General features: G+C 74.4%; 437 protein-coding genes, 4 tRNA genes, 5 pseudogenes and 1 riboswitch (2 of these 447 only partly in view). Of the genes and pseudogenes, 171 read left to right on the top strand and 275 right to left on the bottom strand.

Annotation, left to right across the window (positions count from 1 at the left end; all coding sequences use genetic code 11):
* The 5 genes from ACQPYX_RS06065 to ACQPYX_RS06045 form a co-directional block, all read right to left on the bottom strand.
* Nucleotides 1–941, bottom strand: the 5' portion of a protein-coding gene (locus ACQPYX_RS06065) for a DUF3500 domain-containing protein (RefSeq protein ID WP_433802005.1). Its footprint begins 190 nt before the window's first position; the window shows 941 of its 1,131 coding nt (coding positions 1–941); its start codon is at nt 939–941; its stop codon lies off the left edge, out of view.
* Nucleotides 938–1,267, bottom strand: a complete 330-nt coding sequence (locus ACQPYX_RS06060; protein ID WP_433802004.1) for a putative quinol monooxygenase — start codon at nt 1,265–1,267, stop codon at nt 938–940. The genes ACQPYX_RS06065 and ACQPYX_RS06060 overlap by 4 nt, the downstream gene beginning before the upstream one ends.
* Nucleotides 1,268–1,418: 151 nt before the next feature.
* On the bottom strand, nt 1,419–2,525 hold the full coding sequence (locus ACQPYX_RS06055; RefSeq protein WP_433802003.1) for an acyl-CoA dehydrogenase family protein: 1,107 nt from the start codon (nt 2,523–2,525) through the stop codon (nt 1,419–1,421).
* Nucleotides 2,526–2,536: 11 nt separating this feature from the next.
* Nucleotides 2,537–3,709, bottom strand: coding sequence for an acyl-CoA dehydrogenase family protein (locus tag ACQPYX_RS06050; RefSeq protein ID WP_433802002.1), 1,173 nt, complete (start codon nt 3,707–3,709; stop codon nt 2,537–2,539).
* A 65-nt stretch (nt 3,710–3,774) separates the two neighbouring features.
* Nucleotides 3,775–4,956: a glycoside hydrolase family 3 N-terminal domain-containing protein gene (locus tag ACQPYX_RS06045; RefSeq protein ID WP_433802001.1), complete on the bottom strand. Its 1,182-nt coding sequence runs from the start codon at nt 4,954–4,956 to the stop codon at nt 3,775–3,777.
* Nucleotides 4,957–5,047: 91 nt separating this feature from the next.
* On the opposite strand from ACQPYX_RS06045, the gene ACQPYX_RS06040 reads away from it, so the two are divergent.
* Nucleotides 5,048–5,971, top strand: coding sequence for an alpha/beta fold hydrolase (locus ACQPYX_RS06040; protein WP_433802000.1), 924 nt, complete (start codon nt 5,048–5,050; stop codon nt 5,969–5,971).
* 29 nt (nt 5,972–6,000) lie between these two features.
* On the opposite strand, the gene ACQPYX_RS06035 is transcribed toward ACQPYX_RS06040, so the two are convergent.
* Together ACQPYX_RS06035 and ACQPYX_RS06030 are read right to left on the bottom strand one after the other, a co-directional pair.
* On the bottom strand, nt 6,001–6,591 hold the full coding sequence (locus ACQPYX_RS06035; protein WP_433801999.1) for a class I SAM-dependent methyltransferase: 591 nt from the start codon (nt 6,589–6,591) through the stop codon (nt 6,001–6,003).
* Nucleotides 6,592–6,643: 52 nt separating this feature from the next.
* Nucleotides 6,644–6,940 (bottom strand): YggT family protein, encoded by a 297-nt coding sequence (locus ACQPYX_RS06030; RefSeq protein ID WP_433801998.1) that lies wholly within the window; start codon nt 6,938–6,940, stop codon nt 6,644–6,646.
* A gap of 45 nt (nt 6,941–6,985) precedes the next feature.
* Here ACQPYX_RS06030 and ACQPYX_RS06025 point away from each other — a divergent pair, with 45 nt between their 5' ends.
* Entirely contained in the window at nt 6,986–7,342 is a 357-nt protein-coding gene (locus tag ACQPYX_RS06025; RefSeq protein ID WP_433801997.1) for a DUF952 domain-containing protein, read from the top strand.
* Between the two features lie 64 nt (nt 7,343–7,406).
* On the opposite strand, the gene ACQPYX_RS06020 is transcribed toward ACQPYX_RS06025, so the two are convergent.
* The 4 genes from ACQPYX_RS06020 to ACQPYX_RS06005 all read right to left on the bottom strand — a co-directional run bounded on the left by ACQPYX_RS06020 (nt 7,407) and on the right by ACQPYX_RS06005 (nt 11,917).
* Nucleotides 7,407–7,483, bottom strand: a tRNA-Met gene (locus ACQPYX_RS06020).
* A gap of 232 nt (nt 7,484–7,715) precedes the next feature.
* Nucleotides 7,716–7,789: transfer RNA gene (locus tag ACQPYX_RS06015), tRNA-Met, on the bottom strand.
* A gap of 38 nt (nt 7,790–7,827) precedes the next feature.
* Nucleotides 7,828–10,800, bottom strand: a complete 2,973-nt coding sequence (locus tag ACQPYX_RS06010) for a UPF0182 family protein (RefSeq protein ID WP_433801996.1) — start codon at nt 10,798–10,800, stop codon at nt 7,828–7,830.
* Between the two features lie 91 nt (nt 10,801–10,891).
* Complete coding sequence (locus tag ACQPYX_RS06005) at nt 10,892–11,917, bottom strand: YlbL family protein (protein WP_433801995.1); 1,026 nt, start codon at nt 11,915–11,917, stop codon at nt 10,892–10,894.
* 129 nt (nt 11,918–12,046) lie between these two features.
* Here ACQPYX_RS06005 and ACQPYX_RS06000 point away from each other — a divergent pair, with 129 nt between their 5' ends.
* Nucleotides 12,047–13,525: a zinc-dependent metalloprotease gene (locus ACQPYX_RS06000; RefSeq protein ID WP_433801994.1), complete on the top strand. Its 1,479-nt coding sequence runs from the start codon at nt 12,047–12,049 to the stop codon at nt 13,523–13,525.
* Here ACQPYX_RS06000 and ACQPYX_RS05995 read toward each other — a convergent pair.
* A complete protein-coding gene (locus tag ACQPYX_RS05995; RefSeq protein ID WP_433801993.1) occupies nt 13,522–14,088 on the bottom strand; it encodes a M48 metallopeptidase family protein in 567 nt (188 codons plus the stop codon). The genes ACQPYX_RS06000 and ACQPYX_RS05995 overlap by 4 nt on opposite strands.
* A gap of 92 nt (nt 14,089–14,180) precedes the next feature.
* On the opposite strand from ACQPYX_RS05995, the gene ACQPYX_RS05990 reads away from it, so the two are divergent.
* Nucleotides 14,181–15,080: a ThiF family adenylyltransferase gene (locus ACQPYX_RS05990; RefSeq protein WP_433801992.1), complete on the top strand. Its 900-nt coding sequence runs from the start codon at nt 14,181–14,183 to the stop codon at nt 15,078–15,080.
* Nucleotides 15,070–16,383, top strand: coding sequence for an ABC1 kinase family protein (locus ACQPYX_RS05985; RefSeq protein ID WP_433801991.1), 1,314 nt, complete (start codon nt 15,070–15,072; stop codon nt 16,381–16,383). Before ACQPYX_RS05990 ends, ACQPYX_RS05985 begins: the two co-directional genes overlap by 11 nt.
* A 105-nt stretch (nt 16,384–16,488) precedes the next feature.
* On the opposite strand, the gene ACQPYX_RS05980 is transcribed toward ACQPYX_RS05985, so the two are convergent.
* The 4 genes from ACQPYX_RS05980 to ACQPYX_RS05965 all read right to left on the bottom strand — a co-directional run bounded on the left by ACQPYX_RS05980 (nt 16,489) and on the right by ACQPYX_RS05965 (nt 20,240).
* A complete protein-coding gene (locus ACQPYX_RS05980; RefSeq protein ID WP_433801990.1) occupies nt 16,489–16,806 on the bottom strand; it encodes a WhiB family transcriptional regulator in 318 nt (105 codons plus the stop codon).
* Between the two features lie 118 nt (nt 16,807–16,924).
* Entirely contained in the window at nt 16,925–17,200 is a 276-nt protein-coding gene (locus ACQPYX_RS05975) for a hypothetical protein (RefSeq protein WP_433801989.1), read from the bottom strand.
* Nucleotides 17,201–17,316: 116 nt separating this feature from the next.
* A complete protein-coding gene (locus tag ACQPYX_RS05970) occupies nt 17,317–19,425 on the bottom strand; it encodes an ATP-dependent DNA helicase UvrD2 (RefSeq protein ID WP_433801988.1) in 2,109 nt (702 codons plus the stop codon).
* 113 nt (nt 19,426–19,538) lie between these two features.
* Nucleotides 19,539–20,240, bottom strand: coding sequence for a helix-turn-helix domain-containing protein (locus tag ACQPYX_RS05965; protein WP_433801987.1), 702 nt, complete (start codon nt 20,238–20,240; stop codon nt 19,539–19,541).
* An 86-nt stretch (nt 20,241–20,326) separates the two neighbouring features.
* Between ACQPYX_RS05965 and ACQPYX_RS05960 the strand changes: the two genes are divergently transcribed.
* Nucleotides 20,327–23,623 carry a proline dehydrogenase family protein gene (locus tag ACQPYX_RS05960; RefSeq protein ID WP_433801986.1) on the top strand — a complete coding sequence of 1,099 codons (3,297 nt, stop codon included), beginning with the start codon at nt 20,327–20,329 and terminating at the stop codon, nt 23,621–23,623.
* A gap of 25 nt (nt 23,624–23,648) precedes the next feature.
* The gene (locus tag ACQPYX_RS05955) at nt 23,649–23,909 is read left to right on the top strand and encodes a mycoredoxin (RefSeq protein WP_433801985.1); all 261 of its coding nucleotides are present in this window, start codon (nt 23,649–23,651) and stop codon (nt 23,907–23,909) included.
* A gap of 85 nt (nt 23,910–23,994) precedes the next feature.
* Here ACQPYX_RS05955 and nudC read toward each other — a convergent pair whose 3' ends face one another.
* The 7 genes from nudC to ACQPYX_RS05920 all read right to left on the bottom strand — a co-directional run bounded on the left by nudC (nt 23,995) and on the right by ACQPYX_RS05920 (nt 31,485).
* Complete coding sequence (nudC, locus tag ACQPYX_RS05950) at nt 23,995–25,008, bottom strand: NAD(+) diphosphatase (protein ID WP_433803683.1); 1,014 nt, start codon at nt 25,006–25,008, stop codon at nt 23,995–23,997.
* Between the two features lie 26 nt (nt 25,009–25,034).
* A complete protein-coding gene (locus ACQPYX_RS05945; protein ID WP_433801984.1) occupies nt 25,035–26,423 on the bottom strand; it encodes a M16 family metallopeptidase in 1,389 nt (462 codons plus the stop codon).
* Nucleotides 26,420–27,724, bottom strand: coding sequence for a M16 family metallopeptidase (locus ACQPYX_RS05940; RefSeq protein ID WP_433801983.1), 1,305 nt, complete (start codon nt 27,722–27,724; stop codon nt 26,420–26,422). Before ACQPYX_RS05940 ends, ACQPYX_RS05945 begins: the two co-directional genes overlap by 4 nt.
* 9 nt (nt 27,725–27,733) lie before the next feature.
* Entirely contained in the window at nt 27,734–28,411 is a 678-nt protein-coding gene (locus tag ACQPYX_RS05935) for a hypothetical protein (RefSeq protein WP_433801982.1), read from the bottom strand.
* A gap of 150 nt (nt 28,412–28,561) precedes the next feature.
* Complete coding sequence (locus ACQPYX_RS05930) at nt 28,562–29,536, bottom strand: oxidoreductase (RefSeq protein WP_433803682.1); 975 nt, start codon at nt 29,534–29,536, stop codon at nt 28,562–28,564.
* A gap of 92 nt (nt 29,537–29,628) precedes the next feature.
* A complete protein-coding gene (locus tag ACQPYX_RS05925; protein ID WP_433801981.1) occupies nt 29,629–31,050 on the bottom strand; it encodes a M20/M25/M40 family metallo-hydrolase in 1,422 nt (473 codons plus the stop codon).
* Between the two features lie 9 nt (nt 31,051–31,059).
* Complete coding sequence (locus ACQPYX_RS05920; RefSeq protein ID WP_433801980.1) at nt 31,060–31,485, bottom strand: DoxX family protein; 426 nt, start codon at nt 31,483–31,485, stop codon at nt 31,060–31,062.
* An 81-nt stretch (nt 31,486–31,566) separates the two neighbouring features.
* On the opposite strand from ACQPYX_RS05920, the gene ACQPYX_RS05915 reads away from it, so the two are divergent.
* Both ACQPYX_RS05915 and ACQPYX_RS05910 read left to right on the top strand, forming a co-directional pair.
* A complete protein-coding gene (locus ACQPYX_RS05915) occupies nt 31,567–33,378 on the top strand; it encodes a gamma-glutamyltransferase family protein (protein ID WP_433801979.1) in 1,812 nt (603 codons plus the stop codon).
* A gap of 5 nt (nt 33,379–33,383) precedes the next feature.
* Nucleotides 33,384–33,779 carry a DoxX family protein gene (locus ACQPYX_RS05910; RefSeq protein ID WP_433801977.1) on the top strand — a complete coding sequence of 132 codons (396 nt, stop codon included), beginning with the start codon at nt 33,384–33,386 and terminating at the stop codon, nt 33,777–33,779.
* 4 nt (nt 33,780–33,783) lie between these two features.
* Here ACQPYX_RS05910 and ACQPYX_RS05905 read toward each other — a convergent pair whose 3' ends face one another.
* The 6 genes from ACQPYX_RS05905 to ACQPYX_RS05880 all read right to left on the bottom strand — a co-directional run bounded on the left by ACQPYX_RS05905 (nt 33,784) and on the right by ACQPYX_RS05880 (nt 44,563).
* Entirely contained in the window at nt 33,784–34,506 is a 723-nt protein-coding gene (locus tag ACQPYX_RS05905; protein WP_433801976.1) for a hypothetical protein, read from the bottom strand.
* A 31-nt stretch (nt 34,507–34,537) separates the two neighbouring features.
* The gene (locus ACQPYX_RS05900; RefSeq protein WP_433801975.1) at nt 34,538–35,305 is read right to left on the bottom strand and encodes a hypothetical protein; all 768 of its coding nucleotides are present in this window, start codon (nt 35,303–35,305) and stop codon (nt 34,538–34,540) included.
* A gap of 29 nt (nt 35,306–35,334) precedes the next feature.
* Nucleotides 35,335–36,714, bottom strand: coding sequence for an FAD-binding oxidoreductase (locus tag ACQPYX_RS05895; protein WP_433801974.1), 1,380 nt, complete (start codon nt 36,712–36,714; stop codon nt 35,335–35,337).
* A 132-nt stretch (nt 36,715–36,846) separates the two neighbouring features.
* Nucleotides 36,847–37,824, bottom strand: a complete 978-nt coding sequence (locus ACQPYX_RS05890) for a pirin family protein (RefSeq protein ID WP_433801973.1) — start codon at nt 37,822–37,824, stop codon at nt 36,847–36,849.
* 77 nt (nt 37,825–37,901) lie between these two features.
* On the bottom strand, nt 37,902–41,306 hold the full coding sequence (locus ACQPYX_RS05885) for an ATP-dependent helicase (RefSeq protein WP_433803681.1): 3,405 nt from the start codon (nt 41,304–41,306) through the stop codon (nt 37,902–37,904).
* Between the two features lie 8 nt (nt 41,307–41,314).
* Nucleotides 41,315–44,563: an ATP-dependent helicase gene (locus ACQPYX_RS05880; RefSeq protein ID WP_433801972.1), complete on the bottom strand. Its 3,249-nt coding sequence runs from the start codon at nt 44,561–44,563 to the stop codon at nt 41,315–41,317.
* A gap of 150 nt (nt 44,564–44,713) precedes the next feature.
* Here ACQPYX_RS05880 and ACQPYX_RS05875 point away from each other — a divergent pair, with 150 nt between their 5' ends.
* The gene (locus tag ACQPYX_RS05875) at nt 44,714–45,667 is read left to right on the top strand and encodes a DUF1206 domain-containing protein (protein WP_433801971.1); all 954 of its coding nucleotides are present in this window, start codon (nt 44,714–44,716) and stop codon (nt 45,665–45,667) included.
* Here the strand turns inward: ACQPYX_RS05875 and ACQPYX_RS05870 are convergent, their stop codons facing one another.
* A complete protein-coding gene (locus ACQPYX_RS05870; protein ID WP_433801970.1) occupies nt 45,668–46,063 on the bottom strand; it encodes a DoxX family protein in 396 nt (131 codons plus the stop codon). It abuts the gene before it with no gap.
* A gap of 45 nt (nt 46,064–46,108) precedes the next feature.
* Between ACQPYX_RS05870 and ACQPYX_RS05865 the strand changes: the two genes are divergently transcribed.
* A complete protein-coding gene (locus ACQPYX_RS05865) occupies nt 46,109–46,432 on the top strand; it encodes an MGMT family protein (protein ID WP_433801969.1) in 324 nt (107 codons plus the stop codon).
* Nucleotides 46,433–46,496: 64 nt separating this feature from the next.
* Here the strand turns inward: ACQPYX_RS05865 and ACQPYX_RS05860 are convergent, their stop codons facing one another.
* The 9 genes from ACQPYX_RS05860 to ACQPYX_RS05820 all read right to left on the bottom strand — a co-directional run bounded on the left by ACQPYX_RS05860 (nt 46,497) and on the right by ACQPYX_RS05820 (nt 55,088).
* Nucleotides 46,497–47,702, bottom strand: coding sequence for an MFS transporter (locus ACQPYX_RS05860; protein WP_433801968.1), 1,206 nt, complete (start codon nt 47,700–47,702; stop codon nt 46,497–46,499).
* Between the two features lie 54 nt (nt 47,703–47,756).
* Nucleotides 47,757–48,485 (bottom strand): mycothiol-dependent nitroreductase Rv2466c family protein, encoded by a 729-nt coding sequence (locus tag ACQPYX_RS05855; protein ID WP_433801967.1) that lies wholly within the window; start codon nt 48,483–48,485, stop codon nt 47,757–47,759.
* Nucleotides 48,486–48,495: 10 nt separating this feature from the next.
* Nucleotides 48,496–49,026: a hypothetical protein gene (locus ACQPYX_RS05850; RefSeq protein WP_433801966.1), complete on the bottom strand. Its 531-nt coding sequence runs from the start codon at nt 49,024–49,026 to the stop codon at nt 48,496–48,498.
* 86 nt (nt 49,027–49,112) lie between these two features.
* Nucleotides 49,113–50,207, bottom strand: coding sequence for an MSMEG_0565 family glycosyltransferase (locus ACQPYX_RS05845; RefSeq protein WP_433801965.1), 1,095 nt, complete (start codon nt 50,205–50,207; stop codon nt 49,113–49,115).
* Nucleotides 50,204–51,031, bottom strand: a complete 828-nt coding sequence (locus ACQPYX_RS05840) for a carbon-nitrogen hydrolase family protein (protein WP_433801964.1) — start codon at nt 51,029–51,031, stop codon at nt 50,204–50,206. The genes ACQPYX_RS05845 and ACQPYX_RS05840 overlap by 4 nt, the downstream gene beginning before the upstream one ends.
* A gap of 11 nt (nt 51,032–51,042) precedes the next feature.
* The gene (locus tag ACQPYX_RS05835; protein ID WP_433801963.1) at nt 51,043–51,882 is read right to left on the bottom strand and encodes a carbon-nitrogen hydrolase family protein; all 840 of its coding nucleotides are present in this window, start codon (nt 51,880–51,882) and stop codon (nt 51,043–51,045) included.
* Nucleotides 51,882–53,315, bottom strand: a complete 1,434-nt coding sequence (locus tag ACQPYX_RS05830; protein ID WP_433801962.1) for an MSMEG_0567/sll0787 family protein — start codon at nt 53,313–53,315, stop codon at nt 51,882–51,884. Before ACQPYX_RS05830 ends, ACQPYX_RS05835 begins: the two co-directional genes overlap by 1 nt.
* Nucleotides 53,316–53,374: 59 nt before the next feature.
* Nucleotides 53,375–54,484: an MSMEG_0568 family radical SAM protein gene (locus ACQPYX_RS05825; RefSeq protein WP_433801961.1), complete on the bottom strand. Its 1,110-nt coding sequence runs from the start codon at nt 54,482–54,484 to the stop codon at nt 53,375–53,377.
* Nucleotides 54,485–54,569: 85 nt separating this feature from the next.
* The gene (locus tag ACQPYX_RS05820) at nt 54,570–55,088 is read right to left on the bottom strand and encodes an MSMEG_0572/Sll0783 family nitrogen starvation response protein (RefSeq protein WP_433801960.1); all 519 of its coding nucleotides are present in this window, start codon (nt 55,086–55,088) and stop codon (nt 54,570–54,572) included.
* 266 nt (nt 55,089–55,354) lie between these two features.
* Here ACQPYX_RS05820 and ACQPYX_RS05815 point away from each other — a divergent pair, with 266 nt between their 5' ends.
* Nucleotides 55,355–56,692, top strand: a complete 1,338-nt coding sequence (locus ACQPYX_RS05815; protein WP_433801959.1) for an MSMEG_0569 family flavin-dependent oxidoreductase — start codon at nt 55,355–55,357, stop codon at nt 56,690–56,692.
* A 92-nt stretch (nt 56,693–56,784) separates the two neighbouring features.
* On the opposite strand, the gene ACQPYX_RS05810 is transcribed toward ACQPYX_RS05815, so the two are convergent.
* Together ACQPYX_RS05810 and ACQPYX_RS05805 are read right to left on the bottom strand one after the other, a co-directional pair.
* Entirely contained in the window at nt 56,785–58,392 is a 1,608-nt protein-coding gene (locus ACQPYX_RS05810) for an effector-associated constant component EACC1 (RefSeq protein ID WP_433801958.1), read from the bottom strand.
* Nucleotides 58,393–58,631: 239 nt separating this feature from the next.
* Nucleotides 58,632–59,279, bottom strand: a pseudogene (locus tag ACQPYX_RS05805) (ABC transporter ATP-binding protein); the annotation flags it as partial.
* Nucleotides 59,280–59,526: 247 nt separating this feature from the next.
* Between ACQPYX_RS05805 and hrpB the strand changes: the two are divergent.
* Nucleotides 59,527–61,971 carry an ATP-dependent helicase HrpB gene (hrpB, locus tag ACQPYX_RS05800; protein ID WP_433801957.1) on the top strand — a complete coding sequence of 815 codons (2,445 nt, stop codon included), beginning with the start codon at nt 59,527–59,529 and terminating at the stop codon, nt 61,969–61,971.
* Here the strand turns inward: hrpB and ACQPYX_RS05795 are convergent.
* The 5 genes from ACQPYX_RS05795 to ACQPYX_RS05775 all read right to left on the bottom strand — a co-directional run bounded on the left by ACQPYX_RS05795 (nt 61,968) and on the right by ACQPYX_RS05775 (nt 65,118).
* Nucleotides 61,968–62,537: a hypothetical protein gene (locus ACQPYX_RS05795; RefSeq protein WP_433801956.1), complete on the bottom strand. Its 570-nt coding sequence runs from the start codon at nt 62,535–62,537 to the stop codon at nt 61,968–61,970. The genes hrpB and ACQPYX_RS05795 overlap by 4 nt on opposite strands.
* An 8-nt stretch (nt 62,538–62,545) precedes the next feature.
* Nucleotides 62,546–62,920 carry a cupin domain-containing protein gene (locus ACQPYX_RS05790; protein WP_433801955.1) on the bottom strand — a complete coding sequence of 125 codons (375 nt, stop codon included), beginning with the start codon at nt 62,918–62,920 and terminating at the stop codon, nt 62,546–62,548.
* Nucleotides 62,921–63,255: 335 nt separating this feature from the next.
* A complete protein-coding gene (locus ACQPYX_RS05785) occupies nt 63,256–64,461 on the bottom strand; it encodes an amidohydrolase family protein (RefSeq protein ID WP_433801954.1) in 1,206 nt (401 codons plus the stop codon).
* Nucleotides 64,458–64,742, bottom strand: coding sequence for a hypothetical protein (locus ACQPYX_RS05780; RefSeq protein WP_433801953.1), 285 nt, complete (start codon nt 64,740–64,742; stop codon nt 64,458–64,460). Before ACQPYX_RS05780 ends, ACQPYX_RS05785 begins: the two co-directional genes overlap by 4 nt.
* Nucleotides 64,729–65,118 carry a Rieske (2Fe-2S) protein gene (locus ACQPYX_RS05775; RefSeq protein ID WP_433801952.1) on the bottom strand — a complete coding sequence of 130 codons (390 nt, stop codon included), beginning with the start codon at nt 65,116–65,118 and terminating at the stop codon, nt 64,729–64,731. Before ACQPYX_RS05775 ends, ACQPYX_RS05780 begins: the two co-directional genes overlap by 14 nt.
* A 58-nt stretch (nt 65,119–65,176) precedes the next feature.
* Here ACQPYX_RS05775 and ACQPYX_RS05770 point away from each other — a divergent pair, with 58 nt between their 5' ends.
* Nucleotides 65,177–66,016, top strand: a complete 840-nt coding sequence (locus ACQPYX_RS05770; protein WP_433801951.1) for a LysR family transcriptional regulator — start codon at nt 65,177–65,179, stop codon at nt 66,014–66,016.
* A gap of 62 nt (nt 66,017–66,078) precedes the next feature.
* Here ACQPYX_RS05770 and ACQPYX_RS05765 read toward each other — a convergent pair whose 3' ends face one another.
* A complete protein-coding gene (locus tag ACQPYX_RS05765; protein ID WP_433801950.1) occupies nt 66,079–66,555 on the bottom strand; it encodes a MarR family winged helix-turn-helix transcriptional regulator in 477 nt (158 codons plus the stop codon).
* Nucleotides 66,556–66,564: 9 nt separating this feature from the next.
* Between ACQPYX_RS05765 and ACQPYX_RS05760 the strand changes: the two genes are divergently transcribed.
* Nucleotides 66,565–66,960 carry a DUF5313 family protein gene (locus ACQPYX_RS05760; RefSeq protein ID WP_433801949.1) on the top strand — a complete coding sequence of 132 codons (396 nt, stop codon included), beginning with the start codon at nt 66,565–66,567 and terminating at the stop codon, nt 66,958–66,960.
* A gap of 15 nt (nt 66,961–66,975) precedes the next feature.
* Here the strand turns inward: ACQPYX_RS05760 and ACQPYX_RS05755 are convergent, their stop codons facing one another.
* The 8 genes from ACQPYX_RS05755 to ACQPYX_RS05720 all read right to left on the bottom strand — a co-directional run bounded on the left by ACQPYX_RS05755 (nt 66,976) and on the right by ACQPYX_RS05720 (nt 76,626).
* Nucleotides 66,976–68,553 carry a serine/threonine-protein kinase gene (locus ACQPYX_RS05755; protein WP_433801948.1) on the bottom strand — a complete coding sequence of 526 codons (1,578 nt, stop codon included), beginning with the start codon at nt 68,551–68,553 and terminating at the stop codon, nt 66,976–66,978.
* A gap of 135 nt (nt 68,554–68,688) precedes the next feature.
* Entirely contained in the window at nt 68,689–69,357 is a 669-nt protein-coding gene (locus ACQPYX_RS05750; protein WP_433801947.1) for a sirohydrochlorin chelatase, read from the bottom strand.
* Nucleotides 69,354–70,175, bottom strand: coding sequence for a uroporphyrinogen-III synthase (locus ACQPYX_RS05745; protein ID WP_433801946.1), 822 nt, complete (start codon nt 70,173–70,175; stop codon nt 69,354–69,356). Before ACQPYX_RS05745 ends, ACQPYX_RS05750 begins: the two co-directional genes overlap by 4 nt.
* On the bottom strand, nt 70,168–70,539 hold the full coding sequence (gene nirD, locus ACQPYX_RS05740) for a nitrite reductase small subunit NirD (RefSeq protein WP_433801945.1): 372 nt from the start codon (nt 70,537–70,539) through the stop codon (nt 70,168–70,170). The genes ACQPYX_RS05745 and nirD overlap by 8 nt, the downstream gene beginning before the upstream one ends.
* Complete coding sequence (gene nirB / locus ACQPYX_RS05735) at nt 70,536–73,121, bottom strand: nitrite reductase large subunit NirB (protein ID WP_433801944.1); 2,586 nt, start codon at nt 73,119–73,121, stop codon at nt 70,536–70,538. Before nirB ends, nirD begins: the two co-directional genes overlap by 4 nt.
* A gap of 77 nt (nt 73,122–73,198) precedes the next feature.
* Entirely contained in the window at nt 73,199–74,581 is a 1,383-nt protein-coding gene (locus tag ACQPYX_RS05730) for a nitrate/nitrite transporter (RefSeq protein WP_433801943.1), read from the bottom strand.
* 129 nt (nt 74,582–74,710) lie between these two features.
* Nucleotides 74,711–75,580: a TIGR02569 family protein gene (locus ACQPYX_RS05725; protein ID WP_433801942.1), complete on the bottom strand. Its 870-nt coding sequence runs from the start codon at nt 75,578–75,580 to the stop codon at nt 74,711–74,713.
* Between the two features lie 122 nt (nt 75,581–75,702).
* Nucleotides 75,703–76,626: an o-succinylbenzoate synthase gene (locus tag ACQPYX_RS05720; RefSeq protein ID WP_433803680.1), complete on the bottom strand. Its 924-nt coding sequence runs from the start codon at nt 76,624–76,626 to the stop codon at nt 75,703–75,705.
* 179 nt (nt 76,627–76,805) lie between these two features.
* Between ACQPYX_RS05720 and menE the strand changes: the two genes are divergently transcribed.
* The 3 genes from menE to ACQPYX_RS05705 are packed head-to-tail and all read left to right on the top strand — an operon-like array spanning nt 76,806 to nt 81,565.
* Entirely contained in the window at nt 76,806–77,975 is a 1,170-nt protein-coding gene (gene menE / locus ACQPYX_RS05715; protein WP_433801941.1) for an o-succinylbenzoate--CoA ligase, read from the top strand.
* 15 nt (nt 77,976–77,990) lie between these two features.
* Nucleotides 77,991–80,441, top strand: coding sequence for a winged helix-turn-helix domain-containing protein (locus ACQPYX_RS05710; RefSeq protein WP_433801940.1), 2,451 nt, complete (start codon nt 77,991–77,993; stop codon nt 80,439–80,441).
* A complete protein-coding gene (locus ACQPYX_RS05705; RefSeq protein WP_433801939.1) occupies nt 80,438–81,565 on the top strand; it encodes an FAD-dependent oxidoreductase in 1,128 nt (375 codons plus the stop codon). The genes ACQPYX_RS05710 and ACQPYX_RS05705 overlap by 4 nt, the downstream gene beginning before the upstream one ends.
* Here the strand turns inward: ACQPYX_RS05705 and ACQPYX_RS05700 are convergent.
* The gene (locus tag ACQPYX_RS05700; RefSeq protein WP_433801938.1) at nt 81,520–82,992 is read right to left on the bottom strand and encodes a PepSY-associated TM helix domain-containing protein; all 1,473 of its coding nucleotides are present in this window, start codon (nt 82,990–82,992) and stop codon (nt 81,520–81,522) included. The two genes, ACQPYX_RS05705 and ACQPYX_RS05700, sit on opposite strands and share 46 nt — an antisense overlap.
* An 87-nt stretch (nt 82,993–83,079) precedes the next feature.
* On the opposite strand from ACQPYX_RS05700, the gene ACQPYX_RS05695 reads away from it, so the two are divergent.
* From ACQPYX_RS05695 to ACQPYX_RS05685, 3 genes are all read left to right on the top strand, one after another.
* Nucleotides 83,080–83,982: a 1,4-dihydroxy-2-naphthoyl-CoA synthase gene (locus tag ACQPYX_RS05695; RefSeq protein ID WP_433801937.1), complete on the top strand. Its 903-nt coding sequence runs from the start codon at nt 83,080–83,082 to the stop codon at nt 83,980–83,982.
* Nucleotides 83,983–84,497: 515 nt separating this feature from the next.
* Nucleotides 84,498–85,211, top strand: a complete 714-nt coding sequence (locus ACQPYX_RS05690) for a 2-keto-4-pentenoate hydratase (protein WP_433801936.1) — start codon at nt 84,498–84,500, stop codon at nt 85,209–85,211.
* A gap of 13 nt (nt 85,212–85,224) precedes the next feature.
* Nucleotides 85,225–86,277: an MBL fold metallo-hydrolase gene (locus tag ACQPYX_RS05685; protein WP_433801935.1), complete on the top strand. Its 1,053-nt coding sequence runs from the start codon at nt 85,225–85,227 to the stop codon at nt 86,275–86,277.
* Between the two features lie 153 nt (nt 86,278–86,430).
* Here the strand turns inward: ACQPYX_RS05685 and ACQPYX_RS05680 are convergent, their stop codons facing one another.
* The gene (locus ACQPYX_RS05680) at nt 86,431–90,357 is read right to left on the bottom strand and encodes a glycosyltransferase (protein WP_433801934.1); all 3,927 of its coding nucleotides are present in this window, start codon (nt 90,355–90,357) and stop codon (nt 86,431–86,433) included.
* A 218-nt stretch (nt 90,358–90,575) separates the two neighbouring features.
* Here ACQPYX_RS05680 and ACQPYX_RS05675 point away from each other — a divergent pair, with 218 nt between their 5' ends.
* Complete coding sequence (locus ACQPYX_RS05675) at nt 90,576–92,240, top strand: ATP-binding protein (RefSeq protein WP_433801933.1); 1,665 nt, start codon at nt 90,576–90,578, stop codon at nt 92,238–92,240.
* On the opposite strand, the gene ACQPYX_RS05670 is transcribed toward ACQPYX_RS05675, so the two are convergent.
* Complete coding sequence (locus ACQPYX_RS05670) at nt 92,172–92,855, bottom strand: response regulator (protein ID WP_433801932.1); 684 nt, start codon at nt 92,853–92,855, stop codon at nt 92,172–92,174. The genes ACQPYX_RS05675 and ACQPYX_RS05670 overlap by 69 nt on opposite strands.
* A gap of 117 nt (nt 92,856–92,972) precedes the next feature.
* Here ACQPYX_RS05670 and ACQPYX_RS05665 point away from each other — a divergent pair, with 117 nt between their 5' ends.
* The gene (locus ACQPYX_RS05665; RefSeq protein ID WP_433801931.1) at nt 92,973–94,400 is read left to right on the top strand and encodes a cation:dicarboxylate symporter family transporter; all 1,428 of its coding nucleotides are present in this window, start codon (nt 92,973–92,975) and stop codon (nt 94,398–94,400) included.
* Nucleotides 94,401–94,472: 72 nt separating this feature from the next.
* Here the strand turns inward: ACQPYX_RS05665 and moeZ are convergent, their stop codons facing one another.
* From moeZ to ACQPYX_RS05650, 3 genes are all read right to left on the bottom strand, one after another.
* A complete protein-coding gene (gene moeZ / locus ACQPYX_RS05660; protein WP_433801930.1) occupies nt 94,473–95,648 on the bottom strand; it encodes an adenylyltransferase/sulfurtransferase MoeZ in 1,176 nt (391 codons plus the stop codon).
* A 90-nt stretch (nt 95,649–95,738) separates the two neighbouring features.
* Nucleotides 95,739–96,764 carry a DUF3152 domain-containing protein gene (locus ACQPYX_RS05655; RefSeq protein ID WP_433801929.1) on the bottom strand — a complete coding sequence of 342 codons (1,026 nt, stop codon included), beginning with the start codon at nt 96,762–96,764 and terminating at the stop codon, nt 95,739–95,741.
* Complete coding sequence (locus ACQPYX_RS05650) at nt 96,761–97,819, bottom strand: alpha/beta fold hydrolase (RefSeq protein ID WP_433801928.1); 1,059 nt, start codon at nt 97,817–97,819, stop codon at nt 96,761–96,763. Before ACQPYX_RS05650 ends, ACQPYX_RS05655 begins: the two co-directional genes overlap by 4 nt.
* Nucleotides 97,820–98,006: 187 nt before the next feature.
* On the opposite strand from ACQPYX_RS05650, the gene ACQPYX_RS05645 reads away from it, so the two are divergent.
* Complete coding sequence (locus ACQPYX_RS05645; protein WP_433801927.1) at nt 98,007–98,672, top strand: TetR/AcrR family transcriptional regulator; 666 nt, start codon at nt 98,007–98,009, stop codon at nt 98,670–98,672.
* A 34-nt stretch (nt 98,673–98,706) separates the two neighbouring features.
* Here the strand turns inward: ACQPYX_RS05645 and ACQPYX_RS05640 are convergent, their stop codons facing one another.
* Both ACQPYX_RS05640 and ACQPYX_RS05635 read right to left on the bottom strand, forming a co-directional pair.
* Nucleotides 98,707–98,937 carry a DUF3107 domain-containing protein gene (locus ACQPYX_RS05640; protein ID WP_179796746.1) on the bottom strand — a complete coding sequence of 77 codons (231 nt, stop codon included), beginning with the start codon at nt 98,935–98,937 and terminating at the stop codon, nt 98,707–98,709.
* Between the two features lie 93 nt (nt 98,938–99,030).
* Nucleotides 99,031–99,669 carry a ferritin-like fold-containing protein gene (locus ACQPYX_RS05635; protein WP_433801926.1) on the bottom strand — a complete coding sequence of 213 codons (639 nt, stop codon included), beginning with the start codon at nt 99,667–99,669 and terminating at the stop codon, nt 99,031–99,033.
* Between the two features lie 377 nt (nt 99,670–100,046).
* Here ACQPYX_RS05635 and ACQPYX_RS05630 point away from each other — a divergent pair, with 377 nt between their 5' ends.
* The 5 genes from ACQPYX_RS05630 to ACQPYX_RS05610 are packed head-to-tail and all read left to right on the top strand — an operon-like array spanning nt 100,047 to nt 106,036.
* Complete coding sequence (locus ACQPYX_RS05630; RefSeq protein WP_433801925.1) at nt 100,047–101,630, top strand: DEAD/DEAH box helicase; 1,584 nt, start codon at nt 100,047–100,049, stop codon at nt 101,628–101,630.
* Nucleotides 101,631–101,642: 12 nt separating this feature from the next.
* Nucleotides 101,643–103,019, top strand: coding sequence for an Rv3212 family protein (locus ACQPYX_RS05625; RefSeq protein WP_433801924.1), 1,377 nt, complete (start codon nt 101,643–101,645; stop codon nt 103,017–103,019).
* Nucleotides 103,020–103,059: 40 nt separating this feature from the next.
* Entirely contained in the window at nt 103,060–103,986 is a 927-nt protein-coding gene (locus tag ACQPYX_RS05620; protein WP_433801923.1) for an alpha/beta fold hydrolase, read from the top strand.
* Nucleotides 103,983–104,834: an oxygenase MpaB family protein gene (locus tag ACQPYX_RS05615; protein WP_433801922.1), complete on the top strand. Its 852-nt coding sequence runs from the start codon at nt 103,983–103,985 to the stop codon at nt 104,832–104,834. The genes ACQPYX_RS05620 and ACQPYX_RS05615 overlap by 4 nt, the downstream gene beginning before the upstream one ends.
* Complete coding sequence (locus ACQPYX_RS05610; RefSeq protein WP_433801921.1) at nt 104,831–106,036, top strand: kynureninase; 1,206 nt, start codon at nt 104,831–104,833, stop codon at nt 106,034–106,036. The genes ACQPYX_RS05615 and ACQPYX_RS05610 overlap by 4 nt, the downstream gene beginning before the upstream one ends.
* Here ACQPYX_RS05610 and ACQPYX_RS05605 read toward each other — a convergent pair.
* From ACQPYX_RS05605 to ACQPYX_RS05585, 5 genes are all read right to left on the bottom strand, one after another.
* A complete protein-coding gene (locus ACQPYX_RS05605) occupies nt 106,020–106,511 on the bottom strand; it encodes a hypothetical protein (RefSeq protein ID WP_433801920.1) in 492 nt (163 codons plus the stop codon). The two genes, ACQPYX_RS05610 and ACQPYX_RS05605, sit on opposite strands and share 17 nt — an antisense overlap.
* A 40-nt stretch (nt 106,512–106,551) precedes the next feature.
* On the bottom strand, nt 106,552–107,394 hold the full coding sequence (locus tag ACQPYX_RS05600) for a RecB family exonuclease (RefSeq protein WP_433801919.1): 843 nt from the start codon (nt 107,392–107,394) through the stop codon (nt 106,552–106,554).
* A gap of 1 nt (nt 107,395) precedes the next feature.
* On the bottom strand, nt 107,396–108,253 hold the full coding sequence (locus tag ACQPYX_RS05595) for a PHP domain-containing protein (RefSeq protein WP_433801918.1): 858 nt from the start codon (nt 108,251–108,253) through the stop codon (nt 107,396–107,398).
* Nucleotides 108,250–108,759: a PH domain-containing protein gene (locus ACQPYX_RS05590; RefSeq protein WP_433801917.1), complete on the bottom strand. Its 510-nt coding sequence runs from the start codon at nt 108,757–108,759 to the stop codon at nt 108,250–108,252. Before ACQPYX_RS05590 ends, ACQPYX_RS05595 begins: the two co-directional genes overlap by 4 nt.
* 76 nt (nt 108,760–108,835) lie before the next feature.
* Nucleotides 108,836–109,351, bottom strand: a complete 516-nt coding sequence (locus ACQPYX_RS05585; RefSeq protein ID WP_230751492.1) for a MaoC family dehydratase — start codon at nt 109,349–109,351, stop codon at nt 108,836–108,838.
* 304 nt (nt 109,352–109,655) lie between these two features.
* On the opposite strand from ACQPYX_RS05585, the gene ACQPYX_RS05580 reads away from it, so the two are divergent.
* The 3 genes from ACQPYX_RS05580 (at nt 109,656) to ACQPYX_RS05570 (ending at nt 112,975) form a co-directional block, all read left to right on the top strand.
* Entirely contained in the window at nt 109,656–110,744 is a 1,089-nt protein-coding gene (locus ACQPYX_RS05580) for a magnesium and cobalt transport protein CorA (RefSeq protein ID WP_433801916.1), read from the top strand.
* A gap of 166 nt (nt 110,745–110,910) precedes the next feature.
* On the top strand, nt 110,911–112,386 hold the full coding sequence (locus ACQPYX_RS05575; RefSeq protein ID WP_433801915.1) for an MFS transporter: 1,476 nt from the start codon (nt 110,911–110,913) through the stop codon (nt 112,384–112,386).
* A gap of 112 nt (nt 112,387–112,498) precedes the next feature.
* Nucleotides 112,499–112,975, top strand: coding sequence for a hypothetical protein (locus ACQPYX_RS05570; protein ID WP_433801914.1), 477 nt, complete (start codon nt 112,499–112,501; stop codon nt 112,973–112,975).
* A 160-nt stretch (nt 112,976–113,135) separates the two neighbouring features.
* Here ACQPYX_RS05570 and ACQPYX_RS05565 read toward each other — a convergent pair whose 3' ends face one another.
* From ACQPYX_RS05565 to ACQPYX_RS05555, 3 genes are all read right to left on the bottom strand, one after another.
* Nucleotides 113,136–113,654, bottom strand: a complete 519-nt coding sequence (locus ACQPYX_RS05565) for a general stress protein (RefSeq protein WP_018335213.1) — start codon at nt 113,652–113,654, stop codon at nt 113,136–113,138.
* A gap of 259 nt (nt 113,655–113,913) precedes the next feature.
* On the bottom strand, nt 113,914–115,107 hold the full coding sequence (locus tag ACQPYX_RS05560) for an acyl-CoA dehydrogenase family protein (protein WP_433801913.1): 1,194 nt from the start codon (nt 115,105–115,107) through the stop codon (nt 113,914–113,916).
* 44 nt (nt 115,108–115,151) lie between these two features.
* On the bottom strand, nt 115,152–116,111 hold the full coding sequence (locus ACQPYX_RS05555) for an HpcH/HpaI aldolase/citrate lyase family protein (RefSeq protein WP_433801912.1): 960 nt from the start codon (nt 116,109–116,111) through the stop codon (nt 115,152–115,154).
* 172 nt (nt 116,112–116,283) lie between these two features.
* On the opposite strand from ACQPYX_RS05555, the gene ACQPYX_RS05550 reads away from it, so the two are divergent.
* The 3 genes and pseudogenes from ACQPYX_RS05550 to ACQPYX_RS05540 all read left to right on the top strand — a co-directional run bounded on the left by ACQPYX_RS05550 (nt 116,284) and on the right by ACQPYX_RS05540 (nt 119,356).
* Complete coding sequence (locus tag ACQPYX_RS05550) at nt 116,284–117,585, top strand: magnesium transporter MgtE N-terminal domain-containing protein (protein ID WP_433803679.1); 1,302 nt, start codon at nt 116,284–116,286, stop codon at nt 117,583–117,585.
* A pseudogene (locus tag ACQPYX_RS05545) lies at nt 117,578–118,018 on the top strand (DUF1003 domain-containing protein); the annotation flags it as partial. The gene ACQPYX_RS05550 and the pseudogene ACQPYX_RS05545, both read left to right, overlap by 8 nt.
* A 204-nt stretch (nt 118,019–118,222) precedes the next feature.
* Nucleotides 118,223–119,356 carry an Mrp/NBP35 family ATP-binding protein gene (locus ACQPYX_RS05540; RefSeq protein ID WP_433801911.1) on the top strand — a complete coding sequence of 378 codons (1,134 nt, stop codon included), beginning with the start codon at nt 118,223–118,225 and terminating at the stop codon, nt 119,354–119,356.
* 3 nt (nt 119,357–119,359) lie between these two features.
* On the opposite strand, the gene ACQPYX_RS05535 is transcribed toward ACQPYX_RS05540, so the two are convergent.
* The 6 genes from ACQPYX_RS05535 to ACQPYX_RS05510 all read right to left on the bottom strand — a co-directional run bounded on the left by ACQPYX_RS05535 (nt 119,360) and on the right by ACQPYX_RS05510 (nt 125,528).
* A complete protein-coding gene (locus tag ACQPYX_RS05535) occupies nt 119,360–119,836 on the bottom strand; it encodes an N-acetyltransferase family protein (protein ID WP_433803678.1) in 477 nt (158 codons plus the stop codon).
* 42 nt (nt 119,837–119,878) lie between these two features.
* Nucleotides 119,879–121,336: a lanthionine synthetase LanC family protein gene (locus tag ACQPYX_RS05530; protein ID WP_433801910.1), complete on the bottom strand. Its 1,458-nt coding sequence runs from the start codon at nt 121,334–121,336 to the stop codon at nt 119,879–119,881.
* Nucleotides 121,333–122,277 carry a polysaccharide deacetylase family protein gene (locus tag ACQPYX_RS05525; protein WP_433801909.1) on the bottom strand — a complete coding sequence of 315 codons (945 nt, stop codon included), beginning with the start codon at nt 122,275–122,277 and terminating at the stop codon, nt 121,333–121,335. Before ACQPYX_RS05525 ends, ACQPYX_RS05530 begins: the two co-directional genes overlap by 4 nt.
* Nucleotides 122,278–122,282: 5 nt before the next feature.
* The gene (locus ACQPYX_RS05520; protein WP_433801908.1) at nt 122,283–122,459 is read right to left on the bottom strand and encodes a hypothetical protein; all 177 of its coding nucleotides are present in this window, start codon (nt 122,457–122,459) and stop codon (nt 122,283–122,285) included.
* A gap of 34 nt (nt 122,460–122,493) precedes the next feature.
* Nucleotides 122,494–124,206 carry a glycosyltransferase gene (locus ACQPYX_RS05515; protein WP_433801907.1) on the bottom strand — a complete coding sequence of 571 codons (1,713 nt, stop codon included), beginning with the start codon at nt 124,204–124,206 and terminating at the stop codon, nt 122,494–122,496.
* A gap of 443 nt (nt 124,207–124,649) precedes the next feature.
* Nucleotides 124,650–125,528 (bottom strand): dioxygenase family protein, encoded by an 879-nt coding sequence (locus tag ACQPYX_RS05510; RefSeq protein ID WP_433801906.1) that lies wholly within the window; start codon nt 125,526–125,528, stop codon nt 124,650–124,652.
* A gap of 80 nt (nt 125,529–125,608) precedes the next feature.
* Between ACQPYX_RS05510 and ACQPYX_RS05505 the strand changes: the two genes are divergently transcribed.
* Nucleotides 125,609–126,097, top strand: coding sequence for a MarR family winged helix-turn-helix transcriptional regulator (locus ACQPYX_RS05505; protein WP_433801905.1), 489 nt, complete (start codon nt 125,609–125,611; stop codon nt 126,095–126,097).
* A 10-nt stretch (nt 126,098–126,107) separates the two neighbouring features.
* On the opposite strand, the gene tatB is transcribed toward ACQPYX_RS05505, so the two are convergent.
* From tatB to sigE, 4 genes are all read right to left on the bottom strand, one after another.
* Nucleotides 126,108–126,560, bottom strand: a complete 453-nt coding sequence (gene tatB, locus ACQPYX_RS05500; protein WP_433801904.1) for a Sec-independent protein translocase protein TatB — start codon at nt 126,558–126,560, stop codon at nt 126,108–126,110.
* A 15-nt stretch (nt 126,561–126,575) separates the two neighbouring features.
* A complete protein-coding gene (locus ACQPYX_RS05495) occupies nt 126,576–128,174 on the bottom strand; it encodes a S1C family serine protease (RefSeq protein WP_433801903.1) in 1,599 nt (532 codons plus the stop codon).
* Nucleotides 128,175–128,331: 157 nt separating this feature from the next.
* Nucleotides 128,332–128,997, bottom strand: coding sequence for a zf-HC2 domain-containing protein (locus ACQPYX_RS05490; protein ID WP_433801902.1), 666 nt, complete (start codon nt 128,995–128,997; stop codon nt 128,332–128,334).
* Nucleotides 128,994–129,599: an RNA polymerase sigma factor SigE gene (sigE, locus tag ACQPYX_RS05485; protein ID WP_433801901.1), complete on the bottom strand. Its 606-nt coding sequence runs from the start codon at nt 129,597–129,599 to the stop codon at nt 128,994–128,996. The genes ACQPYX_RS05490 and sigE overlap by 4 nt, the downstream gene beginning before the upstream one ends.
* A 168-nt stretch (nt 129,600–129,767) precedes the next feature.
* Here sigE and ACQPYX_RS05480 point away from each other — a divergent pair, with 168 nt between their 5' ends.
* Nucleotides 129,768–130,799 (top strand): O-methyltransferase, encoded by a 1,032-nt coding sequence (locus ACQPYX_RS05480; protein ID WP_433801900.1) that lies wholly within the window; start codon nt 129,768–129,770, stop codon nt 130,797–130,799.
* A gap of 78 nt (nt 130,800–130,877) precedes the next feature.
* Here the strand turns inward: ACQPYX_RS05480 and ACQPYX_RS05475 are convergent, their stop codons facing one another.
* From ACQPYX_RS05475 to ACQPYX_RS05440, 8 genes are all read right to left on the bottom strand, one after another.
* Nucleotides 130,878–132,365: a leucyl aminopeptidase family protein gene (locus tag ACQPYX_RS05475; protein WP_433801899.1), complete on the bottom strand. Its 1,488-nt coding sequence runs from the start codon at nt 132,363–132,365 to the stop codon at nt 130,878–130,880.
* Between the two features lie 4 nt (nt 132,366–132,369).
* The gene (locus tag ACQPYX_RS05470; RefSeq protein WP_018335229.1) at nt 132,370–132,537 is read right to left on the bottom strand and encodes a DUF3117 domain-containing protein; all 168 of its coding nucleotides are present in this window, start codon (nt 132,535–132,537) and stop codon (nt 132,370–132,372) included.
* A 132-nt stretch (nt 132,538–132,669) separates the two neighbouring features.
* Entirely contained in the window at nt 132,670–133,263 is a 594-nt protein-coding gene (locus tag ACQPYX_RS05465; RefSeq protein WP_433801898.1) for a DNA-3-methyladenine glycosylase I, read from the bottom strand.
* Nucleotides 133,260–133,709, bottom strand: a complete 450-nt coding sequence (locus ACQPYX_RS05460) for an SRPBCC family protein (protein WP_433801897.1) — start codon at nt 133,707–133,709, stop codon at nt 133,260–133,262. Before ACQPYX_RS05460 ends, ACQPYX_RS05465 begins: the two co-directional genes overlap by 4 nt.
* Nucleotides 133,696–134,109 carry a DivIVA domain-containing protein gene (locus ACQPYX_RS05455; protein ID WP_433801896.1) on the bottom strand — a complete coding sequence of 138 codons (414 nt, stop codon included), beginning with the start codon at nt 134,107–134,109 and terminating at the stop codon, nt 133,696–133,698. Before ACQPYX_RS05455 ends, ACQPYX_RS05460 begins: the two co-directional genes overlap by 14 nt.
* A 36-nt stretch (nt 134,110–134,145) precedes the next feature.
* Nucleotides 134,146–135,063, bottom strand: a complete 918-nt coding sequence (locus tag ACQPYX_RS05450) for a glucosyl-3-phosphoglycerate synthase (protein ID WP_433801895.1) — start codon at nt 135,061–135,063, stop codon at nt 134,146–134,148.
* Complete coding sequence (locus ACQPYX_RS05445) at nt 135,056–135,592, bottom strand: TIGR00730 family Rossman fold protein (RefSeq protein ID WP_433801894.1); 537 nt, start codon at nt 135,590–135,592, stop codon at nt 135,056–135,058. The genes ACQPYX_RS05450 and ACQPYX_RS05445 overlap by 8 nt, the downstream gene beginning before the upstream one ends.
* Complete coding sequence (locus tag ACQPYX_RS05440) at nt 135,589–136,314, bottom strand: TIGR00730 family Rossman fold protein (protein WP_433803677.1); 726 nt, start codon at nt 136,312–136,314, stop codon at nt 135,589–135,591. Before ACQPYX_RS05440 ends, ACQPYX_RS05445 begins: the two co-directional genes overlap by 4 nt.
* A gap of 178 nt (nt 136,315–136,492) precedes the next feature.
* Between ACQPYX_RS05440 and wrbA the strand changes: the two genes are divergently transcribed.
* The gene (gene wrbA / locus ACQPYX_RS05435) at nt 136,493–137,119 is read left to right on the top strand and encodes an NAD(P)H:quinone oxidoreductase (protein WP_433801893.1); all 627 of its coding nucleotides are present in this window, start codon (nt 136,493–136,495) and stop codon (nt 137,117–137,119) included.
* A gap of 74 nt (nt 137,120–137,193) precedes the next feature.
* On the opposite strand, the gene dapE is transcribed toward wrbA, so the two are convergent.
* The gene (gene dapE / locus ACQPYX_RS05430) at nt 137,194–138,249 is read right to left on the bottom strand and encodes a succinyl-diaminopimelate desuccinylase (protein WP_433801892.1); all 1,056 of its coding nucleotides are present in this window, start codon (nt 138,247–138,249) and stop codon (nt 137,194–137,196) included.
* A gap of 39 nt (nt 138,250–138,288) precedes the next feature.
* Here dapE and dapD point away from each other — a divergent pair, with 39 nt between their 5' ends.
* The 3 genes from dapD to hepT all read left to right on the top strand — a co-directional run bounded on the left by dapD (nt 138,289) and on the right by hepT (nt 140,007).
* Nucleotides 138,289–139,269, top strand: a complete 981-nt coding sequence (gene dapD / locus ACQPYX_RS05425) for a 2,3,4,5-tetrahydropyridine-2,6-dicarboxylate N-succinyltransferase (RefSeq protein ID WP_433801891.1) — start codon at nt 138,289–138,291, stop codon at nt 139,267–139,269.
* 156 nt (nt 139,270–139,425) lie between these two features.
* A complete protein-coding gene (locus ACQPYX_RS05420) occupies nt 139,426–139,740 on the top strand; it encodes a hypothetical protein (RefSeq protein WP_433801890.1) in 315 nt (104 codons plus the stop codon).
* Entirely contained in the window at nt 139,741–140,007 is a 267-nt protein-coding gene (hepT, locus tag ACQPYX_RS05415) for a type VII toxin-antitoxin system HepT family RNase toxin (protein WP_433801889.1), read from the top strand.
* A 4-nt stretch (nt 140,008–140,011) separates the two neighbouring features.
* Here the strand turns inward: hepT and ACQPYX_RS05410 are convergent, their stop codons facing one another.
* The 4 genes from ACQPYX_RS05410 to ACQPYX_RS05395 form a co-directional block, all read right to left on the bottom strand.
* Complete coding sequence (locus ACQPYX_RS05410; protein WP_433801888.1) at nt 140,012–140,248, bottom strand: zinc-ribbon domain-containing protein; 237 nt, start codon at nt 140,246–140,248, stop codon at nt 140,012–140,014.
* Nucleotides 140,248–141,336 (bottom strand): succinyldiaminopimelate transaminase, encoded by a 1,089-nt coding sequence (gene dapC, locus ACQPYX_RS05405; RefSeq protein ID WP_433801887.1) that lies wholly within the window; start codon nt 141,334–141,336, stop codon nt 140,248–140,250. Before dapC ends, ACQPYX_RS05410 begins: the two co-directional genes overlap by 1 nt.
* Nucleotides 141,333–141,653: a ferredoxin gene (gene fdxA / locus ACQPYX_RS05400; protein WP_018335253.1), complete on the bottom strand. Its 321-nt coding sequence runs from the start codon at nt 141,651–141,653 to the stop codon at nt 141,333–141,335. Before fdxA ends, dapC begins: the two co-directional genes overlap by 4 nt.
* A gap of 178 nt (nt 141,654–141,831) precedes the next feature.
* Nucleotides 141,832–142,677: a hypothetical protein gene (locus tag ACQPYX_RS05395; RefSeq protein WP_433801886.1), complete on the bottom strand. Its 846-nt coding sequence runs from the start codon at nt 142,675–142,677 to the stop codon at nt 141,832–141,834.
* A gap of 28 nt (nt 142,678–142,705) precedes the next feature.
* Here ACQPYX_RS05395 and ACQPYX_RS05390 point away from each other — a divergent pair, with 28 nt between their 5' ends.
* Nucleotides 142,706–143,299 carry a hypothetical protein gene (locus ACQPYX_RS05390; protein ID WP_433801885.1) on the top strand — a complete coding sequence of 198 codons (594 nt, stop codon included), beginning with the start codon at nt 142,706–142,708 and terminating at the stop codon, nt 143,297–143,299.
* A gap of 478 nt (nt 143,300–143,777) precedes the next feature.
* Here the strand turns inward: ACQPYX_RS05390 and ACQPYX_RS05385 are convergent, their stop codons facing one another.
* From ACQPYX_RS05385 to ACQPYX_RS05375, 3 genes are read right to left on the bottom strand one after another with little or no spacing between them, the layout of a single operon-like run.
* Complete coding sequence (locus ACQPYX_RS05385; protein WP_433801884.1) at nt 143,778–144,137, bottom strand: hypothetical protein; 360 nt, start codon at nt 144,135–144,137, stop codon at nt 143,778–143,780.
* Complete coding sequence (gene mshB / locus ACQPYX_RS05380; RefSeq protein ID WP_433803676.1) at nt 144,134–144,976, bottom strand: N-acetyl-1-D-myo-inositol-2-amino-2-deoxy-alpha-D-glucopyranoside deacetylase; 843 nt, start codon at nt 144,974–144,976, stop codon at nt 144,134–144,136. Before mshB ends, ACQPYX_RS05385 begins: the two co-directional genes overlap by 4 nt.
* 5 nt (nt 144,977–144,981) lie before the next feature.
* Nucleotides 144,982–145,659 (bottom strand): maleylpyruvate isomerase family mycothiol-dependent enzyme, encoded by a 678-nt coding sequence (locus ACQPYX_RS05375; RefSeq protein WP_433803675.1) that lies wholly within the window; start codon nt 145,657–145,659, stop codon nt 144,982–144,984.
* A gap of 58 nt (nt 145,660–145,717) precedes the next feature.
* On the opposite strand from ACQPYX_RS05375, the gene ACQPYX_RS05370 reads away from it, so the two are divergent.
* Complete coding sequence (locus tag ACQPYX_RS05370; RefSeq protein ID WP_433801883.1) at nt 145,718–146,185, top strand: GNAT family N-acetyltransferase; 468 nt, start codon at nt 145,718–145,720, stop codon at nt 146,183–146,185.
* Nucleotides 146,186–146,212: 27 nt separating this feature from the next.
* Here ACQPYX_RS05370 and ACQPYX_RS05365 read toward each other — a convergent pair whose 3' ends face one another.
* From ACQPYX_RS05365 to ACQPYX_RS05340, 6 genes are all read right to left on the bottom strand, one after another.
* Complete coding sequence (locus ACQPYX_RS05365; protein ID WP_433801882.1) at nt 146,213–147,220, bottom strand: ABC transporter ATP-binding protein; 1,008 nt, start codon at nt 147,218–147,220, stop codon at nt 146,213–146,215.
* The gene (locus tag ACQPYX_RS05360; RefSeq protein WP_433801881.1) at nt 147,217–148,248 is read right to left on the bottom strand and encodes an ABC transporter ATP-binding protein; all 1,032 of its coding nucleotides are present in this window, start codon (nt 148,246–148,248) and stop codon (nt 147,217–147,219) included. Before ACQPYX_RS05360 ends, ACQPYX_RS05365 begins: the two co-directional genes overlap by 4 nt.
* Nucleotides 148,249–148,252: 4 nt before the next feature.
* Nucleotides 148,253–149,191 carry an ABC transporter permease gene (locus ACQPYX_RS05355; protein ID WP_433801880.1) on the bottom strand — a complete coding sequence of 313 codons (939 nt, stop codon included), beginning with the start codon at nt 149,189–149,191 and terminating at the stop codon, nt 148,253–148,255.
* Nucleotides 149,184–150,110, bottom strand: coding sequence for an ABC transporter permease (locus tag ACQPYX_RS05350; RefSeq protein WP_433801879.1), 927 nt, complete (start codon nt 150,108–150,110; stop codon nt 149,184–149,186). Before ACQPYX_RS05350 ends, ACQPYX_RS05355 begins: the two co-directional genes overlap by 8 nt.
* 95 nt (nt 150,111–150,205) lie before the next feature.
* Nucleotides 150,206–151,828, bottom strand: coding sequence for a peptide ABC transporter substrate-binding protein (locus ACQPYX_RS05345; protein WP_433801878.1), 1,623 nt, complete (start codon nt 151,826–151,828; stop codon nt 150,206–150,208).
* Nucleotides 151,829–151,945: 117 nt separating this feature from the next.
* Entirely contained in the window at nt 151,946–154,024 is a 2,079-nt protein-coding gene (locus ACQPYX_RS05340; protein WP_433801877.1) for an ABC transporter substrate-binding protein, read from the bottom strand.
* Between the two features lie 124 nt (nt 154,025–154,148).
* Between ACQPYX_RS05340 and ACQPYX_RS05335 the strand changes: the two genes are divergently transcribed.
* The gene (locus ACQPYX_RS05335) at nt 154,149–154,439 is read left to right on the top strand and encodes a hypothetical protein (protein WP_433801876.1); all 291 of its coding nucleotides are present in this window, start codon (nt 154,149–154,151) and stop codon (nt 154,437–154,439) included.
* A 13-nt stretch (nt 154,440–154,452) separates the two neighbouring features.
* On the opposite strand, the gene ACQPYX_RS05330 is transcribed toward ACQPYX_RS05335, so the two are convergent.
* Entirely contained in the window at nt 154,453–154,851 is a 399-nt protein-coding gene (locus ACQPYX_RS05330; RefSeq protein WP_433801875.1) for a (deoxy)nucleoside triphosphate pyrophosphohydrolase, read from the bottom strand.
* Nucleotides 154,852–154,895: 44 nt separating this feature from the next.
* On the opposite strand from ACQPYX_RS05330, the gene ACQPYX_RS05325 reads away from it, so the two are divergent.
* From ACQPYX_RS05325 to ACQPYX_RS05315, 3 genes are all read left to right on the top strand, one after another.
* On the top strand, nt 154,896–155,189 hold the full coding sequence (locus tag ACQPYX_RS05325; RefSeq protein WP_433801874.1) for a 4a-hydroxytetrahydrobiopterin dehydratase: 294 nt from the start codon (nt 154,896–154,898) through the stop codon (nt 155,187–155,189).
* Nucleotides 155,122–156,357 (top strand): MFS transporter, encoded by a 1,236-nt coding sequence (locus ACQPYX_RS05320; protein WP_433801873.1) that lies wholly within the window; start codon nt 155,122–155,124, stop codon nt 156,355–156,357. Before ACQPYX_RS05325 ends, ACQPYX_RS05320 begins: the two co-directional genes overlap by 68 nt.
* A gap of 61 nt (nt 156,358–156,418) precedes the next feature.
* Nucleotides 156,419–156,874, top strand: coding sequence for a hypothetical protein (locus tag ACQPYX_RS05315; protein WP_433801872.1), 456 nt, complete (start codon nt 156,419–156,421; stop codon nt 156,872–156,874).
* Between the two features lie 2 nt (nt 156,875–156,876).
* Here ACQPYX_RS05315 and ACQPYX_RS05310 read toward each other — a convergent pair whose 3' ends face one another.
* From ACQPYX_RS05310 to bla, 3 genes are all read right to left on the bottom strand, one after another.
* Nucleotides 156,877–157,491 (bottom strand): hypothetical protein, encoded by a 615-nt coding sequence (locus tag ACQPYX_RS05310; protein ID WP_433801871.1) that lies wholly within the window; start codon nt 157,489–157,491, stop codon nt 156,877–156,879.
* Nucleotides 157,492–157,605: 114 nt separating this feature from the next.
* Nucleotides 157,606–158,313, bottom strand: a complete 708-nt coding sequence (locus tag ACQPYX_RS05305) for a GPP34 family phosphoprotein (RefSeq protein WP_433801870.1) — start codon at nt 158,311–158,313, stop codon at nt 157,606–157,608.
* 155 nt (nt 158,314–158,468) lie between these two features.
* Nucleotides 158,469–159,344, bottom strand: a complete 876-nt coding sequence (gene bla / locus ACQPYX_RS05300; protein ID WP_433801869.1) for a class A beta-lactamase — start codon at nt 159,342–159,344, stop codon at nt 158,469–158,471.
* Nucleotides 159,345–159,429: 85 nt separating this feature from the next.
* Here bla and ACQPYX_RS05295 point away from each other — a divergent pair, with 85 nt between their 5' ends.
* The 4 genes from ACQPYX_RS05295 (at nt 159,430) to ACQPYX_RS05280 (ending at nt 163,275) form a co-directional block, all read left to right on the top strand.
* Nucleotides 159,430–160,299 carry a LysR family transcriptional regulator gene (locus ACQPYX_RS05295; protein ID WP_433801868.1) on the top strand — a complete coding sequence of 290 codons (870 nt, stop codon included), beginning with the start codon at nt 159,430–159,432 and terminating at the stop codon, nt 160,297–160,299.
* Entirely contained in the window at nt 160,296–161,192 is an 897-nt protein-coding gene (locus ACQPYX_RS05290) for a serine hydrolase (RefSeq protein WP_433801867.1), read from the top strand. Before ACQPYX_RS05295 ends, ACQPYX_RS05290 begins: the two co-directional genes overlap by 4 nt.
* Nucleotides 161,193–161,239: 47 nt before the next feature.
* Complete coding sequence (locus ACQPYX_RS05285) at nt 161,240–162,007, top strand: isocitrate lyase/PEP mutase family protein (RefSeq protein WP_433801866.1); 768 nt, start codon at nt 161,240–161,242, stop codon at nt 162,005–162,007.
* Nucleotides 162,008–162,105: 98 nt separating this feature from the next.
* Nucleotides 162,106–163,275, top strand: coding sequence for a methyltransferase (locus ACQPYX_RS05280; protein ID WP_433801865.1), 1,170 nt, complete (start codon nt 162,106–162,108; stop codon nt 163,273–163,275).
* A 3-nt stretch (nt 163,276–163,278) separates the two neighbouring features.
* Here the strand turns inward: ACQPYX_RS05280 and ACQPYX_RS05275 are convergent, their stop codons facing one another.
* The gene (locus tag ACQPYX_RS05275) at nt 163,279–164,832 is read right to left on the bottom strand and encodes an ABC-F family ATP-binding cassette domain-containing protein (protein ID WP_433803674.1); all 1,554 of its coding nucleotides are present in this window, start codon (nt 164,830–164,832) and stop codon (nt 163,279–163,281) included.
* A 204-nt stretch (nt 164,833–165,036) separates the two neighbouring features.
* Here ACQPYX_RS05275 and ACQPYX_RS05270 point away from each other — a divergent pair, with 204 nt between their 5' ends.
* From ACQPYX_RS05270 to ACQPYX_RS05260, 3 genes are all read left to right on the top strand, one after another.
* On the top strand, nt 165,037–165,549 hold the full coding sequence (locus ACQPYX_RS05270; protein ID WP_433801864.1) for a hypothetical protein: 513 nt from the start codon (nt 165,037–165,039) through the stop codon (nt 165,547–165,549).
* A 20-nt stretch (nt 165,550–165,569) separates the two neighbouring features.
* Complete coding sequence (locus ACQPYX_RS05265; RefSeq protein ID WP_433801863.1) at nt 165,570–166,439, top strand: DUF4097 family beta strand repeat-containing protein; 870 nt, start codon at nt 165,570–165,572, stop codon at nt 166,437–166,439.
* A 122-nt stretch (nt 166,440–166,561) separates the two neighbouring features.
* On the top strand, nt 166,562–167,863 hold the full coding sequence (locus tag ACQPYX_RS05260; protein ID WP_433801861.1) for a DUF222 domain-containing protein: 1,302 nt from the start codon (nt 166,562–166,564) through the stop codon (nt 167,861–167,863).
* Here ACQPYX_RS05260 and ACQPYX_RS05255 read toward each other — a convergent pair.
* From ACQPYX_RS05255 to ACQPYX_RS05245, 3 genes are read right to left on the bottom strand one after another with little or no spacing between them, the layout of a single operon-like run.
* Nucleotides 167,839–168,819: an adenosine deaminase family protein gene (locus ACQPYX_RS05255; protein WP_433801860.1), complete on the bottom strand. Its 981-nt coding sequence runs from the start codon at nt 168,817–168,819 to the stop codon at nt 167,839–167,841. The two genes, ACQPYX_RS05260 and ACQPYX_RS05255, sit on opposite strands and share 25 nt — an antisense overlap.
* Entirely contained in the window at nt 168,816–169,166 is a 351-nt protein-coding gene (locus tag ACQPYX_RS05250) for a glyoxalase (protein WP_433801859.1), read from the bottom strand. The genes ACQPYX_RS05255 and ACQPYX_RS05250 overlap by 4 nt, the downstream gene beginning before the upstream one ends.
* A 5-nt stretch (nt 169,167–169,171) precedes the next feature.
* Nucleotides 169,172–169,801 (bottom strand): maleylpyruvate isomerase family mycothiol-dependent enzyme, encoded by a 630-nt coding sequence (locus tag ACQPYX_RS05245; protein ID WP_433801858.1) that lies wholly within the window; start codon nt 169,799–169,801, stop codon nt 169,172–169,174.
* Nucleotides 169,802–169,882: 81 nt separating this feature from the next.
* Between ACQPYX_RS05245 and ACQPYX_RS05240 the strand changes: the two genes are divergently transcribed.
* Both ACQPYX_RS05240 and ACQPYX_RS05235 read left to right on the top strand, forming a co-directional pair.
* The gene (locus ACQPYX_RS05240) at nt 169,883–170,902 is read left to right on the top strand and encodes an LLM class flavin-dependent oxidoreductase (protein WP_433801857.1); all 1,020 of its coding nucleotides are present in this window, start codon (nt 169,883–169,885) and stop codon (nt 170,900–170,902) included.
* A gap of 3 nt (nt 170,903–170,905) precedes the next feature.
* Nucleotides 170,906–173,398 carry an excinuclease ABC subunit UvrA gene (locus tag ACQPYX_RS05235; protein ID WP_433801856.1) on the top strand — a complete coding sequence of 831 codons (2,493 nt, stop codon included), beginning with the start codon at nt 170,906–170,908 and terminating at the stop codon, nt 173,396–173,398.
* Here ACQPYX_RS05235 and ACQPYX_RS05230 read toward each other — a convergent pair.
* The 12 genes and pseudogenes from ACQPYX_RS05230 to ACQPYX_RS05175 form a co-directional block, all read right to left on the bottom strand.
* Nucleotides 173,373–173,648, bottom strand: a complete 276-nt coding sequence (locus ACQPYX_RS05230) for a hypothetical protein (protein ID WP_433801855.1) — start codon at nt 173,646–173,648, stop codon at nt 173,373–173,375. The two genes, ACQPYX_RS05235 and ACQPYX_RS05230, sit on opposite strands and share 26 nt — an antisense overlap.
* A 25-nt stretch (nt 173,649–173,673) precedes the next feature.
* A pseudogene (locus ACQPYX_RS05225) lies at nt 173,674–174,117 on the bottom strand (FAD-dependent monooxygenase); the annotation flags it as partial.
* 142 nt (nt 174,118–174,259) lie between these two features.
* Complete coding sequence (locus ACQPYX_RS05220; RefSeq protein ID WP_433801854.1) at nt 174,260–175,903, bottom strand: flavin-containing monooxygenase; 1,644 nt, start codon at nt 175,901–175,903, stop codon at nt 174,260–174,262.
* Between the two features lie 20 nt (nt 175,904–175,923).
* Nucleotides 175,924–176,850 carry an alpha/beta hydrolase gene (locus ACQPYX_RS05215; RefSeq protein ID WP_433801853.1) on the bottom strand — a complete coding sequence of 309 codons (927 nt, stop codon included), beginning with the start codon at nt 176,848–176,850 and terminating at the stop codon, nt 175,924–175,926.
* 84 nt (nt 176,851–176,934) lie between these two features.
* On the bottom strand, nt 176,935–177,765 hold the full coding sequence (locus ACQPYX_RS05210) for a mycofactocin-coupled SDR family oxidoreductase (RefSeq protein ID WP_433801852.1): 831 nt from the start codon (nt 177,763–177,765) through the stop codon (nt 176,935–176,937).
* Nucleotides 177,735–178,589 (bottom strand): MaoC family dehydratase, encoded by an 855-nt coding sequence (locus ACQPYX_RS05205; protein WP_433801851.1) that lies wholly within the window; start codon nt 178,587–178,589, stop codon nt 177,735–177,737. Before ACQPYX_RS05205 ends, ACQPYX_RS05210 begins: the two co-directional genes overlap by 31 nt.
* Nucleotides 178,586–180,187: a class I adenylate-forming enzyme family protein gene (locus tag ACQPYX_RS05200; RefSeq protein ID WP_433801850.1), complete on the bottom strand. Its 1,602-nt coding sequence runs from the start codon at nt 180,185–180,187 to the stop codon at nt 178,586–178,588. The genes ACQPYX_RS05205 and ACQPYX_RS05200 overlap by 4 nt, the downstream gene beginning before the upstream one ends.
* Nucleotides 180,184–181,479, bottom strand: coding sequence for a cytochrome P450 (locus tag ACQPYX_RS05195; RefSeq protein ID WP_433801849.1), 1,296 nt, complete (start codon nt 181,477–181,479; stop codon nt 180,184–180,186). The genes ACQPYX_RS05200 and ACQPYX_RS05195 overlap by 4 nt, the downstream gene beginning before the upstream one ends.
* The gene (locus ACQPYX_RS05190) at nt 181,476–182,420 is read right to left on the bottom strand and encodes an LLM class flavin-dependent oxidoreductase (protein ID WP_433801848.1); all 945 of its coding nucleotides are present in this window, start codon (nt 182,418–182,420) and stop codon (nt 181,476–181,478) included. Before ACQPYX_RS05190 ends, ACQPYX_RS05195 begins: the two co-directional genes overlap by 4 nt.
* Nucleotides 182,417–183,175, bottom strand: coding sequence for a nuclear transport factor 2 family protein (locus ACQPYX_RS05185; RefSeq protein ID WP_433801847.1), 759 nt, complete (start codon nt 183,173–183,175; stop codon nt 182,417–182,419). Before ACQPYX_RS05185 ends, ACQPYX_RS05190 begins: the two co-directional genes overlap by 4 nt.
* A 5-nt stretch (nt 183,176–183,180) precedes the next feature.
* Complete coding sequence (locus ACQPYX_RS05180; protein WP_433801846.1) at nt 183,181–183,957, bottom strand: enoyl-CoA hydratase/isomerase family protein; 777 nt, start codon at nt 183,955–183,957, stop codon at nt 183,181–183,183.
* A complete protein-coding gene (locus ACQPYX_RS05175; protein WP_433801845.1) occupies nt 183,954–185,555 on the bottom strand; it encodes an acyl-CoA carboxylase subunit beta in 1,602 nt (533 codons plus the stop codon). The genes ACQPYX_RS05180 and ACQPYX_RS05175 overlap by 4 nt, the downstream gene beginning before the upstream one ends.
* A gap of 95 nt (nt 185,556–185,650) precedes the next feature.
* On the opposite strand from ACQPYX_RS05175, the gene ACQPYX_RS05170 reads away from it, so the two are divergent.
* Entirely contained in the window at nt 185,651–187,420 is a 1,770-nt protein-coding gene (locus ACQPYX_RS05170; RefSeq protein ID WP_433801844.1) for an acetyl/propionyl/methylcrotonyl-CoA carboxylase subunit alpha, read from the top strand.
* On the opposite strand, the gene ACQPYX_RS05165 is transcribed toward ACQPYX_RS05170, so the two are convergent.
* From ACQPYX_RS05165 to ACQPYX_RS05125, 9 genes are read right to left on the bottom strand one after another with little or no spacing between them, the layout of a single operon-like run.
* Entirely contained in the window at nt 187,417–188,094 is a 678-nt protein-coding gene (locus tag ACQPYX_RS05165; protein WP_433801843.1) for a TetR/AcrR family transcriptional regulator, read from the bottom strand. The genes ACQPYX_RS05170 and ACQPYX_RS05165 overlap by 4 nt on opposite strands.
* Before the next feature lie 60 nt (nt 188,095–188,154).
* Nucleotides 188,155–189,699 (bottom strand): class I adenylate-forming enzyme family protein, encoded by a 1,545-nt coding sequence (locus ACQPYX_RS05160; protein WP_433801842.1) that lies wholly within the window; start codon nt 189,697–189,699, stop codon nt 188,155–188,157.
* Nucleotides 189,696–190,136, bottom strand: a complete 441-nt coding sequence (locus tag ACQPYX_RS05155; protein ID WP_433801841.1) for a nuclear transport factor 2 family protein — start codon at nt 190,134–190,136, stop codon at nt 189,696–189,698. Before ACQPYX_RS05155 ends, ACQPYX_RS05160 begins: the two co-directional genes overlap by 4 nt.
* Nucleotides 190,133–190,558 carry a nuclear transport factor 2 family protein gene (locus ACQPYX_RS05150; protein ID WP_433801840.1) on the bottom strand — a complete coding sequence of 142 codons (426 nt, stop codon included), beginning with the start codon at nt 190,556–190,558 and terminating at the stop codon, nt 190,133–190,135. The genes ACQPYX_RS05155 and ACQPYX_RS05150 overlap by 4 nt, the downstream gene beginning before the upstream one ends.
* Before the next feature lie 12 nt (nt 190,559–190,570).
* On the bottom strand, nt 190,571–191,689 hold the full coding sequence (locus tag ACQPYX_RS05145) for an NDMA-dependent alcohol dehydrogenase (protein WP_433801839.1): 1,119 nt from the start codon (nt 191,687–191,689) through the stop codon (nt 190,571–190,573).
* Between the two features lie 29 nt (nt 191,690–191,718).
* Nucleotides 191,719–192,558: a mycofactocin-coupled SDR family oxidoreductase gene (locus tag ACQPYX_RS05140; protein WP_433801838.1), complete on the bottom strand. Its 840-nt coding sequence runs from the start codon at nt 192,556–192,558 to the stop codon at nt 191,719–191,721.
* A gap of 14 nt (nt 192,559–192,572) precedes the next feature.
* Nucleotides 192,573–194,144: an AMP-binding protein gene (locus tag ACQPYX_RS05135; RefSeq protein ID WP_433801837.1), complete on the bottom strand. Its 1,572-nt coding sequence runs from the start codon at nt 194,142–194,144 to the stop codon at nt 192,573–192,575.
* 16 nt (nt 194,145–194,160) lie between these two features.
* Nucleotides 194,161–194,571, bottom strand: coding sequence for a nuclear transport factor 2 family protein (locus tag ACQPYX_RS05130; protein WP_433801836.1), 411 nt, complete (start codon nt 194,569–194,571; stop codon nt 194,161–194,163).
* Nucleotides 194,568–195,791, bottom strand: coding sequence for a cytochrome P450 (locus ACQPYX_RS05125; RefSeq protein ID WP_433801835.1), 1,224 nt, complete (start codon nt 195,789–195,791; stop codon nt 194,568–194,570). The genes ACQPYX_RS05130 and ACQPYX_RS05125 overlap by 4 nt, the downstream gene beginning before the upstream one ends.
* A 187-nt stretch (nt 195,792–195,978) precedes the next feature.
* On the opposite strand from ACQPYX_RS05125, the gene ACQPYX_RS05120 reads away from it, so the two are divergent.
* Genes ACQPYX_RS05120 through ACQPYX_RS05100 form a run of 5 tightly spaced genes read left to right on the top strand, consistent with a single transcriptional unit; the run spans nt 195,979 to nt 200,372 of the window.
* Entirely contained in the window at nt 195,979–197,370 is a 1,392-nt protein-coding gene (locus ACQPYX_RS05120; RefSeq protein ID WP_433801834.1) for a phytoene desaturase family protein, read from the top strand.
* A complete protein-coding gene (locus tag ACQPYX_RS05115; protein ID WP_433801833.1) occupies nt 197,370–198,476 on the top strand; it encodes an LLM class flavin-dependent oxidoreductase in 1,107 nt (368 codons plus the stop codon). Before ACQPYX_RS05120 ends, ACQPYX_RS05115 begins: the two co-directional genes overlap by 1 nt.
* Nucleotides 198,473–198,862, top strand: a complete 390-nt coding sequence (locus tag ACQPYX_RS05110) for a nuclear transport factor 2 family protein (protein ID WP_433801832.1) — start codon at nt 198,473–198,475, stop codon at nt 198,860–198,862. Before ACQPYX_RS05115 ends, ACQPYX_RS05110 begins: the two co-directional genes overlap by 4 nt.
* Nucleotides 198,859–199,860 (top strand): LLM class flavin-dependent oxidoreductase, encoded by a 1,002-nt coding sequence (locus tag ACQPYX_RS05105; protein WP_433801831.1) that lies wholly within the window; start codon nt 198,859–198,861, stop codon nt 199,858–199,860. Before ACQPYX_RS05110 ends, ACQPYX_RS05105 begins: the two co-directional genes overlap by 4 nt.
* The gene (locus ACQPYX_RS05100; protein WP_433801830.1) at nt 199,857–200,372 is read left to right on the top strand and encodes a VOC family protein; all 516 of its coding nucleotides are present in this window, start codon (nt 199,857–199,859) and stop codon (nt 200,370–200,372) included. Before ACQPYX_RS05105 ends, ACQPYX_RS05100 begins: the two co-directional genes overlap by 4 nt.
* A 27-nt stretch (nt 200,373–200,399) precedes the next feature.
* Here ACQPYX_RS05100 and ychF read toward each other — a convergent pair whose 3' ends face one another.
* Nucleotides 200,400–201,473 (bottom strand): redox-regulated ATPase YchF, encoded by a 1,074-nt coding sequence (gene ychF, locus ACQPYX_RS05095; protein WP_433801829.1) that lies wholly within the window; start codon nt 201,471–201,473, stop codon nt 200,400–200,402.
* Between the two features lie 94 nt (nt 201,474–201,567).
* Here ychF and ACQPYX_RS05090 point away from each other — a divergent pair, with 94 nt between their 5' ends.
* The 3 genes from ACQPYX_RS05090 (at nt 201,568) to ACQPYX_RS05080 (ending at nt 204,693) form a co-directional block, all read left to right on the top strand.
* A complete protein-coding gene (locus ACQPYX_RS05090; protein ID WP_433801828.1) occupies nt 201,568–202,074 on the top strand; it encodes a methylated-DNA--[protein]-cysteine S-methyltransferase in 507 nt (168 codons plus the stop codon).
* Nucleotides 202,075–202,121: 47 nt separating this feature from the next.
* Nucleotides 202,122–203,441 carry a DNA recombination protein RmuC gene (locus tag ACQPYX_RS05085; RefSeq protein WP_433801827.1) on the top strand — a complete coding sequence of 440 codons (1,320 nt, stop codon included), beginning with the start codon at nt 202,122–202,124 and terminating at the stop codon, nt 203,439–203,441.
* A gap of 103 nt (nt 203,442–203,544) precedes the next feature.
* A complete protein-coding gene (locus tag ACQPYX_RS05080; protein ID WP_433801826.1) occupies nt 203,545–204,693 on the top strand; it encodes a DUF6542 domain-containing protein in 1,149 nt (382 codons plus the stop codon).
* Nucleotides 204,694–204,888: 195 nt separating this feature from the next.
* Here the strand turns inward: ACQPYX_RS05080 and ACQPYX_RS05075 are convergent, their stop codons facing one another.
* Nucleotides 204,889–205,884: a 4-hydroxy-3-methylbut-2-enyl diphosphate reductase gene (locus ACQPYX_RS05075; protein WP_433801825.1), complete on the bottom strand. Its 996-nt coding sequence runs from the start codon at nt 205,882–205,884 to the stop codon at nt 204,889–204,891.
* Nucleotides 205,885–206,001: 117 nt separating this feature from the next.
* Here ACQPYX_RS05075 and ACQPYX_RS05070 point away from each other — a divergent pair, with 117 nt between their 5' ends.
* From ACQPYX_RS05070 to ACQPYX_RS05055, 4 genes are read left to right on the top strand one after another with little or no spacing between them, the layout of a single operon-like run.
* Nucleotides 206,002–206,550, top strand: coding sequence for a lipid droplet-associated protein (locus ACQPYX_RS05070; RefSeq protein WP_433801824.1), 549 nt, complete (start codon nt 206,002–206,004; stop codon nt 206,548–206,550).
* A complete protein-coding gene (gene xseA / locus ACQPYX_RS05065) occupies nt 206,547–207,803 on the top strand; it encodes an exodeoxyribonuclease VII large subunit (protein WP_433801823.1) in 1,257 nt (418 codons plus the stop codon). The genes ACQPYX_RS05070 and xseA overlap by 4 nt, the downstream gene beginning before the upstream one ends.
* A 60-nt stretch (nt 207,804–207,863) precedes the next feature.
* Nucleotides 207,864–208,088, top strand: coding sequence for an exodeoxyribonuclease VII small subunit (locus tag ACQPYX_RS05060; RefSeq protein ID WP_230751577.1), 225 nt, complete (start codon nt 207,864–207,866; stop codon nt 208,086–208,088).
* Nucleotides 208,089–208,092: 4 nt separating this feature from the next.
* Nucleotides 208,093–209,031 (top strand): hypothetical protein, encoded by a 939-nt coding sequence (locus ACQPYX_RS05055; RefSeq protein ID WP_433801822.1) that lies wholly within the window; start codon nt 208,093–208,095, stop codon nt 209,029–209,031.
* A 65-nt stretch (nt 209,032–209,096) separates the two neighbouring features.
* On the opposite strand, the gene ACQPYX_RS05050 is transcribed toward ACQPYX_RS05055, so the two are convergent.
* Nucleotides 209,097–209,648 (bottom strand): DUF4245 domain-containing protein, encoded by a 552-nt coding sequence (locus ACQPYX_RS05050; protein WP_433801821.1) that lies wholly within the window; start codon nt 209,646–209,648, stop codon nt 209,097–209,099.
* A 99-nt stretch (nt 209,649–209,747) separates the two neighbouring features.
* Between ACQPYX_RS05050 and glpX the strand changes: the two genes are divergently transcribed.
* Genes glpX through ACQPYX_RS05020 form a run of 6 tightly spaced genes read left to right on the top strand, consistent with a single transcriptional unit; the run spans nt 209,748 to nt 216,692 of the window.
* Nucleotides 209,748–210,791 (top strand): class II fructose-bisphosphatase, encoded by a 1,044-nt coding sequence (glpX, locus tag ACQPYX_RS05045; protein ID WP_433801820.1) that lies wholly within the window; start codon nt 209,748–209,750, stop codon nt 210,789–210,791.
* A 33-nt stretch (nt 210,792–210,824) separates the two neighbouring features.
* Nucleotides 210,825–212,234 (top strand): class II fumarate hydratase, encoded by a 1,410-nt coding sequence (locus ACQPYX_RS05040; RefSeq protein ID WP_433801819.1) that lies wholly within the window; start codon nt 210,825–210,827, stop codon nt 212,232–212,234.
* 23 nt (nt 212,235–212,257) lie between these two features.
* Entirely contained in the window at nt 212,258–213,790 is a 1,533-nt protein-coding gene (locus ACQPYX_RS05035; RefSeq protein WP_433801818.1) for an ATP-dependent DNA ligase, read from the top strand.
* A gap of 35 nt (nt 213,791–213,825) precedes the next feature.
* The gene (locus ACQPYX_RS05030; RefSeq protein ID WP_433803673.1) at nt 213,826–214,980 is read left to right on the top strand and encodes a glycosyltransferase; all 1,155 of its coding nucleotides are present in this window, start codon (nt 213,826–213,828) and stop codon (nt 214,978–214,980) included.
* 19 nt (nt 214,981–214,999) lie between these two features.
* Nucleotides 215,000–215,221 (top strand): hypothetical protein, encoded by a 222-nt coding sequence (locus ACQPYX_RS05025; protein ID WP_433801817.1) that lies wholly within the window; start codon nt 215,000–215,002, stop codon nt 215,219–215,221.
* Between the two features lie 31 nt (nt 215,222–215,252).
* Entirely contained in the window at nt 215,253–216,692 is a 1,440-nt protein-coding gene (locus tag ACQPYX_RS05020) for a GuaB1 family IMP dehydrogenase-related protein (RefSeq protein ID WP_433801816.1), read from the top strand.
* A 91-nt stretch (nt 216,693–216,783) separates the two neighbouring features.
* Here the strand turns inward: ACQPYX_RS05020 and ACQPYX_RS05015 are convergent, their stop codons facing one another.
* Together ACQPYX_RS05015 and ACQPYX_RS05010 are read right to left on the bottom strand one after the other, a co-directional pair.
* The gene (locus ACQPYX_RS05015) at nt 216,784–218,115 is read right to left on the bottom strand and encodes a PhoH family protein (RefSeq protein ID WP_433801815.1); all 1,332 of its coding nucleotides are present in this window, start codon (nt 218,113–218,115) and stop codon (nt 216,784–216,786) included.
* Between the two features lie 351 nt (nt 218,116–218,466).
* Nucleotides 218,467–219,738, bottom strand: coding sequence for a DUF885 domain-containing protein (locus ACQPYX_RS05010; protein WP_433801814.1), 1,272 nt, complete (start codon nt 219,736–219,738; stop codon nt 218,467–218,469).
* A gap of 336 nt (nt 219,739–220,074) precedes the next feature.
* Between ACQPYX_RS05010 and ACQPYX_RS05005 the strand changes: the two genes are divergently transcribed.
* On the top strand, nt 220,075–220,404 hold the full coding sequence (locus ACQPYX_RS05005) for a hypothetical protein (RefSeq protein WP_433801813.1): 330 nt from the start codon (nt 220,075–220,077) through the stop codon (nt 220,402–220,404).
* Between the two features lie 211 nt (nt 220,405–220,615).
* Here ACQPYX_RS05005 and ACQPYX_RS05000 read toward each other — a convergent pair whose 3' ends face one another.
* Nucleotides 220,616–221,395, bottom strand: coding sequence for an isoprenyl transferase (locus ACQPYX_RS05000; RefSeq protein WP_433801812.1), 780 nt, complete (start codon nt 221,393–221,395; stop codon nt 220,616–220,618).
* A 105-nt stretch (nt 221,396–221,500) separates the two neighbouring features.
* Here ACQPYX_RS05000 and trhA point away from each other — a divergent pair, with 105 nt between their 5' ends.
* Nucleotides 221,501–222,172: a PAQR family membrane homeostasis protein TrhA gene (gene trhA / locus ACQPYX_RS04995; RefSeq protein WP_433801811.1), complete on the top strand. Its 672-nt coding sequence runs from the start codon at nt 221,501–221,503 to the stop codon at nt 222,170–222,172.
* Here the strand turns inward: trhA and ACQPYX_RS04990 are convergent.
* From ACQPYX_RS04990 to mca, 4 genes are all read right to left on the bottom strand, one after another.
* Nucleotides 222,163–222,831, bottom strand: coding sequence for a hypothetical protein (locus ACQPYX_RS04990; RefSeq protein WP_433803672.1), 669 nt, complete (start codon nt 222,829–222,831; stop codon nt 222,163–222,165). The genes trhA and ACQPYX_RS04990 overlap by 10 nt on opposite strands.
* 223 nt (nt 222,832–223,054) lie before the next feature.
* Entirely contained in the window at nt 223,055–225,064 is a 2,010-nt protein-coding gene (locus ACQPYX_RS04985) for a thioredoxin domain-containing protein (protein WP_433801810.1), read from the bottom strand.
* Between the two features lie 45 nt (nt 225,065–225,109).
* Nucleotides 225,110–225,421, bottom strand: coding sequence for a hypothetical protein (locus ACQPYX_RS04980; protein ID WP_433801809.1), 312 nt, complete (start codon nt 225,419–225,421; stop codon nt 225,110–225,112).
* Nucleotides 225,421–226,332 (bottom strand): mycothiol conjugate amidase Mca, encoded by a 912-nt coding sequence (gene mca, locus ACQPYX_RS04975; RefSeq protein WP_433803671.1) that lies wholly within the window; start codon nt 226,330–226,332, stop codon nt 225,421–225,423. Before mca ends, ACQPYX_RS04980 begins: the two co-directional genes overlap by 1 nt.
* 290 nt (nt 226,333–226,622) lie before the next feature.
* On the opposite strand from mca, the gene greA reads away from it, so the two are divergent.
* Nucleotides 226,623–227,117 carry a transcription elongation factor GreA gene (greA, locus tag ACQPYX_RS04970; protein ID WP_433801808.1) on the top strand — a complete coding sequence of 165 codons (495 nt, stop codon included), beginning with the start codon at nt 226,623–226,625 and terminating at the stop codon, nt 227,115–227,117.
* 7 nt (nt 227,118–227,124) lie between these two features.
* Here greA and ACQPYX_RS04965 read toward each other — a convergent pair whose 3' ends face one another.
* The gene (locus tag ACQPYX_RS04965) at nt 227,125–228,345 is read right to left on the bottom strand and encodes a threonine ammonia-lyase (protein WP_433801807.1); all 1,221 of its coding nucleotides are present in this window, start codon (nt 228,343–228,345) and stop codon (nt 227,125–227,127) included.
* Between the two features lie 325 nt (nt 228,346–228,670).
* Here ACQPYX_RS04965 and ACQPYX_RS04960 point away from each other — a divergent pair, with 325 nt between their 5' ends.
* Nucleotides 228,671–228,913 carry a hypothetical protein gene (locus tag ACQPYX_RS04960; RefSeq protein WP_433801806.1) on the top strand — a complete coding sequence of 81 codons (243 nt, stop codon included), beginning with the start codon at nt 228,671–228,673 and terminating at the stop codon, nt 228,911–228,913.
* Nucleotides 228,914–228,937: 24 nt separating this feature from the next.
* Here ACQPYX_RS04960 and ACQPYX_RS04955 read toward each other — a convergent pair whose 3' ends face one another.
* Entirely contained in the window at nt 228,938–230,089 is a 1,152-nt protein-coding gene (locus ACQPYX_RS04955; protein ID WP_433801805.1) for a cystathionine gamma-synthase, read from the bottom strand.
* A gap of 14 nt (nt 230,090–230,103) precedes the next feature.
* Nucleotides 230,104–231,480 (bottom strand): cystathionine beta-synthase, encoded by a 1,377-nt coding sequence (locus ACQPYX_RS04950; RefSeq protein ID WP_433801804.1) that lies wholly within the window; start codon nt 231,478–231,480, stop codon nt 230,104–230,106.
* A gap of 92 nt (nt 231,481–231,572) precedes the next feature.
* On the opposite strand from ACQPYX_RS04950, the gene ACQPYX_RS04945 reads away from it, so the two are divergent.
* Entirely contained in the window at nt 231,573–232,811 is a 1,239-nt protein-coding gene (locus ACQPYX_RS04945) for an acetyl-CoA C-acetyltransferase (protein WP_433801803.1), read from the top strand.
* A gap of 146 nt (nt 232,812–232,957) precedes the next feature.
* On the opposite strand, the gene ACQPYX_RS04940 is transcribed toward ACQPYX_RS04945, so the two are convergent.
* A complete protein-coding gene (locus tag ACQPYX_RS04940; protein ID WP_433801802.1) occupies nt 232,958–233,761 on the bottom strand; it encodes a Bax inhibitor-1/YccA family protein in 804 nt (267 codons plus the stop codon).
* A gap of 268 nt (nt 233,762–234,029) precedes the next feature.
* Between ACQPYX_RS04940 and ACQPYX_RS04935 the strand changes: the two genes are divergently transcribed.
* A complete protein-coding gene (locus tag ACQPYX_RS04935) occupies nt 234,030–234,269 on the top strand; it encodes an antitoxin (protein WP_433801801.1) in 240 nt (79 codons plus the stop codon).
* 63 nt (nt 234,270–234,332) lie between these two features.
* Here the strand turns inward: ACQPYX_RS04935 and ACQPYX_RS04930 are convergent, their stop codons facing one another.
* From ACQPYX_RS04930 to eno, 8 genes are all read right to left on the bottom strand, one after another.
* Nucleotides 234,333–236,657 (bottom strand): SpoIIE family protein phosphatase, encoded by a 2,325-nt coding sequence (locus tag ACQPYX_RS04930; protein ID WP_433801800.1) that lies wholly within the window; start codon nt 236,655–236,657, stop codon nt 234,333–234,335.
* Nucleotides 236,658–236,792: 135 nt separating this feature from the next.
* Complete coding sequence (locus ACQPYX_RS04925) at nt 236,793–237,719, bottom strand: PIG-L deacetylase family protein (protein WP_433801799.1); 927 nt, start codon at nt 237,717–237,719, stop codon at nt 236,793–236,795.
* 260 nt (nt 237,720–237,979) lie between these two features.
* Nucleotides 237,980–238,053: transfer RNA gene (locus ACQPYX_RS04920), tRNA-Leu, on the bottom strand.
* Nucleotides 238,054–238,065: 12 nt separating this feature from the next.
* Nucleotides 238,066–238,767, bottom strand: coding sequence for a uracil-DNA glycosylase (locus ACQPYX_RS04915; protein ID WP_433801798.1), 702 nt, complete (start codon nt 238,765–238,767; stop codon nt 238,066–238,068).
* Nucleotides 238,764–239,735, bottom strand: coding sequence for an exopolyphosphatase (locus ACQPYX_RS04910; RefSeq protein WP_433801797.1), 972 nt, complete (start codon nt 239,733–239,735; stop codon nt 238,764–238,766). The genes ACQPYX_RS04915 and ACQPYX_RS04910 overlap by 4 nt, the downstream gene beginning before the upstream one ends.
* 364 nt (nt 239,736–240,099) lie before the next feature.
* Complete coding sequence (locus ACQPYX_RS04905) at nt 240,100–240,618, bottom strand: DUF501 domain-containing protein (protein WP_433801796.1); 519 nt, start codon at nt 240,616–240,618, stop codon at nt 240,100–240,102.
* A 4-nt stretch (nt 240,619–240,622) separates the two neighbouring features.
* The gene (locus tag ACQPYX_RS04900; protein ID WP_433801795.1) at nt 240,623–241,225 is read right to left on the bottom strand and encodes an FtsB family cell division protein; all 603 of its coding nucleotides are present in this window, start codon (nt 241,223–241,225) and stop codon (nt 240,623–240,625) included.
* Nucleotides 241,226–241,233: 8 nt separating this feature from the next.
* On the bottom strand, nt 241,234–242,520 hold the full coding sequence (gene eno, locus ACQPYX_RS04895; protein ID WP_433801794.1) for a phosphopyruvate hydratase: 1,287 nt from the start codon (nt 242,518–242,520) through the stop codon (nt 241,234–241,236).
* A gap of 153 nt (nt 242,521–242,673) precedes the next feature.
* Here eno and ACQPYX_RS04890 point away from each other — a divergent pair, with 153 nt between their 5' ends.
* Nucleotides 242,674–243,069: a tetratricopeptide repeat protein gene (locus ACQPYX_RS04890; protein ID WP_433801793.1), complete on the top strand. Its 396-nt coding sequence runs from the start codon at nt 242,674–242,676 to the stop codon at nt 243,067–243,069.
* Between the two features lie 83 nt (nt 243,070–243,152).
* Here ACQPYX_RS04890 and ACQPYX_RS04885 read toward each other — a convergent pair whose 3' ends face one another.
* The 7 genes from ACQPYX_RS04885 to ACQPYX_RS04855 form a co-directional block, all read right to left on the bottom strand.
* Nucleotides 243,153–244,631, bottom strand: a complete 1,479-nt coding sequence (locus tag ACQPYX_RS04885; protein ID WP_433801792.1) for a lytic transglycosylase domain-containing protein — start codon at nt 244,629–244,631, stop codon at nt 243,153–243,155.
* 112 nt (nt 244,632–244,743) lie between these two features.
* The gene (gene efeB, locus ACQPYX_RS04880; RefSeq protein WP_433801791.1) at nt 244,744–245,976 is read right to left on the bottom strand and encodes an iron uptake transporter deferrochelatase/peroxidase subunit; all 1,233 of its coding nucleotides are present in this window, start codon (nt 245,974–245,976) and stop codon (nt 244,744–244,746) included.
* Entirely contained in the window at nt 245,973–247,115 is a 1,143-nt protein-coding gene (gene efeO / locus ACQPYX_RS04875; RefSeq protein WP_433801790.1) for an iron uptake system protein EfeO, read from the bottom strand. Before efeO ends, efeB begins: the two co-directional genes overlap by 4 nt.
* A 32-nt stretch (nt 247,116–247,147) precedes the next feature.
* A complete protein-coding gene (gene efeU, locus ACQPYX_RS04870) occupies nt 247,148–247,996 on the bottom strand; it encodes an iron uptake transporter permease EfeU (RefSeq protein WP_433801789.1) in 849 nt (282 codons plus the stop codon).
* Nucleotides 247,997–248,083: 87 nt separating this feature from the next.
* Nucleotides 248,084–248,995, bottom strand: a complete 912-nt coding sequence (locus tag ACQPYX_RS04865; RefSeq protein WP_433801788.1) for a MazG family protein — start codon at nt 248,993–248,995, stop codon at nt 248,084–248,086.
* Nucleotides 248,992–250,005, bottom strand: a complete 1,014-nt coding sequence (locus ACQPYX_RS04860) for a hypothetical protein (RefSeq protein ID WP_433801787.1) — start codon at nt 250,003–250,005, stop codon at nt 248,992–248,994. Before ACQPYX_RS04860 ends, ACQPYX_RS04865 begins: the two co-directional genes overlap by 4 nt.
* Nucleotides 250,006–250,024: 19 nt before the next feature.
* Nucleotides 250,025–250,981 carry an asparaginase gene (locus ACQPYX_RS04855; RefSeq protein ID WP_433801786.1) on the bottom strand — a complete coding sequence of 319 codons (957 nt, stop codon included), beginning with the start codon at nt 250,979–250,981 and terminating at the stop codon, nt 250,025–250,027.
* 57 nt (nt 250,982–251,038) lie between these two features.
* Between ACQPYX_RS04855 and ACQPYX_RS04850 the strand changes: the two genes are divergently transcribed.
* Nucleotides 251,039–251,269, top strand: a complete 231-nt coding sequence (locus ACQPYX_RS04850; RefSeq protein ID WP_433801785.1) for a hypothetical protein — start codon at nt 251,039–251,041, stop codon at nt 251,267–251,269.
* Between the two features lie 20 nt (nt 251,270–251,289).
* Here the strand turns inward: ACQPYX_RS04850 and mfd are convergent, their stop codons facing one another.
* Nucleotides 251,290–254,952, bottom strand: a complete 3,663-nt coding sequence (gene mfd / locus ACQPYX_RS04845; protein ID WP_433801784.1) for a transcription-repair coupling factor — start codon at nt 254,950–254,952, stop codon at nt 251,290–251,292.
* Between the two features lie 174 nt (nt 254,953–255,126).
* On the opposite strand from mfd, the gene ACQPYX_RS04840 reads away from it, so the two are divergent.
* Both ACQPYX_RS04840 and ACQPYX_RS04835 read left to right on the top strand, forming a co-directional pair.
* Nucleotides 255,127–256,650, top strand: coding sequence for an MFS transporter (locus ACQPYX_RS04840; protein ID WP_433801783.1), 1,524 nt, complete (start codon nt 255,127–255,129; stop codon nt 256,648–256,650).
* A gap of 11 nt (nt 256,651–256,661) precedes the next feature.
* A complete protein-coding gene (locus ACQPYX_RS04835; protein WP_433801782.1) occupies nt 256,662–257,168 on the top strand; it encodes a DUF2771 family protein in 507 nt (168 codons plus the stop codon).
* Nucleotides 257,169–257,295: 127 nt separating this feature from the next.
* On the opposite strand, the gene ACQPYX_RS04830 is transcribed toward ACQPYX_RS04835, so the two are convergent.
* Together ACQPYX_RS04830 and ACQPYX_RS04825 are read right to left on the bottom strand one after the other, a co-directional pair.
* Nucleotides 257,296–257,682 (bottom strand): cold-shock protein, encoded by a 387-nt coding sequence (locus tag ACQPYX_RS04830; protein ID WP_169182663.1) that lies wholly within the window; start codon nt 257,680–257,682, stop codon nt 257,296–257,298.
* Between the two features lie 181 nt (nt 257,683–257,863).
* On the bottom strand, nt 257,864–259,504 hold the full coding sequence (locus ACQPYX_RS04825) for an AMP-binding protein (RefSeq protein ID WP_433801781.1): 1,641 nt from the start codon (nt 259,502–259,504) through the stop codon (nt 257,864–257,866).
* Nucleotides 259,505–259,617: 113 nt separating this feature from the next.
* Here ACQPYX_RS04825 and ACQPYX_RS04820 point away from each other — a divergent pair, with 113 nt between their 5' ends.
* Nucleotides 259,618–260,808 carry an AMP nucleosidase gene (locus ACQPYX_RS04820; protein ID WP_433801780.1) on the top strand — a complete coding sequence of 397 codons (1,191 nt, stop codon included), beginning with the start codon at nt 259,618–259,620 and terminating at the stop codon, nt 260,806–260,808.
* Nucleotides 260,809–260,886: 78 nt separating this feature from the next.
* On the opposite strand, the gene ACQPYX_RS04815 is transcribed toward ACQPYX_RS04820, so the two are convergent.
* The 4 genes from ACQPYX_RS04815 to ACQPYX_RS04800 are packed head-to-tail and all read right to left on the bottom strand — an operon-like array spanning nt 260,887 to nt 263,931.
* Nucleotides 260,887–261,963 carry a sulfate/molybdate ABC transporter ATP-binding protein gene (locus ACQPYX_RS04815; protein WP_433801779.1) on the bottom strand — a complete coding sequence of 359 codons (1,077 nt, stop codon included), beginning with the start codon at nt 261,961–261,963 and terminating at the stop codon, nt 260,887–260,889.
* Nucleotides 261,960–262,733 (bottom strand): ABC transporter permease, encoded by a 774-nt coding sequence (locus ACQPYX_RS04810; protein ID WP_433801778.1) that lies wholly within the window; start codon nt 262,731–262,733, stop codon nt 261,960–261,962. Before ACQPYX_RS04810 ends, ACQPYX_RS04815 begins: the two co-directional genes overlap by 4 nt.
* Nucleotides 262,730–263,503 (bottom strand): molybdate ABC transporter substrate-binding protein, encoded by a 774-nt coding sequence (modA, locus tag ACQPYX_RS04805; RefSeq protein ID WP_433803670.1) that lies wholly within the window; start codon nt 263,501–263,503, stop codon nt 262,730–262,732. The genes ACQPYX_RS04810 and modA overlap by 4 nt, the downstream gene beginning before the upstream one ends.
* Before the next feature lie 23 nt (nt 263,504–263,526).
* Nucleotides 263,527–263,931, bottom strand: a complete 405-nt coding sequence (locus tag ACQPYX_RS04800) for a TOBE domain-containing protein (RefSeq protein ID WP_433801777.1) — start codon at nt 263,929–263,931, stop codon at nt 263,527–263,529.
* A 138-nt stretch (nt 263,932–264,069) separates the two neighbouring features.
* Here ACQPYX_RS04800 and ACQPYX_RS04795 point away from each other — a divergent pair, with 138 nt between their 5' ends.
* Complete coding sequence (locus ACQPYX_RS04795) at nt 264,070–265,275, top strand: acyl-CoA dehydrogenase family protein (protein WP_433801776.1); 1,206 nt, start codon at nt 264,070–264,072, stop codon at nt 265,273–265,275.
* On the opposite strand, the gene ACQPYX_RS04790 is transcribed toward ACQPYX_RS04795, so the two are convergent.
* Nucleotides 265,259–265,891, bottom strand: a complete 633-nt coding sequence (locus tag ACQPYX_RS04790) for a LuxR C-terminal-related transcriptional regulator (protein ID WP_433801775.1) — start codon at nt 265,889–265,891, stop codon at nt 265,259–265,261. The genes ACQPYX_RS04795 and ACQPYX_RS04790 overlap by 17 nt on opposite strands.
* 177 nt (nt 265,892–266,068) lie before the next feature.
* Here ACQPYX_RS04790 and ACQPYX_RS04785 point away from each other — a divergent pair, with 177 nt between their 5' ends.
* Both ACQPYX_RS04785 and ACQPYX_RS04780 read left to right on the top strand, forming a co-directional pair.
* Nucleotides 266,069–267,385 carry a hypothetical protein gene (locus ACQPYX_RS04785; RefSeq protein ID WP_433801774.1) on the top strand — a complete coding sequence of 439 codons (1,317 nt, stop codon included), beginning with the start codon at nt 266,069–266,071 and terminating at the stop codon, nt 267,383–267,385.
* Nucleotides 267,369–268,655: pseudogene (locus ACQPYX_RS04780) on the top strand (heparin lyase I family protein); the annotation flags it as partial. The gene ACQPYX_RS04785 and the pseudogene ACQPYX_RS04780, both read left to right, overlap by 17 nt.
* Nucleotides 268,656–268,702: 47 nt before the next feature.
* On the opposite strand, the gene ACQPYX_RS04775 reads toward ACQPYX_RS04780, so the two are convergent.
* Nucleotides 268,703–269,755, bottom strand: coding sequence for an efflux RND transporter periplasmic adaptor subunit (locus ACQPYX_RS04775; RefSeq protein ID WP_433801773.1), 1,053 nt, complete (start codon nt 269,753–269,755; stop codon nt 268,703–268,705).
* Between the two features lie 315 nt (nt 269,756–270,070).
* Between ACQPYX_RS04775 and ACQPYX_RS04770 the strand changes: the two genes are divergently transcribed.
* From ACQPYX_RS04770 to ACQPYX_RS04745, 6 genes are all read left to right on the top strand, one after another.
* A complete protein-coding gene (locus ACQPYX_RS04770) occupies nt 270,071–270,223 on the top strand; it encodes a hypothetical protein (protein WP_433801772.1) in 153 nt (50 codons plus the stop codon).
* Nucleotides 270,224–270,379: 156 nt separating this feature from the next.
* Nucleotides 270,380–271,459: a GTP 3',8-cyclase MoaA gene (moaA, locus tag ACQPYX_RS04765; protein WP_433801771.1), complete on the top strand. Its 1,080-nt coding sequence runs from the start codon at nt 270,380–270,382 to the stop codon at nt 271,457–271,459.
* Nucleotides 271,459–271,737, top strand: a complete 279-nt coding sequence (locus ACQPYX_RS04760; protein ID WP_433801770.1) for a MoaD/ThiS family protein — start codon at nt 271,459–271,461, stop codon at nt 271,735–271,737. Before moaA ends, ACQPYX_RS04760 begins: the two co-directional genes overlap by 1 nt.
* Nucleotides 271,738–271,901: 164 nt before the next feature.
* Nucleotides 271,902–272,807 (top strand): hypothetical protein, encoded by a 906-nt coding sequence (locus tag ACQPYX_RS04755; RefSeq protein ID WP_433801769.1) that lies wholly within the window; start codon nt 271,902–271,904, stop codon nt 272,805–272,807.
* Between the two features lie 23 nt (nt 272,808–272,830).
* Complete coding sequence (locus ACQPYX_RS04750) at nt 272,831–273,292, top strand: methylated-DNA--[protein]-cysteine S-methyltransferase (protein ID WP_433801768.1); 462 nt, start codon at nt 272,831–272,833, stop codon at nt 273,290–273,292.
* Nucleotides 273,293–273,373: 81 nt separating this feature from the next.
* Nucleotides 273,374–274,870, top strand: coding sequence for an AMP-binding protein (locus ACQPYX_RS04745; RefSeq protein ID WP_433801767.1), 1,497 nt, complete (start codon nt 273,374–273,376; stop codon nt 274,868–274,870).
* A gap of 3 nt (nt 274,871–274,873) precedes the next feature.
* Here the strand turns inward: ACQPYX_RS04745 and ACQPYX_RS04740 are convergent, their stop codons facing one another.
* Nucleotides 274,874–275,779, bottom strand: a complete 906-nt coding sequence (locus tag ACQPYX_RS04740; protein ID WP_433801766.1) for a DNA-3-methyladenine glycosylase family protein — start codon at nt 275,777–275,779, stop codon at nt 274,874–274,876.
* A 19-nt stretch (nt 275,780–275,798) separates the two neighbouring features.
* On the opposite strand from ACQPYX_RS04740, the gene ACQPYX_RS04735 reads away from it, so the two are divergent.
* The gene (locus tag ACQPYX_RS04735) at nt 275,799–276,191 is read left to right on the top strand and encodes a VOC family protein (RefSeq protein WP_433801765.1); all 393 of its coding nucleotides are present in this window, start codon (nt 275,799–275,801) and stop codon (nt 276,189–276,191) included.
* Between the two features lie 32 nt (nt 276,192–276,223).
* Here ACQPYX_RS04735 and ACQPYX_RS04730 read toward each other — a convergent pair whose 3' ends face one another.
* From ACQPYX_RS04730 to mftF, 10 genes are all read right to left on the bottom strand, one after another.
* Nucleotides 276,224–276,748, bottom strand: a complete 525-nt coding sequence (locus ACQPYX_RS04730) for a helix-turn-helix domain-containing protein (RefSeq protein WP_433801764.1) — start codon at nt 276,746–276,748, stop codon at nt 276,224–276,226.
* Between the two features lie 109 nt (nt 276,749–276,857).
* Entirely contained in the window at nt 276,858–277,679 is an 822-nt protein-coding gene (locus ACQPYX_RS04725; RefSeq protein WP_433801763.1) for an endonuclease/exonuclease/phosphatase family protein, read from the bottom strand.
* The gene (locus tag ACQPYX_RS04720; RefSeq protein ID WP_433801762.1) at nt 277,679–278,632 is read right to left on the bottom strand and encodes a P1 family peptidase; all 954 of its coding nucleotides are present in this window, start codon (nt 278,630–278,632) and stop codon (nt 277,679–277,681) included. The genes ACQPYX_RS04725 and ACQPYX_RS04720 overlap by 1 nt, the downstream gene beginning before the upstream one ends.
* A complete protein-coding gene (locus ACQPYX_RS04715) occupies nt 278,632–279,828 on the bottom strand; it encodes a CaiB/BaiF CoA transferase family protein (RefSeq protein WP_433801761.1) in 1,197 nt (398 codons plus the stop codon). Before ACQPYX_RS04715 ends, ACQPYX_RS04720 begins: the two co-directional genes overlap by 1 nt.
* A gap of 73 nt (nt 279,829–279,901) precedes the next feature.
* On the bottom strand, nt 279,902–280,753 hold the full coding sequence (locus tag ACQPYX_RS04710; RefSeq protein ID WP_433801760.1) for an SRPBCC domain-containing protein: 852 nt from the start codon (nt 280,751–280,753) through the stop codon (nt 279,902–279,904).
* 86 nt (nt 280,754–280,839) lie between these two features.
* Complete coding sequence (locus ACQPYX_RS04705) at nt 280,840–281,691, bottom strand: FAD binding domain-containing protein (protein ID WP_433801759.1); 852 nt, start codon at nt 281,689–281,691, stop codon at nt 280,840–280,842.
* Nucleotides 281,688–284,180, bottom strand: a complete 2,493-nt coding sequence (locus tag ACQPYX_RS04700; protein WP_433801758.1) for a xanthine dehydrogenase family protein molybdopterin-binding subunit — start codon at nt 284,178–284,180, stop codon at nt 281,688–281,690. The genes ACQPYX_RS04705 and ACQPYX_RS04700 overlap by 4 nt, the downstream gene beginning before the upstream one ends.
* Nucleotides 284,180–284,683 (bottom strand): (2Fe-2S)-binding protein, encoded by a 504-nt coding sequence (locus ACQPYX_RS04695; protein ID WP_433801757.1) that lies wholly within the window; start codon nt 284,681–284,683, stop codon nt 284,180–284,182. Before ACQPYX_RS04695 ends, ACQPYX_RS04700 begins: the two co-directional genes overlap by 1 nt.
* Before the next feature lie 485 nt (nt 284,684–285,168).
* Nucleotides 285,169–285,801, bottom strand: coding sequence for an MOSC domain-containing protein (locus ACQPYX_RS04690; protein WP_433801756.1), 633 nt, complete (start codon nt 285,799–285,801; stop codon nt 285,169–285,171).
* On the bottom strand, nt 285,794–287,395 hold the full coding sequence (gene mftF, locus ACQPYX_RS04685; protein WP_433801755.1) for a mycofactocin biosynthesis glycosyltransferase MftF: 1,602 nt from the start codon (nt 287,393–287,395) through the stop codon (nt 285,794–285,796). Before mftF ends, ACQPYX_RS04690 begins: the two co-directional genes overlap by 8 nt.
* Nucleotides 287,396–287,465: 70 nt before the next feature.
* Between mftF and ACQPYX_RS04680 the strand changes: the two genes are divergently transcribed.
* A complete protein-coding gene (locus tag ACQPYX_RS04680; protein WP_433801754.1) occupies nt 287,466–288,062 on the top strand; it encodes a DUF1707 SHOCT-like domain-containing protein in 597 nt (198 codons plus the stop codon).
* Between the two features lie 157 nt (nt 288,063–288,219).
* Here ACQPYX_RS04680 and mftE read toward each other — a convergent pair whose 3' ends face one another.
* Genes mftE through ACQPYX_RS04660 form a run of 4 tightly spaced genes read right to left on the bottom strand, consistent with a single transcriptional unit; the run spans nt 288,220 to nt 293,497 of the window.
* Nucleotides 288,220–288,894: a mycofactocin biosynthesis peptidyl-dipeptidase MftE gene (gene mftE, locus ACQPYX_RS04675; protein WP_433801753.1), complete on the bottom strand. Its 675-nt coding sequence runs from the start codon at nt 288,892–288,894 to the stop codon at nt 288,220–288,222.
* Between the two features lie 12 nt (nt 288,895–288,906).
* Complete coding sequence (locus ACQPYX_RS04670; protein ID WP_433801752.1) at nt 288,907–289,695, bottom strand: ArsR/SmtB family transcription factor; 789 nt, start codon at nt 289,693–289,695, stop codon at nt 288,907–288,909.
* A gap of 45 nt (nt 289,696–289,740) precedes the next feature.
* The gene (locus tag ACQPYX_RS04665; protein ID WP_433801751.1) at nt 289,741–291,591 is read right to left on the bottom strand and encodes an FAD-dependent oxidoreductase; all 1,851 of its coding nucleotides are present in this window, start codon (nt 291,589–291,591) and stop codon (nt 289,741–289,743) included.
* A complete protein-coding gene (locus tag ACQPYX_RS04660; protein ID WP_433801750.1) occupies nt 291,581–293,497 on the bottom strand; it encodes an NAD(P)-binding protein in 1,917 nt (638 codons plus the stop codon). Before ACQPYX_RS04660 ends, ACQPYX_RS04665 begins: the two co-directional genes overlap by 11 nt.
* A gap of 27 nt (nt 293,498–293,524) precedes the next feature.
* Between ACQPYX_RS04660 and ACQPYX_RS04655 the strand changes: the two genes are divergently transcribed.
* The 3 genes from ACQPYX_RS04655 to ACQPYX_RS04645 all read left to right on the top strand — a co-directional run bounded on the left by ACQPYX_RS04655 (nt 293,525) and on the right by ACQPYX_RS04645 (nt 297,489).
* Nucleotides 293,525–294,010 carry a hypothetical protein gene (locus tag ACQPYX_RS04655; RefSeq protein ID WP_433801749.1) on the top strand — a complete coding sequence of 162 codons (486 nt, stop codon included), beginning with the start codon at nt 293,525–293,527 and terminating at the stop codon, nt 294,008–294,010.
* 113 nt (nt 294,011–294,123) lie between these two features.
* Nucleotides 294,124–296,742, top strand: a complete 2,619-nt coding sequence (locus ACQPYX_RS04650; RefSeq protein WP_433801748.1) for a LuxR C-terminal-related transcriptional regulator — start codon at nt 294,124–294,126, stop codon at nt 296,740–296,742.
* Between the two features lie 129 nt (nt 296,743–296,871).
* Complete coding sequence (locus ACQPYX_RS04645; protein ID WP_433801747.1) at nt 296,872–297,489, top strand: hypothetical protein; 618 nt, start codon at nt 296,872–296,874, stop codon at nt 297,487–297,489.
* An 80-nt stretch (nt 297,490–297,569) separates the two neighbouring features.
* On the opposite strand, the gene mftC is transcribed toward ACQPYX_RS04645, so the two are convergent.
* Genes mftC through mftA form a run of 3 tightly spaced genes read right to left on the bottom strand, consistent with a single transcriptional unit; the run spans nt 297,570 to nt 299,190 of the window.
* Nucleotides 297,570–298,790: a mycofactocin radical SAM maturase gene (mftC, locus tag ACQPYX_RS04640; protein ID WP_433801746.1), complete on the bottom strand. Its 1,221-nt coding sequence runs from the start codon at nt 298,788–298,790 to the stop codon at nt 297,570–297,572.
* Entirely contained in the window at nt 298,787–299,101 is a 315-nt protein-coding gene (mftB, locus tag ACQPYX_RS04635) for a mycofactocin biosynthesis chaperone MftB (protein WP_433801745.1), read from the bottom strand. Before mftB ends, mftC begins: the two co-directional genes overlap by 4 nt.
* Nucleotides 299,101–299,190 carry a mycofactocin precursor MftA gene (mftA, locus tag ACQPYX_RS04630; protein WP_018332344.1) on the bottom strand — a complete coding sequence of 30 codons (90 nt, stop codon included), beginning with the start codon at nt 299,188–299,190 and terminating at the stop codon, nt 299,101–299,103. Before mftA ends, mftB begins: the two co-directional genes overlap by 1 nt.
* 172 nt (nt 299,191–299,362) lie before the next feature.
* Here mftA and ACQPYX_RS04625 point away from each other — a divergent pair, with 172 nt between their 5' ends.
* The 3 genes from ACQPYX_RS04625 (at nt 299,363) to ACQPYX_RS04615 (ending at nt 301,393) form a co-directional block, all read left to right on the top strand.
* Complete coding sequence (locus ACQPYX_RS04625) at nt 299,363–299,932, top strand: TetR family transcriptional regulator (protein ID WP_433801744.1); 570 nt, start codon at nt 299,363–299,365, stop codon at nt 299,930–299,932.
* A complete protein-coding gene (locus tag ACQPYX_RS04620; protein ID WP_433801743.1) occupies nt 299,929–300,306 on the top strand; it encodes a GntR family transcriptional regulator in 378 nt (125 codons plus the stop codon). The genes ACQPYX_RS04625 and ACQPYX_RS04620 overlap by 4 nt, the downstream gene beginning before the upstream one ends.
* A 217-nt stretch (nt 300,307–300,523) precedes the next feature.
* Complete coding sequence (locus ACQPYX_RS04615; protein WP_433801742.1) at nt 300,524–301,393, top strand: hypothetical protein; 870 nt, start codon at nt 300,524–300,526, stop codon at nt 301,391–301,393.
* A gap of 113 nt (nt 301,394–301,506) precedes the next feature.
* Here the strand turns inward: ACQPYX_RS04615 and ACQPYX_RS04610 are convergent, their stop codons facing one another.
* A complete protein-coding gene (locus ACQPYX_RS04610; protein ID WP_433801741.1) occupies nt 301,507–302,169 on the bottom strand; it encodes an SDR family NAD(P)-dependent oxidoreductase in 663 nt (220 codons plus the stop codon).
* Nucleotides 302,170–302,452: 283 nt separating this feature from the next.
* Here ACQPYX_RS04610 and mdo point away from each other — a divergent pair, with 283 nt between their 5' ends.
* From mdo to mftM, 4 genes are all read left to right on the top strand, one after another.
* Nucleotides 302,453–303,745 (top strand): NDMA-dependent methanol dehydrogenase, encoded by a 1,293-nt coding sequence (mdo, locus tag ACQPYX_RS04605; RefSeq protein WP_230758991.1) that lies wholly within the window; start codon nt 302,453–302,455, stop codon nt 303,743–303,745.
* A 93-nt stretch (nt 303,746–303,838) separates the two neighbouring features.
* Entirely contained in the window at nt 303,839–305,116 is a 1,278-nt protein-coding gene (locus tag ACQPYX_RS04600; RefSeq protein ID WP_433801740.1) for an AAA family ATPase, read from the top strand.
* Between the two features lie 114 nt (nt 305,117–305,230).
* Nucleotides 305,231–306,775: a VWA domain-containing protein gene (locus ACQPYX_RS04595; protein WP_433801739.1), complete on the top strand. Its 1,545-nt coding sequence runs from the start codon at nt 305,231–305,233 to the stop codon at nt 306,773–306,775.
* Nucleotides 306,775–307,716, top strand: a complete 942-nt coding sequence (mftM, locus tag ACQPYX_RS04590) for a mycofactocin oligosaccharide methyltransferase MftM (RefSeq protein ID WP_433801738.1) — start codon at nt 306,775–306,777, stop codon at nt 307,714–307,716. Before ACQPYX_RS04595 ends, mftM begins: the two co-directional genes overlap by 1 nt.
* Before the next feature lie 47 nt (nt 307,717–307,763).
* On the opposite strand, the gene ACQPYX_RS04585 is transcribed toward mftM, so the two are convergent.
* A complete protein-coding gene (locus ACQPYX_RS04585; RefSeq protein WP_433801737.1) occupies nt 307,764–309,299 on the bottom strand; it encodes a nitric oxide synthase oxygenase in 1,536 nt (511 codons plus the stop codon).
* A 511-nt stretch (nt 309,300–309,810) separates the two neighbouring features.
* Between ACQPYX_RS04585 and ACQPYX_RS04580 the strand changes: the two genes are divergently transcribed.
* Both ACQPYX_RS04580 and ACQPYX_RS04575 read left to right on the top strand, forming a co-directional pair.
* On the top strand, nt 309,811–310,467 hold the full coding sequence (locus ACQPYX_RS04580; protein WP_433801736.1) for a hypothetical protein: 657 nt from the start codon (nt 309,811–309,813) through the stop codon (nt 310,465–310,467).
* A gap of 239 nt (nt 310,468–310,706) precedes the next feature.
* On the top strand, nt 310,707–312,518 hold the full coding sequence (locus tag ACQPYX_RS04575) for an FAD-binding oxidoreductase (RefSeq protein WP_433801735.1): 1,812 nt from the start codon (nt 310,707–310,709) through the stop codon (nt 312,516–312,518).
* 82 nt (nt 312,519–312,600) lie between these two features.
* Here the strand turns inward: ACQPYX_RS04575 and ACQPYX_RS04570 are convergent, their stop codons facing one another.
* Both ACQPYX_RS04570 and ACQPYX_RS04565 read right to left on the bottom strand, forming a co-directional pair.
* Nucleotides 312,601–313,125, bottom strand: coding sequence for an OsmC family protein (locus ACQPYX_RS04570; RefSeq protein ID WP_433801734.1), 525 nt, complete (start codon nt 313,123–313,125; stop codon nt 312,601–312,603).
* Nucleotides 313,070–314,500 carry an MFS transporter gene (locus ACQPYX_RS04565; RefSeq protein ID WP_433801733.1) on the bottom strand — a complete coding sequence of 477 codons (1,431 nt, stop codon included), beginning with the start codon at nt 314,498–314,500 and terminating at the stop codon, nt 313,070–313,072. Before ACQPYX_RS04565 ends, ACQPYX_RS04570 begins: the two co-directional genes overlap by 56 nt.
* Before the next feature lie 49 nt (nt 314,501–314,549).
* Between ACQPYX_RS04565 and ACQPYX_RS04560 the strand changes: the two genes are divergently transcribed.
* A complete protein-coding gene (locus tag ACQPYX_RS04560; protein WP_433801732.1) occupies nt 314,550–315,047 on the top strand; it encodes a winged helix-turn-helix transcriptional regulator in 498 nt (165 codons plus the stop codon).
* A gap of 90 nt (nt 315,048–315,137) precedes the next feature.
* Here ACQPYX_RS04560 and ACQPYX_RS04555 read toward each other — a convergent pair whose 3' ends face one another.
* Nucleotides 315,138–315,611, bottom strand: coding sequence for a carboxymuconolactone decarboxylase family protein (locus ACQPYX_RS04555; RefSeq protein WP_433801731.1), 474 nt, complete (start codon nt 315,609–315,611; stop codon nt 315,138–315,140).
* Nucleotides 315,612–315,700: 89 nt separating this feature from the next.
* On the opposite strand from ACQPYX_RS04555, the gene ACQPYX_RS04550 reads away from it, so the two are divergent.
* Nucleotides 315,701–316,573, top strand: coding sequence for a sigma-70 family RNA polymerase sigma factor (locus ACQPYX_RS04550; RefSeq protein ID WP_433801730.1), 873 nt, complete (start codon nt 315,701–315,703; stop codon nt 316,571–316,573).
* On the opposite strand, the gene ACQPYX_RS04545 is transcribed toward ACQPYX_RS04550, so the two are convergent.
* The 6 genes from ACQPYX_RS04545 to ACQPYX_RS04520 all read right to left on the bottom strand — a co-directional run bounded on the left by ACQPYX_RS04545 (nt 316,570) and on the right by ACQPYX_RS04520 (nt 323,426).
* Nucleotides 316,570–317,247 (bottom strand): MadR family response regulator transcription factor, encoded by a 678-nt coding sequence (locus ACQPYX_RS04545; protein ID WP_018332359.1) that lies wholly within the window; start codon nt 317,245–317,247, stop codon nt 316,570–316,572. The two genes, ACQPYX_RS04550 and ACQPYX_RS04545, sit on opposite strands and share 4 nt — an antisense overlap.
* Nucleotides 317,244–318,728 carry a MadS family sensor histidine kinase gene (locus ACQPYX_RS04540; RefSeq protein ID WP_433801729.1) on the bottom strand — a complete coding sequence of 495 codons (1,485 nt, stop codon included), beginning with the start codon at nt 318,726–318,728 and terminating at the stop codon, nt 317,244–317,246. Before ACQPYX_RS04540 ends, ACQPYX_RS04545 begins: the two co-directional genes overlap by 4 nt.
* 6 nt (nt 318,729–318,734) lie before the next feature.
* The gene (locus ACQPYX_RS04535; protein WP_433801728.1) at nt 318,735–320,045 is read right to left on the bottom strand and encodes an iron-containing alcohol dehydrogenase; all 1,311 of its coding nucleotides are present in this window, start codon (nt 320,043–320,045) and stop codon (nt 318,735–318,737) included.
* A gap of 114 nt (nt 320,046–320,159) precedes the next feature.
* The gene (locus tag ACQPYX_RS04530; RefSeq protein WP_433801727.1) at nt 320,160–321,320 is read right to left on the bottom strand and encodes an XdhC family protein; all 1,161 of its coding nucleotides are present in this window, start codon (nt 321,318–321,320) and stop codon (nt 320,160–320,162) included.
* On the bottom strand, nt 321,313–322,533 hold the full coding sequence (locus tag ACQPYX_RS04525; RefSeq protein WP_433801726.1) for a vWA domain-containing protein: 1,221 nt from the start codon (nt 322,531–322,533) through the stop codon (nt 321,313–321,315). The genes ACQPYX_RS04530 and ACQPYX_RS04525 overlap by 8 nt, the downstream gene beginning before the upstream one ends.
* The gene (locus ACQPYX_RS04520; RefSeq protein WP_433801725.1) at nt 322,530–323,426 is read right to left on the bottom strand and encodes an AAA family ATPase; all 897 of its coding nucleotides are present in this window, start codon (nt 323,424–323,426) and stop codon (nt 322,530–322,532) included. Before ACQPYX_RS04520 ends, ACQPYX_RS04525 begins: the two co-directional genes overlap by 4 nt.
* Before the next feature lie 492 nt (nt 323,427–323,918).
* Between ACQPYX_RS04520 and ACQPYX_RS04515 the strand changes: the two genes are divergently transcribed.
* Nucleotides 323,919–324,548, top strand: a complete 630-nt coding sequence (locus ACQPYX_RS04515) for a transglycosylase family protein (protein ID WP_433801724.1) — start codon at nt 323,919–323,921, stop codon at nt 324,546–324,548.
* A 244-nt stretch (nt 324,549–324,792) separates the two neighbouring features.
* On the opposite strand, the gene ACQPYX_RS04510 is transcribed toward ACQPYX_RS04515, so the two are convergent.
* The 6 genes from ACQPYX_RS04510 to ACQPYX_RS04485 are packed head-to-tail and all read right to left on the bottom strand — an operon-like array spanning nt 324,793 to nt 328,461.
* Nucleotides 324,793–325,236: a molybdenum cofactor biosynthesis protein MoaE gene (locus ACQPYX_RS04510; protein WP_433801723.1), complete on the bottom strand. Its 444-nt coding sequence runs from the start codon at nt 325,234–325,236 to the stop codon at nt 324,793–324,795.
* On the bottom strand, nt 325,233–325,718 hold the full coding sequence (locus ACQPYX_RS04505; RefSeq protein WP_433801722.1) for a MogA/MoaB family molybdenum cofactor biosynthesis protein: 486 nt from the start codon (nt 325,716–325,718) through the stop codon (nt 325,233–325,235). The genes ACQPYX_RS04510 and ACQPYX_RS04505 overlap by 4 nt, the downstream gene beginning before the upstream one ends.
* On the bottom strand, nt 325,719–326,198 hold the full coding sequence (gene moaC / locus ACQPYX_RS04500; RefSeq protein ID WP_433801721.1) for a cyclic pyranopterin monophosphate synthase MoaC: 480 nt from the start codon (nt 326,196–326,198) through the stop codon (nt 325,719–325,721). It lies immediately after the preceding gene.
* On the bottom strand, nt 326,195–327,652 hold the full coding sequence (locus ACQPYX_RS04495; RefSeq protein WP_433801720.1) for an NAD-dependent malic enzyme: 1,458 nt from the start codon (nt 327,650–327,652) through the stop codon (nt 326,195–326,197). Before ACQPYX_RS04495 ends, moaC begins: the two co-directional genes overlap by 4 nt.
* Nucleotides 327,653–327,655: 3 nt before the next feature.
* Entirely contained in the window at nt 327,656–328,255 is a 600-nt protein-coding gene (locus tag ACQPYX_RS04490) for a nucleotidyltransferase family protein (RefSeq protein ID WP_433801719.1), read from the bottom strand.
* Nucleotides 328,255–328,461 carry a hypothetical protein gene (locus tag ACQPYX_RS04485; RefSeq protein ID WP_433801718.1) on the bottom strand — a complete coding sequence of 69 codons (207 nt, stop codon included), beginning with the start codon at nt 328,459–328,461 and terminating at the stop codon, nt 328,255–328,257. The genes ACQPYX_RS04490 and ACQPYX_RS04485 overlap by 1 nt, the downstream gene beginning before the upstream one ends.
* Nucleotides 328,462–328,563: 102 nt before the next feature.
* Between ACQPYX_RS04485 and ACQPYX_RS04480 the strand changes: the two genes are divergently transcribed.
* On the top strand, nt 328,564–330,876 hold the full coding sequence (locus ACQPYX_RS04480) for a helicase-associated domain-containing protein (RefSeq protein ID WP_433801717.1): 2,313 nt from the start codon (nt 328,564–328,566) through the stop codon (nt 330,874–330,876).
* 77 nt (nt 330,877–330,953) lie between these two features.
* Here ACQPYX_RS04480 and ACQPYX_RS04475 read toward each other — a convergent pair whose 3' ends face one another.
* The 4 genes from ACQPYX_RS04475 to ACQPYX_RS04460 are packed head-to-tail and all read right to left on the bottom strand — an operon-like array spanning nt 330,954 to nt 336,891.
* Nucleotides 330,954–331,544 carry a GTP-binding protein gene (locus ACQPYX_RS04475; RefSeq protein WP_018332373.1) on the bottom strand — a complete coding sequence of 197 codons (591 nt, stop codon included), beginning with the start codon at nt 331,542–331,544 and terminating at the stop codon, nt 330,954–330,956.
* A complete protein-coding gene (locus ACQPYX_RS04470; RefSeq protein WP_433801716.1) occupies nt 331,525–332,289 on the bottom strand; it encodes a DUF742 domain-containing protein in 765 nt (254 codons plus the stop codon). The genes ACQPYX_RS04475 and ACQPYX_RS04470 overlap by 20 nt, the downstream gene beginning before the upstream one ends.
* Before the next feature lie 25 nt (nt 332,290–332,314).
* Nucleotides 332,315–332,737 (bottom strand): roadblock/LC7 domain-containing protein, encoded by a 423-nt coding sequence (locus ACQPYX_RS04465; protein ID WP_018332375.1) that lies wholly within the window; start codon nt 332,735–332,737, stop codon nt 332,315–332,317.
* Nucleotides 332,734–336,891, bottom strand: coding sequence for a nitrate- and nitrite sensing domain-containing protein (locus ACQPYX_RS04460; protein WP_433801715.1), 4,158 nt, complete (start codon nt 336,889–336,891; stop codon nt 332,734–332,736). Before ACQPYX_RS04460 ends, ACQPYX_RS04465 begins: the two co-directional genes overlap by 4 nt.
* A gap of 568 nt (nt 336,892–337,459) precedes the next feature.
* Here ACQPYX_RS04460 and ACQPYX_RS04455 point away from each other — a divergent pair.
* Entirely contained in the window at nt 337,460–339,136 is a 1,677-nt protein-coding gene (locus ACQPYX_RS04455) for a DNA repair helicase XPB (RefSeq protein WP_433801714.1), read from the top strand.
* A 6-nt stretch (nt 339,137–339,142) separates the two neighbouring features.
* Here the strand turns inward: ACQPYX_RS04455 and ACQPYX_RS04450 are convergent, their stop codons facing one another.
* From ACQPYX_RS04450 to ACQPYX_RS04440, 3 genes are all read right to left on the bottom strand, one after another.
* Complete coding sequence (locus ACQPYX_RS04450; protein WP_433803669.1) at nt 339,143–339,601, bottom strand: YccF domain-containing protein; 459 nt, start codon at nt 339,599–339,601, stop codon at nt 339,143–339,145.
* 103 nt (nt 339,602–339,704) lie between these two features.
* The gene (locus tag ACQPYX_RS04445) at nt 339,705–341,003 is read right to left on the bottom strand and encodes an MFS transporter (protein WP_433801713.1); all 1,299 of its coding nucleotides are present in this window, start codon (nt 341,001–341,003) and stop codon (nt 339,705–339,707) included.
* A gap of 92 nt (nt 341,004–341,095) precedes the next feature.
* The gene (locus tag ACQPYX_RS04440) at nt 341,096–342,205 is read right to left on the bottom strand and encodes a hypothetical protein (RefSeq protein ID WP_433801712.1); all 1,110 of its coding nucleotides are present in this window, start codon (nt 342,203–342,205) and stop codon (nt 341,096–341,098) included.
* Between the two features lie 101 nt (nt 342,206–342,306).
* Between ACQPYX_RS04440 and ACQPYX_RS04435 the strand changes: the two genes are divergently transcribed.
* Nucleotides 342,307–342,723, top strand: a complete 417-nt coding sequence (locus tag ACQPYX_RS04435; RefSeq protein ID WP_433801711.1) for a MarR family winged helix-turn-helix transcriptional regulator — start codon at nt 342,307–342,309, stop codon at nt 342,721–342,723.
* A gap of 126 nt (nt 342,724–342,849) precedes the next feature.
* Here the strand turns inward: ACQPYX_RS04435 and groL are convergent, their stop codons facing one another.
* Nucleotides 342,850–344,484, bottom strand: coding sequence for a chaperonin GroEL (gene groL / locus ACQPYX_RS04430; RefSeq protein ID WP_230759027.1), 1,635 nt, complete (start codon nt 344,482–344,484; stop codon nt 342,850–342,852).
* A 173-nt stretch (nt 344,485–344,657) separates the two neighbouring features.
* Nucleotides 344,658–345,926 carry a serine/threonine-protein kinase gene (locus ACQPYX_RS04425; protein ID WP_433801710.1) on the bottom strand — a complete coding sequence of 423 codons (1,269 nt, stop codon included), beginning with the start codon at nt 345,924–345,926 and terminating at the stop codon, nt 344,658–344,660.
* Nucleotides 345,927–346,241: 315 nt separating this feature from the next.
* On the opposite strand from ACQPYX_RS04425, the gene moeA reads away from it, so the two are divergent.
* The 5 genes from moeA to ACQPYX_RS04400 all read left to right on the top strand — a co-directional run bounded on the left by moeA (nt 346,242) and on the right by ACQPYX_RS04400 (nt 352,245).
* Nucleotides 346,242–347,441, top strand: a complete 1,200-nt coding sequence (gene moeA, locus ACQPYX_RS04420) for a molybdopterin molybdotransferase MoeA (RefSeq protein ID WP_433803668.1) — start codon at nt 346,242–346,244, stop codon at nt 347,439–347,441.
* A 340-nt stretch (nt 347,442–347,781) separates the two neighbouring features.
* On the top strand, nt 347,782–348,552 hold the full coding sequence (locus tag ACQPYX_RS04415; RefSeq protein ID WP_433801709.1) for a phosphatidylserine decarboxylase: 771 nt from the start codon (nt 347,782–347,784) through the stop codon (nt 348,550–348,552).
* Nucleotides 348,552–349,502 (top strand): CDP-alcohol phosphatidyltransferase family protein, encoded by a 951-nt coding sequence (locus ACQPYX_RS04410; protein WP_433801708.1) that lies wholly within the window; start codon nt 348,552–348,554, stop codon nt 349,500–349,502. The genes ACQPYX_RS04415 and ACQPYX_RS04410 overlap by 1 nt, the downstream gene beginning before the upstream one ends.
* Nucleotides 349,499–351,814, top strand: coding sequence for an AAA family ATPase (locus ACQPYX_RS04405; RefSeq protein ID WP_433801707.1), 2,316 nt, complete (start codon nt 349,499–349,501; stop codon nt 351,812–351,814). Before ACQPYX_RS04410 ends, ACQPYX_RS04405 begins: the two co-directional genes overlap by 4 nt.
* A gap of 101 nt (nt 351,815–351,915) precedes the next feature.
* Nucleotides 351,916–352,245, top strand: a complete 330-nt coding sequence (locus ACQPYX_RS04400; RefSeq protein ID WP_433801706.1) for a putative quinol monooxygenase — start codon at nt 351,916–351,918, stop codon at nt 352,243–352,245.
* A gap of 60 nt (nt 352,246–352,305) precedes the next feature.
* Here the strand turns inward: ACQPYX_RS04400 and ACQPYX_RS04395 are convergent, their stop codons facing one another.
* Nucleotides 352,306–353,031 carry a LytR C-terminal domain-containing protein gene (locus ACQPYX_RS04395; RefSeq protein ID WP_433801705.1) on the bottom strand — a complete coding sequence of 242 codons (726 nt, stop codon included), beginning with the start codon at nt 353,029–353,031 and terminating at the stop codon, nt 352,306–352,308.
* A 48-nt stretch (nt 353,032–353,079) separates the two neighbouring features.
* On the bottom strand, nt 353,080–353,400 hold the full coding sequence (locus tag ACQPYX_RS04390) for a DUF3263 domain-containing protein (RefSeq protein WP_433801704.1): 321 nt from the start codon (nt 353,398–353,400) through the stop codon (nt 353,080–353,082).
* 169 nt (nt 353,401–353,569) lie between these two features.
* On the opposite strand from ACQPYX_RS04390, the gene ACQPYX_RS04385 reads away from it, so the two are divergent.
* The 3 genes from ACQPYX_RS04385 to thiD (ACQPYX_RS04375) all read left to right on the top strand — a co-directional run bounded on the left by ACQPYX_RS04385 (nt 353,570) and on the right by thiD (ACQPYX_RS04375) (nt 356,334).
* Nucleotides 353,570–354,157, top strand: a complete 588-nt coding sequence (locus ACQPYX_RS04385) for a peptide deformylase (protein WP_433801703.1) — start codon at nt 353,570–353,572, stop codon at nt 354,155–354,157.
* A gap of 138 nt (nt 354,158–354,295) precedes the next feature.
* Nucleotides 354,296–355,228, top strand: a complete 933-nt coding sequence (locus ACQPYX_RS04380) for a S1C family serine protease (protein ID WP_433801702.1) — start codon at nt 354,296–354,298, stop codon at nt 355,226–355,228.
* A gap of 242 nt (nt 355,229–355,470) precedes the next feature.
* Nucleotides 355,471–356,334 (top strand): bifunctional hydroxymethylpyrimidine kinase/phosphomethylpyrimidine kinase, encoded by an 864-nt coding sequence (thiD, locus tag ACQPYX_RS04375; protein ID WP_433801701.1) that lies wholly within the window; start codon nt 355,471–355,473, stop codon nt 356,332–356,334.
* Here the strand turns inward: thiD (ACQPYX_RS04375) and ACQPYX_RS04370 are convergent.
* On the bottom strand, nt 356,331–356,717 hold the full coding sequence (locus tag ACQPYX_RS04370; protein ID WP_433801700.1) for a type II toxin-antitoxin system VapC family toxin: 387 nt from the start codon (nt 356,715–356,717) through the stop codon (nt 356,331–356,333). The genes thiD (ACQPYX_RS04375) and ACQPYX_RS04370 overlap by 4 nt on opposite strands.
* Entirely contained in the window at nt 356,701–356,967 is a 267-nt protein-coding gene (locus tag ACQPYX_RS04365; protein WP_433801699.1) for a type II toxin-antitoxin system Phd/YefM family antitoxin, read from the bottom strand. The genes ACQPYX_RS04370 and ACQPYX_RS04365 overlap by 17 nt, the downstream gene beginning before the upstream one ends.
* Before the next feature lie 58 nt (nt 356,968–357,025).
* Here ACQPYX_RS04365 and thiD (ACQPYX_RS04360) point away from each other — a divergent pair, with 58 nt between their 5' ends.
* Nucleotides 357,026–357,850: a bifunctional hydroxymethylpyrimidine kinase/phosphomethylpyrimidine kinase gene (thiD, locus tag ACQPYX_RS04360; protein ID WP_433801698.1), complete on the top strand. Its 825-nt coding sequence runs from the start codon at nt 357,026–357,028 to the stop codon at nt 357,848–357,850.
* Nucleotides 357,851–357,879: 29 nt separating this feature from the next.
* Nucleotides 357,880–360,924, top strand: coding sequence for a BTAD domain-containing putative transcriptional regulator (locus ACQPYX_RS04355; protein WP_433801697.1), 3,045 nt, complete (start codon nt 357,880–357,882; stop codon nt 360,922–360,924).
* A 32-nt stretch (nt 360,925–360,956) separates the two neighbouring features.
* On the opposite strand, the gene ACQPYX_RS04350 is transcribed toward ACQPYX_RS04355, so the two are convergent.
* The 3 genes from ACQPYX_RS04350 to ACQPYX_RS04340 all read right to left on the bottom strand — a co-directional run bounded on the left by ACQPYX_RS04350 (nt 360,957) and on the right by ACQPYX_RS04340 (nt 363,204).
* Nucleotides 360,957–361,625 carry a hemerythrin domain-containing protein gene (locus tag ACQPYX_RS04350; RefSeq protein WP_433801696.1) on the bottom strand — a complete coding sequence of 223 codons (669 nt, stop codon included), beginning with the start codon at nt 361,623–361,625 and terminating at the stop codon, nt 360,957–360,959.
* Nucleotides 361,626–361,716: 91 nt separating this feature from the next.
* Complete coding sequence (locus ACQPYX_RS04345; RefSeq protein WP_433801695.1) at nt 361,717–362,202, bottom strand: hypothetical protein; 486 nt, start codon at nt 362,200–362,202, stop codon at nt 361,717–361,719.
* Between the two features lie 27 nt (nt 362,203–362,229).
* The gene (locus tag ACQPYX_RS04340) at nt 362,230–363,204 is read right to left on the bottom strand and encodes a D-2-hydroxyacid dehydrogenase family protein (RefSeq protein ID WP_433801694.1); all 975 of its coding nucleotides are present in this window, start codon (nt 363,202–363,204) and stop codon (nt 362,230–362,232) included.
* Nucleotides 363,205–363,244: 40 nt separating this feature from the next.
* Between ACQPYX_RS04340 and ACQPYX_RS04335 the strand changes: the two genes are divergently transcribed.
* The 5 genes from ACQPYX_RS04335 (at nt 363,245) to ACQPYX_RS04315 (ending at nt 366,616) form a co-directional block, all read left to right on the top strand.
* A complete protein-coding gene (locus ACQPYX_RS04335) occupies nt 363,245–363,913 on the top strand; it encodes a hypothetical protein (RefSeq protein WP_433801693.1) in 669 nt (222 codons plus the stop codon).
* A 92-nt stretch (nt 363,914–364,005) separates the two neighbouring features.
* Nucleotides 364,006–365,322, top strand: a complete 1,317-nt coding sequence (locus tag ACQPYX_RS04330; RefSeq protein WP_433801692.1) for a cytochrome P450 — start codon at nt 364,006–364,008, stop codon at nt 365,320–365,322.
* A gap of 75 nt (nt 365,323–365,397) precedes the next feature.
* Nucleotides 365,398–365,835: an SRPBCC family protein gene (locus ACQPYX_RS04325; protein ID WP_433801691.1), complete on the top strand. Its 438-nt coding sequence runs from the start codon at nt 365,398–365,400 to the stop codon at nt 365,833–365,835.
* 2 nt (nt 365,836–365,837) lie between these two features.
* Entirely contained in the window at nt 365,838–365,987 is a 150-nt protein-coding gene (locus tag ACQPYX_RS04320) for a hypothetical protein (RefSeq protein ID WP_433801690.1), read from the top strand.
* Nucleotides 365,988–366,007: 20 nt separating this feature from the next.
* Nucleotides 366,008–366,616: an alpha/beta fold hydrolase gene (locus tag ACQPYX_RS04315; RefSeq protein ID WP_433801689.1), complete on the top strand. Its 609-nt coding sequence runs from the start codon at nt 366,008–366,010 to the stop codon at nt 366,614–366,616.
* 220 nt (nt 366,617–366,836) lie between these two features.
* On the opposite strand, the gene ACQPYX_RS04310 is transcribed toward ACQPYX_RS04315, so the two are convergent.
* The 3 genes from ACQPYX_RS04310 to thiO all read right to left on the bottom strand — a co-directional run bounded on the left by ACQPYX_RS04310 (nt 366,837) and on the right by thiO (nt 368,910).
* Entirely contained in the window at nt 366,837–367,607 is a 771-nt protein-coding gene (locus ACQPYX_RS04310) for a thiazole synthase (protein WP_433803667.1), read from the bottom strand.
* Nucleotides 367,607–367,807, bottom strand: coding sequence for a sulfur carrier protein ThiS (gene thiS, locus ACQPYX_RS04305; protein ID WP_018332400.1), 201 nt, complete (start codon nt 367,805–367,807; stop codon nt 367,607–367,609). The genes ACQPYX_RS04310 and thiS overlap by 1 nt, the downstream gene beginning before the upstream one ends.
* The gene (thiO, locus tag ACQPYX_RS04300; RefSeq protein ID WP_433801688.1) at nt 367,804–368,910 is read right to left on the bottom strand and encodes a glycine oxidase ThiO; all 1,107 of its coding nucleotides are present in this window, start codon (nt 368,908–368,910) and stop codon (nt 367,804–367,806) included. The genes thiS and thiO overlap by 4 nt, the downstream gene beginning before the upstream one ends.
* Nucleotides 368,903–369,010: riboswitch (TPP riboswitch) on the bottom strand. Its footprint overlaps the gene before it by 8 nt.
* Nucleotides 369,011–369,042: 32 nt before the next feature.
* Here thiO and thiE point away from each other — a divergent pair.
* Nucleotides 369,043–369,681 (top strand): thiamine phosphate synthase, encoded by a 639-nt coding sequence (thiE, locus tag ACQPYX_RS04295; RefSeq protein ID WP_433801687.1) that lies wholly within the window; start codon nt 369,043–369,045, stop codon nt 369,679–369,681.
* A 57-nt stretch (nt 369,682–369,738) separates the two neighbouring features.
* On the opposite strand, the gene ACQPYX_RS04290 is transcribed toward thiE, so the two are convergent.
* Nucleotides 369,739–370,896, bottom strand: a complete 1,158-nt coding sequence (locus ACQPYX_RS04290) for a hypothetical protein (RefSeq protein WP_433801686.1) — start codon at nt 370,894–370,896, stop codon at nt 369,739–369,741.
* A gap of 212 nt (nt 370,897–371,108) precedes the next feature.
* On the opposite strand from ACQPYX_RS04290, the gene ACQPYX_RS04285 reads away from it, so the two are divergent.
* The gene (locus tag ACQPYX_RS04285; protein ID WP_433801685.1) at nt 371,109–371,870 is read left to right on the top strand and encodes an SGNH/GDSL hydrolase family protein; all 762 of its coding nucleotides are present in this window, start codon (nt 371,109–371,111) and stop codon (nt 371,868–371,870) included.
* Nucleotides 371,871–371,926: 56 nt separating this feature from the next.
* Here ACQPYX_RS04285 and ACQPYX_RS04280 read toward each other — a convergent pair whose 3' ends face one another.
* Genes ACQPYX_RS04280 through ACQPYX_RS04270 form a run of 3 tightly spaced genes read right to left on the bottom strand, consistent with a single transcriptional unit; the run spans nt 371,927 to nt 373,775 of the window.
* Nucleotides 371,927–372,598: a DUF3159 domain-containing protein gene (locus tag ACQPYX_RS04280; protein WP_433801684.1), complete on the bottom strand. Its 672-nt coding sequence runs from the start codon at nt 372,596–372,598 to the stop codon at nt 371,927–371,929.
* A gap of 32 nt (nt 372,599–372,630) precedes the next feature.
* Nucleotides 372,631–373,062 (bottom strand): VOC family protein, encoded by a 432-nt coding sequence (locus ACQPYX_RS04275; RefSeq protein WP_433801683.1) that lies wholly within the window; start codon nt 373,060–373,062, stop codon nt 372,631–372,633.
* 56 nt (nt 373,063–373,118) lie between these two features.
* The gene (locus ACQPYX_RS04270) at nt 373,119–373,775 is read right to left on the bottom strand and encodes a TetR/AcrR family transcriptional regulator (RefSeq protein WP_433801682.1); all 657 of its coding nucleotides are present in this window, start codon (nt 373,773–373,775) and stop codon (nt 373,119–373,121) included.
* Between the two features lie 77 nt (nt 373,776–373,852).
* On the opposite strand from ACQPYX_RS04270, the gene ACQPYX_RS04265 reads away from it, so the two are divergent.
* Nucleotides 373,853–374,737 (top strand): AurF N-oxygenase family protein, encoded by an 885-nt coding sequence (locus tag ACQPYX_RS04265; protein ID WP_433801681.1) that lies wholly within the window; start codon nt 373,853–373,855, stop codon nt 374,735–374,737.
* A gap of 79 nt (nt 374,738–374,816) precedes the next feature.
* Here ACQPYX_RS04265 and ACQPYX_RS04260 read toward each other — a convergent pair whose 3' ends face one another.
* On the bottom strand, nt 374,817–375,779 hold the full coding sequence (locus ACQPYX_RS04260; RefSeq protein WP_433801680.1) for a TauD/TfdA dioxygenase family protein: 963 nt from the start codon (nt 375,777–375,779) through the stop codon (nt 374,817–374,819).
* Nucleotides 375,780–375,939: 160 nt separating this feature from the next.
* Between ACQPYX_RS04260 and ACQPYX_RS04255 the strand changes: the two genes are divergently transcribed.
* A complete protein-coding gene (locus ACQPYX_RS04255) occupies nt 375,940–377,031 on the top strand; it encodes a glycosyltransferase family 4 protein (RefSeq protein WP_433801679.1) in 1,092 nt (363 codons plus the stop codon).
* Nucleotides 377,032–377,079: 48 nt separating this feature from the next.
* Here the strand turns inward: ACQPYX_RS04255 and ACQPYX_RS04250 are convergent, their stop codons facing one another.
* The 6 genes from ACQPYX_RS04250 to ACQPYX_RS04225 form a co-directional block, all read right to left on the bottom strand.
* On the bottom strand, nt 377,080–377,613 hold the full coding sequence (locus tag ACQPYX_RS04250; RefSeq protein ID WP_433801678.1) for a DUF4334 domain-containing protein: 534 nt from the start codon (nt 377,611–377,613) through the stop codon (nt 377,080–377,082).
* Nucleotides 377,614–377,635: 22 nt separating this feature from the next.
* On the bottom strand, nt 377,636–377,917 hold the full coding sequence (locus tag ACQPYX_RS04245) for a hypothetical protein (RefSeq protein WP_433801677.1): 282 nt from the start codon (nt 377,915–377,917) through the stop codon (nt 377,636–377,638).
* 51 nt (nt 377,918–377,968) lie between these two features.
* A complete protein-coding gene (locus ACQPYX_RS04240; RefSeq protein WP_433803666.1) occupies nt 377,969–378,685 on the bottom strand; it encodes an alpha/beta fold hydrolase in 717 nt (238 codons plus the stop codon).
* Nucleotides 378,686–378,807: 122 nt separating this feature from the next.
* Nucleotides 378,808–379,431, bottom strand: a complete 624-nt coding sequence (locus ACQPYX_RS04235; protein WP_433801676.1) for an HAD family hydrolase — start codon at nt 379,429–379,431, stop codon at nt 378,808–378,810.
* Between the two features lie 50 nt (nt 379,432–379,481).
* Entirely contained in the window at nt 379,482–379,943 is a 462-nt protein-coding gene (locus tag ACQPYX_RS04230; protein ID WP_433801675.1) for a group II truncated hemoglobin, read from the bottom strand.
* A 32-nt stretch (nt 379,944–379,975) separates the two neighbouring features.
* Complete coding sequence (locus ACQPYX_RS04225; protein WP_433801674.1) at nt 379,976–381,151, bottom strand: MFS transporter; 1,176 nt, start codon at nt 381,149–381,151, stop codon at nt 379,976–379,978.
* Between the two features lie 58 nt (nt 381,152–381,209).
* Here ACQPYX_RS04225 and ACQPYX_RS04220 point away from each other — a divergent pair, with 58 nt between their 5' ends.
* Genes ACQPYX_RS04220 through ACQPYX_RS04210 form a run of 3 tightly spaced genes read left to right on the top strand, consistent with a single transcriptional unit; the run spans nt 381,210 to nt 383,140 of the window.
* On the top strand, nt 381,210–382,298 hold the full coding sequence (locus tag ACQPYX_RS04220; RefSeq protein WP_433801673.1) for an SPL family radical SAM protein: 1,089 nt from the start codon (nt 381,210–381,212) through the stop codon (nt 382,296–382,298).
* Complete coding sequence (locus ACQPYX_RS04215) at nt 382,299–382,709, top strand: PAS domain S-box protein (RefSeq protein WP_433801672.1); 411 nt, start codon at nt 382,299–382,301, stop codon at nt 382,707–382,709.
* Between the two features lie 26 nt (nt 382,710–382,735).
* Nucleotides 382,736–383,140, top strand: a complete 405-nt coding sequence (locus tag ACQPYX_RS04210) for a VOC family protein (RefSeq protein WP_433801671.1) — start codon at nt 382,736–382,738, stop codon at nt 383,138–383,140.
* A 98-nt stretch (nt 383,141–383,238) separates the two neighbouring features.
* Here the strand turns inward: ACQPYX_RS04210 and ACQPYX_RS04205 are convergent, their stop codons facing one another.
* Entirely contained in the window at nt 383,239–383,985 is a 747-nt protein-coding gene (locus ACQPYX_RS04205; RefSeq protein ID WP_433801670.1) for a hypothetical protein, read from the bottom strand.
* Between the two features lie 260 nt (nt 383,986–384,245).
* Between ACQPYX_RS04205 and ACQPYX_RS04200 the strand changes: the two genes are divergently transcribed.
* Together ACQPYX_RS04200 and ACQPYX_RS04195 are read left to right on the top strand one after the other, a co-directional pair.
* The gene (locus ACQPYX_RS04200) at nt 384,246–384,872 is read left to right on the top strand and encodes a TetR/AcrR family transcriptional regulator (RefSeq protein WP_433801669.1); all 627 of its coding nucleotides are present in this window, start codon (nt 384,246–384,248) and stop codon (nt 384,870–384,872) included.
* On the top strand, nt 384,869–386,035 hold the full coding sequence (locus ACQPYX_RS04195) for an FAD-dependent monooxygenase (protein WP_433801668.1): 1,167 nt from the start codon (nt 384,869–384,871) through the stop codon (nt 386,033–386,035). The genes ACQPYX_RS04200 and ACQPYX_RS04195 overlap by 4 nt, the downstream gene beginning before the upstream one ends.
* On the opposite strand, the gene ACQPYX_RS04190 is transcribed toward ACQPYX_RS04195, so the two are convergent.
* The 3 genes from ACQPYX_RS04190 to ACQPYX_RS04180 form a co-directional block, all read right to left on the bottom strand.
* The gene (locus ACQPYX_RS04190) at nt 386,002–386,364 is read right to left on the bottom strand and encodes a nuclear transport factor 2 family protein (RefSeq protein ID WP_433801667.1); all 363 of its coding nucleotides are present in this window, start codon (nt 386,362–386,364) and stop codon (nt 386,002–386,004) included. The genes ACQPYX_RS04195 and ACQPYX_RS04190 overlap by 34 nt on opposite strands.
* A gap of 112 nt (nt 386,365–386,476) precedes the next feature.
* Nucleotides 386,477–386,959 (bottom strand): N-acetyltransferase family protein, encoded by a 483-nt coding sequence (locus tag ACQPYX_RS04185; protein WP_433801666.1) that lies wholly within the window; start codon nt 386,957–386,959, stop codon nt 386,477–386,479.
* Between the two features lie 18 nt (nt 386,960–386,977).
* Entirely contained in the window at nt 386,978–387,253 is a 276-nt protein-coding gene (locus tag ACQPYX_RS04180) for a hypothetical protein (protein WP_433801665.1), read from the bottom strand.
* A 1,210-nt stretch (nt 387,254–388,463) separates the two neighbouring features.
* Here ACQPYX_RS04180 and ACQPYX_RS04175 point away from each other — a divergent pair.
* The 3 genes from ACQPYX_RS04175 (at nt 388,464) to ACQPYX_RS04165 (ending at nt 391,345) form a co-directional block, all read left to right on the top strand.
* Nucleotides 388,464–389,489, top strand: coding sequence for a rolling circle replication-associated protein (locus ACQPYX_RS04175; RefSeq protein ID WP_433801664.1), 1,026 nt, complete (start codon nt 388,464–388,466; stop codon nt 389,487–389,489).
* Nucleotides 389,490–389,606: 117 nt separating this feature from the next.
* Complete coding sequence (locus ACQPYX_RS04170; protein ID WP_433801663.1) at nt 389,607–390,449, top strand: TIGR04255 family protein; 843 nt, start codon at nt 389,607–389,609, stop codon at nt 390,447–390,449.
* Nucleotides 390,450–390,952: 503 nt separating this feature from the next.
* A complete protein-coding gene (locus tag ACQPYX_RS04165) occupies nt 390,953–391,345 on the top strand; it encodes a hypothetical protein (RefSeq protein WP_433801662.1) in 393 nt (130 codons plus the stop codon).
* 101 nt (nt 391,346–391,446) lie between these two features.
* Here the strand turns inward: ACQPYX_RS04165 and ACQPYX_RS04160 are convergent, their stop codons facing one another.
* The gene (locus ACQPYX_RS04160) at nt 391,447–391,881 is read right to left on the bottom strand and encodes an NUDIX hydrolase (RefSeq protein WP_433801661.1); all 435 of its coding nucleotides are present in this window, start codon (nt 391,879–391,881) and stop codon (nt 391,447–391,449) included.
* Between the two features lie 75 nt (nt 391,882–391,956).
* Between ACQPYX_RS04160 and ACQPYX_RS04155 the strand changes: the two genes are divergently transcribed.
* The 8 genes from ACQPYX_RS04155 (at nt 391,957) to ACQPYX_RS04120 (ending at nt 396,817) form a co-directional block, all read left to right on the top strand.
* A complete protein-coding gene (locus ACQPYX_RS04155) occupies nt 391,957–392,733 on the top strand; it encodes a GntR family transcriptional regulator (RefSeq protein WP_433801660.1) in 777 nt (258 codons plus the stop codon).
* 103 nt (nt 392,734–392,836) lie between these two features.
* Complete coding sequence (locus ACQPYX_RS04150; protein ID WP_433801659.1) at nt 392,837–393,247, top strand: hypothetical protein; 411 nt, start codon at nt 392,837–392,839, stop codon at nt 393,245–393,247.
* Entirely contained in the window at nt 393,244–393,603 is a 360-nt protein-coding gene (locus ACQPYX_RS04145; protein WP_433801658.1) for a WhiB family transcriptional regulator, read from the top strand. The genes ACQPYX_RS04150 and ACQPYX_RS04145 overlap by 4 nt, the downstream gene beginning before the upstream one ends.
* Nucleotides 393,600–394,838: a hypothetical protein gene (locus ACQPYX_RS04140; RefSeq protein WP_433801657.1), complete on the top strand. Its 1,239-nt coding sequence runs from the start codon at nt 393,600–393,602 to the stop codon at nt 394,836–394,838. Before ACQPYX_RS04145 ends, ACQPYX_RS04140 begins: the two co-directional genes overlap by 4 nt.
* Nucleotides 394,835–395,062 carry a hypothetical protein gene (locus ACQPYX_RS04135; protein WP_433801656.1) on the top strand — a complete coding sequence of 76 codons (228 nt, stop codon included), beginning with the start codon at nt 394,835–394,837 and terminating at the stop codon, nt 395,060–395,062. Before ACQPYX_RS04140 ends, ACQPYX_RS04135 begins: the two co-directional genes overlap by 4 nt.
* The gene (locus tag ACQPYX_RS04130) at nt 395,059–395,406 is read left to right on the top strand and encodes a hypothetical protein (RefSeq protein WP_433801655.1); all 348 of its coding nucleotides are present in this window, start codon (nt 395,059–395,061) and stop codon (nt 395,404–395,406) included. The genes ACQPYX_RS04135 and ACQPYX_RS04130 overlap by 4 nt, the downstream gene beginning before the upstream one ends.
* Before the next feature lie 2 nt (nt 395,407–395,408).
* A complete protein-coding gene (locus ACQPYX_RS04125; protein ID WP_285597211.1) occupies nt 395,409–395,591 on the top strand; it encodes a helix-turn-helix domain-containing protein in 183 nt (60 codons plus the stop codon).
* Nucleotides 395,591–396,817, top strand: a complete 1,227-nt coding sequence (locus tag ACQPYX_RS04120) for a tyrosine-type recombinase/integrase (protein ID WP_433801654.1) — start codon at nt 395,591–395,593, stop codon at nt 396,815–396,817. Before ACQPYX_RS04125 ends, ACQPYX_RS04120 begins: the two co-directional genes overlap by 1 nt.
* A gap of 63 nt (nt 396,818–396,880) precedes the next feature.
* On the opposite strand, the gene ACQPYX_RS04115 is transcribed toward ACQPYX_RS04120, so the two are convergent.
* Nucleotides 396,881–396,956 (bottom strand) — tRNA-Thr (locus ACQPYX_RS04115).
* Nucleotides 396,957–397,171: 215 nt separating this feature from the next.
* Here ACQPYX_RS04115 and ACQPYX_RS04110 point away from each other — a divergent pair.
* The gene (locus tag ACQPYX_RS04110) at nt 397,172–398,611 is read left to right on the top strand and encodes a threonine/serine ThrE exporter family protein (RefSeq protein WP_433801653.1); all 1,440 of its coding nucleotides are present in this window, start codon (nt 397,172–397,174) and stop codon (nt 398,609–398,611) included.
* Nucleotides 398,612–398,711: 100 nt separating this feature from the next.
* On the opposite strand, the gene ACQPYX_RS04105 is transcribed toward ACQPYX_RS04110, so the two are convergent.
* Complete coding sequence (locus ACQPYX_RS04105; RefSeq protein ID WP_433801652.1) at nt 398,712–399,803, bottom strand: LacI family DNA-binding transcriptional regulator; 1,092 nt, start codon at nt 399,801–399,803, stop codon at nt 398,712–398,714.
* Nucleotides 399,804–399,980: 177 nt separating this feature from the next.
* Between ACQPYX_RS04105 and ACQPYX_RS04100 the strand changes: the two genes are divergently transcribed.
* The 3 genes from ACQPYX_RS04100 to ACQPYX_RS04090 are packed head-to-tail and all read left to right on the top strand — an operon-like array spanning nt 399,981 to nt 402,654.
* On the top strand, nt 399,981–400,925 hold the full coding sequence (locus ACQPYX_RS04100) for a metal ABC transporter solute-binding protein, Zn/Mn family (RefSeq protein ID WP_433801651.1): 945 nt from the start codon (nt 399,981–399,983) through the stop codon (nt 400,923–400,925).
* 11 nt (nt 400,926–400,936) lie between these two features.
* Nucleotides 400,937–401,746 (top strand): metal ABC transporter ATP-binding protein, encoded by an 810-nt coding sequence (locus tag ACQPYX_RS04095; protein WP_433801650.1) that lies wholly within the window; start codon nt 400,937–400,939, stop codon nt 401,744–401,746.
* Nucleotides 401,743–402,654, top strand: coding sequence for a metal ABC transporter permease (locus tag ACQPYX_RS04090; protein ID WP_433801649.1), 912 nt, complete (start codon nt 401,743–401,745; stop codon nt 402,652–402,654). The genes ACQPYX_RS04095 and ACQPYX_RS04090 overlap by 4 nt, the downstream gene beginning before the upstream one ends.
* Here ACQPYX_RS04090 and ACQPYX_RS04085 read toward each other — a convergent pair.
* A pseudogene (locus ACQPYX_RS04085) lies at nt 402,624–403,457 on the bottom strand (ATP-binding protein); the annotation flags it as partial. The gene ACQPYX_RS04090 and the pseudogene ACQPYX_RS04085 sit on opposite strands and share 31 nt — an antisense overlap.
* 76 nt (nt 403,458–403,533) lie before the next feature.
* Between ACQPYX_RS04085 and ACQPYX_RS04080 the strand changes: the two are divergent.
* Together ACQPYX_RS04080 and ACQPYX_RS04075 are read left to right on the top strand one after the other, a co-directional pair.
* Nucleotides 403,534–405,108: an adenylate/guanylate cyclase domain-containing protein gene (locus tag ACQPYX_RS04080; protein ID WP_433801648.1), complete on the top strand. Its 1,575-nt coding sequence runs from the start codon at nt 403,534–403,536 to the stop codon at nt 405,106–405,108.
* A gap of 209 nt (nt 405,109–405,317) precedes the next feature.
* A complete protein-coding gene (locus ACQPYX_RS04075; RefSeq protein ID WP_433801647.1) occupies nt 405,318–406,202 on the top strand; it encodes an alpha/beta fold hydrolase in 885 nt (294 codons plus the stop codon).
* A gap of 64 nt (nt 406,203–406,266) precedes the next feature.
* Here ACQPYX_RS04075 and rlmB read toward each other — a convergent pair whose 3' ends face one another.
* Entirely contained in the window at nt 406,267–407,331 is a 1,065-nt protein-coding gene (rlmB, locus tag ACQPYX_RS04070; RefSeq protein WP_433801646.1) for a 23S rRNA (guanosine(2251)-2'-O)-methyltransferase RlmB, read from the bottom strand.
* Between the two features lie 2 nt (nt 407,332–407,333).
* Entirely contained in the window at nt 407,334–408,746 is a 1,413-nt protein-coding gene (cysS, locus tag ACQPYX_RS04065; protein WP_433801645.1) for a cysteine--tRNA ligase, read from the bottom strand.
* A 68-nt stretch (nt 408,747–408,814) separates the two neighbouring features.
* Between cysS and ACQPYX_RS04060 the strand changes: the two genes are divergently transcribed.
* The gene (locus ACQPYX_RS04060) at nt 408,815–409,723 is read left to right on the top strand and encodes a TIGR03619 family F420-dependent LLM class oxidoreductase (RefSeq protein ID WP_433801644.1); all 909 of its coding nucleotides are present in this window, start codon (nt 408,815–408,817) and stop codon (nt 409,721–409,723) included.
* On the opposite strand, the gene ACQPYX_RS04055 is transcribed toward ACQPYX_RS04060, so the two are convergent.
* The 5 genes from ACQPYX_RS04055 to ACQPYX_RS04035 form a co-directional block, all read right to left on the bottom strand.
* The gene (locus tag ACQPYX_RS04055) at nt 409,714–410,448 is read right to left on the bottom strand and encodes an ESX secretion-associated protein EspG (RefSeq protein ID WP_433801643.1); all 735 of its coding nucleotides are present in this window, start codon (nt 410,446–410,448) and stop codon (nt 409,714–409,716) included. The genes ACQPYX_RS04060 and ACQPYX_RS04055 overlap by 10 nt on opposite strands.
* The gene (locus ACQPYX_RS04050) at nt 410,445–411,878 is read right to left on the bottom strand and encodes a hypothetical protein (RefSeq protein WP_433801642.1); all 1,434 of its coding nucleotides are present in this window, start codon (nt 411,876–411,878) and stop codon (nt 410,445–410,447) included. The genes ACQPYX_RS04055 and ACQPYX_RS04050 overlap by 4 nt, the downstream gene beginning before the upstream one ends.
* A 241-nt stretch (nt 411,879–412,119) precedes the next feature.
* Nucleotides 412,120–412,584: a 2-C-methyl-D-erythritol 2,4-cyclodiphosphate synthase gene (gene ispF / locus ACQPYX_RS04045; protein ID WP_433801641.1), complete on the bottom strand. Its 465-nt coding sequence runs from the start codon at nt 412,582–412,584 to the stop codon at nt 412,120–412,122.
* 34 nt (nt 412,585–412,618) lie between these two features.
* Complete coding sequence (ispD, locus tag ACQPYX_RS04040; protein ID WP_433801640.1) at nt 412,619–413,278, bottom strand: 2-C-methyl-D-erythritol 4-phosphate cytidylyltransferase; 660 nt, start codon at nt 413,276–413,278, stop codon at nt 412,619–412,621.
* 1 nt (nt 413,279) lies between these two features.
* A complete protein-coding gene (locus ACQPYX_RS04035; RefSeq protein ID WP_116707106.1) occupies nt 413,280–413,762 on the bottom strand; it encodes a CarD family transcriptional regulator in 483 nt (160 codons plus the stop codon).
* 263 nt (nt 413,763–414,025) lie between these two features.
* On the opposite strand from ACQPYX_RS04035, the gene ACQPYX_RS04030 reads away from it, so the two are divergent.
* Nucleotides 414,026–414,574, top strand: a complete 549-nt coding sequence (locus tag ACQPYX_RS04030) for a hypothetical protein (protein ID WP_433801639.1) — start codon at nt 414,026–414,028, stop codon at nt 414,572–414,574.
* A 75-nt stretch (nt 414,575–414,649) separates the two neighbouring features.
* Nucleotides 414,650–416,053, top strand: coding sequence for a DNA repair protein RadA (gene radA, locus ACQPYX_RS04025; protein WP_433801638.1), 1,404 nt, complete (start codon nt 414,650–414,652; stop codon nt 416,051–416,053).
* On the opposite strand, the gene ACQPYX_RS04020 is transcribed toward radA, so the two are convergent.
* Nucleotides 416,037–416,852, bottom strand: coding sequence for a hypothetical protein (locus tag ACQPYX_RS04020; protein WP_433801637.1), 816 nt, complete (start codon nt 416,850–416,852; stop codon nt 416,037–416,039). The two genes, radA and ACQPYX_RS04020, sit on opposite strands and share 17 nt — an antisense overlap.
* 111 nt (nt 416,853–416,963) lie before the next feature.
* Between ACQPYX_RS04020 and ACQPYX_RS04015 the strand changes: the two genes are divergently transcribed.
* The 3 genes from ACQPYX_RS04015 to ACQPYX_RS04005 all read left to right on the top strand — a co-directional run bounded on the left by ACQPYX_RS04015 (nt 416,964) and on the right by ACQPYX_RS04005 (nt 419,002).
* Nucleotides 416,964–417,851, top strand: coding sequence for an A/G-specific adenine glycosylase (locus ACQPYX_RS04015; RefSeq protein ID WP_433801636.1), 888 nt, complete (start codon nt 416,964–416,966; stop codon nt 417,849–417,851).
* A gap of 9 nt (nt 417,852–417,860) precedes the next feature.
* Nucleotides 417,861–418,181, top strand: a complete 321-nt coding sequence (locus tag ACQPYX_RS04010) for an antibiotic biosynthesis monooxygenase family protein (protein WP_433801635.1) — start codon at nt 417,861–417,863, stop codon at nt 418,179–418,181.
* Between the two features lie 68 nt (nt 418,182–418,249).
* Nucleotides 418,250–419,002, top strand: coding sequence for an SIR2 family NAD-dependent protein deacylase (locus tag ACQPYX_RS04005; RefSeq protein ID WP_433801634.1), 753 nt, complete (start codon nt 418,250–418,252; stop codon nt 419,000–419,002).
* Nucleotides 419,003–419,082: 80 nt separating this feature from the next.
* On the opposite strand, the gene ACQPYX_RS04000 is transcribed toward ACQPYX_RS04005, so the two are convergent.
* Nucleotides 419,083–420,159: a DNA glycosylase AlkZ-like family protein gene (locus ACQPYX_RS04000; RefSeq protein ID WP_433801633.1), complete on the bottom strand. Its 1,077-nt coding sequence runs from the start codon at nt 420,157–420,159 to the stop codon at nt 419,083–419,085.
* A 59-nt stretch (nt 420,160–420,218) separates the two neighbouring features.
* Here ACQPYX_RS04000 and ACQPYX_RS03995 point away from each other — a divergent pair, with 59 nt between their 5' ends.
* The 3 genes from ACQPYX_RS03995 (at nt 420,219) to ACQPYX_RS03985 (ending at nt 423,146) form a co-directional block, all read left to right on the top strand.
* The gene (locus ACQPYX_RS03995) at nt 420,219–421,244 is read left to right on the top strand and encodes a YihY/virulence factor BrkB family protein (RefSeq protein WP_433801632.1); all 1,026 of its coding nucleotides are present in this window, start codon (nt 420,219–420,221) and stop codon (nt 421,242–421,244) included.
* Between the two features lie 34 nt (nt 421,245–421,278).
* Nucleotides 421,279–422,256 (top strand): helix-turn-helix transcriptional regulator, encoded by a 978-nt coding sequence (locus tag ACQPYX_RS03990; RefSeq protein ID WP_433801631.1) that lies wholly within the window; start codon nt 421,279–421,281, stop codon nt 422,254–422,256.
* 92 nt (nt 422,257–422,348) lie between these two features.
* Nucleotides 422,349–423,146 (top strand): DedA family protein, encoded by a 798-nt coding sequence (locus ACQPYX_RS03985; RefSeq protein ID WP_433801630.1) that lies wholly within the window; start codon nt 422,349–422,351, stop codon nt 423,144–423,146.
* Between the two features lie 3 nt (nt 423,147–423,149).
* Here ACQPYX_RS03985 and ACQPYX_RS03980 read toward each other — a convergent pair whose 3' ends face one another.
* The 3 genes from ACQPYX_RS03980 to ACQPYX_RS03970 form a co-directional block, all read right to left on the bottom strand.
* Nucleotides 423,150–423,572 (bottom strand): limonene-1,2-epoxide hydrolase family protein, encoded by a 423-nt coding sequence (locus ACQPYX_RS03980; protein ID WP_433801629.1) that lies wholly within the window; start codon nt 423,570–423,572, stop codon nt 423,150–423,152.
* Between the two features lie 91 nt (nt 423,573–423,663).
* Entirely contained in the window at nt 423,664–426,204 is a 2,541-nt protein-coding gene (locus ACQPYX_RS03975; protein ID WP_026204656.1) for an ATP-dependent Clp protease ATP-binding subunit, read from the bottom strand.
* A gap of 314 nt (nt 426,205–426,518) precedes the next feature.
* On the bottom strand, nt 426,519–427,250 hold the full coding sequence (locus ACQPYX_RS03970; RefSeq protein WP_433801628.1) for a maleylpyruvate isomerase N-terminal domain-containing protein: 732 nt from the start codon (nt 427,248–427,250) through the stop codon (nt 426,519–426,521).
* Between the two features lie 66 nt (nt 427,251–427,316).
* On the opposite strand from ACQPYX_RS03970, the gene ACQPYX_RS03965 reads away from it, so the two are divergent.
* Entirely contained in the window at nt 427,317–428,102 is a 786-nt protein-coding gene (locus ACQPYX_RS03965; protein WP_433801627.1) for an ArsR/SmtB family transcription factor, read from the top strand.
* 69 nt (nt 428,103–428,171) lie between these two features.
* On the opposite strand, the gene ACQPYX_RS03960 is transcribed toward ACQPYX_RS03965, so the two are convergent.
* Nucleotides 428,172–428,846, bottom strand: a complete 675-nt coding sequence (locus ACQPYX_RS03960; RefSeq protein WP_433801626.1) for a DUF4386 domain-containing protein — start codon at nt 428,844–428,846, stop codon at nt 428,172–428,174.
* An 82-nt stretch (nt 428,847–428,928) separates the two neighbouring features.
* Here ACQPYX_RS03960 and ACQPYX_RS03955 point away from each other — a divergent pair, with 82 nt between their 5' ends.
* Nucleotides 428,929–429,390, top strand: coding sequence for a MarR family winged helix-turn-helix transcriptional regulator (locus ACQPYX_RS03955; RefSeq protein ID WP_433801625.1), 462 nt, complete (start codon nt 428,929–428,931; stop codon nt 429,388–429,390).
* Nucleotides 429,387–430,004 carry a type 1 glutamine amidotransferase gene (locus ACQPYX_RS03950; RefSeq protein WP_433801624.1) on the top strand — a complete coding sequence of 206 codons (618 nt, stop codon included), beginning with the start codon at nt 429,387–429,389 and terminating at the stop codon, nt 430,002–430,004. The genes ACQPYX_RS03955 and ACQPYX_RS03950 overlap by 4 nt, the downstream gene beginning before the upstream one ends.
* 1 nt (nt 430,005) lies before the next feature.
* Here the strand turns inward: ACQPYX_RS03950 and ACQPYX_RS03945 are convergent, their stop codons facing one another.
* From ACQPYX_RS03945 to exaC, 6 genes are all read right to left on the bottom strand, one after another.
* Nucleotides 430,006–431,790, bottom strand: a complete 1,785-nt coding sequence (locus ACQPYX_RS03945) for a glycosyltransferase family 39 protein (RefSeq protein ID WP_433801623.1) — start codon at nt 431,788–431,790, stop codon at nt 430,006–430,008.
* 3 nt (nt 431,791–431,793) lie between these two features.
* Nucleotides 431,794–432,219 (bottom strand): MarR family winged helix-turn-helix transcriptional regulator, encoded by a 426-nt coding sequence (locus ACQPYX_RS03940; protein ID WP_433801622.1) that lies wholly within the window; start codon nt 432,217–432,219, stop codon nt 431,794–431,796.
* Nucleotides 432,220–432,324: 105 nt separating this feature from the next.
* Complete coding sequence (locus ACQPYX_RS03935; RefSeq protein WP_433801621.1) at nt 432,325–432,699, bottom strand: histone-like nucleoid-structuring protein Lsr2; 375 nt, start codon at nt 432,697–432,699, stop codon at nt 432,325–432,327.
* A gap of 154 nt (nt 432,700–432,853) precedes the next feature.
* A complete protein-coding gene (locus ACQPYX_RS03930; RefSeq protein WP_433801620.1) occupies nt 432,854–433,453 on the bottom strand; it encodes a cysteine hydrolase family protein in 600 nt (199 codons plus the stop codon).
* Nucleotides 433,454–433,557: 104 nt separating this feature from the next.
* Complete coding sequence (locus ACQPYX_RS03925; RefSeq protein ID WP_433803665.1) at nt 433,558–433,986, bottom strand: DUF779 domain-containing protein; 429 nt, start codon at nt 433,984–433,986, stop codon at nt 433,558–433,560.
* Between the two features lie 42 nt (nt 433,987–434,028).
* On the bottom strand, nt 434,029–435,552 hold the full coding sequence (gene exaC / locus ACQPYX_RS03920) for an acetaldehyde dehydrogenase ExaC (RefSeq protein ID WP_433801619.1): 1,524 nt from the start codon (nt 435,550–435,552) through the stop codon (nt 434,029–434,031).
* A gap of 246 nt (nt 435,553–435,798) precedes the next feature.
* Between exaC and ACQPYX_RS03915 the strand changes: the two genes are divergently transcribed.
* Nucleotides 435,799–437,283 (top strand): GAF domain-containing protein, encoded by a 1,485-nt coding sequence (locus tag ACQPYX_RS03915; RefSeq protein WP_433801618.1) that lies wholly within the window; start codon nt 435,799–435,801, stop codon nt 437,281–437,283.
* Nucleotides 437,284–437,489: 206 nt separating this feature from the next.
* Nucleotides 437,490–439,064 (top strand): hypothetical protein, encoded by a 1,575-nt coding sequence (locus ACQPYX_RS03910; protein WP_433801616.1) that lies wholly within the window; start codon nt 437,490–437,492, stop codon nt 439,062–439,064.
* Between the two features lie 112 nt (nt 439,065–439,176).
* Here ACQPYX_RS03910 and ACQPYX_RS03905 read toward each other — a convergent pair whose 3' ends face one another.
* Nucleotides 439,177–440,394 carry an MFS transporter gene (locus ACQPYX_RS03905; RefSeq protein WP_433803664.1) on the bottom strand — a complete coding sequence of 406 codons (1,218 nt, stop codon included), beginning with the start codon at nt 440,392–440,394 and terminating at the stop codon, nt 439,177–439,179.
* 159 nt (nt 440,395–440,553) lie between these two features.
* Here ACQPYX_RS03905 and ACQPYX_RS03900 point away from each other — a divergent pair, with 159 nt between their 5' ends.
* Nucleotides 440,554–441,537: a GlxA family transcriptional regulator gene (locus ACQPYX_RS03900; protein WP_433801615.1), complete on the top strand. Its 984-nt coding sequence runs from the start codon at nt 440,554–440,556 to the stop codon at nt 441,535–441,537.
* Between the two features lie 294 nt (nt 441,538–441,831).
* Here the strand turns inward: ACQPYX_RS03900 and ACQPYX_RS03895 are convergent, their stop codons facing one another.
* The 12 genes from ACQPYX_RS03895 to ftsH form a co-directional block, all read right to left on the bottom strand.
* Nucleotides 441,832–442,677, bottom strand: coding sequence for a type III pantothenate kinase (locus ACQPYX_RS03895; protein WP_433801614.1), 846 nt, complete (start codon nt 442,675–442,677; stop codon nt 441,832–441,834).
* 10 nt (nt 442,678–442,687) lie between these two features.
* Nucleotides 442,688–443,122, bottom strand: a complete 435-nt coding sequence (gene panD / locus ACQPYX_RS03890; protein ID WP_433801613.1) for an aspartate 1-decarboxylase — start codon at nt 443,120–443,122, stop codon at nt 442,688–442,690.
* The gene (gene panC, locus ACQPYX_RS03885; RefSeq protein ID WP_433801612.1) at nt 443,122–444,039 is read right to left on the bottom strand and encodes a pantoate--beta-alanine ligase; all 918 of its coding nucleotides are present in this window, start codon (nt 444,037–444,039) and stop codon (nt 443,122–443,124) included. The genes panD and panC overlap by 1 nt, the downstream gene beginning before the upstream one ends.
* Nucleotides 444,036–444,980, bottom strand: coding sequence for a Rossmann-like and DUF2520 domain-containing protein (locus ACQPYX_RS03880; protein WP_433801611.1), 945 nt, complete (start codon nt 444,978–444,980; stop codon nt 444,036–444,038). The genes panC and ACQPYX_RS03880 overlap by 4 nt, the downstream gene beginning before the upstream one ends.
* Before the next feature lie 205 nt (nt 444,981–445,185).
* Complete coding sequence (locus tag ACQPYX_RS03875) at nt 445,186–446,493, bottom strand: PrsW family intramembrane metalloprotease (protein ID WP_433801610.1); 1,308 nt, start codon at nt 446,491–446,493, stop codon at nt 445,186–445,188.
* Nucleotides 446,494–446,523: 30 nt separating this feature from the next.
* Nucleotides 446,524–447,183, bottom strand: coding sequence for a DUF6779 domain-containing protein (locus tag ACQPYX_RS03870; RefSeq protein WP_433801609.1), 660 nt, complete (start codon nt 447,181–447,183; stop codon nt 446,524–446,526).
* A gap of 66 nt (nt 447,184–447,249) precedes the next feature.
* A complete protein-coding gene (locus ACQPYX_RS03865; protein ID WP_433801608.1) occupies nt 447,250–447,720 on the bottom strand; it encodes a DUF3180 domain-containing protein in 471 nt (156 codons plus the stop codon).
* A complete protein-coding gene (gene folK, locus ACQPYX_RS03860; RefSeq protein WP_433801607.1) occupies nt 447,717–448,241 on the bottom strand; it encodes a 2-amino-4-hydroxy-6-hydroxymethyldihydropteridine diphosphokinase in 525 nt (174 codons plus the stop codon). The genes ACQPYX_RS03865 and folK overlap by 4 nt, the downstream gene beginning before the upstream one ends.
* Nucleotides 448,238–448,636: a dihydroneopterin aldolase gene (folB, locus tag ACQPYX_RS03855; RefSeq protein WP_433801606.1), complete on the bottom strand. Its 399-nt coding sequence runs from the start codon at nt 448,634–448,636 to the stop codon at nt 448,238–448,240. The genes folK and folB overlap by 4 nt, the downstream gene beginning before the upstream one ends.
* Nucleotides 448,633–449,454, bottom strand: coding sequence for a dihydropteroate synthase (folP, locus tag ACQPYX_RS03850; protein ID WP_433803663.1), 822 nt, complete (start codon nt 449,452–449,454; stop codon nt 448,633–448,635). Before folP ends, folB begins: the two co-directional genes overlap by 4 nt.
* Before the next feature lie 50 nt (nt 449,455–449,504).
* On the bottom strand, nt 449,505–450,155 hold the full coding sequence (gene folE / locus ACQPYX_RS03845; RefSeq protein WP_433801605.1) for a GTP cyclohydrolase I FolE: 651 nt from the start codon (nt 450,153–450,155) through the stop codon (nt 449,505–449,507).
* A 73-nt stretch (nt 450,156–450,228) separates the two neighbouring features.
* Nucleotides 450,229–452,657 carry the 3' portion of an ATP-dependent zinc metalloprotease FtsH gene (gene ftsH, locus ACQPYX_RS03840; RefSeq protein ID WP_433801604.1) on the bottom strand. Its footprint extends 136 nt past the window's final position, so 2,429 of the gene's 2,565 nt are visible here — the last part of the coding sequence; its start codon lies off the right edge, out of view; it ends in the stop codon at nt 450,229–450,231.

Raw genomic sequence — 452,657 nt, 5'->3', positions numbered from 1 at the left:
GCGCCGAGGTCGAGCCGCTCGTACTCGCGCTCCACCAGCCCGGCCGGCATGCGGTCGAGGTAGACCCCGACGACCGCCCGGAGCACGTCGCGCTGCGAGCTCGACAGGTCGGTGGCCGCGATGCCCTTCGGCCGGACCGAGAACTCGGTGGCGGCGCGGTCGGCCTCGGTGACGCCGAGCCGCTCCTCCAGCCCGTCGTGCATCGACCACAACCGGTCCTCGAGGGCCTGGTCGTCGAAGTGGCCCCGCCAGAGGTCGGGCAGCGGGATCAGCCGGTCGCCCGGAGCCACCTGCACCCGATTCGCGCCGATGATGTCCGCCGGCGCCCGCGGGGTGAGGACCGCGCGTTCGCGCTGGTTCGCGTCGAGGGAGTGCAGCAGCTCCCGGCCCGCGTCCTCGATGCCGCCCAGCGGACGCAGCTCCCGCCCGCCCAGCAGCGGCGACACCATCGGGTCGGCGCCGAGGAAGCACGGGGAGCCCGCCACCGCCTCGCCGTCGACCACGAGGTGGTTGACCGAGACGTGGTGCCCGCCGAAGCGCCAGCCCCAGGGCGCGTCGCCGGTCGGGTCGCCGAACACCCGCAGGTAGTACATGCCCGGGTCCCGGCCGCGGTCGCGGCCGAACCCCGTGGTGAACCCCTCGGTGCGGTCGAGGACGTTCTCCAGCCCCATGATCGTCGCGGCGCTGACGTACGCCGGCTCGGAGAGCCCGGTGGCGAGCAGTCGCATCGCCGCCCGCTGCTGGTGGGGCAGCTGCTCGTGCAGCGTCAGCCCGCCGTGGTCGGTGGGCGTGTAGTACCACTTCAGACGCTCGGCCTCGGCGGCCTTGGAGCCGGGCCAGTCCCAGACGCCCTGCGCCGACTGCTCGTCGTCGAGGGTGTCCGCCCAGACCGCCGCCGCCTCGGCCATGGCCGAGGCGACGGACGCGGGGGTGGCCGTCACGCGATCCGCTTGAGGCGCTGGATGACCAGGCCCTCGGAACCGCCCACGAGCAGGTCGTCGAGCTTGCCGGCGAAGTCGACCAGGTGCGGCGCGGCCAGGTGCGCGTCGAGCTTCTCCCCCGAGGTCCAGTTCTCGTAGAAGAAGTACGTCGCCGGGTCGTCCTCGGCCACGTGCAGGTCGTAGTTCACGCAGCCGTCCTCGGCGAGCGTGGTGGGGATCAGCGCCTCGAGCCCCTTCCGGAGCTCGTCCTCCTTGCCCGGCTTCGCCGTCATGCGGGCGACGACCGTCAGCAGGCTGCGGTCGTCCTGGGTCGGAGTGCTGGCCACGGGGGTCTCCTTCGTCGGTGAGGGGGTGACGCCGGTCATGCCATCACCCCCGTACCCCGCCCGCAGCCCCACCTATCCGATGGGTGGGGCTGCGCCCCTCGTGAGCACTTTCCGTGGCCGGAGCCACGGAAAGTGCTCACGAGAGCGCAGCTCACATCGTCAGCGTCGCCAGGGCCTCGCGGTGCTCCGCGGCGGAGCCGAAGAGCGGCGCCCGGCGGCGGGCGCGCTTGTAGAAGAAGTGCGCCTCGTGCTCCCAGGTGAACCCGATGCCGCCGAAGAACTGGATCATCGCCCCGGTGGCGTTCCAGGCGGCGTCGGACGCCTTCGACCCGGCGACGGCCACCGCGATTCGAACGTCCGGGTCCGCTGCGTCCTTGCTGTCGAGCGCGTGCGCGGCGAACAGCACCGCGTGCTCGGCCATCGTCACCGCCACGTGCAGGTCGGCCAGGGCGTGCTTGAGCGCCTGGAACGAGCCGACGGGGACGCCGAATTGGTTGCGGTCGCGGTCGTAGGCCACGGTACGGGTGAGCGCCTCGCGGGCCACGCCGACGAGATCCGCGGCGTTCAGCACGGCGCCGCGCGCGAGGAGCGCCCGCACCGCGGCCGCGTCGCCTCCGGCCAGGGCCTCGGCCGGGGTGTCGGTGAACTCCACCGCACCCACGCGGGCGGTGCCGTCGTAGGTGTGCTGGTCGCGGACGGTCAGCCCGGAGGCCCCCGCCTCGACCAGGTACAGCCCCGGTGTCCCGGACGCGTCGGTGGCGGCCACGACGATGACGCCGGCGACGGCCGGGTAGTCGACCGGGGAGGCCGACCCGTTGAGCCGGCCGTCGTTGACGTCGACGGTGATGCCGGAGCCGTCCCAGGCCCCGCCCTCGCCGCGCAGGGCGACCGTGCCGACGGTCTCCCCCGCCGCGAGCGCGGGCAGCCAGCGGGACTGCTGCTCGGCCGAGCCCGCGATCCGGACGGCCTCCGCGGCCAGGACGGTCGGGAGCCACGGTCCGGGCGCGACGCCGGCGCCGAGGGCCCGGGCGACCACCTGGGCGTCGAGCAGGCCCAGCCCGAGCCCGTCGTGCTCCTCGGGGACGAGGACGGCGAGCGCCCCCTGGTCCGCGAGGCCCTTCCACAGCGTCAGCGGGTGGCCGTCACCGTCCGGGTCCTCGACGACGCCGCGGACGGCCTCGAGGTCGAAGCGCTCGGCGAGGAACTCGGTCACCGTCGAGGCGAAGGCCTGCTGCTCGTCGGTCAGTGCGAAGAACACGTGCCTCTCCTCTACCGCGGCAGGCCGAGCACGCGCTCGGCGACGATGTTGCGCTGGACCTGCGACGAGCCGCCCCAGATCGTGACCGACCGGGACCAGTGGTCCTGCGCGTGGAACGGGGACAGGTCGACGTCGGGCCGCGGGGCGGACAGGGTCGCCTCCGGGCCGAGGACGTGCTCGAAGGCCTCCCACAGGTCCTGGAACGCCTCGGACCACTGCAGCTTCGTCATCGACGACTCCGAGCCGAGGTCCTTGCCCTGCTCCACCTGGGTGAGGATGTGCATCGCGTGGTAGCGCAGGCACTCCAGCTCGACGAGGCAGCGCGCCAGCTCCTGGCGGGCCACCGGGTCGTCGGCACGCCCGAACCGCTTGGCCTGCGCGACGATGTCGTCGTACTGCCGCCGGAACTCGGTGTACTGCCCGACGCCGGAGGCGCCGCGCTCGAAGGAGAGCAGCAGCATCGCGGTGCGCCACCCCTGCCCGATCTCGCCGAGGCAGTCCTTGGCGGGCACGCGGGCGTCGGTGAAGAACACCTCGCCGAACTCGCTCGCACCGCTCATCTGCTTGAGCGGGCGGGCCTCGACGCCGGGCTGGTTCATGTCGATCAGCAGCATCGACAGGCCCTTGTGCTTCTCCGAGCCGGCCTCGGTGCGCACGATGGTGAAGATCTTGTCGCCGTGCATGGCGTTGGTGGTCCAGATCTTCTGCCCGTTGACGACGTACTCGTCGCCGTCGAGCACCCCGCGCGTCGCGACGGCGGCGAGGTCGGAGCCGGCGCCGGGCTCGGAGAAGCCCTGGCACCAGATGACCTCGTTGCGCAGCATCGGGCCGATGATCTCGGCCTTCTGCTCCTCGGTGCCGATCGCCATGATCGTCGGGGCGAGGAAGGTCAGGCCGAGGACGTTCACGGTCTGCGGGGCGTGCGCCCGCACCGTCTCCTCGTCGTAGATGGCCTTCATGCCGGGGGTGCCGCCGCGGCCGCCGTACTCGACGGGCCACTGGATGCCCGAGAAGCCCGCGGCCGTCTTGCGCGCCTCCCACTCGCGGCGCTTCTCGAACGACTCCTCGTCCGACAAGGTCGCCCAGTAGCCCGGGACGGTCCACTCGGTCGGGATGTTCTCGGCGAGCCAGGTGCGCAGCTCCTGCCGGAACTGCTCCTCCTCCGCCGTGTAGGTCAGGTCCACGCCCGGCACTCTCGCAGGTCCCGGACGGCCCCGCACTACCGCCGGGTAGGTCCGCTCCGGTCGGGTCAGCAGCGCAGGATGCCCTGCTGCTCCTTCAGGGTGAGCACCCGCCGCACGGCGTCCTGCGCGCGCTGCGCGAAGGCCGGCTCCCGGGCCGCCGCGGTGATGTCGTCGAGCATCGGGGCGAGATCACCCGGGCGGATGGTCAGCACCAGGTCACCGCCCGCGGCGAGGAACTTCGTGGCCCGGGCGCCGACCGCGGTGTCGGCCAGCGCCGCCGCAGCCCCGACGTCGTCGGTGATGATCACACCCTGGAACCCCAGCTGCCCGCGGAGCAGGTCGTTCATCACCCGCGAGGAGAACAGCGCCTGGTTGTCCGGGTCGATGCGGGAGTAGCGCGCCGAGGACATCATCACGAGCGGCGCGCCGGCCCGGATGCCCGCCGCGAAGGACTGCAGGGTCGGCGAGTCGGTCCCGGTGGTCGAGTCGACGACGCCGCCGGCGAAGTCGGTGTTCTGCCGCACCTCCCCCAGGCCCGGGAAGTGCTTGAGGGTCGGGGCGACGTCGGCGTCACGCATCCCGGCGACGAAGGCCCGGACCCCGGCGGAGGCGGTCGCGGCGTCGTCGCCGTACTGCCGGTCGAAGCGGCCCACCGGGGCGTTCTGCTCGCCCAGCGCCGGGTCGACGACGTCGGCCACCGGCGCCAGGTTCACCGTCACACCGACGTCGCGCAGCGCCTGGCCCCAGCCCTTCGCGTCGGCCTGCAGCCCGCCCGGGTCCCGCCCCTGCGCCAGCGCCGAGGGCATCGTCGGGAAGCCGGGGCCCTCGAGCTCCTGGACCTGGCCGCCCTCCTGGTCGGCGGCGACGAGCAGCGGCACCTCGGCGCCCCCGGTCGCCTGGGCGCTGGTGACGACCTTCGTCACGGCGTCCGCGCTCGCCGACTCACCGTCGGTGAGGATGATCCCGCCGGGCTCGAGGGCGAGCGCCTGGCGCGCGGCCTGGCTGACCCCACCCGCCGGGACGCCGACGACGACGAGCTGGGCCCAGCGCTGCCGGTCGGTCAGCCGGTCGTAGGTGGTGGCGGCGCAGGAGACGGGTGCGGCGGTGCTCGTCGTCGACCGGGGTGGCGCGGCCGCGTCCACCGAGCCGGTGGGGAGCGGCGGCGCCGCAGCCGGGGCCTGCGCGGCGCTGCAGCCCGTGAGCAGGGCGAGGGCGGAGAGCGAGGCGACGAGACCGGAACGTGACATCGCGGGCCAGGGTAGGGACGAGCCGTCGTCGTGAGGGACCAGGGTGGGCGCGGCTGGGCACGGGCCACCCGGATGGGACACGATGCGACCCATGAGCACCACGCGGCGGGCGGTCACGCTCCACGGGCACCGGATGGCGTACCTGGAGGCGTGCCCGGAGGCCTCGACGGAGGATCCCGAGGTGCTGGTGCTGCTGCACGGGGTCGCCGGGAGCTCGTCCACCTGGCAGCCCGTGCTCGACCGGCTGGAGGCCGAGGGCTGCCGGCACCTCGTGATCGTCCCCGACCTGCTCGGGCACGGGGAGTCCGCGGGCCCGAGCGGCGACTTCTCGATGGGCGCCTACGCGAACGGGCTGCGCGACCTGCTCGCGGCGCTCGGGCACCGGCGCGTGACGGTGGTCGGGCACTCGCTCGGCGGCGGCGTCGCGATGCAGTTCGCCTACCAGTTCCCGGAGATGTGCGCGCGGCTGGTGCTGGTGTCGTCCGGGGGCCTCGGGCGCGGGGTGAGCCCGACGTTGCGGCTCGCGGCGCTGCCGGGCGCCGGGATCGTGCTGCCGCTGCTGGCCCGCACCGGCCTGCTCGGGCTGGGCGTGAGCGCCCTGCGGGCGGCGGCCGCCCTCCCGCTGCCCGCGGCGGAGAAGGTGTCGCTGGTCGAGTACTCCCGGCACGTCGGATCGCTCACCGAGCGCGCGCACGCCGACGCCTTCGTCGACACCATCCGCGGCGTCATCGGTCCCCACGGCCAGCGCGTGAGCGGGACCGACCGGCTCTACCTCACCGAGGGGCTGCCGACGATGGTGGTGTGGGGCCGGCGTGACCCGATCATCCCCGTGGGGCACGCCTACCGGGCGGCGGCGCTGATGCCCGGCTCCCGCCTCGAGATCTTCGACGGCTCCGGGCACTTCCCGCACTGCGACGAGCCGGAGCGCTTCGTCGAGCTGCTCACCGCGTTCTGCGCGTCGACCGCGCCGGGCGAGATGTCCGCCGCCGTGATCGGCGCGAAGCTCGTCGGCTGAGCCCGATTCCCCGTCGCTCCGCTCGCCCGTCACACGTTCCGGCACTGGTAGGCCAGTGCCGGCGGGACGTTGCGCCAGACGATGGGCGTGACGGCGACCTCGTCGAAGCTCTCCTGGAGCAGCTCGCGGAAGCGTCGCTGCGTGGGGAGGTTCATCACGTGCGCGTAGGCGAAGGTGGTGAACACCCCGCCGGGGACGAGCACGCGGTTGACCTGCTCCATGATCCCGCGCTGCGCCTCGCGGCTGAACAGGGTCCACGGCAGGCCGCTGACGATCGCGTCGACGCTCGTGATCCCGACGTCGGCGAGCAGTTTCTGCAGGTCCTTCGCGTCGCCCTCGAGCACCTCGAGCCAGGGCAGGTTGCGGCGCAGCAGGGTCACCATGCTGCGGTCGAGCTCGACGGCGACGTGCCGCGCCTCCGGCGGGAGCCGGCGACGGAGGGCCTGCGAGACGACCCCGGTGCCCGGCCCCAGCTCGACCACCGTCGACGCCACGTCCGCCGGCGCCACGGACGCGAGCAGGTCGGACAGCGCCCGCCCGCTCGGGGCGACCGCACCGATCACACCCGGGCTCCGCACGGCGGAGGAGACGAAGGTCAGCAGGTCACGAGCAGCCGTCACGCCAGGCAGCGTGGCAGGTCGTCCGCCGGGCGACCACCGGAAGCCGTGGGGGTCACCGCGGGTCGACGACCCGCATCACGATGTAGACGACCAGCAGCAGGATCATCATCGAGAGGTCGAGGCTGATGTTCCCGATGCGCACGGCGGGGATCAGCCGCTTGAGCAGTTTCACGGGCGGGTCGGTCACGCGGTACATCAGCTCGAGGCTCACGGCGGTGCCCCCGGCCGGCCGCCACTCGCGGGCGAAGCCCCGGACGACCTCGACGACGAGGCGCCCGATGATGAACAGGTAGAACACGAACAGGACGTAGTAGACGACCAGGAGGATCGTGTCCGTGGGGCTCGCCATGCCTCCAGTGTCCCCTGTTCGCGGTGGGGGCCAGGATCCCGGGTCATGATCCTCCACATCTGTCCGCGCTCCGACTGGGAGGCCGCCGGCACGGCGCTCGAGCCGCCGTCGCTCGCGAGCGAGGGCTTCGTGCACTGCTCCGACCCGGGGACCGTCGCCCTGCCCGCCACACGGCTCTACCGGGGTCGGGAGGACCTGCTGCTGCTCGAGGTCGACCCCACGCGCTGCGGGGCGCCCGTGCGGTGGGAGCCGGGGGTGCGGGACGGGCAGGTGGAGACCTCCGGGCCGTGGTTCCCGCACGTGTACGGCCCGCTGCCGGTCGCGGCCGTGGTGGGGGTGCACCCGTTCCCGCCGGAGCCGGACGGGTCGTTCCGCCTGCCCACGTCGCTCGCGGAGCGGTGAGGGTCCTGGTGCCGACGCCCTGAACGACGAAGGCCCCCTCACCGTGGTGAGGGGGCCTTCGTGGTGGTAGCGGGGACAGGATTCGAACCTGTGACCTCTGGGTTATGAGCCCAGCGAGCTACCGAGCTGCTCCACCCCGCGCCGTCGCCGTGCGTTCCGGCGATGACAGCAACACTACCGGGCGGTGAACCGTCGGCTCGCAGGGGGGGGTGGGGCCGCCGCGCCCGCGCGAGGTCCACACCACGCAGGTCCGCGGGTCCGGCGGCCTGCCCCACGTCACCCTCGCGGGGCAGCATCGCCCGCGCGGCCCGTCGTCGGGAAGGCCCGGGAACGACGAAGGGCCCCTCACCGTGGTGAGGGGCCCTCCGAGGAGTAGCGGGGACAGGATTCGAACCTGTGACCTCTGGGTTATGAGCCCAGCGAGCTACCGAGCTGCTCCACCCCGCGTCGTGCTGTCAACGATACGCGACGCGGGGTGGAGTGGATCAGCCGGGGGTCCCCCCGGTCGCGGCCCGGTACTGGTTGATGGCGTTCGCCAGGTCCTGCTGGGCCTGACCGATCCCGGCGAAGTCGCCCTGCTGCTGTGCGGTGCGCAGCCGGTCGAGCGCCGAGTTCATCGAGTTCACCGCGGCCGTGACCGCCGCCGAGCTCCCCGCAGCCGGTGCGGCCCCGGCGGCCGGGGCCTGGCCCGCGGCCGGGGTCTGCGCCTGCGTGGGCGTCTGTCCCGCGGCCGGGGTCTGCGACTGGCCCGGCGTCGTCGTCGCCGTGCCCGACGAGCCGAACACCTGGGTCAGCGCCTCGGGCAGGGTCGGCGCATAGCCGATCCGGCCGCCGAAGCTGACCAGCACCCGGGAGAGCTGCGGGAACGAGGACTCCTGGTTGGAGCGCTCGATGTAGACCGGCTCCACGTAGAGCAGGCCGCCCGCCACCGGCAGTGTCAGCAGGTTGCCGTAGAGCACCTGGGTGCCCTGCTGGCGCAGCAGGTTGAGCTCGCTGGAGACCTGCGGCGACGACAGGAACTGCGTCTGCACCTGCTGCGGACCCCGGGTCTGGGTGTCCGCCGGCAGTTGCAGCAGCGTCATCTGCCCGTAGGTGCCCGGATCGGAGCTCACCGACAGGTACGCCGAGAGGAACTCACGGCGCAGGCTGACCAGCGCGGTGGTCAGCTGGAACTGCGGGATGTTGGCCGAGCCGCGCTTCGGGTCGTCGGCGAGCAGGTAGTACGGCGGCTGCGGGTCGCCCGCGGCCGCCGCGGCGTCGCTCGTCGGGTCGGACGGGACGTCCCAGAACGACACCGTCGAGTAGAACTCGCCGGGGTCGGACACGTGGTACCGGGTCAGCAGGTCGCGCTGGACCTTGAAGATCCCCTCCGGGTACCGGTAGTGCGCCCGGAGGGCCGGCGGCACCTCGGCGGCCGGCTTGATGACGCCGGGGAACGCCTTCTCCCAGGTCTGGAGCACCGGGTCGGTCGGGTCGTTCTCGTAGAGGTCGACCTGACCGGTGTAGGCGTCCACGGTCGCCTTCACCGAGTTGCGCATGTACCCGGCGACCTCGGGCGAGAGCGTCGCGTTGTTCACCGAGTCCCGCGTGGCGTCGCCGAGCGGCACCTGCTGGGAGTACGGGTAGCGCGGCAGCGTCGTGTAGCCGTCGACGATGTACTTGATCGAGCCGTCGACGACGGCCGGGTACACGTCGTTGTCCAGCTCCAGCCAGGGCGCGACCTTCTGCACCCGGGTCAGCGGGTCGCGGTTGTACATGATCCGCGAGTTGTCGCCGATGGAGGAGTTGAACAGGATGTTGCGCTCGAAGCCGTAGTAGGCGAAGAACGCCAGACGCGTGATCGGGTTCGCCAGCGAGACGCCGCCGGGCCCGTCGTAGGTGAACTGTCGCGAGTCCGTGTCGTACTCCCGCGGCGGGGTCCCCGCGTCGGCGCCGACGATCGCGTAGTCGTCCGGGCCGTTGACCAGCTCGCCGAAGTAGATCCGCGGCTGCGTCAGCCCGAAGGGCCCCGGGGTGTCGACGTCGGACACCTGGAACTGCGGGTAACCGCCCTGGCCGCCGTTGGAGTCCAGCGGGGCGTTCACCGTGTTCGCGGGCGCGGCGACGAACCCGTTGCCGTGGGTGTAGACGAGGTGCCGGTTGATCCAGTCCTGCTGGTTCCCGACGAGGTTGTCGGGGTCGATCTCGCGCGCCGCGACCACGTAGTCCTGGGTCTGGTTGTTCACCGTGTAGCGGTCGACGTCGAGCGTGGCCGGGAAGCCGTAGAAGTTCCGTCGCTGCTCGAGCTGGGTGAACGTGCGCGACAGCCGGTTCGGGTCGAGCAGCCGGATGTTCGGCACCGTCGCGGTGTCGGTGGCGATGGCCTGCTGGACCGCCGCCGCGCTCTGGTCGGTGGTCCCGGCGTACGGCTCTCTGGTGACCGTCTGGTCGGTGATCCCGAACGCCTGTCTGGTCGCCTGGATGTTGCGTTCGATGGAGAGCGCCTCACGCTGGTTGGCGTTCGGGCGCACCGAGAACTGCTCGAGCACGGCGGGCCAGGCGGCGCCGACCAGCACGCTGGAGAGCACCAGCAGGGCGAGGGCGATCGCCGGGATCTGCAGGTTGCGCAGGAACACCGCGGCGAAGAAGGCGGCCGCGCAGATCACCGCGATGAGCAGCAGGATCAGCTTGGCCGGCATCGCCGCGTTGAGGTCGGTGTAGCTCGCGCCGTAGAAGTTCGCGCCGCCGATCGAGGCCTTGCGGTCGGAGAACAGCAGCTCGTAGCGGTCGAGGAAGTAGGCGACCGCCTTGAGCAGCACGAAGGTGCCGGCGAGGACGGCGAGGTGGGCGCGCGCGGCGGTGGCCAGCGAGCCGTTGCGGCCCGCGAGGCGGATGCCGCCGAAGATGTAGTGCGCCACGAGGGCGGCCACGAAGCTGACGCCGATGCCGACGAACAGCCACGAGAGCACCGCCCGCCAGAACGGCAGGGCGAAGACGTAGAAGCCGATGTCGTGCCCGAACACCGGGTCGGCGATGTTGAACGGCGTCTGGTGCAGGAAGAGCTGGGTGGTCTGCCAGTCGGCCTGCGCCGAGAGGGCCGCGATGACCGCGACGAGCACCGGGATGCAGATCGCGAACAGCCGCAGGTGCGAGAGCACCACGGTGCGGTAGCGCGCGACCGGGTCCTCCGGGCCCGCGACGGGCACGAACACGGGACGGGTGCGGTAGGCGATGTACAGGTTGAGCGCGATGAGCCCACCCATGAACACCGCGGCGACGACACTCTGGATCACCCGGGTGGCGAGCACCGTGGTGAAGACGTCGCGGTAGCCGACCTCGCCGAACCAGGCGAAGTCGACGTAGACGTCGACGAGCCGGGCCAGACCGACGAGGACCACGAGCACGACCGCGCCCAGGACGAGCAGCGATTTCGTACGCCGGGAGAGCTGCGGGTTCCCGGTCGCCGGCCGGTTGGCCACGGGCGGTCACACTCCAGAGATGTCGAGGGGGCTCGGAGCCTCAACTCTATTGAGCCCGTGTGGGTTCCCTGTGGACGGCTTCGTCCGTTTCTCAGCAGGTCGGCGGGGTCCGACCGGCCGCGATGGCCTGGACGGCGGCCACACCCTCGCGCAGGTCGGACACCCGCGCCAGGGTCAGCCCGTCCGGCGCGCTGCGCTCCGCCTCCGCACAGTTGCCCGCGGGCACCAGGAACGCGGTCGCGCCGTCGTTCCGCGCGGCGTCCATCTTGAAGCGGATTCCCCCGATCGGGCCGACCCGGCCGGCGGCGTCGATCGTGCCGGTGCCCGCGATGTCCTTGCCGCCGGTGAGGTCGCCGGGGGTGAGCTTGTCGACGATCGCCGTGGCGAAGATGAGCCCGGCGGAGGGCCCGCCGACGTCGGCGAGGCCGATCCGGATGGTGGCGGGCGCGTCGACCACGCCGGCCGCGGTGATGCCGAGGTAGCCCTTCGTGGCGTCCCCGGGCCGCGGCGCGGTGGTGACGGTGACGTCGCTGGTGACCCCGCCCCGCACCACGGTGAGCACGAGCGGCGCACCGGGCCGGGAGGCACCGACGGCGTCGACCACGTCCTGCGGCGTCGTCACCGACCGGCCGCCGATCGCGCTGATGCGGTCGCCCTGGCGCAGCAGCCCCACCGAGGGGCCGGGCGTCGTCACGTCGCCGACCTCGACCGCGCTCGAGTAGCCGAGGTAGCGCAGCGCGGCGTTCTGGGCGTCGTCCTCGGACTGCGTGAACTGGCGGGTGTTCTCCGCGTCGACCTGCTGGCTCGACTGGCCCGAGGGGTAGACCTGCTCGCGCGGCACCACCTCGTGCGACCCGCTGATCCACATCGCGACGGCACCGAAGAGCGTCACCTGGCTGGTGACCGCGACCGTGGTCATCCGCAGCTGGCCCGTCGTCGGGAAGGTCGGGACGGCGCCGGAGACGTCGATGATCGTGCGGCCGTCCTGGGCGCCCAGGACGTCGAAGGTCGGCCCGTCGCCGAGGGCGACGAAGGGCACCCGCACCGTCGCCCCGGTCAGCCCCAGCACCGCGGCGAGCACGAGGCCCAGGGCCAGCGTCGCGCGCAACCGGGTCACGGGCCGCGAGGGTAGTGATCGCCCCCGTGGGGTCGGGATACGGGCTCGACCCTGAATGTTCGCTGTGGGCGTGCTGTGCGGTCTCCGGGACCGGTCCCGGGGCAGGTCGGCGCGCGTACCGTGGTCGCCATGAGTGACCTGCCCTTCGGTTTCGGCCCGTCCGACCCCGACGACGAGCGGCGCCGGGGCGAGTCCGGGTCCGGCTCCGGCGGCGGCCCGCAGGGCTTCGGCTTCGGCGCCGGCGGCAACCCGTTCGGCGCCCTGGGCGGCGCCGGGGGCGCGGGCGGTCCCGGCGGGTTCGACATGAACCAGCTCGGTCAGATGCTCACGCAGCTCGGGCAGATGCTGTCCGCGTCCGGTGGTCCGGGCGGCGGGAACGGGCCCGTCAACTACAAGCTCGCGGCGCAGATGGCACACCAGCAGATCACCGTCAAGGGCGCGCCGACCGCCGAGCAGAAGAACGCGATCGTCGAGTCGGTGCGGCTCGCCGAGCTGTGGCTCGACGACGCCACCACGCTGCCCTCCGGCGCCTCGACGGTCACCGCCTGGTCCCCCGACGACTGGGTCGACGCCACCATCCCCACCTGGCAGCGGCTCTGCGACCCGGTGGCGCAGCGCGTCGCGGGCGCCTGGGTCGAGGGCCTGCCCGCCGAGGCCCGCGAGATGGCGGGCCCCATGCTCGGGATGATCTCCCAGGTCGGCGGCATGGCGTTCGGCTCGCAGCTGGGCTCCGCGCTCGGCCAGCTGGCCGGTGAGGTGCTCACCTCCTCCGACGTGGGTCTCCCGCTCGGCCCGGAGGGCACCGCCGCGCTGCTCCCCGACGCGATCGCCCGCTTCACCGAGGGCCTCGACCGCCCGGCCGGTGAGGTGCTCGTCTTCCTCGCCGCCCGCGAGGCCGCCCACCACCGCCTGTTCGGGCACGTGCCGTGGCTGCGGCAGCGGCTGCTCGCCACCGTCGAGGAGTTCGCCCGCGGCATCTCGATCGACACCTCGCGGATCGAGGAGCTCGCCCGCGACCTCGACCCGTCGAACCCGGCGGCCATCGAGCAGGCGATGTCCTCGGGGCTGTTCGAGCCGCAGACCACCGAGGCGCAGAAGGCGGCGCTGGCCCGGCTGGAGACCCTGCTGGCCCTCGTCGAGGGGTGGGTCGACCACGTGGTCGCCGCCGCCATCGGCGACCGGCTGCCCGGCGCCGACGCGCTGCGCGAGAGCATGCGCCGCCGCCGCGCCTCCGGCGGTCCGGCCGAGCAGACCTTCGCCACGCTGGTCGGGCTGGAGCTGCGCCCGCGCCGGCTGCGCGACGCCGCCGAGCTGTGGCGCCTCCTCGGCGAGGCGCGGGACGTCGACGGCCGCGACGCGGTGTGGGCGCACCCGGACCTCCTGCCCACCGCCGAGGACCTCGACGACCCGGCCGCCTTCGTGCGGGGCCGCTCCGAGCTCGCCGGCGAGTCCGGCGAGGGCTCCTTCGCCGACCTCGACGACCCGATCGCCCGCCTCGAGGCGGAGATGAAGGCCGAACAGGAGAAGGGGACGCAGGCTCCCGACGACGAGTCGGAGGGCGGTTCCGACGGCCCGTCCGCCGGCCCGGACGCCGGGTCGAAGGGCTAGTCCTCGTCGTCGACGTCGGGTTCCGACCCGATGTCGAGCCCGGCCCCGTCCGACAGTCCCTCGAGGTAGCCGATCGCCCGCTCCGAGCGCGGGTACCGCGCCTCGAGGGCCCGGAAGGCGGGGCCGTGTCCCGACTCGCGCAGGTGCGCGAGCTCGTGGACCAGCACGTGGTCGAGCACCCAGCCCGGCACGTCCCGCAACCGTTCGCTGACGCGGATCGTGCCCTCGCTCGGCGTGCACGACGCCCAGCGCGTCCGCATCGGCGGCACCCAGCGCACCCACACCGGGCGGGGCCAGCGGCCGTCGGGACCGACCGGGTCGAGGTGCTCGCGGGCGAGCCCGTCGGCCCGGCGGGCCAGGTCGTCGTCCTCGGCCCGCCGCCCGGGTCGACGACGGGCCTCCGAGCGCTGCAGCTTCGCGACCATCTCGGCCACCCAGCGCTGCTCCTGCGCCCGGCTCGCCGAGGCCGGGATCGAGACGACGAGGGTGTCGCCCTCGCGGCGGGCGCTGATGGTGCGCGTGCGGCGGGCGCTGCGGCGCACCTCGACCTTCGGGTCCTCCACCCCGGTCACGGTAAACGAGACGGATCCGGATGCCGTCGGCGTGCGTCCAAGCGGATGTGAGGCCCTCCCCGTCACCCCAGCCGTCCCGCCTCGTGGTCGCCCCGCGCTGGCACGACGCCACCACGGCCCGGTTCGGCGACGACCCGGTCCGCCAGCTCGACGGCGTCGACCCGCCCCTGCGGGCCCTGCTCGACCGGCTCGCGGCGCCGGAGGCCGGCACGTCGCCGCTCGCGGAGGCGGTGGCGCGCGGCGCCCGCCCGGAGGACGCGACCGCGCTGCTGGCCGACCTCGCCGCCGCCGGCCTCCTCCGCGCGGACCCCTCGGTTCGGCCCAGGACGGCCTACGTCCGCGTGCACGGGGCGGGACGGCTCGGCGTCGCGATCGCGACGGTGCTCGCCGGCGCCGGGGTCGGCCGGGTGGCGGTCCGGGCGGGCGGGCTCGTGAGGCCCGGGGACCTCGGCACCGGGCTGGAACCCGGTGACGTCGGTCACCCGGTCGTCCTCGCGGTCGCGGCCGCCGTGGCACGGGCCGACCCCGCCGTCGCCGTCGCGGAGCCGTCCCGACGACGGCCGGACCTCGTCGTCCTGACCGGTGCGGCGGTGGACGACCCGCTCGTGACCGGCCGGTTGCACGCCCGGCACCAGCCGCACCTCGCGGCGGCGGCCGGGGACGCCGTCGGCGTCGTCGGGCCCCTGGTGCTGCCCGGGCGGACCTCCTGCCTGCGGTGCGCCGCGCACCAGCGGAGTTCCTCCGCGCCCGCCGCCCCCGTGACGGTGCCCGGCGCGGTGACCGTGGCGGGCCTCGTCGCCGGTCACGTCCTGGCGTTCCTCGAGGGCCGGCCGGCGCTGCTCGGGGCCGCGGACGAGATCGACGCGGCGGCGGGGTCGATGACACGTCGTCCGCGTCCGGTGCATCCGGGCTGCCCGTGTGGCGGCCCACCTCCGCGCGCCCCGGGCGACGCCGCGGGGGAGAATCGGGGTCGTGTCCGATGACATCCCGCGCCGCACGGTCCAACGCTCCGCGCGCCTGGCGTCCCTGCCGCTCGGGTTCGCCTCGCGCACGGCCGCCGGATGGGGTCGCCGCCTCGCGGGCGGTGACGCCGGGGAGATCTCCGCCGACGTCGCGCGCAAGGGCGCCGAGCAGCTCTTCGCCGTGCTCGGCGAGCTCAAGGGCGGCGCGATGAAGTTCGGGCAGGCCCTGTCGGTGTTCGAGGCCGCGGTCCCGCCGGAGCTGGCCGAGCCCTACCGCGAGGCCCTCACCCGGCTGCAGACCGCCGCTCCCCCGATGCCGGCCGCGCGTACCCACCGGGTGCTCGCCGAGCAGTTCGGCCGCGGGTGGCGCGAGCGCTTCCGGGAGTTCGACGACACCCCCGCGGCCTCGGCGAGCATCGGCCAGGTGCACCGCGCCGTGTGGGGCGACGGACGTGAGGTCGCCGTCAAGGTGCAGTACCCGGGCGCGGAGGAGGCCGTGATGGCCGATCTGCGCCAGCTGCAGCGCTTCGCGCGGGTCATCCAGCCGATGGTGCCCGGCATGGAGATCAAGCCGCTGCTCCAGGAACTGCGCGACCGCATGGCCGAGGAGCTCGACTACCGCGACGAGGCCGACGCGCAGCGCGCGTTCGCCGCCGCGTTCGAGGGCGACGAGCACGTGGTGGTGCCGCGGGTCGTCGCGTCCGCCCCGAAGGCGATGGTGTCGGAGTGGATCAGCGGCACGCCGCTGTCGCAGGTCATCCGGGTCGGGGAGCCCGAGGAGCGCGACCGCGTCGGCAACCTGCTCTCCACGTTCCACTTCTCCGCCCCGGCCCGGGTCGGGATGCTGCACGCCGACCCGCACCCCGGGAACTTCCAGATCCTGGCCGACGGGCGGCTGTGCGTGATCGACTTCGGTGCGGTCGCGCGCCTGCCCGAGGGGCTGCCCTACGAGCTCGGCCACATGCTCGCGCTGTCGGTCGAGGACCGCTCCGACGAGCTGCTGGAGCTCATGCGGGAGCTCAACTTCGTGCTGCCCGACACCGACATGACCCCGGAGCGGGCGATGGCCTACCTCGGGCCGCTGGTGGACCCGCTGCGCACCGAGAAGTTCCACTTCACGCGCGAGTGGATCCGCGGGCAGGCCGAGCGGCTCGGTGACCTGCGCCGTCCCGAGTTCGAGACCGGCCGCGGGTTGAACCTGCCGCCGCAGTACCTGCTCATCCACCGGGTGACGCTGGCCTCGGTCGCCGTGCTCTGCCAGCTCGACGCCGAGATCGGCCTGCGCGCGATCTTCCGCGAGTGGCAGCCGGGCTTCGACGTCTGAGGGCACCGCTCACCACCGGCGTCCTCCGTGGCGTGAGGGGAACCCTCGAGCGCTCGTGTCGCTCGAGGGCTCCCCTCACGCGGGTGGGCGGGCCGGGGCGTGACGTCACGCCACACCGGCCTCCGCCCGGGCGGCCGCGATCTCGGCGTCGCGCGCCAGGTCGGCCTTCGACGGCCGACCCCGCGGGCGCTTCCGCGCGATCACGGCACCACGGTCGAGGATCTCGCCGCCCCACACCCCGGCGAACTCCCGCCGCTCGAGCGCGCCGGTGAGGCACGCGCGCCGGATCGGGCAGGTGGTGCACAGCACCTTGGCCTGCTCGAGCTCGGACGGGCTGTCGGAGAACCACAGGTCGTCGGGCTCCGTGCGGCAGGGCAGGGAGGCCGACACGGGTTGGTCGAGGACGGCGGGCACGGGATACATGGGTCGGACCTCCAACGGCGGGTGTTCGGGGGTGGGCACCCGGGCCGCGGAGTCGTCGTCGGGTGGGACGACGAAGGCCGCGAACCGGAGTGGTCCGCGGCCTGGGAGAGCGTGGTGGTCAGTCCTGGGGAGGACCACCGCTCGGGCGCGGACGGTGCGGGGCGAGATCGACGTGACGCTGCGGGACGGATGAGCCGGCCGGGCGGGAGCCCGGGAGGCCCGTCGCCGGGGACACCTCTCCCCCGGTGACCGGCACGGCCGGCACGGCCGCGAAGGCCCGGATGCGCGTGAGCTGCGCACCGGCGACCACGCGGTCCCACGCGCAGACGTCCGCCGTCGCGGAGGTGCCGGCGACGGCGTCGGAGACGGGCATGCCCGTGAACAAGGTCTTCATCGGTGCACACCCCCTCGTCTCGACCCCGGACACCTCGTGCGCCGGAGTGCTGTCGAACCTAGGGGCCCTCCCGCGGGGGCCGCAACGGAATTAACCGGAGATTCGTGCGGGAAGTTTCAGCGGGCGTGCTCGCGCACCATCGTCAGCACGTCCTCGCCGTAGCGCTCCAGCTTCGACGCGCCGATCCCCGGGATCGTCACCAGCCCCTTCGCGTCCTGCGGGCGCTGCTCGGCGAGCGCGACCAACGTGGCGTCGGTGAACACCACGTACGCCGGGACCGAGCGCTGCTTGGCCTCGGTCGAGCGCCAGGTGCGCAGGGCGTCGAGCAGCTCGACGTCGACGTCGGACGGGTGGTCGGTGCAGCGGCCGATCTTCTGGGCGCCCGCGTCGGCCAGGGCCTTGCCGCAGATCCGGCAGCCCGCCCGTGCGACCTTCGCCTTCGGTCCGCCGTCGATCCCCGAGCCGGGCTTCCGCGCGGCGGGGTGGTCCTCGGGCACCAGCCCGTAGAGGAAGCGGCTGCGCCGCCGCGAGCGCCGGCCGCCGGACTGGCGGGCGAGCGCCCAGGAGATACGCAGGTGCACGCGCGCGCGGGTGACGCCGACGTAGAGCAGGCGCCGCTCCTCCTCCACCGCCTCGTCGTCGCCGTCGGCGTGCTGGATGGGGAGCGTCCCGTCGACGAGTCCGACGAGGAACACCGCGTCCCACTCCAGGCCCTTGGCCGCGTGCAGGGACGCGAGCGTCACGCCCTGCACGGTCGGTGGGTGCTGGGCCTGCATCCGGGTGGACAGCTCGGCCAGGAACGAGCCGAAGGTCGCCTCCGGCACCGCCTCGACGAGGTCGGTCGCCAGTTCCGCGAGCGCCCGCAGCGACTCCCAGCGCTGGCGCTGCGCGCCGTCGGAGGCGCTGCCAGCGGGCGGGGTGTCGGTCAGGCCCTGCTCCCCGAGGGCGGCGCGCACCGTCGTGACGACGTCGGCGCCGACGACGGCGTCCGCCCCGCCCTCCAGCCGTCCCCCGAGGGTGCGCAGGGCGGCGATCGCGTTCTTCACCTCGGTGCGCTGGAAGAACCGCTCGCCGCCGCGCACCTGGTAGGCGATCCCCAGGTCGGAGAGCGCCTGCTCGTAGACCTCCGACTGCGCGTTGATCCGGAACAGCACCGCGATCTCCGCCGGGGAGACCCCGTCGTCGATCAGCCCGCGGATCTGCTCCGCCACGGCGACGGCCTCCGCGGGCTCGTCGTCGTGCTCGGCGAAGTCCGGCGCCGGCCCGGGGGGCCGCTGGCCCTCGAGGCGCAGCCGGCTGCCCGCGGCGCGACCGCGGGCGGCCCCGATCACCGTGTTCGCGGCGGCGACCACCTGCGGGGTCGACCGGTAGTCGCGGACCAGCCGGACGACCTCGGCCTCGGGGTACCGGCGGGGGAAGTCCAGCAGGTAGGACGGGCTCGCCCCGGCGAAGGAGTAGATCGTCTGGTTGGCGTCGCCGACGACCGTGAGGTCGTCCCGCCCGCCCAGCCAGGCGTCGAGCAGCCGGTGCTGCAGCGGCGTGACGTCCTGGAACTCGTCGACGACGAAGCAGCGGTACCGCTCGCGGAACTCGTCGGCCACCTCGGCGGTCTCCTCCAGCGCGCCCGCCGTGTGGATGAGGAGGTCCTCGAAGTCGAGCTGCTCGGCCCGGTTCTTGAGCTGCTCGTAGGCCGCGTAGACCTGGGCCACCTGGTCCGCCGGGGCGGGCGTGTCGCGCTGCGCCGCCGCGACCGCCTCGACGTAGCGGTCCGGCGCCACCAGGCAGGCCTTGGACCACTCGATCTCGCTCGCGAGGTCGCGCAGCGACTCCCGGTTGGTGGCCGCCCCGGCGCGCTGCGCGGCCTGGCCGACGTAGCGGACCTTGTTCTCGATCAGCGGCCACGCCTCGCCCCCGACCGCGCGCGGCCAGAAGTAACGCAGCTGCCGCAGGGCCGCGGCGTGGAAGGTCCGCGCCTGCACCCCGCCGACCCCGAGATCGCGCAGCCGGGTCCGCATCTCGCCGGCCGCCCGGGCGGTGAAGGTGACCGCGAGGACCTGACCGGAACGCACCTGCTCGGTGCGCACGAGGTGGGCGATCCGACGGGTGATCGTGCGGGTCTTGCCGGTGCCCGCGCCCGCGAGCACGCAGACCGGACCGCGCGGGGCGACCACGGCCGCCCGCTGCTCGGGGTCCAGTCCGTCCGTCGCACTCCGATCCACCGCCACGCCGCCATCGTCTCAAGCGGGTCCGACATCGTGGGGCCCGACCGGCCTCCCGCGGCAGGAAAGCCCTATCGGCGTGCTCCCCTTCCGCGCCCAGTGGCAGGAGAACCACTCCGTCAGCGGGCGCGTCGTCGGAAATGCCCCGGGGTCTCCCCCGCGAGGCGGGCGAACTGGCGGGTGAACGCCGGCTGGTCGTAGAACCCGCACGCGAGCGCCACCTCGGCGAGCGGGAGGTCGGTGGTGGTGAGCAGCGAGCGGGCGCGGTCGATCCGGGCGCGCAGCACGAACTGGGTGGGCGCGAGCCCGAAGACCGCCCGCATCCGGCGTTCGAGGGCGGAGGCCGACAGGCCGGCCGTCGCCGCCATCTCGTCGAGGCGCGGCGGGTCGGCGATCCGGGCGGTGACGAGGTCGACGACGCGGGTGAGCGCGGGCATCGCCGGGTCGGTCTCGTCGGCCGAGCGGAGGTCCTCGGACACGCTGACCACCCCGACCACCCGGTCGTCCGCCCGCACCGGCACCTTCGTCGTGAGGTACCAGCCGGGCACGCCGCCCTCGCGCCGGATCAGCTCCAGCTCGTGGCGCAGCGTCCGGCCGTCGGCGAGGACGCGCGCGTCCTGCTCCTCGTACCGCTCGGCGAGCGCGGGCACGAACAGCTCCCCCGCCCGCCGCCCGACGACGCCGGCCCGGTCGCGCTGGTTGGTGCGCCGCACGAAGGCGTCGTTGACCTCGGTGTAGCGGCCCTGCGCGTCCTTGGCGCAGAACATGACGCCGGTGAGCTCGGCGAAGAGCGCGACCAGGGCGTCGGCGGGCAGGTCCACGCCGCCATCCTCGTTGGCGGGCCCCGGCGGCGCCGACGCCGGATTCGGACAAGAAGAGTGTCGGACCCCGGGTGCACGCTGGAGCCATGAGCGAGCAGGTGGTGCAGGCCGGGCTGGACGAGGCACTGGTCGAGCGCGCGGTCGCCCGCGCCGACCGCTGGGCCGGGGCGAGCGACGAGGCCGGGCACGACGCGTCGACCCGCCGGCTCGCCGCGCTCGTGCACGACCCGGCCGGGGTCGACTTCGCGATGCACTTCGTCGACCGCGTCGCGCGCCCGGAGGACGACGCCGTCGCCGCCCGCGAACTGGCGCGCCTCGCCGGACGCGGTGCCACCCTCCCCGGCTTCGCGTCGGCCCTCGACCGGCTGATGCTGCGCACCGGCGCGGCGCTCGCGCCGCGCGTGCCGCGGCTCGTCGTCCCGCTCGCGCGGCGGCGGCTCCGGCAGCTCGTCGGGCACCTCGTCGTCGACGCCTCCGGCCGGGTGCTCGGCCGCCGGCTGGCGGCCGCGCGGGCCGACGGCGTCCGGCTCAACCTCAACCTGCTCGGCGAGGCGGTGCTGGGCGAGGACGAGGCCGACCGGCGGCTGGCGCGCACGCTCGAGCTGATCCGGCGCGACGACGTCGACTACGTGTCGGTCAAGGCGTCGTCGGTCGCGAGCCAGCTGGTGCCGTGGGACCTGGAGGGCAGCCGGGACCGGCTCGTCCGCCGCCTCAGCCCGCTGTTCGAGACCGCGCGCGACCACGGCGTGTTCGTGAACCTCGACATGGAGGAGTACAAGGACCTCCACCTCACCGTCGCGCTGTTCACGGCGCTGCTCGAGCAGCCGTCGCTGCGGGGGTACGCGGCGGGGATCGTGCTGCAGGCCTACCTGCCGGACTCGGTCGCGGCCCTGGAGCACCTCGCGGCCTTCGCCCGACGACGCGTGGACGCGGGTGGCGCGCCGGTCAAGGTGCGGCTGGTCAAGGGCGCGAACCTGGCGATGGAGCGGGTGGACGCGGCCCTGCACGACTGGCCGCAGGCGCCCTACGCGACGAAGGCCGAGGTCGACGCCAACTACGTCCGGCTCCTCGACCGGGCGCTGCGCCCGGACCTCGCCGACGCGCTGCGCATCGGGGTGGCGAGCCACCACCTGCACCACGTGGCGCTGGCGGTCGAACTGGCCGCCGCCCGGGGCGTGGGCGCGCAGATGGACGTCGAGATGCTGCAGGGGATGGCGCCCGCGCAGGCCCGGGCCGTGGCCGCCGACCTGCCGGAGAGCGGGCTGGTGCTCTACACCCCCGTAGTACACGCCGAGGACTTCGACGCGGCCGTGAGCTACCTGGTCCGTCGGCTGGAGGAGAACGCCGGCCAGGAGAACTACCTGTACGCGATGTTCTCGGCGGAGGGCCCGGGGTCCTACGTCGACCGGTTCCGCGCCTCGGTGCGCGACCGCGAGGCCGTCGCGGACACGCCGCGCCGCACGCAGGACCGCAGCGCCGAGGTGGTCGACGCCCCGGCTCGCTTCCGCAACGAGCCCGACACCGATCCCTCGCTCGGCGCGAACCGCGACTGGGCGCGGCGGGCAGTGGCCGCGGCACCCGCCGTCGTTCGGGCCTCGGAACTGACCGACCCGGCCGCGGTGGACGCGGTGGTGGAGCGCGCGGCGGCATCGACGTGGCGAGCGGTGCCTCCGGCCGAGCGCGCCCGGTTGCTGCGGGAGGCCGCGCGGGCACTGGCCGGGGCGCGCACGGAGCTGCTGACGACGATGGTCCACGAGGCCGGCAAGACGGTCGCCGAGTCCGACCCGGAGATCTCGGAGGCCGTCGACTTCGCGGCCTACTACGCCGACCGCGCGGAGGAGCTGGACCCGCGGCGCTTCACGCCCGACCGGGTCGTCGTCGTGACGCCCCCGTGGAACTTCCCGGTGGCGATCCCGCTGGGCGGCTGCCTCGCCGCGCTCGCGGCCGGTGCGGCCGTCGTCATCAAGCCGGCGCCGCAGGTGCGGGCGTGCGCGGAGGTCGGCGTCGCGGCCCTGCACCGGGCGGGGATCCCGGCGGACGCGCTGCAGCTGGTGCACACCGACGAGGCGGACGCCGGACGGCGGCTCGTGACGCACCCGGCGGTCGACCGGGTGGTGCTCACCGGCGCGAGCGAGACCGCGGCGCTCTTCCGGTCCTGGCGGCCCGACCTCGCGGTGGTCGCCGAGACCAGCGGCAAGAACGCCCTCGTGATCACCCCGGCGGCCGACCCCGACCTCGCGGTGGCCGACCTGGTGCGCTCGGCGTTCGGGCACGCCGGGCAGAAGTGTTCCGCCGCGTCGCTGGCGATCCTCGTCGGGTCGGTGGGTGACCCGCGCTCGCCGGTCGGGCGGCGCTTCCGCCGTCAGCTCGTGGACGCGGTGCGGACGCTGCGGGTGGGTCCGGGCACGGACCTGTCGTCGACGATGGGTCCGCTGGTCGGCGACCTGTCACCGAAGCTGGAGCGGGCGCTGACCACGCTCGAGCCCGGGGAGGCGTGGCTGGTGGAGCCGCGTCGGACGGGTGAGGCGCAGTGGACTCCGGGGGTGCGTGAGGGCGTGGCGCCCGGGTCGTGGTTCCACCTCACGGAGTGCTTCGGCCCGGTGCTCGGCCTGATGACGGCCACAACCCTGAACGAGGCGCTCGAGCTGCAGAACGCGACCGCGTTCGGGCTCACGGGAGGCCTGCACTCGCTCGACCGGGACGAGGTCGAGCACTGGATGGAGCGGGTCGAGGTCGGCAACGCCTACGTCAACCGGCACATCACCGGCGCGATCGTGCAGCGTCAGTCGTTCGGGGGCTGGAAGGGCTCGGTGGTGGGTCCCGGGGCGAAGCCCGGCGGGCCGAACTACGTGGCGCAGTTCGGCTCCTGGGCGGACGACCCGGCGCCTGCCACCGCGTCGCTCGGGCGCGCCGCGGCGGACCTGCTCGCCTCCGTGGCCTCCACGGTGTCGGCGGACGACCTGGCGTGGCTGCGCACGGCGGCGGGGTCGGACGCGTTCTGGTGGCGCGCGGAGTTCGGTGTGGAGCGCGACCCGACGGGGATCGCGGCCGAGGCCAACGTGTTCCGGTACCGGCCGCTGCCGGGGCTGCGGGTCGTCGTGGCCGACGGCGCCGCGGACCGCGACGTGGTGCGGCTGCGGCTGGCCGGCGCGTGCGCCGGGGTGCCCGTCGCCGACGTGACCCCGGAGGTCGTGCCGGAGCCCGGCGAGCGGCTGCGCGTGGTCGGGACGGCGCCGGAGGCGCTGCGCCGACGGGCGGGCGAGGTGGGGGCGTCGTTGGTCGAGGGCCCCGTGCTCGCCGACGGTCGACGCGAACTGCTGACCGTGCTGCGTGAGCAGGCGGTCAGTGTGACCCGTCACCGGTTCGGCCACGTGGAAGCCTGACGCGCCTGCGTGCGTTGTGCACCACATGGCGCAGATGACGATGTACACGACCAGCTGGTGCGGGTTCTGCCGGCGGCTGAAGAGCCAGCTGGACCGCGAAGGGATCGGCTACGCCGAGGTCGACATCGAGCGCACCCCGGACGCGGCCGAGATCGTCACGCGGATCAACGGCGGCAACCGCACGGTGCCGACGGTCGTCTACCCCGACGGCTCGTCCGCCACCAACCCGAGCTTCGCCGAGGTGAAGACGGCCCTGGCGAAGGCCGAGGCCACGCCGGGCGTGTGATCCGGCGCCGCCCCTCACGTGGCAGGAAAGCGTCGTTGCTGTCATCGGGTGACAGCAACGACGCTTCGCTGTCGCGAGGAGACGATCAGCCCGCCGCGGCCCACGCCTCGAGCATCGCGCGCGCGATCGACACGCCGCCGGGCAGGATCAGCTCGCGGTCCTCGCCGGCCTCGAACGCCGTCCCACCCACGCCCTGGGCACCGCGCGGCCCGTCGCCCTCGCGGGTCATCCAGTCGCCCGCGGCCAGGGCGTCCTGCAGCTCGGTGCGGGTGACCCAGCGGGCGTTCTCGATCTCGCCCTCCTGCAGGGCGAGCGTCTGCTCCGGGTCGGCGACCGCGGAGAACCCGATCATCAGCGAGCGCGGGAACGGCCAGGGCTGCGACCCGAGGTAGGTGATGTCGGTGACGGTCACCCCCACCTCCTCGGCGCACTCCCGGGCCACGCACGCCTCGAGCGACTCGCCGGCCTCGACGAATCCGGCGAGCACCGAGTAGCGGCCCTCGGGCCAGATCGGCTGGCGCGCGAGCAGCACGCGGTCGGCGCCGTCGTGGACCAGGCAGATCATCGACGGGTCGGTGCGCGGGTACTCCTCGTGGTCGTTCGCCTCGCACAGCTGCGCCCACCCGGCCTTGATCGGCCGCATCGGCGAGCCGTCGCGGGCGCAGAAACGGGCCCGCTCCTGCCAGGACAGCAGGGCCACCGCCGTCGTCAGGAGTCCCGCGGAGTGGGCGTCCAGGTCGCCGCCGGAGACCCGCAGGTCGCGCCACAGCTCGGTCGAGGAGAACCCGGAGCCGGCGTCGTTCGACGCGTCGGCGTCGGGCACGCGGACGCCCCAGTAGGCCGTGCCGTCCTCCTCCCCGAGGAGGACGGCGCCGTCGGGGATCGACCCGCCGAACTCGCGGGACGGCACGTCGATGACCCGCAGTGTCCCGTCCGGCTGCTCCTCGACCGGGGTGCGGCCCTGCGGGTCGACCCGCACCACGCGGGCGAGCGGCCACGTCGACGCCACGTGCTCGGGGTCGTCGCGGACCTGCTCGCGCCGGTCGACCGTGGAGCGCGAGAGCCGCGGCAGGGAGTCGAGGTGGAACGCCGCCCGCATGTCGGGCCCCGCGGTGGGTGCAGTGGTCACGGAGTCCTGATACCACCCAACGCGCGCAACGACTCCGCCGACGTGGCGGCGTCGGCCACCACCACCCCGGTGAACCGGGCCGGGGCGAGGAACTCCGCGGCCGCGGCGTGGACCTGCTCCAGCGTCACGGCCTCGAGGCGCTGGGGGTGCTCGCGCACCCACCCCGGGTCCAGCCCGACGCCGGCCAGCCCGGCGAGGGTGGACGCCAGCCCGGCCTGCGTGTTCATCGAGATCAGCAGGGACCCGACGGCGTAGCGGCGGGCCGACTCGAGCTCGGCCGCGGTCGGCGGCACGACGGCGACGCGCCCGAGCTCGTAGCGCATCTCCAGCAGCGCCGGGGCGGTGACCTCCGAGGCGCAGTCGGTCTCGACGAGCAGCGCGGCCCCGTACGGGTCGAACTCCAGCGACGACGACGCGTGGTAGGTGTAGCCCTTGTCCTCGCGCAGGTTCTCCACCAGGCGCGACGAGAAGTACCCGCCGAAGGCCAGGTTGGCCAGCTGCAGGGCCGGATAGCGCGGGTCGGTGCGGGGCACGGCCGCGGCGGAGAGCCGCAGCTGGGACTGCACGGCGCCCGGCCGGTCCACGAGCAGCAGGTCCGAGCCGTGCAGCTCGGGCAGCGGCGGCAGCAGACCCGCGTCGCCGGGCGCGTCCCAGGCCGCCAGGGCCGCCTCGGTGGCAGCGGCGGCGGCCGCCGGGTCGAGGTCCCCGACCAGCACGAGCACCGAGCCGCGGGGCACCACCTGGCGGCGGTGCATCGTCGTGAGGTCCTCGGTGGTCACCGCGGCGACGTCGGCGACGTCGGGCATCTCCCGGGTCACCGGGTGGTCGCCGTAGCGGTGGCGCTGCAGGGCCCGACGCGCGATCACCGAGGGCTGGGCGGAGGCCACCTGGATCCGTTCGGCGAGCCGCTCCCGCTCCCGCGCGACCTCGTCGTCGGGATAGGAGGCCCCGGTCAGCACGTCGGCGACGACGTCGAGCAGCGTCGGCAGGCCCTCGGCCAGCGCGTGCCCGGCCGCGGCGAGGCGCTCCGGGTCGACGGAGAAGCCGATCTCGCCGCCGACGCCCGCGAGGTCGTCGTCGAGGGAGATCCGGCTGCGTCGGCCGGTCCCGGAGAGCAGGGTGGAGGCCAGCACCTCGGCGACCGCGGCGTGGGTGGGGCGCTGCGCGTCCTCGCCGGAGAACGGGATGCGCAGCCGGAGCTCGACCATCGGGACGCCGGGCCGGCGGACCGCGATGACGCGCAGCCCCGTCGTCAGGACGGTGTCGACCTCCTCGGGCGCGGGGACCCGCGGTTGCGGCCGCAGCGGCGGCAGCTCACGGGGCCCGGCCGGGGTACGGCCGATCTCGGCGGCGGAACGGCGCTCGGCGGCGGTGGGGGCGGTCATGCTCCGGCTCCGGGGGTGAGGACGAGCAGGGCACGGGCGTCGGGGCGCAGCGCGTTCGCGGCGGCGGCGACCGCCTCGGGCGTGACGGCGGCGATGGCGCCGGGCAGCTCGTCGGAGAGCTCCGCCCGGCCGTGGACGAGCTCGGCCGACCCGAGGGCGAGCATCCGGTTCATCAGCCGGTCGTGCTCGCGGTGCAGCGCGCTGGCCCAGCGGGCCGTGACGCGGCGCAGCTCCTCGGGGTCGGGGCCGCGCTCGCCGAGGACGAGCAGCTCGGCGTCGACGGCGTCCACCACCTGCCGCGGGTCGACGGTGTCGGGGTGCACCGCGGTGATCGTGAACGTGTCGGGGTCGCGGGCGTCCAGCGGCGCCCCCATGAGCCCGGCCGAGGCGGACACGTCGGTGACGAGGCCGTCGCCGTAGACGAGGCGCTGGGTGAGGCGGGCCGCCTCGCCGTCGGTGAGCAGGCTGCCGAGGACGGCGTGCGCGAGGTAGCCGGGCAGGTCGGTGCCCGGGTCGGGCAGGCGGTAGCCCAGGGCCAGCGCGGGCAGCGGGGCGTGCGCGTCGAGGACCGACTCGTACCGCTCGCCGTCGGGGGCCGGCTCGCCGAACGCGGGCCGGGCCGGGACCGGGCGGGCCGGGATGTCGCCGAAGTGTCGCTCGACGAGCGCGGCGGCGTCGTCCGGGTCGAAGTCGCCGACCACGGTCAGCACCGCGTTGCCCGGCGCGTAGTAGGCGTCGAAGAACGCGGCGGCGTCGTCGAGCGTGGAGGTCTCGAGGTCGGTGAAGTCGCCGTAGCCGTTGTGCGCGTTCGCGAACGTCGAGTACAGCACCGGTGGCAGCAGGATCCAGGGGAAGCCGCCGTAGGGCCGGTTCAGCACGTTGAGGCGGATCTCCTCCTTCACCACGTCGATCTGGTTGCGGAGGTTGTCCTCGGTGAGCTTCGGCGCGCGCAGCCGGTCGGCCTCGAGGAACAGCCCCCGCTCGAGCGCGCCGGCCGGGAGGATCTCGAAGTAGTCCGTGTAGTCCTGGTGCGTCGACCCGTTGAACACCCCGCCCGAACCCTGCACGTGGCGGAAGTGGGCGAGCTTCTCCAGGCTCTCCGAGCCCTGGAACATCAGGTGTTCGAAGAGGTGCGCGAACCCGGTGCGGCCCTCCGGCTCGCTGCGGAAGCCGACGTCGACGTGGACGGCGACCCCGACGACGGGATTGGTCCGGTCGGGCGCGAGGAGCACCCGGAGACCGTTGTCGAGCGTCAGTCGCTGTCGCTGCTCGGGCGGGGCCGAGGTGGGGGCCGTACTCACCCCCCGACCCTAACGGCGTCGAGGGTCCCGCTGGGCGGGGACGGCGCGTCGGGCGGGTCGGCCCCGTCCGTGTCCCGGGCGACGGGTCGCGGCGCAGGCCCGGCCGCGGGCGGGCGCGGTCGCGGGCCGCGCGGGGCGGCGCTGCTGCCGGCTCACGGCGACGACGAGCGAACCCGCCCCGAGCGCGGCCGCCACCGCGAGGGCGAGCTCCAGCCGGGCCACGAGCGGGGAGACGGCGTCGCCCGCGGCGTCCGTCGCGGTGCGGGTGCCGGTCGCGCCCGTCCCGGCGACGGCCAGCGGCGCGGTGATCGTGCCGTCGGCGGGCACCTGGACGGGCACCGGGAAGCCGGGGTTGCGCCCGCAGCCGTCGAGCAGGGCCGTCCGCCGGACGCCGTCGACCTCGAGGGTCACGCGGTCGTGCGGGTCGGCCGACAGGCAGGACGCGGTGGCGGTGACCACGGCGGTCACGGTGACCGGCGGCGCCACCGGCGCGGCGGGCGCGGGGCCCAGCCCGACGGCCTGCGCGAGCGCCGGGACCCGCGGGACGACGACCGCGACGACGGCCAGGGCCCCGAGCGCGAGCGCGACCAGCAGCACGAGTGTGCGGGTGGAGCGGCGATCACCCGCGGTGGCCCGGGAACGCGCAGGTGCGGAGGCGCGGGACGGGAGACCGACCGTGAGTGACACGGCTGACATTCTGCTCACGCCGCGCCGGACCCGTTGGAGGGATCCCCGATCGGTACCCACTGCGACCGGCTGGTACACCGACGCGTTTCGTGGACGTCCCGTCCGGCCGATCCGCTCACCGGGTCGGCCGTGACCCCACCCCGCCCGCCGTCAGCGCGTGAACCCGTCCACGCCGGTCGCCTCGACCGAGGTGCGCCACAGCCACTCGGCCGCGTCGGGGTCGGTCGCGTACGGCATGACGCCGCCGGGGTAGCCGCCGCGGGAGTCGGGCGGCGTCGAGGTGTCGACGGCCACCGCGACCTCGCAGTCCTCGAGGTACACCCCGGTGAGGTCGACGAGCTGCGGGCTCGTCGCCGCCCAGGTCTCGGTGGCCGCGCCCTGCTCGGGGGTCTTGAAGTTGGCGGCCGCCGGCCCCGGGTTGCCGTCCTCGTCCTGCCAGCCCAGCGCGACCATCTCCTCGCGCGGGAGGTGGCGCTGCAGCGGGGTCATGATGCCGCCGGGGTGCAGGGCGAAGGCCCGGACGCCGCGGGCGGCGAGCCCGACCGCGAACAGCACGTTCGCGGTCTTCGACTGCCCGTAGGCCCGCCACTTGTCGTACGCGCGGTGCTCGTAGTGCACGTCGTCGCGGTCCAGGTCGGAGAAGTGGTGCCCGCGCGACGACACCGAGACGACCCGGGAGGTGTCGTCGAGCAGCGGCGCCAGCCGGTTGACCAGGGCGAAGTGGCCGAGGTGGTTGGTGGCGAACTGGCGCTCCCAGCCCGGGCCGACGCGCTCGAGCGGGCACGCCATGACGCCCGCGTTGTCGACGACCATGTCCAGGCGGGTGCCGTCGGCGAGGCGCCGCTCGGCGAAGGCGGCGACGGAGTCGAGGTCGGCGAGGTCGAGCTCGTCGGTGGTGACGCCCTCCAGGCCCGCCAGGGCCTCGTCGGCGACCTCCCGACGGCGGGCCGGGACGACCACGCGGGCGCCCGCGCCGACGAGGGCCCGCACGGCCTCGAGACCGAGGCCGGAGTAGCCGCCGGTGACGAGGGCGACCCGCCCGGTCAGGTCGATGCCCTCGAGCACCTCGGTGGCCGTGGTGGTCGCGCCGAACCCGGAACCGATCGGGGTCTGCTGCGCTGTGATCATGCGTCGACGCTAGGACTTCGAGTGCGCTCGAACGCAACTCGACGGTGCCGCCGTTCCTGTCACTGGGTGCAAGCAGTGACGCATTGCTGTCACCGGAGGTGACGCGTCGCCAGCAGCCGCCACAGGTGCGCCACCGACTCGGCGCCGCGCAGCAGAAGCGGGAGCACCGCGCGCTCGTCCGGGGCGTGGATGCGGTCGCCGGGCAGCATGACGCCGAGGAACGCCAGCGGGGCCCCGAGCGCCGTCGTCAGGAGCGCCTCCGGGCCGCTGCCGCCCTCGCGGGCGGGCAGCACCTCCGCGCCGAGCGCGATGCCCATCGCCTCGCGGATGGAGGCGACCAGCGGCGAGTCGAGGTCGCAGATCAGCGGCGGCACCCCGGGCCCGCCGGTGGACACGTCGGCGTCGATCCCCGCGGGAACGCGGTCGGCCACGAAGCGCTCGAGCAGCGGCTTGATCCGCGCCGGGTCCTGGGCGTCGACGAGCCGGAAGGTCATCTTCAGCGTCGCGGAGTGCGGCACGATCGTCTTGTGGCCCGGCCCGGCGTAGCCGCCGTGCAGGCCGTTGACCTCGGCGGTCGGGCGCGCCCAGAGCCGCTCGTAGGTCGACCAGCCGGTCTCGCCCGCCGTGGCCATCGCCCCGGCCGCGGAGCCGGCGAGCCACGCCGGCTCGTCGAAGGGCAGGGCCGCCCACGCCGCGCGCTCCTGCGCGGTCGGCTCGCGGACGTCGTCATAGAAGCCGGGGACCGTGATGCGCCCGTCGTCGTCGTGGAAGGCCGCGACGAGCCGGGCGAGCTCGGTGACCGGGTTCGGCACGGCCCCGCCGAACTGGCCGGAGTGCAGGTCGACGGCGGCGCCCCGGTAGACCACCTCGAGGTCGACCAGCCCGCGCATGCCGCAGCAGACGGTCGGGGTCTCCCGGTCGACCATGCCGGTGTCGGTCACGACGATCTCGTCGCAGGCGAGCGCGTCGCCGTGCGCGGCGAGGAGCTCCGCCAGGTGCGCGGAGCCGGACTCCTCCTCGCCCTCGACGAGGAGCTTCAGCGACACCGCCGGGGCCGCCGCACCGGTCGCCGCGAGGTGGGCGCGCACGCCGAGCAGCACCATCGCGATGTGGCCCTTGTCGTCGGAGGCGCCGCGCCCGCGCAGCTCCTCCCCCACCACCTGCGGCTCGAACGGGGCGAAGGACCACCCGTCGTCGAGATCGGCGGGCTGGACGTCGTGGTGGCCGTAGACGAGCACCGTCGGCGCGGCCGGGTCGGCGGCGGGCCAGTGCGCGTACACGGCGGGCAGGGCCGCGGTGTCGGACCAGACCTCGACCGTGGGCCACCCGTCGCGGCGCAGCGTCGTCGCGAGCCACTCCGCGGACCGGGCCACGTCGCCGTGGTGCCCCGGGTCCGCGCTGATCGAGGGGATGCGCAGCCACTCCGACAGCTCGGCGACGAAGGCGTCGGTCCGCGCCGCCACCTCGGTCTGCTCGACGGTGCCCGAGAGCGGCTCGATCGTGCTGGTCACACCCCCACGCTAGCCCCCGACGAGGGCCCGGATCTCCCGGCGGCGCACCACCGCGACCACGAGCAGGAGCACGCCCAGGATCACCGGCGTGTACCAGAAGCCGACCGAGAGGAAGAACAGCTGCGCGACCGTCGCGCCGACCATCACGGCCGCGAGGCACGCCGCCGCGAGGCCCGCGAGGCGCGGCACCAGCAACCCGATCCCGCCCGCGATCTCGAGCACGCCGACGACGAGCCGGAGGGCCTGCCCGCCCGGGAGCTCGGCGAACAGCTGGATCGCGTAGGCGTCGCCCCAGAGCTTCGGCAGCCCGGACCCGACGACGAACATCAGCCCGAGGAGGACCTGGAGGACCCACAGGCCGATGGTGGCGGCGCGGGGGCGGGTGGCGGCGGGCGCGGCGGTGACGGTGCTCATGGCGACGATCCTGCTGCTCACGGGCGTGAAGTGTCAATACCGTATCGTCTGGTTGTTTTTTCATACTGCACATCGGTCCCGCTGCTGCGCCACCATCGGCCGATGCGCTTCTCCCGCCCGCCGGCCTTCACCACGCGCCCGACCCTCGAGGGCACCGTCGGGATGGCGGCCTCCACGCACTGGGCGGCCTCGGCCACGGCCATGGGAGTGCTGGAGCGCGGCGGCAACGCCTTCGACGCCGCGGTCGCGGCGGCCTTCGTCCTCCAGGTCGTCGAGCCCCACCTCAACGGCCCCGGCGGCGACCTCACGGCGGTCTTCACGACCGCGGACGACCCGACGCCGAGGGTCCTCGACGGCCAGGGCCCGGCGCCGGCGGGCGCGTCGGCCGCGCGGTACCGCGGCGAGGGCCTCGACCGGGTGCCGGGCGCGGGCGCGCTCGCCGCGGCGGTCCCCGGGGCGACCGACGCCTGGCTGCTCCTGCTGCGCGACCACGGCACCTGGGAGGTGGCCGACGTCGTCGGGCCGGCGATCGGCTACGCCCGCGACGGCTTCCCCGCGGTCGCCCGCGTCGGGTCGACGATCGCCGCGGTGGCCGACCTGTTCCGCGAGCACTGGCCGACCAGCGGGGCCCTCTGGCTGCCCGACGACCGCCCGCCCGCACCCGGGCAGGTGCTGCGCAACCCGGCCTGGGCCGCGACCCTCGGCCGGCTCGCCGACGCCGCGCAGGGACCGACCCGCGAGGCCCGCGTCGACGCGGTGCGCACCGTCTGGGCCGAGGGGTTCGTCGCCGAGGCGGTCGAGGCGTTCTGCCGCACACCGCACCGCCACGCCTCGGGGACCGACCACGCCGGGGTGCTCACGGTCGCGGACTCCGCCGGCTGGCGGGCCTCGGTGATCGGGGCCGCCGTCGGGAGCTTCCTCGGGTACCGGGTCGCCAAGACGCCGCTGTGGGGGCAGGGCCCGGCGCTGCTGCAGATGCTGGCGCTGCTCGAACCGGACGTGCCCGACCCGTCCACCGGGGAGGGCGCGCACCGCGTCCTCGAGGCGATCAAGCTCGCGCAGGCCGACCGCGAGGCCTGGTTCGGCGACGACACCCCGGTCACCGTGGCCGACCTGCTCGACCCGGCCTACCTCGACGCCCGCCGGGCCCTCATCACCGACAGCGCCTCCCCGGACGTCCGGCCCGGTCGGGTCGCCGGGCGCGAGCCGCGGATGGCGGAGCTCGCGACGGCCGGGGTGGCGCCGGGGGTGACCGCCGGTTCGGCGGTCGGGGAGCCGACCGTGACGTTGGAGGGCGAGCCGGGCACGACCTCGCACGGCGAGATGCGCGGGGACACGTGCCACGTCGACGTGGTCGACCGGTGGGGCAACGTCGTCTCCGCGACCCCGTCCGGCGGCTGGCTGCAGTCCTCGCCGACGATCCCCGAGCTCGGCTTCGCCCTCGGCACCCGGCTGCAGATGACGTGGCTGGAGGAGGGACTGCCCTCGACGCTCACCCCCGGGCGGCGCCCGCGGACCACGCTCACCCCGACGCTCGTGCTCGACGACCGCGGCCCCGTCGTCGCGCTCGGCTCGCCGGGCGGCGACCAGCAGGACCAGTGGCAGCTGCTCTACCTGCTGCGGACCCTCGCCGGCGGCTGGTCGCCGCAGGCCGCGATCGACGCGCCGGCGCTGCACACCACGTCGTCGCCCGGGTCGTTCTGGCCGCGCGACCGGGAGCCCGCGGGGGCGACGGTGGAGGACCGGCTCGGCGACGCCGTGATCGGGGAGCTGGAGCGCCGGGGACACCGGGTCACGCGGGCGGGCGACTGGGCGCTGGGCCGCCTGTCGGCGGTCGGGATCGACCGGGACCGGGGTGTGCTGTGGGGTGCGGCCAATCCCCGGGGCATGCAGGGCTACGCGGTGGGAAGGTGATCGACATGGCCTTCTCGTCGCGTCGCCGTCGTCGCCCGTCGGCGGAGACCTCCGCCGCCCTGCTCGCCTACCCGCTGCTGGGGATGGGGGTGCTGCACTTCGCGGCGCCGGCCCCGTTCGACGCACTGGTGCCGCCCTGGATCCCGGGCGAGGCCCGGTTCTGGACCTACGCGAGCGGGGTGGCCGAGCTCGCCGTCGGGACCGCGGTGGCCGTCCCGCGCACACGGCGGCTGGGCGCGACGGCCGCCGTCGGCCTCTTCCTCGCCGTGTTCCCCGCCAACGTGCAGATGGCCTGGGACTGGCGTCGCCGTCCGTGGCCGTGGCAGGCGGTGGCCCTCGGGCGGCTGCCGCTGCAGTACCCGATGATCACGCACGCCCTGCGGGTGCGGGCCGACGCCTGACGTCCTAGGCGGGGAGGCCGAGCACGCCCGCCGGGTCGTGCCGGTGGGCGAGGGCGGCGAAGCGGGCCTCGTCGGCGTCGCCGGGCTCGGCCGCGAGCAGGGCCGGCCCGGCGCCGTCGGCGTCGAGGACGACCTCGGTGACCACGCCGACCGCCTCCGGGCGGCAGCGGAAGGCCCACCAGAGCTCGGGGTCGGGGTGCGCCCCCGCGAGCGGGTGCACCACCGCGTCACCGGTGACCAGCGTGACGCCGCGCAGCCCGCCCGCGCCCGGGGCGTCGGCCACGGTGTCGGTCCGACGCGGCGCGCGGACGGTGCCGCCGCCCGCCCCGACGACCCGGCGGACCTGCGCCCAGGAGGCGCCGACACCGGCGTGGACGAGCCCGTCCCGCAGGACCACCCGGTCGGCGCGGGCGAGCGAGAGCGCGATGGCCGGCCGGTTCGTCCGGCTCGGCGGCTGCGCGGTGTGCGGGTCGAGGACCACGACCTCGACGTCGTTCTCGTTCGCCCAGGTCAGGGTGGAGACGACGTCGGGCGTGCCGGTCGCGCCGACCACGGCGAGCAGACGTGACGGGGGGCGGCCGATCGAGGTGGTGCGCAGCAGCTCGACGGCGGCGTCGGCGGTGTAGGGCGGGAGCACCGGGCCGTGCACGAGGTCGCCGAGCTCGAGGGCCGCGCGGGCCACGCGGCCGGTGGCGCCGCCGTGATGCGGGCGCGGACTGATGGTCACGCCCGGTGCATCGTTCGTCGACCCGGAAGGGTTATCCGGATTGACCGATCGATCGGGTGAGAGTGCCGAGCGGGTCGTGTCGGCGCATCACGTCGGCGAAGCGCATCCGGTCGTCGGCGCTCCACGCCTGCCGCCGCTGGAGCATCGCGGTGTCCCACGGGTCGAGCACGACCTCGGTGAGGATGCCGACGTGGTCGGGGCGGGCCCGGTAGGCCCACCACAGCTCGGGATCGCCGGAGCCGGCCCCCAGGTGGTGCACCGTGCCGTCCCCGGTGACGAGGATGACGCCGCGCTTGGTCACCGACCCGACGCCGTGGGCGACCAGACCGGGACGGTGCAGGAGCGACCGCGGCGCGGGGTCCTCCTCCGGGGCGGCCCGGTGCACGGCGGGCCACGAGGCGCCCACGCCGGCGCGCAGTGTCCAGGCCGACCGGTCCAGGTGCACCCGGTCGATCCGGGCCCGGGAGACGGCCAGCACCGGCTTCGACGTTGCCGCCGTGAGGGCGCTCGCGAGGGCCGGCCGGTGCGGTCGCGGGTCGAGGGCGACGACGCCGACGTCGTGCGTCGTGGCCCACCCGACCGCCGCGGCGACGTCGGCGGTGCTGGTGGCGCCGACGACGGCGAGCAGCCGGGGCAGGGCCGCCACGGCCGGGTCGGCCGCGAGCTCGATGGCCGCGTCCGTCGAGTACGGCGCGTGGACCGGTCCGTCGACGAGCGGCTCGAGCTCCGCCGCCGTCCGGCCCGCCCGCCCGGCGCGCGGTGCGCGCCGGGTGGGCAGGTCCCGTGGATCGATGGTCATGACGTCCCCCCGTCGTCGACCTGGTGGTGTTACCGGAGTCCGAGCCGTCGGCCGCCGAGCACGGCGTCCGGGTCGGTCCGGGCGACGACCGCGGCGAGCCGGGCCCGCCCGTCGTCGTCCCAGCACGCCCCGGGCCGGGCGGCGATCGTCTGCGGCGAGGCGTAGTTCGCCGGGACCGTGCCCGCCGACCACGGCGCGAGCGCGTCGACGAGACCGAGCCCGACGGCCGGCACGACCTGTTCGAGCCCGGGCACCATCGGAGCCACGACGCCGATCGCGTACGGCGCCCGCGCGGCGACCCCCTGCGTGCCGCGCAGCGCCTGCCCCCCGGTCTGGCGCAGCTCGACGACGATCACCGGCAGCTCGTGCTGCGGGCCGGCGACCGCCAGCAGGGTGTCGACGGTCTCCCGGGTGATCCCGCGCAGGTACCCCCCGGTGATCCACGACGGCATCGGGTCGGTCGGGTCGCAGTGCACGGCGTCGATCGCGGCCGACGGCAGCTCGTCGACGAGGTCGATCATCGGCGTCGCGACCCGACGCATCGGGGAGAGGATCTCCCGTCCCTCGGTCGCCGGTCCCAGGTGCCAGACCCGCAGGTGCACCACCGTCCGGCCCCGCAGCGGCGGCGGCGCGGCCTCGAGGTCGGGCATCCGCACGATCGCGATCGACGTCGTCGTGTTCTCGTCCAGGCGTGCCTGCCAATCCCGCCAGGCGTGCAGGACGGCGGGGGCGTCGGCCGCGTCGTAGAAGATCGCGCCGCCGTAGAAGCGGGCGACCTCGACCAGGTCGACGGTCATCTCGACGACGATGCCGGCGGCGTCCTTGCCGCCCAGCATCGCGTCGAACAGGTCGTCGCCCCGGCCGACCTCGCGGACGTCGCCCTCGCCGGTGACCACCTGCATCGAGCGGACCTGGTCGGACCCGAGGCCGAAGCGGCGGATCATCGGCCCGACCCCGCCGCCGGTGCAGAACCCCACGACCCCGACGTCGGTGGACGACCCGGTGACGCCCGTCAGCCCGTACGGAGCCGCGGCCTCGATGACCCGGGCCCACTTCGCGCCCGCGCCGACGGTCACCGTCCGCGTGGTCGGGTCGACGTCGCAGCGGTCGAGACGCCGGGTCGAGACGATCAGCGTGCCCCGGTGGGAGAAGTCGGCGTGGCCGGTGGCGATGACCGCGACGCCGAGGTCGTGGGCGCGGGCGAAGCGGACGGCGGCGGCGACGTCGGCGGCGTCGGTGGCCCCGACGACACCGACCGGCTCGTGCACGGGCGCGAGGTTGAAGCCGGCGATCTCGGCGACGACCTCGACGTCCCCCGGATCCCACACGGGTCCGGTCACGGCTCTGCGCAGCTCGGTGAGGTCGAGGGAGGGGGTGACGGACGTCGTGGAGGCGGCCAGCTCGGTCATGGTGCGCTCTCCGTGATCACAACAGGGCCACTCGGGTGAGTGGTCGATGTCACTGACCGTAGAGAGGACACTCTGCGTCACACAAGACGCAGTTCTGCGCTGGACCGGACACGGAGCGTGCCGGCCGACGGGCTACCCCCGCGGGCGGATGGTCGCGTTCGGTAGGGTCGGGGCGTGCAGGCGGGCGGTGCCGCCGTCCCGCCCGACGTAGCCGGAGACGTGGCCGTACCGCTGCTCGGGGTCGTCCTCCCACGCCGCGCGGAACGCCACGATCTCATCGTGGGAGCGCCCGACGAAGTTCCACCACATGACGATCTGCTCCCCGAAGGGCGTGCCGCCGAGCAGCAGCAGCCGGGTCTGCTCGTCGGCGGGATTGGTGAACTCGATCCGCTCGCGGCCGGGCGCGAGGTAGGCGAGCTCGGCCGCCTCGACCGGGCGGCCCCCGATCGCGAGGCGGCCCGTGTCGACGAGCACCCCGTGCTCGAAGGCGGGGGCGACGTCGACGGTCACGGTCGCGTGCGGGTCGAGCAGCAGCTCCGCGCCGAGCAGCGGGCTGAAGGTCTCGACCGGGCTGCTGATGCCGGCGAGCTCCCCGAGGAACACGCGCAGCGTGGCGCCGACGAGGTCAACCGCGTCGGGGGCGTGGTGGGCGAACGACCGCGGGGTGTCGCGGTGCGCGTCGGGCAGGGCGAGCCAGAGCTGCGCGCCGTGGAGCACCGTGGTGTCCGGGGTGGAGACCTCGGAGTGGCACACGCCGTGCCCGCCCGTCATGAGGTTGAGCTCCCCGGGCCGGACGATCGCGTGGACCCCGTGCGAGTCGCGGTGCTCCACCTCGCCGGTGAACAGCCAGCTCACCGTGGCCAGCCCGGTGTGCGGGTGCGGGGCGACGTCCATCCCGCCGGACACCGTCACGTCGTCGGGGCCGTAGTGGTCGAGGAAGCACCAGGCGCCGATCAGCGAGCGCTGCCGCTGCGGGAGGGTGCGCCGCACCGTCATCGCGCGCGGCCCGCCGAGCGGCACCTCGCGCGGGGTGAGGATCTCCACGGCGGTGTCGGGCGCCTCGCTGCCGTCGCAGAGGACCTCGTCGGGCGCCGTCTCGACGTTGCTCACGCCCCGATCATCCCCCTCCTCGGGCCGTGCCCGCCAGGACCGTCCCGACCCGTCGTCGGTGTCCGGACGACGAGCGCTCAGCGCACCTCCGGGTCGCCGTCGTCGAAGCCGGTCGTGTCGGGGTCGGCCTCGTCGTCGACGAAGTCCGCGCCCCGGACGGCGTCGTCGCCGACGGGCTCGCGCACCTCGACCGGCACGCTCGCCACGAGCGCGCGCAGCCCCGCGGCGTCGAGCAGGTCGGCGGGGGTGACGGTGCGGTCCTCGCGGACGTAGTGCAGCGCCGCCCGGATCCGCTCGACGGGCGTGTCCGTCAGCGCCGCCCACGCCAGCCGGTACGCGGCGAGCTGGACCGACAGCGCGGGCATCGCCTCGGGTCCGGGCGGCGCGCCCGTCTTCCAGTCGACCACCGTGGCGCCGCCGTCGGGGTCGGTGAACACGGCGTCGATGCGGCCGCGGACCAGGGTGCCCTCGACCTCGGTCTCGAACGGCACCTCCACCGCCACCGGGGTGCGGGTGGCCCACCGGCTCGCGGTGAACCGCTCCTGCAGCACCGCGAGGTCGGCGGCCGCCTCGGCGTCGGTGTCGGCGGCGTCGTCCGCCGCACCCGGCAGCTCGTCGAACTCCAGCAGCTCGGTGCGGGCGAACCACCGCTCGACCCACGCGTGGAACTCGGTCCCGCGCCGCGCCCGCGGGTCGGGCGGACGCGGGACGGGCCGGCGCAGGCGGCGGGCGAGCGCGTCGGGGTCCGCGGCGAGGTCGACGAGCTGGCTCACCGACAGCTGCGGGGGCAGCAGGACCCGGGCGTGCCGCTCGCGGGCCGCCGCCCGTTCCGCGAGCAGCACGTCGACGTCGGCGGCCCACCCGTCGGGGTCGGGCTCGTCGGGCAGCTCCGCCGGCCGTTCCCGGGCCGCGCGCACCAGGGCGGCGCCCTCCTCGACGGCGGTCCGGCGCTCGGCGAGCGGGTCGATCGGCCAGTGCTCCTCGCGCACCCGCTCGGCCAGCGGGTTCTCGGTGCCCTCCTCGGGCGGGTCGGCCCAGGTGTCCACCACCGCGCCGCCCGCGCCGGCCAGGGCCCCGACCTCCTGCAGGAAGTCCGACGGGCCGCGGGGCGTGCTCCCCGACTCGCCCCACCAGTGCCCGGAGACGAGCAGCGTCCGCTCGGACCGGGTCAGGGCGACGTAGAACAGCCGGCGTTCCTCGACCAGACGGCGCTCGTCGAACTCCTGCTCGTGCCGGTCGAGCCGCTCGGTGAGCTCCTTGCGGTCGGCGACGCCCGCGACGTCCAGGGACGGCAGGTCGGGCCGGTCGCCGCGGAGCTCGACCGGCAGCGACGGGATCGTCGTCAGCCACGACCCGCTGAGCTTCGGGCCGGGGAACACCTTGGTACAGACGTGCGGCACCGCCACGACCTGCCACTCCAGGCCCTTCGCGGCGTGCACGGTGAGCACCTGCACCCGGGTGCCGCCCAGCGCGGGGTCGGAGGCGGCGGCGACGTCGACCTCCCCGGGGGTCAGCCCGTCCTCGGCGTCCTCCGCGGCGTCGAGGTAGGCGAGCAGGGCCGTCGGGGTGGCCGTCCCGCCCGACGCCGAGGCCCCACCGCTGAAGTCGGCGACGACGTCGGCGAACGCGTCCAGGTGCGTCCGGCCGACGGCGCCCGGCCGGGAGACGGCCTCGACGTCGAGGAGCAGCGTGCGCTCGACGTCGGCGACGAGGTCGACCAGGGGCGCGGTCACCCGGCGGCGCAGCCCCGCGAGTTCCCGTGCGAGCCGCGTGATCCGGGCGAACCCGGCCGCGGAGTACCGCGCCGCGGGTCCTGGATCGTCCAGCGCGTCGACCAGCCCCGCCCGCTCGGCGTGCTCCCCGGGCAGGGCGTCGGCGATCGGGTCGGGCGCGGCCGCCGTCGGCAGGTCGGGCGGGGTCGGCGGGGCGGCGAGCTCCCGCGCGCGGCGCCACAGCGCGGCGAGGTCGGCCCCGCCGATCCGCCAGCGCGCCCCCGTCAGCAGCCGGACCGCGGCGCCACCGGCGAGCGGGTCGACGACGAGGCGCAGGGCGGAGACGAGGTCGCGGACCTCGGGCTCGTCGAGCAGTCCGCCCAGGCCGACGACCTCGACCGGCAGCCCCCGGGACCGCAGGGCCGCGGCGATCTCGGTCATGTCGGCGCGGCGCCGGACGAGCACCGCGCTCGTGGGGGCCGGCTCGTCGGCGTCGAGCGCCGCCCGCCAGCGGTCGGCCACGGCGTCGGCCAGCCACTCCCGCTCGGCGACGACGTCGGGGTGCAGCGCCACCCGGACGTCCCCCGGCGCCGCCCCGGCGAAGGCGCGCAGCTCCCCCACCCCGTCGAGCGCCCGCGGTTCCCGCAGCGGCTCGACGACGCCGTTGGCCAGGTCGAGCACCTCGGGCGGGTTGCGGAAGCTCGTGAGCAGCCCGAAGCGGCGTGCGGCCACCCAGGCGCCGTCGGGGTCGGGCCGGGGGAAGTCGGTGACGAAGCGCGGGAGGTTCGCGGCACTCGCCCCACGCCAGCCGTAGATCGACTGGAAGGGGTCGCCGACCGCGGTCACCGCGGTGGCCTCGTCGCCCGCGAACAGCGCCCGCAGCATGATCCGTTGGGCGTGCCCGGTGTCCTGGTACTCGTCGAGCAGGACCGCGCGGAACATCCCCCGCTCGGCCTGTCCCACCTCGGGGTGCTCGTCGGCGAGCCGGGCGGCCGCCGCCATCTGGTCGGCGAAGTCGAGGCACCGCTCGGCCTGCTTGCGCGCGGCGAGCTCGGCCACCAGCGGGAGCAGGGCCGCCCGGAAGCGCTGCCGCTCGACGATCTTGACCAGGGCCTGCGGCAGCGCGGCCTTCTGCCGCTTCGCCGGCGGGGTCGACTCGATCACCCGGCACAGCGCCTCGGTGTGCGCCCGCAGCGCCTCGGGGTCGGCGAGGTGCTCGCCCAGCTCCCCGGCGAGGGCCAGGACGTACTGGGTGACGGTGGTGGGGATCAGCGACGTGTCGAGGTCGCGGGCCCAGGAGGACACCACCCGGTGCGCGAGCTGCCACGAGGCGGTCGGCGAGAGCAGCCGGGCCCCCGGGTCGGTGGGCAGCCGCAGCCCGTGCTCGGTGAGCAGCCGCCCCGCGTACGCGTGGTAGGTCGATACCGTCGGCTCGAGCGTGCGCACCAGCACCCGGCGCTCGCCGCTCGGGTCGATCTCGTCGAGCAGCGGGTCGGACGCGAGCCGGCGCAGCCGCTTGCGGATCCGGTCGGCGAGCTGCCCGGCCGCCTTGCGGGTGAACGTGAGCCCGAGGACCTGGTCGGGCGTGACGACGCCGTTGGCCACCAGCCACACGACCCGGGCCGCCATGGTCTCCGTCTTGCCCGACCCGGCGCCCGCCGTGACCAGCGCCGAGGCGAACGGCGCGGCGATCACCTCGGCCTGCTCGTCGGTGGGGCGGCGCAGCCCGAGCCGCTCGGAGAGCTCCACCGGGTCGATCAGGCCCGTCATCAGACCGGTCACGGCACCTGCCTCCCCGAGGTGTGCACGGGGCAGGCCGTGCGCACCGGACACCGCGGGCAGGCGTCGTTCTCCTGCCCGACGAAGCGCGGACCGGCGGTCAGCCGGGCCGCCGTGGCGACCTGCTCGCGCCAGTGCTCCACGCCCTCGTCGTCGAGCGGCGGCTGCGCGCGGGTCTTGGCCTCGGCGCCGTCGCGCTGCAGGTAGATCAACCGGGCGCCGCCCGGCACCGCCCGCGCGGCGGAGTCGGCCGGCCCGGTGAGCACCTCGCTGAACGCCCCGAGCGCCACCGCGAGCTGGTACACGGCGAGCTGCGGGTGCTCCTGGGCGGCGGGCGCGCTGATCGGCGACTTGCCGGTCTTCACGTCGACGATCACGGGCCGGCCGCGGTCGTCCACCTCGAGCCGGTCGACGCGGCCGCGGATCGCGACCCCCTCCGCGAGCCGGGCGGCGACCGACTCCTCCACCGCGACCTCGGTCAGCTCGCGGCGCGACGCGTCGCGCCAGGACAGGAACGAGCGCAGCATCGCGCGGCAGTTCGCCAGCTCGCGGCGGGAGAACCACGGGGCCCCGGCGTCGACCGACGCCCACGCCACGTCCAGCGCCTCGTCGAGCTCCCGCTCCCCGGCGCCCTCGGCGGCGCGCTGCACGAGGGCGTGCACCAGCGACCCGGTGACCGAGGCGAGCGAGTCGGAGTCGTCCCCGCCGTGCGCCTGCAGGGCCCAGCGCAGCGGGCAGGTCAGGATCGTCTCGACCGCGCTCGGGCTCACCGCGATCGGCGCCCCGTGCTCGCGCAGCGGCTCCGTGGTGGACACCTCGAGCAGGCCGTACCACTCGTCGGGGTCCGCGCCGGGCACGCCGGCCTCCGCGAGCCGGGCGAGGTGCGTGGCGGCGCGCTCCCGCCGCGCCGGGTCGGTGTCGGCGTCGGTCACCGCGCGCCGCAGGTCGCCCACCAGCTCCGCGAGCACCAGCGACCGCCGGGGCCGCACCCGCGGGCGCGGCGCGTCGTCGGCCGTCACCGACGGCGCCACGTCGTCGAGGAAGCGCGAGGGCGTCACGTCCTCGGCCTCCACCGCCCCGACGTGCACGGCGTGCCGCGCCCGCGACAGGGCCACGGCGAACAGCCGACGCTCCTCGTCGAGCAGCGGCACGCGGGTGGACAGCGCCGGGTCGTCGGGGACGCCCGCGAGGACGTCGATCATGCGCTCGACCCCGAGCAGGGTGCCGCGACGACGCAGGTCGGGCCACACGCCCTCCTGCACGTCGGGCACCACGACCACGTCCCACTCCCGCCCGCGGGACGCGTGCGCGGTGAGCAGGGCGACCGCCTCGCCGTCGGGCGCGCGCGGCGCCAGCGAGTCGCTGCGGATGCGCTGCTCGTCGACCTGCGCGACGAACCCGGCGACCGTGCCGCCGGGCAGCTCCTCGGCGTACCGGCCGGCGCGCTCGACCAGGGCGACCACGGCGTCGAGGTCACGGTCGGCCTGGGCGCCGGACACCCCACCGCGCTCGCTGACCGCGACCCACCGCCGCTGCAGCCCGCTGGCCGACCACACCGACCACACCGCGTCGGGGACGCTCTGGCCGGCCCGGATCGCCTCGACCGCCGTCGCGAGCAGCCGCGCGACCCGCCGCAGCGGGCCGACGTCGGCGTCGGGCAGCAGCGTCAGCCGGTCGGGGCGGCCCGCCAGGTGGTCGACCAGGACGTCGACGATCAGCTCGTCGCTGGAGCGCGACTCCCCGGTGGCCCCGCCCTCGTGCAGCCGCAACAGGCCCCGTCGCAGCCGGCGGAGCCCGAGCGGTTCGGCGCCGCCGAGCGGGGACACGAGCAGCCCGAGGGCGGTGTCGGCGTCCAGCGCCTCGGCCGGCGGGGCGGTCGCGGCCGCCGCCGCGGCCCGCAGCAGCGTGAGCAGCGGCGCGACGGCGGGCAGGGCGGCCAGCGGGGTGTCGTCGGCCGGCACCGCCAGCGGCACCCCGGCGGCGAGCAGCGCCCGGCGCAGCGGCGGCAGCGACAGCGGCACCGAGCGGACGACGACCGCGAGCCGCGACCACGGCACGCCGTCGACGAGGTGGGCGCGGCGCAGCGTGTCGGCCACCCACGCGGCCTGGTGGCCCGGCGTGGCGAACACCGACACGGTGGCCGTGCCGCCCTCCGGGTCCTCCCCCGGCGGGCCGGTCCGCGAGCGCGCGGGCCCGGTGCCGCGCAGCGGCTCCACCACCCGGGACACCGCGTCGCGCACCGCACGCGTGCCCCGGTGGTCGACGTGCAGCACCGCCGTGGCGGCACCTCCCGGGTCGGCGTCGCGCAGCAGGCCCGGCGCGGCGCCGCGGAAGCCGAGCACCGAGGAGTCGGGATCGCCGGCCAGGAGGTACGTGGTGGCGGTGTGCCCCAGCACCCGCGCGAGCTCGAGCTGCTGGGGGTCCATGTCCTGCGCGTCGTCGACCACGAGGTGGCGCACCGAGGCGCGTTCGGCCTCCAGCAGCCCCGGGTCCTGCGCGAAGGCATCCAGCACCGCCGCGACGAGCTCGGCCGCGTCCAGCGGCGGTGCCGAGGCCAGCGGGTTCGCCGAGCCGGCCGCCGCGCGCAGCAGCGTGACCTCCTCGTAGGACTGGTAGAAGCGGGCGGCCGCCACCCACACCGCGACGTCGTGCTCCTTGCCCAGCGCGCGCAGCTCCCGCGGGCCCAGCCCCCGCTCGGCGGCGCGCAGCAGCAGGTCCCGCACCTCCGCGGCGAACGCGGGCGCCTCCAGGGCCGGCGTCAGCCGCGCGGGCCACCCCGACCCGCGGCCCACGCCCTCCGCCTCGCCCGCCAGCAGGTCCCGCACCATCGCGTCCTGCTGGGCGCCCGGCAGCAGGCGGGGCGGCGCCTGGTCCTGCCGCGCGGCGTGCCGGCGCAGCACCGCGAACGCGTAGGAGTGCACGCTGCGCACCAGCGGTTCGCGCGCGGCCGTGAGCCCCCCGTCCACCTCGCCGGCCAGCACCCGCCGGCGCGCCGAGATCCGTTCGCGCAGCGCGGCGGCGGACCGCCGGTCGCCCACCAGGACGAGCGACCCCGCGTCCGGATCGTCGTGCAGCAACCGCGCCACCCGCTCCGCGAGCAGCGTGGTCTTCCCCGTGCCCGGGCCGCCGAGCACGCGCAGGAAGCCCGCGCCGTGCTCGAGGACCCGCCGCGAGGCGTCGTCGAGCAGGAGATCCGTGGGCAGCCGCGTGGCCGACCGCAGCAGCCTCGGAGCCGACTCGACCATCATGCCCCCGAGGGAACCACGACCCCCCGACAACCTCGGGCGGGGGCGTACATCTTCAGCAACGCCCCGGTGTGGTCCCGCCGCCGCGCGGGGACTCGACCGGCACACGCGGCCCGCGGGGATGCCGCCCCGTCGCGCCGTCCAGGAGCCCCCGTGTCGATCCTCCCCGGCCGCCGTGTCCCGGAGGGCCTGGCCCCGCCGGTCGCCCCGCCGGTGCCCGCGCCGGACCCGCCACGACCGGCGGGCCGCCTGCGCCGTGCCGCGGGATGGCTGGCGGGCGGCGGCGGGGACGCCGGGCCGGTCGGGGTCGAGCTGCTCGGCCGCGGTGGTCTGGTGGCCTACGGGGCGCTGCACCTGGTGCTGGCGGGTCTCGCCGTCGTCCTGATGCGGGGCAGCCCCACGGTGCACGCCGACCAGGGCGGCGCGATCGCGGTCGTCGCGGGCCTCGGACCGGTCGGGGCGCTGCTGCTCGGGGTCGCCGTGCTCGGGCTGGCGGCGTTCGGGGTCTGGCAGGTCCGGGCCGCTCTCGTCGGCTTCGGCTGGGTGAGCGGCGGGGAGCGGTTCCGCAAGCGGGTCGGGGCGACCGGGAAGGCGATCGCGATGTTCTCGATGGCGACGCTCGCGGTCCCGCCCGCGATCGGGCCGCTGCGGGGACCGCCCCCGGGCGGCCCGCCGGCCCCGTCCGCGCCGCACGCGGTCAGCGACCTCGTCGCGCGGCTGTTCGCGCTGCCCGAGGGGCGGTTCGTGGTGGCCGTCGCGGCGGTCGTCGCGCTCGGGATGGCGGTCGGGATGTGCTGGACCGGGCTGCACGCCACCTACCTCGGCGACCTGCACGCCGACCGGCTCACGCCCTGGTTGCGCCGGACCGCGCTCGTCGCCGGGAGCTACGGCAACCTGGCGCGCGCCGTGCTCACCGGGTCGGTCGGCGTGCTGTTCGCGGCGGCCGCGCTCACCGACGACCCGCGCCGCTCGGGCGGCTTCACGCAGGCGATGTGGTTCATCGAGGGGGCGGGTCCGTTCGGCACGGTCGCGCTGGTCGGGGTCAGCGGGGGCCTCGCGGCGTACGGCGTCTACTGCTTCGTCGACGCCTACGCCCGGCGCGCCTGATCACCGCCGCGGCACGACCCCGGTCGACCACAGCGCGACGGCGATCGGCACCGGCTGCGCGAACAGCCGCAGGAACCGCATCCGGTCGGAGTTCAGTCCCAGCCCGTCCCGCCGGTGCCGCCACTGGGCGATGTTGCCGGGGAAGACCGCGGTGAAGAACAGCGCCGCGATCGTCCCGATCCGCACCCGCTCCCGCGGGAACGCCACGAGCGCCGTCCCCAGCGCGACCTCCGCGCACCCGGAGATCACCACCGTGTCGTCGACGTCGATCGGCACCCACGGCGGCACCTGCGCCCGGAAGCCCTCGCGCGCGACGGTGAGGTGGGAGAGCCCGGCGCCGACGAGGAAGGTGCCGAGGCCGACGCGCGCGGCGTCCTGCAGGGGCGTGGTCGTCATGGCCGGGGGGTGCCCCGCCGCCCCGGCGGCGCACACTGTCGGGCCGTGGACGAGGAACGGCACGAGCGGATCCGGGCGGTCGTCGCCTCGATCCCGGAGGGCTCGTGGTGCAGTTACGGCGACGTCGCCGCCGCGGCCGGCGAGCGCTCGGCCCGGCTGGTCGGCACGGTGCTGCGCGAGGACGGGGCGGACGTCCCCTGGCACCGCGTGCTGCGGACCACCGGGACCCCCGCGCCGCACATCGCGGTCGAGCAGATCCGGCGGCTGACCGCGGAGGGTGTGCTGGTGGTCGACGCGCGGGCCGCGAAGGACCAGCGGCACGTGTTCCCGGCGCCGGAACCGGAACCGACGGGTCGTTCGTGCACCTAGAGGCCACGAACGCGTCGTTCGTCCCGGTGCCGGGAGGCCGTTCCCGACGACGAGGCGGCCCGGGTCAGTCGACCGGCCCGGCCGGGGCCGGGCGCAGCAGCTCGAGCACCCACACCCCGAGCCCGACGAGCGCCACCACGGCGCCCAGCGCGCACACCCCGGGCCAGCCGACGGTGGCGTAGAGCCCCGAGGTCAGGGCCGACGCGATGCCGCCGCCGATGAACGCGGACACGAGGAACGCGCTGGTCACGCGGCTGCGGGCGTTCGGTCGGCGCGCGTAGATGGCGTGCTGGTGGCTGATCTGGAGCAGCTGCTGGGCGAGGTCGAGCACGACGATCCCGGCGATCAACGCCACCAGCGACCCGCCGCCGAGCGCGAGCAGCCCCCAGCTCGCGAGCAGCAGCACCAGCCCGACGGTCACGGTGCGGCGGGCGTGGCCGCGGTCGGCGAACCGACCGGCCCCGATCGCGGCGAGCGCGCCGGCCAGGCCCGCCAGCCCGAAGAGCCCGATGACCCCGGACCCGTAGGAGTAGGGCGGTGCGGCGAGCAGGAACGACAGCGCGGTCCACAGGATGGTGAAGCAGCCGAACCCGACGCCGCCGAGGAGCATCCGGCGCCGGACCAGCGAGTCGTGGCGCACGATCGAGGCGACCGAGGCCAACAGGGACGGGTAGGTCGCGGTGGCGGCCACCGGCACCCGCGGCAGCGCGAGGCGCACCAGGCCGGCGAGGACCACCATCACCACCGCGCCCAGCACGAACACCAGTCGCCAACCGCCGATCTCGGCGACCAGACCGGCCACGGTGCGCGCGAGCAGGATGCCGACGAGCAGCCCGCTCATCACCGTGCCGACCACCGAGCCGCGGTTCTCGTCGGAGGCCAGCGACGCGGCCATCGGCACCACGATCTGGGCGACCGCCGAGGTCACGGCCACGATCGCCACCGCGGCGAGCAGCACGCCGAGCGAGGGCGACGCCGCCGCCCCGAGCAGCAGCACGCCGGAGAGCGCGAGCAGGCCGCTGACCAGCCGTCGTCGTTCGAGGATGTCCCCCGCCGGCACCAGGAAGGCCAGGGCCAGCGCGTAGCCGATCTGGGAGGCGGTGACGAGGTAGCCCGCCGTGCCCTCCCCGACGCCGAACGCCTGCGCGACGACGGGCAGCAGCGGCTGCGCGTAGTAGATGTTCGCGACCGCCGCGCCGCACACCACGGCGAGCAGCAGCACGGTCGGGCGGCCGAGGTGGGTGGGCGGGGCCTCCGCCTGGGCGCTCATCGTTGGCCACCCTAAGCACTCCCGACGGCGGATCGCGCGGACGAGCGCCGCACGTCACCGGTGCTGCCGGCGGCTCCCTCCGTGCCAGTCCTCGACGAGCCCGACCTCGCCCGGCGCCACGCCGAACGCCGGCAGCTGCGGGCGTTCCCGCAGGCTGCGCTTGAGCTCCGCGAACCCGGGGAAGCTCGCGAGCCCGACGACGTGGTCCCACAGCTCCTCGGCCTGTTCCTCGGTCGGCCGCCGGCTGATCACCGGGCCGAAGAACGCGAGCCCGTCGGGCGGATCGATCTGCATCAGCGGGGTGCCGACGTCCTTGCCCACCAGGGCGAGCGCCTCGTCGGTCTCGGCCTGGATCGTCGCGTCGTGGCGGTCGGCCTCGAGCGCGTCGGCCAGGTCGGTCGGCAGACCGGCCTGCTCCAGCACCGGCACGACGAACTCCCGCGTGCCCCGTCGTTCCCGCTCGCTCGAGTGCTCGGGGACCTCGCCCTGCTCGAACACCGCCTCGCCGAGGTGCTCGTAGAAGCGCCCGACGGCCTCGTCGCCGTGGGCCTCGCGCACCGCGGCGCACACCCGCAGCAGCCGCAGCCCCGCGGTGTGCCCGGCCTCGTACTCCGGCGGGAACTGCGCGTCGTAGTCCACGTGGGCGTTGAGCAGCCGCAGCGAGATGAACTGCCACTGCACCGTCAGCCCCCGACGACGGGCGACGGTGCGCACCCAGCCGCTGGTCAGCCAGCAGTAGGGGCAGACCGGGTCGAACCAGTACCGGACGTCAGGAGCAGCCACGCCGCCCACGCTAGTGCTCGATGAGGATCCGCAGGACGATCACGACGAGGCCGAGCACGAACGCGGCGACGGCGCCGAGCACCACCGACCACCAGCGCGGGAGGGCGCGCCACCCGCCGATCCCGCCCAGCACGACGAGCAGGAGCAGCCCGAGGTCGGCGACCAGGTCGATCGCCGCGTCGGCCCCGTGCGGCGCCCCGACGCCGGCCAGCCAGTAGACACCCACGACGACCAGCGGCGGCACCGCGAGCAGCAGGTACTGCGCGGCATGCGCGGTGAGCGAGCGGAAGCGGGCCCCGGAGGGCAGGGCCCGGTCGGCGTTGACGGCCGCCAGCACCGAGGCGAACAGGTGCGCGGCGAAGGTCGCGACCAGCGGCCCGAGGACGACCTGGACCGCCTCGCCGAAGTCCTCGATCCCGTCGTCCTGCGCCACCGCGAGCACCGTCAGCAGCACCACCGTGCCGTAGACCGCCACCTCGACGTCGAGGGCGAACCGGCCCCACCCGACGAGCGTCAGCCGCTCCCGCCCGATCCGCACCACCGTCGCCCCCTCCCGGAGACGATCACGCTAGCGGCGCCGACGATGTGGCGATACTGCCACTGGATGACAGCAACGACGCTTTGCTGTCACAGGGAGGGGGAGGGGGAGCGGTAGACCGCCAGGTGCCGCGCCGCCACGGCGTCCCAGGTGTGCGAGGCCGCCAATGCCCGGCCCACCGAGGTCCGCGCCGGGCCACCCGGGTCGTCCCCGGCCAGGACCGAGCGCAGCTCGGCGGCGATCGCGTCCGCGTCGGCCGCGAACCGCACCGCCCCGGCGAACACCTCGCGGAGCACGGGCAGGTCCCGGGCGACGACCGGCACCCCGGCCGCCAGCGCCTCCATCGCGGCGAGCCCGAAGCCCTCCTTGGTCGAGGGGAACGCGAAGGCGGACGCCCCCGCCACGAGCCCGGGCAGCTCGTCGTCGGGAACGGGCCCGAGCACCTGCGGTTCCAGGCCGAGCGAGGCGGCGAGCGCGAAGACCTCGTCGCGGTAGCCGCGGTAGTCGAAGAGGGTGTCCCCGCCGGCGACCACCAGCGGGGCGTCGACGGACGCCATCGCCCGGACCAGGTCCAGCGTCCCCTTGCGGGGTTCGATGCCGCCCACCGCCAGCACGTAGCGCCCGAAGCGGCGGCGCCACGGCTGCCCCGCCCCGGCGCTCTCGGCCGCCGCGAACCGGGGCGCGTCCACCCCGTTCCCGACGACGGGCGCGGTCCGGTCCCAGCCGGCCGTCACCTCCGCGGCGACGGCGTCGGAGACGCACAGCAGCTGCGCGGGCTCGACGAGTGCTCGCTCGTGGCAGGCGGCGAGCGACGGCGTCGTGAAGGTGTCGAGGTGGTGCACGGTGCGCACGAGGCCCGCGTAGCCGTGCGCCGCGCCCTCGGCGTTCGCGGTGAGGCAGTCCTGGGCGTGGCGGACGTCGACCGGGCCGGCCTCCGCGAGGCCCGCGGTGAGCAGCGCGATCGAGCGCAGGATGCGGTCGCCGACCGACTCGCCCTCGAGCTCGGGGACCTCGACGAGCCGGATCGGGACGGCGACGTCGCGGAAGAACGCCGTGTCGCCGCCGCGGGCGAGCGCCCAGACCTCGACGTCGTGCCCGGCCCGCGCGAGCGCCTCGGCGAGCGCGAGCGTGTGCACCACCCCGCCCCGCGGCTTCGTCGAGTAGGTGGAGAGCCGGATCCTCACGAATAGGCTCCCGGGCGCCGCTCGTCGAGGTGGTGCAGCACGGCGCGCGCGGCCTCGACCATCGCCTCGGAGTCGACCTCGGCGACCGCGAGCCCACCCTTCGACCAGGTGCGCGCCAGGATCTCCCCGCCCGGCCCGACGACCTTCGCCCGCCCGAGGAAGTGCAGCGCGCCCGAGCGGCCGCTCTGGTTCGCCGAGAGCCACAGCACCTGGTTCTCGGCGGCCCGGGACTGGTCGTAGAGGTCGAACAGGCGGGCCTGCCGATCCTGGGCCATGCGCGGAGCCCGGTTGGTCAGCGAGGTCGGCCAGGCGGACAGGCAGGCGATCGTGGTCGCCCCGTCGAGCGCCAGCGCGCGGGCCGACTCGGGGAACGTCTTGTCGTGGTCGATGAGCATCCCGAGCCGCCCGACCGGGGAGTCGAAGGCCGCGAACCCGCAGCCGGAAGTGAACAGCTTCGCCACGCCCGCGGGCTGGTGGACCTTGCGGTGCCGGCCGAGGATGCCGTCCCCGCACAGCGCCACCGCCGCGTTGTAGAGCTCCCCGCCCGGGCCGCGTTCGCAGTACCCGAGGCAGACCACCATCTCGCCGGCGAGGTCGATCACCGAGCGCACGGCGTCGCCGTTGGGTTCGAGCGCCGGCGGCAGGTCGACCTCGTCGGGATCGTCCGGGCGCAGGTCGGTGACGTACCCGCCGAGCGCGCCGTCGGGCAGCGCCAGCAGGTCCACCCCGGCGTCCCGGGCGTGCGCGACGATGACGCCGATCCGCTCGAGGTCGAAGTCGAGGTCGCGGGTGAAGTGGGCCGCCGCCGCGGCGATGCGGAGCACGGTGCCGCGGCCTAGGCCGGCACGGGCGCGTAGCTCGCCTGCCGTCGGTCGCGCAGGTGGCCCATGAACCGGCGGGCGGAGTCCACGGCGTCGTCGACGTCGATCGAGGCGACGGCGAGGCCCGCCCGGGTGCCGGTCGTGTCGAGCACCTCCCCGCCCGGGTCGACGACCTTCGCGCTCGCCACGAGCTGCATCGAGCCGAACTCGCCGGCCTGGTTCGCCGACACCCAGACGATCTGGTTCTCCAGGGCGCGGGCCCGGTCGAACAGGTCGAACCGGCGCGTCCAGCGGTCGTCGGCGAGCACCGGCGCCCGGTTGGTCCGGGAGGCGGGCCAGGCCGACATGCACACGACGACCCGGGCCCCGTCCATCGCGAGCGCCCGCGCGGCCTCCGGGAAGGCCTTGTCGTAGCAGATCATCATGCCCATCCGCCCGACCGGGGAGTCGAACGCGGCGAACCGGTCGCCCGCGGCGTAGGAGTTGTTCTCGTTCAGCGGCTGGTGGACCTTGCGGTGCCGCCCGAGCACGCCGTCGCCGTGCACCGCGACGGCGCTGTTGTACGGCCGCCCGCCCGACGCGGCGTCGCCCTGCTCGCAGTAGCCGGCGGTGATCACGAGGTCGCCCGCCAGCGCCACCAGGCGCGCGATCTCCGGCCCGTCGGGGTCGAGCTGCGGCGGCACGTCGTCCGGGTCGCCGTGCAACGACGACAGGTACCCGCCGAGGGCGGCCTCCGGCAGGGCGAGCAGGTCGGCCCCGGCCGCGCGGGCCTGCCCGACGAGGCGCTCGATGCGCCGGAAGTCCTCGTCCAGGTCGCGGACGAAGCCCTCCGCGGCGGCGGCGAAGGTGAGCATCAGGCCCTCCCGAGTCCGGTCACGGTGCCCGTGACGGCTGTCGTCGTCTCCCCGTCGGGCCAGCGCAGCACGACGCCCGTCCCCTCGACCAGCTCCCCGCACTCCGTCCCGACGGCGGGTCCCGCGGCCGGGAGCGGCGCACCCGGCTCGTCGGTGGTGAGCAGGGCGAAGCCCGGGAAGCAGGTGAACCAGTCGGCCACGCCGACCCCGGCGGGACGGGGCACGGCCGCGACGTCGAGCACCGCGCCGGTCCCGCTCGCCTCGGCGAGCATCCCGAGGGTCCCGACGAGGCCCGCCATGCTCACGTCCTTGGCCGCGGCCGGGCGGTACGCGGCGTCCGGGCCGATCGCACCGACCATCGCGCGCAGCTCCTCGGGGCGGCGCCGCGAGGTGGTGTCGAACTGGCGACCGGTGTAGCCGGGTCGCCACCCGCCGTCGAGGTCGGCGGTGAGGCGGACCGCGTGCCCGACCCGTCCGCCCCCCGCGGGGACGGGTCGTGACGTGATGCCCAGTGCGGTGACGGCCAGCGAGGCGGGCACGTCGACGGTGGTGTGGCCGCCGAGGACCGGGACGCCGTAGGCCGCCGCGGCGGCGCGCAGCCCGTGCAGCACCCGCCCGACCGCCGCGGCGTCGGTGCCGCCCACGGCGTCGAGCAGGCCGACGGGGCGGGCGCCCATGGCGGCGAGGTCGTTGAGGTTGACCAGCACCGAGCACCAGCCGGCCCACTCCGGGTCGCGCTCGACCATCGCGGGCAGGATCGCGTCGCAGGCGGCGACCACGTCGGTGCCGGGGACGGGGGCGCCGTCGTCGCCGACGAACCCGGGCGGGGCGAGCCCGGCGACGAGGTCGGCCAGCGGGGCCTTCGTGGCGTCGACGAGGCGCTGGACGCGGTCCATCGGGTGGCGCATCCGCACGTGGGCGACCCCGCCGACGGTGTGCGCCGGGCGGACGGTCTCCCAGCCCAGCCGGGTGAACAGGCGGGCGTTGGGCGCCTGCACGTCGGCGTCGAAGCGCAGCACGCCGGCGGTCTCGGCGCGGGCGACGGCGGCGCGGATCAGGGTGGCGCCGACCCCGATCCCGGCCCGTCGCCGACCGTCCACGGCGACCGCCAGCCGGCTGCCGGTCCACCAGCCGAGGTCGGGCTCGCCGGGCCGCGCGGGCCCGAGCCGGACGCCGCCGAGCACCGTGCCGTCGGCGTCGCGGGCGACGAGGACGAGCGCGCGGGGGTCGGTGTCGACGTCGTCGAGGTCGTCGTGGGCGAACACGCGTTGCTCGTCGACGAACACGGCGCGCCGCAGGGCGCGGTGGGCGACGACGTCGGGATGAGTGGCGTCGGCGGCGGGCGCCTCGGAGATCGTGACGTCGCGGCGGGTGTGCACGAGCCCGCCGAGGATCTCCTCGGCGGCCGTCAGGGCACCTCGCGGTGCCAGCAATGCGTCACTGCGTGCACTGAACGCCAGGGACGCCACATCGTCGAACGGCGGAGCCATGATCAGCCCCCCGCCGCGGACAGCGCCGAGCAGGCGCCGCAGGCGGCGCAGCCGGCGGCCTGGTCGGCGCCGCGCATGCCGGCCGCGCGCAGCGCCGCGGCGACCCGGGCGGTGACGTCCGCGAGCAGCGCGGGGTCGGGCGCGGGGTCGCCGTCGGCGAAGGCGAGCGTGCCGGGGATCGGACGGTAGGGGACGACGAAGGGGTAGACGCCGGCGTCGATGAGCTCGGAGGCACCCGCGACCAGCTCGTCGGGGTCCTCCCCGAGGCCGACGATGAGGTAGGTGGAGACGGCGTTGCGGCCGAAGAGGCGGACGCTCTCGCGCCACGCCGTCCAGTACTGCTCGAGGGGCACCGTCGCCTTGCCCGGCATCCAGCGGCGGCGGACGGCGTCGTCGAGGGACTCGACGTGGATGCCGATGGCGTCGGCGCCGGCGTCCTTCAACGCGGCCAGGGCCGCGAGGTCGTCCGGCGCCGGCGGTTCGCACTGCACCTGGATCGGCAGTGACGGCACGGCCGCGCGGACCGCGGCGGTGCAGCGCGCGAGGTGGCGGGCGCCGCGGTCGCGGCCGTTGCTCGTCCCCGTCGTCATGACCATCTGCCGCACGCCGTCGAGCCGGACCGCGGCCTCGGCGACCTCGGCGAGCTGCGCGGGCGTCTTCACCGCCGTGGTCGCGCCGCTGCGCAGCGACTGCTCGATCGCGCAGAAGCGGCAGCGGTCGGCAGCGTCATAACGCACGCAGGTCTGCACGACCGTCGTCGCGAGCACGTCGTTCCCGTGCAGGCGGGCGATCTGCTCGTAGCGGATGCCGTCGGCGGTGGTGAGGTCGTAGAAGGCAGGCCGGGCGACGGTGTCGACCTCGACACCGAGGTCCGTCACCCCGCCGTCTGGGCCGGTGCGCACGAGTCGGCCGTCCCGGAGCCGGAAGGGGCTCGACGGGTTCATCGGCAGGGTGGTCTTCAGCCCGTCGACGAGCAGGTGCCCGTCGTCGGAGGGGCCGGCGCCGCCGGGGCGACGCAGGGGAATGGTGGACCCGAGATCGACCGCGACGCCGCGGACGGCCACCTCGGCACGGACGTCGAGCCCGGACCGGGAATCGGCGGGAGCGGACACGCGGGGACCTCCTAAGGTGCGACGGGTCGCCTGTGAGTACTAATCCGTGCTCCGGCACGGATTAGTACTCACAGGGCGGAGCCACCTACAGCTGGTAGGTGGAATTGATGATCGCGCCCTTGCGCGCGTAGTGGATCAACGCGTCCTGGACGTCGAGCGGGTGCGTCGGGATGACGCCCTCGATCAGGTCCTCCTCGCGCGCACCGTGCAGCGAGAGCCCGAAGCGGCAGCAGAACACCTTGCCGCCCTCGGCCATGAACGTCTTCAGCTGGTCGTTGATGTTGTGCTCGCCCGGGAAGGCCGAGGTTCCCGTCGTCGGGAACCCGCGGGTGGCGAGACAGTTCAGCGAGCCGGGGCCGTAGAAGTACATGGCCGACTCGAAGCCCTTGCGCAGTGCCCGCGTGGCCTGCAGGACGGCGACGAAGCTGACCGACGACTCGTGCGCGATGCCGTGGACCAGGGTGAAGTAGGTCTCGCCGTCCTCGGCCTGCAGGTCGGGGAAGACCTTGGTGCCGCCGTAGATGCTGGAGCCCTCGGGCAGCGAGGGGTGCGGGATCTCCTCGAGGCTCTTCTGCTCGACGTCGGACAGCTCGGCCGTGGTCATGACGGTCTCCTGACGATGGCGGGGTTTCGGGGCCGGCGCCGCGACCGGGGGTGTCCCGTGGGTGCCGTTGCCGCAGAAGCTCACCAACCGTGCGTGTCGGATTCGTTTCCGAGTGACTACGAGCCCGTGTCCGGTCGCGCCATTCGTGACCGCCGTGTTGCGAAACACTGCGAAATACGTCGGCCCTCCGCGCGCAACCATTCGGAAACACTTCGGGCGAACGCTGCCGACATTCGCGCTCACCCCTCCGGAAGGAACAGCCGGTCATGACCGTCACGCCGCTCCCCACGCGCGGCCGCCCCGACGTCCCGGGCGACCTCACCGGAGTCCACCGTCCCGTGATCGTCGTGGGCGGCGGCCAGGCCGGCCTGTCGATGAGCCGCTGCCTGGCGAAGGCCGGCGTCGACCACCTCGTCCTCGAGCGCGACACCGTCGCCCACTCCTGGAAGAACCACCGGTGGGACACCTTCTGCCTGGTGACGCCGAACTGGCAGTGCCGGCTGCCGGACTTCCCCTACCGCGGCGACGACCCGCACGGCTTCATGGTCCGCTCCGAGATCGTCGAGTACCTCGAGGCCTACCGGGACTTCGTCGACCCGCCGCTGCTCGAGGGGGTCGGGGTCACCCGCCTCTTCCGCGACGACCACGGCACCTACCACCTCGCGACGACCGCGGGTGAGTGCACGGCCGACCAGGTCGTCGTCGCGACCGGCGGCTACCACACCCCGATCACGCCGCCGCTGTCCCAGCCGCTGCCCGCGGAGATCGTCCAGGTCCAGTCCCAGGACTACCGCAGTGGCGCGCAGCTCCCGCCGGGTGAGGTGCTCGTCGTCGGCTCCGGGCAGTCCGGCGCGCAGATCGCCGAGGACCTGCACCTCGAGGGCCGGCGGGTGCACCTCGTCGTCGGGGACGCCCCGCGGGTCGCGCGCTTCTACCGGGGCCGCGACGTCACCGACTGGCTCGACGAGATGGGCTACTACCGCATGCCCGTCACCCAGCACCCGCGGCGCGAGGCCGTCCGGGCGCAGGCCAACCACTACGTCACCGGTCGCGACGGCGGGCGCGACATCGACCTGCGCGCCCACGCCCGCGACGGGATGCGGCTCTACGGCCTCCTGACCGACCACCGCGACGGGCAGCTGCACTTCCGGTCCGATCTCACCGAGCGCCTCGACCACGCCGACGAGGTGTCGGAGTCGATCAAGGACACGATCGACACGTACATCGCGCAGCACGAGATCGACGCGCCGACCGAGGAGCGCTACACCCCCGTGTGGCGGCCGGAGTCGGACACGACGGAGCTCGACCTGGCCTCGTCGGGCATCACCTCCGTGGTCTGGTGCATCGGGTTCCGGCAGGACTTCTCGTGGGTCGACGTCCCGGTCTTCTCCGGCCGCGGCGCCCCCGGCCACCAGCGGGGCGTCACGAGCGCGCCGGGCCTGTACTTCCTCGGCCTGCCCTGGCAGTGGACCTGGGGCTCGGGCCGGTTCTCCGGGGTCGGCGACGACGCCCGCTACCTCGCCGAGCGCATCCGCTCGCAGCGCGGTCTCACGACGGCGGGTGGGCGCGGGGACGTCTGCAACGTCCTGGCGTTGGGGTCGTGATGTCGGCTGGGTGCCAGCAATGCGTCACTGCTGGCACCCAGTGACAGGAACGGCGGCACCGTCGAGCGCGGCGGCAAGCAGCGGGGTCCCGCTCAGAACCAGTGGGTCCGGTAGCAATCCAGATCCCCGTTGTCCTCCTCCCGAGCCGAGAGTTCCAGCGTGTTGTTCTGGGCATTGCACGCAAGATCGAGGTTGATCTCCAACTGACACATCCACTGGTCTCGGTAGTCGGGGTTCTTCGACGTTGCCGTGACGCCTGGCACCCTTGAACTCGTCACGCAATAGCCACTCATGTTGGAAATTCCGCCGTAGCTCCCGTTGCCCCCGCTCGTGCTTACACACTGAGCACTGTTGGGATCTCGCGAGGCGAACACGGCCTTGAGCCCGTAAGTCTGATAGGAGTAGACACACGCATCGTCCAGATTGACGGGCCGGACGCAATCCTGCCCCGCGATCACGAAACTAGTCGCTCCACCAGGCGCCAGGGTGGAGCAGTATCGCGTGAGATCGAGCCCAGAGGTGACGGGACCAGGCGTGAAGAAAACGATGAGACCGAGCAGGACGAGCACCAGTGCAGTGGCCGCGACTGCGAGGACCCGGACGGGATGCCTCCGTATCCACGGCGAAGGCGGGGCAGGTCGCGGAGGCACTTCACTCGAGCCTGCGCCCTGCAACTGATTGTAGAAGACCGGCCAGTTCCCGATCGACTCGGGACCGCGTCGGCTAGGCTCAGGAAGCTTCCGCGATCGCAACCCGATTCGGACCTGATGGTAGACCGATTCGGGAGTGAGGAACAACTGGGTCGGGCGACCGGGTTCGATCCCGCCGCGCAGGACCTTCACGAGTTCTCCAGTGAAGGCGGTGCACTGCTCGCGCTTCAGGACCTTCGCTTCCGTGTCGCTGGCCGCGATGACGTAGGTGTTCTGAGGAAGCTTTCCACTCGATATGGCGGTTCCTGCATAACAGCAATCCAACAGAACGATCGTGCGCCGAGCGCCGATCCGGCTGACCAACGCAGCAAGGTCTGACCAGGTGAACGTGCTGGCCTTATCACCCTCCTTGGCGCCACGCAGCGCGAAGCGCAGCTGCTCTCGCTCGAACCTCACGCCGTGACCAGCGAAGTAAACTAAGAGGACGTCAGGGTTCGCAGCCGCAGGACTGGCGAGCGCATCGTCGATCTCCTTGAATGACGTTGGGTCCTCGATCGTCTTTAGGTGGGACTCGGGCACTCCCGGGAAGCCAGAATCAAGCAACGTCCTACGTAGCTCGTCGAGGCTACTCTTCACCTGCGGAAGGGAAGAAAGGCTCGTGTAGTCATGTACCCCGATCAGGACGCAGCGCGTGTTGGTCGAGGCTGGTGCGCCCACGAGCGCGCGGAGGACGGGATCGTCTGTGTCCGGATCCTTGACGTCCTTTGGTGAAACCTTTGTCTCCCACCCGTCCACTGAGATAGTTACCTGCTTCGCCCTCTTCGACTCTCTCAACCACGTCGCGATCCGCAGGGCAAGGTCTGCGAGCTTGAAGCCCGCCGTGAGCAGCAACTCAATCGTCGGGAGGTCGATGGCAGTGAGGACGGACGACTCACGCCGAACCGGCTGCGCATTTTCTCTAATGTAGGAGTCCTTCTCCAGTCTCTTGTACAACGAGCCGAGTGCCCTGCCGTCCCGATCGTCGTCGGCGATCGTCAGCGCGATATCCATGGTTCTCCCCCAGAGTCACCGCTCCCCCGACCGGCGTGTAGTGCAGATCACTCTAAGGCGCATCTCGTGCTACGGACAGTAGATCCACGGCGAAGGTGGACCTGATCCCGGAGCTCACCCGTACGCCGCACGAGTGAGACCATCAAATAACCCCAAAGCGAAAATTCGCTCGTGCGTCAGCCACTGGTAGGAACGGCGGCACCGTCGAGCGCGGCGGCAGAATGATCCGGTGTCCATCCGATGACGAGGCCGCGATCGAGGACGACGAGGTCGTGGGCGAGCTGGTCGGCCTCCTCGAGGTACTGCGTGGTGAGCAGGACGGTGACGCCGTCGTCGGCGAGGGTCCGGACGGCTTCCCAGACCTCGTTGCGGTGGTGCGGGTCGAGCCCGGTGGTCGGCTCGTCGAGGAACAGCACCTCGGGACGCCCGACCAGGCTCGCGGCCAGGTCGAGGCGCCGCCGCATGCCGCCGGAGTAGGTCTTCGCGCGACGCCCGGCGGCCTCGACGAGCCCGAACTGCTCGATCAGCTCGTCGGCCCTGGCGCGGGCGTCACGGCGGGACAGGTCGAGCAGGCGGCCGATGAGGAAGAGGTTGTCGCGACCGGTCAGGGCCTCGTCGACCGCCGCGTACTGGCCGGTGAGCCCGATCCGTCCGCGCACGGCGGCGGCGTCGGCGACGACGTCGTGGCCGAGCACGCTCGCCCGCCCGCCGGTGGGTGGGAGCAGCGTCGCGAGCATGCGGACGGTCGTCGTCTTGCCCGATCCGTTGGGCCCGAGCAGACCGAGGACCTGCCCGCGCTCGGCGGTGAAGGAGATGCCGTCGACGGCCCGGACGTCCCCGAACGACCGGACCAGATCGACGACCTCGAGGGCGGGGGTGGAGTGCATGGCACCGACTCTGGGTCCGACCGCTGACACGGGGCTGGCACGGCGCTGGCGTCCCGTGCCAGCCGTGTCGGCCGGGGAAGTCCAGTGCCAGCAGGCCGCCATGGTCACGCCTCGCGGCGTCGGTGGCCGATTCGTCGCGTCGGATGCGCCGGAGGAGCCACCGACGCGCAGCGACGATGGCGAGCTGCTCCCGCTCAATGCGTGCAGCGCGCCATCGTCAGCACCCGCCGCCTGGTAGACCGGAGCGGTGATCGACGAGGTCGACCTCGACCTGCCGGTGCGGGCGGCGCTGCCGTCGCTGCGCGCCGCGCTGGACGAGCACGGCACCGCGGTCCTCGTCGCCCCGCCCGGCACCGGCAAGACCACGCTCGTGCCGCTGGCGCTCGCCGGGCAGGTCGAGGGCCGCGTCCTCGTCGCCGAACCCCGACGCGTCGCGGTGCGGGCGGCGGCCGCGCGGATGGCCTCGTTGCTGGGAGAGAAGGTCGGCGACCGGGTCGGCTACGCGATCCGCGGCGAGCGGAAGCCGGGTTCCCGCGTCGAGGTCGTGACGACGGGCCTGCTCGTCGCCCGCCTGCAGCACGACCCGGAGCTCGCCGGGGTCGACGCGGTCGTGCTCGACGAGTGCCACGAGCGGCACCTCGACACCGACCTCGCGCTCGCGTTCACCGTCGACGCCCGCGTGCTGCGGCCCGACCTGCGCCTGCTCGCGACCTCGGCGACCGCGGCGGCCGATCGGCTGTCGGAGGCCCTGGACGGGCCGGTCGTCACGGCGCCCGACCCGCTGCACGACGTCGCCGTCCTCTGGTCCCCGCCGCCCCGCCCCGTGCCGCCGCCGCAGGGGATGCGGGTGGAGCCGGCGCTGCTCGACCACGTCGCCGCCACCACTCGACGGGCGCTCGCCGAGGCCGACGGCGACGTCCTCGTCTTCCTCCCCGGGCGCCGCGAGATCGACGAGGTGGCGCGGCGGCTCTCCGGCGTCGACGTCGAGGTGCTCCCCCTGCACGGCGGGCTCGGCGGTGCCGCGCAGGACGCCGTGCTGGCCGGCTCCACCACGCGCCGGGTCGTCCTGACGACGACCATCGCCGAGACCAGCCTGACCGTCCCCGGCGTGCGGGTGGTCGTCGACGCCGGGCTCTCCCGGCAGCCCTGGACCGACCACGCCCGCGGCCTCGACACGCTGGTCACCGTCCCGGCGTCGCAGTCGTCGGCGGTCCAACGGGCCGGACGCGCGGGTCGTGAGGCACCCGGCGTCGCGTATCGATGCTGGTCGGAGGCCGAGCACGCCCACCGGGACCGCGACGACGACCCCGAGGTCGCCCACGCCGACCTCGCCGCCTTCGCCCTCGCGCTCGCCCGCTGGGGCACGCCGGACGCCGGCGGCCTCGCCCTGCTCGACCCTCCCCCACCGGCCGCCTTCGACGCCGCCCGCGCCACCCTGCGCGGCCTCGGGCTGGTGGACGACGACGGCGCCATCAGTGACCGCGGCCGGGCGGTCGCGGGGGTCGGCGTGCACCCACGGCTCGGACGGGCGCTGCTCGACGGGGCCGCCGCCGCGGGTCCGCGCCTCGCGACGGAGGTGGTCGCGCTCCTCGCGACCGCCGGCCCGGGCGGTCCCGACGACCTCGAGGAGCGCCTCCGCGCCGCCCGCGCCGGTGACGACCCGGGCTGGCGCGCCGAGGTCCGCCGCCTCGAGCGGGCGCTGCGCGAGGTCGACACCAGGCAGGCCAGCGGCGCCGCGAAGCTGCCTGACGTCACCCTCGCGGCCGGGCGGCAGGGTGCGGCCACCGTCGTCGCCCTCGCCTACCCCGACCGCCTCGCCCGCGCCCGCGGCGCCGACGCCCGCGAGTTCCTGACGACCGGCGGCACCGGTGTGGAACTCGGGCGCGAGTCACGACTGCGGGGCCAGAGCTGGATCGCGGTCGCCGACGCGGCGCGCGGGCCCGGGGACCGGGTCGCCCGCGTGCGGCTGGCCGTCCCGGTCGACGAGGACCTCGCCCGCGCCGCCGCCGAGCACCTGCACACCGACGAGGAGGTCGTCGACTGGGAGGACGGCGACGTCGTCGCCGAGCGCCGCGAACGTCTCGGCGCCATCGTGCTCGCCCGCCGCCCGCTGCCGCGCCCGACGCCGGAAGCCCTCGCAGCCGCCGTCCGGAGAGGTCTGGAGCAGGAGGGGCTGGAGCTGCTGCGGTGGACCGACGGAGCGCGCGAGCTGCGGCAGCGGCTCGCGTTCCTGCACGCCGCGCTCGGCGCGCCGTGGCCCGCGGTCGACGATGCATCGCTCCTGGCGCGGGCCGACGAGTGGCTCGACCTCTCGCGCGTCCGTCGCCGCGCCGACCTGGCCCGGCTCACCCCACCGTTGACGGCACTGCTCCCGTGGCCGGAGGCGTCCCGGCTCGACGAGCTGGCGCCGACCCACGTCACCGCCCCGGATGGACGGCGGGTCCGGGTGGACTACGGCGACCCCGAGCAGCCGACCGTGTCGCTGAAGCTGCAGCACGCCTTCGGCTGGGAGCGGACACCGGAGCTGGCCGGGCGACCCGTCGTCGTGCACCTGCTCTCGCCCGCCGGACGACCGACGGCCGTGACCGCCGACCTGTCGTCGTTCTGGGGCGAGGGCTACCGCCTGGTGCGCGCGGACCTGCGTGGCCGCTACCCGAAGCACGCGTGGCCGGAGGACCCCCGCCGTCCCTAGTCCTTCGCGGCCACCTTCTCCAGCTTCTGCTTCACGGTCTTGCGGTCCTTCGTGTCCTTCTCGTGCTCGAGGGCCTTCGCCGCCTCGTCGGGCTCCATGGTCTTCGCCCGCGTGACCGCGTCGTCGGCGTTCATCTCCTCGAGCTTCGCGTCCTTGCGGGCCTGCTTGGCCTCGGACGTGTTGTCGACGGTGCCCTGCCCCTGCTTCGACGCGTCCTTCTTCTTCGCGCGGGTCTTCTCCTGCTCCTCGTCGGAGAGCTCCTCCCACGCCTTCTTCGGCAGGTAGCGGTCGGTGCCGTCGTCGCCGCGTGCCTCCGTGGAGCCGTCGGCGGTCTGCCACTCCTCGTCGGTCCACTGCTTCAGGCTGCGCTGCTGCTCGGTCGGCTCGTCCTTGTGCTTGTAGTCGCCGCCCTGCTTCTCGTACTCCTGCGTGAGCAGCTGGCTCTTCCGGGCGGACCACTTCCCGGGTGCACCGCCCTTGTCCGACTGCTTGATCTCCTCCTTGAGGCGCTCCCGCAGCCCGGGGTCGGTGTAGTCCTTCTCGTAGTCCTGCTCGCCCTTCGCCATGGGCGGGGCTACCCGCGACGACGGCCCTGCTCGCGGACGAGCGCGTCGAACTTCGCGGGGCCGCAGATCGTCAGCATCCGCACCGGCTCGTCGCCGAGCACCCAGAGCGAGTGCTCGACGTCGTGCGGCAGGAAGATGAAGTCGCCGGTCCCGGCGGTGAACCCCTCGTCCCCGCAGCGGCCGCCGACCTCGCCCGCGAGGACGTGGAACATCTCGTCCTCGCCCTCGTGGGTGTGCGGGGCGACGACGAGCCCGACCGGTGCCGCCTGTTCCATCACCGACACCCTGCCCTCGGTGTCGTCGGCGGTCGCCTTCATCGTGAAGACGGCGCCGTCGAAGTCGTAGGTGTCGCCGGTCCCGGCCGCGCGCACGAATCCGCTCATGGACGGGGACTACCCGTCGGCGGCTCCACGCGTTGCGCCACACACGGCCCTCGGAGTCGGCGGCACCCGGTTCCGGCGTTGCGTCGCGCACACGGCCGGCAGACATCGACCCGACCTCTCGCGGCATTGCGTCGCGCAACCCCGGCACACGGCCGATCGACGGCCTCCCACCGTGTGCGTCGCGCAACGCGAGCCCGCCGACGGGTCCAGGTGCCCGACCGTGTGCGCGGCGCACCGGAGGACCTCGAGCCGACCCGCGAGGCGCACGTCAGGCATCCCGAGCGGCTCCCGGAGCTGCCTGACGTCACTCTCACGCGCAGGGCAGGCCGAGCACGTCAGCCGCCCAGCGAGAACACCTTCCGCGCCGTCTCGCCCAGGATGTTCCGCTTGCCGTGCTCGGACACGAACGGCAGCGCCGCGATCCGGCCGGGCACGTCGAAGTCCCAGTGCGGCCAGTCGCTGGAGTACATCAGCGTGTTCTCCGCGTCGATCGCCTCGAGGGTGGCGGCGAGCAGCTTGTCGTCGGTCCACTCCATCGGCTGCGACGTGTAGTACATCTCGCGGATGTAGTGCGACGGCGGGCGCGTGAGCAGCGGGGCGTCGGACTGGCGCATCGAGTACTCGTGGTCGAGCCGCTGCATCATGAACGGCAGCCACGCGAGGCCGCTCTCGATCCAGATCGTCCGCAGCCCCGGGAAGCGCTCCGGGATGCCGTTGACGACCCAGTTCGTCATGTGCGTCATGTTGCAGGTCACGAAGCTCATCGCGTGCGCCGAGAGGAACCGGTTCATCGTCGACGTCATCGTGTCGGCCTGGTTCGGCCCGGCGTGGAACCCGATCGGCAGCCCGCGCCGCTCCAGCTCCCTGTAGACCGGCATGTACGCGTTGCGGTGCACCCCGGCGTGGCGCTGCGAGGTCACGAGGAACCCGATGACGCCCGGCGTGTCCGCGAACTCCTCGATCGTCGCCAGGCACGCGTCGGGGTTCTCGAACGGCAGCCCCAGCATCGTGCGGATCCGCGGCTCGCGCGGCAGCACCTCGGCGGTGAACCACCGGTTGTAGGCCTGCAGCAGCGCCGTCGCGACCTCCGGCTGCGGGTGCAGCCCCGTCTCCAGCATCGGCTGCGGGAACACGACCTGGACGTCGATCGACATGGCCTCCATCGCGCGCCGCACGAGCGTCACGTCCCGCTCGGCGCCGGAGCCGACGTCGGGGGTCGTCTCGCCCAGCGACGCCTGGTGCGGGATACGCCCGGAGACGTCCTGCATCGTCAGGCCCGGCGGGTGGTTGTGGAGCGCCAGGTGCGAGGCCTGCGGCCAGTTGCGCATCATCTGCGCCGCGGTGTCCTTCATGACGGGCGAGTCGAGGTAGGCGAGGATCTCCGGCCACGAGTCGAGCTCGACGTGGTGGGAGTCGACGTCGACGATGAAGTAGTCGTCGAGCCCGTAGCGCTCGGTGTCGCGCCGGGCGTTCGCGAGAATCTCGCGGGTGTCGGTGGCGGTGGTGATCTCCTGCGTGGGCAGGCGCCTCACATCGGTCATGACGAGCTCCTCGAGAACCACAGGGCGAGGTCGAACGGGTTCAGGTCGTTGCTGCGCAGGGCGGCGGTCGCGAGCATCACCGCGTCGGTCGGGCTGAGATCCGTTCCCGACGGCGGGTCGTGCCCCTCCTCGGCGGCCACCGTCCAGCACCGTCCGGCGACCCCGACGAGCCGACGGGCGGTCTCCGGGGGGAGCTTCGCGATCGCCCCGTCGTCGAGACCCGCAGCGATCTCGCCGTCCAGCTCCGCGACGAGGACGGCGATGCGCTCAGACCGTGACACGGATACGGCCCTCCACCTCGACCACGTCGAAGCGGCGCAGCGAGGCACCGGGCACGCCGGGGTGGCGGCCGGTCGTCACGTCGTACTCGTAGCCGTGCCACGGGCAGACGACGTGCATCGTGTCCTCGTCGAACCGCATCCCGAGGCTGCGCTGCTCGGCGTCGAGCCGCTCGCGCACGCGGCTGATGATCCGCCCCTGGCACGCCGGCCCGCCCTGGTGGGCGCACACGTTCTCCCACGCGTACAGGCGGCCGCCGAACCGGAAGATGCCGAGCGTGGTGGTGCCGTCGATCTCCACGACGAGGCGCCCCCGCTCGGGCACGTCGTCCGACGCGGCGACGTCGACGTCCCGCGCCTCGGATGTGGTGGTGGTCATACGGCTCAGCGTCCACGCCGGAACCGCATCTGTAAATTTCACGATGCTACGGTGCTTCGTGAGTTCCTCGAACTTTACGCTGCGCCAGGTCGCGTACCTGGTCGCCGTCGCCGACCACGGCACGCTCGCGGCGGCCGCGGCGACGCTGCACGTCTCGCCGTCGGCGATCTCCGTCGCGCTCGACGAGCTCGACCGCGCCCTCGGCGTCCAGCTCACGCTCCGCCGCCGGGCGCACGGGGTGCAGCTGACCCCGGCCGGCCGCGCGGCGGTCACCCGCGGGCGGCGGCTGCTGCGCGACGCGGGCGAGCTCGCGACGAGCCTCGGCGAGGTCGCGGGGGTCGTCACCGTCGGCTGCTACCCGACGCTCGCGCCCACCGTCCTCGCCCCGTGGATCGCCGCCCTGCGCGAGGCGCACCCACGCACCCGGGTGGCGTTCGTCGAGGACGACCAGGACCGCCTGCAGCGCCGACTGCTCGACGGCGAGCTCGACCTGGCCGTCCTGTACGACCACGGCCTGTCCCCCGACCTCGACACCGAGCGGGTCGCCGCGAACCGCCCCTACCTGCTCGTCGCGCGCGACCACCGGGCGACCGGGCTGGCCGCCGTCGCCGACGAGCCGATGGTGCTGCTCGACCTGCCGCCCTCCTCCGACCACGCGCTCGCCGTCTGTCGCGACCTCGGCGTCAACCCGCGGATCGAGCACCGCACCCGGTCGACCGAGATGGTGCGGGCGCTCGTCGCGCAGGGCCTCGGGTGGTCGGTGCTGGCGCAGGCCGTTCCCGACGACGGGGTGGCGCGGGTCCCGCTGCCCGCCGACCCGCTGCCCGTGGTCGCCGCCCGGTCCCGGGCCGTCGCGCCCAGCCCGGTCGTCCGCGCGATGCTGGCCGCCCGCCCGTGAGCCGGCGACGGCACATCTCCGGCACCTGACGTCAGGACGGCGCCACTCGCGGGCGGCGAGGATCAGGACTCGCGCGCCGCCGCGATCACCGCGCCCAGGTCGCCGTGCAGCCGCAGCAGCTCCTCGACCGGCATCCCGAGCCGCTCGACGATCGCCGGCGGGATGCGTTCGGCCTCGGTGCGCAGCGCCCGCCCGGCCGCGGTGAGCGTGACGGCGAGCGTGCGCTCGTTGCCCGGGACGCGTCGTCGTTCCAGGTAGCCCTGGGCCTCCAACCGCTTGAGCAGCGGCGAGAGCGTCCCCGGGTCCAGGGCGAGCTTCTCCGACAGCGCCGTGACCGACAGCGGCTCGTCACCCCACAGCGCGAGCATCACCAGGTACTGCGGGTGCGTGAGCCCCATCGGCTCGAGCAGCGGGCGGTAGAGGGCGATCACCGAGCGCGCGGCCACCGCCAGCGCGAAGCAGACCTGGTTCTCGAGGGCGAGGGGGTCGATCTCCTCCGGGGCGGCCGTCACACCTCGGACCCTACACTTCGTGTGCATACTGTTGGGGTGCAAAGCGTCAAGCGGCCCGGTCCCCTGTGGTGGCTCTGGTACGCCTACGGCGGCGGGCTGCCGGAGCGCTTCGCGCCGTGGGTCCTGCACGACACCACCTGCCGCACCTGGTGGCTGCGCCACATCGCCCGGATCCTCGTGCAGATCGCACCGTTCGCGATCGCCATCATCGTGTTCGTCCCCGGGCCGCTGTGGCTGCGCACGATGTGCGCCCTCGGCGGCGGCATCATGGGCATGATCTTCGCGGTGGCGTACGTGCACGAGACCGCCGAGCACCGGCTGGTGAAGGCCGGGTTCCCACCCGGCACCGGGGTCGCCACGCGGGCCGAACGCGACCGCGAGAAGGACGAGGCCGCGGCGGCCCGGTACGCGGAGCGCTACCGCCGTTCCTGACGACGGTCGCGACGCTCAGCGACTCGACAGGACCTGACTCCCGTCGATCTTCCAGACGCCGTCCACCCGGACCATCCGGAACACCGTCCGCTCCTCGCTGGTGCGTCCGTCCCGGTACCCGTAGGTGACGGTGGCGTCCACCGCGTCGCCCGCGGCCGGGGACACCCCCCGGACGGTCACCTCGCGCATGTCGCCCCAGAACGCCGAGTACCCGGCGAACCCACCCGCGGTGTTCCGCTGGTACGACGGCGTCAGCCGCTGCCAGCCCTCGGCCAGGTCGGACGGGATCAGTCCGTAGTAGTCGACGACCGCCTGCTGCTGCGCGACCTGGTCGGGCGTGCCGGGGGCGGGCGGGGCGTCGGAGGCGTCCGAGGCGCCGGCCGCCGACCCGTCGTCGGGGGCCGTCCCGGACCCCGGGTCGGCCCGGTCGGTCGCCGTCGACGGACCGGTCGTGGCACCCCCGACCCCGCCGCCGTTCGTGCCCAGCACCAGGGCGACGACCGCGACGGCCGCCACGACCAGCACCGCGAGACCGATCAGCAGCGGCCGACGACGGGCCGCCGGTCCGGACTCCGCCCGTTCCTCGTCCCCCGGGGCGGGGTCGGCGCGGTGCGGGAGCGGGCGCGTGGGCCCGGGGGCGGGCGGCGCCGGGACCGGCGCGACCGCGACCCGACCGTCGGCCGTGCCCTCCGGCCCGGTGGACGGGGTCCGCGGGGTGACCGGCACCGTCGGGCCGGTCGCCGGGACCTCCTCGGGCCACGCGTCGGTCTCGACGTCGACCGCGGCGAGGCGTTCGAGTTCGTCGCGCACCTGGTGCATCTCGGGCCGGTGCACGGGGTCGGCGGCGAGCATGCGCTCGAGCAGCGGCGTGAGGCTGCCGGCCCGGCGCGGCGGTGGGTGGTCCCCGGAGGCGACCCGGTGCACCAGGGCCAGCGCGTTCTCGCCCGACCCGAACGGCGGCTCGCCCTCGACCGCCGCGTAGATCGTGGAGCCGAGCGAGTACACGTCGGAGCGGAAGTCGGCCGCCGCCCCGCGGGCGATCTCGGGCGCGAGGTAGGCGGGCGTGCCGGCCATCATCCCGCTCGAGGTGAGCGTGGCCTCGTCGATCGCGCGGGAGATGCCGAAGTCGGTCACCTTGACGACCCCGTCGGTACCGAGCAGGACGTTGCCGGGCTTCACGTCGCGGTGCACGATCCCGGCCGCGTGGGCCGCCGTGAGGGCCGCGGCGACCTGATGGCCCATCGCCGCGGCGGCGTGGGGGGTCAGCGGCCCGTCGGCGGCGACCACCTCGGCCAGGCTCCGCGACGCCAGGTACTCCATGACCAGCCACGGCTCGCCGTCGTGGTCGACGACGTCGAACATCGCGATGGCGTGCGGGTGGTGGATGCGGGCGACGAGCCGGCCCTCGCGCATCACGCGGTGGTGGGCCTGCTCCGTGCTGTGCTCGTCGACGCCGCCGGGCAGCCGGACCTGCTTGAGGGCCACCGTGCGCCGCAGCCGCTCGTCCTCGGCGCGCCAGACCACGCCCATCGCCCCGCTGCCGACCCGCGCGACGACGCGGTAGCGCTCGGCGATCAGCTCGTCCTCGGCCACCCCGGTGCCCCTCCCTCCCCCGTCCGCGAGGGCGGGAGTGCCCATCCGGGCCGCCCGGCATACGCCGTCCGAGGTCGACCGTGTGCCATCGCTGACGTCAGGTGACACCCGCGCGCCACCGCCGGCATCGGACACTCAGGACGCGAGCGCCGCCGCCGTCCGGTACCGCTCCACCAGCAGGGACGCCACCGCCGGGTGGTCGCCCAGCGGCTCGGCGACCACGGCCGCGCCCACCCCGGAGGCCCACCGGTGGAACACCCCCGGCGCGAGCAGCCAGGTCAGCAGCGCGACCGGGCCGTCCTGCGCCGCCACGACGTCGGCCAGGCGGGGATCGCCGCCCGCGACGTAGCCGACGGGCACCTCACCACCCACCCGCTCCCGCACGAGGGAGGCCGCCGTCTCGAGGTCGGCCTGCGCCACCGGGTCCGTCGACCCGGCCGCGGCGAGCACCACCCGCTCGTCGGACCACCCGGCGTCGCGCAGCCGCTCCAGGGCCGCGTCGACGAGGGCCGGGTCGGGGCCCAGCGGGTCGGTCACGCGCACGTCCGTGCGGCCCAGCGCGGCGAGCTGCTCGGGCACGTCGCGGCGCACGTGGAACCCCGAGGCGAGGAACGCCGGCACCACGACGACCGGGCCGGCGCCCAGCTTCGGCAGCAGGTCGGCCAGCTGCGGACGCGCGACGCCCGCCCAGGCCAGCCGCACCTCCTCGTCGGGAAGCAGCGACCGCACCCGCGTCAGCAACGCACCCCAGGTGGCCCGGCCGGCCGGGTCGTTGGTGCCGTGCGCCAGGACGACCAGCGTCACGAGGACGCCGCCACGTGCTCCTCCAGCCGCTTCACCATCGCCCCGAGGCGGAACCGCTCCGGCGCGATCGACGGGACGTCGAGCCGGTCGAGCGGAGCGGCCGTGACCGGCCCGACCGCGCACGCGAGCACCCCGCCCCGCAGCGCGCCCAGCAGCTCCTCGCGGCGTCCCACCGCCTCCGCCCGGTGCACCAGCCCCTCGACGGCCGGGGCGGACGTGAACGTGACCGCGTCGACCTCGCGGGACACGATCGCCGCGATCAGCGAGTCGACCGCCGGCAGGTCGGGCGGCGGCTCCCAGCGGTAGACGTGCACCTCCACGACCTCGGCCCCCGCCTCGCGCAGGGCGCCGAGGAACGACGTCATCGGGTCGCCGTGCAGCTGCACCGCGATCCGGCGGCCGGAGACCCCGACGGCGAGCAGGTGCTCCAGCACCTCCGGCGACGACTCGGTCTCGTCGGCCGACCACGCCTCGCGGAACCCCGCACCGCGGATCGCGCCCCGCGCCTTGGGCCCGCGGGCCAGCAACTCGGCGGCGGCCAGGACCGACCGCAGCCGCTCCCCCAGCCCCCACTCGTCGGCCACCTCGAGCCACCCACGGAACCCCTGGCCGGTGGTGGCGACGACGACGTCCGGCGGCGCGTCGAGCAGCGTCCGCGTGGTGGCGGCCAGGTCCGAGTCGTCGGCCAGCGGGACGATCCGCATCGTCGGCCCGTGCACCGTCGTGGCGCCCTTGCGGTGGAGCAGCTCGATCTGGTCGTCGGCGCGCCGGTCCGCCGTGACGCCCACGCGCAGCCCGCTCAGGGAGCCGTCAGCCACCCGACCCCACCTCCACCGTCCCGTTCACCACCCGCACAGGATAGGTCGCCACCCCGACACCCTCGTCCTCCAGCGCCCGCCCCGACTCCAGCGCGAAGTGCTGCTTGTACAGCGGCGAGGCCACCACGGGCGTCCCGCCGACGTCCCCGACGATGCCGCGCGAGAGCACCGAGGCGTTCGAGAACGGGTCGACGTTGTGCAGGGCGAACACACGGCCGTCGTGCAGCCGGAAGACCGCGACGGGCTCCCCGTCCACCAGCGCGCACACCCCGCGCTCCGGCTGGAGCCGCTCCAGCGGGCACACCTCCGTCCACCCCGTTCCCGACGAGCGCCCGGTGCCGGTCCGTTCGTCGAGCGCGGTCATGCGGGGGCTCCCATCGGGATGCGGGCTCCGTCGGTGATCGGCACGCCGCCCAAACCGAGAGCCGCCAGGTCGGTCGGCTGGCCCTCCTTCATCCCGGCCGGGACACGGCGGCCGAGGTGGTCGACGAACTCGATCGTCGGGTCGGGCACGCCGGGCGCGTTGACGAACGAGGTGAACCGCGCGAGCTTGTCGGGGTCGTCCAGGACGGCCGCCCACTCGTCGGCGTAGCCCGCGACGTGGCCGGCCATCTGCTCGTCGAGGGAGGCACAGATCCCCAGCGAGTCGGACATGATCACGTCGCGGAGGTGGTCGATGCCGCCCTCGAGCGACTCGATCCACGGCGCCGTGCGCTGCAGCCGGTCGGCGGTGCGGACGTAGAACATGAGGAACCGGTCGATCGTGCGGACGAGCGTCTCCGTGTCCAGGTCGGAGGCGATCAGCTCCGCGTGTCGCGGGGTGAATCCACCGTTGCCACCGAGGTAGAGGTTCCAGCCGGTCTCGGTGGCGATGACCCCGAAGTCCTTCGAGCGGGCCTCGGCGCACTCGCGCGCGCAGCCGGACACGCCGGACTTGAGCTTGTGCGGCGAGCGCAGCCCGCGGTAGCGCAGCTCCAGCGCGACCGCGAGCCCGACGGAGTCCTGCACGCCGTAGCGGCACCAGTCGGTGCCGACGCACGACTTCACCGTGCGCAGCGACTTGCCGTACGCGTGGCCGGACTCGAATCCAGCGTCGACCAGGCGGCGCCAGATGGCCGGCAGGTCGTCGACCCGTGCCCCGAACATGTCGATCCGCTGCCCGCCGGTGATCTTGGTGTAGAGCCCGAAGTCCCTCGCCACGGAGCCGATCGCGATGAGCCCCTCGGGCGTGACCTCCCCGCCGGGCAGCCGCGGCACCACCGAGTACGTGCCGTTGCGCTGCATGTTCGCGAGGAAGTGGTCGTTGGTGTCCTGCAGCGTCGCCTGTTCGCCGTCGAGCACGTGCCCGCCCGCGAGGGTGGCCAGCATGGAGGCGACGGCGGGCTTGCAGATGTCGCAGCCGCGGCCGGTGCCGTAGCCCTCGACGACCTCGGTGAACGTCCGCAGGCCCGTGACGCGCACGATCTCGTAGAGCTCCGCGCGCGACTGGCCGAAGTGCTCGCAGAGGGCCTTCGACACCTCGACGCCGCAGCTCGTGAGGACCTTCGCCAGGGTCGGCACGCACGAGCCGCAGGTCGTGCCGGCCCGGGTGCACGCCTTGAGCTGCGGCACCGTCGTGGCCTCGCCCGTGGTGATCGCCTCGACGAGCCGGCCCTTGGTCACCGCGTTGCAGGAGCAGATCTGGGCCGCGTCGGGCAGTGCCTCGAAGCCCACGGCCTCCCCGGCACCGGGCGCGATCAGCGCCATCGGGTCGCCGGGAAGCTCCGCGCCCAGGAACCCGCGCAGCGTGTCGTAGTCCGACGCGTCCCCGACGAGGATCCCGCCGAGCAGGGTGCGCGCGTCGTCGCTCACCACGAGCTTGGCGTAGGTCCCGGCGACCGGGTCGTCCACCCGCACCTCGAGGGCGCCGGGCGTCGTCGCGTGCGCGTCGCCGAAGGAGGCGACGTCGACGCCGAGCAGCTTGAGCTTCGTCGAGAGGTCGGCCTCGGTGAACCGGGCCCCGCCGTCGCCGGTGAGGCGCCCCGCCACGACCTCGGCCATCGCGTAGCCGGGCGCGACGAGGCCGTAGGTGCGGCCCTTCACCGCGGCCACCTCGCCGACGGCCCAGACGTGCTCGGCGGAGGTGCGGCAGCGGTCGTCGACCAGGACCCCGCCGCGTTCGCCGACCTCGAGGCCGATCTCGCGGGCCAGGCCGTCCGCGGGCCGGATGCCGGCGGAGAACACGACGACCGAGGCGTCCAGCTCGGTGCCGTCGGAGAGGGTGACGGTGAGCCCGCCGCGATGGTCCCGGGCGATCGAGCCGGTCGACACCCCGGTGTGCACGCGCAGCCCGAGGTCGGAGACGAGCCGCTGCAGCAGCGCCCCGCCGCCCTCGTCGACCTGCACCGGCATCAGCCGGGGCGCCATCTCGACGACGTGCGGCGAGAGCCCGAGCTGCCGCAGCGCGTTCGCCGCCTCCAGCCCGAGCAGCCCGCCCCCGACGACGACGCCCGCCCGGCGACCCGCGCCCGCCGTCGAGACGGCCTTCTCCGCCGCGGCGCGCAACCCGTCGAGGTCGTCGAGCGTGCGGTAGACGAAGACGTCGTCGAGGTCCCGGCCGGGCACCGGCGGCACGAACGGGACGCTGCCGGTGGCGAGGACGAGCTCGTCGTAGGCGACGGCGCGGCCCTTCGCCGTCCGCACCGAGCGGGCGGCGAGGTCGACGGACACGACGGGTTCGTCGAGGTGCAGCTCCACGAGCGGATCCGTGTGCTCGTCGAGGGTGAGGTCCTCGGCGGACGCGTCGCCCACGTAGGACGACAGGGCCACCCGGTCGTAGGCCGGACGGTTCTCCTCGGCCAGCACCACGACCTTCCAGGCGTCGGCGGTGTCGAGCCGGCGGAGGCTCTCGACGAACCGGTGGCCGACCATCCCGTGGCCGACGACGACGACCGTGCGGGGGTTCATGCGATGTGCTCCCTTCGGTCGCCCGTGAGTACTCATCCGTGCTCTGACGCGGATTAGTACTCACACGGCGAAGCCACCTACACGGACGCGTACGAGACCGTGGAGCCGGTCGTCGGGTCGGTCGCGGCCTTCGGGCGGCGCATGTAGACGAGGTAGGTGACGACGAAGCACACGGCGTAGAAGGCGAGGAACGCCCAGAACGCCGGCACGCCGCTCTTCACGGTGAGGAAGGACTGGCGGAAGGCCAGGTTGATCAGCAGCCCGCCGAAGGCCCCGATCGCCCCCGCGATGCCGATCACCGCGCCCGAGATCCGCCGGGCCCACAACAGGGCCGCGTCCGGGTCGGCGGGGGCAGCCGCGAGGGCCTTCGTCCGGAAGATCGCCGGGATCATCTTGTAGACCGAGCCGTTGCCGATCCCCGAGGTGATGAACAGCAGCGTGAAGCCGACGACGAACAGCGCGAGCGACTGCTGCCCGGACGCGACGATGCAGAGCAGGGCGGCCACGGCCATCGCGACGAAGTTCCAGAAGGTCACCCGGACACCGCCGATGCGGTCGGAGAGCCAGCCGCCGACCGGACGGATCAGCGAGCCGAGCAGCGGGCCGATGAAGGTGAGGGTCGCGGCCTGCAGCGGGGTGCGGCCGAACTGGTTCTGCAGCACGAGCCCGAACGCGAAGCTGTAGCCGATGAACGAGCCGAAGGTGCCGATGTAGAGGAAGGAGATGACCCAGGTCTGGGCCTGCGTCGTCGCCTCCTTCAGCGCGCCGGTGTCGTTGCGCACCGAGCTCAGGTTGTCCATGAACAGCGCCGAGCACAGGGTCGCCACGACGATGAGCGGGATGTAGACCCCGAGCAGGATGCGGATGCCGGTGACACCGCCGCCGGCCGTCGCGAGGATGAGCAGGCCGAGCAGCTGGATCACCGCGACGCCGAGGTTGCCGCCGCCGGCGTTGAGGCCGAGCGCGTACCCCTTGTGCCGGTCGGGGAAGAACGCGTTGATGTTCGTCATCGACGAGGCGAAGTTGCCGCCGCCGACGCCCGCGATCGCCGCGAGCACCATGAGCGTCGTGTAGCTGACGCCGGGCTGGACGACGAACGCCGCGAGGATCGTCGGGACCAGCAGCAGCGCCGCCGCGATGATCGACCAGTTCCGGCCGCCGAACACCGCCACGGCCATCGTGTAGGGCAGCCGCAGGAACGAGCCGACCAGCGTCGGCATCGCGACCAGGAAGAACTTGCCGGCCACGTCGAGCCCGAACGCCTCGTTCGGCATGAACAGCACGAGGACCGACCAGAGGGTCCAGATCGAGAACCCGATGTGCTCGGAGAACACCGAGAACCACAGGTTCCGGTTCGCGACCCGCTTGCCGCCGCCCTGCCAGAACGACTCGTCCTCGGGCCGCCAGTCGTCGATCCACCGCCCTCGGACCGGTCCCTCGGACCTGGTCTGCACCGTCATCCGCCCTGCCTCCCGCCGGGGGCGCGGTCGGGCGCCCCGTTCGGGACCGGACGGTAGGAACCGGGCGTTACGCGGCGGTGACGTCGTGTTTCAGGGCGACGACGGAAGGAGAGCGGCCCGCAACGGTCCTCAGAGCAGCTCGGTGATCACGCGCGCGGCGTGCTCGAGCCCGCGCAGCGACTCCTTGGTGCACGCCGGGTGCTGGGCGTGCACGGCCAGCCGGAAGAGCAGGCCGTGCAGCAGCATCTGCGGCCACTGGTCGAGGTGCGACCAGCGCGTGACGATGCCCGCGTCCGCCCCGCCCCAGGCGAGCGCGTCGACGACGACCACGGCCGCCGCCCACTCCACCGGCCGCCAGAACGGGACGACGTCCAGGACGGCGGGCGGGGTCTGGTCCTCCCCCGCCCCGGAGCCCTCGAACAGCACGGTGCCGAACAGGTCGCCGTGCACGAGCTGCAGCGGGAGCGTCGTCGCCACCCGACGCCGGACCAGCTCGGCGAACAGGTCCCCGCCGGTCTCGGGGTCGAGTGGCACCGTCCGCTCCCCGAACGCCGCGCGGTCGGCGCGGGCGAGGATGTCGTCACGGTCGTCGACCAGGCGCGGGCGGGACATCCGGGCGGTGGCACGGTGCAGGCGCAGCGAGACGGCGACGACGTCGTCGTGCCGCGGCCGGACCTCGCCCGCGACGTCGTGGCAGGCCGACCAGCCCGAGACCACGCGGCGGCCGTCGGAGGCGCGCACGGGGCGGGCGAGGCGGATGCCGTCGACGCCGCCGGCGGCGAGCTCCTCGAGGGTCGCGGCGGACCAGGCGGCGAGCACGGTGTCCGACACGGGGCGCAGCAGCACCCCGTCGCAGGTCCACGCCGGGCCGGGCAGGTGCGGCCGCGGGCGGGGCACCGAGTCCCGCACCCCGAAGGCGGTCCGGACGTGCAGCGGAGGGCCCTCGGGCTCCCCGTCCGCCGACGATCCCTGCGACGAGTCCTGAGCCACCGCGGTCATCGTTCCCCCGTCGCCGAGAAGGCCCTGCCCGTCACGCTCCGCACGCTATACCCGACACGGGTCGAGTCAGGGGCACAGGCCCCGGCGTGTCCGTCCCCGCCGGTCGACGCGGGGTTCGGCGCTCAGCGGTCGTCGACCAGGCGTAGCACCCGCCTCACCCGGTCGAGCCACCACGTGGCCCGGTCCGGGGACATCGCGTTCCCGACGAGGGGTCGGGGCGCCCCGGGCAGCACCGGCAGGGTCCCGGCGGCCGGCACCAGGGACGCGGCGACCGTGTCCTGCGCGAGCAGGCTCGTCGTCCCCAGCCCGCACGCGTAGGGCAGGTCGGGCAGCGCCCCGGCCAGCGCGAGCCCGGCGGCGAGCCCGACCGAGCTCTCCACCGCGGACGACACCACGCACGGCAGCCCGACCGCCTCCGCGATCCGCAGCGCCGCCGCGACCCCGCCGAGCGGGGCGACCTTGACCACCGCGACGTCCGCCGCCTCCGCCTCGACCACCCGCATCGGGTCGGACGCCCGGCGGATCGACTCGTCGGCCGCGACCGGGACGTCGACCCGCCGCCGGACGGCCGCCAGCTCCTCGACCCCGGCGCACGGCTGCTCGACGTACTCCAGCCCGCTCGCGGCGCGGTCCAGGGCCCGGACGGCGGCGACCGCCGCGTCCACCGACCAGCCGCCGTTCGCGTCGACCCGCACCCGCCCCGCCGGCCCGAGCGCGGCGCGCACCGCCTCGACGCGGGCGAGGTCCTCGGCCGGATCCTGGCCGGCCTCCGCGACCTTCACCTTCGCCGTCGAGGCCCCCGAGTCCGCGGCGATCCGGTGCGCCTGCTCGGGCCCGACGGCGGGCACGGTCGCGTTCACCGCGACGCGGTCGCGGACCGGGGTCGGCCAGGCCGGGCCGAGCGCGGACTCCAGGGCGCACCGCAGCCAGGGCACGGCCTCGTCGTCGTCGTACTCGACGAAGGGGCAGAACTCGCCCCACCCGCCGTCGGGACCGGAGAGCAGCAGCGTCTCGCGGACCGTGATGCCCCGGAACCGCACGCGCATCGGCAGCGCGACGGGACGGGCCCGGAGTTCCACGCCGCCGACGGTGGTGACGAGATCGTCCACCCGCCGACGGTAGCCGTCCCCGATGATCAGCGAGCACTCCCGGCGGTGGGGCGGCCCGGCGCGGGACCGAGGGTGCTCGATGATCATGGGCGGGGCGGCGGCCTACCGTGGGGGACATGGACCGCACCCGCCCCGTCGAGGTCGTCGCCACCGACGGGTCCGCCGCGGCCGCCCGCGCCCTCGGCGAGCGCCTGGTCGCGGCGGTCTCCGGCCACGGCCCGGCGATCCTGCCGACCGGGCCCGACGACCCGCCGCCGCCGGCACGGCTGACGGCCCCGGTCGCGCCGGGCGTGGCCGCGGTCGTGACGACCTCCGGGTCGACCGGTGTCCCGAAGGCCGTCCTGCTCAGCGGCACCGCGCTCGCCGCCTCGGCCGTGTCCACCGCCGCCCGCCTCGGCGGTGAGGGCCGGTGGCTGCTCGCCCTGCCCGCCCACCACGTCGCGGGGGTGCAGGTGCTGCTGCGCTCGGCGCGCGCGGGGGTGCCGGCCGCGGTGATGGACCTGCGCGAGGGCTTCCGGCCGGACGCGTTCGCGGCGGCGGTGCGGGCTGCCGACCCGCCCGTGTCCCGGCTGTCCCTGGTGCCCACGCAGCTGCGGCGGCTGCTGGACGACGACGGCGCGGGGCTGGACGCCCTGCGGCGGTTCGGCGCCGTGCTGCTCGGCGGGGCGGCCGCGGAGGCCGCGCTGCTGGAGCGGGCGCGCACGGCGGGCGTGCGGGTGGTCACGACCTACGGCATGAGCGAGACCTGCGGTGGCTGCGTGTACGACGGTGTGCCGCTGGACCGGGTCGGCGTCGAGATCGAGGACCCGGACCCGTCCGGCGCCGGACGGATCGTGCTCGGCGGCGCGACGGTGGCCGACGGCTACCAGGGGCTCGACGACCCGGCGTTCCTGCCCGGGCGCCGGTTCCGGACGTCCGACCTCGGACGGTTGCGGCCCGACGGGCGGCTCACGGTGCTCGGGCGCGCCGACGACGTCATCGTCACCGGCGGGGAGAAGGTGCCGCCGGTGGTCGTCGAGCAGGCGCTCCTGACGGTGCCCGGGGTGCGCGAGGCGTGCGTGGTGGGGGTGCCGGACGCCGAGTGGGGGGCGCGGGTGGTCGCCGTGGTCACCGGCACCGGCCTGGAGCCCGACGCGGTGCGCGGGGCCGTCGCCGACCGGCTCGGCCGGGCCGCCCCGCGGGCCGTGCGGGTGCTCGACGAGCTGCCGCTGCGCGGGATCGGCAAACCCGACCGCGCCGCCGTGCGTGATCTCTTCCACCCGTCGTCGGGGGCAACACCGGCGTAACGGCGGGGTGGTGCCATGGGCGGCGTGCACCTGCTCGTGCTGACCGGGGCGGCCACGGTGGACGAGCTGCTGCCCGGCCTCGCGATGCTCCCCGACCACCGGGTCACCCTCGGCGCCCTCACCGCGGCCGACGCGGTGACCTCGGCCGTCGACGTCGACCTGGTCGTCCTCGACGCCCGCACCCGCCCGTTCGCCGCGGCCGGGCTCGCGGCCACGGTCGACGCCGTGCGCCCGGGCCTGCCGGTGGCGGTGGTCGTCGGACCGGACGCGGCCTTCCCGGTCGAGGACGGGGCGCCGGTCGACGCCCTGCTCCTGCCCGACGCCTCCCCGGCCGAGGTGGCGGCGCGGCTGCGCCTGGCCGCGCGCCCCGTGCCGCCCGCCCCGCGAGCCCGGCGCGCACTCGTGCCCCCGCCCGGCGCACTCGTGGTGGACGATCTCGTCGTCGACCCCGCCGCCTTCCAGGCCTGGTTCGCGGGCCGTCCCCTCGCCCTCGCCCGCCGCGAGCTGCAGCTGCTGGCCGCCCTCGCCGCGCGGCCCGGGCGCCCGATGACCCGGACCGCCCTGCTGCACCTCGTGTGGGGCCCGCAGCACACCGGCAGCGCCCGCACCGTCGACGTCCACGTCCGGGCGCTGCGCCGCGCGCTGGGTCCCGGACGCGACCTGATCCGCACCCTGCACGGCACCGGCTACGCGCTCTTCCCGACGACCGGTCCGCCGGCTCCGGCCCGCCCCGCGCCGCCCGCGCGGACGGCCGCGCCGCTGCGTCCGGAGGAGGCACTGGGGTCGCCGTCCGCACCGGGCCGACCGGGCGGACGGGACGCGCCGGGCGACGTCGTCGCGAGCAAGCGGGCCGGGCTGCCGCTCGACCTGCACGCCGTCACCGCGGGTCGGCTCGGCGCCCTCGAGCGGTACAGCCTCAAGACGCTCGGGGCCTGCTCGGAGCGCGACGACGGGCGGTTCCTGCTGCGGGCCCGGACGCGCGGCCGCGTCCCGGGCGACGCCGCCCGCGCCCTCGCCGCCCTCCTGCGCGAGCGCGACCTCGAGGCCGTGCACCTGACCACCCGCCAGCAGCTCGAACTGCACGCCGTCCCGGCCGCGCGGGTCGTCGACACCCTCGACGCCCTGCACGCCGCAGGGCTGGACACGGCCGCGACCTGCGGGCACACCGTGCGCGGGGTGACGAGCTGCCCGGACGCGGGCGTGTCCGCCGAGGAGCCCTTCGACTGCACCCCCGACGCCGAGCGGCTGACCGACTCGCTGCTGCGGCTCGGCCCCGAGCTGAACACCCGCCTGCCGCAGCGGTTCACGGTGAGCCTCGGCGGCTGTCCCGGGTGCCGCGCCCAGGCCAAGGTCTCCGACGTCGGGCTCGTGTCGGTCCTCGACGACGCGGGGCGGCCGGGCTACGAGCTGTGGGTCGGCGGTGGGCTCGGGCGGTCGCGCCCCACGCTCGCGACCCGGCTCACCGGGTTCGTCGCGCGCACCGACCTGCTCCCCGCCGTGCACGCGGTCCTCGCCGTGTTCCTGGCTCACGGGGCGTTCGAGAGCCCGAACCGCGCCCGGCTCAAGTTCCTCGTCGCCCGGCTCGGGACCGACCGGTTCCGGGCCCTGGTGGCCGAGGCGGAGGCCGACCTGCGCGACCGGCCGTGGCCGCTGCCCGCGCCGCTGGGCGAGGTGCGTGCTCCGGGCGTCCCCGACGGGCCGGCCCCGCGGCACGGCTGGGGCGACGACGTCCGGCCGCAGCGCACCCCGGGCCTCGCGACCGTCACGGTCACCGTCCCGTTCGGCACCCTGACCGCGGACGCGCTGGAGCTGCTCGCCTCGTGCACGTCCGACGCGCTGCAGCTCACGAAGGAGCAGAACGTCGTGCTCCGCGACGTGCCGGTCGCCGAGGTCGGGGCGCTCGCCGCGCGGGTGGCGGCGGTCGGCCTGGCCGTGCACACCGACCGGCCCGCCCGCGACGTGCGGGCCTGCGTCGGCGCCCCGTCCTGCGCGCTCGGCATCACCCCGACCCGCGACCTCGCCCGCGCCCTCTGGCACCTGCCGGCCCTGCGCCGGAACTCGGGCGTGGCCGTCAGCGTGTCCGGCTGCCCGGCGTCGTGCGCCCGGCACCAGGCCGCCGACCTCGGACTGGCCGGGAACCTCGTGGCGCTGCGCGGGCGGCGCGTCCCCGGGTACCGGGTGCACCTGGGTGGGGACCTCGGGCGCGACCGGCTCGGCACGGTGCTCGGTCGGGTCGCCGCGGGGCAGGTCACCGTGCTCGTCGACCAGGTCGTGCGCACCTGGGAGGAGCTGCGGGTGGGGCACGAGTCGCTGGCCGACAGCGTCACGCGGGCCGGGCTGGAGCCGTTCGTCTCCGGGTTGCGGGGCCTGCCCGGCCTGGCCTGGGAGCCCGGCGACGACGAGGCGCCCGGCCTCCCGCTCCTCGCTTCCCCCGGTCGTCCCCGCCCGGCATCCTCGGAGGTATGACCGGACCACGGGTCGCCGTCGTGGGCGCAGGGATCGGCGGCTCCACGGTGGCCCTCGCGCTGGCCCGCCGCGGCGTCGACGTCGCGGTGTACGAGCGCCGGCCGGGCGTGCCGCCGGTCGGGTCGGGACTCGGCCTCGCGCGCAACGGCCGCCTGGTCCTCACCGGGCTCGGCCTCGGTCCCGCGCTCGACCGCACCGGGGCGCCGATCACGTCGATGCGCCTGCTCGACGCCGCGGGGACCGAGCGCGCGCACTACGACGTCGGCGCGCTGCTCGGCCTGCGCCGGGCCGACCTGCTGGGGATCGTCCTCGACGCCCTGCCGGCCGGCCTGGTCCACCACGGGCGGGAGTGCGTGGGGGTGGAGGTCGGTGACCGGCCCCGCGTCCGCTTCGCCGACGGCTCCGTCGAGTCCGCGGACCTGGTGGTCGGGGCCGACGGGCTGCACTCGCGGGTGGCCGCGGCCGTCGGCCCGCGCCCGGACCTGGCGCCGTCCGGGACCTCCGCGCTGCGCGGCTTCGTCGACGGCCGCGGGCTGCCGGACGCGGTGCGCCACGGGCAGAACGCCTGGCTCGGCCTCGACCGTCACCTGCTCGCCTATCCGGTCGACCGCGTGGGGACCCTGAACTTCGCCGCGTTCGTGCCCCGCCCACCCGGTGACGCGGGCGACTGGTCGTTCCGGGTCGATCCCGACGACGTCCGGGCCGCGTTCGCCGGGTGGGACCCCGACCTCACCGCGCTCCTCGCCCGCGCCGACGAGGTCTACCGCTGGGACCTCGCCGACCGCGACCCGTTCACCCCGTGGACCCGGGCCGGGATGGTGCTGCTCGGCGACGCCGCCCACCCGATGCTGCCGCACATGGGGCAGGGCGCGAACCAGGCGATCGAGGACGCCGCCGTGCTCGCGGCGCTGCTCGCCGACGTCGGGGACCGGTCGGCTCTCACCGCCCGGCTCGCCGCCTACGAGCGCGAACGGGCGCCGCGCACCGCCCGCGTCCAGGACGGGTCCCGGCGCAACGGCCGGGCCTTCTCGGGCGGGTCGAGCTCGCCGGGCGGGGCCGACCTGTCGTGGGTGTACGGCTACGACGCCCCGGCCGTGGGCCTGGCGGCCGCGCGCCGGTCCTGACCCCCGGCCGCCGCCGCGTCGGCGGCCAGGGCGATCACCAGGCTGGCCCCGAGCAGCGGGAGCGCCGCGGCGACGAGCACCGTCCCGGCCACCACCCCGACCTGCCACGGCCGCGACAGCGCGAGGAACGCCCCGCGCGGCGGCGCGGTGCCGCCCCGACGGCCCGGACCGCGGCGCCACCACAGCACGTAGCCCCACACGATCCCGCAGGTCAGACCGAGGGCGAGGGCGGCGAGCACGATCTGGTTCGCCAGTCCGAAGAGCATGCCCATGTGCGCGTCCACACCCCAGCGGGCGAGCTTCGCCGCCAGCGGCCAGTCCGCGAAGTGCACGGTGTCGATCACGGTCCCCGACGACGGGTCGACCGCCACGGCGTCGAGGTGCGTCGAGTTCCGCAGCCCCTCGAGCGGCCCGACGACGGGGTCGGAGCCGGAGACGACGCGGCTGATCTCGCCCACGGTCGTCGTCCCGCCGGGCTCGGTGGCGGGCACGACCTCCAGCGGTCCGGTCAGGCCGGCGCGCAGGGCCGAGGTGTGGGCGGCCTCGACGGCCTCCGGCAAGATCGCCGGCGCCGGGGCGGCCGGTGTCGGGCCCATGTCCATGCCCGCCATCCCGGCGTGCTCGCCCGTCGACGAGGTGACCGAGGGCGTGTCCCAGGCCATCGCCCCGCGCAGCGCGGTCACGTTCGCCCCGGCGTAGGTCGACCACGTGAGGCCGGTGGCGGCGAGGAAGAGGAGCCCGATCACGGCCCACAGCCCGACGGTGCCGTGCCAGGACAGGAGGCGGGCCCGGCGTCCGGACGCGGCCCGCGGCAGCAGCAGGGCGCGCGCGGAGGCGCGGCGTCGTCGCCACCTGCCGACCCAGAGCACGAGACCGCCCAGGGCGAGCACCCACAACCAGCTCGCGGCGAGCTCGGCGTAGAGCCGGCCGGGGTCGCCGAGGTGCAGGTTGTCGTGGAGCTGGTCGACCCACTCGCGCAGCGGCAGCGCCTGGGAGCCGCCGTAGGTGGGCAGCACGCCGGTGACCGCGCCGGTGTGCGGGTCGACGAAGGCGGTCCGGTAGTGGCTGGAGTCGCCGAGGTCGGGCGCGGCGAAGATCACGCGGGTGGTGTCGGTCGGGGTCGGCGCCGGCCGGACCGAGCTGAGCTCCGCGCCCGGCACCGCGGCCTGCCCGGCGGCGACCTGCGCCGCGAGCGGCAGCGACGACGGTGCGGCCGGGACGGTGAGCACGCCGCGGTAGAGCAGCGGCTCGATCGAGGGCGTGAGCGTGTAGAGGAACCCGGACAGGGCCGCGACCAGCAGGAACGGCCCGACGATCAGGCCGGACCAGAAGTGCACCCGGAGCAGCAGCGCCCGCAGCGGGGACGTCCCGGGACCCCTCGTCGGGGGCGCGGCGGTGGTGGGGGTCGGGCTCTGGTCGACGCTCATCGAGGGTCAGGTCGCCCGGGACGCCGCCGGAGTTCCCGCCGGGGCGCCCGTCACGTCCCCGTGCCCGGTTCGGCCTAGGGTCGCCCCGTGGACGCACCGCTCTTCGACAGCTCGGTCTGGCGCCCGGTGGAGGGCTTCGACTTCTCCGACATCACCTACCACCGGTCGGTCGAGCTGGGCTGCGTACGCATCGCCTTCGACCGGCCGGAGGTGCGCAACGCGTTCCGGCCGCACACCGTCGACGAGCTCGCCACCGCGCTCGAGCACGCGCGGACCTCGGCCGACGTCGGCGTGGTCCTGCTGACCGGCAACGGCCCCTCCCCGCGCGACGGCGGGCACGCGTTCTGCTCCGGCGGCGACCAGCGCATCCGGGGCCGCACGGGCTACCAGTACGCGTCGTCGGAGACCGAGGTGTCCGCCGACGAGCGCGGCCGGGCGGGCCGTCTGCACATCCTCGAGTGCCAGCGGCTCATCCGGTTCATGCCGAAGATCGTGATCGCCGTGGTCAACGGGTGGGCCGCGGGCGGCGGGCACTCGCTGCACGCCGTCTCGGACCTGACGCTGGCCTCGGCCGAGCACGCCCGCTTCAAGCAGACCGACGCCGACGTCGGCTCCTTCGACGGCGGGTACGGCTCGGCCTACCTCGCCCGTCAGGTCGGGCAGAAGTTCGCCCGCGAGATCTTCTTCCTCGGCCGGACCTACACCGCCGAGCAGATGCACCACATGGGCGCGGTGAACGAGGTCGTGCCGCACGCCGAGCTGGAGACCACCGCGCTGCAGTGGGCCCGGGAGATCCTCGGCAAGTCCCCGCAGGCCCAGCGGATGCTCAAGTACTCGTTCAACCTGATCGACGACGGCCTGGTCGGTCAGCAGCTCTTCGCCGGCGAGACGACGCGACTGGCCTACATGACCGACGAGGCCGTGGAGGGCAAGGAGTCGTTCCTGGAGAAGCGCACGCCCGACTGGGCGCCGTTCCCCTGGTACTACTGAGCGCGCCCGCCCCCGCCGCGCGCTCCGGGTCCCCTGGGCCCGCTCCTGCGATCCGGTGTGACTGTCAGACCCTCGCACTAGTGTTCGAATCATGCCGCAGGACCTGCTCAGCAGCCCCCGCTCCGAGTTCGCCGCGAGACTGGCCGACTCGGGGTTGTCGCTGCTCGCGCGCGCCGTCGCGGCGGGCGCGATCGGCGGGCCCGGCGTCCGGGCGGTGCTCGACCAACTCGCGTCTCTGGCCGCCGACGGGTACGACGACCCCGCCCTCGCGGAGGCCGAGGAGTTCCTGACCTCCGTCGCCGCGGCCACCGACCCGGCACACGTCGCGCAGGACCTGCGCGTGCACTGCGAGCGGGTGTTGCGGCCCCACCTCGACGACCGTGACGACGAGCCGGACGACGATACGCCGTGGTCGGGCGAGGCCGCGACCGACGAACCGCTCGCCCGCCCCGGCCGTCGGGCACGCCGAGCTCGGGTGACCGAGACGCGGACCGCCTCGGTCCGAGGGTGTATCGATGACCCTCATGGTGGACCGACGGCTCGACCGGCTGCTCGAGGCGCGGGAGACGGGCGCGCGGGTCCCTCGCGACCCCGAGCTGCACCTCGACGCGGCGTACACCGTCGCGGCGGAGCTCGAGCGCCGGCTCACCGAGCGGGGGAACCGCCGGGTCGGACGCAAGATCGGGTTCACGAACCGGGCCGCGTGGGACGCCCACGGGCTCGACCGACCGATCTGGGCGCCCGTCTACGACACCACGCTCACCCGCACGACGAGCCTCTCCCTCGGCGCGCTGCCCGAGCCGCGCCTGGAACCGGAGATCGTCGTCGGGGTGGCGCGGCACCCGGAGATCGCCTGGGCCGCGATCGGCATCGAGATCGTGGCGAGCCACCACCCGGGCTGGACGTTCTCGCCGGCCGAGGCGGTCGCCGACTTCGGCCTGCACGCGATGCTGGTCCTCGGTCCCCCGCTGCCGGTCGACGCCCTGGAGGACGTCGAGGTCACGCTGTCCGGCCCGGGCTTCTCGACGACGGGTCGGGGCGCGAACGCCCTCGGCGGGCCGCGGCGCGCCCTCGCGGCGCTCGCCGACCTGCCGGGCGCCGCCCCCGTCGCCGACGGCGAGATCGTGACCACCGGGACGCTCGTCGACCCGCCGTGGATCGAACCGGGGCAGCGGTGGACCGTGAGCGTCACGGGTGGTCCGGAGCTGACCGTCACCACCCGGCCCTGAGGAGGAGAACACCGTGTGCACCGAGGCGCCCGATCCCGCCGCCGTCGCCTTCGCGGCCCCGCGACCCGTCGTCGGGGAGGCCGTGGACCCCGTGGTGCTCGCGCCGGTCGACGCGCTGACGATCACGGTCCTGGTCGACAACTCGTTCGACGCCCTGCTCGCCGAGGCGCCCGGGGTGTCCCGTGGGCGGCTCGGCACCGGACCGGGGCTCGAGGCGGGCCAGTACGTCGACGGGCTCGCCCGGCCGGGGCTGATCGCCGAGCACGGGTTCTCGGCCCTGGTCACGGTGACGCGGGACGGGCACGACCACACGCTGCTCTTCGACACGGGCGTCTCCCCGGAAGGCATGGCCACCAACGGTCGTCGGCTCGACGTCGACCCCGGCGACATCGGCGCTGTCGTGCTCTCGCACGGCCACGCCGACCACACCGGCGGGTTCCCGGGTCTGGAGCGTTGGCTCGGCCGGGCCGCGAGCCCCCTGGTGCTGCACCCGGTGGCGTTCACCCGGCGCCGGCTGGCACCGCCCGGCGGGGAGCCGTTCGTCATGCCGCAGCTCGACCGCGCCGCCCTGACCGGCGACGGCATCGAACTGATCGAGCGCCGGGACCCGTCGTTCCTGCTCGGCGGCAGCGTGCTGGTCACCGGCGAGGTCGACCGCACCACCGAGTTCGAACAGGGCATGGCCTTCCACGAGGCCCTCGTCGACGACACCTGGACCCCCGACCCGTGGATCGTCGACGACCAGGCGCTGGTGGTCGACGTCCGCGGGCTCGGCCTCGTGGTGCTCACCGGTTGCGGGCACGCCGGCGCGGTGAACATCGTCCGGCACGCGTTGCGCCTGACCGGGCACGACCGCCTCCACGCCCTGCTCGGCGGACTGCACCTCACCGGCCCGGGCTTTGAGCGGATCATCGAGCCGACCGTGGCCGCGCTGGCCGACCTCGCACCCGACGTCGTGGTGCCCGCCCACTGCACGGGGTGGCGGGCGCAGATGCGGCTCGCCCAGGAACTCGGCGACGCCTTCGTGCCGGGTGCGGTGGGCAGCCGCTACACGTTCGCGGCCTGACCGCGCGCGAGAGGGACATCAGACACGCCACCGGACCGCGGGCGCTGCCTGGTGTCCCTCTCGCGTACGGCCGAGTCGTCGCGCACCCGCGAGTGGGACGCTACACAGCCTGTGGGGCCGCAGGAGCTGCCTGGCGTCCCCCTCGCGGCGGCCTCAGCGACGGTGTCGGCTGGGGGCGTCCAGGTTCGTGAAGCGATCGTCGACGGACTCCGACCGGTGGCTCCCCCGGGCCCGCGTCGACGGCGGAGGCGGGGTGTCGTCCGCGCGGCGGCGCCGACCGGACGGCCGCGACGGTTCCGCCGACGACTGCGACGACTGCCGCTGCGGCTGCGGCTGCGGCTGCGGCTGCGGCTGCGGCTGCGACGACGACTGCCGCCGCGGCTGCGGCGACGGCGACCCCGACGTCTCCGCCCCGAACGACATCAGCCGGCGACGCCCCGTCGGCGCGCGCCCGACCACTCCGGTCACGGCGTCCAGCTCGGGCGCCTGCCGGGTCGTCACCGTCACCGCGTCCGGGTGCGGCCGTCCCGGCACCGGCGTCGGGGCGCTGGGAGTCCGCGGACCCGGCGTCGGGAAGGGCGGGCGGACCGCCGGGCCGGGGAGCGACGACGGGCCCGCGCGGCGGGAGTCGGGGACCGGGAGGGGCGCGCGGAAGCGCGGGTCGTGGCGGAAGTCCGACGCGGGGCGACGCGCGTTGAGCGCGGCGAGCGGGCTCTCCTGCGTCTCGGCCGGCACGACCATCCCGCCCGCGGGGATCTCCGGCGGACGCGGCGCCTCGCGGCGCGGACCGCGCGGGCGCAGCGGCCGCTGCGCGGGTCCGGGGATCAGCGCGGGTCGGCGGCCGGCCGCCAGGTCCTCGATCCACCCGAGGCCGAGGGCGAGCACCACCGTGAGCACCACCGCGGTCCCGATCAGCGGCCCCGTCCCGGTCCAGCCGAACCGGTCGTCGATCGTCGGCGCGAGGGCGATCGCCACGTTGTGCCAGAGGTAGATCGTCACGGCGCGGGCGTTGATCACGGTGATCACGCGACCGAGGAGCGGGATGCGCTCCAGCCACGCCAGCCGCGGCGTGTAGCGCAGGACGAGCAGCACCGCGCCGAGCGAGACGAGCGCCTGACCGAGCGGGATGTCGTTGAGGTCGATGCCGTTGTCGCCGGCCGGGTTGGCCAGCGCCCACGCGACGCCGGCGCCGATCGCGGTCCCCGCCGCCAGCAGCGCCCATCCCCACGGCATGCGCCGCAGCGACCCGTCGCGGTGGGCGAAGCCGAGCATCCAGCAGCCGGCGAAGATCGACGCGTCGATCAGCGCGGTGCCGACCGCCCCGAAGTCCCGCACCGCCCCGCCGAGCACCGCGTCCAGCGCGACCAGCGCCAGCGGCACGGCGATCGCCACGCCCGGCCGACGTCGCCACGCCCACAGCAGTGCCGGGGTGAGCAGCACCAGCCACAGGTAGGTGCGGATGTACCAGAGCACCACCGTCGCGTCGCCGGCCCACTCGCTGCCCGGCGGGTCCAGCACCGGGACCAACCAGAACAGCCACTCGGACGCGCTCGGGGTCTCGTCCGGTCCGAACCCGTGCCACACCATGATCGGCACGACGATCAGGCCGAACAGCCAGAACGGCGGGAGCAGGCGCTTGAGCCTGCGGCCGATCACGTCGACCGCCTCCGCCCGCGCCAGCGACGCCAGTATCAGCGACCCGCCGAGCGCGAACATCACGCCCATCGACGGGAAGACGAACGAGAGCCACCCCCAGCCGACGACGTGGTAGCCGATCACGCGCACCAGCGCGATCGCCCGGAGCACGTCGAGCCAGCGGGTCCGCTCCAGCGGCTTGTCGTCCTTCCCGACGGCGGGCGTGGCCGGCGTCGACGGTGTGGCGTTCCTGCCACTGGATGACAGCAACGACGCTTTGCTGCCACTGGGAGTCGGCGCCGGCACCGGGACCGGGGCCGCCTGCCCCGGCATGAGCGCCTTCAGCGCGCCGAGCCGCTGGATCCGCTGCCAGCGCACCCGCCCGCCGGTGACGGCGGAGAGCAGCGAGCGCAGCAGCACCGCGTACATCAGCGGCCGGTACAGGACCTGTTGCACCGGCGCGACCCACAGCGGCCCCATCGGCTCGCCGTCGAGCCGGAACGCGTAGGCGGCGGCCGCGGTCTGCACCGCGAGCATCGAGCCCCACAGCACGAGCGTCAGCGCGGCGTCGCCGAAGAGCAGGCCGTAGACGAAGAAGACGTCCACCAGCGGCGCGGCCAGCGGGAACAGCACCTGGAAGATCCCGATGTGGCCGAGCCCGAGCCACCCGGTGCGCCCGGACGCGCCGCGCTCGCGGACCGACCGGCGGTGCTTCCAGACCGCCTGCATCGTCCCGTAGGTCCACCGGTACCGCTGCCGCCAGAGTTGGGACAGCGTCGTCGGGGCCTCGGTCCAGGCGACCGCGCGCTCCTCGTAGACCACCCGCCAGCCGGCCCGGCCGAGCGCGATCGTCAGGTCGGTGTCCTCGGCGAGCGTGTCGAGCGAGAGCCCGCCGACCTCGAGCACGGCCTCGCGCCGGAACGCCCCGGCCGCGCCGGGGATCGTCGTGATGGCGCGCAGCGTGTCCTGCACGCGCCGGTCGACGCCGAAGCCGACCACGTACTCGATGTGCTGCAGGCGCGGGATCAGCGCGGCGCGGTTCGCGACCTTCACGTTGCCCGCGACCGCCCCGATCCCGGGGTCCGCGAACGGGGCCACGAGGTGGGCGATGGTGTCCGGCTGGAACACCGTGTCGCCGTCCATCATCACGACGATGTCGTGCCTGGCCCGGGCGACACCGGTGTTCAGCGCGATCGGCTTGCCGCTGTTGGGCTGGCGGATCACGCGGACGGCGGGCAGCGCGAGGGACTCGACGAGCTCCGCGGTGCCGTCGGTGGACCCGTCGTCGACGACGAGGATCTCCAGCGGGTGGTCGTTCGCGAGGATCGAGCGCAGCGTGGCCTCGATGTTCTCGGTCTCGTTGTACGCCGGGACGATCACCGAAACCGGGGGCGCGGTGGTCGGCGGCGGGCCCCAGGAGAAGGCGGGGTCCCGACGACGACGGGCGTGGCGGCGCGCGACGACGAGCGTCAGCAGCAGCCGCAGCACGACGATCGACCCGACCGCGATGAGCAGGCCCTGCAGCACACGGACGGTGCCGGTCGCGAGGTCGACGGCCTCGACGAGGCCGCCGCCGACCAGGCGGTCGCGGTTCGAGGCGGGGGCGTGCGCGGAGGGCGCGCCGACGGCGCCGGTGACGGTGTCGAAGCGGTAGCCCTGCGCCTGCAGCTCGGGGATGAGCCGGTCGAGGGCGGCGACGGTCTGCGAGCGGTCGCCGCCGGCGTCGTGCAGCAGGACCGTCGCGCCCACCCCGCCGCGCGGGGTGGCGTTCCGGACGATCGCGTCGACGCCGGGGCGCTGCCAGTCCTCGCCGTCGACGTCGGTGAAGACGTTGACGTAGCCGTCCTGGCCCGACTCGAGCACGGCGGAGTAGGCGCGGTCGTCGATCGCGTCGGGGGTGGACGAGTACGGCGGCCGGATCAGGTAGGTGGTCTCGCCGGTGGCGCCGGCGATCGCGAGCTGCGTCTCGCCGAGCTCGCGTTCGAGGCGCCAGCGCGGGACCTGGGAGAGGTCGGCGTGGGTGAACGTGTGGATGCCGATCTCGCTGCCGGAGGCGCGGATCTGGCGCAGCAGGTCCGGGTGGCGCACGCCGAGCGAGCCGACGACGAAGAAGGTCCCCGGCACCCGGTGCTTCGCGAGCACCGCGAGGATCTGCGGGGTCCAGGTCGGGTCCGGACCGTCGTCGAAGGTGAGGGCGATGGTGCGCGGCGGGAGTCCGGTCGAGCGCGCCGGGTCCACCCGGCCGTCGACGAACGTGCCCCCGCGCGACACCGACGGCGGGACCGCGGCGCTCTCACCCTGGTCGTGGTTCGCGTCGTTGCCGATCGTGGCGTTCACGAGGCCGGTGACCCCGAGGACCGTCGCCACGAGCAGGCCGAGCACGATGACGACGAGCCACGTCCCGAACGACGGTCCGGAGCGCCCCGCGGCCGACCGACGTGCCACGCGCGTTCACCCGCCCTCGCTCGTCAGGGGCCACGCTCCGTGACCGTGTCCGCAGTGTGACATCTCGGTCCGGTCACGCGACGGAAGCCTGACAGTGCCAGTTCACGGTGGGTCATCACGTCCGGGCGATGTGTCTGGTTCGTCCGCAACGTCGTCACGGTCCGGAGTGTCGGCGCCGGACTTGCGGGGTGGTCGTGCGCACCGTCACGGTTTCTCCCGTGCCCGCCCCCCGCCGCCGGTCCCGTCTGGTCCGCCGTCTGCTCGTCGTCGAGATCGTGACGGTGCTCCTGACCGTGCTCATCGCGGCGGGGGTCAGCGCGGTGAGCACCCGGACGCTGGTGGAGGACGACGAGGCGGCGCGGATGCTCGGGCTCGCCACCACGCTCGCCGTCGCCCCCGGGGTGCCGCAGGCGGTCGCCGCCCGCGACGTCGCCACCCTCGAACCCGCCGCGGAGGCCGTCCGCCGCGACGCGGACGCCTCGTTCGTCACCGTGATGACGCCCGAGGGCACCCGCCTCACCCACCCCGACCGGTCGCTGATCGGGCAGACCTACCAGGGCACGTTCCTCCCGGCCGCGCGCGGGGAGACGCTGGTCGAGACCTTCCCGGGGACGCTCGGGCCGTCGGTACGGGCGATCGTGCCGGTGCGGGCCGGACCGGGGTCAGACGGACCCGTCGTCGGAATGGTCGCCGTGGGGCTGCTGCGGGTGGACGTGTTCTCCCGCGTGCTGCGCGAGCTCGGGTTCCTGGCGCTGGGGGCGGTCGCCGCCATCGGGATCGGCATCGGGCTGGCGCTGCTGGCCGCCCGCCGGGTGCGGCGCGACACGCTGGGCCTCGAGCCATCCGAGATCACGGCGCTGCACCGCCACCACGAGGCCGTGCTGCACGCCATCCGCGAGGGGCTGCTGGTGCTCGACGGGGACGACCGCGTCGTCGTCGTGAACGACGAGGCGGTGCGCCTGCTGGAGCTGCCCGGACCCGCCGTCGGGAAGGGCCTCGCGGAGCTGGGGGTGGACCCGGCGCTGGCGGCGCGGCTGGCCGACCCGAGCCCGGTGTCCGACGAGTCGCTGCTGATCGGGGAGCGGCTGCTGTGGGTGAACCGGACGAGGACCGAGGACTCCTGGGTGATCACGCTGCGGGACCGCACCGAGGTGGAGCAGGTGATGCGCGCGCTCGACGACGCCCGCTCGGTGGCCGGGGCGCTGCGCTTCCAGGCCCACGAGCACGCGAACCACCTGCAGGCGGTCTCGACGCTGATCGAGCTCGGGGCCCACGACGACGCCCGCGAGCTGGCCGTGCGCTGGACCCGCGACCTCGCCGACCTCGGCGCCGACCTGCGTGAGCGCATCGCCGACCCGGCCCTCGCCGCACTGGTGCTCGACAAGGCCACCGACGCCCGCGACCGGGGCGTCGACCTGCGCGTCACGGGGCGGACCGCCGTCGCGGACGGGTCGGACGACCTCGTGACGATCGTCGGGAACCTCGTCGACAACGCGCTGGACGCGGTGCTCGCGACGACGGGCCGGGGAGTCGTCGAGCTGGACCTGGCCGACGGCGCCGACGGGCTGACGATCCGGGTGGCCGACGACGGGCCGGGGCTCGCCGACCCCGAGGCGGCGTTCACCGTGGGCTGGTCGACCAAGGCGGGCGACGGGGCGCCGCGGGGCCCGCGCGGGAAGCCGGGCCCGCGGGGACTGGGCCTCGCCCTCGTCGCGCGGGTGGTCGAACGCCGGGGCGGGACGGTGACGACGGGCCCCGGGGTCGACGGTGCCGGCACCGGCTTCCTCGTGGTGCTGCCCGGGGCGGGCGCCGGCTCAGGTGCTCGCGAGCCGGTACCCCACGCCCCGCACGGTGACCACGAGCCCGGGCACGCCCAGACGTGAGCGCAGCGCGGCGACGTGCACCTCGAGGGTGCGCGCGCCGGCGTCGGCGCCGTGGTCGTCGGGGGCGAGGCCCCAGACGTCGTCGAGCAGCTCCTCGCGGGTGGCGACCCTGCCCTCCCGGCGGGCGAGCGCCGCGAGCAGGTCGAACTCCTTGCGGCGCAGCGCGATCTCCTCGCCGTCGACGCGCACCGACCGGGCGCCGAGGTCGATCTCCAGGGGACCGGCGGTGATGGTGGAGACCAGGGCGTGCCCGGAGACCCGGCGCATCACGGCCTCGATCCGCGCGAGCAGCTCGTCGATCGAGAACGGCTTGACCACGTAGTCGTCGGCGCCGCTGCGCAGGCCCATCACGCGCGCGCTGTCGTGGCCGCGCGCGGTGACCGCGATGATCGGCACCGCCGACCGGCCGCGGATGCGGCGGCAGACCTCGATGCCGTCGAGGTCGGGCAGGCCGAGATCGAGCAGGACGAGGTCGGGCGGGTCGACCTCGTCGCCGACCGCGGCGACCGCGTCCACGCCGGTCGCGGCCGTGCCCACCCGCCAGCCCTGGGCGCGCAGCACCTTCGCGAGGGCGTCCCGCACCGGTGCGGTGTCCTCGACGAGCAGGACCTTCATGCGCGGCTCAACTGTTCCTCAACTTCGTGTGGCGAGACCTGGGTCTCCGGGTCGAGTGTTCCTAACCTCACGACAACGCCTGAGAGCTGTACCACGTCCCGCACGAAGGAGACACCGATGTCGACGACCACCGAGGCCGTACCGGCCGATCCCCCGCCGTCGGGCACGAAGCGGGGCGGTGTCTACAAGCAGCTGTGGTTCTGGGTGATCGTCGGGATCGTCGCCGGGATCATCGTCGGGTTCGTGGCCCCGGGCTTCGCCTCCGATCTCAAGGTCCTGCCGGACATCTTCATCCAGCTGATCAAGATGGTGACCGCGCCGGTCATCTTCTGCACGGTGATCGTCGGGATCGCCTCCATCGGCAACCTGGCCGCCGCGGGCGGGATCGCCGGCCGCGCGCTCGCCTACTTCCTGCTGATGACGCTGATCGCGCTCGGGCTCGGGCTCGTCGTGGTCAACATCGTCCAGCCGGGCGCGGGCTTCCCGCAGATCCCGCCGGACCCGGCCACGCTGGCCGAGGCGCAGGAAGACATCGCGAAGGGCGCCCAGGGCGGCGGCGCGCTGGACTTCATCCAGGGCACGCTGCTGCCGGAGAGCTTCCTCGGGCCGTTCGTCGAGAACGAGATCCTGCGCGTGCTGGTGCTCGCGATCCTCGTCGCCGCGGCCACCTCGATGCTGGCCCCGGCGCTGCGCAAGCGGGTCGTCGGCGGGATCGACCTCGTCGCCAAGGTCATCTTCGGCATCATCCGCATGATCATGTTCCTGGCGCCGCTCGCGGCCTTCGGCGGCATCGCCTACACCGTCGGCGCCCTCGGCGGCGAGAGCCTCACCAACCTGCTCTCGCTCATGGTCACCTTCTGGGCGACCTGCGCGATCTTCGTCTTCGGCATCCTGTTCGTGGTCTGCCTGATCTCTGGCTTCAACGTCTTCAAGCTGATCCGGATGATCAAGGACGAGATCCTCATCATCGTCGGCACCTCGTCGTCGGAGACCGTGCTCCCCCGCCTGCTCGCCAAGCTCGAGGCCGCCGGCGCATCCCGCTCGACGGTCAGCATGGTCCTGCCGACCGGGTACTCGTTCAACCTCGACGGCACCTGCATCTACCTGACGATGGCGGCGCTGTTCATCGCCCAGGCCGGTGGCCAGGACCTGCCGTGGGGCGTGCAGCTCGGCCTCGTGGCCCTGATGCTGCTGACCTCGAAGGGTGCGGCGGGCGTCTCCGGCGCCGGGCTCATCACGCTGGCGGCCTCGCTGCAGGCCTTCGGCGGCGAGTTCTACACGGTGGAGTCGATCGCCATCGGCATCGCGATCATCGCCGGCATCGACCGCATCATGAGCGAGGGCCGCGCCCTGACCAACGTCATCGGCAACACCGTCGCCGTCATGGTGGTGGCCGGCTGGTGCGGCGAGCGCGACGACGAGCGCTTCCACGCCGCCCTGAACGACCCGTCGCTCGTCCGCGACGCGATCGAGCAGGAGACCCACGGCGGCGAGGACGACGAGGTGGACTCGAAGGACCGCACCCCGGTGGGGGCGTCCGCCTGACGTCCGCTCCCCGCACACGACGAAGGGCCCCGCCGGAACTCCGGCGGGGCCCTTCGTCGTGTGCGGGGAGGCTCAGTACGTCGGCAGCGACGTGTCGACCTGCTGCGCCCAGCCGGTCACCCCGCCGCCCACGTGCACGGCGTTGGAGAACCCGGCGTTGTGCAGGGCGGACAGCGCCTCGGCGGACCGCACGCCGGACTTGCAGTACAGGATCGTCTGCCGGTCCTGCGGGATCTCGGAGAACGCCTCGCCCGAGAGGATCTTGTCCTTCGGGATGAGCTTCGCGCCCGGGATCCGCACGATCTCGAACTCGTGCGGCTCGCGGACGTCGATCAGCTCGAACTTGTCGCCCGCGTCGATCTTCTCCTTGAGCTCCACCGCGGTGATGGTGTGCCCGGCCGCGGCCGACTGCGCCTCGTCCGACACGACGCCGCAGAAGGCCTCGTAGTCGATGAGCTCGGTGACCGGCGTGGCGTTCGGGTCGCGCCGGATCTTCACCTCGCGGTACTCCATGTCGAGGGCGTCGTAGACCTTGAGCCGGCCCAGCAGGGTGTCGCCGATGCCGCAGATCAGCTTGATCGCCTCGGTGACCATGATCGAGCCGATCGAGGCGCACAGGACGCCCAGCACGCCGCCCTCGGCGCACGAGGGAACCATGCCCGGCGGCGGGGGCTCGGGGTAGAGGTGCCGGTAGTTGAGGCCCTGCCCGTTCGGGGCGTCCTCCCAGAACACCGAGACCTGGCCCTCGAAGCGGAAGATCGAGCCCCAGACGTAGGGCTTGCCGAGCAGCACCGCGGCGTCGTTCACCAGGTAGCGGGTGGCGAAGTTGTCGGTGCCGTCGAGGATCAGGTCGTAGTCGCGGAAGATGTCCAGCGCGTTCGACGCGTCCAGCGGCTGCTGGTGCAGGTTGACCGTGACGAACGGGTTGATCTCGGCGACCGACTCCTTCGCCGACTGCGCCTTCGGCTTGCCCACGTCGGACTGGCCGTGGATGACCTGGCGCTGCAGGTTCGACTCGTCGACGACGTCGAAGTCGACGATGCCCAGGGTGCCCACGCCTGCGGCCGCCAGGTAGAGCAGGGCCGGGCTGCCGAGCCCGCCCGCCCCGACCACCAGGACCTTGGCGTTCTTCAGGCGCTTCTGACCGTCGACCCCGACGTCGGGGATGATCAGGTGCCGCGAGTAGCGGGCGACCTCCTCCTTCGTCAGCTCGGCGGCCGGCTCGACCAGGGGCGGCAGGGTTGCCATCGCGCGTTCAGCTCCTCTAGGACGACTGCTCGACCCGATTCAACCCCATGCGCCGCCGGGCTGTTCCCGACGAGGCCTGCGGTCGCGGTCTCAGCGGACCGGGTTCGGCCAGGGGTTGGGCCGGCAGACCTTGCCGTCGCGCGGGATCTGGATGCCCTGCGGGTTGTCGTCGGTGAGCTGCGCGAGGTAGTCGTTCGACACCCCGAAGCTCTGCTGCATCATCACCGGCGCCAGCGCGCCGTTCTCCGGGCACGGCACGTGCTGGTTGCGGAAGACGTGCCCGACCTCGTGGTTGATCGCGTACTGCCGGTAGAGCCCCAGCTGCCCCTCGAACGCGGCGGCGCCGCGGACCCACCGGGACCCGTTGATCAGCACCCGTCCGATGTCGGACTTCCAGCACGAGGCCTCGTAGCGGATCTGGTAGCCGCACTGCGCGCGGGTGGTCAGCTGCGAGGTGAGGCTGATGCGGAAGTCCGGCACCACGCCCGCGCCCGCGTCGACGCGGCGCAGGGCGATCTGACCGCTGCCGGTCCAGCTGCGCGGGTCGTCGAGGGTCGCGTCCACCGCGGTGGCGAAGGCGGCGTCGCCCTCGGCCAGCGTCGCGCCGTCCTCCACCTCGACGGTGTAGGTGTAGACCCTCCCGACGCCGACCTGCGGCGTCGACCCGGGCACCACGCGCCACGTGCCGGCGCCGGAGACCGGGAAGTCGCCGCCGGCGGGCAGCTCGGCGGTGGGGATGTCCACCCCGGCGTAGTCCCCGCCGGACGGCGCCTCCCCGACGACGGGTCCCTGCTCGGCCGCCGCGGCCGGCGAGCGCACGTCGGTGGTCTCGGCGCTGGGCGCCAGGGCCCGCACCACGACGAACCCGGTCAGGGCCAGCAGGACGACGGCGAGCGCCCCCAGGGCCGCACCCCGACGGGAGCGGGTCGGCGGCGTCGGCCCACCGGTCCGGCGGGCCTGTGGCGTCCACGAGGCCGCGAGCGGCTCACCGCGGCGCCGCGACCGCCGGCGCTCGCCCGACGACCCCGACGAGGAGGGCGGGGAGGGCGTGGCCTCCGGCTCCGGGTCCCGCTCGGGCGGACGCGCCCTGCGGGAGGAGCCGGTCGGTCGGGTCACCCCCGCACGGTCCCATACACATTCGGACGAACGGGCACGGAGTCCCACGTGCCGTCGGCGACGGCGTCGACCATCCCCAGCACGGCGCGGGCCACGAGGGCGGGGCGCTCCATCTGCGCCACGTGCCCGGTCCCGGGCAGCCGGAGCAGGCGGGCGCGCGGGATCGACGCGACGGTCCGACGGGCCTTGCGGACCGAGATCAGCCGGTCGAGCTCGCCCCACACCACCAGGGTCGGCGTCGTGACGCGTGCCGCGACCGACCACAGCGACCGCGAGCGCGGCGCCAGCCAGGTCGACACCAGCCCCCCGAACGACCGCTGCAGCGCCTCCGCGAGCCAGGGGTACTCGGCGCGTTCGGTGGCCTCGACGACCGCCTGCGCGAAGGCCGCCGGGCTCACCGCGTCCGGGTCGGCGTAGCAGAGCCGCATGGTGCGGCGCAGGCGCGTGCCGGGGTCCTCGGCGGCCAGTTCCCGACGGGTGCGGGCGCCGACCAGGGGGATCGCAGCGAGCGCCATCTTCCCGTCGCCGAGGCGGGTCGGCGCCGGCCGTAGGTCGGGCATCGCGGGGCTGACCAGCGTCGTCGTCAGGATCAGCCCGGGCCGGTCGGCCGCGACGAGGAGCGCGACCGCCCCGCCGAGCGAGTTGCCCACCAGGTGCACGGGCCGCCCGAGCGAGGTGACGAAGGCCCCGACGGCGGCCGCGTGGGCCCGCAGCGAGTAGTCCCGCTCGGCGCGCGGACTCGAGTGGCCGAAGCCCGGGAGGTCGACGGCGTACCCGTGCGAGCGCGAGGACAGGGCCCCGGCGAGGTCGGTCCAGTTGGTGGCGGAGCCCCCGAGGCCGTGGACGTAGACCACGGTGCCGTCGGGCTCGCCGGCCGCCGGCGTCTCGCGGACGTGCAGCTCCACCCCGTCGACGACGACGCGACGCCCCGGCCAGTGCGGCGTGGGGTCACCGATCGGCCCGAGGGCGCCGGTCGGGGCGAACGGGACGGTGTCCTCGCCGCCCTCGTTCACCTGCGGGCCACTCCCCGGAACCGTGATCGTCACGATGACCATGGTGCAGGTGGACGTCAGGTGAAGCGAGCCCGGCCCGCAGGTGTCCGGGAATACTCCGGAGGGCGACGGACGGCGAACCGCGCGTGACGGGCGCGTCGCGGCGTGACGGTCGGTAGGGTCGCCCGGACCGGGTCGGGTGGCATCCCCGCCCGGGGCGTGGATGGTGGACGTGGGGAGCGGGGAGTCGATGAGCGAGACCGGAGCGGCGGCGCAGACGGCGGCCGGCGCGGCGGGGGGACCGTCGTCCGCGGCCGGACGGCCGCGGATGTCGCGCTCGCAGCGGCGTGCCCAGCTCCTGGCCGCGGCCCGGTCGGTGTTCGGCGCCCAGGGCTACCACGCCGCGGCGATGGACGAGATCGCCGAGCGCGCCGGGGTGAGCAAGCCCGTGCTCTACCAGCACTTCCCCGGCAAGCTCGACCTCTACCGCGCCCTGGTGGAGTCGGCGGCGAACGAGATGGTGCGGACGGTGCGGGCGGCGATGCGCTCCACCACCGACAACAAGGCCCGGGTGCACGCGGCCGTGCAGGCCTACTTCGACGTGGTGTCCTCGCGGGACGGCGCGATGCGCCTGGTGTTCGAGACCGACACCCGCGCGACGCCGGAGATCGCGGAGATCGTGGATCGCGCGACGAGCGACTGCATCGACGCGGTGACCGAGGTGGTCACCGCGGACGCCGGCCTGGAGCCCGAGCGGGCCCGGCTGCTCGCGGTCGGTCTGGTCGGCCTGTCGACGACGGCGGCGCGCTACTGGCTCGACGCCGGCCTGCAGCCGCCGCGCGAGGACGCGATCGCCTTGATGTCCACGCTGGCCTGGCGCGGCATCGGCGGCGGGTTCCCCCGCCAGGAGGGCTGACGCCCACCCGGCCGGGGACCTCCGTCGTCCGGGCTCAGCTGCCGACGCCGAAGCCCACGCGGCGCACCTCGGACGGTGCGATCTCCACGTAGGCGATGCGGGTGGCCGGGATGAGGTAACGGCGGCCCTTGTCGTCGGTGAGCGACAGGGTGCCGCTGCTGCCGGACAGGGCACCGTCCACGAGCTCCGCCACCTCGTCGGGCGTCTGCCCGCTCGAGACGACGAGTTCGCGCGGGCTGTCCGCGACGCCGATCTTGACCTCCACGCGACCCTCCGGTCCTCGTTCGTTGACCTGCGACCGCGAGGCTAGACCAGATCGGGGCACCCCGACGGCCGGGCTCGCTCAGGGCGAACGCGGTCAGAGACCGAGCGCGGCGACCCGCTTGTTGTGGGCCGACTTCAGCCGCTTGAGCGCGGGCGAGCGGGTGCCCGTGGTCCCGCCGGCGACCACGGCGGCGAGCCCGGGGCTCTCCTCCAGGGCCGCCGTCACCGCCGCGAGCGCCTCGCCGAGCAGGCGCCGCGCCCACATCGAGAGCCGGCCGTGCACCTGCGGGTCGGCGCAGGCCGCCCGGACCCGTTCGGCCACGAAGGCGTCGTGGCCGGCGTCCGCGACGACCTCCCGCACCAGTTCGGCGTCGGCCCCGGAGAGGCCCTCGAGGGCCTCGGTCTGCAGGTCGGTGACCAGGCCGCGGCCGAGGGTCGTCGCGACGAGCGCCTCGGCCCAGTCGCGGCCGGAGACGGTGGCGAGCAGCCGGTCGACGCGGGCGGTGAACGGCGCCATCGCCGCGAGGACGTCGACGCCACCCGCCGCGAGGTGGTCGCGGACCCGCCGGAAGTGGTCCATCTCGACCGCGGCCAGCGTCGCCAGCTCGACGCGCGCCGTGAGGTCGGGGGCCCGCTGCGCGTCGGCCGCGAGGCGGCTGAACGCGGCGAGCTCGCCGTACGCCACGAGTCCCAGCAGGGCCCGCGATTCGTCCCCGATGCCGCCGTCGCTCACGGCGGAGGAGCCTACGACCACCCGACCGTGCGGCGCCCGTGACCACGGCACGGCGCGGTGGTGGTGAGCAGAAGGGCAGGTAACGGGTATCATGGGAGACGGTCCAGGCCGGTGACACCCCCTACCTGACCGATGTGGCCCCGCCGGGGCCGCTCCCCCACGCCCCGTCGCCGGCCTCCGGGCCTCCCGCCCTCCGAGCGGGCCGACGCCCCGTCGGCCGCCGGAGCGGGACGCAGAAACGCGCGCGGGTCTCCCTCGGTTCTCCCGCCCCCGCCCCCGACGGCACCGATGCCCGGGCGGAGCGGTCGAGCCAACCGGCACTTCTCGCGTGCACCGGCCGCGAGGAAGGCAGACCCCTGAACCCCACCGAGAACGACATGGCCGACGACGGCGCCGAGGCCGGCACCTCGGCCCTGGCCACCACCACCTCCTCCGACGCCTCGCCGACGTTCGCCGAGCTCGGCGTCATGCCCGAGATCGTCGAGTCGCTCGCCGCGAACGGCATCGAGCGCACCTTCGCCATCCAGGAGCTGACGCTGCCGCTGGCCCTGGCCGGCGAGGACGTCATCGGCCAGGCGCGGACCGGCACCGGCAAGACGCTCGGCTTCGGCGTGCCGCTGCTCCAGCGTCTCGGCACGCCCACCGAGGACGGCACGCCGCGCGCGCTCGTCGTCGTCCCCACCCGCGAGCTGTGCCTGCAGGTGGCGAAGGACCTCGAGGGGGCGTCGAAGGGCCTCGGCACCCGGGTGGTGTCGATCTACGGCGGCCGCCCCTACGAGCAGCAGATCGCCGCGCTTCAGTCCGGCGTCGAGCTCGTCGTCGGGACCCCCGGCCGCCTGCTCGACCTCGCCCAGCAGGGCCACCTGGTGCTCGCCAAGGTCGGCGGCCTGGTGCTCGACGAGGCCGACGAGATGCTGGACCTGGGCTTCCTGCCCGACGTCGAGCGCATCCTCGGCATGCTGCCCGCCCAGCGCCAGACGATGCTCTTCTCGGCGACGATGCCGGGCCCGATCATCACGCTGGCCCGCACGTTCCTCACGCAGCCGACGCACATCCGCGCCGAGCAGGTCGACGCCAGCGCCATCGGCGAGCGCACCGCGCAGTTCGTCTACCGCGCGCACGCGATGGACAAGGTCGAGATGCTCGCCCGCACGCTGCAGGCCGACGAGCGCGGCCCGACGATGGTGTTCACCCGCACCAAGCGCACCGCGAGCAAGGTCTCCGAGGAGCTGGCCGAGCGCGGTTTCAAGGTCGGCGCCGTGCACGGCGACCTCGGGCAGGGCGCCCGTGAGCACGCGCTGAAGGCGTTCCGCAACGGGCGCATCGACGTCCTGGTCTGCACCGACGTCGCCGCCCGCGGCATCGACGTCTCCGGCGTCACCCACGTCGTGAACTACCAGTGCCCCGACGACGCGAAGACCTACGTGCACCGCATCGGGCGCACCGGGCGCGCCGGGAAGACCGGCATCGCGATCACGCTCGTCGACTGGGACGACCTGCCGAAGTGGAAGATGATCTCCGACGACCTCGGGCTCGACGCGCCCGAGCCGCCGGAGACCTACTCCAACTCGCCGCACCTCTACCGCGACCTCGGCATCCCCGCCGACGCGACCGGCCGGGTGGCCCGCCGCCGCCGGCCCGCCGAGGAGGAGAGCGAGGCCACGGGCGAGCCGGAGAGCCCCGCGGCCGACGAGGAGACCCGCCGCCCGCGCAAGACCCGGAGCCGCACCCGTCGTCGCGGCGGGGAGGTCGTCTCGGGCCCCGAGGACGGGGAGGCCTCCGACGCGGAGTCGGTGCCGGAGGAGTCCTCGGCCGCCGGACCCGACACCGGGGACGGCGAGTCCGACGACGACGGTGCCGGGCGCTCGCGTCCGCGGCGCCGTCGCCGGGGCCGTGGCCGCACGCGCAGCGGCGCGTCGGCCGAGGGCGAGGCCGTCGCGGTCGGGGCCGACGCCGACTGATTCCATAGCGGCGTGAGCAGCGCACCGCCGGAGCAGCACGCGGGCGCCGGGTCGGACGACCCGGCGCCCTCCGCGCGCCGTGACACCTGGTGGCCGCGGGCCGAGCGCCGCCGCCGGGGTGACCTGGTGGTGGTCGCGCTGATCGTGGTCGTCGTGGTCGTCGGGGTGGTGCTCGTGCTCCGCTCGGGCGACGAGGCCTCGACGTCGCTGGAGCAGTTCCGCACGATCCCGTCGCCGGACACCGCAGCCGTGCCCACCGCGCTCACCGAGGCGTGGCGCGCCGCCGACCCGGCCGGTGTGCCGCCCGGGCCGGGCCTGCTGGGCGGGCCGGTGAGTGTCGGCGCCGCCGTGGCCACCGGGCGCACCGAGCCCGACGGCACGGGCGTCGTCACCGGGCTCGACGCCGCCACCGGCGCGGTCGCCTGGGAGTACCGCCGGCCGGACCCCCTGTGCACGCTGGGCGAGGGCTCCGGGGTGGTGCTGGCGCTCTTCCGCACGGAGTCGCCGGTCGGCACGTTCTGCAGCGACGTCGCCTCGTTCGACCCGAACAGCGGCGCCCGTGGCCCGAGCCGCAACGCCGACGTGCGCCCGGGCACCCGTCTGCTCGCCGACGGCTCCCACGTCACGGCCACCGGGCGCGACTACCTCGAGGTGTGGCGCGACGACCTCGTCGCGACCCTCGAGTACGGCGACCTGCCCACCCCGGTGCAGAGCACACCGCAGCCGCGCGCGCAGTGCCCGCACGTCTCGATCACGGTGGGCGCCGACGACGTGGCGGTGCTCGAACGCTGCCCGGGCGAACCGTCCGACCGGCTCTCGGTGCTCACGTCGGCCCCGGCGGAGTACGACAAGCCCGAGGACCGGTTCAGCGTGCTCTCCGGAGTGACCGGCGGCCGGCTCGTGGCCACCGGGGAGTCCCGGACCGCGCTGGAGGCCCCGGACGGCACGTTGCGGGTGTACGACGCGGCGGGCACGCCGGTGGCGACCGTGCCGCTGGGCCCCGCGGCCGGCACGATCCCGGACTCCACGGCCACCGATCCGCCCGGGCAGGGCCTCGGCGTGCGCCTCGCCGGTCCCGTGCTGCTGTGGTGGACCGGGACCGCGACGATCGGGCTCGACCCGTCGACCCTGCTCCCCCGGTGGACGCTGCCCGGCACGCTCGGCCCCGGGGCGGCGGTGCCCACCGGCGTGCTGGGGGCCCCGACCACCGTGCTCGTCCCCGTGCCCGCGGGCCTCGCCCCGGTGGACGCCGCGACCGGCGCGGTGCGGCCGCTGATCCCGGTCGACCGGCGCGCGGACGCGCCCGGGCCGGTCGGGGTGGACGTGGTCGGCGCGACGGTGGTCGAGCAGCGCGGCGGGACGGTCGTGGGGCTGCGCCCACCGGGCTGAGACCCGTCCGTGCCCCGCCCGGATGGGGCACACTTCGGAGATGAGCCACGAGCCCCTCCCCGTGCGGGTCGAGGAGGCGCCGCGGGCGACCGGCCAGATCACGCCGCACCGCGGGCGACGGGTGGAGCTGCCCGGGCCGGTCGTGGCGCTGCGGGCGCAGGCGCGGGCGCGCACGCCCGACGAGCCGTGGGACGCGGTCGCGGTGCTCGTACCTGGCTACTCGGGGTCAAAGGAGGACTTCGCGCCGCTGATCGACCCGATCGCGGACGCGGGGATCGACGTGCTCGCCCTGGACCTGCCGGGGCAGTTCGAGTCCCCGGCGCTGCCCGGCGAGCCGGATCACCGGTCGTCCCCGCTCGGGGCGGTGGTGGCGCGGATCGTGCGGGACGAGGCGGACGCGGGGCGCACCGTGCTCCTGCTCGGTCACTCCTACGGCGGGCTCGTCGCCCGGGCCGCCGTCCTCTCCGGCGCCCCGGTGCGCGGCCTGACGCTGATGGACACCGGGCCCGGAGAGCTGCCGATGGGGCCGCGCCGCACCCGGCTCGACGTCCTGGAGCCGGTGCTGCGTCGCCGCGGCCTGGACGCGGTGGTCGCGCTGCGCGAGGAGGCGGGCGACTGGGAGGCCGCCGGCCCCGCCGTCGCGAGCTTCCTCAAGGAGCGGTTGCAGCGGTCGTCGCCGGTCGCGCTGCTGGGGATGGGCGACGCGCTGCGCAGCGAGCCCGACCGGGTGCCGGAACTGGTCGCCGCGCTGCGCGGGCGGCGGCTGTCCACGCTCGTGGTGTGCGGCATGCACGACGACGCCTGGCCGGTCACCACCCAGCGCACGATGGCCGACCGGCTCGAGGCCGAGTTCGCCGCCGTCCCGGGGTCGGCGCACTCGCCGAACGTCGAGAACCCCGACGGGCTGCTCGACGTCCTGGTCCCCACGTGGCGGACCTGGCTGCGCGAGGACACCCTGGAGCCATGACGGATCTCGTGCCGATCCCCAGGGATCCCGCCCTCGGCTACTTCGGTCCGGGCAGCGTGACCTGGAAGGTGATGGCCGACCCCGCCGCGGGCCCCGGCGGGATCGCCGCGCTGTTCACCCAGGCGCTGCACCCGCGCGCGCTCGCGGGCGTCGACCAGCACTCGGACTTCCGCACCGACTTCTGGCCGCGCCTCGCCCGCACGGCCGAGTACGTCATGACCGTCACCTACGGGCCGCGCGAGAAGGTCGACCGCATCGCCGGGCACGTCCGCCGCGCCCACGAGCACGTCCGCGGCGTCGACCCGGTCACCGGGCGGACCTACGCGGCCTCGGACCCGGACCTGCTGCGCTGGGTCCACGTCACCGAGGTGCACGGCTTCCTCGACGCGGTGCAGCGCGCGGGCGGCGGCCTCACCGACGACGAGGCCGACCGCTTCCTGGCCGAACAGGTCCGCGCCGCCGAGCTGCTCGGCGGCACCGACGTGCCCGCCTCGCGCGCCGAGGTCGCCGACTACTTCGAGGCGGTCCGGCCCGAGCTGCGCGCCTCGGCCACCAGCCGCAGCGCCGCGCTGCGGCTGCTCGCGCCCCCGCTCCCCACGCGCGTCGCGCTGACCACGCCGGCCCGCCCGGGCTGGGCCGCCCTGGCCACCCTCGGCTTCGCGCTGCAGCCGCGCTGGGCCCGCCGCATGCACGGGCTCCCGGGGCTCCCGACGACGGACCTCGCGGCCGGTCTCGTGATCCGGGCGCTGCGCTCGACCGTGCTGGCCCTCCCCGAGACGTGGCAGCGCGGCCCGGTGGCCCGCGAGGCGCTCGCCAAGGAGAAGGCCCTGCTGGGAGAGGCCGCGTGACCGACCTGGAGGTGCAGGCGGCCGAGTTCGACGCCGCCGACCCCCTCGCCGCCTGCCGGGAGCGGTTCCTGCTCGGCGACGAGGTCGCCTACCTCGACGGCAACTCCCTCGGCCGTCCGCTCGCCGTCACCGCCGACGCCCTCGCCCGCTTCACCCGCGAGGACTGGGGCGGGCGGCTCATCCGGGCCTGGGACGAGCAGTGGGTCGCCCTCCCGACGGAGCTCGGCGACCGGCTCGCGGCCGTGCTGCTCGGGGCCGCGCCGGGGCAGACGCTCGTCGGGGACTCCACGAGCGTGCTGCTCTACAAGCTCGCCCGCGCGGCGGTGGACGCGGCCCCCGCGGACCGCGACGAGATCGTGCTCTCCGACGACGACTTCCCCACCGACCGCTACCTGCTCGAGGGCATCGCCGCGGAGACCGGCCGCACCCTGCGCTGGATCCCGACCGACCACGCCGGCGGGGTGTCGGTGGAGCAGGCGGCCGCGGCCGTGGGCCCGCGCACGGCCCTCGTCGTGCTCTCGCACGTCACGTACCGGTCCGGCCACCTCGCGGACGCGGTGACGATCACGCAGGTCGCCCACGCGGCGGGCGCGCCCGTGCTCTGGGACCTCTGCCACTCGGTGGGCTCGGTGCCGATCGACCTCGACGGCTGGGGCGCGGACCTCGCCGTGGGATGCACGTACAAGTACCTGGGCGGCGGCCCGGGGGCCCCGGCGTTCGCCTACGTCGCGGCGCGCCACCACGGGGTGCTGCGCCAGCCCGTCCAGGGCTGGTTCGGGCGTCGCGACCCGTTCGCCATGGCGGCGGGGTACGACCCGGCGCCCGGCATCCGCCAGTTCCTCTCCGGCACGCCGCCGGTGCTCGCCACCGTGCCGCTGCAGGTCGGGCTGGACCTCTACGCCGAGGTCGGCATCGACGCGGTGCGCGCGAAGTCGGTGGCGCTGACGGAGTTCGCCGTCGCGTCCGCCGACGCCCTCGGCCTGGAGCTCGCCTCGCCGCGCGACCCGCAGCGGCGCGGCGGTCACGTGACGATCCGGCACCCGGACGCGAAGGCGCTGGTGGCCGCCCTCTGGGAGCGTGGCGTGATCCCCGACTACCGGGCGCCCGACGGCATCCGGGTCGGCCTCGCCCCGCTCTCGACGTCGTTCGCCGAGGTGGCCGCCGGGTTCGGGGTGCTCGCCGGGCTCATGCCCACCAGTTGAGGGAGAGCACCACCAGCACCGTCACCGGCACGGCGAGCGCCGCGACCGTCGCCGGCCAGACCGGGGTCCGGCGGGCGGCCGCGATCCCGGTGGCGCCGAGCGCGACGACGGCGCCGACGACGTGGCCGACCACCACCCCGAGCCCCGGCCCGACGGCGCGCAGCACGAGCGGCGCGACGACCACCACCAGCGCCAGCACCATCAGCCCGCCGGTGAGCACCCGCGCGACCTCGACGAGCCGCATGAGCGCCGTCGGCCGGTGCCGACCGATCGGCCGCCCGAACGCGCCGGTGCGCGGGGCGGACGTCGGGGTGGGCGGCACGGCCTGCAGGTGCCGGGGCGTCGAGGCGTAGGGCTGGGTCGGGCCGTCGACCGGCCGCTCGATCGGGGTCCCCGGGGCCGGGGTGAACGCCCGGTCCATCGCCGTCCAGCCGTGGGGCGGCGTGGGGTCGTCGGCCGGGTGGCGGGCGGTCATGCGGTCCCTTCTCGGGGCAGCGACGGGGGCAGCGACGGGGTCACGGGGCGAGGAACGACCAGGAGGGCACCGCCGCGGAGGCGGCCCGGCCCTCGGGGCAGCTGCGCCGGAAGTCGCAGCGCGCGCACCCCGGGCCCGGGGCGGGCGGGAACAGCGCCTCCGGGTCGCCGCCGGCGGCCAGCGCGTCGGTGGTGTCGGCCAGGGCCCGCGCGGTGGTCTCGGCGGCCCGCCGGTGCCGGGCCAGGGAGGTCTCGTCGTGCTCGGCGACGGCCACCGTCCCCGACGGCGGGTGGTGCAGCTCCACGCGGCGACAGGCCCGGCGCAGCGTCCGCACGGCGGCGAGGGCGTACAGCGCGAGCGCGCGCGAGCCGAGGGCGTCCGCGGGGGTCGGCACGTGGCGGCCGGTCTTGTAGTCGACGATCACGGCGTCGCCGTCCGCACCGGCGTCGATCCGGTCGACCCGGCCCTCGGCGACGATCCCGCCGACCGGCGCCGCGACCCAGCGCTCCACGCCGAGCGGCTCGCCGACCTCGGTGTCGGCGACGTAGCGCGCCACCCACTCCCGGGCCCGGCCGCGGTACTCGTCGACCTGGCGGTCGTCGCGGAACCCCTCGGAGGACCACAGCGTGTCGACGAGGCGGGCGGCCGCGGCCGGCGAGCGGCGCGCGGGCGGCGTCTCGTACACCGCGCGGAGGACGTTGTGGACGACGGCGCCGAGCGTCGCGTGCGCCCACGCCCCACCCCGCGGCGGGGTCGGCCGGTCGAGGTAGGTCATCCGGTAGCGCCGCCGGCAGTCGTCCCAGGTCGCCAGCCGCGCCGAGGTGACCTTGACCAGCGGGAGGGGCATGTCCGCCAGACTCAGCTGCCCGCTCACCGGTCCCACTCTAGGCGGCGCCGATGATCACCTCGGCGCCGGTGGCCCGGTCGAGCAGGGCGTCGAGCTGATCCGGGGCGGTGGTGGCCGCCGCGATCGGGATGTCCTTGCGGGTCCCGTGGTAGTCGCTCGATCCGGTGACGACGAGGCCCAGCTCGCCGGCCAGGGCCCGGAGCCGCTCGCGGTCGTCGGCGGTGTGGTCGGGGTGGTCGACCTCGATCCCGACGAGGCCGTGGGCCGCCAGGTCGCGGATGACCGACTCCTCGATGACCTCGCCGCGGGTCCGCGCCCACGGGTGCGCCCAGACCGGCACGCCGCCGGCCGCCCGGATCGTCGTGATCGCCTCGTCGACGGGCGTGTCGGCCTTCGGCTCGTAGTACGGCCCGTCCTTGGCCAGGAAGGTGCGGAACGCCTCGCCGACCGAGGCGACCACGCCGAGGTCCAGCAGCGCCTGCCCCACGTGCGGGCGCCCGACCGGGGCGCCGGTGCGCGCGGCGATGCCCTCGGGGTCGACGTCGTACCCGGCGGCGCGCAGGCGGTCGGTCATCACCCGGATCCGGCGCAGCCGCTCGCCCCGCAGCCGCTCCTGGTCGGCGAGCACCGCCGGATGGGAGGGGTCGAACAGGTAGCCGAGCAGGTGCGCCGGGACGCGGCCGCCCCGGCCGTCCGGCGCGTCGGTGGAGAACTCGGCGCCGCGGACCAACCGCACCCCGCGCGGGACGGCGGCGGCGGCCGCGTCCCAGCCCGCCGTCGTGTCGTGGTCGGTGAGCGCGAGCGTCGTCACGCCCGCGGCGGCCGCGCGGCGGACGACGTCGGCGGGGTCGTCGGAGCCGTCGGAGGCGTTCGAGTGCAGGTGGAGGTCGATCACGGCCGGGACGGGGTCTGCCGCTTCTCGCCGAACACCAGCTCGGAGATGGCCTCGTAGAACTCGTCGGGGTCGGGCATGTGGTGAATCTTGTTGAGCGCCTGGATCTGACCGGCCGACTCGATGACCAGGGTGCCGTAGCCGAGCGCACGGCCCATGAAGGTGCGCTCGAAGGTGAGGTCGGTGACCTTCCCGAGCGGCATCATGCCGACCTTCTGTGTGAACACGCCCTCGGCGAGCATCACGCGCTTGTCGGTCATGACGACCTTCTCGACCCACCACTCGCTGATCTTGTAGGAGGCCTTGATCAGCACCAGCAGCGCGCCGTACCAGAGCATGTTCGACACCACCGGGCCCTCGGGGAGCTCCACGGCGGCGACCAACAGGACGCCGAACAGCACAGCGGCCTGGACGACCTCGTTCATGACCTTGACCCAGTGCCGCCGGAAGCGGATCACGCGCCGCTCGGTCGGCAGCACGTACTCGTCGATGTCCCGTGGTGCGAGCACGTCGGACCTCCCCTTCCAGCGCCCGGCAGGAGCCTATCCCGCCGGGGGCCGGTCGAGGCACCGCCGCGGCGGTGGCTCAGCGGTCCTGCGGCACCGGGCGGTTCGGCTGCTCCAGCGCGAACTGCTGCTCGGGGGTGTCGGCCACCGGCCGCTTCGGCACCATGACCTTGCGCCGGTAGATGCAGACGACGACGCCGTCCTGGTTGTAGCCGATCGTCTCGACCTGGACGACGCCGCGGTCGTTCTTCGACGACGACTCCTTCTTGTCCAGCACGGTCGACTCGCCGTAGATCGTGTCGCCGTGGAAGACCGGCTTCACGTGGCGCAGCGACTCGACCTCGAGGTTCGCGATCGCCTTGCCGGAGACGTCCGCGACCGACATCCCGAGCAGCAGCGAGTAGACGTAGTTGCCGACGACGACGTTGCGGCCCTGCTGCGTGCCGGACGCGTAGTGGTTGTCCAGGTGCAGCGGGTGGTGGTTCATGGTGATGAGGCAGAAGAGGTGGTCGTCGTACTCGGTGACCGTCTTCCCGGGCCAGTGCTTGTACGTCGCCCCGACCTCGAACTCCTCGAAGTACCGACCGAACTGCACGTGTCCACTCCCTGAACTCACTCGACGACGGCGACGACCCGTGTCACTCCGGCGGCGCCCGCCGCGGGCCGAGTCGTAGGATGGACCATCGGTGCACCGCGCGGACCAGCGGGAACGCGTGAGCCGTGCGACATGGATCGAGACAGGAGGTGGACGTGGACTCCCCCGAGCAGGCAGCTGACACCCCTGGCGGAAGTACCGGCCGCGTCCCCTCGTGGCTGGCACCACGCCCCTGAGCGGGCGTTCCGGCCCGGGGCGACGCGGAGAGCCGTCCTCCGCCCCGACCCGAGAACCGAGGTCCCCCGTGCCCGCACTCCCCTCGCTGCGCACCGCCGCCCGTGTGCGCCGCCCCCGCGCGCTCGACCAGGGCGTCGGCGTCCCGCACGTCCCCATGTCCGCGTTCGTCGTCGACTGCGCGATCTACGTCGACGGCCGTCGGGTCGAGGGGCGCTGGAACCCGCGGGACGCGATCGCCGAGGTCCGCAGCCGCGGTGAGGGCTTCGTCTGGATCGGCCTGCACGAGCCCGACGCCGAGCAGATCGAGGACATCGCCGAGGTCTTCGGCCTGCACCCGCTCGCCGTCGAGGACGCGGTGCACGCCCACCAGCGCCCGAAGATCGAGCGCTACGACGACATGCTGTTCTCGGTGTTCAAGACGATGCGCTACGTCGCGCACGCCTCGCCGACCACGGCGAACGAGATCGTCGAGTCCGGCGAGCTGATGTGCTTCGTCGGGCGCGACTTCGTCGTGACCGTGCGCCATGGGCAGCACTCCGGCCTGCGCCGCGTCCGCCGCATGCTCGAGGCGGACCCCGAGCACCTGGCCCTCGGGCCCGCCGTGGTGCTGCACGCGGTGGCCGACCACATCGTGGACGCCTACCTCGACGTGTCGGCCGCGGTGGAGGGCGACATCGACACCATCGAGGCCGAGGTGTTCGCGCCGTACTCCGACTTCTCGGCCGACCAGATCTACCTGATGAAGCGCGAGGTGCTCGAGCTCCGCCGCGCGGTCGCGCCGCTGGTCAACCCGCTGCGCCGGCTCACCGAGGGCTACTCGCCGCTGGTGCCGACCGAGGTGCGCAGCTACTTCCGCGACGTCGACGACCACCTCGCCACCGTCGCGGAACGGGTCGCGCAGTTCGACGAGCTGCTGACCACGCTCGTCGACGCCGTGCTCGCCAAGATCACGCTCCGCCAGAACAACGACATGCGCAAGATCACCGCGTACGCGGCGCTGCTCGCGGTGCCGACGATGTTCGCCGGCATCTACGGCATGAACTTCGACTACATGCCCGAGCTGCACTGGAGCTTCGGCTATCCGCTGGTGATCCTCGTGATCCTCTCGATCTGCGGCTGGCTCTTCCGCACGTTCCGCCGGAACCGCTGGCTCTAGCCGAACCGGACATCTCCTCTCGTTCCCGACGAGGGGCTGCGCCGGGTGGCGCAACCCGCCTCACCGGTCGTCGAGAAGGCGATTGGGTCACGGGGAACGGGGGCACACGGGCCGTTGTGTAGCTGGGCTCACCAACCAGCCCGGCCCCGTGATGCGGGAGGTCCTCGTGACGGCCACTGAACACCCGGGCAGCGTGCGCTCGCTGATCCCCGCCCGGATCGACCGGTTGCCCTGGTCGCCGTTCCACACCCGCATGGTCGTGGCGCTCGGGACGGCCTGGATCCTCGACGGCCTCGAGATCACGATCGCGAGCAACGTCGGCGACAAGCTCACCGACTCCTCGCGGCTCGGCCTGTCCGCGACCGCGGTCGGCGGCCTCGCGACCGCGTACCTCATCGGGCAGGTGGTCGGCGCGCTCGTGTTCGGCCACATCTCCGACCGGCTCGGCCGACGGCGACTGTTCATGATCACGCTGGCGATCTACTTCGGCGGCTCGGCCCTCACCGCCTTCACCGTCGGGTCGGGCGGCGCCGCGATCGCGTTCATCTACCTGACGCGGTTCATCGCGGGCGCGGGCATCGGCGGCGAGTACGCCGCCATCAACTCCGCGATCGACGAACTGATCCCGGCGTCCTACCGCGGGCGCGTGGACATCGCGGTCAACGGGACGTACTGGGCGGGTGCCGCGATCGCGGCGATCGTGCAGGTCCCGCTGCTCTCCGGCGCGCTCTCCCCCGCCATCGACTGGCGCATCGCGTTCCTGCTCGGCCCGGTCCTCGGCCTCGGGATCCTGTTCCTGCGCCGGCACCTGCCCGAGAGCCCGCGCTGGCAGATCATGCACGGGCGCGGCGAGGAGGCCGAGCGGTCGATCGCCTACATCGAGCACGAGGTGGAGTCGACCGGGAAGGCGCTGCCGCCGGTCGACGACCGCAAGGCCATCGAGATCACGCCGACCGACCAGACCGGCTACCTCACCCTGCTCCGCGTGCTGTTCCGGACCTATCCCGGCCGGTCGACGCTCGGTGCGACGCTGATGATCACGCAGTCGTTCCTCTACAACGCGATCTTCTTCACCTACGCGACCGTGCTCGGGACGTTCTTCGGGGTGCAGGACACGGCGCTCTACTACATCCCGTTCGCGATCGGGAACTTCCTCGGCCCCCTGCTGCTCGGACCGCTGTTCGACTCGCTGGGTCGCAAGCCGATGATCTCCGGCACCTACATCCTCTCCGGCGGGCTGCTGGTGATCTCGGCGTTCCTGTTCCGCGCCGGGATGCTGACCGCCACGACCCAGACGATCGCCTGGTGCGTGATCTTCTTCTTCGCCTCGGCGGGCGCGTCCGCGGCGTACCTGACCGTCAGTGAGGTCTTCCCCATGGAGGTGCGCGCGAAGGCCATCGTCGTGTTCTTCGCGATCGCGCAGGCCTTCGGCTCCATCGCGCCGCTGTTCTACGGCTCGCTGATCGACAAGAACGCGCCGGACCCCTCGAAGCTGTTCATCGGCTACATCGTGGGCGCCGCGATCATGATCGTCGGCGGGTTGGTGACGCTCGCCCTCGGTGTGAAGGCCGAGGGCCAGTCGCTGGAGGACGTCGCGAAGCCGCTCTCGGTGGTGCGCGCGACGGGGGCGGCCAGTACGTGAGCCCCCCCGCCCCACCCGCGTGAGGGGACCCCTCAGGCGGTCGGGGCGGGCCGATCGTCCCCTCACGGTTCCCGACGGCGGGGCGAGCCCCGGGCTGGCAGCATCGCCGACCGTGAGCACCCTCTCCGGGCCCGACCAGCCGGCACCGCCGGGGTGGCGGTCGCACCAGCACGTGCAGCGCTTCGTCACGGCGGCGCCCCGCGAGCGGGTGTGGGCGTGGCTGAACGACCCGGCGACCTTCACCGACACCCAGATCCCGCCGTGGCGGGTGGAGTTCCTCGGCGGCGGGTTCACGCCGGGCGTGGTGACCACCCATTACGGCCCGGGGCTGCACCTCCCCGGCGTGCTGGGCGAGATCCGCGACGGTGCGTACCGCGACCTGCAGTACCTCTACGGCGCGTACGCGATTTCGTTCCGGCTGCTGCGCCCGACGCGACTGCAGATCGCCGTGGCCGACGCCCCGGGCGGCACCGAGGTGGACCTGCGCATCGACGCGCACGTCCACCCGCGGATGCTGCGCCTCTGGGCGCTCTCGCAGCGGGTGTTCTGGCGACGCTTCGAGACCTGGACGGCGAAGGCGACGGCCTGACGTTCGGCGCGAGTGCGGCGATCTGCGCCACCGTTGACGCAGATCGCCGCACTCGGCTCGCGGCGCTGGCCCCTGGTCTCCCCGCGACGGTGACGCCAGGCATCCCGGCGGGCCCGCGAGGCTGCGTGGCGTGCCCCTCGCGGGCGCAGGGGCGGTGGGGCTACGTCTGCTCGGAGCCGATCGCGAGCTTGGCCAGCATGTCGCGGGCCTTCTCCGCGTTGCGGGGCTGGCAGAGCACGTCGTAGCGGCCGGCGACGAGCTGGCTCGCCGAGGTGAAGTCGCGCCGTCCGCGCGAGGCGCCGTAGGTGATCGCGCCGGAGACGACACCGAACACGATGCCCATCCCGAGGCCGAGCAGGATCGCGCCGAACGACCCGTTGGCGCTGAACAGCGACAGGATCACACCGACGAACAGGCCCAGCCACGCGCCGGACGCGGCGCCGGTGGCGAGGACGCGACCCCAGGTCAGGCGTCCGATCACGCGCTCGACGAGCATGAGGTCGACGCCGACGATGGTCACGTCGGCCACCGGGAAGTCGTTGTCGGCGAGATGGTCGACGGCCCGCTGCGCCTCCTCGTACTTCGCGTACGACCCGATGGGCCAGCCCGAGGGCGGCTCGGGAAGGTTCGGCAGCCCGGGGGCGGCCCCGGGACGGTTGCCGAGGAACGGCGCGCTCACACTGACCTCCGCTGACTGATCGGCCCCGGTTGCTCGGGGTCCGCGCATCCTTCCAACGGACGGAACCGGTGGAAAGTGCCCACGCGGAGTGTGTGCCCGCTGACGCGGTCGGCCGAACGGCGCAACCCGCACCGCCGCGTCGTCGGGAATGCAGCGAGGGAGCCGCCCGGGACCGGGCGACTCCCTCGTGACGATGTGGCTCTCCTGCCACTGGATGACAGCAACGACGCTTCGCTGCCACCCAGGGGGGGGCGACGACTCAGCGCAGCTTGTAGTCCTTCAGCAGACCACGGCTGATGATCGTCTTCTGGATCTCCGAGGTGCCCTCGCCGATGAGCAGGAACGGCGCCTCACGCATGAGCCGCTCGATCTCGTACTCCTTGGAGTAGCCGTAGCCGCCGTGGATGCGGAAGGACTCCTCGGTGACCTCCTTGCAGTACTCGGAGGCGAGCATCTTGGCCATGCCGGCCTCGACGTCGTTGCGCTCGCCGCGGTCCTTCAGGCGGGCGGCGTTGACCATCATGAGGTGGGCCGCCTCGACCTTGGTGGCCATCTCGGCGAGCTTGAACGCGATCGCCTGGTGCTGCGCGATCGGCTTGCCGAAGGTGGAGCGCTGCTGGGCGTACTCGATGCCGAGCTCGAAGGCGCGGATCGCGATGCCGCAGGCGCGGGCGGCGACGTTCACGCGGCCGACCTCGACGCCGTCCATCATCTGCGCGAAGCCCTTGCCCGGCAGTTCGCCGAGCACCTGGGTCTGCGGGATGCGGAAGCCGTCGAACACCATCTCGGTGGTGTCGACGCCCTTGTAGCCCATCTTGTCGATCTTGCCGGGGATCGAGAGCCCCTCGGCGACCTTGCCGAACCCGCGTGGCTTCTCCACCAGCAGCGTCGTCAGGTTCTGGTACGGCTTCTCGGCGCCCTCGTCGGTCTTGACGAGCACCGCGGTGAGGGTCGACGACCCGCCGTTGGTCAGCCACATCTTGGCGCCGTTGACGACGTAGTCGTCGCCGTCGCGGGTCGCGCGGGTCTTGATGGCCGCCACGTCGGAGCCCAGCTCGGGCTCGGACATCGAGAACGAGCCGGTGATCTCACCGGTCGCCATCTTCGGCAGGTACTTCTGCTTCTGCTCCTCCGTGCCGTGGTGGATGAGCATGTAGGCGACGATGAAGTGGGTGTTGATGACACCCGAGACGCTCATCCACCCGCGGGCGATCTGCTCGACCGTCAGCGCGTAGGTGGCCAGCGACTCGCCCAGCCCGCCGTACTCCTCCGGGATCATGAGCCCGAACAGGCCCATCTCCTTCATCCCGTCGACGATCTCCTGCGGGTACTCGTCGGCGTGCTCGAGTTCCTGGGCCTTCGGGATGATCTCCTTGTCCACGTAGTCGCGGACGGTGGAGAGAATCTCCTCCTGGACCTCGGTGAGGCCGGCGGTCTGGGCGAGACGTGCCATGACGATGAGCTCCTGACGAAGGTTTGTTACCGGCGAGTATGCGGTCAGCTCTCCGGCGGGGTCCAGCGCTCCCCACGCGTCATGCCGGCGGCGCGACCCTTGCCCGCGATGACCAGGGCCATCTTGCGCGATGCCTCGTCGATCATCTCGTCGCCGATCATCGCCGAGCCCTTCTTGCCGCCCGCCTCGGAGGTGAACCACTCGTAGGCGTCGAGGATGTTCTCGGCGTGGTCGTAGTCGTCCTGGTTGGGCGAGAAGACCTCGTTGGCCGCGTCGATCTGGCCGGGGTGCAGCACCCACTTGCCGTCGTAGCCCAGCGCCGCCGAGCGCAACGCGACGCGGCGGAACGCGTCGACGTCGCGGATCTGCAGGTAGGGGCCGTCGATGGCCTGCAGGTCGTAGGCGCGGGCCGCCATGAGGATCTGCATGTAGATGTAGTGGTAGGCGTCACCCTCGGTGTAGCCCGGGGGCTGCTCGCCGACGACCAGCGACTTCATGTTGATCGAGGCCATGAAGTCGGCCGGGCCGAAGACGATGGTCTCCATGCGCGGCGACGCGGCGGCGATCTCGTTGACGTTGGTCAGCCCCAGCGCGTTCTCGATCTGCGCCTCGATGCCGATGCGGCCGACCTCGTAGCCCATGGTCTTCTCGATCTGCGTGAGCAGGAAGTCCAGGGCGTGCACCTGCGCCGCGGTCTGCACCTTCGGCAGCATGATCGCGTCGAGGTTCGCGCCGGCGCCCTCGACGACCTCGGTGACGTCGCGGTAGGTCCACTCGGTGGTCCAGTCGTTGACGCGGACGACCCGGGTCTTGCCCTCCCAGCCGCCTTCGTTCAGCGCCGAGACGATCGTCTTGCGCGCCCCCGGCTTCGCGAGCGGGGCGCAGGCGTCCTCCAGGTCGAGGAAGATCTGGTCCGCCGGCAGGGTCCGCGCCTTGTCGATGAACTTCTGGCTCGACCCCGGGACCGCGAGACACGACCGACGCGGGCGGTTCTCGACACTCACTCGCACTGACCTCCTCGAAGGCCCCCGCCTGTCGTCGCGGAGGCGCACGGTTGACCGGGATGTTGACATGCGATGACTCCGCTGTCCCGATTCAGGTGAGCACCCTCTCCGCCGCGAGCCGGGAGTGCAACGCCGCTAACCTCAGCGCGTGACCCGTCCCGCCAGCACCGCGATGACCAGGGTGTTCGTCGCCCGGATGGTCGGTCTGCCCGTTCTCGGTCCCGACGGCGAGCACATCGGGCGCGTGCGCGACGCCGTGTCCGCCGTCTCGGTCGGGCCGCGACCGCCCCGGGTGCTCGGCCTCGTCGTCGGGGTGGGGTCCCGACGACGCATCTTCGTCCCGATGCTGCGCATCACCGCCATCGACGCCGGCGCGGTGACGCTGTCCACCGGGCAGGTGAACCTCCGCCCGTTCGCGCAGCGGCCGAACGAGGTCCTCGTCGTCGGGGAGATGCTCGACGCGGGCGTGCGGATCGTGGACCGACAGGTCGACGCCACCGTGGTCGACGTGCTCATGGAGCACACCCGCAGCCGCGACTGGCTGATCACGCGGCTCGCGGTCACCGAGCGCCTCGGGGTGCTGGGACGACGCGGCCCGGTGCAGGTGCTGCCGTGGGCGGCGATCAGCGGCCTCTCGCTCGCCGAGGAGGGCCAGGGCACCGAGCAGCTGCTCGCCACGTTCGAGGACATGCGCCCGGCCGACGTCGCGCGGGCCCTGCTCGACCTCCCGACGCGCCGTCGGTACGACGTGGCGGACGGTCTGGACGACGAGCGCCTCGCCGACGTCATCGAGGAGCTTCCGAACGACGAGCAGCGCGACCTGCTGCGCCACCTCGCCTCCGAGCGCGCGGCCGACGTGCTCGAGGCGATGGATCCCGACGACGCCGCGGACCTGCTCGCCGACCTGCCCGACCCGGAGTCCGAGCAGCTGCTGGGTCTGATGGAGCCCGAGGACTCGCAGTCGGTGCGCCGGCTGCTCACCTACTCGGCCGACACCGCCGGCGGCATGATGACCCCGGAGCCGATCGTGCTGGCCCCGGACGCCACCGTCGCCGAGGCCCTCGCCCGCGTCCGCAACCCCGACATCACCCCGGCGCTCGCGTCCATGGTGTTCGTCTGCCGCCCGCCCTCGGCCACCCCGACGGGGCGCTACCTCGGCTGCGTGCACGCCCAGCGGCTGCTGCGCGAGGCGCCGTTCGCGCTGGTGGCCGGGGTGCTCGACGCCGAGCTCACCCGACTGGACCCGGACGCCTCGCTCACCGAGGTCACCCGCTACTTCGCGACGTACAACCTGGTCTGCGGCCCGGTGATCGACGAGAACGACCACCTGCTCGGCGCGGTCACCGTCGACGACGTCCTCGACCACCTGCTGCCCGAGGACTGGCGCTCGCAGGACCCCGACCCCACGACGACGGGCGGGCTCCGGATCCCGGAGAACGCCCTGCCGCCCGCCAAGGGAGCACCCCGTGCCTGAGCGTTCCACCCGCCGGCGGCTCGACACCCCGTCCGGCCCGCAGCGCCGCCTGCGCCTCGACCTCGACACGGAGGCGTTCGGCCGGCTCGCCGAGCGGCTGGCGCGCTTCCTCGGGACCGGCACCTACCTGCTGTGGCAGACGGTGTTCGTGATCGTCTGGATCGCGCTGAACCTGATCGGCATCGTCGGCGAGTGGGACCCCTACCCGTTCATCCTGCTGAACCTGGCGTTCTCCACCCAGGCCGCCTACGCGGCGCCGCTGATCCTGCTGGCGCAGAACCGGCAGGACGACCGGGACCGGGTCTCGCTCGACGAGGACCGCGCCCGCGCCCAGCGGACCATCGCCGACACGGAGTACCTCTCCCGCGAACTGGCCGCGGTGCGGCTCGCCGTCGGCGAGATGGTCACCCGCGACTTCCTGCGCAGTGAGCTCGCCGAGCGGGGGGCGGAGCGCTCCGGGGTGGACCGGGAGACGCAGAAGGCGCTGACCCGGGCGGTCGACAAGTCGCTGGACAAGACGCTGGAGCGGGCCCTGGAGCGCGCGGTGGACAAGGCCGTCGAGCGGGCCCTCGGCAGGGTGCTGGAGCACACGGGTCCGAGCAACGGGAGCGTCGGTACCGACACGTAGCATCGGGGTATGGCTGCACCGTCCGTCGAGGCGATCCGCACCGCACTGGGCGGTGTCGAGGACCCCGAGATCCACCGTCCGATCACCGAGCTCGGCATGGTCAAGGACATCCGCGTCCTGGACCACGGCAAGGTCGAGGTCGCGGTCTACCTGACGGTCGCCGGGTGCCCGATGAAGGACACGATCACCTCGCGCGTCACGAACGCCGTCTCGGCGGTCTCGGGCGTCACCGCGGTGTCCGTGGAGCTCGACGTCATGAACGACGAGCAGCGGCGCGAGCTGCGCAAGACCGTCAAGGGCGACGCCGACGAGCCGGTCATCCCGTTCGCCCAGCCCGGCTCGATGACCCGGGTGTACGCGGTCGCCTCGGGCAAGGGCGGCGTCGGCAAGTCGTCGGTGACCGTGAACCTCGCCGCGGCGATGGCCGACAAGGGCCTCAAGGTCGGCGTCGTCGACGCGGACATCTACGGCCACTCGGTGCCGCGCATGCTCGGTACGGAGGACCTGCCGACCAAGGTCGACGAGATGATCCTGCCGCCGCAGTCGCACGGCGTGAAGGTCATCTCGATCGGCATGTTCACCCCCGGCAACACCCCGGTCGTCTGGCGCGGCCCGATGCTGCACCGCGCGCTGCAGCAGTTCCTCGCCGACGTGTTCTGGGGCGACCTCGACGTCCTGCTGCTCGACCTCCCGCCCGGCACCGGCGACATCGCGATCTCGGTCGCGCAGCTGATCCCGAACGCCGAGCTGCTCGTCGTCACCACCCCGCAGCAGGCCGCCGCCGAGGTCGCCGAGCGGGCAGGCGCGATCTCGCTGCAGACCCGCCAGCGCCTCGTGGGCGTCGTCGAGAACATGAGCTGGATGGACATGCCCGACGGGTCGCGCATGGACCTGTTCGGCTCCGGCGGCGGGCAGACGGTGGCCGACTCGCTGACGAAGTCGATCGGCTCCGAGGTCCCGCTGCTCGGCCAGATTCCGATCGACACCCGCCTGCGCGAGGGCGGCGACGCCGGGGTGCCGCTGGTGCTCTCCGCGCCGCAGTCCGCGGCCGGTGAGGCGCTGCGCACGGTCGCCGACCGGCTCACCGTGCGGGCCCGTGGCCTCGCCGGGATGTCGCTGAACATCTCGCCCGCCGGCCGCTGAGACCTACAGGTCGCGCTGCATCCACGCGACGTCGTGCCAGGCGTCGAACTTCCACCCCACGCGCGGGAACGTGCCCACGGGCGCGAACCCGAGCGCGGTGTGGAGGCCGACGCTGGCCTCGTTCGGCAGCGTGATCCCGGCCGTGGCCCGCACGTGGCCCCGGGCGCGTAGCCGGGCGAAGAGGTCCTCGTACAGGGCCCGGCCGGTTCCGGTGCGCCGGCGCCCGGTCTCGAGGTAGACGCTGACGGCGCACGTGTACCGGTAGGCGTGCCGCTCGTTGAACGGCCCGGCGTAGGCGTAGCCGACGATCCGGCCGCCGTCCTCCCCGACGAGCCACTGGTGGGCGGCCGCCATCCGCGCGGCCATCTCGTCCGCCGAGGGCGGGTGCTCCTCGAAGCTGACGACGGTGTCCCGGACGTACGGGGCGTAGATCGCGGCGCACGCCGAGGCGTCATCCGTCGTGGCGTCTCGGATGGTCAGCACGGTTCGCATGGTCGCGTACCGGTCGGTCCGCCCTGCCGCTCAGCCCAACGGCACCAGCGGCGGCTGCATCCCCGGGCTGTCGACCGGGCCGCCGGACATCCGGGCGAGGAATGCCAGGATGCCCGCCGAGCCCCAGTGCCAGGACGGCTCGCCGAGCAGGCGTGGGCGGCCGTCGGTGACGTTGGACGGCCACGTCCCGTCCGGGCGTATCGAGGCGCTCAGCCACCGCTGGGCGCCGAGCGCGGCGTCGCGGTAGCCGGCCTCTCCGGTGACCCGGGCCAGGGTGTCGAGGTACCACCCGGTGCCCGCCGCGCCGGAGTTCGTCGAGAGGTGGCTGATCGGGCTGCCCTCGAACTCCGGCCACGACGTGCCGCCGTCCCGGTCCTGGCCGACCGTCAGCAACCACCGTCCGGCGGCCTCCGCCCGCTCGCGGTGGCGGTCGTCGTCGAGGATCTGCGCGGCCTGCAGCGACACCCACCCGATGCCGGCGGCGCCCTCCTCCATGCCGGTGGCCCGCCGCGGGTTGCCGGGCACCCCGGCCGGGTCGACCCAGATCGGCCAGGTCGACCCGCCGCCCGCCGGGATCGCGGTGCGGTCGAGGAAGTCCAGCGCGCGCTCCGCCCCGTCGCGCCACCGCGCCTCGCCGGTGGCCTGGTGGAGCCGCAGGAACGTGAAGGCCGCGCCCGCCGCCCCGGAGAGGAAGCCGGTGTTGCGGGCGGGCTGGTCGGCGCGCTCGGGCATCCCGCCGTCGGGGCCCTGCTGGGAGAGCAGGTAGGCGCCGCCACCCGCGGCGTAGTCGGCGAGGCGCCGGTCGCCCGTGCGGTCGGCCAGGACGCTCAGCGCGTAGACGATCCCGGCCTGTCCCTCGCCCATGCCGTTGCGGTAGGACGGCGGGCCGTCGTCGCTCCAGGCCCACCGGCACACCGCCGGGCACGCGGGCGCGCCCGGCACGTCCTCCGCGCGCTCGACCAGCCACGCCGTGGCGGCGCGGGCCGCGTCGCGGTAGCGCGGCTCGTCGAGCCGCTCCCCCGCCGTCCAGAGCAGGTCGGCGATGCCGGCCGCGCCGTCGTCGTAGGACGAGTAGGCGTACCCGGCGACGCCGTCGGGGTCGACGTAGTCGGGGAAGCGGCCTTCGCCCCGCTGGGCGGCGACCAGGAAGTCGGCCGCGTCGCGGACGGTGTCCAGGGACCGGTCGCGGACCGAGCCCTCCGGGGCGCCGTCGGCGACCGCGAGCAGCCCGGCGGCGATGCCGGCGACGCCGACGTCGCGGTCGACCTGGCGGTGCGGCGCCTGGATCACGCTCGGCCAGGCGCTGCCGCCCGAGGGGCCGGACTCCGCGGTCGCGATCAGGGCGTCGAGGCCCCGCGCCACGTCCGCCGGCACGGCGGCCGCCGCGGCGGGACTCGGGGACGGGACGGCGGTCTCCTCGCGCGCCGGGGTGGACGCACACCCCGCCGCGAGGGCGAGCACCGCCACCAGCAGCAGCACCCGGGTCACGGCGCCACCACCGACACGAGGGGCCGGGCCCGCCCGCTCGGCACCACGACACCGGGCTCCATGCCGTCCGCCCGCAGCGCGTCGATGGCCCGCGGCAGGTACTGCCACTGCGGGTCGGGACAGTTGATCGCGTCCCCGCCGTCGTGCAGCAGGATCACCGCCTGGTCCTTCGCCTCGGCCATGATCAGCCTGACGAGCCCGTCCGCGCCCGCGCACTCGAAGTCGCCGGGCAGGTTGGAGCGCCAGTCCCAGCCCACGTTCCCGACGAGCCGCCGCTCGGCCAGCACCGCGTCGGCGGCCGGGGAGGCCTCGCCGAAGGGGTAGCGCCACATCGTCGGCCGGACGCCGAGCTCGCGGGTGAGGATCTCCTCGGACCGGACGATCTGGTCACGCGCGCGCTGCGGGTCGAGCTCGGGGAAGTACAGGTGCTCGTAGGAGTGCAGCCCGACGGCGTGCCCCTCGGCGAGGGCCCGTCGGGCGATCTCCGGGTGCTTCTCCACCTGGTCGCCCTGGAAGAAGAAGGTGGCCTTCGCGCCCTTGGCGCGCAGCACGTCGAGCACGTACGGCGTGCGCTCCGGGGTGGGCCCGTCGTCGAACGTGAGCCCGACGAGCGGGGTGGCGGGCGTGATGCGCGTCGGCGGCCGGGCGCGGTCGGCGGCCGTCGGTTCGTAGCGCGGCCCGACCACGCTGACCTCCTGCACGGTGGGTGGGGCCGCGGTCGCCTCGTCGGCGCCCGAGAGCCACGTCGCGAAGCCGGCGACACTGCCACCGAGCAGCACGACGAGCATCGCGACCGTCACCAGTGTCCGGCGCCGCCGCACGTCGAAGGCGCTCTTCCCACGACGGCGGGGCCCGGTGCGGGCCTCGGCCGCGAGCGCCGCGACGCCGAGCAGCGTCGTCTCCTGCGACGACGTCTCCCGACGCCTCCTGCCGCCCTGCACCGCTCTCAGTGGAAGTGCCGGGCGCCGCGACGGGCGATGCGGACGAGCAGCATGAGCGTGAACGCCACCGTGACGCCGGTGAGGATCACCGCGATCGCGCTGACGCCCTGGGTCGCGGCCAGGGCCATGCCGGTGGCGCCGCCGGTGACGCCGCTCGTCAGGTACAGGGACTCGCCGTACATCGTGTGCCTCTCGGTGGGGAGCGAGGGGAGGGGGCTACCAGCCCTGTCGTCGGGCCAGCAGACAGCGCCACGCGGCCACGACCGCGCAGAACTCGAGGAAGAAGCCGTACAGGTCCTCGACGACCAGCACGGCCACGATCGCGACGTCGGTCGCGGTGCGTCCGGGGAGACGCCACATCGAGGTGACCCGCTCCAGCCACATCACGCCGAGCGGGACCAGCCCGATCAGCGCGTACCGGAACGGGATGGCGTGGGTGATCATCAGGACGATCATCGTCACGAAGAGCACCCGGAAGAACACGCTCAGCACGAAGAGGCCGTAGGACATGATGTCCCGGCGGGTGGCCGGGCCCCAGCCGCGCTTGAGGCACTCGTCCATGCCGCCGCGGCCCCAGCGCAGCCGCTGCACCCAGAGCTCGCGGAAGCTCGTGGGCGGATGGGTGAGCACGTGGGCGCCGCGGGCGGCGCCGACCGTCCAGCCGGCGGTCTTGAGGTCGAGGGTGAGCGCGTAGTCCTCGATCAGCGACGTGCCGTCCCAGGGGCCCGCGTCGCGGTGCACGGCGACCTCGTCGAGGGCCTCGCGCCGGTACATCGCCGCGGCGCCGCTCGCGACGCTGACCCGCCAGCTCCGCAGCTCGCGCAGGTCGTCGTAGCGGGCGTACTCGAGGCGCTGCAGGCGCCACGCGAGCCCGCGCCCGGGGGCCGCCCAGTAGCGGGCGCACACGCCGCCGAGGGTCGGGCGGGAGCGCAGTTCCTCGGCCATGGCGGCGGCGCAGCCGGGCCGCAGCACGGTGTCGGCGTCCATCGTGAGCACCAGGTCGGCGTCGCCCGCGGCGCGCCGCCAGCCCTCGTTGAGGGCGCCGGCCTTCTTCTCGGTGTTGCCCTCGGTCTCGATGACCGTCACGGGGTAGCGGCGGGCGATCTCGACGGTGCGGTCGGTGCAGTTGTCCGCGACCACGACGACGCCGGCGATCTCCAGCCACTCCGGCGTCTCCTGCGCCAGCAGGCCCTCGACCGTGTCGGCGATCCCGTCCTCCTCGTCGTGCGCGGGGACGAGCACGACGAGGCTGGTGACCGCGGTGCCTTCCCGACGACGCGTGCCGCGGCGGCTCCGGCGCTCGGCCGCCGGGGTGGGCGCAGCGGACGCGGCGGTGGAGCGGCGTGCGGGGGTCGGCCGGGCGGGGGCGGCGGTGGTCGTCGCCGGTGCCGGAGCGAGCGCCAGGGCCGTCGGGGCCGGCCGGGCGGGGGCGGCGATGGTCGTCGCCGGGGCCGGAGCGGGTGCCAGTGCCGTCGGGGCGGGGCCCGCCGGGGCCGGTGCGGGCCGCGGACCGGGCGTGGGGCGGGCCGGCGCAGCGGGTGCGACGGCGGTCGCGGCGGACGCGGTCGGGCTCGAGACGGTCGGCGCGGCGGCGTGCGCGGCCGTCGTCCGGGGCGCCGTCGTCGGGGAAGCCGGCGCCGGGGTGGGTCGCGGCGCCGGGGTGGGGCGTGCGGCGTGCCGGGAGCGACGCGGACCCGGCGTGGGTCGGGCACCCCGACGGACGACGGTCGGGGTCTCGTCGACGGCCGGAGCGGGCGAGCTCGCGGTGACGACCGGCAGCGGACCGGACCCGGCACGGGCGCCCGGGATGCGGGACGCGAGCTCGGCGGCGCGCAGCTTCGTGGTGGGGGCCTGCTCGTCCTCGAGCTGGGCGGCGAGGAGCTGGGCGACCGTTACACGGGGCGCGTCGCGCGGACGGGTGCGTCGCATGCCCCCGGTCGGAGCATCGAGCAGCGTGGTCGCGGCGCGATGCCCTCCCTCAGCCTGACGCATGGTGTCTCCCGACGGACTCAGTCACCCCATCGACATCGCCCGATCGATGCCGACATGTCCCATATAGTCACAGACGGTCCGAGTGTTACACCGGAATCACGGTTTGGCCACGGATGTACCGGTCGTCACGATCCAGAGGTTCACGCCGGTGGAGCGGCAGCCGCCGTCCGGGCGACGTCGCGTCTCGCCCGGTCGGCGCAGCGGCGCCGGCGGGAGACTCCGCCGGCCCGCTCCGGCCCATCCCCGCGAGATTCACGCCAGACAGGTCCGGGGGCCCCGGAACCTGCACCACGTCACCTTCGCGGCCGGCGGCCGGCGGCCGGCAGATGGCCGGGCCGGCCGGACGGCGGGCGGGGTGGCGGACGTCGTCGGGACCGGGGTCAGGCCAGGGAGAAGGACCGCCGGGAGAGGCCCCACATCATGCCGTCGATCTCCGTGCGCACCGGCGCCTCCGGGTCGGTGGCGGCGCCGAGGGTGACGAACAGCGGCACGTAGTGCTCGGCGGTCGGGTGCGCGTAGGGCATGCCGGGCGCATCGCGGAAGCGACGCAGCTCGTCGACGTCGCCACGGGCGAGGGCGTCGGAGACCCAGGCGTCGAAGTCGTCGGTCCAACCGGGCACGGCGTCGCCGCGGAGCATGTCGCGGGTGAGGAAGGGCAGGCCGTGGGTCATGAAGCCGGAGCCGACGACCAGCACGCCCTCGGCGCGCAGCTCGCGCAGACGGGCGCCGATGCGCATGAGCCGCTCGGGGTCCTCGTCGGGCATGGAGACCTGCAGCACCGGGACGTCGGCGTTCGGGTACATCACCGAGAGCGGCACCCAGGCCCCGTGGTCGAGCCCGCGGGCGGAGCGGTGGACCTGCTCGGTCCCGTCGCCGAGCAGGCCCGCGACCCGGTCGGCGAGGGTCGTCGCGTCCGGCGTCGCGTAGGTCATCGTGTAGTAGCGCGGCGCGAAGCCCCCGAAGTCGTAGACCAGCGGCGTGCCCTCCTCCGGCGCGGAGAGGGTCAGCGGCGCGGACTCCCAGTGCGCGGAGACGATGACGATCGCGCGTGGCTGCGGCATGCGGTGCGCCCAGCCGAAGAGGTCCCGCATCCACCCGCCGTCGTCGTAGAGCGGCGGGGCGCCGTGCGAGAGGTAGATCGCCGGCATCGGACCGTCGGCGGGGGTCCACGGCCGGCGGCCCGAGGCGGTCTCGCGGGCCGGACCGACGAAGGCGTCGAAGGCGCCGCCGGGGACGGCGGTGTCGAACGGGGAACTCATGCCGGGACTCCTGGGGTGTGACGATGCACCCGCGGACGCTACACGTGCACAGTTGAAGCATCAAGTGTAGCGTCGGGGTCATGGCCGACTGGTTGACCGCCGACGAGCAGCGGGCGTGGCGCCGTACCGCTGCGATGTTCACGTTGCTGCCCGCCGCCCTGGACGCGCAACTGCAGCGCGACGCCGGCCTCACCCAGTTCTCCTACCTCGTCCTCGCGATGCTCTCCGAGACTCCCGGGCGCACGATGCCGATGAGCGAGCTGGCCTCGATGGTCAGCTCGTCGCTCTCCCGGCTCTCGCACGTGGTGTCGCGGCTGGAGAAGCAGGGCTGGCTCACCCGCGAGCCGTGCGCGGACAACGGCCGGGTCACCATGGCGCGGCTGACCGACGCCGGGTGGGAGAAGGTGGTCGCGACGGCCCCGGGGCACGCCGCCGAGGTCCGTCGGCTCGTGATCGACGCCGTGGGCCCGGACCGGATCGCCGACCTCGACGGGATCGCGAGCGCCGTCCTGCGGCGGGTCGACCCCGGCGGGCGCATGCGCGCCAACCCGCTCAACCAGGGCTGCTGAGCCCCGCCGCCTAGGTCGCGTCCGGGTCGAACGGGGCCGCCTCGCCCGGCGCGAGCGGCGTCGCCCGGTCGGACTGCCCCTTGATGGTCCCGCCCGCGCCGGCGGCGGGGAGGCCGTGCGCGACCCCGTTCGTGCCGTTCACGGGGACCGGGGCGGCGCCGGCGGGCGTCGCGGCACCGGTCCAGGTGCCGTCCTGCACCGGGTCGAGCAGCGAGCGCCGCACGGCCGCGCGGGGGTCCATGTTCCGGATCTGGCGCAGGTCCTCGAGCGGCTTGCGGAACTCGTCGAACTCGGGCCCGATCTCGTTGCGCAGCTGGTCGCGGGCGCCCGCCGCGTACTCGCGGACGGTCCGCATGGTGTCGGCGACCCAGCGGATGGCGCCGGGCAGCCGCTCCGGCCCCAGCACGAACAGCCCGATCAGCGCGAGGACGAGGATCTCGCCCCACCCGACGCTCTCGAACACCCGACCCTCCCGGTCCTACAGCTGCGCCTGCAGCGACAGGGGCCGGCCTCCGCGGACGACCCCGAGGGTCACCGTGTCCCCGGGGCGGTGCTCCCGGATCGCGACGACCAGCTCGTCCGACGAGGCTATCGGGCGCTCGTCCACGCGGGTGATCACGTCTCCCTCCAGCACCCCGGCGCGCGACGCGGGGCCCCCCCGGACGACGTTGAGGATCTGCGCCCCGTCCGAGGTCCCGTCGGTGACCGACTTCGCGTTCACCCCGAGGTCGGTGTGCGCGAAGGAGCCGGTGCGGATCAGCGACTCCGCGATGACCTTGACGTCGTCGATCGGGATCGCGAACCCGAGGCCGATCGACCCGCCCTGCCCGGAGGAGTCGCTCCCGCCGAGCGTGCGGATGGCGGTGTTGATCCCGACGACGGCTCCGGTCGAGTCGACGAGCGCCCCACCGGAGTTGCCGGGGTTGATCGCGGCGTCGGTCTGGATCGCGTCGATCACCGGGTTGACGTTCGCGGTCTCGGCGTCGAGCCGCACGGGCCGGCGCAGCGAGCTGACGATGCCCGTGGTCACGGTGCCCGCGAGGCCCAGCGGCGACCCGATCGCGATGACGCCGTCGCCGACGCGTAGATCCGAGGAGCGCCCGAGCTGGGCGACGACGGGGTCGGCGACGTTCACCTTGATCACCGCGATGTCGGTCTGCGGATCGCGGCCGACGATCTGTGCGGGCGCCCGCACCCCGGAGGCGAACACGGCCTCCAGCGTCGCGCGCGGGTCGGTCGCCGCCAGCGACACGACGTGGTTGTTCGTGACGATGTCGCCGCGCGGGTCGACCACGACACCGGACCCGGTGCCGCCGGTGGTGCCGGAGCGCACCTCGATCGACACGACGGCGGGGACCACCCGCCCGGCCACGTCGGCCACCGACCCGGCGGGACGTTCCTTGCCGGCGTCGACCTGGGCGAGGGTCGCTCCCGGGTCGACGATCGTGTCGGTGCCCTCGGCCGTCAGGTGCCCGACGACGCCGCCGATCGCCCCGACCGCCAGCGCCAGCACGGTGAGCAGGACCAGGGCGCTCGGCGCCACCCGGCGACCGAAGAGCAGCTCGCGGGCGGACAGGCGCGGTCCGGTGGCGCGGCGGTCGGGCTCCGGCCCGCTCTCGCGCACGGCGGGCGCGCCCAGCTCGACCGCGGCCTCGGGGTCGCGCCACGGGTCGCGGGTCGCCGCGTCGCCGGCCCAGAAGTCGTCACCGGTGTCCCCCGCCGTCTGCGGGGTCTCGCGCGGCCGCTGGAGCGGTTCGGCCGCGTCGGAGGGCCGGCCGAACGCGCCGGCGAGCGCCACGGAGGGCTCGCGCGACCCCGCGGGGGCCGACGGGTCCGCGGCGGCCGGGCGGTCGGCGAAGGAGCCCGCCGCCCCGGCGGGCCGCCCGAAGTCGGACGCGAGGTCGGCGTGCCCGTTCGTGTGGCCGTTGGTGTGGTGGTCGGTGTGCGGGCGGCCGTTGCGGTGCCCGTTCGTCGGCCCGGCGGCCGGCTCCGTGGTCGGCTCCGTGGTCGACCCGTCGTCCGCCGGGGACGCGTCGGGGCGCTCCGTCGTCGCGTTCCGCGACCAGGGGCTGCTCATGGGTGCGCTCTCAGCGACAGAGCCGGCGACGTCGTCCGGAGGCTGCCGGACGTGATCGGGCGCGCGCGGTGGGTGGTCATCGTCCTGCCACGGTAGAGCGCGGACGACTCCCGGGGCGACACCACCCGATCGTCCGGGTCGGGCCGTGAAGGAGCGGTCAGGACGACGGGCGCGCCCGGGTGGCGTCGGAGGGTGCCGGCGGGGTGGTGGAGGTGGGCGTCGCCGCCCGGGCGACGGCGTCCTGCACGACCGCACCCGCCACGGGGTTGCCGCGCTCCCCCACGGCCGGCGGCGCCGCGGTCAGCGAGGCCCCGGCGCTCGGGACGCGACCGGGCAGCGGCGCGACGGGCACGGCGCCGGCGGAGAGCACCGGGCCGACGACCGCGGCCGCCCCCGCGACCAGTCCCGACGCGACGACGGCCGGGAGGACGCGTCGACGGGACCGGGGGCCGCCGCCACCGCGTCGGCCGGTGCGGCGCGGCCGGTCCGGCGGATCCTCCGCGGGCACCACGAACCGCCCCTCGGCGTCCACGCCGAGACCGGCGGGGACCTCGGGCAGCTCGGCGTGGTCGGGGATGTTGCGCAGCGAGGTCAGCAGCGACGACGGCGCGCCGGGGCAGTCGGCGGCGCGCAGCCGGCGCCGGGCCTGGCGCTGCGCGGCGACCTCACCGGCGCACGTGAGGCAGTGGTCGACGTGGGCGGCGGCCCGGCCCGCGGCGGCCTCGCCCAGCTCACCGTCGACGAAGGCGACCATCGCGTCGAGGGTCAGGTGGCCGGAGTCGGACCAGCGCGACCAGGGCGTGCCCGGGGCGCGGCCGATCACGCCCGCGCTCCCGCCTGCTCCGCGTCCGCCCGTCGACGCTCCAGGGCACTGCGGAGGGCCTGTCGGCCGCGGTGGATTCGGCTGCGCACGGTCCCCAGTTTGACATCCAGCGTCGCCGCGATCTCCTCGTACGAGAGACCTTCCACGTCGCAGAGCACCACGGCCGCGCGGAACTCGGGCGCGAGCTCGTCGAGGGCACCCTGCAGGTCGGGGTCGAGGTGCGCCTCGGAGAACACCTGCTCGGGGTCCGGGCCGCCGCCGGGGAGGCGGTCGGTGTCCTCCGGGAGGCCCTCCATCCGGAGCCGGCCGCGGCGCCGCACCATGTCCAGGAACAGGTTCGTCGTGATCCGGTGCAGCCAGCCCTCGAAGGTGCCCGGCTTGTACGCGGCGAGGGAGCGGAACACCCGGATGAACGTCTCCTGGGTGAGGTCCTCGGCGTCGTGCGCGTCGCCGGTCAGCCGGTAGGCGAGGCGGTACACGCGGTCGGCGTGCTCGCGGACGACGTCGTCCCAGGACGGCGGGGTCCAGGCCTGCTCGTCCGTGGCGAAGCCCGGGACGTGCCCCTCGAGGTGGTCGGGGCGCGCGGCGAGCGTCTCGGTCATGGGCTCACCCTCCCGTCCGGTCATGACACGGGGGTGAGGGTCGTCTGAGAGGGCGCTGAGGAAGTCGCGCCGGGGACGCGACCGTCGTCACGCCGTCGGGTGCCACCATCCGGACGCGCGCGGCGCGGCGCGGTGATCGACGCGGGCTCCCGATCTAGCCTGGGCCGCGTGAGCGAGGACGGGGGCCGCGAGGGGACACGACGCGTGCGCGCGCTCCGGGTCGTCGGTCCCGATCCCGCCACGCCGCCGCCCTCCACCGCTCCGCCCGTCGCCCCGCCACCGGTACGGACGCCGCCGCGGCCGCACGATGACGCCGGTCGGCGCAGCCCCCACCGTCCGGGGCGCGGCACCGCCCGCATCCCGGTGTACCCGCGCGTGCCGACCGGACCGCTGCGCCTGCCGAGCACGTCGTTCGCGGGACGGCCGCGCCCGGGCGAGGACGAGCCGACCACCACGCCGCAGACGCTCCCGCGGCTCGTCCCGGCCGATCTTCCCGACGTCGGGTCGGGGCAGGTCGAGCCGGTCGGTCCCGCCGAGCCCCTGGTCGGCGACGACCTCGACGAGGGCGCCGGCGAGCGGGAACGGCTGCGGGCGCGCGCCGAGCACTTCACCCCGGAGGACGACGTCCTCACCGCGGCCCGGGAACGGGCCGCGGAGCACGGCATCGTCCCGATCGGGGCCGGCGCCGCCGCCGCCCTGACCTTCCTGGCGTCCGCCGGCCGGGCCCGCGCGGTCGTCGAGATCGGCACCGGCGCCGGGATCGGCACCGTCAGCCTGCTGCGCGGGATGCCGCGTGAGGGCCTGCTGACCAGCATCGACACCGAGGTCGCGCACCAGCGGCTGACCCGCATCACGTGCGCGGAGGCCGGCTTCGGGTCCGGCCGTGTCCGCATGATCACGGGGCGGGCGCTCGAGGTGCTGCCCCGGCTCTCCGACGCCGCCTACGACCTCGTGCTCGTCGACGCGGCCACCGTGGAGTACCCGCGCTACCTCGCCGAGGCGGTGCGGCTGCTGCGTCCGGGCGGCGTCGTCGTGCTCGACAACGTCTGCTGGACCGGACGCGTCACCGACCCCGCCCGCCGGGACGCGATCTCGGCGGCGCTGCGCGAGACGGTGCGGCTGGTGCGGACCGACGAGCGGCTGGCGCCGTTGCTGCTGCCGGTGTCCGACGGGCTGCTCTGCGCGTCGCTGCTGCCCTGAGCGGGCTCCCCGGTCCCCGCCGTCGTCCTGAGCGAACGGCACTCTCGCGCGCCTAGATGCTGCGACAGTGCCGTTCGTTCAGGAGGTCGAGGACCGGGCGGCGCAGAACTCCACGAGCGTGCGCGCCGCGAACCCGGTCGCGCCCTTGGCGACCTCCTCGTGGGGCGCGTCGCACCGGGCGGGCCCGGCGATGTCGAGGTGCGCCCACGGGACGTCGCCGACGAAGCGGCGCAGGAACAGCGCCGCCACGATGCCGCCGGGGCCGGGCGGGGCCTGGCGGACGTCGGCGAGCTGCGAGTCGACGTCGGGGTCGTGGCCGGCCGCGAGCGGCACCCGCCACCACGCCTCACCGGTCGACGCGCCCGCCTCGCCGATCGCGGTGGCGACGTCGTCCGTCGTCGCGAACAGGCCGCCGGTGCGTACGCCGAGCGCGACCTTCATCGCCCCGGTCAACGTCGCGACGTCCACGATCACGTCCGGCGCGAGCGTCGCGACCGCGTAGCCCAACGCGTCGGCCAGCACCATCCGGCCCTCGGCGTCGGTGTTGGTCACCTCGGTGGTGCGCCCGTCGTAGTGCCGCACCACGTCGCCGGGCCGGTACGCCGAGCCGGACACGTGGTTCTCCGCGAGCGGCACCAGCCCGGTGACCCGCACCGGCAGGTCCAGTGCGGCGACCGCGGCGAGCGCCCCGACGACGGCCGCGCCGCCCGAGCAGTCGGTGCGCATGTCGGCCATGCCCGCGTTCGGCTTGATCGAGATGCCGCCGGTGTCGAACGTGATGCCCTTGCCGACCAGCACGACGTGGGTGGTCGCCGACGCGGGGGACCACGAGAGCTCCAGGAACCGCGGCGGGCGGGACGAGCCGCCGCCGACGGCCAGGACGCCACCGAACCCCTGCTCGGCGAGCCACTGCTCGTCGCGCACCACGGCGTCGACGCCGTCGGCCGTGGCGAGGGCGGCCAGCGCCTGCTCGGCGAACCACTCGGGTGACTTGGCGCCGGACGGGCTGTCGGCGAGGTCGCGGGCGGTCGCCGTCGCCGCCGCGAGGACCAGGGCCCGCTCGACGGCGGGCCGCTCGTCCGCCGGGACCTCCACCGTCACGACCGGCGCCGCGGCGGGCTGCGCCGAGCGGACCGAGAACCGGTGGGAGCCCAGCAGCAGGCCGGTGGCCAGCGCCGCCCAGTCGGGGGACACCGCGTCGTCGGGCACGACGTGCAGCCGCGCCGGACCGTCCTCCTCCGCGCCGAAGAGCTCGCCGGGGTCGGACCGTCCGCTCGCCACCCGGACCGCGGCGGCACCCGCACCGCGCCAGTCCTTCGCGTGGCCGGCGCCGGCCCCGACCAGCCAGCGACCGGCGCCCTCGTCGGGGACGAGCGCGGCGACGGCGCCGGCGGACGGCACCCAACCGCTCGGGGCGTCGGGTGGGGCACCGGCGTCGTCGCCCGTGCGGCACAGACGCACGAGCGCCGCCCCGGACGGTCCCGCCCCGGGGTCGACGAGACGGATCTCCGCGAGCGGGGTGGGGAGCGTCGGGGCGGCGAACGGCGCCGTCGACCGGTCTGTCACCGGGTCAGGACGAGATCGAGGAGAGGGCCTCCCGCAGATCGCCCGCCTCGTCGGCGGTCATCTCGACGACGAGCCGGCCCCCACCCTCGAGCGGCACGCGCATCACGATGCCGCGCCCCTCCTTGGTGACCTCGAGGGGACCGTCACCGGTCCGGGGCTTCATGGCCGCCATAGTCGTGCTCCCTCCGCACATGGTCGTCGTGGCAGTGAACCCGGTCCGGGCACACGGCACACCGCGCGACGATTCTTCCCCATTCCGTCGCGGGGCACGACACCGGAGCGATCATCGGCATCGGTGTGTCGCTCAGCGCGTCGCGCGGAAGCACCCTCTCAGGTGTTCGTCGACCATGCCGGTGGCCTGCATCAACGCGTGCGCGGTGGTCGGACCGACGAAGCGGAAGCCCCTCCGGCGGAGCTCGGCGGCCATCGCGGTCGACGCCGGCGTGGTGGCCGCGACGTCGCCGAGCGTGCGCGGCGGGGGTGGTGGCGGGTCGGGCGCGAACGACCACAGCAGGGTGTCCAGGCCCGGCCCCTCGGCCTCGACGCGCAGCACGGCCGCCGCGTTCGAGATCGCCGCCTCGATCTTCTGCCGGTTCCGGACGATGCCGGCGTCGGCCAGCAGCCGCTCGACGTCGGCCTCGTCGAACCCCGCGACGGCGTCCACGTCGAACCGCGCGAACGCCGCCCGGAACGCCGGACGCTTGCGCAGGATGACCAACCAGGACAGCCCCGACTGGAACGCCTCGAGGCAGAGCCGCTCGTAGAGCGCGTCGCGGCCGTGCAGGACGTGGCCCCACTCGATGTCGTGGTACTCGCGCAGCAGGGGGTCCTGCGCGCCCCAGGGGCAGCGGGCGACGCCGTCCTCCCCCACCACGGCGTCGTCCACCACCGTGGTCACCGCTCGGCCTCGCAGCGCGCCGCGAGCTTGCGCAGCGAGTACACGAGCCCGAGCCGGAACACCGGGGCGACCACCGGCCAGCCGACCGCCCCGAGGACGCCGAGCGGCAGGTCGAGCCGCTCACCCCACTCGAACCGCGAGCGCCCCGGGCCCAGCTCGATGACGGTGAAGGTGCCCGACCCGCGCACCACCGAGCCGGTGTGCACCACGGTGGCCCGGTGCGGCGGGTCCCAGCCCACGATGCGCATCGTGTCGGTCACCCCGAGCGGGCCGACCCCGGTGGTGGCCGCGAGCTCCGAGCCCACCCCGACCCCGTCGCCCTTCGTCACCCGGACCCCGGTGCCGAGCATCCACTCGCTCTGGCCCTCCCAGTCGGTGACGGCCTTCCAGACGACGTCGGCCGGCGCGTCGATGTCGACGCCGACCGTGATGTCACGCGTTGCCATGTGCGGGTCCCTTCGCAGCTCCACCGACTCCGACCGTCGGGTCGGTGGGACTGGGGTCGACGACCGTGTCCGGCTCCGGGTCGTCCACCGCGTCGGCGGCGTCGCGGGCGCGAGGGGGTCCCTCGTACACCGCCAGCCGCGACCGCAGCGTGTCGACCTCGGCGGCCAGCCGGTCGAGCGCCCAGTCCACCTCGCTCATCCGGTATCCGCGGAACGCCTGCTGGAACCGCAACCCCCGCACGTCGGACCCGAGCAGGTCCCGCGCCGGGAGCCGGGTGGGCGTGGCGCCGGGAGGCATCGGCGCCAGCTCCTCCCCCCGCCCGGCCAGCAGCGACGTGGCGAGGTAGACGACCGCCGCGACCGCGCCGACGACGAGGACGTACACCAGAGCACTGCCCATGGGATCGATCGTGGCACGACCCCCCGACGGTCCCCGTCAGCGGCGGGCCGAGAACTCCCGGATCGGCGGCCGGTCGTGGGCGGCGACGACGTGGTCCTCGGGCAGCCAGTGCCCTCCGACCGGGACGAACTGCCGGAGCCGACCCGACCCGACGTCGGGAAGAGCGGAGCGACGCAGGACCGCCCCGAGCACCTCGGCCGAGGTCACGCCGAGCTCGCGCAGCGAGCGGTGCCGGTGCTTGCGCACGCCCAGGTCGACCTGGGCGATGGCGTCGAGCCCACGGCGCTCCAGGGTGTCGAGCAGCAGACCGATCTCCACCCCGTAGCCCCCCGCGAACGGCAGCGACTCGAGCAACGACCGGGTGGCGGCGTACTCGCCGCCGAGCGGCTGGACGATCCCGGCGAGCTCCGGGCGCAGCGCCCCGAGCGCGGGGCGCGCCACGAGTTCGGTGACGCGACCGCCCCCGTCGCGGACCGCGTCGTGCTCCCCGAGGCGCAGCGGCCGGTGGTAGAAGCCCTTGACCAGCTCCACACCGGGCGCGGTGAGCAGCGGGCCGAGCAGGGAGGGGACGAAGGCCGGGTCGACGTCGACGAGGTCGGCGTCGAGGTAGACGACCAGGTCGCCGGTCGTCGCGGCGAGCGCCCGCCACAGCACCTCGCCCTTGCCCGGGCGCACCTCGACCCCCGGCAGCGCCTCCTCGCGGCTGACCACCCGCGCGCCGGCGGCCCGGGCGACCCGCGCGGTGGCGTCGGTCGAGCCGGAGTCCACGACGACGATCTCGTCGACCAGCGACCCGAGCAGCGGACGCACCGCCGCGACGACCCCGCCGACCGTCGCCTCCTCGTCGAGCGCCGGGAGGACCACCGAGACCGTGCGCCCCGCCCTCGCCGCGACGAGCTCGGCGACCGTCCACGCCGGCTCGGCCCAGGTCCGGCGCTCGAACCACTCAGCCACAGGCGTCCAGGGCCGCGTCGACCGTGGTCGTCCGGACCAGCGTCCCCAGCGCGACGTCCCCGACGAACCCGGTGCCCCGGAGCCCCTCCAGCCAGGCCAGGAGGCCGTCGTAGAAGCCGCCGGGATCGCACACGACCACGGGCTTGTCGTGCATCTGCAGGTACCGCGAGGTCCACGCCTCGAACAGCTCCTCGAGCGTGCCGAGCCCGCCGGGCAGCGCGATCCACGCGTCCGACCGCGCGTCCATCTCGGCCTTGCGCTCCCGCATCCCGCTCACGACGACGAGCTCGGTCGAGTCCTCGTCGGCCACCTCGCGGTGCACGAGGCCCTCCGGGATCACGCCGAGGGTGTGGCCGCCCGCGGCGCGGGCGGCGCGCGTGACCTCGCCCATCATCCCGACGCGCCCACCCCCGGACACCAACGTCCAGCCGCGCCCGGCGATCGCGGTGCCGAGGTCGCGCGCCAACGCGAGGTACTCCTCGCCGACCGGACCCGAGGCGCAGAAGACGCAGACGGCCTTCGTGCTCACTTCTCCACCAGGTCCTGGAAGCCCCGCTCGACGATCGCGACGACCTCCTCGACGTCGTCCACCACGTGGATGAGGTCGACGTCCTTGGCGCTGATCACGCCGTGGTCGAGCGCGGTGGTGCGCACCCAGTCGACGAGGCCGCCCCAGTACGCCGAGCCGAGCAGCACGACGGGGAAGCGGGTCACCTTGCCGGTCTGCACCAGCACGAGGGCCTCGAACAGCTCGTCGAGCGTGCCGAACCCGCCGGGCAGGCAGACGAACGCCTGCGCGTACTTCACGAACATCGTCTTGCGGGCGAAGAAGTAGCGGAACCCGACCCCGAGGTCGACCCACGGGTTGAGGCCCTGCTCGAACGGCAGCTCGATGCCGAGGCCGACCGACAGCCCGCCCGCCTCGGAGCAGCCGCGGTTGGCGGCCTCCATCATCCCGGGCCCGCCGCCGGTGATCACGGCGTAGCCCGCGTGGGCGAGGGCGGCGCCGAGGGCCATGCCGGTCGCGTAGTCGGGGTGGTCGGGCGCCGTGCGGGCGGAGCCGAACACGGTCACCGCGCGCGGGATCTCGGCGAGGACCGAGAAGCCCTCGACGAACTCGGCCTGGATGCGCTGCACCCGCCACGCGTCGGAGTGCACCCAGTCGCCCGGGCCACGCGAGTCGAGCAGTCGCTGGTCGGTGGTGGAGGACAACCGCGCCGGGTCCTTGTGCTCGGCGCGCCGCTTGTCGATGGTCGTCGGCCGCGGCGTCGTCAGGTCGTCGAATCGGGCATCCGTCACGGCACCCCAGCGTAGGGACGTCGTCGGGACCGACGCGGGGCGGTCGCGCACATCACGGCGTGTGGGCTCCGCGGGCGCGGGTATGCAGTTGAAGAAGCAACCATCCCCGACGTCGGGAAGGACGATCACCGTGGCCACGAAGGTCGCCGTCATCTACTACAGCCAGACGGGCACGATCCACCAGCTGGCGCAGGAGTACGCCGCCGGTGCGGAGAAGGCCGGCGCGGAGGTGCGGCTGCGCACGGTGCACGAGCTCGCCCCGCAGGCCGCCATCGACTCGAACGAGAAGTGGAAGGCGCACCGCGAGGAGACCGCGGACACCCCCGAGGCGACCGCGGACGACGTCCTCTGGGCGGACGCCGTCATCTTCGGCTCGCCGACGCGCTACGGGAACGTGGCCGCGCAGCTCAAGCAGTTCATCGACACGCTCGGCCCGCAGTGGGCGCAGGGCCAGCTCGCCGACAAGGTCTACTCGGGCTTCACCTCGAGCGCGACCGCCCACGGCGGCCAGGAGTCGACCCTGCTGGCGCTCTACAACACGATCCACCACTTCGGCGGCATCATCGTGTCCCCGGGCTACACGAACGCGATCATGTTCGCGACCGGCAACCCGTACGGCGTCTCGCACGTCGACGGCCAGGGCTCGATCCCGGTCTCCGACGAGACCCGGCAGGCCGCGCGCTACGCCGGCGAGCGGGTCGCCGGGATCGCGGCACAGCTGACGGCGGGCCGCGACGCGGCGCTGGCGGCCAGCTGACGCCCGCACGTTCCGAGCGAGCGGCACTTTCGCGCCCATAGAGGCTGCGAGAGTGCCGTTCGTGCGTTCCGGGGCTACGCCAGATAGCGGCGCAGCGTCTCCGTCCCGGCCGTGATGCGCCGGACGTCGACGTGCTCGTCGCGGGTGTGCGCGAGGTTCGGGTCGCCGGGGCCGAAGTTGACCGCCGGGATGCCGAGCGCGGAGAACCGGGACACGTCGGTCCAGCCGTACTTGGCGACCGGCTGCTCGCCCGAGGCCGCCACGAACTCGGCGGCGGCCGGCGCGGACAGGCCGGGCAGGGCACCCGGCGAGCGGTCCGTGATGACGAGGTCGACGCCCTCGAACACCTCGCGCACGTGCTGCTCGGCCTGTTCCACCGACCGGTCCGGGGCGAAGCGGAAGTTCACGGTCACCTCGCAGACGTCCGGCACCACGTTGCCCGCCACGCCGCCGCCGATCCGCACGGCCTGCAGGCCCTCGCGGTAGACGCACCCGTCGATGTCGACCGTGCGCGCCTCGTAGGCCGCCAGCCGGTCCAGCACCGGCGCCGCCGCGTGGATCGCGTTCTCCCCCAGCCACGACCGCGCGCTGTGCGCGCGGCGACCGGTGAGCGTGAGGACCGCCCGCATCGTCCCCTGACAGCCACCTTCGACCGCGCCGGAGGTCGGCTCCCCGAGGATCGCGAGGTCGGCGTCGAGCCAGTCCGGCAGCGTCCGCTCGATGCGCCCCAGCCCGTTGCGTGTCGCCTCGATCTCCTCGCAGTCGTAGAGCACGAGCGTGACGTCGTGCACCGGTTCGGCCAGCGTGGCGGCGAGGTGGGCCATGACGGCGACCCCGGCCTTCATGTCCGAGGTCCCGCAGCCGTAGAGCAGGTCGCCCTCGCGCCGCGACGGCACGTTGTCGGCGATCGGCACGGTGTCGAGGTGCCCGGCGAGCAGCACCCGACGGTCCCGACCCAGCAGGGTGCGGGCCAGCACGGCCTCGCCGCTGCGGACGACCTCGAGGTGGTCGTGCTCGCGCAGCGCGGTCTCCATCGCGTCCGCGAGGGCCTTCTCGTCCCCCGACACGGAGGGCACGTCCACGATCGCCGCGGTGAGGTCGACGGGGTCGGCATGGAGATCGATGCGCACGACGCCCCAGGCTAGAGGCCCCGGATAGGCTGGTCGGCGATGAGCACCGCACGCAGCACCCCGACCAGAGCCGTCGGACTCGGCCTCGCGACCGTCGCCCTCGACGGCACCGTCCTGGACACCTGGTACCCGCTGCCGGAGCTGTCGTCCGACACCGACGACATGGCCGCCGAGCCCGGCACCGTCGTCGTGCCCGCCGGTGAGCTCGAGCCGTCCCTCGTGGACGCCCTGGGCACCGACCAGGACCGCGGCGTCGAGGTCGTGGCGGTGCGCACCGTCGCCGACCTGACCGGCCCGCCCGCCTCGGCCTACGACGTCTACCTGCGTCTGCACCTCATCTCGCACCGCCTCGTGCCGCCGCACGGTGTCGACCTGACCGGGCTGTTCGGTCTGCTCGCCAACGTCGTCTGGACCAACCACGGGCCCTGCCCCGTCCCGGAGTTCGAGCGGGTGCGCGCCCGGCTGCGCGGCCGCGGCCCGGTGACCGTGTACGCGGTGGACAAGTTCCCGCGGATGGTCGACTACGTGGTCCCCACCGGCGTGCGCATCGGCGACGCCGACCGGGTCCGGCTCGGCGCCCACCTCGCCGAGGGCACCACGGTCATGCACGAGGGCTTCGTCAACTTCAACGCCGGCACCCTCGGCGCGTCGATGGTCGAGGGCCGCATCTCGGGCGGGGTCGTCGTGGGCGACGGGTCCGACGTCGGCGGCGGCGCCTCGATCATGGGCACCCTCTCCGGCGGCGGCAAGGAGGTCATCTCCATCGGCGAGCGCTGCCTCCTGGGCGCGAACGCCGGAATCGGCATCTCCCTCGGCGACGACTGCGTGGTCGAGGCCGGGCTCTACGTCACCGCGGGCACGCGGGTCACGCTCGACGACGGTTCGGTGGTCAAGGCCGCCGAGCTCTCCAGCCGCTCCGGCCTGCTGCTGCGCCGCAACTCCACGTCCGGCGCCGTCGAGGCGCTGCCGCGCACCGAGGGCGCGAAGGTGGAGCTGAACGAGGCCCTGCACAAGAACTGACTCCCGACGACGGGTCCGCCTGCGCAGGCCGAGGCGATGATCAGCAGACCCTCAGGGGCTTCCGGCGGCGCTCGCGGGCCCCGTACGGGTCCGCTCGCCGGTCACGGGAGCGGACGCGCGGGGCCGCGGACGGGACCGGGTGCCACACTCGCTCCCGTGACCGACGCCCTCCCGGACGACCGTCGCGCCGAGATCGTCGTGGCGCTGCGGGCAGCTGGCGCGCGGTTCGGTGGACGGCGACGACCCGCAAGATCTTCGTGGACGAGCTGCCGCGGATGCACCGGGCCGACGAGGACTTCCGGAGGAGCATCCTCGGTGGTCGATGAGGCACGTGTCCTGGTGCTGTTGCGGTCGATCCGGGCGGACCTGGCGTTCCTGGACCGCGAATCCGGCGCCGACGACTCCCGGCGAGCGGACGAAGCCTGGCTGCGCGGGATCGAGTACGCCTTCGTGACGGCGATCGAAGGGTAAGTGGACATCGCGCAGCACCTGGCGGCCTCGGAGTCGTGGGGCGCTCCGGCCACCAACGCGGCCGCCGTCCGGCTGCTCGGGCGGCACGGGGTGCTCGATCCCGACCTCGCCGATCGGGTCGGCCGGGCGGTCGAGTTCCGCAACGTGCTGGTGCACGACTCCGTCGAGGCCGACGACTCGATCGTCCTCGCCCGGCTCGCCGACCACGGCGACCTCGACGCCTTCGTCGTCGCGGTCCTCCGATGGCTCGGGACCAGCCGGAGCTGAGCTGTCAGCTCGCGGCCTGCCGGACGAGCTCGTCCGCCTTGTCCTTCGACACCTGACCGGAGAGCCCGCACATCGTGCACTGCACGACGTGGCGGGTGCGGACCTTGAAGGTCGGCACGAAGAACAGCGTGAACCGCGTGACGAGGCGGGTCACGGTGTGCGCGGCGGGATGCCCCTGCGGGCAGGTCAGCATCAGCACCGCGAGCTGCGTCGCGGTCCGCCGCGTCCCGAAGATCAGCATCAGGCGCCCAGCCGGGCCGCGCCGGCCTCGATCCGCTCGTCGGAGGCCGTGAGGGCGATCCGGACGTGCCGCCCGCCGTCGGGCCCGTAGAACTCCCCCGGCGCGACGAGGACGCCGCGCTCGGCGAGCCACGCCACCGTCGTCCGGCACGTCTCGCCGCGGGTGGCCCACAGGTAGAGCCCGGCCTCGGAGTGGTCGATCGTGAACCCGGCCTGCTCCAGCGCCGGCCGGAGCACGGCCCGGCGGGCGTCGTAGCGCTGACGGGTCTCCGCGACGTGCAGGTCGTCGGACAGGGCCGCCGTCATCGCCTCCTGCACCGGGCGCGGCACGATCATCCCGGCGTGCTTGCGCACCGCCAGGAGCGCGGCCACCAGCGTCGGGTCACCCGCGACGAACGCCGCCCGATAGCCCGCGAGCTGCGAGGTCTTCGACAGCGAGTGCACGGCCAGCAGCCCCTCGAGCGATCCGCCGTGCACCCGCGGGTCCAGCACCGACACCGGGTCGGAGCCGGGTCCGGGGAGCCCGAGGTAGCACTCGTCGGAGGCCACGACCGCGCCGATCTCCCGCGCCTCGGCGACCCGCGCGGCCAGCGCCTCGACCGGCAGCACCCGGCCCGTCGGGTTCGACGGCGAGTTGAGCCAGACCAGCCGCGTGTCGCGCGGCAGCGGGGCGTCGTCGGGAACGCGCACCGCCTCCGCGCCCGCCAGCAGCGCCCCGACCTCGTAGGTCGGGTACGCCAGCGACGGGATGGCGACGGTCGCGCCGCGCAACCCGAGCAGCGTCGGCAGCCAGGCGACCAGCTCCTTGGAGCCGATCGTCGGCAGCACCGCGTCGGGTTCGAGTCCGGCCACCCCGAAGCGACGCGTCAGCGCCTCGACCACGGCGTTGCGCAGCGCGGGCGTGCCGTGGGTCTGCGGGTAGCCCGGTGAGTTCCAGGCCTCCTGCAGGGCGGTCGCGACCACGGCGGGCACCGGGTCGACCGGGGTGCCCACGGAGAGGTCGACGACGCCGTCGGGGTGCGACCGCGCCGTCGCCGTCTCCGCGGCGAGACTGTCCCAGGGGAAGTCCGGAAGCGGTGGGAGACTCACTCGCCCTGCGGCGGGAGGCTCGGCACCGGGCCGGCGTCCTTGTCGACCTTCCCGACCTTCGAGGCGCCGCCCGGCGACCCCAGCTCGTCGAAGAAGTCGACGTTGGCCTGGGTGTAGACGGACCACTGGTCCGGCACGTCGTCCTCGTAGTAGATGGCCTCGACCGGGCAGACCGGCTCACAGGCACCGCAGTCGACGCACTCGTCGGGGTGGATGTACATCATCCGCCCGCCCTCGTAGATGCAGTCGACGGGGCACTCCTCGATGCACGCCTTGTCGAGCACGTCCACACACGGTTCGGCGATCACGTACGTCACGTCGGCTCCTGCTCCCTACTCAGCTCAAGTGTCCTCACCACCGGGCCGGTGGTGGTCGGCCCGCACACGGCGATGAAACGCCCCCGCAGTATTCCGTTCGGCGGCGCGTCGTGCCCGGGCGGGTCTCCCGTCCCACGACGTGTCGACCACCACACCTGCGGCGGGCCGGCCGATCCGGCTACCCACGCTCCCGGGCGACCCACGCGGCGGCCCGCTTCGCCGCCCGCTTGAGGCCCGAGCGCTCGGCCTTGTACGCGCCGAACGCGCCCACGACCGGCAGGTTCGCGAGGGCCCGCCAGAACCGCCGGCCCTGCGGCCGCCGCCCGAGCTCGTCGTGCAGGGCGAACAGCGAGCGACCCATCCGCCACACCGCCCGCGCGAGCGAGCGCAGGCGACTGTCGCCGGAGTGGTCGCGGTGCAGGTCGCCGGTCAGGTCGGCCGCGTCGCGCTCGACCTGGTCGCCGTGGGCGTCGCCGTCCGGGGTGAGGTCGCGCTCGAACAGCACGGCCGCGAGGAGCCGGACCTGCTCGTCCCGCCCGGTCAACCCGTGCTCGCCCGCGATCGCGCACACGACGAGGCCCTGCGCGGAGAGCCCGAGGATGTCCGAGACGGGCAGGCGACGCGCCAGGGCGCCGCCGATGCCCGGGAACGCCGCGATCGCCGAGGTGAAGCGACCCACGCGCCCGACCCACCACTGGTCACGCTCCTCGGGCGACATCACCGCCCAGCGCGGGGTGCCGGGCAACCGGGACGTCGCGAGCCGGTCCAGCACCCGCCCGCGCAGCCGGCGCACGGTCCGGCCGATCTTCTGCACCCGGCCCTGCGCCGGCGCTTCCTCCTGCGCCGGCCCCTCCAGCTCCAGCGAGCGCCGCTGGGCGAGCTTGCCGAGCCGGAACGGGTCGGCGTCGCGCAGCCCGGAGAGCACCGGGCCGGTCGCGGCGACGAACGGGCGCAGCACGCTGATCATGTACTCGTCGGAGACGGCGGCCATGCCCGCCTCATGCCCGAATGCGGGGGTGGCCACACCGCATGGCGTGGGTCACAGTGGGCGGGTGGACGTCCGGGCGAACGTGGTGCGGGCTGCGGTCGGCCCGCAGCTGACCGCCCTCGGCGCGCACTACGGTGCGAGCCGCGCCGGAGCGGTCTCCTGGTGGTTCCCGCCCGCCGGACGCCGCGAGCGGCGCCTGCTCTTCCGGCCGGTGCAGGGACTCGACGAGTGGGAGGTCGAGTACGCCGAGCACTCCGCGGACGGGCGCCGCGTGCTCCGGCACGCCACCCGCACGGTGCACGCCTCGCGCGCCGGGCTGGGCGACGCCGTCGAGGAGCTCGTCGGGCGCGGCCTGCCCCGGCGGCGTGGGGAGCCCGTTCCCGACGCCGGGTCGGGTCCGGTCGTGATCGACGGTGCGGCTCCCGGCCCGCGGGCGGCCGCCGCCGCGGCGGCGGCCCACCGCCCGCCGCCACCGCCGCGGTCGGTGCGGGTCGGCGACGGGGTGCTGGGCATGGTCGTCGCCGTGGCCCTGTTGGCGGCGTGCCGGATCGACATCGATCTGGCGCCGAACATCGCGGCGTTCGCGGTGCCGATGCTGGGCGTCTCGGCGGTGTGGACGCTCATCGGGCTGTCCGGGGCGGAGCACCGGCGCCGCTGACGACCGTGTGCGTCCCGCACACGGTCCGGCCGACCCACTGCGCTCCTCTGGCGTGTTGCGCCCCGCACACGGTCTGGCCGTGCGACCTCCCCCGGCGACCGTGTTGCGCCCCGCACACGGTCTGGCCGACCCGCTCCGCGGGCGCGTTGCGTCCCGCAAACGGTCTGGTCGGGCGGCCGCACAGCAAGATCACGACTTCGGTGGCGACACGCGCAAGATCTGATGCGACTCGCCGCCGAAGTTCCGATCTTGGTCGCGCACCCAGTGCGACCCGCCCCGGCCGTGCGCGTCCCGCAACGCGTCCACGCACCCACACGACCCGCCCCGGCCGTGTGCGCCGCGCAACGCGGCCACGCACCTACACACCCCGCCCCGACCGTGTGCGTCCCGCAACGCGCCTACGCACCAACACACCCCACCCCGGCCGTGTGCGCCCCACACACGTGTCAGCGCACCGAGGGCGGCCGGAGATCGTCGCTCAGGCGTCCACCGGCGGCGTCGGGCGGACGGGACGGCTCGCCATCCACACGCCCGGGAACAGGCCGGCGGCGATCAGCACGAGCGACCGCCAGTCCGCCGGGAACGTCCCGACCCCGGTGGGGCTCCAGAACCCGAAGACCACGACGACGAGGAACCACGTCACGAGCGGTGCGAACACGAGCCGCGACCCCGGGAAGCACCGGTCCACCACCCGCACCGCCACCGGTGTCGTCACCGCCGCCACGAGGATCGACACCGGCAGCGGCACCGACCCGACCTCGAAGGTCAGCCACGCCACCTGGGTCAGCGCCAGCAGGGCGACGTCGAGCAGGACGACCGCCAGGACCGTCACCCTCACGCCGAGAGCGCCGCCAACCCGCCGTCGGGACCCCGCAGGAGCACGAAGCCCTCGACCCCGACCACCGGCTGCGCCAGCTCGTTGGAGAGCGCGTAGGCGGGCGGCTCGGACCCGTCGTCGTGCACGGTGATCTGGGTGGCGTGCGCGCGGAGCGCCGCGAGCTTGCGCACCCGGGCGGGGCCGAGCTCGATCCGCACGGTGACGGTGTCGTCGGGAACCGTGGGCAGGCCGCTCACGTCCGGCACGGGCAGTCCGAGCCACGACCGGCGGCGCAGCGCCTCCAGGCCGCGTTCGACGTCGCCGTACGGGGAGACCGCCGCGTACAGCGCGACCCGCTGGGCGAGCGGATCGATCCGCTCGACGGCGCCGCCGGCGATCTCGTGGGCGCGGACGTGGTCGGGGTGGCCGTACCCGCCGGAGGCGTCGTAGCTGATGACGACGTCGGGGGTGGTCTCGGCGAGGATCTCGGCGAGCTGGTGGACCTGGAGGTCGACGTCGGCCCGCGTGGCGAACGCACCCTCGGACAGGTGGGCGGGTGCCGCGGCGCGGATGCCCTCACCGGTGGAGACCATCCCGGAGTCGTGCCAGCGGCCCTCGTCGCCGAGGAACCGGTGGTCGGTGACCCCGAGCGCCGCGCAGGCGGCGGCCAGCTCCTTGGCGCGGTACGGCGCGAGGTCCGCCGAGCCCTCCAGGTACTTCAGCTCGGGCGGGATCACCTCGCCGAGCTCGCCGAGCGTGCAGGTGACGAGCGTGACGTCCCACCCGGCGTCGACGGCCCGGGCCATCAGCCCGCCGCACGTGATCGTCTCGTCGTCGGGGTGGGCGTGGACGAGCACCATGCGGCTCACTCGGTCCGGTCCTCCGCCGGGAGGTCCCCGAGCGTGGCGAACGCGCCGAGGATCGGCTCCACGTCGCCCGTCGTGGTCCACGACCGGATCTGGTCCGCCGAGCGCCGCGCGAGGCAGGCCCGGTGCAGGTCGAACTCGTCGGCGTGCAGGACGACGTCGGCGCGCTCCGGGTCGCCGTCGTCGGAGGACCAGGACCACTCCTTCCCGACGAGGCCGAGCGTGGTCCCCTCGGGCAGCCGGGCGCCGACGCGCGGGGCGAAGCGGTCGCGGATCAGCGCCACGCCGCCGGAGTCCTTCCCGCCGGGCACGCCGAGCGCACCGCGGAGGTCCTGCTCGTGGATGATCACGTCGCCGAGCGGACGCGGACCGTTCTCGCGCATCCAGGCGCGCAGGGGTTCGGCGGTCGCCCGCCACTCCTGGATCAGCTGCGCCACGGTGTGATCCCGCCGGGCCGCGACCTGCTTCGCGGTCCAGGTCTCGTTGTGGTCATCGGGCTCGTCGCCCGCGACCACGTCCGTGCCGAGCCCGACCACGTGGCTGAACAGGTCGCGCACCGTCCAGTCCGGGCAGGACGGGACGCGGCGCTCCACCTGCTCCGCGCTCGCCCCCTCCAGGAGCGCGATCACACGCTCCTGGGCCTTGCTCCACTCGTCGATCGGGTCCACACCGATCATCGTGCCAGGTGGGTCGGACACCCCGAATCCCGTTGCGGGCAGCGTCATGCTCTCCGGAATGGACATCGCACTCCTGACCATGACGCCGGACGAGTTCGAGCACTTCCGGGAACGCCAGGAACGCGAGTACGTCGAGTCCCTGCGCCGGTCACGCTCGGCGGAGGCCGCGGAGCGGAAGGCCCGGAACGACTTCGCGCGTCTCCTCCCCGACGGCGCGGACACGCCGGGCCACCGGCTGCTCACGGTGTGGAACAGGGAGCGCACGGTCGGCCAGGTCTGGCTCGGGCCCTCCGAGGACGCCGACGACATGGCCTGGCTCTACGAGATCCGGATCGACGAGGACCTGCGGGGCCAGGGGTACGGCCGGGCGGTCATGGCCGCGGTCGAACGGCTCGCGCACAGCGACGGCGCGCAGCGGCTCGGGCTCAACGTCTTCGGCGGCAACCACGCCGCGATCGCGCTCTACACCTCCGCCGGCTACGAGGTCACCGCCCAGCAGATGGCGAAGCCGCTGAGCGGGGAGTGAGGCCGCGCGGCCCCACTCCCCTGCGGCTCACGCCACCGGCAGGACCTGCCGCACTTCGGCGAAGTGGCACGCCGAGGGGTGGTCGCTCGACTCCCCCGCCACCAGCGGCGGCTCCTGCTCCGCGCAGATCGCCTCCGCCTTCGGACAGCGGGTGCGGAAGCGGCATCCCGACGGCGGGTCGGCCGGGCTGGGGACGTCCCCGGTCAGCCGGATGACCTCCCGCTTGCCCCGCAACGACGGGTCCGGCACGGGCACCGAGGACAGCAGCGCCTGCGTGTACGGGTGGGTCGCCCGCTCGTAGATCGACTCGCTGTCGCCGATCTCGACGATCTTGCCGAGGTACATCACGGCGACCCGGTCCGACAGGTGCCGGACGACGCCCAGGTCGTGGGCGATGAAGACGTAGGAGAGCCCGAACTCGGTCTGCAGCTCGCCCAGCAGGTTCATCACCTGGGCCTGGATGGACACGTCGAGCGCGGACACCGGCTCGTCGCAGACGATCACCCGCGGCCGCAGCGCGAGCGCCCGGGCGATGCCGATGCGCTGGCGCTGACCGCCGGAGAACTGGTGCGGGTAGCGCCGGATGTGTTCGGGGTTGAGCCCGACCACCTCCAGCAGCTCCTGCACCTTCCGCCGACGGTCGGCCTTGGGGGCCACCTCGGGGTGGATCTCGAACGGCTCGCCGACGATGTCGCCGACCGTCTTGCGCGGGTTGAGCGAGGTGTAGGGGTCCTGCAGCACGATCTGCATGTCCCGACGCCACGCCTTGAGCGCCGCGCCCGACTTCGCGAACAGGTCCTCGCCGTCGAAGGTGACCGTGCCCGACGTCGGGGGCTCGAGGCGCATGAGCACCTGGGCGAGGGTCGACTTGCCGCAGCCGGACTCGCCGACGACGCCCAGGGTCTCCCCGGGGTGGAGGTCGAACGAGACGCCGTCCACGGCGTGGACCTGGCCGATCGTCTTCTTGAACAGCACGCCCTGGGTGATCGGGAAGTGCTTCACCAGGTCGCGGACGGACAGGATGGGATCGCTCACGGCGTGAGCACCTCCTCGACGGGTGCGGCCACGAACTGCTCGGCGAAGTGGCACGCGGCGCGGTGGCCCTCGGGCCCGGCGGCGGGGTCCTCGAGCAGGCGGAGCAGGGGCAGCTCGGTGCGGCAGCGCGACTCCGCGTGCGCGCACCGCGGGTGGAACGGGCAGCCCGGCGGGATGTTCGTCAGCGACGGCGGCAGACCCGGGATCGGGTCGAGCTCCCCGCGCGACGAGTCCAGGCGCGGGACCGAGGCCATGAGCCCGCGGGTGTAGGGGTGCGCGGGGTGGGCGTACAGCGTGGACGCGTCCGCCTCCTCCACGATCCGACCCGCGTACATGACGGCGATCCGGTCGGCGACCTCGGCGACGACGCCGAGGTCGTGGGTGATCAGGATCATCCCCATGTCGCGCTCGCGGCGGAGCTCGTCGAGCAGCTCCATGATCTGCGCCTGCACCGTCACGTCGAGGGCGGTGGTGGGCTCGTCGGCGATGAGCAGCTCCGGGTCGAGCGCGAGCGACATCGCGATCATGGCGCGCTGGCGCATGCCGCCGGAGAACTGGTGCGGGTACTCCTTCACGCGCTGCTTCGCGTTCGGGATCTTGACCTGGTCGAGCAGCTCGGCCGCCCGTACCATCGCGTCCTTCTTCGACATGCCCCGGCGGAAGCGGAACTGCTCGGCGATCTGCGCCCCGACCGTGTAGACGGGGTTCAGGGCGGACAGCGCGTCCTGGAAGATCATCGCCATCGACTCGCCGCGCAGCAGCCGGCGGCGCTCCCGGTCCGCGCCGAGGAGCTCCTCGCCCTTGAACCGGACCGCCCCGCCGGTGATGCGCCCCGGCGGCATGTCGAGGATGCCCATGATCGTCTGGGCCGTGACGCTCTTGCCCGACCCGGACTCACCGAGGACCGCGAGGGTCTCCCCCGCCTCGACGCGGTAGCTCACGCCGTTGAGCACGGACGCCGTGTCGGCGCCCTTGCCGAACTCGACCCGCAGGTCCTCGACCTCCAGCAGAGGTGCTGCGTCGCTCATCGGGTCACCGTCCTCTCGGGTCGAGTGCGTCGCGCAGGGCGTCGCCCATCATCACGAAGGCGAGGACGGTGACCACCAGGAACGCGGCGGGGAAGAACAGCGCGTGCGGCATCTGGATGATGCGCGCCTGGACCTCGGAGATCATCACACCCCAGGACACGACCGGGTCCTTCAGACCGATGCCGAGGTAGGACAGCGTCGCCTCCGCCCCGATGAACACACCGAGCTGGATCGTCCCGTAGACCAGCACCGGCGCCAGGCAGTTCGGCAGCATGTGCCGGAACATGATCCGCAGCGGACCGGCGCCGAGGGCCCGGGCCGCCTTGACGTAGTCCTGCTGCGACGAGGCCAGGGCCGCGGCCCGCATGATGCGCATGGCGAGCGGCCACGACAGCAGCACGATCGTCAGGACCACCTGCACGATGAGGCGGGTGGACCCGACGATCTCGCCCGGCTTGTTGAGGCTCGTCAGGATGACGATGCCACCGAGCACGAACGGGATGCCGGCGAAGATCTCGCCGACGCGGGAGAGCACCGAGTCGGTGAGCCCGCGGAAGTAGCCCATGGCGAGGCCCGCCAGCGAGCCGACGACCACGGTGCCGAGGCTGGCCAGCAACCCGACCGCCAGCGACGGACCGGCGCCGTAGATGGCCCGCGCGTAGACGTCGCGGCCGAAGAGGTCCCGACCGAACCACGACGACGCGTTCGGGGCCTCGCCGGAGCGGTCGAGGATCTGGAAGGTCGGGTCGACGCTGGTGAACAGCGACGGGAACAGCGCCATCACCAGCAGGACGACGATGACGACGCCCGAGATGATGAAGAGGGGGCGACGCCGCAACTGCTTCCAGGCGTCCGACCACAGCCCGGACTCGGCCTCCGGCGTGACGATCGCGCCCTCGTCGTGACCGGCGAGCGAGGGTTCCTGACGCAACGTGTCAGTCATAGCGGATCCTCGGGTCGAGGACCGCGTAGAGCAGGTCCACGACCAGGTTGACGACGAGGTAGATGATCACCAGGAGGGCGACGACGCCCACGACCTGAGTCTGCTCCTGACGCTGGATGCCCGTGAAGACGAGACCACCGAGCCCGCGGATGTTGAACACGCCCTCGGTGACCACGGCGCCGCCCATGAGCGCACCGAGGTCGGTGCCGATGAAGGTGACGACGGGGATGAGCGAGGTCCGCAGCATGTGGGCCAGGACGACCCGTCGTCGGGACAGTCCCTTGGCCACCGCCGTGCGCACGAAGTCCGCCCGCGCGTTCTCCATGAGGCTCGTCCGCGTCAGGCGCGCGACGAAGGCCATCGACAGGCTGCCGAGCACGAGTCCGGGCACGAAGAGGTCGAGGATCGTCGGGTCCGGCGGCACCGAGGTCCGGATCCACCCGAGCTCGACGCCGAAGACCTGCTTCACGACGAGGCCGGTGACGAAGACGGGCAGCGAGATCAGGAAGAGCGTCGAGACGAGGATGAGCGAGTCGACGTAGCCCCGGCCGCGCAGGCCGGACACGAGGCCGGCCGTGATGCCGATGACGATCTCGATCACGACGGCGACGAGCGCCAGCCGGAAGGAGATCGGGGCGGCGTTGGCGATGAGGTCGGAGACCTCGTTGCCGCTGAAGGTCCGGCCGAAGTCACCGGTGAACAGACCGCCCAGGTACTTCAGCCACTGGACGATCACGGGGTCGTCCAGGTTCAGGCGGGCGGTCATGGTGGCGACGTAGCTCGCCGGGCACTCCCGCTGTCCGCACTTGCCGGCGAACGGATCGTCCGAGAGACCCCAGACGAGGTAGTAGATGATCAGGGTGGTCCCCAGGAACACGGGGACGAGCTGCAGCAGGCGCCGCAGGGTGTAGCGGCCCATCGGTCCTCCCAGACACGGGACGCGACCCGGCGGCGGCCGGCCCCCCGTCGTCGGGAAGGCCGGCCGCCGCCGGTGGTGGTGGTCGTCGGTGCCCGTCAGCCCTGCGGCTTGAGCACGAACGCGGAGGCGTCGATGCGGTTGAGCGGCGTCTGCAGACCGGTCTGCACCCGCTGCCCGTCGCCCCAGATGACCGGCCGGCTCCACAGCGGGATGGCCGGCATGTCGTTCAGGGCGATCTTCTCGGCGTTCGCGTAGGCCTGGTTGGCCGCCTCGATCGTCGGGGCCGCGTCACCGGCGTTCATCGCCGCGTCGAACGCCGGGTTCGAGTAACCGGCGTCGTTGGCGGACGCCCCCGTGCGGTAGAGCTGGCTCAGGAACGTCTCGATGTTCGGGTAGTCGCCCTGCCACGCCGCGCGGAACGGACCGGTGTACTGCTTGGCGTTGGCGAGGCGGCGGGCCTCCTGGAAGGTCGGGACCGGCGAGTACCGGACGTCGATCCCCAGGTTCTGCCGCAGCTGGTTGGTGATCGCCTGCATCCACTCGTCGTTGCCGCCGTCGGAGTTCGCGACGAGCGTGACCGGACCCTGGATGCCGCCGGCCTGGGCCAGCAGCTGCTTCGCCGCGTTCGGGTCGAAGGTGCAGAACTGGCCGCACTGGTTGGGCACGTAGCCCTGCACGGTCGGCGTCGCGTAGCCGTCGGCCGGCGTGTAGATGCCGTTGAACAGCTGGTTGATGATCGCCTGGCGGTCGATCGCCATCGAGAACGCCTTGCGCAGCAGCGGGTTCTGGAAGCGCGGGTCGTAGGTGGGGAACGCGAGCGCGGTCGTCACGAGGCCCGGCACCATCTGGGCGCCCGCACCGAGGTCCTGGCGCCACCGGTTGCCGGCCAGGGCCGACGACGGGATCTGCCGGATGTGGTCGAGGCTGCCCGAGACCACGTCGGAGTAGGCGGTGTTCAGGTCGGAGTAGACCCGGAACTGCAGGTTCTGGACCTGCGCCTTGTCGTCTCCGGCGTACTGGTCGTAGCGCGCGAGGTCGAGCTCCTGGTTGGGCGTGCGCGAGACGAAGCGGAACGGGCCGTTGCCCACCGGTGCGGCCTCGTAGCCGGCCCGGTCGGCGAAGAACTTCTGCGGCATCGGGAAGTACGCCGTGTAGCCCAGCGTCACCGGGAAGATGGTGAAGGGCTGCGTGAGCGTGACCGTGAACGTCGTCGGGTTCACCACGCGCAGGCCGGACATCTGGTTGACGGTGGCGTTCTCCGGGCTGACCTGGTCGTAGCCCTGGATCTTCTCCATGAACGACTGGTTCTGCGCGCCGTTCGGGCCGAAGGCGGTCCAGTTCCAGGCGTCGACGTAGCTCTGCGCCGTCACCGGGGTGCCGTCGTGGAAGGTCCAGTTCGGCTTGATGGTGATCGTGAACGTGCGGTTGTCGGTCGTGGTGATCGACTGCGCCATCGCGTTCGAAGGCTGACCCGTCCTGGGGTCGTACTTGACGAGACCGGTGAACAGCGCGTCGATCGCGTCGCCACCGTTCTGCTCGTTCGTCGATCCGGGGATGAGCGGGTTCTCCGGCTCGCCCCACTCGATCGACACGGTCTGCGCCTGGTCGCCGCCACCGCCGCCTCCCCCACCGCACGCGGTGAGGACGAGCGCACCGGCCGCGACCAGTGCTCCGACAGCAATCCAGCGCGACCGACCGCGCCTGGTGAACCTGGTCACCACACCTCCAGAAGACGTTTGACAGGCGGGATCGCCGCCGTGCGCAACCTAAGTGGTCCAGACCTCTTGCGCTACCCCGAGATGTTTCCGGGAGCTTACGACTTCGTCAGGTGCCGTTCAGTTGTTCGCATCGCCGTTCGCCTGGCCCTGCCGGGCCGGGGGCGCCCAGCGGTCCGCGGAGGCGAACGGGCTGACGCCGAACGGCGGCACGACGACGTCCGTCCGGGCCTCCGGGGCCACGAGGGTCGTCGTCGCCTGGAAGAGCGGCACCACCGGCGTGGCCCGCCAGAGCATCGGCTCGACGAGGGCGAGCGCGGTGTCGGAGTCGATCGAGCCGGACGACGCACCGTCGAGGATCGACTGCAGGGTCGGGTCGCAGAACCCGGTGACCGAGAGCGCCTCGGAGGCCTCCGGCGTGCCCTGCGCCGCGAGCGGGGCGGCGGTCGTCGTGGTCGGGGCCTGCGGGGTCGACGTCGGGGCGGCCGCGGTGGTCGTCGGCGGCGACACCGGAGAGGTGGTGGGCGGACTCGTCGTCGTCGCGGTGCGCGGCACGGCGGGCGAGACGCCCGACGTGGTGGGCGCCTGCCGGCCGGGGCACCCGACGACCGAGTCGAGGCCCGAGATCGGGTCGGCGCCGACGGGCAGCGCGAGCACGGTGACGTCGGCGACCGCCATGTCCGACGGCGACTTGGGGATGGGCGGCACCGACGTCGTCGTCTCCGTCGCCGGTGTCGTGGTGGTCGTGGCGGCGGTCGACGGGGCCGGCGGCGAGGTCGTCGTCGTGCCCGGGACGGCCGACGAGGTCAGGGGGCCGGGGGTGGAGGGCGTGGCGACCACCGAGGGGGTGTCCGACGGGATCGGCCCGCGGCCCGGCGGGAAGGGGTTGGCGCCCGCGTCGGCCACGACCGTCGTCCCGATCCCGGCGGCGTTCAGCTGCTCGGCCACCGTGGTGACCAGGCGGCCGTAGGGCGAGACCTGCGACGGCGCGGCGAGCCGCAGCCGCAGCGGCGTCCCGTCCCGGGTCCACCGGCCGTCCGGCCCGAGCAGGTACCCGGCCTGGGCGAGCAGCCGCGTGGCGGCCGCCCGGTCGGGCGCGCGGGCGGGCGAGTCGGCCGTGATCGTGGGCCGGTAGCCGGGCTGGCTCGGCGCCGTGGCGAACGCGTCCGCGCGCAGGGCGGCGCCGGGACCGCCGCCGGCCCCCGCCGTGATCAGCGCGTCCCGGTCGAGCAGGGAGACGACCGCCCGACGGACCCGTGGGTCGGCGAGCGGGCCGTCGTCCGAGCGCAGCGCGAGCTCGACGAGCTGCGCCTCGGGCACGGTGCGCACCGCGAGCGGCCCGGCGGGTCCCGGAGGGGCTCCGGCCAGCGCGGTCAGCGCGGCGAGGTCGCTGCCGTCGGAGCGGAACTGGGTCGCCTGCACGTCCCCGGTCCGCACGCGGTCGATCAGCGAGGCGTGGTCGGCGGCCTGCAGCACGATCTGGTCCGGGACACCGGGGGTGCCCCAGTAGACGCTGTTGCGGACCAGGGTCACCTGGCCGCGGATGCGGTCGACGAGCCGCACCGCGTAGGGCCCGCCGGAGACCGGGATGCTGTCCTGCAGCGCGCCGCCCCACGAGCCGGGGGCGATGTTGAGCAGGTGGGCGGGCAGCAGGTGGTCGAACAGCGTCTGCCACGCCGGGTAGGGCCGGTCGAAGACGACGTCGACCGCCTTCCCGCCGGCGCGGGAGCGGACGTCGGAGATCGCCCGGTAGCCCGCGGCGTCGACCACACCGGGCTGGGAGCGCATCTGCTGCCAGAGGTAGACGAAGTCCTCGGCGGCGATCGGGGCGTTGTCGCTCCAGGCCGCGGCCGGGGCGATCTCGTAGGACACGGTGTACGGGCGGGTGGAGGAGACCCGCGCCGAGGTGACGACCGTCGTGTCCGGGCGCCGCACCCCGTCCGGGCCGACCCGGAACGCGCTCGGCAGGACCAGGGAGGCCATGGTGCGGCTCGTCGGCGTGAGGTCGGCGATGCGGTGCGGGTTGAACCCGATCCCCAGGTCGTCCACACCGATGCGCAGCTGCGTCGGGTCCGGCTCGAGCTGCGGCTGGGGGCGCGAGGCGGTGGTCGGCGCCTGCCCCACCACCGGCGGGGGCGACGACGAACACCCGGCCAGCACCAGCAGACCGGCGAGCACGGCGACCAGGAGGGCTCTCATGACGGGGCGGTGCGCTGGTGCCTCTCCGACTCGGCGAGCAGGGGTGAGCCATCGTGACACGCGGGCCCGTCGGACCCGCGTGCGGCCCTTTCGTGTTCGCGGTCGCTCAGGTTAGCCTCACCTCATGGGCAAGCGTGCTCCGTCGACGTGGGTGGACACCCTCGCGCGGCTGCGTCCGCGCGACCGGGCCGCCGCCGCGGTGGTGCCGCCGCGGCCGACGCCGGTGCGGGTGGTCGTCGACCCCGCCCGGGCCTGCGCGCTCACCGGCGCCAAGCGGGCGAAGAAGAAGTGCTGCCGCTCCACGCCGCGGTGCAAGGGCTGCCCCGTGGTCCTCATGCGCGCCGCCCGCGCCGCCGAGTCCGGGCTCACCGGCAAGGACCTCGCCAAGGCCGTCAAGCGCGCCCGCGCCGCCTGACGGCCGTCCCGGTTCACCCCTCCAGCGCCGCGCGCAGCGCCGGCAGCAGCACCTCGTCGGCCGGCAGCCAGGCCACCGTGTCGAGCTCGTCGGCCGTCACCCAGCGCAGCGCGAGGTGCTCCAGCGCGACCGGTACGGCGCCGTTCGCCGGGCGACACCGGTAGAAGCGGAGCACGAGCGACTCGCCCGCCCGGCCGGTGACCGGTACGTCGGGCCCCAGCCGCCCCTCGACGACGACCGCGTAGGACAGCTCCTCGTGCAGCTCGCGCACCACCGCGTCGGCCTCGGACTCGCCGTCCTCGACCGACCCGCCCGGGAGCTCCCACCGGCCCCGCATGTCCGGCGGCTCGGCCCGCTGCGCGACGAGCAGCCGCCCGCCGTCCACCACCGCGGCCCCCACCACGATCTTCACGGTCGTCCCCCCCGTCGTCGGTGATCGCGTGCATCATGACCCGCATGGCCGACCTGCTCTCCGACGACGCCGTCTCCAGCGCCCTCGCCGACCTCCCGGGCTGGGAGCGCGACGGCGACTCCCTCGTGCGCACCGCGCAGCTGCCGAGCTTCCCGGCGGCGATCGCCGTGGTCGACGCGGTCGCCCAGGAGGCGGAGTCCGTCGACCACCATCCGGACATCGACATCCGGTACTCGACGCTCACCTTCCGGCTCTCGACGCACTCCGAGGGTGGCCTCACCGCGAAGGACCCCGACCTCGCCCGGCGGATCTCCGCCGCGATCGACCAGCACGCGTAGCCCACTGCGCTCCGCCGGGTTCCTGGCCGTCCTCGTCGCGACCTTCGCGGCGTTCGGCGGCTACGCCCTGCTGCTGCCGGTCCTGCCCCTCTGGGCTGCGGCCGGCGGCTCCGGGCCGGGCCTCGCCGGCTCGGTCACGGGCGTGTTCATGGCCGCGACCGTCGTCTCGCAGCTCGGGGTGCCGGCCCTGCTGCGGGCCGCCGGGCACCGCGCCGCGCTCGCGCTGGGGGCGCTCCTCCTCGGGGCGCCGGCGGCGCTGCTGCCCCTGAGCCCCTCGCTCGGGCTGCTCGTGCCGGTCGCGATCGTGCGCGGGGTCGGCTTCGGCGTCCTCACCGTCACCGGCGCGGCCCTGGTCTCCGATCTCGTCGACCCGCGGGTGCGCGGCCGCGCGACCGGGGTCTACGGCATCGCCATCGGCCTCCCGCAGCTCGGGCTGCTCACCGGCGGCGTCTGGGCGTGGTCCCGGCTCGGCCCCACCCCCGTCCTGCTGGCCGGCGCGGCGCTGCCGCTGCTCGCCCTGCCCGCGATGCTGCTGCTCCCCCGGCGGGTCTTCCCCGTTCCCGACGACCGGTCGGGGCCGGTCCCCGGGTCCTCCCGGCCCCTGCCGTGGCGCCACGTCGTCGGGCCGTGGCTCGTGATGCTGGTGTGCGCGGCGAGCGCCGGCGGCGTCATCACCGTGCTCCCGCTCGTCGGGGCGGGCACCACCGGCACCGCGGAGCTCTCCCTGTTCGCCCTCACCCTGTTCCAGCTCGTCGGTCGCGGCGTGTCCGGCGAGCTCGGCGACCGGCTGGGCCTCGCCGGCCGCATCACCCGCCCCGCGCTCCTGCTCACCGCGCTCGGGGCGGCCGCGGCCGCGGGGGGACTGCTGGTCGGCAGCACCCCCGTCGTCGTGCTCGGCGCGGGTGTCGTGGGTCTGGGGTTCGGTGCGGTGCAGAACGACACGCTGGTGACGCTGTTCGACCGCGCGGGCCCCGGACGCTCCGGGACGGCGAGCAGCGTGTGGAACACGGCCTACGACGCGGGCACCGGGGTGGGCGCCACCGCGCTCTCGGCCGTGCTGGGCGCGGCGGGGGCACCGTGGTCGTTCGCGGTGGCGGCGGCCGCCTGCCTGCTGGTCCTCGGTGGGACCTGGACACGCGCTGCGACCACGGCTCGGACGGTCGGGTGAACCCTCGGCCGCTGCGGTCCGCCGCCGTAATGACGGGCGCGGACCGCCCGATCACGGGGGCGTGCGCCGGATCCTGCTCGCCGTGGCGGCGGGCGCCCTCGCGATGATGGTGGTGGCCCAGCTGGCCACCGTGCTCACCCGCGTCGCGGAGGACGCGGACGCCTCGACCGTGTCGACGCCGGCCCCGGCCCCGCCGGACGGCGCCGGGCCCACCGTGCCGCTCGCCCCGGTGGCCGTTGTCGACGCGGTGCGGCCGCCGGCCCCGGCGCCGTCGACCGTCCCTGCAGCCCCGTCGTCCGGTGCGGCTCCGGACGCGCCCGACGGTGCCGCCGCGACCCGCGCACCCGAGCCCACCGACGCGTCGTCGGGAACGGCGCCGTCGACGGCGGGCCCGGCCCCGGCACCGGGGGCCGCCGCCCCCGCGGCGTCGGCCGCCCCGGCGGCGACCCGGTCACCCGAGCCGATCGCGCGGGTGTGCCTGAAGGTCGTCGCCGGCCTCTGCGTGCAGCTCGGCTGAGCTCAGCCGGCGACGGCGGGCGTCGGCGCCGCGGCGCGCACGCCGCGGACCGAGGCCAGGCAGTCGTCGAGCAGCGCCAGCATCATCGCGTCGCGGGCCGGTCCGTCGAGCCCGGCGGCGCGGGCGGCGACGAGCAGGTGGGCGCAGGCGTGGTTGACCGGGCCGACGTGCAGCAGGGTCGCGACGCGCCCACCGGCCCCGTCCCCGGCCTCCCGCCCGGCGGCGCGGCGTGCGGCGGCCCGCTCCTGCGCGGCGTCGACGCGCCGGACCAGGCGGGCGAAGAAGCGGTTCCCGGGGTCGAGGGCGAGCCCCGCGCGGGCGACCGCGGCGAGCACGAGCGGACGCACCGGCCCGTCGGCGTCGCGGCCTGCCCCGACGAGGTCGACCGCGCGGAGTCCGAGCTGCTGGCGTACCTCGTGGCTGACGGCGTCGTTGACCTGCCAGGCGAGAGCGGCGACGGCCGGGTGCGTGCAGTGCGGGCGGTCGGTGAAGCGTTCGCCGGCCAACACGGAGACGTACTCCATGACGCAGCTCCCGGAGCGGGCGTCACGGTGGGCGCCGGCCTCCAGCACGGGGAGCCCCTCGGGCGTGGCGGACGACGGCTGCGTGGTCGGCATGGCTGCCCCCTGGAGGAACGCGGCGCGCGGAAACGTCACGAGACTAGACCGCCCGGGCGTGGATCGGGACCCCTCGACGTTCCGGGTCCGGAGGGCGTGGTAGCACCCGCCCGCTCAGCCGCCCGAGCTGAGCACCTCGGTGGCCGTGAGAGCGGCGAGGACCGTCTGCACGGTCGGGCTCACCAGCCGGACGATGTCCTGGTCGATCCCCGGCCGTACGAACCGCCCGCCGGCGATGGCACGGGCACGCCCGGCGGCCACCGACGGGTCGAGCGGGTGCAGGGCCCGGACGCGACGGCCGTGGTGGAGCAGGACGACGACCATCGCGGTGTCCTCGTCGGGATCGGCGCCGTCCAGGACCTGACGCACCACGTTGCGGTCGTGGTGCAGCGCACCGGTCTCGTGCACGCGCAGCGCCGACCCGAACACCGGCATGGCCAGGTAGCCGAAGACCCGACGCGGCTCGCGGTGGGCGAGGCCGCGCTCGACGAGCCGGTCCATCGTGCGGCGGATCATCTGGGCGCCGCGCGGGCCGGTGACGGCGTGGCCGAGGTCGCTCTTGTGCCCGCCCGGGCGCAGCAGGCCGTCGGCGACCCAGCACAGCAGCGGGTCGGTCGGCTCGACCGGACCGCGCCGGTACGAGGTCCCGGCGTCGAGCAGGGACGCGTCCAGCAGCAGCTCGACCATGGCGGCCGCGACGAGCAGTCCGGCCGGCTCGGTGAGGCTCGAGACGGGGCGGCCGTCCTCGTCGCCGAGCACCCAGGCGATGCGCTCGGGCAGGGTCAGTTCCCGGGTGGGGGCCGACCATCGTTCGGAACGCACGGCGGACAGCGTAGGCACACGACCCGGTGGGATCTCACCCGACCGGGCGCCCGGATCGACCGCTCGTCCTCACCGATCGTCGATCTCCGACCCGATCTACCGGTCGCCGCACGGAGCCGACCACCCGTCCGCGCCACACCGGCGACACGCCGGGGTCAGAGCCCGAGGGCCCGGACGGCGGCCGTCGTGGCCGCCGGGACGGCCGGCACGGCGCGGTCCGACCGCGGGTCGGCGGGCTCGGTGTAGACGGCGAGCAGCACCGGTGGGCGGCCCGGCGGCCACGTGACCGCCACGTCGTTCACCTCCCCGCCGTCGCCGCTGCCGGTCTTGTCGCCGGTGCGCCACCCGGCGGGGAGCCCGGCCCGGATGCGCTGCCAGCCCGTGGTGTTCGCGACGAGCCAGTCGAGCAACTGTCGCCGCCCGGCCTCGTCGAGCCCGGCGCCGAGCGTGCAGGCCTGCAGCGTCGCCGCCATCCGGCGCGGCGTGGACGTGTCGAGCGTGCCCTGCCGCGCGTTCAGCTCCGGCTCGTAGCGGTCGAGGCTCGTGATCCCGTCGCCGATCGAGCGCAGGTAGCCCTCGACGGCCTTCGGCCCGCCGAGCCGACGGAGCAGGAGGTTCTCGGCGGTGTTGTCGGAGACGGTGATCGCCGCGGCGCACAGCTCCCCCACCGTCAGCGACGTCGCCCGTGAGGTCGTCGGCGAGTTCCGCACCAGGTCGGCCGGCGTGTAGCGCACCACCTCGTCGAGCGGCACCCGCGCCGCGAGGATCGCCGCGGCGGTCGGCATCTTCGACGTCGAGCAGAGCAGGAAGCGCTCGTCGGCCCGGTGGCCCGCGGTCCGGCCGGTCGCGGTGTCGAGGGCGAACACCCCGAGCCGACCGCCCATCGCCACTTCGATGGGCGCGAAGGGGTCGGTCCCGACGGCGGGGGTGGTCGTCGGGGCGGGTGCCGGCGTGTTCGCGGCGCAGCCGCCGGCGAGGACGGCGGCACCCGCGGCACCAAGGGCGAGGACCCGTCGTCGGGAAGTGGTCATGATCGGCAGCGAAGCAGGACGAAGCGGACCTGTCGAAGTCCGTATGACTGCCCGCTTGATGTCGCAGCGGCTATCGTCGCTGCTCGTGGACCTGCTGCGGCACGTGACGTTCTTCGTGACGATCGCCGAGGAGCGACACTTCGGGCGCGCCGCCGACCGGCTCGGGATGACGCAGCCACCGCTGTCGCAGGGCCTGCGGCGCCTCGAGTCGCACCTCGGGGCGCGGCTGTTCGAGCGCAACGCCCGCGAGGTCACGCTGACCCCGGCCGGGCGGGCGCTGCTCGGTCCCGCCGAGACGTTCGTGGCCGCGGCCGGCGCCCTGCGCCGCAGCGCCCTCGAGCAGGGCGACGCGGGGTCCACGGTCCGGCTCGGGGTGGTCGGCGCCCTGCGGCCGGACGTGGTGGCCGCCCTGGCCGCGGCCGTGCGGGAGACGGCGGGGCGCGGAGTCGAGACTGCGGTGGCCCCGACCGTCGACCTGGCCGACCGGGTCGCCGCGGGCCGGTGCCACCTCGCCGTCGTCCGCCACCCCGGCGTGCTCTCCGACCTGGCGGCCGGGCCGGTCGTCCGACTCCCCACGCGGCTGCTGGTGCCTGCGGACCGGGCGGCGGGCGGCCGGGTGCGCTGGGCGGCGCTGCGCGACCTCCCCCTCGCGCTGCCGCCCCGGGCCCACCACCCGGCGGCGCACGACCAGCTGGTGGACGCCGTGGCCCGGCGCGGCGTCCGTCCCCGGGTGATCGCGGTCGAGGACGACCGGGCCGTGCTCGCCGCCGTCGCGGCCGACCGGGCGTTCACCGTCGGGCCGGACCTCGCCCCGGGTGCTCCCGGGGTCGCGGCGCTCGACCCGGCGGACCCGATCCCGGTCCGGGTCCGGGCGGTGTGGCATCCCGGCACACCGCCCGACGAGGCCGTCCGCGAGGCGGTCCTCGCGGTGCTGCGCGCGGAGGACCGGCCATGAGCCTGGCCGCCGAGGCGACGGCCGGGATCCGGGCCGTGCTGGACGACGCGGGGGTACGCGGGTCGGTGCACGCGCGGGTGGTCGGGTCCGACGGCCCGGAGCTGGGGGTCCGGGCCGACGAGCCGGTGACGATGGCCTCGGTGTTCAAGCTCCCGGTGCTGGTGGCGCTCGTGCGCGCGATCGACGCCGGCGAGCTGGACCCGCGCGCGACGGTGACGGTGGACCCGTCGTCGCGGACGGACGGCCCGACCGGGCTGTCGGTGCTCGCCGACCCCGTGACGATGTCGCTGCGCGACCTCGCCACGTCGATGACCACGGTGTCCGACAACGCCGCCGCGGACGTGCTGCTCGACGTGCTCGGGCTGCCGCGGGTGCACGCGGCGCTGGCGGACCTCGGCATCGCGCACACGCGGGTGGAGCGGGCCGACGCGACGTTCGCCGCCCTCGCCGCGCAGCTGGGCGTGAGCGACCCCGCGGCGACCGCGGACCGTCTCGCCGACCCCGACGACCCGCCGCCGCCCTCGGCGTACGACCCGGTGCTCGGCAGTGCCACGACGCCGCGCGACATGACCTCGCTGCTCTCGCTGCTCTGGACCGACGGCGCGGCGTCCCCGGTCGGGTGCGCCTTCGCACGGCGGCTGCTGGGCCTGCAGGTCTCGCGCACCCGGATCGCGTCGGGCTTCCCGTTCGACGAGGTCCGGTGCTCCGGCAAGACCGGGACGCTCGGCGCCCTGCGCAACGAGGTGGGAGTGGTCGAGTTCCCGGGCGAGGCCCCGGTGGCGGTCGCGGTGTTCACCCTCGCCGCCCGACCGGAACGGGTGCTCCCCCGGGTCGACGCGGCGATCGGGGAGGTCGCCCGGCTGGCGGTCACGGCCCTCCGTCTGGGTGACTGAGCGCACAGCCGGGCATCGGCGGTGGGCGATCGCGGTTCTCCGCGGACATGAGCACCGCTGACAAGGCCCGGGACCTGCAGGCGCTGCACGCCGCGCCGGAACTGCTGCGCGTCGTGAACGTCTGGGACGCCATCACCGCGAAGGTTGTCGCCGACATCCCCGGCACGAAGGCCCTCGCGACCGCCAGCCACGGCATCGCGGCCTCGCGGGGCTACCCCGACGGGGAGGTCATCCCCCGCGACGAGATGATCGCCGAGGTCGGCCTGATCGCCCGCCAGACCTCGCTGCCGGTCTCCGCCGACCTCGAGGCCGGCTACGGCGACCCGGGCGGCACGATCGCCCGCGCGATCGGCGTCGGGATCGTCGGCGCGAACCTCGAGGACCAGATGAAGCCGCTCCCGGACGCGGTGAAGGCCGTGGAGGCGGCGGTCGCGGCGGCACAGACCGAGGGCGTGGACTTCGTCCTGAACGCGCGCACCGACGCCTTCCTCAAGGTGGGCGACCCGGCCGAGGCCCTGAAGGAGGCCGTCGAGCGCGGCCGCGCCTACCTCGACGCGGGCGCGTCGAACGTCTTCGTGCCCGGCAAGCTCGACGAGGCGCAGTGGACCGAGCTGGTCTCCGCACTCGGCGAGCGCACGGTCAACATGATCGGCATCCCCGGGTCGATCTCGCAGGAGGCGGCGCAGCGCATCGGGCTCGCCCGGATCTCCTTCGGCCCGTGGTCGCAGAACACCGCGCTGACCGCGCTCGCCGAGCTGGCCGAGCGCGCCTACGACGGTGGTGGTCTCGCCGAGGGCGTGCGGAAGCTGAACTAGAGGTGGCTTCGCCCTGTGAGTACTCATCCGTGCTCTGGCACGGATGAGTACTCACAGGCGTAGCACCTCCCACGGTGTGAGGACCTACGGTCCGCGCCGTGGACGAACGGACGTGGACGGTCGGCGAACTCGCCGCGGCCTCCGGCCTGTCGGTACGGGTGCTGCGGCACTGGGACGAGGTCGGGATCGTCCGGCCGGGACGGACGCCGAGCGGGCACCGCCGCTACGGCTCGCCGGAGATCACGCGGCTCTACCGCGCCCTCGCCCTGCGCCGCACCGGGCTGGGTCTCGAGGCGATCGGGCGGGCGCTGGACGAGCAGACCCCCGATCCGACGGCCGTGCTGGAGGATCATCTCGCGCAGCTCGAGACCGAGATCGAGCGGTCGGTCCGGTTGCGTGACCGGCTCCGCGCGGCCCTGTCGGACGACGGCTCGGTGATGGCCGTGATCTCCGCGATGACCATGGTCGACGGGTACGTGCACGGTTACCGCGCCGAGGAGGGCTCACGGCTGGCCGACCAGGCCGAGGCGCTCGAGGACCTGCTCCACCACGACACCGCCTTCCCCGCCGGCAGCCACGTCCTCGAGGTCGGCTGCGGCGTCGGCGCGCAGACCGCCGTGATCGCACGGCGCAGCCCCGGCGCCCGGATCACCGCCATCGACATCTCCGCCGACTCGCTCGCCCGGGCCCGGCGCCGGGTGCGCTCGGCCGGCCTCGCCGCCGGCGTCACCTTCCGCCGGCTCGACGTCCGCGACCTTCCCGACGCCGGGATCGGTCCGGTCGACCACGTCGTCGTCTGCTTCGTGCTGGAACACCTGTCGGCCCCGCTCGGGGTGCTGCGGACGCTCCGCTCGGCGCTGCGTCCGGGCGGCACGATCACCGTGATCGAGGGCGACCACGCCTCGGTGGCGTTCACCCCCGACAGCCCCGCGGCGCGGGCGGCGATCGACTGCCAGGTCGTGCTCCAGCGCCAGGCGGGCGGCGACGCGATGATCGGTCGCCGACTCGGGACGCTGCTGGCCGAGGCGGGCTTCGCCGACGTCACCACGTCGCCCCGCGAGGTGCGGGTCGACGACGCCGGGCCCGCCGACGCGTTCGTGCTGCGCACCTTCACCGCGATGATCGCCGGGGTCCGCGAACCCGCCGTCGCGGCCGGACTGACCACGCCCGACGCCTTCGATGCCGGGCTCGCCGACCTCCGCCGCACCGCCGAGCCCGGCGGGACATTCCGCTACACCTTCACGCGCGCCTCGGGTGTCGCACGCTGACGCTCACAGGCGCAGCACCTCCCAGCCCGCCAGGTCGGCGAGCAGCTGCCGGTCGTGGGTCGCGACGACGACGGCGGCCGGGGTCGCGAGCAGGCCCGTGGTCAGCTCGTCGACGAGCGCGGCGGAGAGGTGGTTGGTCGGCTCGTCGACGATCAGCAGGTCCGGCCGCCGGGCGAGCACGAGCGCGAGCTGGAGCCGCCGTCGCTGCCCCTGCGAGAGCCGCCCGACCGGCGTGCCGCGCGCCTCGGCGTCCAGCAGCCCGGTGGCCGCCAGCGGCACGGTGTCCGCGCCGGCCTCGCGCTCATGTAGCCGCCACGGCGGGAGCTCCGGCGGCCACGGCGGCGCCTCCTGCGCCAGGAACCCGACCCGCGCCCGGGACCGGACCAGACCCGTCGTCGGGAACAGCTCCCCGGCGAGGAGCGCGAGCAGGGTCGACTTCCCCGCGCCGTTCGGGCCGCTGACGAGCAGGCGGTCCGCCGGGCCGATCCGGATCGACCGGGGGTCGAGCCGTCCCGCGACGCCCGCCCGGTCCAGCTCCACGAGCGTCCCCGTTCCCGACGGCAGGTCCGGCCAGCGGAGCCGGGCCGGTGGCTCCGGGACGTCGAGGCGGTGCGCGGCGAGCGCCTCCTGGTCGCGCCGCAGGGCCTGGACGACGCCGGGGGCGTGCGACTGCCGCTGGTACTTCCCCGTGCCCTTGTCCGGGCGCCAGCCGGTGCCGAGTCGCTCGCGGGCCCGGCCGACGGCCTCGGTGAGGCGGCGCTGTTCGGCCTGCTGCTCGGCGTGGTCGTGCTCCCAGCGCTCGCGATCCCGACGACGCCCTGCGCGCCAGCCGTCGTAGCCGCCGGCGTACGTGCGGGGCCGGCCGTCGCGGGTGGGGTCCAGGTCGAGGACCTCCTCCGCGACGTCGCGCAGCAGCGCACGGTCGTGGCTGACCAGGGCGAACCCGCCGTCGTGCTCGCGCAGGCGGGCGGTGAGGAACCCGAGCCCGTCGGCGTCGAGGTGGTTGGTGGGTTCGTCGAGCAGCAGCAGGTCGTGCCGGGCGCCGAGCAGGCAGGCCAGGCGGACCCGGTAACGCTGGCCGACGGAGAGCGTGGCCAGCTCGCGGTCGCGGTCCGTGCAGGCGTGCAGCGCCTCGAGGGCGAGGTCCACCCGACGCTCGGCGTCCCACGCGTCCAGCTCGACGGCGCGGTCGAGCGCGGAGGCGTAGCGCTGGTCGTCGAACGGGTCCGTGGCGGCGTCGAGCTCGGCGAGTGCGACCCGCGCGGGCCCGACGGCGGCGTCGGTGAGGGTGCGGACGGTGCCGTGCGGCGCGAGGTCCTGCTGCGCGAGGCCGATCGTGCCCGTCCGGTGGACGGCGCCCGCGTCCGGCGCGAGCACGCCCGCGAGCACGTGCAGCAGGGTGGTCTTGCCGCGGCCGTTCTCGCCGACGACCGCGAGGCGGGAGCGGGCCGAGACGGTCAGCGACAGGTCGGACAGGACGCGGCGTCCGCCGAGGGTGACGTCGACGTGCTCGGCGCGGACGTGGGCGTGGGTGGATCGGTGGGTGGTGTGCACCAGGGGCTCCGGGACGTCGGAGGCGGAGCCGGGCAGCACGGATCGACCGCCCGGCGGCTGGCCGGGACGGCGGAGCGGGTCGTGGGAGAGGGCGCCGCCGTCAGCGGCGGGTGCGGAGCCTCATCGACTGGATCAACACGCCTCCGACGGTACGGGAGCACCGCAAGGCCATTGCGACTGAGCCAGTATGGTGCCATCCTGGCTCACATGGACCTGTCCCCCTTCGTCGACCGACTGGCCGACGAACTCGCCCTCGCCGCCGAGGCCGGTGGCGACGAGGCCCGTGCCGTGGCCGCCCGGCTCTCCGCCTCGCTCTCCTCGTCCGTCCGGCTCGTCCTGCTCGAGGCACTCGCGGAGGCCGCCGACGAGATCACCCGGGACCTCGCACCCGGCTCCGTCGAGGTGCGCCTGCGCGGCCGGGAGCCGGGCTTCGTCGTCGTGCCGCCCGTCACTGAGCCAGACCCGGCGCCGTCCGGAGCCACCGCTGAGCCGGAGGTCGAGACCACGCTGGAGCTCGACGCCGGCCCCACCACGCGCATCAATCTCCGCCTGCCCGACGCGCTGAAGGCCCGGGTCGAGGAGGCCGCCGGCCGCGAGCACCTCTCGACCAACGCCTGGCTGGTGCGGGCCGCCTCGGCCGCCCTCGCCACCGGGACCGGGGACGCCGCCTCGCCCCGCGGGCGGCGCGCCCGGCAGAGCTTCACCGGGTGGGTCCGATGACCCGGGACCAGGAGGGACCCATGACCCGCTACGACACTCCCGACCCCGTCGAGGTGAACCTCACGGCCGTCTCGGCCGACCTGACCGTCCGCGCCTCGGACCGGACCGACACGGTCGTGGTGATCACCCCCGGCGACCTCGGGGACGACGACGACCTCGCGGCCGCCGAGCGCACGCGGGTCGACCTCGTCGGGACCACGCTGACGATCACCGGCGCCCGGCTCCTGCGCCGCTTCCGACCGACCGGCGGTGGCGGCAGCATCGACGTCACCGTGGACCTGCCCACCGGGTCGGCGCTCCGCGCGGAAGGGCAGGTCCTCGACGTCCGGACCACCGGCACGCTCGGGACCTGTCGTGTGAAGACGTCGGTCGGCGCGCTGGCACTCGACGTCGTCGGCGACGCGGAACTCGCGACCACCGGCACCATGGTCGTCTCTCGGGTCGACGGCGACGCCACGCTCGCCGGCACCGGTCGGATCCACGTGGGCCGGGTCCGCGGACGGGTCGCGGTGACGAACAGCAACGGGGCGACCGTGGTCGGCTCGGCCGGGGCAGCGGTCACCGCCCGCTCCGCGAACGGCGACATCACCGTCACCGACCCGCACTCCGACGTGCAGGCCCGCACGGCGAACGGCGACGTCGTGGTGGACGGCATCACGCGGGGCGAGGTCGACGTCGCGACCAGCAACGGGCGGGTGGAACTCGCCCTGCGCCGGGGCAGCGCCGCCCATCTCGACGTCTCCACCCGCTTCGGGCACATCGACAATCGGCTCGACTCCATCGACGCGCCGGGCGACGCGACCGAGACCGCCGCCGTGCGGGCCCGCACATCGCTCGGCGACATCGTGCTGCGCCACGCCGACCCGCTCGTCGAGGAGGAGTCCGCATGAGCCCCGCCGTCCCCTGACAGCAAAGCGTCACTGCTGGCGTCCAGTGACAGCTTTGCCGCATCGTCGCAGGTGATGGGCTCGATTCAGCCGTGATTGTCGGGGGTCGCTGCTAGCTTGCGAACATGAGTTCGAACGAGGCGGTGGACCCGGTCAGCGCGGAGCTGACCGCGTTGCTCACGCGCCTCGCCGAACTCGCCGAGCTCCCCACCGATCCGGAGTCCGATGGTGGTGCGGCGTGCATCGACCGGATCGCCCTGCTCGAACGCGCCCGTTCGGCGGTGGCGGCGGCGCGGCACACCGCGATCGTCGCCTTCGGCCGCGCCCAGGTCGAAGAACAGATTGAACTCGTCGCGCAGGGTCGGTTGGACCCGGAGAAGCTCGGTCGCGGGATCGCCGACCAGATCGCGTTGGCCGCCCACGTCTCCCCCTACGTCGGAGACCGCCGGCTCGGGGTCGCGCGGGCGCTGGCGAGCGACCTGCCCGGTACCCGGGCGCTGCTGGTGGCGGGGCGCATCAGCGAGCAGCTCGCCGAACACATCGTCTCCACCACGTCGCACCTCGATCCGGAGACCCGCGCGGTGGTGGACAAGCAGCTCGCCGAGACCGGCCTGGAGGACATGGGCCGAAAGCAGGCCGAGGCGGCGGTCAAGAAACTCGCCTACGAAGCCGACCCACAAGGGTTCACCGACCGCGCCCGGAAAGCCCGCAAAGACCGGCGGGTCACGCTACGCCCGGCCCCGGACACCATGAGCGTCCTCTCGGGCCTGCTGCCGGTCGAGCAGGGTGTCGCCTGCATCGCCGCACTCCGCACATACGCCGACTCGTTGATCGCGACCGGGGACACCGACGACCGCACCCGCGACCAGATCATCTGTGAGTGTCGCCGACACCCTGGTCGAGCGGCTCACCGGACAGGTCTACGCCGAGGACGTCAACGTCGAAGTCGGGATCGTCCTGCCGCTCGACGCGATCACCGACCCCGACAGCACCAGCACCGGCGAACTCGTCGGCCACGGCCCGCTCCCGGCCGGGATCGTCACCGACCTGCTCCGCTACACCGGCGGGCACCGCTGGTGGCGGCGCCTGTTCGCCCACCCCGCCCACGGCACCCTCGTCGGCGGCGACCCCACCCGCCGCTACTTCGACGGGTTCCTCGCCAAACTGATCGCGTTCCGCGACCACGGCATGTGCCGCGACCCCTTCTGCGGAGCCCCGATCCGACACACCGACCACATCACAGGCAAGAAGGCCGGCGGCCCCACCAGCCTCGGCAACGGGCGCGGCAACTGCGTGCGCGGCAACCACCTCAAAGAACTGCCCGGCTGGATCACCGAACTGCTCCACGACGGATTCGGACCCCACCCCCACACGTCCGCACCACCACCCCCACCGGCCACACCTACACCAGCCGCGCCGGACCATGACCGGCCGCCCCGAGCCATGCCTCGACCCCGGCGAGCGCCACGTCCCGCACGGACGGCGGCGCCGCCGAGCCGAGCAACGACGCCCGGGCGACGCCGGCGAGCTCCGCGTCGGTCAGACCCAGCTGCCGCGCGAACTCGTACTCGCGCGCCAGCCCGGTGCTGAACAGCAACGTGTCGTCGGCGTTCACCGAACACGGGACACCGGCGTGGACCAGAGCCGGCAGAGGGTGCGACACCAGGTCGGGTACCACCCCGAGCGCGACGTTCGAGCTGATCCCGACGTCGAGCGTCGTCCCCCGGTCCGCCAGCTCGCGGACGAGCTCAGGGTCCTCGACGGCCCGCACGCCGTGCATGAGTCGGTCCGGGCGCAGCACCCGCAGGTCCTCCCGGATCGACTCCGGGCCGCAGAGTTCGCCGGAGTGCGGCACGACGAGCAGGTCGGCGTCGCGGGCGATCGCCGCCGCCCAAGCGAAGGGCGCGACCGGGGCGGTCTCGTCCCCCGCGAGCCCGAGCCCGACCACGCCGCGGTCGGCCCACGCCGCGGCCAGCAACGCCATCCGGTCCGGGTCGGCGGCGTCCCGCTCCCGGTCGATCCCGACCACGACACCCGCCGGCGCAGCCGCCGAGGAGACCGCGTCGCAGACGACCTCCATCGTCGCCTCATCGGAGCCCGTCACCCCGCGGAGGCGGCCGGACGGCGAGACGCTCACCTCGGTCCACGCCGCACCGTCCGCAGCCGAGTCCTCGACGAGCTCGACGACGAGCCGGTGCAGGTCCTCCGGCCCGCGCAGCACGTCCTTCGTGCTCCGGTACGCGGCGACGTACGCCTCCCACGAGCCGTACCGCGACGGGAACCCGGCCGACCCGCCGAACTCCGCGTACGTCGACGGCCGGATCGAGCCCATGAGGTGGACGTGCAGGTGGGCCTTCGGCAGGGCGCTCAGGTCGCGGCTCACAGCGGCTGCAGGAACTCCAGCCGGTTGCCGAACGGGTCGTGGGCGTAGAAGCGGCGGAAGCCCGGGAAGTCGTCGTCCCACGTGACGTCACCGCCGACCCGGCGCGCCGCCTCGGCGATGTCGTACACCACGAGGCCCGGGTGGGCCTTCCGGGCCGGGGCGAACGGCTCCTCCACGCCGAGGTGCAGCTCCACCCCTCCGCCGCGGAACCACGCCCCGCCCCGGGCGGCGAGCACCGGCGGCTTCTCGACCTCGGTCATCCCCAGTGCCCCGACGAAGAACGCCCGGGCCTCGTCCTCCCGGCCCGCCGGCATCGCGAGCTGGACGTGGTGGATCCCCGTGAACACGCCGATCAGTGTCGACCCCGGACCAGGTCCAGGCCAGGTCCGTCGAGCCGGTCCAGCCCGGCGCGCCGACCGTTGAGCGCCAGGAGCATTCCCGACGACGGGCCGCGCACCTCCGGGCCCGCGCCCTCGGTCCAGCCGCAGTCGGTCGCCACCAGCCGGACGCCCGCGAACCGCTTCGCGGCCCCGACGAACGGCGCGGACCAGATGAACGGGAGGCACGGCGCCACCCGCTCGACCGGCGCGTCGACGACGTGGCCGAGCGGGATCGCGATGTCCTGCCGGTGCACGAGCAGGTCGTTGAGCGGGTCGAGCGGCCCGGACAGCCGGAGCCGCCGGTCGACACGAGCCATCTCCCGCAGCTGTCCCACCAGCTCCGCGTGGGAGAACCGGCGGGCCCGCTCCCGCGCCTCGTCCGCGAACGCCCGGTCGACGTCGCCGCGGGCCTTCACCGCCGCCCACGCGAACCGTGGGACCGTCGTCCGGGTCGACAGGGTCAGGTGCGCCGCGACGTCGCGCACCGTCCAGCCCGCGCACAACGACGGCGTCGCCCACTGCTCCTCGGTCAGCTCCTCCAGCTCGTCGGCCAGCGCGAGCCTTTCGGCCGCCACGTCGTCGAGCATCGCCACACGCGTCATGTCAGGAGGGACTCCACGACCAGGAGAGAATCATCGACCCGGTCGGGAATAGGGCCGAGGAGATCAGTTGTTCCTTCAACTGTGAAGAAGATCGGGTTCCTCTCGTTCGGGCACTGGTCGCCGTCGTCGCACTCGATGGTGCGGTCGGCGCGGGACTCGCTGCTGCAGTCGATCGACCTCGCGGTCGCCGCCGAGGAGCTCGGCGCCGACGGCGCCTACTTCCGGGTGCACCACTTCGCCCAGCAGCTCGCCTCGCCGTTCCCGCTGCTCGCCGCGGCCGGCGCGCGGACCAGCCGTATCGAGCTGGGCACCGGGATCATCGACATGCGCTACGAGAACCCGCTGTACATGGCGGAGGACGCGGGCGCGGCCGACCTCATCTCCGGCGGCCGACTCCAGCTCGGCATCAGCCGGGGCTCCCCCGAGCAGGTCATCGACGGGTACCGCTACTTCGGGTACCAGCCGGCCGAGGGGCAGACCGACGCGGACATGGCCCGCGAGCACACCCGAATCTTCCTCGACGCCCTCAAGGGCGAGGGCTTCGCGCAGCCCAACCCGCGCCCGATGTTCGCCAACCCGCCCGGGCTGCTGCGGATCGAGCCGTACTCCGAGGGGCTCCGTGAGCGCATCTGGTGGGGCGCGGGCAGCCGGGCGACCGCCGAGTGGGCCGGCGAGCAGGGCATGAACCTCATGAGCTCGACCCTGCTCACCGAGGACACCGGCGTGCCCTTCCACCGTCTGCAGGCCGAACAGATCCAGCGCTTCCGCGACGCCTGGAACGCGGCCGGGCACGAGGGCACGCCCCGCGTCTCGGTCAGCCGGAGCGTCTTCCCGATCGTCTCCGAGATCGACAAGCAGCTGTTCTGGCGCGAGCGGCACTCGACCGACCAGGTCGGGCACCTCGACGGCGGCAACGCCCGCTTCGGGAAGACCTACGCCGGCGAGCCCGACAAGCTGATCGCCGAACTCGCCGAGGACGAGGCGATCGCCGCGGCCGACACGCTGCTGCTCACGGTTCCCAACCAGCTCGGCGTGGACTACAACGCCCACGTGATCGAGAGCGTGCTGACCCACCTCGCTCCGGAGCTGGGCTGGCGCTGACCCATGCCCCGCGACCGCCCCGCCCCGCCCACCGCGATCGAGGTGCGCGGGGTCCGGCACAACAACCTGCAGGGTCTCGACGTCGACATCCCGCTGCACCGGGTCGTCGTCGTGACGGGGCTGTCGGGCTCGGGCAAGAGCTCCCTCGCCATGGGCACGCTCTTCGCCGAGGGCATGCAGCGGTTCCTCGAGGGCCTGTCGACGTTCAGCCGCCGCCGGCTCAGCCAGGCGCAGCGGCCGGACGTCGACGGGATCGCCCACCTCCCGGCGGCCCTCGCCCTGCGGCAGCGGCCGCCGGTCCCCGGGCCGCGCAGCACGGTCGGGACGATGAGCTCGGTGCTCAACGCCCTGCGCCTGGCCATGTCGCGCCTCGGCGAGCACCGCTGCCCCAACGGCCACATGGTTCCTCCCGGGGTGCACTCCTTCACGATGGACGCGGTCTGCCCGGTCTGCGGCGTCCACTTCCCGACGCCGGGTGCGGAGAGCTTCGCCTTCAACTCCACCGGGGCATGCCCGGGCTGCGACGGCGTCGGGCAGCGGTTCGAGATCGACGAGGACAGCCTCGTCCCCGACCACGACCGCACCATCGACGACGGCGCCGTCCTGCCCTGGAACAGCGGCGGCATGCGGCTCTCGCGCTACGCCGCCGCCCAGCTCGGGGTCCGGCTCGACGTCCCCTGGCGCGACCTCACCGCCGGCGAGCGGGACGTGGTGCTGCACGGCGAGCACGTGGTCCGGCGGGTCACGCTGGGCGAGGACGGACCCCGGCCGGTCACCCTCGACGTCAACTACGAGAACGCCGTCGCCGCCGTGGAACGCGCCGCCCGGTCGGACAACGCCACCACCCGCGAGCGGCAGAAGCGCTTCCTGCGCTGGGAGACCTGCCACGTCTGCCACGGCACCCGGCTCCGCCCCGAGGCCCTCGCCAGCCGCCTCGACGGCGAGGACCTCGCCACGATCTCGGCGCTGTCGCTCGACGCCCTGCAGACGTTCGCCGACGGCCTCGTCGGGAAGGCCCCGGAGGAGCTGCGCCGCCCGGCCACGACACTGGCGGCCGAGATCTCGCGGCTGATCGACCCGCTGCTGAGGCTGGGGCTGGGCTACCTCGGCCTCGACCGTGCCGGCGCCACCCTCTCGACCGGCGAGCGGCAGCGGCTGGAGCTCACCTCGACGGTCCGCGCGAACACCACCGGCATGCTCTACGTCCTCGACGAGCCCTCGGTCGGCCTCCACCCGAGCAACGTCGGCGGGCTCGTCGACACCATCCTCGCCCTGGTCGCGGGCGGGAACTCCGTGGTGATGGTCGAGCACGACGTCGAGGTCATCGCGGAGGCCGACTGGGTCGTCGAGCTCGGTCCGGGCGCCGGGTCCGCGGGCGGACGCGTCGTCGCCCAGGGCACCCCCGAGCAGGTGCGCCGCGACCCGGCCTCCCTCATCGGGCCCTTCCTGGGCGCGGAGCCCGTCACCGACCGCGAGCCGCGCCCCGTCGACGGCCCCGCGATCACCCTCGAGGTCGACGCGCTGTTCAACCTCCACGACCTGCGGGTCGAGCTGCCCGTCGGGGCGCTCACCGCGTTCGCCGGCCCGTCCGGCGCGGGCAAGAGCGCCCTGGTGGTCGACAGCCTCGTCCCGGCCCTGCGGGCGCAGCTCGCGGGCGAGGCCGCACCCGCCCACGTCCGGTTCCTGGACGCCCCCGGCATCCGCGCGCTCGCCGAGATCGACGCGACCCCCATCGGCGCGAACGCCCGCTCGACGCCCGCCACCTACTCCGGAGCGCTCGACGCGATCCGCAGGCACTTCGCGGCCACCGACGCCGCCCGCGGGCGCGGCTGGAGGGCCGGCCACTTCTCCTACAACACGACGGCGGGCCAGTGCCCGGTCTGCCTCGGGCTCGGCCACCTCGACCTCGACGTGCAGTACCTCCCCGACATCCGCGAGACCTGCCCGCGCTGCCACGGTTCGCGCTACGCCCCCGAGGTGCTCGAGGTGACCGTCGACGGGCTCACCGTCGCCGACGTCCTGGACCTGTCGGTCGAGCAGGCGCTGGAGCGGCTCGCCGGGTGGCCCGGGCTGGAGCGCCCGCTGCGGCCGATCGCCGACGTCGGCCTGGGCTACCTCCGGCTCGGGGAGGCGACGCCGTCGCTGTCCGGCGGCGAGGCCCAGCGGCTGCGGATCGCCTCGCGCCTGCGCAGCAGCCAGCGCGGGGTGCTCTACGTCTTCGACGAGCCGTCCACCGGACTGCACCCGGTGAACGTCCGCACCCTCGTCGAGGTGTTCGACCGGCTGCTCGCGGCCGGGGCGACCGTCGTCGTCATCGACCACGACCTCGACGTGCTCGCGGCCGCCGACCACGTGATCGACCTGGGCCCCGTCGGCGGTCCCGACGGCGGGCGGATCGTCGCGCAGGGCCGACCGGCCGCGGTGGCGGCCGATCCGGCGAGCGTCACGGGCCCATTCCTGGCGTCGCGGGTCAGCCGACGGCCGACGGGGCGATGACCTCGCCCGCCTGCACGCCGATGACCCGGCACGGCCGGTTCATCGCCGTCAGCGCGTGTTCGAGCACGCGCCCCACCTCCGCGACGGCGGCCCGTGCGTCCGGTGCCTCCGTGGTGCCGGTGACCTCGAGCACCCCGGCCGGCACCGTCGGGACGCCGCCGATCCCGACGAGCCGCTCGTAGAGGTCGGCGAGCCCGTCCTCGTCGAGACGGGTCAGGTCGGTCATCAGCAGGACCCGGTACTTGGCCATCCCCGGAGTGTCCCCGATCACAGGGTCACGGGCCCGCCGGGGCCTCGTCGGGCAGGTCGACGCCGTTGATCGCCCGCTCGACGAGGGCCATCAGGGCGTCCATGTCGGGCTCCGGCGCCGGGTCGGCGTCGGGATCGGGGGCCTGCAGGCTCGCGACGTGCATCCGCCCGATCTCCTGGTTGGCCGCGACGAACGGGCGCATGCGCTCCTCGTAGCGGGCGAACCCCACCGCGGGGTCCCATCCGGCCCCGGCCAGCTCGGCGGCCAGCAGGTAGGCACCGACCAGCGCGATCCCGGTGCCCTGCCCGGACATCGGGGACGCGCAGCACGCCGCGTCGCCGAGCAGCCCCACGCGCCCCTCCGACCAGCGGTCCATCACCACCTGGGCGACCTGGTCGAGGTAGAAGTCCGGGGCGTCGTCGAGGTGGGCGAGCAGGCGCGGGGTCTCCCACCCGAGGTCGGCGACCTGCCCGGGCGCAGGCCGGGCGCCCGCTCCACCACGGTGACCTCGGCCCCGTGCCGGCGCAGCCCGTGGGCCAGCGCCGGCCCCGCGATGCTCGCGCCGGTGACCAACACCCTCGTCGCCATGGCGCGGATCGTAGGGCCGCCGCTCAGGCCGGTTCGGGCACCCGCGGCGCCGAGAACGTGAAGCCGGGGTAGCCGCGGGCGGCGAGGTCGTCGCAGTGCTCCCGGTAGGGCCCGACCCCGCCGATGTAGGCCATGAACCGCCGCGGCTTGCCGGGCACGTTCGAGCCCATGTACCAGGAGTCCGCCTGCGGGTAGAGCGTCGCCTCGCCGACCACCCGGACGTGCTCGGTCCACTCCTGCTCGGCCTCGGGCGTCGACTCGATCACCGTCTCGCCCCGCCCGTGCGCGTAGACCAGGCAGTCGGCGACGAAGTCCACGTGCTGCTCGATCGACACCATCATGTTCGACAGCACCGACGGGCTCCCCGGCCCGGTGATCATCCAGAGGTTCGGGAAGCCGGAGACCTGCAGGCCGAGGTTCGTCGTCGGGCCGTCCGCCCACCGGTCCCGCAGACGCGCCCCGTCCCGGCCGACCACGTCGATCCGCAGCAGCGCCCCGGTCATGGCGTCGAACCCCGTCGCGAACACCAGGTCGTCGACCTCGTAATCCCGCTCGGAGGTCCGCACGCCCCGCGGCGTGATCTCCGCCAGCGGCGTCGCGCGCAGGTCGACGAGGTGCACGTGGTCGCGGTTGAAGGTCGCGTAGTAGTTCGTGTCCAGGCAGGGCCGCTTGGTGCCGAAGGGGTGGTCGCGCGGCGAGAGCGCCTCGGCGACCTCCGGGTCCTGCACGGTCCCGCGGATCTTGCGACGCACGAACTCGGCGGCGGTGTCGTTGGCCGCCCGGTCGACGATGGTGTCGGTGTAGGAGCTGAGCAGCCCGACGAGGTTCCTCCCCCAGGCCGCCTCGTACTTCGCGTCGCGCTCGGCGTCGGGCACCTCCAGCGCCGACTGCGTCGCGGGCTCCACCGGCACCCCGAACCCGGAGGTCCGGGCGGCCTCCCGGTGCGCGCGGTAGTCCCGCTTGCGCGCGGCCTGCTCCTCGGGGTCCAACGGCCGGTTGTTCGCGGGCATGCTGAAGTTCGGGGTGCGCTGGAAGACGGTCAGCTCGGCCGCCTGCTCGGCGATCAGCGGGATCGTCTGGATGCCGGACGAGCCGGTGCCGATCACGGCCACCCGGCGTCCGGTGAAGTCGACCGGCTCGTGCGGCCAGTGGCCGGTGTGGAAGGTCCGCCCGGCGAACGACTCCGCGCCGGGCACCTCCGGGGTCTTCGCCACCGACAGGCAGCCGGTCGCCATGATCAGCTGCTCGGTGTCGTAGGCGTCGCCCGCGTCGGTGGTGACGTGCCAGCGGCCGCGGGCGTCGTCGTAGTGGGCCGCGGTGACCGTGGTCGACAGGCGTACCCCGTCCCGCAGGCCGAACCGGTCGGCGACGTGCTCGACGTAGCGCAGGATCTCCGGCTGCGTCGGGTACTTCTCCGTCCAGTCCCACTCCTGCTCGAGCTCGGCGGAGAACGAGTAGGAGTACTCCAGGCTCTCGACGTCGCAGCGCGCGCCCGGGTAGCGGTTCCAGTACCAGGTGCCGCCGACGCCGTCCCCGGCCTCGACGACGACGGTGTCGAGCCCCTGGCCGCGTAGGCGGTGGAGCATGTAGAGCCCGGCGAGTCCGGCGCCGACGACGAGGGCGTCGACGGTGGTGACGGAGGCGGGGCGGGGGTTCGGGACGGTCACGGGAGCCACCTCTCGAGGGGTCAGGCGGTCACGGGGCTGAGGTGGCGGTCGATCTCGCCCACCACGAAGTCCATGCCGACGGCTGCCCCCGGCAGCACGCCGACCATGGTGAAGAAGCCGTGCATCTGGCCGGGGACGAGCAGCCGGGTCACCTCGACCCCGGCCTGCTCGAGCCGGTCGGCGTAGGCGACGCCCTCGTCGAGCAGCGGGTCGTGCGGGGCGTGCAGGACCACCGCGGGCGGGAGCCCCGCGAGGTCGGACGCCTGCAGGGGCGAGGCGTCCGGGTCGGACCGCACCGCCGCGTCGGGCGTGTAGTGGTCCCAGAACCAGATCATGCTGTCCCGGTTGACCAGCAGCTGGTTCTCGGGGTCGACGTAGGACGGCCGGTCGACGTCCGCGTCGGTGACGGGGTAGACGAGCACCTGCGCCGCCAGCGCCGGCCCGCCCGCGTCCCGCGCCCGCCGCGCGACGATCGCCGACAGGTTGCCGCCCGCGGAGTCGCCCGCGACCACCAGCGGGACGCGCGACCCGGCGAGGTCGGTCAGGTGCGCGTCCACCCACCCCAGGGCCGCCCAGGCATCCTCGACGGCGGTCGGGTACCGGTGCTCCGGGGCCAGCCGGTAGTCGACCAGCACGACGACGCAGCCGGTGCGGTTCGCGAGCAGCCGGCCGAGGTGGTCGAACTCGTCCAGCGCGCCGATCACCCAGCCGCCGCCGTGGTAGTAGACGACGACGCCGCGCGGCGTGCCCTCCGGCGTCAGCACCCGCAGCGGCACCGGGGCGTCGGCGGGCTCGTCGACGCGCGCCACCACCGGTCCCGGCCCGTACATCTCGGCGAGCGCCGGACCCAGTCCACGGGCCTGCTCCGGGGTCATCTCCTGGATCGGCGGCATGCCGCTCGCGGCGAGCTGCGCCACCAGGTTTGAGGTCGCGTCGTCGAGGGCCACCGGCCGCACCACCCGTCGTCGGGATCAAGTACCAAACGACCGGTAGATTACCGAGTGCGTGGTGCTGATCACAACCAGCGCGGGCTACTTCTGGGTCGCTCCGGCGTCCACCGGCAGCGCGATCCCGGTGACGAAGCGGGACTCGTCGGAGGCCAGCCAGAGCACGGCCTCGCTGACGTCGGAGGCCTCGACCCAGGGCACCGGCAGCGCGTTGATCGAGGCGAACACGGGCTCGGCCTGCTCGGAGGTGGGGTGCTCCACCCCGGGCACCATGAGGCGGTAGGTCGCCTCGTTGCGGATCATGGCCGTGTTCACGCCGGTGGGGTGCACCGAGTTCACCCGGATCCGGTGCGGGGCCATCTCGTTCGCGAGCACCCGGACCACGCCCACCACGCCGTGCTTCGACGCCGAGTAGGCCACCGTGTTGGGCACGCCCTTGAGCCCCGCCGTCGAGCTGGTGACGATCACCGATCCGCCCCGGCCGCCCTCCACCATCGGCCGCAGCGCCGCGCGGACGGTGCGGAACACGCCGGTGAGGTTGATCGCCAGCGTCTCCTCCCACAGCGCGTCGTCGGTCTCGAGCGCGGGCGCGGTGGCGAAGATGCCGGCGTTGGCACACACCACGTCGATGCCGCCGAACGCGGCCACCGCGTCGTCGACGACCTTCGCGAGCCCGCCGGTGTCCCGGACGTCGACCACGTGGGCGAGCGCCCGCCGCCCGAGCCCACGGACCTCCTCGGCGGTGCGCTCCAGCTCGTCCGAGGACGGCATGTCGATCGGCGCGGACGGGATCGGCGCGCACGCGTCGAGCAGGACCACGTCCGCGCCCTCCGCCGCGAGCCGCAGCGCGTGCGACCGCCCCTGGCCCCGCGCCGCGCCACTGATCAGGGCGACCTTGCCCTCGACACGTCCCATGTCGCTCCCTCCGGGTCCGGGCCGCCGGACGCGGCCGCGAGTTCGGCGTGCCCGCTCACCGCGGGCCGGTCGTCGGCGCCGAGCAGGGCGAAGCGCCCGGCGTCGTCGCAGACGGGGCGCACCACGTCGCCCGCGAGCACCGGGGCGTGGAACCGCGCGTCGAACGCGACGAGGCGCCCGGGCCGCGACCGGACGACGTGGGTCAGGACGTAGGCGAGGTTGGCCGGCCCCTGGTTGACGCAGGCGCGGCCGAACCCGCGCGCCGCGGCGGCGTCGGGGTCGAGGTGGATCGGGTTGGGGTCGCGCAGCAGGAGCGCGAGCAGCTTCATCTCCTCGGCCCGCACCGTGATCGGCTCGCCCGCCGTGCCGTCGAGGGCGTCCCGACGCCGGGTCGGGGCGGGTCCGTCGGGCGCCTCGCCGTCGGGGCGCGGGAGGAGGAACGCGTAGCGCGCGGACACCACGGGCACCTCGCGGCCCAGCTCGAGCTCGACCGCGACCTCGTCGAAGGGCCCCAGCACCCGGCTCGCGCGCCGGACCACCGACGTCACCCCGCCGGTGACGGTGTGGTCGACGCCGAGCCGCAGCGGCGCGTGCAGCCGGGCGGAGAAGGACCCGAGGACCGGACCGGCGTCGAGCGGCGTCCCGAGCGCCTCGAACAGCGCGGCGAGCGAGAGTCCCATGCCCCGCTGCGGGGCGAGGAAGGCCCAGACCGGGTGCGGCTCGGGCGAGCGCGGAGCCCGCACGGCGTCGTGCAGCAGCAGGTTCTCGTAGCCGTCGACCCGGCTCGGCCCGCCCGGGACGCGCCACCCGACGAGGTCGCTCACGACCGGCCTGCGGGCGTGGGCGGCCGCGGCGCCTCCGTGATCCCGGCCGCGGCGAGCTCCGCCGCGATCCGCTCGCGCAGTTCCACCTTGCGGATCTTGGTACCGGACATCGGCCAGCTCTCGACGAAGCGCACGTAGCGCGGCACGCGGAAGCTCGCGACCGCCCCGACGCAGTGCGCGATCAGCTCGTCGGCCGTCACCGCGGCACCCGGGGCGAGCTGCACGAACGCGGCCGGGACCTCCACGTAGCGCGCGTCCGGCGCCGCCACCACCGCGACGACCCCGACGGCCGGGTGGGTCAGCAGGTGGTTCTCGATCTCCGCCGCGGACACGTTCTCGCCACCGACCTTGAGCATGTCCTTCAGCCGCGAGCGGAAGGTGAGGCGGCCGTCCGCGTCGAGGGTGACGAGGTCGCCGGTGTGCACCCAACCCTGCGCGTCGATCGTGGCGGCGGTGGCCGCCGGGTCGCGGAAGTAGCCGTCGAAGGCGGTCGGCCCGCGGAAGAGCAGCTCGCCCGGCACGTCCGGGGGCAGGTCGGCGCCGGTCTCCGGGTCGACGACGCGACAGGACATCCCCGGCATCGGGTGACCACCCGTCGTCAGGCGGGCCTCGAGCGGGTCGTCGAGGCGGCCGAGAGCGAGGAAGGCCGAGGACTCGGTCATCGCCACGCACGACACGTGGACCGCGTGCGGCAGCCGTCCGGCCATCACCCGGAGCCGTTCGGGCACCCCGACCGCCATCACCAGCCGGACCGCGGACAGGTCGCGCGTGGCCGTGTCGGGCCGGTCCAGGACCGGCATCCAGATCGTCTCGAACGCGGCGAGGGCCACCGTGATGCGCTCGGTCTCGAGCAGGGCCGGGGTGGTGGTCGGGTCGAAGTACCCGGGGTGGACGAAGGCCGCGCCCGCGGTCAGGGCGGCGACGGTGAAGGTGATCCCGCCGCCGTGGAAGAGCGGGATCGCCGTCCAGATGCGGTCGGCCGGCGTGAGGGCCATCCGCTCGGCGATGCCCGCCGCGAGCCGGACGAGCGCCTCGTGCGAGATCAGGGCGCCCTTCGGCGCCGCGGTGGTGCCCGAGGTGTAGACGAGGACGGCGGGGTCGCGGACCCGGGTGCCTGCGGTCGCCGCGGCGACGGCGGCCGCGTCGGACCGACCCCGGAGGTCGGCGAGGTCCACGTGCGCGCGCAGCTCCGGCGTCGGGCCGACCGCCCGGGCCTCCTCCGCGAGCCGCGGCAGGTCCGGGGTGCCCGCCGCGCCCGGCGCGGTGACCACCAGCGCGGCCCCGGAGTGGGCGAGGACGTGGTGGACCTCCGCGGCGCGGTAGCGGGCGTTGACGGGGACCGCGATGGCCCCGACCCGGGTCACGGCGAGGAGCAGGGCGACGAGGTCGGCCGAGGCCGGCAGCAGCAGCCCCACCCGGTCCCCGGGTCCGACCCCGGCCGCGAGCAGCCCGGTCGCGAGCTCCACCGACCGCGCGGCGAGCCCACCGGTGGTCAGCCGCTCCCCGTCGGCGAAGACGAGCGCCTCGGCGTCCAGGGCGCGCCCGGCCGAGGCCTCGACGAGCTCGGCGAGCGTGGTGACCGGTGGCCGGACGCTCATCGTCGACCCGCAGGCGCCACGTCGGAGGTCACCGGGAGGGTGGCGGCCGCCCGGGAGGCGATCGTCGGGATCCAGTCGGGCTCGGCGGTGACGCGGAGTCCGGGCAGGCGCCGCAGGACGGTCCCGACGGCGTGGCGGGTCTCGAGCCGGGCGAGCTGCGCCCCGATGCACGCGTGGATGCCGCGGCCGAACGCCAGGTGCTGATTGCGCTCGCGGTGCAGGTCCAGCGCGTCGGGTCGGTCGAACCGTTCCGGGTCGCGGTTGGCGCCGGGGAGCACCAGCATCACCCGCTCCCCCGCCCGGATCCGCCGGCCACGCCGCTCGTGGTCGGCCACCACCCAGCGCACCAGGACCTTGATCGGCCCCTGCAGCCGCAGCGCCTCCTCGACGGCGGGCGCCACGAGGTCGGGGTCGGCGGCCACCCGGTCGCGCACGGCCGGGTCGGCGGTGAGCAGCCGGACGGTGTTCGCGATCGCGTTCGTCGTGGTCTCGTGCCCGGCAAACAGCAGCAGCGCACACATGCCGACCAGCTCGTCGTCGGTCAGGCCCTCCTCGACGTCGGGGCCGATCGACTCGCCGGCGATCATGGCCGAGAGCATGTCGTCGGCCGGGTCGCGGCGACGCTCGGCGACGAGGTCGCGGAAGTAGGCGGCCATCTCCTCGAGGCCGCGCAGCGCGCGGGCGTGCCGGTCGGCGCGGGCGTCACCGCCCGTGCCGAAGGCGACCAGCGCGAGCTCGTCGGACCACTCCCGGAAGCGGTCGCGGTCGGCGCGGGGCGCCCCGAGCATCTCGGCGATCACGGTCGCGGGCAGCGGGTAGGCGACGTCGGCGATCAGGTCGCCCGCCGGCCCCGTCGTCAGGAACCCGTCGACGAGCTCGTCCACGAGGGTCTGGATCCGCTCGCCCATCGCGGCGATCTGCTGCTGCTTGAACGCGCCGCCGGCGAGGCGGCGCAGGCGGGTGTGCGCCGGCGGGTCGCTGACCACCATCCAGTCGCTGATCAGGGAGAGCACCCGGTGCTCGGCCGACGGGCCGTCCGTCTGGCCGGCCTGGCCGGCCTGACCTGCCTGACGACGCGCGAGCACCGGCCGCACCCGGTCCGAGGACAGGGCCGGGTCGCGGAACGCGGCGACGACGTCGTCGTGGCGGGTGAGCAGCCAGGCGCGGTGTGCCGGGCTCCAGTGCACCGGGTCGTGCTCGCGGAGCAGGGCGGCGGCCCCGGCCGGGTCGGCGACGGCGTCGGGCGCGAGGAGGTCGTCGGGCAGGTCGGGCACGCGGCCGGCGGCGCTCACGCGACCACCGCCGCGGCATCGGCCAGACCCGGCGTCAGGACGTCGGTGACGAGCTCGAGGTGCCGGTCGACGAGGTCGTCCGGCAGGCCACCGAGGTCGGCGAAGCAGAAGACGTCGGTCACCGGCATCCCCGCCAGCGGCGCGAGCTGCTCGCGGACCGCGGCGACCGCGTCGGGGCCGGTGCGGACCTTCAGCCGCGGGAAGGTCGTGTCGCCCGAGCTCTTGGCGGCCTCGTCGTTGCCGCGGTAGGACGCGCGGTTGCGGCCCGCGGCCTCGCGCAGCCGGGCCTTCGCCTCGTCGGGGTCGTCGGCCAGGAAGACGTTGACCAGCCCGCCGAGCCGCCCGGTGTCGGCGTGGCCCCCGGCGGCGAGACCCTCGCGGTAGGGCGCGATCAAGTCCGGGTCGAGCCACAGCAACCCGGCGCCGGCGCGCCCGGCGAGCCGCGCGCCCCGGGGGCCGCGGGCACCGACCCAGGTGGGCACCGGGTCCTGGACCGGGGCGGGCGTGACGGTGCCGTCCGCCCAGAGCTGCGGCAGCCGGGCGAGCCGGGCCTCGAGGACGTCGTAGCGGGTGCGGTGGTCGGCGCCGACCCGCTCGAACTCCTCGGCGCGCCAGCCGGCGCCGAGCCCGAGCTCGAGGCGGCCGCCGGAGACCAGGTCGACGACGGCGGCCTGCTCGGCCAGCGTCTCGGCGGGCACCAGCGGCGCGATGACGACGCCGGTGCCGATCCGGACCCGCCGGGTCCGGGCCGCGAGCGCCGCGGCCATCGTCAGGGGGGCGGGGAGGTAACCGTCGGCGAACCCGTGGTGCTCGGTCACCCACACCGCGCCGAGCCCGCGTTCCTCGGCGGCGACGACCCGGTCCAGGGTGCGGCGGTAGACGTCGGCGGCGTCCCGGCCCGCCGGGACCCGCAGGTCGAGGTAGAGCCCGACGCGGGTCATCGCGCACCCGCCGACGCGAGGGCGCGTTCCAGCCCGAGCCGGTCCCGGATCACGCGGCCGGCGGCCACCCGTCCCCCGCGCACGGTGACGAGGGCGGCGGCGTGCAGCGTCGCCGGCCCGCCGTCGCGGTGCGGCCCGCGGACGGTGACGTGCACGGCCGCGCGCTCCCCCGCGACGACGACGTCGTCCACGGTGACCTCCTCGGGCTCGACCGGCGTCTCCTCGGCGCGGCCGTCGTCGACGACGACGTCGCCGGTGGCGGGCAGTCCCGCGACCGCCCAGGCGCGCACGACCTCCTCGGTCGCCGGGTCGGCCGGCACCGCGACGGTGTCCCAGGGCGCGAGGGCCGGGGGCGGGACGACGTCGGGGACGCCGTCGGCGAGCTGACGACGACGGGCCTGGTAGTCCTGCTCGACCCGGTTCGCGGTGAGCCGCGTGCCGTTCCACGTGTAGAGGCCGATGCCGCCCCAGACCGCGGTGCGGTCGTCGTGGCGGCGGGAGGCACCGTGCTCGCTGAAGTGCAGCGCGAGCCGGTGCCCGTCGGTGACGACGTCGTGCACGGTGAGCACGAGCCCGGGGAACTGCTCGAGCTGCTTGCGGGTGGCGGGCTTGTAGGCGTCGTCGCGACCGGCGAGGACGTGCGGCCCCATCCGCAGCACGTAGTCCGGTTCCATGATCTCGTCGCAGACCGCGAGGTCGCCGCGGTTGGTGTAGTCGACGACGTAGCGGCGCATCAGCGCGACGAACGGCTCCACCGGGCTCACCGCCCCTCGAACCGCGGCGGCCGCTTCTCGGCGAACGCGGCGATGCCCTCGGCGGTGTCCTCGGAGGACTGCAGCAGAGTGATCGCGTCCAGCGACCAGCTCGTCTCCCCGGAGTCGATCCCGCGGTTGATCATCCGCTTGCCGGTCTCGACGGCCAGTGGGGCGGCCGCCGCGATCCGCTCCCCCACCGCGAGGGCGGCGTCGAGGAGCTCGTCGTGCGGCACCCGTCGCTGCACCAGGCCGATCCGCTCGGCCTGCTCGGCGTCGAGCCGCTCGCCCGCCAGCACCATCCACTTCGTCCAGTGGCGGCCGATGACGGCGGGGGCGCGCAGCACGCCGAAGCCCGGGACGAGCCCGATGGCGCTCTCCGGCATGGCGAAGGTGGCCCGGTCGGAGGCGAGCACGAGGTCGCAAGCCAGGGCCAGCTCGCAGCCGCCGCCGAACGCGTAGCCGTTGACCGCGGCGATCACGGGGAGGCGGGACTCCTCGACGGCGGCGAAGGTCCGCAGGCACTCGGTCTGGAACGCCCGTCGCGCGGCGATCCCGTCGAGCTCGCCGAACCCGGCGATGTCCCCACCGGCGGAGAACGCCTTGTCCCCCGCGCCGGTGAGGACCACCGCGCGGGTGGTGCCGTCGGTCTCGAGCCGGGCGAGGACCTCGCGCAGCTGCGGCCAGAACGCGACGCCCAGCGCGTTGAGCTTGTCCGGCCGGTCGATCGTCACCACGGCGACGGCGCCGTGCTCGCTCAGCGTGATCTCGGTCAGGTCGCTCACGGTCGTCCTCCCCGGTGCCCGACGCGGTGCGGCCGTTCCCCCCACGCGACGTCGATCGCCGCGGCGACGGTCGACCGGGTGGCGGCCGGGTCGATCACGTCGTCCAGCGAGAGGTGCGCGGCGGCCTCCCACGGCTCGGACTCGGCGCGCCACTCGGCGGTGAGCTCCGCGGCCCGCGCGTCGCGCGCCGCCGGCCCCTCCTCGGCGTGCAGGCGGTCGAGCGCCCGGCGGTGGACGGTGCGCACCCCGGTCTCCGGCGCCATGAAGCCCATCTCGGCGCCGGGCCAGGCGAACAGGAAGTCGGGCCGGGTCGGCCGCCCGCCCATCGCGAAGTGGCCGCCGCCGTAGGCCTTGCGCAGCACCACACCCACCCGCGGCACCTGCGCCCGCGCGATCCGTGCGACGGTCCGCTCGTAGGCGGCGAGGATGCCGCCCTGCTCGGCCTGGCGCCCGATCATGAGCCCGGGCACGTCGTGCAGGAACACCAGCGGCAGGCCGAACGTGTCGCAGAGGTCGACGAAGTCGTGCTCCTTGGCGAGGGCGGCGGGGTCGAGCGCCCCGGCCCGGACCAGCGGCTGGTTCGCGACGAGCCCCACCGGGCGGCCCTCGATCCGGGCGAGGGCGCACAGCAGGCTCGAGCCCCACCCGTCGGCCCAGGGCAGCACGCTGTCGGCGTCGGCGAGGGCGGCGAGGACCTCGCGCATGTCGTAGCCGGACCGCGCCCCGGTCGGCACCAGGTCGGCGATCGCGGCCGGGTCCCGGGCGGGATCGCGGGGTTCGGCGACCGGGGCGGGCAGGGCCGCGTTCGAGGGCAGGTACGACAGGAACCCCGCGATCGCGTCCAGGGCGTCCTGCTCCCCCTCGACGACGAGGTGCGCGTTGCCGGCGGCGGTCGCGGCGGCCGGGCCGCCGAGCTCGTCGTCGCTGACGCGCTCCCCGATGGCGGGCTCCACCACCGACGGCCCGGACAGCGCGACCGAGGCGCCCTGGGTCATCACGACGAAGTGGGCGGTCGAGGCGTGCAGCGCCGAGTCGCCGTAGGAGGGGCCGAGCACGGCCGCCGCCCGGGGCACGGCCGGGGAGCCGTCGGTGGCGCCGAGGAAGCTCGTGAAGTCCAGCGGGAGTCCGGAGAAGCGCCAGCCCATGACGTCGGGCATCCAGCCGCCGTCGGCGTCGCAGAGCAGCACGAGCGGGAAGCCGCCGCGCTGCGCGTGCTCGATCAGCCGGCCCTGCTTGCGCATGCTGATCGGGGCGGTGGTGCCGGCGACCGCGGTGGCGTCGATGCCGATCACGCCGACCCGGCGACCGTCGAGCAGCCCGAACCCGGTGACGACCGCGTCGCCCGGCACCGGCTTCTCCCGCCGGATCTCGGGCTGCGCGAGCGCGCCGATCTCGAACCAGCTGCCGTCGTCGACGAGGAGGGCGACCCGCTCGCGGACCGGGAGGTGACCCGAGGCGCGGTGCCGCGCGAGGGCGTCCGGCCCGCCCATGGCCTCGGCGTCGGCGCGCCGCCGGGCGAGCTCGGCCCGGGGATCGGCCGCCTGGTCGTCGGCCGCCGCGCGCCCGTTGGTCCGCGACCCGGTCTGCTCGAGTGCCACCGTCCGTCGCTCCCGTCGTCGCCCGTGACCGTCGATGTCAGGCTAATCTACCATCCGATCGTTTGGTAGACGGGTCGTCGGACGGGGAGGACGCCGTGCTCGGAGCGGTGCTCGTGGCCAACCGTGGGGAGATCGCGGTGCGCGTCCTGCGCGCCTGCCGGGCGCTGGAGGTCCCCGGCGTCGCCGTGTACTCGGACGCCGACGCGCGGGCCGCGCACGTGCGGGCCGCCGACGTCGCGGTGCGGATCGGGCCGGCGCCCGCCCGTGCGTCCTACCTCGACGGCGCGCGGATCGTCGAGGTCGCCCGCGAGCAGGGGGTGGCCTACGTCCACCCCGGCTACGGCCTGCTCTCCGAGGACGCCGACTTCGCGGCCGCGGTGCTGGACGCGGGCCTGGGCTGGGTCGGCCCGCCCCCGGCGGTGATCGCGCGGCTCGGCGACAAGGTCGCCGCCCGCGCGGCCGCCCGCGAGGTGGGGGTCGCCGTGCTCGACGGCACGCCCGCCCCCGTCGACGCGACCACCCCGGACCTCGCCGACCGGGCCGCGGAGATCGGCTTCCCGCTGCTGGTCAAGGCCGCGCACGGGGGCGGCGGGCGCGGGATGCGGGTGGTCCGCGAGCCGGCGGGGCTCGCCGACGCCCTCGCGGCCGCGGGCCGGGAGGCCGCCGCGAGCTCGGGGCGCCCGGAGGTGTTCCTGGAACGGTTCGTCGACCGTGCGCGGCACGTCGAGGTCCAGGTCCTCGCCGACGCGCACGGCGCGGTGGCGGTGCTCGGCGACCGCGACTGCACGGTCCAGCGCCGCCACCAGAAGTTGCTCGAGGAGGCGCCGGCGCCGGACCTGCCCGACGCGGTGCGCGCCGCGATGCACGACGACGCCCGCCGGCTCGTGGCCTCCGTGGGCTACCGGGGCGCGGGCACCGTGGAGTTCCTGGTCGACCCCGCGGCCGGCCGGACCGTGTTCCTCGAGATGAACACCCGCCTGCAGGTCGAGCACGGGGTCACCGAGATGGTCACCGGGGTCGACCTCGTCGTCGCCCAGCTGCGCGTCGCGGGCGGGGAGCCGCTCGCGACGGTGCTCGGACGGGACGGGGACGTCCCCGTCCACGGGCACGCGATCCAGGCCCGGATCACCGCGGAGGACCCGGCCGCCGACTTCCGGCCCGCGCCAGGACACCTCTCGGCCCTCGTCCTGCCGTCGGGGCCGTGGGTGCGCTGCGACGTCGGCTACGCGGCCGGCGACGACGTCCCGCCCGCCTACGACTCGCTGCTCGGCAAGGTGCACGCCTGGGCCCCGGACCGGGACACCGCGCGCATCCGGCTCGGGGCCGCGCTCGACGAGCTCGTCGTCACGGGGGTCCCGACGACGGGCCCGCTGCTGCGGCAGGTCCTCGACCGGCCGGAGTTCGCCGACGTCACCCACGACACCGGGAGCCTGGAGCGGGACTGGCTCGCGGCGGTCCCGCCGTCGTCGCCGGTGGCACCCGCACCCGTCGTCGGGAACGGGGAGAACGGGGAGCAGGACCGGACGGTGGAGCTCGCCACCGACGCCGGGCCGCTGCGGCTGCGCGTGCCGGGCCGGGCGCGGGCCGGGGCGTCCCGGCCCGCACGGGCACGGGCGGGCCGGTCGGTCGCCGCCGGGGCCGGGGCGGCCGACGCGGGGCTGCGTGCCCCGATGGACGCCACCGTCGTCGCCGTGCCCGCGCGCAGTGGCGCGCACGTCGAGGCCGGGGAGGTCCTGGTGGTGCTCGAGGCGATGAAGATGGAGCTCCCGGTACGCGCGACGAGCGCGGGGGAGGTCGCCACCGTGCACGTCGCGGCCGGCGACGGGGTCACCGCGGGGACGGTGCTGGTCGCGATGGCGGGCTAGGAGGCGGCCTGTCCGACCCGCGCGCGGCGCAGGACGGCCTCGGGGGTGGCCACCCCGTGGATGGCCAGGGCCGCGAGCTGCTCCCCGATCTCCTCGGGGGTCGAGGGGCCGTCGGCGGAGAACCAGCGGTAGACCCAGTTCGTGGAGCCCAGGATCGACAGCCCGGCGATGCGGGGATCGACCCCGGCCCGGACGAGGCCCTGCTCCTGGGCCTCGGCGACGAGGTCGCGGAACACGCCCTGGTAGACGTGGCCGCTGCCGAGCACCGACTCCCGGCGGTCGGCGGGCAGCGAGGCCAGCTCGTGGAGGAACACCGCGGTGGGCACGAGGTGGCGGCACTCGTGGACGACGTGGGCGCGGATCGTGCGCTCGAGGCGGTCCAGCGGGTCGCCCGGCGGCTCGGCGGCGGTGCGCACCACCGCGTAGCCCTCGCGGTGGACGTCGCTGATCACCTCGAAGAGCAGGTCCTCCTTGGACTGGATGTAGTAGTACAGGCTGCCCTTGAGCATGCCGAGCCGGTCGGCGATGTCCTGCAGCGAGGCGCCGTCGTAGCCCTTCTCGTAGAAGACCTGCGTGGCGACGTCGAGCAGCTGCGCCCAGCGTTCCTCGCGGGGCTTGCGCTCACCGCCGGTGCGGCGGACGCTGCGGCCCGCGGGCCGGCGATCCTGTGCCATCGTCACTCCCTGCAGCTCACCTCGACCCGACAACCATACGGTCGGTAGTCGGAGCGCCCGTCAGCCGACCAGGGTCCGGCGCGAGAGCCGCGGCGCCTCGGTGATCCCCCGGGCCGCGAGCAGGGCGGCCACCCGCTCCCGCAGGGCACCCTTCTGGATCTTCGTGCCGGACATCGGCCACGTCTCGACGAACTCCACCCAGCGCGGCACCTTGAACGTCGCCAGCGTCTCGGCGCAGTGCGCCTGCAGCTCGGCGGCCAGGACGGCGGGGTCGAGCCGCCGGGCGGCGGGCGTCAGTTCGACGAAGGCGGCGGCGACCTCGCCGAGGCGGGCGTCGGGGGCCCCGACCACCGCGACGACCCCGACGGCGGGATGGGTCGCGAGCCGTCCCTCGACCTCCGCGGCGGCGACGTTCTCGCCGCCGACCTTGAGCATGTCCTTGAGCCGGCTGACGAAGGTCAGGCGGCCCTGTGCGTCGCGCCGGACGAGGTCGCCCGTGTGGAACCACCCGTCGTCGTCGATGCGCTCGGCCGTCGTGTCCCGGTCGCGGTGGTAGTACGCCATCCGTGACACCCCGCGGTGGAGGAACTCCCCGACCTCCCCCGGCCCGCACTCCCGGCCGGTCTCCGGGTCGGCCACCCGCGCCTCCATCCCGGGCAGGGGCACGCCGCTGGTGCCGGCCCGCGCCTCCGGCGGGTCGTCGACGGAGCCGACGCAGCAGAAGCCGGCCGACTCCGTCCCGCCCAGGCACGAGATCTGGACGGCCGACGGGAGCCGTTCCTGCATCCCCGCCATGCGCTCGGCCGGACCGACGTTGATCACGGTGCGCAGCGCCGGGACGGTGTCCGACCGCAGGTCCGGGTGGTCGAGCACCGGCAGCCAGATCGTGTCGAACGCAGGGAAGGCCACGGTCGCGCGTTCGCCGACGAGCTGGCGCACGGCCGTGTCGGGGGTGAAGGCGCCGACGTGGACGAGGGTGCACGCGGCCGCGAGCGAGCCGACGAGCAGGTCGATCCCCCCGCAGTGGTGCAGCGGCAGCGGCGTCCAGAACCGGTCGTCCGGGGTGAGGCGCAGCCGCCCGACCAGGTTCTCCCCGAGCGCGGTGTAGGCCCCGTGGGTGTGCACGCAGCCGCGCGGCCGCGACGTCGTCCCGGACGTGTAGAGCAGGATGAACGGGTCGTCCGGCGCCACCGGCGGGAGGACCTCGCGGGGGTCCGCCTCCAGCGCCGCCGGCGTCACCGACCCCGGTCCGGCGAGCGCGGCGAGCTCCGGGGTCGCGATGACGACGGCCGGGTCCGCGTCGGCGCGCAGCCACGCGGTCTCGTCGGCGGTCCCGCGGGGGTTGAGCGGGGTGGGCAGGGCACCGAGCGACGCCGCCCCGAGGATCAGCGCGACGGCGTCGAGCCCGCTGGGCAGCACCAGCAGCACCCGATCGCCCCGCGTCACGCCCGCCGCCACCAGACCCGCCGCGATCCGCCGGGACCGCTCGCGCAGGGCCGTCCACGTGGTGCGCCCGTCAGGGAACACCACCTCGGCGCCCGGCGACCGCGCGACGGCGTCGTCGAGCAGCTCCGGCAGCGTGCGCAGCACCCGTGCGCCGCTCACGCCGGGACCTCCTCCGCCGGGGCCACGACGCGCCCACCGAGGGCCTCGACCAGGACGAGCGGGTCGAAGTACTCGGCGAACCAGGTGATCGCGCCGTCCTCGACGCGGAACCGGGAGACGTAGTGGTTCCGGTAGACGCGGTCGGTGGCGAGGATGCGGGCGTCGCTCGCGTAGTGCGCGATCACCTCGGACGGGTCACCCTCGACGAGGTCGAGCCGGTAGTCGTGGAAGTTCAGCGGCGTGATCATCGCGGGCATGCCGTCGAAGAAACCGGTGACGTCGGCCTTCCCCTCCACCCGCCGGGGGAACCCGGGCGGGGCGTAGGGCAGGTCCATGACCACGTCGTCGGCGAACGTCGTCGCCAACGCCGCGAGGTCGAGGGCGCCGACGGCGTCGAGGTAGCGGCGGACGACGTCGCGGGAGTCCGCCGCCGTCATGCCTCGAACCCCTCCATCTGCGGGGTGGTCAGCGGCGAGATCACGCGGCCGGCGATCTTCCAGCCGTCCGCGGTCCGCCGGTAGGTGTCGACGTTGAGCGCCGCCGCCTTGATCGACGCCCCGCCCGTCGTGCGTCCCTCGGCCAGCACGTAGTTCGTGCCGTGCGCGTGGTCGTCGTCGTCGAACTCCACGACGTGGTTGGTCATGATGTGGAACTGCTCGGCCATCGAGGCGGCGTCGCGCTCGAAGAAGGCGAGCACCTGCTCGCGGCCCTCGTAGCGCTCGAGCCCGACGGCGCTCGCGTCCCACACCGCGTCGTCGGTGTAGGCGGAGATCGCCTCCTTCGGGTCCTGGCGGTCGAGCCCGCGGGCGTAGAGGTAGGTGGCCTGGATGATCTCGGCCCGGTCGTTCGCGTCCGGCATGGCTCGAGCTCCTCAGTCGTAGACGATGACGCCGCGGACGTTCTTGCCGTCGTGCATGTCGCGGAACGCCTGGTTGATGTCGTCGAGGGAGTAGGTGCGGGTGATGAGCTCGTCGAGCTTGAGCTCGCCGCGCAGGTAGAGGTCGGCGAGCAGCGGCACGTCGCGGCGCGCGACGGTGGTGCCGTAGAGCGACCCCTGCAGGCGCTTGCCGGACATGGCGAAGGTGAACAGGTCGAACGGCACGTCGCGCTGCAGCACGGGGGCCGCACCGGTGAGGACCATGGTCCCGCCGCGGCGGGTCATCTCCTGCGCGGGATTCATCAGGTCCCCGGTGACCACGCCGACGGTGATGATCACCCGGTCGGCACCCTGACCGTTCGTCAGGTCGGAGACGATCGCGGCGGCCTCGTCGTAGTCCTTCGCCGTGTGCGTGGCGCCGAACTCGGTGGCCGTCTCGCGCTTGAACTCCGAGGGGTCGACCGCGACGACGTGGCGTGCGCCCTTGTGCTTCGCGCCCTGCACGGCGTTCATGCCCACGCCACCGGTGCCGACCACCACCACGGTGTCGCCGAGCTCGATCTCGGCGGCGTAGACCGAGGAGCCCCAGCCGGTGGGCACCCCGCAGCCGATCAGGGCGGCCTTGTCCAGCGGCATCTCGTCGGGAATCTTGATCACGGCGTCGAGCGGGGCGCAGACGTACGGCGAGAAGGTGCCGAGGTAGGACATGCACCCGACGCCCTGACCCTGGGCGTGGACGCGGTGGGTGCCGTCCGGGGCGACGCCGGCGAGGACACCGGCGCCGAGCTCGCACATGTTCGACTTCCCGGTCACGCACATCCGGCAGCGCCCGCACGAGGGCAGGAACGACAGCACGACGTGGTCGCCGGGCTGGACGTAGGTCACCCCGGGCCCGACCGCCTCCACGACCCCGGCGCCCTCGTGCCCGCCCAGGACCGGGGACCAGGGCAGCGGGATGTCACCGGTGTCGAGGTGGTCGTCGGAGTGGCACACCCCGGACGCCGCCAGCTTGATCAGCGCCTCGTGCTCCTTCGGCGCGTCGATCTCGATCTCCTCCACGCTCCAGCCGGAGCGGGTCCCGGGCTCCCACAGCAGTGCTCCACGGGTCTTCACAGGGTCTCCACCAATCGTCGTGCGGCGGGTTACTTGACGGCGGCGCCGGCGTCGACCGGCAGGGTCGCTCCGGTGACGTAGCGGGCCTCGTCGGAGGCCAGGAAGAGCACGGCGTTCGAGACGTCGACCGGGTCGATCCACGGCACCTCGAGCGCGTTCAGCGAGGTGAACCCGGCGATGGCCTTGTCCTGCGTGGGCTCGGGGTCGCCGGGCGCGAACATCCCCCAGGTCCCCGGGTTCTGGATCATGTGCGTGTCGACGTTCGTCGGGTGCACGGTGTTGACGCGGATCCGGTAGGGCGCGAGCTCGTTGGCGAGCGTGCGCATCAGCCCGACGATGCCGTGCTTCGCCGAGACGTAGTGGCCCACCTGCTGGATGCCCTTGAACCCGCCGATGGAGGAGATGAACACCAGGCAGCCGCCGCGATCGGCCGAGATCAGGTGCGGGATCGCCGCCTTCGCGGTGTGCCAGACGCCGGTGAGGTTGACGTCGAGCATGTCCCGCCACGTCGTCTCGTCGAGCTCCCAGGCCCGGCCGTAGCTCGCGATCCCGGCGTTGGCGACGACCGTGTCGAGCCCGCCGAGCTCCGCGACCCCCTCGGCGACGGCGGCGTCGAGCGCGGCCTGGTCGCGCACGTCGGCCTGCCGGGCGACGACACGCCGTCCGGTCTTCTCGACCTCCGCGACGGTCTCGTCCAGGTCCTCCGGCGTGGCCGGCGGGTACTTCCCGGTGACGGTGTCGATCCCCGCGCAGGAGTCGACGGCGATGATGTCCGCGCCCTCCTCGGCGAGGCGCACCGCGTGGCTGCGGCCCTGCCCGCGCGCCGCCCCGGTGATCAGCACGACCTTGCCCTGCATGCGTCCGCTCACGGGTCCGCTCCCTGCTACACGGTGCGCGCCCGGTCGCCCCAGTACGGGGCGCGCAGGTCGCGCTTGAGGATCTTCCCGGTGGGCGCCTTCGGGAGTTCCGCCACGAACTCCACCGACCGGGGCTTCTGGTACGAGGCGAGGTGCGCCCGGGCGGTGTCGACGATGTCCGCCTCGGTCGCCGTCGTGTCGGGCTTGAGGACGACGAACGCCTTGACGCTCTCGCCCCACTCGTCGTCGGGGACGCCGATGACCGCGCACTCGAGGACGGCGGGGTGGTGCGCGACGGCCTCCTCGACCTGCACCGAGTAGATGTTCTCGCCGCCCGAGATGATCATGTCCTTGGCGCGGTCGACGATGAACACGTAGCGCTCGGCGTCCCAGGTCGCGAGGTCGCCGGTCCACATCCAGCCGTCGCGCAGGGTGTCCGCGGTGAGGTCGGGGCGGTTCCAGTAGCCCGCCATGTTCGCCTCGGACCGCACGACGATCTGCCCGACGGTCGCGCCGTCGGTCGGCACCGGGGCGCCGTCGGGATCGACGACGCGCACCGACGTCACGAACCCCTCGCGCCCGCACGACTGCAGCCGTTCTGGGTGCACGCCGTTGACCGCGGCGTGGTGGTCCTCCTGGGCGAGGAAGCACATCGTCGTGCCCTCGGTCTGCCCGTAGCCCTGGATCAGGGTGCACGGGAAGGCCTGCAGGGCGTTCTTGACGACCGCCGAGGGCATCGGCCCACCGCCGTACTGGATGTTGCGCAGGCTCGCGATGTCGTAGCCGTCGAAGCCCGGCACGGCCATCATCCAGTTGAGCATCGTGGTGATGCCGAGGAACGCCGAGACGCGCTCCGCCTCGATGATCTCCAACGAGCGCCGGGCCTCGAAGTTCATCAGCACCAGCGGGCAGCCGTGGCGCATGTAGTTCATCGAGAGCACGACCGGGATGTGGTACATCTGCCCGGTCAGCATGTAGACGTCGGTGGGCACGATGCGCTCGGCGACGGTCTGGTTGAGCATGCCGAACGAGGCGCTGCGGTGGGTGTGCAGCGCGCCCTTCGAGGCCCCGGTCGTCCCGCCGGTGTAGAGGATGAAGAACGGGTCGTCGTCGCCGACCACCGCCGAGTCGGCGGGCTCGTCCGTGGGCGAGGCCGCGAGCAGGTCCTCGTAGCTGCCGTCGGAGCCGGGGCCGTACCCGAGCCAGTGCTCGACGTCGACCAGGGCGCCGAGCTCCCGGCCGGTCTCCGCCCACTCCCCCGCGACGACGATGGCCCGCGGCGCGCCGTCGGCGACGATCCGCGCCAACTCGGCCACCCCGAGACGCCAGTTCAACGGCTGCACGACGAGGCCCGCGCGGCCGGCCGCGTAGTAGATCTCCTGGAACTCGGTGGAGTTCTTGGCGAGCACCGCGACGCGGTCGCCGCGCTGCAGCGCCAGCCCGTCCGGGCGCCGCCCGCGCAGCCCGTTGGCCAGCCGGCGGACCCGCTCGTCGAGGTCCCGCCACGTGGTCCGGGAGCCGATCGTGGTGTCGACGACGGCGTCGGCGTGCGGCGTCAGCGCCGCCCACTTCTCCGGGATGCGGCCGATGTTGACCATGTCGGAGGCCCGCGTCTCAGTAGGGCAGGTCGAGGTAGACGTACCGGTCGGCGATCAGCCACGCGCCGTCGCGGCGCGTGAGCTCGTCGCGGTACCAGCCGCTGGACAGGACGCGGATCGCGCCGTTCTCGATCGACAGCAGCGTCAGGTTGGTGACCACGGTGGCCGCGTCCTCGGTCTCCTTGTCCACCCAGAGGTTGGACAGGTTGTGGCGGCGCTGGTCGGTCTGGGCCGCCATCGAGTCCGCGTGCAGGGCGCGGATCGCGTCCCGGCCCTCGAACGGCCCGACGAGGTCGCCCTCCCGCCCGATCCGCAGGCTCATCCGGGCGTCGTCGGTGAAGCAGCGGGCGATCAGGTCGGGATCGGCCTCGTCGTAGCCCCACGAGGCACGGCCGAGCAGGTTCTCGAACTCGTCGCGGGCGCTCACGGGGTGCCTCCGGTGGGGGTGAAGTCGAGCAGCAGGCGGTCGGGGGCGCGGGTGAACACGCCGGTCTCCGGCGGCGGGGTGCCGTCGGCGAAGCGGATGTCGGCCATGGCGTCGAGCAGGTCGTTGATGCCGACCTCGAGCTCGAAGCGGGAGAGCAGGGCGCCGACGCAGAAGTGCCGTCCGAGGCAGAACGCGAGGTGGTCGGCGGCGGCGGTGAACGCGGCGTCGCCGAGCCCCGGCCGCGTCACGTCGAACTCGTCGGGCCGGTCGACGTGGCGCTCGTCGCGGTTCGCGGCGCCGATCAGGCAGGTGACGGTGGCCCCGGCGGGCACCACCCCGCCGGAGAGCTCCACGTCCTCCGCCGGCTGACGCATGATCATGTGCACCGGCGGGCTGAAGCGGAGCGTCTCGGCGAACGCGGCGTCGATCAGCGCGCGGTCCGCGCGCACGGCCGCCATCTGGTCGGGGTGGGCGACGAGGTTGCGCATGACGCTCGCGATGGCCTTGTCGGTCGTCTCGCCGCCGGCGGTGAGCAGGAGACTGCAGAAGGCCTTGATCTCCTCGTCGGACATCGACTCACCGTCGATCTCGGCCGCGCAGAGCACCGAGAGCAGGTCGTCGCCCGGAGCGGCCCGACGCTCGCGGATCCGCGGGATCATGTAGGCCTCGAACTCGGCCTTCGTGCGCAGCCCCTCGGCGGCCACCGCCTCGTCCCCGGCGAGGTTCCCGAGGAACCCCATGATCGACGTGTACCAGGCGTGGAACCGGTCGTGGTCGGTGCGCGGCAGCCCGAGCATGTCGACGATGACGTTGATCGGGAAGCGCGTGGCGTAGGCGTCGACGAGATCGACGTGGCCCGCCGCCCGGAAGGCGTCGACGAGCTCGCGCGAGTTGCGGCGGATCGTCGGGCCGAAGCGCTCGGTCAGCTCCCGGCCGCGGAAGGCCGGGGCGACGAGGGCGCGGTGCGTCGCGTGCTCGCGGCCCTCCATCTGCAGGATCGTCCGGCCGTGCACCGGCTCGAGCTGCCACGCGTAGTTCTCGCTGGTGAACGCCGGGTCGCGGAAGGCCCGCCGCACGTCGTCGTACCGGCTGACGACGTAGGTGTTCATCGCCTCGTGGAAGTGCAGCGGGAACTCGTCCCGGAGCACCCGGTAGGCCGAGTACGGATCGCGGGCGAACTCCGCGGAGAGGATGTCCGGCGGCTCCAGCGTGGCCGTCATGATGCCCCCGACCTGCGACGACTCCATCGTCGTCGCGTTGTCTACCGATCGTTTGGTACTGAACGAGACTAGCATCACACCCCGGGCCGTCAAGCGTCCCGACGGCCGCTCCCCGGGCGCCGCTTGACCGGTCGGACGCGGCTTGCGAAGCTTTCTCGAACGGTCGTTTGGTAGACGAGGAGGCGCGGTGACGAAGTACGACGTCGTGGTCGTCGGGGCCGGCGCCGCGGGCCTGACCGCCGCGAGCCTGCTGGCGGTCGAGGGCAAGCGGGTGTGCCTGCTGGAGCGGTCGCCGTACCTCGGCGGACGCGGGATGGCCGTGCCCGACGAGGGCTTCACGGTCAACGTCGGCGGCCACCTCATCGAGGACCCCGGTTCCGGCCTGACCAAGGTCTTCGAGCACGTGGGCAAGACCCTGCAGCACGGCGAGGTCTCCGCCGAGATGCCGGTGTGGGACCACGAGCGCAACCGCTGGGGCTCGATCCGCGACCGCTACGCCGGCAGCAAGGGCGAGCTGAAGAAGGTCATCAAGGCCCTGCTCGCGACCGAGTGGGACGAGCTCGACCGCTGGGACGACAAGCCGCTGCGCCAGTGGCTGCACCAGCACACCGACGACCAGGGCGTGATCGACCTCTTCGAGTTCATCACCGTCCTGGAGTGCATGACCGACAACTGGTGGGACCACTCCGCCAGCGACAACCTCTTCCCCCGCAAGATGCACTTCGGCGAGCGCAACACCGCCGCCTACTCGTGCTGGCCCGGCCAGGGCTGGGACGGCATGTGGGCCGACCTCGCGGACGCCTTCACCGCGGCGGGTGGCGAGCTGCGGCTCTCGACTCCCGTCGAGCGGGTGGTGATCGAGGACCGGCAGGTCAAGGGCGTCGCCGTCGCCCGGCAGCCGCGGGTGCTGCCCAACGAGTTCTTCGAGGAGGAGATCCTCGAGGCCGACCACGTCATCTGCACGCTGCCGGTGTGGCACGTGCTCGACGTCGTCGACGAGGGCGACCTCCCCGACTGGTACGCCGCGCAGATCCGCTTCCTCGCCCAGGACCGCTTCCGCATCTCCTGGATCGGGCTCTACCTGGCCACCGAGGAACCCGTCGCGCAGTACGACCCGCGGGAGCTCTCCACCTGGCTGCGCACCCCGAACACCGAACTCTCGGGCTTCATGTTCAACCAGACCGCGATGGACCCGACGTGCTCGCCGGAGGGCACGCAGCTGCACGTGATGGGCGGCATCTTCCCCGGGGAGAAGGGCCGCGACCGGGCTTGGCTGCGGCGGCAGACCGAGCAGTTCGAGGCCGACGTCAAGCAGATGTGGCCGGGCTTCGCCAAGACCGTGTGGCGGCGGCGCCACCTCGTGTTCGAGCCGTCGTTCGGCGTGATCCAGAAGCCGGGCCTCGTCGGGATGTACCGGCCGCACTGGCGCCCGCCGGGCGTCGAGGGCCTGTGGTTCGCGGGCGAGACGTTCCGCAGCCGCGGCGTCGGCACCGACCGCGCCGCGCGGGCCGCGCTCACCGTCGTCGAGGAGTACCTCGGACGGCGCCTGGCGACCTTCGGCGACGGGTGGCGGTACTGATGGGGATCGAGCTCGGCGTCCCGGGCCAGATCATGCCGCCCGCGTCGGCGGCGGTGAAGTTCGCGAAGCGCAGCGAGGACGAGGGCTTCGACGCGGTGTGGTGGCCCGACCACCTCATGGGCTGGCACCCGGACTCGATGTGGACGCCCGACCTCACGCCGCTCGCCGACGTGCAGCCGAACCCGCACGTCTACTTCGATCCCGCCGTGATGATGGGCGTCGTCGGGGCCGCGACCGAGCGGATCCGGGTCGGCGTCTGCGTCACCGACCTCATCCGGCGCAACCCGGCGATGGCCGCGCAGACCGCGCTGACGCTCGACCACGTCACGGGCGGCCGCGCGATCATCGGCCTCGGCAGCGGGGAGCAGCTGAACGCGACGCCCTACGGGATGCCGTTCGACACCCCGGTGGCCCGGCTCGACGAGGGCATCGACGTGATGCGCCTGCTCATGACCGCCGACGGCCCGGTCGACTTCGACGGCCGCTTCCACACCCTCGACCGGGCCGTCCTCGGCCTCATGCCCTACGGCGAGCGTCCACCGGAGATCTGGACGGCCGCGCACGGTCCGCGGATGCTGCGGCTGACCGGCCGGAAGGCCGACGGCTGGCTCCCGACGAAGCTCGGGCCGGCCGAGTACGGCTCGGCGCTGGGGACCATCCGTTCCGCGGCCGACCAGACCGGCCGCGACGCCGACGCGATCACGCCGGGGATGCTCGGCTACGTCCTCATGGGGCCCGACGCCGAGACGGTGCAGCGGCTCACCGAGGCCCCGCTGGTGCGGGCGCTGTGCGTGCTGCTGCCGGCGCAGGTGTTCCGCGACCTCGGCGTCGAGGGGCCCTACCCCGACGGATCGGGCTTCCACGACTTCATCCCGACCGCCATCGACCGCGCCGAGTCACTGCGGATCATCGACGCGATCCCGCCCGCCGTCGTGCGGCACTACGCCTTCTGCGGCACACCCGCCGAGGTCGCCGAGCAGGTCGAGGAGTACGTCGAGCAGGGGCTGCGCCACCTCGTGATGTGGAACATCACCGCGTTCGGCGACCCCTCGCTGGCCCGATGGTCGTTCTCGGCGATGTCGGAGCTCCGGAAGCGGCTCGCATGATCCCGCTGCCCGACGCCGTCGCCCGCTACTTCGCCGCGATCAACGCGGAGGACTACGACGCGCTGGGGCCGGTGTTCGCGCCGGACGCCCTGCTGCGGGCCGTCGGTGGGATCGAGCGCCACGGGCGCGAGGAGATCGTCGCGCACTTCCCCAAGGTGCTCGCCGGGCTGCCGGAGCACGACGACGAGCCGACCCGGGCCGTCGTCGGGACCCTCGACGGACATCCCGTGGTGACGGTCGAGATCCGGTTCGTCGGGCGGACCCCGTCCGGCGCGCCGGTGGAGTTCGAGGCCGTGGACGTCTTCGACCTGGCGGCCGACGGCTCGGTGATCACGGCGCTGTCGACCTGGTACGACACGGCGGCCGTGGGGCGGATGGTGTCGTGACCCTCGTGTCGGGGCTCGGCGTGACGCTCCCCGTGGACGAGGGACTGTCCGCCGGGCAGTACCTCGACCTGGCGCGGCTGGCCGAGTCGGCCGGGTTCACCGACGTACTGGTGGGCGAGACCGCGGGTCCCGAGGTGTTCTCGATGCTCGGGATGATCGCCGCGGCGACCTCGCGGATCCGGCTCGGCAGCGGCATCGTCGGGATCTACCCCCGGACCGCCGTGACCACCGCGCAGGGCTTCGCGACGCTCGCGTCCCTGGCGCCGGGACGGGTGTTCGCGGGCGTGGGCGCGTCCAGCCCGATCATCGTCGGGCAGTGGCACGGGCTCGACTTCGCCGCCCCGCTGCCGCGGCTGCGGGAGTACGTGGCCGCGATGCGGGCGGTGTGGTCCGGGCAGCGCACGGCGCTGGACGGGGCGTACGTGCGGTCGCACGGTTTCCGCAGCGGCTTCGGGGCCGTCGAGGTGCCGGTGTTCGTGGCGGCGATGAACCCGCGGATGCTGCGGCTGGCCGGCGCGATCGCCGACGTCGCGTTCCTGACGTGGACCCCGCCCGACGAATACGCCGACAAGATCGCGCTGGTGCGGGAGGGCGCGGCCGCCGCGGGACGGGACCCGGCGTCGGTCGGGATCGCGGCGTCGTTCTGGGCCTACGCGGGCGACCGTCCCGACGAGGCGCGGGAACGGATGCGCCGGTTCGTGCTGCAGTACGCGATGGTGCCGACCCACCGGCCGTCGTTCCGCGCGAGCCTCATCGGGCTGGAGGAGGCGTCGCAGGCGTGGGAGCGGGGCGACCGGGCCGCGGCGCTGCACGCCGTGGACGACGCGGCCGTAAACGCGATGTGTGCGCTGGGCTCTCCCGACGACGTCGCCGCCCGGGTCGCCGCGCTGCGCTCGGCCGGGGTGGACCTGCCGATCGCGCTCACCCCGGGCGCGGTGGCCGGGGACCTGGAGGGGGCCGCGCAGACCGTCGAGCGGGTGGGCAGGGTGTCGGTGTGATCCCCGAGGACATCGGTCTGCTGCGGCTCGACCACGTGGCCATCGCCGTCGCCGACCCGCGCGAGGGGGTGGCGCTCTACCGCGACGTGCTCGGTGGGCGCTTCCTGTTCGGCGGGGACTCCGACGAGCAGGGCATCCGGGTGCTGCAGTTCGCCCTGCCCGACGGCTCGAAGGTGGAGATCGTCTCCCCCACGCGCCCGGACGCCGGGGTCGCCCGCTTCCTGGAGCGCCGCGGCCCGGGGGTGCACCACCTGACGCTGGTGTTCGCCGACGTGGAGGTGGCGCTCGCGCGACTGGCGGAGCACGGCTACGAGGTGGTGGACGTCGACCTGCGTCGCCCGGTGTGGCGGGAGGCCTACGTGCGGCCGCGCTCCGGCCTCGGCGTGCTGCTGCAGGTCGTGGACTCGACGCTGCGCTGGGACGTGCCTGCCGCGCCGGAGATCACGGTCGAGCGGGTCCTCGCGGGCGACGTGGTGTTCACCGCCGACGAGGAGGCGGTGCTGCGCTCCTGACCAGCACCGACCCGTCGTCGGGAAGGGTCAGACGTTGAAGCGGAACTCGACCACGTCGCCGTCCTGCATGACGTAGTCCTTGCCCTCCATGCGCACCTTGCCCGCCGTCTTGGCGGCGTTCATGGAGCCGGCGGCGACGAGGTCGTCGTAGGAGACGATCTCGGCCTTGATGAAGCCGCGCTGGAAGTCGGTGTGGATGACGCCGGCGGCCTCGGGGGCGGTGGCGCCGATCGGGATCGTCCAGGCGCGGGACTCCTTCGGGCCCGCCGTCAGGTAGGTCTGCAGGCCGAGGGTGCGGAAGCCGGCACGGGCGAGGGCGTCGAGACCGGGCTCGGTCTGGCCGATCGACTCGAGCAGCTCGGCGGCGGACTCGTCGTCGATCTCGAGCAGCTCCTGCTCGACCTTCGCGTCGAGGAACACGGCCTCGGCCGGGGCGACGAGCTCGGCGAGCTCCTTGCGCCGCGCATCGTCGGTGAGCACGCCCTCGTCGGCGTTGAAGACGTAGAGGAACGGCTTGACCGTGAGCAGGTTCAGCTCGCGCAGGGCGGGCGAGTTCATGCCGGCCGAGAACAGGGTGCGGCCCTCGTTGAGGATCTCCGCGGCCTTCTGGACCTCCTCGAGCACCGCCCGGCGGTCCTTCTGCATCCGCGACTCCTTCTCGAGCCGCGGCACCGCCTTCTCGACGGTCTGCAGGTCGGCGAGCACGAGCTCCGTCGCGATCGTCTCGATGTCGGCGGCGGCGTCGACCCGGCCGTCGACGTGCACCACGTCGTCGTCGGTGAACACGCGCACGACCTGGCAGATCGCGTCGGCCTCACGGATGTTCGCGAGGAACTTGTTGCCCAGACCGGCGCCCTCGGACGCGCCCGCGACGATGCCCGCGATGTCGACGAAGCTCACCATGGCGGGCACGACCTTCTCCGAGGAGAACATCGCCGCCAGCCGGTCGAGCCGCGGATCGCGCAGCGGGACGACGCCGACGTTCGGCTCGATCGTGGCGAACGGGTAGTTCGCGGCGAGCACGTCGTTGCGGGTCAGGGCGTTGAACATCGTCGACTTGCCCACGTTGGGGAGGCCGACGATGCCGAGGGTCAAGCTCACGGGGGTCCAGTCTAGGGATTGCATCAATCCGGACGGGTCGGGCGTGCGTCGGAGCGGGTGAAGGCCTTTCCCGACGACGATGCGGAGACTCCCCGTGATCGGCTCACGTTCCACCCTCGACACCCCGTTCGGCCCGTTCACCGCGGTCGTCGACGCCGACGGCGTCGTGCTCGCGGCCGGCTGGACGACCGACCCCGACGTGCGGCTGCTGCCGCTGATCCACGCCTCGCTCGCGCCGGACGAGGTGGTCGAGCGCGCCGACCTGGGGGCGGTGACGGCGGCGGTGCGGTCCTGGCTCGCCGGCGACCCGGCGCCGGCCGCCGCGGTGCCGGTCCGGCAGCACGGCGGGGTGTTCCTCCAGGAGTTGTGGGCGCGGATGCGCGACATCCCGGCGGGGTCGCCGGTGGCGTACGCCGAACTCGCGACGCTCGCGGGGCGGCCGCTCGCCGCGCGCACCGCGGGGCAGGCGTGCCAGACCAACGCGATCGGGCTGTTCGTGCCCGACCACCGGGTGCGCCGGAACGACGGGTCGCTCGGCGGCTACCGGTGGGGCGTCGAGGTGAAGGCGAAGCTGCTGGAGACCGAGGCCAACTGGCCGTGACCGGCGGAGATCCGAGACTGTCGGACCCCTGTGGTTCCGTGCGCGGCATGACGATCACCGGTGTCCTCCTGGGGCTGCTCCTGGGCCTGCTGCTCGGCGCCCTGGGTGGGGCGCTCGTGGCCACGCGGCTGGCCGCCGCGCGTCAGGAGGCGGCGGTGGCCGAGGCCACCCGCCGGTCCGGGGCGGCCGCGTCCGCCGCGCGGGCCGAGCTCGAGGCGGAGCGGCGGGCGGGCGCCGTGGCGCGGGAGTCGTTCGCGGCGCTGTCGGCCGACGCGCTCGCCGCGAACTCCGAGCAGTTCACGCGGCTCGCCGATTCCCGCATGCGCGAGCGGGAGCACGCGGTCGCCTCGCTGCTCGACCCGGTCGCCGCGACGCTGCAGCGGCTGGAGGGCCAGATGCGCAGCGCGGAGTCCGAGCGGGAGGCGGCGTTCGCGGGGCTGCGCGAGCAGGTCGGGGCGGTCGCCGCGTCGGCGCGGGGCGTGGCCGGGGAGACGCGGGCCCTCACCACGGCGCTGCGCACCCCGCACGTGCGGGGACGCTGGGGCGAGATGCAGCTCGAGCGCGTGGTGCACCTCGCCGGGATGGTCGAGCACTGCGACTTCACGCGGCAGTCGACGACGGGCAGCGAGGGTGCGGCGCAGCGGCCGGACCTGGTGGTGCGGCTCGCGGGCGGCAAGCAGGTGGTGGTCGACGCCAAGGTGCCGTGCGCGGCGTACCTGGAGTCGTTGGAGGCGCCCGACGAGGCGTCGCGGCGGGAGCGGGCGGCCGCCCACGCCCGTCAGCTCCGCACGCACGTCGACGGCCTGTCGGCCAAGGCGTACTGGCGCACCTTCGACCCGACGCCGGAGTTCGTGGTGATGTTCGTGCCGGGCGAGGTGTTCCTGTCGGCGGCGCTGGAGGCCGACCCGTCGTTGCTCGAGCACGCGTTCGCCGCCGACGTGGTGGTCGCGACGCCGACCACGCTGATCGCCCTGCTGCGCACCGTCGGGTACGCGTGGCGGCAGGAGTCGCTCGCGCGCGATGCGGCGGAGATCCACGCCCTCGGGCGGGAGCTGCACGCCCGGCTCGGCACGCTCGGGGGGCACCTCGGCAAGCTCGGGCGGTCGCTCGACGCGGGGGTGCGGGCCTACAACGAGACGGTCGGGTCGCTGGAGTCGCGGGTGCTGGTGACGGCGCGGCGGTTCTCGGAGCTGTCGGTCACGCGCGGCACGCTCGACGAGGTGGAACAGGTCGACCGGCGGGCACGGGTCCCGGGTGCCCCGGAGTTCGGCGCGGAGCCCGACGCGGACGACCCGGCGGACGGGGCTCCGGGCGGGTTCTCGGACCGGTCTCCGGGCGAGGGCGAGGTGCGTCGTCTGACCGGTTGAGGCCGGAGTCCGACCGGTTCGTGGTGGGCACGTCCCCCGGACACGTGCTATCGCTCCCCCGACGGGCGCGGGCTGCCGTCGGTGCGCCCGCTACCGTGATCGTGTGACCACGACGCGGGACGACCCGACGACCGCGGCGGCTCTCGCCGAGGTCGGCGAGGCGTCCGCGTTCCCGGGCCTGCGGGGTCTGCGGTGGTGGGGCGTGCTCCTGCTCGCGCTGGTGCTGACCGCCGGCGGGGTCGCGGTCGACGTCCTGCGCGAGGGCACCCTCGGGGTCGTCTTCCTCGCGGCCTACCCGGGCGGCTGCGTCCTCGCCGCCGTGCTCGCGCAGCGCCGGGACATCTTCGTGCCGATGGTGCAGCCGCCGTTGCTGCTGGCGGTGTCGGTGCCGGTCGCGATCGCCGCCACGGGAACGCTCCCCGCGTCGGGCGGGATGGTCTCCACCGCCCTGGCCGTCGGCGCGCCCCTCATCAACGGCTTCCCGGCGATGGCCGTGACCACCGTGGTGTGCGTGCTGATCGGCCTCGTGCGGATGCGGGTGCAACGGTGGCGACCGGCTGACGCCGCGGCGCGCCGGGAGCCGGTGCGGTCGGGACCTGCGGCGGCACCGACGCGGGAGGCGCCGCCGCGGGACCGGGATCGCGACCGGGGTCGGGACCGGGAACGTGCTCGCGAGGAGCGGGACCGTCGCGACGCCGCCGAGCGCGCCGACGCCGCGGAACGCCGCGAGCAGGCCGAGCGGGAGCGCCGCCGGGCCCAGGAGCGCGCGCGGGCCGAACGGGACCGCGAGATGGCCGAGCGCGACCGGGCCGCACGTGAGCGCCGGGAGCAGGACCTCGCCGAGCGCGAGCGCGCCCGACGTGAGCGCGAGGCGAAGCCCAGCTCCAAGAGCGGCTCGAAGAAGCGGCCGAAGCCCCGGGATGACCGCCCGGACGACCGCCCCCGCCCCGACGACCGTGAACGCCTCGCCCGTGGCGCCGCGGAGGTCCCGCCCGGCCCCACGCCGCGACGCTCACCGCTCAAGGGCGCGGGTCGCGACGAGGCCCCGGCCCGTGACCAGGCGCCTCGGGAGCCCGCACCGCGGGAGCCCGCACCGCGGGAGCCCGCACCGCGGGAGCCCGCGCCGCGGGACGCGCGCAGCCGCGAGGACCGGATGCGGGAGGAACGCCTCCGGGAGGAACGCCGCGGCGGAGGCCGGCCGCCCGGGGTCCACCCGGTGCGCGAGCGCCCGCCGGAGCGGCCGCCGCGCTGACGCGTTGGCCATTCCCTCGCCGAGGTGCACACCAGACATCCCGGCGGGCCGCCGAACCTGCCCCACGTCACCCTCGCGGACCGGGACCCGAGCGCCACCACCGCGAGGTCCACACCAGACATCCCGGCGGGCCGCCGAACCTGCCTCACGTACATCTCGCGGCGCGGCGCGGCGCAGCCGCCCCGCGCGCCGAGATCAGCGCACCGCGTCCGGGCGCATGTCGCGCTTGAGCTCACGCGGGAGCGAGAAGGTCAGCTTCTCGTTCGCGGTCGTGATCTCCTCGACCTCGGCGTAGCCGCGGTCGGCCAACCAGTGCAGCACCTCGCCGACCAGGATCTCCGGCACGGAGGCCCCACTGGTGACGCCGACCGTCTGCACCCCGTCGAGCCACGCCTCGTCGATCTCACCGGCGTGGTCGACCAGGTGCGAGTCCGTCGCCCCCGCCTGCAGCGCCACCTCGACCAGGCGCACCGAGTTCGACGAGTTCTTCGACCCCACGACGATGACCAGCTCGCACTGCGGGGCCATCGCCTTCACCGCGACCTGGCGGTTCTGCGTGGCGTAGCAGATGTCGTCCGAGGGCGGGTCGGCCAGCGCCGGGAACCGCTCGCGCAGCGCGGAGACGGTCTGCATCGTCTCGTCCACCGACAGCGTGGTCTGCGAGAGCCAGATGACCTTCTCCGGGTCGCGCACCTCGACCGACCCGACCGCGGCCGGGCCGTCGACCACCTGGATGTGCTCGGGCGCCTCGCCGGAGGTGCCCTCGACCTCCTCGTGGCCCTCGTGGCCGATCAGCAGGATGTCGTAGTCCTCGCGGGCGAACCGCTTGGCCTCCTGGTGCACCTTCGTCACCAGCGGGCACGTGGCGTCGATCGTCTTCAGCTCGCGCTGCGCGGCCTCGGCGTGCACCGCCGGTGAGACGCCGTGCGCGGAGAACACCACGGTCGCCCCCTCGGGCACCTCCGTGGTGTCCTCGACGAACACGGCGCCGCGGGCGGCGAGGGTGTTCACGACGTGGCGGTTGTGGACGATCTCCTTCCGCACGTACACGGGCGGGCCGTAGGTCTCGAGGGCCTTCTCCACGGCGACGACGGCACGGTCGACACCGGCGCAGTAGCCGCGCGGCTTGGCCAGCAGCACCTTGCGCGTCGTGGTCTCGGGCCCCAGGTCGGCAGACGTGGTGACGGACATGTCCCCGAGGGTACGGATTCGGCGCCGACGATCACGGGCGAGCGGGCGAACGTGACGTGTGACCAGCGCCCCCGTGGCGATTCGCACACCACCGGCGGGTGCTGGCAGGCTGGAGCAATGAGTTCCCTCCCGTTCCCGGTGCGCGTCGCCGCCGGACTGGTCGTCACCGCGGTCGAGGAGGTGCAGGCCCTCCCGCGGACGATCGTCGGCCTGCCGATCACCGCGGTGAGCACCGTGCTGCAGCTGTCCATGCGGGCGCAGCAGGTCGTCACCGAGCTCGCCATCAAGGGCGACACCGCGCTCGAGGGCGGCCGCCCGGTCGAGGACGCCCCGTCCTGGGCCCGTTTCGACGACGACGTCGACACCGCCCGCCCCGTCAGCACCCCGACCCGGCCCTCGCTGGAGCAGGCCGCCACCAACGGCCACGCCCGGCCGACCGGCCCGGGCGCCCCCGCCGTCGGGAAGCCGGAGAGGACCGCGAGCGTCACCCCCGACGCGCTGCCCGGCTACGAGACGCTGACCATCGCGCAGCTGCGGGCGCGGCTGCGGACCCTGTCCGTCGAGCAGCTCACCGAGCTCCTCGCCTGGGAGTCCGCGCACGCCGACCGGCCGCCGTTCGTCACCATGCTGACCAACCGGATCGCCACCGTCACCGCGGAGCAGTGACCGGGGCGAGCGGAGCGACGGGGGGCGGCACGGGGGCGGCTCCCGAGCCGACCACGAGCGCCGAGTCGCCGTGGCCGGTGCGGACGGTCGCGCTCAAGGTCTCGAAGTGGATCGACCGGCTCGGGCCGGTGTGGGTCGAGGGCCAGCTCACGCAGCTCTCCGCGCGCACCGGCACCGCGTTCCTGACGCTGCGCGACCCCGCCGCGGACGTCTCGCTCTCGCTGACCGCCCCGACCCAGCTGGTGCGCGAGAAGGCCCTGACCGAGGGCCAGCGCGTCGTCGTGCACGGCAAGTTCTCGTTCTTCTTCGGCCGCGGGACGCTGTCGCTGCGGGTCGACGAGGTCCGCGCGGTCGGTGTCGGCGAACTCCTCGCCCGCATCGAGCGGCTGCGGGCGCTGCTCGCCGCGGAGGGCCTGTTCGACGCGGCCCGCAAGCGCCGGCTGCCGCGCCTGCCCTCGTGCGTCGGGCTGATCACCGGGCGGGCGAGCGCCGCCGAGCACGACGTGGTCACGGTCGCGACGACGCGATGGCCGGCGGTGTCGTTCCGGGTCGAGAACACCGCGACCCAGGGCGTGCAGGCGGTCCCGCAGATCCTCGACGCGCTCGACGCGCTGGACCGCGACCCGGCGGTCGAGGTCATCGTCATCGCCCGCGGCGGCGGCAGCGTCGAGGACCTCCTGCCCTTCTCCGACGAGGCCCTGTGCCGCGGCATCGCACGCTGCCGCACCCCCGTGGTCACCGCGATCGGGCACGAGCCGGACACCCCGCTGGTCGACCACGTCGCCGACGTCCGCGCCGCGACCCCCACCGACGCCGCCAAGCGGATCGTCCCGGACCTCGCCGAGGAGACCGCCCACCTCGCCGCGCTGCGCACCCGCGCCCGCCGGGCGCTGCACGCCTGGGTCGAGCGCGAGGACGCGCTGATCGCCCGGCTGTGCGCCCGGCCCGTGCTCGCCGACCCGCTGCGCACCGTCGACGCCCGCGCCGGGGAGATCGTCGCGCTCACCGACCGCGCCCGGCGCACCGTCGACCGCGGACTGCGCGAGCGGGAGGCCGACATCCGCCACCGGCGCGCCTCGCTGACCGCCCTCGGGCCCGCCGCGACCCTCACCCGCGGCTACGCGATCGTGCAGCGGGGCGGCGAGGTCGGCTCCCCGGTGCTGCGCGCCGCGGCCGACGCGGCGCCCGGGGACGTGCTGCGGGTCCGCCTCGCGGACGGGGCCGTCACCGCGCGGGTCGAGGCCGCCGAGTGAGCGCCGTGGGCCACCGCTGACACTGGACGACCGGAACGGCACACGACGGGGGTAACGAGCATGGCCGACGACGAGCCCGGCTACGAGCAGGCCCGCGACGAGCTCGCGCAGGTCGTCGCGAAGCTGGAGGCCGGCGGGCTGTCGCTCGAGGACTCGCTCGCGCTGTGGGAGCGGGGCGAGGAACTCGCCCGGGTGTGCGAGCGGCACCTGGCCGGAGCACGCGCGAAGGTCGACGCCGTGCTCCGCGAGGCGGAGTCGCAGGAGCCCCCGGGTCGGTCAGGATAGGGCCATGAGCAGCCCGCCGGAGGAGGCCTGGGAGCGCGCGATCGCCGACGCGCACGACGGCTACCACGACGAGACCCGCCTGCACCGCGATCCCGACGTGCTCGTCGAGGACGTCGTGTCCTGGCGGATGCTCTCGCCGCACCTCATGCGGGCGCTGGCCTTCCTGGTCGCGCCGACCGTGCTGCTCGGGATCTGGCTGCTGCTCGACTACCTCGCCTCGACCTCCGGGCCCTCGATCACGGGCCGGCTCGTGATGAACGTCCTGATCGCCGTGATCGTGGTGCTCTACCTCGCCGGGCTCGCCGCGTTCTTCGCGCCAGCCAAGGAGCCGATCGCCGAGTACTCGCGACTGCTCGAGCACCGCGCCGGCGCCGCCCGCGGCGCCTATGACTGGGTCACCCGGGCCGCCCGCGCCCGCCGCACGCCCGCGGAGGTCGCGCCCAGCACCGTCGCCGGGGTGCCGGTGCTGCTGTTCCGGCAGCGCAGCGAGCGGGCGATGCTGCTCGTCCAGCCCTACGGCCAGGACCTCTACGTCGGCTGGACGATGTGGCGCTCCCGCTCGACCGCCACGCTCCTCGCGCACTTCCTGCGCGACACGTTCGGCCGCTTCGCGCCGCTGCCGGTCCTGTCCGCGGAGCTGCGCGCCGCCTCCACCCGCGCGATGCGCGAGAGCGTGCACTCGCTCGCCCGGGAGGGGGTCGCGGCCGCGGCGTACGCGGACCGCGCCGCCACGGAACCTTCCCGACGACGCGTCGAGCAGCCGGACCCGCCGCCCGCCACGTCCGTGCCGGAGCCGCACCGACCCGCCGCGGCCGAGCCGGCCGGTCGTCGGGAAGGGCTCCCCGCCTCGTCCCCGGTGACCGGGGAGGAATGGCTCACCGCGGAGCCGGAGCGCGAGTACGTCCGGCGCGACGACGCCGGCTGGGGCCCGCCCCCGCGCTGATGCGCGAGTGGCGCCGTCCGCCCGTCGGACGTGAGCCGTGTGCCGCCGCTGACACCGACTGACGGCTAGGGCGACTGCCGCGCCGTGGTGATCAGCTGGACGAAGCGGGCCGGGGAGGCGTTGCCGGTGACGAGCCAGCGCACCCCGCCGCCGACGTCGGCCACCCAGATCGGCTCGTTGCGCAGCCCGCGGTAGGTGGTCCACGTCAGGCCGTCCGCGCTCACCGGCGCCCCGGCCTGCGGCTCCCCCTGCTCGGAGGCGACGAGCCCCGCCTCGGTGCCGTTCGACTGGACGAGGCGGGCGAAGGCGTCGTCCGGCGTCACCCAGCCGAGCCGGAACGCGCGCCCGCCCGGGACGTCGCGGATGTCGCTGGACTGCGGGATCCAGTCCGCCGGCATCAGCGGCCCGCGGACCGGGAAGGGCAGCGTGGCGGCGGCCGACCGGGCCGCGTCGGCGACGTCGACGCGCTGCACCGACCCGCGGTCGACCGCGCCCGGCGCGGACACCGAGCACGCGCGGGTGAGTCCGGTCAGGGCCAGGACGATGACGGCGAGCACGATCGTCCCGACCGCGAACGGTCGGATCCCCCCGGTGCGGTCCGGCTGCGACGAACTCATGGGCTCCATCGTTCCAGTGGCGCTCGACGCCGCGCCGCGCGAGGCCGTGATCTGGGAGGATGGCGACCCCGTCCACGGACCGAAGTTGGAGCGCACCCGGTGACCTCTCCCGCCCGCCGTCGTCCCGAGGCCCCGGACCGCAACCTGGCCCTCGAACTCGTCCGGGTCACGGAGGCGGCCGCGATGGCCGCCGGCCGGTTCGTCGGGCGCGGGGACAAGGAGGGCGGCGACGGCGCGGCCGTCGACGCGATGCGCAAGCTCGTCAGCTCCGTCTCGATGCGCGGCGTCGTCGTCATCGGCGAGGGCGAGAAGGACGAGGCGCCGATGCTCTACAACGGCGAGGAGGTCGGCAACGGGGACGGCCCCGACTGCGACGTCGCCGTGGACCCGGTCGACGGCACCACCCTCATGGCCAAGGGCATGCCGAACGCGCTCGCCGTGCTGGCCGTCGCCGAGCGGGGCGCGATGTTCGACCCGTCGGCCGTGTTCTACATGGAGAAGCTCGCGGTCGGGCCGGAGTACGCCGACGTCGTGGACATCACGCGCTCGGTGAAGGACAACCTGCGCGCCATCGCGAAGCGCAAGGGCGGCGGCATCCCCGACGTCACGGTCTGCGTGCTCGACCGGCCGCGCCACGACCAGCTCGTGCAGGAGATCCGGGACGCCGGCGCCCGGATCCGGTTCATCTCCGACGGCGACGTCGCGGGCGCGATCGCCGCCGCCCGCCACGAGAGCGGCGTCGACATCCTGCTCGGCATCGGCGGCACGCCCGAGGGCATCATCGCCGCCTCCGCGATCACCTGCCTCGGCGGCTCCTTCCAGGGCCGGCTGTGGCCGAAGGACGACGCCGAGCGTGAGAAGGCGATCGCCGCGGGGCACGACCTCGACCAGGTGCTGCACACGACCGACCTGGTCAAGGGCGAGAACATCTTCTTCTGCGCCACCGGGGTCACCGACGGCGACCTGCTGCGCGGCGTGCACTACCGCGCGGGCGGCGCCACCACGCAGTCGCTGGTGATGCGGTCGAAGTCCGGCACGGTGCGGCTCATCGACGGCTACCACCGGCTGTCGAAGCTGCGCGAGTACTCGAGCTTCGACCTCGGCGGGGACGAGGACGACCAGCAGGAGTCGCCCTGGCAGTGAGCGCGGCCGGCGGACGTCGGCACAATGACGACCATGAGCAGCAACGGCGCCCAGGAGTTCCGCACCGAGCACGACACGATGGGCGAGGTGCAGGTCCCCGCCCAGGCGCTCTACGCGGCGCAGACCCAGCGCGCGGTGGAGAACTTCCCGATCTCCGGCCGCCCGATCGAGCCGGCCCAGATCCGCGCGCTCGGGCTCGTCAAGGGCGCGTGCGCCCGGGTGAACAAGGACCTGGGCGTGCTCGACGCCGGGATCGCCGACGCCGTCGCGGCGGCCGCCGACGAGGTCGCCTCGGGCGCGCACGACGGCGAGTTCCCGATCGACGTGTTCCAGACCGGCTCGGGCACGAGCTCGAACATGAACGCCAACGAGGTCATCGCGACGCTGGCCTCGCGCGCCTCGGGCTCCAAGGTCCACCCGAACGACCACGTCAACGCCTCGCAGAGCTCCAACGACGTCTTCCCGACGACGATCCACCTCGCGGCCACCGAGGCCGTCGTCCGCGACACGATCCCCGGTCTGGACCACCTCGCCGCGGTGCTCAACCGCAAGGCGCAGGACTGGCGCCACGTCGTCAAGTCCGGCCGCACCCACCTCATGGACGCCGTGCCGATCACGCTCGGCCAGGAGGCCGGCGGGTGGGCCACGCAGTGCACCCACGGCGGCGAGCGCCTCCGCGCGACGCTCCCCCGCCTCGGCGAGCTGCCGATCGGCGGCACGGCGGTCGGCACCGGGATCAACACCCCGGAGGGCTTCGGCGGCAAGGTCGTCGAGCAGCTGCGGCAGTCGACCGGCATCCCCGAGCTGACCGAGGCCCGCGACCACATCGAGGCGCAGGGCGCCCGCGACGGCCTCGTCGAGGTCTCCGGCGCGCTGCGCACCGTCGCGGTGAGCCTGTACAAGATCGCCAACGACATCCGCTGGATGTCCTCGGGCCCGTCGACCGGGCTCGCCGAGATCCGCATCCCCGACCTGCAGCCGGGCAGCTCGATCATGCCGGGCAAGGTCAACCCGGTGATCTGCGAGGCCACGATGATGGTCTGCGCCCAGGTCATCGGCAACGACGCGACGGTGGCCTTCTCCGGCACCCAGGGCAACCTCGAGCTCAACGTCATGATGCCGGTGATGGCCCGCAACATCCTGGAGTCGGCCCGCCTGCTCGCCAACGCCGCGCGCCTGCTCGCCGACCGCGTCCTCGAGGGCACCGAGGCCGACGAGGAGGCCTGCCGCCGCTACGCCGAGTCGTCGTCGGCGATCGTCACGCCGCTCAACCGCCTCATCGGCTACGAGGAGGCGGCGAAGATCGCGAAGAAGGCGATGAAGGAGCGGAAGACGATCCGCGAGGTCATCGAGGCCGACGGCTACGTGCGCGACGGCAAGCTCACCCAGGAGCAGCTCGACACCGCACTGGACGTGCTGGCCATGACCCGCGTGGATTCCTGACGACGTCGGGGTAGACAGCGGCCGTGTTGTTCTCCCGGGTCGTCGCGACCTCCGGCGAGGTCGGGGCGACCCGGTCGCGCAAGGCCAAGACCGCCGCGCTCGCGGCGGTCCTGGCCGACGCGTCGCCCGACGAGGTCGCGCCGGTCACGGCGTGGCTCGCCGGGTTCATGCTCCAGGGCCGGACCGGGATCGGGTGGCGCACGCTGTCCGGCGTCGAGATCGACCCCGCCGCCCAGCCGTCGCTCGAGGTCGGGGACGTCGAGGCGGCGCTGGACCGGCTCGCGGCGCTCGCCGGGTCGGGCAGCGGGGTGGGCGCCCGGCGGACGGCGGAGCTGTCGTCGTTGCTCGGCGCCGCCACCGCGGACGAGGGCCGGTTCCTGGTCCGGCTGCTCGGGGGCGAGCTGCGCCAGGGGGCGCTCGAGGGGCTGATGGTGGAGGCGGTCGCCGCTGCCGCGACCCTGGCGAGCGAAGCGACGGGCCGTCGGGTGCAGGTGCCCGCGGAGGTCGTCCGGCGGGCGTTCATGCTGTCCGGTCAGCTGCCGGAGACCGCCCGGACGGCCCTGGCCTCCGACGACCCGGTCGCGGCGCTGGAGGCGGTCGGGCTCGAGGTGATGCGCCCGGTGCGGCCGATGCTCGCCTCGCCCGGCGACTCGTTGGAGGCGACGCTCGCCGACCTCGGCACCGAGATCGTCGTCGAGCACAAGCTCGACGGCGCCCGGATCCAGGTCCACCGGCGCGGCGACGAGGTGCGGGTCTGGTCGCGCACGCTGCACGAGATCACCGACGCGGTGCCGGAGATCGTGGCGCTCACCCGCGGGTTGCCGGTCGAGACGGTCGTCCTCGACGGCGAGACGCTCGCCGTCGCCGAGGACGGTCGGCCGCGCGCGTTCCAGGAGTCGATGAAGGGCCTCGGGTCCGGCGCCATGCAGCCGTGGTTCTTCGACTGCCTGCACCGCGACGGCCGGGACCTGGTCGACGAACCGCTGGAGACCCGTCGTCGGGAACTGGCCGAGATCGTCGGGGACCGGGTCATCCCGTCCGTCGTCCGGCCGACCCCGGAGCGGGCGGCGCAGGCGATCGACGGGGCGCTCGCCGCGGGCCAGGAGGGCTCGATGGTCAAGGCCCTCGACTCGACCTACACCGCGGGACGGCGCGGGAAGGCCTGGCAGAAGATCAAGCCGTCGCACACGTTCGACCTGGTGGTCCTGGCGTGCGAGTGGGGGTCCGGACGACGCCGGGGGTGGCTGTCCAACATCCACCTGGGAGCGCGCACCGACGACGGCTTCGTCATGGTCGGCAAGACCTTCAAGGGCATGACCGACGAGACCCTGCGCTGGCAGACCGAGACGTTCCCGCGGTACGAGACCTCCCGCGACGCGTACACCGTGTACCTGCGGCCGGAGATCGTCGTCGAGATCGAGCTCGACGGGGTGCAGACCTCCACGCGCTACCCGGGCGGTGTGGCGCTGCGCTTCGCGCGGGTCGTCCGCTACCGCGACGACAAGCCGGTGGGCGAGACCGACACCCTCGACACACTTCGGGCGCTGCGCCGCTGATCGTCGTGTGGGCGGGGCACCCCGCGTCCGTGCGCATGCTCACGACCGTCACCGGGTCCCCGTCCCACGCCCGGGCCGTCCTGCCGTTCGCCCGGGCGGTCGGCGCCGCCGGTCACGAGGTGGTGGTGGCGTGCCCGCCCGACCTCGCCGCCGCGTTCGACGACGAACCGGTGACGGTGGCACCGGTGCTCGTCGCGCTCTCCGAGGCCGCGGCCCGGTTCGTGCCGCGCATCGAGGCGCTGGGCGCCGACCCCGATCCGGCCGCCGTGGTGGCCCGGGTGTTCGCGGGCGAGCACATCGTCGAGGAGGTGCGGGCGCTGCGGCGGCTCGGGGCGTTCGACCTCGTGCTGCGCGACGGGGGCGAGTTCGCCGGGATGCTGTACGCGGAGGAGCTCGGGGTTCCGCACCTGCCCGCGCCGTCCGGGGCCGCGCACGTCCTCGACCCGCTGCACGTCGGCCCGCTGCTGACCGCGTCCCGCACCGAGCTCGGGCTGCCCGCCGTCGCCGACCCCGCCGCGCTCGCCCCGTACGGCCGGCTCGACTGCATGCCGCCGACGTTCTCGTTCGCGCCGTCGTGGCTGCCGGAGGCGGACGCGTACCGCCAGGACGACGAGGTCGACCGGGGCGGCCGGCTGCCGGAGTGGGTCGCGGCGCTGCCGGCGGGGCGGCCGCTGGTGCTCGGGTCACTCGGGACGGCGCTGCCGATGATGCAGGCGGCCGGCCGCAGCGCCCCCGGCGGACCGCCCGCCGACCCGGCCGCCGGGCTCCGCGCGCTGGTCCGTGGCGCGAACGAGGTGGACGCCGAGGTCGTCGTCGCGACCGCGGGGCTGGCGTGCGACGTCGAGCCGGCGCCGCACGTGCACCTCGAGCGGTGGGTGCCGCAGCCACTGCTGCTGCAGGTCGCCGACGCGATGATCACCCACGGCGGCTACAACACGGTGCGCGAGGCGGTGCGCCACGGCGTGCCGATGGTGGCGTTCCCACAGTTCGGCGACCAGTTCGCGAGCGCGGGCCGGATCGCCGCGCTCGGGCTCGGGCGGCACGTGGACGGTCCGTCGGTGGCCGCCGGGCTCCGCGCCGTGCTCGACGACGCGTCGGTGCGGGGCGCGGTCCGCGCCGCCCAGCGGGCGATGCTCGCGCTGCCCCCGGTGGCCGCCTTCGTCGAACGGGCGGAGGCGCTCGCGGCGTGAGGGGCGCACACTGGGGGGCATGGTCCTCCGACTGACGACCTACGGGCCGGCCTCCCTCGTCGCCGTCGCACTCGCGGCCGACGCCGACGACATGCCGCGCGACGTGCGCCTCGTCGAGCCCGAGGTGGCCGCCGAGATCGAGGTCCTCGTCGAGGAGCACCACGGCGAGGGGCTCCTCGGGGTCGACCTCGACACCCTCGTCGAGGAGGCCACGGCGCGGGTCGACGCCGCTCGCCGGTGAGCGCGCGCCCGACCCGGTAGCCTGTGCGCACGTGCGGTTCCTCGACGGCCACGTTCCGGCTCACGACCTGACCTACGACGACGTCTTCCTCGTCCCCGAGCGCTCCGACGTCGCGTCCCGGTTCGACGTCGACCTCGCGGTCGCCGACCCGTCGGGCGCGACGATCCCGGTCATCGCGGCGAACATGACGGCGGTGTCCGGCCGACGTATGGCCGAGACGCTCGCGCGGCGGGGCGGCATGGCCGTCATCCCGCAGGACGTCGACCCGGCCGCGGTCGCCGACACCGTCGCCGGGGTGAAGTCGCGGCACGCCGTGTGGGACACCCCGGTCGTCCTGAACCCGGGCGAGGCGGTCGCGGACGCGCTGAACCTGGTCAGCAAGCGCGCGCACGGCGCCGTCGTCGTGGCCGACGAGGGCGGACGCCCGCTCGGCGTCGTCCGCGAGGCCGACTGCGCCGGGGTCGACCGCTTCACCCGGCTCGCCGACGTGCTGGTGCCGGCCGTGACGGTGCCGGTGGGCACCGAGCCGCGCGCGGTGTTCGACGCGCTGTCCGCGCCCGGCGCGGGCGACCTCGCGATCGGGGTCGACGACGACGGCCGGCTCGCGGGCGTCCTCACCCGCACCGGCGCACTGCGCGCCGAGGTCTACGCGCCGGCCCTCGACGTCGACGGCCGCCTGCGGGTCGCCGCGGCGCTCGGCGTCAACGGCGACGTGGCGACCCGGACCAAGGAACTCGTCGCCGCGGGCGTCGACGTCCTCGTGGTCGACACCGCGCACGGCCACCAGGAGAAGACGATCGCCGCGCTGCGCACGGTACGGGAGGCCGCGCCGGACGCGGTCGTCGTCGCCGGCAACGTGGTGACCGCGGCGGGCACGATCGACCTGATCGAGGCGGGCGCGGACGTCGTGAAGGTCGGGGTCGGACCCGGCGCGATGTGCACGACGCGGATGGCCACCGGCGTCGGCCGCCCCCAGTTCTCCGCCGTGGCCGAGTGCGCGGCGGCCGCCCGGGCGCGCGGGAAGCACATCTGGGCCGACGGCGGGGTGCGACACCCGCGCGACGTGGCGCTGGCCCTCGCGGCGGGCGCCTCGGCGGTGATGGTCGGGTCGTGGTTCGCCGGGACCTACGAGTCGCCCGGCGACCTGCAGCGCGACGAGCACGGCGCCCCGTACAAGGAGTCGTTCGGGATGGCGTCGAAGCGCGCCGTCTCCGCCCGCACCCGCACCGACTCGGCGTTCGACCGCGCCCGCAAGGGCCTGTTCGAGGAGGGCATCTCGTCGTCGCGCATGCGCCTCGACCCGGCCCGCCCGGGGGTGGAGGACCTGCTCGACTCGATCTGCGCGGGCGTGCGCTCGGCGTGCACCTACACGGGCGCGTCGACGCTCGAGGAGTTCCACACGCGCGCGGTGCTGGGCATCCAGTCCGCGTCCGGCTTCGCGGAGGGTCGCCCGCTGCCCACCGGCTGGTGAGGGTCGGCCCCTCCCCCCGTCGCGAACGAACGGCACTCTCGCAGCATCTATGTGCGCGAGAGTGCCGTTGGTTCAGCGACCGGCGGGCCGGTCAGCCGCCGTGCGCCTCACCCTCCAGCATCTCCGTGACGAGCGCCGCGATCGGCGACCGCTCGGAACGGGTCAGCGTGACGTGGGCGAACAGCGGGTGGCCCTTGAGCTTCTCGATCACCGCGGCGATGCCGTCGTGGCGGCCGACCCGCAGGTTGTCGCGCTGGGCGACGTCGTGCGTGAGCACGACCCGCGAGTTCGTCCCGAGCCGGGAGAGCACGGTGAGCAGGACGTTGCGCTCCAGCGACTGGGCCTCGTCGACGATGACGAACGCGTCGTGCAGCGAGCGCCCGCGGATGTGGGTCAGCGGGAGCACCTCGAGCATGCCGCGCTCGATGACCTCCTCGACGACGTTGGTCGAGACCAGCGCGCCGAGGGTGTCGAACACGGCCTGCGCCCAGGGCGCCATCTTCTCGTTCTCGCCGCCGGGCAGGTAGCCGAGGTCCTGCCCGCCGACCGCGTAGACCGGGCGGAACACGACGATCTTGCGGTGCTGCTGGCGCTCGAGCACCGCCTCGAGGCCGGCGCACAGCGCCACGGCGGACTTCCCGGTGCCGGCGCGACCGCCGAGGGAGACGATCCCGACGTCGGGGTCGGTCAGCAGGTCGATCGCGATCCGCTGCTCGGCCGACCGGCCGTGCAGCCCGAAGACGTCGCGGTCGCCGCGGACGAGGCGGACCTGCTTGTCGGGCGTGACGCGCCCGAGGGCGGAGGACCCGCCGGCGAGCAGCCGCAGCCCGGTGTGACAGGGCAGCTCGCGGGCCGCCTCGACGTCGGTGAGCCCGTCGGCGAACAGGTCGGAGATCTCCTGCGGCTCCGCGGCGACCTCGGCCATGCCGGTCCAGCCGGACGTCACGACGTCCTGGGCGTGGTACTCGTCGGCCGGGAGACCGACCGCCGCCGCCTTGACGCGCAGCGGCATGTCCTTGGTGACGAGGGTGACCCGGGCGCCCTCCGCCGCGAGGTTCGCGGCGCACGCGAGGATGCGCGCGTCGTTCTCCCCGGTCCGGAACCCGGCCGGCAGCACCGACGGGTCGGTGTGGTTCAGCTCGATGCGCAGCGACCCGCCCTCGGGCGTGATCTCGATCGGCTGGTCCAACCGGCCGTGGGTGATGCGGAGGTCGTCGAGGAGGCGCAGCGCCTCCCGGGCGAACCAGCCGAGCTCCGGGTGGTGGCGCTTGCCCTCGAGCTCGGTGATGACGACGAGCGGCACGACCACCTCGTGCTCGGCGAAGCGGGTGGGGGCCCACGGGTCGCTGAGCAGGACCGAGGTGTCCAGGACGTAGGTGATCGGGGTGACCGACGGGGGCTGTGCGACGTGCTCTGCGCTCACGGCTACTCCCTCGGGCGGTCGCGGCACCCACGACCACGGTTTCCTCGCTGGGACGAGGTGACCTACGTCGTGATCCGGTGCCGCCGAGGCGGCCCCCCGCCGGGGGACCTGCCTCTCCGGCGCCGCGCGCGAGGACCGGGTGCCGGCCCTCCCACCGGGTCGTCCGGGCCGTGATGCACGCCCGCCGGGGCCGACGCCCCGGCGGTGCCGCGGCACCGCGTCCCGATCCGACCCGTCACGTTCTCCGGCCTCCCCGGACGGTCCGCATCCGCTACGGCGCCGTCGAGGCGGACGGTACAGCCGGTGACCGGTCGTTGTCGCGCGCCGAGCGTGACAATTTCGGGTCGGACATCACACGCTGGGCGACATCGGCGTGTCGTCGACGTGTCGGGGGTACCGCTCGGCGTCCGCCGCGGCCTCGATGTCGCGGCGCAGCACCGCCGGCGTCCAGGACTCGTCGAGCAGGCGCGCGAAGCGCTGCCCCGCGGTCGTCCCGGGTGGTCGGGCGGCGAGCCAGGGCCGGACCAGGCGGGCGCCCTCGACGTAGGTCGTGGTGTGGATCCGCCAACGCGGGTGGGCCAGGAACTCCAGCATCCGGCCGGCGCGGTCGTCGTCGACCAGCAGCCAGCGCCGCAGGTGGGCGCGCGCCCGGTCCTCCCGGTCGGGCGCCGACGAACCGTGCAGCAGCAGCGCCGCGTCCTGGCGCACGCTCGCGAGCGGCTCGCTCGCCGTCTCGATCGCCTCCCCCAGGCCCGCGCGCTCGGGTCCGGGGGCCCCGGCGATCCCGACGAGGCGCTCGGCGGCCCAGCGCCCCCACCCCGGCCCGACGACGGCGTCGAGCCCGACCTCCGCGGCGCCCTCGGCGACGAGGCTCTGCGGGGTCCGCGCGAGCAGCAGGGTCCGTTCGGGGCGCAGGGTGCCCTCGGTGCGGGCGGCCTCCGTGTGGTGCCCCGGGTAGGCCTCGTGCGCCACGAGCAGCGGCAGGTGGCTCCACCGGTGGCCCGCCTCCACGGCGACCTGCACCACCGACCGGCGCGGCCCGGACCGCCGGGTGAATCCGGCCCACGGGGCGCCCCGGACGACCTCGAGGTCCACCACCTCCCCCGGCGGGAGCCCGACGGTGGCCGCGGTCGCCTCCCGCAGCCCCGCCAGGACCGCCGCGGTCGCCTCGCGCAGCACCGCCGGCGGCACCCGGTCGGCCTCGCGGAAGGCGGTCATCGCGGCGGGCAGCCGGGCGAGCGGCACGCCGAGGAGCGCGGCGAGGGCGTCGTGCGCGGCGCGGTAGCGGTCCTCGTCGCCGGGGGCGATCCGGACGCCGAGGCAGCCCTGCACCTCCTCGACGAACGACGTCCCGCCGCCCGCGGCGCGGAACGCGACGACCTCGCACGCCGCGAGCTGCGCGTCGAGGTACTCCGCCCGGCGACCGCGGTGCTGGCCGAGCCGGCGACGGAGGTCGGCCGCCTCCCGGCGGAGCGCCTCGGGGTCGGTGTCGCCGGCGTCGTCGGGAACGGCATCGGCGAGGTGGGCGTCGACGATCCCGGGCACCGCACGACCGAGGCGCAGCCCGAGCCGCACGTAGGCCCGCGCGAGCCCGTCGAGGCCCTCGTCCGCGTGTCCGTCCACCGTCCGACGAGGTTACCCGCCGTGGCCCGATCGGGCCTCGGAGCGGACACCGCGTCGCTGAATACGACGGACGGGTGTCGAGGTGGCTCACGCAGCGAAAGCCGACTGGGCCTGGCGAGACCCTTTCCCTGTTTTCCCGGGCGACGTCTCACCCGCACAAAGCACTCAAGTTGCAGTACGAAGTAGGTGCCACTCGATCGGGTAACCAGCGAATCCCTCGGCGGGGTCTCCCGTTAGAGTTCATGTCATCCGGTCACACCGTCCGTGAGATCGGAAAACACGATCGCGGTCCCCCGATACCGAATCGGGGACCCACACTCACGAGGAGAAACTCGAATGCTGCTGAAGAAGGCGGGAATGGTCGTCATCGGTGCCGCGGCGGGCGTGGCGGCGCTCTCCGGGACCGCTTTCGCCGGCGAGGCTCCCTGCGACCACGGCAGTGACCGCGGCGTCGAGGGCTCGCACCACCACGGCCACCACCACGGCGACCGCGACCGCGACAACGACCGCGGCAACATCCGTTTCAGCGACGACGACTTCAGCCCGTCGGCCGACAGCACGCAGGGCTTCTTCGGCGACCAGACCGGCCTGGTGAACCTGGGCAACACCAACGTCCAGGCCCCGATCAGCGCCGCGATCGGCCTGCTGGGCAGCGTCAACGCCTGATCCGTGCCATGACGGCGGGTGCCGGGGTCCCGAGCGACCCCGCACCCGCCGTCGTGTGTTCGGCAGCACGACCTGATCTCGTCCGACGGCGGGTGCGGAAAGTGTGGGAGCGGACCCGCACCCGCCGTCGGGAACGAGCCGTGCGACGACGCACCGGCGTATCCGTGCCCATCGGGGGATGGCACGGGTGCGCCGGTGCGTCCTGCTGCGTTCAGCTGCCGTAGCGACGATTCCGCTCGGAGTAGTCGCGCAGCGCCCGCAGGAAATCGATGCGACGGAACTGCGGCCAGAACGCCTCGGTGAAATAGAACTCCGAGTACACTGACTGCCACATGAGGAATCCCGAGAGGCGCTGTTCCCCCGAGGTCCGGATCACCAGATCCGGATCGGGCTGCCCGGTGGTGTAGAGGTTCTCGGCGATGTGGTCGACGTCGAGCACCTCCGCGAGCTCCTCGATCGACGTCCCGGCCTCCGCGTGCCGCAGCAGGAGCTTGCGCACCGCGTCCGCGATCTCCTGCCGCCCGCCGTAACCGACGGCCGCGTTGACCTGCAGCCCGGTCCGACCCTGCGTGGACTCCGCCGCCGCGGCCAGTCGGGCGGCCGTCGCGGCCGGCACCAGGTCGGGCGCGCCGACGATGCGCAACCGCCAGTCGCGGTCCGGCGCCGCCAGCCCCTCGACGGCGGTGGCGATGATCTCGAGCAACGCCTCGAGCTCCGCCGGCGGTCGGTTGGCGTTGTCGGTGGACAGCAGGAACAGGGTGACGACCTCGACGCCGGCCTCGTCGGCCCAGTCGAGCATGTCGACGATCTTGCGGGCGCCGACGCGGTGGCCGTCGCTGGGGTCGGTGAGACCGACCTCCTTCGCCCACCGGCGGTTGCCGTCGAGGATCACCCCGACGTGACGGGGCGGGTGGCTCGCTGCGACCTTGCGGCGCAGCCGTCGCTCGTAGAGCGAGTACGCCACCTCGCGGACGTTGTCCCGGACGCTCACGGGCGGCCAGGCTACGCCGCCGACCCGCTCCTCCGACCCCCTCGTCACCCGCCCGACGGGCGCAGTTCTCCGGATCCCCGGCGGGCTGTCCTACTCTCTGGAGGCGTGACCATCGTCGACAGCGCCCCGGCGACGCCCGTCAAGCCGCGCCTGCGCGGCTGGCTGCACCTGTGGTCCTTCGCCGTCGGGATCGCCGCGGGTGCCACCCTGATCGCCCTCGCCGGCTCCACCGTCTCGGGTGAGGCGGCGGCGGCCGTGGCCGTCTACTCGGCGACCGTGCTGGGCGTCTTCGGCATCAGCGCCCTCTACCACCGGCGTTCCTGGGTCTCGCCCCGCGCGCGGACCACGATGAAGCGTCTCGACCACGCGATGATCTTCATCTTCATCGCGGGGACCTACACGCCGTTCGCGGTGCTGGCCCTGCCCGAGACCACCGGGCTGATCGTCCTGGCCGTGGTGTGGACCGGCGCGGTGGCCGGCGCGGCGCTCAAGGTCCTGCGCCCGCACACCACCCGCTGGGTCGGGGTCCCGATCTACCTGGCGCTCGGCTGGGTCGCCGTGTTCGTGCTCCCCGACCTGCTCGCGCGGGGCGGTGTGGCGGCGTTCGTCCTGCTCGTGGTGGGCGGTGCCATCTACACCCTGGGGGCGGTGGGCTTCGCCCTGCGGCGGCCGCACGGCTGGCCCGCCACCTTCGGGTACCACGAGTTCTTCCACGCGGCGACGGTCGTCGCCGCGATCTGTCACCACATCGCGATCTGGCTGATCCTCTACGCCTGATCGCCCGGCTCGTCGGTCTGCTCGTCGGCCTGCTCGTCGGTCTGCTCCGGCGTTCCCGACGGGGGGTCCAGGCGCGGCCCCCGGGTGCGGAGCTCGTCGACCGTGCTCATCGCCTCCCGCAGCTCGGCGAGCCACGGCTCGGTGTGCTCCCCGACGAGCGCGACCGCCCAGGCCAGCGCCTCGGACCGCGACCGGGCGACCCCGGCGTCGACCAGCGTGTCCAGCACCCGGCGCTCCGGCTGGCGCAGCCGCGTCATCACCGGCACCGACAGGGTGGTGAACAGCTCCTCGACCCCGCCGTCGCCGTCCGCGATCCGCGCGCCCCACGCGACCTTGCGGCCGTAGCGGTGCTCGGCCTGTCGGGCGATCTCCATCCGGTCCTCGCGGGACTCCTCCCGGAACCGGCTGATCCGTCCCACGGCGCTCGCGGCCCGCGCGGCGGCGTCACCGTCCACCTCGGGGGCCGGCAGCTGCCCGACGATCAGGATCTCCTCGCGGTCCACCGTCACCTCGGGGGCCGCCACGAACCAGCCGTCCGGCAACCGTCCGGCCAGCCAGGCCTCGAGGTCGTCGGTCGCGGGCAGGTCCCCTGCCGGGCGCCCGCCGCGGCTCACGCGTCCCCCGCCGCCGGGGCGTCCCCGGTGTCCTCGTCCCACCATCATCATCGGCTCCTTCGTCGTGCGATGCACTGATTACAACATTACGCACGTGCTGCGGTCGAGTCGGTTCGCGGTGAGCGGACGCCTTCCCCAGGAGGGCGCCCCTCCCCATCCGCCCCTCCCCATCCGGCAGCGAAGCGTCGTTGCTGTCACCCGGTGGCAGCGAAGCGTCGTTGCTGCCACCCGGTGGCAGCGAAGCGTCGTTGCTGCCACCGGGGGAGGCTCACCCCAGGTGCAGCGCGCCGGCGAGCTCGTCGGGCGTGGTCACCGGGCGGTCGCACACGAACCCGCGGCACACGTAGGCGGCCGGCACGCCGTCGACCAGCGGCCGCCCCGCGAGCAGCGGCACCCCCGGGGCGTCCGGCTCGCCCCCGACGACCACCGTCCCGCCCGGCGCGTGCCGCCGCGCCGCCCCGAGCAGCGCCTCCCGGTCGGCGGCCCCGACGCCGACGACGGCCACCTGCAGCGGGCCGGTGAGGGCCGCCTCCGCCGCGCTCGCCCAACCGCCCGCGAACCGCGCGTGGCGCGCCAGCAGGGTGCCCGCCGTGGTCAGCGCGGCGTCGGCCGCCGCGCGGTAGCGGGCCGAGCGCTCCGGCCCGACGAGCACCGACGCCGTGAGCAGGGCCGCGGTCAGCACGGACGAGCCGCAGGGGGTCGCGCCGTCGGTGATCTCGCGGGGGCGGCTCACCAGGGCCTCCGCGTCGTCGGCGGTGTCCCAGAACAGGCCGGGGTCGGCGTCGGCGAAGTGGTCCAGGGCGAGGTCGAGCAGACCGCAGGCCTCGTCCAGCCAGCGGGCCTCCCCCGTCGCCTGGTGCAGCGCGAGCAACGCCTCGGCCACGGCCGCGTGGTCCTCCAGCACGCCCGGCGCGTCCCCGACGACACCGTCCCGCGAGGTCCGGCGCAGGCGCCCGTCGACGAGGTGCACCCGCAGGAGCATCCCGCCGGCCCGGCGTGCGGCGGCGAGGAGGTCGGGACGGCCCAGGGCGGCCGCGGCCTCCACGAGCGCGGTGATCGCGAGCCCGTTCCAGGCCGCCACCACCTTGTCGTCCCGCGCCGGCTGCGGCCGGGTCGCGCGGGCCGCCAGGAGCGCCTTGCGGGCCGCCTGCCAGCGGGCGGGGTCGACCGGGTCGACCGGCATCTGCAACGTCGAGCGACCGTCCTCGAAGGTGCCCTCCGGGGTGACGCCGAGCAGCTCCGCCGCCCACGCCCCCTCCTCGGGCCCGAGGACGTCGGCCAGCTCCGCCGGGGACCAGACGTACGTCGAGCCCTCGGTCCCCGCGGCGTCGGCGTCGAGGGCCGCGGCGAACCCGCCCTCGGCGGTGCGCAGGTCGCGCAGCAGGAACGCCGCGGTGAGCTCGGCGACGTGCCGGGCGAGGCCTCCCGCCAGCCGCGCCTCGTGCGCGTAGCTGCGCAGCAGGAGCGCGTTGTCGTAGAGCATCTTCTCGAAGTGCGGCACCACCCAGCGGGCGTCCACGGAGTAGCGCGCGAACCCGCCCGCCAGCTGGTCGGGCAGGCCGCCGCGCGCCATCCGCTCGTGGGTGGCCGTGACCATCCGCCACGCGGCCGCGCTGCGGGTCCGCTCGTGGTGGCGCAGGAGGAACTCGCACACCGAGGACGGCGGGAACTTCGGGGCACCGCCGAAGCCGCCGGCCGTCGCGTCGAACTCACCCTCGAGGGCGGCCACCGCGCCGGCGAGCACCTCCGCGTCCACCGGTGCCGCCGGCAGCGACCGCGCGACCCCGGCCAGCTGCGTCACGATGCCCGAGGCGGCGCTGCGCACGGTCTCGTTGTCGGTCTCCCACGCCCTCGCCACCGCCGCCAGGAGCTGGGTGAACGACGGCATCCCGCCACGCGGTTCCGCCGGGTAGTAGGTGCCGCAGTGGAACGGCTCGCCGGTCGGGGTGAGGAAGCACGTCATCGGCCAGCCGCCCTGGCCGGTCATCGCCTGGGTGGCCTCCATGTAGACCGCGTCGACGTCCGGGCGCTCCTCCCGATCGACCTTGATCGCCACGAACCGGTCGTTCACGAACGCCGCCACCTGCGGGTTGGAGAACGACTCGTGCGCCATCACGTGGCACCAGTGGCAGGCCGAGTAGCCGACCGACAGCAGCACCGGCACCCCGCGCTCCCGGGCCTCCGCGAACGCGGCGGGCTCCCACGGGCGCCAGTCGATCGGGTTGTCGGCGTGCTGCCGCAGGTACGGGCTGGTCGAGTCGGCGAGCCGGTTGGCCATGGCCGCGATGGTCGCACGGCGTCACCGGACGGTCCGCCGTCGGCGTCAGCCCTCCGGGCCAGCGCGGCCGCCCGGTGACGGGGAGTCGACCGGTCCCGACGACGGCTCGGGCGCCGGGCCCCCGTCGGGCGTCCCCGCCGTCTCCGACGTCTCCGCCGTCTTCCCCGGCTCGTCGAACGACTCCGGCACGTTGCGCAGCCGCTTCGTCATCGACCGGATCAGCAGGAACGTCGCGATGCCGAGCAGGAGGATGACCACCAGGGCGATCGGCGAGGTCTTGCCGAACTCCTCCCCGCGGTCGGCGCCCGGCGCCGGCGGCTGGGCCTGCGCGAGCAGGATGACCAGGCTCGCGGGCATCACGAGGTCAGCACCCGCTCACGCACGCCGGAGAACAGGTCGCCGTCCTCGGCCGACTCCGTCTCCGCCGGGTCGCCCACGAGGGAGCGGGCGAGCTCGTAGTCCTCGGTGGGCCACACGCGCTGCTGGAGCTCCATCGGCGTCTGGAACCAGCGGCCGTTGGGGTCGATCTGCGTGGCGTGGGCGAGCAGCGCCGCGTCGCGCACCGGGAAGTACTCGGCACAGCGCACCCGCGTGGTCACCCGGGCGCCGGGGTCGGGGCGCGAGGAGGTGTCCCAGTTCTCCAGCCACTCGGCGTACGGCGACTCCTCCCCCGACGCGAGCATCGCCTCGTGGAAGGCGACGATGCGCGCCCGGGAGAACCCGTGCGAGTAGTAGAGCTTCAGCGGCTGCCACGGCTCCCCGGCCCCGGGGAAGCGGTCGGGGTCACCGCACGCCTCCCACGCCGCCATCGACACCTCATGGCAGCGGATGTGGTCGGGGTGGGGGTAGCCACCGTTCTCGTCGTAGGTCACGACGACGTGCGGCCGGAACTCCCGCATCACCCGGACGAGGGCCTCGGTCGGCACCTCGAGCGGCTCGAGCGCGAAGCAGCCCTCGGGCAGCGGCGGCTTCGGGTCGCCCTCGGGCAGCCCCGAGTCGACGAAGCCGAGCCACCGGTGCTGCACCCCGAGGATCTCCGCCGCGCGCGCCATCTCCGCGCGCCGCACGCCGACCATGTCGGCGAGCACCTCGGGGCGGTCCATGGCCGGGTTCAGGATGCTCCCGGCCTCACCCCCGGTGCACGTGACGACCATGACCTCCACGCCCTCGGCGACGTAGCGCGCACACGTCGCCGCGCCCTTGCTCGACTCGTCGTCGGGGTGCGCGTGCACCGACATCAGTCTCAGCTGATCTCCCACGTCCACCATCATCCTCCGACCCCCCGACAGCCTGCCGCGCCCACCGGGTACCCCACCCCCGCCGAGCGGATCGTCGCAGGTAGGCGAGGCCCTGTGACTTTCCCCGGAGATCCGGGAACCTCTCGGGGGCGAAGTTCGTACCGGCTCTGCAGGGCCCCGACCGTGTTAGTGTCCACCGACACGGCCCGCATGCCGCGGGTCGTGTTTTTCCGTCTGTGGACGCCCCCGCGACCTCCTCGCGGGAGCGTGCAGGCCGCCGCCCCGCGCCCGCGGGACCGGACCCCGAGGAGTTGATCGCCGTGACCGAGACGCAGACCCAGGTGACCTGGCTGACCCAGGACGCCCACGACCGCCTCAAGGCCGAGCTCGACGACCTGGTGGCCCAGCGTCCGGCGATCGCGCAGAAGATCAACGCCGCGCGCGAGGAGGGCGACCTCAAGGAGAACGGCGGCTACCACGCCGCCCGCGAGGAGCAGGGCGTCATGGAGGCGCGCATCCGCCACCTCCAGGAGCTGCTGCACACCGCGAAGGTCGGCGAGACGCCCACCGAGTCGGGGACCGCCGTCCCGGGAACCGTGCTCACCGTGCGCTTCGAGGGCGACGACGACACCGAGACCTTCCTGCTCGGCTCGCGCGAGGAGGGCTCGGCGGGCTCCCTCGAGGTCTACTCGCCGAACTCCCCGCTCGGCTCCGCGCTCATCGGCGCCAAGGCCGGCGACACCGTCAGCTACGACCTCCCCGACGGCGGGTCGATGGAGGTCACCCTGGTCTCGGCGGAGCCCTACTCCCCCTGACCCCGCCTCACACGGCCCCCTCCGCGACGCGATACCCCGCGTCGCGGAGCGCCGTGAGGATCGTGTCCTGGTGCTCGGGCCCGCGGGCCTCGAGGGTCAACGCGACCTCGACGGTGCCCAGGTCGAGCGGCCCGAGACCGGCCGAAGCCCCGAGCCGACGGTGCTCGACGTCCACGACGTTGCCGCCGAGCCGGCCCACGAGCGCGAGCAGGTCCGCGAGGTAGCCGGCCCGGTCCGGGATCCGCACGCGCAGCCCGGCGTAGCGCCCCGCCGCGACCATGCCCCGCCGGACGATCTCGGCGAGCATCAGCGGGTCGACGTTCCCGCCGGAGACGAGCGCGACCACCGGCGGTTCCCACCGCCCCGGGTACTCCGCGATCGCGGCCACGGCCGCCGCACCGGCGGGTTCCACCAGCAGTTTGCTGCGCTCCAGGCACTGCAGGACGGCCCGGCTGAGCGCCTCCTCGGACACCGTGACGATCTCGTCGACCTGCGCGGCCACCTGCGCGTACGTCAGTTCCCCCGGCCGCGGCACGGCGATCCCGTCCGCGATCGTGGCTCCGGTGACGGTCGTCGGTCCCCCGGCCGCCAGCGAGGCGGGCCACGCGGCGAGGCCCTCGGCCTGCGCCCCGACCACGCGGACGCCGGTGCCGTGCAGCGCGGCCGCGATCCCGGCGACGAGGCCGCCCCCGCCGGTACAGACGACGACGGTCCGCGCGTCGGGGACCTGCTCGGCGATCTCCAGACCGACCGTGCCCTGGCCGGCGACGACGTCGGGGTGGTCGAAGGGGTGGATGAGCACGGACCCGGTGCGGTCGGCGAACGCCTGCGCCTCGACGAGCGTGGCGTCGAAGGTGTCCACCAGCTCGACCCGGGCCCCGTAGCTGCGGGTGGCCGCCAGCTTCGGCAGCGGTGCTCCGGCCGGCATGAACACGGTGGCCTCCGCGCCCAGGAGCCCGGCCGCCAGCGCCACGCCCTGCGCGTGGTTGCCGGCGCTCGCCGCCACCACCCCGCGGGCCCGCTCGGCGTCGGTGAGCCGCTGGATCCGCCGGTAGGCACCGCGGAGCTTGAAGCTGCCGGTGCGCTGCAGGTTCTCGCACTTGAGCAGGACCGGCCCGCCGGCGGGGACGGACAGCACCCGTGACGGCTCCACGGGCGTCCGACGGACCACCCCGTGCTGGTCGGCGCGGGCGGCCTCGACGTCGGCGCGCGTGACGAGGGTCGGCACGGACACCTCCCGGATGTGGACGAGCGGCACTCTCGCGCACATAGAAGCAGCGAGAGTGCCGTTCGCTCGGAGAGGGGGGCCGCCACGAGGTTCCCCTCACGCGGAGGACACGGGGCGGTCGCGTCAGAGTTCCCGGTACGACGGTGACGTCGCCGACCGGTTCCGACCCGCGACGGACGGGCAACCCGCCGGTGTCGGGGACGTCCCACGGGCCGGTCGCCGCGCGGGCCCCGACGCCGACCGGACCGTCCGAACCGAACGGGCGTGCGCACCGGACGTCGTCGGTAGCCTGTGGTGAGAGCGTGAGATTTCTGGGGAGGATCCGATGGAGACACGTCGACGTGCCGCCCGGATCGGGCTGGTCGCGCCGCTCGTCGCGGCCGCCGCGCTGGCCGGGGCGGCCGTGTTCACGGTCGAGGCGGCGGGATGCGACGACCCCGGGACGCTGGTGTCCACGCAGCACGGCCCGGTGCTCGTCGGCGGGTGCACCGTGCCCTCGCTCGTGACGCCCGGCCACACCGCCCCGCACGGCTCCGCCGAGGACCAGGCGGACGCCCGCCGGGGCTGACCCGCCCCGGCGTCGCGACCGGGCTCAGAGCCGCCCGAGCGCGGTGAGCAGGTCGTCGACGAGGTCGTCGGCCTCCTCGATGCCCACCGACAGGCGCACCAGGTCCGAGGGCACCTCGAGCGGCGAACCCGCCGTCGACGCGTGCGTCATGGCGCCGGGGTGCTCGATCAGCGACTCCACGCCGCCGAGCGACTCCGCGAGGGTGAAGACGGAGGTCGCCGCGCACAGGGCCCGCGCCGCCTGCTCGCCGCCCGCGAGCCGGATCGACACCATCCCGCCGAAGCGGCGCATCTGCTTCGCCGCCACCTCGTGGCTCGGGTGGGAGGCGAGACCCGGGTAGAGCACCGTCGAGACCGCGTCGTGCGCGGCGAGGGCCTCGACGACCCGCTCGGCGTTGTCGCAGTGGCGGTCCATCCGGATCGCGAGCGTCTTGATGCCGCGGGTGGTGAGGAAGCAGTCGAACGGGCCGGGCACCGCACCCATCCCGTTCTGCAGCCGGGCGAGGTCGGCGGCGAGGGCCTCGTCCGAGGTGACCACGGCGCCGCCGACCACGTCGGAGTGCCCGCCCAGGTACTTCGTCGTCGAGTGCAGCACCACGTGGGCGCCGAGGCCCAGCGGCTGCTGCAGGTAGGGCGAGGCGAACGTGTTGTCGACGACGAGCCGGATGCCGGCCTCGTCCGCGACGCCGGCGAGGGCCGGGATGTCGGCGATCGAGAGCAGCGGGTTGGTGGGCGTCTCGCACCAGAGCAGCCGCGTCTCGGGCAGGATCGCCGCGCGCACGGCGTCGACGTCGGAGAGGTCGACCGCGCTGAACCGCACGCCCCAGTCGGCGAGCACGGTCGACACCAGCCGGAACGTGCCGCCGTAGGCGTCGATCGGGATGACGACGTGGTCGCCCGGGCGCAGGGTGGCGCGGAACAGCGTGTCCTCGGCCGCCATGCCCGACGCGAACGCCCGACAGAACCGCCCGCCCTCGAGCGCGGCGAGCTGGGTCTCCAGCGCGACCCGGGTGGGGTTGCCGGTGCGGGCGTACTCGTAGCCGGAGCGCAGCCCACCGACCCCGTCCTGGGCGAACGTCGACGTCGCGTGGACGGGGACGACGACCGATCCGGTGGTCGGGTCCGGCTCCTGGCCGGCGTGGATGGCGCGGGTGGCGAAACCGTGGTCCTGACTCACCGCTCCAGTGTTCCCTAACGGCCCGCGAGGAATGCGAGCACGTCGGCGCGGCTGACGATGCCGGCCGGGCGCCCGTCGGAGATGACCAGCAGGCCGTCGCCGCCCTGCAGCTTCTCCATCGCCCCGGAGAGGGGCTCGGCGATCCCCACGGTCGGCAGGTTCGGCGCGAGGTGGTCGGCGACCTTGTCGGTGAGCGCGGCCTTGCCGGTGAACAGCTTGTCGAGCAGGTCCCGCTCGGTCACCGCTCCGCGGACCTCGGCCATCATCACCGGCGGCTCGGCCTGCACGATCGGCATCTGCGAGACGCTGAACTCCCGCATGATCGAGACGATGTCCGACACCGTCTCGTTCGGGTGCCCGTGCACGAGGTCGGGGATCGAGCCGTCCTTGCCGCGCAGCACGTCGCCGACGGTGTACTCCGCGGTGTCCACCGACAGGAACCCGTAGGACTGCATCCACTGGTCGTTGAAGACCGTCGAGAGGTAGCCCCGCCCGCCGTCGGGCAGCAGCACGACCACGACGTCGTCGGGACCGAGCTCCGCGGCCAGCCGGGCCGCGGCCACCGTGGCCATGCCGCAGGAGCCGCCGACGAGCAGCGCCTCCTCCCGGCCGAGCCGGCGCGTCATGTGGAAGGAGTCGGCGTCGGAGACCGCGATGACGCGGTCGGCGATCCCGCGGTCGTAGGTCGTGGGCCAGAAGTCCTCGCCGACGCCCTCGACGAGGTACGGGCGCCCGTCGCCCCCCGAGTAGACCGAGCCGAGCGGGTCGGCGCCGATGATCTGCACCCGCCCGTCGGAGATCTCCTTGAGGTACTTCCCGGTGCCCGAGATGGTGCCGCCGGTGCCGACGCCCGCGACGAAGTGGGTGATCCGGCCCTCGGTCTGCTCCCAGATCTCCGGGCCCGTGGACTCGACGTGCGACGCCGGGTTCGCCGGGTTCGCGTACTGGTTGGGCTTCCAGCCGCCCTCGGTCTCGCGGGCGAGGCGGTCGGAGACCGAGTAGTAGGACTCCGGGTGGTCGGGCTCGACGGCCGCGGGGCACACGACGACCTCGGCGCCGTAGGCGCGCAGCGCGTCGCGCTTGGCGGGCGAGACCTTGTCCGGGCACACGAAGATGCAGTGGTACCCGCGCTGCTGGGCGACGATCGCGAGGCCGATCCCGGTGTTGCCGGAGGTCGGCTCGACGATGGTGCCGCCGGGCTTCAGCTCCCCCGACGCCTCGGCCGCGTCGACCATCCTCTCGGCGATGCGGTCCTTCACGCTGCCGCCGGGGTTGAAGTACTCCACCTTCGCGAGCACCAACGGCGCGTCCGGCCCGGTCGGCACGACCTTGTTGAGCTTCACCAGCGGGGTGTGTCCGACGAGGTCGGCGACGTGCTCGGCGTACTGCATGACCCCATCCTGCCGAAGACCGTCGGCCGGGACGTGGCTGTGCGGGGAATCACCGCCGTCCGGGGCGGATCCGCGCGCCTAGGGTGCAGGTCATGGCCACTCCCGACGCCGTGATCGTGTCCGCCGCCCGCTCCCCCATCGGACGGGCCCGCAAGGGGACGCTCGCCGGCATGCGCCCCGACGACCTGGCCGCGCAGATGGTGCGCGCCGCCCTCGACCAGGTGCCCGCGCTCCCGCCCGCCGAGGTCGAGGACCTGATGCTCGGCTGCGGCCTGCCCGGCGGCGAGCAGGGCTACAACATGGGCCGCATCGTCGCGGTCCAGCTCGGGCTCGACACCGTCCCCGGCACCACGATCACCCGCTACTGCTCGTCGTCGCTGCAGACCATCCGGATGGCCGCCCACGCCATCCGCGCCGGGGAGGGCGACGTGTTCGTCGCCGCCGGCGTCGAGACGGTGTCGCGGTTCGAGAAGGGCTCCTCGGACGGCCTGCCCGGCACCCAGAACCCGCTGTTCGACGAGGCCCAGGCGCGCACCGCCGAGACCGCCGCGGCGGGCGCGTCGCAGTGGCACGACCCGCGCGCCGACGGGCTGCTCCCCGACGCCTACATCGCGATGGGCCAGACCGCCGAGAACGTCGCCCTGCTCGAGGACGTCTCCCGCGAGGAGATGGACCGGTTCGCGGTGCGCTCGCAGAACCTCGCCGAGCGGTCGAACGCCGACGGCTTCTGGGCCCGCGAGATCACGCCGGTCACGCTGCCGGACGGATCGGTCGTCGCCGCCGACGACTCCCCGCGCGCCGGGACCACCTACGAGGCCGTCGCCGACCTCAAGCCGGTCTTCCGTCCCGACGGCCGCATCACCGCGGGCAACGCCTGCCCGCTCAACGACGGGGCCGCGGCGGTCGTCGTGATGTCCTCCACCCGGGCCGCGGACCTCGGGATCACCCCGCTCGCGCGGATCGTCTCCACCGGGGTCACCGGGCTCTCCCCGGAGATCATGGGCCTGGGGCCGATCGGGGCGTCGAAGCAGGCGCTGGGCCGGGCCGGGCTCTCGATCGACGACATCGACCTCGTCGAGATCAACGAGGCCTTCGCCGCGCAGGTCCTGCCGTCCGCGCGCGGCCTCGGGCTCACCGACGAGACGATCGAGTCCAAGCTCAACGTGCACGGCGGCTCGATCGCGGTCGGCCACCCGTTCGGCATGACCGGCGCCCGCATCGCGACCACGCTGCTCAACGGCCTGCGCGCGAAGGACGCGACGTTCGGGCTCGAGACGATGTGCGTCGGCGGCGGTCAGGGCATGGCGATGGTGCTCGAGCGGCTGTCCTGACCCCGGTCCCGTGCGGGGAGGATCCGCCCGCCCCACCCTCGTGAGGGGTCCCCTCACGAGGGTGGGGGCGGGGGATCGTCCCCTCACACACGACGACGGCCCGCCCCGGGAGTCCCGGGGCGGGCCGTCGTCGTGTCGGTCCGGAGCTACTCGCCGCGGAAGTAGCTCAGCAGACGCAGGATCTCGATGTAGAGCCAGACCAGCGTCGTCATGAAGCCGAACGCGAGGTACCAGGCGAACTTCGCCGGGACGCCCGCCTTCACGGCCTGGTCGGCCTGGTCGAAGTCGAGCAGCAGCATGAACGCGCCGACCGCGATGCAGACCAGCGAGAAGATGATCGCGAGCGGGCCGCCGTCGCGGAGGCCGATGCCGCCCGTGGTGAAGAACGACACCACCAGGTTGACCAGCATGAGCACGACGACGCCGATGGCGGCGCCGATGACCATCTTGGTCAGGCGGGGGGTCACCCGGATCGCGCCGGTCTTGTAGACGACGAGCATGCCGATGAAGACACCGACGACGCCGACGATGGCCTGGAAGCCGATGCCGGCGTAGCGGCTGCTCGAGGCCTCGAAGAACCCGGTGATCGTGCCCAGGGCCAGACCCTGCGACACCGAGTAGGTGAGGACGAGCGCCGGGTTGGAGCTCTGCTTGAAGATGATGATGAGCGAGACGACGAGGCCGACGACGAAGCCCAGGATGCCCAGGATCGGGCTGAGCAGGATCGCGGCCGCGATGCCGACGCCGATGGTGATGACGGCGTTGAGCGCGGTCTTCTGGACGACGTCGTCGACGGTCAGCGGCCGGTCCGAGGCACCCGCCGCCGGGGGCTGCCCCGCGGGACCACCGCCGAAGGCGCCGCCCAGGCCCGCCGGCGCGTCACCGAACCGCGCGTACCCACCGGGCGACGTCGGCAGGTTGCGGAACGCCGGGTTGCTGCTGGTGCGCACCAGTCCTCCTCCACGTGCACCGAGCGGCCGGTCGACCGCTCTCACTGGTCCCAACGCGCGACCACGGGCTCGGGTTCCCGCGCGGGTAAAACAATTTTTGCACTGAACAGGGCGATCCGGACACCCGGGACACACCCCGCGTGACCATGTCCGGCGACCGGGGGAATCTTCGGGGTGCGTTGACCCCCGGGCGGCATGGAACCCCGTCGCGCGGGTCACTCTCGGAGTGTCCGGAGTACGTGTACCCGAGAGCACCAGGAGGTTCGTCGTGGCAGGCCTCGGCGACATGGTGAACAAGGCCAAGGAGTGGGCGGGGCAGAACCCCGACAAGGCCGACAGCTTCGTCGACAAGGGGAGCGACGCCCTCAAGGGCAAGTTCGCCGGTCACGACCAGCAGTTCGACCAGGCCTCACAGAAGGCGAAGGACTACCTGCACGGGCCGCAGGGCGAGCAGGCGCCGCCCCCGCCGCCGCAGGGCGAGCAGCCGCCGCCCCCGCCGCACCAGTAGTCCCACCACGACGGCCGGTGTCCCTCCCGCCGGGAGGGGCGCCGGCCGTCGTCGTGTGCGCTCCTAGTCGATCCGGACCGCGAGCAGCACCGCGTCGTCGCGCAACCCGTCGGCGCCGAGCACCTCGAGCACGCGGTCGCAGATCGCGCCCACGTCGTCGACGTCGGGGGCCTTGGCGAGGGTGCTCGCCAGGAGGTCGGTGCGCTCGTCCGGGTCCGCGCCGGGGGCCTCGATCAGCCCGTCGGTGTGCAGCACGAGCAGGTCGCCGGGGTGCAGGTGCACCTCGGTGCAGTCGCGTGCGGCGGCCCGGGTGGCGCCGATCAGCGGCGACAGGTTCCCGGTGAGCAGCTCCACGGTGCCGTCCACGCGACGCAGCAGGGGCGGCGGGTGGCCGGCGTTGCAGTAGCCGAGGATCCAGCCCTCGCCGTCCTCCGGCCGCTCCAGGCGCCCGAACACGGCGGTCGCCATCGCCGCCGCCATGTGCATGCCCTGGACGAGGTCGTTGCACCGGTCGATCACGGCGTCCGGGCCGAGGCCCTCCCACGCGTACGAGCGCAGCACACCGCGCAGCTCGCCCATCGCGGCCGCCGCACGCAGGTCGTGCCCGACGACGTCGCCGACCGCGATCCCGACGGCCCCGTCGGGCAGCGGCAGCAGGTCGTACCAGTCGCCGCCGACCTGGGCGCCGTCGGTCGCCGCGAGGTAGCGCGAGGCCACGACGAGGCCGGGGACGTCCGGGACGGCGGGCAGCAGGCTGCGCTGCAGCGTCTCGGCGGCACCGTGCTCGCGGGCGTAGAGGCGGGCGTTGTCGACGGCGAGCCCGGCGCGGGCGGCGAGGTCGCTCGCGAGGTAGAGGTCGCGCTGGGAGTAGCGCCGTCCGTAGGGCAGCTCGGTGCCGAGCGTGAGCGCCCCGAGCACCTGACCGCGGGCCCGCAGCGGGACGACGATGGCCGACCGGGGCCGCAGCTGCTCGTACTGCGCGAGCAGGTCCCGGTCCTCCCGCAGGCCCTCCGGGCGCACCGGCAGCTCGGGCAGCAGCGAGGGCGGCCCGCCGGCGAGCACGCGGTCGACCGGGTCGTCGCCGTCGTCGGTCGGGGTGATCCACCGCCCGAGGGCGGACACCGTGTCGGTCTTGGTGTCGTCGCGGTGGTTGACCGCCACCCGGTGCGCCGAGGACGGCATGCCCACCTCCTCGAGGAGGTCGACGCAGCAGTAGTCCGCGAGCGCGGGCACGACGATCCGGGCGAGGGCACGGGCCGCGCCCCCGGAGTCGAGGGAGGCGGTCATCGCCGCGGTGGAGTCGGTGAGCAGCCGCAGCTGCTCCCGGGTCTCCTCGGCGGCCGCGAGCGCCGCCCGGCGCTCGTTCTCGACCATGACGCGCTCGGTGACGTCGGCCTGCACCCCGACGAAGTTGACGACGCGGCCGCCGCCGTCGAACACCGGGGAGATCGACACCTGGTTCCAGAACGCGGTGCCGTCGCGGCGGTAGTTGAGCAGCACCTCGGTGATCGGGCGCTCGTCGGCGAGCGCGGCCCGGATCCGCGAGATCGACGTCGGGTCGGTGTTCGGCCCCTGCAGGAAGCGGCAGTTGCGGCCGAGGACCTCGTCGAGGTCGTAGCCGGTGAGGCGGGTGAACGCCGGGTTGACCCACACCAGCGGGTTCTGCTCGCGGTCGGGGTCGGAGATGGTGAAGGAGAGCTCGGTGGCGACGACGGCCCGGTCGCGCATCATCTCGAGGTGGCGCTGGGCGCCCGCCCCGGAGAGCTGCAGGAAGACGACGAGGGCGAGGCGGCGACGCTCGTCGTCCTCGGCCTCGGACAGCGGGAAGCCGGTCACCCAGAGCAGGCGCCCCTCGGCCTCCTCGCGCTCCTCGACCGTGGCCTCCGAGCCCCGGCGGGCCGCGTCCGAGACCGCGACCGGCTCCCCGGAGACCGGCATGCCCTGGGCCACGCGGGACAGGGGCGACGCGGTGTCGCGCATCGGGCGGCCGGACAGGTCGGTGAGACCCGCCGCCTCGCTCCAGGCGTCGATGTCGAGCGGGAGCTGCGCCTTGCCGCCCGTGAGGTCCTGCGCGGACCCGTTGGCGTAGGTGACGGTGCCCGCGTCGAGGTCGATCAGGGCCACGGCGGCCGGGGCGGTGTGCAGCACCTGGGGCAGGTCGCCGTCGCCGACGTCGACGGTGAGGCTGTCCCGCACGCGCGCGGCCTCGTCGGCCATCCCCGGATCCGTACCGACGTCGTCGGAGGCACCCCACCTCGCGTCGTCTGCGGTCTCCACGTGCTCGATCCCGACTCCTCCCGTCACCGTGTCGTGGGCGTCCCGGTGACGCGCCGACGCCGCGGCCGCGCCGTCGTCGGCGTGACCGTCCCCGTTAGACCTGCCCGTCACCCCGGGCAGCCTAGCCACCCGGTGCCGCTCCGGCCCGATACGGATGCGCGGATTACCCCGGACCGGGCGCCCCGGGACGATCCGTCGGACTGGGATGCAACGGCCCGCGACGGAGCGCCCGGGCCGCGCGGGTCGTCAGACGAGGTAGACCTCGCGGGGACCCGGCGCCCAGCCGTCCGGCAGCTCGGCGTCGTGCTCGGCGTCGCGCCCCGGATCGCGGTCCGGGCCGCCGAGCGCCGCCGTGAAGGCCGCGCTCGCGGCGTGCTTGCGGGCGATGAGCGTGTCGGTGAGCAGCACCTGGCGCGCCCGGCGCCACGGCACCTCCGCCGAGTCCGGCCCGGCCCAGGTCCACGCGCGGTCCAACCAGCGCACGAGGCGCACCCGGTAGGCGGCGGTGACCACCTCGGCCGCCCGGCCCGCGGCCTCGTGGTCGTCGTCCCCGTCGCCGGACCAGGGCGCCAGCACGCACAGGCCGCCCGGGTCGTCGGCGAAACCGACGATCTCGCTGACGGCGGCCACCACGTCGGACTCCGCGGCCGCGACCCCGCCGTCGGGCAGCCCGAGGCGGTGGCGGCGCACCACCGAGAGCCCGAGCGCCCGGTACGCGGCCTCGGCCGCCGCCTCGTCGGGGTCGACGTCGTCGTCCTCCCCGGTCGGCCCGGCCGGGTCGTCGAGGTCGTCCGGGAGGTCGTCGAGAGCGCCGGCGAGGAGGTCGTCGAGGCTGATCGGGGCGGTGGTCGGCGCCGTCGCGGTGGTGACGTCGGTCAGCCGGCCGTCGCGCACGGTGTCGGCGGGCAGCGAGGGCGGCGGGCAGGTGAGGGTGGGGCGTTCGGTGAGGCTGACGACGTCGACCTCGGCGTGCCGGGAGCCCAGACGGCGGAGCAGGCCGCCGGCCGCGCGGATCTCGTCGCGCGGGTGGGGCGCGACGACCACGATGCGGCGGCAGGAGCGCAGGGTCAGGGGCCGCAGCGCCTCGAGCGCCGACCACGGCGGCCGCACGGGCGCGGACACGTCGGACGCACCGGTCCGCGCAGCACCGGTCGCCCCCGCGAAGTCAGCCACCCTGCTCACCTCCCCGCCGGAAGTCTGTCCCATGGATCTCGCCCGTTCGGAGCAGCACGCGGCGCAGAACGCCGAGCGGTCCGGGACACGACGCGAGCGGTCACACCGTGCTGCACCCCGGCGGTCCGGACGGTTCCGATCGTGGCGCAGCCGGGTGAGGGCACGGCGTCCACGGTCTCTCGCCGGAGCGACCACGCGGCGACGGGGGGACGTCGACTCGCCCGACACGGGGTCGACGACGGGTGAACGTCGGGTGACGGTGCCCCCGGTGGGGTTCGAACCCACACTGCGGCGATTTTAAGTCGCCTGCCTCTGCCGATTGGGCTACGGGGGCCGCGGGGCGAGCCTACGAGCCGGCCGCTCGCGCGGCCGCGGCCAGGACCTCCTCCAGCATGGCCGGGGTGAGCCGTCCGGTGAAGGTGTTCTGCTGGCTGACGTGGTAGCAGCCGAAGAGCTGCAACGGCCCCCGGTCGTCCCGCGGCTCCAACGTCACCGTCGTCGCGTGCCCGAAGCGGGGCCGCGGCCGCGGCACCACCCATCCGTCGTCGAGCACGGGGAGGAGGGCCTGCCAGCCGAAGCCGCCCAGGACGACGACCGCCCGGACCCCGGTGAGCAGCGCCAGCTCGCGTTCGAGGAAGGGCCGGCAGGTGTCCCGCTCGGCCGGCGTGGGCTTGTTCTCCGGCGGGGCGCAGCGCACGGGCGCGACGATCCGGACGCCGTGCAGCTCCAGCCCGTCCCCCGGCCACGTCGCCGTGGGCTGCGAGGCGAGCCCGACGGCGTGCAGGGCCGCGTAGAGCACGTCGCCCGAGCGGTCGCCGGTGAACATCCGGCCGGTGCGGTTGGCCCCGTGCGCGGCGGGCGCGAGGCCCACGATCGCGAGCCGGGCGTCGGCCGGCCCGAAGCCGGGCACCGGCCGGCCCCAGTAGGTCTGGTCGCGGAAGGCCGCCCGCTTCTCCCGGGCGACCTGCTCCCGCCAGGCGACGAGCCGGGGGCAGGCCCGGCAGTCGACGATCTGAGCGTCGAGGGCGGCGAGCGCGGCCGCCGTCACTGCGCGCGGCTCGCGCGGGCGCACTCCCGGGCGATGCCGTCGAGGATGTCGTGCTCGGAGACGACGAGCTCGGTGATGCCCGCCCGCTCGGCCAGCTCCTCGGCGAGGACCCGCACCACGAGCGACCCGCCGCCGATGACGTCGACGCGTCCGGGGTGCATCGGCCCGAGGGCGGCCCGCTCGGAACGCGGCATGGCCTCCAGGCGCAGGCACGTCTCCCGGACCTCGTCGAGCCCGAGGCGCGCCAGGTGGATCTTCTCGGGGGCGTAGCTGCGCAGGCCCATCGCGACGGCGGCGATCGTCGTGGCGGTGCCCGCGACAGCCACCCAGGTCTGGACGTCGGCGACGTCCACGGCCTCGAACGCCGGCGCGAGGGTCTCCCGCGTGAACGCCTCCGCCTCGGCGACCTGGGCGGCCGAGGGCGGGTCGTCGTGCAGGTGCTTCTCGGTGAGCCGGACGCAGCCGACGTTCGCGGAGTACGCCGCCGCGACCTCCGCCGCGACCGCGTCCCACGTGCCGGCGACCAGCTCGGTGGACCCGCCGCCGACGTCGGCCACCACGGCGGGGCCCTCGTCGGGGTCGAGGTCGGCCACGGCGCCCGCGAAGGACAGCCGGGCCTCCTCCTCACCGGTGATCACCTCGGCCTCGACGCCGATGATGTCGCGCACCATGGAGAAGAACTCGTCGCGGTTCTCCGCGTCGCGCGACGCCGACGTGGCGCAGAGCCGCACGGTGGTCGTCGAGGTGCGCCGCAGCATCTCGCCGTAGGCGAGCAGTGCCTCCTTCGTGCGCGCCAGCGACTCCGGCGCGATCCGGCGCGTGGCGTCCACGCCCTGGCCGAGCCGGTTGACGCGCATCTCGCGGTGCACGTCGGTGAGCCACTGCGAGCCGTCCTCGCGGACGGTCACGTCGGCGACGAGCAGGCGGATCGAGTTGGTCCCGCAGTCGATGGCCGCGACGCGCGGCATGGGCGCTCCCTCCGGCGATGGATCGCGCGTGAGGTTACGGCGCCCGCCGGTGTGCTGCGGGCCGGGGATGCGGGACCGGCTACCGGGCGGCGGACGGCGGGTGTCGCCGCCCGGTAGCCGGTCCTCTCAGCACCCGCGGGGATCGGCGGAGAACCCCGCGGACCGGTGGGCCGTCCGCACCACCGGAGAACCGGGTCGCCGGTGACGGCGACTTGACCATGGTCGCGCGTCCGACGGTGTCACGGCAATCCGGAACCGGTTCCGACACCGTGCCGTGTCGGCGGATCACCCGTGTCGTTGTCGGGGCGCGACGCTGCGTGCGGTCCCCGGTGTCCGGAGATCCTGTCGCGACGACACGGACCGGTCACGCCCCGTCGTCGGTCGTGGCGCCGGTGACGGTGGTCGGCACGCACGGCCCGGGCGCCCACCACTCCGGCAGCAGCGCGAGCGCCTCGTCGCCGGCCGGGTTCACCCCCGGGCCGACCGCCAGGGTGTGCGCGACGTGCACGTGCAGGCACTTCACCCGCTCGGGCATGCCGCCCGCGCTGACGTCGGTGCCCAGCGACTCGATCGCGTCGCGCTCGGCGAGGTAGGACTCGTGGGCCGCGCGGTAGGCGTCGGCGAACGCCGGGTCGGTGGCGAGCCGGTCCTGCTGCTCGCGCATCAGCCCCTCCGCCTCCAACGACCCGATCCGCGACGTCAGGCGCGGGCAGGTCGCGTAGTAGAGCGTCGGGAACGGCGTGCCGTCCTCGAGCCGCGGGGCGGTCTGCACGACGTCGGGCAGCCCGCACGGGCAGCGGTGGGCGACGGCCCGCAGACCACGTGGTGCGCGGCCGATCTGGGCGGCGATCGCCTCGCGGTCGCCTTCGCGGACGGATTCCATGCGGTCAGGGCTGCGTGCTCGCCGTGCCGAGGGTGCCTCGCGCGACGCGGGTGTACCAGGGCAGGTCGGCCTCGGAGGGCGCGATCGGGGCGTCCTGCTCCGGGGCGCGCGCGGCGTCGCCGGGCAGCTCCACCCGGTAGGGCGTCTCCCCCGGGCGCGCGTACCCGAGGCGGGCCCGGGCGAGCGCCTCGATGTGGGCCGGGTCGTCCATCGCGGCACGCTCACCGCGCAGTCGGGCGGCCTCGGCGTCGAGCCGCTGCTGCTGGGCGGCGACCGCGGCGATCTCGTGGCGCTGCGAGACGTAGTTGCGCAGCGGCACGGCGACGGTCAGGGCGAGGGCGCAGACCACGACCGCGAGCAGCGCCGCCCGCCGGGCCGTGGAGAGGCCCAGAGCACCGCGGGTGGCGTGGACCGCCCGCGCCGCGGCCTGGGCCGCCGCCGGCGTGTTCCGCCCCCGCCCGGAGAGCGGGTGCCGGCGCAGGGCCGCCCGCTGCGGGTCCCGACGAGGACCCTGCCGGGCCCGCTGCCGACCCCGCGACCGACCCGCGCCCGCCCCCGTCGTCGGGAACGACCCCGTCGACGGCTGATCGGGTGCGGTGGCGGCCATGGGGGGCCTCAGGCCTCCGGGTCGAAGCGCGGGAAGGCGAGGTCGCCCGCGTAGCGCGCGGCGTCGCCGAGCGCCTCCTCGATGCGCAGCAGCTGGTTGTACTTGGCCACGCGCTCGGACCGCGCCGGGGCACCGGTCTTGATCTGGCCGCAGTTCGTGGCGACGGCCAGGTCGGCGATCGTGGTGTCCTCGGTCTCGCCGGAGCGGTGACTCATCATGCAGCGGTAGCCGTACTGCTGGGCGAGGCTCATCGCGTCCAGCGTCTCGGAGAGCGTGCCGATCTGGTTGACCTTGACCAGCAGCGCGTTCGCGGCGCGGCGTTCGATGCCCTCCTCGAGCCGCTCGATGTTGGTGACGAAGAGGTCGTCGCCGACGATCTGCACGCGGTCGCCGACGTCGGCGGTCATCCGCGCCCAGCCCTCCCAGTCGTTCTCGCCGAGGGGGTCCTCGATCGAGACGAGCGGGTAGGCGTCGATCAGCTCGGCGTAGTACGAGCTCATCTGCGCGGCGGAGCGCTTCTGCCCCTCGAAGGTGTAGGTGCCCTCGGAGTAGAGCTCGCTCGCGGCGACGTCGAGGGCGAGCACCACGTCGCGGCCGAGGGTGAGGCCGGCCTGGCCGACGGCGGTGGCGATGAGGTCGAGCGCCTCGCGGTTCGTCGCGAGCGACGGGGCGAAGCCGCCCTCGTCGCCGAGTCCCGTCGACAGCCCGTTCTTCTTCAGCACCGACTTCAGCGCCTGGTACACCTCGGCGCCCCAGCGCAGGGCCTCGCGGAAGGTCTCGGCGCCGATCGGGGCGACCATGAACTCCTGGATGTCCACCCCGGAGTCGGCGTGGGCGCCGCCGTTGAGGATGTTCATCATCGGCACCGGCAGCACGTGCGCGTTCGGCCCGCCCACGTAGCGGAACAGGTCGAACTCGGCGGACTCCGCGGCCGCGCGGGCGACGGCGAGGCTGACGCCCAGCAGCGCGTTCGCGCCGAGGCGGGACTTGTCCGGGGTGCCGTCGAGGTCGATCAGCTTCTGGTCGACGACCCGCTGCTCGGTGGCGTCCATCCCGACGATGCCGGGGCCGATCTCGTCCAGCACGCCGGCGACCGCCTTCTCGACGCCCTTGCCGAGGTAGCGACCCTTGTCGCCGTCACGCAGCTCCACGGCCTCGTGCTCGCCGGTGCTGGCGCCGCTGGGGACGGCGGCGCGCGAGAGCGTGCCGTCCTCGAGCGCGACCTCCACCTCGACCGTCGGGGTTCCCCGCGAGTCGAGGATCTCCCGAGCGCCGACCTGCTCGATGACCGCCACGGGCTCCGCCTCCAGGATGTTCGGTTCGTCGGTGGCCGGGCGCCGACTCTAACCGCTCCTCGTCCGTGATCGATGTGCGCCACGCAGCGTCACACCCGGCGGGCCCCCGGTTCAGCCCTCGCGTCCGGCGCGTTCGGGTCCTACCGTGCGGGAATGTCGACGCCGCGCTCGTTCCCCGAATCCGGTGTCACCGCCTTCCGGCGGGCCGAGCAGCTGCTCGACGACCGACGGCCGCTGGACGCCCTGAAGGCGCTCGGCAGTCTGCCGGAGACCGAGAGCGAGGCCGCCTCGGTGCAGCTGCTCGCCGCGCGCGCCTACCTCGCGTCGGCACAGCTGCGGCGGGCCGAGGCGGGCTTCCTGCGCGTGCTCGAGCTCGACCCGGCCGACCACTACGCGCGCTTCGCCCTCGGCCGGTGCCTGCAGCGCCAGTCGCGCCTGCCCGAGGCCCGCGCCCAGCTGCGCATGGCGGCCGCCATGGACCCGCGGCCGGAGTACCAGGAGGCCCTCGGCGAGGTGAGCGCGTCGATCGCGCTGCGCCGCGGGGCGTAGCACCTCCTCAGTGGCAGCAAAGCGTCGTTGCTGTCAGCCAGTGGCAGCAACGACGCTTCGCTGCCACGGGGAGGGTGCCCGACCTACGGCGCCGTGCTGTTCGCGTACGCCTGGGCGGCCGCGTAGACCCGGCGGCCGTAGTCGTCGGAGAAGTTGTACGACAGCACCGCGTCGCGCCAGCCCTCACCGGTCGCGAGGTCCCGGCCGCCCGCGCACAGGTAGCGGCCGGCCGTGAACGCGGCGTCGTAGATGTTGTTCGGGTCGGCCACGCCGTCGCCGTTGCCGTCCGAGCCCCACCGCGCCCACGTGGACTCGATGAACTGCATCGGCCCCTCGGCGCGGTCGTAGTTGCCGTCGCTGCCGGCGATCGCCCGGTTGCCGCCGGTGCCGTCGAGCGGGACGCCGATGATCGGGGGCGTCACCGCACCGTTCGGGGCGATCGACGCGCCGCGGTAGCGGCCGTGGTTCGACTCGATGCGGCCCAGCCCCGCGAGGGTGACCCAACTCAGGTGGCAGGCCGGGTCGAGCTTCTTCATCGCCAGGTCCGACATCCCGTAGGCCTGCAGCGCGATCGCCGGGATGTTCGTCCGCGGCGCCAGCCCGTTCGCCCAGGCCGAGATCGTCGGCGGGCGTCCGGCCGCCGGCGCACCCGTCGTCCCCGGCAGCAGGGCCGCCGGCGGCGCGAGCGCGTTCGGCTGCCCGACGGTGTTCAGGTCGACCTGCGCGGGCGCCACCTCGAGGGCCGGGATCTCGTCCGCACCCGCGTCGGTGCGCCCGAACTGGCTGCGCTGCTGCAGCACCACGACCGTCCCGACGACCGCCGCGACCAGCACGAGCACCAGCGCCAACCGACCGAGCGCCGCGGTGTGCTTCGTCGGCGGCTCCTTCGGGGTGCTCGGCGCGGGCGGCCCGCCGACCGGGAGCACGGGGCCCGCCGGACCGGTCGGGCGGGGCGCGGGCGTGGGCCGGGGGCGCGCGGCGACGGCGTCGTGCCCGTCGGGACGCCACGGCGGCGGGGCGGCTGCCGGCGCCGCCGTGGTGCCCTGCTGGTCGTCTACGACGACGGGTGCGCCCGCCGGCACCCGCATCCCCCGCGAACGACGTCGTGGGCGTGGCGCGTCTGTGGGCTCGCCGGGCTCGCCGGGCTCAACGGGCGGGTCTGCGGGTGCGGCTGCCGCGGCGGCGTCGGAGACGTCCGGGGCGTCGGACGGGGTCGGGGACGCCGTGGTCGGCCGGGGCGCCCGAGGCTGCGGCGAGGGCGTGGACGGTGACGGCGCGGGAGCGACGGAAGCTGAGGCGACCGTCGACTCCGCGGGAGGGGCCGCAGCGGCGACCGCCGGGCCGGCGGACGTGGCGGGTGGCGCGGGTCGCGCGGCGGCCGCCGTCGGGCGCGGAGCGGCGTCGAACCACCCGACCGGACCCGAGCCGTCGTCGGGAACGGGGAAGCGGTCGGTGGCCGTGTCCTCCGGCGCCGGGCGACGCAGGGGTGCCGTGACGTCGTCGGGCTCGCCGTCCTCGTCGGACGGGCCCGCTCCGCGGTGGGAGTCGACGCTCGTGCTCATCGACGGGAAGGTTACGGCCCGGTCACTGCGGCCGTTCTCCGGCCCGACGATGTGACCTTCCCTGTCACTGGATGCCAGTAACGACGCTTTGCTGCCACGAGGGGGAGGGTGCTCACGCCTCCAGCAGGGACTGGCCCCAGTACGCCCCGTCGGCCAGGCCCCCGGGGCAGGCGAACACCGCCGACCCGGTGTGCTCGATGTACTCCATCATCCGGTCGTGCCGGGCCAGGGCGCTCTGCATGGGCACGAACTGCCGCTGCGGGTCGCGCATGAAGGCGAGGAAGAACAGGCCCGCGTTGAGGTGGCCGGCGCCGTCGGAGCCGTCGACGAAGTTGTAGCCGCGGCGCAGGATCCGCACCCCGCCCAGGGCGGAGGCCGACGCGAGCCGGATGTGGGCGTCGTCGGCGATCAGCGGGGAGGTGAGGTCGATCGGCGCGAACTCGTCGGTGGCGCCGATCGGGGCGCCGGTCCCCTTGGTCCGCCCGGTCAGCGACTCCTGCTCGGTGAGCGAGGTCCGGTCCCAGGTCTCGACGTGCATCCGGATGCGGCGCGCGACGAGGTAGCTGCCGTTCGCCATCCACGGCGCACCGTCGGCCGGAGCGGCCCACACGTGCTCGTCGAGCGCGGCGGTGTCCTCGGCCTTGAGGTTGTTGGTGCCGTCCTTGAAGCCGAACAGGTTGCGGTGGGTCTGCTGGGCGGTCGAGGTCGACGAGGTGCGGCCGAACCCCAGCTGGGACCAGCGCACGGCCGTCGTCCCGAAGCCCATGCGCACGAGGTTGCGCACGGCGTGCACGGCGACCTGCGGGTCGTCGGCGCAGGCCTGGACGCACAGGTCGCCGCCGGACAGGGCCGGGTCGAGCTGGTCGCGCTGGAACGGCGGCAGCTCGGCGAGCGCGGCCGGCCGCGGGATGCCGAGCTTGTCGAGCAGCGAGCCGCCGATGCCGAAGGTCAACGTGAGCGACGCGGCCGGCAGGTCGAGCGCCTCGCCGGTGTCGGAGGGCGGGGCCGCCGGGTTGCGGTTCACCGCGCCGCCGGGCGCGGCCTCCGCTCCCGCCGTCATGCGTTCGGCCGCCGTGGTCCACCGCTTGAGCAGGGCGACGACGGCCTGCCGCAGGATCGGCCCGGTGGCGGTGACGTCGAGGGCGACGAAGTGCAGCCGGTCCTGCGCGGGCGTCACGATCCCGGCCTGGTGCACCCCGCGGAACGGCACGACCGCCTGCTCCGGCGGGCCGGGCTCGGCGGACGACCCGGCGAGGTAGCCGCCCGCGACCCCGGCGCCGACCAGGGCGGTCCCGGCGCCGGCCGCTCCGAGCAGCCGACGCCGGGTGAAGCCGCGCAGGCTCATGCCGCGATGATCCCCGCGACCTGGCTGACCGGTTCGCTGACGGCGTCGACGGCCTCGGTCATCTTCTTCGTGTCGTCCGGCGTGAGCTCGGTGTAGAGCTTGAACCCGTCGCCGGCCCGGTAGTTCTCCAGCAGCGCGTCGAGCGCGGCGAAGCGCTGGTCGAGGGTCTGGCCGAGCACCGGGTCGCGCTGGTCGATCACGGGGCGCAGCGCGGCCACGGCGGCCTGCGAACCGTCGACGTTGGCGCGGAAGTCCCAGAGGTCGGTGTGCGAGTAGCGGTCCTCCTCGCCGGTGATCTTGCCGGTGGCGACCTCGTCGAGCAGTTCCTTGGCGCCGTTGGCGAGCTGCAGCGGGGTGAGCTGCACGGTGCCGACCCGCGACTGGAGGTCGCGCACGTCGGCCATCAACCGGTCGGCCATCGCGCCCGAGTCGGGCTGCAGGCCGGTGACCCACAGGTCCTTCTCGAGGCGGTGGTAGCCGGTGAACTCGACGCCCGGGTCGCGCTCGTCGTCCTCGCGGCCGTCGATCTTCGGGTCGATGTCGCCGAAGGACTCGGCGACCGGCTCGATGCGCTCCCAGTAGGTGCGGCTGACCGGGAAGAGGGCCTGGGCCGCGGGGACGTCGCCGCGCTTGACGGCCTCGGTGAACTCGCCGGTCTTCGTGACGAGGGCCTCGGTCTGGGAGGTCGTGTACCGCTGGTAGCCCTGCACCGCGGCGGCGAGCGCGGCGTCGCCCTCGACGGCCGCCGCGGCGTTGCCGGTGACGGTGAACGGGGCGCGGATGCCGTCGCCGACCATGCCCGGCTTGCAGGCGGTGGTGTACGTGCCGCCCTGCGGGACCTCGACGGTGAGCGGGCGGGTGAGGCCCGGGCCGATGTTCTCGACCTCGCCGATGATCCGGTCGCCCGCGCCGTAGACGTAGAACTCGGTCACCTTCGAGCCGGCGTTGCGGATCGTGAACGAGATCGTGCCGGCGGGCGCGGTCGCGCTGGACAGGTCGCAGGCCGTGTCGGACGCGGACACGGTGATCGGGCCGGGCTGCCCGGGCGCGCCCTGGGGCGTCGCGGTGCTGGTGCAGCCGCCGACGACCGCGGCGGCGAGGGTCGCGGCGAGCGCAGCGAGGACGGGGCGTGCGGACACGGTTCTCCTGTCGAACGTGGTTGCGGGGAGGGTCAGGCGGCGCCGGCGGCCGCGGTCTCGCTGTCGGCGGCGGGCGGCACGGTGCGCCGGACCGGCTTGAGGAACAGGGTGAGCACGACGGCCACGTAGGCGACCCAGACCACCGCCTCGAGCACGGTGGTCTGCGGGGAGAAGTTGAAGACGCCCTTGAGCAGCGTGCCGTACCAGGAGTCGGCGGGGACGGCGGCGCTCACGTCGAAGGCCAGCGTGTACAGGCCCGGCAGGATGCCCGCCTCCTGCAGGTCGTGGACGCCGTAGGCGAGGATGCCCGCCGCGACGAAGACGAGCAGGACGCCGGTGACCGTGAAGAACTTCCCCATGTTCAGGCTCAGCGCGCCCCGGTAGATCAGGTACGCGATCACCACCGACGCGGCGATGCCGATGAGGAAGCCGATGAGCGGACCCGTCGTCGAGCCGGCGGCCTGGACCGCCGCGAAGAAGAAGATCGCGGTCTCGAGACCCTCGCGGCCGACGGCCAGGGCCGCCATGACGACCACCGCCACCGGGCCCATTGCGATCGCCTTCTCCAGGCCGCCGCGCAGCTCGGTCGAGATGGACCGGGCCGCGCGCCGCATCCAGAAGATCATCCAGGTGACGAAGCCGACCGCGACGATCGAGAGCCCACCGCCGAACGCCTCCTGCGCCTCGAAGGTGAGGGCCTGCTCGGTCAGCGTGAGGACGAGGACGACGCCGATGCTCACGGCGATCGCGGCCCCGACGCCGAGCCACACGCGGGGGAGCTCGCGACGGCGATCGGTCTGGACCAGGAAGGCCACGAGGATGCTGACCACGAGCGAGGCCTCGAGCCCCTCCCGCAGACCGATCAGGGCGTTGCCCAGCATGTTCCGTCCGTCCTCACGTTCACACCGTCTGAAGGTGAGGTGAGGCTAGCCTTCGCGATCAGGGGACGGAAGCACCAGGGTTCACCGTTACTTCACGAGACCGGCCTGTTGCGCAGCGCGACGCCAGAACTCGACATCTCGGGACGAACCGCCCGTCGCGGCCTCCAGGGCACGGACTCGCGTGGCGAACGCGACCGCCGCCTCGCGGAGCTCGCCCTCCGGGTCGCCGCCCGGTCCGGCGGCCGCGACGACCGCGCGCGCGACCTCCGAGTCGGTGGCCGCGAGGGCCGCGAGGACGTCGTCGGGCACCCCCGCACGCCGCACCCGGCTGACGTACTTCGCCAGCAGCGCGGCGGCGGGCTGGGCCTGCGCGACGCCGTCGAGGACCGAGTCCCGCTGCTTCTCGGTGGCCTTGAGCTCCTCCCACCGGCGGTCCTGGTCGCTCGCGGTGACCACGGTCTCTGCGTCCGCGAACACGTGCGGATGCCGCCCGACGAGCTTCGCGACGAGCTCGGCGGCCACCGCGTCGATGTCGTAGCCCTCCCCCTCGGCGGCGACCCGGGAGTGGAAGAGCACCTGGAGCAGCACGTCGCCGAGCTCCTCGCGGCTCGCCGCGACGTCCCCCGCCGCGAGCGCGTCGTAGAGCTCGTAGGTCTCCTCGACGAGGTAGCGCAGCAGGCTCTCGTGGGTCTGCTCGGCGTCCCACGGGCAGCCGCCCGGGGAGCGCAGCCGGTCCATCACGGCCACGGCCTCGAGCAGCTCGACGCCCGCCGGGGCCTGGGGGTCGCGCGCCGCGACGAGGACGACCGCGCCCGCCGGCGCCGAGCCCTCGTCGGGAACGGGGACGGCGCCGAGTTCCGCGGCGAAGCGCGCCGCGACCGGCTCGGGCAGGGACGGGTCGAGCAGGACCGCGGGGGCGGCCGCGACGAGCCGCACCGCGCCCGCCGGGAGGACCGCGCCGAGCCGCGGGTCGACGTGAACCGTGATCGGCGCACTCACGGCGCGGTCGGGGCGAACGCCACGCTCGGGGCGAGCGGGATGATCGAGCCCGCGGCGGCCGGCGGGGCGACGACCTCGTCCTGGGTCGGGTCCCAGGTGCCGTAGCGCGGGTTGACCTGCACGCCGAGCTCCGCGGCGAGCGGCTGGACGGCGCGCCGCCCGAACTGGGCGAGCGTGCGGGCGTCCACCAGGGCGGACGGCACCGTGTTGCCGGTGGGGGCCGGCGCGGCGAGCGACCGGTCCCGCACACGGATGACGGTCCACGGCTGGGTGGTCGGGTCCGGCGTCGGAGCGCCCGGCGTCGATTGCTGCTGCTGCGGCGAGAGGAGGGCGACCGTGCGCCCCGGCAGCCCGAAGATCGGCGAGGAGGGCGTCCGGATCACCGCGTCGGACTGGGCGTTGCCCGGGCGCACGGTGCGGTCGAGGATCTGCATCCCGGGCGGGAGCGCTGCGAGGGGACCGACGCCGGGGTCGGAGGCGAGCTGCGTGGCCGCCCGCTCGGCGGACGCCTTGTCGCCGAAGGTGCCGACGTCGACGGTCACCTGCAGCCGGTCGAACTCCCGGCGTCCGATCTCGGCGAGGGCGAGCTGGTCGGACACCAGGTCGCGCAGTGCGTCGAGGTCGAGGCCGGTGGTCGCCGTGGACTGCGCGCCGCCGGCCGCCGCCACCTGCGCCTCCACGCGGGCCGGGTCGACGACGATGCCCTGGCGGCGGGTCGCCTCGAGCACGATCTGGTGCTGGATCGCGAGGCCCAGCAGGGCGCGGCTCTGGACGGCCAGGGTGGGCGCGTCGAGGGCCGGACTCTGCCGCCCCTCCTCCTGCGCCTGCTGGTTCAGCGCGTCGACGAGGACCGGGAGGGCGGTGCGCAGCCGCGCCTCGACCAGGTCCGTGGAGATCGTGGCGTTCCCGACGACGGCCGCCGTCCCGGCCCCGACCTGAGGTCCGGTGGCCGTGGAGCAGGCGGTGAGGGCGGTCAGCGCGACCAGTGCGAGGACGATCCGGCGCAGCACGGGCGACACCTTCTCATGGTCATGCGACCCCGACGCGAGCCATCCACTCCCGGGCGGCCCCGATCGGGTCGTCGGGGTGCGCGGCCACCGCGACCGCGAGCAGCATCCGCGTCTGCCACGGCGAGAGGTCGCCCGCGAACAGCGCTCCCGCCCGCGCGAGGTCGGCGCCACCGCCGGCGTACAGGCCCTCGACCGCGCCGCTGCCCGTCCGGCTCGCCACCGCGACCGGGATCCCGCGGTCCAGCAGCTCCCGGGCCTTCCCGACGACGGGTGGGGTCGCGTTGCCCGCGCCGAACGCGGCCACGACGACGCCGCGGGCGCCCGCGTCGGCGGCGGCGGTGATCGCGTGGTCGTCGGCGCCGACGTACTGGGCCACGACGTCGACGCGCGGGAGCGCGGTGGGCGGGTCGGCCAGCCCGGTCGGGGCGGCGGCCGCGTGCTCCCGGACCCGGTGGGCGTCGACGCTCGCGAGCGGTCCCCGGCCCGGTGCGGCGAACGCCGTCAGCGCCTCGGCGTCGACCTTTCGCACCCCGATCGCGGGGAGCACCTGCCCGGCGAAGGTGACGGTGACCCCGGCCCGGCCGTGGGCGGCCCACCGCAGTGCCGCGGCTAGGTTGCCCGGCCCGTCGGGCGCCGGGTCGTCGAACGGCCGCTGGGCGCCGGTGATCGTCACCGGGGTCCGCCCGTCGTGGGTGAGCGCGAGCAGCGCGGTGGTCTCCTCGAGGGTGTCCGTGCCGTGGGTGAGGACGACCCCGTCGTGGTCCGCGCACGCCTCGCGGACCGTGCGGGCGAGCGCGGCGAGGTCGTCGAGGGTGGCCGCGAAGGAGAGCCGGCCGGCCGCGTCGATCGCGGTGACGTCGAGGTCGGTGCGGGCCGTGGCGAGGAGGTCGGCGGCCGTGGCCGACACCGCGCGGCCGTCCGCGGTGGCGCGGGTGGCGATGGTGCCGCCGGTGGCGAGGAGGGCGAGTCGGCTCACGTCCGCAGTGTGCGCGACTGCGCGCATCGCCGTCGGCCCGGGCGGGAAGCCCTCCCCGTGAGTAGCGACGACGACCGCGATCCGACGCTGTTCGAGAAGCGCCCCGGTGCCGACCAGAAGCCCACGGGAGGCCGCTCCCGCCTGCCGGTGGGGGCGATCCTCGGCGGCTTCCTCGCCGTCCTGGTGATCCTCGCTGCCGTGCTGTTCCTCGGGGCGTCCTGCAGCGCCGGTGGCTCGAACGGGCAGACGACGGGGCCCGGGGTCGTGCTGCTGGTGCCGGGGACGTAGCCCGCCCTGCCGGCCGGCGGCTACACCCCGGCCGGCACCTTCGCGGCCGCCGGACGCTCGCCGTAGAGCGCCACGAACAGCTGCTCGCACCAGGCGAGCAGTTCGAGGTCGCGCAGCGGTGCGGCGCCCATCTTGACCGGGCCCCGCTGACCGCCCGCACCGGACGAGCCCTCGGTCGGGCGCGGCAGCGACAGCGTCTGCGAGGCCGCCTTGAGCTGCGCCCGCGGGTGGAGCCGCTTGAGGCGCATCTGGGCGGACTCGGGCAGGTCGACCGGGGCGAACCGGATCTGGTTGCCCTGCCCCGACACCTCGGTGATGCCGTAGCGGCGGCAGGCCTGCCGGAACGCGGCGACCGCGAGCAGGTTCGTCACCGGGACCGGCGGCTCGCCGTACCGGTCGACGAGCTCCTCCTTGACCGCGTCCAGCGCCGCGGCGTCGGCCGCCTCGGCGATCTTGCGGTAGACGTCGAGGCGCAGCCGCTCGGTGTCGACGTAGTCGTGCGGCACGTGGGCGTCGATCGGCAGGTCGACCCGCACCTCCGCCAGCGGCTCGTCGTCCTCACCCGCCGCGTCGGTGTGCTTCTTGAACGCCTCGACGGCCTCGCCGACCAGGCGCACGTACAGGTCGAACCCGACGCCCGCGATGTGCCCGGACTGCTCGGCGCCGAGGATGTTGCCGGCGCCGCGGATCTCGAGGTCCTTCATCGCGACCGCCGTGCCCGCACCCAGCTCCGAGTGCTGCGCGATCGTCGCGAGCCGCTCGTGCGAGGTCTCGGTCAGCGGCTTGTCGTTCGGGTAGAGGAAGTACGCGTACCCGCGCTCCCGCCCGCGCCCGACGCGGCCGCGCAGCTGGTGGAGCTGCGAGAGCCCGAGGGCGTCCGAGCGCTCCACGATGAGCGTGTTCGCGTTGGAGATGTCGAGGCCGTTCTCGACGATCGTGGTGCAGACGAGCACGTCGTGCTCGCGCTCCCAGAACTCGTTGACGGTGCGCTCGAGGCGTTCCTCGGCCATCTGCCCGTGCGCGGTGGCGATGCGGGCCTCGGGGACGAGGCGGCGCAGCCGCGCGGCGGTGTCGTCGATCGACTGCACCCGGTTGTGGATGTAGAAGACCTGCCCGTCGCGCAGCAGCTCGCGGCGGACCGCGGCGGCGACCTGCTTGTCGTCGTAGGCGCCGACGTAGGTCAGCGTCGGGTGCCGCTCCTCGGGCGGGGTGAGGATCGTCGACATCTCGCGGATGCCGGCGAGGCTCATCTCCAGCGTGCGCGGGATCGGCGTCGCGGACATCGAGAGCATGTCCACGTGGGCGCGCAGCCCGGTGATGTGCTCCTTGTGCTCGACGCCGAAGCGCTGCTCCTCGTCGATGACGACGAGGCCGAGGTCCTTCCAGGTGATCCCGGTCTGCAACAGCCGGTGGGTCCCGACGACGACGTCCACCGTGCCGTCCGCGAGACCCTTGATCGTCTGATCGGCCTCCTTGCCCGGCGTGAACCGGGAGAGGCCGCGGACGGTCACCGGGAAGTTGCGCATCCGCTCGGTGAAGGTCTGCAGGTGCTGCTGGGCGAGCAGCGTGGTGGGCACGAGGACCGCGACCTGCTTGCCGTCCTGCACCGCCTTGAACGCCGCGCGCACCGCGATCTCGGTCTTGCCGTAGCCGACGTCGCCGGAGATGACGCGGTCCATCGGGACCGCCTTCTCCATGTCGGACTTGACCTCGTCGATCGCCGACGCCTGGTCGGGCGTCTCGGTGTAAGGGAACGCGTCCTCCATCTCGCGCTGCCACGGGGTGTCCGGGGCGAACGCGTGGCCGGGCGCGGCCTGGCGGGCGGCGTAGAGCTGGACCAGCGACGCGGCGATGTCGCGCACCGCCTTGCGGGCCTTCGACTTCGTCTTCGACCAGTCCGAGCCGCCGAGCTTGTTCAGCGTGGGCAGCTCGCCGCCGACGTAGCGGCTGATCTGGTCGAGCTGGTCGGTCGGCACGAACAGCCGGTCGCTCTGCTGGCCGCGCTTCGACGACGAGTACTCGAGGACCAGGTACTCGCGGGTGGTCGCGGCCTTGCCGGTGCCCGTGGTCCGCTGGGTCATCTCGACGAACTTGCCGATGCCGTGCTGGGCGTGGACCACGAAGTCGCCGGGCTGCAGCGTCAGCGGGTCGACCGCGTTGCGGCGCTTCACCGCGGCGCGCTTCGTCGGGGTGTCCGCCCCGGCGTTGCGGGCGCCGGTGAGGTCGGCCTCGGTGACGACGACGAGGCGGCTCGCCTCGGCGACGAAGCCGTCGGCCAGCCGGCCGCGGGTGACGACGATGCTGCCCGGCCGGGGCTCGGCGGTGCCGGGGACGACCGGCACGTCCTCGCCGACGAACTCCCGCAGCTGCTCGACGGCCCGCTCGGCGGTGCCCGCGGCCGGGAGGACGACGAGGGCGGCGCCGCCCGCGGCGGCGTGCGCGCGCAGGTCGACGGCGGCCTTCTCCCAGTCGCCGCGGTAGGAGTCGACACCCGCGATGCCGGTGCGCACGACGCGGACCCCGTCGCTCGTCACCGATTCGTCCGACAGGTCGGGATCGGTGGCGAGGCTGGACAGCGTCCACCAGGGGCAGCCGGCCTCGCGGGTGGTGGCGCGGACGACGTCGAGGTCCCGGTAGGCCGAGGCGCCCAGGTCGATCGGCGCGCGGCCGTCGGTGGAGTCGGCCGCGACGAGCCAGCTGGCCTCGAGGAACTCCTGGCCGGTGCGCACGAGGTCGGCGGCGCGCCGCGCGACCCGCTCCGGATGGCAGATCACGACCGACGAGTCGTCGGGAAGGAACTCCGGCAGCAGGCGCAGCTCCCCGGGCAGCAGCGCCGGGATGAGCGACTCCATGCCCTCGGTGGGGATGCCGGCGGCGACCTTGCCGAGCAGCTCGCCGAGCGCGGCGTCGCTCCCGTGGACCGTGTGCAGCTCGGCGGCACGCTCGCGCACCTCGGGGGTCAGCAGCAGCTCGCGGCACGGCGGGGCGATGACCTCGGTGGGCCGGGCGGACCCGTCCTCGCGGTCGGGCAGCGAGCGCTGGTCGGCGACCGAGAAGCAGCGCATCTCCGAGACCTCGTCGCCCCAGAACTCGATGCGCACCGGCGACTCGGCGGTCGGCGGGAAGAGGTCGACGATGCCGCCGCGGACGGCGAACTCGCCGCGCTTCTCCACCATCTCCACGCGCGCGTAGGCGAGGCCGACGAGGCGCTCGGCGAGGTCGCCCAGCTCGATCTCGACGCCCTCGCGCAGCACGACCGGCTCGAGGTCGCCCAGGCCCGGCACCAGCGGCTGGATCAGCGAGCGGGTGGCGGTGGTGACGACCTGCAGCGGGCGCTCGCCCGGGTGCGCCAGACGGCGCAGGATGTCGACCCGGCGGCCGACCGTGTCCGCCCGGGGGGACAGCCGCTCGTGGGGCAGCGTCTCCCAGCTGGGCAGGTAGGCGACGGTGTCCGGGCCGATCAGCTCGCCGACCGACGCGGCCAGCTCGTCGGCCTCGCGCTCGGTGGCGCAGACGACGAGCACGGTCCGGTGCGCGCCCGCGGCCAGCGCGGCGGCGAGCAGCGGGCGCAGCGCGGTGGGGCCCTCGACGGCCGCGTCGCGCCCGGCGGCGTCGACGACGCCGGCCAGGCCGGGATCGGCCAGCAGGACCGCGGTGAGTTCGGACAGCGCAGCGGGAGACACCCGGGAACCGACTCCTGACGGGGTGGGGAGGATCGACGACCAGTCTACGAGAACGCCCCGACGGCCTCCGGGCTTCCCGCTGGGCACCTCCCGGTGCCAGCAATGCGTCACTGCGTGCACCCAGTGCCAGGAAAGGCCACATCGTCGATGATCAACCGGTCGCGGTGAGCGACGATGGGACCCGTGGCCCGCCCCGATCCCGACCCGGACCCCGACACCGGCCGTGCCGGCTGGTCGGCGGGGCGACGGCGCGAGCGGGACACCCGTCGTCAGGACGAGCCACCGCCGACCCGCCGCACGGAGGAGCCACCGCCCACCCGGCGGCTGACCGGCCAGGACGCCGACGACCCCGGCCCGCGCAAGATCACCGTCACCCGCGTCGCCGCGTGGCGCGCCCGCACCCTCACGCGCGCGGGTGCGCGGGCGTTCCACCGGGCCGCGTCCGCCGACGGTGCCGACCGCTCGGGCCTCACCGCCCTGACCTACGCGTGGATGGCCAACTACGCCTCCGACGCCACGCTCGCCGTCGCGCTCGCGAACACCCTGTTCTTCTCCGCGGCGAGCGCGGAGTCCAAGGACAAGGTCGCGCTCTACCTGCTGATCACGGTCGCCCCGTTCGCGCTGGTCGCCCCCGTGATCGGTCCGCTGCTCGACCGCGTCCAACGCGGCCGCCGCTGGGCGCTCGCGATCTCGACGGCGGGTCAGGGCGCCCTCGCGGTGGTCCTCGCCCTGTTCATGGACACCTGGGCGCTCTACCCCGCGGCGCTGGGGATCCTCGTGCTGTCGAAGTCGTTCGGGGTGCTCAAGGCGGCGGTCACGCCCCGCGTGCTGCCGCCGGGCATCACCCTGGTGACGACGAACTCCCGGCTGACCGTCTTCGGCCTGGTCGCCTCCGGGGTGTTCGGCGCCCTCGCGGCCGGGGTCTCGTACCTGTTCGGCTCGCCCGGCGCGGCCTGGCTCACCGCCGGCATCTGCTTCGCCGCCGTCTGGCTGTGCCTGCGCATCCCGCGCTGGGTGGAGGTGACCGAGGGCGAGATGGAGACGGTGTTGATCCCCCGCCCGCGCAGCGCAGCGGAGCCGGGCGATCGAGGCCGCCCGGGCTCGTCCCGACGACGCGTGCGGATGAGTCCCCAGGTCGTCACGGCCCTGTGGGCGAACGGCACGATCCGCTCCCTCACCGGGTTCCTGACCCTGTTCGCGGCGTTCGTCGTCAAGGCCCAGACCGAGGGCACGCCCGGGCGGCAGCTGCTGCTGCTCGGCGTCGTCGGTGCGGCGGCCGGCGCCGGCGGGTTTCTCGGCAACGCGCTCGGTGCCCGCCGCCGCTTCGACCGCCCGGATCTCCTGCTGATCACCGCCCTGTGCGCCGCGCTCGCCGCCACGGTGACCGCGGCGGTCGTCGTCGGGCTCGCGACGGCGGCCGTGGTCGGGCTCGTCGGGGCGACCGCCTCCGCGCTGCTCAAGGTCTGCCTCGACGCCGTGGTGCAGCGGGACCTGCCCGAGGCGGCGCGCGCGTCGGCATTCGGGCGGTCCGAGACGATCCTGCAGCTCACCTGGGTGTTCGGCGGCACGCTGGGCGTGCTGCTGCCCCCGACCTGGTGGATCGGCTTCACGGTGATCAGCGGTGTGCTGGCGATCGGTACCGTGCAGACCGTGCTCACCTCGCGCGGTCGCTCCCTGCTCCCCCGCCGCTCCGCCTGATGCTCGCTCGCGTGCGGGCGGTGCCCCGCTGGGTGTGGATCGCCGTCGTCGCCATTGTCGTGGTGATCGCCGCGGTGGTGACGGTGCTGGTGGTGACCTCCGGCCCGGACGACCCGGGTGACGTCACCTTCACCGCGAACGGCATCGCCGTGCCGGCGTCGCCGACCGTCTACTGCGACCTGATGGTCACCGACTGCGAGACCGACCCCTCCGCGGTCGCCAGCCTCCCGCTGCCGCCCGGGGTGGCGGTGGACGTGACGGTGCCCGACGCCGTGCTCCCCACGCCCTGGCAGGTCGCCTTCGTCTACCTCGACGAGAACAACGCCCAGCAGAGCGGGCGCAGCCAGGTGTTCGCACCGAACGCGCGGTCGTCGTTCCGGCTGGTCCTGCCCGACCCGCGGTGGCGCCTCCAGCGGGTGGAGGTGCAGCAGTTCGGGGCCAGCCAGACGGTCACGGCGCAGGGCGACCTGTTCTCGACCCGCTCCACCTGGGTGCTCGCGGCGGTGGGCGCGGCCTGAGTCGCGGGCGGCCGCCTGGTCGCGGTCTCGGCGCCGCGTCCCCACCTCGTCGTCGTGAGCCTCAGCGACGAGGTGGGGCGGGCAGGTCGGGAGCCCGCGACAGGATGCGTCGACGCCCAGCCGGGGCTCAGCCCTCGAGCTCGCGAGCGACCGCGCGGACGACCTCGGCGAGCCGCTTGGTGTTGCGGCGGTCGGGGTAGCGGCCGCGACGCAGGTCGGGCTGCACCTTCGCCTCGAGCAGCTTGATCATGTCGTCGATGAGCCCGTGCAGCTCGTCGGGCGAGCGGCGCTTGGCCTCGGCGACGCTGGGCAGCGGGTCGACCAGACGGACCTGCAGCGCCTGCGGCCCGCGACGCCCCTCGGCGATCCCGAACTCCACGCGCTGGCCCGACTTCAGGGCCTCCACCTCACGCGGCAGCGACCCCTTGGGGACGTAGACGTCGGCGCCCTCCTCCTGGGAGAGGAACCCGAACCCCTTCTCGGCGTCGTACCACTTGACCTTGCCGGTCGGCACCGTGCTCACCCGTTCTCTCGTCGACGAGAACGCGCCCCGGCAGCGTGCCGGAGCGCGTCTCACCATCGTATCCCGCACGGGTGACGAGGTCGCCGGAGATCAGCGGCGGGAGCCACGGCACGTGAGGGGAGGATCCGAGCGCTCTCGTGGCACGAGGGTTCCCCTCACACGGGACGGTGCCCTACGCCGTCGGCGATGCCGCCTCGAGGCCCAGCAGCTCCACGGCGGTGGCGCGCATCTCGACCTTGCGGACCTTCCCGGTGACGGTCATCGGGAACTCCTCGACCACGTGCACGTAGCGCGGGATCTTGTAGTGCGCCAGCTTGCCGGTGGCGAACTCGCGGACCTGCTCGGCGGTCAGCTCGGTGACCCCGTCGCGCAGCCGCACCCAGGCCATGAGCTCCTCGCCGTAGCGCTGGTCGGGCACCCCGATGACCTGCGCGTCGAGGATGTCGGGGTGGGTGTAGAGGAACTCCTCGATCTCGCGGGGGTACACGTTCTCCCCACCGCGGATGACCATGTCCTTGATCCGGCCGGTGATGTTGATGTAGCCCTCGTCGTCCATCACCCCGAGGTCGCCGGTGTGCATCCACCGGGCCCGGTCGAGCACCTCGGCGGTCTTGTCGGGCTGCTCCCAGTAGCCGAGCATCACCGAGTAGCCGCGGGTGCACAGCTCGCCGGGCGTGCCGCGCGGCACGGTCAGCCCCGTCTCCGGGTCGACGATCTTCGACTCCAGGTGCGGCATCGTGCGTCCGACGGTGGACACGCGACGGTCCAGCGAGTCGTCCGCGCGGGTCTGGGTGGACACGGGCGAGGTCTCGGTCATGCCGTAGCAGATCGACACCTCGGTCATCCCGAAGCGCTCGACGACCTGCTTCATCACCTCCACCGGGCACGGCGAGCCGGCCATGATCCCGGTGCGCAGGCTGGACACGTCGTAGGACTCGACGTCGGGCAGCGAGAGCTCGGCGATGAACATCGTCGGCACCCCGTACAGCGAGGTGCACCGCTCCTCGGCGACCGCCTCCAGCGTCAGCTTCGGGTCGAAGCCCGGCGCCGGGATCACCATCGTCGCGCCGGAGCTGGTGCACGCGAGGTTGCCCATGACCATGCCGAAGCAGTGGTAGAAGGGCACCGGGATGCAGACGCGGTCGACCTCGGTGTAGCCGCACAGGCGGCCCACGAAGTAGCCGTTGTTGAGGATGTTGTGGTGCGAGAGCGTTGCGCCCTTCGGGAACCCGGTGGTGCCCGAGGTGTACTGGATGTTGATCGGGTCGTCCGCCGACAGCTCGGCCTGCACCGCCCGCACCCGCGACACGTCGCCGGCGACGAACAGCGCCCGCCACTCGTCGGAGTCGGTGATGATCACCGTCTCGAGCGCGGCGCAGTTCGGGCGGACCGTCTCGATCATCTCGGCGTACTGCGAGGTCTTGAACGCGCGCGCCGCGACCAGGAGCCGGATCCCGGCCTGGTTGAGCACGAACTCCAGCTCGTGGGTGCGGTAGGCCGGGTTGATGTTGACGAGGATCGCGCCGATCTTCGCCGTCGCGTACTGCAGCAGCGTCCACTGGGCGCAGTTCGGCGCCCAGATGCCGACCCGGTCGCCCTTGACGATCCCCAGGTCGAGCAGGCCCAGCGCCAGCGCGTCGACCTCCGCGACGAACTCCGACCACGTGTAGCGCAGCCCCTGCGCGCGGTCGACCAGGGCCTCGCCGTCACCGAACCGGGCCGCGGTGCGGTCGAGGTTGTCGCCGATGGTGTCGCCGAGCAGCGGCTCGTCCGAGACACCGGATGCGTACGACGGGACTGCGGGGGCGCTCACCGGGTGACCTCCAGGACGTCTTCGATCGTGGTGCGGCTCACGATCGCATGATGCACCGACAGCGTGAACCCTCGCCGCCTCGTCGTCGGGACGGGCTGGGAGCATCGGCAGCCGTGACCGCGACCCACCCGCAGACCACCGCGAGCGCCGACGGCGCGACCCTGGACGCGTACGACGACGCCGTGGCGCGGCTGGTGGACACGCTCGCGGCGATCGACGACGACGGGTGGTACTCGACGATCGAGGTCGTGCGCCCGTGGTCGGCGGTCAATCCCCGACTGACCGGCGAGTTCTCCCGCACGGCCGCGATCCGGCGCTACCTGTGCCGGGAGCTCGAAGGGCTGCTGCGCGCCGGCGCGCGGGTCACGGTGCGGCCCTCGCGGCCGGCCCTGGCCTTCGACGACCCGTCGTTCTTCGCCGCCCTCGACGAGGACCGCGTCGACGCCCGGTCGAAGAAGCTCTTCCTGTTCGGTCCGGAGCGGATGCAGCTCTCGGTGGACCGGCTCGGGCACTACACCGGCACGCCCGCCGCGGCCTTCCAGCGGCACGTGCTGTTCACCAACTACGCGATGCACGTCGAGGCGTTCCTCGAGCGGTACACCGACGCGGTCCGCCCGGACCACGAGGTCCAGATGCCCGCCTACCACCACGTGCTGCCCGACGGCGACGGCGTCACGCTGGTGAACATCGGCGTCGGCCCCGCGAACGCGAAGACCGCGACCGACCACGTCGCGGTGCTGCGCCCCGACACGATGATCATGATCGGGCACTGCGGCGGTCTGCGGAACCACCAGCAGAAGGGCGACTTCGTCCTCGCGACCGGCTACCAGCGCTTCGACCACGTGCTCGACGAGGTGCTGCCGCTGAACGTCCCGGTGATCCCGAACCACCGGCTCAACACGTTCCTGCTCGAGGCGCTCGAGCAGGCCGGGGCCGAGTACCGGATCGGCACGGTGCACACCACCGACAACCGCAACTGGGAGCTCAACCAGAAGCTGACGCTCGCGGCCATGCAGGCGAGCCGGAGCGTCGCGGTGGACATGGAGTCCGCGACGATCGCCGCCAACGGCTTCCGCTACCGCATCCCGAACGCGACGCTGCTGTGCGTCTCGGACAAGCCGCTGCACGGCTCGCCGAAGCTCTCCGCCGACGCCCAGACCTTCTACGAGACGTCCAAGCGCCACCACCTCGGCATCGCCCTCGCGGCGCTCGACCGCGTCCGCCGCGAGCACCCGGGCGGGCTCCCCAGCCAGGAGATCCGCTCGGTCGACGAGCCGCTGTTCGGGGGCCCGTCGGACTCCTGACCGCCCCGGCCGCACCGAGCGAACGGCACTGTCGCGCACATAGATGCTGCGAGAGTGCCGTTCGTGCAGGTCGGGGGCTCACCGGCCCGCCGGGTACACCTCGACCTCGGCGGCCTTCACCGCGAACCACAGCTCGTCCCCCGGCTCGACGGCGAGGTCGGCGACCGCGGCCGGGGTCACGTCGGCGGCGAGGCCGTCGACCCAGCCCGGGCCGCCGTCGGGAACGCCGGCCCGGAGCCGCACGAGCTCGCCGTGCGGCTCCATCGCGGCCAGGCGCACCGGCACGAGCGTGCGCGGTGAGCCCTTCGGCGGGTCGCGGAACACCGAGACCGACGCCGGGGAGAACAGGGCGACCGCCGGCTCGTCGCCGTCCACCGGGTCGGGGTGCACGCCGCCGATCACCGTGCCCTCGGCCGTGCGCAGGCCCTCGCGGCAGGAGCGTCCGGGGACGAGGTCGAGCCCGGCGATCCGGGCGGCGAACGCGGAGCGCGGGCGGCGCAGCACGTCGGCGGTGGGTCCGGACTCGACGACCCGGCCCGCGTCGAGCACGACGAGGCGGTCGGCGAGGACCACGGCGTCGAGCACGTCGTGGGTGACCATCAGCGTGGTCACCCCGGCGGCCCGCACCACGCGGCGCAGCAGCGCGCGGATCGCGGGCGTGACGTCGACGTCGAGGGCGGCGAAAGGCTCGTCGAGCAGCAGCAGTTCGGGCTCGCAGGCGAGGGCGCGGGCGATCGCGACGCGTTGCGCCTGCCCGCCGGAGAGCTCGGACGGGCGGCGGTCGGCGAGCGCCGTCGCGTCGACCATCTCCAGCCAGCGGTCCGCGGTCTCCCGCGCGGCCCGTCGTCGGGACCCGGTGGACCGGGGCCCGAAGGCGACGTTGTCGCGGGCGGTCAGGTGCGGGAAGAGCAGGGCGGACTGGCTGAGCAGCCCGACGCGCCGGCGGTGCACCGGCACGTCGTCGAGCACCCGCCCCGCGAGCACCACCGAGCCCCGGTCGGGCCGGTACAGCCCGGCGAGCGCGCCGAGGAACGTCGACTTGCCCGCGCCGTTCGAGCCGAGCACCGCCACGACCTCGCCGGACTCCACCGTGACCGACACGTCCAGCGCGAACGACCCGCGCGTGACCGCGACGTCGACCTCGAGCCGGCTCACCGCAGGTCCCGGGTACGGCTGACCACGATCACCAGGATCGCCACGACGACGAGGACGAGCGACATCGCCACCGCTCCGTCGAGGTCGCTCTCCGACTCCAGGTAGATGAACAGCGGCAACGTCCGGGTGGTGCCCTCGAGCGAGCCCGCGAACGTGATCGTCGCGCCGAACTCGCCCAGCGCGCGGGCGAACGCGAGCACGCTGCCCGACATCAGGCCCGGCAGCACGACCGGCACCGTCACCCGCCACAGCGTGGTCGCCGGCGAGGCACCGAGCGTCGCGGCGACCGCCTCGTAGCGCTGCCCCGCCGTGCGCAGCGCGCCCTCGAGCGAGACGACGAGGAACGGCATCGCGACGAAGGTCTGGGCCAGGACCACGGCCGTCGTCGAGAAGGGGATGGTGATGCCGAACTCGCGGTCGAGGAAGCCGCCGACGGGACCGGTCCGGCCGAACAGGAACAGCAGCGTCAGGCCCCCGACGACGGGTGGGAGCACCAGCGGCAGGAGCACCACCGACCGGACGAACGGCAGCCCCGGCAACGACGACCGCGCCAGGACCACGGCGAGGGGCCCGCCGAGGACCAGGCACAGCACCATCGTCGCGAGCCCGGTCTCCAGCGAGAGACGCAGGGCCGCGAGTGCCGACGGCGTGGTGACGAGGCCGAGGAAGTTCGGCCAGTCCACCCGGACGACGAGCCCCGCGACGGGGATCGCCACCAGGAGCCACGCGAGCGCCGCCGGCCCCCACAGCAGGCGCGGGACGGACGTCACTTCGTGACGAAGCCCGCCTGCTGCAGCGCCGCGGTGCCCTGCTGGCCGCGGACGAAGCTGATCCAGCTCTGCGCGAGGTCGGCGTTCTGCGAGCCGGTCACCACGCCGATCGGGTAGGACTGCACGGCGCCCCGGGCCGAGGCCTGCGGGAAGTCGACGCCCTGGACCTTGCCCTGCGTGGACCTGACGTCGGTGACGTAGACCAGGCCCGCGTCGGCGTTGCCGGTCTGGACGCGGTTGAGCACGCCCTTGACGTCCTGCTCCTCGCTGGCCGGGGTGAGCGTGACGCCCGCGGCCTGCTCCGCGGCCTTCGCCGCCGCGCCGCACGGGACGGCGGGCGCGCACACCACGGAGACGATGCCGGGCCGGTTCAGCGACGCGAGGTCGGTGATGCCCTTGGGGTTGCCCGGGGCCACGGCGATCTGCAGCGAGTTGGTCGCGTAGATGACCGGCTCGCCCTGGATCTTGCCGGCCTGGACGGCGGTGTTCATGGTCGTCGAGCTCGCCGTCGCGAGGACGTCGGCCGGGGCGCCCTGCACCACCTGCTGGGCCAACGAGTCCGAGCCGCCGAAGTTGAACTTCACGGTGGTGCCGGGGTTCGCGTTCTGGAACTCGGTGCCGAGCTGCTGGTACACGCCGGTGAGCGAGGCCGCCGCCGACACCGTCAGGGTGCGGGCGGGTGCCTGGGCCTGCGTGGACTGACCCGACCCGGAGTCGGACCCGCCGCACGCGGTCAGGGCGAGCCCGAGCACGGCGGCGGCGCCGACCATGAGTGCGGAACGGAATCGGGTCCTCACGCGGTCCCTCCAGGGGTCTCGACGATGATGTGGGTGGCCTTGACGACGGCGACCGCGAGCGAGCCCACCTCGAGGGCCAGCTCGTGGACGGCCTCGGTGCTCATGAGCGACACGACGCGGTGCGGGCCGGCCTGGATCTCCACCTGCGACATGACCTTGTCGCTCTGGATGTCGGTCACCAGGCCGACGAGCCGGTTGCGCGCCGAGCGCCCGACGCCGGACGGGTCCGGGGTGGCGTGGGCCTGGGCGCGCGCGAACGCCGCGAGATCGGCCCCGGCGATGACCTTGCGGCCGCTCGAGTCGGCCTCGACGGGCAGGGCGCCGCCGTCGGTCCAGCGGCGGACGGTGTCGTCGCTGACCCCGAGCAGCCGCGCCGCCTCGGCGATCCGGAAGTGCGTCACGGAGCGGCAGTGTAGGGCCGTAGGTACGGAGCTGCCCACCCGATCGGACGGCATTTCCGGTGATCCACGGTTACCGGTCGCCGGGGCGGCGGAGCACCACCCTCGCGAACCGCCCCCGGCGGTGGGAGAGTCGCGGGTGTGGACTTCGCCCCCAGTGCCGTAGCGGACGACTACACGAAGCGGATGCGCGCCTTCCTGGAGGAGTCGATCCTCCCGGCCGAGGCCGAGTACGACGCCTTCCGCGAGGAGCGCCGCGGCACCCCCGCCGAGCACGAGCTGCCGCCGGTCGTCGAGACCCTCAAGGCCGAGGCCCGCGACCGCGGCCTGTGGAACCTGTTCCTGCCGTCCGAGTCGGGCCTGACGAACCTCGAGTACGCCGCCGTCGCCGAGGTGACCGGCTGGTCGCCGGTGATCGCCCCCGAGGCGATCAACTGCCAGGCCCCGGACACCGGCAACATGGAGACGCTGCACCTGTTCGGCACCGCCGAGCAGAAGCAGGACTGGCTCGTGCCGCTGCTCGCCGGGGAGATCCGCTCGGCGTTCGCGATGACCGAGCCCGCCGTCGCGTCCTCGGACGCCACCAACATCACCACCGAGATCCGCCGTGAGGGCGACGAGTACGTCGTCAACGGCAAGAAGTGGTGGTGCTCCGGCGCCGCGGACTCCCGCTGCGCGATCTTCATCGTCATGGGCAAGACCGACCCCGAGGCCCCGAAGCACCGTCAGCAGTCGATGGTCCTGGTGCCCCGCGACACCCCGGGCGTGCACATCACCCGGGCGCTGCCGGTGTTCGGCTACCAGGACCAGCACGGCCACTGCGAGATCGAGTTCCACGACGTCCGCGTGCCCGCGTCGAACCTGCTCGGAGAGGAGGGCGGCGGGTTCGCCATCTCCCAGGCGCGCCTGGGCCCCGGCCGGATCCACCACTGCATGCGTCTGATCGGCATGGCCGAGCGCGCTCTGGACGCGATGGTGCGCCGCGCGAACGAGCGCGTCGCCTTCGGCAAGCCGCTGGCCGACCAGGGCGTGGTGCAGCAGCAGATCGCCGAGAGCCGCATCGAGATCGACCAGGCCCGGCTCTACGTGCAGAAGGCCGCGGACCTCATCGACAAGGTGGGCTCCCGGGGCGCGGCGAGCGAGATCGCGGCGATCAAGGTCGTGTGCCCGCGGATGGCGTGCGGGGTGATCGACCGCGCGATCCAGGTGCACGGCGGCGGCGGGGTCTCCGACGACTTCCCGCTCGCGTCGGCCTACGCGTGGGCCCGGGCGCTGCGCCTGGCCGACGGCCCGGACGAGGTGCACCTGCGCTCCGTCGCCCGCGTGGAGATCAAGAACCGCGCCTGAACACCCCGAGCGCCCAGGCGCGGCCGACCGCCTCCGCGCGGTCGGTCGCGCCGAGCTTGCGGAACAACCTCGCCGCGTGGGACTTCACGGTGGCCGCGGACAGGTAGAGCCGCCGGCCGATGTCGGCGTTGGTCAGCCCCCGGCTGACCCCGATGAGCACCTGGACCTCACGCACCGAGAGGTCCAGTCCCCGCTGCACGGGCAGGTCGACGACCACCCCGTCGCCCGCCGGGGTGAGCAGGTCCTCACCCGACCACGCGTCGACGACGGCGGCCACCGTGCGGGTCATCGCGCGCGGGGCGTCCCAGCGCAGGTAGGCCACCGCTCCCCCGGCCAGCGCCTCGGCGACGGCGGTCGGGTCGTCCGACGGGCCCGCGACGAGCACCGGCACCTCCGGCGCCGCGGACCGGACGTCGGCGAGGACGGGCGCCACCGTCCCGGCGCGGGCCACCCCGAGTACGACGACGTCGGCGCCGCCCGAGGCCACGCGGGTCAGGAGGTCGGCCGGGTCGCGGGCGACCACGACCCCGTCGATCCCGACGGCGGCGGTGAGCAGCAGCTCGAGGCGCCGCCGCGTCTGCTCCCGGTCGTCGTGCACCACGCAGGTGCTCGGCATCGCGCGACCCCTTCACACGATCGTGGACCGGACACCTCTCCCGGGTGACACGCACGCGGCCCCGATGTCTCGGCGATCATCATGACACCCGTGTAATTCACCCGACCAGCCATCACCCACGTGCGCCACACCGCTACGGATTGCACGCAACGGGCCGACGCGACTTGCATGATCGGCATGCGACGGTTCGCGACGGTCCTGGCCGGGATGTGCCTGCTGCTCGCCGTCCCCACCGTGCCGGGCGCGCTGGCCGTCCCGTCGGCCGAGACCTGGGGCGCGGAACTCGCGGTCGACGGCGGCGACGACGTCGACGTCGTCGCCGACGACGGCGCCGTCCGGCTGCGCGACACCGCCCCGCGCAGCACGACGACGGGTCCCGCCCCCGCCGAGGGCACCCTGCTGCTCGCCCCGCGCCGCCTCGGTGCCGTCGCCGACCGCGTGTCGGCCGCCCCGACCACCGACACCCCCGGCGGCTCGCAGGTCCTCGTCGCCGTGCGCAGCATCCGCGACGACGGGTCCTGGTCGGAGTGGATCCCCACCGGCGCGCAGGGCCCGGCGCAGCTCCCGGTGCCGACGCTGCAGGTGCAGATCCGCGTCACGCTGATCGCCGGTCCCGACGGTGCCTCCCCGGCGCTGCGCCGGCTCTGGCTCACCGCGGACAGCACACTCGCCCCGCGCCGGATGTCGGCCCCGGTGGCGACCCCGCCGTTCACCGCGCGCGTGTTCGCCACCCGGATCGGCCTCGTCGGCAACACGACCGCCAACGGGCACCGCATCGTCGACGACGACCGCTTCGTCGCCCTCCCCTCGCGCCGCGGACTCGCCCCGGACGGGACCGGCGACTACACGGTGCGCATCTGTGCCGGAGGCCGCTGCGCGTGGGCCCCGGTGTGGGACGTCGGGCCGTGGAACGTCCGGGACGACTACTGGGGCACCGACCGCGAGTCGTTCGGCGACCTCCCGCGCGGCGTCCCCCAGGCCCAGGCCGCGCACGACGACGGGTACGACGGCGGCCGTGACGGCTTCGGCCGCCGGGTCGCCAACCCGGCCGGCATCGACCTCGCGGACGGCACCTTCCGCCGCGACCTCCGCCTGACCGACAACGGCTACGTCGACGTCGCCTACCTCTGGACCGGCACCGGCCCGGCCGGCACCGCCCCGGGCGGCGACCCGGTGACCGTGCGCTCCGCGCCGTCGCCCGACGCCGCCGACGTCGGCGTGGTCGCCGCCCGCTCCCGCGTCCCGGTCGAGTGCACGGTGGCCCCGGGGGCGGTCCCGACGACGCCGACCACCACTCCGGCCCCCTCGGCCCCCGCCACGCAGGCTGTGGCGCGCCCGGCGACCACCACGCCGACCACCACGTCCACCTCGAGGCCGACCTCGACCCCGCCCAGCGCCTCCGTCGTCCCGGTCGCGTCCCGCTGGCTGCGCCTCGGCACCGATCAGTACGTCCCCGCCGCCGCCCTGGAGGTCCCCGATGTCCCCGCGTGCTGACCGGCGACGTCCGACCGGTGATCATCGAGCACCTGCGGTGGTCGGGACGCCCGAGGGACCACCGAGGGTGCTCGCTCGTCGGCGCGCAGCCGCCACCGGCGCCGCCGTCGCGGCGCTCCTGCTGGCCGGGACCACGGTCGCGCTCGCGGACCCGGTGATCGTCGTCCCGGACCAGCCGGGCGAGAGCTGGTCGGCCGAGCTCGCCCTGGACGGCGGCGACGACACGGGGGTCGTGCTCGCGGACGGGGAGGTCCGGCCCGCGACGCCGCGGTCCGAGGGCGTCCTCGTCGTCGCGCCGCGCAGGCTGCTCCGGCCCGCGGAGGCCGTCGCGGGCACCGTCGACGCGGACCGCCCGGCGGGCACCGCCGTCGACCTCGAGACCCGCGGGCTCGACGCGGACGGGGCGTGGGGGCCCTGGCTCGCCGTCCGCGACCGCGCCCCCGCGCGCTTCGCCGCGCCGACCTCCGAGGTGCAGGTCCGACTGCTCCTGCGCGGCGCCTCCGACGGGTCGGCCGTGCCCGCCGCCCGGTCGGTGTGGCTGAGCGCCGAGAACGCCGAGCCGGCACCCCCGTCGACGTCCACCACCCCGACGGCCATCCCCACCGACCGGCCCCGTCCGGCCGGCTTCGCGGCGCCGCGCGCGACCACCACCCCGACGACGCCGGCCACGACGACGAGTCCGTCCCCGGCGGCCGGCCTCATCTGGGACGGCGCCATCGCCACGAAGGGCCTCGGCGGGTTCAAGGACACTCCGTACAACATCACCGGCAGCTCGACGGTGAAGGTCGTCGACGGCCCGCCCAGGGCCATCCGGTTCACCGTGCCCAGCGGCTCGCAGCGCGCGGAGGTGGAGCCCGACGTCGACGAGTTCGGCGAGGGCGAGACCCGCTTCTTCCGCCTGACCTACACCCTCCCGCCGTCGTTCCCGCTCGACCCGAGCGGCTTCCAGCTCGCGACGCAGTGGAAGAACGACGGCACGGGGTCGCCGCCGCTGGAGCTGCGCATCGAGGACGGGACGTTCCGGCTCGGCGGCGGCTTCGGGCGTCCTGGCGGCTCGCGTCTCTTCGCCACCGACATCGCCCCCGCGGTCACCGGCCGGCCGGTCGACATCGTCGTCGGGATCGTCTTCTCCTCGGACCCGGCCAAGGGCCGCGTCGACGTCTGGATCGACGGGCAGCAGAGGCTCGCCGGGTTCCGCCCGCCCGGCGGCACCCTCTACTCCGGCACGCAGAGCTACTGGAAGGTCGGCCTCTACCGGGACACCGGCAACGCCGGAACCGCGACCGCCGACCTCACGGTCGCCCGGCTGGGCGAGACCTACTCCTCGGTGGCGGGGACCCCGGCACCGTCGACCACGACCTCCTCGCCCACGTCCAGCCCGTCGAGCACCTCGACCGCGTCGTCGCCGACGAGCCCCACCTCGACGGTGCGGACGACGGAACCCGCCGTGCCCTGACCGCGCACCACCTGCACGGTCGCGGTCCCCGGCGTCGGCGCCGGACGCAACGCCCGGGGCGGCACGACGAGTACCCCCTCCCGGCGCGCCAGCACGATCGACGCCTCCGCCGGGACGCCGATCCGGGCGGTGTCCGGGAGCGGGGCGCTGATCGCGACGGCGTAGCGGCCGTCCGGTCCCGGCACCGGCGCCACGTCCACGACCTGACCGCGCAGCCGGGGCCCACCCGTCGTCACGAAGGCCGTCCGCCCGACGACCACGTCCGCGACCTGCGCCGGTTCCACCCCCACCCGCACGACGAGGCCGGTGAGGTCCGCGATCTCGACGGCGGGCGGCGAGGCAGACGTGACCCGGTCACCGACCTGTGCCCGCACGACCGTGACCGTGCCGTCCTGCGCGGCGCGCAGCACGCCGCCGTCGAGTACCCGCTGGGCCTCCGCGAGCGTGGCGCGGTCGGCGGAGATCGCGGCGTCCAGCCGGGCGAGGGTGACCGGGTCGGGCACCGGCGCCCGGGCCGCGGCGTCCCGGGCCCGCTGGTCGGCGGTGAGCGCGGCCTCCGCGGCGGCCACGCGGGGACGGACCGCGGTGTCGTCGAGGGTCGCGAGGACGTCGCCGGTCCGCACGGCCGCTCCGACCGTCACGTCCACGCCTGCGATGACCCCGTCGACCGGGAACGCCGCCGCGGTCGCGACGCGACTGACCACGCTGCCCTCGGCGTGGGCCTGCACCACGACGCTGCCGCGCACGACGGGCGCGGTCTCGGGACGCGACGGAGCGTCGGCGGTGAGGGTGAGGCCACCGATCACGATGACGATCGCCAGCAGCAGGAGGACCGCGATCGCCGTGCGCCCGCGCCGCCCCCGTCGACGCCGCGCCGGCCCCGCCGGAGGCGTCCGGATCGCGGTCGTGGTCACGGCCCGACGCTAGTGATCGCCGTTCGGTCGGCCGGGGACGTCGCGTCGACTCGGCGTGTCACCCGGGTGGGGGACGGGTCGGACGCACGCGTGTCCGGGTCGTCGCCGACCGGTCCGCGGCGACCACTCGGCCGGACCTGGGTGCTCTCCCTGGGTCGTCGCCGCGGCAGCCCACCTGGTGTCCGCCGCGGTTCACCCGGTCGGGGCAGATGCAGTGGTGAGGTCAGTGGTGGGAGTGGTCGCACCGCGGCCCCGCCGGCCGCGGCCGCGGTGACGGTCAGGGGCGGCGGCACCCTCACCGCCACCGGGAGCACCGTGACCGGGACCGCGATCAACAGCCGCGGACAGACGGTGTCGTTCACCCTCACCGTGGTCGACCGGGCCGGCGGCCGGGACCAGGTCACCGTGCAGCTCGGCGGGCGGACCGTCACGGGCACGCTGACCAACGGCGACATCACGACGGGCTGAGGTCACGGTCCCTCCCCTCCGATCGTACGGTTCCGGGGAGTTCGAGCCGCAGGTGCGTGATCACGTTCCGGCGTGTCCCGCATCTGCGGCTCACCGCCCGCGACCTGCAGAGATGCTGCTCACGCAGGCCCTCGATCGTGGTTAGGGTGGAAACCGATGACCATCCTCGACCTCGGCGTCCCCTCCGTCCCCGGGGCGTCGGACACCGCTGCGGACCGTCCCTCCGACGACCGGCTCGTCGACCGCTACGGCCGGGTCGCGACCGACCTCCGCGTCTCGCTCACCGACCGGTGCAATCTCCGGTGCACCTACTGCATGCCCGCCGAGGGCCTGGAGTGGATGCCGACCGAGGAGGCCCTGACCGACGACGAGGTCGTCCGGCTGGTGCGCGTCGCGGTCGAGCACCTCGGCGTGCAGGAGATCCGCTTCACCGGCGGCGAGCCGTTGCTGCGTCGCGGGCTCGAGGACATCGTCGCTGCCACGGCGGCCCTCACGCCGAAGCCGGACATGTCGGTCACCACCAACGGCCTCGGCCTGACGAAGCGGGCCCAGCGCCTCGCCGACGCGGGGCTCGACCGGGTCAACGTCTCGCTGGACACCCTGCGCCCGGAGCGGTTCGCCGAGATCACCCGGCGCGACCGCCTCGGTGACGTCCTCGACGGCCTCGCGGCCGCCCGCGACGCCAGCCTCGGACCCATCAAGATCAATACCGTGCTCATGCCGGGCCTGAACGACGACGAGGCCCCGGACCTGTTGGCATGGGCCCTCGCCGAGGGCTTCGAGCTGCGCATCATCGAGCAGATGCCGCTCGACGCCGGCCACTCCTGGCAGCGCGACCGCATGATCACCGCCGAGCAGATCCTCGCCTCGCTGCAGACGCGGTTCGCCCTGCGTCCCGACCCCACCGAGCGCGGCGGGGCCCCGGCGGAGCGGTTCCTCGTCGACGGCTGGGAGCGCCCTGGCGGCGGCCCGGCCCGGGTCGGCGTGATCGCGTCGGTCACCCGCCCGTTCTGCGGCACCTGCGACCGCACCCGCCTCACCGCGGACGGCCAGGTGCGCACCTGCCTCTTCGCGCGCAGCGAGAACGACCTGCGCGGCCTCCTGCGCGGCGGCGGCACCGACGCCGAGATCGCCGCCGCGTGGCGCGTCGCGATGTGGGGCAAGAAGCCCGGCCACGGCATCGACGACCCCGGGTTCCTGCAGCCCGACCGTCCCATGAGCGCGATCGGAGGATGATGACCAGCTCGGTCGACACCCGCACCGTCACCGTCACGGTCCGGTACTTCGCCGGCGCCAAGGCCGCGGCCGGCCGCGGCTCGGAGCCGATGACCGTGCCCGCCGGCACCACGATCGCCGCCCTCGTCGAGGCGGTCGCGTCCGACCACGGCGAGGCACTGGTCAAGGTGCTCGCCGCCTCGTCCTTCCTGCTCGACGGCACCGCCGTGCACTCGCGGGACGAGGTCCTCGCCGACGGCGCCGTCCTCGACGTGCTCCCGCCGTTCGCCGGAGGCTGAGCCGCTAGGCCGAACAGGCGACGAGGTCGCGGGCGGTGATCACGCTCTGCTACTCCTAGCGGATGCGCCGCTCCGTCCCCGTCATCCTGCTCGCCCTCGTCGTCCTGTTCGGCACAGCGTGCTCCGGAAGTTCGGAGCCGCCACCGGTCCCTGAACTGGGCCCCGTGACCATGACCGGCGACCCCCGGACGGCGGACGCCTGCGCCCTGCTCGACCCGGCGCTGTTCACCGGCACGATCCCACCGCTGCCGTACCCGGCGGTGGGCGACGTCGTCGGGTCGTGCCGGCTCACGGGCCAGGCCGAGCCCTACCGACCGCAGACCGCCGAGGTGGCGTTCGCCCACGAGCGGTCGATGACCATCACCTCGGCCGAGCCGCCGGAGTCCGCCGGGACGGCCACCATCCTGCGTCCGCAGCCGACGTACGACGTCTGCCGTCGCGTCGTGCGACTCGTGGACGGCACGCTGGTGCTGTTCTCCGGCCGGACCATCTCCGAGCAGGCCAGGATCGGCGCCGAGGGCGGGCCGCCCCCGGTCGCGGACTGCCAGGTCGCGGAGCGGGCGATGCGGTTCGGGCTCGTCCGGCTGGCCGAGACCGGGATCGCCCACGGGCCCACCCGTCGGCCGGACTCGCTGCTCGAGCGCGCCGACGCGTGCGCCGCCCTCGGAGACCCGGCCGCGCTGCTCGGGCTGACGAACCCGCCGCGCTACGTCGGCTTCGCCGACCGGCACTGCTTCGTCGGGACCCCGACCCTCGGACAGCCCGTCGCCTGGCTCGACTTCGTGGCCATGGACGACCTCCCGCCCGAGCCGGCGGCGCCCGAGCAGCGGCCGCTGCTCCGGTCGGGCCTCGCGAGTCAGGTGACGACCTACCCGGGCCAGTTCGGCACCGCGTGCGAGGTGCTCACGCCGTGGACCGTCACCAGCTACTACGGGCCCGGTCCGACGCAGTGGGAGGTCGTCCGGCTCGTCGTCGAGATGCCGTACGAGAGCCGGGACCGCGCGTGCGGCATCGCCGTCCAACTCGCGCGGGAGGCGGTCCCGCGCCTGCCCGCCCCCGCAACGAGCTGAACGCCCGCGGTGTTCTCCCGAGTATGACCGTCGTGCACGAGACCCGGATCGGCCCGCTCTACCTGGAGGCCTCGACGGACGGGCTGACGCTCGTGGGGTTCAGCGCCCCGGCCGAGCCCGGGCCGGTCGTCGGGAAGCATCTCGACCTCGCACGCCGCGAGCTCGACGCCTACCTCGACGGGGACCTGCGCGAGTTCACGGTGCCGGTGGACGTGTCCGGCGCGCACGACCGTCGGATCCTGGACGGGCTGCGACACGTGGCGTGGGGTTCCACGATCACCTACGGCGCCCTCGCGACGCAGGTCGGGCTCCCGGTGTCGGACTCCCGCCGGGTCGGCGGCGCGATGGCCCGCAACCCGGTGGCCATCGTGGTGCCCTGCCACCGGGTGGTGGGCGCCGACGGGTCGCTGACCGGGTACGCGGGCGGGCTGGGGACGAAGCGGGCCCTGCTCGACCTCGAGGCGGCCGACGCCATGCTCTTCTGATCGGCGGCTCACACTCCCGGTCCCGGCCGCCGCCCCCCGGGTACTCGTTGCCTGATGCAACGATCGACTCGAGGAGGAGTCATGGCGCCCTGCGCCGACGTCGAGGCCCGACTGGACGCGTTCGCGGAGCACGCGGACGCCCCCGCCCTGATCCACCACGCCCGGCGGATCTCCCACGGCGAGCTGCGCGACGAGGTCTTCCGCACCGCGCGGGCCCTCGACGGGCGGGGCCTCGGACCGGGCGCGATCGTCGTGCTCCTCGCGGGCAACGAGCCGGCCGGCATCGTCGCGCGCTACGCGGTGAACCTGCTCGGCGCCGGCATCACCCAGCCGTACGCGGGCCTGTCCGCCGAGGCGCGGGGCCGCATCGTCGACGACGTCGACGCGGCCGCCGTCCTCGTCGTGCCCGGCCACGAGGCCGACGCCGACGCGGTGCTGGCGCACTGCGGCCCGGTCACCCGCATCGCGCTCGACGACGCCCTGACCGCCGGCGTCGACGCCGCACCGGTCGCGTGCCGGGCCCGCCCCGACGACGTCGAGCAGATCCGGCACACCGGCGGCACCACCGGCCACCCGAAGGGCATCACCTACACCTTCGGGCACCACCTGCGGATGCTCGAGCACTCCTGGCGCCCGTCGACCGCCGACGAGCCGGGCACCGAGCCCGAGGCCGTCCGCCAGCTCGTCTGCACGACGATCGCGCACGCGGCGGGCGGGATCGCCGACCGGACGCTCTCCGTCGGCGGCGCCGTCGTGCTGCTCGACGGGTTCGACCCGGCCGAGGTGCTCGCGACGATCGAGCGCGAGCGGATCACCGACCTGTGGCTGCTCCCGCCGCTGCTGCACCGGCTGCTCGACCACCCCGACCTCGACCGCACCGACCTCTCCAGCCTGCGCACCGTCATCTACGGCGGCGCGCCGGCGGTCCCGGCGCGGACCGCGGAGGCCGTGCGCCGGATCGGGCGGGTGTTCGTGCAGTTCTACGGCCAGACCGAGGCCGGCGGGATCAGCGTGCTCACCCGCGAGGAGCACGACGACGAGTCCCTGCTCGGCACCGTCGGGCGGGTGCTGCCGACCACCGAGCTGCAGGTCCGCTCCGACGACGGCGGGCCGGGCGAGCTCTGGGTGCGCACCGGCATGGAGTTCGACGGCTACTGGAAGCAGCCCGAGCTGACCGCCGCGACCCGCGACGCCGACGGCTGGATGCACACCGGCGACGTCGGCTACGTCGACGACCGCGGCTACCTGCACGTCGTCGACCGGCTCGGGGACGTCGTCGTCGTGGTCGGCGGGCACGTGCACACGCCGGAGGTGGAGCACGTCCTCGTCGAGCACGCCGACGTCCGCGAGGCCGCGGTGTTCGGTGCCCCGGACGACGACGGGTCGGAGTCGGTGCACGCGGCCGTCGTCGTCGAGCCCGGGACGCACCCCGACCCCGACGAGCTGACCGGTCTCGTCGTCGAGAAGCAGGGCCCGATGTACGCCCCGGAGGACGTCGAGTTCGTCGACGAGATGCCGCTGACCGACGCCGGGAAGGTGGACAAGAAGGCTCTGCGCCGGCACCTCGCGCCGCAGTAGGAGCTAGGCCGGCATCGTGTTGACGGCGTGGTCGAGGGCGGCCCACAGGTACTGCGTCGCGTAGGCGCGGTAGGGCCGCCAGGCCTCGGCGTGGGCGACGAGGTCGCGGTCGCGTTCGGGCAGTCCGAGCTCGCGCGCGGCCACGCGGATGCCCAGGTCGGAGGGCAGGAAGGCGTCCGGGTCGCCGAGGGCGCGCATCGCGACGGAGTCGACCGTCCACGGCCCGATCCCGCGCAACGCCCCGAGCTGGGCGCGCGCGTCCGGGCCGCGGAGGTCGACGCTCCCCTCGGCCAGGGCGGCGACGAGCCCGTGCAGGGTCCGCTTCCGGCTGGCCGGCATCCCGAGTTCGTCGTCGGTGAGGGCGGTGAGCTGGTGCGGGGTCGGGAAGAGGTGGGTGAGCGACGAGCCGTCCGGGGCCAGTCCGGCGGGCAGCGGCGTGCCGTGGTCGCGCACGAGGCGGGAGGCGTGCGTCCGGGCCGCCGCGGTGGAGACCTGCTGTCCGAGCACGGCGCGCACGGCGAACTCGTCGGGGTCGGGGCTGCCGGGGACGCGCCGCCCGGGGGCGGCGTCGACGAGCGGGGCGAGCACCGGGTCGGCGCGCAGGTGCCCGTCGACCGCGGCCGGGTCGGCGTCGAGGTCGAGCAGGCGCCGGGCCAGCCGGACCGCCTCGGCCTCGTCGTCGGGAACGCACCGGATCCCGGCCTCGACCACCCCGCCGGCCGGCGGCGGCAGGCTCACGACGGCGGGTCCGCCGGGCAGCCGCAGCGTGCGCCGGTAGGCCCCGTCGAACCACTCCTCGACGCCCGGCACGGCGGTCGCCACGAGGTGGCCGTAGAGGTTGTCCGGGCACAGCGGGGCGGTGAACCCGAGGGCGTGTGTCCGATGGATCCACGACCCCGACGCCGTCACCGGCCTAGCCTCCCACGCCATGCAGCCCCGACCGTCCGCCGTCGGCCTCGTCGTCTCCGACATGGCCGCCTCGCTCGCCTTCTACCGCTCGCTGGGCCTCGAGGTTCCCGACGAGCCCGCCCCGCACGTCGAGATCTCCTTCGGCGCCCTGCGTCTCCTGCTCGACACCGAGGAGACCGTGGCGTCGTTCGACCCGTCGTTCACGCCGGCCGTGGGGGCCGGCCGGGTCGGGCTGGCACTGGAGTGCGACTCCCCCGCCGAGGTCGACGCGGCCTACGCGCGGCTCACCGATGCCGGGTACCGGGGCCACCTGGCGCCGTTCGACGCGTTCTGGGGCCAGCGCTACGCCTCCGTGCTCGACCCGGACGGCGTCGGGGTGGACCTCTTCGCCGCAGGTGGCTCCGCCCCGTGAGTACTTCTCCGTGTCCTGACACGGATGAGTACTCACAGGTCCGAAGGACACCTCCCGGTCAGCGCCCGCGCCTCGCGGGCCAGGTGCTGCTGGTCGACGTACCCCACCTCCGCCGCCACGGCGGCCCAGGCACTGCCTTCCCGACGACGCGTGAGGGCGCGCTGGAGCCGCAGGACCCGGTGCAGGTGCTGCGGCCCGTAGCCGAAGCGCGCCCGGCTCCGGCGGTGCAGCGTGCGGGCGGACCACCCGAGCCGGTCCGCGATCGTGGCCACCGGGACACCCCGCGCGGCGGCGTCGAAGACGGCCGGTGCCCAGGGGCCGTCGTCGGGAAGGTCCCGCAGGCGCGACCGCAACCAGGACCCGACGTCGGAGACCCGCCCGACGACGTCGACGAGCGGCACCGTGCGCCCCACCAGCTCGTCGGCGGGCACGCCGAGCACGAGCGGCCCGACGCCGTGGGAGAAGCGCACGCCGCGGTAGAGGCCGGCGGAGTCGTGCTCGCGCGCGACCGCGTCCGGTCCCGCGACGACCGCCTCGCCGTCGGGACGGACGATCACGTCCAGGCACCCGTCCGGGAGGATCAGCGCCGGGCCGTCGGCGACGCGGCGCCACGGGTGAGGTGCGCTGCGCGCCCGTGAGTACTTGTGACGGTCATACCCGTCAGAACTACTCACGAGGCGCAGCCACCTCGAGGTCCACCACCACGCCGTGGTGGTCGGACGGCCACACCCCGTCGGAGGCCGGACCGTCGCCGAACACCGCCACGTCGCCCACCCGCAGCCGGACGGTCCCCCGCCCGGCCCCGACGAGCACGTGGTCGATGCGCGACGGCGGGGAGCCGCTGGGTGCGACGTAGGGGTTCCGCGGGGACCACGTCGGCTCGTCGGGGTCCGCCGCCCACCGCCGGGTGTTGACGAGCACCAGACCCGGCTCGGCGGGCGCGGTGAGGTGGCCCTCGATCAGCCGCATCTCGTCGGAGGCGGCCTCGGCGTTGAAGTCGCCGAGGACCAGCGGCGGCAGGTCCGTCGGCGGGGCGGCGACCACGTGGCGCGCGATCACCCGTACCTGCTCGCAGCGCACCGCCGACCCGCTCGCGGAGGACGTCAGGTGCGCGGACTGCACGTGCCACGACCCGACCGGGGTGTCGACCGTGGTGCCGAGCAGCACCCGCCCGCTGCCGCACAGCCCCTCCAGGTGCAGCCGGTGCACCGGCCAGCGGGCGAGGACGGCGTTCCCGATCCCGCAGTCGACGTCGGCCGGGCTCCGCACGGTCCACGACGACGCGTCCGGGGACGGCCCGAACACCACGTGCATCCCGAGCTCGGCGGCGAGCTCGCTCGCCAGGTCCGCGGCACCGCGGCACCAGACCTCCTGCAGGCCGATCACGTCGGCGTCCAGCGCGCGCAGCGTCTCGAGCACCGCCGCCCGCCGGCCGTCCGCGTCCCCGAAGCGCCACCACAGGTTCCAGGTGGCCACGCGCAGCCGCATCAGCCCACGACCTCACGGTAGGAGCGGAACCCGCCCGTCGACCCCGCCGCGAGCACGGCGTTGCCGACCGCGCGGGTCACGACGTCCGCCCCCGCCGTGAGAAGGGTCTGCAGCCCGGCGAGGTCGGGCGCTCCCCGGGTGGTGGTGGCCAGCCCGAAGAGCGTGTCGCCGTCGGTCATCCCGTGCACGGGACGGATCGCGCGGGCGAGCCCGTCGTGACCGACGGCGGCGAGCTTCGAGCACTGGGCGACGGTCAGCGTCGCGTCGGTCCACACGACGCCGATCGTGGTGTTCAGCGTGGGCGGCGCGGCGGCCGCGGCCAGCCGCTCGAGCAGACCCGAGCGATCGTCGGGAAGGGGTGGCGGGGTGCGGTCGGCGGCGGTGAGGTGCCGCGCCGCCCACAGCTCGCCGGTCCGCGGGTCGACGGCGGACCCGGCTGCGTTCACGACGACGAGCGCCGTCACCTGCCCGGCGTCGGTCGCCTCCGTCGCCGTGCCGACCCCGCCCTTGAGCCCGCCGACGAGCGTGCCGGTGCCCGCGCCGACGACCCCGTCGTCCCAGGTGTCGGCGGCCGCGGCCAGCGCCTCGGCGCCGAGGGCGGCGTCCGGACGGGCACGGAAGTCGCCGCCGCGACCGAGGTCGAAGACGACCGCGGCGGGGACGATGGGGACCACCTCGTCGGGGCCTCCCACCCGGAACCCGACGCCCTGCTCGCCCAGCGCGTCCATCACGCCGGTCGCGGCCGCGAGCCCGTAGGCGGATCCGCCGGAGAGGACCACGGCGTGCACGCGGTCGACGAGCGTGCGGGGGTCGAGCGCGTCGGTCTCGCGGGTGCCGGGCCCACCGCCGCGCACGTCGACGCCCGCCACCGCGCCCTCGGGGCCGGGCAGGACGACCGTGGTGCCGGTGAGGGCGCCGTCGCCGATCCGCTGGGCGTGGCCGACGCGCATCATCAGATCGTCCCCGCCGTCGCGAGCTCCGCGATCTCGTCGTCGGAGAGTCCGAGCTCGCGGTAGACCTCCTGGTTGTCGGCGCCGAGCGCAGGGCCGGCGCGACGCACCGAGGCGGGCGTACCGGCGAACGTCGGCACCACGCCGGGGCCGAGGACGTCCTCGTCGAGGCGTTCGTCGTGGTGGGCGACGATCATGTCGCGGGCGAGGAACTGCTCGTCGGTGACCACCTCGGCGATCGTGTTGACCGGCCCGACGATCACCCCCGCGGCGTCGAGGGTCGTCCGCACCTCGTCGGCCGACCGCGCGGCGACCCAGTCGGCGACGATGCCGTCGATCTCGTCCTGGTGGCGGCCGCGGGCGAGGTGGTCGACGAAGCGCTCGTCGGTCGCGAGCTCCGGGCGGCCCATGGCCGCGCAGAGCCGCCTGAACACCGTGTCCTGGTTGGCCGCGACGACCATCCAGAGCCCGTCGGCCGACCGGTAGATGTTCGACGGTGCGATGCCGTCGAGCTTCGTGCCGCCCGGGCGGCGTACGGCGCCGAGCTTGTCGTACTCGGGGATCGACGACTCCAGCACCGACAGGCAGGCCTCGGTGATCGCGATGTCGACGACCTGTCCCCGCCCGGTGACCGAGCGGGAGTACAGCGCCGCGAGCACCCCCTGCACGGCGACCATCCCGGCCAACGAGTCCCCCAGGGACACCGCCATGCGGGGCGGCGCCTCGCCGGGGAAGCCGTTGATGCTGCGCATCCCGCTGACCGCCTCGGCCACCGACGCGTAGCCCGGCTTCGAGGCGTACGGGCCGGTCTGGCCGTAGCCCGAGACCCGGCCCAGGATCAGCCCCGGGTTGGCCTCGCTGAGCACGTCGTAGCCCAGCTCCCAGCGCTCCAGCGTGCCCGGCCGGAAGTTCTCGACGATGACGTCGGTGCGCTGCACGAGGTCGAGGAACAGCTCGCGGCCGCGGCCCGAGCGGGGGTCGAGGGTGATACAGCGCTTGTTGCGGCCGATGACGGTCCACATGAAGTGCTGGCCGCGGTAGGCGCCCTGCCCCCAGTCGCGCAGCGGGTCGGGACGGCCGGGGGGCTCGATCTTGATGACGTCGGCGCCGTAGTCACCGAGGATCCGGGCCGCGAACGGTCCCGCGATGATCGTGCCCATCTCCAGCACCCGCAGCCCCGCGAGCGGTCCCTCGGTCATGGTCGACATTGTCGGGCCGGGACGACCGAAGGGCACCCCCGGTGTCCGGGAGTGCCCTTCGGTCGGACGGGGATCAGCGGCGCGCGAGCCGGATGATCAGCAGGATGATCGCCAGGACGCCGACGCCGGCCGCGACCGGGACGAGACGCTTGGTGATCGCGTCGGACGAGGCGTCGAGCAGGTCGATCGCCTCGGCCTGCTGGCGCTTGGGCTTCGGCGCCGACTGGACCGGGCGGGGGCCCCCGCCGGACTGCGGGTTGGCGCCGGGCTTCGCGGCGGCGTCGTCGGACTTGCGGGCCTCGGCGACCGTGGACGCCATGGGAGCGGCCTCCGGCGCACCGGAGCCGGCGGCGACCGGGGTCGGGCTGGCCGGCTGCGAGACCGGGGTGGCCGCGGCCGACACGGGCTCGGCACCCGAGGACACCGGCGCCGCCACCCCGTTGCTGGAGGCGGAGGCCGGGGCGGCCTCCGGCGCGGGCGCGTCGGCGAACTCGTCGGCGAGGCACGAGGCGAACTGGCCGAGGATCTTGTCCCCGACGTCCGACATCACGCCGCGGCCGAACTGCGCCGGCTTGCCGGTCACCTGCATCTCGGTGAGCACGGTGACCTTGGTGGAGCCGGGTCCGTCCTCGGTCATCGTCAGGGTGGCCTTGGCCGACGCGGTGCCGTTGCCGCGCGAGTCGCGCCCCTGCGCGTCGACGACGATCTTGTGCGCGGTCTTGTCCCGCTCGACGAAGGTGCCCTTGCCCTTGTAGGTCATCGAGATCGGGCCGAGCTTGACCTTCACGGTGCCCGTGAAGTCGTCGCCGTCGGCGGAGGTGAGCGTGGCACCCGGGAAGCAGGGCGTGATCTTCTCGGGGTCGTTCATGGCGTCGTACACCGTGTCGATCGCGACGGGCACGGTAAAGGAGTTCTCGAGCTGCATCTACGCCTCCTGGCGAGTGGTCGGACGCACGTGAGGCCCGCCCCGGGCGGGGACGGGCCTCACGGTAGGGCGTTGTGCCGCTGGCGTCAGCCGGCCGCGGCGAGCACCGCGCGCCCGGTGAGGACCTTCGCGAGGTGCTCGCGGTAGTCCGACCCGGCGTCGGCGTCCGACGTGGGGCTGGTGCCCTCGGCGGCGGACTGCGCGGCGGCGCGGACCGTCTCCTCGCTCATCGTCTGCCCCACGAGGGCCGACTCCACACCCCGCGCCCGGACGGGCACACCTGCCATGTTGGTCAGGCCGATGCGCGCGTCGGTGATCGTGCCGCCCTCGACCTTGACCGTCGCGGCGACCGCGACGATCGACCAGGCCTGCGCGACGCGGTTGAACTTCTCGTACCGCGCGCCCCAGCCCGTGTACTTCGGGAAGCGGATCGCGGTGAGGATCTCCTGCGGGCCGATGGCCGTGGTGAAGTAGTCCTCGAAGAAGTCCGACGCGGCCACGGTGCGCTCACCGTTCGCCCCGGCGATGACGAACTCGGCGTCCAGCGCGAGCGCGGGCGCCGCGAGGTCACCGGCCGGGTCGGCGTGCGCCAGAGCGCCGCCGAGCGTCCCGCGGTGGCGGACCTGGAAGTCCGCCACCGTCTTCGTCGCCTCGCTGATCAGCTTCACGTGCTGGTTCAGCAGGTCGTCGCGGGTGACGTCGTGGTGGGTCGTCATGGCACCGACGACGATCTTGTCGCCCTCCTCGCGGACGCCGCGCAGCTCGGCGATGCCGCCGAGGTCGACGACGAGCGAGGGGTCACCCATGCGCAGGCGCAGGACGGGGATGAAGCTCTGGCCGCCGGCCAGGATCTTGGCGTCGTCCCCGCCGTCGGCGAGGGCCTGGACGGCCTCGGCGACCGACGTCGGCCGCACGTAGTCGAACGATGCGGGGATCACAGCGCGCCTCCCTGGTTCTTCACCGAGTCACTCTTGGCCATGCTGCCGAGGCCGGCGCCGGGCGAGGCGACGTTCGCCTCGTCGGCCTGCGTGCCGGTGCCCTTGGCGGAGTTGATCGCCGTCCACACGCGGAACGGCGTGGTCGGCATGTCGATGTCCTTGACGCCGTACTGCCGCACGGCGTCCAGGACCGCGTTCACCACGGCGGGGGTGGAGGCGATGGTGCCCGCCTCGCCCACGCCCTTGACGCCGAGCGGGTTGGTCGTCGACGGCGTCGAGGTGTTCGCGGTGTCGAAGTTGATCAGGTCGGCCGCCGAGGGCAGCGTGTAGTCGACCAGCGTGCCCGAGAGCAGCGTCCCGGACTCGTCGTACGGGGCGTCCTCGAACAGTGCCTGCGCGATGCCCTGCGCGAGCCCGCCGTGGATCTGGCCCTCGACGATCAGCGGGTTGATCACCGTGCCGACGTCGTCCACGCAGACGTACTTGTGCAGCTGCACGAAGCCCGTCTCGGTGTCGACCTCGACCGCGCACAGGTGGGTGCCGTGCGGGTAGGAGAAGTTCTCCGGGTCGAACGTCGCGTGGGCGTCGATGTCGGGCTCGATGCCCTCCGGGTAGTCGTGGGCGGCGAACACGGCGAGCGCCACGTCCTGGATGCCCACGCCCTTGTCGGTGCCCTTGACGCTGAACTTGCCGGCGGTGAACTCGATGTCGTCCTGGGACGCCTCGAGCATGTGCGCGGCGATCGGCTTGGCCTTCTCGACGACCTTCTCGGCCGCCTTGACCATCGCGATGCCGCCGACCGCGAGCGAGCGCGACCCGTAGGTGTCGAGCCCGCGGTAGGAGGACTGGGTGTCGCCGTGGAGGATCTCGACGTCCTCGAACGGGATGCCCAGCTTGTCCGCGATGATCTGCGAGAACGCGGTCTCGTGGCCCTGCCCGTGCGGGCTGACGCCGACGACGACCTCGGCCTTGCCGGTGGGCAGCATCCGGATGGACGCGGTCTCCCAGCCGCCGGCGCCGTAGTCCAGCGAGCCGAGCACGCGGGACGGGGCGAGGCCGCACATCTCGGTGAAGGTCGAGATGCCGATGCCGAGCTGCTTGACGTCGCCGCGGCGGCGGCGCTCCTCCTGCTCACGGCGCAGACCGTCGTAGTCGAACATCGACATGGCCTGGTCGGTCGCGGCCTCGTAGTTGCCCGTGTCGTAGGTCAGCGTGCTGACCGTGGTGAACGGGAACTCCTCGTGCTTGATCCAGTTCTTCTTGCGCAGCTCCATCGGCTCCATGCCGAGCTCGACCGCGACCTCGTCCATCATCCGCTCGATGCCGAAGGTCGCCTCGGGGCGCCCGGCGCCGCGGTAGGCGTCGGTCAGCGTCTTCGTGGTGAAGACGTTGGTGCAGTCGAACCGGTAGGCCGGGATCTTGTAGATCGCGTTGAACATGAACGCGCCGAGGATCGGCACACCCGGGCCGACGAGGCCGAGGTAGGCGCCCATGTCCGCGAGGAGCTTGACGTCCAGGCCCTTGATGATGCCGTCCTTGGTGACGGCGACGGTCAGGTCCTGGATCTGGTCACGGCCGTGGTGCGCGGTGAGCAGCGACTCCGAGCGGGTCTCGGTCCACTTCACCGGCTTGCCCAGCTTCTGGGCCACCAGCAGCGTGACGACCTCCTCCGGCGCCACGGCGATCTTGCCGCCGAAGCCGCCGCCCACGTCGGGGGCGATGACGCGGACCTTGTGCTCGGGCAGGCCGAGCGTCAGCGCCAGCATCGTCTTGAGGATGTGCGGCACCTGGGTGGAGGACCACATGACCAGCTGCTCGCCGGTCGGGTCGACCACGGTGGAGCGCGGCTCCATGAAGACCGGCACGAGGCGCTGCTGGCGGAAGCGGCGCGTGATGACGACCTGGTCGTCGGCCTTCTCCGCGGCGGCGATCGCCTCGGCGGCGGACCCGCCCGAGCCGGCCTCGCCCGAGTCGAACACCCACTGGGCGTTCTCGTTCGTGCCGAGCTCCGGGTGGACGAGAGTGGCGCCCTCCTTGAGGGCCTCCTCCATGTCCAGCACCGGCTCGAGCTCGGTGTAGTCGACCTCGACCAGCTCGGCGGCGTCCTTCGCGGCGGCCGCGGTGCGGGCCACGACGACGGCGACGCCCTCACCGGCGAAGTTCACGCGGCTGCCCGCCAGGGCGGGACGCTGCGGGGACTTCATGTCCTTGGTGATCGGCCACGCGCAGGGCAGCTGCACCGCGTCGGCGCCGATGTCGGACGCGGTGTAGACCGCGACGACCCCCGGGACCTGCTTGGCGGCGGTGGTGTCGATGCTGCCGATCTCCGCGTGGGCGAACGGGCTGCGCACGATGGAGAGGTGCAGCAGGCCGGTGATCGCCTGGTTGTCGGTCCACCGGGTGCGCCCGGTGATGAGCCGACGGTCCTCCTTGCGGCGCCGGTCCCGCCCGATCTCCTGGGCGGGGGCGTTGTTCTCGACCGTGGTCATCAGGCACCGCCCCCGACCGAGGCGGTCTGCGAGGCGCCCGGCTTCATCTTCTGCGCCGCGTCCTGGACCGCTCGGACGATGTTCTGGTAGCCGGTGCAGCGGCAGAGGTTGCCCTCGATGCCCTCACGGACCTCCTGCTCCGACGGGTCCGGGTTGTCCCCGAGCAGGTCGATCGACTGCATGATCATGCCCGGCGTGCAGTAGCCGCACTGCAGGGCGTGGTTGTCGTGGAACGCCTGCTGGACCGGGTGGAGCTGACCGTCGCGCTCCAGGCCCTCGACGGTGAGTACCTCGCTGCCGTTGGCCTGCACGGCCAGCACGGAGCAGGACTTCACCGACAGGCCGTCCAGGTGCACGGTGCAGGCACCGCAGTTGCTGGTGTCGCAGCCGATCACCGTGCCGGTCTTGCCCAGTCGTTCCCTCAGGTACTGCACGAGCAGCATGCGGGGCTCGACGTCGTCCTCGTAGACGAGGCCGTCGACGGTGGTCCGGATGCGTGCCATGGATTCACTCCTCACACGCCCAGGCCCGCTTTCGCACGGGACACAAGAGGCGAGCACGTCGTCAGTGGTGGTAGTCCGTCGCGGTGGCGGGCCGGGCCCGGCCGCGACGATGCCCTCACGCCCGTCAGCGTGGTGGCGGCCACATCACACCCCCGTGATCGCCATCTCGCAACGGCTGGCGGGGGCGCGTCGCGGGTACCTCCTCCGCTGGTCACGGACGAGGCCCGCGTTCCTTCCGAGGATGCGGATTCGTCGAGATCGTGTGACCGCGTCTGCGGACACCGATCGCCCCGCGCGGCGCGGACCTCGAAGCGGGACGGGGTAAATCGGGCGGTCCGGGCAGCGTGCCGACCTACCCGATCGGACAGGCCCCGGTGACGGCGACCTCACACGCCCGTCCGGCCCCTCCGACGCCGCCGGGTCCGGGTCGCTCGGCTGTTCGCGCGGGTCGTCGTCGGGGCACCGCCGTGCTCCGCAGTGCGCGGTCAGCTCCGCTCGCGGGCCCACCGGTGGTACATCGGCGCGAGCTGGGGGACGTCGAGCAGCGTCGCCGCACGGTGGCGTTCGTGGTGGTAGATCGTGAACACGTCGTCGAGCGTCACCCCGTGGTCCGGCCGGCCGAGCACCTCGACCCGGTCCCCGGCCGTGACCCGGCCCGTCGTCGTGACCCGGAGGTACGCCCCGGGCCGGACCGCGGCGACGAAGCGGCGCGGCACCGTCGGGTCGCCGGAGTGCAGGCCGAGCTTGAAGCACGGGATGCGGGGCTGGGCGGCCTCGAACTCCGCCGTGCCGATCCGCCACCGTTCCCCGACGACGACGGAGCGCAGGTCGAGGCCCGTCGTCGTGAGGTTCTGGCCGAAGGTCTGCGTGGGGACGTCCCGCCCGAGCTCGTCGCGCCACCACGCGACGTCCTCCGCGGCGTAGGCGTAGACGGCCTTGTCGGGGCCGCCGTGGTTCTCGAGGTCGGCCTGCTCGTCGCCCTCGAGGTGCTCGCGGTGCACCTCGACCGGCCCCTCGACGGGCGCCTTGGCGCTCGCCGTCAGCGTGGTGCGGCCCCGCGGGCCCGCGATCTCGACGGCCCGCCCGACGGCGACCGACAGGACGTGCGGCTCAGGCATCGGGGCCCTTCCCGGAGAGGTCGGGCCGCAGCGGCTCGACGGTGCGGTGGCGCCAGGCACCCCACCAGAGGCCGGCGCCGTAGGCGAGGTCGTCGGCGCGGTGGGCGGCGACGTGGGCGAGCGCGTCGACCGGGCCGGCACCGCGGTCACGGAACCGGACCCAGTCGGCCAGGCCCTCGGCGACCGCGGCCAGCAGCATCGCCCGCCGGACCCGTCGGCTGACCAGCGCGCCGGCGGCCGCGGCGGGCCACCAGTGCCGGGTGAGCGCCCCGGCCGCCTGCCACAGGGCGCCGCCGAGGCCCCACGGGGCGAGCACGACGGCCAGCGGCACCGGCCCGGTGACCCGCACCCCCGGCCCGGTGCAAGCAATGCGTCGCTGCTTGCACCCAGTGCCAGATTCCCCGCATTCTCGCGCGGCCTCAGCATCCCGGCCGACGGTGTGGCGTTCCTGGCGTCCAGTGCCGGCAGTGACGCTTTGCGTGCACCGGAGGTGCACCCGCAACCACGGCTCCCCCGGCTTGCGTAGGCCACGTGCCAGGCGAGCGGTCGCGACCACCGTGACCACCCCCGCCGTCGCGAACGACCACCGCCGTTGGACGCCGAGCAGCGCGACGGTCGCCGCGGTCCACGGGGCGAGCGCGACCGGCGGGACGCGGCGCGGGTGCTGCCGGGCCAGGGGCGCCGCGCCCGTGCCGTAGAACGCCTTGCGCGCGAGCCACGCGCCGACCCGGGCGCGGTGCTCGTGGGCGACGCGGGCGGCGGGCTCGTAGCGCAGCCGCCAGCCCGCGGCGGCGATGCGCCAGACGAGGTCGACGTCCTCGGCGACCGGCATGTCCTCGCGGAACCCCTCGCCGAACGCCTCGCGGCGCACCACGAGCGCCGCGCTCGGCACGTAGGCCACCCGCGAGCGGGCGGTCACCGGCGCCGGGCGCGCGCCGAGGTCGAGCGAGGACCGCCGGCGCTCGTAGCGGGTCACGGCGTTCTCGTCGCCGCCGTCGGAGAAGGCCACGATGCGCGGGGCGACCACGCCGACGGCCGGGTCGCCGAGGTGCCCCAACAGCGTTTCCAGCCAGCCCGGCTCCGGGACGACGTCGGAGTCGAGGAACGCGATCACCGGCGTCGTGCAGGCCCGCGCGCCGGTGTTGCGGCCGGCCGACGGGCCGCGGGAGGAGGCATGCCGGACGACGGTCGCGCCGTGCCGGTCGGCCACGCCGGAGGTCGCCGCAGGGTCGTCCGAGCCGTCGTCGACCACCACGATCCCGACGGCGGGTGCGGTCGCCCGGACGGCCGTGAGGAGCCGGTCGAGCTCCGCCGTGCGGTCCTTCACGGGGACGACGACGGTGACGTCGTCCGGCGCCGGACCGTCGCCGCCGACCGGGTGGGCGACCCCGGCGTCGGAGAGCAGACGGGCCAGGGCCGCGGACGTGGCGTCGGTGACGACGAGCTCGGGGCCGCCCAACCGCGAACGCGCCGCTGCGGAGAGCCGCAGCACCCGCGGCGGCGACCCGCCGATCCAGGTGGCGCCGCCGTCGACGCGCCAGGTGCGGGGGTCGGGCCGGACGGTCCAGCCGTCCGGCAGGCGCGGGGAGCTCATGGCGGGACCGGAGTGTAGGCCGGACCCGCGGAGCGAGCGTCGAACCGGACATTCCGGCTAGGCTGCGGCCATGGCCGAGCCGGAGCACCGGGACCTGCGGGCGGGCGACTCCGACCGGGAAGCGGTCGCGCGCGTGCTGCACGACGCGCACGGCGAGGGGCGACTCGACCTCACCGAGGTCGACGAGCGGCTCGCCACGGTCTACGCGGCGCGCACCTACGGCGAGCTGGAGGCCGTCGTCGAGGACCTGCCCGGGGTGCGGCTGCCGTGGACGTCCACGGTCGCGGTTCCCGCGGTCGCGCCGACCGGGCCGACCGCGCCGCCGTTGACGTTGTCCGCGAACATGACCACCGAGAAGCGGGTGGGGGTGTGGGAGGTCCCGCCCCACATCGTCGCCGTCCCGTCGGCCTCCGACGTCAAGCTCGACTTCCGCGAGGCGATCTGCCCGCACGAGCGGGTCCACATCGAGGTGCACGGGAGCATGGGGTCGCTCGTGCTGATCGTTCCCGACGACTGGTCGGTGGACACCGACGGCGTCTCCTCCGGCTGGGGCAGCGTGAAGAACCGCCACCGCGCCCCCGCCGCCCCGGGGCGACCGACGATCGTCGTCACCGGGAAGGCCGGGATGGGCACCGTCAAGACCCGGGGCCCGTACTTCTACGAGTAGACCGCCCGGCGTCCGCCCTCGCCCCTGCGCTCAACCGCCGCCCGACCTTCACCCGACCCGGTGATCAACAGTCCCCTGGCGGGCTCGCGGCACCTTTTCCGGACCGCCAGGGGGCCGTTGATCACGGCGGCGAGAAGGACGGCGCACTGCCTCGCGCTCAGCTGAGGCGGCCGTGCTCGGAGACCCGCCAGTCGGCGAGCGCGTCGCGCAGGGCCGCGGCCATCACCGCGACCGTCTCCGCGCCCTCCCCCGCCGACGCACCGGTCGGGTCGCCGAGCACGCCGTTCGGGCTGACGTCGCGGATCGACCCGGCGCTGATCCGCGGCATGAGCTCCCGCAGCGGCGCGGTGTTGCCGGCCTCGGCGCGGTCGAGCGCGACGTCGTCGGGCGTCAGTGCGAGCATCACCGACGTCTCGTGCCGCCCCGCGTGCGCGTCGGCGCCCGGGACCCCGCAGGAGTGCCACGCGACGTCCCGGCCCTCGTAGCGCAGCAACGTCGTCGCCGTGACGAGCGCGGGGACGTTGCCGCCGTGACCGTTGACGAAGCACAGCCGACGGGCCCACCGGCACGCCGACCGACCGGTCTCGACGAGCACCGCGGCGAGCGTCTCCGTGCCGATCGAGATCGTGCCCGGGAAGCCCTCGTGCTCCCCGGACGCACCGAAGGCGATCGGCGCCGTCGTCGGGAGCCCGAGCCTCGTCGCGACGGCGAGGGCGACCGCGGTGTCGGTGCCCAGCGGCAGGTGCGGACCGTGCTGCTCGGTCGCTCCGACGGGGACGAGCAGCAGGTCGACGTCGGCGGTGTCGGCGGACCGGGCGCGGCTGATCTGCACGGGTCCAGCGTGTCAGGCCATCGCGATCTCGCCGGTCTCGAGCAGCGACTTCAGGTTCGACAGGATCTCCGGCCACCCGCCCGAGACGCCGCGCAGCATCTCGCTGCCGGGGACGAAGCCGTCGTGGGTGACGGTCAGCCTGACGGCGTCGTCGGAGACCGGCTCGATCTCGAACGCGACCCGCGAGATCGGCTCCTGCTGCAGCTGCGCCAGCTGCTCGTCGGACCAGTCGAAGAACCGCTGCATCTCGGGCCGGTAGTTGTGCCAGGTGTACGCGAGACGACGTGGCGGGTCGGACTCGAGGACGTGCTGGTCCCAGTCCTGGTGCGGCTCGCCGGTCATGCTCCAGCGCACCGGGGAGCCGACCTGCCAGTCCGACTCGGGGCCGCCGCCGTCGAAGTAGCGCCGGACGAAGCTCGGGTCGGTCAGGGCCTGCCAGAGCCGGTCGGGTGTGGTGCGGATGTAGGTCACGTACACGAACGCCTCGGTCACGTCGTCCTCCAGTGCGCGCTTGAGGTCGGTGAGCGCGTCGACGCGCGCCCGGTCGAACTTGTGGAGCCAGCGGTCGGCGAGCTCGGCCAGCGGTGCCGGGTTCAGGTGGTGGTGCTTCTCGCGGCCCCGTCGGCGGACCACGACCAGGCCTGCCTCCTCCAGCACGGCCACGTGCTTCGCGACCGCCTGCCGCGACATCTCCAGCCCGGACACCAGGTCGGACAGGGTGCGGCCGTCCCGCTCGTGCAGGACGTCGAGCACGTGGCGACGGCTGGGGTCGGCCAGGGCCCGGAACACCGCGTCCTCCACGACAGGGAACCTAGCGGTTGCCCATTCGTTCAGGCAACCACGGGGTTACCTGATGGCGCGCGCGGCGTCGGTGCCCTCGCGGATCGCGGCGGCGGCGTCGCGGGGGGCGAGGACGTCGCCGACGCGGACGCCGTCGAGGTCGAGCTCGTCGGGCACGTGGGGGCCGGCGTGCACGACGACGTCCGCGTCGAGCGGCTCCACGGTCCCGGTGGGGTGGTGGAGGATCGCGCCGTCGAGGAGCACGCGGTCGGTCAGCAGCTCGATCCCGAGTGCCGCGGCCCGTCGTCGCCACCGCTCCCGTTCCAGCAGCGGCCCGAGCCCCTCGGCGGCCACCATCCCGCTCGTCACCAGCCGCACCTGCGCGCCCCGCTGCGCCAGCAGTTCGGCGACACTCGGCGCGGCCGGACCGCCGAGGTCGTCGACCACCAGCACCCGGCCCGACGGCGAGGCGGTGCCGGTGAGCACGTCGCTCACGTCGATCGTTCCCGACGGCGGATCGGGGCGGGCTCCGGTGGCGACGATGATGTGCTCCGCAGGTGAGCAGCAAGGGTCGCTACAGCGACCGTCAGTGCTCACGTGGCGGAGCCACACCCGCACCCCCGCGTCCCGGCAGCGGTGCGCCAGGTCGGCGACCGCGAACGCCAGCTCCCGCCGTTCCGGCGCGGCCGCGGCGATCGCGAGCTGCCCGCCGAGCCGGTCGGAGCGCTCGACGAGGTGCACGTCGTGACCCCGCTCCGCCGCCTCGGCCGCCGCCGCGAGACCGGCGGGTCCCCCGCCGACGACCAGCACCCGTCGCCGGGACCGGGCCGGCGCCACCGGCACCGACTCGCGGCCCGCGTCGGGGTTCACCACGCACCCCAGCCGCCGGTTCAGCCCGACCGCCGCGATGCACTCCTGGTTGCACCCGATGCAGCGCCGGACGCGGTCGCCACGCAGGGCCTTCGTCGCGAACGCCGGGTCGGCGATCTGGCCGCGGACGATCCCGACGAGGTCGCAGGCACCGGTCTCGAGGGCGCGTCGTGCCTGCTCGGAGGTGGTGTAGCGCCCGACGCCGATGACCGGGATCCCGGTCCCGCGCAACGCCGCCCGCACTGCGTTCGGCACCGGCTCCGCGTAGCCGGCGGGCACGCCCATCGGCGGTTCGATCAGCGGGAGCGTGGCCGTCGCGACCCCGACCGCGGTGTTCACGACGTCGACGAGGTCGGCGATCCGCGTGGCGACCCGGGCGGCGTCGGCCGCGGTCAACCCGCCGTCGAGCCCCTCGTCGCCCTGCAGCCGGACGCCCAGGACGCGGTCGCCGAGCTCGGCGCGGACGGCGGTGAGCACCTCGCGGAGGAACAGGACGCCGTCGGCCCAGCGGTCATCACGACGGTTGGTCAGCGGGGAGAGGAACTGCCGCACGACCGACGCCTGCGAACCCTGGATCTCGACGCCGTCGAAGCCGCCGGCGACACAGTGGCGGGCGACGGTCGCGAAGCCGGCGACGATGCGGGCGATCCCGACGTCGTCGAGGGCGACGGGCACCTCGCGGAACATCGGGTCGGGGATCGGGCCGGGCGCCTCGACGGGCGTCCGGGAGTACAGCGACGACGACTGCGCCCCGTTGTGCCCGATCTGTGCCAGCACCACCGCCCCGTGCGCGTGCACCGCCTCGGTGATCGCGCGGTAGCCGGGCACGACGGCCGGGTCGAGCCCGTGGACCGCCTTCTCGTAGGGGCGGTCGATCGCCTGCTCCTCGACGATGATCAGCCCGGCGCCGCCCGCCGCCCGGGCCGCGTAGTAGGCGGCGTGCTGGGGGCTCGGCCGGTTGGCCTCGGCGGCGTTGGTGAGGTGCGCCGGGAAGACGATCCGGTTCCGGACGGTCTGGGTGCCGATCTGGAGCGGCTCACCCAGCACGGAGGACCTCCTCGGCGGCGCGGCGCCCCTCGCGGATCGCCTCGGCGACGGTGCGTGGGGCCAGGGCGTCGCCGACGAGGCGTCCCGTCCTGTCGTGGGCCGGGCGCAGGGGCCCGGCCTCGACGAGCGTGCCGGGGATCGTGCGGCGGGTCCCGGTGACGACGTCCGCGACGACGACGTGGTCGGCGTGGTGTTCGACGACCCGGTGCTCGAGGACGCGCTCGACGCCGGTCTGCTGCAGCCGGGTGTTCGCGCCGACCAGGTCGTACAGCTGCTTCCCGACGACCTGGTCGGCGGTCACGAGGGTGACCCGGTGCGTCGCCGCGAGGTGCTCGGCGAGGGAGACCGCCGTGCCGTCGCCGAGGGGGTCGTCGATGACGACGGGGCCGTCGATCCGGGCGCCCCGGAGGACGGCGAGCGGGGTGAGGCCGACGTCGTCGCCCCCGGTCGCCACGATCTGCGCGTCGGGCGGCGCGGGTACTCCGACCTGCATCGACACCCCGAGCCGGATGAGTTCGTCGACGTACCAGTCGGCGAGCCGGGCGAAGCGGTGGAGGCCGGGCAGGGCGGCGATCGTCCGGAGCAGCCCGCCCGGCTCGTCGGCGCGCTCGACGATCCGCACGGCCCGTCCTGCGAGCGCGAGGGTCCGCGCCGCCTCCATGCCGGCCGGCCCCGCTCCGGCGACGAGCACCTCCGGTGCCCCTTCCCCCCGTGGCCTCTTCCCCCGTGGCCTCTCCCCCCGTGGCAGGAAAGCGTCGTTGCTGTCACCCAGTGACAGCAACGACGCTTTGCTGCCACCGGGAGGGTGCTCGCCCACCGACGGCTCCACCGTGCACCCGACCCGCGGGTTCCGGACGTCCCGCACGCGGCACCGCTGGTTCGTCAGCACACAGGGTCGCGGCGTCCGGCCGGCGCGCACGGTGGCGACGAGGGTCGGGTCGGCCAGCTGCGCGCGGGTCATCTCGACGAGGTCGGCCAACCCGTCGTCGAGGGCGGCCTGCGCGTCGACCGGGTCGACCACGCTGCCCGCCAGCACCACGGCGCACCGCCCGGCGACCACGTCCCGCACGGCCCGGCACGCTTCCGCCATGAAGCCCGGCGCCGTGTGCGCGTCCGGCCGGGTCGCCGCGACCGACATCGCCGACCCGCGCACCGGCACGACGTGGTCGACCAGGTCGGCGACCCGGTCCACCGTCGCGCGCGACGACCCGAGCGTGATCCCGGCCCACGGCGCGAGCTCGTCGACGGTGAGCCGCACGCCCACCCACGCGTCCGGAACCGCGGCCCGCACGGCCTCCAGCACCGCGACCAGCACGGAGTCGTCCGGCGCCGGAGTACTGAGCCCCGACCGGAACTGCCGCAGCACCGAGTACTGCCCCGCGGCGATCTCCACCCCGCCGCACCCGGCGTCGACGGCCGCCCGACCGGCCGTCGCGAAGGCCTGGACCAACGCGTCGACCTCGCCCGCGGCGAACGGCCGCGGCACCACCCGGGTGGCCGGATCGGGCACCGACGACGGTGCCCGCAGCAGCCCGCGCGACGACGACTGCGAACCCGCGTGCCCGAGGCCGGCGAGCACCAGCGCGGGCGCGCACGCCGCAGCCGTGGACGCCCAGTCGGAGACGCACGACGACGCCAGCGGCGCGTACTCGTAGGGCCGGTCGTCGGCCGTCACCGACGCGACCTCGGTGACGATCACCCCCGTGCCGCCCGCCGCGCGGGCGCGGTAGTGCTCGACCGGGCCGAGCGTGCGGTCGGGCGAGGTGTTCGTCGCGTGCGGACCGAACAGCACCCGCGACGGCAGGCGCCGCCCGCGCACCTCGCACGCGGCGGTGAGCGAGTAGTCCGGCCGGGCACCCGAGTAGTCCCCGGCGGACCTGCTCGGTCCGTCCGGGTCTACCGGCACGGCCGACGCCCCGGCCAGGCTCCCGCCATGGACACCGTGCCTCGTCTCCTCGTCGTCGCCGCCGTCGCGGTCGAGGGCCTCGCCGTCACCGGGCTCGTCCTGGCCGTCCTGACCGGGCCCGACCCTGCCACCCTGCTGCCCGCCGTGCTGGGCGTCGTGGTCGCCTCGGTCCTGACCGTCCTCGTCCTCACCCACCTGGCCCGACGACGCCTGGTCGCCGTCCTCGGGCAGGCGGCCGGAGGCGTCGTCGGGGGCCTCGGGGTCGGGATCGGAGGCCACGCCCGTCCCGACGACGGCTCCTGGTCCGCCCCGGGTTGGTGGCCGACCCCGACCCACGACCACGGTTGGCAGCACCACACGGTCCACGACGGCGGGTGGCCCGGCTGCGACCCCGGCTCCTGGTCCGGCGGCTCCGGGTCCGACCACGGCGGCTCCGAGACGAGCAGCAGCTGCAGCAGCAGCGACTCCGGGAGCTCCGACTCCGGCGGCGGCGGGAGCAGCAGCAGCGACTGATCGTCGTCACCCGGGCACGCCCCGCCACGTGTGTTGTCCGGTGCCGTCCCGTTCTGGCACCGTTCGTCCGTGCTCGTGCTCCCCCCTCCCGGTCCCCGGGCCGTCACGGCCCCGTGAGCGCGCCGACGGAGCCCCGGACCTGGCCCTTCGTCGGCCGCGGCGATGCGCTCGCCCTCGCCGACGCCGCCCTGGACGCCGACCGCGGGGTGCTGCTGGTCGGTCCGGCCGGGGTGGGGAAGACCCGCACCGCCGCCGAGCTCCTGGCCCGCCGCGCCACCGCCGGGGACACCGTCCGGCGGGCGCTGGCCACCTCCGCGACCGCGGACGTGCCCCTCGGGGCGCTCGGGCCGCTCCTGCCGCCGTGGGCCGAACGCGAGGGCGAGCTCAACCTCGTGCAGTGGGCGGCGCGGGCCCTGGTGGCGCGGGCCGACGCCGGCGCGCGGCTGGTGCTCGGGATCGACGACGTGCACCTGCTCGACCCGATCTCGGCCGCGGTCGTCGGGCAGCTCGCCCTGACCGGGTCCGCCGTCGTCGTGCTGACCGCCCGCTCGGGCGCCCCGGTGCCGGACGCCCTGTCCGCGCTGCGGCGGGAACGTCTGCTCGAGCGGGTGGAGCTCGACGCCCTCACCCGGGGCGAGGTCGAGGCGCTGGTCGCCGCGACGCTCGGGGGACAGCTGCACGGGTCCGCCGCCCACCGGCTGTGGCACCTCACCCGCGGCAACGCGCTCTACGTCCGCGAACTGGTGACGGCGGCGCGCCGGCACGGGACGCTGCGGCCGGTCGACGGCGTGTGGGTCTGGACCGGCGACACCACTCCCATCCACGGTCTCGACGAGGTCCTCGACGACCGCCTGGGCGCTCTGGAGCCCGAGGAGCTCGACGCCCTCGAACTGCTCGCCTTCTCCGAGCCGGCCGGGGCGGACCTGCTCGCCTCGCTGGTCGACCCGGCCGTCCTGGACCGCCTGGACCGGGCCGGCCTCGTCGTGTCCGAGCAGTTCGGGCGGCGGGTCGACGTCCGGCTCGCCCACCCGCTCTACGCGGAGCTGCTGCGCGGCCGGGCGAGTCCGCTGCGCGTCCGCACCGTGCACCGCCGTCTCGCCGATTCCCAGCAGGCCATCGGTGCGCGGCGCGCCCGCGACCGCCTGCGGCTGCTGCTGTGGCGCCTCGGGGCGGGCCAGTCCGTCGACCCGGCCGAGCTGGTCGAGATCGCCGAACGCGTCCTGCCCGGCGACCCGACGACCGCGGGACGGCTGGCGGAGGCGGCGGTCGAGGCCGGAGGCGGGTTCGACGCCGGGTTCCTCTCGGCCCGGGTCCTGCTCGCCGCCGGCCGCGGGGACGAGGCCGAGGCCCTGCTCGCGACGCTGCGGGCCGACACCACCGACCGCAGCGTCCAGCTGGTCACGACCCGCGCGCAGAACCTCTTCTACGCGCTCGGCCGGCCCGATCGGGCCGCGGCCGTGCTGCGCGAGCTCGACGCCGACGCGCTCGGCACCGACCGGCGCCTCACGGTGCTGCGGGCCGCGGTCCTCGCCTACGAACGTCGCTACGGCGAGGCGTGGGACCTGCTCGCGCCACTGCTCGTCGACGTCGAGGACGGCGACCCGACCACGCTGTGGGCCTGCGTCGTCGGCGTCACGGCCCTGCGCGGTCGCGGCCGCTTCGACACCCTCGCGGACCTCGCGACCCGCGGGCTCGCCCTCGCCGCCACCCTCCCCGACGGCGCGCCCGAGTGGCAGACGATGCACCTCGCGATGGGCGAGGTCTCCGGGCACGCCTTCGCGGGCCGGTTCGCGGAGAGCATCCGGCTGTCCGAGCAGCGCTACGAGGAGGCCCTCGACGCGGGCCTGACCGGCGCGAAGATCGTCCTCGGCGGCTTCGGGGGCCTCGTCGGGTTCCTCGCCGGGCAGGTGCGCACCTCGGCCCGTCGGCTGCGGGACGCGACGGCGGGCGTCCGCATCGGGTCCGCGCCGCTGGTGCCCGTGCTGCGCGCGGGCCTCGCCCAGTCGAGCGCCCTCGCGGGCGACCTCGCCACCGCCGAGGCCGTCCTCGCCGAGCTCGGCGAGGACGACCCGGAGTACGCCCCGTGGGTCCACATGGCGCGCGGCTGGACGGCCGCGGCGCGCGGCGAACCCGACCGCGCGATCCGCGAGATGACCGCGGCCGCCGACGCCGCCGAGCAGCGCGACGAACGGCCGCTGACCTTCCTCATGCTGCACGGTCTGGTCCGGCTCGGGGTCGCCGACGACGCGGTGGTCGACCGGCTCGCCCGCCAGGTCGAGGGCGTCGAGGGCGATTACGCCCGGGCGAGCCTCGCGCACGCCCGCGCCCTCGCCGCCGACGACGGGACCGCCCTCGACGAGCTCGTCGACGTCTTCGCCGCAGGCGGCGGCCTGCTCCTCGCCGCCGAGGTCGCCGCACACGCCGCGGCCGCCCACCGCCGGGCGGACCGGCCCGCGGCCGAGCGTGCCGCCGCCGCCCGGGCGCGGGCCCTCGCCGGACGCTGCGAGGGCGCGCGGACCCCGGCCCTGGGCCTGCTCGACGTGCCCGACGACCTCACGCCCCGTGAGCGGGAGGTCGCCCGGCTCGCCGCCCGCGGCCTCACCAGCCGCGCGATCGCCGAACGCCTCGTCCTGTCGGTCCGGACCGTCGACAACACGCTGAGCAGCGTCTACGCGAAGCTGCACGTCGCCGGACGCCGCGAGCTCGCCACGATCGACCTCGGGACCGAGTAGGTCCTCCCCGAGGACCGGTCGGGGCGAGTAGTCCGCTACTCGGGTCCGTTCCTGGAGTGCTCCGCAGACTTCGGACCCGACGGCGGGACCGCCGTCCTCGGACCGAGCAGAGCCTCCGGGAGGCACCCCGTGACCACGACGCCCGACACCGCCGACACCACCGTCCTGCCCCGGATCGACGACCCCCGGTTCGTGCGGTGGGGCCGGGACGCCCGCGGCGACCTCTGGGTCGACCAGCACGGCGTCGCCCACCACCTCGCCGACGGCGACCGTCCCCCGCACTGGCCCCGGGCCCAGGCAGCCGCGCGGCCCGGCCGGTCGCAGCCCGCCCGCACCCGGGTGCGCGCCGGCGTCGTCGTCGTGGCCGCCGGCCTCGCGCTCGGCGGACTCTGCGGAGGGGCCGCGCTGCTCGCGGGTGTCGGCTCGGCCCCGCCCGCGGCCGTGGTCGCCCCGCCCGGGCCCGCGGTGCCGGTGGCCCCCGCCGTGCCGGACGTGCCCGCTGCGCCGGTGTCGGCCGATGTCCCGGCCCGGCCCGGGCCCGGAGCCGGCGGCGCACCCGCGGAGCCGCGCGGATCGTCGTCGGGAACGGGCGGCGGCGGGTCGACGGGGAGCGGGGGCTCCGCCCCGGATGGCACGAGCGGGTCGTCCGACCCGTCCCCGGCGAGCCCGGCGCCGCCGCGGATCACGATCCCGCGCAAGCCGCAGGAGCCGCCCCTGACGATCCCGGGGCGCTCCGAGAACCGGTGAGCTCACCCCGGCGCCGCAGCGAGGGGCTGCGGCGCCGGGGGAGGTCCTGGGGCGGAGCGAGCTCCGCGGCGCTGCGTCTCCTAGTGCGCGCGGATGCCCGCCGGCAGCCGCCGACCCTCACCCGCGAGCGGGTCGGTGTCGCACGCCTTGTCCGGACGCCGCACCGACAGCGTCAACGGGACCGGCCCGCCGTCGCGACGAGGCCCGCGCTCGGTGCGGTGCGAGTGGTCCAGCGAGGGCTTGGGGATGACGGTGTCCATCTCCAGCTTCGCCAGCGCGACCTCGCCGTTGCCGAGCACGCACTCCGGGTCCGGCCCGTCGAGCGGGAGCCCGGTGAAGAACTTCGCCGCCATGCAGCCGCCCTGGCAGGCGTCGTAGTGCGAGCACTTGGTGCATGCCCCGCCGGACTGCGGGCCGCGCAGCTCGGCGAACAGCTCGCTGTCCTGCCAGACGCCCTGGAAGCCGCCCTCGGAGCGGACGTTGCCGGCGAGGAACTGGTCGTGGATCGCGAACGGACAGGCGTAGACGTCGCCGACCGGGTCGATCAGGCACACCACGCGCCCGGCACCGCAGAGGTTGAGCCCCGGCAGCTCCTGGCCGAACGCCGACAGGTGGAAGAACGAGTCCCCCGTCAGCACGTCCTCGCCACGGGCGACCAGCCAGTCGTAGAGCTGGCGCTGCTGCTCGCGGGTGGGGTGCAGCTCGTCCCACGAGTCGGCGCCGCGACCGGACGGGCGGAAGCGGGTGATCCGCAGCTGGGCGCCGTAGCGGTCGGCGATGGCCTTGAAGTCGTCGAGCTGGTCGACGTTCTGCCGGGTGACGACGACCGAGATCTTGAACTCGCCGAAGCCCGCCTCGTACAGGTTCTCCATCGCGCGGATCGCGGTGTCGTAGGACCCGGGGCCGCGGACGTGGTCGTTGACCTCCGCCGTCGCACCGTCCAGCGAGATCTGGACGTCGACGTAGTCGGTCTTCGCGAGCTGCGCGGCGCGCTCCTTGTCGAGCTTGACCCCGTTGGTGGAGAACTTGACGCCGACGTCGTGCGCGATCGCGTAGTCGAGCAGCTCCCAGAAGTCGCTGCGCACCGTCGGCTCGCCGCCGCCGATGTTGACGTAGAAGACCTGCATCCGCTGCAGCTCGTCGATGACCGCCTTGCACTCCTCGGTCGAGAGCTCGTTCGGGTCGCGCCGACCCGACGACGACAGGCAGTGCACGCAGGAGAGGTTGCAGGCGTAGGTGAGCTCCCAGGTCAGGCAGATCGGGGAGTTCAGGCCGTGGGTGAAGTGCTCGACGAGCTTCATGGGGTGGTGTCCCGTCGCTGGATCGTGCCGGCGTCCGCGAGCCCGGCGAGGGCCCGCAGGTACTGGTCGCGCTGGCCCTCGGGCACCTCGGCGGTGACGAGGGCGCCGTGGACGTCGTCGTGGTCCGCGAGGACCTCGACGACCCGGACGAGCGGCTTGGTCTTGAGGAACGACAGCCGCCGGGTGTGGAAGTCGTAGACGAGGGCGCCGAACGACTCCGGCCGCACCGAGACCGACGTCGAGAGCCGGTACGGGAGCGCGGGGTCGAAGGCGCCGGCGGAGGTCTGGGCCTCCGCCGGAGCCGCGGTCATCAGTAGACGCCGCACATGCCGTCGATCGAGACCTCCTCGACGAGGGTCTCCTCGACGAGCGGGGTCTCCTCGTGCGTGGGCTCAGCCATACCGACCTCCTGCGTTCGACCACCTCGGACGCGTCGGACGCTAACTGGCACTCGGTGCCATTCACACGGTCGTCGTGGACGGTCCGGTTCCGACCGATCGGACAGGGCGTGACCGCGGTCTCGTTTGCTACGCGCGAGGAGGCACCCGCCCCGGACGGGGCACACTGCTCGGGTGACGTCGGCCACTCGCACCCTCCGCGCCCGCCGCCTCGAGGCGGCCGCGCTGGAGCTGTTCACGGTGCGCGGGTTCGATGCGGTGACCGTCGACGACCTCGCCGCGGCCGGCGGGGTCGGCCGCCGGACGTTCTTCCGCTACTTCCCGACGAAGCTCGACGTGGTCCTCGGCCAGCTCGACGACGCCCTCGCCGCGCTCGTCGCCGCGCTCGCCGCCGTGCCGTCCGCGGCCGACCCCACCTCGGCCGCCCGCCAGGCGTTCCTGCAGGTCAACGCCTACTCCCCCGGCGACGAGCCGGTGCTGCGCCGCCGCCTGGCGCTCATCGAGACGGTGCCGGAGGTGGCCGCGCGGGCCGCCGTCCGCTACGAGGCGTGGGAGCGGGCGGTGGCCCTCGACGCGGCGGCGCGGTGGGGCCAGGCCCCCGACGAGCTGCGCCCGCAGGTCTTCGCCCGGGTCGTGGTCGCCGCGATGCGCGGGGTGTTCACCGTCTGGCTCGCGTCCCCCGAGGCGGAGCTACGGTCCCTCGTCGTGGCGGCCTTCGACGACCTCGGGCGGGGCTTCGGGTGACCGGTCCCGATCCCACCGCGCTGATCGACGTCGACCCGTCGTCGCCGGTCGCGCCGTACGAGCAGGTCCGCGCGTCCGTCACGGCGCTGGTGGACTCCGGCGCGCTCCCGCCGCACACGCGGCTGCCCGCCGTCCGGCGGCTCGCCGTCGATCTCGGCCTGGCCGCCAACACCGTCGCGCGGGCCTACCGCGAACTCGAGGCCGCCGGCGTCGTCGAGACCCGCGGCCGGCTCGGCACGTTCGTCGTCGAGGCCTCGGACGGTCCCGACGAGGCCCGCGAGGCCGCCCGCGCCTTCGCCGGGCGCATGCGCGAGCTCGGGGTGTCCCCGGAGCGGGCCCTCGACCTGGCGCGTGCCGCCCTCGCGGGTTCCTGATCCGGCCCGGCCTCCGCTCCCCGCTCCCGGCCGCCCGTCGCCCCTCGCCCCTCGCCCCTCGCCCCTCGCCCCTCGCCCCTCGCCCCTCGCCCCTCGCCCAGTGATCAACAGTCCCCTGGCGGGCTGGCGACACCTTTTCCGGACCCCTACGGGCCTGTTGATCACGCGCCGCGGAGAAAGTCGGATCCGCAGCGCCCCGCGCTGCGTCCGAGCCCATGTGACGCACCTGTCGAGGACGACCACCCAACCCTTCCGCGGCACGGTGGCGGTGCGCCTCGGCGCGCTGACCCCCGACCGTCTGCGCGGCCCGGAGTTCATCCGGCTCTACCCCGACACCTACGTCGGCGCGGACGCCGACCTGACCGACATCCGGCTCCGGGTGCAGGCCCTGCACTTCTGGTCGCGCGGACACGGCATCGTCGCCGGGCCGTTGGCCGCCCTGGCCCATGGCGCCGACTGCCCCTGGGACGACCGCGAGGTGATCCTCGGCCGCCGCTGCCGGAACCCGCCGGACGGTGTCCGGGTGCGCGTCGACGCCGTGCCGCCGGAGGAGCGGGTGATCACGCTCGGCGCGCACGTCACGTCGCCCGTGCGCACCGCCTTCGACCTGGCCCGACGATCCCCGCTGGTCGAGGCGGTCGCCGCCGTGGACGCCCTCGCGTTCCGACGGAAGTTCACCGCCGACGACCTGCGCGCGCTGGCGGAGGCCCATCCCGGCGCGCGCGGGCTCACACAGGTCCGCGAGGTCCTCGAGCTGATGAATCCCCTCGCCCAGTCGCTGCCGGAGACCCGGCTGCGCCTCGGCCTGCTCGCGCGCGGTGTGCCGCCGGCCGTCTGCCAGCACCCCGTCCGCCTGCTCACCGGCCGGTTCGTCCACCCCGACCTCTCCTGGCCCCACGCCAAGCTCGCCCTCGAGTACGACGGCCCGAGCCACCGCGACATCACCGGGCAGAACCGCGACGCGTTCCGGGACGGCGACCTGTTCGACGTCGGCTGGACCGTCGTGCGGGTGACGTCGGCGATGGTGCACGACCCGACGGCGTTCGACCGGCTCGCCGTGCGCGTCATGCGTCGGCTGGCCGCATGATCATCGGTCCCCTGGAGGGGTTACGGCACCTTTTCCGGCCCACCACGGGACTGTTGATCACCAGAAGGGCCCGAGAAGGACGGACCCGACCACACCCGCCGTCGGGAAGGCAGCTACCAGGGCACCTCGGCACGGTCCTCCCACAGCCGCCCCGTGGGCGGCGGGTCGGACAACGTGGCCTCGCGGCCGGCGAGCCAGATCGCGGTGTCGGCGCCCTCCTCGATGGAGCGGGGCGCGTCCGGACCACCCATGTCGGTGCGGCAGTGGCCGGGGCAGGTCGCGTCGACCAGCACACCCTTGCGGCCGTTGCCGAGCTCGTGGGCGAGGTTGCGGGTCATCGCGTTCAGGCCGGCCTTGGCGATCCGGTAGGGCGCGAGCCCACCCGCCGTACCCGGCCCGCTCATCCGCCCCAGGCACGCACTGACGTTGACCACGCGGCCCCAGCGGCGCTGCGCCATCCCCGGCACGAACGCCGAGACGAGCGCGAACGGGGCGTCGAGGTCGACGTCGCGGACCGCACGCCAGTCGGCGAGCGACACCTCGAGCGTCTTGGACCGCCGCTCGCTCATCACCGCCGCCGCGTTGACCAGCACGTCGACGTCGCCGACGTCGGCCACGGCCCCCGCGACGGCGTCCACGTCGGCGAGGTCCAGCGGCAGTGCCTCCACCTCCGAGGGCAGCGACGAGCCCGGCCGCGCGATCCCGACGACGCGCGCGCCGGCCGCGGCCAGCCCGACCGCGATCGCGCGCCCGAGGCCGCGGCTCGCGCCCGTCACCACCGCCGTCCGTCCCGAGAGGTCCACGACGCGAGGAGTTCCCGGCGGGGGCTGGACGAACCATCCCCGCCTGTCGCAAGATGCTGGCAACTGCAGCCCAACTGGAGCGCGGTACGAAGGGCAGCCCGCGAAACCCTCCGAAGGTGCAGGTGATCTCCCACCTCCGTGAACGGGATCACGGTGTGACTCTCGCTCGTGACCTGGCGCACGCCTAGCGTCCGGCCGGAACGAGAGACCGGCTTGAGGTTCAGGCGGGTCTTCGCCAGACGACGAGAGGATCGCGATGCAGGTCGACGAGCTGCTCAAGCCGTTCCCCATCAAGGAGTTCCACCCGTTCCCCCGGGCGCTCCTCGGGCCGGGTTCGCACGAGCTGATCGGCCCCGAGGCCCTCAAGATGGGCTTCAAGAAGACGCTGATCATGACGTCGGGCCTCCGCGGTACCGACATCGTCCACAAGATCAGCGAGTCCATGAAGTGGCACGGCATCGAGACGGTCATCTACGACCAGGTCGAGTCGAACCCCAAGGACTACAACGTCATGGACGCGGTGAAGCTTTACCAGGAGAACTCCTGTGACAGCTTCGTCTCGATCGGCGGCGGCTCCTCGCACGACGCCTGCAAGGGCGCGCGCATCTCGGTCGCGCACGACGGCCGCAACGTCAACGAGTTCGAGGGCTTCAACCAGTCCGAGAACCCGAAGAACCCGCCGCACATCGCGGTCTCGACGACGGCCGGCACCGGCTCGGAGACCTCGTGGGCCTACGTCATCACCGACACCACGACGGACCCGAACAACCCGCACAAGTACGTCGCCTTCGACGACAACTCGGTGACCTCGCTGGCCATCGACGACCCGGTGCTCTACTACGACTGCCCGATCGACTTCACCGCCCAGTGCGGGTTCGACGTCCTCGCGCACGCCAGTGAGCCCTACGTCTCGCGCCTGAACTTCGAGCCGAGCCTCGGCAACGCGCTGCGGGCCATCGAGCTCACCGCGCAGAACCTGCGCCAGGCGGTGTGGAACGGCCAGGACCTCCCCGGCCGCGAGGGCATGATGTACGCGCAGTACATCGCCGCCCAGGCGTTCAACTCCGGCGGCCTCGGGATCATCCACTCGATCTCGCACGCCGTGTCGGCGTTCTACGACACCCACCACGGCCTGAACAACGCCATCGCGCTCCCCCGCGTGTGGGCGTTCAACATGCCGGTCGCCTACAAGCGCTTCGCCAAGATCGCCGACGCCATGGGCGTGGACACCACGCACATGACCGACGTGCAGGCCGCGGAGGCCGCGCTGGCAGCCTCCATCCGACTGCTGCGCGACGTGGGCATCCCGGAGAAGTTCACCGACGTCACCCAGGACTCGTACTCGAAGAACCGTCTGGGCCAGGGCCCGACGAAGTTCTACGAGAACGAGAAGACCATCACGGGCAACGACGCCGACGTGGACCGCATCACCAACCACGTCCTCGGCGACGCCTGCACCCCGGGCAACCCGAAGGAGTGCACCTTCACGACGGTGCGCCCCGTGGTCGACCACTGCCTCAACGGCGACCTGGACGACCTGCTCAGCTGAGCGAGCCCCGCACCGGTGCCCGGCGGACCGTCGAACGGTCCGCCGGGCACCGGCGCGTTCCCCGGATCGACACCCGCAGGAGAGGATCCCCGCGTGACCAGCACGTCCGAGCAGCCCACCGCGACCACGGGACCGTTCGAGTCCGTCGACGACGTCGTCTCCGCGCTCGCCGAGCAGGGCTACATCGCCGACCGGCGCCTGGCCACCACCGTCTTCCTCCTCACCCGGCTCGAGAAGCCGCTGCTGCTCGAGGGCCCGGCCGGCGTCGGGAAGACCGAGCTCGCGAAGATGCTCGCCGTCGCGACCGGCCGGAAGTTCCTGCGCCTGCAGTGCTACGAGGGCCAGGACGAGACGAAGGCCCTCTACGAGTGGGACTACGGCAAGCAGCTGCTCTACACCCAGATCCTGCGGGAGAAGATCGGGCAGGTCGTCGAGGACGCCCCCGACATCCCCACCGCCGTCGACCGGATCGGTGCACAGGACTCGGTCTTCTTCTCCGAGCGCTTCCTCGCCCCGCGCCCGCTGCTCGAGGCCATCCGGTCCGAGGAGCCCGTCGTGCTGCTGATCGACGAGGTCGACCGCGCCGACGAGGCCCTCGAGGCCGTGCTGCTCGAGACCCTCGGCGAGTTCCAGATCTCGGTCCCCGAGGTCGGCACGTTCGCCGCGAAGAACGCGCCGTACGTGATCCTGACCAGCAACAACACCCGTGACCTGGCCGCCGCCCTCAAGCGCCGCTGCCTGCACCTGTTCCTCGACTACCCGACGGCCGAGCGCGAGCTCGACATCGTCCGGTCCAAGGACACCGGGCTCCCCGAGGCCGCCGCGCGCGAGCTCGTCGAGGTGGTGCGCGGACTGCGCGAGCTGGAGCTGCGCAAGGCGCCGTCGATCTCGGAGACCATCGACTGGGCCCGCACGCTCGCGGTGCTGGGCATCGACGACCTCAACTCCCAGATCCTCGCCGACACCGTCAGCGTCGTCGTGAAGTACGACAAGGACGTGACGAAGGCGCTCAACGCCCTCCCCGGCCTCGTCGACCCGAACGCGACGATCGACGACGCCCACGGGCACGGCCACGGGCATGGGCACGGTCACGGGCACGGCCACGACGACGACCACGCGCACGCGGCACCGACCAACGGCCGTTCCGCGGGACCGGCGCCGGTTCCCGACGACGAGGACGGTCCCGACGGGCGCGCGGTCCGCGCCGCCAAGGACGAGCCGGGGCGGCACGCGGGGGTCTACGGCGCGCCGGGCCGGGACAACCAGGAGGCCGCGCGGACGGGCTCGGACAAGAACCCGACGAGGCCCCGCAAGGTCAGCTCCTCGCAGGGTGACCGGTCGTTCGGGCTGGGCCGCAAGCGCGCCCTCTGACGCGCCACTCCCCCTCCGAGCGAACGGCACTCTCGCGCACATAGATGCTGCGAGAGTGCCGCTCGCTCGGGAAGGGGCTGCGCCACTCGGACCAACCCGAAGGGAGGCCCCGGCATGGAGGCCACGATCCACCGCTTCGTGCGGCTGCTGCGCATCCGTCAGGTCCGGATCTCCACCTCGGAGGTCCTCGACGCGATGCGCTGCGCCCGCGAGCCCGGCGTCCTCGCGGACCGGGCGACGCTCAAGGCGGCGCTGCAGGTCTCGCTGGTCAAGGACATTCGCGACGAGGACACGTTCGACGAGATCTTCGACGCCTTCTTCGCGCTGGTGAAGATCGGGAAGGCCGACACCGGGCACGGGCACGGCCACGGGCACGAGGACCTCAGCGACGACGGCACCCTCGAGGACTTCACGCTCTCCGAGGAGCCCTCGGAGACCCCCGAGCAGGGCCACGAGCACGGCAAGCCGGTCGACATCAAGCAGTTCTTCGACCCCGAGGACATGGCGCAGCAGTACAACCTGCACCAGGAGGCCAACAAGATCGACCTCGCGGCGATGACCGACGAGATCGTCTTCTCCAAGGACGGCGCCACCGACCAGACCAACACCGGCGAGAAGGTCCAGATCGAGACCGACCACCTGCACGGTGGCGGCCTGCCCGGCGACATCGCGACGTCGTCGGGAACGAAGGTCGACGCCGACCTCAACGTCGCCCAGCAGGAGGCCCTGCTGGGGTGGCTGCAGGGCGTCGAGGACGGGATCGCCGACGAGGGCGACGAGTCCGACGCGATGGCCCTGCGTCGCCGGCTCGCCGGGATGCTGGAGAACCTGCCCGAGGCGATCAAGCGGCACCTCGAGCGGCTCATGGAGATCGAGCAGCGGGTGATCGACGGCGGGCACGCCGACGAGGAGGCGCACCGCGCGGAGGTCGACCGCGCCGAGGAGCACGAGCGCCAGCAGCTCGAGGACTCGCTGCGCCGGCTCGCGAAGACCCTGCACGGCGCCCTGACCCATCGCCGCCGGCAGTCGCCGCGGGGCCGGATCGACGCCGGCCGCACGATGCGGCGCAACATGCGCTTCGACGGCATCCCGTTCACCCCGGTGACGGTGAGCCGGGCCGAGGACAAGCCGCGCCTGGTGATCCTCGCGGACGTCTCGTTGTCGGTGCGGGCGACCGCGCGGTTCACCCTGCACCTGGTGCACGGTCTGCAGGACATGTTCGGGCAGGTGCGGTCGTTCGCGTTCGTCTCCGAGCTGATCGAGGTCACCGACCTGTTCAGCGACCACACCGTCGAGGACGCCCTCGGGCTGATCTTCGGCGGCGACATGATCGACGTGGACGCCAACTCGAACTACGGCGAGGCCTTCGGGACGTTCCTCGAGGACCACGCCTCGGCCGTGAACCGCCGCTCCACGGTGATCGTGCTCGGCGACGGCCGGGGCAACGGCAACGACCCGAACATCGAGGCGTTCGCCGAGATCTCCCGCCGGGCCCGGGAGACCATCTGGCTCACCCCGGAGCCGCGCTACTCCTGGGGGCTCGGCGCGTGCGACCTGCCGCAGTACGCCGAGTTCTGCGACCGCATCCGCGTCGTCCGCGACCTCACCGGCCTCTCCGAGGTCAGCCACGACATGGTGTCCGAGATGATCGGTCGCTGATGACGCTGACGCCCGCGGCGGGTTCGCTGCGGATCGATCCGCTGGCCCCGGGGCATCCGGGGCGCTGGGAGAACGGCCCGGTCGTCGTCTGCCACCTCGACCGGGCCGCGGTGCCGGTGCGGCTCACCGAGGGCCGGACCCCGGAACTCGTCACCGACCGCTTCGAGCTGCACCGGCTCGGGGACCGGCTGCTCGTGCTCCACCGGTTCCGGCCCGACGAGCTCGACGACGACATCGCCACGGTCGTCGCCGACGAGCTCGGCGACGTCGTCGACTCGGCGCCGCTGTTCGAGCGGGTGGTCACCGGGATCGTGCGGTCGACGATCCTCGACCCGCTCACGGCCTGGGCGACCTTCTACGCCAACTCGCTCGCCGTCCTGCGCCGTCCGCACGGCGCGCCGGTGGTCGGGCTGCCCCCGGAGGCGTCGCTGGCCGGGTTCGCACCGGTCCACGCGCGGGCCCTCGACGAGGTCGTGGGGACCACGGTGGCCGACCTCGGCTCGTGCTTCGGCTTCCTGCCACTGCTCATGGCCGAGCGCGGGCTCGACGTGGTCGCCACCGACCACACGCCCGGCACGATGACGCTGCTCGCCGCCGTCGCGCGGGCCGGGGTGGTGCCGGAGGCCGCCGAGCGGCTCCGCACGCTCGCCTGCGACGCCCGGGCGGTCCCCCTGGCCGACGGGTCGGTGGACACCGTGACCGCGATCCACCTGCTCGAGCACCTGCCCGAGGACGGGTCGGGGCCGATCGTCGACGAGATGGTGCGGGTGGCCCGCCGCCGGATCGTCGTGGCCGTGCCCTACGAGGAGGTCCCCGACCCGGTCTACGGGCACCTGCGCCGCTTCACCCGCGACGACCTGGTCGCGCTCGGCGAGCGCACCGGCTGGTCGTACCGGGTGTTCGACGACCACGGGGGCTGGATGTGCGCGGAGCGCAGGTGAGCACTAAGAGGGGCTACGGGCCCACTTAGTGCTCACCTGAGCGGAGCTCACACCGGGCACCCACCGGCACGCGCTGCCGCCTGCGGGTCCATCCGGAACATCGGTCCCGTGTCGGTCGGCTCGTCGTAGTACCGGTGGAACACAGGGGTGAGGCCGCCGGAGATCGGGGGGACGATCCAGCTCCAGTCCACCGGGCAGGTGCGGCCGGCCTGCTCCTCGCGCTCGAGGTGGCGCAGGAAGCGCTCCGACTCGCCGTGGTGGTCGGCCATCGACACGCCGGCGACGTCGAACGAGTGCTGCACCGCGAGCGTGAGCTCCACCGCCGCCCGGTCCCGCCACATCGTGCGGTCGCTGGAGGTGTCGAGGCCCATCTTCTCGGCGACCTCGCGCAGCATGTCGTAGCGGTCGGCGTCGGAGAGGTTGCGCGCGCCGATCTCCGTCGCCATGTACCAGCCGTTGAACGGCGCGGCGGGGTAGGAGATGCCGCCGATGTCGAGCCGCATGTTGCTGATCACCGGCAGGGCGTGCCAGCGCAGTCCCAGGTCGGCGAACCAGCGGTGGTCGGGATGGTGCAGGTCGACCTCGAGGACCGACTCCGCCGGGATCCCGACGAACTGCGGGCCCTTCTCCGCCCACTCGCCGCCGCCGGACACGACCAGCGGCAGCACGTCGAAGCGGCCCATCGGGGACGGCGGCACCCAGCCGAGCGAGCGGGCGTGGTCGGTGAACCCGACGTGGCGGGGGTCGCCGAGCACCCGGCCGCCGGTGCGGTAGCCGGCGTAGCGGATCAGCTGCTCGTTCCAGATGCGCGGGCCGGGCGCGGTCGGGGTGTCCGGCGCGAAGATCGTGATGGTGGAGCGGATGCGGCCCCGCCGGGTGGCCTCGTCGAGATGGCCGATGCACTCGGCGGCGACCTCGTCCGGCGCGCTCACGTGGCGACGGTCGCGCAGGTGCAGGCTCCGCCAGTAGAGGCGGCCGATGCAGCGCGCGGAGTTCCGCCACGCGACCCGCGCGCCGAAGGTCAGCTCGGCCGTGGTGTGCACGTAGGTGCCGGTGCGGGCGATCTCCTCGCGCACCGCGGCGATCCGCTCCTCGGGCGAGGTCGACGGTGCGGCCCCGCCCTTCACCGTCGTGGCGCCGGGCTCCTCGGCCTCGGCGAAGAACTGCCGGAGGAACTCCTCGGCCTCGGCCGGGTCCACGGCGGACACGGGCGCGGGCCGCTGCCCGGCGGGGGCGCCCCAGGCGGTGGCCGCCGGCGGCGCGGCGGGCGTCGGCCGGGGCCGCGGGCGCGGCCGCTCGGTCCCGACGACGGGTGCGGCCGCCGGGGCCGCGGGCTCCTCCGACGCGGCGACCGGCGCCGGCTCGACCGGCGCGACCGCGGCCGTGGGCGCGGCCACGAGCGGGGCCGTGGCGACCCCGGGGTCACCGGTCCGGGTGGCCGGGGGCCGCGTCGCGCCCGGCGCGACCGCCGTCGTCGCGGCGTCCACCGGGTCGGCCCCGACCGGGGTCCCGGTCGCCGGGGTCGTCGGGCCGGCGTCCGTCGAGGTCTCGACGACGGCCATCGTGGCCATCCCGCGCGCCATGCCACCTCCGTGTGCTCCGAGGTCCTGCGTCCGTCGCCGATGCCTTCAGCGACGTCGTCGACATCTGAGTCGTGCACGTCGTCCTCGACGACGTCCGAGCCGGACCCCCGCGCGCCCAGACACCATCCTCACCGACGCACCCGGGGAGCGGATCTCTCCGTTCGGACTCACGTCAGCCGCGATCCGGGCTCTGACGATCGTCTGTTCGGCGGAGCGACCACTCCGGCAGCGCAGCCGAAACCCGATCGTGACCGGTCACACCGGACCACTGTAGGGGGTCGCCCGATGACCACCCGAGGGCGGGACCAGCTCACCCTGCGTCACTCGTTGGTGCTCTCCGTGTCGGGTCGGGGCGACGGGGAGCCGGTCGCTCTGGCACCCTGACCGGCGACCGGCAGTAGTCGTCGCGAGGACCGAGCGTGACGAGACCGACGGCGGGAGGCCAGGAGTGAGCCGAACCGGACGAGGTCGCGCGCGCGGCGGCGGCCCCGGGGCAGGCGCGCGGGGACGCGTGCGCGCGAGCGATCTGCGCGCCCAGGCCGACGAGATGGCGGCCCTGCTCGAGGAGGCGGCGCCGCGGGCGCGCCGGCAGCGCCGGCGCCGGTCCACCGCCCTGCCGGCCGCCGTCGCCGCCTTCGGGGCGCTCAGCGTCGGCGGTGTGGGGCTCGCGCTCGGACTGACGCCCACCGGCGCGGAGGGCCAGCTGCCCGCCGCCCCGTCCCCGGTCCTGGCCGACCCCGGCACCGAGCTGCCCGTCACGACGACGGCCGGCTCGCCCGAGACCGCCGACCTCGACCCCGCCGTCGCGGGCGCCGACCTGATCCGGCCCGACGAGCGCCGCGAGGTCGGCCCCGCGCGACCGGGATCGTCGTCGGGAACGCCCCGGGCCACCTCGACCACCACCTCGTCGACCACGACGACGACGACGAAGGCGCGCCCGACCCGGAGCAGCACACCGCGGCCGACGAGGCCGCCGCGCCCGACCGTGACGCGGTCGGCGACCCCGCGGTCCACGACGTCGACCCCCACCTCGAGCGCGGCGCCCCGCCGGGTGGCCGAGCGGTCCGAGCTGGCCGCCCCGACGACGACACCGGCTCCGGACGACGCGGCCGACACCTCCGACGCGCCGGACACCACCCGCGAGGACGCGCCGACCTCGGACGAGTGACGATCACGTCACCGGAAGAACGGTCGACCCGCCACGACCAGTGACGACGGGTCGTCCGGGCCCCCACGACGGCGGTGCGTACGTCGCCGTTCACCGGCCGTGGCCGTACGCTGACCGCACCGTGTGCCACCCTGCACGTTCGTGGGCGGACGCGGAGTAGCGTCGCGCCACAGTGCCCACCGCCGGGGTGGCCGGGCGGGGGGCGAGCGAGTCATCGCGAGATGAGGAGTCGACCGGACGTGACCGCAGCGAGGAACAACGGTCCGGACGCGGGCCGTCACGGCCCCGTCGGGCCCGCGGGACCTCCCCGCGAGGGTCGGACGTCCGGGGAGCACCCCGGGAACTGGGGCGCCGCGGCGCTCGACCGGTCCGCCGTCACCGGCCGCAACCCCCTCGGAGCCGGGTCGTTCGACCCCGCGGCGGGCCGCGCTCCGTTCTCGACCGGGGCCTACGACCCCGACGACGCCGTGTTCGACATCGCCGACGACCGGCGCGACGACGGGACGACGATGAGCCACCCCCAGGGTCGCGGGCCCGTGCCCCCGCCTCCGCCCCGCAGCACCTTCCCGCCCGCCTCCCTCCCCTCGGCCCGACCGGAGCCGAGCCCCTGGTCCGGGGGCTACGAGACCGGCGGCTACGAGACCGGCGGGTCCGGTTACGAGCCCGGCGGCTACGAGACCGGTGGGTACGCGACCGGCGGCTACGGCCCCGACTCCTACTCCTCCGGGGGCCACTCGACCGGGTACGCGCCCGGCGGCCCGGAGACCGGGGGCTACGGCGGCTACGGTTCCGACCGCGGCTACGGCTCCGACGGTCTGTCCGGCCGCTACGACGAGCCCCCGCGCACCACCGCGCTCTCCGCCCCGGGCCCGAACCACGCCGTGCCCGAGGGCGTGGGGCTGCCGCAGCCCCGGGAGGCGGCCGCCGCGTCGAACGACGCCGCGGACATGGTGGCGATCATCCGGTCGAGCTTCGAGGCCGTGGCGCCCCGCGCCGACGAGCTGACGCAGCTGTTCTACGGCTGGCTCTTCCGGATCGCGCCGGAGACCCGCGAGCTCTTCCCCGTGACGATGGAGCTGCAGCGCACGCGGTTGCTGCGCGCGCTCATCCACGTCGTGCAGATGGTGGACCGGCCGGACGAGCTGAGCATCTTCCTGCGCCAGCTCGGCCGCGACCACCGCAAGTTCGGCGTCATCGGCGAGCACTACGACCGCGTCGGCGAGGCCCTGCTCGGCGCGCTCGGCGAGATCGCGGGCCCGTTGTGGACCGCCGAGGTCAAGGACGCCTGGGTCGGCGCGTACGGCGTCGTCTCGCAGGCGATGCGCGACGCGGCGGACGCCGAGCGCGGGCCCGCCGTCTGGATGGCCCGGGTGATGGAGCACCGGCGGATCGCGCCCGACCTCGCGATCGTGCGGGTGCAGACCAGCCAGCCGGTGCCCTACCTGGCCGGGCAGTACGTCACGGTCGAGACCCCGCAGCGGCCCCGCATGTGGCGCTCGCTCACGCCGGCGAACGCGCCCGGGCCGGACTGCGTGATGGAGTTCCACGTCCACACCGTGCCGGGTGGCTGGGTGAGCCGGGCGATCGTGTCGCACGCCCGCGTCGGCGACGTGTGGCGGATCGGCCCCCCGATGGGCCAGATGACGCTCGACCCGCGCTCGCGGGCCGACCTGCTCATGGTCGCCGGCGGCACCGGGCTCGCCCCGTGCCGCGCGCTGATCGAGCAGCTCATGCTCGACGGCTCGGACCGCAAGGTCGCGCTGTTCGTCGGCGGCCGCACGTGGAGCTCGCTCTACGACATCGACACGCTGCGGCGTATGGCGCAGGACAACCCGTGGCTGACCGTCGTGCCCGTCGTCGAGGAGGACGGGCGCCGCTACGGCGCGGAGACCGGCACGCTCGGCGAGGTCGTCGCGCGCTACGGCGCGTGGGCCGACCGGCAGGTCGTCGTGGCCGGCTCACCGCCCATGGTCCGCTCCACGGTGTCGGCGATGCTCGACGCCGGCACCCCGTTCATGCAGATCCACTACGACCCGTACCACACGGACTAGGGGTCTCCCGGCACACGAACGAACGGCACTCTCGCGCACATAGACGCTGCGAGAGTGCCGTTCGGTCGTTCTGGGGGTTGGCTCAGGCCTGCGCGGCCTGGCGCTTGTCCAGCGTCAGCGACACCTCGGGCGAGCGCACGAGGGTCTGGTAGACGACGCAGTACCGCTCGGTCAGCTTGTGCAGCGTCGCCAGCGTGTCGTCGTCGGCGTCGGTGTCCAGGTCGAACGAGAGCCGGATGTCCTTGAATCCGACCGGCGCGTCCTTGGCGACGCCGAGCGTGCCGCGGAAGTCGAGGTCGCCCTCGGCGTGGATCGTGCCGCCGCGGACCTCGACGCCCATCGAGGTGGCCACCGCGCGCAGCGTCACCCCGGAGCAGGCGACGAGCGCCTCGAGGAGCATGTCCCCGGAGCAAAGGAGTTCCCCGGTGCCGCCGGTGGCGGGGTGCAGGCCGGCCTCCACCATGGCCTGGGCGGTCTGCACGCGACACGCGATGCCGGAGCCGTCGAGGTCGCCGTCGGCCTTGAGCACGACGACGGCCGACTCCGGATCGTCACGGTACTGCTGCTTGAGAGGGCCCTGGGTCTCGGCGAGCGCTGCCTTGTCCATCCTTCAAGGATGCCTGTTCGGGCCGCCCACCGCGACAGGCGAACACGGCGATCGCCCCGAGCAGCGAGAACACCCCCGCGACCACCACGGCGTCGTCGAACCCGCCGAGCAGGCCCGCGGGGCCGGGGGCGAGCCCGGGGCGGGTGGTGATCACGGCGACGACCGTCGTGCCGATCGCCGAGCCCACGTAGCGCGCCGTGTTGTTCGCGCCGCTGCCCATGGCCGCGCGGCCGGCCGGCACGCTGGCGACGGCCTCCCGTCCGAACGCGGCGTTCAGCACCCCGCTCGCGACACCGGCCACCAACAGCCCCGGGACGAACCGCCAGACCGACGACTCCGGCGTCGCCCCGAGCAGCAGCGCCTGCCCGATCGCGACGACCAGGAGCGCCACCGCCATCTGCAGGCGCCCGCTGACCGAGGCGGGCAGCCGCCGGGCGAGCAGCGACGTGACCACGCTGGTCACCGACCAGGCGAGCAGCACGGCGGCCGCGGCCAGGGCGGAGGCCCGCAGGCCGCGCTCGGCGACGGAGAGCAGCACCGACGTCGTCGCGATGATGCCCATGCCCGTGGCGAGCGCGGCCAGCATCATGGCGAGGAAGCGGGGTGACCGGAACAGCGCCGGCTCGATCATCGGGGCGGCCCGGCGGCGCTCGACCAGCAGCCACGCCACCAGGACCAGCAGGCCGCCGACCACGAGCGCGACGGGAGTGGGCCGGAACGCGCCGGTCCGCGCCTCCACGAGGCCGGTCAGCAGCAGCGCGATGCCGACGGCGAGCAGGGCCACCCCGGGCAGGTCCACCGGCCGGGGGTGCTCCGCCTTCGACTCCTCGACCGCGAGCCGGGCCCACACCGCGAGCCCGACCGCCAGCACCGCCTCGATCCAGTACTCCGCCGTCCAGCCCGCGAGCCGTTCGCTGCCGGTGGCGAGCAGCGGGCCGATCGCGATGCCGCCGCCCAGCGAGGCGCCCCAGATGCCGCTGGCGCGCGGCGCGTCGGGGGTCCCGGCGGGGAAGGCGTGCCCGATCAGGCCGAGGCTGGCCGCGACGAGCGCCGCGGCCCCGATCCCGGCCACGATCCGGCCCGCGACCAGCACCGCGGTGCTCGGCGCGATCGCGCACAGCACCGAGCCGATCGCGAGGACGACCGACCCGAGGACCAGGGCCCGACGTCGCCCCAGGTCGTCGGCGACGGCCCCGGCCGGCAGCAGCGCCACCCCGAGCCCGATGCTCATCGAGCTGAGGATCCACGCCTGGCCCTCGGGGCCCGCGCCGAGCGCGGCGGCCGTGGCGGGCATGGTCGCCAGGGTGGAGGTGAACACGACGAGCGCCAGGAACGTCGCGGCGGAGGCGACGGCCAGCGTGGTTCGGGACCGCACGGTCCGGGACGCTAGCACGGAAGTTCGGTCATTGAACTAGGATCGTGGGGTGCCGCTCGGTCAGGGATATCCCGCGCAGGACTGTGCGATCGCGCGCGCCCTCGAGGTCGTGGGCGACCGCTGGACCCTGCTCGTCCTGCGCGACTGCTTCTTCGGCGTCCACCGTTTCGCCGATCTCGTCGCGCGCCTGGACATCCCCCGGGCCGTGCTGACCGACCGCCTCGCGCGGCTCGTCGAGGCCGGGCTCCTCGTGCCCGACGGCCGGTCCTACCGCGTCACCGAGGCCGCGTGGCCGCTGTGGCCGGCGCTGCGGTCCCTCGCGGCGTTCGGGGAGGCGGCGCAGGCCGAGGCGGGCGGGTCGGTGCGCCGGTTCGCGCACGTCACGTGCGACACCGACACCACCGCCGACGGGCACTGCCCCACCTGCGGCACCGTCCCCCCGCCGTCCGACCTCGTGGTGCGCGCCGTCGGCGGGCCGGGCCGCCGTGACGACCCGGTCAGCGTCGCCCTGCGCTCCCCGCACCGTCTGCTGACGCCGCTGCCGTAGCTCCCACCCCTTCCCTCGTGGCAGCGGAGCGTCGTTGCTGTCATCTGATGACAGCAACGACGCTTCGCTGCCACCGGAGACTGGGCGGGATCACCACCCCGTCCCCGCCACGTGCCGGATCGGCGCGTTGCAGCGGTTGAACAGGTTCACCACGGCGATCCAGAGCAGCAGGGCCGCCCGGGCCGGCTCGTCGAACACGCGGACGACCTCGGCCCACAGCGGGTCCGGCACGGCGTCTCCGACGTCGGCGAGGCGCGTGACGTGCTCGGCGAGCTCGAGGGCCACCCGCTCGGCGTCGCTGAACCACGGCGCCTCGCGCCAGACCCCGACGGTCGCGAGCCGCTCGTCGGTCTCGCCCTTCGCGCGCGCCTCGACGGTGCCCCCGTGCACGCACGAGGCGCAGCCGTTGATCAGGCTGACCCGCAGGTGGACGAGCGCGAGCAGCGGTTCGGGCAGCCCGCCGGCCCGGGTGGCGGCGATCAGCCCGCCGATGGACTCGCCCACGCCGGGCAGCAGCGCGGCGGGGTTCGGCATGCGGGGCTCGAGCGCGATGCTGGTGGTCATGACGACTCCTCGGATCGGACCGCCGGTCACATCCGGTCGCGCCGGGCGGTCATCGGTCTGACACCCACGACCCCGAGGATGTGACAGCCATGAACGTCCCCGACGCCACCGAGCTGGCCGAGCGCTTCGCCGCCCACCGACCGCACCTGCTCGCCGTCGCCGGCCGCCTCGTCGGCCCGGACGCCGCCGAGGACGCCGTGCAGGAGGCGTGGCTGCGCCTGGCGCGCCAGGACGACCCCGACGCGATCGACAACCTCGCCGGCTGGCTCACCACCGTCGTCGCGCGGATCGCGCTCAACCAGCTGCGCGCGCGGCGGCCCACCGAGGACGAGCCGGCGGACCTCCCCGACGACGACGTCGACGCCGAGTCGCTCGCGGTCTCCGCCGACGCCGTCGCTCCGGCCCTGACCCTCGTGCTCGACCGCCTCGGTCCGGCCGAGCGGCTCGCGTTCGTCCTGCACGACGTGTTCGGGCTGCCCTTCGAGGAGATCGCCCCGATCGTCGACCGGTCGGTCGCCGCCACCCGCCAGCTCGCCAGCCGCGGGCGCCGCCGGGTGCGGGGCCTTCCCGACGCCGAGCCCTCCCGGGCCCCGGAGGAGGTGGTGTCGGCCTTCCTGAGCGCCGCGCGCGACGGCGACTTCGGCGCACTGCTCCAGCTGCTCGACCCCGAGGTGGTGCTGCGCGCCGACCCGGTAGCGGTGCGGATGGCGACGATCAACGCCGGCCGCGGCGCTCCGGCGCTCGCCCCCGAGGTGCCCGGCGCCGACGCGGTGGCCCGGGTGTTCGCGGGCCGCGCCCATGCGGCCGTCCCGGTCCTGATCGACGGCGTCCCCGGGCTGGCCTACGCCACGGCGAAGCGCGTGGTGTCGATGTTCCGCTTCACCGTCGTCGACGGCCTGGTCACCGGGGTCGAGGTGGTCGCCGACCAGGAGGTCATCGCGGCGACCGAGGTGGTGTTCTAGATCAGCCCCATCTTCGAGGCGGCGTAGACGGCCTCGGCGCGGCGTGACACGTCGAGCTTGCGCATGAGGTTGCCGACGTGGAACTTCACCGTCGTCTCGGAGATGAAGAGCTCGCGGCCGATCGTGCGGTTGCTCATGCCCCGGGCGAGCAGGCGCAGCACGTCGAGCTCGCGGCCGGTCAGGGTCTCGCCGTGCGGCTGCTGCCCGTTGAGCGAGCGGACGACGGCCGCTGCGGAGCGCGAGTCGAACGCCGACTCGCCGCGGGACACCGCGCGGATCGCCGCGATCAGCTCGGTGGTGTCGACGTCCTTCACCACGTAGCCGCGGGCGCCCGCGTGCACGGCCTCGACGACGAGGCGGTCGTCGAGGAACGTCGTCAGGACCAGCACCCCGACGCCGGGGTGGGCCTGGGTGAGCTGGCGGCACAGCTGCAGGCCCTCGGAGTCGGAGCTGGTGGACAGCTTGAGGTCGAGCAGCACGATGGAGGGCCGCTCGTGGGCGACCACCGCGAGGGCCTCGGCGGCCGAGGACGCCTCGCCGACGATCGCGAGCTGCGGCTCGCGCTCGAGCACCGAGCGCAGGCCCTGCCGGACGATCGCGTGGTCGTCCACCAGCACGATGCGGACCTCGCCCCGGCGGACCGCCGCGCGGGCGGGGATGCGGATGTCGGTCATGTCGTGCTCCCAGCGTCGGTCGGACTGCCACCATCCTCACCCGCGACGGCACCCGCCGTCCCCGTCGTTCCTGACGGTTCTGCGGGCTCCGCCGACTCGGCGGGCTCGCTCGGGCCCGGCCGGGGCTCGATCGGCAGCGGCACGCTCACCTGCACGCGGATCCCGCCCTGGCGGGCGCGCTGCACCTGCAGGAGGCCCCCGAACTCGCGGGCCCGCTCGGCCATGTTCGCGAGCCCGCGGTGCGAGCCGTCGATGTCGTTCGCGGCGGAGACGCGCAGGGAGCGGCGCACGCGCTCGGGGTCGCCGGTCCCGTCGTCGGCCACCGAGAGCACCAGGCGGTCCTTGCGGAACGAGAGCCGGACGACGGCGACGGTGGCCTCGGCGTGGACGGCCGCGTTGAACAGCGCCTCGCCCGCGACGCGGAACAGCGAGCGCTCCGCGGCCGAGGGCAGCGACACCGGCCGTCCCTCGATCCGGACCTCCACCCGCAGGTCGGAGGGCATGTGGACGGTCGAGAGCTCCTCGAGCATGGCCGGGAGGCTGCGGTGCCCGTGCTCGCCGGAGTGGTTGAGCGCGTAGATCGCCGAGCGCAGCTGCTCCACGGCGCGGCGGGTGAGCTGCTTGGCCGTCTCCAGCCGTTCGCGCTGGCCCTCGTCGCGGATCTCCGACCGGACGACCTCGATCTGCATGCCCGCCGAGAGCGCGTACTGGGTCACCGAGTCGTGCAGCTCGCGGGCGATCCGGTGGCGTTCGGAGTCGAGCACCTCGCGCTGGCGGGCGACGGTCAGCGCGTCGCGGGTGCGCTGCAGCTGCTCGTTGCGGGCGGCGAGGTCCTCGGCGTGCCGGCTCGCGTCGTCGTAGAGCCGCAGCGTCCGCTGGTGCAGCGCCGAGTTCTGCAGCGCGGCCGCGGTCTGGCTCGCCAGGACCCGCAGCACCGACGCGTCGGTGGCGTCGATCCGCCGTTCGACGCCGGTCCAGGCGACGATCTCCCCGACGACGGTGCCGTCGAGCAGGACCGGCACGTGGAGGTGGTGCGGGTCGTGCGGGTGCGGGTCGGACGGCGCGCCGTCGCCCGCGCCGACATCGAGGTCGGACTCGTCGTGGTCGCCCCGCCGCACGGCGTGCAGGTGCCGCAGCACGAACGGCGGCAGCTCCCCGTCGCCGTCGACGGGGACCTCCGCGAGGTCGGGCCCGAGCACGAGGTGGCGGGGCGAGGCCTCCGGCAGCGCGCCGTCCGCGAGGGCGAAGACGACCCAGTGGGCGGTCAGGTGCTCCGACGCGGCCTCGGCGACCGAGCGCACGAGGGTGCCCGGCCCCTCGGTGGTGCGCACGAGGGCCCGGCTGATCCGGTCCAGCGCGTGGATGACCCGCCGCAGGCGTTCGGCCGAGGCGAGGTACTCGACGTAGAAGGACGGCTTGCCCGACCGGATGCCGGTGAGCAGGTCCAGGTCCGGCCCCTCGGTGATGCGGTGCTCGCTCACGTGCGTCTACAGGGCCTGCCGGAACAGCGCCTCGATGTCGTCGCGGGTCGCCTCGCGCGGGTTCGTCGACAGGCAGGCGTCGGCCATCGTCATCGTGGCGAGCTTCTCGACGTCGGCCTCGGTCACCCCGATCTCGGAGAGGCCGCGGGGTACGCCGAGCTCGTCGGCGAGGCGGCGCACCTCGACGGCGGCCCACTCCGAGGCGTCCTCGGCCAGCGCCTGCGACCAGCGGCCGTCGGTGACGCCGCGGAACCCGAGGGCCTGCGCGATCGGCACGAACCGCGCCGGGTCGGGCTCGGCGTTGAACCGCACCACGTGCGGCAGCAGGATCCCGTTGATCACGCCGTGCGGGAGGTCGAGCAGGCCGCCGACCTGGTGGCTCATCGCGTGCGCGGCGCCCAGGATCGCGTTGGTGAACGCGAGGCCCGCCTCGAGCGCGGCCTGGGCCATGAAGACCCGGGACTCCTGCTCGAGCGGGTGGTCCATGGTGCGCTCGAGGTGCCCGCCGACCAGCGAGATCGCCTGCAGCGCGTGGTGGTCGGTCAGCGGGTTGTGCGCCCGCGAGACGTAGGCCTCGATGCCGTGGGTGAGCGCGTCCAGCCCGGTCGCGGCATTCAGCCAGTCCGGCATCGTCGTGAGGAGCTGCGGGTCGACCACCGAGACGTCGGGCACCAGGGCCCGGCCGAGGATCGTGATCTTCGTGTTCCGCACGGTGTCGGTGACGATGCAGAACTGGCTCACGTCGGCGCCCGTGCCCGAGGTCGCGGGCACCATGACCATCGGCGGGATGGGGTTGACCATCCGGTCGACGCCCTCGAAGTCGGTGATCAGTCCGCCGTTGCCGGCGAGCAGCGCGATGCCCTTGGCCGCGTCGATCACCGACCCGCCGCCCACCGCGACCAGCACGTCGCAGCGCTCGGCGCGGTAGTACTCGTGGCCGGCCGCGATCTCGTGGTCCTTGGGGTTCGGGGTGACCCCGCTCCACACGGCGGCGCGCATCCCGGCCTCGTGCAGGTGCCGGCAGAGCTGCTGCGGCCACCCCGCCGCGAGGAGTCCGTCGTCGGTGACGAGCAGCGGGCGACGGGCGCCCAGGCGGGCGGCCGCGTGCGCCGCCTCGGACAGGGACCCGGCCCCGAACACGATCTCGGGGACGTGGAACTTGGCGAGCCGCGGCGTCTCGGGCCCGGACTGCAGGTGCCCCGTGCCGGCCGCCGTGCGCGGGGCGGGCGTGGCCTCCTCCGGGGACTCCGCCCGGGCCGGCCGTCGGCTGACCACCAGGGACTGACCCGCGCGGGTCACGGAGTCGACGAGGACCACGCTGCCCCCTCCCCACCGTCGGTTCGGCTGCTCGGTGTAGCCCACGTTACAGACGGACGACGGCCTTGGGCAGCCTCGGACCGGATCATCGTGGTTACCGTGCGGTAGCCCCGATCAGGCCTGACCCGTCGCCAGCTCCGCCGCCTGGATGCCCGGTTCGACGTTCGAGTCGCCGTGGATCGGGCCCTGCCGGTCGGAGAGCGGGGTGCCGTCGCCGCCCCACTGGTGCGCGATCATCTCCGCCGCGATCGACACCGCGGTCTCCTCCGGGGTGCGGGCGCCCAGGTCGAGGCCGATCGGGCTGGACATGCGGCCCAGCTCCTCGTCGGTCACGCCGGCCTCGCGCAGGCGCTCCAGCCGGTCGTGGTGGGTGCGCCGCGAACCCATGGCCCCGATGTAGCCGATCTCGGGCAGCCGCAGGGCCACCTCGAGCAGCGGCACGTCGAACTTCGGGTCGTGGGTGAGCACGGCGAGCGCCGTGCGGGAGTCGATCCGGCGCGCCTCGGCCTCGGCGGCGAGGTAGCGGTGCGGCCACTCGACGACGACCTCGTGGGCCTCGGGGAAGCGGCTGGAGGTGGCGAACACCGGGCGGGCGTCGCACACCGTCACGCGCATTCCCAGGAAGGTGCCCATGCGTGCGACCGCGGCCGCGAAGTCGATGGCGCCGAACACGATGAGGCGGGGCGGGGGCGCGAAGGACTCGACGAACACGCCCAGGCCCTCGCCGCGGCGCTCCCCGTCGGTGCCGTAGGTGACGAGCGTGGTGCGCCCGGCGGCGAGCAACCCGCGGGTGTCGTCGCGGACGGCGTCGTCGAGCCGGGCGCTGCCGAGCGAGCCCTCGACCTTGTCGGGCCACACCACGAGGCGACGCCCCACGCCGGGCCCGGACACGATCGTCGCGGTGGCCACCGGGCGGTGCTCGCGGACCGCGGCAGCGATCTCGCCGAGCTGCGGGTAGGTCTCGCGGTCGACCTGCTCGACGAACACGTCGAGGATGCCCCCGCAGGTCAGCCCGACCGCGAAGGCGTCGTCGTCGGAGACCCCGTAGCGCTGCAGCGTGGGGTCCTCGCCGCGCAGCACGTCCGAGCCGAGCTCGTAGACCGCGCCCTCCACGCAGCCGCCGGACACACTCCCGACGGCCTCGCCGGCCGGGCCGACCAGCATCGAGGCACCGGGCTGGCGGGGGGCGGACCGGAAGGTCCCGACCACGGTCGCAAGCGCCGCCGACCGGCCCTCGGACCACCAGCCCTCGAGGGTTCCCAGCACGTCACGCATCCGCGAGCACCTCCGTGAGCTCCTGCAGCGTGGCGAGCGAGTGGCCCGCCAGTAGTCGGTCAACGTGCGGGAGGGCCGCGGCGATTCCCCCCTGCACCGGCTCGTAGCCGCGCTTGCCGGCGTGCGGGTTCACCCACACGACACGATGGGCGAGGCGGCGCAGTCTCTGCATCTGCTCGCCGAGCAGCTCGGTGCCGCCCCGCTCCCAGCCGTCGGAGAAGATCACGACGACGGCGCGCCGGGCCACGCCGCGCTGCCCCCAGCGGTCGAGGAACGCGGCGAGCACCTCGCCGAGCCGGGTGCCACCGGACCAGTCGGGGATGGTGTTGCCCGCGTCGCGCAGCGCCCGCTCGGGGTCGCGCTGGCGCAGCTCCCGGGTCACCCGGGTCAGCCGGGTGCCGAGGGTGAAGGTCTCGACGGCCTGCGGGGTGCGCCGGGTGAGCACGTGCGCGAACCGCAGCAGGGCGTCCGCGTACGGGGCCATCGATCCCGAGACGTCGAGCAGGATGACCACCCGACGAGGCCGCTCCCGACGGTTCTTGTACGACAGGCCCGGGATCTCCCCGGCGTGGCGCAGGGTCGCGCGCAGCGTGCGCCGGGGGTCGGGCTCGCCGCGGCGGTGCGGGCGGCGGCGACGGGCGCGGCGGCGCGGCGGGTTCGGCGTCAGCAGGGCGAGCATCCGGCGCAGGTGCTCGCGCTCGCCGATCGTCAGCTCCGCGATGTCCCGGTCGCGCAGCACCTCCTCCCCGGACGCCGCGACCTTGAGTTGCGGGGTCTCCTCGTCGTCGTCGCCCTGCCCGGTGCCCTGCGGCGGGGTGAGCGCCGCGATGGTCGCGGTGCGCGGCTTCGGCGGGGCCGGCCGCCCCATCCGCTGCTCGCGCGGGTCGGAGGAGAACCAGGCGAAGAAGGCGTGGTCGTAGCGCGCGACGTCGTCGGGGTCGCCGCACAGCGTGACCCGCCCCGCCCAGTAGGTCTGGACCTCGCTGGCCAGGTCGATCTCGCCGAGCGCCCGGAGATAGGTGGCGGTGCGGTCGGGGGTGACGGGCACGCCCGCGTTGCGCAGCAGCGTGGTGAAGGCGACGAAGTCGCGCAGGACGGCGTCCTCGTCGGGCTCGGCGCTCAACCCCTCGACGATCCCGGAGGCCAGCACCGCGCCCGCGTGCGGGCGCGGAGCCGGCGTGTCGCTGCTCCCGCCCCGGTCCGCGGTCGTCATGAGGCGAGCAGGGCGTCCAGCGCGTCGCGGGCGCGGTCGGCGTCCTCCCGGTACTTCAGCACCGCGCCGAGCGTCGCGGTCGCCGACTCCAGGTCGAGGTGCCGGGCCCCGATGAGCTCGAGGGCGGCCGCCCAGTCCAGCGTCTCGGCGACCCCGGGCGGCTTGAGCAGGTCCAGCCCGCGCAGCCGGTGCACGGCCTGCGCGACCTGCTGCGCCAGCTCGTCGGACAGGTGCGGCATCCGCGCCTTGAGGATCGCGACCTCGCGCCCCAGGTCGGGGTGCTCGAGCCAGAGGTACAGACAGCGGCGCTTGAGGGCGTCGTGCACCTCGCGCGTGCGGTTGGAGGTCAGGACCACCAGCGGCGGCTGCTCGGCGCGCACCACACCGATCTCGGGGATCGTCACCGAGTTCTCGGCCAGCACCTCGAGCAGGAAGGCCTCGAACTCGTCGTCGGCGCGGTCGACCTCGTCGACGAGCAGCACGCTCGGCGTGGTCTGGAGCGCCTCGAGCACGGGGCGGGCGAGCAGGAAGCGGCGGTCGTAGAGGGAGGCCTCGACGGCGTCGGCGTCCAGCGCGTCCCCGGAGGCCGAGGCGGCGGCCTCCATGGTGCGCAGGTGCAGCAGCTGGCGCGGGAAGTCCCAGTCGTAGAGGGCCTGCGCGGCGTCGATGCCCTCGTGGCACTGCAGGCGCACGAGCGGCGCGCCGAGCACCTCGGCCAGCGCCTGCGCGAGCGCCGTCTTGCCGGTCCCCGGCTCACCCTCGCAGAACAGCGGCCGTCCCATGCGCATCGCGAGGAACGCCGCGGACGCGAGGCCCGGGTCGGCGAGATATCCGGTGCGTTCGAGGGCGGCGGCGACGGCGTCGGGCCGGTCGAACTCGGTGGCGGCGGTCACCGGACCATCGTCCCCTACCTGGGGCGATGGTGCTCAGGTTGCTGTGGCACACGCCGCACAACACCTCTCGGAGGCCGTGACGACCGTGACATCTTTCCTGTAAGTCACAGACGTGTGACACAACCGCCGCCGCGTCGTCATCAAGGGTTGACCTGCGAAAACGGTGACCAGGAGTTGTTACAAGCGTCCGATGGGGTGATCTTGAGGTTCCTGAGAGGCGCTTGAAACCACGACTGTCCTCCGTACCGTTCCCTCTCGGCCCTCCTGGGAGCGGCCACCGACCAGCCCCGAGGTCGCCGCGTCCGACGCCTGTCCAGCGGCCCCGGGTGACCCGATACGAGAGGTGCGGACCGGACAGGCCGAGCGAGCTTCAGGCATGGTGCGCCCCCCGAGCGGCGCACTCACGGTGAGACCGCGTGGAACCGGTCGACGATCCGTGGGGAGGACTCCTCCCGGTCGGCTGTTTCGTGGGACGCGGTGCGACGAGAGGTCATGCTTCGTAGTTCCGAGAAGTCGCTGGCGCACGCCCTCACCCGGAAGGCGGCCCAGCTGACGCTGGTCGGCGCGCTCGCGGCGACCCCGCTCGCGCTCACGGCCGGCACCGCGTCCGCCGACACGGACTGGGATGCGCTCGCGCAGTGCGAGAGCAGCGGCAACTGGTCGACGAACACCGGCAACGGGTTCTCCGGCGGCCTGCAGTTCACCCCCTCCACCTGGAAGGCGTTCGGTGGGTCGGGCAGCGCCCACAACGCCAGCCGCGAGGAGCAGATCCAGGTCGCCGAGCGCGTCAAGTCCGCGCAGGGCATGAACGCCTGGCCGACCTGCTCCAAGAAGACCGGCAACACCTCGAACAAGGCCAACAGCGAGTCGTCGGGCTCGTCGGGCAGCTCCAGCTCCTCGGGCAGCTCCAGCTCCTCGAAGAAGAAGAGCACCGAGACCGAGGCCATCAAGGCCCCGGCGCCCTCGGCCGTCGCCCCCGCCGGTGCCTACACCGTCGTCTCCGGCGACACGCTCAGCTCGATCGCCGGCGCGCACGGCGTGAGCTGGCAGCAGGTCGCGCAGCGCAACGGGATCGCGAACCCCGACGCGATCTCGGTGGGGCAGCAGCTCGCCCTGAGCTGATCCGTTCCCCACGCCACGACCCCCGCCGGTGTCCCCGAGCACCGACGGGGGTCGGCGTGCGTCCGGGGGTCGCGCGTTGGCGGGCCGTCACCCTGCACGAGGTGCACATCAGGCAGGCCGGGCGGCCCGAAGGGCTGCCTCATGTCACCCTCGCGGTCGACGTCTTCGGCCGCCGCACCGCGAAGTGCACATCAGGCATGCCGGGCAGCTCCAGAACCTTCCCCGTGTCACCCCCGCGGCCGGGCTACGGGCAGTTGACCCATTCCTCGGTGCCGTCGGCGAACTCCTGGCGCTTCCACACCGGGAGCTGCCGCTTCACCTCGTCGACGAGCTCGCTGCAGGCGTCGAACGCCTCGCGGCGGTGCTCGGCGGCGACCGCACAGGCGAGGGCGACGTCGCCGATCGCGAGCGGCCCCACCCGGTGCGACACGGCGATCGCCGTGACCCCGGCGAAGCGCCCCGCGATCTCGGCCGCCACCGTCTCCACCACGGAACCGGCCGACGGGTGGCCCTCGTAGTCGAGCGCGCGCACCGAGCGGCCGTGGTCGTGGTCGCGCACGACCCCGGCGAACGTGACCACCGCGCCGCTGCGCGGCCCGTCGACGAGGGCGGCGTGCTCGGCGACGTCGAGCGGCTCCTCCCCCACGGCGGCCCTCAGCACCGTGGCGGGTCCGGTCGCTGCACTCACTGGTGGTCCCCTCCCTGAATCTGGTCGACGGCGTGCTCGAGCACCGGCTCGAGCACGGACAGACCGTCGCGCACGCCGCCCGGGGAGCCGGGCAGGTTCACCACCAGTGTGCGCCCGGCGACCCCGGCGACCCCGCGGGACAGCATGCTCGTGGGTACCTTCCCGGCCCCGGCCGCACGCACGGCGTCGGCGATCCCCGGCACCTCGTAGTCGAGCACCGACCGCGTGGCCTCGGGCGTGCCGTCGGTCGGCGAGATCCCGGTGCCACCCGTCGTCAGGATCACCTGCACCCGCTCCGCGACCGCGGCCCGCAGCGCCTCCGCCACCGGCTCGCCGTCCGGAACGACCTGCGGGTCGTCCGCGGTCCAGCCGCGCTCACGCAGCCACGCCACGATCACCGGGCCGCCCCGGTCCTCGTACACCCCGGCCGACGCCCGGTTCGACGCCGTGATCACCCGCGCCCGTCGCAACGGTTCACTCATCTAGCGCCCCTCCGGCCTCGTCCAGACGCCGGAGCGTCCGCCCTCCTTGCGCTCGAGCCGCACCCCGTCCATCGTCGCGGCCGGATCGAGCGCCTTCACCATGTCGTGCAGCGCGAGCCCCGCGACCGACACCGCGGTCAGCGCCTCCATCTCCACGCCCGTCCGGTCGGCGCTGCGCGCGGTGGCCTCGATCCGCACCTCGTCCTCACCGACCTCGACGTCCACCGTCACGCCCGCGAGCGGGATCGGGTGGCAGAGCGGGATGAGGTCGGGCGTGCGCTTGGCACCCATGATCCCGGCGATCCGGGCCGTGGCCAGGGCGTCGCCCTTCGGGACGGTCCCGTCGCGCAGGGCCGCGCACACCTCGGCCGTGGTGCGCAGCGTCCCGCTCGCCGTGGCCACCCGCCGGGTGACCTCCTTGTCGCCGACGTCGACCATGCGCGCCGCGCCGGTCTCGTCGACGTGGGTCAGGCCGCTCACGTCTCCTCCTTCGTGGCGCCCTCGGCGGACTCCGCGCCCAGGTCGAGCGCGGCCTGCACCGAGTCGGCCTCGGCGCCCTCGGCCTCGCTGACCTTCCGGACGGCCGCGGCGACGGCGGGCGACACCGTGGAGTCGAAGACGCTCGGCACGATGAACAACGGGTTCGGCTCGGCGACCACGTCGGCGATCGCGGCCGACGCGGCGAGCAGCATCCCGTCGGTGATGCCCCGGGCCTGCGCGTCGAGCAGGCCGCGGAAGATGCCGGGGAAGGCCAGCACGTTGTTGATCTGGTTCGGGTAGTCCGAGCGCCCCGTCGCCACCACGGCCGCGTGGTGCTGCGCGATCCCCGGGTCGATCTCCGGGTCGGGGTTCGCGAGCGCGAAGACGATGGCGTCGTCGGCCATGCCCTTGACGTCGTCGGCGTGCAGCAGGTTCGGCGCCGACACCCCGATGAACACGTCCGCGCCGGGCAACGCGTCGTGGACGTCGCCGGTCCGCCCCTGCGCGTTGGTCTGCTCGGCCACCCAGCGCAGCGACGGGTGCAGGCCCTCCCGCTCGGCGTGGATGATCCCGTCGACGTCGACCGCGATCAGGTCGGCCGGCTTCAGCGGCAGCAGCAGCCGGATGATGGCGGACCCGGCCGCGCCGACCCCGCACACCACGATCCGGCAGTCCTCCGCGCGCTTGCCCACCACCCGCAGCGCGTTGCGCAGAGCGCCGAGCACGACGACGGCCGTGCCGTGCTGGTCGTCGTGGAAGACCGGGATGTCCAGCGACTCCCGCAGCCGCGCCTCGATCTCGAAACAGGCCGGGGCGGCGATGTCCTCGAGGTTGATCCCGCCGTAGACGGGCGCGAGGACCTCGACGGTGCGGATGATCTCCTCGGTGTCCTGCGTGTCCAGGCACACCGGCCACGCGTCGACGCCCGCGAACCGCTTGAACAGCGCGGCCTTGCCCTCCATCACCGGCATGGCGGCCGCGGCGCCCAGGTTGCCGAGCCCGAGGACCGCGGACCCGTCGGTGACCACCGCGACCGTGTTCCGCTTGATCGTCAGCCGCCGCGCGTCGTCGGGGCGCCGCGCGATCGCCTGGCACACCCGCGCGACCCCGGGTGTGTAGGCCCGCGACAGGTCCTCACGGGTGCGGAGGCCGACCTTCGCGTTGACCTCGATCTTGCCGCCGAGGTGCACGAGGAACGTCCGGTCGGAGACGTTGCGCACCCGCACGCCGTCGAGCGCGCCGAGGGCCTCGGTGATCTCCTCGGCGTGCCGCTCGGAGAGGGCGTTGCAGCTGATGTCGACGATGATCGAGTCGGTCCGCGACTCGACGACGTCGAACGCCGTCATCACGCCGCCGACCCGCCCGACGGCGACGGCGAGGTCACCCGCCGCGGTGGCGCTCGGCGGCGCCTCCACCCGGGCGGTGATGGCATAGCCGGGTCCGGGGACCGCCACGGTTCAGCCCTCCTGCGATCGTTCCGATGACAGCCGGGCCAGATCGGCCGGGGTGTCGACGTCGTCTCGGGTGGCGACGTCGCCGACCTCCACGGCCGCCACGTCGTCCCGCCCGGCAAGGTAGCCCCGCGCCCCGACATCGTCGTGCGCAGCGGCCGCGACGGCGGCCAGATGGTCGTGTCCGAACACCACCGGATGGCCCGGACGGCCGCCGTAGGCGCCGCGCACGATCCCGTCGCGGGTCGCCGCGGCGGCGACCCGGGCGAGCGCGGCGGGCCCGATGCCCGGGGTGTCCACCAGCAGCACGAGCACGGCGTCGACGTCCGCGGGCAACGCCTCGAGCCCCGCCCGCAGCGACTCCCCCATGCCCTGCGCCCAGCCGTCCGCCCGCACGACGAGGGCCTCGGCGTCGGCCGCCCGCGCGGCCGCGGCCGCCTCGTCCGCGGACGCCCCGACCACGACGACGCGCGGGGTGCACCCGGCGTCGTGCAGGGCGCGCAGCGCCCGCGCCACCAGCGGCTCACCGTCGAGTTCGACGAGGGCCTTCGGCGTACCCATCCGGCGACCGGCCCCCGCCGCGAGCAGGAGGCCGGCGACCGTCATCAGCGATTGATCTCCGTCACCGGGTGCTCGTAGCCGAGCTGGTCGGCCGGCAGCGGGAACTCGATCTCGCCGAACGGGGAGGCGGCACCCTGCGTGGGCGCCATGAGCTCGGTGATGGGGTGCCCGCCGTCGACCTGCGGCCATCCCGGGTCCTGCCGGGGCTGGACGGTCTTCTCGGCCTGCTCGCCGTCGTGCTGCGTCGCCACCGGTTCCTCCCTGGTCACGTGGTCTGCCTGCAGTCTGCCGCATCCGGGCTCGAGGGGGCGACCGCACCGCCTCCCCGATCACGACCGATTAGCCTGGTAGGGATGGCCAGGACCCTCCTCGAGCACCTGCGTGCCCAGGACGACGAGACGCTGGGCACGCTGCTGGCGGCCCGCCCCGATCTGGCCCTGCCCGCCCCGGCCGACACCGGCGTCGTCGCCACCCGCGCCGGGGTCCGCACCTCGGTCGGGCGCGCGTGCGAGGACCTCGACGCGCTGCACCTCGCCCTCGTCGACGCGCTCCTCGTCGCCGAGGCCGACCAGGCGCCGGTCGACCCCGACTCCGTGCTCGACCTCCTCGGGGCCGACGTGCCCCGTGAGGTCGGCCGGGCCGCCCTCGACCGGCTGCGGGTGCTCGCGCTGGTCTGGGATGTTCCCGACGACGCGAGCGGTCCCGCGGGCGTGCGCGCGGTCCCCGCCCTGCGCGACACCGCCCGGCGGTACCCCGCGGGTCTCGGGCGTCCCGCCCCCTCGGGCTCGGTGCTGCTCGACGAGGACCCGGCGACGGTCATGGCGGGCCTGCCCGCCGACCAGCGGGCCGTGGTCGACGCCCTGGACCGCGACGGGCCGGTGGGGCGCAGCCGCGCGAAGGACGGGGACGACAACCCCGTCGCCCGCCTGCTCGCGCGCGGCATCCTGCGCCGGATCGACGACGACACCGTCGAGCTGACCCGCGAGGGCGGCCTCGGACTGCGGGGCGACCGCCCGCTCGGACCGGTCGTGGCCGCCGACCCGATGCCCGCCCCGCGCACGCAGGACCCGGCGACGATCGACGCGACCGCCGCGGGCGAGGCCCTCGAGACGGTGCGCCGCGCCGAGGGCGTCCTCGCGGCGTGGTCCGACGCGCCGCCCGCGGTCCTGCGCTCCGGCGGGCTCGGCGTCCGCGACCTGCGCCGGCTCGCCAAGCAGCTCGACGTCGACGAGACCGCGGCGGGGCTGCTCGTCGAGGTCCTCGCCGCCGCGTCGCTGCTCGCCGTCAGCGAGGACGCCGACGCCGTCTGGTGCCCGACCACCACCGCCGACCGCTGGCTCGCCTCCCCGCCCGAGACGCAGTGGGTGGCGCTGGCGCGGGCGTGGCTGGAGATGCCGCGGCAGCCGTCGTCGATCGGGCAGCGCGACTCGACGGACAAGCTCGTCGGGCCGCTCTCCGACGAGGTGCGTCGCCCCTGGGCCGCCCAGGTCCGGCGCCGGGTGCTGGCGCGGCTCGCCGAGTTCGACGACGGGGCGGGGCCGGTCTCGGTCGACGCGCTGGTCGAGTCGCTCGCGTGGCGCGCCCCGCGGCGCGGCGGGCGCATGCGCGACGACCTCGTCCGGGCCACCGTCCGGGAGGCGACCGCGCTCGGGGTCGTGGCCCTGGACGCCCTCACGACGGCGGGTCGGGAGCTGCTGCGCGTCCCGCGCCGTCCCGACGACGACCCGGACGCCGCCGCGGCCGCCGCCCTGCGGCCGGCGATGCCCGAGCCGGTGGGCCACATCCTGCTCCAGGCCGACCTCACGGCCGTCGCCCCGGGACGGCTGGAGCCCGACCTGGCGGCGGCGATGGACCGGCTCGCCGACGTGGAGTCGGCCGGTGGCGCGACGGTGTACCGGATCAGCGAGGCCTCGATCCGGCGGGCGCTCGACCTCGGCTGGACCGCCGCCGACGTGCACGAGCTGTTCGCGAAGCGGTCGGCGACCCCCGTGCCGCAGGGGCTGACCTACCTGGTCGACGACGTCGCCCGGCGCCACGGGCGGCTGCGGGGCGGCACCGCGGCCTCCTTCCTGCGCTCCGAGGACGAGGCGCTGCTGGCGGAGGTCATGTCGTTGCCGGTGGCGGAGGCCCTGGAGCTGCGCCGCCTCGCGCCGACCGTGGTGGTGTCGACGGCCCCGCTGGCCGAGGTGCTCGAGGCGCTGCGGGCGGCCGGGCTGTCCCCGGTCGCCGAGGACGCCGACGGCGGCGTGCTCGACCTGCGCCCGCGGGGACGACGCACCGCACCCCGCCGGCCCGACCGCTCCGGCGCGGGCTCGCCGTCACTGTCCGGCGACCAGATCGCCGCGCTCGTGGCGCAGCTGCGGGCCGGCGACAAGGCCGCGACCGCGGCTCGCGGGGCCGCGACCGTGCCGGGGTCGACCCGGCAGACGGCCTCGGCGACCGTGGCCGTGCTCGCCGACGCCGCGCGCACCGGCCGGACCGTGTGGATCGGCTACGTCGACGCGGCCGGGACCGCGTCCCAGCGGGTGGTGCGGCCGCTGCGCGTCGGCGGCGGGCTGCTCGAGGGCACCGACGCGGCGGTCGAGTCCGACGACACCGGACCGGGCTCGGCGGTGTCGTTCGCGCTGCACCGGATCACCTCGGTCAGTGTGCTGACCGAGAACTGAGGGTCCGGTTCCGAGCGAACGGCACTCTCGCGCACATAGATGCTGCGAGAGTGCCGTTCGCTCGGGAGGAGGGGACCTCAGGCCCGGGCGCCGACCGCCCACACCTGCATGGCGTGCTCGACCAGCGCGATCAGCGTCTCCTTCGTCGACTCCCGGTCGCGGGCGTCGACGGTGACCACCGGGACGGACGGGTCGATGGCGAGGGCCTCGGCCACGTCCTCCAGGGAGTGCGTCAGGACGCCGTCGAACAGGTTCACGCCCAGCACGTAGGGCAGGTTCCGGTCCTCGAAGAAGTCGACCGCGGCGAAGCAGTCGGCGAGGCGGCGGGTGTCGACCAGCACGACCGCGCCGATGGCGCCGCGCACGAGGTCGTCCCACATGAACCAGAACCGGTCCTGCCCGGGCGTGCCGAACAGGTAGAGGATCAGGTCGGCGTCGAGGGTGACGCGGCCGAAGTCCATGGCCACCGTGGTGGTCCGCTTGTTCGGCACGGCGGTGAGGTCGTCGACGCCGGCGCTGGCGTCGGTCATGACCGCCTCGGTGGTCAGCGGGTCGATCTCCGAGACCGAGCCGACGAAGGTCGTCTTGCCGACCCCGAACCCCCCGGCGACGACGATCTTGGCCGACGTGGTCGTCGGGACCGCCTCGTCAGAGCCGTCGTAGTCCACTCAGCACCCTTTCCATCAACGCCATGTCCGGGGAGTCACCCGTCGACGAGGCGGTCTCGTGCACCACGATCGATCCGTGCGCGGCCATGTCGCCGAGCAGCACCCGCGCCACCCCGAGCGGGAGCCGGAGCAGGGCTGCGACCTCGGCCACCGACTTGGGCTCGGCGCAGAGGTCGGCGATCATGCGGTGCTCGTACTGGGCGACCTGGGCCGGGTCGCGGCCCTGGGCCGTCGTCGACAGCAGCGTCTCGACGGCGAGGTCGTAGGCCGGGCGGGTCCGGCCGCGCGTCCAGGCGTAGGGCCGCACGAAGGAAGCCTCCGGCGGCTCGTCCCCGTGTCGGGGCCCGTCCGGGTAGTCCGGGGCCACGAACTCGTGCCGCCCGGGCACCTGGATGCCGCCCGGGGCGGTCGGCGGGAGGGCCGGGTCGCCGTTTGGGAACAGCGGACCCGGGCGGGGCACCGTGCCCTGGGGCCCGGGCGCACCCGGGGCGCCCTGGAACCCCGGTCCGCCCCGGAAGCCCGGAGGGCCGGTCGGCGGGCCGCCGGGCGGGCCGCGGTGAGCGCCACCGACACCACCGCCGCCGGCGTCCTCGGAGTCGAGCCGGCGGGCCGCCTCCTCGTCGGCGGCCGCCCCGGCGTCGTCGCGCCGGCGCCGACGGAACAGGCCCCGCCGCTCACCGGCGCGCTTGGACGCCCCGCCCGTGATCCCGTTCAGGACCTCGGCGAAGGCGTCGTCCTCGCTCACCGTCGCTCACTCCCCCCGGGCCACCTCACCGGAACCCCGATCCCTGGAGCTCCGCGCGCAGCTCGGGGGTCAGCAGCTGGCCGACCCGGTCGACGAGCAACGTCATCTCGTAGCCCACGAGCCCGATGTCGCAGTTCGGCGCGGCGAGCGTGGCCAGGCACGAGCCGTCGCTGATCGACATCAGCAGCACGATGCCGCGCTCCATCTCGACGACCGTCTGCACCACCTCGCCGGCCTCGAAGCAGCGGGCCGCGCCCTGGGTGAGGCTGACGAGCCCGGACGCCACGGCGGCGAGCTGGTCGGCCCGGTCCCGCGGGAGGCGGTTGGACGCGGTCAGCAGGAGCCCGTCGGCGGAGACGACCACGGCGTGCGCCACCCCCGGGACCCGCTCCGCGAAGTTGGAGACCAGCCAGCCGAACCTGCTGGGCTGCGACTGGGGTGCCGTCACTGCTCCTCCTCGATGGCGTTCGTGGTGTCGGCGGCGGGGCCGCCTCCGGGGGACGGGGTGGGGCGGGACGAGCGCCCGTCCGCGACCCCGCGCTGGTAGCTGGCGAGCCGTCCGCGGACCGCCTCCGCGCTGCGGCGGGGTGTCTCCGCCGGGCCGGCGGCGCCGCCGGTCGCGACCGGGGACGGTGCGGGCCGGGCACTGCCCGGGACCAGGTGCGCCCGCGGCCGACGGCGGGGCAGACCGGACTCGGTGGTGCCGGCGTCGACGGCGGTGAGCGACGGTGCTCCCGCGTCGAAGCCGAGGCGGCCGGTGTCCGACCACTCCGGGTCGACGGTGTCGGGCGCGTTCGGCTCGGCCTCGCGGAACCAGACCGACGCGACCTCGTCGAAGATCGGCGTCCGCTCCCGGTTGGGCAGGACCGCCGCCGGGCGGCGCGGCAGCCCCTCGGGAGCCGGCCGCACGGGGAGCGACCCGGTGCCGAGCGCGCCGTTGCTGCCGTTGGTCCCGTGCCCGTTCGTGCCGTGGCCGTTGGTCCCGGCGCCGTTCGTGCCGTACCCGTTCGTGGCCGTGCCGTTCGTGGCCGTGCCGTTCGTGGCGGCGCCGTTCGCGGCCGCCGCCGGACTCGCCGGGACCGGTGTGCTCGCCGGGGCCGGCGCCGTGGGCGCGGCCGTGTCGTCGCCGGGCGCGAACAGCTCCTCGGCCGACGCGGCCGGGACCTCGTCGACCTCCTGCTCGTCGGCCGGGCGCGGGCGCAGCCGGGGCGCCGAGCCGGGCCGCAGCAGCGGACCGTCCGGGCGCCGCTGCGCGAGCGGCCGCAGGGAGCGGCGGCTGGGACGGGACGGCAGCACCTCGGACCCGGCGTCGTCGTCGGACGGCTCGTCCTCCGACACGACCTCCGGCGTCGCGGCCTCCGCGGCAGGGGCCTCCTCCGGGTCCGCCGCCGGGGCGTCGGGCGTCGCGACGACCTCGCGGTCCTCCTCCTCGGCGACGACGTCCGCGTGCGGGACGGCCGGGACCTCGGTCTCCGGCTGCTCCACGGCTGCCGACCGCCCCGGGGCGGCGGGCTCCCCCGCGACGGCGTCGTGCTCCGGGGCGTCCGGGTTCTCCGGCCCGGGCGGGGGGACGACCTCCGCGCCGTTCCACATCGTGGGTGCCGGTGCGGGCGCCGATCCCGGCGGACGCGGGCCGTGGTCGCGGGGCGGACCCCAGGGCCCGGGCGCGGGCGGTGGTCCGGCCGGGGCTCCCGGGTACGGCCCGCCCGGGCGCGGCGGCAGGGGACGCGGCGGCAGCGGACGGCCACCCTGGCCACCCGGGCCGGCGGGCGCCGCTCCCGGGGCCTCCGACCAGCCCTGGGCCGGCCGGGGCCGCGGAGCCGGACGGCCGTCGCGAGTGGTGCCGCCGTCGGGCGCCCACGCGGTCGCGGGCTCCGGCCGCAGGCCGTGCCGCCCGGGGGGCCCGGCGTCCTCGGGGGTCGTGGCGGTGTCGGTCGACGCGTCGTCCTGCTCCGCCTCGTCGTCCGCGCCGCGCCAGGCGTGCGCGGCGACGGGACGGGCCGGGACGCCGCCCGACGTCGGCGCCTCCGCGTCCGGGGCGCCCTGGCTCCAGACGGCGACGCCGTCGTCCTCGCCACCGCCCCAGACCGTGGCGACGCGGTCGTCGTCGTCCTCGTCGTCGTCGTCCGTGTCGGCCGCGTCGGTCTGCGGCCCGGGCACGGTCGTCCCCGGCGGCTCCTCCGCCGGCGTCCCGCTGCCCGGGCGAACCGGGCGTCGGGGCAGCGCGGCGGCCAGCGCGCCGGTCAGACCGTTGCGACGCTCCGGGGCGCCGTCGGCGGCCGGCGTCTCCCGGGCCGCAGGGGCCGCCGGGGTCGCGGCGGAGCCCTCGGACCCGCCCGACGTCTCCTCCGGCGAGCCGCCGGGGGCGAAGAAGGCCGTGGCGCCGGCGCCCGCCGCCACGCCGGCGGCACCGGCCGCAGCCGCACCCGCCGCGGCGGTACCGCGGGCCGCGGTGCGACGCGGGAGGTCGGCGGCACCCTCGCGCGGCTCCTGCCGCGGGATGCCGGGTGCGTCCGGACGGGAGGTCCCGTTGACCTGGCCGCCGATCGGGCTGGAGCCCGGCGACCGGACGGGCAGGCCGGTGCCGCCGAGCGCGCGCGCCGACGGGCCGCTGCCGGGACGCGTGCCGGGCGCGCCGGAGAGCACGGCGGAGGCGGGGATGCGCACCGCCGCGACCACGCCACCCTCGTCGCGCGTGCGCAGGGTGACGCCGATGCCGTGCCGGATGGCCAGGCGACCGACCACGAACAGACCCATGCGCCGCGACGCCGAGACGTCGACGGTGGGCGGGGAGCCGAGCCGCTGGTTGGCGTCGGCCAGGTCCTCGCCGGTCATCCCGACGCCGCTGTCGGCGATCTCGAGCACGACCGCGCCGTCGGGCTCGGGCCGGGCCGAGACGTCGACGCGGGTCTCGGGCGCGGAGAAGGCGGTGGCGTTCTCCAGCAGCTCGGCGACGAGGTGCACGACGTCGGCGGCGGTGCGACCGAGCAGCTGGACCGAGGGCGGCGGCGAGAGCTCGACGCGCTGGTACTGCTCGACCTCCGAGGCGGCGGCGCGCAGCACGTCGACCAGGGGCACCGGGCGGCCGCCGCGGCGGGCCAGGTCGGTCCCGGAGAGGACCAGGAGGTTCTCCGAGTTCCGCCGCATGCGCGTCGCGAGGTGGTCGAGCTGGAACAGGTCGCCGAGGGCCTCCGGGTCCTCCTCCTTGTTCTCCAGCTGCTCGATGAGCCGCAGCTGGCGCTCGACGAGCGCCTGCGAGCGGCGGGAGAGGTTCACGAAGATGCTGTTGTAGGCCGACCGGAGCCCGGCCTGCTCGGCGGCGAGGCGCACCGCCTGCTCGTGCACCTGGTCGAACGCGCGGGCGACCTGCCCGATCTCCTCGCGCGTCTCGATCGGGGTGCGGCTCACCTCGGTGTCCGGGGCCTCGCCCTCCCGCAGACTGCGCACTGCGTCGGGCAGGCGCCGCTCCGCGACGTCGAGCGCGGTGCGGCGCAGCAGACGCAGGGGGCGCAGCAGCGAGCGCGTCACGAAGAAGACCACCGCCGCGCCGGCCATCAGCGCGAGCAGCAGCACCACCGAGGCGACCCCGGCCGCGTTGCGCGCCCCGTCCTGCAGCGCGGTCGCGTTCCGCTGCAGCCGCTCGCGCAGCTGATCGGAGACGCCGGTGACCTTCTGCTGGACCGCGGAGGACGCGGCGTCCCAGTCCTGGGCGGAGACCTGCAGCGGCAGCCCGGCGCTCCCGCGGCCGAGGACGACCTGCGCCAGCCGGTCGCGCTGGTCCACGTCGGGTCCGACCAGCGCGTCGGCGAGGCCGGCGTTGTCGGTGCCGACCGCGCTGCGGAACTCGTCGACCGCGATCGACCGACGCAGCGTCGCGTTGCGCGCCTGGTCGATCGAGGGTGCGTCGATCCGCCCGCCCGCGATCGCCGCGGCGACCACGGCCTGCACGTAGGCGTCCTGCTCGCGCACGACGGACAGCGCGTAGAGCCCGGTGGAGAGCCCGGCGATCGACGGGTCCGCCGCCTCCCGGGTCAGCGACTCGTCGAAGGTGAGCACGGCCGACGTCGCGTCGGTGTACCGGGAGATCGCCCCCGCCGGGTCGACCGCGCCGCCGCGGACGTCGTCGCGGACCCGGTCGAGCCCCTCGACCGCGGAGAACGCGTCGCGATACGACGAACGCGTCTGGTCGTCGACCGAGTCGGCCGACCCGTACGCGCTGCGCAGCCGGGCCAGCTGGTCGTTCGTCGCGTCCGCCGCCTCCTGCACCGGGCCGAACCCGCCGGCGCGGTTGGTGGACAGGAACACCGCGGCCGCCCGGCGCTCGGCGTCGAGGGCGCCGAGGAGCTGGGCGTTGTTGCTCTCGAGCGCCACGGCCTGCTGCACGCCGTCGTAGGAGCGGGCCTTCTCGGTCTGCTCGACGATGCGCAGGACGCCCAGGGTGATGACGAACAGGGTGGGGACCAGCAGGACGGCCGCGAGCTTGACCGGCAGGCTCCAGTTGCGCAGGGCGAGCCGCTCACCCAGGGGCGGGCGGGCCTGCGCGTCGGTGACACCGCCACGAGCCTCGCCTCGCGCGTCGGTTCGGCGGACGGGAGCGGTCACGCGATGGTCCTTCCCCTTGCACCGGTCGGTCGGTCGCCTGTCACGGACACGCCCCCTCGAACGGACGCCTGCTGCACCCTGTGTAGTTGTTCATGGGCTACACTGCGGACAGACCGACCACGACGGCGCTCCGTGAGTGACGTTGTCACCCCGGTCGGCGAGCAGAGGTGCACGCTCAGTGCACCCGGCGCGTCAGTGGGTCGCATGGTCGGTTCCGTCGCTACGAGGTCGGAGCGGCCACCGGGCCCGCCACGGCGGGCCGATGCGCCCCGGACCAGGGGCAGTGGGCAGATCGGCCGAGCACGCCTGCGGGTGTGCGGACGTATCGGCCCCGTCGGGTGGTGGGTCACTCCTCGGAGCAGGTGTCGGTGACGTCGGAGTGTAGACCGACCCCCCGACGAGATCATCTCCCCGTTCTCGGGGCACCCCCTCCGAGCGGCCTCGATCACGGGATGTGGCAGGTCACGCCGCCCGCACGGGATCGCGGGGGAGATCGTCGGCGGGACGAGGACAATGGGATCCGACGACCCGTCGTCGAGAACCCGCGAGACCCTGGAGGCCGGACGCCGTGAGCACCCCCGGGACCGGACCGTTGATCGTCCAGTCCGACAAGACGCTGCTGCTCGAGGTGGACCACCCCGGCGCGGCGGCGGCCCGCACGGCCATCGCGCCGTTCGCCGAGCTCGAGCGCGCGCCGGAGCACGTGCACACCTACCGCGTCACGCCGCTCGCCCTGTGGAACGCCCGTGCGGCGGGCCACGACGCCGAGCAGGTCGTCGACGCCCTCGTCAGCCACTCGCGCTTCGCGGTCCCGCAGAACCTCCTCATGGACGTCGTCGAGACCATGGGGCGCTACGGGCGGCTGCAGCTGACCAACCACCCCGCGCACGGCCTCGTCATGGTGTCGTTCGACCACGCCGTGCTCGAGGAGGTGATGCGGAACAAGAAGATCGCGCCGCTGCTGGGCGAGCGCATCGACGACGACACGATCGTCGTGCACCCCTCGCAGCGCGGGCTGCTCAAGCAGATCCTGCTCAAGGTCGGCTGGCCGGCCGAGGACCTCGCGGGCTACGTCGACGGTGAGGCGCACCCGATCGAGCTCGAGCAGGACGACTGGGAGCTGCGCGACTACCAGGCCGCGGCGGTCGACGGTTTCTGGGCCGGCGGCTCCGGCGTCGTCGTGCTGCCCTGCGGGGCCGGGAAGACGCTGGTCGGAGCGGCCGCGATGGCGAAGGCCAAGGCGACGACGCTGATCCTCGTCACCAACACGGTCGCCGGGCGGCAGTGGAAGCGCGAGCTGGTCGCCCGCACCTCGCTGACCGAGGACGAGATCGGCGAGTACTCGGGCGAGCGCAAGGAGATCCGCCCCGTCACGATCGCCACGTACCAGGTCATGACCCGCAAGACCAAGGGCGTACACCGCGCGCTCGAGCTCTTCGACGAGCGCGACTGGGGTCTGATCATCTACGACGAGGTGCACCTGCTGCCCGCGCCCGTCTTCCGGATGACCTCCGACCTGCAGTCCCGCCGCCGGCTCGGGCTCACCGCCACCCTCGTCCGCGAGGACAACCGCGAGGGCGACGTCTTCTCCCTCATCGGGCCGAAGCGCTACGACGCGCCGTGGAAGGACATCGAGTCGCAGGGCTGGGTCGCGCCGGCCGACTGCGTCGAGGTCCGCGTGACGATGACCGAGAACGAGCGGATCGTCTACGCCACCTCGGAGGCCGACGAGCGCTACCGGATGTGCGCCTGCGCGCGGACGAAGATCCCGGTGGTGCGCTCGATCCTGGAGCGCCATCCCGACGAGCCGGCGCTCGTCATCGGCGCGTACATCGACCAGCTCGAGGAGATGGGGCGGGCGCTCGACTGCCCGGTGATCCAGGGCTCGACGACGAACAAGGAGCGGGAGAAGCTCTTCGACGCCTTCCGGCGCGGGGAGCTGCCCCGGCTCGTCGTCTCGAAGGTCGCGAACTTCTCCATCGACCTGCCCGAGGCCTCGGTCGCGGTGCAGATCTCCGGGACCTTCGGGTCCCGCCAGGAGGAGGCCCAGCGCCTCGGACGGCTGCTGCGCCCGAAGGCCGACGGGCGGCAGGCCCACTTCTACTCGGTCGTCTCGCGCGACTCGGTGGACGCCGACTACGCCGCCCACCGGCAGCGCTTCCTCGCCGAGCAGGGCTACGCCTACCGGATCGTCGACGCCGACGACATCCTCGGCCCGCCCGTCCCGGAGGTCGACGCGGACTGACCCGGCCTAGCGGCCGTACCAGGGCACCTCGCGGCGGGCGCCCGGGATCGGGGTGGTGGCCGTCGTCGGCCCCACCCCGAAGGCCCGCGGGTCGTCCACGTCGACGATGCGGCGGCCGAGCGGCGTCAGCGAGACCGGGACGAGCTTGAGGTTCGCCCAGGCGAACGGGATACCGATGATCGTCACGGCGAGGGCGATCGCGGTGACCACGTGCCCGATGGCGAGCCACCAGCCGGCGACGACGAACCAGACGATGTTGCCGAGCGTCGACCCGACGCCGTGGTCGGGGCGGCGCTCGAGACGCTGGCCGAACGGCCACAGGGTGAACAGCGCGATGCGGAACGAGGCGATCCCCCAGGGGATCGTCACGATGAGCACGCAGCAGATGATCCCGGCGATCACGTAGCCGATCGCCATCCACACCCCGGCCAGCACGAGCCAGACCAGGTTCAGCACGATCCGCAGGCCTTCCATGCGTCCAGGATGCCCGGATCCGCTGAGAGCTCCCTGAGCGCTGCGGGAACTATTTCCCGACGTCGGGCCGGTGCGGGTCGATGCGCGCCGTGCCTCAGTCGAGGACGCGGCCCTTCGTCTCCGGCAGCGTCAGGATGATCACGAACGCCACGACCGCGCCGCCGGTGACGTACCAGAAGAACAGCTGCGGCTGCCCGGCCCCGGAGAACGCGGCGATCAACAGCGGGGCGGTGCCGCCGAACAGCGCGACCGTCAGGTTGTACCAGGCACCGATGCCGAGGGCGCGGAGCTCCGTCGGGAAGATCTCGCTCATGATCGCGGGTGCGATCGAGGAGAACACCGCGTAGAGCCCGAGGCCCACCGAGAACACGACGATCAGGTTCACCAGGGGCGGTCGGTCGGTGATGAGCAGGCTGAGCGGGACCGTCAGCACGGCGAACGCGGCCGACCAGACCAGCATCTGCGGCTTGCGCCCGAACCGGTCCGCGCACGCGCCCATCGGGTACTGCAGCACGATGAACACGACCGTGCCGATCGACAGCGCGAGGAACACGTCGCTGCCGGCGGCGTCGCGGAACTGCACCGCGTACGGCGTGAGGGCGCTGAAGAAGGTGTAGTAGCAGAGCGTCGAGAGCAGCGTGAACCCGAAGAGCTGGAGGACCGACCTCGGGTGGTGGGTGAGGGTCCGCAGCAGCGGGTTCTTCGTGGCCTTCGCCTTCTCGACGTTCTCCTCGAACTGCTCGGTCTCGGTGAGGCTGCGACGCAGCCAGAGCCCGACGAGGCCGAGGACACCGCCGACCACGAAGGCGATCCGCCAGCCGTAGGACTCCAGGTCGGGGCGGCTCAGCGTCGAGGTCAGGAGCAGCCCGAGCAACGACGCGGCGAGCAGTGCGACGCCCGTGGAGATGTAGAAGAAGCTGGAGTAGCGGCCGCGGCGGTTCGGCGGGGCGATCTCGGCGAGGTACGCGCTGGCGTTGGACACCTCGCCGCCGAGCGAGAGCCCCTGCGCGATCCGGGCGAGCAGCAGCAGGATCGGTGCGAGCCACCCGACGGCGGCGTAGGTGGGCAGCACGGCGATCAGCAGCGATCCGCCGGCCATCAGGAGGATCGTCACGAGCATGGCGAACTTGCGGCCGCGCAGGTCGGCGAGGCGACCGAGCAGCACCCCGCCGAGCGGGCGGAAGAAGAACGCGAGCGCGTAGGTCGACGTCGTCCCGATGAGCGCGAGCGTCGGGTTGCTCTTGTCGAAGAACTGGGAGGAGAAGTAGACCGCGAAGGTCGCGTAGATCGTCCAGTCGAACCACTCGACGGCGTTGCCGATGCTGGCCGCGACGAGCGTCCGCACCGGCAGCTTGTGACGCTCGGTCGACGCCGGGTCCGTCACCTGGCTCATGCGCGCTCCCTCACCGTGGTTCGTCGGGCACGCACGGTAGGTGATTCGTCCGGATCCGGCCAGGGCAGATCGCACCAGGCGGAAGACCGACGTCAGAGAGCGAGGACCGCCGCGACGAGGTCGGCCTGCGGCTCCCGTGCGCTCGTCCGGGTCCGACCGCCGACGAGGGCGTCCAGCGGCAGCACGGTCACGCCGTAGCGCATCCGCGCCATGGCCCGGACCGCAGCGGTCAGGGCGGTGCGGTCGACGGGCCGTCCCTCGACGGCGAGACCGTCGGCGTACGCCTCGAGCGCCCGGGGCAGGACCGCGACGGCCTCCGCGGCGGGTGCGCGCCCCGCCTCCGCGCGCCCGAAGACGAGCGGGACGACGTCCCAGCCGACGGGTGCACAGGTGGCGGTCGCCCAGTCGATCAGCACGAACGACGACGGGTCGGCGACCGGACGCAGCAGGTTGTCCGGCGTCGGATCGCCGTGCGAGGGCAGCCCGGGGGCCGTGAGCCAGGGCGCCACGCCCGGTCCGTCGTCGGTGGCGAGGTCGTCGAGGAGCGCGAGCACCGGCTCCTCCAGATCGCGCTCGACCGCGGCCGCGAACTCGGGGTGACGCCACGACCCCGGGGCCCGGAGCAGCGGTGCCGCCCACGAGCGGACGGCACCGTCGAGGAACGACCGGAGGAAGGTGGGCCCGACCCACGGCACCACGTCGTCCGCCCGTCGGGCGGCCAGGCGGCCGAGGAGACCGGCCGCACGGACGACGTCGTCGGGGGTCCAGGGATCGTCGGCGGTGGCCACGTCCTCCTGCCACAGCACGATCTCCTCCGCGCGCGTCGTCCACGCCACGAGGCCCGGGAGCCGCAGCCCCGCCGGGAGGCGGTCCGCAGGCATCGTCGTGACGACCTCGGCCTCGAGCCGCCACGGGATGACGCGGTCCAGGTGGGCCCGCGCGTCGTCCGGCATCTCCGGCGGCAGGCCGTATCGGGCCGGCCGCAGCACCTTCGCGACCAGCCGCACCGGGACCTGATCGCCGTCGGCGGTCCCGGCCAGGACGGACACCCGGTGCAGCCCGGCCGTCGTCGGCGCCGTGACCGCGTGCGCGATGGACTCGACCGCGTCCACCACGGCGTCCACGACCCGCCGTCCGAGCAGCTCGCCCAGACCGGCGGCGAGATCGCCCGGCGCGACACCGCCCGGCACCGTCGTCGTCATGATCGCACTCCCGGTATGGTCAAGCTGCTTGTCCGAATGCGACGAGTGTGACGGGAGGCGGGACCATCGTCAACGAGCTTGTCGAACCTCCGCTCCCGGGGTTGCTGGAGCAGCTCCTCCTCGACCTCCGCCGCACGGTGTCCGCGGTCGCCGAGGAGCACGCGCCGGGGCTCGGCGCCCGTCACTTCCGACTGCTCTCCGCCCTCCCGCCGACCGGGACCCGGGTGGCGCGGCTCGTGGAGGTGGCGGGCCTGACGAAGCAGGCGATGGCCCAGACGCTGCGTCCGCTCGAGGACGGTGGCTTCGTCGAGGTCGTCCCCGACCCCACCGACCGCCGCGCGCGGATCGTGCGCCGGACGGAGGCGGGCGAACGGATCGACCGGGCGCTGCGCGCGGCCCTGGCGCGGCGCGAGCAGGAGCTCGCTTCCCGGGTGGGCGCGGACCGGTGGGCGATCACGGCGGAGGTCCTGCGGGACCTGTGGCGGGACACGGTGGAGACGCGGGCCGCCGGAGCCTGATCGACGGTGCCGGGTTTCCTGGCACTGGGTGAAAGCAGTGACGCATTGCTTGCACGGGCAGCCGGGAACGACGAACGGGCCGCACCCCCGTGGGGGTACGGCCCGTCGTCAGGAAGGAAGCGCGGACTAGAAGTCCATGCCGCCCATGCCGCCCGTCGGGTCGGCGCCGGCACCGGCGCCCGCCTTCTCGGGCTTGTCGGCCACGACGGCCTCGGTGGTGAGGAACAGCGCGGCGATCGACGCGGCGTTCTGCAGCGCCGAGCGGGTGACCTTGGCCGGGTCGATGATGCCGGCCTTGATCAGGTCCTTGTACTCGCCGGTGGCGGCGTCGAGGCCCTCACCGGTGTTCAGGCCACGGACCTTCTCGGCCACGACGCCGGGCTCGAGGCCGGCGTTGTGCGCGATCTGCTTCAGCGGCGCCTCGAGCGCGGTGCGCACGATGTTGGCGCCGGTGGCCTCGTCCCCGTCCAGCCCGAGGCCGGAGAAGACGTCGCCGGTCGAGGCCTGCAGCAGGGCGACGCCGCCGCCGGCGACGATGCCCTCCTCGACCGCGGCCTTGGCGTTGCGGACCGCGTCCTCGATGCGGTGCTTCCGCTCCTTGAGCTCCACCTCGGTGGCCGCACCGGCGCGGATGACCGCGACGCCGCCGGCCAGCTTGGCGAGGCGCTCCTGGAGCTTCTCGCGGTCGTAGTCGGAGTCCGAGCGCTCGATCTCCGAGCGGATCTGGGTCACGCGACCCGCGATCTGCTCGGCGTCGCCGGCACCGTCGACGATGGTGGTCTCGTCCTTGGAGACCGTGACCTTGCGGGCGCGGCCGAGCAGCGAGAGGTCCGCCGACTCGAGCTTGAGGCCGACCTCCTCGGAGATGACCTCACCACCGGTCAGGATCGCCATGTCGGCGAGCATCGCCTTGCGGCGGTCACCGAAGCCGGGGGCCTTGACGGCGACCGACTTGAACGTCCCGCGGATCTTGTTGACGACGAGCGTGGCCAGGGCCTCGCCCTCGACGTCCTCGGAGATGATCGCGAGCGGCTTGCCGGACTGCATGACCTTCTCCAGCAGCGGGAGCAGGTCCTTCACCGACGAGATCTTCGAGGACATGAGCAGGACGTAGGGGTCGTCCAGCTCCGCCTCCATCCGGTCCTGGTCGGTGACGAAGTAGGGCGAGATGTAGCCCTTGTCGAAGCGCATGCCCTCGGTGAGCTCGAGCTCGAGCCCGAAGGTCTGCGACTCCTCGACGGTGATGACGCCTTCCTTGCCGACCTTGTCCATCGCCTCGGCGATGAGCTCGCCGATCTGCGCGTCGGCGGCCGAGATCGAGGCCGTGGCCGCGATCTGCTCCTTGGTCTCGACCTCCTTGGCGGACTTCAGGAGCGCCTGGGAGACGGCCTCGGTGGCCTTCTCGATGCCCTTCTTGAGGGCCATCGGGTTCGCGCCGGCGGCGACGTTGCGGAGGCCCTCGCGGACCAGCGCCTGCGCGAGGACGGTCGCGGTGGTGGTGCCGTCACCCGCGACGTCGTCGGTCTTCTTCGCGACCTCCTTGACGAGCTCGGCCCCGATCTTCTCCCACGGGTCCTCGAGCTCGATCTCCTTCGCGATCGAGACGCCGTCGTTGGTGATCGTGGGGGCGCCCCACTTCTTCTCCAGGACGACGTTGCGGCCGCGCGGGCCGAGGGTCACCTTGACGGCGTCCGCGAGGCTGTTCATGCCCCGCTCGAGGCCGCGACGGGCCTCCTCGTCGAACGCGATCATCTTGGCCATGCTGGGTGGTCCTCCGATGAGAGACACGTGTGCTCGGCCAGGCGGTGCCCGCGACGGACGATCAGCTCCATTGCGCCGATCTCACCGTCCCGACCTGGCACTCGACACTACCGAGTGCCAGCACCGAGTCTGGCACTCGGGTGGGGTGAGTGCAAGCGACCCGGACCGGGGCGTCAGGCGAGCAGCAGGACCAGCACGACGATGAGCAGCGCCACCGCGCTCCCGCCCACCAGGAGCGCCACCACCGGCCGTCCGGGCGCGCGGCCGCCGCCGAACGCCCCGAGGTCGGTGGGCGACGCGGGCGCCTGCGTGCGCTGCGGCGGTGGCCCGGGGCGCGGCGGCAGCGGGGGGCGCGCGGGCAGCCCGTTCCCGACGACGGGTCCTGCCGCGGCCGGGCGGGGCGGGTTCGGCAGCCGCGGCGGGACGGGTGTGGGGCGCTGCTGACGCCGGACGTCGGCGGCGGGCCACGGCTGACGACCGGCGACCGGGTCCGGGCGGCCGCCGCGAGGGGAGGATTCGCCCGCCCCAGCAGCACGGGGGTTCCCCTCATGCCGGGTGGGACGGAGCCGACCGGCCAGCGCGGCCCGCGCCTCGTCCATCAGCTCCCGGGCGCTCGCGGGGCGGCGGTCCGGGTCGACCGACAGGGCCCGGCGCCACAGCGCGTCGACGTCCGGGCCGAACGCGACCCCGCCCGAGGCGGTCGGCACCTCGCCCGCGAGGTGGGCGTCGATCACCTCGGTCACCGACCCGCGATAGGGCGCGTGCCCGGTCAGGCACGTGTAGAGGACGCAGGCCAGGGAGTAGAGGTCGGTGCGGGCGTCGACCGGCTCGCCGCGCAGGTGCTCGGGGGCGGCGAACGTCGGGGAGCCGAGGAAGTCACCGCCGCGGGTGCGGTGCCCGGTGGCGCCGCGGTGGGTGAGGCCGAAGTCGGCGAGGTAGGCGTGGTCCCCGCCGGAGCCCGCGCCGCCGACGAGGACGTTGGCCGGCTTGACGTCGAGGTGCACCAGCCCGTGGGCGTGCACGGCGTCGAGGGCGTCGGCGACCTGGTCGAGCAGCCGCAGCGCCCGGTCCGGGGCGAGCGGGCGGCCGCCGACGAGCGTGGCCAGGTCGGGACCCTCGACGAAGCGCATCGCGATGTAGAGCCGGTCGTCGACGTCGTCCACGTCGTAGAGCGGCACCACGTGCGGGTGGTCGACCGCCGAGGTGTTGCGCGCCTCGTCGCGGAACCGCTCGCGGAACTCCTCGTCCCCGGCGAGCGCGGGGTCGATCACCTTGAGCGCGACGACGCGGCCCAGCCGTGTGTCGGTGGCCCGGTAGACGGTGCTCATCCCGCCGCGCCCGATGACGCCCTCGATCCGGTAGCGGCCGAGCGCGGACCCCGTCAGGTCCTCGGTATCCGGCGTCCCGCGCGGCGGCTCCGCTGCGCTGCGCGCCGCAGTCACCGGCGTCCCGCGCGGCGGCTCCGCTGCGCTGCGCGCCGCAGTCACCGGCGTCCCGCGCGGCGGCTCCGCTGCGCTGCGCGCCGCAGTCACCGGCGTCCCGCGCGGCGGCTCCGCTGCGCTGCGCGCCGCAGAATCCCGCGTCCCGCTCCCGGTCACGGCGACGAGGGTAGAGGCCGCACCGGCCGCGGCGGGCGTGATCGCGCTCCCCCGTCACCCCGGGTCGCCGCGGGCGGGGCACGATGTCGAGCCGTGAGCGACGCGGACGGTCGGCGACAGGGCCAGGGGCACGGACACGACCACGGCGACCCCGCGGCGATGCGGCCCGTCGAGGCGCACGCCGCCGCCGTTGCGGAGCTGATCGCGGACACCGGCACCGAGACCGTGCCGCTCGCGGCCGCCCGCGGTCGGGTGCTGGCCGCGGACCTGACCTCGCCGGTGGCGCTGCCGCCCTTCGACAACTCGGCGATGGACGGCTACGCGGTGCGCGCCGCCGACCTCGCGACGACCCCGGTGACGCTCCCCGTCACCGAGGACGTCCCGGCCGGTCGCGTCGACGGCCCACCCCTCGCCCCCGGCACCGTCCACCGGATCATGACCGGCGCGGCCGTCCCCGACGGCGCCGACGCCGTCGTGCAGGTGGAGTGGACCGACGGCGGGCTCCCGGGCGCCACCGTGACGATCGAGCGCGGCGTCGACCTCGGCCAGAGCGTCCGGCGGGCGGGCGACGACGTCACGGCCGGCCAGGTCGTCCTGACCGCGGGCACCGTCCTGGGCGCCGCGCAGATCGGCCTCGCCGCCGCGGTCGGGGCCGCGGAGCTGACCGTCCACCGACGCCCGCGGGTGCTCGTGCTGTCCACCGGCTCCGAGCTGGTCGCTCCCGGCGAGCCGCTGCGCCACGGCCAGATCCACGAGTCCAACGGCCCCATGCTCGCCGCGGCCGTCGAGGACGCGGGCGGCGAGGCCCGGCTCCTGCGCTTCGTGCCCGACGACGTCGAGGAGTTCCTGACGACGCTGGACAGCGCCCTGGCCGAGCCCACGGACCTCGTCATCACCTCGGGCGGCGTGAGCGCGGGCGCCTACGAGGTGGTCAAGGACGCCTTCGCCACGCGCGGGATCGCGTTCACCAAGGTCGCGATGCAGCCGGGGATGCCGCAGGGGGCGGGGCGCTACGACGACCGCGTCGCCGTGGTGACGCTGCCCGGCAACCCGGTGAGTTCGCTCGTCTCGTTCGAGGTGTTCGTGCGTCCGGCGCTGCGTCGGGCCGCCGGGCACCCGCACCCCGACCGGGCCCGCGTCCGCGCCCGGACCGCCGAGGAGCTGCGTTCGCCCGCGGGCCGCCGCCAGTTCCGGCGCGGCCGGCTGGACGCCGTGGCCGGCACGGTCGCCCCCGTCGGCGGGGCCGGCTCGCACCTGCTCGCCGCGCTCGCGCAGGCCGACTGCCTGCTCGTGGTGGGCGAGGACGTCACCGAGGTGGCCGCGGGCAGCGAGGTCGAGGTCTGGCTGCTGGAGAGCTGACGGCGGGCGGTCGGACTGAACCGGTCCCGGGCCGCCGACCAGGGTGGAAGCCGCCGTTCGAGTGGTCCGGTTGGGCCAACGGCGCGAAAACGGTTTGGCGCGACCCGGAAGATCAGGCACCATGTGTGAGAACTCTCATGGTGCTGGCATCGGACGAGTTCACCTCGGGTGACCCGATGGCCGATCGCGGTGTTCTCCGCCGCGGATCGACGTCGACCAACCGCTTGTCGCTGGGGAGCGGACGAGCGGTTCTCGCCGGGGTCGCCGTCTCGGGGGATGGCGGCCCCGGCCCCACCCGGTGCGGCCGATAGATTCGTTTCGTCCGTCGTCGACGCAAGGGATGGCCGTGCCCGATCGCTCCCCCGCACCTGGCGACCCCGCGGCGACCGCGCGGGAGAAGCTGCCCGCGCCGCGCCGCAACCCGGTCCTGCACGCGGTCGACCTGGTCCGCGAGACGATGCCGCCGCTGCACCCGGGCGGCGCCCCGGTGATCGGGGCGGTCGCCGCGGGCGCCCTCGCGCTCCGGGCCGTGCGGGGTCGCGGCACCCTCGGCGCGGTCCTGACGACGGCGGCGGTTGCAGCCTTCTTCCGCGCCCCGCACCGCGCCACCCCGCAGCGCGCCGACATCGCGGTCGCGCCCGCCGACGGCACCGTGAGCGTGATCGGCGACGCCGAGGCCCCGCCCGAGCTCGTCGCGAAGGGGTTCCCCTCCGGTCCCCGCCCCCGCGTCAGCGCCTTCCTGTCGGTCTACGACGTGCACGTCCAGCGGATGCCGGTCGACGGCCAGGTCCTCGCGGTCGAGCACCGGCCCGGCACGTTCGTCTCCGCCGACCTGCCCGAGGCGAGCGAGGCCAACTCCCGGACCTCGGTGTGGGTCCGCGACACCGCGGGCCGGGATCTCGCGGTCGTCCAGATCGCCGGCCTCGTGGCCCGCCGCATCGTCTGTGACGCGCGTCCGGGCGACGAGGTGGTCGCCGGGGAGACCTACGGACTCATCCGCTTCGGCTCCCGCGTCGACGTGCTGCTGCCGCCCGGGGCGGAGATCGGCGTGCACGTCGGCCAGCGCACCGTGGGGGCCGAGACGGTGCTCGCGGAACTCGGGGAGCCCTAGTGCCCACCTCGACCGGGCCCAGCGTCCGGACCGCCCCCGGCGTCCGCCTGCTGCCCAACGCCGTCACGGTGCTCGCGCTGTGCTCGGGGCTCTCGGGCGTGCAGTTCATGCTCGCCGGCAACGAGGTGGCCGCGATCGCCGCGATCGCGCTCGCCGGGGTCTTCGACGCCCTCGACGGCCGGCTGGCCCGGTTGCTCGACGCCTCCAGCCGCATCGGTGCGGAGCTGGACTCGCTCTCGGACTGCATCTCCTTCGGCGTCTCGCCGGCGCTCATCCTGTTCCTCTGGTCGCTGCACGACCTGCGCGTCGGGTGGGTCGTCGCGCTCGTGCTCGTGGTGTCCGCCGCGCTGCGCCTGGCCCGCTTCAACACGCTCGCCGACGACACCGAGGCGAAGCCGTTCGCCGGCGAGTTCTTCGTCGGCGTCCCCGCGCCGGCGGGGGCGCTCGTCGCGCTCACCCCGCTGGCCACGGAGCTGCTGCTCGGGCCGGGCTGGTGGTCCGCGCCGGTCACGGTGGCGATCTGGACGGTGCTGTCCGCCGCGCTGATGATCTCCCGGATCCCCACGGCGTCGCTGAAGAGCGTCCGCGTGCCCGCCGCGGCCATCGCGCCGGCGCTCGTGCTGGTCGCGCTCGTGGCGGCGGCGATCGTCGCCGTGCCGTTCCTGCTCTACCCGGTCGCGATCCTGGCCTACCTGGCGCACATCCCCTACGCGATCTACCGGTACCGCTGGCTCGACCGGCACCCGGAGGTCTGGCACGTCCCGCCGCAGCAGCGCCGCGCCGTGCGGCGCGCCCACCGCCGGCTGGGCCTGATGCCGCCGCGCCGCCCCCTCCCACGCCGGGTCGCCGGCGCCGCCGCACGGGCGGGTCGGCGCACGATCAACCGCGACCGGCCCGGGCCGCAGCGCATCGGGCTGCGCCGCCGCCGACGGGGTCAGGACCGCACGTGAGCACCCCGCAGGTCACCCTCACCGCCCAGCTCTCCACCTCCGCCGTCGACGCCCGCCGCGGTGTCGTGCGGCTGCACGGCGAGGTGCTCGACGCCCTCGGGCTGGCCGCGTGGGACGCCGTGCGCGTCGTCGGCACCCGCCCCACGGTCGCCCTGGCCGCACCCGCCGTCGGGATGACCGCCCCCGGCACCGCGACCCTCGACGAGACCGCGATGGTCAACGCCGGGATCGTGGCCGGGAGCCCGGTCGCGGTGGAACCGGTGACCGTCAGCGCCGCGCGGACGATCACGCTGTCCGGGTCGCGGCTCGCCGCCGGCGCCGTCGCACCGGAGACGCTGCGCCTGGCGCTGACCGGGAAGGTGCTGAGCCCGGGCGACACCGTCTCCCTGCTGCCGCAGGACCTCGCCCCGGTGCCCGGGGCCGACGCCGTCGGGACCCGGACCCGCCTGGCCCGGGAGCTCGGCACCACCTGGACCACCGAGCTCGTCACCGTCGTCGACGTCGAGCCCGCGGGACCTGGCGCCTTCGTCGTCGCGCCGAGCACCGTCGTCGGCTGGCAGGACGGCCCGCGGACCGGGGCCCGCGCCCGTCTTGACGACCGCGCGGACCTCGCGCCGTCGGGCTTCTTCGCCTCCGTGCCGCGCACCACCGGACCCGCGGCCCCCGGTCCCGGCCTCGCCGCCGCGTCGACAGGGACGACGGGGACGCCGGCTGCCGCGCCGGCCGTCCCCGAGCCGGCGCCGGAGCCGACCGTCGCCGTCACCGACCTCGTCGGGCAGCAGGACCCCGCCCGGCGGCTGCGGGAGTGGCTGGACCTCGTCTTCCGGCGCCCCGAGCTGCTGACCCGCCTCGGCGCCGCGGCCCGCCTCGGGGTCCTCGTCACCGGACCCGAGGGGGTCGGCCGCACGACCTTCGTCCGGGCGGTGGCGGCCGAGGCCGAGGTCGGCGTCGTCGTGCTGGACGCGCCGGCGGCCGCCGCCCTCGAGGCGGGCGCGGCGGCCGAGCGGGTGCGCTCGGCGTGCTCGCGGGCCCGCGCGGCGGACGGCCCGACCGTGCTGCTGGTGCCCGACGTCGAGACCCTCCTGCCGGCCTCCGACCCGCCCCCGCTCGCGACCGTCGTCCTCGACGAACTGCGCTCGGCGATCGCCGACGGGGTCGCGCTCGTGGCGACCGCGCAGGGCGGCGAGGCGGTCGACCCCCGGCTGCGGGCCCCCGACCTGATCGACCGCGAGCTCGGCCTGCCCGCCCCCGGCGACCGCGAGCGCGCCGAGCTTCTCCGCGTGCTCCTGCGGGAGGTGCCGCTGGCGGCGGACGTCGACTTCGGCGCCGTCGGCCTCCGGACGCCCGGCTTCGTCGCGGCCGACCTCGTGGCGCTGCGCCGCGAGGCCGCGGTGCGGGCGGCCCTGCGGGGCGGGGACGACCTGGAGCTCGGGCAGGACGACCTCGTCGGCGCGGTGACCTCGGTGCGGCCGGTGTCCCTGACGTCGTCGGGCTCGCAGACGCTGCACTCCGGCGGACTCACGCTCGACGACGTCGGCGACATGGTCGAGACCAAGCAGGCCCTCACCGAGACCGTGCTCTGGCCGCTGACCTACCCCGACTCGTTCGCCCGCCTCGGCGTCGACCCGCCCCGCGGGGTGCTGCTCTACGGCCCGCCCGGCGGCGGCAAGACGTTCCTCATGCGCGCGCTGGCCGGGACCGGGCAGCTCAACGTCTTCGTCGTGAAGGGCGCCGAGCTCCTCGACAAGTACGTGGGCGAGTCCGAGCGGGCCGTCCGCGAGCTGTTCCGGCGGGCCGCCGACGCGGCACCCGCGCTGGTCTTCCTCGACGAGGTCGACGCGCTCGCCCCGCGGCGCGGCGGGTCGTCGGACGCCGGGGTGGCCGACCGGGTCGTCGCCGCGCTGCTCACCGAGCTGGACGGGGCGACCCCGTTGCGCGACGTCGTCGTGCTCGGGGCCACCAACCGGCCGGAGCTGATCGACCCGGCGCTGCTGCGCCCGGGCCGGCTGGAGCGCCAGATCTACGTGCCCCCGCCCGACGCCGAGGCCCGGGCGGCGGTGCTGCGGGCGGCGTCGAAGTCCACGCCGCTGGCCGACGACGTCGATCTCGACACCCTGGGCGCCGCGCTCGAGGGCTACTCGGCGGCCGACTGCGCCGCGCTCGTCCGCGAGGCGGCGCTCACCGCGATGCGCGCCTCGTTGGACTCCACCGAGGTGACCGCCGCGCAGTTCGAGACGGCCCGCCAGGTGGTGCGGCCGTCGCTCGACCCGCGCCAGCTCGCCGAGCTGGAGGCGTACGCGAACCGCGGCTGAGCCCGTGCAGATGGTGCCGCCGGACGCCGTTTCTCGACCACGCCCGGCGGCGCTGCGTACCGTCACGCGCGACCCGGACGGCCGGCGTGGGGTGGACCGACATGATCTTCATCGTGATCAGCATCGACGTCCGGGCGGATCGTCGTGACGAGTTCCTGCGGGGCGTCACCCGCTACTCCGGGCAGGTCCGCGCCGAGCCCGGGAACCGGCACTTCACCTGCTACGAGTCGGTGGAGGCGAGCGGCGAGTTCGTCGTCGTCGCGAACTACGCCGACGCGGACGCGGGCGCCGAGCACGTGAACTCGGAGCACGCGCAGTGGTTCTTCGGGTGGCTGCCGTCGGTGGTCTCGCGGGTTCCGACGATCGTGTACCAGGACCTGCCGGCCGGCGTGGACTGGGCGGAGATGGGCGAGGTCGCGGCCCGGATGTGACCCGGACCGGACACGACGACGGCCCGACGCTCGGGAGCGCCGGGCCGTCGTCGGTCGGGGTCAGGAACCCTTCTGCGCGTTCTGGCCCCAGTTGTTCGTGGCGATCACGATGACGCCGGGCGAGGCGCCCTCGATGCCCGGGAAGCGCGGCTCGGCGCGGACCCCGAACGACGACGCGAGCGCCTCGGCCGCGCCCTCCTCGCCGCTGCCGGGGCGGTAGTAGACCGTGCTGACCGGGATGATGCCCTGGGCGTAGTTGCCGGTCTCGACGACGTCGAAGCCGCGGCCCTTGATCTGGCCGGCAGCGGTTTCCGCGAGGCCGCGGATCGTCGAGTTGTTGTAGACCCGGACCGGCACGTTCGCGTACGACGCCCCGCCGCCGCCCCCGGAACCGGAGCCCGATCCCGAGCCCCCGCCCGGCACGATCGGCGGAGCGGCCGCGACCGGGGGCAGCGGTTCGGTGACCGGCGGCGCCGCGCCGCCCGCGATGCCACCGCCGCCCGGCAGCGCTCCCGGAGGCTGACCGCCGACGCCGGGCTGACCCGGCTGGCCCGCGGCACCTCCGGGCTGGCCCTGGCCCTGCTGGTCCGCGCCCGGCTGCCCCGGTGCCCCCGGCTGGCCCGGGGCCGGCGAGATGGTCGACGTCGGGGAGGCGGCGGGGGCACTGGACGTCCCCTGCCCGCCGAGGCTGATCAGGCCCACCACGGCGGCGATGGCGGCCACGCCCAGCAGCGCGACCCCCGCGATGCGCAAGCGGGAGGCGCCGGACGCCCCGGGACCCGTCATGACCCTGCTCCCCTTCCGGCGACAACCGTTCGAGGGATCAGGAGACCACTACGAGGGCTCCACACCGAGGCGACGCGCCGCACGCGCGCGCTGTCGTGTCTGCCGCAGCCGGCGGAGCCGCTTGACGAGCATCGGGTCGGCCGCGTGGGCCTCCGGACGGTCCACGAGCGCGTTGAGGACCTGGTAGTAGCGCGTCGCGGACATGTCGAACAGCTCGCGGATCGCCTGCTCCTTCGCGCCCGCGTACTTCCACCACTGCCGCTCGAACGCGAGGATCTCGCGATCGCGGCGGGTCAGTCCGTCGTCGGGCGCCGAGGTGTGCCGACCGGCGGAGGGGGCCGGGTCGGTCGTCGCTGCAGGTGCGTCCATCACGCTCCTCGGAGTCGTTCCGTCGACCCCCACGGGAGTCGTCGCGACGAATGACACAGGTGTCATTCGCGTGCCCTCCATTCAACCACGACCCCCTGACAACACCCCGACGACGCACGTCGTCACCAGCTCCCACCTGCGACGGAGCCGCCGTCTAGGCTCGCCCGCCGTGACCGTCCGCCCGATCGTCGTGACCGGCGAGCCCGTGCTGCACGCCCCGACGACCCCGTTCACCGACGACGAGTTCGGCACCGAGGAGCTCCGCACCCTCGTCGGGGACCTGTTCGAGACCATGGACGCCGCCCACGGCGTGGGCCTCGCCGCCAACCAGGTCGGGGTCGGCCGGCGGGTGTTCGTCTACGACTGCCCCGACCCGGAGCTCGAGGGCGAGCGCCGCCGCGGGGTGGTGGTCAACCCGGCGCTCGAGACCAGCGAGATCCCCGAGACGATGCCCGACGAGGACGACGACGCCGAGGGCTGCCTCTCGGTGCCCGGCGAGTCGTTCCCCACCGGCCGGGCCGACTGGGCGCGCGTCACCGGCCGCGACGTCGAGGGGGAGCCGGTCAGCGTGGAGGGCCGCGGCTTCTTCGCCCGCTGCCTCCAGCACGAGACCGACCACCTCGACGGCCTCGTCTACACCGACCGCCTCATCGGTCGGAACAAGCGGGCGGCCAAGCGCGCCATCCGGGCGAACGGGTGGGGCGTGCCCGGGACGACGTGGATGCCGGGCGTCGATCCGGATCCGTTCGGCCACTGACCCCTCCCCCCTGTGGCAGCGAAGCGTCGTTGCTGTCATCAGGTGACAGCAACGACGCTTTGCTGCCACCGGGAGACGAGGTTCCGCCCAGGACGAACAGCATCGTCGTGAACGCTGCAACGGTGTAAGCACGACGGTGTGGACGAGCTCGACTCCTACTCCCGCACCGTCGTCACCGTGGCCGAGACGCTCGGCCCCGCCGTGGCCGCGCTCGCTGTCGGCGACCCGGAGCGCCCGCGGGGCGCCGGGAGCGCGGTCGTCATCGAGGACCCGGACGGCACCGGCACCGTCCTCGTCACCAACGCCCACGTGGTCGACCGCGCCCGCGGCGGTCGCGCCACGTTCGCCGACGGCAGCCACGCCGACGTCCGCGTGCTCGGCGCCGACCCGCTCGCCGACCTCGCCGTCCTGGCCGTGCACCCCGACGCCGCGACCCCTGCCCCGGTCGTCCTCGGCGACGCGAGCGGGCTGCGGGTCGGGCAGCTCGTCGTCGCCGTCGGCAACCCGTTCGGCCTCGCGGGCAGCGTGACGGCCGGCGTGGTCAGCGGGCTCGGGCGCAGCCTGCCCACGAAGGACGGCCGGGTCGTCGAGGACGTGATCCAGACCGACGCCGCCCTCAACCCCGGCAACTCCGGCGGCGCGCTCGCCGACGCGCACGGACGCGTCGTCGGGATCAACACCGCCGTGGCGGGCGTGGGGCTCGGCCTCGCCGTGCCGTGGAACTCGACGACGCGCGCGATCGTCGCGAGCCTGCGCCGCGACGGCCGGGTGCGCCGCGGCTACCTCGGCGTGGTCGGCGCCCCGACACCGCTGCCGGTCGACGTGGCACTGCGGCTCGGGCGCCGCCAGGGCCTGCGGGTCGCCGAGGTGGTGCGCGAGAGCCCCGCGGCGCGGGCCGGCCTGAAGCCGGGCGACATCGTCGTCGACGCGGACCACGAGCCGGTCAGCCAGGCCCGCGACCTGCAGCGACGCCTGTTCGCCGACGCGATCGGCCGCACCCTGCCGGTCACCGTGCTGCGGGGCGACGCGATGGTCGACGTCCTCGCGGTGCCGGCCGAGCTCACCGGGTGATCCCTGGCCCGGACGGTGATCATCGGACCCTCAGCGGGCCCGGAGAGGCCCGTCGAGCCCGCTGAGGGGCCGTTGATCACGGTGGACCGACCTTGCCGGGTCCCGCACCCCGTGGCACCGTCGGCAGGAGAACCAGACACGCGGGAGCTCGCGCCGGGAGCGGGCTGAGAGGGCGGCTCGACCGGATGGGTCGGGCGCCGCCGACCGCCGAACCTGACCGGGTAATGCCGGCGTAGGGAGCCATGAGCGAGGCACCGCAGCACGACCCCACCCGCCGTCGGGAATCCCCGCCCGTGGCGCTCTCCATCGCCGGCACCGACTCCGGCGGCGGGGCCGGCATGACGGCGGACGTCCGCGCGTTCGCCGCGTGCGGCGTCCACGGCGCCGTCGCGGTCACGGCGGTGACGGTGCAGAACTCGCTCGGGGTGAGCGGGTTCCACCCGATCCCGCCCGAGGTGGTCGCCGACCAGATCCGCACCGTCGCCGGCGACATGGGCGTCGACGCCGCCAAGACCGGCATGCTCGCGACCGCCGAGATCATCGCGGCGATCGCCGCCGTGTGCGACGAGGTCGGGATCGGCTCGGGCGGCATCCCGTTCGTGGTCGACCCGGTGGCGGCGTCGATGCACGGCTCGTCGCTGCTCGCCGACGACGCGCTGGACGCGGTCCGCACGCAGCTCCTGCCGCGGGCGACGCTCGTGACGCCCAACCTCGACGAGATCGCGCTGCTGGTCGACGTCAAGGTGGTCGACGACGCCTCGGCCCGGGAGGCGGCCCGCGCGCTGCACGACCTCGGCGCGCACGCGGTGCTGGTCAAGGGCGGGCACCTGGAGGCGACCTCAGGCCGGCGTCAGGACGAGTGCGTGGACCTGCTGTCGATCGACGCCGTGGTCCACGAGTTCCGCTCGCCGCGCCTGGACCGGCCGCACACCCACGGCGGCGGGGACTCGCTGGCCTCGTCGATCACGGCCGGCCTCGCGCGCGGGATGTCGCTGGTCGACGCCGTGGCGCTGGGCAAGCGCTACATCACGCGCGCCGTCGAGGACTCCTACCCGCTCGGCGCGGGGCACGGTCCGGTGTCGTCGTTGTGGGCGGCCGCGCTCTAGCGGGTCGCGTCGACGACGAACGGGAGATCGAGGCCGAGCAGCACCCGGTCCGCCGTCAGGAGGGTGAGCCCGAGCGCGCGTGCCTGGGCGACGAGCAGACGGTCGAACGGGTCGTGACGGCGCAGGGCTCCGGGAAGTGTGCGCACTCCCTCCGCCTGTTCCGACGTGACCGGCAGGTGCACGAGCCCCTGCGACGTCAGTGCGTCGACGAAGCGGTCCGGCAGGTCGATCTTGCCGATCACGCTCTTGACCGACATCTCCCACACCGTCGCCGCGGACACGTGCACGACGGTCGCCTCCTCGATGCGCCTCCGGGCTTCCGGCCCGAGCCTCTGGTGGCCGCTGAGCAGCCAATACGCACAGTGGCTATCGAGGAGGAGCATCGTCGTCGAATTTTCTCGGATTGCCGGAGAACATCGCCTCGATCTCCGGGTCAGGCCAGTCGAACGCGTCATCGTCCGCTCGGATCTGCCCCTTGAGCCCCCCGAACACGACCTGCTTCCGCTGGTGCGGCACCAGCTCCGCGATCGGCTCGCCGGCGCGGGAGATGATCACGCGCTCCCCGGCGGCCACCTGCTCGAGCAGGCGGGACAGATGCGTCTTCGCCTCGTGGATGTTCACGTTGACGGTCATCGCCACCTCCTGCTTAGTCCACTTAGTCTACCCCGCTCGCGCGTGGCATCCTCCGAGCATGGCCGAGACCCCGCCCCGCGCGCTGACGATCGGCGGCTCCGACTCCGGCGGCGCCGCCGGCATCGAGGCCGACCTGCGGGCGATGACGGCGTGCGGGGTGCACGGCTGCGTGGCGATGACGGCCGTGACGGTGCAGAACTCGCTGGGCGTCTCCGGCGTGCACCTGGTGCCGCCGGAGACCGTCGCCGCCCAGGTCCGGGCGGTCGTGACCGACATCGGGGTGGGCGCCGCGAAGACCGGGATGCTCGCGACGGCGGGGATCATCGAGGCGGTCGCGGGGGTCGTCGACGAGGTCGGGATCGGCCGGGAGACCACCCCGTTCGTCCTCGACCCGGTCGCCGCGTCGATGTACGGCGAGCCGCTCCTGGCCGAGGACGCGATGGAGGCCATCCGCACGCTGCTCTTCCCGCGCGCCGCGCTGGCCACCCCGAACCTCGACGAGATCCGGCTGCTCGCGGGCGTCACCGTCACCGACCGGGACACGGCCCGGAAGGCCGCCGACGCCCTGCACGACCTCGGCGCCCGCTGGGCCCTCGTCAAGGGCGGGCACCTGCACGGGTCGCCCGAGGTGGTGGACCTGCTCTCCGACGGCACCGACACCTGGGAGTTCACCGGCCCACGCATCGACACCCCGCACGTCCACGGCGCCGGCGACGCGCTCGCGAGCGCCACCTGCGCCGGACTCGCGCGCGGCCTGCCGATGCCGGAGGCCGTCGCCTACGCCGAGCGCTACATCCGCCGCGCCGTCGCGGCGTCCTACCCGCTGGGCGCCGGCACCGGTCCGGTCTCCCCGCTGTGGGCGATCGCGGACTGGGACGCGTGACGGCGCCGGACTTCGTACGATCTCCTCCCGTGCTCGAGGTCCGGCTGCTCGGGGCGCTGACGGCGACCCTCGACGGACGTCCCGTCGACCTCGGCAGCGCCCAGCGGCGGGCCCTCGTCGCCCGGCTCGCCGTGGCCGAGGGCGAGGTGGTGCCGGTCGACCGCCTCGTCGACGACCTCTGGGACGGCGAACCCCCGCCCCGCGCCCTCGCCGGGCTGCAGGCCCACGTCAGCCACCTGCGCCGGGCCCTCGAACCCGACCGCGCACCCCGCACCCCCGCGACCGTCCTCGTCAGCGTCGCAGGCGGCTACGCCCTGCACGCCGACCTCGACGCCGTCCGGGCCCGCAGGCTGCGGTCCGGCTCCGTCGAGGACCTGCGCGCCGCCCTCGCCCTCTTCACCGGCCCGCCGCTGGCCGAGTTCGCCGACGCCCCGTGGGCTGCGCCGGCGATCGAACGACTCACCGACCTGCGGCGCAGCCTCGTCGAGACCCTCGCCGCGACCGAGCCCGACCCGACGGTCGTCGTCGACCTGCTCGGCCAGTACGTCCGCGACGAACCGCTGCGCGAGGAACCGGTGCGCCTGCTCGCCCGGGCGCTCTACCGGACGGGCCGACAGGTCGACGCCCTCGCCGCCGTCGCGGCGCTGCGCCGCCGCCTCGCCGACGAGCTCGGCCTCGACCACTCCCCCGCGACCGCCGCCCTCGAGGCCGCGATCCTGCGGCACGATCTCGACCCGGCCCCCGATGACAGCGAAGCGTCGTTGCTGTCATCCGGTGACAGCAACGACGCTCCGCTGCCACCGGAGGGAGCCGTTCCCGACGACGTGTCGGGCCTGCTCGGGCGGGACCGCGAGACCGCACGCCTGCTCACGGTGGCCGACGCGGCCGCCGACGGCCCGGGACTCGTCGCGCTCGTGACCGGCGGGGCCGGCGCCGGCAAGTCGGTCCTCACCGAGCACCTCGCCGACACCCTCGCCGCCCGAGGGTGGCGCACCGTCCGCGGCCGGTGCCCGGAGGTCGACGGGGCGCCGCCGGCGTGGGCGTGGACCGAGGTCGTCGAGAGCCTCGGCCACGGCGACCCGCTCGCGGCGGGCGACACCTTCCACGTCGGCCGGGCCCTGCTCGGCGTCGTCGGCGGGGCGGCTCGACCGCTGCTGGTCGTGCTCGACGACCTGCACCGCGGCGACGAGGAGACCTGGCGCCTGCTGCGGGTCGTGGCGGCCGCGCGCACGCCGGGCGTGCTGATCGTCGGGACCGCCCGGCCCGACGAGGTCCCCGACGAGCTCACCGCCACCCTCGCCGCCCTGACCGCGGTCGTCGCCGAACGCGTCGAGCTCCCCGGGCTCGCACCGGACGCCGTCGCCGCCCTCGTCGCCGCCGAGCACCTCGCGGTGGACGACGGGACCGCTGCGCGGATCGCCGCCCGCACCGGCGGCAACCCGCTCTTCGTCCGCGAGGTCGCGCGCCTGGCCCGCACGGTCGGGTGGGAGGCGGCGGGCCGCACCGTGCCCGCCGGGGTCCGCGACGTCCTGTCCCGCCGCGCCGCCCAGCTCCCCGCCCCCGCGCTGACCACGCTGCGCCGCGCAGCCGTGCTGGGTCGCGACGTGGACGTGTCCGTGCTGGTGGTGCTGGAGGGCGACGACGAGGACCGGGTGCTCGGCGCGTGCGAGGCCGGGGTAGTGACCGGCCTGCTCGTCGAGTCCGGCCCCGACGCCGTCCGCTTCACCCACGACCTGGTCCGCGAGACCCTCTACGACGAGCTCCCCCGCCTGCGCCGCGCCCGGGTGCACGCCGAGGTCCTCACCGTCCTCGAGACGCTGCGGCCCGGCGACCACGCCGCGCTCGCCCGCCACGCACTCGCCGCCGGCCCGGTGGCGGGGGTCGACCGCGTCCTCGGCCACGTCGAACGGGCCGCCGCCGCCGCGCGTCGCGACCGGGTCCCGCGGACCGCCGCCGACCTCCTCGCCGGCGCGCTCGAGCTGGCCACCGACCCCGCCCGCCGCCTCCGGCTGCGCTGCGCTCTCGCCTCGGCACACTCGCACGCCGGGGCGGGAGCACCCGCAGTCCGGGAACGGTCGCTCGCCCTCGCCGAGGCGGCACTCCGTCCCGACGACGTGTCGGGCCTGCTCGCGGCCGCGACCTGCGTCGACGGGCCGGTCACCTTCGCACTGTCGGAGAACGCCACGCTCGACCGGCCGCTGCTCGACGCGGTGGCCCGGCTGCTCGAGCGGGACCTCCCGGCGGCCGACCGGGCGCGGCTGCTCGCGACCCGGGCGTTCGCCTGGCATCCGCGCGAGCCCGAGCTGGCCGAGGACGACGCCCGCGCCGCGCTCGCCGTGGTGCCCGACGACGCCGAGCTGCGGTGCGTCGTGCTCAACGCCCGCTTTTGGTCCCTCCTGCGCCCGGATCTCTGGGACCAGCTCGACGAGCTCGGCTGCGACCTGCTCGCCGAGGCCGAACGCGCGGGGTCGCTCGGGCACCGTGTCGTCGGGCACCACGCCCGGTTCCTGCACGCCTGCTACCGGGAGGACTTCGTCGCCGCCCGCGCCCACGCCGACATCGCGCTCGCCGAGGCCCCCGACGGCCAGCTCGCCGCCACCGTCGGCTGGACGACGATCTTCCGCGCGCTGGAGGCCGTGCTCGGCGGGCGGTACGACGAGGCCGAGCGGCTCTACCTCGGGTTCGGTGAGGCGATGGGAGCGCAGGGCCTGGCGAACGCGTCGGCCCTGACGCTGGCCGGGCTGATCGGCGTCCGCCATGCGCAGGGCCGCCTCGGCGAGTTGGTCGAGCCCCTGGCCGCCGAGTACGCGGCGCGGGGCGACATCGTCGCCGAGCCCTACGCCGCCGCCCTGGTCGCCGCCGGCCGGATCGAGGACGCCCGCCGCGTCTGGCGGCCCGACGTCCCGATCCGGCGCGACTGGTGGTGGCTCTACTGGACGGCGCTGCGGGCCGAGGTCGCCCAGGCCCTCGGCGACGCGGAGGTCGCCGAGACCTGCCGTCGGGACCTGGCGCCCTGGCGTGGCCATCTTGCGGGCGCGATGAGCGGGACGGCCACGCTGGTGCTCCGCGTGTGAGCACTCAGGGTCGCTACAGCGACTCTTGGTGCTCACGTGGCCGCAGGCCACAACACCCGCGACTCCCGCCGGAAGCGCGGCAGCAGCAGCTTCATCACCAGCAGCAACGGCTTCGGCGCGGACGCCGTCATGGTCGCGAACTCCTCGTCGGAGGTGTTCTCGACGATCCTCGGCAGGGCGTACCGGATCCCGGCGCCGCCGCGCTGCGCGGCCTTCTCGACGACCTGCCACTCGGCGAGCGGCACGTACGCCCGGATCACGGGGAAGAGGTCGCGCTCCTCCTCGCCGATGTGCTCGTCGAGCAGGTCGGCGAGGTGCGTGAGCCGCTCGGCCAGCACATCGACCCGGCCGCCCGAGGCGGCGACGGTGAACCCGGCGCGGATGTCGTCGAGCACCGGGTCGAGGGCGGCGTGGTCGTCGGAGAGCGGCGCGAGGTCGACCTCGGCGCCGGCGTGGCGCTCGAGGACCGGCCACAGCACGTCGTCCTCGGTGGCGTGGTGGTGGTGGATGTCCAGGCACAGGCCCTCGATCCAGGCGCCGAACACCCGCCGTCGGCGGCCCTCCAGCGGGTCGGAGCCGTCCGCCCACCCGGCGGCGAGGCCGGCGAGGCGGCGGGCGTCGCGACGCATGATGCGGTGCGCGACCCGGATGCCGAGCAGGTCGGTGTCGGAGGTGAGGACGGGGGCGGTGGTGGCGGTCATGGCGTTCTCCTGTTCACGGGTGGTGATGGGGATGACTGTGGCTGGGCCGACTTGGTGACGACTTGGCGCCGGACTTGGCGAGATCGGCCGCTCAGCTGAACAGAGCGCGATCGGCTCGGCGGGAACGCCGGCTCCGGGCGCGGTCGGCCCCGTCGGGACGACGGCCCGGGTCCGGGGCGCTGGCCGCCGCCAGCGCCGTGAGCAGCCCGGCGAGCCGGTCGAGCCGGTCGAAGTCGGCGGCCGTGGCCAGGGCGAGCGGACGGGACTGCAGGGCGTGCACGGCCAGGCTCGCGGCGACGCGCAGGTCGTCGACCAGCCGGTCGTCGCTGCTGCGCAGGCGTGCGGCGTCGTCGCAGAGCCGCCGGAGGCCCGCGCCGAGCAGGTCCGGCCGGCGCAGGGTGGCGGTGCCGTGGTGCAGGCCGCGGACGAGCTCGGCGAGCCGGGTCGCATCGTCGTGCAGGGACGGGTCCGGCATCCGGACGTCAGCGGCGGCACACGGCTGTCGTCGGACGTCGGCCGAGGGCCGCGGCTGGCGCACCAGCCGCCCGACCCGCAGGTCCGGGAGAGCGATCGTCATGGGCCCGACGGTGGCCGGGCCGACTTGTCAGCGACTTGTCGCGGTCTCCGGACCCGTGATGTGCCGGGGCACCGGACGCCCGGCTGCGAACTCCTCGATGTCCTCCAGCGCGTCCGCGTACATCTCGGCGTAGGTCTCGGCCGTGACGTAGCCCAGGTGCGGGGTGAGCACGGTGTTCGGCGCCGAGCGCCACGGCGAGTCGGCCGGCAGCGGCTCGGTCCCGTAGACGTCGAGCCCGGCCCCGCCGATGCGCCCCTCGGTGACCGCGGCGAGCAGCGCGTCCTCGTCGACGATCGGGCCGCGCGAGGTGTTGACGAGGATCGCGTTCTCCGTCATCAGGTCGAGCTCGGAGCGTCCGACCAGGCCCCGGCTGCCCGCGGAGAGCTTCATGTGGATCGTGACCACGTCCGACGTCGCGAAGAGCTCTTCCTTCGTCACGGGCGTGACGCCGGCGGCGCGGGCGTCGTCGGGATCGAGGTGCCGGCTCCAGGCGACGACGTCCATGCCGAACGCCTGCCCGACCGCGGCCACCGGCGTGCCGATCCCGCCCAGCCCGACGACGCCGAGCCGCCGACCCGCGAGGTCCCGGCCGATCGTGCGCTGCCACCCGCCGTCGCGCAGGCGCCGGTCCTCCTCGGGCACGTGGCGGGCGACGGCGAGGATCAGGGCCCACGTCATCTCGACGGTCGGCGCGTTGCCGGACACCCCGCCCGTCCCGGCGAACGTGATGCCCAGCTCCGCGAGGGCGTCGGTGTCGACGACCGCGTTCCCCGGACCCGTCGTCACCAGCAGCCGCAGGTTCGGCAGCCGCCGCAGCACCCCGGCCGGGAACGCGGTCCGCTCGCGCATCGCGACGACGACGTCGAAGGGCTCGAGCGCCGCGACGACGTCGTCGGGACCGCCGAGGTGGTGGTCGAAACTCGTCACCTCGGCGTCGAGGCGGTCCCACGCGGCCGTCGTCCGGGCGAGACGCTGGTAGTCGTCGAGCAGCGCGACCTTCATGGTCGCGTATGCCCGGGCCGCGCAGGGCACACACCGGGGCGTGAGCCCGTACCCCCCACGCCGCACCCCGCTGCTGTTCTACGCCGAGCGTTTCCGACGACGCGTGCTGCAGGTCCTCGCGGACCTCGCGGTGCTCGTGTGGGCGGTGCTGGTCGTCTCGGCCGCGGTCGCCCTGCACGACCTCGTGCTCACCCTGCAGGCCCCGGGCCGCGGGCTGAGCGAGGCCGGGGAGCGGGTCCGCGGCGCGTTCGGTGGCGCGGCCGAGGCGGCCGGCGGGGTGCCTTTCGTGGGCGATCGGCTCGCCGGCGCGTTCACCCCGGGCACCGACGCCGGGACGTCCCTGGTGGACGCGGGGCAGGCGCAGATCGAGGCGGTGGCGGCGATCGCGACGGGCCTGGCGTGGCTCGTCGTCGTGGTGGCGGCGGTGCCGGTGGTCCTCGTCTGGCTCTGGCTGCGGCTGCGCTGGATCCTGCGGGCCCGGCACGCCGTGGCCGCGCGGGACCAGGACGTCGACCTGCTCGCGCTGCGGGCCCTGACGCGGGGATCGCCGGGCCGGGTGCGGCGGGCGGCCGGGCCCTCGGGGGACGCCGCCGGCGCCTGGCGACGCGGCGAGCTGCCCGTGCTGATCCGGTTGGCGGACGTCGAACTCGCCCGGATGGGTCTGCGCGGCGCGACCTCGGTGACGTCCGCCCCCGGACGAGACGGGTGACACGGCGCCCCTCACCCGTGCGACACGCCGAAACGCCCTACCCTGCACCCCGACGTCCAGGTCGGATCGGTCCGTACGGGAAGGTAGGGGGCGTGGTGACCGTGAGCAGGACGGGGGCGCTCGGCCGCGGCCTGGACGCGGTGCGCTCCCGCGCGACCGGCTTCGTCGCCCGCCAGTACCTCGCCTGGCGCTCGCGTCGTGGCCTCGACCCCATGTCGCTGATCCCCGACTACGCGTTGATGCCGCTGCGCCGCGACGGCCTCGACCCGGTGTCCGACCTGCGCGAGGCGCGGGAGGACCACCCGGTCCGCGACTTCCCGCTGCCGTTCGGGGTCAAGGCCTGGCTGGTCACCGGGCACGAGGAGGCCCGCGAGGTCCTCGGCCGCACGCACGGCCTGTCGACCGACTTCGGGCACCTCGTCGGGCGAGCCGGGATCGGATCGGGCCAGAACCCGGGCGGGCTCGGCTTCACCGACCCGCCCGACCACACGCGCCTGCGTCGCCTCCTGACCCCCGAGTTCACCGGACGCCGGCTCTCCCGCCTCGGCCCGCGGATCACCGAGATCGTCGACGGCCGGCTCGACGCGATGGCCGCGCTCGCCGCCGACGGCGATGAGGTCGACCTCGTCCGCGACTTCGCCACCCCGATCCCGTCGCTGACGATCTGCGAGCTGCTCGGCATCCCCTACGACGAGCGCGACGAGTTCCAGGCCCTGTCCACCGCCCGGTTCGACCTGCTCGCCGGCGCCACGGCCGCCTTCGACAAGATCTCCGAGTCGCTGGTCTACCTCCGCGGCGTGGTCGAGCGGCAGCGCGCCGAGCCCGGCGACGGCCTGCTCGGGATGCTCATCCGCAAGCACGGCGACGAGCTCGACACCGACGAGCTGGCCGAGCTCGCCGACGGTCTGCTCACCGGCGGCCTGGAGACCTCCGCGTCGATGCTCGCGCTCGGCGGCGTGATCCTGCTGCGCGACCCGGCCGTGGCCGCGATGGTCCGCGACGAGCCGGACGCGGTGCACGGGTTCGTCGAGGAGCTGCTGCGCTACCTGACGGTCGTGCAGATCGCCTTCCCGCGGTTCGCCACCGAGCCCATGACGATCGGCGGCGTCGACATCGCCGAGGGCGACGGCATCCTCGTCTCCCTCTCGGCCGCCGACCGCGACCCGCGCCTGACGCCGAATCCCGAGGTCTTCGACCCGCGGCGGACCCCGACCCCGCACCTGGCGTTCGGGCACGGCATCCACCGCTGCATCGGCGCCGAGCTCGCGCGCATGGAGCTGCGCACCGCCTACCCGGCGCTGCTCCGGCGCTTCCCCGACCTCGCGATGGCCGCCGACGAGCGCACCCTGCCGCTGCGTGGGACGTCGATCGTGTACGGCGTGGATGCGCTGCCGGTGACGCTGCACTGACCCCCTCGTGGCAGCGAAGCGTCGTTACTGTCATCCAGCGGCAGGAACGCCACATCGTCACTACGCTCCCCGCCCGTGAGCACCCGCCAGGTCAGCCGCGACATCGTCATCGACGCCCCGCCGTCGGAGGTCTTCGACGTCCTCGCCGACCCCCGTCGGCACGGTGAGTTCGACGGCTCCGGCACCGTCCGGTCGGCGATCAAGGGCCCGGACCGGCTCTCGCTCGGCTCGTCGTTCGGGATGAGCATGAAGCTCGGCGTGCCCTACACGATCAGCAACACCGTGGTCGAGTTCGAACAGGACCGCCGCATCGCCTGGCGGCACATGGGCCACCACCGCTGGCGCTACGAGCTCACGCCCGTCGACGGCGGCACGCAGGTCACCGAGACGTTCGACTGGTCGGACTCCCGTGCCCCGCTCTTCCTCGAACTGCTGCGCTACCCGGCGGCCAACACGCGCGCCATCGAGAAGACCCTGCCGCGGCTCAAGGCCTACGTGGAAGGACGTTCCTAACGATGCCCTTCGCGCCCGTCGCCCCGGTCGACCTCTACTACGAGGAGCACGGCTCCGGCGGCTCGCCGTTGCTGCTGGTGCCCGGCGGGCACCTCACGATCGACCTGAACTTCTCGTCGGTCCTCGGCCCGCTGGCGTCTTCCGACAATTGAGCTGAGCACGCCGATAGGGCGTGGTGGCGGTCGAGCAGCAGGGCCACGGCCGGACGGCCGACGTCGACCGCGTGCCGGAGATCGCCGCCCTCGCCGACGACCTGCTCGGCCTGCTCGACCACCTCGGCCTCGAGCAGGTCGACCTCTGCGGGTTCTCGCTGGGCGCACTGTCGGGGCTGGACCTCGCGATCCGGCACCCCGACCGCGTGCGCCGCCTCGTGTTCGCCGCCGGCTTCGTGCGCGCCGGCGGCTACCACCCCGACATCACCGACCCCGACCGCTGGGCCACCTCCACCCGCATGCCCACCGACGACGACTTCCTCGCCATGCGGCGCGAGCACGAGCGGCTCGCCCCGGACGGCGCCGCCGACATCGACACGGTCATGGGGAAGTTCGGCCCCGTCGTCATGGGGTTCGGTGGGTGGTCCGACGACGAGCTGCGGCGGGTCACCGCGCGGACGCTCGTGATGATCGGCGACCACGACTTCGTGACCCTCGAGCACGCCGAGCTGACCCGCGACCTGCTGCCCGACGCCACGCTCGCCGTGGTGCCGCGCTCGACGCACAACGGCCTCATGCACCGGGCCGACGTCGTGCTGCCGCTGATCGAGGACCACCTGGCGGGCTGATCGCCCCCCTCCGCCATGGCAGCAAAGCGTCGTTGCTGTCGTCCAGTGACAGCAACGACGCTTCGCTGCCACCGGGCAGGAGCAGGCCCTCAAGATCGGGACGCGCGGAGCGAAGTGCTCGGTGAGCGAGCACTTCGCTCCGCGCGTTCCGATCTTGCGTCCAGGCCGGGTGGACGATGTGGCTTTCCTGGCGCTGGGTGCAAGCAGTGACGCTCTGCTGTCACTGGTGGTCGGCGTCCACCGCCGGCGACGACGCGTGCGCCCAGTAGCGACGCGGGATCCGCCCGGCGCCCCGCGCGAGGCGGCCCGACTCGACCGCCAGGCGCATCGCCGTCGCCATCGCCTCGGGGTCGGAGGCCCGCGTGACGGCGGTGGCCAGCAGCACGGCGTCGCAGCCCAGCTCCATCGCCTGCGCCGCCTCGGAGGCGGTGCCGATCCCCGCGTCCAGCACGACCGGCACCGACGCGGCGGCCACGATCATCTCGATGTTGTGCGGGTTGCGGATACCCAGGCCGGTGCCGATCGGCGAGCCCAGCGGCATCACCGCTGCGCACCCGGCGTCGGCGAGCTTGGCCGCGAGCACCGGGTCGTCGTTCGTGTAGGGCAGCACCGTGAAGCCGTCGTCGACGAGCTGCTCGGCGGCGTCGAGGAGCTCGATCGGGTCGGGCAGCAGGGTGCGGTCGTCGGCGATGACCTCGAGCTTGACGAGGTCGGTCTCCAGCGCCTCGCGGGCCAGCCGGGCCGTCAGCACCGCCTCGGCCGCGGTGTGACACCCGGCGGTGTTCGGCAGCGCCTCGATCCCGAGCCGCTCCAGCAGCGCGAGCACGCCCGGGCCGCCACCGGCGTCGAGCCGCCGCATCGCCACCGTCGTCAGCGCGGTCCCCGACGCCACCAGCGCCCGCTCCAGCACGGCCAGGTTCGCCGCGCCGCCCGTGCCCATGATCAGCCGTGAGCCGATCTTGCGGCCCCCGATCACCAGATCGTCCACGATCAGCCTCCCTGCACCGCGGTGAGCACCTCGACGACGCTGCCGTCGCGCAGCGTCGTCGACCGCCACGCCGCCCGCGGCACCACCTCGCCGGCCACCGCGACCGCCACCCCGCGCTCCGGGACACCGCGGGCGGCGAGCACGTCGGCCAGCGTCGCGCCCGGCCCGACCTCGGTCACGTCCCCGTTGACCAGCACGTTCACGTCGTCACCTCCACGAGGGTCCGGATGTCGTCCGGCGCCGGAGCACCGGCGTACAGCGCGGCCATCACGTCCGCGGTCAGCGCGGTCAGCAAGATGCCGTTGCGCCCGTGCCCGAAGCACGCGAGCAGGCCCTCCGGCCCGCCCGGCACCGGACCGAACACCGGCAGGTTGTCCGCGGTCCCGGGGCGGAACGACGCGGCCGACTCCTCCAGCGCGTAGTCCCCGATCCCCGGCAGCACCCGTTCGGCGTCGGCCAGCAGGTCGCGCACCCCGGTGACCGTGACGTCCGGGTCGAAGCCGACCTCGTACTGCGTCGCCCCCAGCACCAGCCGGTCGTCGTCGCGCGGCACCGCGTAGACGGCGCGACCGGAGACCGCCGCCCGCACGGTGTGCCGCGGCGGCGGCAACGACCCGCGCCGCGCGCGCAGCCGCAGGATCTCGCCCTTCACCGGCCGCACCAGGTCCGCCAGCGCGGGGTGCAGCGTCGCCGACCACGCCCCGGCGGCGACCACCACGCGATCGGCCGCGAGCATCCCCGACGCCAGCTCCACCCCGGAGTCGACCACCGCGCGCACGCTCTCCGCGCGCTCCACGACGCCCGCGTGCCGCGCCGCCTCGCGCAGCGCGGCGAGCAGCATCCGGTTGTCGACGGCGAGGTCGTCGGGCACCGCGATCCCCGCCCGCACCGCCGGCCCCAGGGCGGGTTCCCGACGACGGGTCTCGCGCCCGGTCAGGCGCTCGGCGTCGCGGCCCCAGTCGCGCAGGTGGGCGACGATCCGGTCGAGGTCCTCGCGGTCGGCGGCGTCGACCACGACGGCGAGCGTGCCCTCGGTCCGCAGCCCGACCCGTCGTCGGGAAGCCTGCTCGACGGCCGCGGCGAAGGCGGGCCAGCGCGCGAGGGAGGCGGCGCCGAGCTCGAGCACCTCCCGCTCCCCGGGCCAGGCCTCGGTGATCGGGGCGAGCATGCCGCCGGCGACCCACGAGGCCCCCGACCCGGAGGCCGGGTCGACGAGGACGACCTCGTCGGCGGCGTGGTCGCGCGCCGCGACCCAGGCCGCCGTGGTGCCGACGACCCCGGCCCCGACGACGACGATGCGCTGCATCAACACCCCTCCCTGCGCCGGCATGACCCGGATCAGGTTCGACGGTCGGGACCGGTGGACGGTCCCCTCTCAGCCCTCCCGGGCTCCCGTGGTTCCTCGGTCTCCCACCCTACGCGCTAGCGTCCCGGGCCGATGGACACGCGCGCTCGTCTCGCCGACGCCCGGCTCTACCTGTGCACCGACTCCCGCGCCGCCCGCGGCGACCTCGCGGCGTTCGCCGACGCGGCGCTGCGCGGCGGGGTCGACGTCATCCAGTTGCGGGAGAAGGGGCTCGAGGCGCGGGACGAGCTCGCCGCGCTCGAGGTGCTCTCCGACGCCGCGCACCGGCACGGCGCGCTGGTGGCGGTGAACGACCGCGCCGACGTCGCGCTCGCCGCGCAGGCCGGCGTGCTGCACCTCGGTCAGGACGACCTGCCGGTCGCCGTCGCGCGGCGGATCGTCGGAGACGACGTCGTGATCGGCCGCTCGACGCACGACGTCGACCAGGCCCGCGCCGGCGCCGCCGAGCCCGGCGTGGACTACTTCTGCACCGGACCCTGCTGGCCCACCCCGACGAAGCCGGGCCGTCCCGCCCCGGGGCTGGACCTGGTGCGGGCCACCGCGTCGTCGGGCACCGCCCGGCCGTGGTTCGCGATCGGTGGCATCGACCACGACCGGTTGCCCGAGGTGCTCGCCGCCGGGGCGACGCGGGTCGTCGTCGTCCGGGCGATCACCGAGGCGGACGACCCGGAGGCGGCGGCCCGGGCGCTCGCGGACGCCCTCCGGACATGAACGAACGGCACCTTCGCAGCATCTACGTGCGCGAGAGTGCCGTTCGGTCAGTAGCCGTCAGTTGCCGGTCGAGCCACCCTGCTCGTTGAACCGCGGCACGAGGCTCGACAGCGGGTTCTGCTCCTGAGGCGCCCGCGTGGTGCTGGTGGACGGCGCGCGCGTCGTGGAGGTCGGCCGCTCCGTCCCCTCCTGCGAGCCCTGGTCGGAGGACGTCGTGGTGGTGGCGTCGGAGCTGCCCGGCTCCTCGGTGGTGGAGGACTCCGACGTCGCCGGCGCCTCGGTGTTCTGCCCGAAGATCGAGCCGACCGAGGTGCCGGACGTGCCGCCGGAGAGCGGGTGCCCGGTCGCCGACTCGACCGCGAAGCTCGCGAGCAGGCCGATCGCGAAGACGCTGGCCGCGACCCCGCCGAGCGTCACCCAGGCCTTCCAGCCGAAGCGGCGGTACCAGGGCGTGCTCGCGGCGGGTGCGAGGGCGGTCGGGTCGTCTGCGCCCGGACCGTGCGCGAGGTGTGTGGTGGGCATGCCGCCGGAGGGCGGGAACGGGGCGCCCATCGGCATGGCGCGGGTCGGACCCGGGAGCGGGCGCCCGTCCGGTCCGAGCGGCGGCACGACCTGCGTCGGGTTGCCCCCGTCCGGCGTGCGGGTGTTCGGGATCCGGCGCGTCGGGTCGACGGGCTCGCCCGTGGGGCGCCCGGCCGCGTCGAGCCGCGTGGCGACGGTGCGCCCGCCGGCGCGCAACTGCGGGCCGGCGGCGGGGACCACGGCGCCGTTGGCGAGACGCCGGGTGGGCACGCCGGGCGGGACCGGCGCGCCGTACGGCGGCGACATCATCGGACCGGCCTGCCCCGGGACGCCGGGTCGGGGCGGCACGGGCTGCGCCGGTCGGCCCTGCGGACCGGCGACCGGCCCGCCCGCCCGGGCGACGGCACCGGCGACCTTGGTGCCCGTCACCGGGTTCACCACCAGCCGCGACTTCACGGCGTCGCGCGTGCGCTCCAGGGACTTCTGGTAGAGCGCCGACCCGACCGTCGAGATCACCGACGCGACCGCCGCCCCGCCGATCGTGCCGATCACGCCGAGGAAGGAGCCCAGGATCGCCGCGGTGGCGGCGGCGAGGGCTCCGGCGATGATCTGCGGGAGGGTCAGTCCGGTGGCGGAGGCCTTCGTCGTCTCCTCCGGCTCGGCGGCGCTGGTTCTCGAGGTCGCGTCGGGCATGGCTCCCAGGGCTCGCGGTCACGTCGGGATCGGGCTGGACGTCGGGTGTCCCTCTCGTGGTTCACCCACTCCGCAGGACGTCACCACGATGCCAGCGTGGTCATGAGGTGAGAGCCTTCACCCCGGCGCCATCGCATCCGGGCAACGGGACGCACCGATTGGGCCGGACGGGTCAGAGCGACGGCGGATCCGCGGCGCGGGAGAATCCGAGCATGTCCTGGAGCACCTTCGTCGCCGTGGGCGACAGCTTCACCGAGGGCGTCGGCGACGTCGATCCGATCACGGGCAGCGAGCGCGGCTGGGCCGACCGCGTCGCCGAGCACCTCACCCGGCAGGACCCGGGCCTTCGCTACGCCAACCTCGCGGTCCGCGGGCAGCTGCTCGAGCAGATCGTCCGCGAGCAGGTCGGCCCCGCCCTGGCCATGGACCCCGACCTCGTCAGCCTCTGCGCCGCGGGCAACGACCTGCTGCGCCCCACCGCCCGCCCCGCCGACCTCGCCGAGCGCCTCGACGGCGCCGTCGGCCGGCTCGTCGCGAGCGGCGCCGACGTCCTGGTGTTCACCGGGTTCGACACCCGGTCCACCCCGGTCGTCGACCTCGTCGGCCGGCGACTCGCCACCATGAACGAGCACATCCGCGAGATCGCCGCCCGCCGCGGCGCGAAGCTCGTCGACCTCTGGACGATGGACACCCTCGCCGACCCCCGGGCGCGCGCCGAGGACCGCCTGCACCTCAACGCCGAGGGCCACCGCCGGGTCGCGGTGCGGGTGTGCGAGGTGCTCGGCGTGCCGACCGGCCAGGACTGGCGCGACCCGTGGCCGCCCCTCGAGCCGACGCCGTGGGTGCGCCGCCGCGAGGAGGACATCCGCTGGGTCCGCGGGCACCTCGTGCCCTGGGTGGGCCGCCGGTTGCAGGGCCGGTCCACCGGCGACGGCCGGCCGCCGAAGCGCCCGGAGCCCTCACCGGTGCACTGACCCGGCACTGACCGGCACTGCCCCGGCTCCGCCCCACCTCACCACCGCCAACCGGCCTACTCGCGCGACTCCTCGTCGGGAAGGACCGGGTGTCGCGGCCCGGGATGCCCGGGCGGGAGCGCCGACCGCACCAGCGGCCAGGAGCCGAGGACGCAGACCAGGACCAGCGGCCAGGTGAGCGCGAGCTGCGCGACGCCGAGGGCCACCGTCGCCCCCGCCGCCCAGAGCGGGAGGAAGACGACGAGGCGCAGCGCGTACTGCGCCGCCCACAGCCAGCTCGCGCGGCAGTAGCCCCGGACGAGGTCCGGGTCCTCGCGCCACGCGCGTGGCCGGCCCAGCGCCGCCCCGACGACGAGCCCGAGCAGCGGCCAGCGGACCGCGATCGACACCAACCAGGCGGCCAGCGACCCCGCGTTGGCGACGATGCGCGGCAGGAAGAAGTCCTCGGCCCGGCCGGTGTAGAGGGCGATGAGCGTGGCGCCGACGGCGATCAACAGCCCCACGGCCGCGGCCCGGGGACGGTCCCCGCCGCGCCAGCGGGCGACCGCGACCCCCAGCGCGACCAGCACGGAGGCGAACCCACCGAGCAGGATCGGCTCCCACCAGCCCAGCGCCGACGCGCCGAGCCACACCACCACGAACGCCACCGACGGCAGCACCGCGTCGACGACCCCCCGCCCGGAGGCGGCGAGGATCTCCCGGAGCGGGTCGTCCCGGCGTCGCAGCACGGGATCCAGCTTAGGCTCGCCTTCCCCGGGACTCAGTCCCGCAGGACCCGGGCGCCCATCGCGCGGAACTCCGGCGAGGGCGTGGACGGCGAGGACACGTCCACGAGCAGGCCGTTCGGGTCGGTGACGAGCATCCGGCGGCGGCCGTAGAACTGGTCGCGCGGCGGGGCCACCACGGGGATCTGCTGGCGGCGGGCCTCGACGTGGAGGGCGTCGACGTCGTCGACCACGAAGGTCAGGACGATGCCGGCCGGGTCGGCCCGGTAGGGCGGCGGCACCGTCTCGTGCCCGACGGCCCAGATGCCGAGCTCGCACACCGCCCCGTCGTCGTCCTCGGCCGTGCGCAACGCGACGTGGAAGTCGCTGTCGAAGGCGACCTCGAAGCCCAGCAGACGCACGTAGAAGTCACGGGTCTCGGGCAGACGGTCCGAGAGGATCGTCGGGAACGCGCGGCGCAGCGCCATCGGCGGGCCCTCCTGGCGAGCGGGTGGGTCCTCCCCATCATGGGTGATCGGGGCGATCAGGCGGTGTCCGCCCCCACCGTGCCGAGCGCGTCGATGACCTGGGAGCCCACGGTGACCCGGATGACGGCCCAGCACGCCTCGGTGAGCTGCGCGCCGAGGTCCTCCACCGTGGCGCCGTGCGGCTCGTCGAGCCAGTGCGCCGCGGCGGCGTCCACCATCCCGACGAGGCCGTAGGCCAGCGGGTGCGCGGTCGCCGGCGGCGTCTCGGCGCCCAGCGAGCCGTCGATCAGCATCTGCGCGACGTGCGCGGAGACCACGCTGCGCACGTTGGTGCTGGCCGACTCCACCGAGTCGCCGCCGCTCGGCAGCGAGTTGCGCTTCAGGTAGAGGTAGACGTTCGCGTGCTCGGAGAGCCAGCGCAGGTGCGCCGCGAGCGCGCGCTCGAGCATCTCGCGCGGCCGCCCCTCGGGTCGCCACACGGGCTCGAGCTCGGTGACGAGCCGCTCCACCGACCGCGCCGCGATGGCGGCCTGGAGGTCGTCCTTGCCGTCGAAGTGCCGGTAGAGCCCGGGCCGGGACACCCCGGCCTGAGCGGCGATCTGCTCGGTGGTCACGTCGGGGCCGTGCTCCTCGATCGCGACCACGGCGGCGTCCACCAGCTCGAGGCGTCGCGCCTCCCGATGTCCCGCCCAGCGTCGTGTCCTGCCATCCATGGTCAGACCAGCCTGACCCCGACTCGCGAGTAACGACAACTATGCGAGACATCGTGTACGGGGTACAGTCCGTCACCATGACGATCCTGGACCGGGACGCGACCGCGAGCCGCCTGCTGACCGCCAGCGCCCGCCACACGCTCGACCCCTCGATCGAGGTGGACTGGGACGCCGCGGTCGACCCGCAGGGGTGGGCCGTGCCGCCGGAGCGCGTCTCCCTGCACGGGACCCCGCTGTGGGACGACCTCGACGCCGACCAGCAGCGCACGCTGGCCCGCCACGAGGCCGCCAGCATGCTCTCGGTGGGCCTGTGGTTCGAGGTGATCCTCATGCAGATGCTGGTGCGGCAGGCCTACGGGATGGACCTGCGCCGGCCGCACTCGCAGTACGCCCTGACCGAGGTCGGCGACGAGACCCGCCACTCGGTGATGTTCGCCCGCGCCGTCGACGCGCTGGGCTGCCCGGACTACCGCCCGCACGGCCTGCTGCACCGGCTCGGCGGGGTGTACGGCCACATCGGGTCGGGCGCCTCGATGTTCGCCAGCGTGCTCGTCGCCGAGGAGGCGACCGACCGGCTGCAGCGCGAGTCGATGCACGACGACCGCATCCTGCCGCTCATGCGCGCGGTCGCCCGGGTGCACGTGGTCGAGGAGGCCCGCCACGTCCGCTTCGCCCGCGAGGAGCTGGCCCGCCTCGTCCCGACCCTCTCGCGCGCCGAGCTCGAGCGGGAGCGCTGGACGACGGCGCTGGTCTCCTCCGAGGTGGTCAACGCGCTCTGGCAGGCCCGGGTCTACCGCAGCGTCGGGCTCTCCGGCCGGGTCGGACGTCGCGCGGCGCTGGCGAACCCGGAACACCGGGCGACGAAGCGCTTCATGACGGAGAAGGTGCTCGCGTTCCTCGACGACGTCGGGATGATCGGCGGCCCCTCGGAGCGCGTGTGGAAGCGGGCGGGCCTGCTGTAACCCCTCCCGCCCTGACGAGCGAACGGCACTGTCGCAGCATCTATGTGCGCGACAGTGCCGTTCGTTCGCTATGAGGACCTCAGTACGGCTTGCCGCCTAGGATCGCCACGCGCTCGGCGACCCGGGTGTGCCGGCCGTAGTCGCCCACCGCGTAGTGCTGGGTGGCCCGGTTGTCCCAGAACGCCACGGTGCCCTCGGTCCAGCGGTAGCGGACCTGGAACTCGGGGGTGTGCGCCGACGCGAACAGGTGCCGCAGCAGCGCGTCCGACTCGGCCTGCTCCATCCCGACGATCCGCGTGGTGAAGGCGGCGTTGACGAACAGCGTCCGCCGCCCCGTCTCCGGGTGGATCCGGACGACGGGGTGGGTCACCGGCGGGAACGTGTCCTCGAGCGTGCGGAGCTTGTCCGCGTCGAGGAAGCGCGCGAACCCGGGCACCATGTCGTGCACCGCGACCGCGTCGTCGATCCGCGCGCGCACCTCGTCGGAGAGGTTGTCGTACGCGGCGGCCATGTCCGCCCACATCGTGTCCCCGCCGAACGGCGGGGTCGTGATCATCCGCAGCACCGCCCCCATCGCGGGCGCGCGGCGGAACGACGTGTCGACGTGCCAGATGTTCTCGTAGGTCTGCGGGCCGTCGCCGCCCTTGGCGAAGCGCACGACGCTCGGATCCTCACCGGCCTCGAGCAGCGGGTTGGTCTCGAGCTCGCCCCACTGCATGGCGAACGCGCGCTGCTCGGCCGAGGAGATGTGCTGGTCGGGGAAGAACAGCACCTTCCAGTCCAGCAGGGCCCGGTTGAGCTCGAGGCGCAGCTCGAAGTCGAGCGGCTGCGCGAGGTCGACGCCGCGGACCTCCGCGCCGAGCGCGACCCCCACCGGGGTCAGCGAGAAGCCCTCGTACCGACACCGCTCCGGCCCGTCGCCCTGCAGGGGGCGCAGCACGCGCCGCCCCTCGAGGAGATCGATGGCGGGGGTGGCACGGGGGCGTCCCGTGCCCACCTCGCCGGTGGGGTCACCGGAGTCGAGGAGGGTCGTCACGAGCACCGATCTTGCGTCCTCGTGCGCTCGTTCACAACCGATCGTCGTGTGGGCCGCACCGGCGGGCGTCCGACATCCGGCCCGTACCTCGACGACATGTGAACGACACGTGAAGACGATCTTCTCGACGGCACCCGGGGGACGAGCGACGCGAGGAGACCGAACGGTGACGGACCTGCAGGACGCGCCCACGACGAGCGAGGCGACCACCCGGCCCCGGGTCCTCGTCGTCGGCCCCCGCGCCCGGGCCCGGGGCGGGATCGGCAGCGTGCAGGACGTCCTCGAGCGCCACCTGCCCGCCCACGCCGAGCTCGGCCTCGTCGCCACCCACTCCGACGGCCCGGACCGGCTCCGGACGATGGTCGTCGGGACGCTCGCCGCCGCCCGTCGGATCCGCCGGGAACGACCCGACGTCGTGCACCTGCACGTCTCCCAGCGGGCGTCGGTCCTGCGCAAGGGCGTGGTCGCCGCCGTCGCCCGCCGCGCCGGGGTGCCTGCGGTGCTGCACCTGCACGGCTCCCAGTTCCTCGACTGGTTCGACGACCTCCCCCGGCCGGCCCGCGGAGTCGTCCGGACCCTCCTGCGCCCGCACCGGCTCGTCGTCCTCTCCGAGGCCCTGTGCGTGCCCTACCGGGACCGGCTCGGCGTGCCCGCCGACCGCGTCGTCGCCCTGCCGAACCCCGTGGAGTGGCCGTCGGCGCCGACGCGACGCCCGGAGGGACCGGTGACGGCGCTCTTCCTCGGACGCTTCGGCGCCCGCAAGGGCATCTACGACCTCGTCACGGCGTGCAGCCTGCTCGCGCCCGCGCACCGTGAGCGGCTGCGCGTCGTGGCCGCGGGGGACGGCGAGGTCGAACAGGTCCGGGAGGCGGTCGCCGCGGCGGGGGTGGGCGACGTCGTCGAGGTCGCCGACTGGCTCGGGCCCGACGAGCGGGACGAGCTCCTGCGACGGGCGCAGTTGCTCGTGCTCCCGAGCTCGCACGAGGGGCTGCCGATGGCCGTGCTGGAGGCGATGGCGTTCGGGGTCGCCCCGGTGGTGACGCCGGTCGGCGGGCTGCCGGAGGTGGTCCACGACGGCGTGAACGGTGCGGTGGTCCCCGTCGGCGACCCGGCCGCGCTCGCCCGCACACTCGGAGAGCTCATCGACGACGACGAGCGCCGGCACGCGCTGGGCCGCCGGGCCCGCACGGACGTCGAGGGCTACGCGGCCCCGCGCTGGGCGGAGCGGCTGGCTGCGGTGTGGGCTGCGCCCCTGTGAGTAGTTGTGACGGTGGTAACCGTCAGAAGTACTCACGTGCGAAGCACCTCACCGGCGCAGCACGAAGAAGTACGGCGCCGAGTCCCGCAGGTCCATGCACCCCAGCAGCGTCGTCGCGTCGACGCGGTGGAAGACGTCGTTGATCGGGCGCGCGTCGTAGATCATCGTCGCGCTGGACACGCCGCGGTACTCGGTCATCCGCAGCCGCGCGGTGTACTTCGTCGTGCCCATCACGGGCCGCCCGAGGGTGATCACCTTGTGCAGCCACGGCTTCCGGGCGGCGTCGGGCAGCGGCAGGTTCATCGGCACGAGCGCGGGGTCGACGGCGAACACGTCGCTGCGGTCGGCGTTCCAGAACAGCAGCGGGTGGACCTCGTCGGCGGAGTCGAACCGCTTGCCCGCCCACCCGGTCGCAGCGAGGAGACCGTCCATGGGGTGGCCGGTCGGGAACTCCGAGCCCCACCACTGCCCGATCATCTCGTCGACCGACACCGGGTCGAGCGAGTCGAACAGCGCGAGCGCCTCGTCGGTGCTCACGGGCGTGCGGGCGAGCAGGGTCGTGAAGTCCTCGACGGCCGTCATGAGAAACAGTCTGCCGTGACCGTCAAGAGACGCGGACGGTGCTCGCGATGAGGTCGTCGAGGGTGCGCACGAGCCGCTCCGAGGTGAGCCCGACGAGGCCCTCCAGCACGTCCCGCAGCCGGCACAGGTGCGGGAACGGGTCCCGGCGCACGCGGGCGAACGGCGCCACGGCGAGCGCCTCCGCGTGGTCGATCAGCGCCTCCAGGGCGGCGTCGCGCAGACCCTCGTCGACGAGGGTGTCGATCTGTACCAGGGCGGTGCGGGCGACCATCCGGATACGGGTCGCGTCCGACATGACACTCACGTCGAGTGACGGTAGAGCTACGCACCGTGAAGGGCAGCACCGTTCACCTGATCAGGCCCGGGTGTGCACCTCGAGGAAGCTCGCGATCGACTCCCGCGCCGCCTCGTTGTACTCCGGCGCCTTCCAGCGCTCGACCAGCGTCGCGTCCGGCGCGACCTCGGCGAGCATCGACGACGCCGACGCCGGGTGCGGCTCGTCCCCGCCCGCGAACACCAGCAGGGGCACGTCGAAGCGGGCCACGGCCTCGTCGGGAACGGAGAAGAGGACGTCGTCGCGCCCGTAGAGGTTGTCCCGGAACGACGCCCAGTCCTGCTCCGAGGCCTCCGGGTGCCGGTCGCCCTGCTGCTCCGCGAAGTCGGCGAACGTGCCGTGGAAGAGGTCCCGGTTGTCCTCCAGCCCGATCGGCTGGAGGACCACCGCCGCGGCGACGCGCTCCGGCGCCCGCCGGATCAGGTTGGCGATGAACGACCCGCCGATGCACATCCCGACGAGGTGGCACCGCTCGATGCCGAGGTGGTCGAGCAGGGCGAGGTGGTCGTCGGTGGAGGAGTCCCAACCGTCGTCGGCGCGCACCGGCGCCCACGACTCCCCCGCGTTGCGCTGGTCCATCAGCACCACGCGGTGGTCGCCGGACAGCGCCTCCGGCACGTCCCACGGGGCCGCCGACCACCACTCGATCGCCGAGCGCATCCCGCCCGGCGCGAACGCCAGTACAGGGAAGCCCTCGCCGCGCTCCTCGTAGTGGATGCGGACGTCGCCGTTCTCCATGATCGTCACGCGGGAGGCTTCCCGACGACGCCTCGGGGCACGCGTGGGCGTGATCCGCAGCTACCGAGCGAAGTGCTCGCCCAGCGATCACATCGCGCGGCGGAAGCGGATCTTGTCAGCCGTCAGGAAGGCCGGTCGAGCAACGCCCGGCCGAGGGCGTACGCCTCGCGCAGGTCGTTGCCGCGGTAGTCGACGGCCGCCTCCAGACCGGGCGAGGCGTTGATCGCGACGGTGTGCGTGAGGTGCGCGAACAGCGGCACGTCGGACCCGGAGTCGCCGTACGCGACGCAAGCCGACAACGGCAGGCCCCGCGCCGCACGCTCGGCGTCGGCGAGCCGGACCTTGTCACCCGGCGTCAGGATCGCAGCGGGATCGATGGGGTCCGACCAGACCGAACCGTGGACGACGTCGAGGCCGCGGTCGAGCAGGTGGCGGGCGAAGAAGGTGGGCGAGAGCGTCACGAGCATCGAGGTCTCGCCGCGCGCCGCGATGTCCGCGCACACCTCGTCGATGCCGGAGATCCACGGGGCATCGGCCACCACGGACGCCACGAGCGACGGGTCGAGCTCGCCCCAGAGCGACCGGACGGCGACCGCGAACTCCCACGCCTCGATCTCGCTGTCGGCGAACTGCCGTTCCAGCTCCTGCAGGGTGGGCTCGCAGTCGAGGTGCCGGCTGATCTCCAGGGCCGCCGTGGTGTCGCGGAGCAGGGTGCCGTCCATGTCGAACATGTGCAGGGCGCTCACGGGCGGCGACGATCTCCCGCGCACCCTCCGCGAGCAAGCCGAAGGTGTCGTCAGGAAGGCTGGTAGGGCGGCGCCACGCCCCAGCCCCAGCGGGGCACCGGGGCCTGCTCGACGACCTCGGCGTCCGGCTGCGAGTTGTACAGCGCGAGCCGCGTGCCCCACTCGACGTAGCCGACGAAGGCGGCGCGGAACTCGGGATCGTCGGGGAGCCGGGCGTCGTCCGCGGCCCGGCTCATCGTCTCGGCGAAGCGCCGCCGCTGCTCGGGCGTGATGCTCAGCGAGCGGTGATGGGCGAGCATCCGCTCGTAGCCGCCGAGGCGGGCGGTGTAGTCGGCGGGCCCGCCGAAGACCTCGATCCACCACAGCGTCACGTGCGCGCGGTGCTCCTCGGACACGCCGCCGGGGAAGAGCGGCGACAGCAGGTCGTCGCCCTCGACGCGGTCGTAGAACGCGTCGATCAGCCGGCGGAAGGCGTCGGCCCCACCGGCCCATTCGAAGAGCGTCGGCGTCACGCGCTACAGCGTCATCACTGCGAACACACTCGTCACGAGCTTTTCTCTCGATCCAGTGCCCGGGCGCGTGCGCCCACCGCGATCACGAGCGCCAGCACCGGCAGCAGCCCCAACGCGACCGGCAGACCCACCCACGCCGCGAGGTGACCGATCACGGGTGGCCCCGCGACGAAGCCGACCCAGCCCAGCGCCGAGACCGCGGCGATCGCCCGGCCGGGATGCGCGCCGGGCAGGCGTCCGGCGGCGCTGAACGCGGTCGGCACCACCAGCGCCAGCCCGATGCCCAGCATCGCGAAGCCGACGATCGCCGCCGCCGGGTGCGCGATCAGCAAGGAGCCGCCGAACCCCACCGCCGCCACGAGCGCGAGCACCGGCAGCAGCCGGTGGGCTGGGAAGCGCGCGAGCAGCCGGTCACCGGTGAGCCGGAGCGTCAGCATCGTCGCCGAGTACGCCGCGTACGCGAGACCGGCGACGCCCGGGCCCGCCGCGAGGTCGTCGCGCAGGTGCACGGCCGACCAGTCCGCCGACGCACCCTCGGCGAGCATGCTCGCCAGCGCGATCCCGCCGAGCACCAGCACGAGGGGGCGCAGGAGCACCGTTCCCGACGACGTCGCGGGCCCGGCTCCGGCGGTCGGCTGCGGCGGGTCGGGGAGCATCCGGCGGGAGGCGAGCGCGCCGAGGACCAGCACGACCGGGCCGAGCACCACCAGCTGCGGCGTCAGCTCCGTGCCGGTGGCGGCGACCGCCGTGCCGAGCAGCGCGCCGCAGAACCCGCCGAGGCTCCACCCGCCGTGCAGGCCGGCCATGATCGGAGTCCCGAGCGCGCGCTCGACGGTGACGGCCTGCGTGTTCATCGCGACGTCCAGCGCGCCCTGGAACCCGCCCCACACCAGCAGCGCGGCGAACAGCCACCGCAGCGAGGGCGCGAGCCCGATCCCCAGCCCGGTCAGCCCGTAGCCCACGAGCGTCGCCCGCACCATCAGCCGGCTCCCCAGGCGCGGGAGCAGCCAGCCGGTCACCGCCATCGCCAGTACCGACCCGAGCGGCGCTCCGAGCAGGGCGATCCCGAGCTCGGCGTCGGACAGGCGCAGGCCCGCCTTGACCTGCGGGATGTGCGCGGTCCAGGAGGCGAACAGCAGCGCGTGCAGCAGGAAGACCGCGAGGACGGCGGGGCGGGCGCGCTGCGCGGGGTCGGTCGACACGAGCACGTGAGCAGCCTGGAGCCGAAAGCCGGGAGGAGCGACCCGACGCCGGGTATCCGCCCGGATGGCCGCCCCCGCCCGTCCCGCGACCCCGCGCCCGCACAAGCCGTGGGTGCCGCGGCACGTCCGCGTCACGCGTGCCGCGCAGGAACACGCGCACGCCGACGAGATCGTGCGGCGCTGCGAGGCGCTGGGCTGCGACGACATCGAGCTGCTGAAGGTCGACCGCATCACCGGCGTGAAGGGCGAGACCGAGCGCGAGACGTACGCGCGGGCCAAGGCGACGCTCGCCGTCGTCGTGAGCCCGGACTCCGCCCGGAAGCTGGACCCGATCCCGCCGTCGGCGGACTGGCGCGTGGACCTCGCGCGCGGGTGTCCGGCGCACTGCCAGTACTGCTACCTCGCCGGGTCGCTGACCGGCCCGCCGATCACCCGCGTCTACGCCGACCTCGACCGCATCCTCGCCAACCTCGACGGCTACGTCGGGCAGGGACACATCACCTCGACGTCGCAGGCCCGCGCGCACGAGGGAACGACCTTCGAGGCGTCCTGCTACACCGACCCGCTCGGCATCGAGCCGGCGACAGGGTCGCTCGCCGCGGCGATCTCGCACGTGGGGACGCACGCCTGGCCCGGGCCGGTGCAGTTGCGCGCGACGACGAAGTTCGCGGGCGTCGAGCCGCTGCTCGACCTCCCCCACGGAGGTCGCACGCGCCTGCGCTTCTCGCTCTCCCCGTGGCCGCGCTACGAGGGCGGCACCGATCCCGTCGCCGCGCGCGTCGCGGCGCTGGGTCGGATGGCGTCGACGGGCTGGCCGGTCGGGGTCACGCTGGCGCCGATCATCCCCGACGGCGGGTGGGAGGTCGCCTACTCGTCGTTGCTCGCCGACGTCGCGGCGGCCGTGCCGGCGGACGCCGACCTGACGATCGAGTGCATCACCCACCGCTTCACGCCGGGCAGCCGCGAGACTCTCGAGACCTGGTACCCGGCCTCGAGGCTGGAGATGGACCCCGAGCAGCGCAAGGAGAAGCGCGGGAAGTTCGGGGCGGTCAAGCACGTCTATCCGAACGAGGTGATGGACCACCTGCGCTCGACGATCACCGACCAGATCGACGAGCACCTGCCGAACGCCAGGGTCCTGTACTGGACGTAGGTGGCCTCGAGCCGGGTCGGATTCGTGCAGGACGGCTCCGGTACGTCCGGGACGATGCCCTTCGTGGAGGGCCACGCGGTGATCGCGACCGACGTGGAGGGCGTCATCACGTCGTGGAACGACGGCGCGCAGGAGCTGTTCGGACACCGTCGCGAGGACGTGCTCGGACGCCCCGTCGACGTCGTCGTCCCGGAGCATCTGCGCGCCGCGCACTGGGCGGGGTTCCGCCGCGGGATGGCCGCGCCCGCGGTCAAGGACCTGGCGGCCGACCTCCCGGTCCTCTGTGCGGACGGGGAGGTCCGGAGCTTCGCGGGGCGCCTCCTCGTCCTCTGCGATGCACTCGGGACGAGCCTCGGCGCCATGGCCGTCTACGCGGCGACCGGCACCACGGGCGTCCGACCGTTCGGATGACGGGCGGGCCTGCCAGGCTGCCGACCGTGTCCAGCGTCTGGCCGGTTCTGCACTACGACGACACCGAGGGCGCCCTGCGCTTCCTCGTCGATGTCGTCGGCTTCGCCGAGTCCGTGGTGGTGCGCGACGACGACGGCGACGTGGTGCACGCGGAGCTCGCCTGGCCCGGCGGCGGCACCGTGCTCCTCGGCGGGACGAAGCACGTCGGCGGCGTGCACGACGGCCTCAGGACGGGCGCGCTGTACCTGGTCACCGACGACGTCGACGCCGTGTACGAGCGGTTGGCGGCTGCGTCGGCGGAGGTCGTGGCGGCGCCGCACGAGACGTCGTTCGCCGCGGGAGGCCCGACCTACGCCTGCTCCGCCCGCGACACCGAGGGCAACCTGCTCACGTTCGCGACGTACCGAGGTGGGACGTCCGCGACGATCTGACCTCCAGCGAGTGTCCGCGTGGGGCCGGCCCGCACCCCGACGACGAACGGGCCGCCCGTCACGGTGTCCCGTGACGAACGGCCCGCTCGTGGGCTCGACTACTTTGCGCAGGTGACCGAGGCGTTGGGGCCCTTGGCCGTGTTCTGCGCGACCTGGACGCCGTCCTCGCGGATCGTGCAGGTGATCGTGTCGGAGCGGCCGGGGTTGTCGAGGTCGGGGCTGAGGGTGGCCGTCATCGTCGGGCCCATGAGGCCGGAGACCTGCGCGTCGGCGCTCCACGGCGAGGCCGCGTCGGCCACCGAAGCCATCGCGAGGTTGTCGTTCTGCGACTGGCTGTAGGTGACGGTCACGTTCGTCTTCTTGGCGGTCGTGACCTCGTAGGTGACCTGGTGGACGGCCGCGCTCTGTTGCGCCACTGAATTGACACTGCCGACGAAGACGGCGGTGTAGAGAATGCACATGAACAGGGCGACGACGCCCAGGACGATGCCTGCGATCGACTTCCCGCGACCGCTGCGGGCCTTGCCGGACTTCAGGAGTCCGACGAGCGAGAGCACCAGCCCGATCGGCGCGAGCACCCAGGAGACGGTGCCGACGACGGGGATGAACGAGAGCACCGCGGCAATGATCCCGACGACGAGACCGGCGGTCGCGAGCCCGTTGGCCTGCGGCGGGAGCACCGGTGCGGGCCGCTGGGGCGGCACGAAGGCCTGCGGCTGCGGCGTCGGCACCTGCCGCTGGGGGGCGACGGCGCGCTGCACCGGGACCTGCGGGCGAGCGACCGGGGCGACCGCCTGCGGGATGCGGATCGGCGTCGTCAGCGCGTCGTCGAACGGCGACTCCACAGCCTGTCCGACGTGCCGACCGTGCCGCGAACCCGCAATTCCCTGCGTCATTTCCGTGCCCCCGATGTGTGCGCCGTTGTTGTCCCCCTTCTCGTGAATCAGCTCCGCGTCGTTACCGCGCGGCGATCGATTCGTGACGCGTCACCCTCTTGAGCTACTTTCGCCCGCACGTCGAGTCCGGACCCCGGCACTGTTCGTCGCATCCCGCACTCGACTCCGGAAACTTGTAGTGACTCCAAACTTCGTGTAGCACTAGCAGTGTGACTGGACTACGCGAGCGCAAGAAGGCCGAGACGCGGCAGCGCATCGCCGACGTCGCGGCCCATCTGTTCGCGACGCAGGGGTTCGACGCCGTCGCGATGACCGACGTCGCCCGCGCGGCCGACGTCTCCGACCAGACCGTCTACAACTACTTCCCGGCGAAGCACGACCTCGCCCTCGACCGCGCCGACGCCATCCGGCAGCGCCTCCACGATCTCGTCGTCGACCGGCCCACAGGCACGAGCCCCGCGAGCGCGCTGCAGGTCGTGGCGGCCGAGGACGTCGCGCGGGCCCGGGCGGACGACCTGGCCGAGCAGCGCGGACAGTTCTTCGCGCTCTGCGTCGACAGCCCCGTCGTCCGGCGCTTCGGGTTGGAGGTCCGCGACGGCCAGGTCGGCGCGATCCGCGACGCCCTCGCCGTCACGGACCCGTCGTTGCACCCGGGCCTCGCCCACGTGCACGCGGCCGCGCTGGTGGCCGTGTTGCAACTGGTCGGGGACGCGATCGGGGCCGCCGTCCTCCGCGGTGGCCGTCCCGACGACGCCCTCGAGGACACCGCCCGCGTCGCGTTCGCCGACCTCGACGCCCATTTCCACCAGCTCGTCCACCGAGAGGACCACCCATGACACGCGTCCTGATCAGCGGAGCGAGCATCGCCGGCCCCGCCCTCGGACTGTGGCTCGCGCGGTACGGGTTCGAGGTCACGATCGTCGAGCAGGCGCCGGCCGTCCGTCCCGGCGGGCAGGCCGTCGACTTCAAGGGCGAGACCCATCTGACGGTGCTGCGGCGGATGGGCCTTCTCGACGACGTCGAGCGCCTCGCCACCGGCGGTGGCGACGACGGGCGGATCGTCGACGCCGAGGGGCGGACGATCGGCATCACCCCGGCGGCGTTCAGCGGTGGCGACATCGAGATCCGCCGCGGCGACCTCGCGCAGCTGCTCGTCGAGCGCACCGCCTCGACCTGCCGCTACGTATTCGACGACACGATCACGGCCCTGCACGAGACCGCGGACGGTGTCGACGTGACGTTCCAGCGCTCCCCGTCGCAGACCTTCGACCTCGTCGTCGGCGCGGACGGCATCCACTCGACGGTCCGTCGTCTGGCGTTCGGTCCGGAGTCGGACTACGTGACCCACCTCGGCCACTACTACGCGCTGCTGGAGGTCGGCGGCGACCTCGTCGCGGGCGACGAGATGTACAACGAGCCCGGCCGCATGGCCGCGACCGGAGGGCCGAAGGCGCCGGCGTTCTTCGTCTTCCGGTCCGCCCCGCTCGGCATCGAGCGTGGTGACGTCGAGGCGCAGAAGCAGGCCCTGCGCGACGCGTATCGCGGCGCCGCGTGGAAGGTGCCGCAGCTGCTCGAGGCGCTCCCGCACGCCCGGGACTTCCATCTCGACTCGATCAGCCGTGTGCACGTCGACCGCTACTCGCGGGGACGGGTCGTCCTCGTGGGCGACGCGGCCTACGGGAACGCGCTCGGCGGCTTCGGCACGGGCCTGGCGATCGTCGGCGCGTACGTCCTCGCCGGGGAGCTCATGACGGCGGGTGGCGACTGGTCGCGCGCCTTCGCGGCGTACGACCGGAAGTTCCGCGGCTATGCGAAGGTCGCGGAGAAGGTCAATGCCGGCGCGCTGCTGGCGCCGTCGACCCGCACGCGCATCTGGTTGCGGAACACGCTCTTCTCGGTCGCGCCGCTGTTCAGCCGCGTGATGGCGCTGATGGACCGCTTCGCGACCGACATCGAGCTCGAGGACTACCCCTCCGCGTTCCCGAGCAGCGCCGTGTAGAGCCGCACGATCTTTCCGTTCGCGACGAGGCTCATGTCGACCCCGCGCACCATGGGCTCGCCGTCAGGCGGACCGAACGCCCACGGCGCGTGGATGAGGTCACCGAGCACGTGCGACGGGCCGGCGTGGGCGAAGACGAACCCGGGCGCGGAGTCGAGCAGGCCCTGGACCTTCTCGCTGATCGCCGCGTGTCCCGTGAGCGACCCCTCGACGTCGGTGAACACGATGGCATCGTCGTAGACCTCGGCCATGATCTGCAGCCGGGCCTCGGGGTCGCGCTCGTTGAACACGCGCAGGGTGGCGTCGACGAGGGTGTCGATGTCCGGCACGGGGCAGCTCCTGGTCGGGTCGGAGGCGCGCGAGGTTACTGCCGCCCCCGGCGCCCGTCGACGGATGATCACGACTTCGTGCGCGACACGCGCAAGCCCTGCTGCAACACGCTCACGACGTGTCGATCGTGCGGCCGGGCGCCTCGTACCGCCGCTGCACCGGACGTGTCCCGTCGGGCCACGTGAAGTCCGCCGGTCCGCGCTCGACGAGCGTCCATCCCAGTCGCTCGTAGAGCCGGATCGCTGCCGCCGACTCCTCGACCACGTCCAGTTCGAGACGCCTCAGGAGCTGCCCGGCCCGGCTCTCCGCCGCCGCGATCAGGGCTCCGGCCACCCCTCGTCCCTGAGCTCGGGGGACGACGAGGAGCCGGCTGATCGCAGCCCGTCCCCCGGCGAGACCGGCGAGCAGGACGTGACCCACCACGTCGTCGTCCGCAGTAGCGACCCACGCCGCGAGCTGCGTCGGCGGCATGAGCCAGGCGACCGGAGCCGCAGGCCAGACCATGGGATAGCGGTCGACCGCGTGCGTGCGCCGGAGCGCCTCGACGCAGGCCGGGAGATCCGCTGCCGTCCGGGGCCGAACGAGCGGGTCCACCGTGCCAGGTTATGTCGATCAACCCGCCGGGCGGCCGACCTCGAGGTTCCGGTGGGCGGAGATCACGGTGGCGAGGGTGTGGGCGTTGTCGGCCACGGTCTCGTTGCGCCGACCCGAGACCCGCTCCACGGCGCCGTCGAGCAGTTCGGCGACCCGGGCGAGGTCGAACAGGACGCCGCTCGCCCACTCCTGCGGATCGCGGCCGGGTGGGCAGAGATCGCGTCCGTGTTCCGTGACGTGCAACAGCTCCTCGACAGCGCGGCGGGCCGGGTTCGTTCCGTCTTCGGTCGACATCGCCCCCGTTTGTACGGACTTCGCCGCCCCTCCGCAGACCGGGAACGGTCGTGGCCCACCACCGCGGCTCCCAGCAGGAGGGCGGCGGGCCCGACGCGACCACACCCGTCGTCGGAAAGGGACTGCTGAGCTGGAGCCGGCGCGGGGAATCGAACCCCGGACCTTTCGCTTACAAGAGCCGTGCGGCTCGTCTAGAGGAGTCTCCTCGACAACGTCGCTCGGTGTGGTTCCGTTCGTCGGACGCTGCCGGACGGCCGTGAACGCCAGGCCGCCGCTACACGGCTGCTACACGGCACTTCTCCAGAGAACCGGCCTCGGGGTCTCTCCCTCGGCGGCGCGGGGTCGCCTAGGACAGGTCGATCGTGCCGGGGCAAGGGCCACCCCACCGGCACCACCGCTGCCTCTCCTCCAGAGCGTGGCCCTTGCGGCGGTGCGGGCGGGCTGTCAGACCCCGGGAGCGCCGACGAGGGAGAGACCTCGTCCCGACCACCACCGCACCCTCCGCCACCTGCTCGACGAGGCTGCTGCCTCTCCTGAGGTCGGTGCCCTGGTCCAGGGCGGAGCGCCTGGTCGCCGAAGGCCCGCGTTCCTTGTCCCGCTCCCCCGCCCGCTGACTCCGACCGTCGCCGTCTCGCTGCCCTGATCTTCAGGGCCGCAAGACGGCCCTTCGGCGTGCCCACCGCAGAACCCACCGGGTCCTGTGGCGATGCCGCACGCCCACTTCCGGTCAGCACGCGCGCGGGACGGCCTCCCCGAGAGGCCCGCCATGACGCACTCCTCCAGCTCGAGCAACCCGTCCACTACGCCATCGACCTCCGCGCACTTCGGGTTCCGGGCGTTGCCTGATCCGTGGCCCTCGTACAGCCCGTCGCCGCGTTCCTCTGCTGCGTCTGTGGCGGCCGTGGGAGGCGTGGCCGGCCCGCCGCAGCGGGTCGAAGACAGGAGCGCCCGGCGGAAGCCGGGCGCGTCCGACCCGGCCGCCGCCCCGGCGCCAGCCGAGGGCCGCGCGCCTGGGCTTGTTCTATGTGCCATATCGGGCCGCACCACCTCCGAGCAGCACGAAGAGACAGCATCGGCGCCGGACACGGTTGCTGGGCTGTGGTCGCCGTCGTTCCCCTCGCCGGAGCTCGTCGACGCTGCTGCCGCGATGCTCCCTGCCGTTCTGGAGGAGCCGGGCACCCTTGCGGAGGGTCCGCGGTGGGAGTTGACCGTGGGGCCGGGCATCTTCGCCGTGGCGTGCCGGGACTGGTCGAAGCGGGAGCGCACCGAGGAGCGGGCTCGCTCAGCGCGGGTGAAGGACGTGGACGCCGCGGTGGCCGCGTTCGTCGCCACCGGGGAGTGGCCGGAGCCGCCGACACCCCGGACGGCGATCACCTCCTGGTCGCGCAAGAGCAGGGCGAACATGGTGCGCCGTCTGTGCGAGCTGGACTACACGCCGCTCTACGAGGGCGGACGGCTCCCGGCGATGGTGACGCTGACCTACCCCGGCGACTGGCTCACCGTCGTCCCCACCGGCGCAGCGCTGAAGCGGCACATGAAGGCGCTGCGCAAGCGCTACGCCCGAGCGTGGGGCGAGGAATGGGCGTGCGTGTGGAAGCTGGAGTTCCAGCGCCGGGGCGCACCGCACCTCCACATGCTCTGCACCCCGCCGCACGGGACCTCCGCGACGACCGGGGAGCGGTTCGCGGTGTGGCTCTCCGCCGCGTGGGCTGACGTCGTGGCACACCCGGACCCCGAGCAGCGCCGCCGCCACGAGCTGGCCGGCACCGCCTTGGACTACGCCGAGGGCCTGCGGGCGACCGACCCGCGCCGGGTAGCGGCGTACTTCACCAAGCACGGACTGATGGCCGCGAAGGAGTACCAGCACGACGTCCCGACGGAGTGGTCCGAGCCCGGCACCGGACCCGGCCGCTTCTGGGGCGTCTGGACACTTCAGCGCGCCGTCCGCACCGTCCACGTCAGCGCCGAGGACGGCATCCGCGCCGGACGCATCGCCCGCCGGTGGGCGAAGGCACAGGGTCGCGTCCAGTCCCGCTGGGTCCAACGCGTCGAGCAGGCCACAGGCCGCGTCTGTTACCGCCGCAGCCGCTCACGCGTCCGCCTCATGAGCAATTGCAACCGCGGCTGGGTTGCCGTCACCAGCGGGCCAGCCTTCGCGGAAGGCCTATGCAGAGACTTGACGGGAAGCCGCGGAGGTCACGGCTCGATGAGCGCGTTGACGACTCGAACGGACTAGCCGACCCGGGTGAGACATCGCTCAACGTGAGTAGTTCTACCCAAGAGAGGGGGTATGACCACAGCCACAGTGACTACACTCGTCACTAACGAAGTTAGGCAAGCCTTGGGAGGGTTCATGGCAGCGGCCCAGCGTCCGCCCATCAGCGAGGTTGTTGTTTCGATCTCGTTCGATGCGCAGCCGCAGTCCACTGGGCCTCAGCTCGTCATGTCCTTGACAGACCTCGCGGCATCGTACCCGTCGCTCCAAGAACAGCCCCTTTACGAGATGCCTGTGGAACTTCCCCCCGAAGAGGAAATCCTCAAACCGGCGATTCCCGAGTTCAATTTTGCGGTTGGTCCAATGCGAATGGACCGGCGCTACTGGCTTAGCGCCAACGAGCCCGACCCATTCCTAATCCAAGTACAATCGAACTATTTTGCATTAAACTGGCGAGATCAAACTGGGCAGTTTGAGTACCCTGGCTTTGAGGCAATCGAAGCTGACTTCAGACGATATCTGTCGAAGTTTGAGCAGGCCATACTGGCTCGCGGAGGCGAACCTCTTCAGATCAAGCAGGTCGAAGTAACCTACATCAACACTCTCCGACCGGACGACACATGGCGGGACGTGAGTCAGTTGAAAGACGTCATACGCCTCAGCTACTCCGACCTGCCAAACTCCGAGCAAGTCAGCTTAGCCTACTCAACAATTGTCACCGGCGAAACAGGAGCTTTCTCAGGCAGGGTTCACACAGCCTTGCAGACTGGCTATCAGCCGGAGCATTCAGACCTTACTCCCCGCCCACTCACACGTGCTGACCTGATCCCGGTCGTAAATATATCTATCACAACTCGGTCGGCTCAGATTAAGGCGTCAAGCAACGAACTGGGCGCTCATCTCCAGCTTGCCCACGACTCGAACATCCAAGCTTTTCGATCGCTAGTCACCGATGCGGCGCTGCAGAACTGGGGGCTTTGATGACGGCTGTACTTGATGCGGGTCGCGCTCAGCGAACGAGAGCGTTTAAGTCGGCAGCGGGTTCCGCCAGCACCAGCCGGGACTTTCGCTTCACTAACGCCAACGTGTGGGAAGATTTTGTTAGCGGTTTGCTTCACAGTCACGTCCAGCAACGGCCGCCATCGTGGCTCGAATGGCTCGTAAATGTCGAGATTCCGCGTCGAGACCACGCTCGTTTGATTAATAAGTCCGCTATTCAGCGCCTGCTTCGTTTCAGTGCGGTTCTTCCAGAGAGCACCCCGCCCCCTTTCGTCGGAGTGGGCGACGACGCGACGGTGGGCCTGGAGTGGGACATCGACCAGGGGCACATCGAGCTTCAAGTCGGAAATGATGCGGCAGTCGACTCGGGGCTTGTAGAGTTGGACGATAAGCTGGTGGAGTTCCGCCTGGAAGACGCCATCCTCGAACCACTGGTCCGAGTCTTCTCCACGCTCCTTCGTAAGTAAGTTTAGGGCATCTCGGCCGTGCCGGTTCCCGACGAAATCCCGCCCGACTGCATCGCTTACCGCATGATAGAAAAGATCAACATTAAGCCGGACGGGACCCCTAACAGCGACTCCTTTACTGACATGGGTCCCACATCTGACACCTATTACATGTCTATCTACCTGCGGGATCAGCTCCTCGACGAGGGTTGGACCGTACAGGGATTGAAGGCAGAATGGGAGGGCTACGAAGCTTTCGAGATCACAGTAGGTGAGCTGCGCGAACACGGCGAGCTAGTGTGGCGGGCTCCCATGGGGAAAATTCCGGGACACGCCGCGGTGAAACGACCCCAGAATGCAGAACGGACACGTGGCCAAAAGCGAAAGCTAGCAAAGACGTTTCGACTGGCCACCGAGGAACCCGAAGCATAGAGTCGTCCGCGTGATGGTGCAGTTCGTCATGCAACACCACTGTTGGACCGCGCGAGTCTCGCGGCGACGCGTGCCAGCCGTATCCAGATATCTGAGATACTCTAGCCGTTCGAACCCAGCATCCTCTTCCCGTCATGCACCCGAACCTCGACTGCACTGCGAAAAGCGTCTTCGACCCTGACCGAGTACGCCGGATCCATTTTCGACCGAACTTCCTCAAGCGTCGCCCAAAACAGATCCTCTGTTTCGTCTGACGGTCTCAGCGTGCCTCCGATCTGCCGCGCACGGAACACGATGGAAATAATCCCGCGCGACATGTTCTTATATACTCCGGTGAGTCTTTCGATCTCCACCTCTGCGCCCGTCTCTTCCAGCACCTCGCGACGCGCGCCTTCCTCCGGCTCCTCCTCAACCTCCAGAACGCCACCCGGCGGCTCCCAGTGGCCGTTGTCGCGGCGCTGAATGACGAGGACGCGGTCCTGGTCGTCGACCACGATGCCGGCGACGCTCACTGAGTGCTTGGGCGTGTCTGCCACTGTCGCCTCCTGACGGTTGATGACGTTCGGTAGCGTTCAGCAGCGATCGTAGATGTCCAGTCGTCTGGAGGAGCCGTGCAGCTCGGGGCCATCGACCGTGCGAGCGATCGGCCGCCCTACCGGCAGATCGCCGACCAGCTCCGCGACCTGATCGACCGCGGCACCCTCGTGGCTGGCGACAAGCTGCCGAGCGAGGCAGAGCTGATCGAGCACTACGGCGTTGCCCGGATGACGGTCAGGCAGGCCGTCCAGGAGCTGCGCAACGAGGGCCGGGTCGTGGCCGAGCACGGCAAGGGCACGTTCGTTCGACAGCCGGTCCAGGTCCGTCGGCTAGCTTCGAAGCGGTTCGCCCGGCGTCACCGGGAAGCCGGCCTCGCGGCGTTCAGCGTGGAGGCGCAGAAGACCGGCTTTACGCCCAACGTCGACCAGCTGGAGATCGCCACCGGCCCTGCCGCACCTGAGATTCGGGACCGGCTGCGCTTGGACGATGACGAGGAGGTCGTGAGCCGGTCCCGGCGCTACCTCGCCGACGGGCAGCCGGTCGAGACCGCCGTGTCCTACCTCCCGGCCTCCGTCGCCGCCGGCTCGCGCATCGTCGAGACGGACACTGGCCCCGGCGGCATCTACGCCCGCCTGGAGGACATGGGCTTCGAGCTGGACCACTTCACCGAGGAAGTCTCGGCCCGGATGCCCACCGCTGAGGAGCGACGCCGGCTGCAGCTCACGGACGGCGTGCCGGTGGTCGTGCTCGTGCGTACCGCCTACGACACGACCGGCCGTCCGCTGGAGGTCTGCGACACCCTCAAGGCAGCCCCCGCGTACGTCTTGGAATACGAGGTCCCGGCGCGCTGAGCAGACGGGGTCACGGCTCCACAACACTCGGCCACACTCCTCTAGACGACTAAGCCGAAGCTGCTAGGGTTGACTTGTCTAGAGGAGCAACCGAGGAGAGTCCGTGATTCAGAACTTCGCCATCGACCAGGCCGCGACCTTCGAGTCGCTGCTGTTCCTGTCCTGCGAGCCCAAGACCGCCTTCGGGGACTCGTTCCGGCAGGAGACCACCAAGGACGGCCTGCCCAAGTGGGAGGCCCAGCTCGTCGCCCGCTTCCGCCAGTTCGGCCGGGCCACCAACGAGATCATCAAGGTCGGCCTCGTCTCCGAGCGCGCGCCCGGCTCCGACCTCGCCCCCGCCACCCCGGTCGAGCTCGTCGGCTTCGAGATCGGCGTGATGGACAAGAAGGACCGCAACGGCAACGTCACCGGCGCCCAGGTCTGGTATCGCTGCCAGGAGGTTCGCTCCACCGCCTCCACGGCGCCGCGTTCGCGCGCCGGGCAGGGCTCGACGTCCGAGGCGGCGGCGTCATGACCTGGCAGCAGGACGCCGCGTGCCGCGACGCCGACCCCGAGGTGTTCTTTCCACCCTCGGACGACGACACGTCGGTGATCGTGGCCCGCCACCGCATCGCCGTCGCCCCGATCTGCTCGGCCTGCCCGGTGGCTACCGAGTGCCTGCGGTGGGCGCTGGACTCCGGGCAGGACCACGGCCTGTGGGCCGCGACCACGCCCACCGACCGGCGCATGATCCGCCGGGCCCGCGTGGCTGGCGTCCCGGACCCGGTCGCCGATCACGAGCCGATGTGTTCGGCGTGCTCGCTGCTGTTCCCGATGCCGGTCATCGATGGCGATATCTGCTCTAGGTGTCTAGGTAAGGAGGCGGTATGACGGCGACGGGCCACACGCCTGTGCTGCGGGAGCCGGTGCGGTGGTACACCGGCGGCCCTGGCGGAGCGCGGCGTCTGATCAACCGCCTCCGGGCTCGGGCCGCCGAACAACAGCGCCTCGCCGCGCTTGCGATACTCGAGGCGGACATGCGGGGCCAGTGGCGCGAGGCGTGCGCCGGAGTCGGGCTGTGCCAGCTCATCGACAACGCCGCCGGGATGACTGTCCGCACCCCGCGCTTCGGTGGGCTGCGGGTCGGGCCGGCGGAAACGTCGTTCACCGTCGAGCTGATGCCAGGCGGCGAACCCACCGACATCGAGGCCCACGCCCTGCGCCTCGCCCACTCTCTCGGCTTCGCCGGACTCCGCGTCACCCCGATCGGCGGGCGATGGGTGCGGGTCGTGCTGTTCGAGGTCGACCCACTCGCCTCGACCTTCGCGCTCCCGCACGATGTGGTGGGTCGGGCGTCTGCGCCGATCCTGCTCGGCCGCCGCGAGGACGGCGCCCTCGTCGACCACGCCCTCGCGCTTCCCGGGCACATCGCGGTGCAGGGGCAGAACGGGTCCGGAAAGTCCCAGCTTTCCTACGGCCTGCTCGCCCAGCTCGCCGCCGCCGGGGACGTCGTCATCGCGGGCTCGGACATCACCGGCCTGCTGCTCGGCCGCGCCTGGGATGGCACCGCCCACCGGGCCTGGCAGGTCACCGGCTCGAAGGACCTCCCCGCGCACGCCGCGCACCTCGACCGGCTCGTGGGGTGGATGGACGACCGTCTCGACACCATGCCGCCCCGCGTCGACAACATCGCCCCAACGGTCCAGACACCGCTGGTGCTCGTCGTCCTGGAGGAGTTCCCCGGCCTGCTCCGCGCCGCCCAGGCCAAGGACCGCAAGCTCGCCGAGCGCATCACCTCCGCCGTCCTCCGGCTGCTGTCCGAGGGGCGCAAGGCCGCGTTCCGGGTGCTGATGCTCGCGCAGCGGTTCGAGGCCAACGCCGTCGGTGGCGGCTACGCCCGTGACCAGTTCGCCGTCCGGCTCTCGTTCCGCGTCCCCGCCGAGTCGCTGGCGATGCTGCACGGCGACGACGCCCGCCGCCTGGGCCCGGAGCACGCCAACACCGCGCCCGGTATCGCGTACTTGTCGGCCCCGGGCCAGGACTGCGTCCGGCTCCGCGCGCCCTACCTCGGCGGCTACGGCGCCTACTGCGACCGCATCGCCCGCGACGGCCGGAGAGCGGCATGAGCCCGCTCGCCCTGGTCCTCATCGCCGCGCTCGTCACCGCCCTGCTCGCCAAGAGCCACAAGGCCGGCCCCGCCGTCCTGGCAGGCGTCGTCACCGTCTGCCTGCTCTTCGCCGCCATCCCCGCCCTCGGCCCCGCCGTCACCAGTAGCACCGCCGAGTTCGCCCGCCAGCTCGGCGACGCCTCCGAGCGCGCCGCCACCGTCCCGCAGGAGGCCAGGCAATGAGCATCGCCGAGCACGTCGACGAGGCCGCCGAACAGCTCCGTGCGGCCAACCACGCCACCCACCACAGCCCCCTCGATGGATCCTCCGCCGCCGTCGTCGTCGGGAACCTCCGCGAGCTGGTCGCCCGGCTCCCCCAGCTCCTCGACCACCGCCGCCGCTCCGCCCGACGCGCGGACTTCGCCGCGCACTACGACGACCGCCCCGGCGTCCCGGTCGTGCGCACCTTCGGGTTCGCGATGGACCGCCTCGACGACTCCCGCCACCTCGCCGACGCGCTGCACGACCAGCTCGCCGCTGCACACAACGACCTCGGCCACATCGGCCGCCGCCTCGTGGAGGACTGACCATGGACGCGCTGCTGTTCACCGCCGAGGAAGCCGCGGAGCTGCTCAAGATCAGCCGGTGCAAGGTCTACGACCTGCTCCGCAACCACGACCTCCGGTCGGTCAAGATCGGCGGTTCCCGCCGCATCCCGCGCTCGGCGCTGGAGGAGTACGTCGCCCGGCTCCTCGACTCCGAGGTGGCCTGATGGCCGGTGAGAAGCGAACCCGGCGTGCAAACGGCGAGGGCTCGATCTACCAGCGGTCCAGCGACGGCAAGTGGGTCGGGAGCGCGTACGTCTACACCTCGTCCGGCCAGATCAAGCGACGTCCGGTGTACGGGTCGAGCTTCGACGAGGTGCGCTCCAAGCTCGACGAACTCAAGGTCAACTCCGCCAACGGTGTGCCCGTCCCCGATCGCGCGTACACCGTCGCGCAGTGGTTCGAGCGCTGGCTGGTCGCCGTCCGAGAGGAGCGCCGCCCGACGACCTACGTCGGCTACGAGAACGCCGTCCGCCTCTACATCGCGCCCGGCCTGGGCAAGAAGGCGCTCCGCCGGCTCAACGCCGCCGACGTGCGCGCGTTCATGGCCGGGGTGCGCGAGCGGTGCCTCTGCTGCGCGCGGGGCTACGACCTCCGCCGCCCCAAGGAGGACCGGCGCTGCTGCGCGGTCGGCAGGTGTTGCCACCGCCGGCCCTCGCAGCGGCAGGTCCAGTACGTGCACGCCGTGCTCCGCAACGGTCTCGCTGCCGCCGAGCGCGAGGAGCTGGTCAGCCGCAACGTCGCGAAGCTGGTCAAGGTCTCGGTGCCGCGTTACAAGGTCGGCAAGGGCCTCACCGTCGACCAGGCGCACAAGCTCCTCGACGCGGCCAGGGACCGGCGGCTCTATGCGCTCTACGTGGTCGCCGCGACGCTCGGCCTGCGGCACGGCGAGCTGCTCGGGCTGCGCTGGCAGGACATCGACGAGGAGCGGGCGGCCGTCACGATCGCCCAGACCGTGCAGCGGGCAGACGGTCGGCTCTACATCGCCGAGGCCAAGACGGAGGCATCCGAGGCGACGATCCCGCTGCCCAAGGTGACCCGGCGCGTCCTCGAGGAGCACCGCCGTCGTCAGGACGAGGAACGGGACAAGGCCGGCGATGTCTGGCAGGAGCACGACCTCGTGTTCGCCTCGACCATCGGCACGCCCACCGAACCGCGCAACCTCGGCCGCGACTTCGAGAAGGTCCGCGAGCTGGCCGGCCTCCCCGGTGTCCGGCTGCACGACCTCCGGCACACGGTCGTCAGCCTGCTCCTGGGCCTCGGGACGCCGCCGCACGTCGTCCAGGCGATCGCCCGGCACGCCCACATCGACGTGACCATGTCGATCTACGCGCACACCAACCTCGACGCCATGCGCCAGGCGCTCGACGCGATCGAGTGGAGGGAGCTGTGAACGCCATCGCTACACGCGCTGCTACACCGGCACCGACCCGGCGTCGAGAAGGGGCTGCTGAGCTGGAGCCGGCGCGGGGAATCGAACCCCGGACCTTTCGCTTACAAGGCGAGTGCTCTGCCGATTGAGCTACGCCGGCACTGGGGCACCATCGTAGGCGAGGCCCGGCTCACACCGCCGGTCGCCCGGTCAGACGACAACGGGGCCCCCGCGCCCGCGTCCCACGAGGTGCCAGCGATGAGGATTCCCGGCCTCGGGCCGCGTGACCACCACGCACCCGAACCGGACGAACAGGAAGTGGAGAGTCAGCCCGTGGGGGTGGCAGAGCGCGCACGTGGATCCATCCGGAGACACGTGCCGATCCCGACCGCCGAGGACCTGCGACGCCGTGCGGCGCTGGACGCGCCGACCGTCCGGGAGAACCTCCTGCCGGCGATCACCGGGCCGCAGGTCGCCGACGACACCCTGGTGCTGCGCGTGCTCGACCTCGCGCTGCGCATCGGGGAGGTCCAGCTCGCGACCGGTGCCGGTGCGGCCGCGGCGCACGACACGATGCTCGCCATCGCCGGCGCCTACGGCCTCCCGACCTGCGACGTCGACATCGCCTTCTCGACGATCACCATGTGCTGCCACCGCGGTGTCGAGGCCGGGCCGGTCACGACGATGCGCAACGTCCGCTACCGCACGCAGGACTACACGCGCCTCGCCACGGTCGACGCCCTGATCAAGGACATCGTCGACACCGACACCCCGGTCTCGTCGTCCGAGGCGCTCACCCGGCTCTCGGCCGCCGTCGCCGCCAACCACCCCTACCCGCGCTGGGTCGCCGGGTTCTCCCGCTCGGTGTTCGCGAGCGCCGTCGCCGTGCTGATCGGCGGCGGGCCCGGCGTCGCGCTGGCCGCCTTCGTCCTGACCGGCGTCGTCTGGGGCCTCGCCCGGGTGCTCGGCCGCAACGGCGTCCCGATGTTCTTCCAGCAGGTCCTCGGCGGGGCCCTCGTCACGACGACCGCCCTGGTCCTCGCCTCGAGCGGCATCCTGCTCGACTCCCCCGCGCTCGTCGTCGCGACCGGCCTGATCGTGCTGCTCTCCGGCCTCTCACTGGTCGGGCTCGTGCAGGACGCCATCACCGGCTTCCCGCTCACGGCGGCGGGCCGGGCCGTGGAGGTCGTGCTCGCGTCGGCCGGGCTGCTGGTCGGCGTCGTCGTGTCCATCAAGGTCATCGGTGAGATCGGGGGCGACGCGGTGTTCTCCCTCGCGCAGACCCTCCCGAACCTGACTCCGCAGCCCGACGTCATGTCCCTCATCGCGGCCGCGGCCGCCGGCGTCTTCTTCGCGCTCTCCGCGTACGCGCCGCCGCTGTCGCTGCCGGTGGCCGGCGCGGCGGGAGCGCTCGCGTGGGCGCTCTACGCGTACGGCTTCGGGACGATCGGGCTCGGCCAGGTCATCGCCAGCGCCGCCGCGGCGGCCGCCCTCGGCCTGATCGCCATGCTGATGCCCGCCCGTGCCCAGATGCCGCCGCTCGTGCTCGTGATCGCCGGCATCACCCCGCTGCTGCCCGGTCTGCTGCTCTACCGCGGCTTCTCGCAGATCGCGACCGTCGGCGACCCCGGCAACGTCCAGCTCAGCAACGGCAGCCTCACCAGCGGCGCCGTGACGATCCTGCTCGCCCTCACCGTGAGCCTCGGCATCGCCGCCGGGGTCTCGTTCGGCGAGCAGATCGGCTGGCCGCTCTCCCGCCTCTGGCGCCGGCGGGGCCCGTCCGCGCCGCGCCGGTCGCGCCCGCGGATCTTCTAGGCCCTTCCCGACGACGGGTGCCGCATCCGTCGTCGGGAAAGTGGCTTTCCTGCCACTGGACGCCAGCAACGACGCTTTGCTGCCACCCAACGGGAAGGTGCTACGACGCGGGCGGACCCGACGTCGCGCGGACCATGAGCTCGGTCGGCAGGAGCAGGGTGCGCGAGCGCTGGCGGTCGCCCCGGTCGAGCAGGAGCTCCCCGGCGGCGCGGCCCTTGTCCAGCGAGGGCTGGCGGACCGTGGTGAGCCCGTTCCGCTCGGCGGCGGGGACACCGTCGAACCCGGTGACGGTGAGCTCGCCGGGGACGTCGCGGCCCGCGGCCCGGGCGGCGCGCAGGGCGCCGAGAGCCAGGATGTCCGAGGTGCACACCACGGCGGTGACCTCGGGGTGCTTCTCCATCAGCTGCTCGAAGGCGTTGGCGCCCGCGGCCTCGGTGTGGTCGAAGCGCTCGACGACGGGCACGGTCGACCAGTCGACGCCGGCGGCGGTGAACCCGTCGCGCAGGCCCGCCAGGCGTCGGCGCTGCACCTCGTAGCGGGCGGAGTCCTGCCGCCCGACGGAGGCGAACCCGTCGTTGCGGTCGAGCGACAGGCGCATGCACAGCACCCCGACCCGGCGGTGCCCGAGCCCGGCGAGGTGCTCGGCGAGCTCGACCATGGCGGCCTGGTCGTCGATGCCGACGCGGTCGACGTCGGGGACGTCCGTCGGCTGGTCGCACACCACCACCGGCACGGGGCGCTCGAGGACGGCGGCGAAGTGCTCGTCGTCGTCGGGCATCGAGTAGACGACGAAGCCGTCGACGCCCGCCCGCGCGACCGCACCCACGTCCTCGGCCTCCGGGCTCACCGGCACCAGCAGCAGACCCGAGCCGTTGTCCTCGCAGGCCAGTGCGAGGCCCTCGAGGAACTGGATGGCCACCGGGTCGCGGAACGCGTAGGACAGCGCCTCGGTGAGCAGCAGACCCACCGCGCCCGCCTTGCGGGTGCGCAGCGAGCGCGCCACCGGGTCCGGACCGGGGTAGCCGAGCCGGCGGGCGGTGTCGAGCACCCGGCGCCGCAGCGCCGGGGAGAGCTGATCCGGGCGGTTGTAGGCGTTGGAGACCGTCGTCCGGGACACCCCGAGCTCGGCGGCCAGTGAGGCCAGCGTCGCCGTGCGCCGCGTGGACCTCCGCCCCTCGAGTGCCTCTGCCACCTGCGCAACGTAGCGACTGTTTCGATCTAGGGCCACCGCTCGGACCCGGTTCACGGCTCTTCCGTGTCACGGATGCCACCCCGACCACCCTCGTCACCGATAACGGCAACGGTTATCGTTTGCCTCCTCGCCCCGGTCGGGCGACCGCAACCGTTTGCGCCCCCGAGGAGCCGCCCCATGCCCGTCGTCCGCCGCGCCGTCCTCGCCGCGGGCGGTGCCGTCACCGCCCTCGCGCTCGTCGCAGGCTGCGGGAGCTCCGGCACCCCCGCCGCCCCGGCCTCCTCCGCCGCCCCGTCGTCCGCCGCCCCCGGTGGCACCCTCACCGTCGTCGCCACCACCAACGTGTGGGGCGCCGTCGCGAAGGCCGTCGCCGGTCCGGACGCCGACGTGAAGGCCATCATCAGCGACCCGGCGGGCGACCCGCACTCCTACGAGAGCACCCCGGCCGACGCCGCCGCGATCACCTCGAGCGACATCACCATCGCCAACGGCGGCGGCTACGACGACTTCGCGGAGAAGATCGCCGACGCCGACCCGGCCGCGAAGGCCAAGATGATCACCGCGTTCGACCTGCGCCCCGACAAGGCCGACGAGAACGAGCACGTCTGGTTCGACCCGACCACCGTGAAGGCCGTCGCCGACCAGATCGCGCAGCGGCTCTCCCAGGCCGAGCCCACCCAGGCCGCCGGTCTGGCGCAGCGCGCCCAGGCCTTCACCGCCCGGGTCGACCAGATCGCGCAGCAGACCGCCGCCATCGGGGCCGCCCGGCCGGGCACGAAGGTCATCTCCACCGAGCCCATCGCCCACTACCTGCTCGAGACCGCGGGCATCGCCGACGTGACCCCGCCGGACTTCGTCGAGGCCATCGAGAACGAGACCGACCCGTCCGCGGCGTCCCTCGTCGAGGTGCGCAACGCCCTGACCGCACGCCAGGCGAACGCGCTGGTGTTCAATCCGCAGACGGAGACCCCGGTCGTCGCGGGCCTGCGCGACACCGCCAACGCCGCGCAGGTCCCGGTCGTCGAGGTCACCGAGACGCTGCCCGCCGGCGTCACCGACTACCTGCAGTGGGTGGACTCCACGCGCGCGGCCCTGGCCCGCGCGGTGGGCGCTCCCGCCTAGGAGGAACTGGCATGAATCCGGCCGTCGAGCTGTCCGGCGCCGAGCTGCGCCGGGGTCCCCGGACCCTGTGGTCCGGCCTGGACCTGCAGGTGGAACCCGGCGAGTTCGTCGCCGTGCTCGGGCCCAACGGCTCGGGCAAGACGACGCTGCTGCAGGTCCTGCTCGGGCTGCTCGACCTCTCGGCGGGCTCCGTCGCGATCCACGGGTCGCCGCCCCGACGCGGGAACCCGACGGTCGGCTACATCCCCCAGCAGCGCGCGCTCGACCCGCTGACCCCGCTGCGCGGGCGCGACCTCGTCGGGCTGGGCCTCGACGGGCACCGCTGGGGCCCCGGCCTCGGCGGCCGGGCCCGTCGTCGGGAACGGGTGCACGAGGCCCTCGCACAGGTGGACGCGCTGGAGTACTCCGACGCGCCGGTCGGCTCGCTCTCCGGCGGGGAACAGCAGCGCCTGCGCGTGGCGCAGGCACTGGTGGGCGACCCGGCGCTGCTGCTGGCCGACGAACCGCTGCTCTCGCTCGACCTGGCGCGCCAGCGGATGGTGGTCGACCTCGTCGACCGGCGCCGCCGCGAGCACGACACGGCCGTCGTGTTCGTGACCCACGAGCTCAACCCGGTGCTGCCCGTCGTCGACCGGATCCTCTACCTCGTCGACGGGGAGTTCCGGATCGGGACGCCCGACGAGGTGATGACCTCCGAGAACCTCTCCGAGCTCTACCGCACGGAGGTGGAGGTCGTGCGGGTGCGCGGCCGGATCGTCGTGGTCGGCGCGGAGGAGTCGCCGCTGCACTGCGAGGAGCCGGTCGAGGTGGGCGCCCGGTGAGCACCCTGGAGCTCCTGCAGCTCGACTTCGTCCGCGACGCCCTGATCGCCGGTGGCGTGCTCGCCCTGCTCGCGGGCCTGCTCGGGCCGCTGATCGTCGGGCGCGGCATGGCGTTCGCGGTGCACGGCACCTCGGAGCTGTCGTTCGCCGGCGGGGCCGGCGCGTTGCTGCTCTTCGGGGCGGGCGCCGTCGGGTGGGGCGCCCTGGTCGGGGCGATCCTCGTCGCGCTGGTGTTCGGCGCCCTCGGCCTCGCCGCCCACGAACGCGACTCCGTGATCGGCGTCCTGCTCTCGTTCGGGCTCGGGCTCGGCGTGCTGTTCCAGTCGCTCTACACCGGACGCTCGGCCAACAAGTTCGGCCTGCTCGTCGGGCAGATCGTCGGGATCGACACGGGTGACCTGATCTCGCTGTCGATCACCGGCCTCGTCGTCGTCGGGGTGCTGGCCCTGACCTACCGGCCGCTGCTGTTCGCCTCGCTCGACCCGACGATGGCCGCCGCCCGCGGCGTCCCGGTCCGCGCCCTCTCCGTCGCCTTCGCGGTGCTGCTCGGCGCGACGACGGCCCTGGGCGTCCAGATCGTCGGCGCGCTGCTGGTGCTCTCGCTGCTCATCACGCCCGCAGCGGCCGCCGCGCGGGTGACCGCCTCGCCGCTGCTGGCCACCGTGCTGGCGGTGCTGTTCGCCGAGGTCGCGGTGCTCGGCGGGATCGTGCTGTCCCTCGCGCCCGGGCTGCCGATCAGCCCGTTCGTCGCCGGGATCGCGTTCGTGACCTACCTGATCTGCCGGGTGGTCGGCTCCGTGCGCACCAGGCGCCGCGCCAGCCGCACCGTGGTGCCCTCCGGGCCCGACGCCACGTCGACCTCGTCGCAGAGCGCCCTGGCCAACCAGAGCCCGCGCCCGCGGTCCTGATCGACCGGCGGGGGCACCACGCCGGGGAACGGGTCGGCGATCCGGCCCGCGTCCGCGACCTGGCAGATCACCTCGTCGCCCGCGGTCCACGTCCACACGGTGCCCGTCCCGCCCCCGTGCTCCACGGCGTTCGTGGCCACCTCGCTGCAGGAGTAGACGAGGTCCTCGGCGCCGTCGTCGTCGAGCCCGGAGCCGGCGACGACGGCCGCGAGCTCGCGCCGCAGCGTCCCGAGGTCTCGTTCGTCGAACCGCCAGCTCCGCGCGGACCCCGGCGCCGGGGCGACCGCGGGGGCGGCGAGCCCCCGCACGACGTCGGCCGGGGTTCGGTAGCCGGGGTTGCGGTGCGGCTCGGCCATCACCCCGACCTCGGGGTGGCACTGCGTGTAGGCCGGGGCGCCGGTGCGGTACGCGCACCAGAGCGTGGCCGGCAGGGCCTGGAGCGCGGCGTCGACCGCCGCCTCCAGCCGGAGCCAGTAGTCGTCCGACCGGCCCAGCGTCGGCTGGTGCTGGGTGATCAGCAGGCTCGCTGCGCCCGCCTGGGCGGCGTGGGAGGCGAACGTGGCGATCTTCGCCGCGATCTGGAACGCGTCGGTGCGCGCGGGGCGGGTCACGTCGAGGAAGCGGACGGCGTCGGCGGCGGCCCCGAGGGCGGCGCTCAGCGCATCCATGGTGGCGTTCTCGAGGGCCACGGTGACCGCGCGGCCACCGTCGAGCGCCTCCGCCACGGACGGGGCCAGGGCCGCGCCCAGCGCCGCGGAGTCGGTGTAGGCGATCCCGCGGTGCACGAGAGCGGGCACCGGCATGTCGGCATGGTAGCGATCACCCGTCCGGGAGACCGTTCGGCGGAGCCCTGTCCGCCGGCATCGCTAGGGTCCGCGCATGACGGACGGTCGGTCGGAGCGGGGGCTCAGCGCGTTCACGCGGCTCGCGCTCGTCCTCGTGGTGGTGCTGCCGAACGTCATCGGGGCCGGCGTGGTGCTCGTACTCGCCGCCTGGGTGCTGCCCACCGAGGCGCTCTCCGAGGACCCGGACGCGCTCGTACGCAACCTGATCGTCTTCGGGCCCTACCTGGTCGTCGCCGTGCTCGTCGGCGCGTGGTGGGGCCATCGGCGGATGCGGGTGCCCGCGCTGCCGGCCGACGCCGACGACGAGGCCCGCGAGCGGCACTTCCTGCGGCTGCGGCGCGTGGTCCTGCGGGGTCCGCTGCGGCTGGCGACGGTGCAGTCCGTCCTGTGGGTCGTCGCGGCCGTGCTGTTCGTGCTGCTCAACGTCTTCGCGTCCGGGCGCATCGGGTTCCAGGTCGGGGCGACGGTGGTGCTCGGCGGCATCGCGACGGTGTCGATCACCTACCGGCTGGTGGAGGTCGTGCTGCGCGGCGCCGCGCGGCAAGTGCTCACCGCGCGCCCGCCGTCGGGGTCGGTGCTGCCGGGTGTGCTGATGCGCACGCTCGGGGGCTGGCTGTTCGGCACGGCGACGCCGCTGCTGGGCGTGCTGCTCGCCGGCGTCGCGGCGCTGACGATCGGCGGGTACACCCTCGAGCGGCTCGCCATCGTGGTGGTGGTGCTCGGTGGGGTGGCGTTGGTGCTGGGCGGGGCGGTGATCACCCTGACCGCCCTGTCCACCGCCGCCCCCGTCCTCGCCGTGCGCCGGGCCTTGAAGAAGGTCGAACGCGGCGACTACGACGTCGACGTCCCCGTCTTCGACACCACCGAACTCGGCCTGCTCCAGGCCGGGTTCAACACCATGGTCTCCGGCCTGCGCGAACGCGAACGCGTCCGCGACCTGTTCGGCCGCCAGGTCGGCGAGGACGTCGCCCGCCACGCCCTGGAGAACGACGTCGAACTCGGCGGCGAGGTCCGCGAGGTCGCCGTGCTGTTCGTCGACCTCGTCGGGTCGACCACCCTGGCCGCCACCCGACCCCCGCACGAGGTCGTGGAGCTGCTCAACTCCTTCTTCGCCGTCGTCATCGACGTCGTCGAGCACCACGGCGGGTGGATCAACAAGTTCGAGGGCGACGCCTCCCTGGCCGTGTTCGGCGCCCCCACCGACATGACCGACGCCGCGGGCTGCGCGCTGGCCGCCGGGCGGGTGATGGCCGCCCGACTGGCCGAGGAGGTGTTCCCCGGCTCCACCGAACTCGGCGCCGGCATCGGCATCTCCGCCGGCGAGGCGGTCGCCGGGAACATCGGCGACCGACGCCGCTACGAGTACACCGTGATCGGCGACCCGGTGAACGAGGCCGCCCGCCTGTGTGACCTGGCCAAGGACGTCGACGGCGGCGTCGTCGGCTCCGGCGCCGCGCTGGAGCGCGCCGGTGACGAAGCCTCACGGTGGACCTGCATCGGCTCCCGCACCCTGCGCGGCCGCACCACCGAGACCGAGCTGCACGCCCCGACCCGTCTGGCGGGGCGCTCGGCGAACGGTGACGCCTCGGTGGCGCACGAACCGGCCTGACGGTTCGTAGCAAGATCCTGTTCTGCGGAGCGATGTGCGAGCTGAGCGAGCACATCGCGCGGCTCGTCACGATCTTGCCCCACGGCACCGACGCTGCCGCCCGCTGCCGCCCGCCCGCTCCCGAGCGAAAGGCCCCCTCGCTCAATAGATTCGCCGATGGGCGCCCCTCGACAGGGCACCGGACCACACCGTCGTCGCGAAGGAGCGCCATGACCCAGCTGCCGGACCCGTTCACCTACCGGCGCGTGGATGCCGACGGGGTCGGGATCAACGTGGCGGTCGGCGGTTCCGGGAGCCCCGTGCTGCTACTGCACGGCTACCCGCAGACCCACCTGATGTGGCGCGACGTGGCCCCGGAGCTGGCGCGCGAGCACACCGTGGTGGTGCCCGACCTGCGTGGTTACGGCGCGTCGGACAAACCCACCCCCGACGCCGAGGCCCGCACCTACGGCAAGCGCGCCATGGCGGCCGACCAGGTCGCGGTGATGCGGGAGCTCGGCTTCGACCGGTTCGACCTGGTGGGCCACGACCGCGGCGCCCGGGTGTCGCACCGGCTCGCCCTCGACCACCCGCAGGCCGTCGAGCGCCTGGCGGTGCTCGACATCGTGCCCACCCGCCACGTGTACGCGAACGTCGACCGCGCGCTCGCGTTCGGCTACTTCCACTGGTTCTTCCTGGCCACCGGCGGGGACGTCCCCGAGACCCTGCTGCGCGGCGCCCCGGAGTTCTGGATCCGCACGATGGTCGAGCGGCTGCTGGCACCCGGCGTCACGATCGCGCCGGAGGTCATGGACCACTACGTCGCGGCCTTCTCCGACCCGGCCACCATCGCCGCCACCACCGCGGACTACAAGGCGGGCGCCGGCATCGACCTCACCGACGACGAGGAGACGTGGAACGCCGGGCAGCGCATCGAGTGCCCCACGCTCGTGCTGTGGGGCGAGCACGGGTTCGTCGGGAAGAACTACGACCCGCTCGCCGTGTGGGGCGAGTACGCCACGGACGTGAGCGGCCGGGCGATGCCGAGCGGCCACTTCATTCCCGAGGAGGCGCCGGCCGAGACGTTGGCGGAGCTGCGGAGGTGGCTGGCCTGATGCGAGCGAGCGGCACTGTCGCAGCTTCTATGTGCGCGACAGTGCCGTTCGCTCGGATCGGCGACTAGGCCGAACGACGACGCCGCGCGACCTCGGCCAGCGCCACCCCCGCCGCGACCGAGGCGTTGAGCGACTCGACCTCGCCCGCCATCGGGATCGCGACGGTGCCGGTGCAGGTCTCCCGCACGAGCCGCGACAGCCCCTTGCCCTCCGACCCGACGACGAGCACCAGCGGGCCGCGGGCGGCGTCCGGGCCGGCGATCGCGTCGAGGTCGTCGATCGTCGCCGACACCTCGCCGTCGAGCCCGACCGTCACGAACCCGTCGTCGTTCCAGGCCCCCAGCGTGCGCGAGAGGTTGGTCGCCCGCCCGATCGGCATGCGCGCCGCCGCGCCCGCGGAGGTCCGCCAGGCCACCGGCGTCACGCCGACCGACCGCCGCAGCGGCAGCAGCACGCCGTGCGCGCCGAACGCGGCGGCGGAGCGGATCACGGCGCCGAGGTTGCGGGGGTCGGTGACCCCGTCGAGCGCCACCAGCAGCGGCTCGGTCCGCGCGAGGTGGGCGGCCTGCCGGGCCTCCTCGAGCAGGTCGTCGGGGTGCAGGTACTCGAAGGCGGGCACCGAGAGTGCAAGCCCCTGGTGCACCGAGCCGTCGGCCAGGCGCTCGACGTCCGCGCGCGGCACTTCGAGCACGCTGATCCCGCGGTCGCCCGCGGTGCGCAGCGCCTCGCGGACACGGTCGTCGATGTCGATGCCCTGCGCCACGTGCAGCGCCGTCGCCGGGATTCCGGCGCGCAGGCTCTCGACCACCGGGTTGCGCCCCACCACCACCTGCGGGCCGTCCGGCGCCTCCCGTTCCCGACGACGGTTCGGGCCGGCCTGGGAGGTCGTGCCGCGCGGGCCGCTCGTGCGTGGCGCCGACCCGGTCGGTCGGCGGGCTGCTGCGCCCTGTCCCGACTTCCCGGTCTTGCCGCCGCCCTCGTAGGCCTTGTGGTTGGGCCGGTTCTCGGCCTTCGGGGTGGGCCCCTTGCCCTCGAGCCCCTTGGCGCGGTTGCCGCCGGAGCCCTTCGTCGGGCCCTTCTTCGTGCCGGGGTTGCGCCGCGCACCGGGGCGGCGCGAGTTTCCTGCCATCGCTACTGCTCGTCGTCCTTCAGGGTCCAGACCGGTCCGTCGGGGGTGTCCTCGATCCCGACGCCGGCCGCGGTCAGTTGGTCGCGGATCGCGTCGGCCCGCGCGAAGTCGCGGTTCGTGCGGGCGGCGGTGCGCTGCGCGAGGAGGTCCTCGACGAGCGCGCCGAGCGCGGAGCGGGCGGTGGTACCACCCGCAGCGTCGGCACCGGCCCAGTGCGGGTCCAGCGGGTCGAGGCCGAGCACGCCGGTCATCTCGCGCACCGCCGTCGCGGCCGTGCGGGCGCCCGCGTGGTCGCCGTCGGCGAGGGCGGTGTTGCCCGCCCGCACCTGCTCGTGCACCGCGGCGAGCGCGGCCGGCGTGCCGAGGTCGTCGTCCATCGCCGCGGCGAACGCACCGATGTCCGCCCCGCTCGCCGGCACCGGGCCGACCCGTTCGGCCACGCGCTGCACGAACGTCTCGATCCGACGATAGGCCGACGCCGCCTCCGCCAGGGCGGCCTCCGAGTACTCCACGGTCGAGCGGTAGTGCGGCGCCACCAGGTAGTAGCGCAGCTCCACCGCACGGACCCGCTCGAGCACCGCGGGGATCGTCAGGGTGTTGCCCAGCGACTTCGACATCTTCGCCCCGGCCATCGTCACCCAGGCGTTGTGCAGCCAGAAGTTCGCGAAGCCGTCGCCGGCGGCGTTCGACTGGGCCCGCTCGTTCTCGTGGTGCGGGAACACCAGGTCCAGCCCGCCGCCGTGGATGTCGAACGACGGCCCGAGGTACCGGGTCGCCATGGCCGAGCACTCCAGGTGCCAGCCCGGACGACCGCGGCCCCACGGCGTCGGCCACGACGGCTCGCCGGGCTTCGCGGCCTTCCACAGCGTGAAGTCGCGCGGGTCGTGCTTGCCGCGCGAGGCCTGCTCACCCTGCTCCACCTCGTCGGGCTTCTGCCCCGAGAGCGAGCCGTAGGTGGGCCAGCTCCCGACGTCGAAGTAGACGTCCCCCGACCCGTTGTCGCACGGGTAGGCGTGCCCCGCGTCGATCAGCCGGGAGATCAGCTCGATCATCTCGGTGACGTGCCCGGTGGCCCGCGGCTCGACCGACGGCGGCAGGCAGCCCAGCGCCTCGAACGCGGCCGTGAAGGCCCGCTCGTGGGTCGCCGCCCACTCCCACCAGGGACGACCCGCCTCGGCCGCCTTCGTGAGGATCTTGTCGTCGATGTCGGTGACGTTGCGCACGAGGCTGACGTCGAGCCCCTGGTGCAGCAGCCACCGGCGCAGGACGTCGAAGTTCACACTGGACCGGACGTGCCCGACGTGCGGTACTCCCTGCACGGTCGCCCCACACACGTAGATCGACGCCCGGCCCTCGTGCTGCGGGTGGAACTCCCGCAGCGCGCGTGCAGCGGTGTCGTACAGGTGCAGGCTCACCACGCGGATCCTACGGACCGCAGGTCACGGCCCGTGGGGGCCCCTGCGACCGTGGCAGGGTCCAGCCCGTGGATCTCGGACTCTCCCTGCCCCAGTTCGGCGCCGCCGCGGACGGCGCCGCGTCCCTCGGCCGGTTCGCGGCCGCCGCGGAGGCCGCCGGCGCGGCGTCGCTGTGGGTCGGCGACCGGCTGCTCGCCGCCCGCCATCCCAGCGTCGGCTACGGCGGCACCGACACCGTCCCCGCGGAGTTCGAGCGTGCCCTCGACCCGTTCGCCGTCCTCGCCGCCGCCGCGGTCACGACGACGAGCGCCCGGCTCGGCTCGAGCGTGCTGGTCGCGCCGCTCTACGCCCCCGCCGTCCTCGCGCGCTCCCTCTCGACGATCGCCGCGCTCTCCGGCGGTCGCCTGGTCGCCGGGCTCGGCATCGGCTGGTCGCCCGAGGAGTACACCGCGGCCGGCGTCGGGTTCGACCACCGAGGCGCCCGGCTCGACGAGCTGCTCGACACCCTCGACGTGCTCTGGTCCGACACCGACCGCGACGTTCAGGGGCGGTTCTGGACCACCCCGTCGTCGCTGGTCGAGACCCCCTCGCCCCGCGTCCCGATCCACGTCTCGGCGTTCAGCGCCCCCGCGTTGCGCCGCGTCGGACGCCGGGCCGACGGTTGGCTCCCCGTCGTCGCGCTGCGCTCCCCCGCCGTCCCCGCCGCGGAGAAGGCCCTCGACGGCCTCGCGACGATGCGCGCCACGATCGACGAGGCCGCCGCGGCCGCGGGACGCCGACCCGAGGACGTCGAGACCGTGCTGCGCGTCAACCTCACCGCCGACGTCGGGCGCGACGAGCTCGCCGACGCGGTCGGCGTACTCGCCGCGCGGACGGGCATCCGGCAGATGTTCCTCGACCCCATGTACCGCGACACCACCGCCGAGGAGCGCCTCGCGACCTTCACCCACGTCCACGACGCCCTCGCTCAGACCTGACGCGCCAGCTCGCGCGCCACGAGGACCCGGTCGGCCGGACGCACCCGCACCGTGTCGCCGTCGCGCTCGACGAGCGTGCGCCCCTCCGCGGCGTCGACCACGGTGAGCGGCCCGACGCGTCGGCGGGACACCCGTGCCCCGAGCTGCAGGCGGCGCCGGGGCGGCTCGGCCCGCAGGGCCGCGATCCGCTTCTTGACGGCGGGTGGGAGCCGGTGGGTGGGTGCGCCGGCGAAGAGCACGTCGGCGGGCACGGTCAGGGCGGTGCCGCGCGGTCGTTCCTCCGGCGCGCGGGTGAGGACGAGGCGGGCGAGGGCCTCGACGAGCCCCGCCGCGTCCGCCGCGGGCGGGCGCGAGGCGAGGTCGACGGTCCACGCGTGGTCGGGCGCGGTCTCGACGAGGACGGTCAGTTCGCCCGCCACGGCCGCGAACCAGCCGTGGAGGTCGGGATCCCAGCAGCGGAGGTCGACGTCGACCTCCGGCCGGGCGATCACCCGGAAGGCGTCGGCGAGGTCGGCGACGGGCACGGGCGCGCCGTCGGCACCCGTCCGCGCGAGGCCCCGGCCGCGCAGCCCGCACAGCGCGGCGTGGTCGGCGGCGTCGCGCGCGGAGAGGGTGGCGCCGTGGTCGGGGACGTCGAGCAGCGGCGGCCGGTCGCCCAGGTGCAGGTGGCGCCAGGTGGCGACGACCGCGTCCCGCTCCAGGTGGAGCCGCCGGGCCGGCATCATCCGCCGATCACCGGTGGGGCGACGCGGGGCAGGTCGCCGGCCAGCGCGTCGGGATCGTCCTCGACCAGGTAGGGCGCCCGGGGCAGCCGCTGCTCGGCCTGCGCCGCTCCCCCGACCCCGCCGATCGGCGCGAAGGGAACGCCCGAGGTGGCGTTGGCCGTGGTGGGTCGGGGACCGAGGGCCGGCTCGAGCACCGATGCCGTGCGAACCGGTTCGGGCGATCGACCGAGGGGCGGTTCCGGGAGCGCGGGCCGGGTCCCCGCGACGGCGCCGCCGGGCCCTGTGCCCGGCGCGCCGCCGGTGCCCGACGCGCCGGCGGTGCCCGGCGCGCCGCCGGCGCCGACGGACGCGCCGGTGGAACCGGTGCCGGCGGAACCGGTTGCGGCGCCCGTCGGCCCGAAGCCGGTGGGGGTGGGGCTGCCGAGGCCGGTCGGCCCGGGGCGGGGGCCGCCGGTCGGCCCGGCGGTCCCGGCGCCGGCCGATCCCCCGACCAGACCGCCGGTCCCGGGGCCGGCCGCGCCCGTTCCGGTGCCGGCGGGCCCGCCCGTTCCGGTGCCGGCAGCACCTGTTCCGCTGCCGACCGCCCCGCCCGGACCGGTCCCGGCCGCTCGGCCGGACGGGGCGGCGTCGGCCGCACCGGTGTTGCCGGCACCGGTTCCGCCGGCCGGTCCGGGGCCCCGGGGTGTGCTCGGCACGCCGGACGGCGGCGGTGGGCTCAACGCTCCGGGCGAACCTCCCGCGCTCGGCGGTGGTGACACCCCCGGTGAGCCGGGACCGGGTGGCGCCGACGTCCCCGACACGGCTCCGCCGCCCGGAGAAGGCACGGCACCGGCGGCCCCACCCGCAGGTCCCCCACCACTCGGCGCGGCGCCGGGCGAGCCCGCGCCGGCGCCGTTCACGAGCTGCACCCGGGGCGCGCCCTGCTGCGACGGCGAGGAGAACTGCGGCAGCCCGGATGCCCGGAGCGAGCTGAACTCCTGGTAGCGCCCCATCGCGGCCCGGGCTCGTCGTTCGGCGTCGAGCGAGGCGTGCTCGGCGGTGTCGACGTCGAGTGCGGCGAGCGCGCCCACGCCCTCCCACGTCTGCAGCGTCACGGGCGGTCGCGGCACGGGCGGGCCCACGGCTCCGCGGGTGGCGGCGAGTGCACGGTTCTGTTCGTGCGAGGCGGAGCCGACGGCGTCGCTGAAGGTCCGGACCTCGGTCGCCCACGGCCCCATCGGCCCGACCGCCGCGCCTGCCGCCTGCGCTGCCGGTCCCGTCCGGGTGGCCGCGATCCCCGACGTCGCCCGCTCCACCGACCCGGCCACGTCCCGCAACCGGCCCGCGAGCGAGTTCCACGCACCCCCCGCGTCGGTGAACCCGCCGCCCCGGCCCTGCAGCTGCGCGTGGATGTCCGCGTGCGACCGCGTCTCCCAGTTCACGTCGAACACGCCCGCCTCCCCTCGCCGGGATCAGGCAAGCACGCACGTCCGACCCGTGGGTGCGGTTCCGGGAAAGTGCCTCGCGAGAGGGACACCAGGCAGCTCACGAGCCACGCAGAGCTGCGCCATGCCACTCTCGCGACGAGGGCCGCCGCGGCTCCCGCGGCGGGCCGACCCGAGGTGCACACCAGGCAGCCCGCGGCGCCGCAGGACCTGCCCCACGTCACACTCGCGATGGCCGCGGACGAGCTCAGCGCGGCAGCAGCAACGCCGTCGCCACGGCAGCGAGCCCCTCGCCGCGCCCGGTCAGGCCGAGCCCGTCGGAGGTCGTGCCGGACACCGACACCGGCCCGCCGACCGCCTCGGAGAGGACCTGCTCCGCCTCCCGACGACGGGTGCCGATCTTCGGGCGGTTGCCGATGACCTGGACCGCGGCGTTGCCGAGGACCCACCCGTCGTCGTGGACGAGCCGACGCACCTCGCCGAGGAGCCGGACCCCGGATGCACCCGCCCACTCGGGGCGTCCGGTGCCGAAGACCGCGCCGACGTCGCCGAGGCCGGCGGCCGAGAGGAGAGCGTCACACAGGGCGTGCGCGGCGACGTCGCCGTCGGAGTGCCCGGCACAGCCGGCCTCGCCCTCCCACAGCAGACCGGCCACCCAGCAGGGTGCGTCCGCCGTCAGCGGATGCACGTCGGTCCCGATGCCGACCCTCACGGCACGAGCTCCGCCGCGGTCCGTCTCGCGTCCCTCACAGTGCGCGCACCAACGCCTCCGCCATCGCCAGGTCCAACGGGGTCGTGATCTTGAACGCCCGCGGATCACCCGGAACGGTGACGACCTCGCCGCCGATGGCCTCCACGAGCCCCGCGTCGTCGGTCGCGCGGTGGTCGCCGGCCGCGGCGTGCGCCCGGCGCAGGACGTCGACGTCGAAACCCTGCGGGGTCTGCACGGCGAGCAGCCCGGTGCGGTCGACGAGTTCGACCCGTCCACCGTCCACGGCGCGGCGCACGGTGTCCGCCACCGGGATCGCCGGCACCACGGCCGCGTGACCTGCGCGAACGGCTGCGACCACCGCCGAGACGACGCCCGCCGGGCACAGGCATCGCGCCGCGTCGTGCACCAGCACGACGTCGGCGCCGGGTACCTCGGCCAGGCCGAGCGCGACGGACGCGACGCGGTCGTGTCCACCGGGCACGACCCGACCCGCCGTCGGGACCGCCTTCGCCATCTCCTCGAGATGCTCGGGCGGGGCGACGACGATCACCTCGTCGACGACCCCCGAACCGAGCAGCCCGTCGACGGCGCGTGTGACCATCGCGACCCCGGCGACCTCGACGAGGGCCTTGGGCCGCCCGGCTCCGAGACGTTCCCCGGAGCCGGCCGCCGGGACGACGGCCGCGACCTCCACGTCAGGAGGCGAGTACCTGGTCCAGCAGGGACTCGGCGGCCACCTCGTCGGTGCCCTCGGCGAGCGCGAGCTCGCTCACGAGGATCTGCCGCGCCTTGGCGAGCATGCGCTTCTCGCCGGCGGACAGGCCGCGGTCCTTCTCCCGGCGCCACAGGTCGCGGACGACCTCGGCCACCTTGTTGACGTCACCCGACGCGAGCTTCTCGAGGTTCGCCTTGTACCGGCGCGACCAGTTGGTCGGCTCCTCGGTGTGCGGGGCCCGCAACACCTCGAACACCCGGTCCAGACCCTCCTGCCCGACGACGTCACGGACACCGACGATCTCGGCGTTGTCCGCGGGGACCCGGACCGTGAGGTCGCCCTGGGCAACCTTCAGGACGAGGTACTTCTTCTCCTCGCCCTTGATCGTCCGGGTCTCGATCGCCTCGATGAGAGCGGCACCGTGGTGCGGGTAGACGACGGTCTCGCCGACCTTGAAAACCATGTGTCCTCTAGCCCCTTTCGCTGCCTCCAGGTTAACACGACCGCGACGTGCCGTCGGAGGGGGATTGCGCCGTCTTCGCAGGTCAGGGGGTTGACAAGTGACGCGGCACCGTGCTTCCCGAGGTCGGGAGGGTCATCGGGGGGCGTGACGGTGCCCGTCGGGCGCGCCCGCGGACCCGGCCGGGGGCTAGGGTGCACCCGAATCCGACCGGCCACCCGCGCGCGGGTGGAGCCGGCAGTGTCCACCGAGGAGGACCACGCGCCATGACCCGCCGACCGACGGGACGTCCGCGGACCGCGTTGCTCGCCGCCACGCTGCTGGGCGCGGCCGCACTCGTCCTGTCGGGCTGCAGCGCCGGTGCCGTGACCCAGACCGACACGACGATCTCGTCGGTCGTCGGCACCGAGGGCTCCGTCGGCCAGGTCCTGCTCCGCAACGTCACGCTCGACCCGGGCCCGAACCCGGTCGTGCCGGCCGGGTCCTCGGTCGTGCTCCGCGGCGCGATCATCAACCAGGCGCTGCAGGACGACCAGCTGCTCTCGGTGACCACCCCGTACTCGGGTCCGGCGCGCGCCGAGGGGTTCACGACGATCCTCGGCAACTCGACGACCTCGATGGTCGGCGCGGAGCCCGGCCCGGTCGGGCCGCCCTCCCCGACGAACCCGACCGCCACGATGCGCATCACGCTGCCGCAGGTGGCGCAGGTGCTGCACGAGGGCCCGACCTACCCGATCACCTTCACCTTCGCGCGCGCCGGGACGATCACGCTGCCGGTGTTCGTCAACACCACCATCCCGGTCCCCGCGAGCTGACCCGCCCGACGCCGGGTCGTCCCCGGCCAAGCGCGCGGGCGTGACTGTCGGGGGGTCGTCCTACCCTCCGGCACCGTGAGCACGAAGTCCCGTCCCCGCCCCTTCGAGTGCACCGCCTGCGGCTACACCGCGGCCAAGTGGCTCGGCCGCTGCCCGGGCTGCGGCGGCTGGGGGACGATCGAGGAGGGCCTGCCGCCCGCGGCGGCGGTCGGCGCTCCCGGCGGGGCCCCGAAGGCGGCGGCCCGCCCGACGAGCCCGGTGCGCGCCATCGGCGAGGTCGGGCTCGAGTCGGTGACGTCGCGTCCCACCGGCGTCGGCGAGCTCGACCGGGTGCTCGGCGGCGGCCTCGTGCCCGGGGCGGTCGTGCTGCTGGCCGGGGAGCCCGGTGTCGGGAAGTCGACGCTGCTGCTCGAGGTCGCGGCCCGGCGGGCCCGCTCCGGGGGCACCGTCCTCTACGTCACGGGGGAGGAGTCCGCGGGCCAGGTCCGGCTGCGGGCGGAGCGGACGAACGCCGTGGTGCCGCACCTGTTCCTGTCCGCGACGGCGGACCTGGAGGAGGTCGCCGCGCACGTCGAGGCGGTCGACCCCGGACTGCTCGTGGTCGACTCGGTGCAGACCGTGGGGTCCGCCGACGTGGAGGGCACCGCCGGCGGGGTGTCGCAGGTCCGGGCGGTGACGTCGGCCCTGGTCGCCCTGGCCAAGCAGCGGGACCTCCCGGTGGTGCTGATCGGTCACGTGACGAAGGACGGCGCCGTGGCCGGTCCGCGCACGCTGGAGCACCTCGTCGACGTGGTGCTGAGCTTCGAGGGCGAGCGGCACTCCACGCTGCGCATGGTCCGCGGCCTGAAGAACCGCTTCGGCCCGTCCGACGAGGTCGGGTGCTTCGAGATGTTCGACGGCGGGATCACCGAGGTCACCGACCCGACCGGGCTGTTCGTCGGCACGATGACCGGCGGCGTGCCCGGGCAGGCGGTCACGGTGACGATGGAGGGCAAGCGGCCGCTCATGGCCGAGGTGCAGGGGCTGGTCACGGCGGTCGGCAAGGACGCCCCGGCGCGGCGCACGGTGTCCGATCTGGAGTCGTCGCGCGTGCTCAAGATCCTCGCGGTGCTGCAGCAGCACGGGAGTCTGTCGCTGTCGCAGATGGACGTCTTCGCCGCGACCGTCGGGGGCATGAAGCTGCGCGAACCGGCGGCCGACCTCGCGATCGCGCTGGCCGTCGCCTCGGCGGCGCGGCGGACGCCGCTGCCCTACGGCGTCGTCGTCCTCGGCGAGGTGGGGCTCACCGGGGAGGTCCGGCGGGTCACCGCGACCGACCGGCGCCTGGCGGAGGCGGCCCGGCTGGGGATCCGGGAGGCGATCGTGCCGTTCGGTCCCGGCACCACCGCGCCGGCTGGGATGACGCTCACGGAGGTGGACGACCTCAAGGGGGCGCTCACCGCCGTCGGACTGGCGGGAGGGGCTACGAGGCGATCGTGAACGAGGCGGGGTCGCTGATCGTGCCGTCGAGGCGTGTCAGCAGCTGGTAGGTGCCGGCCGGCACGGCCTCGCGACCCGAGGGGCACCCCGGGGCCGAGGTCCGGCCGGCCCAGCGCACCGAGAACACCTGCTCCTGGCCGGGCGCGAGCGTGCGGACGTCCGGGTCGCCGCCGGGCGCGCAGTCGTCGCTGCCCCACAGCCCGTCGCCCGGCTTGATCACCACGGCCATCGCGGTGCGGGCGGGCCCCAGGTCGCGGGTGCAGGGCTCCTTGCCGGTGTTCGTGACGACGAGGCTGAACAGCGGGCGCTCCGCGGCCGTGTAGCGCTGCTTGTCGGTGCGGGCGGCGACCGTCAGCGCGGAGTCCGCGCACGGCTCGAGAGCTCTCGGCGCGGGGCTCGCGGGCGGCGCGGCGGCGCCGGGAGCGGCCGGCGTGGGGATCCCGACGGGCGGCTGCTGCGGGCCGGTCGACCCGGCACCGAGCAGTGGCGGCGTCGCGCCGCCCGGCGCGGCGGTGGTGGACACCGGCGCGGCGGGCACCGGACCGGCCGGGGCGGCGCCGGCCGGCGGCACGGCACCCGGCGGCACGGCGAGCGCACCGCGGGAGGCGACCGGGGTCGGCGGCGCGGTGGAGCCCGCGGGGGCCGGTGCCGGCGCGGCGACGTCGTCGCTGCCGTCCGCGGAGGCCGCGGCACTGACCGCCCAGATCAGGAAGGCCAGGACGAGGACGGCCGCGATCGCGGCGACGGCCCGCCGTCGCCAGTACACCGACGGCGGGAGCGGTCCCACCGGCTCCAGCATGGGAGGCACGGTAGGAGCGGGCCTCCCGCGCACGACCGCCCCGCGCCGGGCCGCGCGGCGAACTCACCCCGTCGAGGCACGCCGTCGACCGGGCGACAAGGATCGGAGCCGATGCCCGCTCTCGCCGACCGCCTGCTGCCCTGGTTCGCCGCGAACGCCCGCGACCTCCCGTGGCGCGCCCCGGACGTCACCGGCTGGGGCGTGCTGGTCAGCGAGATCATGCTCCAGCAGACCCCGGTCGCCCGCGTCGACCCGATCTGGCGGGAGTGGATGGCCCGCTGGCCCCGGCCCTCCGACCTCGCGGCGGCGCCCACCGCGGACGTGCTGCGGGCGTGGGGGAAGCTCGGCTACCCCCGGCGCGCGCTGCGGCTGCAGGCGGCCGCGGCCGCCATCGCGGCGGAGCACGACGACGTGGTGCCGAGCGAGGTCGAGGTGCTGCTCGCCCTGCCGGGGATCGGGACCTACACCGCCCGCGCGGTCGCCGCGTTCGCCTACGGACGTCGCTGCCCGGTGGTCGACACGAACGTGCGCCGCGTGGTGGCCCGGGCGGTGCACGGCCGGGCCGAGGCCGGGGACGCGGCCACGCGGGACCTGGCCGACACCGAGGCGCTGCTGCCCGACGACGAGGCCGACGCCGCCCGCACGTCGGCCGCGCTGATGGAGCTCGGGGCCTGCATCTGCGTGGCCCGCGGGCCGCGGTGCGCCGACTGCCCGGTGCTCGACCTCTGCGCCTGGCAGCAGGCGGGACGGCCCGCGTGGGACGGGCCCGTGAGGAAGGGGCAGCGGTGGGCGGGGACCGACCGCCAGGTCCGCGGCCGGCTGCTCGACGTCCTGCGCGGCGCCACCGGCCCGGTGGACGCCGCGGCCCTCGAGGCGGCGTGGGTCTCCGACCCGGCCCAGCGCGCCCGGTGTCTCGACTCGCTGCTCGTCGACGGTCTCGTCGAGCAGCTCGCGGACGGCCGGTTCGCGCTGCCCGGCGAGTTCGACGGGTCGTCGTAGGCTGGGGACATGGCCGTCGTGAAGATCAATGCCATCACCGTGCCGCCGGAACGGCGCGAGCAGATGGAGGAGCGGTTCGCCGGCAACCGGGGCTCGATGGACGGGACGCCGGGCTATCTCGGCTTCGAACTGTTGCGCCCGACCTCCGGGGACGACCGGTACTTCGTCATCACCCGCTGGGAGTCCGACGAGGCCTTCCGGGCCTGGCGGAGCGGCTCCACGCCCGACGCGGCCCACGCCCAGGAGCGACGCGACCCGACGGCGACGGGTGCCGACCTGCTCGAGTTCGAGGTCGTCCTCGGCTCCGACGGCCACGGCGGCCACCACTGACCCAGCTCGACGAGGCCGCGGACCTCCTCCGCGGCGCCTCGGCCCTGGTCGTCGCCGCGGGCGCGGGCATGGGCGTCGACTCCGGGCTGCCGGACTTCCGGGGCCCCGAGGGGTTCTGGCGCGCCTACCCGCCCTACCGCGGGCTCGGTCTGCGCTTCGAGGAGCTGGCCGACCCCGAGCACTTCGACGACGACCCCGAGCTCGCCTGGGGCTTCTACGGGCACCGGCTCGCGCTCTATCGCGCGACGGTGCCGCACGACGGCTTCGGCGTCCTGCTGGGCTGGTCGCGGCGTCTGCCGACGCACGTGTTCACCTCGAACGTCGACGGCGCCTTCCAGGCCGCGGGCTTTCCCGACGACGCCGTGGTCGAGTGCCACGGCGCGATCGGCACGCTGCAGTGCTCCCGACCGTGCTCCGCGGCGACCTGGCCGGCCGACGACGTCGAGGTCGTCGTCGACGAGGCCACCATGCGCGCCCGGGAACCGCTCCCCCCGTGTCCGCGCTGCGGGGCCGTGGCCCGGCCGAACATCCTCATGTTCGGGGACGGCTCGTGGGTGCCCGGCACCCACGCCGAGCGGATGGCCGGGCACCGCGCGTGGCTGCGGCGCCACACCGACGTCGCGGTGATCGAGCTCGGCGCCGGGACCGCGGTGCCGACCGTGCGGCGGCACGCGGAGCTGGCGTCGGCCGCGTCCGGTCGGCTGGTGCGGGTCAACGTGCGCGAGCCGGAGGTCCGGCACGGTCGTGGCGTCGGCCTCGCCGCCGGCGCCCGCGACACCCTCCTCGCGCTCGACGAGTTGCTCGCCGACGCCTGGTCCTGACGCCCCGAGTGGCACACGGCGCAGGTCCGGGCGCCCCGGAACCTGCCCTGCGTGCCACTCGCGCTACGGGACGGTCGCGCTCAGGCCACCGTCACCGCCCGCAGCCGCAGCCCCCGGGCCGCCGCCACCCGCTGCGCCTCGTCGTCGAGCGGCCCCGGCGGGAGCTCCTCGAACGCCGTGACCTCCAGCGTGAGCGCCCCGCCCGACGCGCGCGGCCGCCACGTCCCGAGCACCTCGGTGCCCACGAGCACCGCGCCCGGCTGCCCGAGGGCGGGCCAGAGCGCCCGGCGCCGCTGCGGGTCGGGCACCAGCAGCGCGCGGTCGCGGGCGGAGAGCAACGGGTCGAAGGCCGGCAGCAACCGCAGCCCGGGGGGCGACGGCGGGTCCGCCAGCACCTCGAGCCGGTGACGGACCACCCACGCGCGCCGCCCCTCGACCCGCACCGCCGCGAGGTCCGCGACGTCCACGGCGGGGCGCAGCGCACCGGCGGAGGTGCCGATCCAGGCGGCGAGGTCCGCGGTGGTCACCGGCCCGAACACGTGGACGGCCGCCGTGACGAGGCCCGCCACGTCCGCCGGGTCCCCCGGACCCACCGGACGGCGCCACCCGCCGTCGGGCGGGAGCGCCCGCAGGACCCGGCCGCCGTCCAGCGTCAGCCCGGCGGGCAGGGCGCCGAGGCGCAGCAGCTGGTCGTACACGTGCCACACCCCGCACGAGGGGCAGTCGCGCTGCAGCGCGCGGGGCAGCTCCCGGCTGACGACCGTCGACAGCTCGCCCTTGGTCATCGGGCCGTCCACCGTCGCCGCCAGGACCTCGGCGACCCGGTCGATCGCGGCGAGGGCCCCGAACGCGGCGTTCTGCTCCGCGGTCCAGATCAGCCGGCTCGCGGCGTCGGCGTCGGAGAGCGGCCGGAGCGCGCGCGCCCACCGTGCGAGGTCCGCGGGGTGGTGCCGGTGCGGCGCCGCGCGGTGGGTCCACGCGAGCAGGCCGTCGGGCGGCGGGTCGTCGGGCAGGCGCGCCGCCAGGGCCACCGCGACCGACGACTCCCGGTGCTGCACCCCGAGGTCGAGCAGCACCGCGGCGTCCAGCGCCGACCGGCGGGCGAGCCCCTGCGCGGCGACCCGGAACGCGATGGCCTGCTCCCGCGTCACGTCCATCGCGCCACTGTGCCGGGTCGTGCCTGACACCTGCTGTCAGGTCGGGCCAGAATGGCGCGGTGAGCTCCGTGCGCGCCGTGCCCGAGACCACGGACATGCACGGCGAGGACCTCTCCGCCGACGACGCGTGGCACACCGCGCGGCGCATCGGGCTGGTGACGCTGCTGCGCACGTCCTTCCTGCGCTTCCGCTACGGCGACGGGTTCAGCCACGCCCGCGCGTTCGCGCTGCAGCTCGCCCTCGCCACGGTGCCGCTGATCATCGCCGGGAGCGGTCTGGCGACGGCGATCGGCGCGGAGTCGGTGGCCCAGGTGGTGGCGCGGACGGTGGTCGCGGTGTCGCCGGGCACGGGCGACCAGCTCCTCGCCGACGTCGTCGCCCGGGGCGCGGAAGCACCGGTCGTCGGGAACGACGATGACGACGACGGGCCGGGCGAGAACCTGGGCGAGCTGGCGGTCGCGTTCGGACTGGTGACGGCCTTCGTCGCGATGACCAGCGCCTTCGCCCAGCTGGAGCGCGGGGCGAACCGCGTGTACGGCGTCGAGCGGGACCGGCCGGCGCTGCGGAAGTACTCGCGCGCAGCTCTGCTGACGGCGACGGCGGGGGCCGCACTCGGGGTGGGCCTCGTCCTGATCGTGGCGGGCGGACCGTTCGGCGACGCCATCGAGGAGGTCTACCGCTGGGGCGACGCGGCGGAGACGGTGTGGGACGTCGTGCGGTGGCCGATCGGGCTCGCGGCCCTCGTCGTCGCCGTGACCACGCTCTTCCGCTTCGCCCCGCGGCGCCGGCAGCCGGCGCTCTCGTGGCTCGCGCTCGGGGCGGGGCTGACGGTCGCGGCGTGGCTCGTCGCGTCGGGCGCGATCGCGCTCTACGTGTCGGTCTCCGGGGAGTTCTCGGCGACCTACGGTCCGCTCGCCGGGATCATGGTGCTGCTGCTCTGGGCCTTCGTCACCGGCGTCGCACTGCTCGCCGGGATCGCGGTGTCCGCGCAGCTGGAGGCCGTGCGCGCGGGCGTGACCGACCCGCTGCTCGTCGACGCCGACGACGACGGGGTCCCCGACGAGCGAGCCGTGACGGGTAGCTGACATGCCCTGTCAGCTCATGGGGTAGGACTGACGCGTGCGCGCCAGTCGGTTGCTCTCCGTGCTGCTCCTCCTGCAGACACGTGGCCGGATGACGGCGCGCGAGCTCGCCGACGAGCTCGAGGTCTCCATCCGCACGATCTACCGCGACATGGACTCGCTGGCGGAGTCCGGGGTGCCGGTCTACGCGGACCGCGGCCCCGACGGCGGGTACTCGCTGCTGGAGGGCTGGACCACCCGGCTGACCGGCCTGTCGGCCGAGGAGGCCGACTCGCTCGCCCTCGCCGGCATGCCGACGGCCGCCGCGGAGCTCGGCCTCGGCCGGGTCCTCGCGGCGGCGCAGCTCAAGGTCCACGCCGCCCTGCCCGACGAGCTCGCCGAACGTTCCCGGCGCATCGCCGAGCGCTTCCACCTCGACGCACCCGGCTGGTTCCGCGAGGCCGACCAGGTGCCGACCCTGACCGGCATCGCCGACGCGGTCTGGAACCAACGCGTGGTGCGGGTCCGGTACCGGCGATGGGGCGACGAGGAGGTCGACCGCGACCTCGAGCCGCTGGGCGTCGTCCTCAAGGCCGGGGTCTGGTACCTCGTGGCGCAGCCGGCGGGCGGCGGCGCACCGCGCACCTACCGGGTGGCACGCATGCTGACCTTCGAGACGCTCGACACGCACTTCGACCGGCCCGACGACTTCGACCTCTTCCACTACTGGACCGCCGCGGCCGAGTCGCTCACCGCCGCGCTCTACCAGGCCGAGGCCGCGGTGCGGCTGTCGCCGTACGCGGTGGACCTGGCGCCGCTCGTGCTGCGGCCGCACACCGCGCGGGCCCTCGCGGAGCGGACCTGGCCGACCGACGACGACGGCTGGACCTGCGCGGTGATCCCGATGGAGTCGATCGCCGCCACCCGGTCCGAGCTCCTCGCACTCGGCGCCGAGGTGGAGGTCGTGTCCCCGTCGACGCTGCGCGAGCAGATGGTCGAGGCGGCGAAGGGGCTGGCGGCGCTCTACTCGGTCTGAGCCGAGGACGATCACGACACACGCGCACGAAACGCCCGTCGGCTACCGTCGACGGCGACGGCGGACGGGCCGCCGGGGGAACGAGGGTCGACGTGTCCGAACGGGACGAGGCGCCCGCCGCGCCGGACACCGCCTCCGGCGAGGACACCGGGCCGGCGCCCCGACGGTCGCGCTGGCGCCGCGAGTACTCCCCCGAGGAGATCGAGGCCGCGAAGGCGCAGTGGCGCGACATGCGGCCGTGGGAGAGCCCGATGCCGCGGGCCGACAAGATCCTGCTGGGCTGCCTCGTGGGGGCTCTCGTCCTCGGCCTGGCCACCCTGCCGATCCGGCCGTTCCTCCTCGCCTCGCACCCGACCCTGCTGGCCGCCGTCACCGGCAGCTCCTCGGCGATCGGCGCCGGGTCCGCGTTCGCCCGGATCGGGCAGGCGGACCTGTGGCTCGTGATCGTCGCGGGCATCGTCGGGAAGGCGAAGTTCGACTGGCTCTGGTGGTGGGCCGGCCGCCGGTGGGGCGCCAAGGGCGTGAAGCTCTTCGTGCCGACCGACCGGGCCCAGCGCTTCGTCGAGCGGGTGCGGTCGTGGCCGATGTGGGCGATGTTCCTGCTGGTCGTCGCCGCGGCCCTGCCCGGGATCCCGTCGGTGCTGGTCTACCTGCTCGCCGGCCTGGCCGGACTGTCCCTCGTCGGGTTCCTGCTCGCCAGCATCGTCGGCGCGGGCATCATGACCGGCCTGGTCGCGGGCCTGGGCTACACGCTGGGGCAGTCCGCGGTCGACGTGGTGCTCCTGGTCGACCGGTACGCCCTGTGGATCACCCTCTCGATCGCCGTCCTCATCGCGTTCCAGGCCGGGCGGGCGCAGAACAAGAAGCAGCGGGCCGCCACGAAGAGCTGAGGGTCAGCGCCGGCGCAGGGCCGCCCACGCCCCGCGGGCGACGCCGGTGACGGCGGCGCGGGTGAGGTCGGCCCAGTCGAAGTAGTCGCGCCAGAGCGTGATGCGGCCGTCCCGGACCTCGAAGGTGCCGCACACCCAGAAGGCGATCCGGACGCGACCCGCGATCGCCACGTCCGTGCGCTCGGTCAGCACGGTCGACCCGTTCGCCGCGAGCCGGTGGGTGTGGATCTCGAACCCGGTGAGCGGGCGCGCCATCGAGCCGAGGACGCGCATCGTCGCGTCGCGTCCACGGGCCGGCGGCAGGGAGACGTTCTGGTAGACGACGTCGGGGGCGAGCAGCGCCTCCACCGCGTCGACGTCGAGGCGGGCGAGGGCGGCGAGGAAGGTCTCGACGACCTCCGACGCGGTGCTCGTGGGAGCGGTCATGTCGATCCTGTGCCCACGAGGCCGGACACACGAACGCCCCGGCCACCACGAGGGTGACCGGGGCGTGCCGTGCGGGGGGACGACTCCCGGACTACTCCGAGGCGGTCGCGACCTCGGGGGTGTCCGGCACCGGGGTCGGCTTGGCCTCGCCCCGGAACGTGAACTTGGCCGACTCCGGAGCGGGCTTGGTGACGCCCTTGTCGTCGAGCTCGGGGGTCCAGCCCTCGACGTCGACGAGCACGATCTGGCCGGGCTCGATCTCCCCGAACAGGATCTTCTCCGAGAGCTGGTCCTCGATCTCGCGCTGGATCGTGCGACGCAGCGGACGGGCGCCGAGCACCGGGTCGAAGCCGCGCTGCGCGAGCAGCTTCTTCGCGGCGTCGGTGAGCTCGATCGACATGTCCTTGTTCTGCAGCTGCTTCTCGGTGCGACCGATCATCAGGTCGACCATCTGCACGATCTCGTTCTCGCGCAGCTGGTGGAACACGACGATGTCGTCGATGCGGTTGAGGAACTCGGGACGGAAGTGCTTCTTCAGCTCGTCCGTGACCTTGTTCTTCATGCGCTCGTAGTTCGACGACGTGTCCGCCCCGGACTGGAAGCCCAGGCCCACGGCCTTCGAGATGTCCTGCGTGCCGAGGTTCGACGTGAACACGATGACCGTGTTCTTGAAGTCGACGACGCGACCCTGACCGTCGGTCAGGCGGCCGTCCTCGAGCACCTGCAGGAGGGTGTTGTAGACCTCCGAGTGGGCCTTCTCGATCTCGTCGAAGAGGACCACCGAGAACGGCTTGCGGCGCACCTTCTCGGTGAGCTGGCCGCCCTCCTCGTAGCCGACGTACCCGGGAGGGGCACCGAAGAGCCGCGAGGCGGTGTAGCGGTCGTGGAACTCGCCCATGTCGATCTGGACGAGCGCGTCGTCGTCCCCGAACAGGAACTCGGCGAGCGCCTTGGTCAGCTCGGTCTTCCCGACGCCCGAGGGCCCCGCGAAGATGAACGACCCGGACGGACGCTTCGGGTCCTTGAGGCCGGCCCGCGTGCGGCGCATCGACTGGGAGACCGACCGGACGGCCTCCTCCTGACCGATGATCCGCTTGTGGAGCTCGTCCTCCATGCGGAGCAGACGGGTCGTCTCCTCCTCGGTGAGCTTGAAGACGGGGATGCCGGTCCAGTTGGCCAGCACCTCGGCGATCAGCTCGTCGTCCACCTCGGCGACGACGTCGAGGTCACCGGACTTCCACTGCTTCTCGCGCTCGGACTTCTGGCCGAGGAGCTGCTTCTCCTCGTCGCGCAGGCGCGCGGCCTTCTCGAAGTCCTGCGCGTCGATCGCCGACTCCTTCTCACGACGCACGTCGGAGATCTTCTCGTCGAACTCGCGCAGGTCCGGCGGCGCGGTCATGCGGCGGATGCGCATGCGGGCGCCGGCCTCGTCGATCAGGTCGATCGCCTTGTCCGGGAGGAACCGGTCGTTGATGTAGCGGTCGGCCAGGGTGGCCGCCGCGACCAGCGCCGGGTCGGTGATCGAGACACGGTGGTGCGCCTCGTAGCGGTCCCGCAGGCCCTTGAGGATCTCGATGGAGTGGGCCACCGAGGGCTCCCCCACCTGGATCGGCTGGAAGCGGCGCTCGAGCGCGGCGTCCTTCTCGACGTGCTTGCGGTACTCGTCGAGCGTCGTCGCACCGATGGTCTGCAGCTCGCCGCGGGCCAGCATCGGCTTGAGGATCGAGGCGGCGTCGATCGCGCCCTCGGCGGCGCCGGCACCCACGAGGGTGTGGAGCTCGTCGATGAACAGGATGATGTCGCCGCGGGTGCGGATCTCCTTGAGGACCTTCTTCAGGCGCTCCTCGAAGTCACCGCGGTAGCGCGAGCCCGCCACGAGCGACCCGAGGTCGAGCGTGTAGAGCTGCTTGTCCTTCAGCGTCTCGGGGACCTCGCCCTTGACGATGGCCTGCCCGAGGCCCTCGACGACGGCGGTCTTGCCGACGCCGGGCTCGCCGATGAGGACCGGGTTGTTCTTGGTCCTCCGGGAGAGGACCTGCATGACCCGCTCGATCTCCTTCTCCCGGCCGATGACCGGGTCCAGCTTGCCCTCGCGGGCGGACTGGGTGAGGTTGCGACCGAACTGGTCGAGCACGAGCGACGACGACGGCGTGCCCTCGCCGCGCTGGCCGCCGGACTCCGCGGGCTCCTTGCCCTGGTAGCCGGACAGCAGCTGCAGCACCTGCTGGCGCACGCGGTTGAGGTCCGCGCCGAGCTTGACGAGGACCTGGGCGGCGACGCCCTCGCCCTCACGGATCAGCCCGAGCAGGATGTGCTCGGTGCCGATGTAGTTGTGGCCGAGCTGCAGCGCCTCGCGCAGCGACAGCTCCAGCACCTTCTTGGCGCGCGGGGTGAACGGGATGTGCCCCGAGGGGGCCTGCTGACCCTGGCCGATGATCTCCTCGACCTGCTGGCGCACGCCCTCCAGGGCGATGCCCAGCGACTCGAGGGCCTTGGCGGCGACGCCCTCGCCCTCGTGGATCAGCCCGAGCAGGATGTGCTCGGTCCCGATGTAGTTGTGGTTGAGCATCCGGGCCTCTTCTTGGGCCAGGACGACCACCCGCCTCGCGCGGTCGGTGAACCTCTCGAACATTCGTCACTCCTGACTGCTGCGCCGGCGGACACCCGCGCACTCCCCCGTCGTCTGCGACGACGGGCCCGCGGACCCTGGCTGATGCTCACACCGTGACCGAGCACCGTACGACCATCCTAGTCGCCGGGACCGACACCACCCGGTGTCGGCGGTTGCCGCACCGTGACGCCAGCCACGTCGATCACGGATGACCGATTCTGCTCGCACGACCGCCAGCGGCGACCGTGCTCGGTCCAACGATGCCCGTTGCACCGCTGTTCCGGCTAGGCGTTCGCTACCGGAGAAACACCGGATCGAGGGACCGCGGTCGGGTTTCAGTAACCCGCGAGCAGATGCTGCACGCGAAACAGGGTTCCCGACGGCAGGTGGCTGACGCCCGGCTCCACGGGTCGCCGGCCCCAGAGCGTGAGCAGGCGGGCGCCGGCGCCCAGCTCGAGCCCGACCGGCACCGACTCGCCGCCCTCCGGACGTCGCAACCGCGCACCCGCCGTCGTCGTGACCTCCAGGACCACGTCGTCCGCTCCCGGGCTGCGCAGGGCGACCCGCAGCGGACCGCCGGGGTCGGCCGCCGCCCCCGCCCGCGGCAGGATCGCCCCGAGCTCGGCGAGGGCGTGGTCGGTCAGGTCCGGGTCGGCGAGCAGGTGCTCGTCGCCGTCGAGATCCCAGCGGTGCAGGGCGAACTCGCTGCGCAGGTGCGTCCGGAAGGCGGAGGCGGCCATCCGCCGACCGGTCCACGGGATCGCGGCGTCCGGCTCGGCCTCCAGCACCGACCGGAGCGCGGCGTGCATGCGGTTCTCCTCGTCGACGACGGCCTCGAGCAGGTCGGCGAAGGGCAGCGCGCGGTAGGGCTCCTCCCGCTCGGCGAACGACCGCGTGGCCGGGACCGGGTCCCCGGCGAGGTGGGGTTCGAGGTGGCGGACCACCTCGGCGCAGGTCGCGGCCTGGTGGGCGGCCACCTCGTGGGTGGTCCACCCCGGGCAGGCGGACACCGCGCGGGGTCCGACGGCACGGCAGGCGTCGAGGAAGGCGTCGCGTTCTCGGCTCACGGTCGCCGACCCTCGCCCCGGGACGCTTCGGTCCCCGCCGAAGCGATCCGGTCCTACGGTCGCCGCATGACCGGGGACGCCGACCTGTCCGTCGTGGCCGCCGCGCTCGCCGACCGCGGGCGGGCCCGCATGGTCCTGGCGGTCACGGACGGCCGGGCCCTCCCCGCGTCCGCGCTCGCCGCCGAGGCCGGGGTCAGCGCCGCGACCGCGAGCACTCACCTCCGGCGCCTGGTGGAGGCCGGGGTACTCCGTGCGGAGCAGCACGGGCGCTTCCGCTACTTCCGTCTGGCGGGCCCGGAGGTCGCCGACCTCGTGGAGGCGCTCGGCCGCGTCTCGCCGCCGCAGCCCGTGCGCTCGCTCCGGGAGGGCACCCGCGCACACGCCCTGCGGCTCGCGCGCGCCTGCTACGACCACGTCGCCGGCCGGCTCGGCGTCGCCCTCACCGACGCCCTGCTCGACGCCGGGTACCTCGTCGGCGGTGACGGCACCGACTCCGGCCGCCGCGACGGCGACCGGCTGCCCGGCCTCGACGTCGTGGACTACGCCCTCACCCCCGCCGGACGGACCGCCCTCGTCGCGCTCGAGGTCCGCGTTCCCGACGCCGGGCCGGTGCCGGTCCGCTGCTGCGTCGACTGGACCGAGCAGCGCCACCACGTGGCCGGTCCGCTCGGCCGCGCTCTGTTCACGACGATGACCGACCGCGGCTGGGTCCGTCCCGCACGGCGGAGCCGAGCACTGACGGTCACCGACGCCGGCCGGGACGCCCTCGTCGGCACGCTCGGCCTCGTCTGGCCGCCCCCGCACGGGCCGAGCCGGGTCCCGGCTGAACGAACGGCACTCTCGCGCACATAGAGGCTGCGAGGGTGCCGCTCGTTCAGGTGGGGGTGCCGCCCACGGGCCCGGTGGCACCCGCGACGACGATCACGCGACGACCTCCGGCTCGGCCACCCGACGGCGGCTGACCGGCAGCACCGCGGAGAACCACACCAGCCAGACCAGGCCACCGAACCGCACGACGGGCAGCAGGTACTGCAGCGGAGGCACCGCCATCCCGACGACGGCCACCACCGCGACGGCCGCGAGCACCAGCCCGGCCCACGCGAGACCGCGCGGGACGAGGCCGGCCAGCAGGGTCGGCACCGAGCACCCGGCCAGGAGGAGCCCGACCATGACGACGAAGGCCGGCCCACCGAGCGCGAAGGACAGGCCGTTCAGGCCGGCGACGGCGGCCTCGCCGCCCGGGACGGCCGCGGCGACGGCCGCCCACTGCGCGGCGCCCGACATCACCAGCGCGGCCGCCGCGAGCAGTCCGCCGGCGAGGCCGAGGGTCGGCCCGGCGACCCGCAGGCCGAGCCGGTGCAGCCGGTGGTGGGCAGTGGCGACCCACACCGCGAACGGCGCCGCGGAGGCGAGGAGCGCGAGCGCCGAGAGCTGCGCGGACACCGGGTGGTCCCGCAGCAGCGCGAGGGTGCCGGCCGGGTCGGCGCCCGGGCGGGTCCCGGGGTGCAGCACCGCCGCGACGATCGTGAGGGCGGCCCAGGCGAGGGCGGGCGCGAGGAGCGGTGGCCCGCCGCGGCGGGCGTGGGGCGAGGACATGACAGACCTTTCGTCGTGGTAATCGTTACAAGTTGTCATCGTCTCTGCTGCGAACGGTTTGTCAAGGGCTATCGTTCTGTCCGTGGACCGTCCCTCCGGAGCCGCCTTCCTCCTCACCCAGCTCGGCACCCACGCCGCCCGGCGGTTCGGCGAGCGGGTGTCCGCCGTCGACCTGACCCCGCCGCAGGCCGGGCTCCTGCGCGCCGTCGCGCGGGACCCGGGCCGCAGCCAGCAAGTCCTCGCCGCACAGCTGGGCACGCCGGCGACCCGACTGGTCGCGCTCGTCGACGCCCTCGAGCGGCGCGGGGTGCTCGAGCGGCGGCGCAACCCCGACGACCGCCGGCTGTACGCGGTCCACCTCACCGACGCCGGAGAGCAGCTGGTGCGCGACCTCGGGCGCCTCGCCGCCGAGCACGAGGACGACCTGCTCGCCCCGCTCGACGCCGAGGAGCGCCGCACGCTCGCCACGCTGCTCGGCAGGGTCGCGGCCGCCGAGGGGCTCACTCCCGGCGTGCACCCGGGCTACCGCGACCTGCCGTCGTGACCCGCACGCTCGTCGTCGGCCACGACGCCGTCGCGGGTCTCGGGTGCCTCGACCTCGGCGCCGTCACGTGGTTCACCGCCCTCCCGGACGACGACGTGACGTTCCCCGACCCGACGCCCTACGACCGCGTCGTCGTACTCGGCGCGCCGTGGCCGCGCTCCGCGATGCCGTGGATCGAGCGCGAACGGGCCTTCCTGACGACGGCCCACGACGCCGGGGCCCACGTGCTCGGCATCTGCTTCGGCGCCCAGCTCGTCACCGAGGTGCTCGGCGGCTCGGTCCACGCCCTCGACCGGCCACGGATCGGCTGGTTCCCCGTCGACCCGCACGACGACCGCGTCGCACCCGGGCCCTGGTTCTCCTGGCACGCCGACCAGCTCGACCCGCCGGCGGGCAGCGAGGTCCTCGCGACGGACGACGACGGCGTCGCCGCCTTCCGCCACGGCCGCTGGGCCGGGGTGCAGTTCCATCCCGAGATGACCCCGGCCCTGCTCGAGCGCTGGTTCTCCCTGCCGGGAGCCGTTCCCGACGACGACCTGCGGGTCGCCACCGCGCGCCACGCGCCCGCAGCGGCCGCCGCCGTGCCGGGGCTGCTGGACGCGTTGCTCGGGTGACTCATGGCCGCGCCGCGTCGGACGGGACGCAGACGTGCACCTCGAACACCGGGTCCACCGACCGTTCCGCCCGGCAGTGCTGCGCGACCCACACGAGGCGGGGATCGGTGCTCGGGAACGAGAGGACGACGTGGAAGCGGCCCGCGGCCACGTCGTCGCGGAGCTGGTCGAGCGTCGGGGTGGGCCCGGTGCCCGTGAACCCGCCGATCGGCAGCACCTCGTCGCCCGTGGGATAGGCGAAGACCGACGCCACGGCGGCGGACTGGACCGCCATGAGGTCCGGCGCCCCGGCCCGGGCCCGCTCCAGCCCGGGCAGCGTGCCCGCGGCCAGCCTGGGCGCGGCGACGAGGACGGCCCGCACGCCCCGCGCCTCCCGGACGGTCTCGTACGGCGTGTCGAAGGCGCCGCCGCCGATCGCGAGCAGCCACCCCGTGGCCGCGACCGGGAGGACGAGCAGCGCCACCAGCCCGGTCACCAGGGCGCCGCGTCGCCGACCGACCAGGAGCCCGACCGCCACCGCCGCCAGCACCACGGCGAGGACGACCGGAGCCACCACCGGGTGTTCGGAGCGCAGCACGAGTACCGCGCCGTAGGCGATCGTCACGGCGACGGCCACCGCGGCGACGAGGTGGGCGGCGCGGTGCTCGCGGGCGGCCAGGAGGTGGCCGAAGGCCGTGCCGAGGAGACCGGCGATCGCCGGCGCCAGGGTCGCGACGTAGTAGACGTTGATCACCGCGCCGGCGCTGAACGCGACGCCGTAGACCACCAGCCAGAGCCCGAACAGCAGATAGGCGGCGCGTCGCGGATCGGTGCGCGGCGCGTGCCGGAGGGCCCAGAGCCCGGCGACGAGGGCGACGACCGCGGCCGGGACCAACCAACCCGTCGCACGCCCGAGGTCACCGACGAGCAGCCGCAGGACCGAGGGACCCTCGCCGCCCGTGCCCGGCGCCGTCAGCGCGAGCCCCTGCCCGACGAGCTCCTGGAGCGGGTTCTGCGCCCCCAGCCGGCCCAGTCCGTTGTAGACGAAGGTCTGCGCGAGCTCGGAGTCGTCGGTGCTGCCGTCGACCCACGGCCGCTGCCCCGCCGGAACGAGCGAGACGACGCCGATCCAGGCGAACGAGACGACGACGGTGACGACCGCGCCGACCACGGTCGCCGTGATCCGGCGACCGAGCGGCACGGCCGCCGCCACGAGGAACGCGACCGCCAGTGCCGGCAGCACGAGCCAGGCGGCGAGCATCTTCGCCTGGAACGCGAGCCCGACGGCGAGACCCGCGGCCGCGAGCCACGGCACCGGACGTTCCGCGTGCAGAGCCCGCGCCACGGTCCAGGTCGCGATCACCAGGAGCAGGATCATCAGCGGATCGGCGACGTTGCCCCGCGCCACGGCGACCGCCGCCGGGCTCACGGCGAGCACGGACGCGGCGACGATCCCGGCCGCGGGGCTGCGGGTCAGCGACCGGACCGCGACGGCCAGGACCAGCACCGCCAGCGCCATCTCGACGACCTGCGGCAGGACCATCGCGACGGTCGAGGGTCCGGCCACGGCCACGACGAGGGCCTGGACCCAGAAGGCGCCCGGGAGCTTGTCCATCGTCACGGTGGCGGCCGGGTCGAACGCGCCGAACCAGAACGCGTGGCCGCTGCCGGCCATCGACCGCACCGCGGCCTCGTAGTAGGGCTCCAGCGGATCACGGGTGATCCCCCATGCCCCCAGCACGGCGGCCAGGACCGCCGCCGCCACCACGCCCGCCCACCAGGTGCGGGTCCCACGTCCGCCAGGCATCGCTCACTCCGGTCCGGGTCGCCTCGCCAGCCCCTCGAGCAGTCGGGCGGCGATGCCGAGCAGGCTCCGCTCGGCCTCGGTCAGGTCCGCGAGGCCGTCCGCGAGCCAGGCGTCCCGAGGCGCGGCATCCTCCCGGAGCATGCTCCACCCGAGCGCAGAGACCGTCAATACATGCTGACGACCATCCTGGGGATCCGGTGCTCGTTCGAGGTAGCCGCCGTCGACGAGCGCCGCCAGCGGTCGAGTGAGTGCCTGGGCCGAGGTGTGCGCACGTCGCGCCATCGACGCGGCGGTCTGCGGGCCGTGGTCGAGGACCTGGGCGAGCAGGCCGCGCTGCACGTCGGTCAGGGGGCCGCGGGGTCGCTGGTCCCGGAGTCGGCGGGCGAGGTGCTGCACCGCGCGGCGAAGCTCGGCGGCCTCCTGAGTCATACGCACCAGCGTACTTCCTGGGATCGACTGCTTGCCCTTCGAACGACGTACGGGCCGTCCGTCACCCCGGCAGGTGACGAACGGCCCGTGCGTGCGGGACGAGGATCAGCCGTGCGCCTTGTGGTAGGCCTCGCTGACCTCGGAGGGGATGCGACCGCGCTCGGAGACGGTGAAGTCGTTCTTGCGCGCCCACTCTCGGATCGCCTGGTTCTGCTCGCGGTCGACCGAGGCCCGGCCGCCGCCCTTGCGGGCGGGGGCGGCCGGGGCCGCCGCGGCCCGGGCGCCGCCGCCCGAGCGACGCCGACCCGACACCTTGCGGGCGTGCGCCACGTAGTCCGCGAGCTCGTCGCGGAGTTTCGACGCATTCGCGTCGGACAGGTCGATCTCGTAGGTGGTCCCGTCGATGCCGAACTCGACGGTCTCGTCGGCCTCGGTCTCGTCGAGGTCGTCGACGAGGGTCACGACCACTTTCTGCGCCACGCGATGAATTCCTTCCACGACCCCCGAACGGCCGGTCGCGCGTCGCCGCGCGCCGTGAACCGGAATGGTTCGCGGCGCAGCGTAAATGCGCGTCCGTCGTCGTGTCGAGGCGGGTCCTGGTGACGAGCAGCGCACAAAGGAATTGACGGTGCGCCTAGTCGGGAACCGCCGACGAGTCGGGCACCACCACCGCGAACATGTCGGCGAGCGCCGCGAGGCTCGCGGACTGCAACGCGGACGCCTCCACGACCCCGTCCGGACCCGGGAGTGCGCGCGTCGCGGTCGCTCCCGCGACGACGGTCGGGGCGAACCCGAGGTTGAACGCACTGCGCGCCGTCGAGTTCACGCACATGTGCGTCATGAAACCGGCGAGAACGAGATTCGTGACGCCGGCGCCGCGCAGGTACTGCTCGAGGTCGGTGTTCACGAACGAGCTCGGGAAGTTCTTCACCACCCGGTGCTCCCCCGGGCGTGGCGCGACGGCGTCGACGATCGCGCCGATGTCGTCGTTCGTGTCGTACGGCGTCCCCGCGCCCGCCTCGTGCTGGACGTGCACGATCGTCGAGCCGGCGGTGCGCGCCCGTTCCAGCAGCCGGGCCGCCTCCTCGATGGCGGGCTCGACGTTCTCCAGCGCCATCACCCCGCGGGTGTAGGTGTTCTGCAGGTCGATCATCACCAGCGCGGACCCGGTCAGGGCCGCGGGGTCGCGGGGCATGCCGGTCAGCTCGCGCAGGGTGGTGCTGGCCTCGGTCACGGTGATCCTCCTCGTCGGGGGTGGGTCGGAATGCACGAAGGGCACCCCGGCCGATCGGCCAGAGTGCCCCTCGTGCGGCACGGCACGGAAGTCTTAGGCGAGTCCTAGGCGCCCTCGAGCGCCCGCCACTCGTCGTCGGTGAACAACCGGGAACGGATGATGAACCGGACGCCCTCGGGCGCCTCGACGCTGAATCCGCTGCCGCGTCCCTTGACGACGTCGACGGTGAGGTGCGTGTGCTTCCAGTACTCGAACTGCGACGCCGACATGTGGAACCCGATCGGCTTCTCGAGCCCCTCCACCTCGAGGTCCCCGAGGTGGACGTCCTGCCCGCCCAGCTTGAAGTCACCGTCCGGATAACACATCGGGGCGCTGCCGTCGCAGCACCCGCCGGACTGGTGGAACATCAGCGGACCGTGCAGGGCGGTCAGCGTCACCAGGAGTTCGGCGGCCTGCGGGGACAGCGCGACCCGCGCGGTCCCCGATCCGGGCACCTCGGGCACCGGTTCGGTGACGTCGGTACTCGTGCTGATGTCAGCCAACGCAGGCCTCCCTCGTCGTCGGGAACGGACGGATCAGAAGAAGCCCATCGCGTTCTGCGAGTAGCTCACCAGCAGGTTCTTGGTCTGCTGGTAGTGGTCGAGCATCATCTTGTGGTTCTCGCGGCCGATGCCCGACTGCTTGTACCCGCCGAACGCGGCGTGCGCGGGGTACTGGTGGTAGTTGTTCACCCACACCCGCCCGGCCTGGATCTCGCGGCCGGCCCGGTAGGCGGTGTTGCCGTCGCGGGACCAGACGCCCGCACCGAGGCCGTAGAGGGTGTCGTTGGCGATCGACATCGCCTCCTCGTAGTCCGAGAACTTCGCCACCGACAGCACCGGGCCGAAGATCTCCTCCTGGAAGATCCGCATCGAGTTGTCGCCCTCGAAGATGGTCGGCTGGATGTAGTAGCCGCCCGAGAGGTCACCGCCGAGGTCGGACTTCTCACCGCCGGTGAGGATGCGTGCACCCTCCTGCCGGCCGATGTCGATGTAGGACAGGATCTTCTCGAACTGGTCGTTCGAGGCCTGCGCGCCGATCATCGTGTCGGTGTCGAGCGGGTTGCCCTGCTTGACCTGCTCGGTCCGCTTGACCGCCTGGGCCAGGAACTCGTCGTAGTGGCCCTGCTGGATGAGCGCCCGCGACGGGCAGGTGCAGACCTCGCCCTGGTTGAGGGCGAACATCGTGAAGCCCTCGAGGCACTTGTCGTAGAACGCGTCGTTCTGCGCCGAGACGTCGTCGAAGAAGACGTTCGGGCTCTTGCCGCCGAGCTCGAGCGTGACCGGGATCAGGTTCTCCGAGGCGTACTGGGAGATGAGGCGACCCGTGGTCGTCTCGCCGGTGAAGGCGATCTTGCGGATGCGCGGGGACGAGGCGAGGGGCTTGCCCGCCTCGACGCCGAAGCCGTTGACGATGTTCAGGACACCGGCCGGGAGGAGGTCGCCGACGACGTCCATCAGCACGTGGATCGAGGCCGGGGTCTGCTCGGCCGGCTTGAGCACGACGGCGTTCCCCGCCGCGAGCGCCGGGGCCAGCTTCCAGATCGCCATGAGGATCGGGAAGTTCCACGGGATGATCTGCCCGACCACGCCCAGCGGCTCGTGGAAGTGGTAGGCGACCGTGTCCTCGTCGATCTGGGAGAGCGCACCCTCCTGCGCGCGGATCGCCCCGGCGAAGTAGCGCAGGTGGTCGATCGCGAGCGGGATGTCGGCCGCGAGGGTCTCCCGGCAGGCCTTGCCGTTCTCCCAGCTCTCCGCGATGGCGATCTTCTCGAGGTTCGCCTCGATGCGGTCGGCCATCTTGGTGAGGATGTTGGCGCGCTCGCCGACCGAGGTCCTCCCCCAGGCCGGGGCGGCCGCGTGGGCAGCGTCGAGCGCCTTCTCCACGTCCTCGGCCGTCCCGCGGGCGACCTCGCAGAAGTTCTGACCGGTGACCGGGGTCGGGTTCTCGAAGTACTGGCCCTTGACCGGGGCGACGTACTCGCCGCCGATCCAGTGGTCGTACCGCGGCTTGAAGCTGACGACCGAGCCCTCGGTCCCGGGGGCTGCGTAGACGGCCATCGTTGGTCCTCCCAAAGTGGTCGGCCGTGCCTGATCGAACGGAGAGGCGGTGGCGCACGGCAGGCTCGCCTCTGTGACGCGGGACGCTACGAACGCGGGGGTTGCAGCGACGTTGCACGCAGATGCGCCGTGTGAGGACGACTTATTCCGCAGGTGAGGGAGCCTGGACCGGTCGAGTAAGGGTTGCCTCACCGGGTGATCCGGCGCACGATGGAGGCTCGACCCACGAGGTCCACGGGGTGGTGGATGACGACGCACGCGAGCGCCTGGGGGGACCCGGTCGAACGGGCGGCACTCCTCGCGCGCGTGCGCGACGCCGTGCTCGGCGGTGGCCGGGCCGAGGTCGACCCCCGGGCGGTCGTCTCGGACTCCTGGCGGCGCTCGCTGGCCGCGCACGTCGACCCAGACCACGGCGCCCCGGCCCACGTCTTCGACGACGGCGAGCTCGCCGCGGTCCGCGAGACCCATCCGCTCTCGCCGGTGCTGCCGCTGCTGCGCACCACCCTGCTCGAGATCGCCGACGAGGCGATGCACGTCATGATCGTCACCGACGCGCAGGGCCACATCCTGTGGCGCGAGGGTGCGGCCGGGATGCTGCACCTGGCCGACGACCTGGAGCTCGCCGAGGGCTTCCGGTGGAGCGAGGACTCGGCCGGCACCAACGCGATGGGGACCTCGCTGGCCTCCGACGCCGCCGTCCAGATCCACTCCTCGGAGCACCTGGTGGCGCAGTACCACCGGTTCACCTGCGCCGCGGCGCCGATCCACGACCCGGACACCGGCGAAGCGGTCGGCGCGGTGGACCTCACCGGGCCGGTCCGCACGTTCCACCCGAGCACGCTGGCGCTGGTCACCGCGGCGGCCCGCCTCGCGGAGAACCACCTCGCGACCCGCCAGGCGATCCGGGACGAACGCCTGCGCACGCTGAACCTCCCCCACCTCTCCGGCCTCGACGCGCCCGGGGCGCTGCTCAGTCCGGCGGGCCGCGTGCTCGCGGCCACGCCGCACGGGTGGATCGACGAACGGATCACGCTGCCCGGGGCCGGCGACCGGGTCTCGCTCGGCGAGCACGGCGAGGGCGTCGTCGAGCCCCTCGCCGAGGGCTGGCTGCTCCGCCTCGAGCGGCCCTCCGGGATGCGGGTCCGCCCGACGCTCGCGCTGCCGTTCCTCGGCGTCCCCCGCCCGGTCGCGCGGCTCGACGGCCGCCCGGTGCGGCTGGGGGCGCGGCACGCCGAACTGCTCGCCCTGCTCGCGATGCACCCCGAGGGGCTCTCCGCCGACGCACTCGCGATGGAGCTCTACGGCGAGCGCGGGAACCCCGTCACCGTGCGCGCCGAGCTGCACCGCCTGCGCCACCTGCTCGAATCCCTGCCCAACGGCGCCGGGGTGGTCAAGCCGCAGCCCTACCGGATCGAGGCCCGTGTCGACGCCGACTTCCTGACGTTGCGCGACGCCCTCCGGTCCGGCGACGTGCCCGACACCGCCCTGGTCGGCCGCGGGGAGCTGCTCCCGACCTCCGACGCCCCCGGCATCCGGGCGCTGCGCGACGAGCTCGACGTCGGGGTCCGCCGCGCGGTCCTGCGCGCGGGCGACACGGCTGCGCTCTGGGCGCTGGCCCGCACCCCGGGCGGCCGGGACGACCTCGAGGTCGTCGACCGGCTGCGCCACCTGCTGCCGGTCAGCGACCCGCGGCACGCCGAGTTGCCGGGCGAGGCCGCCGGCTCCACCTGATCGACCCGGTCCTCGACCGCCGAGCCGCAGGCCGCTCGAGGTGGTGCCGTTCGACGCCGCGACGAGACGTTGGAGAAACGCCTCGACGTTCTGCAGCGACCACTCATGCGGACCTAGGGCTTTTACCCAGGTTGCTGTAGGTGCGCTGGCGCTAGCGTCCGCTCCGGTTCACCCGATCAGGGTCAGAGGCAGTGGTGGGAGTGGTCGTGGGTCGTCGATCGTTGCTGGCAGCCGCGCTGGCAGGCGCGCTCACCGTGGGCGGCGCGGCGTTCGTCGCGCCCGCAGCGTCGGCGGCATTGCCGTCGAACTGCACCCAGGCCGGGCGCACCGTGACCTGCTCCTACGCTTCCACCGGCGCCGAGCAGAGCTTCACCGTCCCCACCGGCGTCTCCACCGTGCAGGTCACCGCCATCGGCGGAGCCGGGGGTTCTGGTCGGTTCTCACCTCTAGCTTCGGAGCAGGCCGGTGCGGGTGGCCCCGGTGGTTCCGCGTCCGGGACCTTGTCAGCTCTCGGCGCGGGGTCCGTGCTCTACCTCGAGGTCGGTGGCAACGGCACCATTCCAGAAGGCGGCTTCAACGGCGGCGGCGGCTCCGTCGGTATCAACGGTCAGTCTGGTCTGGCCAGTTTTGCCGGGGGCGGTGGCGGGGCGTCGGATGTGCGTGTGCGCCCGAGGGCCGAAGCCGATTCCCTGGAATCGCGGGTGCTGGTGGCCGGCGGAGGTGGCGGGGGTGGCTACACCGCCGCACCCGCCGACTTCGCGTCCGTGGGTGCGGGAGGAGCGTCCGGTGCGTCGGGCGGTGACGCAGACGCCCCGGCCGGAGGCGGCGGCGCCGGAGGCCCTGACCGTGGAGGCAGCGGCGGTACCGGCGGCAATGCCGTCGGCGAAGGCGCCCCGGGCCAATCGGGCACCCTAGGCCAGGGAGGTGCGGCCACCGCGAACGGCGCCGCCTTCGGTGGCGGGGGCGGCGGCGGGCGCTACGGGGGTGGCGGTGGCGGCAGCTCAACCAGCAGCGGCGCCGGCGGTGGTGGCGGTTCGTCGCTGGTGCCGGCGGGTGGCACGGTCGGCGTGAGTTCGGCGGCCCCGTCGATCACGATCACCTACATCGTTCCGGCCGCCGCGGGCGCGATCACTGCGACCTCCGGGTCCGGGCAGTCCACGCCGACCGGGCAGGCTTTCGCGGCTCCGCTGGTCGCCACCGTCACCGACCCCTCCGACAACTCCCCGGTCGCGGGCGCCCCGGTGACCTACACCGTCACCGCCGGCTCGGCCTCGTTCCCCGGCGGGGCGACGGCAACCGCCACCACCGACGCGAACGGCCGCGCCACCTCCCCGACGCTGACCGCCGGCACCACCCCCGGACCCGTCACCATCACCGCCACCACGCCCGGCGTCACCGGAGCGGCGACGTTCACCGAGACCGTCACTGCCGCCCCAGCTGCCGTGAGGGTGAAGGGCGGGGGCACCCTCACCGCCACCGACGGGCAGCGGTACTCGATCTCGGTCGACGCCAGGGCCACCGCCGCCGGACAGGCGGCCGGGAAGTTCGCGCTCGCCGGTGGCGGCGCCGACACCACCGCGAGCTCCCGCACCGTCACGGCCGTGAAGAAGACCGCCACCGGTGGCACGGTGACCGGCACCGCGGTGAACAGCCGCGGCCAGACCGTGCCGTTCACCCTCACCGTCGTCGACAAGACCGGCGGGCGGGACCAGGTGTCGGTGCAGCTCGGCGGCAGGACCGTGACCGGCACCCTCACCAACGGCGACATCACCACCACCTGACCCGGCCGTGCACCGACGGGGCCGCCACGATCCGGAGCAGGCTCGCGCTGCTCCCACGGCCGCTGAGGCGCGTGCTGCCGCCCGGTCCGGACTCGGGCGGCGGCGGCAGGGATCAGCCGGGGGTGGCCGACTGCCTGGGAGTCACGGCCCGCGTGATCGCGAGGGACAGCCCCGCCGCCACCAGGCACAGCGCCCCGGCGCCCCACCAGGCGCCGTCGTAGCTGCCCGTGGTGTCGCGGATGAGGCCCGCGCCGAACGCGGCGATCGCGGAGCCGACCTGGTGCGAGGCGAAGACCCAGCCGAAGACGATCGGCCCGCGGTCGCCGAACCACTCCCGGCAGAGCGCCACCGTCGGCGGCACCGTCGCCACCCAGTCCAGCCCGTAGAAGACGATGAACGCCCACATCGGCGGGATCGCGGTGGGGGCGAGCAGCAGCGGCAGCACGAGCAGCGACGCTCCGCGCAGCACGTAGTAGACGGCGAGCAGCCGCCGCGGGTCCCACCGGTCGGTGAGCCAGCCCGAGAGGATCGTCCCGGCCACGTCGAACACCCCGACCACCGCGAGCAGGCCCGCCGCCGTGGTCGCCGGCATCCCGTGGTCGTGCGCGGCCGGGACGAAGTGCGTGCCGAGGAGCCCGACGGTCGTCGCGCCGCAGATCGCGAACCCGCCGGCGAGCAGCCAGAACGTGCGGGTGCGCGCCGCCTCGCCGAGCACGGAGACCGCGCGACGGGCCGCGCCACCGCCACCCCCGGTCGTCGGGATCGCCGCCGCGACGGAGCCGGGGTCGGCGCCGTGGGCGACCGTGCCGACGTCGGCCGGCGAGTCCCGCAGGAAGAGGATCACGACCGGCACGACGACGAGCGCGCCCGCGGCCACCAGCAGCGAGGCGGCCCGCCACCCGACGCTCCACGAGAGCGCCGCCATGAGCGGTAGGAAGACGAGACCGCCGGCGGCCTGGGCCGCCGTCAGGACCCCGCTCACGAGACCGCGGCGCCGGACGAACCAGCGTCCGGTGACGGTCGCGACGAAGGCGAGCGCCATCGAGCCGGTGCCCACCCCGACGAGCACGCCCCACAGCAGCATCAGCTGCCAGACCTGGGTCATCCACACCGTCAGCCCGCTGCCGGCCGCGACGAGCAGGAGCGCCCCGCCGACCACCCGGCGCATCCCGAACCGCTCCATCAGCGCGGCCGCGAAGGGCGAGATGACGCCGTAGAGCACGAGGTTGATCGACACGGCGGTCGAGATCGTGGCGGTCGACCAGCCGAACTCGTCGTGCAGCGGCGCGATCAGCACGCCCGGTGCGGACCGGAACCCCGCCGCTCCCATGAGGGCGACGAAGGCGGTCACGGCGACGGCCCACGGCCACCATGAGGAGCGGGTGCGCCGGGTCGACGGCGCGGCCACATCGGTCACGACCGGTGAGGATGCCCGCTCGGCCGACGCCGGACCAGTGGCAGGAACGCCAACTCGTGTCAGAATCCGGCCATGGCCCACGTCGTCGCGGTGCTCGCCCTGCCTCCCGTGGTCGGCTTCGATCTCGCGATCCCGCCGCAGGTGTTCGGCACCGCCGAGCGGGACGGCCGGCCGCTCTACGACGTCCGCGTGTGCGCGCTGGAGCCCGGGCCGGTCCCGACGACGGCCGGCTACGCCCTGCACGTCGAGCACGGCCCGGAGGCGCTCGCGGCGGCCGACACCGTGCTCGTGCCCGGCACCCACTACGTCCCGGCGCGACGCGACGGTGTCCTCCCGCCCGAGGTCCTGCAGGCCCTCGCGACGGTGCCGGCCGGGGCGCGCTGGATGTCGATCTGTACCGGCGCGTTCGTGCTCGCCGCGGCCGGTCGACTCGACGGGCGGCGCGCCACCACGCACTGGGCGCGGGCGGACTCCTTCAGAGCCCTGCACCCGGACGTCGAGATCGACGAGGACGTCCTCTTCGTCGACGAGGGCGACCTCGCCACCTCCGCCGGCCTCGCCGCCGGGATCGACCTCTGCCTGCACGTGGTGCGCCGCGACCACGGCGAGGCGGTCGCCAACGAGGTCGCCCGGCACCTCGTCGTGGCGCCCTGGCGCGACGGCGGGCAGGCGCAGTTCATCGAGCGCCCGCTGCCCGTCGACGACCAGGGCTCCACGGCGGCGACCCGGGTGTGGGCCCGCGAGCACCTGGCCGACCCGCTCGACGTCGCCACGCTCGCCCGCCACGCCAGCATGAGCACCCGCACCTTCGCCCGCCGGTTCCGCGCCGAGACCGGCACGTCACCGCACGCGTGGATCCTCGCGCAGCGGGTCGCGCACGCCCGGCGACTGCTCGAGTCGACCGACCTCGCCGTCGAGCGGGTCGCCGCCGAGTCGGGGTTGGGCACCACGTCGTCCCTGCGCGCCCACCTCGCTGCCGATGTCGGGCTCTCCCCCGTCGCCTACCGGCGCACCTACCGGGCGTCCCCGCGTGCCTCCCAACCCGCCGCGACCTGAGCCTCCCGGGCTCGCGTGACCGGCCTGGTCGGCACCCTCTCGCGGGCCCGCGACCCGGTGCGTCGCGCACACGGCGGCCCTGGTCACGTGGCCCTTCCGACTTCAGTGGCAACGGGTGCACTCAGGACGCCCCGATGCCACTGACGTCGGTGGAGCTCACCACGTGTGCCCTGCCCGCCCCGCAACCGTGTGCGCCCCACAACGCCGCGGCACCCGAACATGACACCTCGCGACCGTGCGCGTCCCGCAACGCCGCCCTGATCGGCCGGGAGCGCAGGAGCCGCGCGGCACGGCTCACCGCCGGGTGCGGCGCTCCTCCCGGGCCCGTGCCGCCTCCCGGACGCGCCCGAACACCAGGCGCAGGCCCTGGAGGGTGAGGTCGGGGACGTGGTGGGTGATCGTCGTGCACTCCGGCGCGACGACGGGGGCGAGCCCCCCGCACGCGACCACGGCGACCGGACCGCGGCCGGCCGTGTCCTTCGCCGCGATCTCCTCGCCGATGCGGCGCACCAGCCCGTCGACCATCGCGGCCGCGCCGAGCACGAGGCCGGCCTGCATGCTCTCCACCGTCGAGCGGCCCAGCACCGTCCGCGGCGCCACCAGCTCCACCGGCCGCAGCCCGGCCGCCCGCACCGCGAGGGCGTCGGCCGACACCGCGACCCCGGCCGCGAGCGCCCCGCCGAGGAACTCCCCGTCGGCGGAGACGCCGTCCACCGTGGTCGACGTCCCGAACGTCACGACGACGCAGGGGCCGCCGACACGCTGGTGCGCCGCGAGGGCCTGCACCACCCGGTCGGCGCCGACCTCCTTGGGGTTGTCGACCAGCAGCGGCACACCGGTGCGCACCCCGGGCTCGACGAGCACGCGGGCGACCCCGGCGAAGTGCCGGTCCAGCATGCCGCGCAGCTCGCGGAGCAGGGCCGGGACGGTCGAGAGCGCGGCGACGCCGTCAACCTCCGCGAGCAGCGGCCCGAGCATGCCGCGCACGCTCAGGGCGAGCTCGTCGGCGGTGGCCCGCCGCTCGGTGCGGATCCGCGCGTCCCAGCGGGACGCCACCGCCCCGTCGTCGGGAACGGGTCCGGACGACGGGTAGAGCGCGAGTGCCGTCTGCGTGTTGCCGACGTCGATGCAGAGCAGCACGTGCCCCGCCTCAGTTCAAGGCGGCGGCCCGCGAGCCCGACACCAGCAGCGACGCCTCCGGGGCGTCGGCCGGCACGAACGCGGGGTCGGAGCCCTGGTCGAGCACCCGGTTGCGGTCGTCGACGAACACGACGCGGGGCTGGTAGGCCCGTGCCTCGGCGTCGTCCATCTGGCCGTAGGCGATGAGGATGACGAGATCGCCTGGGTGCACGAGGTGGGCGGCCGCGCCGTTGATCCCGATGACGCCGGAGCCGGCCTCGCCCGGGATCACGTAGGTCTCGAGGCGGGCGCCGTTGGTGACGTCGACGATCGCGACCTGCTCGCCCTCGAGCAGGTCGGCCGCGGCCATCAGGTCGGTGTCGACGGTGACCGACCCGACGTAGTGCAGGTCCGCGTGCGTGACCGTCGCCCGGTGGATCTTGGACTTGAGCATCGTGCGCAGCATCAGACTCTCTCCGTCACCGAGACGTGGGCGTTGTCGATCAGGCGGGTGGTGCCGAGGCGGGCGGCGATCAGCAGGCGGGCGTCGCCGATGGTCGGGGCGGGACCGAGGTCGGGGCTGCGGAGCTCGACGTAGTCGACGTCGAGCGCCGGCTCCGACGCGAGCACCTCGCGGGCCGCGGCGACGACCGCCTCCGGTCCCTGCTCGCCGGCGTACTGCCCGGCCGAGAGCGCGGCGGAGATCGCCACGGCCTGCCGGCGCTGGGTCGCGTCGAGGTAGGCGTTGCGGCTCGAGCGGGCCAGGCCGTCGGTCTCGCGGACCGTGGGGACGCCGACGACGTGCACGTCGATGTCGAGGTCGCGGACCATGCGACGGATCAGGGCCAGCTGCTGCCAGTCCTTCTCGCCGAAGAACGCGACGTCGGGCACGCAGATCGCGAACAGCTTGTTGACCACCGTGAGCATCCCGGCGAAGTGTCCGGGCCGGGCGGCGCCCTCGAGCTCGCCGCCGAGCGGACCCGGGTCGATGCTCGTCGTGAAGCCCTCGGGGTACATGGTGTCGACCTCGGGCGCGAACACCAGCTCGACGCCCTCCTCGCGGCACATCTCGAGGTCGGCCTCGAAGGCGCGGGGGTACCGGTCGAAGTCCTCGGTCGGCCCGAACTGGCGCGGGTTGACGAAGAGCGACACCACCGTGGTGGAGCCGGGGATGGAGCGGGCGCGGCGCATCAGCTCGCGGTGGCCGTCGTGCAGCGCACCCATCGTCGGGACGAGGGTGACGCGCCGACCGCCGCCGCGCATCGCCTTCGTCACGCGGCGCAGCGTGTTGGGGTCGGCGTGGACGGTCAGGCCGTCCTTGACGTACTTCGGCCGGGAACGCCCGAGCAGGTCGTGCGTGCGCAGGCTGGAGGGGCGGGTCACGGGGTGTGCCTCTCGAGGACGGTGGACAGCTCCTGGACGTCGTCGTCGCCGATCAACCCGCCCGCGTGCGCCCGCTCCGCGGTGCGGCGGGCGAGGGCGCGGTAGAGCTCGGCCGACTCCGGGGCCCGGGCGTCGAGGTGGCGCAGGTGCATGGCGACGGTGCCCGCGTCGCCGCGCGCGACCGGCCCGGTCAGGGCGCGGTCGCCGAGGCGCAGGGCGTTGTCGAGCGCGGCGGACAGCAGCGGCGCGAGGACCCGTTCGGCCGGCTCGATCCCGGCGTCGCGGAGCAGGTCGGTGGCCTCGCGGACCAGCGTGATCAGGTGGTTCGCGCCGTGCGCGAGGGCCGCGTGGTAGAGCGGGCGCATCTCCTCGGGGATGCGCACGGGCTCGGCGCCGATCTCGACGACGAGCGCCTCCCCGACGAGCCAGGCCGCCTCGGCGTCCTCGCTGGGGCCGCTGTTCGCGGTGACCCCGATGCACGCGCCGGTCAGCCGGGTGACGTCCTCGGACCGGCCGGTGATGGTCATCGCGGGGTGCAGGGCGATCGGCAGTACGTCGTGCTCGGCGGCCGGCGACAGCACGCCGACCCCGTGCGAGCCGCAGGTGTGCACGAGGATCTGGCCCGGTCGCAGGCAGCCGGAGGCCGCGAGGCCGCGGACGAGCCCGGGCAGGACGTCGTCGGGCACGGCGAGCAGGGCCAGGTCGGCGTTCCGCACGACCTCGTCCGGCGGGAGGATCTCGGCGCCAGGCAGCAGGGCCTCGGCGCGGGCGCGCGAGGCGCGGGAGACGGCGGAGGCGGCGACCACGGTGTGACCGGCGGCCGCGAGCGCGGCCCCCATCACGGCGCCGACCCGACCGGCGGAGACCACGCCGACGTCGAGACGCGCGGGCCTGGGCCCACCACCGGACCCGGCGTCGCTGCCGGAGGCGCTCACGGGCACACCCCTTCACCACTCGTCGTTCCCGTCCCGCTCAGCCGAGCGGGTACCGGACGATGCGCAGGCGAGGGTAGACGCGCGACGACGTCCGGGTGGCCGGGCGTGATCGGGATGACAACCGCCGGCCGACGCATCCGCCGGGCCGACGGGAGTGGCCCGTCGGTGTCACCCGACGCGTCGACGGGGCCACCGACGCACCGGGTCCCGCCTATCCCGGCGGCCGCTGCCAGGGCTGGGACGGTGGATACGGCTGCTGACCCTGGGAGGGCCCGCCCTGGTACGGCGGCGGACCCGACCATCCCGGTCCGGGAGGACCCGCCGTCGGGAACGGGCCCGAGGGCGGACGACCGGGCGGCGGGCCGGGCGGGGGCTGGTGTCCCTGGGGGACGCCGGGCGCGGTCACGGCGGCCATGCGGGTGCGGACGACGTTGTCGAGGAGCTCGGCGTGCCAGCGCGGGTCCGGCGGGATCGCGCCGCGTTCCGCGCGGGCCCGCAGGAAGGCGAGCTCGGACACCGCGTGCTGGTAGTGCACGACCGCGTCGGCGGCGGGCTTGCCCGCGGTCCGCTTCACCGCCGCGAGCCAGCGGCGGCGCCCGGACATGCTGCCCAGCAGCGGGACCTCGCTCTCGGCGATCCAGCCCGCCGCGGCGAAGCCGGGCATCTGGCGGGCGAGCACGTCGCGCTCCCGGCGTCGCTGCCAGACCACCAGCCCGATCAGCGCGAGGAACAGCGGCACCATGATCAGCAGGTAGACCCCGAAGAAGCCGGGCCCGAGCTGGGTGGCCGAGTTCCACAGCGCGTGCAGGACGACCGCGAGCACGTAGCCACCGAGGATCGCCGCGGCACCCGCCACCCGCGACCGCACGCTCGCCGCGATCCCGACCCCGATCCCCGTCATCGCCGTGAACAGCGGGTGGGCGAAGGGCGAGAGGAGGCCGCGCAGGATGAAGGTCGCGACGACGCCCGCGACCGGCGCGCTGCCGTCGTCGGTGAAGGCCCGCCCGAAGTAGATGATGTTCTCGGTGAACGCGAAGCCCGCACCGACGAAGCCGGCGTAGACGACGCCGTCGACGATCCCGTCGAACTCGCGGCGCCGGAACAGCAGCAGCCCCACGACGAACGCGCCCTTGACGAACTCCTCCACCAGCGGCGCCGAGATCACCGCGCCGACGAAGTCACCCTGCCCCTGCCCGAGCAGCAGCTCGGCGGCGAGCACCGCACTCGAGTTGATGATGAGCGCGACGAGCGCCGCGAACCCGGCGCCCCACAGGAACGCGGTGAGCAGCAGGCGCGACGGCTCCGGCTCCCAGCGGTCGACCCAGGCGAACGCGAGCAGCACCGGACCCACCGGCAGCAGGGCGCAGATCGCGCCGACGACCACCCCCGCGGTCCCGATCTCGGTGCTCGCGAAACCCACGGCGACGAGCGCGCAGATCCCGAGCACGATGAGCCCGAGGACGGGCCAGACGAGGGTGCGGCGCTGCTGCGGGGCGAGCCGCACCGGGGAGGCGATCACCCTGCCGCAGGGTAGTGGCGGGACCGTCGGTCAGCGCGGCGGGCGGCGACGGTCCTGCGCGTGGGCCGCCAGCAACTCGGCGACCGTGCGGCCGCCCGTGGTCCGGCCCGGGGACGACGGGTGCGAGACCTCGTTGACGTGCTGGCGCGGCAGACGCGGAGCGTTCCCGACGACGGGCGGGGCGGGTCGGGCACGGGGCCCCTCGCCCGCGACGACGTGCAGCTGGGGCGGCAACGGCGCCGCCCGGGTCTCGGCGTTCTCCAGGTGCGATCGCAGGCGTTCGACCTCCGCGCGCAGCCCGGCGAGCTCCTGTCCGGCCTCCGCGGCGACCTCCCGGCGGACGGTTTGCTCGACGGTCAGCTCGTGCTCGCGACGGGCGTCGATCTCGGCCGCGAGCTCCAGCTCGTAGGTCCGGCGCATCGACTCCAGCTCGCGCTCCGGGTCGCTCCCCCCGGACCCGCTGCGGCGCGCGAGGGCCGCGACCGCGAGCAGCGCCGCCCACAGTCCGGCGATCACACCGAGGCGCAGCATCCGGTCGTCGTCGGCGAACACCACGGTGGCCGCGGCGCCCGCGGCGCAGAGCGCGGTGACGACGAGCAGGACCCGCACCACGGGGTCACCGGGCCGTCCACCACCCCGGGCGGGGGACGGGCGCGACCCGCGACGCCGGTCGGCCCCGGGGTTGGCCATGTCCGAACTGTACCGACCGCGACGATCCGGGCACGCTGCGGTCTGTCCGGGCGGTTCCGGCGGATCTCAGCGGCGGTCCGGGGAGACCGGCTGGTCGGGGTCGTCGGGGGTGCGGCAGCACCACTCGAGGGCCAGGGCCGCACCGACGAGGACGGCCGCACCGACGATCCCGACGATCGCCGCGGTGGTGTCCGAGGCCGCCGCGGCCACCTCGGCCCGCCGGGGCAGCACGTGGGCGAGCACGCCGCACCAGGCGCCGCCGACGAGCGCGCCCGCCAGGGCCGACGCCTTGGCGAGCGCCACCGCGCGGGCCGCGGCGAGCGCGTCGACCGGCCGCGCCCCGGGCCGGCGCTGGATGCGGCGGTAGAGCACGACCGCGATCCCGGCCTCCACCAGCCCGAGCACGAGGAACGTCAGGCCCGCCGGGGCCGGCAGCGGCGGGATCGAGCCGTAGAGCAGGCCGAGCGCGAGGTTGGTCGCGAGCCCGGCGGCCACCGCGACGACGAGCAGGACCGACGGGCTGGTGCGGGTGGTCATCCGCGGGCTCCCGGCCCTCCGGCGTCGGCGTGCACGCCCTCGCGCTCGTCCGCGGGCAGGGCGGCCAGCAGGTCGGCGACCCGGCCGCGGCCGGGCACCTCGTCGTCCGGGGCGATCTCCGCCCACGGCACCAGCACGAACGCGCGCTCCTGGATCCGCGGGTGCGGCAGCAGCAGCTCGGGGTCGGCGCTGTGCACCGGGGCGCCGTCGGCGGCGGTCACGACGAGGACGTCGACGTCGAGCGTGCGCGGGCCCCAGCGGACGGCGGCGTCGCTCCGGTCGCGGTCGCGGTCCCGTTCCGCCGCGCGCGCCCGGGCGAGCCAGTCCCAGGGCCCGGCGGCGCCGTCGTCGACGACCACGACCAGGTTGAGGAAGTCCTCCTGGTCGACCCCGCCCCACGGTGCGGTGCGGTAGACCGACGACGCCGCCCGCGTCCACGGCGCGAGCCCGGCGAGGCCGGCCGCGAGGTGGGCCCGCCGGTCGCCGAGGTTGGACCCCAGCGAGAGCACCGCCCGTGTCACGTGGTCTCCGGACGCCGACCGGCCGACGCGGACCCCGGACGGCGACGCCGGATGCGCACCGCCACGTCGTCGAACGGCCGCTCGATCGGCGCCTGCGGCTTGTGCAGGGTCACCTCGACCTCGGCCACCCGCGGGTCGTCGAGGACTACGGACGCCACGTCGGCCGCCACCGCCTCGATGAGCGCGCGCGGGGCACCCTCGACGACGACCGCGGCCGCCTCGGCGAGCGCGCCGTAGTCGACCGTGTCGTCGAGGTCGTCGCTGCGGCCCGCCGCGGTGAGGTCGACCTCCAGCACGAGGTCGAGCACGAAGTCCTGCCCGTCGCGGCGCTCGTGGTCGAACACGCCGTGGTGGCCCCGGACCCGGAGACCACGGAGCTCGATCGTGTCGGTCACGAGTCGGTCCTCGCGACCCGGGACGTGCCCCAGTGCCACGCGGCGGCCACCGCGACGGCGTCGAGCGAGGCCCCGACCTCGTGCACCCGCACCCCCCAGGCCCCCGCGTTGGCGGCGAGGGCCGAGACCGCGGCCGTCGCGTGCTCGCGGCCGTCGGGCGGGCGGGGGACGCCGTCGTCGTCGGCGAGCAGCGCCCCGAGGAACCGCTTGCGGGACGCGCCGACGAGCACCGGGAAGTCCAGCGAGGTGAAGACGTCGAGCTTGCGCAGCAGCTGCCAGTTGTGGGCGGCGGTCTTCGCGAAGCCCAGACCGGGGTCGAGCACGAGCCGCGCGGGGTCGACCCCCGCGAGGACGGCGCGGTCGATCTGCTCGATCAGCTCGGCGAGGACCTCGCCGACGACGTCCTCGTAACTCGCGAGGTTGGCCATCCGGTCCGAGGGTCCGCGCCAGTGCATGAGCACCCACCCGCACCCGGCGTCGGCGACGACCCGGGCCATCGTCGGGTCGGCGAGGCCGCCGGAGACGTCGTTCACCAGCTCGGCGCCCGCCTCGAGCGCCTTCGCCGCCACCTCGGCGCGCGTGGTGTCCACGCTGACCCGGACCCCCTGCGCCACCAGCTCGGCGACGACCGGGACCACCCGCTCGATCTCGGTGGCGGCGTCGACCCGCTCGGCGCCCGGCCGGGTCGACTCCCCGCCGACGTCGACGTAGGTCGCGCCGCGCTGCGCCATCGCCACCCCGTGGGCCACGGCGTCGTCCCGGTTCAGCCAGCGGCCGCCGTCGGAGAACGAGTCGGGGGTGACGTTGAGGACGCCCATCACCAGGCAGTGGTTCGGGCGGAGGAGCGCGACGGGGGCCACGGAGCGGGTCAGTGCCGGATCAGCCCGAGCGCCTCGGCCCGGGTGCTCGCGGACGACTTGAGGATGCCGCGCACGGCCGACGTGGTGGTGCGCGAGCCGGGCTTGCGCACGCCGCGCGCCGACATGCACTGGTGCTCGGCGTCGATCACGACGAGGACGCCGCGGGCCCCGAGCGTGTGGTCGAGCGCGTCGGCGACCTGCGTGGTCAGGCGCTCCTGCACCTGCGGGCGCCGGGCGTAGAGGTCGACCAGGCGGGCGAGCTTGGACAGCCCGGTCACCCGCCCGTCGGAGCCCGGCAGGTAGGCGACGTGGGCGACCCCGGAGAACGGCAGGAGGTGGTGCTCGCACATGGAGAACAGCGGGATGTCCCGGACGAGCACGAGCTCGTCGTGGTCCTCGGAGAAGGTGCGCTCGAGCACGGCGGACGGCTCGGTGAACAGGCCCGCGAACAGTTCCCGGTACGAGCGCGCCACCCGCGCAGGGGTGTCGCGCAGTCCCTCGCGATCGGGGTCCTCCCCGATGCCGATGAGCAGTTCGCGAACCGCGGCCTCGACGCGGTCCGCGTCGAAGGCCTCGAGTCGCGCGGTCTCGACGGCTCGGGCTCCGTTCCGCTCGTTGTCGTCCTCGACGGGACGCTCCGTCTCCTGGCTGGTGGTCACGATGTCCTCGCCCGTTTCTCGGGTGCGCGGGCCGGCCCGTGCCTCCGTCTCGGGGAGGAGTGGCCGCCGCTGGTCAGCTCTCCGTGCGACCGTCGGGGCGACGGCCGTCCGGATCACCGTACGGGTTCCCGCCGGTCTCGCCCGGCGATGTGAACGACGTCCCGGTCGGCTGGTCGTGGTCGGGCGCGCTGCGCCGCCCGCTCGAGGATGTGCCGTCCTCCGGAGCAGCGTGCTGGCCACCCGTGGTGCTCCAGCCCGACGGCGCGGAGCCCGAGCCGTGCTGGCCGTAGGGACGCGTGTTCGGGTCCCACGACGTGCCGCGGGGCGTGGTGCCGGGCGTCCACCCGGGCGGCGCGCCGTAGTTCGGCGGCACCGACGACGGCGGCTGCGACGAGCCCCCGGTGCGGTAGACGTCCGGGATGCCCCAGCCGGAGGTGCCCGGCCCGGTCTGCCGCTCGCCGCCGACCGCAGGCGTGCCCACCGGCGGGGTGCTCGGGGCGCCCCAGCCGTGGCCGTTCTGCCCCTGGCCGTTGACGCCCTGGCCGTTCTGCGGCTGGCCGTTCTGGGCGGTGACGCCCTGGCCGTTGCCCTGGCCGTTGCTCTGCCCGGGGCCGTGCCCGTTGCCGTTGCTGCCCGCACCGACGCGCGCCGGCTCGCGGCGCTCGTCCTCCGGCGGCCACGGCTCGCCGCGCTCGGCGGCGATCTCGCGCCGGGTCTTGATCGGGGGCCGGTCGGACGGGGTGCGCTCCCCGAAGTCGTTGAACATCGTGATGCGCGGCCGCTTGGTGACCGACGCGAAGACCCGCTCGAGGTCCTTGCGCTGCAGCGTCTCGTGCTCGATGAGCTCACCGGTCAGCGCGTCGAGCGCGTCGCGGTGGGTGTTGAGGATCTCCCACGCCTCGGTGTGCGCCGCCTCGATGAGCTTGCGCACCTCCTCGTCGATCTCGTGGGCGACCTCGAGCGAGTAGTCGGACTGCTTGCCCGCGGTGCGGCCGAGGAAGGGCTCGCCCTGCTCCTGGCCGTACTTCACGGCGCCGAGCTTCGCGCTCATGCCGTACTCGGTGACCATGGCGCGCGCGATCTTCGTCGCCTGCTCGATGTCGGAGGACGCCCCCGTGGTCGGCTCGTGGAACACGAGCTCCTCGGCGGAGCGGCCACCCATGGCGAACACGAGCCGGGCGATCATCTCCGAGCGGGTCATCAACTCCTTGTCGTCCTCCGGGACGACGAGGGCGTGCCCGCCGGTGCGCCCGCGCGGCAGGATCGTGACCTTGTAGACCGGCTCGATGTCCGGCATCGCCCACGCGGCGAGGGCGTGCCCCGCCTCGTGGTAGGCCGCGACCTTCTTCTCCTGGTCGGAGATGATCCGGCTCTTGCGGGCCGGACCGCCGATCACGCGGTCGACCGACTCCTCCAGCGAGGCGCCGGTGATCTGCTGCTGGTTGAGGCGCGCGGTGAGCAGCGCGGCCTCGTTGATGACGTTCGCGAGGTCGGCGCCGGAGAAGCCGACGGTGCGCTTGGCCAGCCCGTCGAGGTCGGCGTCGGGCGCGAGCGGCTTGCCCTTGGAGTGCACGGCGAGGATCTGGCGGCGACCCGCGAGGTCGGGCGCCGCGACCGGGATCTGCCGGTCGAAGCGGCCGGGCCGCAGCAGCGCCGGGTCGAGGATGTCGGGCCGGTTGGTGGCCGCGATGAGGATGATCCCGCCGCGGGCGTCGAAGCCGTCCATCTCGACGAGCAGCTGGTTGAGCGTCTGCTCCCGCTCGTCGTGGCCGCCGCCCATGCCGGCGCCGCGGTGGCGGCCGACGGCGTCGATCTCGTCGACGAACACGATGCAGGGGGAGTTCTGCTTGGCCTGCTCGAACAGGTCGCGCACGCGGGAGGCGCCGACACCGACGAACATCTCCACGAAGTCCGAGCCGGAGATCGTGTAGAAGGGCACGCCGGCCTCACCGGCGACGGCGCGGGCCAGCAGCGTCTTGCCGGTGCCGGGCGGGCCGTAGAGCAGGACGCCCTTCGGGATCTTCGCGCCGAGCGCCTGGTAGCGCGTCGGGTTCTGCAGGAAGTCCTTGATCTCGTAGAGCTCCTCGACGGCCTCGTTGGCGCCGGCGACGTCGGCGAAGGTCGTCTTGGGCATGTCCTTGTTGAGCTGCTTGGCCTTGGACTTGCCGAACGACAGGACGCGGTTGCCGCCGCCCTGCGCGTTCATCATCCAGAACAGCAGCACCAGGACGAGCCCCAGCGGGATGAGGTAGATCAGCATCTGGCCGAGCAGGGACTCCTGCGTGACCTGGGTGTCGAACCCGTTCCGGGCCGGGTTCTCGCGCAGCTCCGTGAAGATCTGGTTCCCGGCGGCGGCCGGGTACTGCGCGTAGATCTGCGTGGTGCGCGTGGGCGCCCCCGAGGTGCCGTCCGCGGGCGGGACCTCGATGGGGTTCACCAGCGTCATCCGCAGCCGCTGTTCCTTGTCCTCCAGCGTGACCTCGGCGACGTTGCGCTGGTCGA

Origin of the sequence: Actinomycetospora sp. CA-084318 (assembly GCF_050955885.1) — a bacterium.
GTDB lineage: Bacteria > Actinomycetota > Actinomycetes > Mycobacteriales > Pseudonocardiaceae > Actinomycetospora.
The sequence above is the reverse complement of the archived record's forward strand: the minus strand, read 5'-3'. Positions and strand labels throughout refer to the sequence as shown.

Coding starts and splice junctions, on each gene's coding strand:
- ACQPYX_RS06045 (WP_433802001.1), bottom strand. CDS start 4,956: ATGTCACGTTCCGGTCTCGTCGCCTCGCTCTCCGCCCTCGCCCTGCTC.
- ACQPYX_RS06040 (WP_433802000.1), top strand. CDS start 5,048: ATGAGCACCACGCGGCGGGCGGTCACGCTCCACGGGCACCGGATGGCG.
- ACQPYX_RS06030 (WP_433801998.1), bottom strand. CDS start 6,940: ATGGCGAGCCCCACGGACACGATCCTCCTGGTCGTCTACTACGTCCTG.
- ACQPYX_RS06025 (WP_433801997.1), top strand. CDS start 6,986: ATGATCCTCCACATCTGTCCGCGCTCCGACTGGGAGGCCGCCGGCACG.
- ACQPYX_RS06000 (WP_433801994.1), top strand. CDS start 12,047: ATGAGTGACCTGCCCTTCGGTTTCGGCCCGTCCGACCCCGACGACGAG.
- ACQPYX_RS05980 (WP_433801990.1), bottom strand. CDS start 16,806: ATGTATCCCGTGCCCGCCGTCCTCGACCAACCCGTGTCGGCCTCCCTG.
- ACQPYX_RS05975 (WP_433801989.1), bottom strand. CDS start 17,200: ATGAAGACCTTGTTCACGGGCATGCCCGTCTCCGACGCCGTCGCCGGC.
- ACQPYX_RS05960 (WP_433801986.1), top strand. CDS start 20,327: ATGAGCGAGCAGGTGGTGCAGGCCGGGCTGGACGAGGCACTGGTCGAG.
- ACQPYX_RS05955 (WP_433801985.1), top strand. CDS start 23,649: ATGGCGCAGATGACGATGTACACGACCAGCTGGTGCGGGTTCTGCCGG.
- nudC (WP_433803683.1), bottom strand. CDS start 25,008: ATGCGGGCGGCGTTCCACCTCGACTCCCTGCCGCGGCTCTCGCGCTCC.
- ACQPYX_RS05945 (WP_433801984.1), bottom strand. CDS start 26,423: ATGACCGCCCCCACCGCCGCCGAGCGCCGTTCCGCCGCCGAGATCGGC.
- ACQPYX_RS05915 (WP_433801979.1), top strand. CDS start 31,567: ATGCGCTTCTCCCGCCCGCCGGCCTTCACCACGCGCCCGACCCTCGAG.
- ACQPYX_RS05910 (WP_433801977.1), top strand. CDS start 33,384: ATGGCCTTCTCGTCGCGTCGCCGTCGTCGCCCGTCGGCGGAGACCTCC.
- ACQPYX_RS05900 (WP_433801975.1), bottom strand. CDS start 35,305: ATGACCATCGATCCACGGGACCTGCCCACCCGGCGCGCACCGCGCGCC.
- ACQPYX_RS05895 (WP_433801974.1), bottom strand. CDS start 36,714: ATGACCGAGCTGGCCGCCTCCACGACGTCCGTCACCCCCTCCCTCGAC.
- ACQPYX_RS05885 (WP_433803681.1), bottom strand. CDS start 41,306: ATGACGGGCCTGATCGACCCGGTGGAGCTCTCCGAGCGGCTCGGGCTG.
- ACQPYX_RS05880 (WP_433801972.1), bottom strand. CDS start 44,563: ATGATGGTCGAGTCGGCTCCGAGGCTGCTGCGGTCGGCCACGCGGCTG.
- ACQPYX_RS05870 (WP_433801970.1), bottom strand. CDS start 46,063: ATGACGACCACGCCCCTGCAGGACGCCGCGCGCGTCGGCCTCGGCACC.
- ACQPYX_RS05860 (WP_433801968.1), bottom strand. CDS start 47,702: ATGAGCGCCCAGGCGGAGGCCCCGCCCACCCACCTCGGCCGCCCGACC.
- ACQPYX_RS05835 (WP_433801963.1), bottom strand. CDS start 51,882: ATGCTCACCTTCGCCGCCGCCGCGGAGGGCTTCGTCCGCGACCTGGAC.
- ACQPYX_RS05820 (WP_433801960.1), bottom strand. CDS start 55,088: ATGACCACGGCCGAGCTGTCCGACGTCGAGCAGAAGAGCCTCGAGGAG.
- ACQPYX_RS05815 (WP_433801959.1), top strand. CDS start 55,355: ATGACCGTCACGCCGCTCCCCACGCGCGGCCGCCCCGACGTCCCGGGC.
- ACQPYX_RS05810 (WP_433801958.1), bottom strand. CDS start 58,392: ATGGATATCGCGCTGACGATCGCCGACGACGATCGGGACGGCAGGGCA.
- ACQPYX_RS05795 (WP_433801956.1), bottom strand. CDS start 62,537: ATGGCGAAGGGCGAGCAGGACTACGAGAAGGACTACACCGACCCCGGG.
- ACQPYX_RS05790 (WP_433801955.1), bottom strand. CDS start 62,920: ATGAGCGGATTCGTGCGCGCGGCCGGGACCGGCGACACCTACGACTTC.
- ACQPYX_RS05785 (WP_433801954.1), bottom strand. CDS start 64,461: ATGACCGATGTGAGGCGCCTGCCCACGCAGGAGATCACCACCGCCACC.
- ACQPYX_RS05775 (WP_433801952.1), bottom strand. CDS start 65,118: ATGACCACCACCACATCCGAGGCGCGGGACGTCGACGTCGCCGCGTCG.
- ACQPYX_RS05765 (WP_433801950.1), bottom strand. CDS start 66,555: ATGCACACGAAGTGTAGGGTCCGAGGTGTGACGGCCGCCCCGGAGGAG.
- nirD (WP_433801945.1), bottom strand. CDS start 70,539: ATGACCGCGCTCGACGAACGGACCGGCACCGGGCGCTCGTCGGGAACG.
- nirB (WP_433801944.1), bottom strand. CDS start 73,121: ATGAACCCCCGCACGGTCGTCGTCGTCGGCCACGGGATGGTCGGCCAC.
- ACQPYX_RS05730 (WP_433801943.1), bottom strand. CDS start 74,581: ATGACGGTGCAGACCAGGTCCGAGGGACCGGTCCGAGGGCGGTGGATC.
- ACQPYX_RS05725 (WP_433801942.1), bottom strand. CDS start 75,580: ATGACCGCGGTGGCTCAGGACTCGTCGCAGGGATCGTCGGCGGACGGG.
- ACQPYX_RS05720 (WP_433803680.1), bottom strand. CDS start 76,626: ATGCGCGTGCGGTTCCGGGGCATCACGGTCCGCGAGACGCTGCTGCTC.
- menE (WP_433801941.1), top strand. CDS start 76,806: ATGGACCGCACCCGCCCCGTCGAGGTCGTCGCCACCGACGGGTCCGCC.
- ACQPYX_RS05710 (WP_433801940.1), top strand. CDS start 77,991: ATGGGCGGCGTGCACCTGCTCGTGCTGACCGGGGCGGCCACGGTGGAC.
- ACQPYX_RS05705 (WP_433801939.1), top strand. CDS start 80,438: ATGACCGGACCACGGGTCGCCGTCGTGGGCGCAGGGATCGGCGGCTCC.
- ACQPYX_RS05700 (WP_433801938.1), bottom strand. CDS start 82,992: ATGAGCGTCGACCAGAGCCCGACCCCCACCACCGCCGCGCCCCCGACG.
- ACQPYX_RS05690 (WP_433801936.1), top strand. CDS start 84,498: ATGACCCTCATGGTGGACCGACGGCTCGACCGGCTGCTCGAGGCGCGG.
- ACQPYX_RS05670 (WP_433801932.1), bottom strand. CDS start 92,855: ATGAAGGTCCTGCTCGTCGAGGACACCGCACCGGTGCGGGACGCCCTC.
- ACQPYX_RS05665 (WP_433801931.1), top strand. CDS start 92,973: ATGTCGACGACCACCGAGGCCGTACCGGCCGATCCCCCGCCGTCGGGC.
- moeZ (WP_433801930.1), bottom strand. CDS start 95,648: ATGGCAACCCTGCCGCCCCTGGTCGAGCCGGCCGCCGAGCTGACGAAG.
- ACQPYX_RS05650 (WP_433801928.1), bottom strand. CDS start 97,819: ATGGTCATCGTGACGATCACGGTTCCGGGGAGTGGCCCGCAGGTGAAC.
- ACQPYX_RS05645 (WP_433801927.1), top strand. CDS start 98,007: ATGAGCGAGACCGGAGCGGCGGCGCAGACGGCGGCCGGCGCGGCGGGG.
- ACQPYX_RS05630 (WP_433801925.1), top strand. CDS start 100,047: ATGGCCGACGACGGCGCCGAGGCCGGCACCTCGGCCCTGGCCACCACC.
- ACQPYX_RS05620 (WP_433801923.1), top strand. CDS start 103,060: ATGAGCCACGAGCCCCTCCCCGTGCGGGTCGAGGAGGCGCCGCGGGCG.
- ACQPYX_RS05615 (WP_433801922.1), top strand. CDS start 103,983: ATGACGGATCTCGTGCCGATCCCCAGGGATCCCGCCCTCGGCTACTTC.
- ACQPYX_RS05605 (WP_433801920.1), bottom strand. CDS start 106,511: ATGACCGCCCGCCACCCGGCCGACGACCCCACGCCGCCCCACGGCTGG.
- ACQPYX_RS05560 (WP_433801913.1), bottom strand. CDS start 115,107: ATGGCACGTCTCGCCCAGACCGCCGGCCTCACCGAGGTCCAGGAGGAG.
- ACQPYX_RS05550 (WP_433803679.1), top strand. CDS start 116,284: ATGACCAGGGTGTTCGTCGCCCGGATGGTCGGTCTGCCCGTTCTCGGT.
- ACQPYX_RS05540 (WP_433801911.1), top strand. CDS start 118,223: ATGGCTGCACCGTCCGTCGAGGCGATCCGCACCGCACTGGGCGGTGTC.
- ACQPYX_RS05520 (WP_433801908.1), bottom strand. CDS start 122,459: ATGTACGGCGAGTCCCTGTACCTGACGAGCGGCGTCACCGGCGGCGCC.
- ACQPYX_RS05515 (WP_433801907.1), bottom strand. CDS start 124,206: ATGCGACGCACCCGTCCGCGCGACGCGCCCCGTGTAACGGTCGCCCAG.
- ACQPYX_RS05510 (WP_433801906.1), bottom strand. CDS start 125,528: ATGAGTTCCCCGTTCGACACCGCCGTCCCCGGCGGCGCCTTCGACGCC.
- ACQPYX_RS05505 (WP_433801905.1), top strand. CDS start 125,609: ATGGCCGACTGGTTGACCGCCGACGAGCAGCGGGCGTGGCGCCGTACC.
- ACQPYX_RS05495 (WP_433801903.1), bottom strand. CDS start 128,174: ATGAGCAGCCCCTGGTCGCGGAACGCGACGACGGAGCGCCCCGACGCG.
- sigE (WP_433801901.1), bottom strand. CDS start 129,599: ATGACCGAGACGCTCGCCGCGCGCCCCGACCACCTCGAGGGGCACGTC.
- ACQPYX_RS05470 (WP_018335229.1), bottom strand. CDS start 132,537: ATGGCGGCCATGAAGCCCCGGACCGGTGACGGTCCCCTCGAGGTCACC.
- ACQPYX_RS05460 (WP_433801897.1), bottom strand. CDS start 133,709: ATGGCAACGCGTGACATCACGGTCGGCGTCGACATCGACGCGCCGGCC.
- ACQPYX_RS05455 (WP_433801896.1), bottom strand. CDS start 134,109: ATGGGCAGTGCTCTGGTGTACGTCCTCGTCGTCGGCGCGGTCGCGGCG.
- dapD (WP_433801891.1), top strand. CDS start 138,289: ATGAGCACCGCACGCAGCACCCCGACCAGAGCCGTCGGACTCGGCCTC.
- ACQPYX_RS05410 (WP_433801888.1), bottom strand. CDS start 140,248: ATGCTGATCTTCGGGACGCGGCGGACCGCGACGCAGCTCGCGGTGCTG.
- mshB (WP_433803676.1), bottom strand. CDS start 144,976: ATGGTGCTCGTCCACGCCCACCCCGACGACGAGACGATCACGTGCGGC.
- ACQPYX_RS05375 (WP_433803675.1), bottom strand. CDS start 145,659: ATGATCGGTGTGGACCCGATCGACGAGTGGAGCAAGGCCCAGGAGCGT.
- ACQPYX_RS05370 (WP_433801883.1), top strand. CDS start 145,718: ATGGACATCGCACTCCTGACCATGACGCCGGACGAGTTCGAGCACTTC.
- ACQPYX_RS05360 (WP_433801881.1), bottom strand. CDS start 148,248: ATGAGCGACGCAGCACCTCTGCTGGAGGTCGAGGACCTGCGGGTCGAG.
- ACQPYX_RS05355 (WP_433801880.1), bottom strand. CDS start 149,191: ATGACTGACACGTTGCGTCAGGAACCCTCGCTCGCCGGTCACGACGAG.
- ACQPYX_RS05350 (WP_433801879.1), bottom strand. CDS start 150,110: ATGGGCCGCTACACCCTGCGGCGCCTGCTGCAGCTCGTCCCCGTGTTC.
- ACQPYX_RS05340 (WP_433801877.1), bottom strand. CDS start 154,024: ATGAGAGCCCTCCTGGTCGCCGTGCTCGCCGGTCTGCTGGTGCTGGCC.
- ACQPYX_RS05335 (WP_433801876.1), top strand. CDS start 154,149: ATGGGCAAGCGTGCTCCGTCGACGTGGGTGGACACCCTCGCGCGGCTG.
- ACQPYX_RS05325 (WP_433801874.1), top strand. CDS start 154,896: ATGGCCGACCTGCTCTCCGACGACGCCGTCTCCAGCGCCCTCGCCGAC.
- ACQPYX_RS05310 (WP_433801871.1), bottom strand. CDS start 157,491: ATGCCGACCACGCAGCCGTCGTCCGCCACGCCCGAGGGGCTCCCCGTG.
- bla (WP_433801869.1), bottom strand. CDS start 159,344: ATGACCACTTCCCGACGACGGGTCCTCGCCCTTGGTGCCGCGGGTGCC.
- ACQPYX_RS05290 (WP_433801867.1), top strand. CDS start 160,296: ATGAGCCTGGCCGCCGAGGCGACGGCCGGGATCCGGGCCGTGCTGGAC.
- ACQPYX_RS05285 (WP_433801866.1), top strand. CDS start 161,240: ATGAGCACCGCTGACAAGGCCCGGGACCTGCAGGCGCTGCACGCCGCG.
- ACQPYX_RS05270 (WP_433801864.1), top strand. CDS start 165,037: ATGGACCTGTCCCCCTTCGTCGACCGACTGGCCGACGAACTCGCCCTC.
- ACQPYX_RS05265 (WP_433801863.1), top strand. CDS start 165,570: ATGACCCGCTACGACACTCCCGACCCCGTCGAGGTGAACCTCACGGCC.
- ACQPYX_RS05260 (WP_433801861.1), top strand. CDS start 166,562: ATGAGTTCGAACGAGGCGGTGGACCCGGTCAGCGCGGAGCTGACCGCG.
- ACQPYX_RS05245 (WP_433801858.1), bottom strand. CDS start 169,801: ATGACGCGTGTGGCGATGCTCGACGACGTGGCGGCCGAAAGGCTCGCG.
- ACQPYX_RS05235 (WP_433801856.1), top strand. CDS start 170,906: ATGCCCCGCGACCGCCCCGCCCCGCCCACCGCGATCGAGGTGCGCGGG.
- ACQPYX_RS05230 (WP_433801855.1), bottom strand. CDS start 173,648: ATGGCCAAGTACCGGGTCCTGCTGATGACCGACCTGACCCGTCTCGAC.
- ACQPYX_RS05210 (WP_433801852.1), bottom strand. CDS start 177,765: ATGGGACGTGTCGAGGGCAAGGTCGCCCTGATCAGTGGCGCGGCGCGG.
- ACQPYX_RS05200 (WP_433801850.1), bottom strand. CDS start 180,187: ATGAGCGTCCGGCCACCGGTCACCACGCTCGCCGAGCTCGTCGAGGCC.
- ACQPYX_RS05190 (WP_433801848.1), bottom strand. CDS start 182,420: ATGACCCGCGTCGGGCTCTACCTCGACCTGCGGGTCCCGGCGGGCCGG.
- ACQPYX_RS05165 (WP_433801843.1), bottom strand. CDS start 188,094: ATGGCACAGGATCGCCGGCCCGCGGGCCGCAGCGTCCGCCGCACCGGC.
- ACQPYX_RS05155 (WP_433801841.1), bottom strand. CDS start 190,136: ATGACGGCGGCGGACTCCCGCGACGTCGTCCGCCGCTACCTCGACGCC.
- ACQPYX_RS05150 (WP_433801840.1), bottom strand. CDS start 190,558: ATGCCGGACGCGAACGACCGGGCCGAGATCATCCAGGCCACCTACCTC.
- ACQPYX_RS05135 (WP_433801837.1), bottom strand. CDS start 194,144: ATGGTCAACATCGGCCGCATCCCGGAGAAGTGGGCGGCGCTGACGCCG.
- ACQPYX_RS05125 (WP_433801835.1), bottom strand. CDS start 195,791: ATGACGGCCACGCTGGAGCCGCCGGACATCCTCTCCGCGGAGTTCGCC.
- ACQPYX_RS05115 (WP_433801833.1), top strand. CDS start 197,370: ATGGGGATCGAGCTCGGCGTCCCGGGCCAGATCATGCCGCCCGCGTCG.
- ACQPYX_RS05110 (WP_433801832.1), top strand. CDS start 198,473: ATGATCCCGCTGCCCGACGCCGTCGCCCGCTACTTCGCCGCGATCAAC.
- ACQPYX_RS05085 (WP_433801827.1), top strand. CDS start 202,122: ATGACGATCACCGGTGTCCTCCTGGGGCTGCTCCTGGGCCTGCTGCTC.
- ACQPYX_RS05075 (WP_433801825.1), bottom strand. CDS start 205,884: ATGTCCGTCACCACGTCTGCCGACCTGGGGCCCGAGACCACGACGCGC.
- ACQPYX_RS05070 (WP_433801824.1), top strand. CDS start 206,002: ATGAGTTCCCTCCCGTTCCCGGTGCGCGTCGCCGCCGGACTGGTCGTC.
- ACQPYX_RS05060 (WP_230751577.1), top strand. CDS start 207,864: ATGGCCGACGACGAGCCCGGCTACGAGCAGGCCCGCGACGAGCTCGCG.
- ACQPYX_RS05055 (WP_433801822.1), top strand. CDS start 208,093: ATGAGCAGCCCGCCGGAGGAGGCCTGGGAGCGCGCGATCGCCGACGCG.
- ACQPYX_RS05050 (WP_433801821.1), bottom strand. CDS start 209,648: ATGAGTTCGTCGCAGCCGGACCGCACCGGGGGGATCCGACCGTTCGCG.
- ACQPYX_RS05040 (WP_433801819.1), top strand. CDS start 210,825: ATGAGCAGCAACGGCGCCCAGGAGTTCCGCACCGAGCACGACACGATG.
- ACQPYX_RS05030 (WP_433803673.1), top strand. CDS start 213,826: ATGCTCACGACCGTCACCGGGTCCCCGTCCCACGCCCGGGCCGTCCTG.
- ACQPYX_RS05025 (WP_433801817.1), top strand. CDS start 215,000: ATGGTCCTCCGACTGACGACCTACGGGCCGGCCTCCCTCGTCGCCGTC.
- ACQPYX_RS05005 (WP_433801813.1), top strand. CDS start 220,075: ATGCTGCTGAAGAAGGCGGGAATGGTCGTCATCGGTGCCGCGGCGGGC.
- ACQPYX_RS04990 (WP_433803672.1), bottom strand. CDS start 222,831: ATGGTGGGACGAGGACACCGGGGACGCCCCGGCGGCGGGGGACGCGTG.
- ACQPYX_RS04985 (WP_433801810.1), bottom strand. CDS start 225,064: ATGGCCAACCGGCTCGCCGACTCGACCAGCCCGTACCTGCGGCAGCAC.
- ACQPYX_RS04980 (WP_433801809.1), bottom strand. CDS start 225,421: ATGCCCGCGAGCCTGGTCATCCTGCTCGCGCAGGCCCAGCCGCCGGCG.
- mca (WP_433803671.1), bottom strand. CDS start 226,332: ATGGTGGACGTGGGAGATCAGCTGAGACTGATGTCGGTGCACGCGCAC.
- ACQPYX_RS04960 (WP_433801806.1), top strand. CDS start 228,671: ATGGAGACACGTCGACGTGCCGCCCGGATCGGGCTGGTCGCGCCGCTC.
- ACQPYX_RS04950 (WP_433801804.1), bottom strand. CDS start 231,480: ATGCAGTACGCCGAGCACGTCGCCGACCTCGTCGGACACACCCCGCTG.
- ACQPYX_RS04945 (WP_433801803.1), top strand. CDS start 231,573: ATGGCCACTCCCGACGCCGTGATCGTGTCCGCCGCCCGCTCCCCCATC.
- ACQPYX_RS04910 (WP_433801797.1), bottom strand. CDS start 239,735: ATGCCGCGCGTCGCGGCCATCGACTGCGGGACCAACTCGATCCGCCTG.
- ACQPYX_RS04905 (WP_433801796.1), bottom strand. CDS start 240,618: ATGGAATCCGTCCGCGAAGGCGACCGCGAGGCGATCGCCGCCCAGATC.
- ACQPYX_RS04900 (WP_433801795.1), bottom strand. CDS start 241,225: ATGGCCGCCACCGCACCCGATCAGCCGTCGACGGGGTCGTTCCCGACG.
- ACQPYX_RS04890 (WP_433801793.1), top strand. CDS start 242,674: ATGTCGACGCCGCGCTCGTTCCCCGAATCCGGTGTCACCGCCTTCCGG.
- ACQPYX_RS04885 (WP_433801792.1), bottom strand. CDS start 244,631: ATGAGCACGAGCGTCGACTCCCACCGCGGAGCGGGCCCGTCCGACGAG.
- efeB (WP_433801791.1), bottom strand. CDS start 245,976: ATGAGCCTGCGCGGCTTCACCCGGCGTCGGCTGCTCGGAGCGGCCGGC.
- efeU (WP_433801789.1), bottom strand. CDS start 247,996: ATGCTGGGCAACGCCCTGATCGGTCTGCGGGAGGGGCTCGAGGCCTCG.
- ACQPYX_RS04840 (WP_433801783.1), top strand. CDS start 255,127: ATGGGACCCGTGGCCCGCCCCGATCCCGACCCGGACCCCGACACCGGC.
- modA (WP_433803670.1), bottom strand. CDS start 263,503: ATGGTCGGCGCCGCCGCCGTGCTCGGGCTCGCCCTGACCGCGTGCGGC.
- ACQPYX_RS04790 (WP_433801775.1), bottom strand. CDS start 265,891: ATGCCGAGCACCTGCGTGGTGCACGACGACCGGGAGCAGACGCGGCGG.
- ACQPYX_RS04785 (WP_433801774.1), top strand. CDS start 266,069: ATGCGACGGTTCGCGACGGTCCTGGCCGGGATGTGCCTGCTGCTCGCC.
- moaA (WP_433801771.1), top strand. CDS start 270,380: ATGACCATCCTCGACCTCGGCGTCCCCTCCGTCCCCGGGGCGTCGGAC.
- ACQPYX_RS04760 (WP_433801770.1), top strand. CDS start 271,459: ATGACCAGCTCGGTCGACACCCGCACCGTCACCGTCACGGTCCGGTAC.
- ACQPYX_RS04750 (WP_433801768.1), top strand. CDS start 272,831: ATGACCGTCGTGCACGAGACCCGGATCGGCCCGCTCTACCTGGAGGCC.
- ACQPYX_RS04745 (WP_433801767.1), top strand. CDS start 273,374: ATGGCGCCCTGCGCCGACGTCGAGGCCCGACTGGACGCGTTCGCGGAG.
- ACQPYX_RS04735 (WP_433801765.1), top strand. CDS start 275,799: ATGCAGCCCCGACCGTCCGCCGTCGGCCTCGTCGTCTCCGACATGGCC.
- ACQPYX_RS04725 (WP_433801763.1), bottom strand. CDS start 277,679: ATGCGGCTGCGCGTGGCCACCTGGAACCTGTGGTGGCGCTTCGGGGAC.
- ACQPYX_RS04720 (WP_433801762.1), bottom strand. CDS start 278,632: ATGATGCGCGTCGGCCACGCCCAGCGGATCGGCGACGGCGCCCTCACC.
- ACQPYX_RS04715 (WP_433801761.1), bottom strand. CDS start 279,828: ATGACCGAGGGACCGCTCGCGGGGCTGCGGGTGCTGGAGATGGGCACG.
- ACQPYX_RS04710 (WP_433801760.1), bottom strand. CDS start 280,753: ATGCAGCTCGAGAACTCCTTTACCGTGCCCGTCGCGATCGACACGGTG.
- ACQPYX_RS04700 (WP_433801758.1), bottom strand. CDS start 284,180: ATGACCACGGTCGAGAACAACGCCCCCGCCCAGGAGATCGGGCGGGAC.
- ACQPYX_RS04695 (WP_433801757.1), bottom strand. CDS start 284,683: ATGGCACGCATCCGGACCACCGTCGACGGCCTCGTCTACGAGGACGAC.
- ACQPYX_RS04690 (WP_433801756.1), bottom strand. CDS start 285,801: ATGCCTGAGCCGCACGTCCTGTCGGTCGCCGTCGGGCGGGCCGTCGAG.
- mftF (WP_433801755.1), bottom strand. CDS start 287,395: ATGAGCTCCCCGCGCCTGCCGGACGGCTGGACCGTCCGGCCCGACCCC.
- ACQPYX_RS04680 (WP_433801754.1), top strand. CDS start 287,466: ATGGCCGAGCCGGAGCACCGGGACCTGCGGGCGGGCGACTCCGACCGG.
- ACQPYX_RS04655 (WP_433801749.1), top strand. CDS start 293,525: ATGGACACCGTGCCTCGTCTCCTCGTCGTCGCCGCCGTCGCGGTCGAG.
- mftC (WP_433801746.1), bottom strand. CDS start 298,790: ATGAAGCTCGTCGAGCACTTCACCCACGGCCTGAACTCCCCGATCTGC.
- mftB (WP_433801745.1), bottom strand. CDS start 299,101: ATGACCGCGGCTCCGGCGGAGGCCCAGACCTCCGCCGGCGCCTTCGAC.
- mftA (WP_018332344.1), bottom strand. CDS start 299,190: ATGGCTGAGCCCACGCACGAGGAGACCCCGCTCGTCGAGGAGACCCTC.
- mdo (WP_230758991.1), top strand. CDS start 302,453: ATGCAGGTCGACGAGCTGCTCAAGCCGTTCCCCATCAAGGAGTTCCAC.
- ACQPYX_RS04595 (WP_433801739.1), top strand. CDS start 305,231: ATGGAGGCCACGATCCACCGCTTCGTGCGGCTGCTGCGCATCCGTCAG.
- mftM (WP_433801738.1), top strand. CDS start 306,775: ATGACGCTGACGCCCGCGGCGGGTTCGCTGCGGATCGATCCGCTGGCC.
- ACQPYX_RS04585 (WP_433801737.1), bottom strand. CDS start 309,299: ATGGCGCGCGGGATGGCCACGATGGCCGTCGTCGAGACCTCGACGGAC.
- ACQPYX_RS04570 (WP_433801734.1), bottom strand. CDS start 313,125: ATGGACAAGGCAGCGCTCGCCGAGACCCAGGGCCCTCTCAAGCAGCAG.
- ACQPYX_RS04555 (WP_433801731.1), bottom strand. CDS start 315,611: ATGACCACCAGCATCGCGCTCGAGCCCCGCATGCCGAACCCCGCCGCG.
- ACQPYX_RS04550 (WP_433801730.1), top strand. CDS start 315,701: ATGAACGTCCCCGACGCCACCGAGCTGGCCGAGCGCTTCGCCGCCCAC.
- ACQPYX_RS04545 (WP_018332359.1), bottom strand. CDS start 317,247: ATGACCGACATCCGCATCCCCGCCCGCGCGGCGGTCCGCCGGGGCGAG.
- ACQPYX_RS04530 (WP_433801727.1), bottom strand. CDS start 321,320: ATGCGTGACGTGCTGGGAACCCTCGAGGGCTGGTGGTCCGAGGGCCGG.
- ACQPYX_RS04525 (WP_433801726.1), bottom strand. CDS start 322,533: ATGACGACCGCGGACCGGGGCGGGAGCAGCGACACGCCGGCTCCGCGC.
- ACQPYX_RS04515 (WP_433801724.1), top strand. CDS start 323,919: ATGCTTCGTAGTTCCGAGAAGTCGCTGGCGCACGCCCTCACCCGGAAG.
- ACQPYX_RS04505 (WP_433801722.1), bottom strand. CDS start 325,718: ATGAGTGAACCGTTGCGACGGGCGCGGGTGATCACGGCGTCGAACCGG.
- ACQPYX_RS04490 (WP_433801719.1), bottom strand. CDS start 328,255: ATGACGGTCGCCGGCCTCCTGCTCGCGGCGGGGGCCGGTCGCCGGATG.
- ACQPYX_RS04480 (WP_433801717.1), top strand. CDS start 328,564: ATGGCCAGGACCCTCCTCGAGCACCTGCGTGCCCAGGACGACGAGACG.
- ACQPYX_RS04445 (WP_433801713.1), bottom strand. CDS start 341,003: ATGAGCCAGGTGACGGACCCGGCGTCGACCGAGCGTCACAAGCTGCCG.
- ACQPYX_RS04440 (WP_433801712.1), bottom strand. CDS start 342,205: ATGACGACGACGGTGCCGGGCGGTGTCGCGCCGGGCGATCTCGCCGCC.
- groL (WP_230759027.1), bottom strand. CDS start 344,484: ATGGCCAAGATGATCGCGTTCGACGAGGAGGCCCGTCGCGGCCTCGAG.
- moeA (WP_433803668.1), top strand. CDS start 346,242: ATGCGGCCCGTCGAGGCGCACGCCGCCGCCGTTGCGGAGCTGATCGCG.
- ACQPYX_RS04415 (WP_433801709.1), top strand. CDS start 347,782: ATGGCCGTGCCCGATCGCTCCCCCGCACCTGGCGACCCCGCGGCGACC.
- ACQPYX_RS04400 (WP_433801706.1), top strand. CDS start 351,916: ATGATCTTCATCGTGATCAGCATCGACGTCCGGGCGGATCGTCGTGAC.
- ACQPYX_RS04395 (WP_433801705.1), bottom strand. CDS start 353,031: ATGACGGGTCCCGGGGCGTCCGGCGCCTCCCGCTTGCGCATCGCGGGG.
- ACQPYX_RS04390 (WP_433801704.1), bottom strand. CDS start 353,400: ATGGACGCACCTGCAGCGACGACCGACCCGGCCCCCTCCGCCGGTCGG.
- thiD (WP_433801701.1), top strand. CDS start 355,471: ATGAGCGAGGCACCGCAGCACGACCCCACCCGCCGTCGGGAATCCCCG.
- ACQPYX_RS04370 (WP_433801700.1), bottom strand. CDS start 356,717: ATGCTCCTCCTCGATAGCCACTGTGCGTATTGGCTGCTCAGCGGCCAC.
- ACQPYX_RS04365 (WP_433801699.1), bottom strand. CDS start 356,967: ATGACCGTCAACGTGAACATCCACGAGGCGAAGACGCATCTGTCCCGC.
- thiD (WP_433801698.1), top strand. CDS start 357,026: ATGGCCGAGACCCCGCCCCGCGCGCTGACGATCGGCGGCTCCGACTCC.
- ACQPYX_RS04350 (WP_433801696.1), bottom strand. CDS start 361,625: ATGACCGCCACCACCGCCCCCGTCCTCACCTCCGACACCGACCTGCTC.
- ACQPYX_RS04345 (WP_433801695.1), bottom strand. CDS start 362,202: ATGACGATCGCTCTCCCGGACCTGCGGGTCGGGCGGCTGGTGCGCCAG.
- ACQPYX_RS04340 (WP_433801694.1), bottom strand. CDS start 363,204: ATGAAGGTCGCGCTGCTCGACGACTACCAGCGTCTCGCCCGGACGACG.
- ACQPYX_RS04320 (WP_433801690.1), top strand. CDS start 365,838: ATGCCCTTCGCGCCCGTCGCCCCGGTCGACCTCTACTACGAGGAGCAC.
- thiO (WP_433801688.1), bottom strand. CDS start 368,910: ATGCAGCGCATCGTCGTCGTCGGGGCCGGGGTCGTCGGCACCACGGCG.
- thiE (WP_433801687.1), top strand. CDS start 369,043: ATGGACACGCGCGCTCGTCTCGCCGACGCCCGGCTCTACCTGTGCACC.
- ACQPYX_RS04290 (WP_433801686.1), bottom strand. CDS start 370,896: ATGCCCGACGCGACCTCGAGAACCAGCGCCGCCGAGCCGGAGGAGACG.
- ACQPYX_RS04285 (WP_433801685.1), top strand. CDS start 371,109: ATGTCCTGGAGCACCTTCGTCGCCGTGGGCGACAGCTTCACCGAGGGC.
- ACQPYX_RS04275 (WP_433801683.1), bottom strand. CDS start 373,062: ATGGCGCTGCGCCGCGCGTTCCCGACGATCCTCTCGGACCGTCTGCCC.
- ACQPYX_RS04270 (WP_433801682.1), bottom strand. CDS start 373,775: ATGGATGGCAGGACACGACGCTGGGCGGGACATCGGGAGGCGCGACGC.
- ACQPYX_RS04265 (WP_433801681.1), top strand. CDS start 373,853: ATGACGATCCTGGACCGGGACGCGACCGCGAGCCGCCTGCTGACCGCC.
- ACQPYX_RS04250 (WP_433801678.1), bottom strand. CDS start 377,613: ATGACGGCCGTCGAGGACTTCACGACCCTGCTCGCCCGCACGCCCGTG.
- ACQPYX_RS04240 (WP_433803666.1), bottom strand. CDS start 378,685: ATGGAGAACGGCGACGTCCGCATCCACTACGAGGAGCGCGGCGAGGGC.
- ACQPYX_RS04220 (WP_433801673.1), top strand. CDS start 381,210: ATGGCCGCCCCCGCCCGTCCCGCGACCCCGCGCCCGCACAAGCCGTGG.
- ACQPYX_RS04195 (WP_433801668.1), top strand. CDS start 384,869: ATGACACGCGTCCTGATCAGCGGAGCGAGCATCGCCGGCCCCGCCCTC.
- ACQPYX_RS04180 (WP_433801665.1), bottom strand. CDS start 387,253: ATGTCGACCGAAGACGGAACGAACCCGGCCCGCCGCGCTGTCGAGGAG.
- ACQPYX_RS04170 (WP_433801663.1), top strand. CDS start 389,607: ATGGCAGCGGCCCAGCGTCCGCCCATCAGCGAGGTTGTTGTTTCGATC.
- ACQPYX_RS04145 (WP_433801658.1), top strand. CDS start 393,244: ATGACCTGGCAGCAGGACGCCGCGTGCCGCGACGCCGACCCCGAGGTG.
- ACQPYX_RS04140 (WP_433801657.1), top strand. CDS start 393,600: ATGACGGCGACGGGCCACACGCCTGTGCTGCGGGAGCCGGTGCGGTGG.
- ACQPYX_RS04135 (WP_433801656.1), top strand. CDS start 394,835: ATGAGCCCGCTCGCCCTGGTCCTCATCGCCGCGCTCGTCACCGCCCTG.
- ACQPYX_RS04130 (WP_433801655.1), top strand. CDS start 395,059: ATGAGCATCGCCGAGCACGTCGACGAGGCCGCCGAACAGCTCCGTGCG.
- ACQPYX_RS04125 (WP_285597211.1), top strand. CDS start 395,409: ATGGACGCGCTGCTGTTCACCGCCGAGGAAGCCGCGGAGCTGCTCAAG.
- ACQPYX_RS04120 (WP_433801654.1), top strand. CDS start 395,591: ATGGCCGGTGAGAAGCGAACCCGGCGTGCAAACGGCGAGGGCTCGATC.
- ACQPYX_RS04100 (WP_433801651.1), top strand. CDS start 399,981: ATGCCCGTCGTCCGCCGCGCCGTCCTCGCCGCGGGCGGTGCCGTCACC.
- ACQPYX_RS04095 (WP_433801650.1), top strand. CDS start 400,937: ATGAATCCGGCCGTCGAGCTGTCCGGCGCCGAGCTGCGCCGGGGTCCC.
- ACQPYX_RS04080 (WP_433801648.1), top strand. CDS start 403,534: ATGACGGACGGTCGGTCGGAGCGGGGGCTCAGCGCGTTCACGCGGCTC.
- ACQPYX_RS04075 (WP_433801647.1), top strand. CDS start 405,318: ATGACCCAGCTGCCGGACCCGTTCACCTACCGGCGCGTGGATGCCGAC.
- rlmB (WP_433801646.1), bottom strand. CDS start 407,331: ATGGCAGGAAACTCGCGCCGCCCCGGTGCGCGGCGCAACCCCGGCACG.
- ACQPYX_RS04055 (WP_433801643.1), bottom strand. CDS start 410,448: ATGATGCCGGCCCGGCGGCTCCACCTGGAGCGGGACGCGGTCGTCGCC.
- ACQPYX_RS04035 (WP_116707106.1), bottom strand. CDS start 413,762: ATGGTTTTCAAGGTCGGCGAGACCGTCGTCTACCCGCACCACGGTGCC.
- ACQPYX_RS04030 (WP_433801639.1), top strand. CDS start 414,026: ATGACCCGCCGACCGACGGGACGTCCGCGGACCGCGTTGCTCGCCGCC.
- ACQPYX_RS04020 (WP_433801637.1), bottom strand. CDS start 416,852: ATGCTGGAGCCGGTGGGACCGCTCCCGCCGTCGGTGTACTGGCGACGG.
- ACQPYX_RS04015 (WP_433801636.1), top strand. CDS start 416,964: ATGCCCGCTCTCGCCGACCGCCTGCTGCCCTGGTTCGCCGCGAACGCC.
- ACQPYX_RS04010 (WP_433801635.1), top strand. CDS start 417,861: ATGGCCGTCGTGAAGATCAATGCCATCACCGTGCCGCCGGAACGGCGC.
- ACQPYX_RS04005 (WP_433801634.1), top strand. CDS start 418,250: ATGGGCGTCGACTCCGGGCTGCCGGACTTCCGGGGCCCCGAGGGGTTC.
- ACQPYX_RS04000 (WP_433801633.1), bottom strand. CDS start 420,159: ATGGACGTGACGCGGGAGCAGGCCATCGCGTTCCGGGTCGCCGCGCAG.
- ACQPYX_RS03980 (WP_433801629.1), bottom strand. CDS start 423,572: ATGACCGCTCCCACGAGCACCGCGTCGGAGGTCGTCGAGACCTTCCTC.
- ACQPYX_RS03975 (WP_026204656.1), bottom strand. CDS start 426,204: ATGTTCGAGAGGTTCACCGACCGCGCGAGGCGGGTGGTCGTCCTGGCC.
- ACQPYX_RS03965 (WP_433801627.1), top strand. CDS start 427,317: ATGACCGGGGACGCCGACCTGTCCGTCGTGGCCGCCGCGCTCGCCGAC.
- ACQPYX_RS03960 (WP_433801626.1), bottom strand. CDS start 428,846: ATGTCCTCGCCCCACGCCCGCCGCGGCGGGCCACCGCTCCTCGCGCCC.
- ACQPYX_RS03945 (WP_433801623.1), bottom strand. CDS start 431,790: ATGCCTGGCGGACGTGGGACCCGCACCTGGTGGGCGGGCGTGGTGGCG.
- ACQPYX_RS03940 (WP_433801622.1), bottom strand. CDS start 432,219: ATGACTCAGGAGGCCGCCGAGCTTCGCCGCGCGGTGCAGCACCTCGCC.
- exaC (WP_433801619.1), bottom strand. CDS start 435,552: ATGGCCGTCTACGCAGCCCCCGGGACCGAGGGCTCGGTCGTCAGCTTC.
- ACQPYX_RS03915 (WP_433801618.1), top strand. CDS start 435,799: ATGACGACGCACGCGAGCGCCTGGGGGGACCCGGTCGAACGGGCGGCA.
- ACQPYX_RS03905 (WP_433803664.1), bottom strand. CDS start 440,394: ATGGGAGCGGCGGGGTTCCGGTCCGCACCGGGCGTGCTGATCGCGCCG.
- ACQPYX_RS03900 (WP_433801615.1), top strand. CDS start 440,554: ATGGCCCACGTCGTCGCGGTGCTCGCCCTGCCTCCCGTGGTCGGCTTC.
- panD (WP_433801613.1), bottom strand. CDS start 443,122: ATGCTGCGCACGATGCTCAAGTCCAAGATCCACCGGGCGACGGTCACG.
- ACQPYX_RS03870 (WP_433801609.1), bottom strand. CDS start 447,183: ATGGCCAACCCCGGGGCCGACCGGCGTCGCGGGTCGCGCCCGTCCCCC.
- ACQPYX_RS03865 (WP_433801608.1), bottom strand. CDS start 447,720: ATGACCACCCGCACCAGCCCGTCGGTCCTGCTCGTCGTCGCGGTGGCC.
- folP (WP_433803663.1), bottom strand. CDS start 449,454: ATGGGCGTCCTCAACGTCACCCCCGACTCGTTCTCCGACGGCGGCCGC.